Raw genomic sequence first — 461,373 nt, forward strand, 5'->3', positions numbered from 1 at the left:
ACTACTATAATGATTGATTTTCATTAAAAAAAGTTGGTTCCCTACTTTTTTCCTACGGAAAAGCACTGAGTATATTTATGCTCAGTGCTTTTTATTCAATTGTCATACAATAAAGTATTGTATTTGTTAAAATAGTTAAAAAAAGATTTCTTTATTTGATTTTTGTTGTATATTTATAATTGTTATTTAATAATTATATTGGTACTTAAATGCAAGTAATGTTAAATGGGATGAGAGGAATTTTATAAATGAAAATAGCAGAAGTTGAAATTTCTAATTTCAGAACTTTATATGAAGCCAAAATTAAATTTTATAATGTCACAAGTTTTGTAGGACCTAATGGGGTCGGAAAATCAACTGTCCTTTACGCTTTGGATTGGTTTTTCAATGGAGGAAGGTCCGGTATGCTTACACCTCAAGATGCTACATATGGACATGAACAAGAAAATATCGAAGTTAGAGTAACTTTTGATGATTTAAATGATAATGACCGTGTAGTACTTGGGAAATATGTTAATGCTGATGTTAATACTTTTACGGCATGGAAGATTCGGACATTTGCTGATGGTAATGAACGATTATCTGCTAATATAAAGGGCTATAACTTATTTACTGATTTAAAAGTACCAAATATTGCTGTTTCAGAGTTAAAAGAAAGATATAAAAATATTCAGTTGAAATATCCTGAACTTCAATTAAAAAATGCCACAACAAAGAAGAACATTTTAGATGAGTTAAATAGATGGGAATCTGATAATCCTGATAAATTGACAAACGTTCCAGAGGAGCTAACGACTAATTTCAATGGATTTAATAGTAATGATGCTCTTGCAAGTAGATTTAAATTTACCTTGGTTAGAGCTGATTTAAGGGCCAATGAGGAAGCTTCGGATTCTAGAAATAGTCTGCTGAGTGAAATTATTGAAAGAGCAGTAGACCGTAAATCAGCAGATGACAGATTAATAAATGAATTTAAAACGATTCAACAAAATGAAAAAAATATATATGAAGATGTCTTTGGTGAACCTTTAAAAAAATTAACTTCCAAATTTAACAAGGTTGTTAGAGGATATAATACTAATCGAAGTGTAGAAATTCAACCCAATATTCAAGAAATAAATCCTCCCAAAACAACCTTTACCATTAAAGTTAATGATGGAGAGAATCAAACTCCAGTTACAAAACAAGGGCATGGTTTTCAGAGAACTGTGTTAATTTCAGCATTACAACTCTTGTCTGAAAAAGATGATGAAAATGAGAATGATAATGGCGTACTTTGTCTGGCAATTGAAGAACCTGAGTTATTTCAGCATCCTATTCAAGCACAAGTTTTTGCATCTGTACTTCGAAAATTAGCAGATAAACCTTCGAATGATGTTCAGGTGACATATGCAACGCATTCACCATACTTTTTGGAAGAAAAGCATTTTGAGCAAATATACAGGCTTATTCGTCATAGTAATGGAACTTCCTATTCTACTAAAATATTTCATGCAAGTATGAGTGAAGTAATTGACGACCTAGAAAGATATTCTGTTCAAGACCGTCAGAAAAAGAAGGAATATTTGGAAAAGCTATATTCAAATGATCTTCCAATAGGCATATATGCTAATGAAGTCATTTTGGTTGAAGGGAGTACCGATAAAGCAATTATAGAAAGTATTTCCGAAAAGATGGTAAATGTCTCGCTTGCACAAAAAGGTATAGTAATTATTAGTTGTGGTTCTAAATCTAAAATCCCCCAATATTATGCAATTTTAAAAGGACTTGGTATACCAACAAGCGTAGTTTTTGACAATGATTCTGGATGGGGCGAGAGGTCGGATAAGACTGGTGAAGCCAGGGGAAAAGTACAGCAGGCTCATATTAGTGAAAATAATAAAATTGTGCGCTTTCTAGGGTTAGAGAACACTCTGGAGAACAATGATTTTCCAGATGCGGGAACACATCAGCAAACATTCATTGTTGATGATACTCTTGAGCCTTATTTGGAAAAAAATTGGAAAGGCTGGGCAGAAGCTTATGAACATGCTGTCTCGGAACTAAATCCTTCATCTAAAAAAAATGCTGAGCTATATACTCAGACAATTAGGGCTCTTTCAATTGAGAATTGCCCAGCATCTTTGTCTTCATTTTTAGAAACTGTGAACGAAAATTGTTGAATCAATATTACCTCTAATTATCAGGTGCAAAGAAGTAAATATAAAAAGACTACAATTAATTGGATTATAGTCTTTTTAGTTTTTGCTGATTATTCGATTTGCAGTTTCCAACGTGGAAATGAATTGCAGAATACTATTTCTTTGTTCATCTGTTAAACCACCTATTTCAAATGTTAGGTTGTCTGAAAGTCCTAAAAGGTAATCAGAAGAAACAACTAAAACTTCACAAAGCTTAACAACTGTTTCAATAGATGGATAAGAGGATGCTTGTTCATAAGCTGATATAGTACCTTTACTTACGTCTAGACGTGCTGAAAGTCCCAACTGTGTCATATTTTTTATTTTTCGAGCGGCTTTTAATCTTTCACCAAAAACATCTATTTTCATAATTATTTTACCTTTTGTTCAGGATAACAAATTTAAATACTTATAATAACTGTACAAAGTACATGCAATATTGACACTAGAGTTTGATTTATGTGGTAAATTCAGAAACATTAAAAAATTACGTTTAAAACGGAATATTCATGATGTTTAATTTAATTAAGATGGGGTAAATAATGGAAAAAATAGACATTCCAGGCAAATGGAATTTATATGAATATACAGGCTTACCGGATTTCTTTCATTGGGAATAATCTCCGAAAAAAATAAACCTCAAATGAGGTTTATTTTTTTCGACAAATTATCTGTCTTTATTTAATTAATATGTACGTCCAGAAGGACTTTTTATTTCAAGAAATTATTGCGGTTTTCCCAAAGATATGAAATCGCTAAAATAAGCAAGCCTAAGTTAGAGGCAATAATAGCAAAAGTTGGTTGGCTCATAATCCAACTAATCAAAGACGCAAACATAAGTATGAGTGAAATCATTAAAACAAAAACTGACACTTTTTTCATAAAATATTCTCCCTAATTTTGATCGTGATTGCTTGAAATTAAATGCAAAACATAAGGCACGACTACTACCGTTCATGTTATCACAGCAATTATCTTTATTCAAATAGACCGCTTATCAAACAAAGTGTAACGTTTGGCTCAATGTGACTATTTTTATAGTGATGGAATAAATATGAAACACAAATAAATGAGCACAATAATTTGCACTACAATCCCTACAACAGCTGTGATGATCATATAACGATTATGAAGGATTAGTCCAGCGATTAACAGTGCAGTTAATAGAAGGGTCAGAACAAATAACAATGAAAAGGGCACTATCATATTCTCCGATGTTTTTGCTACTGCTATTTTATCACAGATGGCCTGAGAAAAATCCAACGGAATATCGACTTTTATACAGTTATTGCGTCTGAAATAGCAAAAAGACTGCAATAAGAATATTGGTCAAACAAATAGATTATAGATAATTTATGTGAACATAAAGAAACGAAAAAAACAAAACAGTATTGTTTGAATAACAATACCAAAAGAGGTGATAATGATTGTTCCGCGGCTGCGAATTATAATTCCGACGAATAAAAAAGTAATTAAACAGAGTGTTACGAATAAAATAAAAGTGTAAAGAAAAATAATTGTCATGATGACTCCTTAATGAGCTTAGTAAAAATTATATCAAATTCTGGAAAAGGCGTACACACTCGATTTTGAGAATAAATATTGACATAGACAAACCACCCACAGAAACGAGTGGATGGCATGTGACATTATTATGTAATTTGAATATTTAACGAGGATTAACTATAAATTAAATGACTAATTGTTTTCTCTATGATGGAAGATCAGCTGTTAAATATACAATGTAACTTTACTGTAAGTTGTTTACAAGCGCTTACATTTAAGTTATACTATATATGTAACATCAAATAAAGTTCAAGGAGGACATTATATGTCAGTTGAAGATAAGTTTGATAATGCTCAGGACAAGGTTGCTGGTAAAGCAAAAGAAGTTGAAGGCAAAGTTACCGGTGACAAGAGTCGCGAAGCACAAGGTAAAGCACAGGGACTTTTTGGTAAGGCGAAAGACAAGTTATCTGATGCTGCCGAAGCCGTTAAGGATTCTGCTGAAGATGCAGTTGATGCCGTCAAAGATGGCGTGGAAAAGTTGAAAAAATAATAAGTAAAACCGTCCGACTAACTCTTTAGTTGGACGGTTTTTGAATGACTTGCAACACACAAGCATTGACATTGCTTAACCTAATTATGGTTAAGTTCTTTTTTATGGTAAAATAAAAAATATATATTTTACAGAAAATATTGAGAGTTGCGATGACAATTAATTATCCAGTCGGTACTCATCACGGTAAGACGTTAAAAAATAACACATTGCGTACCGGTAAAACAACTAAAAAGGTATTATTTGGTAAGCGAGGTATGGGTTTGGAAGATGAAATTAATCTTGCAAATGACTATTATCTTGCTAATCGTTTGGCAGTAGTTCATAAAAAGCCTACACCAATAACCATAGTAAAAGTTGACTATCCTGCTCGCTCTGCTGCCAAAATTACAGAAGCTTATTTTAAACAAGCCTCTACAACTGATTATAATGGTGTTTATCAAGGAAAGTATATTGACTTTGATGCAAAGGAAACAAAAAATAAAACGTCATTCCCTTTGAAAAATTTCCATGAACATCAAATTTCTCATTTAGCAAGTATTTTGTCCCAAGGTGGTATCGGGTTTGTTATCATCAAATTTACGAGTTTAAATGAGAATTATGTCTATCCTGCTAGCGAATTAATACAACAGTGGCAACATTTGAATGGCAAACAGTCGATTTCTTATCAAGAAATAGTTGATAAGAGTTTTGTTGTGCCTGAAAGTTTAAATCCGAGTTTGGATTATCTCACAGCTGTGGATAAAATGCTTGAAGCATTACATTAAATTTTAGGAGTTTTCAATAGTATGGCAAATGACAAAGCGAATCAATGGTCGCGTGTAAATCGTAATCATAAGATGTACGACCAATACCCTGCACAAGAACCACCACGTCCGCCAAAACCAAATGGTCCAAAGGGTAGTGGGCCCAGAAAACCAAGAAAAACTAAAAAGAAGCGTCGTTGGATATTAGCCATATTCTTATGGTTATTTACTCTTGGTGTGATTGCTGGGCTTGCGGGAACAGCCTTGTTCTTCACTTATGCGAATGATGCACCCAATATTACAGAGTCGGATTTAGCTTCGGAAAACTCTACACAGCTCTTAGATTCTAAGGGGAACGTCTTTTGGAGCATGGCCACTCAAGATCGTGATTATGCTAATTCCAATGAAATTCCCAAACAATTAAAGCAAGCTGTTGTTTCTATTGAAGATCGACGTTTTTACAAACATCATGGTGTAGACCCAATACGTATTGCCGGAGCTGCAATTTCCAATATTAAGGGTTCTTCTCTGGGGATGCAGGGCGGATCTACTCTGACGCAACAATTAGTTAAATTGTCCGTCTTTAGTACATCAACGGCTGACCAAACATTTAAACGTAAGGCGCAAGAAGCATGGTTAGCCTTACGTGTGGAGAAGAATTTTACTAAAAATCAAATTTTGACGTTTTATATGAACAAAGTGTACATGGGACACGGCGTTTACGGAATGAAAACAGCTTCAGAATATTTTTATGGTAAAGCGTTAACTGATCTTTCTTTGCCACAATTGGCTTTGCTTGCTGGCATGCCACAATCACCAACTTATTATGATCCCTACTTAAAGGACACTACGGCTGCAAAAGAGCGTCGTGACACAGTTTTGAAAGCTATGGTTACTTATGGTGCGATTACGTCAAAGCAAGCGACAGAAGCAATGAAAGTGCCTGTCAGCGATGGCTTACAAGATTTAAATGCCAAAACAGAGGCGGCTAATAGCACTCGTCAAGTTGCTGATGGGTACGCTTTATCAGTAATAACGGAAGCTAAAAAGCTAGGTTATGATACAACAAAAGCCGGTTTGAAAATCTATACTAATATGGATTCTAATTTACAACAATCCCTTTATGATAATGCCAATGATGGTTCTGTTACTTTTTCTAGTGATGACTTACAAATTGGTGCAACAATGACAGATCCAAATAATGGTCACGTTATAGCCCAAATTGGCGGACGTAATGTTAATACCTTGCAGGCACTTAACCGAGCAACCGGCAAGAACCGTTCATCTGGTTCATCAATTAAACCATTACTAGATTATGGGCCAGCAATTGAATACCTTAACTGGCCAACTTATCGAACAGTTGAAGATAAAAAATACAAATATAACGGTACAAACATAAGTGTTTACAACTGGGATAAAAAATACATGGGAAACATTACCATGCGTACGGCCTTAACGCAATCGCGAAATATTCCTGCAATCAGAACCTTAGAAGAGGTTGGTGGTTCAAATGCCGAGAAGTTTGTTAATGGACTAGGCATTACGACGAACTCAACACCGGGTGGTTCAATGGCCATTGGAATCGATGTTTCAACCGAACAGGAGGCAGCAGCGTTTGGTGCTGTTGCTAATGGTGGTGTCTATTACAAGCCAACTTATATTTCTAAAATTGTCACTGCAGATGGCACAACCCATAGCTACACATCAAGTGGCACACGTGCTATGAAGACCAGTACAGCCTTCATGTTAACTGATATGATGAAGGGTGTTATCAAGCCTAATGCAACCGCAGCAGATGCCGCAATTTCTGGGTTATATCAGGCTGGTAAGTCAGGGCTAGTAGCCTATGATGATAATGCTGGGATGCCTGATAAAGCGATATCGGATGCTTGGTTTACCGGCTATACAAAATCGTATACGCTCTCTGTATGGACTGGATTTGATGTTCCTAGTAAAAATTACATTCCTTGGACAGAGCAAGATTTACCGGCGCAGTATTATGCCAAAGTGATGGCTTATGCTATGCAAAATAAGTCAAATACCGATTGGACCGCACCAGATACAGTTACTGCTAAAGTGAAGGGAAATATCGTTGAATATGAAGTCAAAGATGCTTCTTGGAGTAACGGTGGACTGCCGAGTGTGAATTCCATTGCGCAATCTGGGGAAACCCCATCTGAAGCAGGAATTAGTGCAAACTCTGCTTCAACTGGGTCTACAACTGGCAACAATTAATTTAGAGTTTCTCGGTCTTGCTTTCATAGCAAGACCTTTTCTTATAGAGGAGAATATTATGCGACTTTGGGTAACGGGTTACCGAAGTTATGAATTAGGAACATTCGGTGACAAAGATCCTAAAATTAAAGTTATCAAGTATGCATTACATCAAACGCTAAAAGAACAAGTTGATAATGGATTGGAATGGGTTATCACAGGTGCCCAGCTAGGCATTGAGCAATGGACAATTGAAGTTGTTGCTGATATGAAGAAAGACTATCCGCAACTTAAATTGGCTGTAATGTTGCCTTTTAAACAGTTTGGCAGTCAATGGAGTGAGGATAATCAAGCTAAATTGCAGAAATTGATTGCACAGAGCGATTTTTCTGAGAGCGTATCGACTAAACCCTTTCAATCGCCTATTCAACTAAAAAATTACCAGAAATTCATGTTAGCGCACACAGATGGTGCACTGTTCTTTTATGATACGGAATTTGAAGGGAAGACAATATTTGATTTTCAAGTTGTGACAAAGTATCAAACGCAAACGCCGTATCCTCTTGTCCAAGTGGACATGTATCAGTTACAAGAGTATGCTTCGGAGCTTGAAGAAAAAATGAATGAAAACCGTTACGATTATTAGTATTAAAAATGCCTTGTAATTCATTAGAATTATTGGTAACATAGGATAAGTAAAAAAATAATCGAGGTATAGCTTGTGGAACAAGTAAAATACACGCAAAAAGACATTTTGGAACGCGTCTTTAAGCAAAAACGTATGGGGGTCGGTTACGATCCTGCTGATGTTGACAGCTTTCTAGATGATATTATTAAAGACTATGGTGCATTTGGTAGCCGAGTTGAACAACTAAAAAGTGAAGTGGCTCGTTTACAAGTCGCTTTGAAAGATGCCCAAGATCAACTAGTTGCTGTTAAACAGCAACAAAGTGTTGCACCGCAACAACCAGTTCAAACTGCTTCTCAACCTCAACCAGTTGAGGATCAAAGACAAGCAGCAGTCGCACAGCAAGCGGCAGTAACTAACTTAGATTTGATTAAGCGTGTTGCTAATTTGGAGCGTGTGGTGTTTGGTCGCGATCATAATAGTGCTGAATAAATAAAAAGATAATAATTTTTGCAAGTATCGGGTAATTGCGCGTTATATTTCTAACGTGAGGAAGGTCCATGCTCGTACACTCTGAGATGGGTGTAGTGTTTGTGCTGGGATAAAAAATAAACCCAGGAACAGTGATGTTACGGCAGTCGAAAGGGCTAAGGCTTAGGCTATGTCTGAATAGGCTCGAAGGTGCCATAGAAACGTATATGCTAGTGAAAGCTAGTATTTGAGACGAGGTAAACCCCACAAACGGGCAACCCAAACTTTTGGTAGGGGCGGCTGGCCTAGTGAAATGAAGCGATGGTCGGTATGGTTCGTTTGAACGAACTTAGATAGATGATTACCGAAGGTGTAATGTTACCTGCATTACACTGGAACAAAACATGGCCTATAGATACTTGTAACAGGTAGACTCGCTTCGGCGAGTTTTTTTGTATAAAAAATTTAGTTATTCAATATATTTTGTATATCTACGTTTTTTTATTGTATAAAAATTCAAATCAAGGTAAAATTAGTAATGTTGTTTCACATGAGGAGAAATTAAATGAATAGTATATTAAAAAAAATATCAATCGTGATAATGACGATTACAATGTTACTGCCATTGTTAGCAGTTTTGCCAACTCATGCTGATGCTGCGACTACGGATCCGGCCCTAACTAAAATCAAGAAAAAGGGTACGTTAGTAATTGGTCTGTCAGCAGATTATGCACCATTTGAGTTCCATGCTACGGTCAACGGACGTGACCAAATTGTTGGTTTTGATGTTGAGATGGCTAAAAAAATTGCTAAGGATCTTGGTGTTAAGCCTGTTATTAAGGAAATGGGATTTGATGGTTTAATCGGTGCCTTGCAAACTGGTAAAATTGATGTCATTATTTCGGGTATCAATGCCACACCAGAACGAGAAAAGGTAGTTGATTTTTCAAATTCATATATGAAGCCTTTGCAGACTGTAATGGTTTTGAAAAAAGATGCCTCTAAATATAGTGGCAACCTAAACTCTTTTTCTGGTAAGAAAATTGGTGTACAAAAACAAACTACCCAAGAAACTTATGCTCAAGAAAGTATGAGTGGATCAACAATAGTCAGTCTTCAAAAAGTTCCTGATTTGGTTGCACAATTATCCACTGGTAAAATTGCTGGAATCGTGCTTAATGAACCAATATCTAAGGCTTACACACAACAAAATAAAGCCTTTAAAATTATTTACCCAAAGCCTTCTTCTGGAGAAGGAGCAGTTTCAATCGCAATGCCTAAAAATTCTCCAGTCCTAAAAGCCAAAATTAACAAGTCACTTGGTAACATCATTAAATCAGGTGAATTGGAAGCTTATCAAAAAAGAGCTAATAAGCTAATGTTTGCCGATCAAAGCTTCTGGGCTAAGTATGGTAATTTGTTTGTTAAGGGAACATTGTTGACGCTTGCCTTAGCTGCAGTGGCGGTAGTTTTGGGTATTGTGCTTGGAACAGTCTTTGCCTTATTCAAGTTGTCTCCCAACGCCATTTTAAGAATTATTGGTAATGTTTATGTTGAGTATGTCCGTGGCACACCGTTGCTAGTACAAGCGTTTATGGTGTTTTTCGGTACGCAAGTAATTGGCTTGAATTTATCAGCTTTTGCTGCTGGTGCTCTTGCAATGGGACTTAATTCAGCTGCTTATGTTGCTGAAATCATTCGTTCAGGAATCAACTCTGTTGACTTTGGACAAACGGAGGCTTCGCGCTCACTTGGCTTGTCAAAAGGCAAGACAATGCGATATGTCATATTACCACAAGCGGTAAAAAACATTTTACCTGCTCTAGGTAATGAATTTGTGACAATTATCAAAGAAGGTTCGGTTGTTTCTGTTATTGGTGTTGGTGAATTGATGTTCCAAACTGGTGTCGTTCAAGGAGCTAGTTTCAAACCATTTTTCCCATTAGTTATTGCATCACTGATTTACTTCGTTTTGACGTTTGGAATTAGTCGCTCATTGGGTTACGCCGAAAAACGTATGAATCGTAGTTCACGATAAGTTATTTTAATGCAAATAAAAAAGGACGCATCTGTCAATGATGCATCCTTTTTTGTTATTCAAATAATACACGAACACCTTCTGGAACTGTGAAGTCTTTTTGGAGTAGTGATAATTCGCCGGACTCGTCATCACGAGCGTACAATGATACATTGTCGGTATCTTGATTAGCAACCACCAAGAATTGTTCAGATTCATCCCAATTCATGTCTCTTGGGAACTCACCTTCAGTACTGATTAATTGAATACGTTCAATTTCAGATCCAAGATTGGTTGTTTTGAAGACTGCGACTGAGTTATTACCACGATTTGAAACATATATGAAGCGACCGTCTTTACTGATACGGATTGCAGCAGCTCCGTTATGTGCTGTCCAATCTGATGGTATAGTTGGTGCTGTCTGTACGTGTTCAAAAGAACCATCTTCACTGTTGTATTTCAAAACACTGAGTAGACTTGATAATTCGCCGAGGAGGTAAGCATATTGACCATCTGGCGAAAATCGAATATGACGAGGGCCAAAGCCATCTTCTGCTTTGAAATGAGCGGCTTCAGCTAGCTTGCCATTGTCTGATACGTCAAAAGTAATAACTTCATCTGTACCTAGATCAACTGCAACTAAACGGTTGTCAGGAGTTAAATTGCTAAAGTGAATATGTGAAGATCCTTGTTCAGGACGTGGACCTGACCCTTCATTTTGCCAAGTATCGGTTAACGTCAAATTACCATCATCATTAATTCGGTAAACTTCAACAGTTCCACGGTGATAATAACCTGCATAAACAAGTTGACGATCTTCATCAACACCAATATATGCAGGTGCTGAGCCTTCACTTAATTGTGCATCAATCTCAGCAAGGGGTCGAACGGAATTATCAAATGTAACAACACCACCTTGACCATCACGATTCTCAACCGCGTAGACTTTGTTGGCTTTTGATATTGCCAAATAAGTTGGATTTGTCAAACCCCCAACGAATGTGGAGTTTTGTAATAATTTTTTCTCTGTATCAAGCTCAGCTTCATATATACCTTTTGAAACGCGCTTTGTATACGTACCAAATAGAATTTTATAGACTGCCATTATATAGTAGCTCCTTTGAATGTCTGTTTTAATTATACTTGTATGTAAGCATTTACACAAATATAATTTTTAGCCTTATTTAATTATCACATCATCGTAAAAATATTGCAAAGTAACAGCCATTCGCAATTCTATGGTAAAATAATTACAATTGTATAGCATGAGAAGGGGCGTTTTTATGAAAAAACCAGAGCAACAGTCATGGTATAGTCGTTGGTTTTCTGGCAATGACTTGTTAAATGGTCTGATTGTAATTTTATTAGTTTTGCTAATCATTTTTTTGGCTTGGCAAGTACGTTTTTTGTTTGAACCAATTCGTGCATTATTTACGGCTGTCGGTGCACCTATAATGATAAGCGGTGTGCTGTATTATTTGCTGAGTCCGATTGTCGGTCTTCTGGAAAAATATGTGCATTTACCAAGAAACTTATCGATTGGTGTGGTCTTGATTGTCTTATTAGCTATCATTGGAGTAGCCATTGCTGCTATTGTCATGGTATTGCGCAATCAAGTCATTCAATTTATCGATAACTGGCCAAATTACTGGAAAACCAGCGAAGCTTTTATTAATGAGACCTTTGCCAGTGAACAATTTAAGTTTATCAGAGATTATTTGAATCATACGAATTCTGATCTTAATCAAAATGTATTAGATTGGAGCAAAAAATATTTGACAAGCGGGGTTGCAGGCATCAGTTCATTTGCATCAATCCTTACATCAATTGGTGTGACAATTGTTTCGACGCCGTTTATTCTTTATTATATGCTGTTAGATGGACACAAATTTTCGTCATTTGTTTCTAGTAAGTTTCCAAATAACTCACAACTATCAGTACGCTACTTATTAACGGAAATTAGTAAGCAAATCGCTCAATATATTCGTGGACAACTTGGTGTTGCACTCGCTGTAATGATTATGTTTTCCATAGGGTATACCATTATTGGTTTGCCGTACGGTATTTTATTAGCGCTGATGGCAGGCTTCTTTAACTTAATCCCGTATGTTGGATCAATTATTGCACAAGTGCCAGTTTTCACAGTTGCTTTGATTGCTGGTGGCCCAAAAATGCTAATATTAGCTATTATCGTGCTAGCTATTGAACAACCGATTGAAGCACATGTTATTTCACCAAAAATTCTCGGGGAGGCGTTATCAATTCACCCTGTTACTGTTATCGTTGTGTTATTGAGCAGTGGACATATTTTTGGTGTATTAGGTATTGTGTTAGCGGTGCCATCATATGCTGTAGCTAAAGTGTTTGTTACACACATCTATGATTGGTGGCGTGCAAACTCAGATTTATTTGAAGTAGAGGAAGTAGCTGAAAAATGACGAATCATATTGTTTTATTTGAACCCTTAATGCCTGCTAATACGGGAAATATTGCTCGTACGACTGCTGGAACTGATGCAGTCTTACATTTAATTGAACCGTTGGGGTTTGAACTTGATGACAAACACGTTAAACGTGCCGGGTTAGATTATTGGGATCATGTAAAGTTGGTGAAACACCCAAGCTTGCCTGATTTTCTAGACACTTTAGCAGAAACAGACAACTTATACTTGGTTTCTAAATTTGCTAACCAAGACTATACACAGCCTAATTACGCACAAAATGATACTGACAATTACTTCTTATTTGGAAAAGAAACCACAGGGTTACCAGAAGTATTTATGCGTCAAAATCCGGAGAAGGCTATTCGTATCCCACAGGATGATTCACATGTTCGTTCGTTGAATTTATCGAATACTGTCGCAATTGTGCTTTATGAAGCATTGCGCCAGCAATCTTTTTCAAATTTAGAAACAACTCACACATACGAGCAAGACAAACTGAAATAAACAGTTGACAGATATAAATTTCCCTGATAAACTAATATAGTTGTTTCGTTACAACGAACAACTATTGACCATGGCTCGTTGGTCAAGTGGCTAAGACGCTGCCCTTTCACGGCGGAATCGAGAGTTCGATTCTCTCACGAGCTACTAAAAAGCGCAACTCTGGTTGCGTTTTTTTGTGTTTAAAAATTAAATTTTTGAAATAGAGTTAAGCAAAGCTTAAGAATTTGATGTGAACATTTGTTCGAGTTTCAAAAATGATAAAATAAAGTGTTAGAATGAACTGACTAAGAGGTGGAACTTTGGCGACAAGAAAGACTACACAAAGACGGCGTACAACACGTGGTAAAAAGAGTAAAAAAAAGAACCCTTTAGTTCAAAACCTATGCTTCTTGGGTGGTATTGTCTTAGGTATACTAGGTATATTTAAGCTTGGCATATTAGGGGTATTTATCGCTGACATTTTTCGTTTTTTCTTTGGAAATATGTATCTTGTGATTTTAATACCTATGACATTATTTTTAGGGTACTATTTTATTACTCGAAAAACACCTAAAATAGCAACTCATTTTTGGGTTGGCGCTTTTATGATGTTCATTGCTATTGAGACAATTTCATCATTGTTATTTTTTGAATACACACTAAAAAATGCAGATGGATATGTTGGCGAAGTGGTGCGGTTAATTGGTCAAGATTTTGTCAATCAATCAGCAAACACACCGGTTGGCGGTGGTATAATCGGCGCGGCATTATATCATCTACTGTTTATGTTAATGTCTAGCATTGGCACGTGGATTGTAACAATAATCTTATTATTCAGTGGTATTGCAATCTTTTTCCGTATTCCAGCTCGTGACATTGTTCAGCAAGGTGTTGAAAAAGCTCATGAAGGGGTTACTCATATTCAGGAAAAACGAGCTAATGAAAAGCCAACCCGACAATCGCTTTTCAAACGTGATAGACACAAGAAAGATATTACTGATTATGGAGATGATCCATTAGGTGTGAGCCGAGATGATAGTTTGTCAACCGATGTTCTCCCAAAAATAGAAAAAGACGTCAATCCACCTAGTGTTCATGAAAATTTCAATGAGCCTGAAATTAAATGGAATGGTCCTATAGCGCCTCAACCAACAAAAAAGTCTTCCAAAGATCAGGCCGAAAAGACTTCTGTTAGTGATAGCGAAGTTTCTACAGATATGTTGGAAAAAGAAAATCCGGATTACCAGTTACCAACTGCTGACCTATTAACGCAGTTAGCGCCTACAGACCAAACAAAAGAGTTTAAAGGTTTAACCGACAAATCGCGTCTTGTCCATGATACGCTGCAAAGCTTTGGTGTTGAGGCGGAAGTGACCAGTGTCTCATTAGGACCTACGGTAACTCAATATGAGTTGAAACCAGGGCAAGGCGTTAAAGTAAATCGAATTGCTAATCTATCGGATGATTTAGCATTGGCATTAGCTGCAAAATCAATACGAATTGAGGCGCCAATCCCCGGTAAACCCTATGTTGGTATAGAGGTTCCTAATGATACTCAGGCAACTGTTGGATTCCGAGACATGATTGAGAATGCGCCATTTGATGATAATCCACTCAATGTGCCACTTGGCCGAGATGTAACAGGAAATATTATCATGGCAGACTTATCGGCTATGCCTCATTTGCTTATTGCTGGATCTACTGGATCTGGAAAATCAGTAGGGCTTAATGGTATTATTGTATCTATCCTTTTGCGTGCAAAACCTAATGAAGTTAAATTAATGATGGTTGATCCAAAAGTTGTTGAGTTATCTATTTATAACGGGATACCACACTTGCTGACACCAGTTGTTTCGGAGCCCCGTAAAGCAGCGAAGTCTTTGCAAAAAGTTGTTGACGAGATGGAAAATCGTTACAAGCTTTTAGCTCAATTTGGAAAACGTAATATTGGTGAATATAATGCGGCGGTTGAAAAGCAGAATGCTGAAGCTAAGGAAACAGATCAGCCAATTATGCAACCAATGCCATATATTGTTGCTATTGTAGATGAATTCGCTGACCTAATGAGTACGGTGGGTAATGAAATTGAAGTTTCTATCGCGCGCCTTGGTGCTAAAGCTCGTGCAGCCGGTATTCACATGATTTTGGCCACACAGCGACCTGACGTTAAAGTGATTAACGGTACCATAAAAAGTAATATTCCTGGTAGAATTGCTTTTAGAACAGCTTCTGGAATTGATTCGCGCACTATTCTGGACAGTAATGGTGCTGAGAAGCTGCTCGGAAAAGGGGATATGATTTTTGCACCGCCCGGTAAGCCGACACAACGTGTTCAAGGTGCATTTATTAGTAACACTGATGTGACTAATATTGTTGAATTTGTTAAGTCACAACAAGAGGTTCAGTATTCCGATGCAATGACTGTTACAGATGAAGAAATTGCTCAAGATAATTCGGAAAATGCTGATGGAAATAGTGATGATGAGTTATTCCAAGAAGCTTTGCAATTTGTTATCGAACAACAAAAAGCCTCAACATCACTGTTACAACGTCGTTTCAGGATTGGTTATAATCGAGCCGCTCGATTAATTGATGATTTGGAAGCAGGCGGTTACATTGGACCAGCAGACGGATCACGGCCAAGACACGTCAATATTTCAGATGGTAGCTCTGGGATAGAAAGTTAGCATTAGTTTCAAACTAAGTAGTATGATTATATTTTTTGAGTAGAATTAAATGATTAAGCAAACAGGAGAATAATAAAAATGGCACTTACAAAAAATCAAATTGCTGCACTACAAAATGTTTTTGATAATGGTATTTTAGATCATGATGCCGAGGCATTAGAAGCGCTAAAGATTGTATTAGCAGATTTAAAAAAATAATTGCAACACAGCAAAAAAAATGTTATGATGTTTCTCAGAAACATTGATAAGGACAACTCGATTGTCATGTACTTAAAGAGAGTTCATGTTTGGTGAAAATGAGCAGTGCATACATAAGAGACTACCTTTGAGTGGTGATTTAGTAGTTTTAAATGAAAAGTTGCCCGGGTGATACCGTTATATATCATTTGAGAGAAATAGGAATTTTTCCTGTTTTAAACTTGGGTGGTACCGCGGTAAAACGTCCCTTTAGATCTAATAAGGATCTGAAGGGACGTTTTTGTTTTATTAATGTAAAATACTAGAATGGAATTTGAAAGGAAAATAGCATGGCAGAAATCAGTCTTACATTCCCAGATGGCGCTATTAAAAAGTTTGATGAAGGGATTAAGCCAATTGGGGTTGCCGAAAGTATTTCAAAGTCATTGGCAAAGAAGTCAGTGTCAGGAAAAATAAATGGTTCATACATTGGCATGAACGATGTTATTACTGAAAGTGGCGATTTTCAACTAATCACTACATCAGATAGCGAAGCATTAGATCTACTTCGTCACTCAGCATCTCATTTATTAGCACAAGCATTAAAGCGAATTCCAAAATTTGCTAACATTCATTTTGGAGTTGGTCCTTTTATTGAAAATGGCTTCTATTACGACACAGATAATGGGGCTGGCAATCAAGTGTCAATCGAAGATTTCCCTGAAATCGAGGCGATTATGCACAAAATTGTGAAAGAGGATCTACCAATTCTTTCTCGCGAAATCACACGTGATGAAGCATTAGAAATATTTGCTGATGATCCATATAAAGTTGAGTTAGTAAATGATCTACCAGTCGATGAAAAGATCACAATTGCTGTTCAAGGAGATCATATTGAGCTTGATAAGGGTGGTCTGGTACCATCAACGGGTTGGATTAAGCATTTTAAGCTTACTTCAGTGGCTGGCGCTTACTGGCGTGGAGATTCAAGCAACCCAATGATGCAACGAGTATATGGAACGGCCTTTTGGAAAGCAGCTGACGTTGAAGCAGAAATTGCTCGTCGTGAAGAAGCTAAGGAACGTGATCATCGTGTCATTGGACGTGATCTTGATCTATTCTTTACTAGCCAGGAGGTTGGTTCAGGATTACCAGTTTGGCTGCCAAATGGTGCAACAATTCGTCGCCAAGTTGAAAGATATATTACAGATAAAGAGCTGTCAAATGGCTACCAGCACGTTTACACACCAGTATTGTCTAATTTGAACTTATATAAGACATCTGGTCACTGGGACCATTATCGTGAAGATATGTTCCCACCAATGGATATGGGGGATGGCGAATTTTTGGAATTACGTCCAATGAATTGTCCATCACATATCATGGTATTTAATCATAAGCCACGTTCATACCGTGAATTACCAATGCGTATTGCTGAATTAGGAATGATGCATCGTTATGAAAAATCTGGTGCTTTGACAGGGTTATCTCGTGTTCGTGAGATGACATTGAACGATGGTCATACATTCGTTGAACCAGAAAAGTTAGAAGAAGAGTTTAAGTCTATTCTAACAATGATGATGGGTGTCTATCGTGACTTCAACATTAAAGATTATCGTTTCCGTTTGTCTTATCGTGATCCCAAAAATACAGAAAAGTATTTTGATGATGATGAAATGTGGGAAAAGTCACAAAAGCAATTGAAAACAGCAATGGATGATCTCGGTCTTGATTATTTCGAGGCTGAAGGTGAAGCTGCTTTCTATGGTCCAAAGTTAGACGTTCAAACAAAGACTGCCTTAGGTAATGAAGAAACATTGTCAACTATCCAATTAGACTTCTTGTTGCCAGAACGATTTGACTTGAAATATATTGGTCGTGATGGTCTGGATAATCATCGTCCAGTGATGTTACATCGTGGTATTGTTGGTACGATGGAACGTTTCACAGCCTACTTGATTGAAATGTACAAGGGTGCTTTCCCAACATGGTTGTCACCTTTACAAGTACAAATCATCCCTGTTAATTTAGGTGCTCATGGTAATTATGCGAACGCTGTACAGCAGAAGTTACAGGATGCTGGATTGCGCGCTAATGTTGAAACAAAAGACGCTAAGATGGGCTACCTCATTCGTGAAGCGCAAACGAACAAAATTCCATATACTTTGGTACTAGGCGATTCAGAGGTAGATAGTAACACGGTTACTGTTCGTAAGTATGGTGATACAAAAACAGTTACAATGTCATACGATGAATTCCAATATTTGATTTTGTCTGATGTTTCTAATTACTCACGTGAAACCGAATGAACAAAATAGCGTTGTTTATTTTTAGAAAAAAATCAGCATACTAGATCATGTATGTATGAAAAGTCAAAGCACCCTGAGATGATCGAGGGGTGCTTTGCAATAGGAAAGGGAAATTTATATTATTATGTCCGATTCAAAAGGCGACAGTAATCTTCCGAAACGAGGTTTACAAAACCGACACGTTCAGTTAATAGCTATTGGTGGAACAATTGGTACTGGTCTATTCATGGGAGCAGGAAATTCAATCCATTTTGCTGGACCGTCCATTTTATTGGTTTACTTAGTTATTGGAATGTTTATGTTTGTTGTAATGCGTGCCATTGGTGAACTGCTGTATGCTGATCCCAGTCAACATACCTTTATTTCTTTCATCACTAAATTTTTAGGTAACCGTGCCGGATTCTTTGCACGTTGGTCATATTGGTTAACTGTTGTATTTATGGGGATGGCAGAGCTGACTGCAGTGGCAAAATATATTCAGTTTTGGCTGCCGGATTTACCAAGTTGGTTGATTCAAATCGTCATGCTTATTTTGCTAACGTCGATCAACTTAATTGCCGTAGCACTTTATGGTGAAACTGAATTCTGGTTTGCCATGATAAAGATTGTAGCCATCCTATCATTGATTGTGACAGGTATTATCATGGCTTTGACAGGATTTGAAACACCAGTTGGAAAAGTTGCTTTTAGTAATGTTTGGCATCACTTTGAGTTATTTCCTAACGGGGTTGGTAATTTTATTAATGCCTTTCAAATGGTCATGTTTGCATTTGTCGGCATGGAATTTATTGGCATGACAACGGCTGAAACGGAAAATCCCCGTTCGGTTTTGCCCAAAGCGATTAACCAAATTCCTTGGCGCATATTGTTTTTCTATCTGGGTGCATTGTTCATTATTATGACGATTTATCCATGGCAGAAAATTCCAGAGGATCAAAGTCCTTTCGTGATGGTTTTCCAGTTGGCAGGTGTGAAATGGGCTGCCGCTTTAATTAATTTCGTAGTATTAACGAGTGCTGCTTCAGCATTAAATTCAGTTTTGTTTAGTGCTAGCCGTAATTTCTTTGCTTTATCATTCCAATCTAAGGCCAAGTTTTTACAACCATTTAGAAAAACATCAAAAACACAATTACCAGTGAATGCTGTACTGGTTACATCATTAATGGTTGCTTTTTCGGCCTTAATCTCGGTTATTCCATCAATCACAAATGCATTTAGTTTTGTGACAAGCGCATCGACGGACTTGTTTTTGATGATTTATGTACTCATATTATTCGCTTACATGAAGTATCGCAAGTCAGATAGTTACATGCCTGATGGCTTTCTTGTCATAGCACCCAAGACGTTAGTGCCATTGGCAATTCTGTTTTTCAGTTTTGTATTTATTACGCTTTTCTTTAATCCAGAATCTCGTCTACCAGCAATTGGTGCTACCATTTGGATGGTCGTGTTTGGCTGTCTTTCAATGAGACAACCAAAACAGGCATTAAATAAGTAAGTTACCGTAATTTTTCTGGTTAGAAGGCAATTAAAATCGCAATAGGGATGAAAAGGTATATTTTAATATGACATGCTCACATGTGTGGTAAAATATTACTATTCGTACTTTAGGGGAACTTTATGTCATTTCTAATTGATTTTATTTTGCACATTGATGTCCATATTGGTAATCTTGTGCAAGCGTTCGGTTTATGGACGTATTTGATTTTATTTGCAGTAATTTTCATTGAAACTGGTAGTGTGATTATGCCGTTTCTACCTGGAGATTCACTGTTGTTTGCTGCAGGAGCTATTGCTGCTACGCCTGCTGGGCTAAATGCCGGACTTAATCATTGGGTATTTATGATTGTATTCTTCTTAGCAGCTGTTATTGGTGACTCAGTCAATTTTTGGATTGGTCGTACAGGTGGTTATAAAATTTTACATCATCGTTTCTTTGGTCGTTTCATTAAAGAACAACATATCAAAGAAGCTGAAGCTTTCTTTGAAAAGCGTGGTGCTGCGGCAATAATCATTGGGCGATACATGCCGATTGTCCGCACATTTGTACCGTTTGTGGCTGGTATCAGCCAATTTTCATACAAACATTTCCTACGTAATAGTTTGATTGCTGCGTTCTCTTGGAGTTTAATTGCAACCGGTGCTGGTTATATGTTCGGAAATATTCCATTTGTTAAAGCACACTTTTCTGTAATTATTTTGGGTATTGCGTTGGTCACATTAATGCCAACAATCATTGGTGTCGTTCGTTCAGCAATGGTTGCAAAGAAACAGAAAAAAATAATGTCGAAATAACCGCCATTCATGGCGGTTTTTCTGTATAATTATAACTATGAATAACTTAAAAAAACTACAAGAATTAACTAAAATTTCAACAATAGAGATTGCTGATGCACTAGATGTTGAAGTTGAAACTGTTGAAGCATGGCAAAATGAAGAAAAAGTACCCAGTGTGAGTGATTTTGAGGCATTAAGTGGCATCTTCTCTTCTCAATTGGATGCTCAAGGAATCGACTCTCAATCCAGCAAGCATCCAATCCACATTCGTTTATCTGTGGATTATCTATTGAACCTAGGAATAACACTTTCAGATTGGATTACTTTAAAGTGGTCCTTTGAAGGTCAGTGGAATAATGATCAGTTAGCCATCGGATTTTTTTCTAATAATCAATTAGTACGTGTTATTAGCACTGAAAGTGAATTTTCGGATGCTTTTGCAGGCTATCTGATTTTACAAACTGAAGGTGAGTTTGAACCATATATTGATGAATTTGATAATGATAGGGAATACGATTGGCGTTTGTTGCGTTTGAACGATGAAAAATTTGTGGATGTAACTAACGATTTAATTGCAGCCAATTTACCAGTCATCAGCTAACAGTAGAGAAGTACACAAAGTAGTGACGTCTGTATAATATTATGATACACTACAATCAGATGATAATACCTGTGAGACAATTGAATAAATTTGTCGATAATAAGGGTATTATTTTGCCAAAAACACAGTTTTCGTAATGAAAATTGTGTTTTTTTGTTCCGATAATAAATTTTGGAGGATAATATGGACTTAGGCAACGATTTTGTTACTCGTTTGGGACTTGAAAAACCACACGACTTAGAGAAGGTACGTGGTGGAGACATTAACGAGGCGTTTTCAATCTATTCGAATAACCAGCGCTATTTTTTAAAGATTCAACAAAATGCTCAAGCAAGTTTTTTTGATCATGAAGTTGCTGGCTTGAAGGCTTTGGGGGAAGAGGTGACTGTGCCAGCCGTTTTAGCGCAGGGACAGTTACAAGGGCACGCCTACTTAGTCTTGACGTGGATTAATCAAGGAAATGGGTCACAACAAGAATTAGCAAAGTCGCTGGTTAAAATGCACCAAGCTACAGCGCCAAAGTTTGGATTTGATAGTGATAACTTAGTAGATTTTGTGCCTAAAAATAATACTTGGCAATCTTCTTGGGCTGAATTCTTTGTGAAACAACGCTTGGATCCGCTAATGGCACAAGCGCAAAAAAATAATTTTTGGCTGACCCAACGTGGTGATCACTATAGTAATTTACGTGAAACAATATTAAATGATAATCACGCGCAAACAGTTCAACCATCACTACTGCATGGTGATTTCTGGGCAGGAAACTTTATGTTTAACGATCAAGGTAAACCTGTATTTATTGATCCTAACGTGTTCTACGGTGATCGGGAATATGATTTGGCGATTTCAAGAGTGTTTGCCGGCTTTAGTCCGTCATTTTATAATCAATATATGCAAGAATGGCCATTGGATGATGGCTGGCAAAAACGTGAAAAATGGTATGAGTTTTATTATATACTAATGCACTTTACACGCTTTGGTGATATTTATGCACCGCGGATGAACAAATTATTAACGTCTTTTTAAAATCACATGATTGCTAGCAAAGAATTAGACGAAAAAACCTTGACATTCAATAATGATTCAGTCATAATAATGACAGAATAAAAATTATTTCACATAGAGGTCGCGATTGACAATACACTTACCGGAGTTGCTGTAGCAATTGATAGTAAGCTTAGGGGATATCGCCGAAATCAAGGGTGTCTACAAATGACCTTGATTGGGCTAATAGTTAAGAGCTATTAGACTGTCGCAGAGATGCGGTGAGCTATGGAAACTGTCAAAAATGCTAACAATGCCCTTTGATAAGTCCGTTTTGCGAACCTATCAAAGGGTTTTTTTGTGTAATTCAAGGGGAAATGATGACGTATCCAATAAATGAAAAGCAACATCTGACAGTTGATGGTGTTGATACAATCGAACTGGCAAAGACATATGGCACGCCGTTAGCAGTTTACGATGTAACACTTATTCGTAAGACAATGAGAGCGTTTAAGCGTATCTTTGAACAAGAAAATGTCCCATATGTAGTGAGTTATGCTGGTAAAGCTTTTGCTACTAAAGCAATTTATCAGGTGGCAGCTCAAGAAAATATTCACGCTGATGTCGTGTCTGGTGGGGAATTATACACAGCAATTAAAGCTGATTTTCCAACTCAGCATCTTAGTTTTAATGGTAATAATAAGAGTTATGATGAACTTGTGATGGCCGTTGAAAATGGTGTGGGAACAATTATTGTTGATAATTTTCTTGAGTTACAGCTACTGTCAGAAATTACGGCGGAAAAAAATGTTATTCAAGATATTTTACTACGTATTTCACCAGGAATTTCAGCTCATACTCATGAATTTATTAGTACTGGTCAACAAGATAGTAAATTTGGCTTTGATTTACAAACAGGTCAAGCGAAGCAGGCCTATGATATTGCAATAAAAGATAACCATCTTCATTTGCGTGGCTTACATGCGCATATTGGATCTCAAATATTTGATGTGACTGGATTTGAGAAAAATGCAGCACTATTAGCAGATACTGCTTACTCATGGGGATGGCAACCAGAAGTCATTAATACTGGCGGTGGATTTGGTATTCGTTATACTGATGAGGATCAACCTTTGCCAGAAAGCGAGTTTGCGGATGCTATTATCCGTGTTTTGAAAGAAAAGGCTACACAGTACGATTGGGCAATGCCAGAAATATGGATTGAACCTGGTCGTTCGATTGTCGGACCAGCCGGACAAACCCTATATACAGTTGGGTCGCGTAAGGATATTCCAGGAATTAGAAATTACTTGGCTGTAGATGGTGGTATGGGAGATAATATTCGTCCAGCACTTTATCAAGCAAATTACGAAGCGGTTTTAGCCAATCAACCAAATGCTAAAAGTGAAGAAATTGTGCGGATTGCTGGTAAATATTGTGAGTCAGGTGACGTATTGGTTTGGCAGGAAGAATTACCGGCGACAAAACCTGGTGACATTTTATCTGTGCTTGCAACAGGTGCGTACGGGTATGCAATGGCTTCAAATTATAACCGAAATCCACGACCGGCCGTTGTCTTCGTGGAAAATGGTCAACATCAAGTCGTTGTTGAACGTGAAACTTTTGAACACATGATCAGTTTAGATCAGGATTATACTCTAGGAGATAAATAACATGGCTGAAAACGAAGCACAAAAACTAATTAATTTCATTGCAAATGCAAAAAAAATTACCCCAGTAAAAGTTACATATAAAGGCACATTGGCAACTGAAGTGCCAGATACTGTGCAACAATTTGGAAATGAGTCATTTGGACAATTAATTGGCGACTGGTCTGAAATTGAATTGTTAATTAAGAATCTACCATCAGAAGATGTATTTATTGAAAATGATTCACGTAACTCTGCCGTTCCTTTGCTTGATAAAAAAGAAATTAATGCTCGCATTGAACCAGGTGCCATTATTCGCGATCAAGTTGAAATTGGTGACAATGCGGTGATTATGTTGGGCGCAGTGATTAATATTGGTGCAGAGATTGGTGCTAACACAATGATTGATATGGGTGCTGTACTTGGCGGCCGTGCCATTGTTGGTGAAAATTCTCATATTGGTGCTGGCGCGGTATTAGCTGGTGTGATTGAACCAGCATCTGCCCAACCTGTTCGCATCGGAAATAACGTTCTAGTTGGCGCTAATGCCGTCGTTATTGAAGGCGTACAGGTCGGTGACGGCGCAGTAGTTGCGGCTGGAGCGATTGTCACAAAGGATGTACCAGCCAATACAGTAGTTGCGGGTGTTCCTGCAAAAGTCATTAAGGAGATTGATTCGAAGACGCAACAAAAGACTGCGTTAATTGACGCATTGCGAGGCTTATAATGCCAGTTAGTGAAGAAGATTTGAAAACCTATCGGCGTGACTTACATAAAATTCCAGAACTTGCTTTAGCGGAATTTAAAACGCATCGTTATTTGTTAGAAAAGATTCAATCTTGGCAAACTAATTTTATGACAATACGTCAAGTAGAAGAATTACCTACCGCAATGCTTGTAAAATTTTCTGGGACTGACCCAAGCCGGACGGTAGGATATCGTGCTGATATTGACGCGCTACCAGTTACAGAAGATACTGGATTGCCATTTGAATCAACACATAAAGGTGTTATGCATGCATGTGGTCATGATGTTCACATGTCTATAGCTTTGGGATTAGTTCAGTATTTTAGTGAGCATCAACCTAAAGACAATTTAATTGTCTTTTTCCAACCGGCTGAAGAGTCAAAAAGTGGTGGCAAATTAGCGGTTGATTTAGGAATCTTTGAAGGTGAGTGGCATCCTGATGAATTTTACGGCATTCATGATCAGCCTAATTTACCTGCTGGAACTTTGAGTACCTTAGCGGGCACTTTATTTGCTGGAACGGCCGAGCTCGAAATTGACATCCATGGGCAAGGTGGTCATGCGGCCTATCCCCACTTAGGTAAGGATCCAATTGTCATTTCGGCTGAATTAATTATGTTGTTACAAACTGTTGTATCGCGTGACGTTGATCCGATAGAAGGTGGTGTAGTGAGTCTTGGAATGATTAGCGGCGGCTTTACAAATAATGTTATTCCAGACACGGTGCATCTTGCCGGAACAGTTCGTAGTATGACCAAAGATGGCTTGGATAAAATGACAACACGAATTCGCCAAATCGTTGAAGGTGTGGCGTTGGCAAATGATGTCAAGATTAATGTTCGCCTTGAAACAGGAAGTTATTTGCCTGTTGAAAACAATCCTGACTTAGCTAACAATTTGCTGAGTTTCATGGAACAGCGTCAAGACATTGCTTTTGAAGAAGCAAAACCTGCGATGACAGGTGAGGATTTTGGTTACATATTGCAACATATTCCTGGTGTCATGCTTTGGTTGGGTGTTAATGACAATCATTCACTGCACAGTGCCAAGTTAAACATCGATGAAGCAGCTTTGTTGCCAGGATTTAATGCTTTGAAAGATTTTATTGAGTGGCGAATGTCACAAGGAGAATAAGCATGTACGAAGGAATTAATTTAATTACGGCAATTATTACGCCTTTTACAGTAAACGATGAGATTGATTATGAGTCATTAGAGAAATTAATTGAACACCTGTTAAATCATGGTTCGCAAGGATTTGTGATTGCAGGAACAACAGGTGAATCTCCAACACTGTCTTTTGAAGAGAAAGTAGAGTTGACACGGTTTATTGCAAAACAGGTTGGTAATCGTGCGCTTTTAATTGCTAATGCAGGTTCCAATAATACAAAGGAATCCGTAGAAGCAGCCAAAGCTTTAAGCAAAATCGAGCATATTAACGGCATCTTGGCAGTAACACCGTATTATAATAAGCCAAGTCAAGCTGGTATGATTGCACATTTTAAAGCTATCGCTGATGCATCCGAAAAGCCTGTTATGTTATATAACATTCCTGGACGTACGGTGGTCGGTCTCACGGTTGATAGTGTGATTGAATTAGCTCAACATCCTAATATTAATGCAATTAAGGAAACAACATCAACTGAATTTGTTGAAGCAGAGGTAGAAGGGACCACTGGATTTGCAGTCTATACTGGTGAAGATGCAATGACTCTTTCGGCTTACACCGTCGGCGGTGCTGGAACAATTTCGGTAGCTTCACATCTTTATGGTGACGAAATGTCTGAATTGTTTTCTGCTATGAATGCAGGTAATTGGCGCGAAGCTGGGCGTTTGCAACGTTACCTAACCCCACGAATGAATGCCCTATTTGCTTACCCTTCCCCAACTCCAGTTAAGACGAAATTAGCCGAAAAAGGATTCGTACGTGAAGCTGTACGTCTGCCTCTTATTCCTTTAAGTGACGCAGAAAAATTACATTTGAATGAATTATTGGAGAAATAATGACAAAAATAATTTTAGCTGGTGGTTTTGGTAAATTAGGCCAAGCTATTCAAGATAACTTGAATGAAGAATATGAAATTGTTGGTATTGTGAGTGGTCATCAACATGAGAGTAAGGTACCTGTATGGACCTCCTTATCAGATATTAATGTAGCAGCAGATATTTGGCTGGATGTCAGTACCCCAGCAACTGTATTTGACAATGCAATGTACGCAATCGAGCACAACATGCCGCTAGTGATTGGTGCCACTGGTTTGTCTGATGAACAAGTAGCAATACTGCGTGAACAGTCATCAAAAGGCGTTTTAATTGTACCAAACTTTAGTTTATCAGCGGTTTTGTTAATGCAATTCTCACAGTTAGCGGCCAAATATTTTCCTGATGCAGAAATTATTGAAGCGCACAACCCTAAAAAGGTGGATGCACCATCTGGAACGGCTAAGCAAACAGCAAGATTGATTGCAAAAGCCCGCATTGCGGAACCTACATCAACAAAATTAGCGCCAGCTCGCGGCGAACAGATTGATCGTGTGCCAGTTCATGCTGTACGGTTACCTGGCTATATCGCACAGCAAAGCGTTTATTTTGGTGGTGTGGATGAGCAATTAACGCTGACCCAAAGTACAACAAGTCGATCAGCCTTTGTACCAGGTGTAATTCGCGCTATAGAAGCTGTGAAAAATATAGACGGTGTTGTCATCGGATTAGATCAAATCATTTAATTTAAAAATTGTGATGTTAATGTCAGTATTAGCATCATTTTTTATTTTAAAATACATGTGAATAGCAATATTTATCGTACAATAGAGTTATGAAAAAGATAACTAAAATTTCAATTCAAAAAAAAGCGGGTCGCTATAATATTGATCTAGATAATCAATTCGCTTTTGGTGTGGCGGAAAGTGTTCTCATTAAATTTGGTTTGGCGAAAGGGCGAGAATTAGATGACGAATTAATTGCAGAAATTAAGCATAATGATTCCATTGCCAAGGCGTTAAGCATTGCTCTTAACTTCCTTAGCCACTCATTGCACACAGTCAAACAAGTGAAACAGAAAATGAGTGAAAAAGAGGTATCTGAAAGTATTCAGGATGAAGTTGTTGCACAATTATATGAACAAAAATATATCGATGATTTAAATTATGCGCAACACTATGTTTCAACAAAAAAAATTATTAGTCCTAAGGGACCCAATGTTATCAAGATGGATTTGAAGCAGGCAGGTGTTAATGATGATGATATCGAAACAGCATTATCTGATTATACTCACGAGGAGCAAATTGAAATTGCAGAGAAACTTGCTTTAAAATCTGCTACCACATACAAAAGAGAATCAACTCGTGCTAAGAAACAAAAAATTGTACAAGCTTTAGCCACAAAAGGATTCTCTTTTGATATTGCAGAGATTGTTGTTGATAGGGTGATTACAGAAAATGACGATGAAATTGAGTTAGAAAATATCAAGCGTCAAGCGGAAAAAAGCTGGCGACGCTACCGTAACGAAGTACCAAGTCAAAGGATATATAAAACTAAAAATAGTTTGTATACGAAAGGTTATAATGCCGAATTAATTAATGTGGTAATTCATGAGTTAGAAGTATCTGCAGATGATTGAAATGTGGTACAATTAAATAGGAATTCGGTGTTAGAAGAGTAGGTAGCGTTATGAACGTTGATAGACCCAGTCGTGGACCACGAGAAGGTGACTTCATCACGATCAAAAGCTATAAGCATGATGGCTCGTTGCATCGAACTTGGCGCGATACCATGGTACTAAAGACCAGTGAAAATTCTATCATTGGCCTAAACGATCACACTTTGGTAACGGAAGATGATGGTAGACGATGGGTTACCCGAGAACCTGCTATTGTTTATTTCCATAAGAAATATTGGTTTAACATTATTGCGATGATTCGCGATAATGGTGTGTCGTATTATTGTAATTTAGCTTCTCCGTATGTACTCGATAAAGAGGCGCTAAAATATATTGACTACGATTTAGATATTAAAGTTTTTCCTGATGGCGTCAAACATTTACTGGATGCAGATGAATATGCGGCTCATAGTAAAAAGTGGCATTATCCACCAGAAATCGATAAAATTTTGAAAGCTCATGTCAAAATTTTGGTTGATTGGATAAACGAAGGTTCTGGACCATTCTCACAAGGATATGTTGACGTTTGGTATACACGATATCAATATTTGATGCAACAGCGGTTAAAAGATCGTCGTTGAGAAAAAGCATTCGATTTGTCGAATGCTTTTTCTGATGCATACGAATAAGTTAATTCATTTATCACACAACAAAACATAAAAAACCATAATCTGTTAAAATAAAGGTTATGAAGGCATTAAAAGAACAATATCAAACAGCACCGATAACGACAATTATATTTTTGGTAACTACTTTTGTATTCCTAATTGAGCTTATATTAAGCCGCGGAACGACGGAGAATAGTGAATTCTTAATTAATATGGGTGCAAAATGGGGACCATATATCCAGTTAAAACATGAATACTGGCGATTGTTAACGCCGGTTTTTCTCCATGCTGGTTTTTTACACATTGTCACTAATATGATCACTTTATGGTTTATTGGACCACTTGTTGAACGAGCATTTGGCAGTGCAAAATTTTTTGGACTATATTTTTTTGGTGGTATTATTGGTAATATTTTTTCATATTTATTGGCGCCGTCGAGTGTTTCTGTAGGTGCATCTACAGCACTTTTTGCCATGTTTGGTGGACTAATTTTGTATGCCATTCGTTTTAAAGAAGATCCGCAAGTTAAGTCGATGGGAACAATGTTGGGGCTCTTTGTCATTTTGAATTTAGTCACAGGATTTTCATCAACGGATATTGATATATGGGGGCACATCGGTGGCTTAATCGGTGGGATGATGTTTGCGGTAATGTTTGGTTTCTATGGGCGCAGTGGGAAATACGCTATTCGAGTGCGCTTAATCATGGGCGCTATAACAATATTGCTGATTATTTTAACTTTTTGGGCAGGTTTAAGAATATGAAAACATTTTATGATGTATTACAATATTTAAAAGAATTCGGTGTGTATATTCACGTTGGTAAGCGTCTGTGGGATATCGAATTAGCAGCACTAGAAGTAGATAATCTCTACAAAACTGACATTTTAAATGCAAAAGATTATGCAACGATTAAGTTAATTTTATCACATGAACACACAATGGAAGTCGAAAATCCAAGTGATTGAAAACATTTAATGAAAATGATGAAAACGCTTGCACTATGTAAGCACTTTCTGTTAAAATATGTAAGTAATAAATTTTATGGAGGAAACATGCATTGCGCTGATTAATCATCATATAAGGCAGTTAATTTGTCTTTAGAAATACGCTTTGCACTTTAATAATCATGGCAAAAGATAAACTTATTGGCGTTGATCTTGGTGGTACAACTATCAAGTTTGCAATTTTGACTGATCAAGGTGAAATTCAACAAAAGTGGTCAATTAAAACAAACATTTTGGATGATGGTGCACACATTGTTCCAGATATTGTTGAATCCATTAATCATCATTTAGACTTATACCAATTGGATAAAGAACGCATCATTGGTATTGGTATGGGTACACCGGGAACTGTTAACCGTGAAACAGGTACAGTCACAGGCGCCTTTAACTTAAATTGGAAAACAGAACAACCTGTCAAAGCAGATATTGAGGCAGGAACTGGATTTACTTTGACAATTGATAACGATGCTAACTCTGCTGCTCTTGGCGAAGCATGGAAGGGTGCTGGTAATAATGATGATGAAGTTTCATTCATTACCTTAGGTACCGGTGTCGGTGGTGGATTGTTAGCCAATGGTCAGCTAATCCACGGTACAGTTGGTGCCGGCGGAGAAGTCGGTCACATGATTGTTGAACCTGATGGATACTTGTGCACATGCGGTAATCGTGGCTGCTTAGAACAATATGCTTCAGCTACTGGTGTTGTTCATTTGGCACAAAATATTGCTGAAGAATATGTAGGTAGTTCAAAATTAAAGAAGATGATCGACAATGGAGAAGAAGTCACATCAAAAATTGTCTTTGATTTAGCAAAACAGGGCGACTTTTTGGCAAATAAAGTTGTTGACAAAGTGGCTTACTATTTGGGTTATGCCACAGCTACTATGTCTAATATCTTGAATCCATCAGCCGTTGTTATCGGTGGTGGTGTTGCTGCTGCTGGCGAGTTCTTGCGTGCACGTGTTGAAGAACATTGGACCAAGTTTGCTTTCCCAACAGTTCGTCACTCTACACGTGTAAAGTTAGCGGAGTTAGGTAACGATGCTGGTGTGATTGGTGCGGCGAGTCTAGCTCGAATAACTGCTTAATATGATTACAAATAAAAAACTGCTATCTCGTAGCAGTTTTTTTATTTGTAATCATTTATGCTAAATTAACTGATGCTTCTGCGTTTTTTTCTGATGCATCATCATCTGATATATGGGGTAAAAATGCAGGTAGCAAATCGTTAACAGAGAAATCAGTTAAGATTTGTGTTTTTAAATCGACTGCATCATCAATTGCTACCGTAGCCTGAACCTTTGGCATCATAACGTGAGCTAGTTGTTGATCTTCTAATATGGCCTGCATCGTTTCTTTTGAATTACGGTTATACAGAAAGTCTGTGATGTTGATGCCCACTTTTTTAGCAATATTGATTACTAAATTACGTGAGTATTTCTGATGACCAACCGTTAGCGCCTCTTGTAGGTTAATGAGTAATGCTCGCGCTTTTTTATTACCTTCAATTTGAGCAGCTTTGAAATCGAGAGTGAGTCGATAGACTAAGCTGGCTTTGTCTGTTGGTTCATCAGCACATGATGAATTATCATCTTTAATCATTTTCAAAATTGGTTCATTGATTAAAGGCACAAAAAACAGATGATGTGAACGATGAATTTGTTGACTAATTTTTTGTAGATATTGCTCTGTAATTAAGCAATTATCGGACAGTGGCGTATCGAAATGATATATAGATAGCATGATTGTTCTCCTGAGTTATTAACTTATTCAATATACAAAATATTAGTATAGTCGTCAAGGGTGTACTTGACAAATGATACGCTCATAAATATGTTAAAATAGAATAGTAGTAATTAAAAAAATATAATAAAGGATGACAGTATGGATTGGGATCATTTTTTTATACCATATATTCAAACCGTCTCAGAGCTTAAAGTAAAATTACGTGGTTTGCGTCAGCAATACGAAAAATCTGGTGAAGATTCATCAATTGAATTTGTAACTGGTCGTGTAAAGTCTCAAGCCTCAATTGAAGAAAAGATAGTTCGTCGACATTTAGATGAGAATCGGTTGGCTCTTGATTTGCAAGATATTGCCGGTGTTCGTATTATGACAAAGTATGTTGAAGACATTTATACTGTGGTCGATTTGTTGCGTCAAAGGACGGATTTTCAAATTTTAGAAGAGCGTGATTATGTCAGTAATGCTAAACCTTCGGGTTATCGTTCGTATCATCTTGTGATTGAATATCCAGTCCAGATGTATACTGGAGAACTAAAAGTATTGGCAGAGATTCAGGTGCGGACAATGGCGATGAATTTTTGGGCTACTGTGGAACATGATTTACGTTATAAGCATGGGGAGTTGAACGAAGATTTAGCAAATCGACTGACTAAACTATCCGAATCAACTTTTGCTTTAGATCAAGAACTTAGTGAGATAAGAGCAATAGAATGAAAATCGCAATTTTCAATAATCATGCTGAACATAGCGTGATTATTGCCAAAAAATTAATACTGGCAATGAAGAAAAATAATGTCGATATTGATGATAGAAATCCGGATATTGTCGTTTCCGTTGGTGGGGATGGCACGCTTTTGGGCGCTTTTCAAAAGTATGTTGATCAAACAGAAAGCGTGCGTTTTGTTGGCCTTCATACAGGTCATTTGGGGTTTTATACGGATTGGTTAAGCACGGAGCTTGACCAGTTTGTTGATAGTTTAATCCATGATAACGGCCAAAAAGTTAGTTACCCACTACTCGAGCTGACTGTTGTGAGAACTAGTGGTGAATCTTACAAATTTTTAGCGCTTAATGAAGCGGTTATAAAGCAACCTATTGGCACTTTAGTTGCCGACATATATTTAGGTGGCCAGGCCTTTGAGCGTTTTCGTGGAGATGGTATTGCTGTTGCAACGCCAACTGGATCAACAGCTTATAATAAGGCTAATGGTGGTGCAGTGCTACATCCGAGCTTGCCAGCAATTCAAATGTCTGAAATAGCCTCAATTAATAACCGAGTATTTCGAACCTTAGGTTCACCGCTAATTGTGCCACAAGATCAAGAAATTGTGATGAAACCAAAAAGCAATCATTTTTTGGTTATGTATGACCAAGAAGAGATTAAAGGGCACAATATTACTGAACTACGCTTTAAGGTCTCTGAAAAAAGGGTCCATTTTGCTCAATATCGGCATGTGGATTTTTGGCGACGTGTACAGAATGCCTTTATCAGTGAAATTGAATAAATTAAACAGCTAATTACTGTCTTGAGGGACAGGATTTTTTATACATAAATTTGAGAGGAAATTTAGTAATAGTTTGTTCCAAGGCGGTACAAGCTAAATATTATATAATGCGATTATTGTAGTATATAATTTAAGTTATTGAATAAGATTAAATATGAAATTTACTTGGAAATATAGTGGTAATGAACAGCGTAAAGTGCGTACTTTTTTGCAAAACCATGGCGTTTCACATAGAATGTTTAGCCAGATGAAGCATAACGGCGGCGCAATCTTGGTTAATGAAAAACCAGTTTATACATCCGATTATTTGAAGAATGGTGACATCGTTACGATTGTTATGCCTACGGAAAAAAGTAATGACTTGGTTGTGCCGGACTATAAACCATTAGACATTATATTTGAAAATGAACATTGGCTAGTTGTTGATAAACCATACGGTATAACAACGGTTCCAGGACATGCTGATCGTTTGCATACTTTGGTCAATCAAGTTAAAGGACATCTCGAAACAATTAAGGCTGATGATTTAGTTCCTCATGTTGTTACTCGCCTCGATCGTGATACATCAGGAATTGTCTTATTAGCCAAGCATAGATTTGCCCATGCTGTCTTGGATCAACAATTACAAGACCACACGGTTGAAAAATTTTATTTGGCTTATCCATCAGGAATTTTAGCGGATGATCATGGCGATATTAATGCACCAATTGGTCGCATGGATGGTGATTTTATCAAAAGAGAAGTCCGTGATGATGGCAAACCATCTCGCACAGAATATTGGGTAGAACGTCGTTATGAAGATGATGAACAAAATATGACTCGTGTGAAGGTGCAATTGCATACAGGACGAACACATCAAATTCGTGTTCATTTTGCCAATATAGGGCACCCTTTGGTAGGGGATACTTTGTATGGTGGACCAGCGTGGCATGGATTACAAAGACAAGCGTTGCATGCTTATCATATGAAATTTTATGATCCCTTCATTGAGGAATACCGAGAATTTAATACGCCTTTACCAGACGATTTAAAAACTTTGAGAGATATAGAGTAAACAGTGGAAGAAAAATCAGAACAACTACATCAAAATATCGCTCATCTTTCTGATTTATTGCATTCAGGACAAGATGAGGCTTTTGTGACGTCATTTAATGCGCTACACGACTTTGAAATGGGACAAGTGTATAGTGGATTGCCTGAGCAATTACGTGCAGTAGCATGGCGATTACTTGACAATGAAACATTAGCGACTGTTTTTGATAATATAGATGTTGATGATGAAGATATTGATGACCTCTTGCAAGAAATGCCTCCTCAAAAGGCGGTTCAAATTTTGCGCAATATGTATGCCGATAACGAGGTCGATCTTCTTCAGGAAATGCCAACGCGGTTAGTTGCAACCTACTTAAGCTTAATGCCAAAAGATGAGGCTGAAGATATTCGTAAGCTGATCAATTATGAGGAGCAAACTGCTGGGTCATTAATGTCAATTGAGTACTTGGCAGTTGAGGCAGATTTGCGTGTTGATGAAGTGATGCGTTTAGTTAAGCAACAAGCACTTGAAGCTGAGGCGATCAACTACGTTTATGTATTGGATAAACAAGAACGGCTAGTTGGTGTTATTTCTCTTCGTGATTTGTTAACACATCCTGATGATATGTTGGTATCGGAAATCACGAAAGACAGAATTATCAGTGTTAAAGCTGGTGATGATCAGCAAGACGTTGCACAAATTGTGGCTGATTATAACTTCATATCCATTCCAGTTACAGATGATAATGACCGATTATTAGGTGTCATTACAGTTGATGATATTGTGGATGTTATTGATGAAGAGGCTGTTGAAGATTATTCTGGATTGGCTGCCGTTAACGTTAGCCAAACAGATGATACGGCGTGGCATTCGGCGATTAAACGTATTCCTTGGCTGATTGCACTTCTTTTATTAGGAATGTCAACGGCTACACTGATTAGTTCATTTGATGGTCTGGTACGAAAAGCGTCAATACTGGCTGTGTTTATTTCTCTGATTACTGGTACAGCTGGTAATGCTGGGACGCAAGCATTGGCTTTGGCTGTCCGGCGCTTAGCTGTGGGAAGTAGTAATAGTGCCGTCAAAAATTTCTTGAGTGAAATTCTTGCAGGGTTTTTAGTAGGGACAGCAACGGGTTTCTCGGTTTTTCTAATTGTTACTTTTTGGAAGCATAATTATCAACTGGGTCTTGCGGTGGGAATCGCGATGGCAGTTGCCATTATGGTAGCCAACCTAGCGGGGTATTTGATCCCTGAACTTATTGATAAATTAGGCATGGATCCGGCGGTAGCAAGTGGTCCATTTATTACAACTTTATCAGATTTAACTTCAGTTCTAATTTATTTTAATATTGCGCAATTATTTATTTCACGTTTTACCGGTGCATAAAACTAAAACACAGAAAAAAAGCAATGGCGGTTCTCATCGCTATTGCTTTTTTGTTTATATGATTTTAAATATTGGTTTGATTTGCTTCGCAAAGTTACCATCAGGGTCATTGACAAATGAAGCGTAGTCTTGCCAATATTTGTCTGATAAAATAATTGGTTCAGCAATGTTATCGGGGATGTATTGGCGAGGAATCGCACCATCCTCAGTAACGGGGCCGTCATAACTGTTGATGAAGTCCTGCATTTTTTTCTCAATGACAAGCGCCTGTGGACCAAACCAATTATATGGTTCTCGATGGATATTGCTTTCATCAATATTAAATAATTCGTCACGATTAATCACTTTAAATGGATGGACCAAAGTAATAAATTTAACTTGACCAGTGTCACTAACTTCGGCTAATGCGCCTGCCATTTCAGAAGGTAGGTTTGGTTGTTGATGCACCGTTGATGCCAGAAGTAGTTGGCCTGCATAAGAAATATCTAAAGTTATGGGTTGCCCAATGATTATTGTTAATAATTTTTCTGGGGAAATACTTAATGCTCTCATTTTTTTAATCCTGTACTGTTATGAAATCAAATTTTTCGAAATCGAATAGGCCTTGATCGGTAATCTTTAAACTTGGAATGACCGGTAATGCCATGAACGATAAAGTTAAAAATGGATCAAATGGCACGTCACTGATTTCTGAGAAAGCTTGTAGTAATTGCTGGTTAGTTTTGATGACATTTTCAAATGGTTGATCTGACATTAAACCGCCAATTGGGAGTGGTAGGGTCGTAATTTTACCATGGTTAACGACAACTTGGCCACCGCCGATTTCATGCAGCGTATCTGCTGCTAAAATCATGTCGTCGTCGTTTACGCCTGCTATAATCACGTTATGGGAATCATGAGCAATAGTTGAAGCAATCGCACCGTCGCGCATGTTAAATCCTTTGATGATACCGACACCATGGCCAAGATTGTGATAACGTTCTGCGACTACAATTTTAGCGAAAGTTTCGTTTGCAACGAACAGCCCTTGCTCAACAGGAACTTCTTCCACTGTGTGCTCGGTGGTGATGTGGTGAGGTGTGATATTGATAATATGTGCTGGTTTATCAGATTGGAGAGGTAAGGCGATATCGGATTTGGTTAATGAGAAGTTTAATGATTGGTTGGCTAACGGTGTGACAATTGATTGATTGTCTTTATACCAATGACCACCAATCATGACTTTTGGTGTCTCCAAATGTGCTAAATCATCGAATACTGCTAGATCGGCCACAAATCCATCTGTCAATGCGCCGATATTTTGTAACTTATGCGCTTGAGCGGCATTATACGTTGCTATTGTAAAAGCAATTGCTGGATCCATACCATTTTCAATGGCAAGTTTCACGCTATAATCAATGGAACCTTCACTTTGGATGTCGTTAGCTGTTTTGTCATCTGTGGCAAAAGAAAAGTGTGATTGATTGGCCATTGTAATTGCAGGCAGTATTGCTTTTTCATCACGCTCAACCGTGCCTTCGCGAACAAATATGGAGAAACCAGCATTTAAGCGTTCTAATGCTTCTTTTGCATTCTCACTTTCGTGATCAGTGTCAATGCCAACATTTCGATAAACTGCAAGTTGCTCCGGAGTTAAACCGGCAGCATGCCCGTCAACATGTCGACCAGCATCTTCAGCATCTTTAATTTTTTGTAACATATCGGGATCAAGATTTGCTACAGCAGGAAAATCCATAACTTCTGCTAAACCGTTGACTTCCGGCACGCTATAGAATGGCTTTAAAGCATCAGCGTGAAGCGTCGCTCCAGCATGTTCAAAAGGTGTAGCGGGTACTGAAGAAGGTAACATGTAATGAATGTTTAGCGGTGTTTGTTTAGCATCTTCCAACATATATTGGATGCCAGACACACCAGCTACACTGGCAATTTCATGGGGATCTGCAAATATTCGAGTGATTCCATGTGGTATAACCAGTTTTCCAAATTCACTGGGCGTGAGTAATGAGCTTTCAATGTGTAAATGGGAATCTATCAACCCAGGCACAATATATCCGCCACCAGCATCAAATGTATTTTCAGCTGTTAAGTCACTTCGCTTTCCGCGGTATAAAATTTGATTATCGTTAATCCATAATTCTGTATCGTCAAATTTTAAATTAAATACATCTAGAATTTTGGCATTTTTGATGTGCCATGTAACGAGTTTTGTCACAATATGTCTCACCTTCAATTTTTTTATATGATACCATAAACTCATATTGTATAGAAGAAATATTCTAAATAGTAATGTTGTACCAATCACTTTTTATAAGGTATACCAATAATTAAAAAGTTGTTTGACAATGGCTTTTAAGCTGTGTAAAATAACACTTGTGAACAAAATAAAAAATAAAACCATTTTTGAAAGTAGGACTATATAAATGTGTGGAATTGTTGGATTTACTAGTTTTAATCAAGTGTTACCAACTTTGTTAAAAGGTCTAGAAAAGCTAGAATATCGTGGTTATGATTCAGCTGGCGTGTATGTAAATGATGGTGACCAAGGAGACTATTTGGTCAAGGAAACAGGCCGTGTAGCTGATTTGGAACGTGCTACGGAAAATAAGAATATCAAGGGTACTTCGGGTATTGCTCATACGCGTTGGGCAACTCACGGTGGTGTATCTGTTGAAAATGCGCATCCCCATGCTTCAGAAGATGGACGTTTCTACTTAGCACACAATGGTGTGATTGAAAATTACGATGAATTACGTGATACATATTTGCAAGGTGTAAAACTACATTCTCAGACAGATACAGAAGTTGCTGTCCAATTGATAGATAAGTTTGCAAAAGAAGAGAACTTGTCAGCAGTCGACGCTTTTAAGAAAATGATTGCTTTACTAGACGGCAATTCAGCATACGCATTCTTGTTGATGGATCGTCAAGAACCCGGGATTATGTATACTGCTAAAAAGAAAAGTCCTTTACTGATTGGTGTTTCAGATCAGGGAAATGTGGTGACCTCTGACGCTGCTGCTATGTTAGATATAACCCATGACTTTATCGAATTGATGGATGATGAAGTAGCGATTGTTGAGAAAGATAAAGTGACATTATTCAATGCGCAAGGAGAACCAATTACCCGGTTACCATTCCACCTCGATATTGATGCTGCAGAAACAGATAAAGGTGTTTATCCATACTACATGCTTAAAGAAGTGGATGAGCAAGCAATTGTTACTCGCACGCTTTCTCAATATTATTTTGATGACGAGAATAATATTCAAAATATCGATGCCAACATTATTGATGCGATGAAAGCGGCTGATCGCTTATATATTGTTGCTGCAGGAACATCGTATCATGCCGGATTAGTTGGCAAACGGTATTTTGAACAATGGGCTAAGATTCCGACTGAAGTCCATATTTCTTCAGAATTTGCTTATGATCAACCAATGCTCAGTCAAAAACCATTCTTTATTTTCTTGAGCCAATCAGGTGAAACGGCTGACTCTCGTGAAGTTTTGGATAATATTACGAAACAGGGCTATCCAACCTTGACTATTGCTAATGTTATGAATTCAACATTAACACGAGAAGCTGACTTCGCATTACCTCTACTCGCCGGACCGGAAATAGCGGTTGCTTCTACCAAGGCATACACGGCTCAAATAAGTGTTGAAGCTATTTTAGCCCACGCTATTGGTCATTCAGGATTGAATTTGAAGCTTGAATTGGCGAAAGTAGCTGTTGAAATGCAAGTGATCATTGATCAAAAAGAAGATTTTAAAGCAATAGCAGAAAGTGCATTATCTGGACAGCGCTCAGCATTTTATATCGGACGTGGCCTAGACGCTGCCGTAGCTGTTGAGGCGGCACTCAAGTTAAAAGAAATCTCCTACGTGCAAACGGAAGGGTTTGCTGCTGGAGAACTAAAGCACGGTACGATCTCACTTATTGAAGAAGGAACACCAGTTTTTGCACTCCTTACACAAGCGAAGACAGCTGGATTAGTTCGAGGTGAAATTGCACAAGTTGCCGCACGTGGTGCTAATACAATTGTCATAGCAACCAAAGAACTGGCTAAAACTGGCGACGCCTATATTTTGCCAGAAGTCAATGAACTACTGATGCCATTATTGGAAGTGATTCCAGCTCAATTAATTGCCTATTACGCAACTCTAGATAGAGGGTTGGATGTTGATCGACCTCGAAACTTGGCAAAGAGTGTAACAGTTCAATAAAATATAAAAATCGATAGAAATATTCTTATCGATTTTTTTTGTACGCAGCGTTTCATTCTGGTAAAATGTACTAGATACCATTATGCAAAAAAATATTGCATACGAAGGAGGAGCGTTTTGGCGCTTTTTAAAACAAAAGAGAACACCGTTTACGATACTACGCAACTTAAAATTCCAGAGCATATTGCAATTATCATGGATGGTAATGGTCGATGGGCAAAGAAACGCTTAATGCCAAGAGCTGCGGGACACAAGGCTGGCATGAATACAGTAAAGCGCATTGCGTCTGCAGCAAGTGATATGGGCGTTAAAGTCCTGACACTATATGTATTTTCTACGGAAAATTGGTCACGTCCCAATGATGAGGTCAACTTTCTAATGCAGCTGCCAATCGCTTTTTTTAATGATTTCGTACCTGATTTGATTAAAAATAACATTCGAGTTTCTGTTACTGGAAATGTTGATGCGTTACCAGCAGCGACTCAAGATGCTGTTAATAGAGCAATTGAAGAGACTGCCAGTGGTACCGGCATGGTTTTAAACTTTGCAATGAATTATGGCGGACAAATTGAAATTGTTGATGCTACAAAAAAAATAGCCGAAGAAGTAGCCAAGGGCCATTTGTCACCGGATGATATTAATTCGGAAGTTTTCGCTGCCGCCTTACAGACAGCACACTTGGGAGACTTGGCCACACCAGACTTGATGATTCGAACCTCTGGTGAATTGCGCTTGAGTAATTTTTTGCCATACCAAGCCGCTTACGCAGAATTATATTTTACTGATGTTCTATGGCCTGACTATTCTTCGGATGATCTAATGACAGCCATACAATCTTATACAAAACGAGATCGACGATTTGGCGGTCTCAATGATGAAAGTGAGAAACAAGCTTAATGAAAACACGTGTTATTACAGCAGTCGTTGCTTTAATTATCTTTGTGCCATTGTTAGTAATTGGTGGTATGCCTCTTTTGATTTTGACGTTAGCCATGGCAGTTGTTGCTATGAGCGAGATACTACGTATGAAACATCGTTTTTTCGTATCTGCGGAAGCATTGCTGAGCTTTGTTGGTGTTATTGTAATTACACTACCGAAATCAACTTGGCAAGATATGCCATTTAATATTAATGGAAGCGTCATTTTTTATATTATTGTCTTCTTACTTTTGCTACATACCGTTTTGAGTCGTAATCATTTTAATTTTGATGATGCAGGAACATTGGCGCTGACGATTGTATATGTTGGTACAGGATTCCATTACTTTTTTCAAGCAGATAGTAAGGGGATTGCTACGGTCATGTTCGGTATGCTGATTGTATGGATCACTGATTCAGGTGCTTATATGGTTGGTCGTGCCATTGGAAAAAATAAACTGGCTCCTAAAATCAGCCCCAATAAAACTTGGGAAGGTTCTATTGGTGGTAGCATGGTAGCTATTATTGTGATTCCGGCATTATTTACCATCTTCCATTGGTTGCCGGATTATAACTTCATCGAATTGCTAGCGTTTACGGCCATTTTGTCAATTGCTGGTCAGTTAGGTGACTTAATTGAATCCGGTTTCAAACGTCATTATGGTGTGAAAGATTCGGGTAATATTTTGCCTGGACATGGTGGCATATTAGACCGTTTTGATTCAATGTTAATCGTTATGCCTATGATGGCCGTATTGGGTATACTCAATTAAAAATGATTTTGCAAGATTATTAGATTTCTTCAAATCAGGTAGGTGCTAAATTTATGAATGTTACATCAATTATTGCTTTTATATTTGTGTTTGGCGTGCTCGTTACAGTGCATGAATTTGGACATTTTTTTGTCGCGAAAAAATCTGGTGTATTAGTTCGTGAATTTGCAATTGGAATGGGACCAAAACTGCTCAGTTGGAATCGAAATCATACAGCCTATACTATTCGCATACTACCTGTAGGTGGGTATGTTCGTATGGCTGGCATGGATGAAGAACCCGATCTGGATGCAGGTCAACGATTACGTTTGACTTTTAATGAACAGGGAAAAGTCACAAAAATAGATACACAAATAGATGAGGCTGGGATCGGTGTGCCTTTCCAAGTTGATTCGTTCGATTTAAGTGACGCTTTGACCCTGACGGGATATTCAGACAATGCCACAGACATGACGACTGTACATGTTGATCATGATGCAACGATTATTGAGGAAAATGGTGTTGAGGTTCAGGTTGCGCCACGAGATGTATGGCTACAAAGCGCCAAAGTATGGAAACGTGCGTTAATTAATATTGCTGGTCCAGTTATGAACTTTATATTAGCCCTGGTTATTTTTTCAGGAGTAGGGTTTGCCATCGCTAGTGTGGGTTTAAATGAACCTATTATTGGCACCGTTCAAAAAAATATGCCGGCTGATCAAGCTGGTCTAAAAGCTGGTGACGAAATCACACAAATTGATAGGGTCAAAACGACTACTTGGGACCAAGTTGCCAATGCTATTGGTAACTCTAAGGAAAGTCAGCTGAACATCACAGTGTTACGCAATGGTCACAAAAAGCAGGTTGAAGTGAGACCAAAAACTGTTAAAATAAATGGTGTGCAGACTAAACAAGTTGGTATCATCGAAAAAACACACACTGATACCATTTCACGTCTAAAGTATGGTTTAATAAATACAGGTGCGACAATTAGCCAAATATGGCATGCATTAAGCCATCTATTTACTGGTGGCTTTAGCTTAGATAAGCTTGGTGGCCCTGTGTCTATTGCTAAAACAACTTCATCCGTAGCAAAAACAGGATTCTTAAACATATTAATATTTATGGCTATGCTATCACTTAATTTGGGTATTATGAATCTAATTCCAATTCCAGCATTGGATGGTGGTAAACTCATTTTGAATTTGTTGGAGGGTATATTACGTCGACCTTTGCCACAGTCATTTGAAAACGCTGTAACTATCGTTGGCGCTGTATTTATGATTATTTTAATGATTGCCGTCACTATAAACGATATTTTAAGATAAAAACTGGTGCTATCGGCACCGTACATAACAACAAAACATAAGGGGAATTCATGAAACAGTCGAAATTATTAATGCCAACATTGCGGGATATTCCAGCAGAGGCTGAAGTAAAAAGCCATCAACTTTTGCTAAAAGCAGGGTATATTCGCCCAATTGCAGCGGGAATGTTTTCATATTTACCATTAGCAAAACGAGTTTTAAATAAAATTGAAACAATTATTCGTGAAGAGATGGATAAGATTGATGCCAACGAAATGTTGGTACCCGAAGTCTTGCCAGCCGAGCTATGGCAACGCTCTGGTCGTTATGAAACATACGGACCAGCTTTATATAAGTTTAAAAATCGTCAAGATCGCGATTTTATTTTGGGTCCTACGCACGAAGAAACTTTTACGCAATTAATTGCTGATGAAATTAAGTCATACAAGAAATTGCCATTGACTGTTTATCAAATTCAGGCAAAGTTCCGTGATGAAAACCGACCACGTTTCGGTCTATTACGTACTCGTGAATTTATTATGAAAGATGCTTACTCATTTAGTGCTGATCAAGAAGGCTTGGATGAGGCATTTCATAATATGGAAGAAGCCTACACCAATATCTTTGATCGACTAGGACTCGAGTATCGTGCAATAGTTGGCGATGCTGGTGCTATGGGTGGATCAGATTCTAAAGAATTTTCGGCACCTGCTGCAGCTGGTGAAGATACGATTGCTTATTCTGATGCAACAGATTATGCGGCTAATCTTGAAATGGCTAAGGACTTTTACGAACGTCGATCTGCAACAGCTGAACAGTTGGCGCTTGAAAAGATTTCAACCCCTAACGAAAAGACAATTGATGATGTTGCCACACTTTTGGATAAGCCAAAGAATGAATTAGTTAAGACGATTATGTTCGTTGCAGATGACGAACTAGTTGCTGTTGTGACAACTGGCGATTTTGAAGTCAACGAAGTTAAGGTTCAGAATTATTTACATGCTGATTCGTTGGTTATGGCTGAAGAAGCGGATGTTCGTAAAGCAGTTGGTGCTGGATTTGGTTCATTGGGACCAGTTGGATTACCAGAAGAAGTTAAGCTTTTAGTTGATGAGAGAGCAGCTGATCTAGCTAATTTTGCCGCTGGTGCTAATGAAGATGGGATGCATTATGTCAATATTAACTGGAATCGTGATGTTGACTTACTCGCAGAAAATGTTAGTGATTTCCGTACAGTACGCGAGGGTGATTTAGCCATAGATGGTAAGGGTAAATTACAGTTTACTTCAGGTATTGAAATTGGTCATATTTTTAAACTTGGTACGCGATACTCGAAAACCTTAGGCGCACAAGTTCTGGATAATAACGGACGCCAAACCGATGTTATCATGGGATCGTATGGTATCGGTGTGTCACGTTTATTGAGTGCTATTGCCGAACAAAAGGCTGATGAAGATGGATTAGTTTGGCCTGCTAGCGTAGCACCATTTGACATTCATATTGTTCCAATTAACATGAAGGATGAAGACCAAGCTCGTGTGGCTGAACAGCTAGAGACATTGTTGGTAGCGCAAGGCATGGAAGTATTAGTTGACGACCGTAAAGAACGAGCTGGCGTTAAGTTTGCTGATGCGGACTTGATTGGCCTACCAATTCGTATTACAGTCGGTAAAAAGGCTGACGAAGATGTCGTAGAAGTCAAAGTTCGAGCAAGTAACACAAACATTGAGATGCGAGTTAGCGAAGTCGTGGATTCTGTCTCAGTACTGCTAAATGCGTCAGAAAAATAAGTATATTTAAAATTGCCGATATTTTATCGGCTTTTTTACTCAAGTAGAGGATAAAATGAAGTTAACGCAACAAGAACAATTACAGCACTTACTTACGCATATTCAACTGCCAGAAGAAATTCATCATTATTTTGATGACGGTTGTTTGTCTCAAGTTGATGTTTCAGTTAGTCAAAAAATGTGGCTTTTTCATGTCGAAATTGAACAGATACTGCCGGTAAATGTATACATGCAATTTCAGCAGTATTTACGAACTGCGTTCACTAATATAGCAGTGGTTCAACTTCAGATCACCACGCCAGTACAGCAAGTTAACGAAGAAGTCGTCAACTCTTATTGGCATCTAGCGCTACAAGAATCAAGTCTTAACCATGCGACAACGCAACAACTTGCTAGCAACACAATACTAAAGACAATTGAAACGAACCACTTTGGTGTTGCAGTCGGCGCATCAATTTTGTATCGCGCACTGACTGCTGAGGTTATCGATTCAATTGCGACAGTTTATCATTCTTTTGGATTACCAAAAATTAAGTTGACTCCAAAATTGGATGAACAACTTGAGCAAGAAATTCAAGAAAATGTGGCACAACATCATGCTAGAGCGCGTGAAGATTTGCAGAAAGCAATTGTTGCCAATGAACAATCAAAGCCTAAAGTTTCTAGCGAAGGTGTTGCATTAGCTTTAGGGCGTAAGATACCTGCTGATGCTGAAATTACACGTTTAGATAGTATAGATGGTGAAGAAAATCGTGTCGTTATAGAAGGATATATTTTTGCGGAAGAAATAAGAGAGCTACGTTCTGGACGGAAACTACTAACACTCAAATTGACAGATTATTCAAGCTCGATTTCTGCTAAGAAATTTTCAAACAATGAGAATGACGAAGCTGTTTTTGACGGTTTAAAGTCTGGTTTGTGGGTGCGATTAAGTGGAAATATTCAAGAAGATCAATACGCACGTGAATTGGTGATGAACATATATGATTTGCAGGTTGTAGATCATGCTAATCGACAAGAAGTTTATCAAGGTGAAGAAAAACATATTGAATTGCATGCACACACTAATATGTCAGCGATGGATGCAGTTACTGATTTTTCAGGCGTTGCGAAATTAGCAAAAAGCTGGGGGCAAACTGCCTTGGCTGTTACTGATACTGGTAATGTTCAGGGATTCCCTGAGGCATCAGCTGCTGGTGCAAAAAATGGTTTGAAAATAATTTATGGCATGGAAGCTAACTTGGTTGAGGATGGTGAGCCTATTGGCTTTAATTTAGATCAAACCGAGTTATTGAATAAAGACACTATTTTTGTAGCTTTTGATCTTGAAACAACTGGTTTATCGGCAGTGACAGATCGTATTATTGAGTTATCAGCGGTTAAAATGCAGTTGGGTAACGTAATTGAGAAGTTCTCAGAGTACATTAATCCTGGATTCCCACTTTCTGAGTTCACCACCAAGTTAACTTCTATTACCGATGCTATGGTTGCCAATTCAGATACCGAAGAAAATATTATTAAACGTTTTCGTGAATGGTCTGGAAATGCCGTCTTGGTTGGGCATAATGTTACATTTGATGTTGGCTTTATGAATGCTGCCTATACGCGCTATAATCAACCCATTATCACGAATGCTATTATTGATACGTTACCATTTACACGCTGGTTATACCCTGATTATAAGTCTTATAGATTAGGCACAATCGCCAAGCGTTTCAATATTAATTTGGAACAAGCGCATCGCGCTATTTTTGATGCAGAAACCACTGGACATATCGCTTGGCGATTAATTAAGGAAGCACACGAACGTTATAATTTAAACCGACATAATGAGTTGAATGATCGCATGACTGAAGGAGACGCTTGGAAGCACGGGCGTCCCGTGCATGCCACTTTGCTAGTTCAAAATGCAACAGGTTTGAAAAATTTATACAAATTAGTGTCTCGATCTAACATTAAGTTTTTTGCTCGGGTACCGCGTATTCCGCGTTCTATATTAGAACAGTATCGCGAGGGACTACTTGTAGGAACGGGTGATACCAGCGGTGATGTGATTATTTCTTTGATTGAAAAGGGTATTCAGGAAGCAGAGAAAAAAGCAGCGTATTACGACTTTATCGAAATACAACCAACGGCAAATTATCAACCGATGATTGAGTCAGGGTTAATTGCAACGGAAGAAAAGTTGCAGAGTATTTTGAAAGATATGGTGGCTATTGGGGATAAACTTAAAAAGCCCGTTGTAGTTACTGAAGATGTAAAGTATACAAACCCAGAAGACAAAATATATCGCAATATTTTAATCGCTACACAGCCCGGTAATCCACAAAATCGCACAGCTTTACCAGATTTGAATTTCAAGACAACTCAGGAATTACTTGACGATTATGCTTTTATGGGCGCTGATTTAGCAAAAAAGTTGGTCATTGATAATACACATTTAGTTGCTAATATGCTTGAAGATATTGAACCTTTGAAAAGCGGATCTTATCCACCAAATATTCCTGGCGCTGGTGATGAATTAACTGAGAGAACTTATCGAACAGCTAAACAATGGTATGGTGAGCCAATACCCAAAGAAATACAGGCCCGTATTGATCAAGAACTGAAAGCGATTATTGGAAACGGTTTTGCGCCACACTATATCATTGCGCAAAGATTAGTTGCTAAGTCAGTTAAGGACGGCTATTTAGTCGGTTCACGTGGATCAGTTGGCTCCTCTTTTGTAGCTACAATGTCTGGAATCACAGAAGTAAATCCATTACCGCCTCACTATCGTTCTGCACATGGAGACTACTTTGAATTGGTTGATCCGAAAGAATATGAATCTGGTTATGATTTGCCTGAAAAAGAAGACCCAAATCATCCAGGTGAATTTTTAATTGGGGATGGACAAAACATTCCTTTTGAAACTTTCATGGGCTTCACAGGAAATAAAGTGCCTGATATTGATTTGAATTTTTCTGGTGATTATCAACCAATTGCTCATAATTATATGAAAGTTTTGTTTGGCGAACATAATGTATACCGCGCTGGAACCATTGCGACCGTTGCTGAAAAAACAGCTTTCGGCTATGTTAAAGCTTATGAGCGCGAACATGACCAACATTACCGTGGTGCTGAAATAGAGCGTTTAGCGCAGGGGATGACGGGTGTGAAACGTACTACTGGACAACATCCGGGTGGTATTTTAATTGTGCCCCGTGAATATGAGGTCTACGATTTTACTCCGATTCAGTATCCTGCGGATGATCAAAAGTCCCTTTGGCAAACTACGCACATGGATTATCATTCAATCCACGATAATTTGCTCAAGATGGATATATTGGGTCACGATGATCCCACAATGGTGCGTACATTAAAAGATATGTCTGGTATTGATCCACAGTCAATACCTGCAAATGACCCAGGCGTATTAAGCTTATTTACCTCAACTGAAGCTTTGGGTGTTACGCCAGAACAGATTTTTTCCAATACTGGCACACTAGGATTACCAGAGTTTGGTACAAACTTTGTGCGAGGAATGTTGACAGAAACACAGCCACACACATATTCAGAATTATTACAAATTTCTGGTCTATCGCACGGAACAGACGTTTGGGTAGGCAATGCTAATGAATTAATTGAAAATGGAACAGCCACCATTGGAACAGTAATTGGAACACGTGATAAAATTATGACTGATTTGATTAATTGGGGTGTTCCTGCAGCAGATGCTTTTAATATTATGGAAAAGGTCCGTAAAGGAAAAGGAATAACAGAAGAATATCAGAAACAACTACGTGAAGAAAAAATCCCAGAGTGGTATATCCAATCAATGCTTAAAATCAAGTATATGTTCCCACGGGCGCATGCTGCTGCCTATGTGTTAATGGCATTGAGGATCGCGTACTTTAAGGTTTATTTTCCAACAATCTATTATGCAACTTACTTTTCTGTACGTGCTGATGCATTTGATATCGTAGCAATGAGTCGGGGTAAAGATGCCACCAAAGCTGCTATTCAGAAGTTGAAGTCACTTGGAAATGATGCAACAGTTGGGGATAAAAACTTATTGACTGTTTTAGAAATGGCCAATGAAGCCTTGGAGCGTAACATTACTTTCGCTATGGTTGATTTAAACAAGTCTGAGGCGCTTGAGTGGGTGATTGATGGGGACACCTTGATTCCACCTTTCGTTTCTTTGCCAGGCTTGGGTGATAACGTTGCTAAGCAAATTGTAGCTGCACGGACCGAAAAACCATTTATCAGCAAAGAAGATTTAAAGAAACGTGGTAAGGTTTCACAAACAATTATTGAGTTTATGACATTGCATTCTGTTTTAGATGGATTACCAGATGAAAATCAGTTAAGCTTGTTCGATTTTTAATTATTATGTTAAACTTTTAATACAGATATGCAGTTGTTGTTCATCTATCTGTTCGTATTAAAGGGAGAAAAAAATGAAACATGAATGGCATCAAAAAGTCGCTGGATATTATGAATATGTCTTGAACATTATGATGATTTTGATTGGTATCGTAATATTTGGATTTTTAATACGTGAAATCTGGAATTTAGCACAGATGCTATCGATTAAGAATATCTCAGGACATTTCACTGAATTAGCTGAACAAATCTTAATTGTATTTTTGTTTTTTGAATTTTTGGGGATAGGCAGAGAGTATTTTGTCAAAGATGCTCATATTTCGACTGATAACTTCTTGTATATTGGTGTGACAGCGATAGTTCGTGCTATGCTGGTATATCACGATCAAACTTATAAGACCTTAATGCTGGCAGCTGCAATATTTTTATTGATTTCAGCGCAAGCTATTTATCGCTATTTCCGGCCTAAATACAGATCTTAAAAACTAATTATTAGTTTAATAATTAGTTTTTTATTTTGTGCCTATAAAATAATATGAATCATCTATGCTATTAAACAACCATTTCATGGTATGATAATAAAAGAAATTTTATCAAAATTGGACGGGAACATGACTAAAAACATTGTCGTACTCGGCAGCTTGAATGTCGATAATATTATGAAAATGCCACGTATGCCACTGGTTGGTGAAACGATGGCACTTACTGAAGTAACAACAGCACCAGGTGGTAAAGGGGCTAATCAGGCAGTTGCCGCATCACGACAAGGAGCAAATGTTTCATTTATCGGTGCTGTTGGGAATGATGCAAATGGACAGTTTATGAGAGCAACATTACTCACCAATGGTGTCAATGTGGACGCAGTGTCAACAAATAGTGATGTGCCAACTGGATCAGCATACATTATGTTGCAAGAGAGTGGTGCAAACACAATATTGATTCATGGTGGTGCAAACCAAGCCTTAACGATTGAGGACATAAATACAGCGTTAATTGCGCAAGCTGATGTGCTAATCGCACAATTTGAAGTGCCGTTCGAAGTTATTTTGTCGGCATTTAAAATTGCTAAAAAAAATAATGTGCAAACAATCCTAAATCCAGCTCCGGCTGTGTATGAACTTACTCCAGAATTAATGGCTGTCACTGATATTGTGCTGCCCAATGAAACAGAAGCGCAATTACTGACGGGCATCAATGTTATTAATGACGAGGGTGTTTTAAACCGAGTTAGTGATGCCCTACAAGCGAAGGGAGTCCAACGGAGTATTATCACATTAGGAGAAGCGGGATCATTTATCGCTGATGGTCAAAAAAGATGGTGGGTACAACCTGAAAAGGTAGACGCACAAGATACTACCGCGGCAGGTGACACTTTTATTGGTACATTAGCCAGCGTCATAGCACCTGATTTTAGTAATTTAGATGATGCTGTGCAGCGGGCCAACATTGCTAGCGCAATCGCTGTAACACGTCCAGGTGCTATTCCTTCAATTCCTACAGATAAAGAGGTTGATAACTATTGATGTTGCCTGAAGACTTTAAAAATAAATACAATCGGATCCTCGGCGATGAGTATGAAGATTTTTTATTGAGTTTTGACGAACCGGTTCAAAAAGCGTATCGTGTGAATCCGTTAAAGCCATATCCTGTCATCAGTGATACAGAAGATCATGGTAATCTTCCCTATGGTAAATGGGGACATTTTGGAGCTGTTAACGGGCATTCAGTAGATCACGTTACTGGTGTGGTTTACTCCCAAGAACCGTCAGCGCAATTTGTGGGTGAGGTTGTTTGGCCAAATCCTGGCGAACGCGTTTTAGATTTAGCCGCTGCGCCAGGTGGAAAATCAACCCATCTAGCAGCATTCATGGGACAAAAAGGGCTATTATGGTCTAACGAAATATTTTTAAACCGCGCTAAAATTTTGAGTGAAAACATTGAGCGTATGGGTATTAAAAATGCGATTGTCAGTTCACATACACCAGCTGAGCTGAGTTCAAAATTACCTGGTTTTTTTGATAAAATTTTATTAGACGCCCCTTGTTCTGGTGAGGGGATGTTTCGTAAAGATCCTGGTGCGATAGCCTATTGGCACGAACATTATCCAGCAGAGAACGCCACGAGGCAGCGTGAAATCCTCACAGAAGCTGTTAAAATGCTTCGTCCGGGAGGGCAGATAGTTTACTCGACTTGTACATTTGCTCCAGAAGAGGATGAGCAAATAATCAATTGGCTCATGGCGGCGTATCCTGAATTTAGTTTGGTTTCGATTGAAAAGCCGGATGGCGCTAATCTTAGTGATGCACGTCCTGAATGGATAGACGAAGCTTTTGTCAATGGAACAACTGAGCACAGTGCGACGACGACAAAAGATGTGATGAAAAAAGCTGCAAGATTGTGGCCACATAAGCTGGAAGGGGAAGGACATTTTGTGGCGAAGCTTGTTAAGGCTAATGGTGATTACGATGATGTATCTGTTGTCAAACCGCTTAAGAACAAACCATTAGATAAACAACAACGTGAAATCTTATCTAATTTTTTTGAGGAAGCACTGATTACATTTGATCAAAAAGCGAATGAATATGTTTTGTTTGGTGACCACTTGTATATGGCACCAATTGGGACACCAGATATTTCAAGTATGAAAATATTACGTCTTGGCCTTGAATTAGGTCTATTTAAGAAAAAAAGGTTCGAGCCAGCACATGCGTTAGCTCTGGCTTTAAACCCTGTTGAAGTTAAACAGTCGTATGAAATGAATCCTGAGGAGTGGGCACAGTTTGTCCACGGAGATGTCATTCAGACAAGGCTGGACCTAGACAAAGGTTGGGTATTAATGACTGCTAATGGCAACGGTGCTGGATGGGGACGCTACGTTAACGGACAAATTAAGAACTTTTTTCCAAAAGGATTGCGATTTGTTGTTAAAAAATAAAGTGTGTCGGGACATTTTTTTTAAAAAAACAAGGACTGAAAATGGCCTTGTTTTTTCTTCGCGGTCACGTAAAATGTATTAATGTTAGTATCTGAGAAATTGCTACACTAAACAAGATTATTTACTTGAAAACAAGGTGAAATGGGAGAAATTATCATGAATAGGTCAACAAAAATTTTTACTGGTTTAGCAGCTGCTGCTGTGATTGCAGGTGGCATTTATGCAGCTACCAGTCACAACTCTTCTAGCTCAAAAAATGCAAATAAAAGTGCTACTTTAGGATTGGTCTTAGATGTTGGTGGTGTTGATGATCATTCCTTTAATCAATCAGCATGGGAAGGCGCAAAATCTTATGCCAAGGAAAACAATTTAAAGGCTGGACAAAATGCAGCAGTTACATATTTTAATACAAAAAGTCAGTCAGATTTAAATCAGAATTTTAATTTGGCTACAAAAAGTAAAAAATATGACATTGTCTACGGTATTGGTTACTCGTTAAACCAATCAATCAGCAAATCAGCAAAACTTAATCCAAAACAGAAGTTTGTGCTAGTTGATGATATTGTCAAAAACCGTAAGAATGTAGCAAGTGTGATGTTCCGTTCGGAGCAATCTTCTTACTTAGCTGGTGTAGCTGCAGCAACCAAAGCAAAAGAAAATGGTGAAAAAACAGTAGGCTTTATTGGTGGTATCCATGGAAACATCATTGACGCTTTTGATGCAGGATTTGAAGCGGGCGTGAAAGCAACGGATTCATCATTGACGGTTCAAAAACAATATGCAGATTCTTTCTCTGATTCTGCCAAGGGAAAGACTATTGCGGCTGCTATGTATGCTTCTGGTATTCGCACAATCTTTGCGGCCGCAGGATTTGTCGGTAATGGCGCATTTGCTGAAGCTAAGGCTGAAAATACAAAGTTAGATGCAGACTCAAAAGATCGTTTGTACATTATTGGTGTTGACCGTGATCAAAAATCTGACGGATCATATACATCAAAGGATGGGAAAAAGGTCACATCGACGATGGCCTCTTCAATTACTTCAGTTGGCGATGGTGTGAAAAACATTGCTGATAAATATAATAAAGACAAGAAGTTCCCTGGTGGTAAAACCATCGCTTATGGCTTGGACGATCATGGTGTTTATTTAACAAAGTCTGAATTGACCAAGTCTCAAAAGGCCGCAGTTAAAAAGGCAGAAAAGTCAATTATCAATGGTAAAATTACAGTACCAAATCATCCTAAGGGTTCACAATTTAACCAAAACTTTTAAATACTAGAAGCTATTCATTTGAATAGCTTTTTTTGTACTTAGCTGTTGCTATTTGGTACTATATTCGTTCAAGAAGTTTATTGGTAGCAAAGCATTTGACCGAAATACTTGTTATAATATTAATTAGACAAATCAGGGAGAAAATAAGACATGGCTTTTGACAAAACTGTAACGATACCTGGCGATAAAACATATAAACTTAGTAATAATATTAAAAAATATACGCTTGGAGATCTTGGCTTTATTACAAATAAAGCTGGTGTACATATATTACACCGTGCTTTAGAACCAGAAAAAGCGCTCGATAATGCTATTCAATTGAAAGTCTCAATCAATCAAGAACTGACTGGATTTAAAATGAGTACAGTTTCTGCTGGAGATGTTGTGCGAGTTGATATTTTCAAAAACAATAATGCTGCTGAGTTGGTGAAACTTTATTATTTTTTCGTGAATGAGTTAATTGAACGAGGCGTTCTGGAAGAAATAAATGAATAAATTTCTTTTGAAGTGGTTAATGCAGGAGGCCTAAGTAATTAATTATGACAAAATTTTATTTTGTACGACATGGACAAACTGAATGGAATCTTGAGCGCCGTTTTCAAGGTGGGCATGGTGATTCTGAATTGTTACCTTCGAGTTACAATGATATGAAAAAAGTGGGCAAGTTCTTGAGTAAAATCAAGTTTGAACACATTTATGCTTCGCCAATACGTAGGGCACGTATTACTGCGATTAACATCGCTAAACAACTAAAATATAAGCCTGCTTTATCTTTACGGTCAAATCTAGCTGAAGTTGGCTTGGGCGAATGGGAAGGTGAACTAGTTGCTAATGTAAAAGAACAGTATGCATCAAGCTTTGACAACTACCGCAATGATTTAGATAAATTTGAAGGTAAAGAATTTGGTGGCGAGGGATATACAAAAGCTGAAGCTCGGTTTGTTCGTTTTATTAAAGCAACCGCTAATAATTTCCCAGAAAGCAATATTTTAATTGTTTCTCATGGTATGGAACTGTCTTTTGGAATAAATGGCTTACTAAAGCAACCCCGTATGAGCATTCGTGAGCGGGGTGGCTTGACTAATACATCAACGACTATTTTATCAACTACTGATGGTGAGAATTTTGTGATAGAGGACTGGAATAATACCAGTTATCTGAATAAGAAACAGGATGATTCGACAACAATTTGATGGCATACCCGGAAAAACAATTAGATAAAATAACTGGCACGTTACAAAACGTTATTTTTTCATCGACAGAATCCTATTTTAAAATTTTGTCGGTACATATTGAAGAATCAACTTTAGAAGATTGGCAAGAGCCAGAAATGATTGCCACTGGAACATTTGCTGACGTCCAAGAAGGAAGTGTATACGGATTTTATGGCCAATTGGTTCGACATCCAAAGTACGGACAGCAATTTAAAGTCGATCATTACGAAAATGAACTGCCTCCTGATGAAAACGGGTTGATTAAGTATTTTGCTAGTGGCCAATTTACTGGAATTGGTAAAAAAACGGCTGAAAAAATTGTTAATCATTTGGGATTAAATGCTGTCAATCTAATTCTAGATGACGCAAAAATTCTTGACGGTATTGTAAAAGCAGAAACAGCTCGAAAACTGGCGCGTACCTTGCGACTTAACTTAGGTCTAGAACGCTTGTTCCAAATTGGCAATCAATTTGGTATTGGTGCGGACATTGCCGGGCGTTTATATGATCAATACGGTAATGAGGCACAAGACATTTTAACGCAAGATCCTTACCGTTTAGTATTTGAATTTGATGGCATTAGTTTTAAAAAAGCCGATGATATTGGTCATAAGGTTGGTGTAGATAAATTCGATGAACGGCGTATGCAAGCCGCTGTTTACGCAACAATTATGAATGTGACGTTTCAATATGGTCATATGTTTTTATCACACGATCAACTATTATTGTCAGTCGAGCAAATGTTGCATCAAAACAATACCGAAATGTCGAATCAAATTCAAAAGGCCATCCAGAGCTTAATTGAAAGCAATATTTTGGTTAACGATGATGGCCGTTATTATGCGAAAAGGTTGTACATTGCTGAAAAAGAAACGGCTATTAACTTAAAACGATTATTAAATACAAGTTCTCCATTGAATATAACAGCAAATGATATTGATGAATCATTTGTGACGCCTGGACAAATGACGCTCGATCAGACACAAGTTGAGGCGGTTAAAACTGGGTTGAAATCACAAATTTTCTTGTTAACAGGTGGACCAGGAACTGGAAAAACGACAATTATCCGCACAATGGTCGCCACTTGGAAGAAAATGATTCAAAATCGTGCAAAGTTTGCAGACAATACTAAAGATTTTCTCAAAAATTATCAGGTCAGAATGGCTTCACCAACAGGACGTGCAGCAAAGCGGATGACTGAGGTAACGGGTTATGATGCTTCGACAATCCATCGGCTACTGGGTATTGCTGATTTGGATGAGCCAGAGTTTAATGCGGATAATCCTATCGCAGGCGGTCTACTAATAATAGATGAAGCGTCGATGCTAGATATTGAATTAACTTCAAAATTGCTAGCAGCGGTTCCAAATGGGATGAAGGTAATTATCGTCGGAGATAGCGATCAACTACCGTCGGTTGGACCAGGCAATGTATTAGAGGATTTAGTGAGTAGCGGAGATATCACTCATATTGAATTAGAAGTTATCTATCGACAAGGCCGTGGGAGCAGCATTACTGAACTTGCAACGCATATTAAAAACGGTGAGTTACCAGCAGATTTCTTAGAGAATCAACCAGATCGTTCGAGTTTTATGGTAAATTCAGAGCAAGCTTCGCAAGCAATTGAACAAGTGGTTGCATTGGCGATTAAAAAAGGTTACACGCAAGACGATTTACAAATATTAACCCCAATGTACAAAACATCTGCCGGTGTAATTGCCTTAAATCAAATGGCTCAAAAATTGTTCAATCCGCTTAAATCAAATCAAAAAAGTTTGCAGTTTGGAATGACAATTTTCCGAAAGGGTGATAAGGTCTTACAGCTAGAAAATGACAGCGAGCGAGATGTTTATAACGGAGATATGGGCAAAATAATTGCTGTCCAGTACAAGTCTGACATTGGCAATGATGATAATGAAGATCGCCTCATCATTGATTTTGATGGTAAAGAATTGGCTTATCCCAAAAAAAATTTGAATCAACTGTCATTAGCGTACGCTACGACCGTCCATAAAGCACAAGGTAACGAGTTTCAATTGGTTATCATGGTTTTGACAAATCATTTTGGTTTAATGCTTAATCGAAATTTATTATATACAGGAATTACCAGAGCCAAAGAGGCTTTGATTCTTGTCGGAGAATACACTGCATTTGAACGTGCTTCACGCACACTGGTGCCGAAAAGATTCACATTCCTGCAACAAAGGTTGAGTCACAGTAAAACTGAAGTTAATGAGCACGATAGTTCAGATGAATCGGAAACTATCCCTGAAAAAACACCTCATTTGACAACAACAATGGTTATTAGTAGTGCGGTTAATCCGATGATCGGAATGGAAAATATTACCCCATATGATTTCATGTAATCGTTTTCATATAGTATAATGTATAATATAATAATGAATGGAGAACTTTATGACACCAGCATATGAGCTATTTAACCTTGGCAGTAATGATGAACTGGCAGGTGAAATATCAACAATTTTAGGTGTACCATTAGCCCCAATTGATATCAAAACATTTGCTGATAATGAAATATATGAGCGAATTGAAAATACTGTTCGTGGTCGGAATGTGTATGTCATTCAAGGAATTACGGCGCCGGTGAATGATAATTTCATGAAATTGATGATTTTTATTGATGCAGCACGTCGTGCTTCTGCCAATTCAATCAACGTCATTATTCCCTATTTCGGTTATGCACGTTCAGACCGAAAAGCCCGTTCTCGAGAACCTATTTCAGCACGTATGATTGCCAATATGTTGGAGTCGCAGGGCGTAAAACGGGTCATGACGATGGATTTACATGCGGATCAGGTTCAAGGATTCTTTGATATTCCTGTAGATCATTTGCTAGCCATGCCGGCTTTGGGGCATTACTTTTATGCTAATGATTTGTTAGGGGATGATTTAGTTGTTGTTGCGCCGGATCATTCTAGTGTTGCTCGTGCACGCAAGTTTGCCAAACTTTTACATGCAGATTGGGCACTAGTTGACCGACGTTTTGATAGCGTTCGCCCAAATACACCATATCAAATTACTGGTAATGTGGCTGGTAAACGTGCTATTTTAATCGATGATATCATTGATACAGGAACAAGTATGGTCCTTGCCAGTGAAGCAGCTGCTAATGCAGGTGCGATTGAAATTTATGCTGTTGCTACGCACGCTGTGTTGTCAGATAACGCGGTTGATCATCTTGAAAAAGCACCAATTGATCATGTTGTTGTAGCAAATACTGTTGAAATAGCCGAACATAAAAACATGAGTAAGCTGAAAGTATTGTCTGTGGCCGAATCATTTGCTGAAGCAATCAGACGCATCAATGTGTTTGAAAGTATTGAGGATGTGCTGAAAAGCCCAGACAATTTGGACGTAATGTTATGAAAATAGTGGATCTAGAATCTTTTTTATCTCCTGAATGGGGAAAAACAAGTAATGGATTTGTTACAACTCAATTTGGCGCAGCATTGGAATTTATGGTTCAAGGTGCGCAAGAAGTCACTTTAAAGTTTGCAAAAAAATACGATGGTCTATCGCTGGTATTGTCTCTTAACGGAGAAAATTGGCATGAAATTAATGTTGAAAATAATGTACTCAAATTATCAGTAACTGACGGACACTATATTTTGTTGGTACGGTCTATTGCTGGTAATCAAATGACGCTATGGACTAATCCAATCACATTAGTTTCGGGTCAAATTGATTCTGGAGAGCTAGCCCCAATTGCAACCGATGTAAATTACATTACATTTATTGGTGATTCCATTACTGCTGGTGAGGAAATGATTGGACATGAGCCGCATCCAGAGCTCAGCTATCCTGAATTGATTGCTGAAATGCTTCATAAGCCACTAGCTCGGATTGGCTATGGTGGTTCAGGTTTAACGCCGAGTGCTCCTTTTCAGGAACCAACGGCTGTCGAGGCATTGTGGCACGTTGCTCCGAATGTTGAGCGCCCTAGGGCACCTTCTGATTTAGTAATTGTCAATTATGGCACAAACGACTATAATTATGGTGCAACGGTGCAAGATTTTTGTTTTGGGTTACGGGTGTACTTGCTTGAGCTAATTAAACGTTTCCATGATGCCAAGATAGTGCTCCTAGTGCCTTTCAACGGTGCGTTTAAAAAAGTTTTTGAGCAAGAGATAAAACGCTTCGATTGTTTTGTTTTATTGGATACTACGCCGTGGAAAATTTCGCCACAACAAGTGCATCCGAATATTTTGGAGCACGAGCGCGTGGCAAAACTACTTTTAGGAGGATTGATTTAAAATGGTATATGCAGCAGATGAACAACGTTACGAAAAGTTACCTTATCGCCGAGTTAGTGATTCTGGTCTTATTTTACCGGCAGTTTCGTTTGGATTGTGGCGTAATTTAGGTGATCAAATGCCACTTGAAAATTCTAGAAATGTGATTTTAAAAGCGTTTGATAGTGGTATCTTTAGTTTTGATAACGCATCAAATTATGGGCCAAGCAATGGCACAGCCGAAGTGACATTTGGAAATGTTTATTGTAATGATTTAAAACCTTATCGTGATGAATTGGTGATTACGACGAAAGCCGGTTATCATATGTGGCCTGGACCATTAGGCGAATTTTCTGGCAAGAAAACATTAGTTGCCGCGCTGGATTTGAGCTTACAACGGATGGGACTAGATTATGTTGATATCTTTTATGCACACCGTTGGGATCCAAACACACGTTTAGAGGAAACTGCTCGTGCGTTAGACTTGGTTGTAAAACAGGGTAAGGCGCTTTATGTTGGTGTTTCGAACTACACTGCCGAGCAAACAAAAGCAATCACTAAAATATTCGATGAACTTGGTACACCATTTATTGGTAACCAAGTATCTTATAACATGTTGAACCGAACAGCTGAAAAGGATGGTCTTTTGGATGTCTTGGATCAAAATCATGCGGGTCTTGTAGCCTATGGACCACTTGCTGAAGGCTTATTGACTGATCGTTATCTGAAAGAAATTCCTGCTGATTATCCAATCCATCCAACAAACCAATTCTTATTTAAGAACGGTAAGGATGCCTTAATTGCCAAGCTAAATGCTTTAAATGCAATTGCGCAAGGCCGTGGACAAAAATTGTCACAAATGGCGCTAGCTTGGTTATTAAAGGATGAACGCGTTGCAACAGTCGTCATTGGTGCAAGTAAGGTTGAACATTTAGTTGACAACTTAAAGTTTTCCGATAATTTAGATTTCTCTGCGGCTGAACTTAAAGAGATCCAAGCTATTTTAGACAAATAAATACTGAATATATCAGGAATCAGTTTTGTACTGGTTCTTTTTGTTGTCCAAAAAGAAACCGTTTACAATCCAAACGTTCGATAAATTTTGTCAGATCGTGAAAATACCTATCAAAAAACGAACTATATCTTTATTTATTATAAAAATATAATTTAAAAACATACAAAATTGTCAATATAATTGTTAAACTATAGTTATTAACAAACAAAGAGGCCAGTCATGACAAAAGTTTTGATTATCGGTTCTGGTGCACGTGAGCATGCGCTAGCACAGACATTTTTAAAAAGTCCACAAGTAGATGAAGTCATTGTTACACCCGGAAATGATGGGATGACAGATGACCATTTACGACGAGTTGAGATTCCAGTGACCAATTTAATTGAACTAAGGGATTTCGCAAACCAAGAACATGTTGATCTAACGTTTGTTGGCAATGAAGAGCCGTTGACACTAGGTATCGTTGACGTATTCACAGAAGCCTCCTTAAAAATATTTGGTCCAACAAAAAAAGCAGCTCAACTTGAAGGTTCTAAATCATTTACGAAGAACATTCTTCAAAAGTACAATATTCCAACTGCGCAATCAATGACCGTAACTTCTTTTAATGAAGCGAATCAAGCTATTGCAAAATTTGGTTTTCCAATTGTTTTTAAGCTAGATGGATTGGCTTTGGGCAAAGGGGTCACTATTATTGAAAATGCCGCTGATGCTCAAGTTTATTTGGAAAAGTTATACACGCAAAATGTTGATGTCAAATTGGTTATTGAGGAATATCTGAAAGGAGTCGAGTTTTCTGTATTTACATTAGTGGGTCAAAACGGTGCAATGACTCATGCGCCTTTAGCACAAGACCATAAACGTCGTTTTGATGGTGATGAAGGACCTAACACCGGTGGAATGGGGGCTTATAGCCCAGTGAAATGGATTTCAGATCAAATTCGTCAGGAAACTATTGAAACTTTAGTTAATCCAACAGTGAAAGCAATGGTTGAAGAGCACGCGTCATTTACTGGTGTCTTATATACAGGCGTCATGTTAACTGAAGAAGGTCCTAAAGTCATTGAATTCAATGTACGCTTTGGTGACCCTGAGGCACAAGTAGTATTACCTCAATTTGAGGGTGATTTTTATCAATTAATTTTGCAGCTATTGTCAGGTGAAAAACCAGCGTCACATTGGCAAGAGGAAGAAGTGTATGTTGGGGTTGTTCTAGCAGCGAAGGGTTATCCTGAACGTCCTCAAAAAGGAGCAATCGTTCCTCAAATCCCATTAGTGACTAATTATGCTGGCGTCAAATTGGCGAACACGGTGTTGCATGCAAATGGCGGGCGTGTAGCCACTGTTATTGCTCATGACAAAAATGTGAAATTGGCACAAGAAAAAGTTTATAATGTATTAGATAAGACACCGATGGATTTACAATATCGTCACGATATTGCTTATCAAGCTGTTCAAAAATTATAAAGGGAAACAAACATGCAAACAGATATTGAAATTGCCCAATCCGTTGAAATAAAACCAATTACCGAAATTGCTACTGCTGCAGGGCTGCAGGCTAATGAAATTGAACCCTATGGATACGACAAAGCAAAAATTAATTTGGATCCATCTATCGTGCGTAAGCAAGAATTGGGTAAGTTGATTTTGGTTACGTCAATTAATCCAACTCCCGCCGGCGAAGGAAAATCAACAGTAACGGTTGGTTTGGCTGATGCGCTAAATTTGGCCGATAAAAAGACGATGATTGCGCTACGTGAACCCTCCTTGGGGCCTGTGATGGGGCTTAAAGGTGGCGCAACTGGTGGTGGCTTTGCGCAAGTCGTTCCAATGGCTGATATTAATTTACATTTTACTGGAGACTTCCATGCATTAACATCAGCTCATGATACACTTGCTGCATTACTAGATAATAGTATTCACCAAGGAAATCCATTAAATATTGATCCACGTCGTATTTTGTGGAAACGTGTAGTAGATATTAATGATCGTGAATTGCGTCATGTCACTGTCGGCTTAGGTGGCCCAACTTCAGGTGTTCCGCGTGAAGATGGTTTTGACATTACTGTAGCTTCTGAATTGATGGCTATTCTAACACTCTCAACTGATTTAATGGATATGAAAGAGCGTATCAAGCGTATTGTTGTTGGTTATACCTACAGCAAAGAACCAGTGACTGTTGCTGATTTAGGTGTTGCTGGTGCCTTAACTGTTTTATTGAAGGACGCTATCAAACCCAATCTTGTCCAAACACTGGCACACACACCGGCAATTATTCACGGTGGTCCATTTGCTAACATCGCTCAAGGAACTAACTCTATTTTGGCAACCAAAACAGCTCTGAAATTAGCAGATTATGTTGTAACGGAGGCGGGATTTGGTGCAGACTTGGGTGGCGAGAAGTTTCTAGATGTTAAGGTGCCGTTGCTTGGTAAAACGCCAGATACAATTGTTATTGTCGCTACTGTACGTGCTTTGAAACACCATGGTGGCGTTGCATTATCAAATTTGAATAATGAAGATGTCACTGCGCTCAAGAACGGCTTAGAAAATTTGGGTCAACACCTGACAGCGATGAATCGTTATGGCGTACCAGTGTTGGTAGCCATTAATCGCTTCACCTCGGATACGGAAGCAGAGTTACAGGTTATTAAAGACTACGTCCAACAATTTGGCGCAACAGCTTATACAACAGAAGTTTGGGCAAAAGGCGGTGCAGGGGCACAAGATTTGGCTGCAGCTGTCATTAAAAAATCAGCTCAAGAAGCAGATTTTACACCACTATATCAAGCTGACGATTCAGCTATTGATAAACTAAATACTATCGTGCAAACAATATACGGTGGGACGGGTGTTGAATTATCAACTAAGGCGCAAAAACAATTACAAGATTTTGAAAAATATGGTTGGGACAAGTTACCAATTATTATGGCAAAAACCCAGTATTCATTTACAGATGATGCTAAAAAACTTGGGGCACCTAAAGATTTCAAAATTTATATCCGTGAATTCGTACCAAAACTTGGCGCTGGATTTTTAGTTGCATTAACGGGAAACATCATGACAATGCCTGGATTACCAAAACATCCAGCGGCATTGGATATTGATATTGATGAGAATGGTACAATTACTGGTTTGTTTTAGACTAAAAAATGGCCTTTTGGCCATTTTTTTATTACTTATTTTCTGGCTCGACATGGATTTCAACGTCAAAAATTTGGTACGCTTCAAATAATTTTTTTTCAATAAGTTTTGTGATGGCATGACTTTCTGCCACAGTCAGTTGTGGGTTCATTGTTACGACAATATCCAGGGCAATGTTTTCACTATAAGATCGACCTCTTATCTCTTTTACAGCGATGACACCAGGAATTCTGTTAACTGTCAAACGATACTGATCCAGTGTATGCTGATCAAAACCATCTGAAAGCATAAACACACTGTTTTTAAAAATATCAACTGCCATGTTAAGGATTAATAGAGAAATAATGATTGCTACAGTAGCATCAAGCCATGAAAAATGAAATGAGGATGCGAGGATTGCCAACGTGGTGGCTATACTAGTAAAAATATCACTGAGGTTGTCCTTAGCAGCTGCAAGCAAAGCTGTGCTATGTACGTTTTTGGCCAACTTCTGGTTGTGAAAGTACAAAAAGCTAAGTAGGATGGCTGAAATAATGCCAACAATTGCGCTGAGGGGGCTAGGTGTGACTATTTGACCACTCAGGATATTTCTAAAAGCACTAAATAGAACTTGTAACGCAACGATTAACATAATTATTGAAGTAATCATGCTGGCGATGTTTTCTGATTTCCAGTGACCGTATTGGTGGTTTTTATCAGGTGGTCGGCGCGAAAAATGAAGCCCAATCAGCACCGTTAGTGACGCTAAAATGTCAGTTGAATTATTGAATCCATCAGCGATTAAGGCTTCCGAATGACCAATATTTCCAACTAGCAATTTCATAATAGTGATCAGACTATAGGCAGTAAGGCTGATAATAGCGCCACCTTCAGCGGCTTTAAGTTGTTCATAGCGTTTATTGAGCATTTTGGTACCTGCATATCAATGATAGATACATGTGCAAGAGTTCACTTTTATTATACAATGAAATACAGTTGTTCCACCAAATTTGACTTTCATTTTTGGTGGAGAATAAGCTCCTTTTAACGTTGTGCTTGAACCGTTTTAAACTAACAATATAAAGGTGTGTTATACTATATTTATGAAAACAGGAACAGTAAAAATTTGGCAAAAAGAACGTGGATATGGATACATTACACCCGATGAAGGTGGAGATGATGTCTTTGTTCATTTTAATGGTATTGATATGGATGGCTTTAAGTCATTGATTCAAGGCGAAAAAGTAGCGTACGTACTGGTACAAGGGTATAAGTCTTATCAAGCAGCCCAGGTTCGTCCACTTTCGGTTGAGGCAGCAGACGTTTAATGGTGGCATATCGTGAGACAGTAACATCGTCTAAGATAATTTATGAGGGGCCAATATTTAGCGTTGAAACGCAAGATGTTGATCTCTATAATGGGAAAAAAGCTAAAAGAGATATTGTTCGGCACGTGCCTGCAATTGGCGTTTTAGCTTTTGTTGATGATGAACATATTATTTTAGAGAAACAATGGCGTGCCACAATTGGTGATTTTATTTTGGAAATTCCCGCTGGAAAATTGGATCAACGTGATTTTGACGAACCTCATCATGCAGTTGAGCGTGAACTAAATGAAGAATTACGTATGGCAGCGGGTTCTATTGAAAAAGCGTTAGGTTTTGTTGAAACAGTTGGTTTTTCTGATGCTTATATGCATTTATATGTTGCGAGAAATTTAACACCCATTGAACAAGATCAACAATTACCACGCGATTTAGGGGAGACAATGGATTTAGTAACCATGTCTTTTAGTGAAGTGAAATCGTTGTTTGATTCAGGAAAATTAATTGATCAAAAAACTGTCACAGCCTTTTTGTATTGGAATTACTTGCGGGGTTAATTTATGGATAAAATGTCACGTAAAGCAGCCAAAAAAGAGCAAAAGGCGCGTGAAAAAGAACGTATCAAAGTTGAAAAAGACTACGCTAGAAAACATCCAACTCAAGTTGAAATTGTCCAGCCAGAAACTCGAGAAGAGATGCGGTTAACACGTAAAGGACGTTATGAATTAGGGTCAGATGGTAAGCTAACAGCGAAAGGCAAATCAAAACGCTTAACGCATCGTTACAATGTAATTATTATTGTTTTGATTTTATTAATTATTGCAACGTACGCTGCCTTTTTTTTAATTAACTAGTAAATTTGGAGAAAAAAATGAAAATAGGAATTATCACGCCAATGGCGGAGGAAAAGATTGCATTGTCTGCAATTCTTGAAAATACAGAAACAAGACAGCACGGCAGCACAATGATTACTTCAGGAACTTATAAAAATCATGAAGTAATGCTCACTGAGTCTGGTATTGGTAAAGTGGCTGCAGGTTCTGCTGCTACAGTGATGATTGATAATTTTAATCCTGATTTGATTGTTAACACTGGTTCTGCTGGTGCATTAGACCCCGATTTAAAAATAGGGGATGAAGTTATTGGCACACGTATTGCGTATTCAGATGTTGATGTGACAGCATTCGGATATGCTTATGGTCAATTGCCAAACAAGCCCTTATATTACGAAGCTGATCCAGCAGTGGTTGCTGATTTTAAGAATTTGACAGCGGGCAAAGAAGGCTTAATTGTTTCTGGTGATCAATTTGTTCAAGATGATGGTAAAAAGAAAATTTTGTCCCATTTTCCAGAGGCATTAGTTGCTGAGATGGAAGCAGCAGCGGTAGCACAAGTTGCTACACAGTTTGGAACCCCATTTATTGTATTACGTGGGGTTTCCGATTTAGCTAATGGAGAATCTAATATTGTCTTTGATGATTTCGTAGTTGAAGCTGGTAAGGCTTCAGCCCAGTTATTAATCAATTATATGGATCAAAAGAACTAAGCCGACAGGCTTTTTTTTGTACTGTGAAGTCAGTGCAGTGCTAGATATAGCTGATTTCTGTGGTAGTTGGTATAGAGGTTAGTGTGCAAGCAAGTTAAGAATAATGTAAAATAGAAAATATATTAAATTTAAGGAATATAATAAAATGATTACTTCATATAACCAAAAATCTTGTGGGGACATACTTGTTGTTACACTTGCTCCTAACGCGGAAAAACAAATTGTGACTACTGTCGGAAACGTGACACGAATAAGTAATGCTGAAACAGGTCAGGCCACTGGGTTTAACATTGCTAATGTAGGTGCCGAATTAGGGATTATTGGAGAAAATGGTCAAATATTCTTAAACGAAGAGCAAATAAATATTTTTAACGCCAACATCAAATCAGCTGGATTTGATGAAATTATGAAGGTTTCACCTTCAAAACTTGTTATTGGTTTCGTTGAAAACCTTTCGAATCATCCAGATTCAGATCATTTACATATCACACAAACAAAAGTTAGTGACCAAAAAAGCCTTCAAATTGTCTCTGGATCGCCAAATATGAAAACAGGGATTAAAGTTGTGGTAGCTCAGCCTGGAACTATGATGCCCTCAGGCGCCTTGATATGGGATGGTGCATTACGCGGTGTGCCATCTTCAGGGATGATTGTTTCTGGACGAGAGTTACATTTACCGGGCGCTCCTGAAAAACCAGGTGCCTTGGTTTTACCAAATGATTTTGGTGAAATTGGCGATGTGTTTGACTTCGAAAAGGGTGCAACGCTCTATACAGATGGATTAGTTGATACAAATTATTAAGACAGGGGAAGTACAGCTCGTGTTGATCAATTGATTAATGCAGCTGAAAGTGTTGATAAGATGGTAGATAAAATTAGAAACGCACCTCATGTTTATCGAATATTCAATGATGAAAGTACAAAGTATCGGAAATTGGTGTTTGAGTTGCGAAAAGGTGAGTTACAGTATTTCACGTTTGTGATGGAGATCGTAAAAAAATGAGTAAAAAATATTATTTTATTGGCATCAAAGGTACTGGAATGGGACCGTTAGCACAAATTTTGCATGACCAAGGAAATGAGGTGCTTGGTTCAGATATTGATACGTATACATATACGCAAGCTCCATTAGAGGCAGCAGGTATTAAAATATTAACATTTGATGCAAGAAATATAGATGCCAATCAAGATGCTATTTTTGTGAGGGGAAACGCTTTTAATAATGATCAAATTGAAGTGGCTCGGGCATTAGAAATTGGTGTAACCATGGTTTCGTATCCAGAAGCTGTTCAAGAACAAATATCACAAACTACATCCATAGCAGTTGCAGGAGCCCACGGCAAAACGTCCACAACCGGATTACTAGCTCACGTGTTGAAGAATATTGCCCCTACCTCATATCTTATCGGAGATGGTACAGGACGAGGCGTGCCTAACTCACAATTTTTTGTTGTTGAGGCAGATGAATATCGTCGTCATTTTAAAGATTATGCCCCGGATTATGCGATTTTAACAAATATTGATTTTGATCATCCTGATTATTATACTGGCATTGAAGATGTAACGTCTGCATTTGCTGATTTTGCTAATAATGTTAAAAAGGCTATTTTTGCTTGGGGTGATGATGAGCACTTGCGTTCTTTGAAACCCTCAGCAGATGTTTACTACTATGGCGTCAATCCAGAAAGAGATGATTTTGTAGCGACTAACATTCACAAATCAACTCAGGGGTCGCATTTTGACGTTGTTTTTCGTGGTAAAGACTTAGGCGAATTTGCTGTTCCTTTATTTGGGCAACATGGTATTTTAAATGCGTTAGCAGTGATTGCTGTATCTTATATGGAAGAGGTTGACCTTGATTTAATTCGTCAATATTTGCTGACCTATCAGGGGGTTAAACGTCGTTTTAGTGAAAAGCAAATTGCTGATATTACAGTGATTGATGATTATGCTCACCATCCAACAGAAATTACAGCGACATTAGACGCGGCACGCCAAAAGTATCCCAATAAAAAAATTATTGCCATTTTCCAACCGCATACTTTTTCACGCGTAATTGCGTATAAAGACGAATTTGCTAGCAGTTTAGAAGCGGCAGATCAAGTTTATCTAGCCAATATTTTTGGCTCTGCACGAGAACAAGCCGGAACGATTACTTCCAAGGACTTAGGATCTGAAATTAGTAAGTTTGGTGGCATCATTGAAGAAAACGACATGAGTCTGTTAATGCCATATGAAAATGCTGTAATGGTCTTTATGGGCGCTGGTGACATTGAAAAATATGAATTTGCTTATGAAAAGCTACTTGGCCAATTGAGAACAGACTTGACTTAATATCTATTTAATGTGATTTCTGTTATAATTAATATAACCAGAATTGTTTAGAATACTGGAGGTAAATAGTAATGGATAATTTTAATATGAACGCCCGTCGTGATGTGACGGGTGTAGATGAGGGAATGCGCGCATTCTTTAAACAGACATATAGCTTTATGGGTATAGCAGTTTTACTTACCGCAGTGACAGGCTTTATAGTACAAAACTTTTTTTTGGAACAAGTTGCTAAGTTGCTCGTAGGTAATGTTATTGGTCTTTTGGCACTGTTGGGTATTCAGATGTTGATTATAACGATGATTGGTCGTGCAACTTTTAAAAATCCTGCTCGTGCTTTTGGCTTGTTGATGGCTTTTGCAGTGGTTGAAGGCTTGACGCTTGGTGTCTTGTTAGCTGTTTATACAGGAGCTTCTGTGATGATGGCTTTCGTTTCTGCATCCGCGGTTTTCGGTGGAATGGCAGCTTATGGTGTTTTCACAAAACGTGATTTGACGGGACTAGGTTCGATTTTGTTTGGTCTGTTAATTGGTTTGCTGATAGCATCAATTGCTAATATGTTTTTCTATAGTGGAATCGTTTCGCTATTGCTCTCATGGGCTAGTGTCGTTGTCTTTTCCTTATTTACAGCATATGATAATCAGAACTTGAAGGTAATGTATTCACAATTTGCTGGTCAAGCAGATACAACAGGACTTGCAGTAAATGGCGCCTTGAGATTATACCTAGACTTTGTCAATATTTTCTTCGCGCTGTTACGCATCTTCGGCGTTGTTAGTGGCTCACGCGACTAATGAAGAAGACCCATATGGGTCTTTTTTTTGTGAAAAAAATTTAGTTATAAACTAGAAACAAAAATTTTAATTTTAAAAAAATAATCACGTATAATGAAATAGTTGGTAAAATATGAAAATTATTGTTGAGGAATATTATGAATTTGAATCGGAGAAAAAGCATTATTTTGGTATCAATTATCTTGGTATTACTGGCTATTGTTTTTGTGCAAGCAGCACGTTATTATCATGATACATATGTAACAGAAGTCGGCTATGCCAAAGCACCTGCACATGTTCCTAAAAAAGAAAAAACTACAGATGATAATGGGAAGGTTATTGCTCATTCACATAGTTATATATACAAATTTCACTTTGTGACCAAAAAAGGTGAAAGAAAGACACTCAATTATGAATTAAGTGGTGAAAATGTAAGGCCATTGAAAAAGAATAGTTTTGTTAAAGCCGATATTAGTGATAAACGGGTAGTAGAAGGTCCATACATCATTAGTAAGTCAACAATTCCAGATAATATTATTTATAAGCTGAAATAATACTTTTGAACACTTTCACAAATACTGACTAGTATAGTCCATTGCTTTCAAAATGTTATCGTTTTAAAATATTGTATGTGCTTTTCAACTCTACCGAAAAATGCACACTCTTGAATGTGGGACCACATGTTTACCTATTGTGTGGCTCTTTTTTATTTAGTTAAAATGACTAACGTTTGACAAATAAAATGTTTCAGGTAAAATAAATCTTATGCGCAAATTTAAGGGAGAGAGTATTTTTATGACATTTACAAGACTACTAAGGGTAGCTGGAGCAGTATTTTCACTGTTTTTCATCAGCACTTCACCTGTGCTGGCGGGGACTGTGACATCAAATGAGTATCAACAATATTATCACCATAATATTGAGCAAGGGCTTATGAATGACGTACAAAGTATTTGGCAGGATTCATCGGGATACTACCATATTTACTATTTAGCTGATTTGAATTATAAGCATGATGACGATGGCACGGAATGGTATCATGTTAAGACAAAAGATTTCGTACATTACGAGAAACTAGGTATCGCTATTCCAAAGTTTCAGAATAAATGGGAAGCAGTTGCGACTGGATCAGTAATTAAAAACACGAATAAGTTCTTTTCTGATTTGCCAAAAAAAGCAATCATCGCTTATTTCACTAGTTATACACCAACGGGACAAAAACAATATGTGGCTTATTCTATCGATAATGGTGTGACCTATCAACCTTATTCTGACGGAGCTATTATGTCTGCATCATCTGCAAAAGCTCACTTTAGAGATCCATACGTCTTTTTCAATAAAGAAACGAAAAAAATGACGATGTATCTTGCTGAAGACGATAAAATTGGTGTTTATACTAGTGGCGATGGTAAAAACTTCAACTATGTAGGTGCTACACCATTGAACAGCGGTGCTTTAAATGGTAAGGATCTGGGATTGATTGAATGCCCAAATCTAAAAACAATGTGTGATACAACTACGGGGACAACTAAAACGGTGATGTTTTTCGGTGCTAATGGCTACAATTACGGTCAGACCAGTGGTTCTTATTATATGGTTGGGCACCTTGATGATAATGGTGTATTTGTTGCTGAACAGCAACCAAAGCGTGTTGATGATGGTTCAGATTATTATGCTAGTAACTATTTTCAAACATCGGATAACACGAATATATTGTCAATTGGTTGGTTAGGTAATTGGGGGTATTCATGTAAAAAAATAGTTGATGCGAATAATGAACAATCATATAAGTTGGGATCATTATCGTTAGCGCACCAATTGAATTTAACCAAAGTTAATGGTGAGTACACAATGGCATCTTCACTGGTTAAGCCCTATGATAGTTTGACAAAAACAGTTAAAGATACGATTAATACAAGTCAATTATCTAAAGATAACGATGGCTATTATCAACTATTGGATACCCAACGCTGGACAAGTCAAAACTTCTATTTACAAATGACAAATAAAAAGAAGGAAACTGTCTGTGGAAACATTCATTTGTCATTCAAGCAGAAGGATTCAACCGTTGACTTAAATTATAATGCAGATACCGGATATTACACGGTATCACGACAAACAAAAAATATCGCTGATAGTGATGCAAATACTGAATATAATAAAAAATTTGTCGAACAAAGCGGTGTCGTTAATCCAAATGTCTTCAAGCTACATGTATACACGGATAAAACAAGTGTTGAGTTTGAATTTGAAAATAGCGGACGTACTTATTCATTATTAAAGTATTCGACAGAAGAAAATTTATTATTTAATATTGAAACTGACAGTGAGAACGACTTGTTTTATTCGATGAGCAATATTGATAATAAATAATCTTTGCTAATTAGCAGCATTTTTAACTAAATAAAAAAGCACGTAGAACTTTTAGCTGGTGAATTTGGCTAAAAGTTTTTTATCTTTTTGACTAGTAACAACATAAAATACGTGCAAAAACTGGTTCATAAGAAATTACTATACTTAAGTGATATATCAACGTGTGTTACACTTAATATAGATAAATATAAGATGGGACATTAAGATGACCAATAAAAAACTATTACTTATTGATGGTAATTCGCTGGCTTTTAGAGCTTTTTATGCGATGTACAATCAGTTAGATCGTATGATCTCGCATGAAGGATTGCATACAAATGCATTAGTGGCTTTTAATAACTTTTTAGATAAAATTGTAGATCCAATGGCTCCAGATTTAGCATTAGTGGCTTGGGATGCTGGTTCTGGAAAAGAAACGCATCGTGGGAAGTTATTTCCTGAATATAAGGATGGCCGTTCTAAAGTACCAGAGGAATTTAAAGAACAGTTTCCATATTTACGTGAAATGGTTATGTTGCATGGATTGCGGAATTATGAACAGGCTGGATTAGAAGCTGACGATATCATTGGAACTTATTCACGTATGGGTGAAGCAGCAGGATATTCTGTCATTATTGTAACTGGCGATCAAGATTTGACGCAATTAGCCACGGAAAACGTTACTGTAAACGTGACTAAAAAAGGTGTAACAGATATTGAAAGCTATACACCAGCTTATATAAAAGAAAAATTTGGGCTTTCACCGGCTCAAATCATTGATAAGAAGGCGTTGACGGGCGATACATCTGATAATTACCCTGGTGTTACAAAGGTCGGTGAAAAGACAGCATTAAAACTTCTTGCCGAATATAATAACATTGATAATTTGTATGATAATATCGATAAACTGAAGCAGTCAAAAATGAAGGACAATTTGATCAATGATCGTGAATTAGCCTTCCAAGCACGTGAATTAGCTACAATTTTAACTGATGCTAACTTACCTTTACCGCTTGAAGAAATGGAATATAGAGGTGTCGATTTTGAGAAGATTATTCCATTCTATGAAAATTTGGATTTCAAACAACATTTAGCGAAAATAAAAGCATTACGTAAATCTGGGCAGCTTGAGAATACAAAAGAATTTGACAATGGTATAAATTTTGTCGAATTAAAAGAAAATAATTTAAGAGCAATTGCGATGCTAGGTGATAAGATATCAGTTCATATTGAATTTGTGGGTGATAATTATCACGAGGGTGAAATGATTGGTTTCGCTATTGGTAATCCAGAAGTTGGCTACTATGCTAGTCGTGACATCTCCTTGTTACAAACTGAAGAGTTGAAGTCGGTGATTGAGAATGAGCAGATTTTAAAAAATGTTTTTAATGTTAAAGCACAGCTTGTATTATTTAAGCGACTTGGTTTGGCACTTAAGGGCGTGAATTTTGATTTTATACTGGTTGCATATTTGCTTGATACGGTAGCTAATGATAATGTTTTGTCCACTTTGGCACAGCGTTTTGATGTTTATTTGGCACCTGATGAAGATATTTATGGTAAAGGCGCCAAATTCACTGTGCCAACCGATACCAATCTTTTATTGTCGCACATTGCTCATAAAGCGGATGGACTTTTCAAATTAGAAAAACCAGCGTTCACAGAATTAAAGCAACACGAACAAACGCACCTATATACGGACATTGAGCTACCATTAGCGTTTGTTTTAGCTGATATGGAATATCAAGGGATTAAGGTCAATCCTGAATACTTACGAAATAAAGGCAAAGATTTATCCGAACGAATAGCTGATATTCAATCAGCCATCTATATTGAAGCTGGTGAAGAGTTTAATCTAAACTCACCAAAACAATTAGGGGTATTGTTGTTTGAAAAAATGGGTTTGCCTGTAATTAAAAAAACAAAGACAGGCTACTCAACGGCTGTGGATGTTTTAGAAAAACTAGCACCACAAGCGCCTATAGTTGACCATATTTTGCAGTATCGTCAGCTAGCGAAACTAAAATCAACTTACATTGACGGCCTGCTTTCAGTTATATATCCTAAGGACAGCAAGATTCACACACGATTTTTGCAGACTTTGACACAAACTGGTCGATTGTCATCAGTTGATCCTAATTTGCAGAATATTCCAATGCGTTCAGAAGAAGGGCGCTTAATCCGAACAGCATTTGTTCCTAGTCATCCGAATTGGCAAATATTTGGTGCCGATTATTCTCAAATTGAATTACGTGTTTTGGCCCATGTTACGGGTGATAAAAACATGCAAAAAGCCTTTCTAAATGGCGAAGATATCCATGCCGAAACAGCTCGAGCTGTCTTTGGCTTAGCCGATGATGCAGTAGTTGATCCACTTAAGCGTCGTACGGCTAAAGCTGTGAATTTTGGTATTGTGTATGGTATTTCGGATTATGGATTGGCTAATAATTTGGGGATTTCACGTGCCGAGGCGAAACGTTTTATTGATACTTATTTCCAAGAGTTCCCTCAAATTCATGAATGGATGAATACAATTAAGACTTTTGCACATGAACATGGTTATGTAGAAACAATTGCCCATAGGCGACGTTATTTGCCAGATATTCAAGCAAAGAACTTTAATTTAAGGTCATTCGCTGAACGCACTGCGATGAACTCGCCCATCCAGGGTTCAGCAGCAGATATTATCAAAATTGCGATGATAAAGGTTAACGAGGCTTTACGAGAGAATAATTTACAGGCGAGAATGTTGCTTCAAGTACACGATGAATTGATTTTTGAAACCCCCGTAGACGAAATTGATGAATTGACCGAAGTTGTTACGAATGTAATGGATTCAGCCGTTGCATTAGACGTACCATTGAAAGTTGATGCACATCATGGTGACACTTGGTACGATGCAAAGTAGGGATCACAAGAATTCAGGTGAGGACGGATTATTATGATGATAAAATTGCCTTCAGTATTAGCAGTGGCGTCTAGTGGCGACATGACAGTATGGCAGATCATGCAAAAAATAGGGATATATGTTGCAGTTTTTGTGATGATCTTTTTGTTAGTTGCTGCTAGTCAACTCGTAATTTCTAGACTGCGTCATAAGAAGTTTAGTCATCATCATTTGTTTTATGATGCACTGTTTGTTACAAGTTTCATCTCATTGCTTGTCCTTGGAGGTTCTTACTTATACCAAAAAAATGTGGCGGGCATCAAAACAGTTATTTTGAAACCAATTCATGAACAAGAACGCAAAACGGCTAATAAAAAAGCATCAGAGGATACAACTTCGCGCGCCCTGATTCGAAAAATGGTTATGCGAAATGCAACAAAAAATTTTGAGAAACAAGGATTTGTATCAATTCCAAGTACAAATATTTTATTGCCAATTTATAATGATGCCTATAGTGATGAAGGACTGAACCTTGGTGCAAATTACGCGAATAAATCTGAAAAAGATCCGGAGGGGAAACAAAAGCCAGTTATGGGACAAGGAAACTATGGGTTGGCAGCCCACAATTTTAATGATGGTCAGACTGGATTTAGCGCGTTGCAACAGACAACCAATAATGATTCACCGTATTTGCAAGATGGCAAGGTGAAGGGTTCATCATGGTTAAACGGGAAAAGCGTTTTGTTGGCTAATAGCAAGGGGATTTACCAATACGAAATTACTAGCCAAAATACAGTTGCATCAACAGAGGTATCAGTGTTAAACCCAACTAAGAAAGCACAGTTAACAATTATTAGTTGCCTTTTCCCATCAACGGCATATCGAATTATTACACATGCTGAATTGAAAAAAACATATACGTGGCATAATGCACCCGAAAAATTGGTTAGTGAATTTAATTTGAAAGTACGCAATACTAATGCCCGTGTGAGTTGGTGGAATCCAGGAATAGAAGAAGGCGCAAATGGTGATGCTGGTGGAACAAAATAAATTGAATTGACTGAATAAAAATGGTTTCAGATAATGAAACCATTTTTTGATAAATAAAATTCATTACCATTTATTTATACAGTGAACAGCGCTATAATAAGCGAAAGCATAAAAATAGTGTCAAAAATTTTTCTTTATATAGGAATAAAAATGATAGATAAACAAAAACGTAAGGATACTTCACTAATATTTAAGCGACAATTTTTCGATGCGAAAGCACAAGAATATTTGCCCATTTCTGCTGATGAATTATTATCTCAGCACTTGCTAATTACTGGTGTTACTGGTAGCGGAAAGTCTTCGACTGCGCTAACCATTATAGAAGAACTCAAAAAGAACCAGCAGAATGTTATTGTATTAGATCCAACAGGTGAATTCCGTACAATACCAAATGTACAGCGTATTGTGTTGGGGGATGATGGTTTCTTTGATGTTACTCACTTAATGAGTGATCAAATTGCTCACCTATTAAATATTACAGATGAATCGCTGCTAGCCAATTTACCCGCTGCAATTGAAAGTTTGCAAATACAAAACAATGTTGTAGCAAAACCAGGAATCTATAAAAAGATCAATAGAAGCCAAATTGAACATGATAACCTAGTGGAACAGCTTAAAATTAAGGATAAATACTTTGATTTAAGCTTGCTGGCTAATCAGTTGCAAGAAGAATTTATTACGCCTTATGTTGATGAGCGTGCTGATTTTTCATTATTAGGACAAATTTATGATAAGGAAGCCATTGCCAAAGCATGGTCAAGTCTTGCTCAATTAAAACAAACCTTAAAAAATAAACAAATACGTACTTTATTGTTAAGATCAACGAAACAAGAAATTGTGCACTATGATGTCGATTATTTACTGCGATTGTTTATAACACGTCGGGCGACGAAACAGAGTTTGATCATCGATTTATCTTTGTTTAGTCACGAACAAAAATTAAATCAAGTACTTGTTGAAATTCTGACTCTGCAGATGATGAGCATAGCAAAACTTAATGGACTAAGCTTTCCTGTAACAATCTTTATTGATGAAGCACATCGATACTTGTCTAATGATGGTCATGGCAATTACGGCATCTTTTCGTTAATTCGTGAGGGACGAAAACTAGGATTGGATTTGATGCTGAGTACACAAAGCCCATTAGATGTTCCTGTTGAGTTACTCGGGCAATTTGGTAGCTTTATCGTGCAGCGATTAAACACACGAAATGAAATGAAAAACTTATTAATCATCAAAGAGGACCTAATTGACCAAGTAGCACATTTAGCAACTGGGGAGGCGCTTTTAAAAACAATTGGTCGCCAGGAGTTGAAAAAGGTCAAAGTTGAACTGAGTACAATTAGCCATCAAACCGAAAATATTTCATTTGGTCTATAACTAAACTTAATGTTAGAAAACCTGACACATAATTTGCAAAGGTTATTAATTTCGTTTAGAATAAAAGTATCTTAAGCGGAGGTATTGTGATGAGCGAACGCGAATTGAGACGTAATTTATCAATTTTACCAATTGGTACTGTACGCGAGCTCACGTTATTGACTGATCGTCAGATTAGATACTATGAACAACAGAAATTAATTGCGCCGGGTCGCGGCAAAGGTGGCCAGAGACGTTTTTCATTAAATGATGTTGATCGTTTGCTCGAAATTCGTGATTTCTTGGATGCTGGAGACTCTATCAAGGATATTCAAGAAATTTTTGCCAAGCAACGCCGTAAAGCACAAGAAAAACAAGATTCAGAAGCAGCACTACGCCGTTCACTACAAAAAGAATTCGCCCAACTTGGACGATTCGGGGCTCATTAAGAAAGGACAATCATGGCTCGCAAAACTTTTACCAAAGAAGAAATTAAGCAAATCGTGGCAGACGAAAACGTGGAGTTTATCCGCGTAACATTTACAGACGTCTTGGGCGCTATTAAAAATGTCGAAGTGCCCACGTCACAGTTAGATAAAGTGTTAGATAATGATTTGATGTTTGACGGTTCATCTATCGAAGGATTTGTGCGTATTAATGAATCAGATATGTATCTATATCCTGATTTGTCCACATTCATGATTTTCCCATGGGCGACTGACGGACACGGCGGTAAGGTGGCACGATTAATTGCTGATATTTATACAGCGGATCGTGAACCATTTGCTGGCGACCCTCGTCACGCACTACGTACTGTGTTAACAGAAGCACGTGAAGCTGGATTTACTTCATTTAATGTTGGTACTGAGCCTGAATTCTTTTTGTTCAAGCTTGATGAAAAAGGAAACCCAACCACTGAATTGAATGATAAGGGTGGCTACTTTGATTTGGCACCTTTGGATATGGGTGAAAATGTTCGTCGTGAAATCGTCTTGACATTGGAAAAGATGGGCTTTGAAATCGAAGCAGCTCACCACGAAGTTGCTGAAGGTCAACACGAAGTTGATTTTAAGTATGCATCAGCATTGGAAGCGGCAGATAACATTCAGACATTTAAGCTCGTTGTTAAAACAATTGCGCGTAAGAATGGTTACTTTGCAACATTCATGCCAAAACCAGTTGCTGGCATTAATGGTTCAGGTATGCACACAAACATGTCTTTGTTTACTAAAGAAGGCAATGCATTTGAAGATGTTTCTGATGAAATGGGACTTTCAAAAGCAGCTTATAACTTCTTGGGTGGTGTTTTGGAACACGCTACAGCCTTTACAGCTTTGGCAAACCCAACTGTTAACTCATATAAGCGTTTGACGCCTGGCTTTGAAGCACCAGTTTATGTTGCTTGGTCAGCTTCAAACCGTTCACCAATGGTACGTGTTCCAGCATCACGTGGGCAATCAACACGTTTGGAACTGCGTTCAGTAGATCCAACGGCCAACCCTTACACATCTCTTGCAGCAATTCTTGCTTCAGGATTAGATGGTATTAAGCGTGAGTTGGAACCATTGGCTTCAGTTGATAAAAACATTTATTTGATGGATGAAATTGAACGTGAGCGTGCCGGTATTACAGATTTGCCAGACACATTGTTGGCGGCAGTTCGTGAACTTGCAGCTGATGACGTTGTCCGTGCAGCGATTGGTGAACATATTGCTGACAAATTTATTGAAGCAAAGAAGATTGAATATACATCATATCGTCAGTATGTTTCTCAATGGGAAACAGATTCATATTTAGAAAAGTATTAATTTCGTAGAAGCAGAAATGCTTCTTTTTTATTGCTCAAAATTTTAGACGAACGTTCAGTTTTAATGTTTTTGTAAACGCATACATCGCTAACGTTCGGATAAAAACAAATAAATGTCAAAAACGTTCGTTATATACGAACTCTTTTTTAATTATTGTGAATTTTCTTATTTTAAAACGAACACAAATGTATAAAAATCTGTTAAATTGTAATTGTAAACGAACGATAACCTTGCAAATCACAAAAATTGTACACATTGGAGAAAAATATGCCTCAAGTTGCAGTTGTCATGGGATCAACTAGTGATTGGTCCAGCATGAAAAAAACGACAGAAATTTTGGATATATTAGGTGTTACTTACGAAAAACACGTCATTTCAGCGCATCGCATGCCTCAAGAATTACAAGCATTTGGCACACAAGCAAGAGACAATAAGCTTCAAGTAATTATTGCTGGTGCCGGCGGCGCGGCTCATTTGCCTGGTATGCTGGCAGCTAATACAACGCTACCAGTCATCGGCGTGCCGATGCAATCACGGGCACTAAATGGACTGGATTCTTTACTCTCTATTGTTCAAATGCCCGCAGGGGTCCCCGTTGCTACAGTTGCAATAGGTGATGCAGGTGCAAAAAATGCGGCAATTCTAGCTGCACAAATTATTGCTTTAAATGATAATGACGTATTGCAGGCCTTGAATGAATATCGAGAACGCCAAACAAAGACTTCTATTGAAAGCGAGGCAGAATTGATATGACAGGAGTAATTTTACCGCCGGCAACGATTGGTATTATTGGCGGTGGCCAACTTGGTCAAATGATGGCTCTTTCTGCAAAAGAAATGGGGTACCGTGTTGGAATTTTGGATCCCACGAAAGGCTCTCCAGCGGGGCAAGTATCAGATTTTCAGATAGTTGCTGATTATGATGATGTCGAAGCATTAAATGAATTATCACGACGAAGTGAAGTGTTAACATATGAATTTGAAAATGTTGATCGAGATGCATTGAATGAGCAAAGCGATGCAGAATTGCCGCAAGGTACAGAACTACTAAGAATTACAAGCGATCGCATTACTGAAAAAAAGTTTATTCGGGATGATGCTAAAGTACCAGTCACAAATTTCATTGAAGTAAATTCACCCGAAGATTTACGAAAGGTAACTTTACCAGCTATCTTAAAAACAGTGAGTGGAGGATATGATGGCCATGGTCAGTGGTCAATTAATACAGTGCAAGATATTGTTAATCTTGAAAAAGATTTTCCAGATACGCAATTAATTTTAGAACAAGTTGTGAATTTTAAACAAGAGCTAAGTATTATGGTTTCACGTTCCCAAGATGGGCAAATTGTGACCTGGCCGATTGTCGAAAATGTTCATGAAAATCACATTTTAAAAACGACAACAGCACCTGCCGACATCTCATTGACACTCAAGAATAAAATTGAAGCAATTGCTGAGAATATCGCTGAGTCACTTAAATTGCGTGGCGTACTTGGTATTGAGTTATTTGTCGCTGACGAGGAAGTATGGGTTAACGAATTAGCACCGCGACCACATAATTCTGGACATTATAGTATTGAAGCGACAAATGTATCACAGTTTGAAGGACATATTAGAAGTATTGTCGGTCTACCTATACCAAAAATTGAGTTGCAAAGCCCTGCTACAATGTTGAATTTGTTGGGCGATGAGTTAACACAAGCTAGAGAAGATTTAATTCATCATCCTGAGTGGCATTTTCACGATTATGGTAAATTGGCTGTTAAACCTAATCGTAAAATGGGTCATATTACGGTACTAGGAACAGAAAATGGTCGAAAATTAAAAGAATGGGGTGACTTGCATGAGCAGCGCAACTGAATACGAAGACAAAACAGTGACTCGCGGAGAACTGAAATATCAAGGTAAGGCGAAACAAGTTTATTTCACAGATAATCCTACAATTTTGTGGGTTCATTATATGGATCAAGCAACAGCTTTAAATGGTAAGGTACATGAAAATATACCAGAAAAAGGCCAATTGAATAGTGCAATTTCGCATATATTATTTGAACATTTAACACGTCAGGGCATTGAAAATCATTATCTTTCTTCGGTTTCTGAAACAGACGAACTGGACTTAGCCCTTGATATTTTGCCCATTGAAGTGGTTACGCGAAACTACGCATCAGGGCATTTTGTAAGTAAATTTAACGCAACGCCAATGCAAAAATTAACACCAGTTGTTCAAGAATTTTACTATAAATCAGACGAGCTGGATGATCCCTTCATGAATGATTCTCAAATTTTAGCTCTTGGTTTTGCCACATTATCTGAACTCACAAAATTACGTGCATATGCCCAAGAAGTTAATCAAGCGCTCACAGAAATATTTGATGAAATTAATATTAACTTAGTCGACTTTAAATTAGAATATGGTCGTGATAGTGAGGGAAAGTTAATCTTGGCTGATGAATTGTCACCAGATAATATGCGTTTGGTCGACCAAAAAACAGGTAAGTCACTTGATAAAGATGTATTTCGAAAACATGCTGGTGATGTTACTGTTGGTTATCGTGATGTTCTATCACGTTTAGAAAATTTGGAGAAATAATATGTACTTAGCAAAAATATATGTCACATACAAGCCATCAATCCTTGATCCACAAGGTGAAGTGATTAAAGCTGCGTTAAATCGTATGGATTATAGCGGAATCGAGCAAGTATCACAAGGAAAATATTTTGAAATTAAGCTGAAAGCGACCGATGTTGATGCTGCTACTTCAGAAGTTGAAAGTTTCACTGATGCCCTATTAATCAATCAAAATACCGAAACCTACCGCTTTGATTTATCTTTGGTAGATGAGGACGAGGTACTATCATGAAAGCTGCGGTTATTAGTTTTCCAGGATCAAATTGTGATTTTGACATGTTACATGCATTGCAAGAATTTGGTGTTGACGCAGAAATTGTTTCTGCAAAACATAATAATTTGAAAGAATATGATGCAATCTTTTTACCAGGGGGTTTTTCATACGGAGATTATTTGCGTACAGGAGCGATTGCCCGTTTTTCACCAATCATGAGTGCTGTGACACAGGCGGCTAATGATGGCAAGCTTATTGTTGGCATTTGTAATGGATTTCAAATTTTGACAGAAGCTGGTTTGCTACCTGGACAACTATTAACAAATAAAAAACCAGGATTTATTTGCGATGAAATAGCACTTTCAATTGCAAATCCAAACACTGCTTATACAAATGCTTATGATTCTGAAGAAATAATTAATATTCCTGTGGCACATGCAGAAGGAAATTATTATGCCGATGCAGAAACATTGACGAAACTTGAAGAGGATAATCTGATTGTTTTCCGATATGTGGATAATCCCAATGGATCAGCACATGATATAGCGGGGATTATGAATGAAAATGGTAACGTCTTTGGTATGATGCCACACCCAGAGCGTGCAGTTGAAGCAGTGACTGGTAACGAAGATGGTAAGAACTTTTTCAAAAGTATTTTGAGCGGCATTCTAGCAGGAGCCTAATATAATGACAACAAATGAATTATCACCCGAAGAAGTACGTGACAGTAAAATTTATATAGAGTGGGGGCTTACAGAACAAGAATATGATTTGATTGTTAAGGAGTTAAAGCGTCTACCTAATTTTACTGAAACAGGCATTTTTTCAGGAATGTGGTCGGAACACGTTTCTTATAAGAAATCAAAGCCAATTTTGCGCAAATTCTGGTCATCCAACGAACGTGTTTTACAGGGACCAGGTGAAGGTGCTGGAATTTTAGACATTGGTGACAATCAAGCAGTTGTTTTTAAGGCTGAAAGTCATAATCATCCTTCATTTGTTGAACCGTATGAGGGGGCAGCAACCGGAGTTGGCGGTATCTTACGTGATATTTTTTCAATGGGTGCCCAACCTATTGCTGTACTGGATTCGCTACGTTTTGGTGAATTGGACAATGCGCATACAAAACATATTGTTGACGGTGTCATAGCAGGAATTGCGGGATACGGTAATGCGATTGGTATTCCCACAGTGGGAGGCGAAATTGGTTTCGATGGCGTTTACGCTGGCAATCCATTGGTAAATGTTATGGCTGTTGGCTTGATGGACCAAAATGCTATGCAAGTTGGACAAGCTAAAGGCATAGGAAATTCAATTATCTATGTTGGTGCTAAAACTGGTCGTGATGGTATTAATGGCGCTTCATTTGCCTCTGCTGAGTTTTCAAGTGCAGAAAAATCTGATCGTTCGGCTGTTCAAGTTGGCGATCCATTCTTGGAAAAGTTGGTGATGGACGCAACGCTCCAAGCAATTCGTGAACATTCTGATATTATTGTTGGCATTCAAGATATGGGTGCAGCTGGACTCCTATCTTCGAGTTCTGAAATGGCTGCTAAAGCAGGCATGGGTATTCACTTGAACTTGGATATGGTCCCTCAACGTGAAACAGGAATGACGCCATATGAACTAATGTTGTCAGAGTCGCAAGAACGCATGGTGCTGGTTGTTAAAAAGGGTGAAGAACAAGCTATTATTGATTTGTTCCAATCGGCTGATTTAGATGCTGTAATCATTGGTCAAGTTACCGATGATGGTCGTTATCGATTAAACTTCAAAAATGAAGTTGTTGCAGATGTGCCTGTTGATTTCTTAACGCATGCGCCAAAGCAAGACTTACCAATGATTGAACCGGCAAGATTGGCGAACTTTACAGATGAACAATTTGAGCCAGACATGGGTAACGTCAAAGAAACAATATTAACATTACTCGCACAACCAACAATTGCTTCTAAAGCATCGTTGTTCCGACACTTTGATTCTCAAGTGCGCGCTGATACGGCTATTAAGCCTGGTGGAGATGCGGCGTTGATTCGTATTCGTGATACGCAAAAGGCATTAGCGATGACAACAGATGTCAATGCTCGTTATTTATATCTCAATCCACGTGTGGGTGCCAAAATGGCAGTTGCTGAAGCGGCTAGAAATATTGTATCCACAGGGGCAAAGCCAATTGGCATCACAGATGGCTTGAACTTTGGTTCACCGGATAATCCAGAAGTTTATTATGAGTTGGATCAAGCTGTTGCTGGGATTAATGACGTGGCTAAACAGCTTGACACACCAATTATTTCTGGAAACGTGTCTCTTTACAACGAAACAGATGGGCAAGCAATTTATCCCACACCAATGATTGGCATGGTTGGTTTGCTTGAAGATATCACAAAAGCAACACGAACGGCATTTCAAAAAGCAGGCGATAACATTTATCTTGTAGGGCGAACGAAAGATAGCTTTAACGGTTCAGAAATTCAAAAGATGCAAACAGGACATATTGCCGGTCAATTATTTGATTTTAATGATGAGGACGAGTTAGCAGCGCAACAGGTCATTCTAGATGTCACTGATCAACGTCTGCTTAATAGTGCGCATGATTTATCTGAAGGTGGATTAATCGTTGGTCTTCTTGAGAGCGCCTTTGCTGGAAATCTTGGTTTTGATATCTCGGTAGACTTAGCCGATAAGTATTTATTTTCGGAAACACCAAGTCGTTTTGTAGTCAGTGTGTCACCTGAAAATAGGACAACATTTGAATCACTAGCCGGTGACCGAGTAATAAAATTAGGTGTGGTTACAGCAGATGATACGATTAATATTACAACGACAACAAGCGATATTCAATTGTCATTAAGCGAAACGAAGAAAATCTACCAGGAGAGTATCGCATGGAAACTAAACGCGGAGTAACGATGATGAACGAACAAAAAAATGAAACATCACGTCTTAATGTGCGTAGTTTGAATGAAGAATGTGGCATTTTTGGCGTCTGGGGTCGATCCGATGCGGCGCAATTAACATACTATGGACTACATGCATTACAACATCGTGGTCAAGAGGGTGCTGGTATTGTTGCTAACAATAATGGTCATTTGTGGCAAGAACGTGGTTTAGGTCTACTGAGTGATGTTTTTCGAGATACATCTCGCATTGAAGCATTAGCTGGGAAAAGTGCTATTGGTCATGTGCGTTATGCCACAGCTGGATCTAATGGGTTAGAAAATATCCAACCTTTGATGGTGAATTTTCATGACATGCAAATCTCATTAGCGCACAATGGTAATTTGACAAATGCCCTTACATTACGTGAAAATTTGGAAGAAGAAGGGGCCATTTTTCAATCATCTTCTGATTCTGAAATTTTATTGCATTTAATTCGCCGATCTAAAGCAGACAAATTTATTGATAAACTAAAAGAAGCTTTAAACATTGTACATGGTGGATTTGCGTTCTTGCTATTGACGCCACATGGAATGTTTGCTGCGTTGGATCCACACGCGTTTCGACCTTTTGTCATTGGTCAAATGCCGGATGGCCACTACATTGTTACATCTGAAACAGCTGCTATTGAAGTTGTTGGTGCCAAGTTCGTACGCGATGTACAACCTGGCGAACTAATCGCGATCGACGACAATGGTTTAACCATCGATACATATACTGATAAAACCACTTTAAATATTGACTCGATGGAATATATCTATTTTGCTCGCCCTGATTCAATGATTTATGGTGTGAATGTACACAAGGCACGTAAGCGGATGGGGGCAGCTTTAGCAGCAGAACAGCCGGTTCCGGAAGCAGACATTGTTGTTGGCATTCCGAACTCTAGTTTGAGTGCAGCCGCTGGGTTTGCTGAAGCCAGTGGTTTACCAAATGAGATGGGGTTAGTAAAAAATCAATACATTGCGCGTACATTTATTGAACCAACACAAGATAAAAGAGAACGAGCCGTTCGTATGAAATTAAGCGCTGTCCGTGACGTTGTTGTTGATAAAAATGTCGTTTTGATAGATGACTCAATTGTTCGTGGAACAACCTCTATGTTTATCGTGCGAATGCTGAAAGAAGCTGGTGCTAAATCAGTTCATGTAAGAATTGCGAGTCCTATATTTAAATTTCCGTCATTTTATGGTATTGATATGCAAACAACAGAAGAACTGATGGGCGCAAATCATTCATTGCTTGAAATGACAAAAATGATTGAAGCTGATTCACTTGGATTTTTGTCAGTTGATGCACTGGTTAAGGCAATTGACTTACCATATGATGGAGAAGGAACTGGGCTAACGACCGCTTACTTTGATGGGCATTATCCAAGTCCAATTTATGATTATAAAGCCAGTTTAGACCGATTTGTTCGTTCTGGAGAAGTTGATTTCGTTCCTGAACCAGTAACCACTTATCATCCCCGTCAAGTGGCTTCATTGCGACATCAGGAGCTTTTGTCAGATGGCACTATCCATTTAGATTCACAAACAATTCAGGGGGTGGAAATATGAGTGAGAAAAATGCGTATCAGAAAGCTGGCGTCGATATCAAGGCTGGAGAACGTGCTGTTGATTTAATGAAAGATGCAGTTGCAGATACATATAATGACCAAGTGCTTGACGGTATTGGTGGTTTTGGCGCTGCATTTGCTTTAGGAAAAGGATACACTGATCCGGTTTTGATTTCAGGCGCTGATGGGGTAGGAACAAAACTACTGTTGGCTATCGCTGCGGATAAACATGATACAATTGGACAAGATTTAGTAGCGATGGTGGCTAATGATATCTTAGCTCAGGGCGCAAAGCCAGCTTTCTTACTGGATTATTTAGCTGTGGACAAGATGAGACCAGAAGTTGTTGCTGAAATTGTCACTGGCATTGCCAAAGCCGCCAAAGCATCAAATATGTCTCTAATTGGTGGTGAAAGTGCTGAACTACCAGGATTGTACGCGGAAAAACATTATGACTTAGCAGCTTTTGCTGTTGGTATTGCAGAGCGGCAACAATTATTGTCTGCAAAAAATGTCTCTGAAGGAGATGTTTTGATTGGTTTGCCATCTTCTGGAATTCACTCTAACGGCTATTCGCTAGTACGTCAGGTTTTTGGTGTTCAGTCGGATGACGACTTTAATCAATTATCTCCTGAGACAAAGGCAACCTTACTGACTCCAACAGCTTTATATGCTCAATCTGTTTGGCCGGTTGTTGCAGCCAACCTTGTGCAGTCCATGGCGCATATTACTGGTGGAGGAATCATAGAGAACTTACCTCGAGCATTGCCCGATAATGTTTCTGCTGAAATAAGCTGGGGTTCATGGCCAATTTTGCCTATTTTCCACGAACTACAAGCTAAAGGACATTTATCTTTAGAAGATATGCTATTGACGTTCAATAATGGATTAGGTATGATTCTGATTGTAAAGCCACAACAATTAGCAGATGCAATGACCTTATTAACTCATCAAAATCAAACAGCCTACGTGCTTGGTAAAATAACGCCTGCTCAGAACGATCGAGTTGTCTTTACAGGTAATGAACCATGGTGAGAAAAGTAAAGTTAGCAGTTTTTGCGTCTGGTACGGGGACCAACTTTCAAGCATTAAATGATGCTATTTTACAACGAAATCTGAATGCTGAAATCGTACGTTTGATTGTTGATAAATCAACTGCTGGTGCCCTGAATTTAGCAAAATTATTCGGTATTCCTGCTACAGCAATCAAATATTCTAATTATGAAACGAAGATCGAAGCGGAACAGGTCATTATTAATCAACTTAAAACAGATCAAGTTGATGGTATTTTATTGGCTGGTTATATGCGTATTTTGACGCCAAAGTTAATCGATGCCTATTCAGGGAAGATTATTAACCTCCATCCGGCCATGCTGCCTAAATTCCCGGGACGACACAGCATCCTAGATGCCTTTGAAGCCGGTGTTTCAGAGACCGGTGTAACCGTTCATTTTGTGGATAATGGCATTGATACCGGTGAGATAATTGCTCAAGAAGCTGTCCCAATTTTGGTGAATGATACCATTGATTTACTTGAGACACGTATTCATAATGTTGAACATGTGCTGTATCCCAACACACTTGCAAAGTTAATAGATGAAGGAGTATTTTTAAAATGACACGAGCATTACTTAGCGTTTCTGATAAAAGTGGTTTAATCCCTTTTGCCAAAAATTTAGTTGAATTAGGTTATGAATTGGTATCTACTGGCGGTACTCATAAAGTGTTGGTCGATGCCGGTTTAGATGTTATTTCAATTGATGAAGTAACTGATTTTCCAGAAATGTTGGATGGCCGTGTAAAAACTTTACATCCTCGTGTCCATGCTGGTTTACTTGCTCGTCGTGACTTACCAGAGCACATGGCTAAATTAGCAGAATTTGATATCACACCGATTGATATGGTAGTTGTTAATTTATATCCCTTCAAATCAACCATCCAAAAAGAAGGTGTTACTGAGGCGGAAGCAATTGAAAACATTGATATTGGTGGACCCTCAATGTTACGTTCTGCAGCTAAAAATTTTGCATCAGTTTTGCCAATTGTGGATCCAAAAGATTATGATGTTGTTGTCAATAAGCTAAAAGCTGGTGAAGTGGATCGTGAATATCGTAAGTCATTAGCCGCAAAAGTGTTTCAACATACTGCCAGTTATGATGCCTTGATTGCCAATTATTTGACGGAAACATCATTTCCTGAAAATCTAACATTAGCTTACGAAAAATTTGATGATATGCGTTACGGGGAAAATCCACATCAACCAGCTGCTGCCTATAAGACAGCCTTACCTGAAGCCTATTCGGTTCTGAATGCTGATATTTTACACGGCAAAAAATTGTCATATAACAATATTCGTGACGCTGATGCAGCCCTTAGAATAATTGCTGAATATGAAGAAACGACAGTTGTTACAGTTAAGCACATGAATCCAGCTGGAATAGGGCAGGGACAAACTTTGGAAGCTGCTTGGGATCAAGCCTTTGCTGCTGACGATATTTCAATTTTTGGTGGTATTGTAGCGCTTAATCGTGAAGTTGACGCAGCAACTGCCGAAAAGATGCATGATATTTTCCTTGAAATTATTATTGCACCAAGCTTCACACCGGAAGCATATGAAATTTTAGCAGCTAAAAAAAATCTTCGTTTGCTGACATTACCATTTACAACAAGTATTCCACAAAAATTGGAAGTCACTTCCGTATTAGGTGGGGTGGTTGTACAAGAGCGTGATTTGGTTGGTGAGTCTGAAAATAATTTTACCGTGGTTTCAAAAGCACAGCCTACTAAAGAACAGTTACAGGCAATGGTTTTTGCTCAAAAAGTAGTGAAACATGTGAAGTCAAATGCTATTGTTGTCGCTCGTAATGGTCAAACATTAGGCATCGGTGCAGGACAGCCGAATCGTATTGATTCAGTTGTTTACTCAATCCAAAAGGCAGAAAAAAAGCCAGGGTTTGATGAAGCAGTATTAGCTTCAGATGCATTTTTCCCAATGGATGATTCTGTTCAATATGCAGCAGAACATGGTATTAAAGCGATTGTTGAGCCTGGTGGATCTATAAAAGACAAGGATTCGATTGCCAAGGCTGATGAATTGGGCGTTGTCTTAATCTTCAGTGGAACACGTCACTTTAAACATTAAAATACTGACAAAAAGCGCTGTTTAGAGCGCTTTTTTAGTTGAATCACATTATTTTTTTAGGTATACTTATCTATACGAACAAATATTCGCTTAGGAGATTATATGAAATTTATTCATGCAGGTGATGTGCATCTTGGCAATCCTTTTTCTGGTCTGGATAAACAGTTGCCATTTACTCTAAAAAAAACAGTTCAAACAGCAACAATTAAGGCATTTGAGCAATTAATTGATGATGCTATTTCTGCTGAGGTCGATTTTGTCTTATTCCCAGGAGATTTATATAATTCAGCGGAGAATAGTCCATTTATTCAAGAAGTAGTGAGCAAACAATTCAAACGACTTTCAGATGTGAACATTGATGTTTTTTTAAGTTTTGGGAATCATGACTTTGAAGCAGATACGAGAAATCATCTGCCCTGGCCAAACAATATCCACGTTTTTCATCAAGAAGTAGAAACAAAAATTAAAATACTTCATTCTGGAGAAAAAGTTGCGCTGACGGGCTTTAGTTACCAAACCCAACGTCAAACTGAAAAAATCATTGATGATTTTCCTAGCAAGGGAGATACTGACTATCAAATAGGCTTGTATCATGGTGCACTTGGTGTGGCTGGTGATCCTTATGCTCCTTTTTCCTTGAGTGATATGTTGCAAAAGAACTATGATTATTGGGCTTTGGGTCACATTCATATACGTCAGACGCTAAATGAGCAGCCGTTTATTGGTTATTCTGGTGTTTTACAGGGCTTAAATCGTAAAGAAACCGGGGACAAAGGCTATTACTTGGTTCACTCTGAGAATCAACGTTTAATTCCAGAATTTAAAAATATTGCACCAATTAATTGGAATAGTACGACGATTTCGTCAATGACAGATGAGACTGACCTAATTGATCAAATTATCAGTCTCAAAAATGACAAAATAACTTTTTGGTCAATCACTATAACTGCTCAGATTGATGCAACCATTATTGAAAGAATTAATAGCGGTGTGACATTAGACAAAATACGTGATCAATTACCAACTAACATGTGGGTCGTTCGTTTAAGTGTTGCTAATGCTGGACAATTATCATTAGTTTCTGACAATATTGATCAACAATACTGGACAGGGGCGCTTGACAAGGTTTTTGAAGAGTCTAACATAACTGATTACTTGCCAAGTCAAGTTCCTGTATTTATTCGTGAGCATTTCATGAGTGATGATGGTCAGGAAGAACTTCAAAATGCTATGGAACAATTAATCGCAGAAAGGCGACAAAACAATGAAGATTAAACGCTTAGAAATTAGCGGATTTGGCCGTTGGTCGCAAGAAGCTTTTGATTTATCGGATGGTTTGCAGGTTATTTTCGGACAAAATGAGTCGGGAAAAACAACCCTAAGAGCATTTATTGTAGGTGTCTTGTTTGGCTTTCCAACGAAAAAAAATGGTCATAATGTTTACGATCCAAAGGACGGAAGCCAATACGGTGGTAGCCTAATTTTAGAAACCGATGAGGGTGATGTCAAAATTACGCGTTTGAATCGTACCAAAACAACTTTGACAATTACACGCTTAATTAATCAAACGGAAATTATTGATCCAGAAAAGTGGTTGAAACAAAAATTATCGCCACTTACAAGAGAAGCATTTGACGATATTTTTAATTTTAACCAAGAAGACCTAACCCGAATATCTCAAATCAAATCAGTGGATTTTCAAAAGTTGCTGCTAAATATTGGTGCTGTAGGGAGCACCGGTTGGTTAGATGTCATGGCTGAATTTGATAAGTCTGCTGATAAACTATTTGCTCCGCGGGCAAATAAAAGGCCTTTAAATATTGCCATTAAAGAATATGAAAATGCAACGGAAGAATTACATCAAAAAAGTGCTGAATTAGATGACTTTATGTTGGCAGAACAAGCACTAACTGATTTAGAAAGTGAGCAACATGAGCAAGAAGAAAAAATTCTTACTGCTAGTCAACAACTACAAGAAACACAACAGTTAGTACAACAATACCAATTGTTTGAATCAGCTAAAAAAATAGAAATCGAAAATGTACCCTCTGTTGATGAAAAGCAGGTCGTGCAAGCACGACGATTACAAATTGAAATTGACTCTTTGAATGATAATATTTTGCGGCATAATGAAGCGTTAAAAAATATTGAAGTGCCTCATGAAGTGAGTGATGACAACACCGACCAAATGGTTTTGACAAAAGCACACGTAGCGCAACGAAATTTAGCAGTGAATACTGAGAAGCGAACTAATTTGCTAAAGCAGAAGGAACAAATTGAAGCTCAGTTTGAGGGGGATGTGCCGAAAGGATTAACAGACAGTGAATTGCAAAGTTTATCCTCTTCAAATGTGTATTTGCTGTCAACTGGTGCGTTAATTTTAATCTTATTCGTTAGTATTTTTATAATGCACTGGCCTGCCCTGTGGATGGTTATTTTGTCACTAATTGTAACCGCAGGTCTCTTCTATAAGCGACAGAAGAAAAATCAAATACGCCAAATGATTCAAAAGGCTTACAGCCCCCTTAATATACAAAACATTAAGAAGATACAGCCTGAGGTGGATCAATATGAACAACAAAAAATGGATATTCAAAGCTTAAATGAACAAATTGAAGGCCAATATGACAGTCTTATTCAAATGATACAGCCAATTGCATTGAAGCTTGATATTCAGATTCTTTCAGATTCGTTAGAATTAACCATTGCGCAATTAATAAGTGTTCAACAACAAGAAAGTCTTTCAGAGCAAAGTAAGCGAAGTATGTATGTGCAACAGCAAAATCAAATTGTCACTGAAATACAACAACAACAGGAAAAGTTGTCTGAGAAGTTGAACGAACAGAAAACAATTTTTAAAGAATATCATGTCACAGATTTGCACGAACTGCAAAACACATTAGATCAATATAATAAAAATGAACAATTAAAGCAGCGCTATCAAGATATCATGAACCAAATTGATGAAAGTACGAGCCAAGAACTGTTAAAGTATGATGATGAAACTCAACTGCTTGAACAGAAGGAAAAACAACAAAAACACTTAACGATACTACAAAAACATGCCTTTGAATTGCAGAGCGACATTGCACATTATAAAGCTCAGCAAGAGCAAAGAACTAGTAACGATCAGTTCATGATGTTACAACAAGATCTTGCTAACCAAAAAACAGAACTGACACAACAATTTGGCGAATATTTAGCAAAAAAAATGAGCGTAAAATGGATAAATCAAGCCTTGCAAGATGCATCTCAAAATCGCTTTCCAAAGATGCAGCAGTTAGCAACGGACTATTTTCAAAAACTGACAGCCGGTCGATATGTAAACATTCAATTCGATAAAAATACGTTGCAGGTCGTGAGAAATGATCGACAAAAGTTTAGTGTAGTAGAATTATCTACCGGGACGCAAGAACAACTATATGTGGCTTTTCGTTTAGCGTTAAGCCAAGTTATTAAGGATATTATTAATATGCCTATTCTAGTAGATGATGGCTTTGTTAATTTTGATTTAAGTCGCAAACAAAATGTTATAGCATTATTAACTGATATTGGACGGAATCAGCAAGTTATCTATTGGACAGCTGCTATTCATAACGAACACTTCGACAAAGTGATAGAATTATAACTAATTAAGCTGGTAAGGGGCCATGAGATGAACAAATTATTAGCAGAGTATCAAGATACAGAGCATATTGATAATTTTGCATTAATCAAAGCTGCAGAGGTACGTTTAACGAAAACAGGGAAAACTTATATCAGTATACTGTTTTCGGATCGCTCAGGAGATCTGCCTGGTAATCTTTGGGATGCTACTGATGAACAAATTAAGACTTTGATTCCTGGGAAAGTTGTTAGCTTACAAGGCGTTAGGGGATCATATCGTGATCAGCCTCAGATACAAATTACTCACGTCAGACTAACTGAAGCTGGGGAACCTGATAGTCCTTCAGATTTTATGACTCATGCGCCAGTTAAAGAAGCCGAAATGAGCGAAGAACTTAGTGATTTTATCTTGTCAATTGCTAACCCTACCTGGAATCGATTAGTTAGAAAGTTATTTACGCAATATAATGATTTGTTTTTAAAATATCCTGCCGCAAAGATGAATCATCACGCATTTGGAGGCGGACTGGCTTTTCACTCTTTGTCGATTGCTAAACTAGCAAAAAATCTTGTTTTACAATATCCGCAACTTAATCAGGATTTGCTGATTTCTGGTGCCTTGCTGCATGACTTGGGGAAAGTGATCGAACTTTCTGGACCAATTGCTACACAATATACATTGGCAGGAAACTTAATTGGCCATATTACGTTAATTGGTGAGCAAATCGTTTTGGCAGCAAATGAGTTACATTTTGATTTGCAGAGTGAAGAAATGATTATTTTACGTCATGTGGTTCTAGCACATCATGGTTTGCTAGAGTTTGGATCGCCCGTTCGTCCGGCACTAATGGAAGCAGAAGTTCTCCATCAACTTGATGAGCTGGATGCGGGGATTCAAATGATGACGGGGGCTTTAGAAAAAACAAATTCAGGATCATTTTCCGATAAAGTATTTGGCTTAGACAATCGGAAGTTTTACAAAACAGAAGAGGATTTTTAACTGAAAAATTAGTAGCGTACCCCACTATAAACGTTTGAATAAGAAAAAAGCAAAGGCACAAAATCCAATTTGGATAATCAACACTGTGCTGACAAATGCAAGTAAGTGAACATCATTCAGACGAAATGACACATAAATTAGTAATAATAAAACTGAAAAAATGATGATATAAAACCCTGGCATAAATTTCTCCTTATTTATTGTGATCCTATTTTAAATTATTATAAGGTGCAATAGTTATATGAATTTTAAATGATCATAAGACGTCTATCACTTGAGTTTTAATTGTCTATTTAGTAATGAATTTAAGTTAAAGTATAGTACTCAAATACTAATGTTATATTTTTGAACGTCTCTCATATCAGTGCTACAATAAATGAAATATAAATATTTGTAATTTGACGAGAAGGAAGAAACTCATGACTATTAAAAACCCGTTAGTAATTGTATCTTTTGATGCTATGGGTGCTGAAGATATTGCAGAGCACATTGATTTGATGCCTAATGTTGCTGCTTTAATCGCTCGGGGAACCCATGTAAAAAAAGTTGAAGGCATTTATCCAACGCTAACTTATCCTTCACATACAACTATTATGACTGGTGTTTATCCCGCCAAGCATGGTATTGTAAACAATACAAAAATCCAGCCGGAGTTAGGGGATTCACCAGACTGGTTTTGGTACGCGCGGGACATCAAGACACCAACTTTATTTGATTTGGCACACAACAAGGGATTAAAAACAGCCGCTTTTTTATGGCCGGTTTCAGCCAAAGCGCCAATTACATGGAATATCGCTGAAATTTTTCCTAACCGAATTTGGACCAACCAATATTTTGTGTCGTTTCATGCTAGTTCACCCTATTTTTTATTTGATATGAATAGAAAATTTGGTAAGTTTCGAAAAGGAATTGCACAACCACAGTTAGACCAATTTATTACAAAAGCCGCAGCAGACACAATTAAACACAAGAAGCCAGATATGACAGCTATTCATCTAGTTGATATGGATTCGCATCGGCACAAATATGGGGTGCGTTCTAAGCAAGCTTATGAGGCTTTAAAAAGATTAGATGGCAACCTTGGTGATATTATTCAAGCGACGAAAGATGCAGGTGCTTTTGAGCAAACCAATTTCGTTGTTTTAGGTGATCATTTTCAAATTGACGTTGCAAATATGATCCATTTAAACAAGTTATTTGCCATTAATGATTGGCTCACTGTAACTGACAAAGGGCTGATTGCAAATGATTGGCGAGTGTTAGCCAAAACAACTGATGGGTCTACGTATATTTATATAAAAGATCTTTCATTAGTGGATGAGGTGCGTGCTGTTGTACAGCAAGTACCTGGTATCGAAATGATTTATACTTCTGCAGATATTATCAAGTGGCACATTGATCCAGAAGCCACTTTTATTGTTGAAGCGCAAAACGGTTTTTTCTTTACAGATGAAGTTGATCGGCCAGTAGTTGTGGAACCCACAGATGAGAAGGAATTAGGTCAAAGCGATCGCTATAAAGCAGTACATGGATTCAGACCGGATAAAGTAGGCTATCAGACTACCCTTGTGATGGCCGGACCAGATATTGCGCATGGCACAATTGAAGAAGCGAGCTTAGTAGATGAAGCGCCCACTATGGCACAATTACTTGATGTGGAATTCGAAAACGTCTTAGACGGTATATCGCTCACCAAAGCGTTTAAATGAAAATATCTTTTTTGGAGATTGATTGTGGATAAAAAAATGGATAAAAGCGAGTTAAAAGTTACAACGCGCTACAAGACAGTGTTAAAAAGTCTGGACAACACATGGCGTATTCTTGATGAAGGTAGGGTAGCTGTACTAAAAGAGGTGTTGATGTGGTTAGGGCATCCTGACAAATCGTTAAAAATTATCCATATTGCTGGGACTAATGGTAAAGGGTCAACAGGCACAATGTTGGGATCAATTTTAAAGGCCAATGGATACACCTATGGTCATTTTTCAAGTCCTTCTATCATGGACGATCGTGAACAAATTCGTATTAATGGGGAAATGATATCCAAAAGTGATTTTTTAAAATATTATGATCAATTAGTCGTTCTTTTTAAACACCACAATGTGCCACTTTATTATTTATCTTATTTTGAGTATTTTACGATTATTTCATTGCTGGCATTTGTTGACAAAAAAGTGAATTTGGTTATTTTTGAAACGGGGTTAGGTGGCCTTTGGGATGCCACTAATGCGATTGAGCCACCAATGTTAACTGTTTTTACTAAAATTAGCATTGACCATCAAAATTTGTTGGGACATAATATCGCCGAAATTGCTGAAAACAAGGCCGCTATTATCAAACCGGGTACATGGGTAATCGACTATCCGGGACAAGATATTGAAGCCAAAAAGGTATTAAAAGCGCGAACAGAAAAAGTTGGCGCACGTTGGTTCGAACATAAGCGAGATGAAATCATTATAGCTAATACCTCACCATCTGGCCTTGATTTGATTATTAATGGCAAGAGCGGTTATTTCTTAAGTATGGCTGGTGCTTTTCAGGTTCATAATTTCAGTATCGTATTGAAAACGAAAGCGGCATTGATCGAAAAAGGATATCAATTTGATACCGAAAAGACTCGTAATGGCATTGCTAATGTAAAAATGTTGGGACGGATGAATTATCATGCTGATAAAAACATTTTGTTTGATGCTGCTCATAATGTTGATGGCATTCAGGGATTAGTCTCTGCATTAAATTCTTGGCATTTAAAAATTAAGCCGACTTTGATTCTAGGTGTTCTCAAGGACAAAGATTATCATGAGATGTTGGATGAAATTATACCATTTGTTCAGCGCGTCATTACCGTTACACCGAATAACAAAACACGAGCGTTATCTGCAGACGAATTGGCAACTGATATCTTATCGAACTATCCAAGTATTGAGGTTGAGATTGCTAATGATGCTTCGGCAGCCATCTCACTTGCAATGCGTGTTCGTGAGTCTTCTCAGGCATTGATTGTCGTTACTGGATCATTCTACACTTTAAGTGCGATTCATAGGGAGGGGCGTATTTAGAGCCATTTCAAAAATGATGATGCTTAGTAGCAGATCAAATTGATCATTTATTCACTTTTTTAGGTTGTTAATATTTTGTGAAAATGTCTTTCTCATGTTAAAATGGGAGAGATATTTTTATGAGTATGAAAGTTTATGAGGCAAAATAATGTCAGAATTAAAACCAAATTTTTTCTGGGACGAAGTCATTGAAAAAGTACAAAATAATCACGAGAGCAAACAACCTTTTTTTAGTATGGCACCAATGGAAGCCGTAACTGATACTGTTTTTAGACGTGTTGTCGCCAAAGCAGCGGCACCGGATGTTTATTATACTGAGTTTACCAATGCTAGTTCGATGGTTCATCCTAAAGCTAAGTTTTCTGTTCAGGGTCGCTTAGCAGTCGCTGAAGGCGAACAACAGCCCGTGGCACAGATATGGGGATCAAGACCCAAAGAAATAGCTGGGTCAATAGAGGTTTTAGCAGACATGGGCTATCAGGCTGTTGATATTAATATGGGTTGCCCAGATGGCACAGTGATTAAAAATAGTTCTGGATCTGATTTGATCAGGCATCCTGATTTAGCTGAAGAAATTATTGTTGCCGCTCAAAGCGGTAGTTTGCCGGTTTCAGTAAAAACGCGGCTTGGTTTTTATAAACCAGAAGAATTTAGAGAATGGTTACCAATTATTTTACGGCATCAGGTAGCAGTTCTGACTGTCCATCTACGGTCTCGTAAAGAGATGTCTAAAGCACCAGCTCATTATGAACATATTGATGAAATACTGGCAATGCGTGACGAAATAGCACCCAACACATTAATCCAAATTAATGGTGATATTAAAACTAGAGCACAGGGAATAGCATTAGTCCAAGAACACCCAGGTATTGATGGGATTATGATTGGTCGAGGAATTTTTGAAAATCCGTATGCTTTTGAAAAGGAACCGCGCCAACATACACTAGAAGAATCAATTGCGTTGTTGAATCTACAATTAGACTTATTTGATGAAGTTAGTGAAACGGTAACAACGAAACACTTTGAGGCTTTGAAAAGATACTTTAAAATTTATTTGCGTGGATTCGCCCATGCTTCAGCATTACGTCAAATGTTGATGGATACACATACAACGACTGAGGTTCGAGAAATTTTAACCCGGGAATTAGCCAAGGTCTATGCTGCAGTGGCTGACGATAAGCATATCTACCGTGACAATGCTGCTGCCAGTGCTGATATGGCCTTGTCAGTGAATAAGCAAAAATAAGAAGGCATTTGAAAGTTTGTGCGACTATTGCACAGCTTTTTTAGTATAATGAAATTATGAGATTAACAACTGAAACAATTCAAAATTTATTAGTGGACCATAATCTATTATTAGATGCACCAGACGTTGATATGACGTTTGATTTCTTACACTATGATACCCGAGAAGTACAAAAAAATACTTTATTTGTTATTAAGGGCGCCTTCAAAAGGGCTTACTTGGATAATGTACATGGTATTACAGGATTAATTACAGAAACAAAAATTGATGTTGATTTACCGCAGTGGCAAGTAACGAATGTTCAAAAGGCTTTATCATTGTTATCAATGGCTTTTTTTGACTATCCGCAGGAGCAGCTATGGATTGGTGCTTTTACAGGTACCAAAGGTAAAACGACTGCTGCTTATTTTGCCTATACAATGCTGAAAGAGGCAACTAATAATCATACAGCCTTATTTTCTACAGTTGATCGCATTACTGGTCCGCAAGCATCCGACAAGAAAAAGTCTGATTTAACAACACCTGAGTCATATGAATTGTTTAAAGATATGCGTCAAGTTGTTGATAATGGTATGACTCACCTTGTGATGGAGGTGAGTTCACAAGCATATCTTAAAAATCGTGTTTATGGACTACGCTATGATGTGGGCGCCTTCTTGAATATCTCCCCAGATCATATTGGCCCTAATGAGCACCCAACATTTGAAGATTATTTGGCACACAAGTTGATGTTACTAGATCACTCAGATGAGGTGATTGTCAACGCTGAAACAGACCATTTTGATACTATTTACACCTATGCTAAAAAAACACATCATAAGGTCTACACATACAGCCGTCAAATGTTTACTTCTGAAGAAAGTGCTATTCATGAAAGTAGGTTCACAGTTGTTAAGAGTGAATTCAACGAGATGCTTGGTTCGTATCGTTTAAATGTTCCAGGAGACTTCAATGAGTCAAACGCAATGGCAGCAATGATGTTGGTTTCTTTTGCTGGTGTTAAGCATCAAGCCATGGTAAAAGGATTAGATGAAGTGTTTATTCCCGGCCGGATGCTTAGTTTGCCAATTAATGGACATGGGGTTGCTTTTGTTGATTATGCTCATAATTTTGTCTCCATGCAGGCCTTACTTAGCTTTGCGCAGGCCCAGTATCCAAATGGTAGAGTGCTTGTTGTAGTTGGCTCCCCAGGTAATAAAGGTGTTTCGAGACGTGCTGATTTTGGACACGTAGTGAGCGATTTGGCTGATGTAGTTTATTTAACCGCTGATGATCCACAATTTGAAAACCCATTGGATATTGCACATGAGATTGCCGCGCATATCAATAATGATAAATTAGAGGTGCATTATGAAATGAATCGTATTGCAGCCATTCATGAAGCAATTTCTGCTGCAAATGAAAATGATATTGTTATTGTTGCTGGCAAGGGTGAAGATCCTTATCAAAAAATAGATGGTGTTGATGTGCCTTACATTGGCGATTACGCCGTTGTAAAACAATTTAGAGATCAGATAAAGAACCCGTAAGGGTTCTTTTTTGCGCTGTAAACTTTAAAATGTATCATTTTTTTGGTCAAACTAGTGGTACAATGAAGTTGTAGAGTGTAAGCGGTTACAATAAGGAGCTGATAATATGCAATTTATTAATTACTTTAATCAAGATGCCTATACCAACATCGCCATGGATGCTTGGTTACTGAAAAATTTAAAACCAAAAAAGCCGGTTTTTGCATTATGGCAGAACAAAAAAGCAGTGATTATTGGTGAAAATCAAAACACCTTTTCGGAGGTAAATCAGGCGTATATAGAGTCACAAAATGTTCAAGTTGTTCGTCGTGTTTCAGGAGGAGGCGCAGTTTATCATGATTTAGGAAACATTTGTTTTACATTTTTTGTTCCAGTTGCTACTAGTGCTAGTGTTGATTTTCATCAATTTGTTAAACCAATGGCGGATGCTTTGGAGTCACTTGGTATACATGTTGATATCTCCGGACGAAATGATTTAGAGATTGCGGGGAAAAAGGTTTCTGGGAATGCCCAGAGATATGCCGGTGGCTATCTAATGCATCATGGCACACTGCTCTGGGACACTGATGTGGATGCTATGGTACGTTCTCTTAATGTGGCTGACGAAAAGTTCATATCTAAGGCGGCTAAATCAGTTCGTGCTCGTGTTGGCAATATCAAAGACTATGCACCTGAAGGGTTAACAATTAGTACATTTATTGATCAGTTGAAATACTATTTAACAGATGAGGGCAAAGATACGGAATATGTGTTGAGTGAAGCACAAAAGGCTTCTATCAAAAAGCTGCGCGATGAAAAGTTTTCACAGTGGGCCTGGAATTACGGAAAAAGCCCACAGTTTATGTATAACAATCATGCTAAATATGATGGTGGTGCAATTGATGTACAAATCGATGTTAAAAATGGTGATATTACAGATGTAAACTTTACAGGAGACTTTTTAGGGGTTAGAGATTGGCGTGAAATAAAATCAGAATTAATCGGTATACCATTTACTCGCGATGCAATTGCCGAAGTACTTGACAGAAATAAAGATGGACAATACTTTGGCAGCATCACAAATGATGAGCTTTTAGAAACATTCTTTCAGAAAGATGAGGTAAAAATAAATGGCTGACATAACAGCAACAAATAAGCAAGTACTTGACTTTAATCATCAGCTTACTGCACAAGCAGATAGTTCCCCAACATTAAGTGTATTAGACAATACTGGAAAAATTGTTGATGATGAAGCTTTCGAGCGTGCTGAGTTATCTAATGAAGACTTAATCAATATTATAAAACGCATGATTTTAAGTCGGCAGTTAGATATTCGTTCAACAAAACTAGCTAAGCAGGGGCGGTTTGGATTTTTTGCACCAACAGCTGGTCAAGAAGCCTCACAGATGGCCTCCTCTTATGCTTTTAATGATGATGACTGGCTAATGCCGGGTTATCGTGACATCCCCCAAATTGTTGTGAAGGGATGGCCAATTTGGAAAGCGATTTTGTGGTCACGTGGGCATGTTTTAGGTAATGTATATACTACTGAAGACGACAAACCAGTAAATTCGTGGATGCCACAAATTATCATTGGTGCTCAGTATGTGGAGGCGGCCGGCATTGCGTTAGGGTTGAAGAAACGTGGAAAAAACGCGGTCGTGTATGCTTATACAGGTGATGGTGGTACATCACAAGGCGATTTTTATGAGGGCATAAATTTCGCCGGAGCGTATAACGCTAATGCAGTGTTCTTCGTTCAGAACAATGGTTACGCTATTTCTACACCACGCGCTTTGCAAACAGCAGCACCGCATTTAGCTGCAAAAGGTTGGGCGGCTGGATTACCAAGTCTGGTAGTGGACGGGAACGATCCAATCGCTGTTTATTTGGCTTCTAAAGAGGCTCGTGCATGGGCGGCAAACGGCAATGGCCCTGTGCTGATTGAAACGATTACTAATCGTTTGGAGGCTCATTCGACAGCTGGAGATGATCCGCTACGTTACCGAACGAAAGATGATATTGGAGAATGGTGGAAAAAAGAACCGCTTATTCGCATGCGCAAGTTATTGCAGGATCAGGGTATTTGGAACGAAGAACAAGAAGACGATTATGTAAAAGAAGTCAATCAACTGATTGATGACCAAATTAAGATTGCAGATAGTGTCGAGAAACAAAAAATTTCTAACTTTATTAAAAATACACTCGAAGTCCCAAGTCAAGCAATGAAAGAGCAAATAGCTAAGTTTGAAAGCGAGGGAAAGTAACATGGCTGTGAAAAGTTATATCGATGCCATTCGTGAAGCGATGGACTTGGCATTGGAAAAAGATGATGATGTGATTATCTTTGGTGAAGACGTTGGAAAAAATGGTGGTGTTTTCCGTGCCACTGATGGTCTTCAAGCTAAATACGGCGAAGATCGTGTGTTTAATACGCCTTTAGCAGAATCAGGTATAGGTGGCATGGCAATTGGTTTGACTACTCAAGATTATCGACCAATTATGGAAATTCAATTCTTTGGCTTTGTGTTTGAAGTAATGGATTCGATAGCAGGTCAAATGGCACGAAATCGTTTCCGGTTTAATGGTACGCGTAACATGCCAATTGTTGTCCGTTCGCCTTATGGTGGCGGAACTAAAACACCAGAAATGCATGCTGATAATTTAGAGGGCATGGTAGCACAAATTCCTGGTATCCGAGTTGTGATGCCGGCAAATCCTGCTGACGCAAAGGGGTTGCTACTAAGTTCTATTGCGTCCAATGATCCAGTTGTATTTCTAGAAAATTTACATTTGTATAGATCATTGAAAGGTGAAGTGCCGGAAGGATACTACACGACACCATTAGATAAAGCTGCGATTGCACGCGAGGGAGATGATGTATCAATCATTTCGTATGGCGGTGGTGTTCCTGTTGCCTTGAAGGCAGCTGAGGAATTATCTAAGAACGGTATTTCAGCTGAGGTGCTAGATCTTCGTACAGTTTCACCATTAGATATTCAATCAATCGGAGAAACCGTTGCTAAAACAGGTCGTGTGGTTGTTGTGCAAGAAGCGCAGCGAATGGCAGGTATTGGCGCTGCTATTATGAGTGAAATTTCTGAACGATTTATTTTGAGTTTAAAAGCACCTATCGGTCGAGTAGCTGCACCAGACTCTGTTTATCCATTTGGACAAGCAGAAAACGATTGGATGATTAAGTCTGACGATGTTGTGGCCAAAGTAGTGGAGGTTGTAAATTATGACTGAGATTTTTAAGATGCCAGATATTGGCGAAGGTATGGCGGAGGGAGATATTACTTCTTGGCTGGTTAAAGTTGGTGATACGATAGCGGCTGATGATCCAGTCGCAGAAGTACAAAATGATAAATTGATGCAAGAAATTTTGTCTCCGTATGGTGGTAAAGTTACAAAACTTTTTGTTGACGCCGGAACAACAGTTGAGGTTGGCGATCCGTTAATTGAGTTTGATGGAGACGGCAGCAGTGAAAATGACTCTGATAACGGTCATGTAGCGCAACCAAGTATTTCTTCGAACGTAGTGGAGACAGAGCAAAGCACCCCAAAAAACACAGATCCTAAGGAAACTAGCACTGTTCAAGTAGCAAACGGTCATGTGCTGGCAATGCCATCAGTACGTCATTTGGCTCATGAGAAAAATATAGATTTAACACAAGTACCAGCTACTGGTCGCCATGGTCATGTTACATTAGCAGACGTTGAAAATTTCCAGGGATCAGACAATTCAGCACCCACTCAAACGCAAACATCAACCACATCTCAAACAGAGTCGTCTGCAGCTGTTCATGAGGAACCAGCACCAGCATTACCATTGCGTGAAGGGCGTCAACCAATGGCACCAGTACGTAAAGCGATAGCTAGAGCGATGGATAGGCAAGCAGCTATTCCAACAGTAACGAATTTTGATTCTGTTGATGTTAGAAAATTGGTTGGCCACCGTAAGGCGTTTAAGGAAATGGCTCGAGATGACAAAGGCATACGTTTAACATACCTAGCCTATGCTGTTAAAGCGTTGGCAGCTGTAGCTAAGAAATTCCCAGAATTAAATGCTAGTGTTGACATGAAGGCGCAAGAAATTGTTTATCACGATGATGTTAACATGGGTATCGCTGTGGATGCGCCAGCTGGGTTGTTTGTGCCAGTCATTAAGAATGCAGATCGAAAGTCTATTTTCACAATTGCGCAAGAAATAACTGATCTTGCTGAAGCAGTTCGTGATGGATCAATTACACCTGCCCAAATGCAGGGCGGAACAATCACAATTTCTAACCTTGGTTCGGCCCGAGGTACTTGGTTTACACCAATTATTAACGGTAAAGAAGTAGCAATATTGGGATTAGGTTCGATCTTAAAGGAACCGATTGTCAATGACGATGGAGAGCTAGCCGTGGGCCAAAACATGAAATTATCATTGACCTATGATCATCGTTTGATTGATGGCATGCTAGGACAATCGGCCCTTAATTATTTGAAGCAGCTATTGTCTGACCCAGCCTATATGTTGATGGAGGTGTAATTATGGTTGTTGGTGCACAAGCACGTGAAATTGATACAGTAGTCATTGGATCTGGTCCTGGTGGTTATGTTGCTGCTATTCGGGCTGCTGAGCTTGGACAAAAAGTTGTTATTATCGAGCGTGATAATATTGGTGGTGTGTGCTTAAATATTGGTTGTATTCCATCAAAGGCATTAATTAATGTGGGTCATAGATACCGTGAAGCAACTGAGGAGACTCCGTTTGGATTACTCACTTCTGGAGCCACACTTGACTGGCAACAGACACAAGATTGGAAACAAAATAAGGTGGTACACACGCTAACTTCTGGTGTAGAGATGCTATTAAAAAAGCATCATGTTGAAATTGTTAAAGGAGAGGCAGTGTTCAATGACAACGAGACCTTGAATGTTTTACAAGAGGATGGTCATGAACTATTGCAGTTTAACAATGCAATAATTGCTACAGGTTCGAGGCCAATTGAAATTCCAACTATTCCGTTTGGTGAACGCATCGTTGATTCTACTGGTGCTTTAGGTTTTACTGAAATACCAAAAAGATTAATTATTGTTGGTGGTGGCGTTATTGGATCTGAGATTGGCGGTGCCTATGCTAATTTAGGAGCGCAAGTAACCATTATTGAGGGTTTGGATCACACACTAAACGGTTTTGATGCGGAAATGACGAAACCAGTATTAGATGATTTTAAAGCTCATGGTGGTACGGTTGTGACATCCGCAATGGCTAAGGAAGCAACACAGACTGCTAAGGAAGTGACGTTGACCTATGAGGCAGACGGTAAGGAGCAAAGTATTACGGGCGATTATCTCTTAGTAGCTGTGGGACGTCGTGCCAATACAGACGGTTTGGGATTGAACAATACCGATATCAAAGTAGACAGCAAAGGCTTGATTACAAAAAGCGATACAATGAAAACGAGCGTACCGCATATATATGCCATTGGAGACGTTGTCGCAGGTCCGCAGTTGGCTCATAAAGCTAGTTTCGAAGGAAAAATAGCTGCTGCAGCCATCGCAGAAGATGCGCAGGCGCGTGATTTACATTATTCACTACCTTCTGTAGCCTATACGCAGTATGAATTAGCAACAACTGGTGAAACGCCTGAGTCAGTCAAAGTAAATCATTTGGAAGCAAAAATTTCAAAGTTCCCGTTTGCCGGTAATGGTCGAGCCATTTCTATGGATCAAGCTGTTGGTTTTGTACGGCTGATTAGTGATAAGAGTAGTAATGCCTTAATTGGCGCACAGATTGTTGGTCCCTCTGCATCAGACCTGATTTCCGAGTTGTCCTTAGCGATTGAAAATGGTTTGACAACGAAGGACATTTCATTGACAATACATCCACATCCGACACTCGGTGAAGCAATTATGGATGCAGCTGAGTTAGCCGATGGGCTACCAATCCATATTTAAGTACAAAGTTGTGATGAGTTTAAGAATTGAAGATGTTGGGGGTAAACAATGTCAACATTTATAACAAATGATGACGTAAAACTGAATTACAATATATACGGCGACGGGCAACCAATTATTTTAGTTGCAGGTTATTCAGGCAATCAGGCTACGTGGGCGGCACAAATAGAACCGCTTAAACAGGCTGGGTTTCAGGTGATTACTTATGATCGTCGCAATCATGGTGAAAGTCAAACGGTTGATTATGGCATGCGTATGTCAAGACATGGGCAAGATTTAGCCGAGTTGATCGCAGCGCTTCAGCTCAATCAAGTAATTCTTGTAGGACATTCAATGGGTGCAAGTACAATTTGGTCCTATTTGTCGCTGTATGGCGAAGCAGATGTCAAAGCTATTATTACGGAAGATCAAATTCCCAAGATTTTAAGGGATGAAACTTGGTCTCTGGGGATTTTTAATGCAGATATAACAATGATATGGACGGCGGCAGAAAAGTTGCCACATACTAAATTAACACATGCTAAAATTTCAAGTGACATCAAACGTAAACTTGCAGCGGCTTATCATCCCTTTAACTTTAAATATAATGAACCGTTATTAGTAAACAGTTTTATCGAAGATTGGCGTGACATTGTTAAACGTGAACGCGTACCACATTTATTCTTGGCGGGTAAACATTCTCCGTTATGGCCAGCTGACCACGTTTATGATTTGAAGGATATGTCTACATTCGGTGAAGAACACATATTTGAAGAAGCGGGACATATTCCACATATTGAAGAACCAGAAAATTTCAATCAAGTGACCATCAACTTTTTAAAACGCATCGATGATTATTAGACTGATAATAACAGATTATGACATTAATTTGTTTTAATGGTAACATGAGATTGTTCGGGTTACGTACTATAAATAGTACTAGCTTGTGCTTTCTTTTTTATGTCTAAAATAAAATTTATAATATCCCTGAAGTTCGTGAGAGAATACTTATGAAGAAAATAAAATTAAATACACTTTTTAAATGGGCAGTCGCCTTGTTTATTTACAATCTCGTTGCCAAAATAATCATTTATTTTGCTCAAAAAACGTTACCGGACTTTTATCGAGTTGATACGAGTAGTTTAGCTTCACTGACCGACTCAACTTCAAAATACTTAGGATCTTTATTGGGAATAATTGCGGTTTATATTGTCCTTTGGTTTATGTTCGCAGGTATTGTATTATACTTTCTTCGGCGTTCGTGGGGAGAAAAAAGCGAAAAGCGTTTTACTAGGCAGTTGTTGTCTTACAAATTACATACTTCAATCGCGGCATTTATTATTTTGATGGTCCCGTTAGTTGAATTTGGTTTAAAAGTGCCATTTGCTCAATATCTTGCATTACCCAAAACTTTTGTTGATATGGTGAGTGGATTTTGGGCAAATACAATTTTCACAGCGTGTTATCTTGTACTGATTTTATTGTTAATTAAATTCAGACACATTAGTTATTTTGCGATTTATCAAGATTATTCCTTATTGGACGCTATCAAGATATCTGCAAGAGAAGGCATGGCCTCGGCAATACAGTTATTCTTAAAATCAATAATTCGTTTGGTGGTAGCAAGTGGCATTGGTTTTGCGTTATTATATTTTTTGCAGCTATTTGCTGATACTTTTTTTGACGTAAATAATAGACGCCTCATTGCTAATATCTTACTTGCCATTACAAGTGGATTAATGTATGTTATTACTGCATATATCTTAAACCTGTATGTCACTCTTTTGACAACCGACCACAAGAAAGATGCTGAAAAAAAATTGAATGGCTCTTCGATATTTTTGCAAGGACTCATACTCATAGTCATTGGGGCAGGCAGTACTTTAATTTCCGGTAATTATTTTATATCGCCAAGAGAAAAATATTTAGTGATTGCACATAAAGGTGTTTCATATCCGAATGCCGTCCCAAACTCGTTAATTGCTTTGAAAAGAACTATTGCTACTCATCCTGATTACATTGAAATTGACATTCAACCCACAAAAGATGGCGTATATGTTCTGACACACAATACTAAAGTAAAAACAGTCTCGGGGGAAACGCTTGACATATCAAAAACAAATTGGTCTACTCTGAAAACCAAAAAAGTTACAGAAGATGGGCATCAATTTTATTTAACTAGCTTTTCGAAATATATTGATTTGGCGAATAACAAAAAACAAAAATTATTAGTAGAATTAAAGTTGAATCAAACGATAACAGATGAGCAATTAAAACAATTTGTAGCCAAATATGGCAAGCAAATGAAGGAAAATAAAAGCGAAATTCAATCAATGAACCAAAACGTTATTAAGCGAATATATCAATACACTAGTTTAACTACAGGATTATTATCACCCGTTAAAAATACAGTTGATGGAAATAAAATTAGTAAATTCTATGCTATAGAATATTCAAAGGTTGATGCACATTTATCCAGCCAAATTAGACAGCATAACAAAGATTTGTATAGTTGGACAGTTAACGACAAGCTTGATGTTGAAACGGCCTATATGATAGGTGTCAATGGCGTGATTACCGATAAGCCACGAGAGACACGGACGATTTTAGAAAATATCAGTGAAAAGTTGACTTATCGTAGAGCATTTATTTCTATGATTTTGAATCAGCAAAGTGATATTTAATTCAATCTTTTTGAGTTCGTGCAAAATAATTATGTATGCCCGTGAGGGCTTTTTTGTTAACGTAATGATTTACGATATCCTGCCGCTTGGGCGTCTGCTTCACTATTAAAATAAACAGCGTTGCTACTGTTCATATAGTAGCCAGCTTGACCAGGAACATGATAAATATGTGATTTTGAATTTCCGATAATTTGTTGACTTTCACCAGTGTATGTTTGTGTTGCTGCAGATTGATTCTGTGCTGCTTGTGCTTGTGCAGCTGAAGCTGCTGCTGCAGAATTAGCTGCCGCTTGAGATGACGCGGCGGCTGCCTGTGATACACTAGCTTCACTTGCAGCTTTTTGTGCAGCAGCTATTGAAGATTGTTCTGCTTCGGAACTAGCTTTGGCAGATGACACTGCTTCAGAACTGGCTCTGGCAGATGAAGAAGCTGCCGCGGAGCTAGCTTCTTCTGCAGCTTCTTTTTGAGCGGCTAAGTCAGCTTTTTTGTGTAATGTATTTTTGGCCGTTCCATCAGCATAATTAATAATTGCGTTTGAACTGTCATTATTTAGGTAAACTACTGTTGCACCGTCATTGCCATCTTCTTCACGGTATGATTTAAGACTAATCTTAACTTTCTCTCCAGAGTTAGAATAGCCTATGTAAGATAGGCGAATCTGTCGTGGCAAGAGTTCATTGCCACTATACATTGGTGTAACTTGATAATCTAAACGGCTTGATTTGTGGTGCTTAAGCCATTTTGTGAGACCTCTTTCATAATAAAGCATAGCTTTTTTGTTACTGGCATTCGATTTTTTAAGTGCGCCAGTATTTAGGTAAGCTGTCTCTGGAACTAAGTTTTTTGCTTCATCATTTAAACCGCTGAATTGATAGCCAATAAGATGTCCGCGATTGAATAGCCATGACTTACCAATAGATGCGTTGGCTTTTTTATATTTGAATTTATAATTGTGCCAACCAACAGGATCGTAGTTTAGTTTTGTCGCTTGTTGTGCAGTTGGTTCTTCAGCATAATTGAGCTGAATATGAGCATCAACCGCACGCTTTTGACTATCTTGATCAGCTAGAACAAGTTGTTTTTCGTTTTTGAAACTAAGAGGATGCTGCTCAGCACCACTTAGTTTGTCCTTCTGATAACTATCAGCAGCAACACCCAAAGCAGGGTATATCGTACTAGTGGCAACCACTAACACTGCACTGATAGTTACTTTTTTTAGTAACTTTAACATAATAAATTCTCTCCCGAACAGTTTAGCGTGGATATTTGGCACGTATTGAACAATCATTTTTTAGTATTATTAAAAAGTAGGAACAAATTTTTTATTTTTAAGCGTGAGTTACCATACTTTTTTAATTATAATACTTCTAAAGTATGACATGCAAATATACTTGTACAGACCAGTTGTTCGATATGTAAACTTAAAACATTTATATCATAAAAGGCATTGACGGAACTTGAAATGCTGATATAATAAATTTGTAAGCGTTTTCTTATGTTGAGGATTCGTTTACACATCAATAATTTTCTGACAACGAGTCAAATGCTCCTTAAATATGTATGCTGAAATGTGTACAATAAATAAGATGTGGTCACGGAAAACCATATCTTATTTTTTCAATATTTATGTTTTTCAAGTTTAATTTATTATGTTTTGATGATATAATTTAAACTGGTTATGACCTACGATAGTTTCGAAAATATCATGATGTAAAATTACCAATTTTATTTCAAAGTACTATTGTGGGGCATTACTGTCTGGACCATTAGCTCAGTTGGTTAGAGCAAACGGCTCATAACCGTTCGGTCGTTGGTTCGAGTCCAACATGGTCCATCTATTTACTTTAATTTTAGTAGGAGTTTGTCTTCAAATTGTCTTTCTGATATGGATTCTTTAATAGGCACCAATCAATAAAAACGAAATAGGCTAAGAACAACCAAACGGAGTATTTTGGTTGTTTTTATTTGCTACTATGTTTAAGTGAAAGGAGGATATGCTAATGAGTCGAGATATTGATTACGATATACTGAGAAAAAATCAGCAAGAAAACCGTGCTAATGCTTATTTGAATAAAGGCTTGCGATTATTTGGTGCTGCGCCTATGGTAACTATGGGGGTAGCCACTAAAGGTTATATGACCGAGAGTGGTTTTTATTCAGACAAGCATTGATAATAGGGAAAAAAAGTCAGCCAGGTTAGTTTCTGGTTGGTTTTTATTTTCACAAAAAGTAGATGATGAATTAAGTCTAAAGCATATTAAACATCAAGATTAATCCAAAAATGAGAACTAGCCACTAAAAGCGTATAATATGAAGTAAGTGAGAAGGAGGATAGATGATGTCAGACATATTTTTAAAAAAGCTACGCAATATTATTGGATTTGACGCTATTGTGTCAATTATTTTTGGTGCTCTGATACTTTTTTGGCCAACGCACAGTGCTTCAGTAGTAGCCGCTTTGATTGGGTTAGCTTTTATTGCGATAGGTATATCGCACATAGCATCCGTATTCGATAGAAAAGATGAAGACGGTTGGGCTCGTGTGGGTAACTTGGTTATTGGGGCTGTCTACTTTATCGCTGGCGTATTTACCTTTATAAACCTGTATGCAGCAACTACCTACTTGTTTATAATTGTCGGCTTGCTTGTTGGTATGACATGGATACTCGAAGGAATTATTGAATTTGGGTCACTGAAGTATTACACACAAAAAGGGTGGGCGATGTTTTCAGCTCTCATCAGTATTATTGGTGGAATCGCGTTATTGTTTGCGCCTTTGCTTAGTGCAATCTTCCTTTGGCAATTACTTGGGGCCTCTTTACTGGTACTAGGTATTATTAAACTGTTGCATTTCTTTGCTTGGAAAAGGTAAAACTTATTTTCCAATTACAACGCCGTCTGCTTAGATTAATTCTGGACAGACGGTTTTGTGTTATAATCAAATCAATTTTAAATTATAAAGTCTTAAACAATTTGATTAGTGACTGATGTAACAGAAAATACTATATTTAAACATAAAAGATTGCGAGGAAATTTACTTTGGCAGAAACCAAAACAGCAACAAAAAAGAAAAAAGCGGCACCACGGAAGAAATCTAAAATCAAGAAAAATCTAGTTATTGTTGAAAGTCCATCGAAAGCAAAAACAATTGAAAAGTATTTAGGTCGCAACTATAAAGTAGTTGCTAGCCTTGGTCATATACGTGATCTGCCTAAATCCACCTTAGGTGTTGATGTCGAAAACGATTATGATCCTAAGTATATTAATATTCGTGGAAAAGGCGATGTTATTAAGGGATTACGCAAGGAAGCAAAAGCCGCAAAAGCCGTTTATCTGGCTTCCGATCCGGATCGTGAAGGTGAAGCAATAGCTTGGCATTTGCAGCATATTTTGGATTTAAATCCTGAACAACCTAATCGAGTTGTTTTCAATGAAATCACAAAAGATACGATTAAAAATTCCTTTAAAACACCGCGTGTTATTAATCAAGATCTTGTTGATGCACAGCAAGCACGTCGTATTCTTGATCGATTAGTAGGTTATTCAATATCACCGATTCTTTGGAAAACCGTGAAGCGTGGGTTGTCGGCTGGCCGTGTGCAGTCTGTGGCCTTAGGCTTGATCATTGCGCGTGAACGTGAGATACAGGCTTTTCAGCCAGAAGAATATTGGACGCTAGATTCTATGTTTAAAAAGAATCGTACCAAATTCAAATCAATATTCTACGGATTTGATGGAAAAAAACAGCCATTGCCAGACAATGACAGTGTGCAAGATGTGTTGAAGCGGATTAACAAAGATGGTGATTTTGATATTGTTAAGGTGGATACGAAGCAACGCAAGCGCCAACCTCAACCACCATTTACGACGTCAACAATGCAACAAACAGCCAATACACAGTTAAAATTTAGAACGCGTAAAACAATGATGGCTGCACAGCAACTATATGAAGGTATTAATCTGGGTAAGGGGTTAGGTCAAGTAGGATTAATTACTTATATGCGTACAGATTCGACGCGTATTTCATCTGTTGCAAAGAATGCTGCAGCACAATTTATTCACGATACATGGGGTGAAGAATACTCACAGCATAAGCCAGTGCAAGGAAAGCTACAGGAGGGAGCTCAAGATGCCCATGAGGCCATACGACCATCTGATGTCAATCGGACGCCAGAGTCTATCAAAGATAAACTAACCCCTGATCAATTTAAGCTATACTCTTTGATCTGGTCCCGATTTGTTGCTAGCCAAATGACACCAGAAATTTTAGATACAATGGCTGTGACAATTGAACAAAACGGCGTTATCTTTAGAGCTAATGGTTCTAAAACAAATTTTGAAGGATTTACAAAGGCCTATCCAACAGCAAAAAAGAAAGATAATGTTTTGCCTTCGTTGAGCGAAGGGGACAAGGTGAGTTTGGCAAATACAGATCCTGAACAACACTTCACTTTGCCACCAGCACGCTATTCTGAAGCAACGCTAATTAAAGCCTTAGAGGAAAATGGCGTAGGGCGTCCATCAACTTACGCGCCAACTCTAGATACAATCCAACGGCGGAACTATGTTCGTATTGATGCTCGTAAGTTTGTGCCAACTGAACTGGGAGAAATTGTTCAAACGATTGTCGAAGAAAGTTTTCCTGACGTGACAAACATGAAGTTCACGGCTGCGGTTGAACATGAGCTAGATGAGGTCGAAACGGGTAACAAGCACTGGGTACCAGTCATTGATTCATTCTTTAAACCCTTTCAAAAGGAAGTCGAGAAAGCTGAGACATCTCTTGAAAAGATTATTATGCATGATGAACTGGCGGGGATGGATTGCGAGGTTTGTGGTGCGCCCATGCTAGTCAAAATGGGTCGTTATGGCAAGTTCTATGCCTGTGCACGTTTCCCCGATTGTCGTAATACAAAAGCAATTGTTCAGGAAATCGGTTTGCTATGTCCAAAGTGCCATAAAGGACAAATTGTTCAGCGAAAAACTAAACGTGGACGAACGTTTTATGGTTGCCAAAGATATCCCGATTGTGACTTTGTAACTTGGGATAAACCTACGGAAAAGACATTAGCTGACGGTACAACACCAAAAGATGATGAGAAAAAAGAACCAGTCAAAAAATAAAAGCCACAATATAAAATTGTGGCTTTTATTTTAATTTGAATATTGATTTTTTGGGACGAAGATAAGAAAAACCTTCGCCAAGCTGTTCTTGCGTTGTAAATATGGAAACAAAAGCTTTTGGATCTACCTGATCAACAATGCGCCGGACTGTGCTGACTTCTGAAGGGTCAACTACGGCATAAACAACACGTTGATCTCGATGAGAGTAGCCTCCTTCAGCTTTAAGCAAACTAGTACCACGATCAAGTTCATCCATAATAGCATGTGACATTTCTTCTGGATACTGTGTAAAGATCATAAAGGACCTTGCATCATAAGCGCCGCGTTGCGTCATGCTAACAACTTGTGAAAATACAAATGAAGCAATCAGTGTGTACATCATGTGAACAATATCAATATAAACAAGTGATAACAGTAAAACACAGGCATCTAGGATAAACATTGTCCGTCCGATAGGAATGCTAAATTTTTGCTCTACAATACGAGCGACAACGTCACTGCCGCCTGATGTGCCACCAAAGCGGAATACAATACCTAAACCAAATCCGGCAATTATCCCGGCAATTATTCCAGCAATCAGCATATCATGATGAAGTGCAGGCGGAGTGGGCACAACTTGCCACAACCAAAGCCAAAATGATAGGGATGCAATGCCCCAAATAGTGTAAATCAGCGCACGACGCCCTAAAATACGATAGCCAATAAAAAGTAAAGGGACATTTAATAGTAAGTTAGTATAAGCAGGATTCCAATTAAAAAGTGCACGCAAAATTAGTGTGATACCAGAAATGCCACCTTCGGCTAAGTCATTAGGAATGTTAACATTAATTAACCCCCAGCCATACATTCCAGTACCAATTGCAATCATAATTAAGTCTCTAATAGAAATACGTTCTAGATTAGTTGTTTCCATAGTCAAAACCTCGTAATATCTCGTAAAATTAATCATACCATATATATGGTAGGAAATTTATCGCTTTATTTGATATAATAGTTAGTGATTAGAGGTTAATATGGCAGATTATAATAATTATAAACGACCACAATTTTATAAAAAAAAGCATCCAGTACGTAATTTTTTTATCGTGCTTGTAATTTTAATTGTTGTAGCGTTGAGTATTTTTATCTACATGAATTATTCAACAGCACAAAAAACAACCACACCAATTGAACAGAAAACTAGTACAAACAGTACAATCGAAGAAAATTCTGATTCAACATCTGAAGATAGCAGTTCTTCGGATGAAAGTGAATCAAGTGATTCTGAGTCATCGTCAAGTGAATCAAGCTCGTCGTCATCTTCAAGTAGCTCAAGTTCATCATCTTCAAGCAGTTCAAGTAGTGCCGCTGATTCAGCGCAATTAAAGGGCAAAAAGATTAGTGAAGCTATTGCATGGGCTAAAGAAAATAGGCGTACTTATTCATGGAACATTACATCAGGTGGAAATGATGCCGTTGTGACGCAGATTACAGATGATGGACAGAATATTAGTTTTACAGCATCAGCTGATCAATAATGGTTAAGAAGTTACTAACAATCGCTGGCTCTGATTCACTTTCAGGTGGTGGAATTCAGGCTGATTTAGCTACATTTAATGAATTTGGATACTTTGGGTTAAGTGTGATCACAAGTATTGTGACCGTAACAAACGACAATTTTAAAATTTATCCAACTGATTTAAAAATTATTCAAGCACAACTTGATTCAACGTTAGCATCAGATGATATTGCTGCGATTAAAGTTGGCTTACTGCCCACAGTTGACATTATTGATCTAGTTGCTGAGTATTTAAAAAAAGTCGATGTACCTGTTATTGTTGATCCCGTGATGGTGTTCAAAGAAACGGATAGTACAAATACTGATTTTTTGGTACAAGAAATAAAAAATCAGTTATTACCATTAGCCACAGTCGCAACTCCAAATCTAGATGAGGCACAATTATTGTCTGGTTTAACGATTCAGAGTGTAGACGATATGAAAGCTGCAGCAAAAGTTATTGGTAGTTTTGGAGTCGAGAGTGTTGTAGTTAAAAGTGGCGCGCGACTCGCTGGTAATCAAACATTCGATCTTTTGTTTCACAATAACAACTATACAATATTTGAACAGAAAAAAGTGATGTCACATATCCCCATGAACAACGGCGCTGGCTGTACTTTTTCATCCAGCATTGCAGCTAACATCGTAACGTCCAGTGTTACGGATGCTGTAGCGGATGCAAAAGCATTTGTACTTGCGGGCATTGAAAATGGTGTGATAATAAATGAAAATTTTGAAGTAGGCAATGTCTGGCAGGCCGCTAGGCGTCTGCGTAACAACTAAAGTAAAAGCGACAGATCAACATCTGTTGCTTTTTATATGTTAAAGGCACATGTGAAATGGTAATCATAGACGAATTGATACAATATCGACGCACGCTGAGGTCGATGGATCGCAGTTTATTAAATCAAATGTTAGATAATGTTCAAGTTGCTGCATTCTTTGAAACTAGTGATAAAAAAAGCACAATGTATGCGTTTGGACAAAAAAAAATATGGTCAAAAATGCCAGATAAAACAGATTCGATTGTTTTTGGTGCCAGCTCTTTTGATGATCAGTTAGAAGCAGGAATCATGAAGGGTTTTTGGTTTGAGCCTGAATTTTTAGTTTTATTGCAAGATAATCAATTACTATCTAGTACTACAGCTATTGACGATTATTTAATGCAACTTAGTCAATTAAAAAAACCACAAGCACCGCAAATTATCGATGAAAGTGCTGAGACTGATTGGCAAGCAAGGGTGCAGACTTTAATTAATGAGTTGAGTGTTAATCGAAGTTTAAAAAAGGTGGTTTTTAGTCGGCAACAGCAAATAACCTTATCAGCAAAATTGGTTTTGTCTAAAGTTATACCAGCACTGCAAAAACAGCAAGATGTTTATCATGCGGCCCTCAAAAGGGATACTGAACTATTTATAACTGCCACACCAGAGCGACTGGTTAAAATAAATGATAACCAAGTAGAAACAGCAGCTGTGGCCGGTACAATTCGTCGCGGACAGATAGACCTAGAAGATGTTAAACTGGGTAAAGAGTTATTGAATAGCGAAAAGAACAATCAAGAGCATCGTTATGTTGTGGATAATATTGTTCAGCAATTGGGTAGTTTAACTAATCAATTGCATGTGCCAAATAAGCCTTTCTTGTTGAAAAATAGGCAGGTTCAACATCTTTATACGCCAATCCAAGGCACATTAGCTACCAACATTTCTATTAAAGATGTTGTCGGAAAATTACATCCAACCCCAGCTTTGGGCGGTTTACCAAGAAAAAATGCCTTGGTATATATTCGTAATTATGAATTGCATCCCCGAGGATTATTTGCATCCCCAATAGGATATTTTACAAAAAATAATTTCGGAGAATTCGTTGTCGGTATTAGATCAATGTATGTTAATGGGCGAAATGCTCGTCTGTTTGCAGGCGCTGGTATTGTTGCTGAATCAGATAGCCAACAAGAATATTACGAAACAACTTTAAAGTTTCAACCAATGCTTGAGTTACTGGAGGAACTATCAAATGACGGACACACTAACTTTTAATACAAAGCACCTACTAGAGGCACTATTTGAAAGTGGCATTCGACATTTTATTGTGTCTCCTGGATCCAGAAGTACACCGATAGCATTACTTTTAGCAGAATACGCAGAACAAAATAATGAAATTAAATTATTTGTTGATGTTGATGAACGGTCAGCTGGCTTTTTTGCTTTAGGAATCGCCAAAACACTTTTAGAACCTGTTGTTCTGCTAGGAACATCTGGCACTGCAATTGCAGAGTATATGCCAGCAGTGGCTGAAGCGTATGCTGCGAACATACCATTAGTCGTATTATCGACTGATCGACCCCAAGAATTGCAGTTCAATGGGGCGCCACAGACTATACCGCAAAGCAATTTGTTTGGACAATTAACAAAGCAGGCAGTTTTAATACGTTTGCAAGATATGCACAGCGATGTGACAGAGTATATTGATTTCATAGTACAAAAAGTGGTTAACTTATCTATTACTGCACCACGTGGCCCTATTCAAATTAATTTACCACTTCGTAAGCCATTAATGCCTGTATTAGATCGCCAAGATGAGGTGCATGTTCAACGAGTAGTTTTTGACAAGCAATCCGTGCAATATCGTTTACCACCAATAACGGCAAAAAGATTATTAATATTGGCTGGTCCAAATGTTTTGAATAGTTATGACGATAGTTTGAAAAAGTTCGCTATTAAAAATAGTGTACCTGTCATTGCCGATGTTCTGAGTCAAAGCAGACACACATATACAATTCATGGCATAGATGTTTTACTTCAGGCACATAAGATTAATGCTGATTTGAAGCCTGATTTAGTTGTTCGGTTTGGTAAAACGCCAGTGTCTGCACGTGTATTACAGTGGCTAAAAGAGGAAAATATTTTAACTTGGCATGTTGATGAAGATGCTGGTGTAGATCATACAAGGCATATTGCACGAGCAATCAAGATGGCGCCACATGATTTCCTGGAAAGCATGCATTTGACGCTGTCTAAAAATCAGATTGATTTTAATCAAAAGTGGTTGTCTTTGCCTAAAGTAATAAAAACTCGTAACGAAATGAATATTATAACTGCTTTGGATGATGCTGTTCCAGATGACACGCATATTTTTGTGGCTAACAGTATGCCAATACGTGACATGGATAACTTTTTTACTGGAAACCATACGCAGCGCATTTATGCAAACCGTGGAGCTAACGGCATTGATGGTGTGATATCGAGTGCATTGGGCATGAGCGCAGTGGTTAAGCAGCGGAGTGTTTTGTTGACAGGTGATTTGACGCTGTTTCATGATATGAATGGTTTAATGATGGCTAAAAACTATCAGTTACCGTTAGATATTATCGTAATTAATAACAACGGTGGGGGCATTTTCTCATTTCTACCACAGGCCGGTGCGCCAAAGTATTTTGAACAATTATTTGGCACGCCGTTAAATATAGACATTAAAAAAATCGCTGATTTATATGATATAGACTATCATCAATTGAATGTTCCAGAAGCATTAAGCCAAATTCTACAGACACCTTCAAAAACGACAAGACTGATTGAATATAAAAGTGATCGTCAGAGGAATAGAGATGACCATCGTGAAGTATTGGAGATGTTAAAATGATTATTGACGTCAATAATTATCCTTATCAGGCTTACCTGACGAAAAATAATGATGAAAATCAAAAGTGGCTATTATTACATGGCTTTATGGGCTCTCATTGTGATTTTAATCATATTATTGATCATTTACCGGGACAAGTACTGACTTTGGACTTACTGGGGTTTGGTGGTCATACAACGTCGGTTGAAGTTACCAGATTTGAAATGGCTCATCAAATACAAGATTTAGCGATTATATTGAATCAATTGCACTGGAAAAATATTAACCTACTAGGCTACTCGATGGGCGGTCGGTTAGCTTTAGGCTTTACCAAGGTGCACAGTGAGTTGGTAAAACGATTATACTTAGAGAGCACAACTGCTGGACTGAAGACTGCTCAAGAACGTCATGAACGGCGTGTTTCTGATTACAAAAAGGCTGAAAAAATCCAGCAAAACTTTGAAACATTTGTTACGGACTGGGAGCAGATGCCACTATTTGCTACACAACAACATGTTAGTCCAGAGCAAAAGAAGTTTATGCATCAACAACGGATAAATCAGAATCCAATCAACGTTGCGAACTCACTCCGATATATGGGTAGTGGTGTGCAACCAAATTATTGGCCTTGTTTGCAATCATTACATACACCCACACAAGTTATTGTAGGAGAACAAGATATTAAATTTAACCTTATTGCCGAAGAAATGACAAACTTACTGCCAAATGCCAAAATAAGCATAGTGCCCAATGCTGGACATAATGCGCATTTTGAGCAACCAGCAGCATTTATTGAGGTACTCGATGTATCAAATTAAAAAAATAACTTTAATACCTATTGCACTGACTATGTTGCAAGCCTTTGAAACTGCGCATCACACCATTAGCGAACGACCATTAACTATTGTCACCGTTGAACTATTGAACGAAGATAGTGGTGAGATAGCTGTAGGTTATGGTGAAGTTCAGTCGTTTGCAGACTTCTCGTATACGCTTGAAAATCAATCTGTCAGTCGAGAAATTTTAAAAACAGTTTTGTTACCACAAATTCGAAGATTCTCTTTTAGTAATCCCCAATCGTTTTCGATACGTTTGAATCAACTGACGCCATTTGCTTCATTCGCTAAGGCAGGTTTAGAAATGGCTGTTTGGGACGCGATTGGTAAACTAACGCATCAATCTCTACAACAAATGATTCATGGCCAAGGGGGAACAGTTCCAGTCGGAATCGCTGTCGGTATGGCAGATAGTATTGATGAAGCATTAACGCAAGGATATCAGAGAATTAAGCTTAAAATTGATGCTCATGTAGTTGACTTTGAAAATTTGAACCGGCTGTTAAAAAAATATCCTGAACAACAATTTTCAATTGATGCAAACAGTAGCTTTACAGATGAAAATATTGCACAAATTAACAGGTTACCTGAAAATGTTGGGTTCATTGAACAACCACTTGGTGAAAATGATTTTGTACAGCATGCGGTACTCCAAGCTCATACAAGTAAAATCATTAGTTTAGACGAATCAATTAATAATCTTAACGATGTTGCTACGATGTTGAAATGTCGTTCGGCGAAAGCTTTGACAATTAAACAGGGCAAGATTGGTGGTATTTCCAACGCTTTGACGGCTATTCAACTTGTTGATAAGCCATGGGTTGGCGGCATGCTAACTAGTGGTTTAGGTAGAAGCGTCGATATAGCAATTAGTAGTTTACCTAAAATTGCTTTCCCAGGAGATATTTCAGATAGCAGGCGCTATTTTGAACGTGATATTATTGAGGAACGTTTACGCGTGAGTAATGGGATTATATCAGTGCCAAGGAATTACGGCATTGGCGTGACAGTAGATTTAAATGCGATTTCAGATCTGCAAACGGAACAAATGTTTACAATTACTGATTAAAAACGAGGTTATTATGGAAACGAACTATGCGCAACAAATGCTTGATGCTCTCTCAAGTGGGCAACTAGATGATGCAAAAAAATTTTTTGCACAATCATTACGAAAAGATAGTGATGATTTAATTTATAGTTTAGCTGAGGAGTTATATGCTCTTGGGTTTTTGAACCAGTCACGTCGTGCCTATAAAAAATTATTAGAAAAATACCCTGATGAGGATGAACTTCGTACGGCATTAGCTGATATTGCGATAGAAGATGGTGAGATTGATGAAGCGCAAGACTATTTAGCGCAAATTAAGCCTGATTCACCTTCATACTTACAGGCTTTACTCGTTAAGGCAGATGTCTATCAGTCTGAGGGATTAACGGAATCTGCAGAACACAGTCTATTGCAGGCAGAAAGAATATCCCCAGATGAAGATGTGATTCAATTTGCCTTAGCTGAATTTTATTATGCTAATCAAAGTTATCCCAAGGCGATTCCACGCTATCGTGCGTTGTTGAAAAAAGGCAAACGAGAAATTAGTCGAGTTGATATTGTAGCGCGTATTGGTATGGCGTATGCTCAAGTGGGTAATTATGAGCATGCGGTTGGTTATTTAGAACAAATTAAACCAGAACAAATGACATTAGATACACGATTCCAATTGGCAGTTCTGTATCAAGAAAACAAACGAACCCGAGAAGCGATTGATTTGTTTAATGGTGTATTGGAAGTGGACCCTAAATATACGTCTATTTATCCGATATTGGGACAAGCGTATGAACAAGAACAACAACTTGAGGACGCTTACCGAGTTTATCAAGAAGGATTAGCTCAAGATGAGACCAATACAGTATTATATCGTCTAGCAGGGTTGGCAGCAGAAAAACTTGGAGATGATGCTAAAGCTAAAGCATATTATCAAAATGCTTTGGCGTTAGATGATACAGATGTGACGTCAATAATTATTTTGTCTGCTTTGCTATTAAAGCAACGAGAATTCGAAGCAGACATTCAGTTGTTAGAGAAACATATTCAAGAAGATGTTATTGATCCTGAATTTTACTGGCATTTGGCGCGCGCCTATTATCAGGAAGGCAAGGAAGATCAAGCTACTAAATATTGGGAAATGGCTTTACCCTTTTTCCAAGAGAATACTTCATTTTTGCGTGATATTATTGATTGGTACCATGAAGAAGGTGAACGTCAAGGTGAGATTGATATGATGGTCAGATATTTAAATATCGAACCAGAAGATGCTGATATGCAAATGCGATTAGAAAATGCAAAATATTAAAGATACGCAAATGCTGCTATTTTGGTAAAATAGACTCATATGAAAATTACACAATTACCTCAAGAATTTATAGATGCACAACCAATATTAACAAAGTTAGAAGATGCTGGATTTGAAGCTTATTTTGTTGGTGGTTCGGTACGTGATACTATGCTTGGAAAAACGATTCATGATGTTGATATTGCAAGTAGCGCTTTTCCAGAAGAAGTGAAATCATTGTTCCATAATACTGTGGATACGGGCATTCAACACGGGACAGTGATGGTTTTGGACCATGGGACAGGATATGAAATTACGACTTTTCGTGTCGAGTCAACTTACACAGATTTTAGGCGACCTGATCATGTCACTTTTGTACGTAGCCTCGAAGAGGATCTTAAAAGACGTGATTTCACAATTAATGCTTTGGCAATGCGGCACGACGGTGAGGTATTAGATCTCTTTGATGGTCTAGAGGACATGAAAAAAGGCGTTATTCGAGCCGTTGGTGATGCCGAAAAACGCTTCACAGAAGATGCCCTGAGAATGATGCGTGCCCTGAGATTTAGCGCCCAACTTGGTTTTAACATTGAAGCTGATACTCAAAAAGCATTGGTAGATTTGGCACCGAACTTGGCTAAAATCGCGGTTGAACGAGTTCGAGTTGAATTTGAAAAATTATTGTTAGGTAGTCAAGCATCGCAGAGTTTAGAACTGGCCCTGCGCGATCAGGTCATGAATTATTTACCAGGTCCGCACATTGAAGATTGGTCAAGTATTATAGATGATTTAAATAAAGACCAGGCTACAAATTACACCGTGGCTTGGGCACATATATTATCAAGAACGCAATTTGATGACAAGAAACGTCGTCAATTTATGTACGATTGGAAAATGAGTCGTAACGTGATGAAAACGGTCAACGCAATTGTTCCTATTGTGCATAATCCAAAGAAATCAACTGTATTTGATATATACCAAGTTTTAGCTTATCAGGAAGAATTGCTTGAAGTTTTGTCACTAACTGGTAGTCAGCCCGAGACAATTCAGAGAATAAGTCATATAATAGAGATGTTACCGATTACAAAAGCTGCTGATCTTAACATTAGTGGCGGTGAATTGATCCGTTCTGGTATTTTAACACCTGGGCCTTTATTGGGGCGTGTGCTTAAAAAAATTGAGTACGCAGTCGTTGTTGGTGATATTTTAAATGATCACGACGCACTTGAAAAGTTTGCAAAGGAGTACGTAAATGACCAAAATTAAAATGGTATGGGCTGAAGATCGTCAACATGCAATTGGAAAAGATGGTGGTATACCTTGGCATATGCCTGATGATCTCAAACTGTTTAGAGATGAAACAGTCAATACCCTAATGATTATGGGGCGCCCAACGTGGCTTAGCATTGGGCGGCCATTGCCTAAACGAACAACTGTAGTTATGACTAGGCAAGAAGACTGGACACCAAGTTATCCAGAAGTAAAAGTTATTCATTCCATTGAAGAAGCCAAAAATTTGATAGCTAAGGAAGAGCGAGATATTACGATTGCTGGTGGCGCAGCAGTTTACCGTGAATTTATGCCCTATGCAACAGATTTAGTTATAACGCGAGTTGACGGTGTGATTGATGGCGATACTTTTGTTGATGAGGTGGATTTAACACAATTTCAACTAAAGTCCAGTGAACCACATGCGAAAGATGATAATCATGATTACGCATTCGTTGTCGAACGCTACGAACGCATATAAGGAAAGAATATGTCAAATATTAAAATCGTTACAGATTCAGCTGTAGCATTAACTCCAGAAGAAATTACCAAATACGATATCAAAATTGTGCCGCTATCAGTACAAATCGATGGTACAGTCTATGAAGATGGTGTCACTATTCAGCGCGATGAATTTCTTGAAAAGATGATTGAAAGTAAGAGTCTTCCTCAAACATCGCAGCCATCAATCGGCACATTTCAAGCTGTTTATGATGATATTCATCAGAAATTTCCAGATTCCGAAATTTTAAGTCTCCATTTATCATCAGGGCTATCAGGAACTGTCCGCGCTGCTGAACAAGCAGCCGCATTGACAAGTGCTAAGATTACAACATTTGACACATTAGCGGCTGACCGTGCGCAAGCATTTGTTGTCTTACAAGCGGCAAAAATGGCGTCCCAAGGGGCTACGATGGCTGAAATATTACCAGCGGTTGAAAAAGCTCGTGATGAGTCGCATATTTTTTTGAGTTTTACTTCTTTGACAAATATGGTTGCCGGTGGTCGCTTGAGTAAAACACAAGGAATTATCGGTAATTTGCTAAACATTAAGGTCGGTGCTGGTGTAACAAAAAATGATGGCACGGTTGAAGTACTGCTCAAAGGCCGAGGCATGAAAACTATTGCTAAATTCAACAATAATGTTATTGCTAAGATGCAAGAGTATAAGGAAGTATTGTCAATAGGTATCTCTCACGCAGGAATTCCAGAGGAAGCAGCTCAAATTGCAGCACGCTTAAAAGCAATTTGGCCTGATATTGAAATTCCAGTTTTAAATACAACACCAATTATTTCTACTCATACAGGCGTAGGCGCATTAGCAATTTTGTACCGAGCACGCTAAAATAAAAACCCCAGAATTTTATTTCTGGGGTTTTATTGTTGCATTAAAATTGGTACACTTAAAAAGCATTTATCAAAATCGGCAATCGTGCCGGACTGGTTCGGAAAATCCCAGAATAAAAAACCAAGTGTGATTGTATTGTATCAATAAAATCACATATGACAGAAAGGAAAGATAAAATGCAAAAAGTTATAATTGACACGGATCCAGGAATTGATGATAGTTTAGCACTTTTGGTCGCATTAAAATCACCAGAGCTTGATGTTATCGCCATTACTGTTGTCGAGGGAAATGTCCCTACAAAAATCGGTGTTCAGAATACTCTCAAAGTGCTTGAAGAGGTAGGAAGGACTGATGTTCCTGTCTTTGAAGGGGCACATGAACCCTTGCAACATGAGTACATCAGTGCACAGGATACCCACGGATTGGATGGGTTAGGACAAAGTAATATTGCTGTCCCAATGATAGAGGCCAGCACAATAAGTGCCCATTCAGCATACAATCAGTTACTCACCAATCATAATGATGTTTGGGTACTGGCTTTGGGACCGTTGACAAATATTGCGCTAGCCATGCAAGAAAATCCCAAGGTTTGGCAAAATATGTCGCGCCTAATCATTATGGGTGGATCCTATCTTTCGAATGGGAATACCTCACCAGTTGCTGAATACAACTTCTGGGTAGATCCGAATGCAGCTGATTATGTTTTGAAAAATAGTCCTATTGTAGCTGAAATTGTCCCATTAGATGTTACTCGAAAAATGTTACTGACACCAAATATCTTGTCATTAATGCAGCGATTGAATCCTGAGCAATCAATATTTATCACAAAAATCATTAAGTTTTATTTTGATTTTCATTGGCAACAAGAACACGTGATGGGGGCGGTTATTAATGATCCACTTGTGATTATTCATGCATTATATCCTGAGTATACTCGTGGCATTAGTAAATATGTCACTGTAGTAACAGAAGGTGTAGCCCTCGGACAAAGCATAGTTGATATAGCTGATTTTTGGAAAAAAGAAGCGAACGCAGTGATTTTAACAGAGGTGGATTCTTTGCATGTTATGGCGGAAATCATAGCTCGCCTATTGGGAATTTCGTCAGCAACCATATTGACTGAATTAACCAATATTGCCACAGATCTTGAGGTATTATCATGAAAAGGCTATCTACTCAGCGTATCACGTTAATTGCCTTATTTATTGTGATTAATATTGTTGGTGGTCACATTGCTTTACTTGCCAAGTTACCAGTTTACTTAGACACGATTGGTACGCTTTTAGGCGCATCTTTTTTTGGTCCAGTTGGTGGCGTAGTCGTTGGTATTTTGACAGCATTAATAAACGGTACAACAGGTGACCTTTTTTCAATTTACTACATGCCTAGCCAAATTGTTACCGCTCTTGTGGCAGGATTAATTTACAGAAAAGTCAGCGCTACGGATGTTAAAAATATTTGGTGGTCAGCTTTGATCATATCCGTACCGGCGACAATTGTGAGTTCAGTAATTACCGTCATTCTTTTTCACGGCATTACTTCTTCTGGGTCAAGCACGATTGTACAGGTGCTTCACGGTCTTGGGGTCAACCAAACACTTTCTGTTTTTCTAGTACAGATTGGAACGGATTATCTCGATCGCCTGATTGGCGTGTATGTTGTAGCCGTAGTATATAGTGTTATCGTATCACGCGTTCATTTAATTTAAATATCACTTTATAAAATAAAAAAATAAAGAGCGAGGAATACTTGTTCTTTGTACATAATGGTCATTTACGCTATAATGGTTACCAGTTAAGTTTCAGGAGAATTGCACATGCGAAAGTTTGCCATCAGTTTAATAACCATCTTATTGATTGGCATTGGGGCATTTTATGGCATCAAAACTTGGGAAAATCAAAAAAATGATTTAAATCAACCTCAAAAATCGGTGCAAAAAGTATCACATATTAATTTAGTTGCCCTTGGGGACTCATTAACAGAGGGTGTTGGAGACGAAAAAAATATGAAGGGGTATTCTGGGCGCATTGCTAAACAAATTCGTGCACAATACAACGTTAGTGTCACTGTTAGTAATTTTGGTAAAGCAGGGGATCGATCTGACCAAATCAAAAAAAGATTGGATACGCAACAAAAATTTCAAAAACGATTACAAAAAGCTAATGTGATTGTAATGACCTCCGGTGGTAATGATTTGCAACAATTGCTTTTGGAAAATGTTTTGGCAACGTCTCCAAAGACGTTGTCAGCTGCCGTTAAAGCAGGGCAACAATCTTATCAACAAAAGTTATCTGTTTTGATAAGGGATATTCGCTCTTATAATTCTGATGCACCAATATTTATATTTGGAAATTATAATCCTTTATATGTTCATTTTGCCGATCGATCTGATTTTAATGACGACGTTAAGCTATTTAATAACATTAATGCTCAAGCTGCCAAAGAAGCTGGCAATGCATATTTTGTCAGTATTTTCAATTTAACGTATGGTCAATTTAAAACAACAACGCAACGAGAAGGGCTCATTAAGGAATCAGCTAACTCAAATAGCAGTTCAAATTCGAATGCTGCCATGACAGCCGTATTGACGGGTCAAAAGAATGTTAACAACGCATGGATTAGTACGGAAGACAATTACCACCCTAATAATAAGGGCTATAATTACATGACAACACAGTTATTTAACAAAATGAAAAAGGAAACAAAGCAATGGCTGATCAAACAATAGCTAGATCAAATAAAATAGTCAAAAAGAAAAAGCCAATTTGGTTCTGGCTTTTTTGGGGTCTAATATCTATATTATTGGTAGGTGGAATCTGGCTTTTCAATGAAGCTAGCGGGCCAGTAAAAATTAAGGACAATGTATCCAAGATCAGTAAATCGGACGCGACGTTTGATGTATCCTTAAATAAAAAACAAATCAATGCCTTAGTTGCTCATTATCTTAATGATACAGATAACAGTGGCTATACTTTTAAAATTGGGGATGACGTGATGATGTATGGTAGCGCCAAACTTTTGGGCCAAAAATTTAATTTTGGCATGGCGCTAGATGCCAAATTAACGCCTAATGGGAACATCGTTATGCAGGCGAAATCTTTAGCAATTGGTAACCTATCGTTGCCAATTAAAACTGTGATGAGTTACGTTAGATCAAGTTACGATGCGCCTGAATACGTCACAATCGTACCGAAGAAGAAGCAAATATTCATTGATATGAGTAAGTTACCCACAACGCAAGGCATTAAATTTAAAGCAAAGGTCATTAATATAAAAGCAGATCAGTTTGTTTTCCAAGGAGGTCTTGCTAATGAGAAAAAGTGATCGTTCATTTTACAATTGGTTAATGACGAATCGTAATTCTATGGCAGCCAGTGAAGTGCAACAATTTGCAAACAATGCCTTTTTAGATTCGTCATTTCCAAAACAAAGTAGTGATTTTGATGAATTGTCAAAGTACTTAGAAGAGAATACAACCTATTTAATGAGTATGACAACATTTGACGAAGCGTGGTCACTATACAACGCTGAGCGTTAATGTTAGAAAGGACATATGTTTAATGGCACAAATAATTCAATGGTTCCCAGGCCATATGGCCAAAGCCTTCCGTTTGATGCGGGAAAATTTAAAACTAGTCGACGTTGTTTTTGAGCTGGTTGATTCCCGTATTCCCGAAAGCTCACGTAATCCGGAAGTGGATAAGTTAATCGGCAATAAACCCCGTTTGTTAATTATGACTAAAGCTGATTTGGCAGATCCTGATCAAACACGGGCATGGAAAAAACATTTTGAAGCACAAGGATACACAGTACTTGTGCTCGACACGCGTGACCCAAGAACTCCGCAATTAGTGACTAAAGCAGCCCGACGAGCAGTTGAAGCAAAAAAAGCAGCACAACTAGCAAAAGGTATCCAAGATCAGCCTATTCGTGCCATGATTTCTGGGGTGCCAAATGTCGGTAAGTCAACATTATTGAATCACTTGGTAATGAAAAATGTTGCGCCAACGGCGGATCGACCAGGTGTAACGAAGAAAATTGCTTGGCTAAAAACACCAACAAAATTAGAATTACTGGATTCTCCTGGGGTGCTCTGGCCAAAGTTTGAAGATCAAAACATTGGCATGAAATTAGCATTAACAGGAGCGGTGAAAGATACAATCTTTGCCAAAGATGATGCTGCGCTATTTTTGATCAACTTTTTTCGAGAATATCGACCAGAGGCCATTATTGAGCGATATCATTTGAACGACAATATTTTTGATCAAGAAAATGTAGATGTTTTATTATCCATCACAAGCAAATTAGGATTCAAAGACGATTATGACAAGGCCAGTGAACGAATACTAAATGATCTTAGAAAAAATAAACTAGGGGCGTTTACACTTGATTTAATTGAGACGAAAAATGACTGACACAATTGCAAATATTAAATTACAACTCAAAAACACATCTCCTAATGACGAGCAGTTGCTAATTTGGCAACAAGATAAGCGTGTTGGTGTACAAAATGCATTGAAGGCTTGGCAAAAAAAGCAAGTGATGTTGCGGGAAAAACGCGAGCATTTTTTATCTCGTTTTGATATTGAGCGTCAGTACTGGATGCAAGGCTACGACTTAATTGCTGGCGTGGATGAAGTTGGTCGGGGGCCTTTAGCTGGCCCAGTTGTTGCGGCAGCTGTTATTTTACCGCATGATTTTGATGTTTTAGATGTCATAGATTCTAAGCAACTGTCTGCAAAAAAAAGAGACGAGTTGTACGACAAAATTATAGAAAAAGCAATTTCTATAGGTGTTGGCAGGGTCGAAGCCTCAATTATTGATGAAATTAATATTTATGAAGCAGCACGTGTTGCGATGACCGAAGCAGTCAACCAGTTGGCTCCCATACCTGAAGCTTTATTAATAGATGCTATGCGGTTAGATTTAGATTTGCCGCAAGAATTTTTAATTAAAGGAGATGCACGAAGTAATTCTATAGGTGCAGCCAGTATTATTGCAAAGGTCACACGTGATCGCCTAATGGCTTCTTATGGTTTAAAATATCCTGGTTATGGTTTCGAAAAAAACGCTGGATACGGTACAAAAGAACATCTTGAGGGTATAAAAAAAATCGGCATTACACCGATTCATCGTAAAACATTTGCACCCATTAAAGATATATTATGATGCACTGTAATATGACTAAGAGACTGATTGCCATCATCCAGTCTCTTTTTTTGATTACAATTGTGTTAAAGTGTGTCCGCTCAGCATTTTCGGTAAATCCATGTGAGGCCATAGCTTCTGCTAAACGAGTTGACCACCGGAGTGAGACCAAAATAGCTTTGAAAAATAATTGTGGTGAGTAAAATGTTAAAGATTCACCACGCATTAAAGCTGCCGTTCGGATAGTCTGGACTTCTTGTTTAACACGGGGCACAAAGGATAATGCACCGCGAAGACCGTAGACAAAAGTGGTTGGCACACGAAATTTTTGTTCGAGTGTGTCTAGAAGCAAGATCATGTCAGTTGTAAACGAAAAAGCCGCTCCTAGGAATATGTAGGCAACAATTCGAGTCATCATGATAATTGCCATTTCATGGGAACCAAAAGTTGTAAATGATGTCCATGCACCTAAGACAGGCAAGATAGGCATGGCAATTAATAGCAAATAACGTTTCCAAGACAGTTTTGAAAAAACAAGATAAATACCAGCAATAATCGCTACAACAACATTGACTTGATAATTAAGGACAAAAGTTAGTTCGATGCTAACGATAAGTATAAGTAGAAATTTAACACTTGGATTCATAAAAAATGCTCCATATATTGTAAAGTTCGATTAGATAGATGCAAATGATAATCAATGATTGGGCGTAGCTGATCTAGTTGGTGGCTAATAATAATAAAATGTTGCCGTCCATTATCTGCGATTTCTCGTAAAATTTCGCCTACAACCCGAACGGAATCTGTGTCCAGACCAGCAATAGGTTCGTCTAACAATAATATTGGTGTGCCAACAATTAACATCACCAAGAGTTGAACTTTTTTCTTTTGCCCGCCAGAGAGCTGATAAACGACATGATCTTGTAGCCCATCCAAATTTAAGCGCTCTAAGTAACGAGTAATGACGTTTTCGGACCATTTTTCTGGTTGTTGCGCATGTTGCATGCTCAACGCGATTTCCTCACGAATCGTCATTCGTAAAAACTGCCGTTCTGCATTTTGAAAGATCAATGCTACTTGTTTTGCATATTTAGCAGCATTAAATTTTTTGATATTTTGATCTATATACAAAATGTCACCCTGGTAGGATTTTAGTCGAGTTAGCGCATTGAAAAGGGATGACTTGCCTGTGCCATTTGCTCCAGTAAAGAGCGTAATTCCACCGGGAGACAAAGGTAAATCAGAAATACTAATTAATTGACGTTGCCCCACTAAAAGTTCAAAATTTTTTAATTGCAAAACACCTTCTTTAGGTAATTGCAGGTGGACATTTTGTTCCGGTAAAATACGATTCTGAAAGTTACTAACAGTTGCTACTTTTTTGTGGTGTATTTCCCACACATGATCAACAAGTGGCTCGTACCCATGTAAATCATGATCAGTGATTAATATAGTGGTTTGTCCCTGTATTTGTAAATCTTTCAATTTAGCTAATAGGTCTTGGCGAGATTGGCTATCAATATTTGCAAAAGGTTCGTCTAATAATAAGAAATCACTTTGCATTGCAACAATGATAGCCAATGCAACTTTTTGTTTTTCACCACCTGATAAGGTGTCAATGTCTTGATGAGTTAAGTCTGAAATACCAACAAATTCTAGAGCGTGCGTTGCACGTTGCTTGATATCAGAAGGATGAACTTGCAAGTTTTCTAAAGTGAAAATCAATTCATCCAGTGGCGTTTTCATAACAAATTGGGTGTCTGGATCTTGAAATAAAAAACCGACGACTCTGGCTTTCTCGTTAGCCGGTAATGTGGTAACTGCTTGATCATTAACAAGTACTTCACCTTTTAGTTGCGGATATAATCCTGCAAATATTCGGAGAAGGGTTGATTTTCCAGAGCCAGAGGGACCAATTAGCAGGTTAAAACTATTGTGAGATAGTGACATGGTGGTATCATCAAGTATTTTTGTATTGCCATATGACAAACTGATATGTTTTAAATGAGTAACCATAATAATTCCCTATGTACGCGGAAATTCCGCTTATTTATATTTATCTGTTTTCTTTGCAATGGTTAAAACATCAGAATCTGTAGCCATGTTTATTTTGCTGTATACCATAACAGGGATGTCACTAATTTCTGCTGCAACCTTGGGCAAATTTTTTAAAATATCCATTAGTTGATCGTAATCACCTTCGAGAGTTGATTCGAAAGCACCTACCTGATAGTTGACACCACTCTTGTCAATATAAGCAATCATATGATCAACTATGCGAATGACTTCTTCTGTGTCAGCTGTCATCGGCAATACTTGGACCGCAATACTTGATATCATGAGACCACCTCGTTTTTATTGACCTCTAGAATACCTGATTTAGCAACTAATTTTTGTGTGAAGTAAACGATAACTCCTGCAAAAATAGCTGCTGAAATGAGGCGAGTAATAAATAATCCAATCAACAAACCAAATGAGTAGTCAGCATAACCATTACGGAACAGGTCCCAAATAAACGTCACAATGGTAACTGTGATGACAGACATTGACAAACTCGTTTTGTCCCAACGACGGTAGCCAAATACAGCAAATCCAAGTTCGGTACCAAACCCTTGGATTAATGCAGAAACAACGTTCATGACACCCCATTGAGAGCCAAACACCATTTCAATTGTGCCGCCAAGTGTTTCACCTATAATTGATGCGCCAGGACGACGTAAGATGAACCCAGCCATCGGACCAGCCATTAGCCAAGGACCCAATGTTGCATCATTAGCATATGCGCTTAATCCAAATGGTGTTAAAAAGGCAGCGATGACATTATAACCAAATGCCCAAGCCCAAAATATAAATCCAAAAAAAACACCGATTAGTGCGATGAAGATAACATCGCGAAGTGACCATTTGTTTGCAGACATTTGCAAAACCTCCTAAAATTTCCGATATTAACCAATAGGTGCATGAGCTATACAACTGTTTACATGACTTATTGGTTAATAATTGATGTAACCGAAATCACCGCAAAATCGGGTGTAATTAGAAAAAGCCAGACTTCACAAGGAAGACTGGCTTGAAAAATTGTGGTCATGATCTCAATGCAGAAACGTTACTTAACAAACTTGTGTTATTTCATCATCATATATTATAGTGATAACGTTACAAAACATAGTACCGTCAAGATATGTCAGTTCATTAATACATTTTCAAGTAAATCTCCCTACGCTAGTATTAACTAGATCAGGTGTGATGGGTTTTATCTCAGCGCGACGGCACCCCAGATTTTGGTGTTTTCAGTTATTTGTGAAAAGCTCACGCCTAGAGTGTAACACAAGACAAATTATCGTGCAAACTATTCGTATGCAATAGAATTTAATCCCAAAATTATGTTATATTTTCTAACATTCTAATGTTTTTAATTATGAAATTTGAGTATGATATAACTTGTGGTCTTTATTAATTAAAAGTACATGATATCAGCGAGATATTGACTTATTTGTTATACTAAAATGAGTAAAAAAAACAACTCTAAGGATAGAAAATGGACAGTATTCATCTTTCACCACGGCTTGCAGCTGTGGCTTCATTTGTACCCAAAGGCGCAAGGTTAGCCGATATTGGCTCTGATCACGCCTATTTACCTGCTAATCTATTAATCAATAACAAAATATCGTTTGCGATTGCTGGTGAGGTTGCTAAAGGACCTTACGAAAATGCGCAGCACGAAATTGTTCGAAGAGCGTTAACCACACAACTTGAGGCGAGATTGGCGAATGGATTAGCGGCAATTAAAGATGAGGATCATATTGACACGGTCACAATCGCTGGTATGGGTGGTGTCTTAATTACAGATATATTAGAAGCGGGATTTTCAAGAGCAAAACGTTTTGAAACGCTTATACTACAACCTAATACTGATGAGCACATTGTGCGAACATGGCTAAACAATCATCAGTATAAAATTAACGACGAGGTTATTGAACAAGAGGATAACCACTTTTATGAAATTATGATTGCAACAAAGGGCACCCAAAGTTTATCAAGCCTCGATAAAAAATTTGGTCCTGTCTTGCGAAAGAGAAAAACGTCAGTTTTTGTTGCTAAATGGCAGAAAGAATTGGATCGTATCGACACAATTTTTGAAAATCTTGAATTTGCTGGAAAAGCTGATTCACCCATTTATCAAGATTGGAAAAAAAAATATCAGCAAATTCAGGAGGTTATCAAGTGATTGCACAAGAGTTAATTGACAAGATTGAACTTTTTGCGCCGAAACAATTAGCTGAGGAGGGTGACCCCACGGGACTGCAAATTGGTGATCCTAAGCAGCCTGTACATCGAGTAATGACAGCCCTTGATGTTCGTCCAGAAGTGGTTCAAGAAGCAATTGATAATCAGGTCAATTTTATATGGGCACACCATGAGGTCATGTTCTTCCCGGCGAAAAATCTAGACTTATCACAGCCTCAAAATCGAATGTATGCAGATTTGATTCAACACCATATCGTTGTTTATGCTTCACATACTAATATGGACAGTGCACAAGGTGGCATGAATGATTGGTTGGCCGAAGCACTTGGTATTCAAGATGTAGTGCCTTTAGTACCAAATGTAGATAAGAAAACTGGTCTTGGCAGGATCGGACAATTAGAGCAACCAATTTCTGTACAAGAATACGCTGTGAAAATTCGTGATTTGTTTCATGTTCAAGCAGTGCGTGTTATTGCTAAAGATGTGACAAAGCCAATTCAAAAGATCGCTGTGCTAGGTGGAGATGGTGGCCGTTGGTGGCGGGTTGCGCAACAAGCAGGAGCTGATGCCTACGTCACAGCCGATGTCTACTATCACGTTGGGCATGACATCTTGGCTTCAAATTTTATTGTGATTGATCCTGATCATCATATGGAAGCTATTGCTAACGAAAAAATGGTTGATAAGGTCAAAGAATGGTTTGGTGACACTGTTGATGTAGTTGCTACAAAAATTAATACAGATCCATACAAATATATTTAGTTAACGGTTAAAACAGTGAGCAAATGCTCAAAAAGGAGTAATATATGACAAAGTATCCTGAATTGACAGAACGTTTTTTGAAGTATGTAAAGGTAGATACACAATCTGATGAGAACTCAGAAACAGTTCCGTCATCACCTAAAGAGGTCGCTTTTTTGGCAGATTTAGCTGAGGAGTTAAAAGCTATTGGTTTTGAAAATGTACGCACCATGAAGGATGGTTATGTATTTGCGGAATTATCAAGCAATATTGATGACAGTGCTGTACCCACAATTGGCTTTATTGCACACGTTGATACTGCAGATTTTAATGGGGCGAACATTAACCCACAAATTATTGAAAATTACGACGGCCAATCGTCAATTAAGTTGGGAAATAGTGGTTATGAATTGACAACTAAGGAATTTCCTAGCTTAAAAAAATATGCGGGACATACGCTAATTACAACTGATGGTACAACACTATTAGGTGCTGATGATAAAGCTGGAGATGCTGAAATCATTACGGCAGCTCAGTATTTAATTGCACATCCAGAGATCAAGCATGGTAATTTGCGATTTGCTTTTGGACCAGATGAAGAGATTGGTATTGGTGCCGATCATTTTGATGTTGAAGCATTTGGTGCTGACTTCGCTTATACAATGGATGGCGGACCGTTAGGCGAGCTTGAATGGGAGACATTTAATGCTGCGAGCGCCGTTATCACAATTCAGGGACGAAATGTTCATCCAGGAACTGCAAAAGATACAATGGTTAATGCCATTCAACTAGCATTTGATTTCCATGAACAACTTCCTGTCCATGATCGCCCAGAAAATACTGAAGGAACAGAAGGATTTTGGCATCTTCTAGCAGTTGACGGTAATCCTGAAGAAGCAACCCTGCGATATATTGTTCGTGATCATGATCGAAATATATTTGAAGAACGTAAGCAAAGATTATTAGATATTGCCGATGCCTTTAATCAGAAATTAGGGGAAAGGCGTATTAAAGTTGTATTGAAAGATCAATACTATAATATGGGTGAAATCTTGAAAGATGATATGCGTTCAGTTAATTTGGCTGAAAAAGCGATGAATAACTTAGAGATTAAACCAATTATTGAGCCTGTCCGTGGCGGTACCGATGGTTCAAAAATAACTTTCCTAGGGCTACCAACACCAAATATTTTTGCCGGTGGCGAAAATATGCATGGCCGTTTTGAATATGTTTCTACAACTGTCATGGAACAGGCAACAGACGTCATTTTAGAAATTGTAAAACTTGCACAAGAAAAATAACTTTTAGATAAACAAAAAAGAGCTCAACTGAGCTCTTTTTTGATCTTGTGATTTATTCTTCAGACGCAACTTCTTTTGGTGCAGCTGATCCTGAAATTGCTGGAATTGCAACTAGCGCAACTTCACCAACAATGACAGCAATGACAGCAACAGTAACAAAATCATAAGTACTAGAATTCAATTGGGATACAATATAACCCAAAATCTCACCAAATATTGCCGACCAAATTGCTACCATAATGTATTTCATGATTTTTACCTCTTTACTGTCATTATAATACACCTTTTTTCACAAATGGCAAGTTTTTAAGGGAATTTAAACAAGAAAATAGAAAATGTCTAATCTGTGATTTTACGGAACCCTAATATTTGTTAAAATTAACGACTTTTCTGTGATTTTTCTGTATAATTAAAGAAAACGGATGTTCGTATAAGGAGTTGAAATGTACGCACCGCTTCAAATTTTAAGCAGTTATAGCTTATTAAAAAATCCAAATACAATTGAACAAATTGTCCAAACAGCAAAGACTCGTGGTTATGAAGCCATTGCACTGGCTGATGTTAATGTAATGTACGGGGCGATAGACTGGTTTCGACAAACAAAAAAGCATGGGATTAAACCTTTATTTGGCTTGACATTAATGGTCAACGGACTTGTGAATACTGCTACGCTATTTCCAGTCGTACTATTAGCTGAGAATCAAGTAGGCTACCAAAATCTAATGTGGCTATCATCAGCCAAGATGACTAGTCAAGGAGATTTTCAGTGGGAAACAATGGTTAAACACTTAGACGGTATAAACATTGTTTTTCCAACTGACAGTGAGCTCGTTCAGCTCATCTCTTCAGGGTATGAGGAAGTTAATAATTATTGGCAACAACTCGTCACCCTTGTTGACGAGCACCATTCTTTTATTGGTATTAATTCCCAAATGGCACCGCAGATACAAGAGAGGTTAGCACAATTTAGCGAACGTACTGGTGGTCATATGATTGCTTTAGATGATATTGATTATCTTAACTCAGATGATGCTTTCACCACTCAAGTCTTAAAAGCAATTGATGCAAATGTTAAATTGGACGATATTAAAATTTTGGCTCAACAACAAGGCTCACATATTTTAAGAGATTTAGCTGTCGTTCAGCAAGAATACCAAGGTACAGAAATACTAAAGACAGCCTATATTAATAACGAATTATTGGTATCAAAAAGCAATGTCAGCATTGAATTTAAAGATACAGCTTTACCACCCTTTGAAACACCATCTGGCGTGACCAACGCACAGTTTTTAGAAACGATTGCTGTCAGTGGATTAAAAAAACGATTGCAAGGACATAATGTGAGTTTGAACTTGTACGAAGAAAGATTGCAGCACGAATTAAAAACCATTGAAGTGTTAGGATTTAGCGATTACTTCCTGATTGTTTGGGACATTGTTAACTTCGCACATAAAAATCACATTCAAACTGGACCAGGACGTGGCTCTGTCGCTGGATCTTTGGTTGCGTACAGTTTACAAATTACCGATGTAGATCCCTTGCAATTCAACTTGCTATTTGAACGTTTTCTAAATGATGAGCGAGTGCAAATGCCTGATATTGATATTGATTGGCCACCAAGCAAACGTGAAGAACTATTCACCTACCTTCATCAAAAGTACGGGAAAAGAAATTTTGGTCAAATTATTACATTTGGTACTTTAGCTTCTAAACAAGCTCTACGCGATGTTGGTAGGGTGTTTGGATTACCAACCCCGACATTGAGCAAGTTGAGTGCTAGTATACCTGAAGGAAAAAATGGACGTAAGGTGTCCATTGATGATGCGCTTAAAGCACCACAATTACAGAATGCCCTTCGTGATATTGATAATGGTAGATTATTATTACAAACGGCGTTGAAAATTGAAGGCTTACCAAAAAATTACTCTACACATGCGGCAGGAATTGTACTTAGTGCGAATCCTTTGGTACAAACATTGCCTGTGCAATCTGGTACGGAGGGACGCTTATTAACACAATTTGAAAAAGATCCGGTTGAACAATTAGGGTTACTTAAAATTGATATTCTAGGACTACAAAATTTAGCCATTTTAAGCCAGGCACTCTATTATGCTCAAAAAGAGCTACCAGAAAGGTTTGATATTACCAAAATTGCTTTAGATGATGCCAAAACCTTAGCATTATTTGCTAAAGGCGACACAAATGGGGTTTTCCAATTTGAATCTGCAGGCATTAAAAATGTGTTGCGAAAGCTGAAGCCAGCCACCTTTGAACATATTGTGGCTGTTAACGCGCTTTATCGTCCTGGTCCTGCACAAAATATTGATAAGTTTATCGCTCGACGCCATGGTAAAGAAGCAGTGACGATCCCAGACCCTAGTTTGAAATCTATTTTGGCGCCCACTTTTGGTATTATTGTATATCAAGAGCAAGTTATGCTAGTTGCGGAATCATATGCTGGATTCACGCTAGGTGAGGCGGATGTTTTACGAAGTGCCATGTCGAAGAAAAAAGTCGACAAAATGCAGAAATTGCATGAACAATTTATTAAAGGCGCTTTAAAAAATGGGCATGATCAAGAACAAGCAGAACTTATTTTTTCTTATATTGATGAATTCGCTAATTATGGTTTTAATCGTTCTCACGCAGTTGCTTATAGTAAATTGGCTTTTGAGCTAGCCTATCTAAAGGCACATTATCCAGTTGCTTTTTTTACAGCTCTATTAAATGCAAATCTGGGTGAACAGAAAAAAGTGCAACAATATGTTTCTGAAGCCAAAATACGCGGAATTGTAGTATTAGCGCCAGATGTCAACAAGTCATATAAGTTTTGGACATCTATCGAAAACCAATTACAAATGGGTTTGAATAATATCCGTGGTGTTCGTACAGACTTTGTGACTGGTGTATTGGAAGAGCGACAGAATAATGGTTCATTTCAAACAATCCAGTCCTTTGTAAGACGTTTGCCAGATAAAATGCGTAAACGAGAAGTGTTAGAGCAGTTAGTATATGCTGGTGCACTTGATTCGTTTGGCTATAATCGACGCGAACTAATCGAAAATATAGCGAGTTTGATTGAAGGTGCAAGCTTTGGTAACTTAATTTTGGAAGAAACGAAAATTAAGAAGTATGATGATTTTGCTTTGTCTGATCGTCTGAAAAAAGAAAAAGAAGTCATTGGCGTAAATTTATCAGGTCATCCTTTAGATACATATGTTGATTTCATTTTGGAAAATGGTTTTAGTCAAATAGGAAATGTCGTACAGCCCAGTCAGGTTGAAAAAATAATCGCAATTGTCGACAGTATTCGCCAGATCCGCACTAAAAAAGGGGATGACATGGCTTTCGTGAAAGTCTCTGATACCACTGGAGAAATTAGTGTAACTATATTCCCACAACTATTTAAAAAAATAAGCAATTTTCTAAAGCCCGGAACGATATTGAGTATTGCTGGTAAATCAGAGCGTGATATGCGGAATGAAATCGCTATTGTGGCTAATCATATTAATTTAGCGCCAGAACCCCAGCGCGTTCAACCTATTCAAGGGACCTGGTTTCTTCAGCTTGACGAAAAGCATGACACACCGGAAAGACGTGAGGAAATCAGCCAAATCATGAAAAAACATCATGGCCATAATCCAGTGGTGATTCACTGGCAAAAAGATGGTAAAAATCAAAAACTTGATCAAGAATTTTGGATGACTAGTGAAACCGTTATCATGCGCGAATTAGCAGCTTTACTAGGCAGTGAGAATATTATTTTTAAACAAACTTACTAATAATATGACTTGTACAAATGGGTCATAATGTATAAAATAGAGATTGGGTAGAGTTGCACAAGCAACAACCAAGATAACTAAGGAGCTATTTAACCATGAAAAAGACGAAAATCGTCTCAACACTTGGTCCGTCATCATCTGATGTCGAAACAATCGTAAAGTTAATCCAAGCGGGCGCCAACGTATTCCGTTTTAACTTTTCACACGGTGATCACGAAGAACATTTGGGTCGTATGAATGCTGTTCACGAAGCCGAAAAGATTACTGGTAAGACAGTTGGTATTTTGTTGGACACTAAGGGTGCTGAAATCCGTACAACAAAGCAAGCTGACGGCAAGATCGAATTCCATACAGGTGACACATTGCGTATTGCAATGGATGAAAACCTTGAAGGAACGAAAGAAAAAATCGCCGTTACATACGCTGGTTTGTTCGATGATGTTAAAGAAGGTGGACAAGTCTTGTTTGATGATGGGTTGCTTGGTACAACTGTTATCGAAAAAGATTCAGCCACTCGCGAATTAGTTGTTCGCGTTGATAATGATGGTATTTTGGGATCACGTAAGGGTGTTAACGCACCTGGTGTTTCAATTAACTTGCCAGGTATTACTGAAAAAGATGCTGATGACATCCGTTTTGGTTTGGATCACGAAATCAACTATATTGCTGCTTCATTCGTTCGTAAGCCTGAAGATGTGCTTGAAATTCGTGGACTATTGAAGGAAAAGAACATGGAACATGTTCAAATTATTCCTAAGATTGAATCACAAGAAGGTATTGACAACCTTGATGCAATTTTGGAAGTTTCAGATGCCTTGATGGTACCACGTGGTGACATGGGTGTTGAAATTCCTGCTGAAAACGTGCCTTTGGTTCAAAAAGACATGATTCGCAAGATGAACAAGGCAGGTTTACCTGTTATTACTGCTACACAAATGCTTGACTCAATGGAAGAAAACCCACGTCCTACGCGTGCCGAAGCTTCCGATGTTGCCAACGCTGTGTTTGATGGTACTGATGCAACAATGTTATCAGGTGAATCAGCTAACGGAGACTATCCAGTTGAATCTGTTGCCACAATGGCTGCTATCGACGAAAAAGCTGAAACTTCATTGCGCGAAAACGGTCGTCATGAGGATATTTTCTTCGATGAGACTGATTCAACGGAAGCTGTTGCAGCATCTGTTGCTCGTATCGCACGCAATGTGAACGCTAAGGCTGTTGTTGTATCAACTAACTCTGGTTACACTGCACGTATGGTTTCAAAGCACCGTCCTGATGTTAACATTTTGGCCGTTACTTATTCAGAACGCGTACAACGTGGTTTGACATTGAACTATGGTGTTGTTCCAGTAGTTTATGATGCACCAAAGACTATTGACGAAATGGTTGACTTAGCTAAGAAGGCCGTAAAAGACCAAGGATTGGCTAATTCAGGTGATACTATTGTTATTGCAGCAGGTGTACCAATGTCACAATCAGGTACAACAAACATGTTGACTGTTCAAACAGTATAATAATTCTAGTTTATACTTGTAAAAAAGACTATAATGATTTGATTATTCAAATCACTATAGTCTTTTTTAATTTAATGTAAGAAAAGCTACCACAGTTTAATACTAAAATTTAGCGAACTGCTAATATTAAATTAATAATAAAAAAACAAGTAGGAGTGATTTAATGAACAGTGGTGATTTAGCATGGGTTTTAGTTTCAGCTGCATTAGTCTGGGTAATGACACCTGGATTAGCCTTGTTCTACGGTGGCTTAGGTGAGCGTAGAAACTTGTTACACACGATGTTTATTCCAGTTATGATTATTGGAATTGCTTCGTTAGTATGGTTTGTTGTTGGATATACGTTATCATTTGGTGGTAGTGGAAATGTGATTGGTAATTTTAAACATTTGTTCTTAACGAATGTTTCATTCACGCATTCTACTAAAGATTTAACAATTCCTGACGGTGCATTTGCCCTGTTCCAAGGTATGTTTCCGATAATAACAGCCGCAATTATTACTGGATCCGTCATTGGTCGAGTTAGAATTAAAGCATTGCTCGTATTTATTGCACTTTGGTTGATTTTCATTTACTCACCGTTAGCGCACATGGTTTGGGGCGGTGGCTTCTTGGCTCAGTTAGGCGCAATTGATTTTGCTGGTGGAACTGTTGTTCATATTTCTAGTGGTGTAACTGGATTGGTGCTGGCTTTGATGATTGGACATCGTCATATTGACAAGCACATACCTGTACGACCTTCTTATGTTTTGATTGGTGGCGCTTTGTTATGGGTTGGATGGTTTGGTTTCAACTCTGGATCAGCTCTTGCAGCAAATGGCACAGCTGTTCTAGCATTAGTTAACACATGGTTAGCATCAGCGGCAGCTGTATTGACTTGGGGTCTTGTTGAATATAAGTATCATGGACGTGCTACATTATCCGGTATTACTAGTGGTGGTGTTGCTGGTCTAGTTGCTATTACGCCTGCTGCTGGTTTTGTAGCACCATGGGCAGCTGTAGTGATGGGACTCTTAGCTGGTTTTATAGGCTTTGCTGGTATCACATTTGTTAAAAATAGTTTTGGATATGATGATACATTAGATGCTTTTGGTATTCATGGTATTGGCGGCGCCGTGGGTGCAATATTGACAGGTGTATTTGCTGATAAAAGTGTTGGCGGTGTCGCTGGCTTAATCAACGGGAATATGTCATTGGTTGGTAAGCAGTTAGTCGCAATTTTATTTACTATCGCATTTGCTGCGATTGGCACATATGTTTTAGCTAAAATAACAGAACTCATTGCTGCACCACTGCGTTTGACAGCTGATGAAGAAGCTGAAGGTTATGACGCAATTATGCATGATTTGACTGTGGAATAAAGGACAATGGTCCTTTTTATTTTGCCTGATATTTAGTGCATAAACTACCATCAATCACGGCAATATGGTAGAATAAAGGAAACATATAAAGGGGATTTGCTTTTTGACAGCACAAGTTCAGCAAATTTTTACATTTGAAAATGTGGAGCAACAGACTAAGTTGCTTGGCGTTAATGATAATTTTTTACAGTTAATCGAAGAAGGATTAACTGTGCGACTTCATGCTCGTGGTGACCAAATGACCATCTCAGGTGATGAGGATAAAGTGCCATTAGCTAAAGCTGTACTACGCGAATTAACTAGATTAATTAAGCATCAAATTAATATATCCGATACTGACGTTGTGAGTGCAATAACAATGGCACAGCGTGGAACATTGGAATATTTTGGTGACCTATACTCTGAAGTACTAATTCGTGATAATAAAGGGCGTTCCGTTCACGTTAAAAATTTTGGTCAACGCCAGTACGTCCAATCAATTCGTAAAAATGATGTCACGTTCGGCATCGGACCGGCTGGAACAGGAAAGACTTTTTTAGCAGTTGTTATGGCAATATCAGCCTTGAAGCGTGGTGACGTCGAAAGAATTATTATCACACGTCCTGCTGTTGAAGCAGGTGAGTCACTAGGATTTCTTCCAGGTGATCTGAAAGAAAAAGTAGATCCATATATGCGTCCTATTTACGATGCTATGAATGCATTAATTGGCGCGGAACAGACCCAGCGGTTAATGGAGCGTGGTGTGGTCGAAATTGCGCCACTGGCCTATATGCGTGGTCGAACATTGGATGATGCATTTATTATTCTAGATGAAGCACAAAATACAACGAATCAACAAATGAAAATGTTCCTAACGCGTTTTGGATTTGGCTCAAAAATGATTATTAATGGGGACATCTCTCAAATCGATTTGCCATATGGTGCAAAATCCGGGCTCATTTCGGTCCAACGTATTTTGAAAGACGTGAATCATGTATCGTTTATTCATTTTGGTAGTGCCGATGTGGTTCGTCATCCGGTTGTCGGTCTAATAGTTGGTGCCTATGAAGCAGCTGAGAAAAAATTAGCCGAATTAAAAAAGGAGCAAATTAACTAATGGATTTGGCTATTATTGACCAAACAAAAGCTGGTGTTAATCAATATCATCAGGATCTGGTTCGTTGTGTACTAGATTATGCTGGCAAATATTTGGAATTGCCAGATAATACAGAAATGTCTGTAACATTTATGAACAATGAAGAAATTCATCAATACAATAAAAAATATCGTGGTATAGACAAACCCACTGACGTCATTAGTTTCGCAATTGAGGAAGACGGTGATGATCTTCCGGTTTTACCAGACGAATTGATGGATGCCGAGTTAGCGAAAAATATTGGTGATATCTTGGTTTCTGTGGATATTATTAATTCTCAGGCAGAGTACTTGGGGCATAGCTATGAACGTGAGTTAGGCTTCCTAGTGGTGCATGGCTTCTTACATTTGAATGGATATGATCATATGTTAGGCGATGCAGAAGAAAAAGAAATGTTTGATTTACAACGAGAGATTTTAGATAATTATGGCCTCAAAAGATAAAAAGCTAGAAGGTGCGCCTAAAGACTACAATAAAAAAGTACAACGAAACAGTACATTTTTTCGAGCCATGAGAAACTCTTTGCACGGTATTTGGCTGATACTAGTCAGAGAACGCAACATGCGAATACATATCTTGCTAGGATTTCTCATTTTGCTTGTGGGCTTACATCTTGGCTTAAACCGTGCAGATTGGTTGTGGGTTGCAGTCGCAGTATTTACAGTGATATCGAGTGAGTTTTTGAACACGATTATTGAAGCTGTGGTTGATTTGGTTGTCGAAAAAAGATATCATCCACTTGCCGGGCTGGCAAAAGATGTCGCTGCTGGTGGCGTTTTAGTTGCCGTGGGTTTTGAAATTATTATCTTATTGATTGTATTTCAACCTTATGTTTGGCGGCATTTTGGTATTGTTACCAATTTTTCACAATTTATTCATGACTTCAGTAAATAAAACACATACAGGAGAATGCGGCCAAAGACCGTATATATATTATGACAGAATCTACTTTTAAATCAGGATTTGTGGCGATTATTGGTCGCCCAAATGTTGGTAAATCAACGCTTTTGAACCGCATCGTTGGCGAAAAAATTGCCATTATGTCAGATAAAGCACAAACTACCCGTAATAAAATACAAGGCATCTATACAACGGATGATGCACAAGTTGTGTTTATTGACACGCCAGGTGTACATAAACCACAAAATTCACTCGGTGATTTTATGGTGAAATCTGCATTTTCTGCGCTTCATGAGGCAGATGCAATCTGGTTTGTGGTAGATGCTGCAATGGCACGTGGTCGTGGTGACGATTTCATTATTGACCGGTTACAAGAAGTTAAAAATACACCAATTTATTTACTAATTAACAAAGTTGATTTATTAGCGCCAAATGACTTGCTTGATGTTATTGCTAGCTATCAGAATGATGCGCCTGAGTGGGCTGAGGTATTTCCAATTTCTGCCACAGAGGGTGATAATGTTCCAGAGTTGTTGGACAATATTGTGTCTCACTTGGATGAAGGGCCTCAATATTTCGATGCAGACCAATTAACGGATCACCCTGAACGTTTTGTTATTGGAGAATTAATTCGCGAAAAGGTATTGCAGTTAACACGTCAAGAGGTACCACATTCAGTTGCTGTCGTTATCGACAAAATTGCTCGTGAAAATGAAGAAAAAATTCATATTCAGGCATCAATTATTGTTGAACGACCAACACAGAAGAATATCATCATTGGTAAACAGGGTGCGATGATCAAAGATATTGGTACGAGGGCGCGCAAGGACATTGAACGCTTACTCGGGGACAAAGTTTTCCTTGAAACTTGGGTTAAGGTTGAGCCTCGCTGGCGTGACCGACCACAAGCTTTGCAGACATTAGGATATCGTCAAGAAGATTACTAAAATGATGCTGTATCAAAGCACCGTGTTGTCATAAAGAAAAATTTTGGCGATTGATTTAGTGGAGTCATTATGGCAATTATTCGTGGCATTGTATTGTATACACGACAATATAAAGATAATGATTTATTAGTTCGCATACTAACGGAAACGTACGGCATGCGAACTTTTTTGGCGCGAGGTGCAAAGAAAGCTACTTCTAAACTCTCAGCTGGTACACAACCTTACACAATTGTAACTTTTGATGGTGCTCTACCGAAACGAGAAACCGGACTAGGTTACATGAATGATGTTCAAGATATAAAAGTATATTCACGGCTTATCGAAGATATCGAAGCAAATGCCTATGCTGCGCTGATTGCTAGTTTAATTGATGCTTCCTTTGAAGAAGGGGAAAAGATAACACGCTGGTATAATCAACTTTATGTCGCGCTACAGAAACTAGATGAGGGACTCGATCCTCAAATTATTGCTAATATTTTTGAAATTCAATTACTTGTTCCTCTAGGGGTGGCGCCAAACTTAAGGGCTGATCCGATTACAGGTCAAGTAGATGGGAAATTTGATTATTCTGAAAAGTACAATGGCATTATTTCAGAACATCATTTTAATCTGGACGATCAGCGATTAATGCTTGATCAAAAAACTGTGTTTTATTTACGTCAATTTAGCGTCATTGATATGCGCCAAGTACATGACATCAAAATGTCAGCAATCACCAAACGTGGTTTGCAACGTGTAATTGACTATATTTACGAAAAACAAGTTGGTTTGAAGCCACGTGCAAAATCATTTATTGAGCAAATGCATTCGTGGCAAAATACGTTAGTTAATTTTAGAAGGAATAAGTAATCATGAAAAAAATTTTGGTTTTGCATACCGGTGGTACAATTTCTATGCATGAAGATGCTGATGGCGATGTCGAAACAGGAGATGAAAATCCTTTAGTTCAAGCAAAGGTTACCTTTCCAAATATCGAACTAGAAGTTGAGAACATTTTTAATTTACCAAGTGAACATATTGGTCCGTCTCATATGCTACAATTGCAAAAACGTATCTCTGAAGCCAAAAATGATTTTGATGGTGTGGTCATTACTCATGGTACTGATACCTTGGAAGAGACAGCATTCTTTCTGGATAGCACATTAAAAGTTTCGTTTCCTATTGTTATAACGGGAGCAATGCGTTCATCCAATGAACTTGGTTCAGATGGTTTGTACAATTATCAATCTGCGCTACGTGTAGCGGCAGATGATACATCCAAAAACCGTGGTGTGATAGTTGTGATGAATGATGAAATACATGCCGCTCGATTTGTAACTAAAACACACACTACTAATGTGGCAACGTTTGCGTCACCACTTAGTGGCACGATGGGGCTACTAACGAAACGACAAATTATTTACTTTTATGACCTGCCACAACGAGAAGTATTACCAGATGTGGATATTAACAAAAATATCCCTGTTTTAAAGGCGTACGCTGGCATGGATGGCCAATTATTGAAAATTTTGGCTGATGCTAATATTGACGGCATTATTATTGAAGCACTTGGTGCTGGTAATTTATCTCGCGAAGCAGCTCGCGGAGTAGCATATTTATTAGCGAAAAATACGCCAGTGGTCATTGTGTCAAGAAGCTTCAATGGTGTTGCTGCACCAGTATATGATTATTTAGGTGGCGGCGTTCAATTAGAGAAATCTGGAGCAATCTTTGCGTCCAGCATTAATGGGCCTAAAGCGCGACTAAAGCTATTAATCGGACTATCAAACAACTTAAGTAAAGAACATCTAGAAACGTATTTACATGGTATTTAACTCACTATGAGAAGAATCTATTTCGTGCGTCATAGCATTCGTGATGATAAAATTAAAGACGATTATTCGGCACCATTAACGATAGAAGGAAAGCAGTTGGCCCATGATTTGGTGGGTTATTTTGTAGACAAAAATATTAAGGCTATCTATTCATCACCTTATCAGCGTGCGTTGCAGACTATTGAACCAACAGCAACTACACTGGGTATAGAAATTAATTTGAATGCTGCATTGCGCGAACGGCAAACTAATGACCAAATAGATTGGCAAAATCATTTAGAAAAGCTGTGGCAAAATTTTTATTTTAAAACCGCTGGGGAAGAATCTTTAGCAACTGTGCAACAAAGAATGAAAACAGCTTTTTATCAAATTATTGATGAATCTTCTGGTGAAATAATTATTACAAGTCATGGGACGGCATTAAGCTTATTGTTCCATTACTTAACAAGTGGTTATTTCAATTTTATAGACTGGCAAAAAATGGAAATGCCGGATGTATATATTGGCCTATTTGATGAAAATAATCAATGCATCAGTTTAACAAAAGAGGCGTATTAACTTTAATAGTTAATACGCCTCTTTTTAATGTCATTTAAAGATATTTGTATAGATTGCTTCTACAGCACTATCAGATAAGTCGGGCTGAATTCCTAACATAATCGAAATTTCGCTCGCTCCTTGGTTAACCATTTGTAGACTGATATTACGCTCCTTCAGGGGCGCGACAATCTCCGTCAAGGCACCAACACGATTACGCATTCCTTCACCAACAACCATTATAATACCGTAGCTTGGAATCCACTTTAATGTATCAGGTTTAATTTCAGCAGCAATATCGCTTAACATGTTATCAACTTGCTCTTGCGTTAACATTGTTTTATCAAAAATAATTGTCAAATCATCAATACCAGAAGGCATATGTTCGTAAGAAATATTGTGACGCTTCAAAATCTCAAGAATACGAAGGGTAAAACCAACTTGTTTATTCAATAAGTACCGATGTAAGTATAGGGCAGCAAAGCGGTTGGAGTTGGCAATACCAGTTACAGGACGTGCTTGCTGAACCTCTGTAGGTGGTACGATAAATGTTCCAGGGGCATCGGGATCATTGGTATTTTTGATGTTTATACGAATACCACCTTGAATGGCTGGAATAATGGCTTCATCATGGAATACAGCAAAACCAGCATAAGATAACTCGCGCATCTCATCGTATGTCATTTGTTGGATAGCTGCTGGATGTTCGACAATTGAAGGATTAACAGCATAGATAGCACTGACATCGGTAAAGTTTTCATATAAATCAGCTCGTAGTCCGCGTGCCATAATAGCACCAGTTATGTCTGAACCACCACGTGAAAATGTAGCCATGTCGCCATTCTTAGTGTAGCCAAAGAAGCCAGGGACAATGAGTCGTTCAGAAGTTGACAGGTCTAACTCGCCGATTGTGGTATAAGAAGCGGTATCAAATGTTGCTGATCGCGCATTATCATCCACGACCAATCCAATCTCTTTAGGATCCACAAAACGAGCTGGCATACCTAAATGGTTAAAGACTTTAGCAATCAATTGCGCATTTAAATATTCGCCGTGAGCAGCGAATGCTGCATATAAATAATCAAATGATCGGTAATGTTTTCTTGCTAGATGTTCAATTTGTTCATCGAGGTCAGCTAGTTCATAATCTGGTAACTCAAAGTATTCACCAATAGAGTGATAGCGATGTTTAATCGTTTCAATAATTTCAGTGGTATCTTCGTCTGCAAGCGTAGCTTGCGCGTATGATATCAATAAATCGGTCACCTTCCGATCATCTTTGAATCGTTTACCAGGTGCTGAGACAACAACAACTTTTCGATCATCATCAGCACGAATGATATCGTAGACACGTTGCAGTTGTTGACCGTTAGCTAGTGAAGAACCACCAAATTTTGTAACTTTCATAATATGTAAGTGCTGGTAAGCACATATTCTCCTAATTATTTTTTGTAATTTGTAAACCAGTATAATCTGGTTCTAGTAATAATAGTTTTCCTGGCAAAGCCATGTTTGTCAGCACTTTTAATAACTTAGTTGCATTATCCTTTGATACGAGAGTGATAACAGTCGGACCCGCACCAGAAAGATAGGTGCCGATGATTTCTAGTTGATGGGCAGTATCACGAATAATTTTTAGGTGTGGTGCTAAATGAGCACGAGCCTGTTCATGAAATTGGTCCTTTTCAATTAAAACACGAGCTGTATTGAAATCACCGGCGTTCAATGCTGCGGTTAAAGTATTACTGATAGCGCTGGCAGCAACACTATCTTTAAATGTCATCTTAGCAGGCAACGCATTACGTGCTTCAGTTGTGAGCAGTTCGTAATTCGGAATGAAGGTGATGAAATTAATGTCTTTTGGTAAACTCAATGGTGCATGATAGACCTGCTCGCCATCGTAAAAGGCTGCTACACTACCTCCAAGTAACGCAGGAGCAACATTATCTGGATGACCTTCTAAAGCCGTCGCTTGCTTCAATAAAGCGTCATTACTCAATCGCATATCAGCCAGAACATTGGCCATTGCTAGACCAGCCAACAGCGCAGAAGATGATGAACCCAGTCCGCGTGCAAGTGGAATATCAGATTTTACAACAATACGATGAGGTGTCAAGTTTGGGGCTAATAAGAGTGCTGTTTTGACAATGAAGTTGTTAACATCACTGGGCATATTTGCACCGTAATCATGAATCACTTGCCATTCGGAGGTTTCTTCATACACTTCTAAGGTTAAGTATAGTTTTAAGGCCACGCCAAGAGAATCAAAGCCAGGGCCAATATTGGCGCTAGTAGCTGGTACAGTTATTTTAATCATGAGAAAATTTTATACTCCGCCGCTAAATTAATGCCATCAGCATTTCGGATTGTTGTACGAATAACATTGAGCTGCGCATCAGAGGCAGCGTGTGTCAGAGCAACTAATCGAGCAAAACCATTTTTTGCTGGGGTTTGCTTTAAATCAGTAAAACTTATTTTTGCGGAAGCAAACATACCGGTTACGGAATACATTGCTCCTGGCGTGTCAGCTACTTCTACAACAATAAAACGTCTTGCCACGCGCTGTGAAGGTTTAGCCAAATCTAGATCTTGGTTAAAAGTATTAAATGGTCTTCCTGGCGTATTCAGCGCTAGATTGGTAGCGACATTGGTTAAATCACTTAATACCGAATTAGCAGTAGGCATTTCACCAGCGCCTGGTCCATATAGCATCACTTCACCAACTGACTCACCATTAACTAAAACGGCATTGTTTTCATTGTTAACGGTCGCTAAGGGATGGTTAAACGAAACAAGGTGAGGGGAAACCTCAATACTGAGTGCATTACCAACTCTTTGGGCAACACCAAGCAATTTGATTGCGTAGCCAAAACCGTGCGCATCGTTGATATCTGAATCCGTTAAGTCGGCAATACCAGTAATAGTTACGTCATCCATAACAGGTTGCACACCAAACGAAAAGTTAGACAAAATAATTAACTTGTATGCTGCATCAAAACCTTCCACGTCATTTGTGGGATCAGATTCAGCAAAACCTTTGTCTTGAGCTAATTTAAGGGCTTCTGCATACGTTAAACCATTTGTAGCCATTTGCGTTAGAATAAAGTTACTTGTGCCGTTAATGATACCGGCGACACGTGAAATTTCATCTGCCGTAAAACTGCTTGAAAGCGTACGCAAGATAGGCACGCCACCGGCAACGGCAGCTTCATAATATAAATCAACACCATTCTGGTTGGCTAATTCAGCTAACTCTTGTCCACGACTTGCGATTAAATCTTTGTTTGCCGTGACAACATGCTTTTTTGCCATAAGTGCGCGTTTGATAATATCGTATGCATAATCAATTCCACCCATGACTTCTACTACAATTTGTATTTCGTCATTGCCTAAAATATCCTCAGGATTATCAGTGATTGGAAAATCTTGTGTAAAACCTGTGCGCGGTTTATTAAGATTATGTACGACGGCATGACGTACGACCAAATGAGATCCCGTGCGTTGGGTAATTTGATTAGCGTTTTGTTGTAAAATTTTTACGACACCACTTCCAACTGTGCCGAGACCAAAAAGACCGATGCCTATTTCCATGTGATATTCCCTTTATTTTGAGTATTTTATATATGTTCTTCTTATGATTTTATCATTATAATATCTAAAAATAAACAAATTTGTTATAATTGGATAAATTATAAAAAAAGGAATTTAGTTACTATGAATTATGTATCAACACGTGGACAGGCGCCTGCAGTTACATCTAGCCAAGCAATAATAAACGGTATTGCGCCAGATGGCGGTCTTTACGTTCCAGAAAAATGGCCAAAATTAAAATTAGATTGGAAAAATCTAAGCCAGCAAAGCTATCAAGAAATTGCCACGCAAGTATTTGATGCCTTTTTTGATGATTTTACAGTTCAGGAAATTGACCATATTATTTCAAAATCATATGGCAATCAATGGGATGCTGAGAGCATTGTGACCTTGCACAATGAAAACAAGTTGCACTATATTGAATTGTTTCATGGACCAACCTTAGCATTCAAAGATGTTGCACTACAGGCACTACCACATCTATTAACGACAGCTGCTAAAAAGCAGTCACTAAATGATAAAATTGTTATTTTAACAGCTACATCTGGCGATACAGGAACTGCTGCTATGAGCGGCTTTGCAAATGTTGAAAATACTGAAATAGTTGTTTTTTACCCAGAAGTTGGTGTTAGTGATATTCAGCGTCAACAGATGCAAACTGAAGAGGGACACAATGCTCATGTTACAGCAATAACTGGTAATTTTGATGATGCCCAAAAAGCTGTAAAATCTATTTTGAGCGATGAGAAATTAATTCAGGAATTATCAGAAAAGGGTATGCGTTTTTCATCAGCTAATTCAATTAATATTGGTCGATTAGTACCACAAATTGTGTATTACATTTATGCTTACGCCCAATTAGTAAAAAATGATGTGGTGGTACCAGGAGAAGAAATCAATATTGATGTGCCAACCGGAAACTTTGGTAATGTGCTTGCTTCATATTATGCCAGTCAGTTAGGATTACCAGTTCATCAGTTTACAGTTGCTTCGGATGAAAATAATGTATTAACTGATTTTTTCAACACTGGTATCTATGATCGTCAACGTGATTTTAAAGTCACAAATTCACCGGCAATGGATATCTTAGTATCAAGCAACTTGGAACGGTTGTTGTATTTTGCTAGTGGTCGTAATGATGAAGAAGTTCGCCAGTATATGAAGTCATTAGCTGAAAATGGTCAATATACCTTGACTGATAAAACGCGTAATTATTTGCAAAAATTCACAGCTAAATTTGCGACACAATCTCAAGTGGTTGATACGATTAAAGATGTCTTTGAAAATAGCGGTTACTTAATTGATCCGCATACGGCTGTTGGTCGCTTTGCTTACGAAGAAGAAACACATAAAACGTTACTTGCAGCAACAGCAAGTCCTTATAAGTTTCCACAAACAGTTTTGGCAGCATTGCAGGAAAAAAACGAAGGGGGCGTAGTGGATTTGCAAAAGCTAGCTGAACGAACAAATACAGTTATTCCAGCACAAGTAGCAACGTTATTTGATAAAACTATTGTACACACTAAAATCATCGAGCCTGCGATGATTGTGCAATCTGTTAAAGACGAACTATCTATCTGATAATTGTGGGATTGTTTGCTATATTATGACATTTTATGATTTAAATCGTTGATTTTTTAATGTATAATTAGGCTATATCAACCAAGGAGAATCAAATGTCATATCAAGAATTAGATCCTATTGTCTGGAGTGCGATTCAACAAGAAAGTGCGCGTCAAAACCGTACAATTGAATTAATCGCTTCTGAGAACTTTACATCGCAAGCCGTACGTGCCGCACAAGGTTCGGTGTTGACAAATAAGTATGCTGAAGGATACCCTTATAAGCGTTATTATGGTGGCACGGAGTACGTGGACGTTGTTGAACAGGTAGCTATCGATCGTTTAAAAGAACTTTTTGGTGCTGAATATGCTAACGTTCAGCCGCATTCTGGTTCCCAAGCGAATGCTGCTGCTTACATGGCATTTTTAAAGCCAGGTGACAAGATATTGGGTATGAGTCTTGACGCTGGTGGACACTTGACACATGGGGCCAAGGTCAGTTTCTCTGGAAAAGTTTATGAATCACATACTTATGGATTAAATTCGGAAACAGAAACCTTAGATTATGAAGCAATTGCCAAGCAAGCACGTGAAGTAAAACCACAGATGATTGTGGCCGGTGCTTCTGCATATTCACGAATCATTGAATTTGATAAGTTTCGTGCGATTGCTGACGAAGTGGGTGCCTATTTAATGGTTGATATGGCGCATATTGCCGGACTTGTAGCTGCTGGGCTACATCCCAATCCAGTAGGCATTGCAGATGTTGTTACATCAACAACACATAAAACATTGCGAGGTCCGCGTGGTGGGGTTATTCTATCACAGGAAAAGTATGCTAAGCAGCTTAATTCAGCTATTTTCCCTGGATCGCAAGGTGGACCATTGGAACACATTATTGCAGGTAAAGCAATTGCCTTTGGAGAAGCTTTACAACCTAAATTTAAAGACTACGCACAACAAGTTATTAAAAATGCGCAAGCTATGGCAAAAGTTTTCAATGATACTGAAGATATTCGTGTTGTAGCTGGTGGCACTGACAACCATTTATTCAATTTGGACCTAACTAAAACAGCGTTAAATGGTAAGCAAACACAGGAATTATTAGACACAGTTTCAATTACTACAAACAAAGAAGCTCTGCCAAATGAACAATTAAGTCCATTTGTTACATCTGGTATTCGTATTGGAACTGCAGCAATCACAACGCGTGGATTTGATGAAGATGATGCCACTAACGTAGCCGAATTGATTGTGACAGCCATTCATCATTATGATGATGAAAAAGTACTCAAGCAAGTGAAACGTGAAGCTGAAGCATTAGCAATGACGCATCTATTTGAATAATTTAAAAGCTGGTAAAACCGGCTTTTTTTGGTGAAAAATGCAAACAAAATCAGAATTAAGAATTCAACAAAAAGCAGCTCTTGCTAGAGAAAATCTGATGAAGCGTAAAAGGGAAGAGGAGCAACTTTATGCACTACTTTTCCAGACTCCTGAATGGCAATCTGCTGATAGTATAGCAGTTACTTTGAGCATGGAGTTCGAATTAAATACGAGTCCGATTATTATTAAAGCCTGGGAAAAAAGCAAGCGAGTTCTCGTACCAAAAATTATTAATCACAAAATGATTTTTGTGGAAATAGATTCAAATACACGTTATCAAACGGGGATGTTGAACATTAGAGAGCCACTAATAGATAACTATCAGGCCGTTGAACAACTGGATCTGGTAATTGTTCCTGGGTTAGCTTTTACTGTTAGCGGTAAACGTTTAGGTTTTGGGGCTGGATATTATGATCGTTTTTTAGAACACTACGCGGGGCATACGATCAGTGTAGCCTTATCGACGCAATTACTAGATGATTTACCAACAGAAAATCATGATCAAACTGTTCAGCGTATTTTGTATGCAAAATAGCTAATTCCTTGGTGTAGCACTATCATCCATTTTTATCAATGTTTGACTTTTGGTAAATGTTTTCTTACAATACCAATATAGTAGGTAAAGGGGAAATTATGCTTGACAAAACAATTTATAAACAGATTTTTAAGTCTAGTTTCGACGCCCCAATCGACGTTGAATTTTGGGATGGGGAAAAGGTAAGTTACGGTCAAGGAGACCCAATTGCCACAATCATCCTTCACGAGGTCATACCGATCAAAGACATTATGGCACATGCCTCGCTCACTTTTGGTGAAGCGTACATGGATGGAAAAATTGAAATTAAAGGTAATCTACAACAGTTGGTTAAGATTGCGTATGATTCCAAAGAAAGTTTTTTGAATGGATCTAAGTTTTCTAAACTTATTCCTAAACACTCACACTCGGAGAATAAGAGTAAAGCAGACGTACAGAGCCATTATGATATTGGTAATGATTTTTATAACATGTGGTTGGATCCCACAATGACTTATTCTTGTGCTTACTTCGTTAGCGAAAGAGATACACTTGAAGATGCACAATGGAACAAAGTACGCCACATTTTAAATAAACTTCATGCACAATCTGGTGAAACTTTATTAGACATCGGATGTGGCTGGGGCACATTACTGTTCACCGCAGCTAAAGAATACAACTTGGAAGCCACTGGTGTAACACTTAGTCAACAACAGTATGATTTTGTTTCTAATAAGATTAAAGAAGAAGGACTTGAAGGTCGAGTTCATGTTTATTTGGAAGACTATCGTGAGTTAAAAGATACTTATGACCATGTAACTTCTGTTGGTATGTTCGAACACGTTGGGAAAGAAAACTTAGGTGAATACTTCAACCAAGTGAACAACCTTCTTACAGAAAATGGTACAGCCTTAATTCACGGCATTACTGGGCAACATGACGGTGCAGGTGTTGATGCTTGGATCAATAAATACATTTTCCCAGGTGGTTACATCCCAAATATAGCGGAAAACGTGGGACACATTATTGATGCTTCTTTGCAGGTTGATGATATTGAACCGTTGCGTCGTCATTATCAGAAAACATTGGAAATTTGGACAACTAATTTCCACAAAGTTGAAGAGGAAGTTATTTCAAAATATGGTGAACGTTTTTACAGGATGTGGGATTTATATTTGCAAGCTTGTGCAGGTTCATTTGAAGCTGGAAATATTGATGTCGTTCAGTATTTGCTCACCAAAGGGCCTTCTGGTACAAACTTACCAATGACGCGTTCATATATTTATCATGCTGATGTTGCTAGCGGTGTGAAATAGCGTGTAATCTCGTTAGATTAGTAAAAAGCAGTCAACTATGATTAGAAGTTGACTGCTTTTTTATTGATTAAAATTCCTGATAAACTGCAGGATCTTGATTATTTGTCCTGCCATCAGGTTTTGTTAGATCGTTGATACGTTGCATATCAGATGAACTAATTTCAAAATCAAAAAGATCTAGGTTACCTTTTTGTCTTGCGTAACTGCTTGCTTTAGGTATAGGCAATACGCCAAGAGATATTTCCCATTTCAACACGAGTTGACCAATATTCTTGTGGTATTTTTTAGCTAATTCAACTAAAACAGGGTCTTTCAAAATCGCACTTGCACGACCCAATGGGCTCCAAGCCTGTGTTAAAATATTTTGAGTGTTATTGTATTCACGCAATTCCTGTTGATTGAAATAAGGATGCAATTCAACTTGGTTAACAACTGGTAATATATTGGTTTCTTTTTTCAAACGTTCAATATGTTCAGGAAGAAAATTGCAAACACCGATTGATTTAACAAGACCAAACTTTTGCGCCTGAATGAGTGTGTGCCAAGCCTCTAGATAATGATCATCAATCGGGTTGGGCCAATGTAATAGGTACAAATCAAAGTAATCTAACTTACTTCGATACAAGGATTCTTGAATTAGATCAATTGAGTCTTGATAACTACTGTAATACTTCCCTGGAAGCTTTGAGGTGATGATTAATTCATCGCGATTGACATGCGATTGTTGTATAGCTTGTCCAACTGTACCTTCGTTCTGGTAATTAAAGGCAGTGTCGAATAGACGATAACCAGCATCAACTGCGGATAAAATTGATTGTGTTCCTGCAAAGCCATTTAATTTATATGTGCCGAAACCAATTTCTGGTAAGTGTTGACCATCGCTTAGTTCATGAAATGTCATAAATATAGACCTACTTTCTTCGTACTATAATCCCTATAGTAGGTCAAGAATTTAGGAGTTGCAAGAGAATGGTTTGCTCACTAGCAAACAAAATAACATCATCTAAGTAATGTTTTTAAGTATTAGTATATTTTAATAATTAAAATACCAATCAACATGCCAATAACGCCAATTATTTGATAGATAGAAATTGATTGCTGTTTTGATTGAAATAACCCAAATTGTTGAATGAGCATGGCGCCAATCATAACGCCTAGTGTTGAAATACTAACCGTGAGACCTGGACCTAACGGTAGGATGAGAAGTGACATAAGGGTTACAAAAGCAGCACCGCTAAACCAGCAAACCAAGATTGTGACAGACGGATACCAATGCGCAAATGACGCCAATTGTTGTTTTTCAAAAAAGCGAGCACGATCAATCCGATTATGAAGGCCCATAATGCGCTAACAGTCGGGCTTTGGATGTAATGACCTAGTTGACCATTAAAGGTAGACTGCACAGTGCATAAAATACCAGCGCCAAAAGCCCAGAGACGATTTAGCATTTGTGATTTTGAATGCTCACTACTTGCCAATTCTATAGCTGAATGTCGAGTCGATAACACCACGGCAATATAAGTGCCAGCTAAAAGAATGATGATACCAATGATGCGAGTCACTGAAACCATAACAACTGTTGTATTAAACCATCCAAAGGTTTCAAAAAACATACCGGATAAAATTTGCCCTAATGTTGGAAACATGACTGTTTCCACAGACCCAATTTTTGGGAAAAGAATAATACAACTTGTAATGAATACCAATCCGAAAAGACCACCTGTTGTCATCCATATTGGTGCTGAGAAGATAAGCTCTATTTTTGAAAAGTCACCCAGAATAACAGTCAGAATGAGCAATGAAAATGAACCAACTATATATGCCATAAAACAAGCAACGAGGGGAGATTTGAGCAAAAAACTTAACTGCGCGTTAACGGCATTTTGAGCAGCCAAAATTAAACCAGCTCCAATGGCAAGTGCAATATATATCATATACATCAGTTTATCTCCACATGAGCTTGCTGTCGTTCTTTAATTTCTACTGTGTTGTCGCCAATAATTATTCGATCACAAATATTTAAAAACAAACCGTGCTCAACAACGCCAACTTGGCTTTCAAGATATTCGGCGAGGGCATATGGATTGTTAATTGTGGTCATATGGCAATCAATAATGTAGTGACCAGGATCAGTGATAACGGGCTGGTTATTTCCGGGATGACGACGTAGCTTGGGGAACAGACCTTTATTGGCAAATTGTCGTAACAACTGACCGCTACCGTAGGGGATAACCTCTACGGGCAGCGGGAAAGAACCTAGCGTGTTGTGCACTTTACTGCGATCAACGATCCAGATATTTTTCTTTGAGTTTTTAGCTACTATTTTCTCCATCAGTAGGGCAGCTCCGCCACCTTTTATACCGTTAAGGTAGGAATCGACTTCATCTGCACCATCAACTGTAACGTCAATATGGTCAATGGCATCAATGTCGACAATTGGAATATTTAATTCTGCGCATCGCTGACTAGTAATTGTTGAAGTGGTCACGCCGATGACGTTATATTGAGAAGCAGCTAAAGCATCTAAAAAATAAGAAACAGTTGAACCAGTTCCTAGTCCGATAATCATATCGGTCTGGATATAATTTAAAGCGGCGAGGGCTGCTTGTTTTTTTTGGAAATTTTTTTCATTCATGATAAGCCTCATTCCGCCATAGCAGCATTAGCAAGCAAACCAGCGTCAACGTCTTTTTTATTTGGAATCGAGGCTATTGCACCAGATCGGCTGACGGCTATTGAACTAGCAAAGCAACTACGTCGAATGACGCTTGGTAGATTCGACAAGTTGTCGTCAATATTAGCTGAAAAAGTACCAATAAATGTGTCACCAGCAGCAGTGGTATCAACGGCATTTACCTTGAAAACAGGTAAAATATCTGCCGACCCATTGACATGATAGTAAACACCATCACTGCCAAGTGTAACCACTACGTTGGAAAAACCTACTTTATTTAATTTGGAAGTGAGTGGCGTTAACGACGATTGTTTTGTAGTTGGCTCAGTGTGAGCTAGTGCCGCGGCTTCAGTTTCGTTTGGTATGATTAAATCAGTAGATGAAATAATATTTGAATCAAGATGTGACGTAATAGGTGCCGGATTTAATATAGTTAGTACGCCATTTTCCTTGGCGATATTAAACCCAGCAACAATGGCCTCAGTAGGTACTTCAAGCTGTGCTACGATTACATCAGCATTAGCAATTATATTGCGCGCTTTTTCCACATCGGCGCTGGTTAAATTCATATTTGCGCCACCATATACCATAATCGTGTTATGTCCATCTGGCTCCAACATTATAGTGGCGGAACCAGTAAACTGGCTCTTTGTAAAAATATAATCCGTTGATATTCCTTCATCACTTAATAATTGTTTGAAGGCACGTCCACGGTCATCATCACCTACAGCACCGATCATTGTTACATCAGCTCCTTGACGAGCAGCTGCAACTGCCTGATTGGCACCTTTACCACCAAATGTACTTGCTTGATTGTTAACGGTGATGGTTTCTCCTTGGTTAGGTAATCTATCAATCATTTGAATAGTATCAATATTGAGACTACCGATAACAACAACCTTATTTTTCATAATGATTACTCCTTAAAATATCAAAGTTGGTTAAACGTTTTACTAAATTAAGGGTTGATCACAGTGTACGTTATTTTAAAAATAATGTCAAGAAAAAAAGCAACCATAATGTCTTAATGGTTGCCTTTTGTATTTTTAACTGGCCCGGTCGATTCACGAATAACCAATTTAACATCGAAAAATTCGGTTTGCAAGGGGAGGTTAGGATGATCGAGACGTCGGATAATCATTTTTAAAGCCGTTTCACCAATTTCCCAAACAGGTTGTGCTATGGTAGTTAATGTAGGAATCATAAATTCCGCATAATCTGTATCATCATAACCAATGATGGAAATATCATCAGGTACTTTAATATCTTGATAGGCCAAACCACGCAAAACACCGATAGCCATTTCATCATTCAAAATGAATGCTGCTGTAGATTTACTTTGAATAAGTTGATGAACAGCTGCCAAACCGCCATGTTTTGACAAAGTAGTAGTAATGATTGCTTTTGGCGTTAAATTTGCTGTAGATAATGTGTCTAAGAAACCAGCTCGACGTTGCCGCATGTTATCGGTCAGATTATTTGGTAAAATTAAAGCGATATCTCGATGACCAAGTGACATTAAATGACTGGCTGCCATACTTCCGCCTGTAAATTCATTTGTTTGAACCATATCATGTGCATTTATATCGGCATTTTGATCAAGCACCAGATACGGTATATTACGTTTTTTTAAAAACGTATTAACTTCCGCTCGATTAGGGATGTGCCGGCCAAAAACTAATGCTTCTACGCCACGCTCAACCAAGGAAAAAATTGCATCTTGTAAACTTTCATCGGTTGACCCTAGAAATACTAAATTAACATCAGATGGCGCACTAGCTTGCATGCTTTGAATAATGTCGGCAAAAAAAGGCATGCGGAAAGAAGGGACTATGATGCCAATCAAGCGTTTGTGCCTGCCCTTAAGATTTCTTGCAGCGCTGTTAGGAACATAGCCTAACTCATCTCGTGCTTGAAGTACTTTTTCAATCGTTGCCTCAGAAAAACGTTGGCCTTTGTTATTTAAAATTTGAGATACAGCAGCAATGGAAACGCCCGCTTTTTTGGCAACATCTTTTATTGAGATTTTGCGCATCACATTTTACTCCTTAGTTTAAAAACATTGTTCTTAAACTATTGTACCAGTAAAAAATAATTGAAAACGCTTCCATTTTCAAAAAGTTGGTGTTATAATGTTTTTGGTTAAACGTTTTACTAACTTGCATTTTGTTCAAGAGAGGAATAACTTATGTTTTTATTTGCTAATATTCTTGGTATTTTTGTTTTCATTGCCATTGCAGCTCTGTTTTCAAGAGATCGAAAAAATATTCAGTGGAAATCGGTCGGCATTGTGCTGGCACTAGAGATTTTGCTAGCCTGGTTTTTTACTCAATTCAAGGCCGGACAAATCGCTGTGCAAGCTGCAGCTGATGGTTTCAATTGGCTTGTTTCTGTGGCAACACAAGGAATTGCATTTGCGTTACCTGAATGGTTGACTTCCAATAATGGCGGGCCAAACTTTGTGACTTCTGCTTTGTTGCCAATTTTATTGGTTGTGCCCTTGTTTGATATTTTAACCTATATTGGTTTACTACCATGGCTCATTAAGTGGATTGGTAAGGGGCTCGCTTTTATAACTGGACAACCAAAATTTGAAGCATTCTTTTCGATTGAAATGATGTTTCTAGGAAATACAGAGGTCTTAGCTGTTTCAAAAGCACAACTAGATATGATGTCTGCGCGAAGAAACTTTACGCTCGCTATGATGTCGATGAGCTGTGTCACATCGGCCATTATTGGTTCGTATACTCAAATGGTTCCTGGTAAGTATGTTTTAACCGCCATCCCGCTTAATATATTAGGTGCTATTATCATCGCTACGATTTTAAATCCCACTAAAGTGACGCCTGAAGAAGATGTCATCGTCAGTGTTGCATCAGATAATGGTAAAAAGGAGCCTTTCTTTTCATTTTTAGGCGATTCAATTCTTGGCGCTGGAAAGTTGATTTTAATTATTACGGCTACTGTTATTGCGTTTGTTTCTTTGGCGGCACTGATCAATCAGTTGTTCAGTTTAACTGGGCTACACTGGTTAACATTAGAAAATATCTTTGGCGTAATCATGTTCCCATTTGCATGGTTACTGGGATTCAATGTTCACGAGGCTTTCCAAATTGCGCAATACATGGGCACAAAATTGGTAACTAATGAGTTTGTTGTCATGGGTGAAGTTTCAAAATCAATTATGGCCGGTAAGGGACTCTTTGCAAATGAACATGCACGTATTGTTTTGACGGTTTTCCTTACTAGTTTTGCTAACTTTGGAACCCTGGGCATGATTATTGGTTGTTTCAAAGGCCTTGTCAGCAAAGAAAAAAATGATTACATTAGTGCACGAGTACCATACATGTTGTTGTCAGGGATATTAGTTTCATTATTGTCAGCTGCAACAGCAGGAATGTTCGTTTGGTAATCAAAAGAGAAGTTCTTAAAAGGAGAAATGATGATACCTATAATTTTAGACATGGATCCAGGGATTGATGATGCAGTTGCTCTATCGATTGCCCTCAGCAATCCTAGCATTGATATCAAGCTACTAACAAGTGTTGCTGGAAATGTTAGTGTTGACAAAACAACCAATAATTTATTAAAGTTGACAACATTTTTTCATCAAACGCAGATTCCGGTTGCAAAAGGTGCCGCTGCACCATTGAAAAAAGATTTCTCTGATGCTGCTTATATTCATGGCGAATCGGGTATGCCTGGATATGATTTTCCTCAAGTGACAAAAGAAGCAATTAAATTAGATGCAATTACTGCAATGGCCGAAGAACTGGAGGCATCGATCGTGCCAATGACTATTGTTGCTACTGGGTCGTATACGAATATTGCAATGTTGATCCAAAAATATCCAAGTCTACTTCACAAGATTGAAAAATTTGTTTTGATGGGTGGCTCTTTGTCAGGAGGGAATGTGTCTTCAGTTGCAGAATTTAACGTGTTTACTGATCCAGATGCAGCCGACATTGTTTTCAAAAGTGGTGTGCCAATTGTTATGATTGGCCTTGATGTAACGCTCAAGGCGCTATTACCTTTTGAAACAATAGATGCTATTGGTAGTCAAGGGGAAGCAGGTGAAATGTTACAGAAAGTTATGACAGCTTATGGTGATACTGCAGAAGGTGGTAAGCCTATGCATGATGTCAATACAATTTGTTATCTATTAAATCCTGAATTTTATACAGTAAAAAATTACTGGGTTGATATTATTGTTTCTGGACCGGCTGCGGGCGCCACGATTGCCGACACGCAAAATCGATGGTCAGAAGGTCGATTGAATGCACAGGTGGCGGTTGATATTGACACAACAGCGTTTGAAAAGTGGTTTGTTGAACAAGTACCGAAAATGAATCAATATCGTAAAGAGGAAAATTAAAATGGCATCAACAAAAATGATTTTGGACTTGGATACTGGTGTTGATGATGCGCTAGCTTTGGCTTTAGCTGTGTGTGATCCACGAGTGGATTTAATTGGTGTGATTGCTTCTTACGGTAACACACTAATGAAAACTGCAGCACAAAATACATTGGATTTATTACATTTGTTACATGCTGACGAAGTACCTGTATACTTAGGCGAATCACAGGCTTCCACAGTTAATGATTTTGAGGTACTGCCTATATCGAAAGCTATTCATGGTGACAATGGTGTAGGGAATATTTTATTAGAAAAATCGCCGCGATCAATTGAAAAAGAAAGTGGCATTCAGTTCTTAATAAATATGGCTCATCAATACCAAGATGAATTAGTATATGTACCCACTGGACCATTGACGAATTTAGCCAAAGCATTACAAATTGATCCAAAGATTGCACAGTTGATTGGGAATACTACATTAATGGGTGGTGCTTTAACGGTTCCTGGCAATGTTACACCATTTACAGAGGCAAATATTAACCAGGACCCGCAGGCTGCAGATCAAGTATTTACTGCTCAAGAACACTTGACAATGGTAGGTTTAGACGTGACCCTTCGTACGCTACTGACAAAGGCACACACAGAAAAGTGGCGTGACTTAGGAACTAAAGCTGGTCAAACATATGCTGATTTGATGGACTATTATATTGATGCTTATGATAATTTAGGTATTGATCATAGGGGAGCGGCCTTACATGATCCTTTAGCCGTTGCGGTAGCGATAGATCCAAGTTATGTTATGACAATTTCATTAAATATGCGCGTGACTCATGATCAAAAAACGAAAGATTATGGCCGAACGATTGGCGATCGGGAGCGGCTACTTGAACCGACAACGACAAAAGTGGCCGTTGGTGTAAAGTCTGAGCGCTTCGTACATGACTTCATGGATTTTATGATTGCAGTTTTAAAAAATTAATAAAGTAGAAAGATGGCCATTACGATAAGTAATTTGTTGTAGTGGCAATCTTTTTTTGTTTAGTTATTATATAATAGTGAGGTAATTCAATATTTATCAGAGAGATAGGGTGAGTGCTTGTCATGAAAAACACATTGCAGAAAAACAACGTTAAATCCGATCAGAGTAAACATCAGTTAATGGTTTTAATTGGTGGAACAGTTTTGATTGGCATTGTCGTTGGCCTCAGTTCTCTTTTTTTAGGGCTTTTATTAGAGTATGTTGAACAATTATTTTTGAACTACGAAGAAACCGTTTGGCAACCAGCTCCAACCGGAACAATTCCTGTCCGCCGATTATTTTCAGTGCTTATCGGTAGTGTGATTGCTGCCGTTATTTGGTGGTTTTTAAGAACAAAGACAAAACCAACGGTGGGGATTACTAAAGCATTGTCGGGAGAGAAGATGCCTTTTTGGCAAACTATCCTTCATGTCATGACACAAATATTTTATGTAGGTACTGGTGGTTCAGTGGGGCGTGAGCTCGCTCCTCGAGAATCTGGCGCTATGCTTGCCCAAAAAGTAGGGTCGGCGTTTGAAAAATTTAGCCTGCCTCAGTTATCTAGTGATGATCGTAAATTACTAATTGCATCAGCCGCAGGCGCTGGTTTTGCAGGAATATACATTGCGCCAATAACAGGAATGTTTTTTTGTACTGAAATTTTATTAAAAAAAATGACGGTACGTACAGTTGCAGTCAGCTTAAGTATGTCAACGATTGCAATGCTTATTGGGTCAATCGCCAAAGGCTTTAAGCCATATTACTTAGTGGGGGATGCAAAATTGTCAGTAGCCCCTTTGCTGATGGTGTTAGTGATTGCACCATTATGTGGTATTGCTGGGGCATTATTTCGAAAGTTATGCCAATGGGCAGAAAAAAATCAAACCCGCAAGAATAACATTCTGTGGCAATTACCTATGATGGGATTGACCACGGGACTAATTTCCATAATATTCCCAGAAGTGATGGGCAATGGTCGGTCGTTAGCACAATTGGCTATCAACAGTGAAGGGTTTCTTTCTGTGAGTTTATTGCTATTGGGTGCTTTAACAAAAATGGTGGTGACTGTATTGACTATTCGATTTGGTGCTGCTGGAGGGACCTTGACCCCAGCAATTGCCATTGGGGCTGTTCTAGGAGCATTTATTGGTAGTTTTTTACTTTATTTGGTTCCAGGTATTCCAATGTGGGAAGTAGCTATATTAGGTGCTGCCACGTTACTTGCCGCCTCACAACAAGCACCGTTAATGGCCTTATTTATGATATTTGAAATTTGCCATTTGAATTATGCGATGTTATTACCACTTGGTCTGGGCGTTTTAATATCAATTGTTATCTCGCGAAAAGTATTGAGTCAGTTCAACTGATTTATATATGTTTATATCAAAAAAGACTGGAGGTTTTTCCAGTCTTTTTGGTACAAAGCAAATATCATTCTAATACATCATGAATGGTGACCACACCGACAACTTTTTTATCCTTATCCAAAACGACTAAGTTGGAAATATTATAGTTGGCCATTTTTCTCCAAGCTTCACGATTTCTTTTGTCTTCACTAATGCTAATAAAACCTTGTGTCATATAATCTTTTGCTGTTGATCCTTTGACTTTACTGATATTAAGGAACTTTTTTCGAATATCACCATCAGTAATAATACCAATCACATTTTCTTGTTCATCTTTGACTAAGGTAATACCTATTCCGTAGTCACTGATACGGTAGATTACCTCATTGATTGAGGTGTCGACATGAACATAGGGAATTTTAGTGTGCATTGAATTTTTAACGTTTTGAAGCAAAATTTTTCCAATGGAGCCGCCAGGATGGTACATTGCGAAGCTTTCACGATCAAACTCTTTGGCAGTTTCGATGGCAACGAGCAAGGCATCTCCCATGACAAGTGTGGCTGTTGTTGAGCTAGTTGGTGCTAACTTTGTGATATCGGCTTCTTCAGCAACATCAATTGAGAGCACAATATCTGTATTTTTTGCGAGAGTCGAATCTTCAGAACCTGTCATGGCTATAGTTGACAATTCATTGTTATGAATATTTTGTAGTGCTGACAGGGCTTGAAGTACTTCTTGTGTTTCACCACTGTTGGATATGAATATAACAACGTCATCAGATGATACACGTCCTAAATCACCATGATAAGCTGTCCCTGCATCAATATAGAAACTTGCCAAGCCTACTGAAGAAAATGAAGCAGCAATTTTATCAGCGATGATACCAGATTTTCCAATGCCGATAAATATAACGCGACCTTTAGTAGATAAAATTTTATCTACTGCTTCATCAAATGATTTACCCAGCGAGCTTTTGACGCGAGTCAGTGCTTCTATCTCAACATCAAATGTTTTCTTTGCGTCTTCATAATAAACCTTCATGATCATAAACCGCCTTCATCTTGAGATTTTGATGGAAGAGGTCGTTAGCTACCTCTAAGATTGGACGTATTTTAGAAAGGTATAATTGACTATCCTGATCAGAAATAGCCTTTGGTGGGTTGGGGTGTACTTCCGCAAAGATACCAGCGACACCAATCGTTAAGGCTGCGCGCATCAATGGGAATGCATAATCTCTATTACCACCCGAATGGTTACCATAACCACTAGGTATTTGGATAGAGTGAGTAGCATCGTAGATGATAGGAAAATTAGTCTCACGCATTTGAATAAGACTGGTCATATCAACTACGAGCTGATGATAACCAAACATACTACCACGCTCAGTAACTAAAATATGTTTGTTGGTTTCTTCGACCTTATGCACAGCACTTTGAATATCTTCTGGCGCCATGAATTGAGCTTTTTTAATATTAACGACACGACCAGTTTTGCCAGCGGCAATTAAGAGGTCAGTTTGTCGACTTAGATAGGCAGGAATCTGTAATACATCAGCGACCTTTGCAACTGGTTCACATTGGTAAGATTCGTGAACATCAGTAACGATAGGGACATTATAAGTCTCTTTTATCTTTTTCAAAATTTCAAGGCCATGAGCCATTCCCGCACCACGATCGGAATCAAGTGAACTACGATTGGCCTTATCGAATGATGATTTGAAAACAAAGTTGATACCCAATTCGTCAGTAATTTCTTTTAACTTTTCGGCAACCTCAGCACATGTCTCATATGATTCAATTGCGCATGGACCAGCTAACAGCGTTAGCTTATCATCCGAAAAATTGTACTCTTGGAAAACTTCACTAATTTTTGTCATAATATATCTCCTTATATAGATACAAACGATGCACATATCCTCGCGGTATGTGCCACGAGCCCAAGTATTGAGTGAAGAAGCCTTGGTAAACTTATTGTAGCATTTTTGAATTTAGAAGTAGTAAAAAATGACTTTTCAAGTTTTAAGGAAACAAGCGAGAGCGACTGCTACTTTGGAACAAAGCAGTGGACTAAATAATAATTATGAGAGATAATAATTGTTAAGTAAATTTGATGAATAATGAAAGTGTAATACTATGACAGATGAAGAGACACAATACAAAAAAGGGTTGGATATCTTACAGAACAGCGAATTTCGTGTAACGAAACAACGCAAAGATCTCCTCAAATACTTATCAAAATTTGAATCACAATACGTCTCAGTGACTGATGTTGATAGTTTTATGCAACAACTGTATCCTAATGTTAGCCATACAACAACTTATCGTAATATCAAAGAATTCTCTGAGCTGGGCATCGTTGAACAACGTTCTGAAAATGGTCAGCTGAATGTCAAATTTCAATGTGACTTTGTTTCGCCACAACATGGCCACTTTTTTTGCCAAAATTGTCATCGGGTGATAAAAATAGATTCAAGTTTGTCTCCTGCATTAAAAGACTCATTGAAAAAATTTTTGGTATTAAACATAAAATTAGAATTGTTTGGTTTGTGTGACCGGTGTCAGCAAAATAACAAGACAGCATGACATTAAGTTACCTTATTTATAAAAAAGAGCAGCTATATTGTAAAGATATAGTTGCTTTTTTTCTTTTAAAGTAATCATTACTTTTCGTTGACTTTAATAGTAATGATTACTATAATAAAAAAGAAATATTTTAACACTAAATATAGAGAGAAGGCAGTTCTTATGTTTCAAACTTAAACAAAACGTTTATCTCAACATAAATTTTAGAATAGATGAGAAAGTAGGAAATAGAATTATGAAACAAAAGTATTTTTTTGGCAGTTTGATTGGCGTTATTTTAACGCTCTTCACATTTGTTACTGGTAACAGCACAGTGAGAGCTGATACAAAAAATATCCAGGTAGTTTCCTCAGTTGATTTTTATGGGGAAGCAGCTCAAAAAGTGTTGGGTCAGTATGGTACGGTTAAATCGGTCATTACGAACCCTAATGTTGATCCACATGATTATGAACCAAGTGCCAAAATTGCTACAGAAGTTTCCAAGGCTGATTTAGTTGTATACAATGGCATTGGTTATGATTCTTGGATGACTAAGCTAGCAAAAAATGCAAATGTTAAATCTGTTCGAGTTGGTGAAGATATTTTAGGAAAGAAAAACGGCAATAATCCTCACTTATGGTATCAAAGCCAAACCATGCCTAAACTCGCAAACTACTTGGCTGACAAGTTTTCAAAAATAGATCCTAAACATAAGGCTGCTTTTAAAGCAAACGCTAAAAAATACATCGCAAGCTTGGAACCTATTCAAACAAAAATAAAATCACTAAAAAAGAATTCAGATAATAAGTTAGTTGATGTAAGTGAACCGGTATTTGATTACGCTTTGGAAGAACTTGGATATTCTGAAAATAATACACATTTTTCTAAGTCTGTTGAAGATGGTACAGACCCATCACCAAAAGATATCAAGGCAATGCAAGATGATATTAAAAATAAAAAAATCAGCTTCTTTGTTCAAAATACGCAAGCAACCGACAAAACAGTTGGACAATTAGTAAAGTTAGCAAAGAAACATGATGTACCAGTATTAAATGTTACTGAAACGATGCCTAAGGGTAAAAACTACAAACAATGGATGTTAAGTCAGTATAAGCAGTTAGAAAAAATCCAAAAATCAGAACAGTAGTCATCATATGATTGAGAAAATTTTAGAAGTTAAACAGTTGGATGTTGAAGTGCCAGGAAGTCTATTAATTCAGCAACTTTCTTTTTCAACCTACTCAGGGGCATTATTATGCATCACCGGCGATAACGGGGTTGGCAAAACAACCCTAATTAATTATTTACTAAAGGCAGCAAGAGACAAAAATAGTTATCAATCAGAAATTCATTTGCACATTAAATTTGATGACATTCAATTAGTACCACAATTTAGAGATATTGATGCAGAGTATCCGCTTAGTGTAAAGGATTTTGTAGTGTTGAATTTGACGCATCCTCTTACGCCTTGGCTAACTCTTTCAGAAAAGAAGCACTTAGAAAAAATTATTTCTGTAACTAATTTAAACGAGATTAAGAATCGTGCTTTAGGTCGTGTTTCAGGTGGCGAAAAGCAGCGTGCCTACTTAGCACAAGCATTGATGGCAAATCCCAAGATGTTGATTTTAGATGAGAGTACCTCTAATTTGGATTATGAGTCACGGATTGATCTTTTGAAACTAGTTAAAAAAGTTATTGCACAAGAACAGTTAGCTGTTATTTTCATTACACATGATCCGGAGCTGGTTAGTTTGTTTGGTGATTATGAACTGCACATTAGTAATCACCACGGTGAAATGAACGAATTGCCTTCTTCTGCAGAAAGGGGTACGCATGTTTAATTATCCGTTTATGCAGTATGCGTTCATAGCAAGCTTTTTTATATCAATTATTTGTGCAGTTGTTGGTGTTTTCGTTGTGGCACGTAAAACATCCTTTTATGTCCATACTTTATCTGAAATTAGTTTTTCAGGTGCAAGTTTTGCTATTTTTGCCGGAATATCACCCATTGGCGGCATGCTATTATTTACGATACTAAGTTCAATATTTGTTTCTCTCGCAGGTAACCGGTTGAGCCAACGGGAATCTTCTATTAGTGTTTTTTCAGCAATATTCATTGGATTAGGCGTTTTATTTTTGTCGCTGTCGAATAAGCAGTCTAGTTATGCCACTAACATTTTATTTGGTAGTATTGTTGGTATTAGCCAAGAAAATTTATATGAGCTATTAGTTTTAATTATCGTTATTTTATTAATCACGCTATTAATGTATCGAAAGCTCAAGTATATATCTTTTGATACAATCGGTTCTGATTTGAATGCTAAAGGCACCGTCTGGATTTCTTTACTATTCTTAATACTAGTGGCATGCACTGTCAGTGTGACCGCGCAAATTGTTGGATCATTATTGATATTTTCTTTGTTAACGGTTCCTGCATCCTCTGCCAAATACATTGTTAGGTCTGTCCATCATATGATATTGCTTTCGTTTGTGTTTGCATTGTTTGGCACCTGGATGGGATTGTATTTGAGCTATATTAGTAATTGGCCTGTCAGCTTCTTTATCACTATTATTGAGGGTGCTATTTATTGCTTATCATTGCTATATTATAAAATAGACATGTTACATCGTTAATCATTGAGCGAGTATATTGTTTGCCATAAACATTTGCCTGAACTATAATTGCCATAACTAATATAGGAAGAACCACTAAAATTGGAGGAAATTTTATGACACAGCACTACGATTATGATGTTTTATATTTGGGTAGTGGGCATGGTACGTTTGATGGTGCAGTTCCACTTGCTCAATCAGGGGTCAAAGTCGGTATTATCGAAAAAGATTTGATTGGTGGTACATGTCCAAACTATGGTTGTAATGCTAAAATTACACTCGATGCTCCAGTTACTTTACTTCGTGAATCAGAGCGTTTCTCGGGCGTCGTTGCGGGTAACTTGAAAATCAACTGGAAAGAAAGTGTTGCGCACAAGCAAGAAGTAATTGACGAGTTGCCAGGGATGATTGGTGGACTTATCAAGAGTTCAGGGATTGATATTATTCAAGGATCAGGTGTTTTTCAAGATAATCACACTATTCTAGTAGATGGTCAGCCAAAAACAGCTGATAAAATTGTCATTTCAACTGGCTTACGTCCACATAGGCTTGATATTCCTGGTAGTGAGTTGGCCCATGATAGCCGTGAGTTTATGGATTTAACTGAATTACCCGACAAGATTGTTATTATAGGATCTGGCTACATTAGCATGGAGTTTGTAACAATTGCCAATGCTGCTGGTTCTGACGTTACAGTGCTGATGCACGGGGACAAAGCGCTTAAAGAATTTTATCAGCCATATGTCAACAAAGTAATTGATGACCTTAAGGAACGTGGGGTAAAGTTTGTTAAAAATGCTAAGGTTTCAAGTTTTGAAAAATCAGGTGATCAAGTTATCGTGAATTATGGTGATGATCAGTCATTATCAGTTGGATGGGTGTTAGATGCGACTGGTCGCATCCCAAATACCGACAACTTAGGGTTATCAGAGATTGGCGTGAACTACAATGAAAAAGGTGTGATCGTTAACGAGTATTTGCAAACTAATGTTGATAACATATACGCATCAGGTGATGTTATTGATAAAACACAGCCTAAATTGACGCCAACAGCAATTTTTGAATCAACTTATTTGTTTAAGCGTTTTTCTGGGCAAAGCAGAGAACCTATCACATATCCTGTGATTCCATCAGTTGTATTTACATCTCCTAGAATTGCTAAAGTTGGAGTAGCTGTTGAAGAGGCAAAAGAGAACAATTATCAAATTGAAGAGAATAATTTGGTTGGTGATTGGTATCGTAAGGTTAACAAGGAAACAATTAGTGAGAACACCTTAATTTTTGATGATGAACATCGATTGCTTGGTGCAACAGAAGTCAGTGAACAAGCAGAAAATGTTATCAACACATTGCTACCAGCCGTTGAATTTAAGTTTAACAAAGAAGAAATTGCTCGGTTAATTCACTTGTTCCCTTCAATCAGCGCCTCTACTTGGGATTTGTTATAAGCTAGTGACAGCTTAAACTTTCTATGGTGCTGTAATCATAAAATAAAAAAGTATAATAAAAAACGCCAAAAAGATATTACTTATCCTTCTGACGCTTTTTATTTTTTCTTGCAAAACTGTTTGAGTTGGCAAATGTTAGTTTCCCGATACTGTACACTGTCGTTAATAGACTAATCAGCATCGTGAAATAATTACTGATATTTACTGTAACCGTAATCTTTAAATGGTTCAGTCCCTTAGGAATTTTTAATTTAAGAGCGTGGCTGTTTGCAAGTTTTACTTTTTTGTGATTTAAAGTAACATTGTAATGAATGCCTGAGTATACAGCAATTGGTAGAGAATGGTACCCTTCCTTTGCCGTAGTGATCATGTACTCAGCACTATTATATGTTTGCGATTTTATTTTCAGGGAAGAAACACTTGCATTTTGTAAAGCAGTTATTCTAGATTGTAGTTGATGCTTATTGTTTGCGGGTAAATAATCAATTCCTATTGCGCTATTTTTAATGGTTTGGACATAGTTGTCTCTAGTTAGCCAAAACCGGTAACCATCTTTCGTGGTTTTGTTGTGATAAGTGTGAACCGCATTTAAACTGACTGCGACCAAAGCTAAGGTAATCACAAAATTAATGTCTTTGTATTTTAAAGGATACTGGTCAAAATAATACATAACACTAATGGCTAGCAATAGGGAAGAAATGAACAATAATCGCCCCAAAAATTGAATCATATTGATCGGTGTACTGGTGAGGTTTTGCCAAGGTAACCAGTCAAAAGTGCTAAAAAATACGATAATTGTTGCAATTGTCCAATGGCGCCATAAACCAGATTTATTTGTAAACAACATAATCATTAGGAAAAACAATAAGAAGGTGTTAATTGGTCCCATGTTAAAGCTAGCGGAACGTTCAATGATACTATTATCAAGAAGAGCTTGCCAGTATTTTGTTGCATTTAACGGTACTAATTTTGGTGTTGGACTCATTAATAAATTGGAGGATAGCAGTGACCCGATGTTAGTGAGCGTATAAAAAGACGATAAAATTGCTAGAACAGCGGCTTTTGTGTAATTGATGACTTCTTTTCGTGTTAATTGATGACGCAAAATTCTGATAAAACAGAAAATAGCAATCATGATTGTTACAATGATTAGAGAAAGAATGTGACTGTTAGCGATGGCGCCCATACCGAATCCTAAGTATAGCCAACCATTTGCTAAATTATGCCATATTTTGAGACATCCCAGCAGTACTAGGGGTAAAAAAGCATAAGCCAGTGCTTCCCCAAGTGCATTGCGAGAATAAAGGACAGCCATATGATAAGAGCTAAATTGGTATATTGTTACGCCGAGTATTTGAATCCATCTTTTATGTGTTATAAACTTAGCTAGTAGGAAAGTATTAAAAATTGTTATAAAATTTAAAAGAATGAATCCAATCATTAGTGCGATTATTGGATTACTAAATAATAATTTGGGGATTATAAAAACAATGCTGGTGAGCCATGGATACATACCGTTCATTGCGAGCCCAGTATGATGTAGACCAATAAAATTCACGAGTGGGGGTAAAGAACCGTGACTAAGAGCTTGTGCTATGGCATCGTAGCGCGCCAAGTGAATATTACCATCATAACTCAATTTGAATATATGGTTAGTAAAAGCGGGTAATGTTGACAGGATGGATGAGATTAAAATAACGGTAAAAATAATAAATTTATGTAAATAAACGGGGAAATGACGTCTTAACATGATAGATCCTTTTTTAGTTCGTTCTAAACTGATTTATACCTACCATAATAAAAACAAGGTCAAATAGCAACTATAAAAAGACTAAAATGTCATTATGTATAAATATGTTTAAAATTAATGTTCATTTTATGTTAAAACGATAGTATTTTTCTGGCGTCTAATCTTAGCCAAGAAATACATAAATAGGGGAAGTTATGTCAACATTTTTACAACAGGTTAAAAAACTATGGCCAATCGCCATTCTACTACTGTCGTCAATACTGCTTTTAATACCATTCTTCTTAAATCATGCAATGATTATTGGGTCTGATGCTATTTTTCATTTTAATCGCTTGTATGATACCGCTATGCAGATAAAACATGGGAACTTTCAATATTTTATTTCCATGTATGGATTCCAATCTTCTGGTCGAATTGTCAATGCCTTGTATGGACCATTTATGGCCTACATCCAAGGGCTGATTGTATTAATTAGTCCTTCTTGGTTTGGTTATCAGGTGATTTCAAATGGCATTTTGTATTTTTTTTCTGGCTTGTCCTTGTATCTTCTTTTAAAAAAAGCTGGTGTACAGCTTGTATATAGAATACCATTAGGTATTTTTTATATGACCACATACTCTGTTCAATATTGGACATTACGACAAGGATTTTCGAGTTGGGGAGCAGCATTATTTCCACTCTGCCTTATACCGCTAATTGACTTAATTGAAAAAAAGACGCTTCATCCAATCCAAACGGCTATATGTATCGGCGTCATGTGTCAAATCCATATGTTATCAGCTTTTTTGCTTGTGTTTGTGTATGCTTGCTTTTTCTTAACAGCTTTTTTTGCTAACAGTAAGCACACTAAAATTAAGCTTTTGAAACAGCTAGGATTAGCCATTGTTATTTTTGGTTTTCTAGTATTAAATGTACTCTATAGTTTTATTGCTATTTACAGTGAAAATAATATTGCTCAACCATTTGTCAATAAATGGATGGCAGAAACAACTATTTTTAAAGGTAGTAGTTATTGGTTATTTTATCCGCCCATCTTAATGATTATTGTGCTGTTTGCTCTATGGACGATCTGTAAGCATTGGAAAAAAGAGTCGCAATTATTGAAAGTAACAGCGGTTACCTGCGGATTTTTGTTTATTTTATGTACAGATCTATTTCCGTGGAAATTATTGAATAATTCCCATAATCAATTAATTGAGACAATTCAATTTCCGTTTCGTTTTTTCGTACCTTTCACAGTTCTACTACTCTTAGCAGTTGGTTTGCTTTTGGAAAAGTGGCATACTAGATCAGTTATTTTTGGGCTTATCAGCTATGGTTTATTACTATTGTCGTTGTTTCAAACAGGCATTTCAACTAACAATGCCTTGAATGTGTGGCACCGAACCGAATCCTTTTTAAATTCTTCTGTTCATACGTATTTTACGTCTGAAAATACCAGTGAAATCAAGAAATCTTTTTTCATAAAAAATAAAGTACAAGCTTTACAATACGTGGTAAAGTCCACCCCTGATTACTTACCGGTGAAAACAGTTAAGTGTAAAGATAAATATTCACTTTATCATCATCAAGTTATTAACAAACAAAAATACTTCCATAAGTCTGTTAAAGGCAATAAGTTGGTAGTCGAATGGGAGGGCAGAAGCGTTAAGAATATTCAGGTTCCGGTTATAAAGTACACAGATACTATCATCCGATTAAATCAAAAAATGCTGCACACAAATGTCAAACTCAGTCGAATAGGAACGCCAATCGTCAAACAAAGGAAAGGTCATAATGAATTAGTTGTTTCTTATCGTAGTGATCGTCTGTTAGATACGATACTCATATTTAATTTTATCAGTTGGTTAATTGTATTTTATATGAATTACAAGTTCAAATTTTTGAACGAGTGATGATTAACTAAGAAAAGCCTGTTCCCATTAAAGGAATAGGCTTTTCTTAGTTTTTGGCGGCATATTGTTCTAACTCTTTTAAATATAATTCTTTCTGGTCGGTACTAATCCAAGCTGATTCAAAAGAATTGCGAGCTAACTGAATTAGTTGCTCCTTACTTAGATTGAAATCAGTAGCCATTTTATAGTAATTGTCACTGATATATCCACCAAAATAGGCTGGATCATCAGAATGAATGGAAATTTTAACACCTTGGTTTAACAAGTCAATCAATTCTTTACCCTTCATGTCTGGCGTAACAAAAGAATTAGAGAGGGGGCAAGATGTCAAACCGATTCCTTTTTTAATAACGAAGTTGACTAAGTCTGGGTCTTCGACGATGTTGGTACCGTGGTCGAGTCGCTCGACTTCCATGATTTCGAGTGCTTGGCGGATATGGTCAATGGAATCCTTCTGATCAATATCACAATGAGTTGTTAAATGCAGGCCGTGGGCTGCGGCATCTTCAAACTGACGAGCAAACTTTAAAGGCGGATTATTATGTTCATCAGAATCAAGTCCTACACCAATAAATTTATCTTTGTAAGGAAGCGCTTCTAGAAGCGTTTGCCGAGCTGACTCTTTCGGTAAATCACGCAAGAAACACATAATAAGTGCAGCATCAACATTTAAAGCACGTGCATCTACAATGGCTCTATGGAGGCCAGTAATGATTGTTTTAAAGGCAATACCTCGCGTCGTATGAGCTTGAGGATCAAAGAAAATTTCGACATGACGAACATTATTGTCAGCAGCTCTTCGTAAATAGTCAAAAGCTAAATCATAAAAATCTTCTTCAGTTATTAAAACTGACATTCCTGGATAGTAGACAGCTAAAAAGGACGCTAGATCGTTAAATTGATAAGATTTTTGTATGTCTTCGACGGTTGTTTCAGTTAGCGCAATATGATTGCGTTGCGCTAACTTAAGCTTTAGCTCTGGTTCAATGGTTCCTTCAATATGCACATGTAACTCGCATTTTGGTAGTTTTTTTGTGAATTCATTCGTAATCACAGTTGTCATTGTGTTGTACTCCATTTGCTGTATTGTTCATAATTTATTGATATTTTTTATTTTAACATACTGATTGGTTGAAAATAGTCGATAAATACTTATTTATTGTTTAATTTATTTTTTATTGTTCGTTTATTAGCGATAAACGCTTTAATAGTTTATTATTTATTAATTTGATACAATGCACTATAGGCAACTGTTATGGTGTTTTGCCATAATTATTCGCAACCATAAAGAAAGAAGTAGGGGGGATAGAATGGTATCTGTTATGTGGTTTCGCAGAGATCTTAGATTAGAGGATAATATTGCATTATTTAATGCATTGCGACATAGTAATGAAATTTTGTGTGTGTTTCATATCAATCCGGAACAAGTGACAGAAAAGAGTACTGTCAATCAGAGTGCTTTTTTTGCGAGTGTCTTGTATTTTAAAAACAAACTCAAAAAACAAGGTATTACTTTAAACATAATGTATGGTGATATTAATGACTGCTTTGCTTCTTTAAAACAGAAGTTGCCAGATTGGCATGACATCTTTTTTAATTTTGATGAAAGAGGTTTTGGGAGAAATAGGGATCAAAAAAGTGTAGCTTTTTTTGAGGATAAGTTAAAGGTTAAAGCACATCCTTATATTGATTATAATCTACACGGTGCCACCGAAGTAAAAAAGGATTCAGGGGCAGGGTACAAAGTATTTACCCCTTACTTTAAAAGGTGGATACGCCAAGAAAAGCCAGCACCAGTAAGCTATGTGATTGATAAACGAATCAAAAGCGCCCGATTACTTTTTCCAGAAAATGAGCAGCTACTAGAAACATTTATTGATGATCGTTTTTCTTTTATAAAAAAAGATTTAGGTAGTGAGACGGCCAAAAAGGTGCTCAATCGATTCATTAATGAAAGTTTAGATCAGTATGATGAGGAAAGAGACTTTCCGGCAAACGACAGCACAAGCCATTTGTCGCGATATTTGCGGACTGGAGAAATATCAATTCGAACAGTTTGGCAAGCAATTGATCAGTCTCCTGATAGTGATGGCAAAAGCACGTTTATGAAAGAGCTTTGCTGGCGTGACTTCTACAACATGATTTATGTGATGTACCCGAACCAAAATATTGAATCGATTAATAAGGATTTTCGACATGTTGATTGGATAAACAATGAACAGCAATTTGAAGCCTGGCGGACAGGCCAAACTGGTTTTCCGATTGTAGACGCTGCTATGAGGCAATTAAATGCGACTGGATGGATGCATAATCGTTTAAGAATGATTGTCGCTTCATTTTTGACTAAAGATTTACTCATTGATTGGCGGTGGGGAGAGGCTTACTTTCACAATAAATTGTTAGATTATGATGCGGCAAGTAATATTGGCGGTTGGCAGTGGGCTGCTTCTACGGGAACAGATAGTGTTCCTTATTTTCGAATATTTAATCCTACTTTACAATCAAAAAAATTTGATTCAAATGGATTATTCATTAAAAAATATGTGCCAGAACTAAAGAATGTGGACAACAAAATGATTCATGAACCAGGAAAACTCTCGGAATCAGAACAGACACGATTTAATGTTAGAATAGGTCAGAACTATCCCTTTCCGATTGTGGATCATTCTTACGCAAGGAAACGCGCAATTAGCATTTATGAGAGCAGTAAAGATGTTAATTAAACAGTTAGAGAGGCAGGAGGCATATCATGTTTTTGGCATTAAGAGAAATCAGACATGAGAAATTACGTTATAGTTTAATTGTTACGTTAATACTTTTTATTAGCTATTTAGTTTTTATTCTAAATGGTCTTGCTACAGGCTTGTCTGATTTAAACAAGTCGGCAATTACGCAATGGCAGGCATCAAAGATACTATTAGACAAAGATGCTGAAGGACGGTTGACACAGTCATTTCTGGATAGTGATGATCAAAAGAAGGTTAGTGGGCAAGGAACTGCAATTAGCCAGTACAGCACACTAGTTAAGAACAGCCATGCTGATAAAACTAACGCACAAATTTTGGCAATTAAAAGCGATGGCTTTATCTATAAAAACATAAAAATTATATCTGGGCATCGTTTTACTGGAGATAATACGGCGACCGTATCTGATGAATTAAAAAAATCAGGGTTTAAAATTGGGGATGAGATTACCATAGCTAACAGTGACGCGAAGTTGAAGATTGTTGGCTTTACTTCGAATGCATCCCTGAACGTGGCTCCGGTTATTTATACGTCTTTTCAAACTTTAAAGAAAATTAACCAGGCTCCCGTCAACGCGTTAGTGTTTAATAAAAAGATCACAGGCGACGCTCACTTTAAGAATAGCAAGTTGTACACGATAAATAGTTTTATTGAAAAGTTACCGGGTTATCAAGCCCAGCAGTTAACCTTTAAATTTATGATTGGTTTTCTTTTTGTGATTGTTTTGATTGTTATTTCAATCTTCTTATACATCTTGACAATTCAAAAATTACCTAATTTTGGTGTTATGAAAGCGCAGGGTATTTCTACTAAATATCTGGTATTAAACACCCTCACACAAACATTTTTAATGGCAGTGGTGGGTATCGGGCTGGCAATTATTTTTACAATTATAACTTCTTACGTTCTCCCTAGCGAGGTGCCAATAGCCATTTCAACCACGCAAGTGGTTGCCACAAGTTTTGGTATTTTGATTATGTCGTTACTTGGTTCCTTATTACCAATCAGGCAAATCATTAAAGTAGATCCATTTGAAATGATTGGAGGTTAATACTATGTCACGCTTAAAGTTTGAAAATGTTAGTAAAAAATATGGCACCGGAACAAGTGAATTTTTGGCTTTGGATAATGTTAATTTCAGTGCTGACTCCCAGCAATTAATATTAGTTGTTGGTCCTTCAGGTTCTGGGAAAACAACTTTTTTAACAATTGCTGGTGGATTACAATCTCCCACATCCGGTACGGTGAAAATTAATGATGAAATAATCGGCGAGTTATCGAAAAAAGAGCAGTCAGATCTCCGATTAAATACGGTAGGGTTTATTTTGCAATCTTATAACTTAGTGCCTTACTTAACGGTTAATGAGCAATTTGAACTAGTAGATAAAGTGAAAGAACAACATTTATCTCATGAAGCGTTTCGTACTGTTTTAAAAACATTAGCTATCGAGGACTTGGGAGCAAAGTATCCTAACGAACTCTCTGGTGGTCAAAGACAACGTGTTGCTATTGCGCGGGCCTTGTATGCTGATCCGGAATATATTTTAGCCGATGAACCAACTGCTTCATTGGATACAGCCCGGTCCAAAGAAGTTATGTCGCTATTACGTGAATTAGCCCATAAGAATGATAAAACAATTATTGTTGTTACCCATGATTTACGTTTGAAGGAAGAGGTGGATAAAGTTTATCAAATTATTGATGGCAAAATGTCCAAAATTGATGATGGTAAATTCAGTGAGATATATTAAAAAACCTACGTGATTCACGTAGGTTTTTTTATTAGAGAAGGAAAATTTAAGACTGATAACACCATTTGTTGAAATAAGATGTGAGCGTCTTAGGCGACTCTTTCATGTCACTTTTTATCCAATGTCTGATCATACCAACAACTCCGTTCAACGTATACTCGTATAGAAATTGCTTTTCACTCATTGATAGTGTGTCGTCGTCTGGAACAAGCTGGTTAAAAAACTTCTGTTTTGTGGTAGATAAAATATTTGCTAAAAAGTCTTGATCTTCAGTCAAAATAAAATTGAAAACTTTATTATTTTTTTTAACTAGTTCAAATATGGCTTGTAATAAAACTTCTACAGAATCAGTTTGTTTATCATTCTCAAGTATAGAAAAAAGTTCATTAGCAGTTTCTTTTTCCATATGATTCATGCAATCAGCAACATCAACAAAATGAGCATAAAATGTCCCACGATTAATATCAGCAGTTTTACAAATATCTGTCACAGATATACTGTTGATATTTTTATCGCTCATTAGGTGGATTAGAGCATCTTGTATGTTTTTTTTCGTTAACTGTGCACGTCTATTATTTTTGGTACCAACCATTTTATTTCTCCGATTCATTAGTAAGAAATACCATCAATATATTATAGCAATAAATAATAACCAGTTGATATGAAATTAAGATATGATATAATATTTTTCGTACACTGTGTTGTTTTAATAACATCATGTACGAAAAATACACTGGAGGAATAGACGGTTGAAGAGAAAAAGAATGTTTCTCATACAAGCTGTTATTTGGCTAATTATTATGATTTCGGCAGTCATATGGTTGCCAAACACAAGTCAGCTCATCAAGGAGAAAGGGGATACGAATCTTCCAAGGGCTGTCAAAAGTGAGGTAGCGCAGAAAATTCAAGACAATTGGGGCAGAGGTCAAGACAATACGCGACAAGTAATCGTTGTTTTCAACAATGGTCATGAAAAAATAACTGCTGATCAGGGAAAAAACATTGCGAAAACAGTTGATCACCTGAAGAAGAATAAATCTACCTATCATATCAAGTCAATTTTAGCGCCAGAAGATAGTTCTGAAGCTCAAGCGCAATTGCTTTCCAAAGATAAGACAACAGAATTAGTTCAGTTAACCGTGGATAAAAAGCAATCTGTCAGTCAAATGACACAAACTTTAACCAAGCAAGCTAAAACTGATGGTGTTAAAACCTACATAACAGGTAGTGACATTCTTGAAGATGACTTCTCTGAAGAAATTGAAAAAGGATTACATAAAACAGAATGGATAACGGTTGTATTTATTTTCTTAGTGTTAATGGTTGTCTTTAGATCAGTTATCACGCCGATTGTATCACTATTCTCTGTGGGGGTTGCATTTATTACCTCATTGAGCGTTGTTATGAATTTGGTGGATAAGTTTAATTTTCCCCTTTCAAACTTCACGCAGGTATTTATGGTTGTTGTTTTGTTCGGAATAGGGACTGATTATAATATACTTTTATTTGATCAGTTTAAGGAAGAACTGAATGCAGGATATGAAAAAGTAGAAGCGACCAAACGTGCTTTGAAAACGGCTGGCAGAACAATCTTGTACAGCGGCATTTCTGTGCTGATTGGTTTTGCTACGCTGGAGCTGGCAAAGTTTTCAATTTATAAGTCAGCAGTAGGCGTTTCAATAGCGGTTGCTGTATTGTTGCTTGTACTATTAACCTTGAACCCATTCTTTATGGCTGTATTTGGTAAATACTTGTTTTGGCCAAGTAAACGGTTTGGTGAGACTTCCGAAAGCAAGTTATGGCAAGGCATAGCTAAAAAGTCCATCAAGTATCCTTTGATTGCTTTATTGACTGTGATTTTAATGGCTATACCGCTCTTTGTCAGTTACAATAGTCAATTAAACTATGACACATTAACAGAGTTAGGTGAGGATATTCCTGCTAAAAAAGGATTTAAAGTAGTTCAAAAACATTTTTCAGCAGGAACTGCAGAACCTTCGACACTATATATAAAGTCAAAGAATAGGTTAGACAATGAAGCAAGTCTTCAGACTATTGATAGTTTGGCAGACAAACTAAAAAAGACCAAAGGTGTTAAGACGGTTACGTCAGCCACACGTCCTGGTGGCTCCAAAATAAAAGAGTTATATGTGCGTAATCAATTGGGTAGTGTTACTGATGGTTTAAAAAGTGCAATTTCTGGTACAAAGACTATTGGTAATGGTTTGAGTGATGCAAGTAATCAGTTATCAACTAGTAATATTAACGAGGGGGTTGATGGGGCCAAGCAATTAGCAGATGGTTCCGCAGAACTAAAGAGTGGTAGTGCACAACTAAGCTCAGGTGCAAATGATTTGAATACCGGTATAGGTACGCTATCTTCTGGCACGTCCGGGTTGGCTGAGGGGTTGGCAACTTTGGATAGTAATAAGGCGGCCATTCAATCAGGAGTTGGTACACTGAATACTGGTGTAAGTAGTTTAAACAGTGGTTCTGCACAAATTACAGATGGACTAAATCAATTAGAATCAGAACTGAGTGCACAATCTGGCAATAATGTAGCGGGTCAACAGAGTCAGATTAATGAATTGAAGGAAAGCTTACAAAGTTTGAATGAATCCATGGCATCATTATCTAAAAGCTCAGACAATAGTGATAGTCTATCCAAACTTAACAATACTTCTAGTCTGCTAACGACATCTAGTGCTAACGTACAGGAAGATGCAAGTGATTTGAAAAGTTCATTAAATACAGCTTTGAATAGTAATAGTTCACTCAATGTGCTTTCTGAAAATGATATTAATAATATTATTAGTAGCATTAATAGTAAGTCATCATTAAGTAATGAGCAGCAAGCTGCATTAAGATCAGCATTACAAGAACAATCAAAATCCATCAATGCACAAATCAGTTCAGCACAAAGTACTAACAAAAATAATATTGCTGCAGCAAGTACAGCTGCGCAAAAATTAGAAAATGACATGTCTGCTTTTCAACAAACAGGCAATGCACTTACTGAAGAATTAAGTAATTTGAAGGCTTTTGCTGAACAAATGTCTAACTTAGGTGCTTTAGCAACCAGCTCAATTAAAGCCAATACTGCTTCAATTGCAGCATTAGATAAACTCAGTGAAGCTATTTCTGGTACACAGCAAATACTGACGGCATTAAGGGGAACAAATGGTCAAGCTGGATTAGTAAATGGTTCACAACAATTAACAGAAGGATTGTCACAATTAAATACCGGTGTATCAGATATGCAGAGTCAAATGCATACATATACAAATGGTGTTTCTAGTGCTTCTTCTGGTGCAACGGCAGTTAATAATGGTGTTGCAGAAATCAAGTCGGGTAGTCAGCGTTTAGCCGATAATCAAAGCCAATTAACTTCTGGTATTGATGCACTTAATAGTGGTCAACAAACGATGTATAATTCACTGAAAGGTACGGTTGGACAAGTTCAATCACTACAAGAGGGATTAAAAGAGGCGAGCCAAGGATCAACCCAAATCAGCGGTGGTTTAGAATCAGCAAATGATTATTTGATTGGCTTGAAAGAATCTTCAGCAGCTAATACTTACTATGTACCGAAAAATGTATTGCATGGAAAAGCATATAAATCGGCTTTAGATGCATACATGTCTGAAAATAAGAAAGCAACCAGCTTGAATATTGTTCTAGATAGTAACCCGAATTCTGAAAAAGCAATGAAGAAGGTTTCTCAGTTACAAAGTCAAGTTGAGGGCGCCTTGAAAGGAACAGGATTAGCTAACGCAATTGCTGCAATTGGTGGGCAAACTTCGAGAACAAATGATACAAGAACAATTGCTTCGGCAGACTTCATTAGAACAGGCATTATAATGGTCGTTGGTATACTGATTGCGTTAATCTTTATTACCAAATCCTTCTTACAACCGTTATATATTATGGGAACCTTGCTGGTATCTTATGTCATGGCATTGAGCCTTACTCAGATTACAAGTCATATCTTTCTCAAGCAAGATATGCTTTCTTGGACGACACCATTTTTTGCATTTATTATGTTACTAGCGCTGGGTGTTGATTATAGTATTTTCTTGATGATGAAATATCGTGATCTGCAAAAAGAAATACCATCAGCTAGAGATAGAATACTCAGAGCTACTGGGATAATTGGTGTTGTTGTATTGTCTGCCGCACTCATTTTAGGTGGTACTTTCGCCGCATTGATACCTTCTGGTGTATTAACTTTGATTCAGGTGGCAATTACAGTAATCTTTGGATTAATAATATTAATTATCGTATTACCAATTGTGATACCAAGTATGATTTCTTTGACATATCCTATTAAAAGTATGAAACGTCATTGATGGCTTACTGAATTGTTACAAAAGGATAGTTGTGTGTAAAGCACAGCTTTTTTGTTAAAATAAATTGTAAGCGCTTGCAATTCGACGGAAGGTGTTGTATACTTTAGACATAGATTAGAAGAAGTCCTGTAGCAACGCAGTTGCTAGACTTATTTCACGTAAGTGGTATAAATGGATTTCGGCTAATCCAGGAGACAACTTGCTCGTTGTTTATATTATGAAGTTAAGTGAATGCTACGTGCATGATGTTAATTGATTAGTTTAAGCAGAATAATAATTATTTGGCCAAGTGAAAGCCTTGGGGAATATTGTTAGAGAGTGGGTTGTTTTTTATTGTTTAAAGTATTCTTACGCTTAAGGCAGCGTTAAGATTGGCCATCTTATGTTTATTGGAAAGGAAATGCTCATGATTAATACAATTGTTGTTGCGACTGATGGTAGTGAGGCAGCTATGAGAGCTGTGGAGTACAGCACCCAGTTAGCTAAAAAATTTAATGCAAAGATAGAAATTGTTAGTGTCATTCAATACTCTACTGTTGCCTATCATGATGGTAGCCAGATTTTTTACGCCTCGATGACAGATAGCTTAACAAAGTTAGCATCAGATAATCTTTCCAAAGCAGCATCTGTTGTTGAACCTGCTGGTGTACCATTTGACACACATATCTTTAAAGGGGATGCTCGTTTCGTTTTGGTTAACGAGGTCATAGAAAATTATAATCCAGACCTGATTGTAATGGGAAAAACAGGTACAACTGTCTTGACACGAATGTTTATTGGTTCTACTGCACGTTATGTATCTGAACGTGCGGATACAAATGTCTTGCTTGTAAAATAATTGTAGTTTATAAAAAGCATCTAATTATGCAAATTAGGTGTTTTTTTGATGTTTAAACTCGCAGAAATTTAACTATTTATGATGATGCATCCAGAACAAATAGCCACCCATAATAACTAGTATTGCTGTAAGTAGCGTATAAATAAGGATGTAAATATATCTGATGTGTGACACAATGTAATTTAAAAAATGGGCCATATTTTATCTCGCTTATTAGTATTTTTATTGTAAGTCTATGATACTTGATATGTACGCCCAATAAAGGGCATCAATAAGCCATATTAATATCCGTAGTCATCACTTGCTTTTCCTTGGTCGTTAATGATATTTGCAGCTATAGCAGGTACGGTTATTTTTCCAGCCATAGTTGATTTATATGAAATGGTACCCACACTTTCACCAGAAATTGTTACAAGATCATCTTCAAGAACTCGAGATCCTGACAGAATATCGGGATTGAATCCTACGAGAATAATATTGTCAGAATTTCCATCTACCGCAAGACGAATTTCGGTTTCGTCGTCATCTTCCATAACTTGAATGACCCTACCAGTAAACTGCATCTTTTTTCCTTTGTAGTCCTCAGGACTCCTTGCGATTTGATCGTACGTGATTCCAGTATTATATGAATTAGGATCTTTTTCTGCGGCCTCACTAGACGCTTTTGAAGCGGCTTTCGAAGCAGAAGCGGCAGATTCGCTTGCAGCCTTTGAAGCAGAAGCAGCAGATTCACTTGCAGCTTCCTCAGAAGACGCTGATGATTCGGACGCTTCTCGAGAAATCGATTCGGCTTTTTCAGAAGAATCTTTTGCTTTGCTTGACGACAAGCTAGATTGATCAACTGATGAACTCTTTTTTGTTGCTTGACTAGATGAGGAACTGCTTGCAGCTGTATCCTTATCAGAATTAGAATCGCTTGTAGCAGTAATAACACCAATAAATAAACATAACACACCTACTACAAAAAGAATTAAGGGCGTTTTCCATGTAAAGGAAGTTTCTTTTTTTCTCGCTCTATTAACAATCAGAATTATTATTGTAACCCAAAAAGCTACGCTAATAATTAGCCACAGAAAACCAAAAAAATTACTCATATTCTCAAATCTCTCCCAAAACTTTTTAACGTGGACGTTCAGCACGTAAAACTAAATGGTTTTCAACACAGCCGAATGGTTGTTTTTTATAAAACTTTTTGAGCTAATAATTTTTGTACATCTGTTAATGCTTGCCCTTTTTTAAATTGTATTTTTTCTGATGGCTCTGTTTGTCCAGATATCCAGATTTTTACTTCTCCATCGAGATCAAAGTGACCACTAGTTTCGGTAGAAAACCTTGCAATAGAGCGGTAGGCGATAGATTTATACTCAACTTTTTTACCTGTAAATCCTTGAATATCACTTAAAATAAGCCTCTTGTTTGTAAAAATAACCAAGTCACGTACAAGTCGGAATGCGTTTTCGACTATTTCCGATTCAATTAAAAGAGGCTCAATTTCTTTTTGGACACTTGCAACAGGAACGCTTGAAGCATTACCAATTAATCCATTTAATAAATTCATATTCATTCCTCTCATCCATTCGTATTTGAATAGTTACTCAATACTTTCATTCTATCAATAGAAAAATAAAAAGCAAAAGAACTGCATAAGATATTAAAAAACTAGTTATCATATCAACGTTTATGAGTATTTTATTCCAAAATTATATCAAAAGATTAAAAAAATAAGAGTATAATTATAAAAAGTTTTAATTTTTTTCCGTTTTGTGTTCAATATATGGTCAGCTTAAATTAAGATGAAATGTGGGTAAAAAAGAATGAAACAATCAAAACTTCGTGAGCAAATGGTGAAAAACGCGCCGCTCTGGGATGAATCTCTCGAGCACGATGCCTGCGGTATGGGATTTATTGCGCAACGTTATGGGCAGTTTTCTCATGAACTTGTTGAACGCGCCATTACACTATTAACACGAATGAATCATCGAGGTGGCACAGGATCAGAGCCAGATACAGGGGATGGTGCAGGTCTATTGATGTCAATTCCTGACAAATTTTTTAGAAAAGTAGCAAGAATAGAGGGTATTACTTTACCACAATCAGGTGAATATGCTGTGGCAATGCTTTTTTTGCCGTTTGATACTGTGGCTAAGAATAAGGTTTTAGATAAAATAATTACTGAAATCAGTGCAGATGGTTTTGAGTACATTTTTGATCGAGATGTACCGTTTGATTTTGATGCTTGTGGTCCTACTGCGCAACAGGCTATGCCTGGATTTCGACAGATATTTATTAAGAAACCGCAGCATGTTGCTCTAGGAAGGGATTTTGATGACGCGTTGTATACACTACGCCGTCATTTAGAAGATACGATTTCAGACGAAGATATGTATATTGTTTCGTTATCGGCTAAAACGATTACCTATAAGGGGATGCTTCATGCTTACCAAGTTGGGCAGTTCTTTTTGGATTTACACGATGAAGATGTTGAGGCCAAAATAGCGCTAACTCATTCACGTTTTTCAACTAATACTTTCCCATCTTGGGACCGTGCACAGCCATTTCGTTTTTTGGCACATAATGGTGAGATTAATACTTTGCAAGGTGACGTTAATTGGATGAAAACGCATGGGGTTGCGATTTATAATGAAGAAAATTCCGACTCAGCCATGATGGAAAATACAATGGAACACTTGTATCGACATGGTCGCTCAATACCGCAAGCCCTATTAATGCTGGTGCCAGAAGCACATTCAAAAGAAGCGAATGTGTCAGATGAGTTGGCTGCCTTTACAGAATATAATGAATCATTTATGGCACCTTGGGACGGTCCAGCCGCTGTTGTTTTTACTGATGGCAACATTGTCGGTGCAAGATTGGATCGCAATGGGTTACGACCTTCACGTTATTTGGTGACGGACGACGGGTATGTTATTTTATCTTCTGAATCTGGGGTGGTTGATGTGCCCGCTAATTCAATTATCGAAAAAGGAGTGCTTGGACCGGCAAACATGATTCTTGTAGATACGACGACGGGAACCTTTACAAGGAATGAGGAATTGAAGCATCATTTTGCGACGCAATATCCTTATCGACAATGGCTCGATGAATACCAAGAAACATTGCAAGACCTACCAAATCAAAATTTATTAGAACAACGTTTAAATGATAAAGAACGGCTGACTCTTTTTAAACGCTTCGGATATACCCAAGAAGTGATTGATGGTGCAGTTTTGAAAATGGCTAATACTGGGCAAGAACCAACGGTTGCCATGGGTTATGACTCACCATTGGCAATCTTATCAGACAGGCCACAAGGATTATTTACTTTTTTTAAACAACAATTTGCGCAAGTGACCAACCCGCCAATTGATGCACTTCGTGAGCATTTAGTCATTGCAACACAAATGTATTTAGGCAGAGAAGTTGATTTTCAACGAGATTTACCAGAAAATGCTAGCAAGTTAAAAATTGACTCACCAATTCTTTCACCGGCTGATTTTGCTAAAATTGCACATATTTCCAATTCTAAACAAAAGGTTGCGCTTATCAAGCTGGCTTATAACTTAACCGGACTAGCAAATGGGCGATTGGAGCGTGCTCTAATTGGAATTAATCAGCAAGCCGATGCAGCGATTGCTTCTGGCGCAACAATTTTGATTCTATCTGATCGTGAGGTAACCAAAAATCAACTGACTGTACCGGCTCTTCTAGCTGTGTCCTCACTAAAAAATTATTTGGCGGCCAACGGAAACGCCACAAATGCTTCCATTGTATTAAACACTGCGGAAGCAATTGAAACCCATCATTTTGCAACGTTGGTTGGGTACGGTGCAGCCGCGATATATCCGCGTGGTGCTTACAGAATTTTAGAAGCATATGATATGAATGATGCAGCACATCAAGAAAACTATCGTGTAGCTGCTGAAAAAGGTATCGTTAAGATTATGGCCAAAATGGGTATTTCTACGATTCAAGGCTATTATGGAGCGCAATTATTCGAAGCGATTGGTTTATCAAAAAATGTAGTTGATACCTACTTTACTGGTACACATTCACGAATTGGTGGTTTAGACTTAAATCAAATTGAGGAAGAATACTTAAAACGCTATACAACAGCGTATGACGAATCTCAAGACGACCCAATTCCTTCAGGTGGTGCTTATTCACTACGAGAAGATGGTGAATACCATCTATACAATCAAATGATGATGTATAAATTTCAAACGGCGGTTCGGACTGGAAATGAAGAACTCTTCAAGGAGTATGTGGCTGACATTCATGAAGCGGAGCATGAACATCCTGGCACTATCCGGTCAATGTGGGAGATTGTGCCTAATCGTCAACCCATTGACATTCATGAAGTAGAGCGTATTGAAAATATAGTGAAGCGATTTAAGGTTGGTGCCATGTCATTTGGTGCATTATCTCAAGAGGCTCATGAAACGATAGCTGAGGCAATGAACCGATTAGGCGCTAAGTCAAATTCTGGTGAAGGTGGTGAGAATAGGAAACGTTTTCACACAATTAAAAATTCTAAAATTAAGCAGGTTGCTTCCTCACGTTTTGGTGTTAACGCAGAATACTTGATGTCAGCCGAAGAAATTCAAATCAAAATGGCGCAAGGGGCCAAGCCTGGCGAAGGTGGACAACTAGCTGGAAATAAAGTATTTCCATGGATTGCCGAAACACGTGGTTCAACACCAGGGGTACGCTTAATTTCTCCGCCACCACATCACGATATCTATTCGATTGAGGATTTAAAGCAGTTAATATTTGACTTGAAAGCGGTTAACCCATATGCCAAAATCAATGTTAAATTAGTTTCCTCAACAGGTGTTGGTACGATTGCAACTGGTGCGGTGAAAGCTGGTGCTGATACGGTGACCGTTTCTGGATATGATGGTGGCACAGGGGCGGCGCCACGAAATTCGATTCGTGATGCTGGATTACCATGGGAATTAGGGTTAGCTGAAACACACCAAATTCTATCCGCTAATAAATTACGTCAGCGAATGACTTTAGAAACTGATGGCAAACTGTTGACTGGTAGAGATATAGCTATTGCCGCTATGCTTGGTGCGGAAGAGTTTTCATTTGCAACCTTATCAATGGTGGCTATAGGCTGTATTATGATGCGTGTTTGCCATTTAAATACTTGTCCAGTGGGCATTACTTCTCAAAATCCATTATTGCGTTCACGTTTCCAGGGAAAACCGGAAGATATCATAAATATGATGACCTTTTTGGCACAAGATTTACGCGAGTTAATGGCTGAATTAGGGTTCCGCACCTTGGAAGAAATGGTCGGACATACAGAACTGTTGAAAACTCGCTTTACAACGAACAAAAAGTATAAGTCACTTGATTTTTCGAACATGATTGGTCAAGTTATTCCAATAGCACGAAAAACAAAAGACCCATTCATTGCTAAGCGACAATGGCCAGAATTAGATATGGCTGCCAAAGCAGCCATTGATAACACACAAACATTAACGATGTCTGCACCAATTGATAATGTATCACGTGCTGTTGGCGCTCGGATGGGTGGTTGGATAGCAGAGCGTTATGGAAATACCAAATTATCACCAGGACTCCTTAGATATACGTATACTGGCTCTGCAGGGCAGTCTTTTGCAGCCTATACGACACAAGGAATGGAGCTTAAGGTCATTGGAGAAGCCAATGATTATGTTGGTAAGTCATTATCAGGTGCGCGTTTAATTGTAACGCCACCAAAAGATGCAGGATACGATACGAATAATTCACCAATTATCGGTAATGTTGCTTGTTTTGGTGGATTTGCTGGTGAGGCATATTTCCATGGCCGCGCGGGTGAGCGATTCTTTGTTCGCAACTCTGGCGTTTGTGGTGTTGTTGAAGGCGTTGGGGATCACGGTTGCGAATATATGACGGGTGGCGTTGCTGTCATTCTGGGTAAAATTGGTCGTAATTTTGCTGCTGGTATGTCGGGTGGTATTGCTTATATTTATGATCCAGATCATCAAGCGGCTGCTAATATTAATCTGGAAATGGTTGATCTTTTTGAGATAAATCAAACACATGGAGACGACGTATTGTATAGTTTACTTCAATCACATGCAGCGTACACTGACTCACAAAAAGCTAAAGATATTTTAGCGCATTTTGAGGATGAAAAGGCTAATTTTATTAAAGTATATCCAACCGAATATCATCAGGTTTTAAACATTATGAATAAATATGAAACCGAAGGATTTAGTGGATTGACTAAGGAACTCAAGGCTTTTAATGAACTGATGCCAGAATATGAACGAGTACCAGAAACTGAAGAAGAATTAGAAACATTATTATCGAAATGAGGTAATTATAATGGCTGATCCATTTGGCTTTCTCAAATATGAACGTGTTGATAATCCTTATCGTAAAATTACTGAACGTATTAAGGATTTCAATTACATGGCAGAACCACTAGCGTTTGATCAACGAGTCGAACAAGCTGCTCGATGTATGAACTGTGGTGTCCCTTATTGTCATATTGGTGCGTTGTACGGCAATAAAAGTAAACAAATGAGTGGTTGTCCAAATGACAATCTAATTCCGGAATGGAATGACCTCTTGTATCGAAAAGAGCTCCATCAAGCTTGGTTAAGATTGGCAAAAACAAATCCAATTCCTGAGTTTACTGGAAAAGTTTGTCCTGCGCCATGCGAAGTGTCGTGTAATGAGTTTTTGAATGGTGCAGGTGTGACAATCAAAGACAATGAAGATTTTATTGTTGAATATGCTTTTGCGCATGGCTGGGTAGTTCCAGAAGGATTACCAGAACAGCGAACTGGTAAAAAAATTGCAGTCATCGGCTCCGGGCCAGCAGGGATTACAGCAGCTTGGCGCTTAAATCAATTGGGCCATGAGGTCACTATTTTTGAAAAAGATGAACGTTTAGGTGGCCTTTTAATGTATGGCATTCCAAACATGAAATTAGAAAAGTGGGTTGTTGATCGTCGTTTTAAAGTCATGTCAGAAGTCGGTATCAAATTTAAAGTTAATACAACGATTGGAGAGGATATTACTAAGGAACAATTAGACGCTGATTTTGATAAAGTCATTGTTGCTACTGGCGCATCGGTTGCACGAGATGTAGATGTACCCGGACGTGATTTGAAAGGAATTGATTTTGCACTACCATTTCTAAGCCAGACAACCAAAAATGTATTAAAAAACGGTACGACTACATTTGAAAAAACATTATCTAATCAGCAGGTGATTGTGATTGGTTCTGGTGACACGGCGACAGATTGTATTGCAACAGCGATTCGGCTAGGTGCAGAAAATGTAACACAGTTTGATTATCATACTGAAAAGCCGACAGATCGTACGACACCTTGGCCGGAATATCCATGGCAAAAGCAAATTAGTTATGGGCAGGCGGAAGCCATGGACACAGTTAACCAGGAATTAATACCTTATCAAACGCAAACAGTAGAATTTTTAGGTAATTCATTTGGAGAAGTAACTGGCGTTCGAACTGTTTTGATTGATGCCAATAAGCAAGTGATTTCGAATTCGGAAAAAGACTATTCTGCTGATTTGGTATTGGTTGCAGTAGGATTTACAGGTCTCAATACGAAAATATTAAATGATTTGGATATTACTCGCCTGAATGTCATGGGGACAACAAACCAAGAGAATTATATGGTAGCGGGTGATGCTAATACTGGTGCTAATTTGGTTATCACTGCTATTCATGACGCTCGTTTAGTGGCCGAGTTGGTTGATGCAAAACTTCAAAGTTTTGCTGATCGTTTTTCAGTTAAAGTAAATTAGCTAACGAATTAAAAATATTTTTCTTGTAAGCATTATTTTGATAGAATAATGCTTTTTTGAGTGTTCTTTATATCATTTTAAATACATGTTGCATCTAAAATCTATTGACAGGTTAAGTGAATTACTGTAAAGTGATTAACTAAGGTAATTACTTTAGTTAATCAAATGCGCGGAAAGAGGTATCGAATCCTAATTCAATTATATAAGATTCAATTTTAAAATAGTCAGCAATTGTGTAGAAGTGCATAGGCAGTTCGCGAAGCGAGAAAACAATTAAATTAATACGGAAAAATATTATGACTCAAAAAAAGATTGAGCAACGTGCATTTATGGTCGGACTTGCGATGAATTTGCTGATGGGCAGTTTGGGAATTGTTGTTTATTATATTACCCAGATTCAAGCGTTGTTCGTAGATAGTTACTTTACAATAATGACACTGGTTTCTGGAATCGCTGCAATTACGATTTCAAAGTATAGTGCCAGAACAAGTGAGCGTTTTCCAAATGGTCACTTCATGTTTGAACCAATGTATGCTGCTTTTAAATCAATGATGACACTGATTTTGTTAACGACCTCCACTATTCAAGTAAGTCAAAAAGCATATCAATATTTCGTTTACCATAAAGGGGATGTATTAAACTTAACGCCGATAATTCCATATGAAATCATTATGGTCATATTATGTTTAACGATATCTTTGTTTTATAGTCGGCAAAATCAAAAAATTGGTCGTGCTAGTACGATGCTATCTGCAGAATCCAAAAGTACGCGAATTGATTCAATCATGTGTGGGGGGATTGGGTTAGCAGCCTTTCTAGTTTTATTGATTCCAAAAAATTCAATCCTAGGGTTCTTGCTATACACGGGTGATTTCTTTGTGACGGTAATACTAGTCTTATTTTCAATTACAACGCCGGTTAAAGTACTAAAAAATGCATTCATTGAAATCTGTGGCGGCCGGTTAATTGATGAAAACATTCAGAATGAATTTGAAGCATGCCTTAGAAAACACTTTGGAAAAGAAGTCATATTAACTGGCTGTCATATTTATAAAACGGGCATGTATTTTTCAGTTAAGGTGATGATTGATGTTGTCGATGACGAAATTGGGACAGTATTGTTACGTGATAAAAAAGTCCGTATTTTAGAAGAACTTAAAGCATGTTATGAGTTTGTACATTTAGAGTTTGTGTATGCTTAAAAGAAAAAGGGGAAATCAAATGAAAATCAATGTTTATAACGAATATGATCCATTAAAAGAAGTCATTATTGGGGATGCAACAAAGCTATATTTTCCAGATACGCATGAAATAGAGCAGGAAGAACATACTGCAAAATGGAAACAATTTATGACAAAACATATTTATACTCTTTTGCGAGGTAAAAAAGTTCCGAGTTTCCTTGCTAAAAAATTTCAACGAGAATTAGCAGAATTCCAACGAATTTTGGAAACACATGGTGTCAAGGTACACCATGTTGATTCGGTAACCCCAACAAAGCTAGATCCCTATGGAATGGGGCAAATGTATGCACGAGATAGTGCTATGAGCGTTGGAGAACATTTTATTGAAGGAAATGTTCAAATTGAAATGCGAAAAATTGAACGACGTGGGTATCAAAGAATTGTTGCAGCTATTAACAATAAGAATCAGGTGCACACGTTAAATCAAAAGGATAAAATATATCTGGAGGGTGGTGACGTTATCGTTAACTATCCTTATGTATTCGTCGGCATTGGTAAATATGCTAGTAATGAAGCTGGTGCAAAATGGCTACAAAGTATTTTAGACAAGGATTTTGAGAATGAGATTGTCGATAGACCGTGGAAAGTAGTACCAGTGTATTTGAATGATGATGCAATTTTGCACTTGGATTGTTGTATGACCATTATTGGTCCAAAAACTGCTATTATCCATAAACCTGTCTTAAAAGACTTACCGAAAGAACTGGTCGATTATAAATTTATTGATATTGATGCAAAAACCAGAAAAGAGATGGGTGGGAATGTTTTAGTTATTGGGCCTAAAAAAGTTATTGTGCAAAAAAGACATACAGCGTTGCAAGAGGCTTTAAAAAATGAAGGTTATACGGTCATCCCTATCGTGTTTACATGGCATTCACTATTAGACGGTGCACTAAGATGTGCATCATGCCCGTTAGTGAGAGAAAAAAATGAGTAAAAAGGGTGTTTAGGGCGACTTTTTACTTTTTTGCTGTCTACAGAATAAGAATTAAAAAGCGTAAAAAATATTTTTGATTGACATTGTAGAATTCTAATGATAAATTAGTTTTGTTAAATAAATTAATCTTCGGGGCAGGGTGTAATTCCCGACCGACGGTGATGGTGAATAACCTCAGTCCGTGACCCGCGATATTTTCGCGGTTGACACAGTGAAATTCTGTGACCGACAGTTAAAGTCTGGATGGGAGAAGATTTGAAATAGTTTAGACGATGCTTTTTTTATATTGTCTAGGTTTTTTGAATTAATCTAAACTACTATAAACCCGATGTGTATTTTTAACGCATCGGGTTTTTTGTCCTGAAAAATTCAGGAGGTAAGTATGAATGATTTAACATGGATGAAGCTCGCTGCAGATGAGGCAATTCGAGCAATGCCGTATCAAACTTTTGAAAATCCTAGGGTTGGTGCAGTAATTGTTAAAGATGGTCAGGTTATCGCGACAGGATATCATGAAAAGTTTGGTGAAGCGCATGCTGAAATAAATGCTTTTAATCGTGTCAAAAACAAGACCGACATTTTAGGTGCTACGCTTTATGTCACTTTGGAGCCGTGTTCCACGCAGGGGAAAGTAGGCTCTTGTGCAGTTCAAATTCAAAATTGGGGACTGAAGCGTGTGGTTGTTGGTAGCATTGATCCGAATCCGTCAACAAATGGAACAGGAATTAAAATGCTAAGATCAGCTGGTATCACTGTCGATGTTTTGAATACAGTTGAAAATAAAGAGATCAACCCTGCATTTCATTATTTTTATACCACACGACTACCATATGTTCAGTTGAAACTTGCCATGTCTCAAAACGGATTTGTTGCTGAAAAATTTGGAAAACGAAAAAAACTGACTGATGAGCTAGCTGATGCTGATGTACACCGAGAGCGTGCAACTAGAAGTGCAATAATGATTGGCAGCGAGACCATGATCACAGATCAACCAATGTTAACTGTACGGCACATCAATATCAGTCATAAACAACCATTGAGAGTTGTTATTGATCGTCGTGGACGGTTGCAAAATACGAACTTTGATTTTTCAAATAATTGGCTGATATATACGGAAAATGTTCTATTTTCAAAACAGCATTCTTATGTCAAATTAATGTCTGGTGCGCTTAAAGATATATTAATAGATTTAGCCAAACAAAATATTCAATCTGTGATGGTTGAAGGCGGACCAAGTTTGATTCACTCATTTTTGAAAGAAAACTTGTGGCAAGAAATGCTAATTTATACAACAGATAAAGTATTATCTAAAGATAGTCTGAAAGGAATATCTGTTAGCCAAAAGCCTAAAAATGAAGTGCAAGTTGGCAATGCTGTCAAAAAAGTCTATATCAATCATCAAGGGGGAACGCAATAATGTTTACAGGTATTACACAAGAAGTTGGTCGTTTAATAAGCATTTATCAGCGTAATGACAAAGAAATGCGCTTAAAAATTGCTGCATCCGAGGACTATTTTTCTGATAGCAGAGTAGGCGATAGCATTATGGTTGATGGCGTTTGTTTAACAATTAATCAGCTAGAATCAAATTATGCTGAATTCGATATTATGGTACCGACTTTTGAAACGACCATTGTTAAATTCTATCAAGTTGGGCAAAAAGTAAACTTGGAGAAAGCACTTTTAGTTTCCAACCGATTTGATGGTCACTTTGTTCTAGGTCATGTAGATCAGACAGCTGAAGTAGTCAAAAAAGAGTACAGTGAAGAAACCACATTGTTAACTTTTAAATTAGCAGACCGTCAACAAATAAATCAAATCGTCAATAAAGGTTCAGTTACTATTTCAGGTGTGAGCCTAACCATTGTTCAAGCGAGAGAAGATGTATTTCAAGTTGGTCTAATACCACTTACATTAACCAAGACAACTTTGGGATTATTGCATGAACGAGATTTGGTAAATGTTGAAACCGATATTTTGGCGAAATATTTAATGAAAGGAAAGTAATAATGACAAGTACTACAGAAAAAGTTAAAACAGCAGTTAAAGAGTTGAAAAAGGGTAAGCTGATTATTTTGAGCGATGACAAAAAAAGAGAACATGAAGGAGATTTGGTCGGTTTAGCATCATTTGTGACGGCAGCTACGGTCAATGAAGCCCTTTCAATTGCAAGGGGTGTTCTAGCTGTACCAATCACTAAATCTCGTGCTGATGAACTCGGGTTAGACCAAATGACGACGCATAATTCTGAAAAATTTGGGACAAAGTTCACTGTGAGCGTTGATCATATTGACAGCACGACGGGTGTTTCTGCGTATGAACGTGCTGCCACAATCAAAAATTTAGCTAATCTAAGTACAACATCTGTTGACTTTGAGACGCCTGGTCATATTTTCCCATTAGTCGCTGAAGATGGTGGCGTACTGACAAGACAGGGACATACAGAAGGGGCTGTTGAGTTAGCTAAAATAGCTGGTGTGCCGCCTGTGGCGTATATAATAGAAATTTTGGCACAAGACGGAACAATGGCTCGAGAAAAAGAACTTAAAGAATTAGCGAAAAAACACGATATATTTCAATTATCAATGCAGGATCTAATTAATTACCGAGAAGACCAAAAACAAGCAGGTATTGACGAGGGACCAACGGTATATTTACCAACTCAATACGGTGATTTTCATTTGACGGAGTTTAGCGTGAATGATGAAGAAAAATCTGATTTGCTTATTCAAAGCAGTCGAAGTTTTGATCAAATTCCCTTAGTTCGCTTACACTCCGAGTGTTTAACCGGCGAAATATTTGGTTCACAACGTTGTGAATGCGGTCCTCAACTGAGAGAAGCGCTCAAAACAATAAATAAGCAAGGTGGGGCTCTTGTTTATCTTCGTCAAGAAGGTCGTGGTATTGGACTTCATGAAAAACTAAAAAGTTATGTGTTGCAAGAAAATAAGTTTGATACGTATGATGCGAATGTTCACTTAGGGCATTTGCCGGATGAACGGGACTATAAAAAGGCTGCCAAAATTTTGAAAATATCAGGATTAACCAAAATTCGCTTATTAACGAATAATCCGGATAAAGTACAGTCGTTAATTGACGAAGGTATTGAGGTTATTGAACAGGTACCCTTAATTACGGGCATTAATGATAAGAATGAACAATATATGCAAACAAAAAAGGAAAAATTTAATCACAAGCTGTGATTGACATTAAGAAGGTAAATAAAAATGATTTATAAAGCTAAGTTAATTGATCAAACAAATAAAAAAATTGCAATTGTGGCCAGCAAGTTTAATGATTTAATTGTTAAGCAACTTATTTCTGGCGCGCAAGAATCTCTAGAAATGCATGGTATTGATGAGAGTAATATTGATATTATTTGGGTACCAGGAGCTTTGGAAATTCCAATGGTTGCGAAAAGAATAGCGCAGGTTCAAAAATATGATGGTATTGTAACACTAGGTGCTGTAATAAAAGGAGACACAGATCATTATGACCTTGTTATTAATGGTGTTGCTAACGGCATTTCTCAAATAAGTTTAAGTACAGATGTACCAATTGTTTTTGGGGTGTTGACTACAGATACTTTAGAGCAAGCACAGCAACGGTCAGGTGCCAAATCAGGAAACAAAGGGGCCGAAGTTGCACTCAGTTTGTTGGAGCTTATTAATATCTTTGAGCAAATAAAATCTATTTGATAAGCGTTTCTCATATTGCGGATATTGTTTTCATTTTCTATTCTTTTTTGTTTACGTATAATACAGCGTTTGTTCAGTTATGTTACAATAGAAGTATCATACTAATTAGATAAGAATAATCATTTTTATTCTTCTTTTATCATATTCTCATATATCATGAGAGAATAAATTTTGACAGCGAAGAGCGTAACTGAGTTACGTAGAGACATACAATGACTAATTTAAGATGGAAATGATTCATTTTTATCTATAAAGCGCAATGATCAATCAAGTGAGTGTTAGGGACTTCGCTTGAATTGATCATTATTGTTGCGCTTGTTCTTGAATAGTATGCAACTGCCAACATGAACACGCTGGGAAAAACGTGTCGTGGCCACATTTTATCATGTGGTTTTATAATCTTTCCATAAGCAGTAAACAAAAAGGAGGACACTAAATGGAAGCATTCCGAAGAGGTGTTAAGGAAACAATCGCATCGCATCACGTTGATATGGGGAAAGGCTTAGATGCTGAGCAAGTTTCTAAAAATCGTGAAGAATATGGTGCCAACGTTTTTGTAGCTGAAAAAAAAGTTTCATTATTGAAAAAAATCTTAATCAGCCTAAATGATGTTGCTACAATTATCTTGCTAATTGCGGCAGTTATTTCGTTTGTTGCTACATACTTAGAAGATACTGGGAACTATTTTGAAAGTCTCTTAATTATTGGTATTGTCGTTATTAATTCGGTCTTATCAATCGTTCAGGAAGGAAAAGCTGAAGATTCATTAGCAGCCTTGCAAAATCTCAATCGAACGCAAGTTAAAGTTTTACGTGATGGACAGATAGAACAGATTGACGCGGATGATGTTGTGCTTGGTGATGTATTGGTTGTCGAAAATGGTAGCGCAATCGCCGCTGATGCCCGGTTAATTGAGGCTATTGAGCTTCAAGCTGAAGAGTCTGCTTTAACAGGTGAAAGTTTGCCGGTTGAAAAGAATGCAGATGCCACGTTTAAACCAGACGATGAAGTTGGTCTTGGAGAACGAATTACGATGGTATATCGTGGGACGACGATTGTTAACGGTCATGGACGAGCAATTGTTACAGCCGTTGGTATGCAGACTGAAATGGGTAAAATTGCAAGTCTACTTAGTAATGAGTCAAAAATTCCACTAACACCATTGCAACGACGTTTAGTTCAATTAGGAAAAAATATCTCTTGGGTAGCTATAGGTGCCGCAGTGGTTGTGCTTGGGCTAGGTATTTACCAGGGCATGGATTTGAAGCATATCTTTTTGACAGCAATTTCGCTGGCCGTTGCGGTTGTTCCAGAAACATTAGCAGTAATTGTTACAATGACGCTGGCGCTTGGCGTCCAACGAATCGCACAAAAGCATGCGATTATTCGACGGTTACCAGCAGTAGAAACCTTGGGAACAACGAATGTTATTGCTTCCGATAAAACGGGTACATTAACGCAAAATAAGATGACTGTTCGAAGGGTGTGGCAAGATGAACAGGATCATTTGACTAATATTGCAGATGGATTGGACGATGCTACTAAGGAAGTGTTATCTTTGGCAGCCATATCAACCAATGTTTCGGTTAAAACTGTTGAGGGACAGACTGTTTATGATGGTCTACCAACAGAAGTAGCGTTAGTAAGAGCTATTGATAAAGAAGCGACACGGGAAGAGTTGTTAGAAAAGTATCCGCTAGTCGAACAGATACCGTTTAATTCGACGAAAAAAAGAATGACCACCGTCCATAAGCAACCAGAAGGTGGCTACATTGCGATTACCAAAGGTGCATTTGATGTTTTGCTTCCAATGATTAAGCATGGAAATCGTGATAAAGCTGAAAGTGTTAACAAAACTTTCGGTGGACAGGCATTACGTGTTCTGACGATTGCTAAAAGAACATTTGATGTTATGCCGGAAGCGCCAACACAAGAATTTTATGAACAAGATTTGACATTGGTGGGGCTAGTTGGTATTATCGATCCGCCACGCCCAGAATCGGCACCAGCAGTTGAAAAGGCTCGTCTTGCAGGTGTTAGAACAATTATGATTACCGGAGATCACGTTGAAACGGCTAGTGCAATTGCACGTGAAATTGGCATTTTACGTAATGGGGATCAAACAATTACAGGTTCAGAGTTAGCTAAATTATCAGACAAAGAGCTAGATGGTAATGTCCAGAAGTACAGCGTATATGCCCGTGTAACACCAACTGACAAAATTAGAATTATTAAATCATGGCAACGTCAAGATGCAACCATTGCGATGACTGGAGATGGTGTCAACGATGCTCCAGCATTAAAAGCAGCAGATGTTGGTATTTCGATGGGTGAGACAGGGACAGATGTTGCCCGTGAAGCTTCGGACATCATTTTGACAGACGATAATTTTGCGACGATTATTAATGCTATTTCTGAAGGACGTGGTGTTTATGTTAAAGTTCGAAAGACAATTAATTTCTTATTAAGTGCCAATATATCCGAGTTATTAGTGATCTTGATAGCCATGTTGCTGGGGTGGGGCTCGCCATTGCTACCCGTACATCTGTTGTTCATTAACCTGGTATCAGATGGTTTGCCAGGATTTGCTCTTAGTCGTGAGCCAATGTTAACCAACGTTATGAACGAACCGCCGATGCCTAAAAATACTAAGTTATTTGCACAAGGGTTAGGTCGTCAAATCGGCTTAAATGCTGCTTTATTTGCGATTGTTACCTTGGCAGCCATCTGGGTTGGGCAAAATGTTGTCTTTGGTGGTTTGCAAGCTAACGAACAAATTGGTCAAACAATGGCTTTCACCATTCTGTCATTGACTTCTATATTCCACGTGTTCAATATTCGTTCAGAAAAGACGCTTTTTGCTATTAGTTATCGTGCGAATCCTTCGTTAGTTAACATGGCAATTTTAGCGACAGTAATTACCTTGGTGATTACGTTAATACCATTTACACAGACGTTATTTGGTTTAACGGCGCTTTCATTAGGACATTGGATTGTGATTATAGTTCTTTCTTTAGCACCTACAATCGTTATTGAGTTGTTGAAGTATGTACGCCCAACATTGTTTAAAGTGTGATAAATGAAAAAGCTTTGTCCTTGAGACAAAGCTTTTTTGTTATATATTTTAAACCTATTTATGATCATTAATTCATAATATTTTGATGTACTTTTTTCTGGAAAAAGGTTTGGTAAATCAATACAATCATTGTCAGAATGATCAACAACCAGAATGCTGTTAAGAATGGACCAGCATGTGTCGTTAATGAGTTCAGTTTTCCTAATTCGCTTAAGAACAAGGGGGTTGAGAAAGACCCAAGATTTGCGCCAATTAATAGAGTTGAGTTAGCCAATGTTTCCGATCCTTTTGGTGCTATAACACTGACTAGCGAGAAGATATAAGACCCTACAAGTGGATATGACATACCGCAAACAACAGCACCAAGTGTGACACCAAAAACGCTATGAAAACTAACCATAATTAATGAACCGAGCGCCATAAATAAAATGCCTAATGGTAAAATAAATTTTTTAACAAAACGATAAATACGTCCGAAAAGTATGCCCATTACCATGCCCATCAGTGTATTAGCTGAAATAATCAAACTTGAAACGGCGCTTGATTTTGAAAGATCAGTGACTATAATATTTGGAACCTGAATAATAACTGCTGTAGTACAAGCAACCATGAACGCTAATAATACTGTCATAATGAGGACAGGTAAGTTAATACGCTGTTTATTATTATCGCTACCTTGTGGGATAGGTGGTTCTGGCACTACTTTTAAAAAGAAGGCTAGTAGTGGGAAAGCCAAAAGATAGATTAAAAATGAAGCATGCCAGTTAATTAGCACGAGTAAGCCAACGACAATGTTTAAAATTGAAACACCAATTTGCTCCGTAGCAGAACGAAAACCAAGCATTTGAGAACGCGTAGGGTCTTCGTAAAATAAATCAATGATAGTGATGGCAAGTGAATTAAACAGGCCAATACCACACCCCACGATTAACCTTGAAATTAAAATTAAGATGAAACTATGGGAGAAAAACGGAAATACACCGGCTACGCCCGTTAAAATCAATCCAATTGTAATCGTCCTCTTAATACCAAGTTTTTTGGAAATGAAACCAGAGAGAAGTAATGTTATCATAACTGAAAATTGCTGTATGGTAGCAATCATATCAATTTGTGATACGGAAATATTTGGGAAACTCTTCGCCATTTCAGGTAATGCAGAGGAAATGGCTGTACCTGTTGTGATCATAACAGATACGGATAAAACAGCTAGAACAAAAATTTTAGAATGAGGATTTTTTTGATTCAAAATAGCACCTTCTTTTTGTCAGAAATTTTGATTATTTCGTCAAAAGATAAACTTTGCTTTCATATGGGCGTAAGGTTGTTCCCTGATCACCTAAATAGTTATTGATTAACAATTCTGAGAACTTCGTTTGTCCATAGTCACGGGTGACTACTTTGTCAGTGAAGTTGCTCAAAACAAGAACAGACTGTTCTTTATAGTGACGAAGGTATGCGTATACCTGGTTGTCTTCAGAATCAATCGCTTCAAACGTTCCATATCTAACAATCTCTGAATCATGACGAAGTTGTATTAGCTTCTGGTAATGATAGTAAACGGAGTCGTTATCAGATAAAACATTTTCGGCATTGATTGCTGTGTAATTTTTGTTTGGTGCATACCAAGGTGTCACATTTGAAAATCCGGCATTTTGTTGGTTATTCCATTGCATAGGGGTTCTCGCATTATCACGTGACATATTAGCTAAATACTTTAGCATTGTTGCGCTGTCAACAATCTTTTGCTCATCAACAAACTCGTGATAAAAGTTGACTGACTCAATATCTTCATATTGTTCCAAACTCTCAAAATGACCGTTAGTCATACCTAGCTCTTCACCTTGATAAACGTAGGGTGTTCCTTGCATCATATGCAAGGTAGTTGCTAACATTTTAGCAGATAATACTCTGAATTCAGGTTGATCATTTCCAAATCGAGAAACTGCACGTGGCTGGTCATGATTATTCCAATAGAGACTATTCCATCCCTTGCCATCTAATCCAATTTGCCAACGATTTAAGGAAGCTTTCAACTCCACTAGATTAATAGGTTCGTCATTCCATTTACCCAGTCGTACGTCCGGATTTGGGCTGAGGGAAACATGTTCGAATTGGAAGACCATGTTCAATTCATGACTATCTAATCCAGTATATTTAATCGCATCTTCAGGGGTTGAGCTAGGCATTTCACCAACAGTAATTGTGTCGTATTTGGACAGTACTTCGTCGTTCATTTGGCGTAAAAATTCGTTAAGTCGGTGACCATCTGCTACAAAATCCATTGTTGTTCCTGCAGTTACTGGTTCTGTGACATCAGGCAAGCCTTCAGGTTTAGAAATTAAATTGATTACATCCATTCGAAATCCATCAACACCTTTATCCAACCAAAAGCGTTCAATATCGAAAACTGCCTCGCGAACTTCAGGATTTTCCCAATTGAGATCTGGTTGTCCTTCGGCAAACATGTGTAGATAGTATTGCTTTCGTTCAGGAACATAAGTCCAAGCAGAACCGCCAAATGCTGCAAGCCAATTATTTGGTTCATGTCCGTCTACTGGATCCCGCCAAATATAATAATTGGCGTACTCGTTAGTTTGATTCTTGCAACTTTCTTTAAACCAAACATGTTGATCTGACGTATGATTAACAACCAAATCCATCATAATTTTAAGATCTAGGCGATGTGCTTGTTGAAGTAAATCTTCAAAATCCTGCATTGTGCCATAATTTGGGTTAATATTGCGATAATCAGCAATATCGTAGCCGTTGTCTTTATTTGGAGAGACATAAATAGGATTTAACCAGATGACATCAGCACCCAAGTTATGGATATACTGCAATCGTTGAGTGATACCGGCAAGGTCACCAATACCATCGTTATTACTGTCTTGAAAACTCATAGGATATATTTGATATACTACTGAGTCCTTAAACCATTGTTTTGTCATTGTTTGATTCTCCTTTTTATTTTGTACTCATAGATTACCACTTTGCGTAAACGTTTACAATCCATTTATACCAGTACAGTAAACGTTTACTTAGTGTAATAATTGATTTAATCATAAGTGCACGACAAAAATAAGAATTTATTTAATTTATACGATGGAGTAGTGTTGGGATATAATAAAATGAGGTAGTAAGTTAGAAAACGGGGTTAATGATGTCAGTTACAATTAAAGATGTTGCTAAAAATGCAAATGTTTCAATCGCAACTGTTTCCAGAGTGTTAGCGGGTAAAAAAGAAGCCTATTCTCTAGCAACTGAAAAAAGAGTTCATAAAGCAATTCAAGAATTGGGCTACAAAAAAAATAAAGCCGCAGTAGAATTGGTGACCATGAAAAGCAATGTTATTGCAATTTTGGTATCAACGCCCAAAACAAATTTTGCGATGAAAATCATTGAAAGTATTCAAAAAAATGCCTATAAGAAGGATTTGAGTGTGATAATTTTATTTGTGGGTGATAATGATGAAGAGACGCAAATTAAAGCACTTAATACTGTTATTGAGCGACCGGTCAAGGGCATATTATTAATTTCCGTAGAATTATGTGGTGATGCTATCAACCTACTAAAGAATAGTGGCATTTCGAATGTATTTGTTTCAACTGCAATGAGTAAAGAATCAAAGTTTGTTTCTTCAGATGATTTTAAAATAGGATATGAAGCAACCAAGTTTTTGATTCACAAAGGGCACAAAAAAATTGGTTTATCGAGTTTGGAAGTGGATAAATTTATAGGTCAGCAACGAGTAGCCGGCTATTTGTCAGCTCTGAAGGACCATCGTATTCCGCAAAATGATGATTGGATTTTTGATGGCGATTACTCATATGAAAGTGGTGTAGCATCAATGCAATATTATGCATCACAAACGGATATAACAGCAGTTATTGGCGCGAGCGACTTGGCAGCAATAGGCATTATTAATACAGCTCAAAAATTAGATATTAATGTACCAGATCAACTAGCAGTGATCAGCATTGACGGCACTTATTTAGTTGATATTGTTAGCCCCCGTATCACGAGCGTCACACAGTCATTCTATAATATGGGAGAAACTGCTTTAAAAATGTTGTTTAGTAAAGGCAATGAGTCCAGTCACATTTATACCTCTTTTCAGATAGACGAACGCGAGAGTAGTTGAATAAAATGAGAATGATTTCAGAATATATTTGTACTAAAAAGACCCCTATACATTCATCATGTGATGTGTGCATGGCGGTCTTTTTACAGTTGCAGTCATTTAGCGCGAAATGGACTTTATATGGGCTCGAAGTGTTATCACCAAACCAACAATAATTAAAAAAATACCAATTGCCGCACCAAACAATCCTGTTGATGACGAAGCACTAGGTGAATTTTCATAGGACAATAGTGCATATTGTGTCATCACAATGGCAACTAATCCATCAGCTAAATTTAATGATTTTAAATAAGTAATAATTGGACTACGAAAATGACGAGCTTTAATCCAGCCAACGACGGATGTCACAATTTTAGTGAAGCCAATTAGTGCAATTAGCAACACAATACTCTGATTATATCGTTGTGGTTCGTTTACGATATACATATAAATCGATAATGTAACAAGAGCCATGCCCAGTAAACCGTATAAGATACCACCTTCTCGCAAGTATCTAATTTCAATTTTTTCTCGCTCTAAGGGATTTATGTTTGAAACTCTAATTTGACGATATCGCCACAAAAAGTATGATCGAATAGCCAGTAAAATAATATAATAGCCACCAAATATTAAAAACCATAAAGATAAAAAGAATATACCAATAGTTAATTTGATAAGCGCAAATACCAAATTAGATATTGTGCTTGCGGCATTATATAGAACTACACGATCAGATTTTTCTGAAATGTGATGTCTTAAGTTGTGATGATCAATGATGTCATTAAATTTTGTCGTTATTTTTTTGATGAGCTGCATATGATTATCTTTCGTGGAATGATATATGGCGTCCAGTTAATCAGTTAAAGAATTCAATTCTCATTGTATCAAAAATTTGCTGATAAAACGCAGTAACGCTTAAGATTAACAAATTGTAAACAAAAGTATCGATGTTTTGATTAATAAAACGTCATTAACAAAACCGAAACAAAACCTTAGCAATTTATAAACAAAGTAATTAGATAATTAATTCAATCAAAAGGATAAAGGAGATAAGAGATGGCAATTGTATTAAATATCATTATCGGAGTTGTGACAGGGTTAGGTGTCGCATTTTTGGGAAATGTGGTGAAACAACCTGGTACAGTATTGAGGAAAAACATCACCCTTGGCACTGGTATTTTGTTAGGTAGCTTGGGTGCAGTTTCGGCTGATCAACTACTAAATTACGGACCCACACTGATGGAAACTAACTTTGTACCAGCCATTGCAGGCGGCATAGTGTTATCATTTGTCGGCGTATACGCAGGAAAACGATGGGTACATTTAGGCACAAACTAAAAGGATAGTGGAATCTAATGAAGAAAAATGACTTTATAATCTTACTAGGGTGGATTAGTAGTGGCTTTCTATTCGCAATTGGGATGTGTATGGTTTTACTACCGGAATGGGGCGTAGAGTTACAAGGTGCAATTCTAGGTGGCGTTGGTATTATTAGTGCTCTAGCTGTATTTTTGGCTAAACGTAAAATGGCAGGAAAAGCGTTATGGATTTGGAATACTAGAATCGTAGTAATCAGTTTGTTTGGTTTTGTTAGTGCGATCGTATTTGGATTAGGTATGGTAATGACAATGGTTTGGGGGATGATGACTTTGGGTATTATTCTAGGATTTATTGGCGTACTGATGTTAGCTGCCTTGCTACCAATGGTTAAGGGATTTGAAGAATAAGGCTGAACTCAATTATTATTTTTAATATTAGAAAAGGCATTGTTGATTACATAACGATGCTTTTTTTGTGTCGATATGCGAACTTGTGTTCCCTTTTTCTATATGATAAGCTATTTAAATATTAAGAAAGAGGAATGATACATGAAAACAGCAGTGTTTCTTTTGTTAAACGAATATGCAGATTGGGAAGGTGCCTATCTATCAAGTCAATTAAATCAATTAACCGATTGGACAGTCAAAACTGCTTCCATTCAAAAAACTATACACTCCATTGGTGGTTTTCAGACTAAAGTAGACTACTCTATTAACGAGATTCCTCTAGAAACCGAGTTACTTGTTTTGATTGGTGGTAATTCATGGCATATCAACAGCCTTGAAATTACTAATCTAATCAAAAATCGTTTAGTCGCGGGGAAAACGGTGGCGGCCATTTGTGGTGCAGTTGATTTCTTGGCTAAAAATGGTTTATTGAATGATAAAAAGCATACTGGTAATTCAGTATATTTGTGGCAGAGTTATGAGCAATATACAAACTTGTCTAGATTCTTGGAAGAACAAGTTGTAGTAGATGAACCTTTAATTACTGCCAATGGAACAGCAACCTTAGAGTTTACAAATCAAGTTATGAAAACAGTTCACGCACTGCCAGTAGATCAAATTGATAAAACAACCAATCTGTACAAACTGGGATTTTACAAGTATTGTGACAAATTCGGTAATCCCTATGCTTAGCGAATGAGCTTGCATTTATTCATGATTTGGTTTACCTTCAAGTAAGTAAATAAAGGACACAAATTATGAAATATAAAATTTTTATAGTTGAGGATAATCAAGAAATCGTAAGCCTGCTGAAAAAGGGTTTGATTAGTTGGGGACTAAGTGCAGTTAGTTGTAAAGATTTTAATCAAGTTGAAGAGGAAATTACAATGCATTCACCACATTTAGTGTTGATGGATATTAATTTACCTTACTATAATGGTTTTTTTTGGACACAGAAAATACGTCAAAATAGCATGATACCGATAATTTTTTTATCTAGTCGTGATGAAGAAAGTGATATGATTCTGGCCATGAATTTCGGCGCAGATGATTACATTACTAAGCCGTTTAACATAGATTTATTAATCGTAAAAATTAATGCATTGCTGAGACGCGAATATAGCTTTAGTGTAGAGAAAAAGCATTCTCAATTTCAAGGTTATACCTTGAATATTATTGATAATCAGTTAATATATGACAGTCGAGAGGTAGTTCTCTCCAAAAATGAAACAAAGCTATTGTATCTTTTATTTACTCATCCAAATCAACTTGTTACCAGAGAGGACATTATGGCTACTTTGTGGGATAACGAGATGTTTGTTGATAAGAATACGTTAGCGGTCACGCTAACGAGATTGCGTAACAAAGTAACAGAAATTGGATTTTCAAAGTATTTACAAACTGTCAAAGGTAAGGGGATTAAGCTTAGTGATTAAAAAAATATTTGGCTTAGCGTTGCAGTTTTTATCTGACTTTTGGTATCTGTACGCCTCATTTATGTTAACTTTTCTTTTGCTAATGTGGAGCGTGATTATGCGATCACTAAGTTTAGACTCGATGTTCGATGTCCTTTGGGGTGGTTGTTATATTTTAATTGTAATTACTTATATTTTATTTTGGAAATGGTACCGAGCACACAAGGGACTGATTCAGTTGCTGTGCGAAGAAGAGGTACATACATTATCAAGCATTGCGACCTTGTCTAGTCACGAACGAATGTACCAACAATTAATTAAAAAGCAACAATTGCATCAAGAAAAAATGCAGGCACAGTTAAATGAAGATGCAAATGACATTCAAGATTACTATGCAATGTGGGCCCATCAAATTAAAGTACCGCTGTCCGTTTTAGATTTAATGAATCAAACTGGGACAATTGAAAAATATGAAACTAGTAATCAATTGTTAGTGATCAATCAGTATTTGGATATGATGTTGCAGTTTATTCGTTTAAAAAACTTCAATCAGGATATAGCGTACCAGGATATGAGTGTCCAAAAGTCTTTAAGATCGGTGATCAAAGATTATAAATATTGGTTCATCCATAAAGATTTAGCTGTTAGCATAAATGAATTTGATTTTTCTGTCGTTAGTGATGCCAAATGGCTTCGATTTGTATTTGAACAAGTTATATTTAATGCAATTAAATATACACCTCAGGGCAAAATAAATATTATTTGTCAAAATGACAATCAGGTCATTATTAAAGACACGGGCATTGGTATTGCGCAAAATGATTTACCAATGATTTTTAATCAAGGCTATACAGGATTTAATGGGCGCATTAATAGTAATGCGAGTGGCCTTGGTTTATACATGGTTAAAAGAATTTTAAATAATTTAGGTCACGATATAACCATTCAATCTGAAGTAAATGTTGGTACAACAGTCATAATTAATTTTCAACAAACTGTAATTAAATAAACCTTACAAAGTTGTAAGGTGTGGAGATGATATGTAAGGTTAATCATCTCTTTTTTAATTTAAAATAGAATTATGATAAACGATATAGGAGAATAAAATTCATGACACTACTTAAAGTTGAGCATTTGAAAAAAGAATATCAGAGTAAATTTAAAAATAATACAGTTGTTGCCTTGGCGGATGTCAGTTTTGAGGTAGAGAAGGGTGAGTTCATTGCAATCATGGGTGAGTCTGGTTCAGGTAAATCGACTTTGCTAAACTGCATTGCCACACTTGATCAACCAACAGCAGGAACTATTTCTTTAAATAATCAGAATTTCAAACATTTGTCAGATAAACAATTAGCTGCCTTTCGCCGAGATCACCTAGGATTTGTGTTCCAGGATTTTAATTTGCTTGATACAATGTCGGTTGCGGATAATATATATTTACCGCTTATACTAGCTAAAAATACAAATAATAAGGAGCAGAAACTGAGTAATCTTGCCAAACAGTTGGGATTACAGGATCTGTTGAATAAGTATCCATATGAGTTATCTGGCGGACAAAAACAGCGAGTGGCTATTGGCAGAGCGTTGATCACCAATCCAGAAATTTTATTAGCTGATGAACCAACAGGAGCTTTAGATTCTAAGAATTCAGCTGATATTTTGTCAATATTTGAACAATATAATCAGCAAAATCAAACAATATTAATGGTTACGCATTCTGCTTTGGCCGCTAGTCATGCTCAAAGAGTTTTATTTATTAAAGATGGAAAAGTGTTCCATCAGACATACCGAGGGAATAAAACGGAGCAAGAAATGTTACTGACAATTAGTGATGCCATGACTAATTTATTAGGGGGGATTGATTAAAATGTTGTATTGGAAATTAGCTTGGCAATCAATTGTAAAAAACAGGTTAGAGTACTTACCATTTATGTTAGCAGGCAGTGCTGCTGTCGCTTTGAACATGGTTATTCAGTTACTTATTTATTCAAAAGGGGTCAAAAAATTAGCAGCCAATGTATCTGTAATTGAAATGCTTACTTTTTCTCAAATCATAATTGCTATTTTTTCTATTATTTTTCTGCTCTATACCTATAGTTTTCTAAGTAAACGAAAACAGTCAGAGTTTGGTCTTTTCAGCATTTTAGGGTTACAAAAAATTGATCTGATTAAAATTAGCTGGAGACAACAATTTATTTCTTTTCTGGCAGTTACTTTTTTTGGCCTCATTACTGGTGTTGTGTTCAGTAAAGTATTAATCTTACTATTTATGAAGCTCGTGGGTGGTACCGAATTCCAGCTAAACATCACAGCCGTGTCCATAGTATTTATTGTTGTATTTTTTATGATATGTTTTTTATTCTTGCTGATAACAGACATATTTTCGATTTTTAAACTTAAAACCATATCTTTATTGCATGCAACTAAAAAGGGAGAATCAGAACCCAGAAGCCATTGGGTATTATTTGGCCTTGGACTAGTCCTGCTAACAATGGGATATTATATTTCCTTAACGGTTCATTCACCTTTAAAAGCAATTGGTCAATTCTTTATAGCTGTACTGTTAGTTGTTTGTGCGACATATATTCTGTTCATCGTAGCTTCGACGATTATTTTAAAAGTAATGAAACGAAATGGAAAGTATTACTACCAAGCAAATCATTTTATAACTGTGTCGAATATGTTATTTAGAATGAAGCAGAATGCAACAGGTCTGGCTAGCATTACGCTATTAACAACTATGTCGCTGGTTGTTATTGTTACAACAGTTTCAATGTTTGTTGGACAAGAAGACTACATCAATCAACAATTCCCGCGGGCTGTTATTTTGACAAGCTCATCTGACCGTAAAGTGCCCATTAAGTCTGTGAGAAAAGTTGCTAGTAATAATGGTATAAAAATAGACAAACCCTACAAATTAGAAATTAGTACTGCGATAGCTGGGGATTTAACGACTCAAGGGAAGCTACAACCTTTAACTGGTGATTCCGTTGGGAGTGCCGACAATTTGTCTGAAATCCAGTTCATAACAGAAAAACAGTATAAATATATGGCCAATAATAGCTCAAACAAGTTAAAGGCTAATGAAATATATGTCTATGATAGACAAGGAACATTCAATGGGGGCAATATCACTTTTTTGGATAAAAACTACCATGTGAAAAGCGTGTTGAAAAAGATTAAAGGGATTCCTAGCGTTCAGCCTAATATGACACATTCACTGATAGTAGTTGTGCCTTCTAAGAGTGTTACAAGTGCTCTAGGAAACGAGTTTAATGATTTAGGTGATACGAAACAGAATATTACTTATAAGAACCAGTTATTATTCAATGTCACAGGTACTGAGCAGCAAAGAGAAAAATTCTTAAAAGAGGTATCTCAAACATACAATATTACGAGTGAAGATAGATTTTCAACAATATCTGTATTAAAAGAATTTTATGGTGGCTTTTTCTTTATTGGTTTAGTATTCTCAGTTAGTTTTATTATGGCAACTGGTTTGATTATTTATTATAAGCAAATATCTGAGGGACGTTCTGACCAAAAGCAATTCGATATTTTGCAAAAAATAGGCATGTCCAGTCAAGAAGTTAAGCAAACGATTCGTTCACAAATCATTTGGATATTTGGTCTGCCTGTGGTTGTCGCGATTATGCACTTATGTTTTGCGATGCCAATGATTCATAAAATTCTGCAATTGTTTGGTATAATTATTGGTCCAGTAGTTTATCTGACCACTGTACTAACAGTGATCTCGATAGTCTTAATTTATTACTTAATCTATCTGAAAACATCGAAAACATATTATCAGCAGGTTTCAAGAAAAATATCTTAGAAGTGTGTTAGAAAAAATAAAAAAGCGATTTCAATCACTGAAGTCGCTTTTTAAATTTGGCAAAATTAAACTTATAAAAATCAATTAAAGTTTTTTAAAACTGCAGTTGCTTGATCGGTAATCATTTGCGACACGATTTTAATTGCAGGAATTCTTTTTTGTGGCTTACGTTCTAAAAGGTAGATTTGTCTCTTGCTTTTAGTATCGAAATCATGAACAAAAATTCCATTCATATCAGTACCCGCAGTAAGTGCTAAGGAAGGCAAAATGGAGATACCGAGTTGTGATTTCACTAAGCTTTTTATAGCATCATAACTGTGAATTTCACTAACGACATCAGGGTCAAATAAATTTTCTCGGCACATTTGGATGATATGATTGGATAAATATGTATTCTTGGGTTCTATGATCCACTTTTTTGATGCTAAGTCTGAAAAGTGCTTAATTGGGAAAATACTTTTATCGTCTTTACTTGAGACTACTAATAATTTATCTTCGCCAATATTGGTCGATATGATGTCTGAATTGGGAAAAGTGACCTTTTTTTCAAAATAACCGGTTAAAACAATATCAAATTTGTGTGACCGAAGTCCTAATAAGCTTTGGTCGGGTTCTTCTTCATATATTCTGCATTCTATACTTGGAAAAGTTTGATTAATCTTTTTTATGACAGGAATAAGTATAGAATTTAATGCGCTGGTGAAAGTTGCAATTCTAACAATGCCAGTAATTTCACTTTGTCGTGTTTTAAAATCATTTTCGATCGTTTCTAATTCTGATAAAACTGGCTGGGCTCTCTCCACTAGTTCTTGTCCAGTTTGGTTCAGATAAACTTTCCGTCCTTGTTTTTCAATCAGCGTTAATTCTAAATCGTCTTCAAGGTCTTTTAATTGCTGTGATATTGTTGCAGGACTAACAAATAAAGCCTCAGCAACTCGATTCATTGTTCCTAGTTCGGCTAGGTGGGTTAAAATTTGCAGTTGCCAAATATTCATTCATATTACCTCAATCATTTAGAAAAACTGAACTATATCGTCAGATACTTTATCTTTTCATTAATTTTATATTGCTTTAAAATTAATTTCAAGTTAACTATTAATTGAAAGAGGTATCTGAATATGATAGAAGCATTTGAAAAATCACAGGAACCGTGGGCTGATGTAGAAAAATATGTTGGTCGGTACGCTGGAATGGATTTTAGTCCCGATATTATTGATCACGCAAAAGGAACCTACTTGTTTACAGAATCAGGTGAAAAAATACTTGATTTTACATCAGGGCAGATGAGTTCTACATTAGGACATTCAAATCCGGAAATTGTTACGACTTTACAGCAAACCGTACAACGATTGGATCATTTATATAGCGGAATGCTTTCGCGACCTAATATTAATTTGTCTAAAAACATTGCCAGTAAAACAGGGGGAAATTTAAAAAAAGTTATTCCGTTGTCGACTGGGTCGGAAGTTAATGAAGCCGCTTTGAGAATGGCTAAATTGGTCACAGGAAAATTTGAGGTTGTCTCTTTTAATAAATCATGGCACGGTGTGACGCAGGCTAGCGCTGGTGCTACCTATGCCTCAGCTAGAAAATCAGGGGCACCAACGTCTCCAGGTCAACTTTCAATTCCAACGCCGTATACATACCGTCCCAATTTTTTCAATTCAGAAGGAGAATACGATTGGCACGAAGAACTAGATTATGGATTTGAAATGGTTGATGCACAATCGGTTGGTAGCCTAGCGGCTTGCATTGTGGAACCAATTGTATCGGGTGGTGGTATTCTGGTGCCCCCAAAAGGATACTTGGCAGCACTAAAGGAAAAATGTCGCGAACGTGGTATGCTACTGATATTTGATGAAGCGCAAACTAGCTTAGGTAGAACTGGTGAATGGTTTGCATATCAGTACGATGACGTTGAACCTGATATTTTGACTTTATCAAAAACATTGGGCTCGGGTCTACCCTTGGCAGCATTAGTTACGACGGATAAAATTGAAAAAAAGGCTCATGAAAAAGGATTTCTTTTTTATACATCGCACGTAAACGATCCCTTGGTAGCAGCTGTTGGTTGCACAGTTATGAATATTATTGAACGTGATAATTTATGCCAAGTAACTAAGGAAAAAGGAAATTATTTACATGACGGATTGCAGAAACTAGTCGATGAATATGATATTGTTGGGGATGCTCGCGGTCGTGGGCTTCTGCAAGGATTAGAAATTATAAAAAGTAAAAGCAATAAAGAAAGATCTGAATTTATTGGTGATGAAATTACAAAACGCTGTTATAAACTAGGGCTTCATATGAATATTGTTAATCTGCCAGGGATGGGTGGTGTGTTCAGGATAGCTCCACCATTAACTGTTAGTTATGAGGAATTAGATAGCGGTCTGGCAATACTAGAACAGTCTATTAAATCTGTTCAAAATGATATTAACCTTGGTAATTTATAGAATACTCAAAGGAGAATAATTATTTTTGAAAATATTAAAATGATCAGAAATTACGATCCCGCCATTTCTTCTAATTTGCAAATTATTTTAACTTATTCTGGTTTGCATGCCGTTTGGTTTTATCGCATTAGTCATCAGTTGTGGCAACTCAATTTGAAGCTTCTTGCGCATCTATGTTCGCAATGGGGACGTTTAATCACGGGAGTCGAGATACATCCTGGCGCGCAAATTGGGAGACGTCTGTTAATTGACCACGGTTCTGGAACTGTGATTGGTGAAACAGCAATTATTGGTGATGATGTTATTTTATATCATGGTGTAACTCTAGGCAGCACCCATCATGCACTTGGAGATACAAGTCGCCGGCACCCAAAAATCGGCAATCACACATTGATTGGTGCCCATGCTACTATTTTGGGAAATATTACAATTGGAAATCATGTGAAGATTGGAGCTGCAACAGTGGTCTTACATGATGTTCCAAGCCACGTGACTATCGTTGGTAATCCTGCGCATATATTGCACAAAAATCCGAATATCTAATAAAAATAATGTAATATTATCATAATTGTGTTAGAATTTATGATATTCTAAACGTTATGAGGGAAAATTATGAGTGTTTACTTTAAAAGTACGATAGAGAATAATCTTGCTATCGCGGTGACCGAACTAAGCCATGCCGATGAAATATTTGAGTTACTCTATAATGATCAAGAAAACATCGGTCAATTTCTTGGGTTTGTGGCATTAACAAAAACAAAAAAAGACGAAGTTAATTATATAAAGAAAAAAATGCATGGTATCGCAGATGGTACTGATGCCTTGTTTTCAATTATTCGAGATAATCATATTGTGGGTGTAATTGATCTTCATTATATTGATTCAGAGAACAAAAAAGCAGAGATAGGATATTGGCTAGATTCAAAATTCCAGCATCAGGGTATCATGACCAAGTCTGTCCGTAAGATTTGTGAGTATGCTTTTGAAAATATTGGTTTGAATAAGTTATCATTGTTTGCCGATGTAGAGAATATTGGCAGTAATGCAGTTGCCAAACACGCAGGTTTTTCATATTTGGCAACTCATCCGGATTACTATGTTCATCGTGGTCAATTGCGCGATATGAATGAGTATTATCTGCTCAAACGAGAATTTTAAATGTAACAATTAAGCATGAAAACAGTATTGTTGATTAACCTGCTATATAATTAAGCTAATTAATAGTTAGTTGAATGTAGAGAGGAGAATCATGTCACATAATCAAAAAGAAAGTAATAAGGTTTTGAAATTGGGCATTGGCACCAACAAAGTGGGCGGTCATAATTTATTCGAGGGCCTACAAGATGAAGACGGCTTTGATATAGTTCGGGAAGCATTAGATTCTAAGGTCCAAATGATTGATACGGCTTATATGTATGGTCTTGGTCGCTCAGAAGAAATCATTGGGGAAGTTCTTAAAAAGTACCCCCGCTCAAGCTTTAAAATTGCTACTAAAGCGGCACAAGATCCAGACAATGATTTAAAAATAAATAATACACCAACTTTTCTTAAAAAAGCAGTTGATGATGCCTTGGCAAGACTTCAGACGGACTATATTGATATTTTCTATATTCATTTTCCTGATGAAAACACGCCCAAAGATGAAGCAGTTGCTGCTTTAAATGATTTGAAGAAATCTGGGAAAATTCGTGCAGTCGGTGTGTCAAACTTCAGTTTAGAACAAATTAAAGAAGCTAATAAAAATGGTCAAGTAGACTATGTAGAAGATGCATATAGTTTAGTGCACCGCGAAGCGGAAAATAAATTATGGCCATACTTGCAAGAAAACAATATTGGTTTTGTGCCATATTTTCCATTGGCTTCTGGATTGTTAACAGGAAAGTACAGCTTGGCGGATGCTGATAAGTTTGATCAGTTTACAAAAGAGCAATTTGAAACAATTATCTCTGCCTTAAAACTTGTTGAGAAAATATCGGAAAATCACAATGCTTCAATTTCGCAAACTATTCTGGCTTGGTATATTGCTAATCCCAGTATCAGTGCGGTTATTCCGGGGGCGCGTAATGCAAGCCAAGTGACCAATAACGTTGCTACATTAAACATTGACTTAACTGAAACAGAATATCAGCAAATTGACACTGCCTTTGAAAATTTTTAGGTAGTGTTGTACTATAAATTTATATGAAAAAGCAAGTCATATTACTGACTTGCTTTTTTACGCTATTCACACTTTAGAAAGAAGGAATGGATATGGAAAAATATCATCGTGCATTTGGCGTTTATGGCATTATTTATTCAAGCAGCAAAGGGATTGTTGTCATAAAAAAGAATGGTGGACCTTACATTAATCGTTTTGATTTGCCGGGTGGTAGTTAGAAGATGGTGAAGAATTATCGCTTGCTATTAAACGTGAAATAGCAGAAGAAACAGGTTTGACGGTTCAGAAATATAGTCAGTTGGGAATTACTAGTTTTAAATATCCTTGGGATTATTTAAATTACCACTATAATCAACACATCGCTGTATTTTATGATGTTGAAGAGTTGTCTGGCAAAATTGAAGAGATAGCACCACAGTTTGATGGGCAAGATTCATTAGGCGCTGTTTTTATACCGCTTGAAAATATTAGTATTCGTAATGCTTCACCATTGGTTTTAAAAGCAAAGGAATACTTATTGAATAATCGTCGTTTTGAAGATGAAGATACGATATTTGATGAGTGGACCGTGTTGGAAAATGCTGTATTTTAAGAAAAGTACTGATTGTTAACAGTCAGTACTTTTTTATTGATGACTTTTACGATATTGATAGGGAGTATTTTCAGTCCATTTTTTAAATTGTCGTGAAAAATGAGCGGGATCTCGGTAACCCAGCGCTTCACTAATGTTAATCACACTCAAATCAGGCATTTGCAGTAACCGCTTGGCTTGGGCAATTTTTAATTTTGTTAAATATTGTCGTGGCGCGTATCCATAAATGTTTCTAAACACTTCTCCGCCATAACTTGGACTAATTTTTAAATCACTATAAATTTTGTCGATACTTAAGCGTGACGAATGATCGCTAACAATGAAATCTTCGTTAAAATAGCTGTGGATATTTTTTTGCAAAGTAGTTCTTATACCATAAGCAATTGAACTGGCTATTTTAAGTTGTGAGGAGTTAAGTGGTGTGTGTTCTAATATTTCACTAGAAAATAATTGGAAAATAAAATCAGACAGTAACACGTGAAGTTTCAACTCATCCTTAAAAGTGTACGCCATATTCTTATTTAATACATCCCGTAATTTGTCCAAACTTTTTATAAGAGGGATATTTTTTAGTGAGCCGTTAGGAAAATTAAGGATACCCTGATTTATTAAATTTGTGACGAATCGTTCATCATCTAAATTGAAATGAAAATTAAAGTAGGTTGTATTTGTTAGACTAGTTGTTTCGTGCCATACATTGGGATATAAAACCATAATATCTCCAGATTCTAGGCGAATTGTATTATCAAAGGCCGTTACATTGATTGCGCCTTCGACAATGTAAAATACTTCAAATGCCAGATGACGTTCAGAAGGGTAGTGCCAGCCAGATTTGATATCTTGCTGATGACCGCCAAAGAAAGAGATGTTCCAATCTAATGCGGGTAATCGTATTGAGCCTTGGAGCTCTTTTTTTTCGAATGATTTCATTTGATAACCTCAAAAAGGGCTGTTTTATCATAAATAAAGCGCTTACATTTAAGATAATTATGCCCCATAATGAAAGCGTTATCAAGAGTTGTAATTTTATTCTAACACAAAGGAAGGAATAGTATGAACAAAAATAAGGAATTATTGTTTGGCGTTGCCTATTATTTTGAGTATTTGCCCTACGATCGTATTGATCAAGATATCAAAATGATGCAAGAAGCTAAAATTAATGTCGTCAGAATTGGAGAAAGTACTTGGAGTACCTACGAACCACAAGATGGTGTATTCGATTTTAGCAAACTGATTTATACGTTAAATAAAATGAGGGATGCAAAGATATCGGTTATTGTGGGCACGCCGACGTATGCATTTCCTACTTGGTTGGCTAGGAAGTTTCCTGAGGTGCTTGTTGAAAATAACGGAAACCGGCTACCTTATGGTGCCAGGCAGATAATGGATATTACCAGTCCGATTTATCGATATTATTCTGAGCGAATCATTCGTCATATGTTGCAGGAAACGGTTGATTACGAGAATATCATTGGCTATCAAGTCGATAATGAAACTAAGCACTATGGTACATCTGCAAGTCACGTACAGGCCGGTTTTGTTGAAGAAATTAAAGAAAAATTTTCTGGTGATCTTGATACATTCAATAAAGAGTTTGGTCTTGACTATTGGTCGAATCGTATTAACACATGGGAGGACTTTCCGAATGTAAACGGTACAATTAACGGCAGTTTAGCAGGTGAGTTTGCAAAATACCAACGTTCATTAGTGAAGGAATACTTAAGTTGGCAAGTTGACTTGGTCAATGAGTATAAAAAAGATTTTCAATTTGTAACACACAATTTTGATTTTGAATGGCGTGATTATTCGTATGGCATTCAACCAGATGTCAATCATTTTGAAGCAGCTGAACCGTTAGACTTTGTGGGAATTGACGTCTATCATCCCTCACAAAGTCAGCTTACAGGGACAGAAAATTCTTTTGCTGGCGATGTTGCGCGTTCAATTAAGCATCAAAATTATTTAGTGCTAGAAACGCAGGCACAAGCATTTAAAAGCTGGACACCATTTCCAGGACAACTTTATCAACTTGCTTTTAACCATATTGCCAATGGCGCGAACATGATTGAATATTGGCACTGGCATTCTATCCATAATTCTTTCGAGACATATTGGAAAGGGTTACTGAGTCATGATTTTGAACCAAATCCAGTTTATGAAGAGGCTCAAAAATTGGGACATGACTTTGAACGTTTGTCTGATAAGTTAGTCAACTTAAATCATGCAGCAGACGTAGCGTTTGTGGTAGATAACGAAAGTCTCACAGCAACATCTAGTGATTGGATAGAGTTTGCGATTGGAAAAGACGTAAACTACAATGATGTATTTCGAAGATTGTACGATACATTTTACAAATTAAATGTCCGAACCGATATTTTGAATCCAAAGACAATTAATTTGAGTGATTACGCATTAGTTGTCGTACCAATGTTATATGTCAGTGACGAAACCTTTTTGAAAGCGTTAAATCAGTACATTCATGACGGTGGCAATGTATTGTTCACGTTTAAAGACGGTGTGACTGATGAACATGTCAAAGTACGGACTGATATACAACCAGCAATTATTCGAGAAGCAATTGGTGCGCATTATCACATGTTTGTCGACCCCAACGGTGAGACATTAGAAGATCAAACTGGCATATTTGAAGATACTGATTTGCACATCAGTGAGTGGGCTGAATTGCTCGAGAGTGACGGAGCAACAATTTTAGCCTCATATAATCATCATTGGAAAAAATTTGGTGCTATTACAGAAAACAAATATGGTAATGGTATGGCATGGTATTTAGGTGCTTGGCCAAGCCAATCTGTTACGAATGCTCTAGTAAAGCATGTTATCAATCAATCAGGAATTTCCCAATCTGATTATGATGTAACTTTTCCAGTGATTGTTAAATCAGCAAAAAATGAGTACGGCGCGAACATTGATTTTCTGTTCAATTTTTCGGATACGAGTACAAGCCTTGCTACGCCTTTCTCAGGTATGGAGCTAATCAAACAAGAACACATGACTCAAGGTAGTCAAGTGACATTGCAACCTTGGGATGTAAAAATTATAGAAAGAAGTAACTGATAATGGATAAGACAGTAGATGCTCAAATTAAATTGGGCAAAAAAGATGGATTTCGATTCACGATATCCTATTTCTTGTTCTCATTGTTGTGGATGGCTGGATTGGCAATTATAGCTGCAGTTCTTTTGCCACAACATTTGCGAAATGTGGTAGGAGCCGAAGGTTCCACAGCCGTGTTTGGTGTTTTAAACGCAGCAACCGCCATAACCTCATTATTATCAAACTTAATCGTTGGTAATTTATCAGATCGCACGCGTTCTCGCTTTGGCCAACGTACACCATGGATTGTTGCAGGTGGTGTTATCGGCGGTGTATCCTTGTTTGCTATCGGTCTGTTTCAAAATGTCTGGTTGATCGGTGTTAGTTACTGTATCAGTATGATTGGTTTAAATATGATGATTGCGCCAGCTATGGCGACTCTGTCAGATCGAGTTCCTGAAAACTTGCGTGCAACGACATCAGCCTTTTATTCAGCTGGTACTACCGTTGGAACGTCGCTTGGAACCTTGATTGGTGCCCGCTTTATTACGTTACAGACCCCAGGATTTATTACAGCCGGTATCCTAATGGGTATTGCAGGTATTGCGACAGTTATCGTTTGGCCACACGAGCGTTCTGCAAAGTCATTACCATCAGTTACAGGTGGCGTTAAGGAATTATTAGCTTCATTTCGTCCACCGCTTAAAGGCGCCCGTGATTTTTGGTTAGCCTTTACCGGTAGGTCATTATTAATTTTTTCATACTACATGATTTTGAATTATCAGTTATATATTTTGTTAAGTTATATTGGTCAAAGTGAAACAGCTGCTGCTGCGACTATTTCGGTCATGTCAATCGTGACAATGGTTGTCGGACTAGTTGGTTCACTAGTTTCAGGAAGTTTGTCAGACAAATTTGGCCGTCGAAAGCTGCCAGTAAATATTGCAACCTTGCTCATGTCAATTGGGTTTTTGTTACCATGGATTATGAAGTCACCATTCTCAATGATTCTGTTTGCAGGATTCTCAGGACTAGGTTATGCGGTGTATGGTGCGGTTGATCAAGCGTTGAATATAGATGTTTTGCCTAACAAGAATGAATCGGGTAAGGATTTAGGAATCTTAAACATGGCAACCACATTAGGCCAGACAGTTGGTCCAATTGTTACGAGTATTTTAGTTGGATTTGGTGGATATAATTTGGTATTTCCAACAGCTGTTGTTTTTTCTGCACTAGCTATGATATTTATCCAAATGATTAAGTCGACAAAGTAAAGGAGAATTTAGACAATGATTAAAGGTGTTAATTTAGGTGGATGGCTTGTTTTGGAAAAGTGGATGGCGCCACAATTATTTGATGGTGTGGAAGCAGAAGATGAGTATTATTTGCCACGTGACTTAAGTGAAACAGAATACAGAACGCGCATAAATATGCACCGGGCTAATTTTATTACGGAGGCTGATTTCTTAAACATCGCTAGTTTAGGAATTGACACGATACGTATTCCAGTTCCTTATTTTATCTTTGGTGATGTGCCACCATTTATTGGTGCTATCGATTATCTTGATAAAGCCTTTAGTTGGGCTGAAGCATATAACCTTAAAATTTTAATTGATTTGCATACAGTTCCTGGGAGTCAAAATGGTTTTGACAATGGTGGTATATCTGGCGTTCAGAACTGGGCACAACACTCAGACCAAGTAGATTTTGCTATTTCAGTTTTGCGTCGTTTGGCCGAACGCTATGGGCAAAGAGTTGGATTATATGGTATTGAAGTATTAAATGAACCTGCAACAGCCGAAATGTTTCAAACAATGCTTGATCGGTATAAGCCTCGTGATTCGGAGATGGCATTGGAAAACGCAACGATTACCTTTAAGTTTCTATACGAATTTTATAAGCAAGCATACATCAAATTACGAGAAGTACTACCGCTTGACAAGGTGGTTATGTTTCATGATGGGTTTGATATTTCAAAATGGGCGGACTTTTTTAAGAAAAATGAATTTGAGAATGTTGTATTAGATACCCACCAATACCTAATGATTGCTGAAATGAAGACAGGGGAGTTAACACTTGATTCGTATCATCAATACATGAATGAGATTGGGGATGCGATTGCTAAGGTTAGAGAATTCGTTCCAGTAGTGGTGGGTGAATGGACTTTGTTTAATTCTTTGGCCACAGGTTCAGACACCAAAGGTGGTGTTAGTCCTGTTCAACAGGTATTTGATCAAGAAGTAGAAATTGATCAAAACAATGCGCTGAGTATTTATCAAGATCTTTGGAACTTACAAATTGAGCAGTGGCAACGTGTCGATGGTTATTTTTTCTGGAGTTACAAAATTAATATTGACACAATTAATGATAAGGAATGGTTCGGCTGGGATTCTTGGTCACTCGAAAGGTCTGTCAACAAAAAATGGGCCAAGATTTAAACATACTGAGGCGATTAATTGAAAGAGAGTGATCATATGTTAAAAATAAAAAACCCGATTATTCCTGGAATGGCACCTGATCCATCCATCATTAGGGTAGAAAATAAATATTATATTGCTACTTCAACCTTTCATTGGACACCTGCAATTCAGCTATTTGAATCAACTGACTTAAAAAATTGGCAATTAATTGATCATGTTTTGAAAAAAGAAGAGATCTCTTTGAAGGGAACAAACACACCAGCAGGAATTTGGGCGCCACATCTATCCTATGATGCACACAAAAAACGTTATTGGATTGCTTATTCGCACATGTTAAACATGGCGGGTCGAGAATTTAATGCCGATTCGTATGCGCTTTGGTCGGAAAGTATTCACGGCCCTTGGTCAGAGCCAATTTACCTCACATCAATAGGCTTTGATCCATCTATTTTTCATGACGATGATGGCAAGAAATATATTGCTATCTTAGAATGGGAGTCAAGGCCAAATTATCAAGCGCCAGGTCATATTGTCATAGCTGAATTCAACTTTGAAAAGCAGAAAATTGTTGGTTCGTGGCATCGAGTGACTACCGGATTTACTTCAAGGGGTGCTGCTGAAGCACCAATAATTTACAAAAGAAATGGTTACTATTATCTTATGATTGCAGCTGGGGGTACAGGATATGCCCACGGTGTCGAAATTGGCCGATCAAAAGACATATTTGGACCTTATGAATCACATCCTAGTGGCGAACCAATTATTACTTCCTCACCGGAACACCTTTTTTCCCTAGGAGATCCTGATGCTGGGCAATTTGAGATGTATAATCCAAATTCTAATATACAAAAGTCGGGCCACGGTTCTTTGGTGGAGACACCCAATGGTGAGTGGTACGTTGCCCATTTGATGTCACGCCCATTACCTGGTACGACATTAAATCCATTAGGACGAGAAACTGGTATCCAGAAAGTAAATTGGACGGCAGACGGTTGGTTACAAATGGCTGACGGCACAAATTTTGCTAAGGAAAATATCGATGGCCCACAACAAGAAGAAGCGACAATAAAGTATTCTGAAGATATCACGGAGTACTTTAATGAGCCTCATTATGACAAGCGATTTTTATCCCCGTATCGTTTTCAGAACAAAACATGGGTCAATCATTTGGGAAATACAAATTACTTAAGAATTTATGGCGGCGAGTCACTTTTCTCACAAATGAATCCAAGTATTTTAGCTACACGAGCTACATCGTTCACTTATTCTCTAGAAACTGAAGTGGAAATTCATCCAGATCATTATTCTGAATCAGCTGGAGCAGGGCTATATTATGATGCTAATAATTGGTTGTATGCAAATTTATACTGGTCAGAAGCATTAAACGCGATAGCATTAGGTTTAACACAAGCAAAGTTGGGTGAGAAAAAAATTTATCAGTATGTTAAGGTGCCTATTTCAAATGGACACGTTCAAATAAAATTTGTCTATAATTTTGGTGAAGCGACAGTGTTTTATAGAATGTCTGCCGACGATGAATGGCTGATATTACTAAAAAATGTTGATGTTAATTATTTATCTGATGAAGGGGTTAATGGTGAAAAAGGTGAAATTGGAGGTTTCACGGGGCTCTTCAACTTCATAGCGGTCACTGATGCACATCAGCATGATGGTTACGGCGACTTTTCGTTCTATAAAGTGACGAGTCTTTGATGTATTATTTGTTTTAATAATAAATTCCAACATACTAAGTGTGTTGGAATTTTTATAAGGTGTTATCTAATTATTTGCTAATAAACCTCTTAACATTCAAAAACAGATGTGATAGGATATTTATATCGCTTCAACCGACTAAAATTTTAGGAATTGAGAATAATCTATGTCGTTATCACAACAACAATTGAATGATTTTTGGAGTGGCGTAAAGGCTTCCCTGCCAACCATGCTAGGGTATATTAGTATTGGCGCAGCATTTGGAACAATAGCTGGCTCAGAACACTTTACTATTTGGCAAGTCTTTTTGCTGTCAGCGATTTTTTATGCTGGTTCTGGACAGTTTATTGTTGTTAGTATGCTGGCTGCCAATGCTTCTATTAGCAGTATTGTCATGATGGTTTTTTTGGTTAACTTTCGCATGTTTTTACAATCATTAACGGTTACACAGGTTTTTCCACGGCAATCTACAGTATCTAGTTTGCTTATGGGTAGTTTAGTAACTGACGAATCATTTGGCATACTATCTGTGAATATTGCTGCTGGCAAGGAAAGATCAGTGATGTGGATGCATGGCTTAAATATTGCTTCGTGGGCAACGTGGTGGCTAGCTTGTGTTATTTTTGCAGTAGTTGGCAAAAACATTACTGATCCTGCAGCATTCGGCTTGGATTTTGCTTTAACGGGAATGTTTGCCGGACTTTGGTTGCTGACAAGCATTTCTATGTTCCAAAATCCGAAGGAAAGCAGGTTTAAGGTGCTGTCAATTATAATTGTTTCTACGACTTTGTTATATATACTTATGTATTTCTTTAGCGCAGTTGTGTCTGTATTGATAGCCTCTGTTTTGGGAAGTTTTTACGCCGTTTTGGTAAATAGAAGTGAGGGTAAGTGATATGAGTGATACGAAATTTTATATCGTCCTTCTAGGTAGTATTATTGTGACACTTATTCCTAGAGTAATACCTTTTTTTATGGCTAAGTATATTAATTTTCCAGATTGGATGACGACATTTTTAAGGTATTTACCGTTAGCAATGATGACAACACTTATGTTTCAAAATATATTTGTTGTTCATGGGTACGGGCATCTGGCGACAGTGAACTTTACTGCTTTAGTAGCATTGTTGCCCGGTTTAATTATTGGTTATTTTAGGCGTTCTCTGATGGCTGTAGTTTTATTGAGCGTTCTAGTAATGGCTTTGATGAGATACTTTAATTTTTAAAAAAGATAGCCATATACGATGGTTATCTTTTTTTGCTTAAAAAGTGCCCAAATAATTGTAAATGTCGGAATCTGAAAATTCTAACAAAGATGTCAATAATTTTTTCATGGCAATTAGATTATCAATTCTGGATTCGATTTGAGTTATTTTATCTGCAACAAGCTTTTTTAAATCGTCTGGGGACATTTGTTTGCTAAGCATATTCAGGCTTTCTTGAATCTCTTTTAAAGTGTAACCTAGCGATTTGGCATCTTGAATAAACTTAATTTTTGGTAAATAAGTTTCATCATATATGCGATAACCATTTGCTAAACGTTTTGGTTTTGGTAGTAGTCCGCATTGTTCATAATAACGAATTGTCGCCGCACTAAGACCTGTTATTTTTGCTAGTTGGCCACGAGTTAGTTGTTTCATATCATTTTCCTCTAAAATAATTGGTTCCACTTTATTTCAATGACAAAATAGCAAGTTTAGCTTGACATTGAAGTTAACTTCATCGTTTATAATAACGTTATTGCAGCGTGTTTGCAACGATAATAAAAAATCAAAGGATGTTTTAAATATGGTACGAAAAAAATATAAGCCGATAATGTTTCTCATAAAGAATATGGCAATTATCATAACGTTTTTTATTGGTATCTTGATTGAACCGTATTCTCCAGATCAAGCCCCATTAAAAAATTTAATCATAATAACTTTTCTTTTAATCGTGTGCATCTACATATTTTCACGTCTTGTCAATTCGATTTCAAACCATGGTCGATTATTCGTACACCGCATTGAACTGTCTACGTTTCAAAAATATTCATCACTACTTGCCTTTGGTTATTTTATTTTGCTATATATTATTAATGAAAATATTCAAAGTATGTTACATTTGTTCCAGAGTTCACCTGAAATTATTGTCACTTGTACAGCTATAGCTTTGGGTGCCGGATTTTTAGAAGAATATCTTGTGAGAGGATATTTATTCAATCTAACTCAGCGGTTTTTAAAAAAATACAATAACAAATTGCTCATTACATCAATAGTGACTAGTATCATATTCGGTTTGTTGCATCTATTCAATTTAGGATTAGATACCACTAAGGGCGTTGCTCAGCAAGTTTTCTATGCTTTTTGTATTGGTTTATTTTTTTCTCTGGTAAAAATTATTACAAACAGTATTCACATTGGTGCCATCTTACACTTTTTGTTTGATTTACAATTTGGCATATACGAAAATACTTCAACACACATGAGTTGGTCAGTAGTCATATTATTGTTTCTTCCTTTGGCTGTTATCAGTATTATTTTGATTAAATCATTAGAAACAACGGTGAATGCTAATCAAAATTTACTAATGGAAGTCAAATTGCAGTAAATATTTTCATAAAGCTGCGCCCATATCAGTGTCCTTTCAGTCCATGACATGCAAAATGGTATTTGTTTCGTAGCATTTTTACAAAAAACTAGCAATTAGCTGGTTTTTTTTGATGGATTTTCTAGACTGCAATCTTTTGTAGCAGTGTTTTATGCTTTTGTGAGAAGGATAGTTCAATGTGTTTATTTCTCATATGAATGTTTCACGAGCACAATGGTGCCATATATTTGTGGCGTCAACAGATAGGGTAGAATATTTTGAACTTGACATTGAAGTTTACTTCACAGTTTATAATAACATTGTTAGTTGGCATTTCTAGAAAGTAAAAAGGAGAAAAATATGCGAATTTTAGAAATATTGTTAACAATAATAACCTTGTTAAGCCTAATATTTTCAGTATGGGGGCACTGGAAAAAAACTACTTACTACTGGTTATTATCAACCATGCTAGTTATAGGCGGACTGCATGTATTTATCGATAAAGTACGTATCCAAATGTTAGGCACATATTTAATAGCATTTTTATCTATGGGATACATGTTATATCGCCTAAACCACCAAAATAATCACCGGAAACACGCTGTTTTGAAAGGATTATTTACATTTATAAGCATCTTGGTAATTGCTATATCAACATTCATGAGCATCATTTTACCTGTTTTCACCATGCCACAACCCTCAGGTAAATATGGTATAGGTGAACAGACTCGAATCTTGGTTGATTCAAGTCGATTGGAAACATTCACAAAAACTAGCTCTGATAAGCGAAATGTGGCTGTTAGTGTCTGGTATCCGACAAATAAAAAAGCAATGACATCAAAACGAAAAGAATCCTATCCAAGTAGTTTAGGCGAAGCAATGAGCTTGGTATTTAATTTACCGAAACAATTATTTAGTCACTTATCATTAGTTAAAACGCACGTTGTAAAGAATGCTAGTATCTCTAATGATAAAAAGAATTATCCAGTCGTTTTGTTTTCACCGGGGTTACGTTCAACTAGATATCAAAGCATGTCAGCGATTGAAGAGCTTGTCAGTCGCGGATACATCGTTGTTGGTATGGATCATCCGTATACATCGGCTAAAGTAACATTATCAAATGGTAAAACTGCCTATTACCAAGCAGATCCAAAATACAATACTTCTAAAGGGCTCTATAACTATAATGTCAAAAGTGTGGCGGTTCGATCTAAAGATGTTACTTTTGTAATTGATAAACTGTCTGCATGGAATCAGTCGAATTCTAGATTTACTGGAAAGTTAAATATGAATAAAATTGGTATGTTTGGTCATTCCTTCGGTGGTGCAACGACAGCTGAAGCGTTAGCACAAGATAACCGTATTAAAGCTGGTGTGAGTCTGGAAGGGGGGTTCTGGGGTACGGTAGCAACTAAAGGTGTTTCACAACCATTTATGTACATTATGTCAGGTAATACGGCCAAAAGCTTAAAGCCTCATGCTTCTGTTAAAGAGCAAGTGACGTATAAAGAATTTAAACCTGATTTGAATTCTGTCATGAAGAAGAGTATTAATGATACTTACTTTTTGACGGTAGATAAATTTTACCATCAAAGTTTTACGGAAATTTCTTACATTTCACCGCTTCTTTTTGCAAGAGGGCTGACACCATACCATACTGTTGATATTACAAGAACGTATGTTAGTGATTTCTTTGACCACTATTTGAAAGGCGATAAAGAAAAGCTCTTGACTAAGAAATCTAATAAATACCCTGAAGTGATTTTCAATAAACAATACACAAATTTGAAAAAATAAGCTATGCATGACAACAGTATGATAAACTCAATGTATGATTAATTTTATACAATTGCTACATTGCAAAGAATAAGATTAAAACGATCATATAAAAGGACGAGCAGTGCCAGAAACATTTCGGCGCATTTTTATTAAATATGGCAAATAAATATGAAATTGTTAAAAAAGACATTTTAGAAAAAATATTGAGCGGAGAATACGATAAAAATCAACAGCTACCAACAGAGAGCGAAATGATGACAGCATTTTCTGTCAGCCGTTATACCGTACGACGTGCTATTTCTGATTTAGAAAATGAAAAGTATGTTTATCGTGTGCAAGGTGGCGGTTCGTTTGTGGCTGATTGGTCGGCTGCAAAAAAATATGAGGAAATTCCCAAAGTAATTGGTATCTTATCTACTCATGTGGCATCTTATATTTTTCCAGCAATTATTGATGGTGCTGATCAAGTGCTATCTGAAAATGGATTTTCGCTTATTTTGGCTAACACCCATAACGACCCAAAACGTGAACGCACAGCATTAACAAATTTGATGAGCCAAAATTTGGGTGGATTAATCATTGAACCAACCCAAAGCGCCATCGATACACCTAATATTGATTTGTATCAAAAAATTGCGCAACTAAATATTCCGATGGTTTTCATTAATGCATCATACAATAATTTTGAAGGTACCACGTTGGTCAGTGATGATAAAAATGCAATCTATCAGGTAACGGAATATTTGATTAAACGCGGACATAAAAGAATCACAGGTGTATTTCAAGTTTCTGATGTTCAAGGTATTCATCGTTTGAATGGCTTTCTTCAGTCGTATCAGAACCATCCGAATATCTTACCAGAGAGTTCCTCGATCATGTATAAATCTGATGAAGTGAATGAAGCACTTCAAAGTATGCGTGAATTATTGGTGAAAAATCCAGATCAGAGGCCCACAGCCGTCATCGCGTATAATGATCAATTAGCGATACGCATTGTAGATTTGATTCATGAGGTGGGGCTTAAAGTACCACAAGATATCTCCGTGATTGGTTTTGATGATTTCCAATTATCGCAATATTTGTCTCCTAGGTTGACAACGGTGTCACATGCTAAAGAGAAAATGGGACAAGATGCGGCAAGGTTGCTGTTACAGAAAATCAAACATCACAAGGTCGAGTCGATTGTCTATCATTCTCAATTGATTGAAAGAGAATCAGTAAGTGATATTAGTTAAATTAAACGGCTAAAACAAAGCTAACTAGAATCTATCTTCTAGTTAGCTTTTTTGTGTTTTTAAAAATAAGTTATCGTATAAAAATATATTTATTTGACTTATACGGACAAATGTTTTATAGTTTGTTTGTAAGCGTTTCCAAAAAATGATTATTCTAGATAGTATTGTTTGATTCCGAGTCGCTTCAAAATAACTAATGTCGCTACAAGTACAAATACAGAGGATGAAAAATGGCTGATATAAAAGATTACAAGTTTTGGTTTGTGACAGGATCTCAATTTTTGTACGGTCCTGAAGTACTGAAACAAGTTGAAGAAGATTCAAAAAAAATTATTGAAAAGTTAAATGAATCAGGTAATTTACCTTATCCAATTGAATTTAAAACTGTTGGTGTGACAGCTGAAAACATTACTGAAGCAATGAAAGAAGCAAATTATGATGACTCTGTTGCTGGTGTTATCACATGGGCACATACATTTTCACCAGCTAAAAACTGGATTCGTGGCACGCAATTGCTCAACAAACCATTGCTCCATTTGGCAACCCAAATGTTGAACAATATTCCATACGATTCAATTGATTTTGATTATATGAACTTAAATCAGTCAGCACATGGTGACCGTGAATATGCATTTATCAATGCTAGGCTTCGATTGAATAATAAAATTGTCTTTGGACACTGGGCTGATGAAGCCGTTCAAGTACAAATCGGCAAGTGGATGGATGTTGCGGTTGCTTACGAAGAAAGTTTCAAAATTAAAGTAGTTACTTTTGCTGATAAGATGCGTAATGTTGCGGTAACTGATGGTGACAAAATCGAAGCGCAAATTAAATTTGGCTGGACGGTTGATTATTGGGGTGTTGGCGACTTAGTGACGTATGTTAACGCAATTGATGATGCTGATATTGATAATCTATATACCGAACTTCAAGATAAGTATGACTTTGTTGCTGGGCAAAATGATTCTGAAAAATATGAACATAATGTGAAATATCAATTACGCGAATACCTTGGTATCAAGAGATTTTTGACTGATAAAGGTTATTCGGCTTTCACCACTAATTTTGAAGACTTAGTTGGCCTTGAACAATTGCCTGGTTTGGCAGCACAGCTTTTGATGGCAGATGGATTTGGATTTGCCGGTGAGGGGGACTGGAAGACGGCAGCCTTAACACGTTTGTTAAAAATTGTGTCACATAATCAAGCGACAGCATTTATGGAAGACTACACTTTGGATTTGAGACAAGGTCACGAAGCAATTCTCGGATCACATATGCTCGAAGTGGATCCAACGATAGCATCAGATAAACCACGTGTTGAGGTGCATCCTCTTGGAATTGGTGGTAAAGAAGATCCCGCTCGTTTGGTCTTTAGTGGACGTACTGGTGATGCTGTTGATGTGACAATTTCTGATTTTGGTGATGAGTTTAAGCTAATTAGCTATGATGTCACAGGAAATAAACCAGAAGCTGAAACACCATATCTACCAGTTGCTAAGCAATTATGGACACCAAAGGCTGGTTTGAAAGAGGGTGCAGAAGGTTGGTTAACAGTAGGTGGCGGACATCACACAACATTGAGTTTCTCTGTTGATTCTGAACAGCTGACAGATTTGGCCAACTTATTCGGTGTCACATATGTAGATATTAAGTAAAGGGCATAATCATGGAAAATGGATCTACAAAAAGAATCGCCAGTTCATTTATATATTTCTTTGGTGCATTTGGCGGCATTTTATTTGGTTACGATATTGGCGTTATGACTGGCGCTTTACCATTTTTACAAAAAGACTGGCATCTAACAGATGCAGGAACTATCGGTTGGATCACTTCAACTCTTATGTTAGGAGCAATTCTTGGCGGCGCATTAGCTGGACAACTGTCAGATAGATTAGGTCGTCGTCGAATGATACTGGCTTCATCATTTATCTTTGCAGTTGGTGCAATTATGGCTGGTGTTTCTCCAAATAATGGGGTGGTGTGGTTATTAATTGCTCGCTTCCTCTTGGGCTTAGCAGTTGGTGCAGCTTCGGCATTAGTACCTTCATATATGTCCGAAATGGCACCTGCCAAAAATAGAGGTCGGTTATCAGGGTTGAATCAGCTGATGATTGTTTCTGGAATGCTTTTATCATATATCGTTGACTATTTGCTACAAGGCTTGCCGCATACGATTGCTTGGCGATTAATGCTTGGATTAGCAGCTGTGCCGGCAATCATACTTTTCTTTGGTGTTCTTCGTTTACCTGAGTCACCACGATTTTTAGTGAAAACGCACAAATTAGCCGAAGCACGACAAGTGTTAACTTATATTCGTACTGCCAGTGAAGTGGATCCAGAGCTAGAAGACATACAAAATACTGTAGCAATTGAGTCCGGTGCGCAAAAAAATATTACTTTAAGTACATTATTTTCCAGTAAGTATCGATATTTAGTCACCGCGGGTATTGGTGTGGCAGCTTTCCAACAGTTTATGGGTGCCAACGCAATATTTTACTACATTCCGTTGATTGTTGAAAAAGCAAGTGGACAAGCTGCGTCAAGCGCATTACTATGGCCAATCGTACAAGGTGTGATACTTGTCCTAGGCGCGTTGTTGTATATGGTAATAGCAGACAAGTTCAAACGGCGTACGCTACTGATGGTCGGTGGAACCGTAATGGCATTGTCATTCTTAATGCCATCAGCACTCAATGCATTGGTGGGTGCAGACAAGTTTCCACCTATGCTGATAGTGGTATTTCTGTCAATATTTGTTGCTTTCTATTCATTCACTTGGGCACCACTCACCTGGGTATTAGTTGGTGAGGTATTTCCGCTAGCAATTCGCGGTCGTGCTAGTGGATTGGCATCGTCATTTAATTGGCTTGGTTCCTTTGCTGTAGGGTTATTATTTCCTATCATGACGGCTGCCATGCCGCAAGCAACGGTATTTGCTATCTTTGGTGTAATTTCAATCATCGCCGTCTTATTTATTAAGTTTGCCGTACCCGAAACTCATGGCAGAACGCTTGAAGAAATAGAAGCGCAAGGAACAAACCATTAAAGAGTATTCGATAGATAAACTGGTTCAGTTGAAATAGGGAAATCGCAGAGCGGGCATCTTGTACTGGTTGGCGTTTTTCCATAAAGGAGAGCATATTTATGGCAGATGAAAAAATAAAACAAGCGATTAAAAATGGTGAAGTTGCACTTGGTGTTGAATTTGGTTCGACGACGGTAAAGGCAATCTTAACAACTGAAGATTTCAAAACAATTGCTTCAGGTAGCTATGAATGGGATAACAGTTTGCAAGATGGGCTGTGGACATATGCGATAGATGATATTTGGCTGGGATTGCAAACAGCTTATAGCAATCTTAGAAAGAAAGTATTTGTCGATTACAATGTTGAGATAAAAAAAATCAAAACCATGGGATTTTCAGCGATGATGCATGGTTATCTAGCATTTGATAAAAACAATGAATTATTGGTTCCTTTTCGTACATGGCGTAATGCCATCACTGAAGAGGCATCGCTAGAATTGACAAAATTATTTGAATTTAATATTCCACAACGTTGGAGTGTTGCCCATCTTTATCAAGCTATTTTGAACCAAGAGACCCACGTCAAAAACATTGAATTTTTAACAACCTTGGCAGGCTACGTTCATTGGCAATTGACTGATCAAAAAGTTATAGGTATCGGTGACGCTTCTGGAATGTTCCCAATTGATGAGAAAACTGGGAGCTACAGTCAGCGCATGCTGAGCCAGTTTGATTCTTTGAAGTCTGTCCAACAATATAATTGGCACATTCAAGACTTACTACCAAAGCCATTAACAGCTGGTGAGGTTGGTGGGTACTTAACAGAGAAAGGGGCGAGGTTACTTGACCCTAGTGGCAATTTATCAGCAGGAGCAACTATTGCACCTCCGGAAGGAGATGCAGGAACGGGTATGGTGTCAACTAACAGTGTTAAAAAACGTTCTGGAAATATTTCAGTAGGTACATCAATTTTTTCTATGATTGTATTAGAAAAAAGTTTACAGCACGTTTATACAAATATTGATATAGTGACAACGCCTACCGGCTCGCCAGTAGCAATGGTTCATGCCAATAACTCAGCATCTGATTTGAGTGCGTGGGTCAAACTATTTTCGCAATTTTCTAAGATGATTGGCAGTAATATTTCTACCAGTGAATTATACCAAGCACTTTTTAATACCGCATTGACGGAAGCAGAACCAGATGCTGGTGGTCTGTCTGGTTACGGTTATTATTCTGGTGAGAATATTACCGCGGTCCCAGAAGGACGGCCATTATTAGTGCGACAGCCAGATTCTGAATTTACTATTGGTAATTTAATGAGATTTCATTTTTTCACAGCATTTGGTGCTATTAAAATCGGTATGCGTATTCTATCTGACGAAAAAGTTTTGACAGACAATATCGTGGCGCAAGGAGGTGTCTTCAAAACGCCCATTGTGGCACAAAAATTATTAGCCGCAGCACTAAATACCGATATTACCGTAATGAAAACAGCAGGTGAAGGTGGCCCATGGGGAATGGCCGTGTTGTCTTTGTACACGATAAATAAAAAAACAACTCAAACTTTGGATGATTTTTTGGATAATAATGTGTTTATCAATGAAAAATACGAAACCTTATCTCCTGAACCTGAAGATGTTCAAGGATTTGAACAGTTTATGGAGCGATATGTCGCAGGGCTAGATATTGAATTGACAGCGATTAAAACATTGCCATCAAAAAAAGAGAAGGAGTAAACGTTATGTTAGAAGATTTGAAAAAAAAAGTTTACGAAGCTAACATGGCTTTGCCAGCTAATAATTTAGTGACCTTAACTTGGGGAAATGTTTCCCAAGTTGATCGCGAGAAAGGGGTTTTTGTAATTAAGCCTAGTGGTGTTGATTATAATGACCTCAAGCCTGAAGACATGGTGGTTGTTAGTTTAGATGGGCATGTTGTGGAAGGAAATTTGAATCCTTCTACAGATACCCCAACCCATGCATTTTTGTACCGACATTGGACTGATTTGGGTGGAATCGTTCACACCCATTCAAAATGGGCTGTTGCCTTTGCTCAAGCAGGAATACCAGTTCCTGCTGCTGGAACAACCCATGCGGACACATTTTATGGGGATGTTCCAGTCGCTCGGCGTTTGACTAAAAATGAAGTAGATAGTGAGTACGAACTAAATACTGGGAAATCAATTGTACGCGCGTTTGAAAGTGAAGATATTGATCCCACGGCAGTTCCGGGTGTTTTGACGAATGATCATGGACCATTTACATGGGGGAAAGATGCTATGGATGCGGTTCATAATGCTATAGTTTTGGATGTTGTAGCTGAAATTGATTATCATACTATGAGCCTTAATCCTTCGCAAGATATTCACGTACCACAATATTTGTTAGACCGTCATTACTATAGAAAACACGGTGTAAACGCATATTACGGACAAAATACTCATTGAAATATAATTTATTAAGATAGTTAAAGTTAATAAAAAAGAGTCCTTTTTTAAGAGCTCTTTTAATGCAATTACCCTTCTAAAAACTATAGGCAAAATTTTTGTAACCGCTCTCTACTAATGATATAGTAGGCATAACAAACAAAGTGTTTGTTAAACAATATACACGTTATTAGTGCGTGTCAAGATTGTGCTGAGTATTGTATGAAAAAGGGAGGAATTATATGACAAACATAAATGGAGAATATGCAAAGCAGAATTTTCCAAAACAGAGTCAACCTGAACCAGGATTACAAAGCAAGATGTCGCCAACACCAGATGATGGTGCAGCAAGTTACGTTGGGCATGACCGCCTAAAACATAAGAAAGCACTGATAACCGGTGGTGACTCAGGAATCGGCAGATCTGTGGCGATAGCGTATGCGCATGAAGGTGCTGATATTGTGTTAAATTATCTTCCTGAAGAAGAACCAGATGCACAAGAAGTTAAGGGCATTATTGAATCATTGGGTCGTAAAATCAAGCTAGTTCCAGGTGATTTAAAGAATGAAGCATTTAGCCAAAAGTTGATTGATGAAGCAGTTTCATTTTTTGGTGATTTAAGTATTTTGACGTTAGTAGCTGGTAAACAACAAGCGGAAGTTGATATAGCTAATTTGTCGACACAACAAATAACCGACACTTATGCAACAAATGTTTTTAGTCTCATTTGGCTTGTTAAAGCGGCTTTACCACATATGCAACCTGGCAGCAGTATCATAACAACGAATTCTATTCAGGCAGAGCAACCATCGTCATTTCTCGTGGATTATGCAGGTACAAAAGCTGCTATCAAGAATATGACGATGAGTTTGGCTAAACAATTGGCTAATCGAGGGATTCGCGTGAATAGTGTGGCACCTGGTCCCATTTGGACACCTTTGCAGATTGTTGGTGGACAGTTACCGGAGAACATTCCAACATTTGGCCAATCGACACCCATCGGTAGAGCTGGTCAACCGGCAGAATTAGCAGGCGCTTATGTTTTCCTAGCTTCAAATGAATCTAGCTATGTAACAGGTGAGTCAATCAATGTTACTGGTGGCTTAAAGTAAATCATGAGCTCCTTTGAATTTCGTAGATACTAATCAGAAATGTGGTTGGATCAATGAAGAAAGTGGAGAAAAGATGGATAAAAAGAATAAAAAATTTGGCTTTTGGGATAAACTGTCGATGCTTTTGGCGTTGTCTCAATTATTGTTCAGTTTCTATTATTTTGTCAGAAATTGGAAGAAAACAAAAGAAGATTAACAAATTTTCATTTTAGGTATAAAGGAGGAAAACTATGTTAAAAACTGTACTTAAGGTATTGTTGGCATCTACATTAATTCTAGGCGGTATAGCAGTTGGAGGGACCATATTTGCAGCTAAAGGCATCGACAAAGCTGGGGACCGTTTGGAAGAGGAAATCCATAATTAAATCATTGAACAGATAATAACGATAGCAACTTATTGATGAGGAGCTGTTGTTTTTTTAATCTTTTAAAAATAACTCATAATTTCATTGTTTTGTAAAGGGGGTAAGCGTTATTTTTGTAAACGCTTTCCGATAGTGTTATATTTAGGCTAGTGAATTGGATATCATAATTCATAGAGAAGAGAATGGAGGAAAGATTATGATTTGGTCATTAATTGTAGGTGCCATTATTGGTGCCATTGCAGGTGCTATCACAAATCGTGGTGAGTCAATGGGGTGGATTAGCAATATTATTGCTGGTCTAATCGGATCGGCTATTGGCCAGGCTTTGTTGGGTCAATGGGGACCTAGCTTGGCGGGAATGGCAATCATTCCTTCGATAATTGGTGCTGTGATTCTTGTACTAGTCGTGTCAATGGTGCTTGGTATGAGAGCAAAACAGTAGCATAAGGTAATAGAGAGGTATGATATGAAGAAAAGTCAAAAAATTGTTCTGAGTATTTTCAGCCTCGGATATTTGGTTGGGCTTTGTTTGTTGATATGGCCAAAAATAATTGATGAAGTGTTCAAATTTTTAGCAGAGTTTAATATACATTTAGACTTTAAGAGTGATCTTTTCATTTATTACTATGGTCTTGTACTGCTGGCACTGACCGTGCTTGTGTTTTTACTCATATTGATATGGCCGGTAGAATTACCAGATATTCCTTTGAAGCAAACCAAAGAAGGACGGCTTGCGTTGAGTAATCATGGTATCAACCAGTTTATTCAGACAAAGCTCTCAGGTGAAGATTTATCAAATATTAAAGTGAGATTGAAAAATACTCGTCGTCAACGAAAATTTTATATTGTTGCTGATTCAGTTTATAAACAGGCGACAGTCGAAGAATTACCTCGTATTTCATACGATTTAACGAAAAGCTTGAATGATTTACTCGCTGGCATAAATCGAATTCCCATTAAAGTTGATATTAAAGTAAATCAGAAATCAAACTCAAAGCGTAAAGTCACACGTGTGATTTAAAAAGGAGTGCGGATATAATGAAAGACAAAAAATCAATTAATATTTGGGTTGGTGGTCTTGCGGGTTTCATTCTGTCAACTCTATTGGTAACTGTAGGATTTTGGAAGACGATTTTGATTATAGTTGTCACCTTACTAGCAGGTTGGATTGGCTACTTGCTCGAAGCGTATAATGTCGATTTGTCAATTGTCTCTAAAATATTTACACGTAAAAATTAATTATTTAGATATAGAAAGGATTTAATTATGTCTAGGGAAAAAACAACTACACAAAATACTGCAACAGAGAATCGTCAACCTAAAGGTGAATTAACATTTGATGACAAAGTGATTCAAAAAGTAGTGGGCTATGCAATTGAAAACGTGACAGGATTGCTAGGTGTTGACGGTGGTTTTGTCGCAAACATTAAAAATAAAATTGTGAATACGGATAACCCCACTGATGGCATTGGTGTCGAGGTCGGAAAAGAACAAGTTGCGGTAGATTTAGATATCATCATGGAATATGGACACAACGCACATGATATTTATAAGCAACTAACAGAAGTAATCACAAAACAGGTGCGAGAAACAACAAGTTTGACGCTAGTTGAGTTAAATGTTGAAGTAGTTGATATTCAAACACAAAAAGAATTTGACGCATCACAAACAAGCTTACAGGATCGCGTAACAGACGCTGGTAGCACAATCAAAGAAAAAACTTCAGATGGCGTTGATGCCGTGAAAAAAACAACTTCTCAAGCAGTGAACGATGACGATAATCGTGTCAAGTAAACGTAAAAGCGGTTTGAAGTTGCAGTAGCAAGTCTCAGCACAGCGGTCTAAACGTTGTGCTTTTTATATTAGAACTAGGTTGATGTAAGCTATGAAGCGAATAAAAATTCAAAAATTTTTGCATAAACACGGGAATGTTTTCTTGCTTGCCTTGACTAGTGGTACCTTAGTAGCTTTGCTAACTTCTTTGACTGCGTCTTGGGAATACATTCTCCTAACAGGATGGGACTGCGCTATAGTCGTACTTTTTTGTTTAGTAATTTACTCTTTTTATCCGATGGATCAAGGCCGGCACACGAAGAAAGTAATTCTCAAAGAAGGTATTCGATATCCACTGATTGATGCGTTTGTTGTCTTTTCAAGTGCAGTGAGTGTGTTTATTGTGATTTTGTTATTAACTATCAGCAAAGGCAGTCGCCTGGAAATTGTATTTTGTATTTTTAGTGTTTTTTCTTCTTGGAATTTGATTCAATTATTGTACGCTATTCACTACACGGAAATTTATTACCAAAATAATGGTGGTGTGTCATTTAATGCAAAGGGTCTTCCTAATTTCTGGGATTTTTTGTATTTAGCCTATACTATTGGTATGACTTACCAAGTTTCGGATACAAATTTTTCTACAACCCGTTTTCGAAAAGTTGCATTAGGGCACTCACTCATTTCTTTTGCCTTTAGTACACTCCTCATTGCCACTATGATTAATTTTATAGCCAGTTTGATTAGTAGTCACTAAGCCCTTTTTAGAATCAAACGTGATAAAAGTGCAAGCTAAATATTTGCGGAAAAAATATGACAGTGGTAATCTGGACTTAGGTTCTGATAGAGAACCAGAAGGAGAGATATCATTATGGGATTAATTTGGACACTTATCGTAGGTGCAGTTATCGGTGCTATTGCAGGAGCAATTACAAGCCGCGGTGCAGCTATGGGATGGATTAGTAACATCATTGCTGGTTTAATTGGTTCTTGGTTAGGTGAAAGCCTTCTTGGATCATGGGGACCAAGCTTAGCAGGAATGGCACTTATTCCTTCAATTATTGGTGCAGTTGTATTAGTCTTAATCGTATCTTGGATTACTAGTCGCACAAATAAGTAATTTATAAAAACTCACTGCGTAAAACTATAATTAACTGTTTTACACAGAAAGTAGGTATAGGAGAAACTTATCATGACAGAAAACAAAAATAAAGACCAAAATAAAGAAGAGCAGGTTAAGGATCAAAAGGAAAAGATTGATCCTGAGTCAACTGCCGAAAACACTAATCTTTATGAACATGATCCAAAAAACGCTGATTATAAAAAAGCTGATTAAGGATTATATCAGTATTGCTACTAAAGCTTAAATTTGTTAGTTAACAAGTTAGGCTTTTTTATAAACCCTTTTGCAGTAGAATAGGAGACATTTTTAATGAGTTTGAATGAGTTATATGAACTAAATGATGGGCATCAGTTACCAAAAATTGGCTTGGGAACCTTTCAGATTCGAGGTTATCAAGGCGTTGACCAGATTTTAAATGCTATACAAATCGGTTACCGATTGCTTGATACGTCTACAAATTATGACAGTGAAGGTGCGGTTGGAGAAGCTATTCGTCGTTCAGGTATCCCACGCTCGCAATTTTATGTAACAACAAAACTTCCTGGTAAATATCATCATTTCGACGATGCTCTGAAAATCATTGAAGAATCATTGCTTCGTTTAGGATTAGACTATTTGGATCTTTATTTGATTCATTGGCCACTTCCTAAACGAGACAATTATGTGGAGGCTTGGCAAGCATTAATTGAGGCACAAAGGCGTGGACTAGTTCGTTCAATTGGTGTGTCCAACTTTGAAAAGGAACATCTGGATAAGATTATTTCAGCAACGGGGGTCACACCGGCTGTTAACCAAAATGAAATTCATCCATATTGGCCGCAGGAATCATTGGTGTCTACTAATCAAGAGTATGGTATCGTAACTGAGGCTTGGAGCCCATTAGGCCGAGGCAGTAGCGAATTAACAGAACCGTTAATTTTAAAATTAGCCGAAAAATATGATAAAAATGCGGGTCAAATTATTTTGAGATGGCATATACAACGTGGTATTTTACCAGTTGCTAAAGCTACCACTCCTCAGCATCAGCGACGTAACTTAGATATCTTTGACTTTACACTGACAGAGACTGAGGTTAGCCAAATATCTGATTTGGAACGTAAAGATGGGCGTGTGGATGACCAAGATCCAAAAGAATACGAAGAATTTGTTTAAGTGATTTATGGTTTTCTCACTTTTAAAATTTTTACAAAGGAATATTGAAAAGTATGAAAACTAAATCAAAAAAAGTTAAGCTGAATTTTCTGCATTACTGTGTTTACGTTATATCATTAGGCGGATTTTTATTTGGCTATGATACTGGTGTGATTAACGGTGCACTGGCGTTCATGAGCCGTCCGGACCAACTGAATTTGACACCGACCTTACAAGGCGTTGTGTCCAGTTCATTGGTTATTGGTGCTTGTTTTGGGGCGCTGGGATGTGGTCGAGTTGCTGATAAAATTGGTCGCCGTAAAACGCTACGAATCATTGCAATCGTATTTACAATAGCTACGGTGCTTTGCGCTGTTGCCATGAACTTTTGGCTTATGTCACTTTTTCGATTTGTATTAGGTTTAGCAGTTGGTGCTGCATCAAGTTTGTCACCAATGTATTTAGCAGAAATTTCACCGGAAAATTTAAGAAGCGCCAATGTCAACAAAAACGCTATTTTTATTGTACTTGGTCAGTTATGTGCTTTCATTGTAAATGCAATATTAGGCAACATCTGGGGCCATTGGGGTCCAATTTGGCGTGTTATGGTGATTTCTGGTGCGGTTCCATCAATTATTCTGTGGGTAAACTCGTTTCGTATCAGCGGTAGTCCGCAATGGTTACTTTTAAAGCATCGTTTTAACCGAGCTCGAAAAATATTTCGTCGATTGGGATTTAAAAATACTAACCAGCTTATCAAATCTCAAAGTGATCAATCTAGTGAGCAAAACGATAATGAATTTAATTGGTCAATAGCATTAAAAAACAAAAAATTGTTTTATTTGTTAGTGACAGGAATTGTGATTGCTCTGATTCAGCAAATCTCAGGTGTAAACACCGTGATGTATTACGGTACAATTTTACTTGAAAAAGTTGGTATGGGTGAAAGTGGCTCCTTGTACGCCAATGTGTTAATTGGTGTCGTTTCTGTTATTGCTAGTATATTTGGTACTCGAATGATAGAACATGCCAATCATCATCGCATGTTGATTATTGGCCTGATTGGTAACGTTGTTTTTATGGCGCTACTTGGAACTATTATGAAATCTAGTGTTTTTTCTCAAGGAATAACTAATGCTTCGGTGCTTGTCAGTTTAACGTTGTTTTTGGCTAATCATCAAGGTATTGTAAGTCCTGTAACATGGCTCTTGTTAGCCGAAATGTTTCCTGGAAAGGTTAAGGCGCAATTTATGTCCGTGGCTACAGCAACAACTTGGATAACCAACTTCGTCATTAGTTTAATCTATCCCCAGTTAGTTGCTATTCTTGGAACAGCATTGGTATTTTTCGTTTTTGCTATGTCAAATGGATTAAGTATTGTGTTAGCAAGTCTGTTTGTCAATAGTAAAAAAATGGCAAAGGCTTATGATACAGCTAGTCTATCATAGCCCCCAAAAAGGAGTGTAGTTAATGGCTAATTTTTACATTGATACGACAGAAGTCGTTCATGAAATTCCACAAAATGATCGTCCAAAATTTTATATGTTTGGTGTACCACGTTATACAAATATGGGTGATCAGGCAGTATCATTGGCTGAAAGAAAATATATTGAGAACGAATTTCCAAACTATCAGTATATTGAAATTATTGAGGAAGACGGTGATGAGGCGATACCTGTTGTCCAAGAGAATTTGCGTAAAGATGATGTTATTGCGTTTACTGGTGGTGGCAATATGGGTAATTTGTATCACAACCACGAAGAGGAAAGGCGTAAAGTCTTTTCGACATTTGTTGACAACCTTACGATCTCATTTCCCCAATCAATTCATTTTGAGGATAATGAGGATGGTGAGATTGAAAAAAGAAAAAGTCAGGAAGCCTATAGCAAGAACCCAAATCTTGTTCTTGTAGCTCGCGACGCACAAAGCTTTCATCGTATGCTTACGACTTTTGACAATAAAGTTATTTTCACGCCGGACATGGTATTATACATGAATTCGGTGGACTGGAAATTTGAACGTAATGGGGCTTTGTTTGTTTTGCGTCATGATTCAGAGAAGGTTGTCAAACAAACCACCATTGATAAAATAAAAGAAATACTCGGTGGGGACAGACCAGTGGAACGTGTTGATACCGTATTAGATGAACCAAAAGAGATTACGCCGATCACACGTGACACTTTGTTTGAGCAACAGCTGGAGTTGTTTTCACACCAAGAAATTATTATCACAGACCGTTGGCATGCTATGGTTTTCTCTGTCCTCACTGGGACACCATGCTTGCTTTTTGGAAATAGTTATGGAAAAGGGAAGCACGCGTACTTTGATTGGTTAGAGCATGTGAATTGGATTGATTACACAGATGAAACCGATATCGATCGAATTGAAAGTAGTTTAAAGGAACTGATGAATCAGGAACGTCATGATTATAATGTGAAAAAAGACTTCCAACAACTCCATGACATTATTGAAGAAAATATATCTAAATAGGAAAAGACATAACTTGCGTTATGTCTTTTTCTATTCATTTTAATTTTTTATAAAGAATATTTTGTGTGTTAAATCAACAATAGGACCTTGCAAAAATAGTGAAGCTACAAGTCCAATACCAACCCCAAACCATTGGTCATTAATATAAAAAGCTAGAACCAGAATGGACAAAGGAAGCATATAAGCGATGAGTTGTGCTTTAGTTGCATTTCCATGTGTATATTTGAATCGTAATGTGAACATCAATTCATCGTTTGGATGCAAGATTAAGTTTGCCTGCTGGTACATGGCAACTGCTATAGCAATCGTTGTAATTGCTAAAAGATTAAAGATTAGTTTAACATACAAGTTACTTGTTAAAAGAAATGAGTCGTTTAAGCATGTAACAATCCAATCAACTAAGTAACTAAACGGAAACATGAACAAAAAATTTCCGATAATTCGACGGAAATTAATTTCACGCGCCAGCAGAGAATTCAGCAACAATACGAAAACACCAAAGCTGACCAAAGCTGTACCGAGAGATATGTCAAAAGTTGCTGCCAATCCTTGACCAGCAGCAGTCCATGGATTAGCACCAAGATTTGTAGTGATTGCCACGGCATTACCAAGTGCGTTTAATAAAAGTGAAAATACTAATAGATAAAGTCTACTTTTCATTTTTGTCACCTTCAACAAAGTTTGTATCTACTGTTACATGAACAGGGACTTTGTATTCTTTTAAAATTAAATCAATTGCCATGTCTACCATGACAGACACATTTACTGAAACTGTTTTAATTGGGATCGGTGATTGAGATAAGGTTCTGATATTATCGAAACCAAAGAGTGCTTTCACGTTATGTGTCAATTTTTTTTCGGCTACAATCTGTGCAATTTTCAAAGCTAAATAATCGTTCTCAGCTACTATAGTTGTGTTATTTTGTAGCGTATTGATAATAAGTTGTTGCTCAGAAGTTGTTGTTTCTGAAAAACTAAAACTATCCATTTTAATTTCCGTTAAATTGAAATCTTTCGTCTGGGCTGAATATTTAAAGGCAGTGTTGCGTTCCTGAAAATTAGGAATAGCTGGTAATCCGTGAACGTATAAAACGGTCTCCTTTGGAGAAATCTGATGGACAATGCTTCGAACACCCTCTTTATTATTAATAACTACCGAACTATGAGAATTTTCAATAGACGGATTGTCCAAAATAACTATGTTTGCATGCACCTTGTTTAGCAATAACACATCATCTGATGTTAAAAATGTGCCTAGTATTACAACGCCATAGATATTTGTCTGTTGCCAAGTTGAAAAGGGATCTTGATCTAGCTTAGAAACAGTCTGAAGTGAGAGGTTATAACCTTTTAAATACGACTTTGTTTTGAAAGCATCGATAATGGATTGAAAAAAAGGGAGACGTTGAAAATAATCCAATGATTGCGCGTGATCATTAGTAACTAAAAGAAAAACAATAGTATCTTTTTTTATTTTTCGTCGAGGAACATAATTCAATTCTTCAGCAATCTTTAAAATTTGATTGCGTGTTGCTTGGCTGATTCCAGGCTTATCATTTAGGGCGAAAGATACTGCTGCTTTTGAAACACCAGCTATTTTCGCTATTTTTTCCATATTCATAACATTTCCTCTAACATTATCATACACTCGTTAACCTTTGTTTAGTCATATAAGTTCATTTTGTTAAGTTGTTTAGTTTTTTTTATGTAGTCATTTAGTGTTAGTATAACAATATAGAAAGCGCTTTCAAAATATTGGAAAGGTTTATGATATGATTAAACAACTTAACGAAAAAGCACGGACCATAATTACTACTGATGGCGAAGTAGATGATATGAATTCTTTTTTGCGGTATTTGTTATACAGTAATGAATTTGATACAGAGGGTATCATATTGACGAGCTCAGTATATCATTACGCGGGCGATGATGAAAAAGGGATTAAGCCAGAACGTTGGACTGGAGAAAAGTGGATTCCGTATCTAATTTCAGAGTATGGAAAAGTTTATGATCATTTAAAAGTCCATGGTGAGGGGTATCCAACACCTGAATACTTACAAAGTATCTACCATGTTGGTAATATCAGTTTCAAAGGTGAATATGAACAAGAAACAGATGGTTCAAGGTTTCTAGAAAACTATTTACTAGAAGATACAGATGAACGTCCGTTATATATTCAAACTTGGGGTGGAACCAATACAACGGCTCGTGCATTGAGATCAATAGAGGAAAAATATGGGCACAGTCTAGAATGGTCCACTATAAAAAAACGTATTGAAGAAAAAGTGGTTATTTATATAATTCTTGATCAGGATGACACCTATAGTGAATACATCGCAAAAAAATGGCATATTAAAGTTATTAATGATAAATTCAATTTTTGGTATTTTGCTTATCTTTGGAAATATACCAACTACAATTTAACCCGTAAATTGAACCACGATTGGCAAAAAAAATTGGTTAATAATTTTGGTTCATTCTTGGCAAACTATGCTTTGATAGGTGATGGACGCGTTATAGATGGTGAGAATGAGGATGAGCAACGAGGAATTGATTCATATTTAGAAAAAAATCCCGAATACGAGCGTTTTGATTTTATTTCGGAAGGGGACTCACCATCGTTTTTCTATTTAATTAACAATGGCTTGAGAAATAGTTCTGATCCAACCTTTGGGGGTTGGGGTGGCCGATTTGTTGAAAAATCATCAACGCTCTATACTAACGAAGCATTGGACTTTAATCCATATACGAAGCGTTATGAAGCTGCATATACTTTAACACGATGGTTTGATGATATTCAAGATGACTTTATTGCACGTGCTGCATGGAGTGCTACAGATGATTTCGATAAGGTGTCGCATTATCCAATTGTTGACATAGATATGAACTTAGAAAGGGATGTAAAGCCAGGAGAAAGAGTTGAATATACAGTTTATGCTAAAGATTTGAACGGACGTAAGCTATATTATAAATGGTGGATTTATGATGAAGCCTCTACCTATAACGCTCACGAACATTTGGAAGCAAAGCAGGAAGATATTGAGGGGTTTTTAATTGGCTATAATGCTGAACCATTGGCTGATAGTTATCACAAAATTCGTATAAAGAATGAAAACCAACCAACCGTTAGCATTGATGTGCCAAAAGATATTTCTGATGGTCAAACGATTCATGTGATTTTGGAAGTTAAAAATGATGGTGAGCATCCTCTAAAAACGTATCGTCGCATCATTTTAACAGCAAAGGAAAACTAAAATGATTAAAGATAAATATTCATCAAATATGTTTAAACTAGCATTCTTATCAATTTCATTATTATTGACTTCAACTGCGTCAATTTCAATTACAATTCCAAAAATGCAACAAACATTTGCCAATCAAAGTGCAACTGCTGTTGAAGCGTTAGTTACGGCATCTAATATTACGGTTATGATTTTCGTGCTACTGAGCCCTTTTATTGTAAGAGTTTTTGGAACTAGAAAAACAGTTTTAACTGGCTTATTCTTGGCAGGAGTTTCAGGTGTAGTGCCTATGTTCTCTGATAACTATTTTCTTGTATATATTTCTCGATTGGTTTTAGGTGCTGGCTTGGGAATGTTTAACTCATTAGCTGTCAGTTTGATTAATGACTTTTGGAGTGGAGATACACGCAATAAAATGCTAGGTTTTCAAAGTGCTGTTCAAAGTGTAGGTCAAACTGTAACAACATTTATTGCAGGAATTTTGGTTAATTACAATTGGCATTATTCGTATAGTATTTACTTCTTAGCATTAGTTTCGTTCATTCTGTTTTTGGTTTATGTACCAGATACGACTACTAAGGATGACTTAGTCACAAATGAAGTGGTTGAAAAACCTAAACAAAGTATTAATAGTTATGTTTTGTTTTCATCGTTTGGTTTGCTGATCTCGTTTGCGTTATTAATGGCTGTATTCCTAAAGTCAGCTGGATTTGTTGTTGAAGAAAAATTTGAAAATGCTTCGTTTATTGGAACGGCATTATCAGTCTATACTTTGGTCGGATTTTTAGGTAGTTTGCTCTATGGCTATATTGTGAAAATAACGAAGCAATATACTTTCTCATTGAGTTATGCGATTATTGGCATATCTTTCTTGATAGTTGCACTAGCACCTAACATGTTCGTCATTACTCTGGGTATGGCTATTGGTGGTATTGGCGGATCGGTATTTCTACCGATAGCATTTGGTACAATCTTGGAAAAAGCGCCAGCAAATTCAGGAAATTTGGCGATTTCTATCGCTATGGTTGGTACAAACTTAGGTACCTATTTATCGCCATATTTGCTAGCAACATTAGGTAATTTATTTGGTAACAATACTTCTAAATTCTCAATCATTATTGCAGGCGTATTAATGCTTGTGTTAGCTGTATTTTATTTCTTCATAAGGAACATATGTAAGCAAGCTAATGAGGTGGGAGAACTACAAAATTAGCTTTCAAAATGATTGCTAATAGTGAATTAATGCGTTAGTTACTAATAGCTAATTCATATTTCTACCATGGTATTGAGTTTGGTGTATTCTATAGTTAGAAACAATGAATTGACTTTATTGGCAGCAGTATATTAGATAACAAGGAGTTGAAAGAATGAGCACAGAATTTAATTTATCCTTTGTACAAGGGCTAACCGTTCGTGAAAAAGCAGAATTAGTAACGGGGAAAGATTTCTGGTTTACCGCGGAAAATATTGAAAATGATATACCAAAAATCATGGTAACAGATGGTCCTTCAGGATTGCGAAAACAAGCAAGTAGTGCAGACGCACTAGGCTTGAATCAAAGTGTGGAAGCCATTGCTTTTCCAAGTTCAGCTTTGATGGCTAGTTCATTTAATGTGGACATGCTTTATCAATTAGGTCAAAATCTTGGAACAGCATCTAGAGCTGAAAATGTGTCAGTTTTATTGGGGCCAGGTATTAATATTAAGCGTTCTCCATTGGCAGGAAGAAATTTTGAATATTTTTCCGAAGATCCATATCTAACTGGAGAACTAGGAAGCGCTTATGTGAAGGGCGTGCAATCGCAAGGTGTTGGCGTGAGTGTCAAGCACTTTGCAGCCAATAATCGAGAAGATCAACGTTTTACCTCGTCCTCGAATGTTGATGAACGTGCTTTACGTGAGATATACTTGCTGGCTTTTGAAAAGATTGTCAAAGAGGCACATCCAGCAACGTTAATGTGCTCTTACAACGCGATTAATGGTGTGCTCAATTCTCAAAATTATCGTTTGTTAACCGAAATACTGCGTAATGAATGGGGATATACTGGCGTCGTTATGTCAGATTGGGGAGCAGTAGCCGATAATATTGCTTCGCTAAAAGCAGGTTTAGACTTAGAAATGCCTGGAAATGGTGCATATTCGATTGATAGAATTGTATCTGCTGTCCAAAATGGTCAGCTAGAAGAATCAAAATTGGATATCTCAGTATTACGCGTACTGGCGTTGGTTGAAAAGTTCCGTGTTAGCGAAGATGATAGTACGGATTATGATAAGAATAATCAACATGAGTTTGCTCGAAAAGCAGCAGAGGATAGCATTGCTTTACTAAAAAACGATGACGATGTTTTACCAATTAAACAAACTGAAAAAATTGCATTAATTGGTGAACTAGCCCAGAATCCAAGATACCAAGGTGGCGGTAGTTCACATGTAAATGCATACAAAGTTGTTACGCCACATGAGGTTGCACGCAACAGTGATTACAATGTTACTTATACTGCAGGGTATAGCCTATCTGAAGAAAAAGGTAATTTAGATTTAGAACAGCAAGCAGAATCTATTGCTGAGTTGAGTGACAAAATCATTTTCTTTGCTGGTGTCCCAGAACAAGATGAGTCAGAAGGATTTGACAAAAAAACCATTGATTTGCCGGAAAATCAAGTCAATTTGATTCAAAAGCTATCAGCAATTAATCCTAATATAATTGTTGTTCTTCAAAATGGATCAGCGGTTGCAACACCTTGGAGAAATAAGGTAAAAGCAATTGTAGAAACTTATTTAGCCGGCGAAGCTGTCGGTGAGGCGACATGGAATATTCTTACTGGTCAAACAAATCCGTCAGGTAAATTAGCAGAAACTTTTCCTGAAAAAATTGAAGACACACCGGCATACGGTACGTTCAATGCTAGTGTAGATGAAGAAAATTACCATGAAGGAATATTTGTTGGTTATCGGCATTATGATTTAAAGAGGAAAGAGGTTGCGTTTCCATTTGGACATGGATTAAGCTATACAGATTTTAAGTATGACGATTTGGAAATAGTAGCTAATACGAAAAAGCATGTCACGGGTAAAATCAAAATAACCAATGTGGGCTCAATATATGGCAAAGAAACAGCTCAAATCTATATTCAAAATCTAGAAAGCCGTGTTGAGAAACCTCGTCAAGAATTAAAAGCATTTGTTAAAGTCGGACTCAATCCAGGAGAAAGTAAAACTGTCGAATTTTTCTTAGATCGGAGAAGTTTTGCTTGGTATAACGTGAAAAAAAGTATCTGGCAAGTTGATCAAGGTGACTATAATCTAAAAATAGGTAGTTCTTCGCGCGATATTAGATTAGAAAAAACGGTTTCTTTAGAAATGGGCACGACAAATAATCGTCCGATCAGCGGAGACACTTATATTAGCGAAATCATTAACCGAGATGGTTTACATGAATCACTCGTGGCGTCTGGTTTACAAACAGCGATTGAAAGTATTAGTGCGTCTGATAGTAATCGAGAGCTAATGGAAAACTTGCCACTGCGGGCAATTATTATGATCGGAGCAAATGTAGATCAAGTGAACAAGTTCATTGAACTAGCAAATAATTAATCTACTCGTTTGTAAATTTCGTTGAAAATGGTTACTCAAAGATGGCTTGGTTAGTGTACAAACAGATATAAATAGATGCTTGCAAACTACTCAATTTCATTGTATACTTACTTTTAGTAATTAGAAAGAAGGTCACATAAATGACAAAATATGGTGTTGTTGTTGGTTCGATTCGTGAAAACTCATTTTCAAAGGGAGTAGCTGATGCACTTGTTGCTGGTCTGCCTGAAGATGCTGAGGTAAATTACTTAAATATCAGTAACTTACCCCTTTACAATCAAGATTTCGATGCTGATTCGCCTGAAGAATATACAAAGTTCCGCGCGGCAGTTGCTGAGCAAGATGCATTTATCTTTGTCACACCTGAGCATAACCGAAGCATTTCAGCAGCTTTGAAAAATGCCTTAGATGTTGCTTCTCGACCTTGGGGTGAAAACGCATGGGCTGGCAAACCAGCGCTAGTCGCTTCACAGTCAGTTTCTGGTATTTCTGGTGTATTGGCTCATCACGTGCTACGTCAATCTTTGGTATTCTTGGATATGCCAACTTTACAACAACCAGAATTGTATATTGGCAATGTTCAAAACTTAGCCGATGAAAATGGTCATATTACTAACACAGATACGCAAAATTTCCTTGCAAATGCAGCAAAGCAATTTGTTACATTCGCACAAAAGTTTTAATTATGAATCAAAAAAACCTGACTTTAGAAATAAATCAGGTTTTTTTATGCGCCTTTAAATGCGATTAAAATTAAAATGAGGGTATAATAAAGATAGAGGACTTAAATAATATGGATAAAAACCAGTTTAAAAAGGGAAACGATGATCCAGTCTCAGAAGACAAAGAATTCAATTCATTTTTTTCTGAAGTACTGCAACGATTTCCTGACAAAACCTCAAAGATTATACAGAATTCATATGAAAAATCGAAATCCAGGGCGGACAAGATATTTTTTAAAAGTCGATCGAATCTTGATCAAGTTTTTGATACCTTTTTGACGGGAGTTGATCAACAAACAGCTCAGAAGTGTCATCGAATTATTCACGCTGCATCATTGAGTGCTGCAATTGTGGGCTGCTCGCCAATTCCGTTCTCAGATGCGTTTTTACTAGTACCAATTCAACTAACTATGATGTCACGATTGCATAAATTGTTTGGGCAATCATGGTCAGAAGGTTTAGGTAAAAGTTTATCTAAGGAACTGGTAGTTGTAGGTCTTGGTCGTAGCGCAGTGGGGAATATTATTAAATTTATACCAGCTGTGGGAACTGTATCCGGTGCTGTAATCAATGCTTCCGTAGCTGTTTCAATCACCGAGGCTTTGGGATGGGTGACAGTGAAAATGTTAAATGATGGTGAGGACATATTTGAACAAGCTATGTCATTTCGAGGGCAGTTTGAAATCCTCTTTAAAGCACTTAGAAAAGCGAAAAAATAATTTTAAAAAGCATATCTCATGAGGATATGCTTTTTTATAATTATTTGACATTAATTAAGAAACATTATAAACTATTTTGGTTACGTATTAATTGCTAGGGGGAAGCATTGAACATGGGGAAATTAAAAATAGTTTTAAAGTATTTGGTATATGCATTTTTACTCAGTTTTGTATTGGATATCGGCGGATTTTTTAGCGGAATATATGCTGAGCGTAGCGGTTTATCCGAGGAATGGCTTGAAAATAGTCAGGTAGCCATAGTTTTCATGTTGATTAGTCAAATTACTTTACCAATTTTTTTGATGTTTCAATATAAAAGTCGGAAAAATGATCTTAGAATTATAATGCCCTTTGCTAAAGATAAAAAGGCATACAGATATTTGATAGGGTACGCTGCAGGGGCAATATTCTTTGTACTAACTTGGATAATAGCAGTTGCTTTTGGAGGATTTCAAGTCATTAACATTTGGCATATAGGTAATGTGCTGTGGCTCGTTCTCTTTCTTTTAGGTTTTTGTATTCAAGGCATGGGCGAAGAAATATTAGTTAGAGGCTATTTGTTAGGTAAATTAAGTCAACATTTAAGCCATGCTTCAGCTATTATAATTAGCTCGCTTTTTTTCGCTGCGCTACATTTGGCAAACCCAGGAATAACTAGAGTAGCTTTCTTAGAACTATTTTTGTTTGGTGCTATCATGGCTATGATTCGAATTGAAACCGAAGATTTGTGGGTGGTGGGTGCCTTTCATGGTGCGTGGAACTTTTTTCAAGGGCCAATTCTTGGTGTTGCAGTTTCTGGTACCAACAGCGGTGCGCTAATTTTCAAATCAATTCCAACACAAGCTTATGAATGGTTAAATGGTGGGCGTTTTGGCATCGAAGGGAGTGTAATGAGCCTAACGTTACATGTTGCGTTATTTGGTGTAATCGCAGTTTGGATTAAACTAAACAAGAACGAATCGAAAATTGTTTGCGAATATACTAAATAATTTCTTTTTATGTTGACCTAATGGTTGATTATTTTTTTGGTCTAGATAGGGTAATTTGGAAAAATTCGTCTGAATCGTCATTATCTAGGATATGTTCGATTGAAACGGTGTCGATTTCAGCATGGATTTGCAGTTGTTTTGAGTTTAGCACTTTTAAGGTTGATAACATTGCTTGCTGATTGTGTATCTGTCCCACTGTGATATGGGGTGTATATGGAAATTCAGGGCGTAGAAAGGGTGAGAACAAAGGGGATTGATATAAAACATCATGCATCTTTTGAATGACCGAACACCCCTCGTCAACAGGTAGCCAAAGATAACTTTTCTCATCAGACGAAAAATTTTCAAAGGTCACGTTGAAAGCCGAGAATGGTTTTAAAATCGTTTGAATATTTTGGATAATGACTTCGTCTGTAGCCTCACTTTCAAATGGAAACACAAGAGTTATGTGTGGACGAATATGTGGATATAAGGGATCAAGTTCGCGCCTAATATTTTGGATTGTTGTTATTTCTGAAAGTTTAGGAAATATTAAAATAGAACGTAACATAAACCTTGCCTCCTTAAATAAATTTAACTTGTGTTTGTAGTATATCAAAATTTAATGTACACAGTCTTCATAAGAAACAAAAAGTTATCAATATATTATATATTGATAACTTTTTGTTCCTGTATGTTAAAATTTACTTATTTATTGATTAAAGTCAAAACAATATCATCTTTATCGACTTTACTACCAATTGGTTTTACAATGTTGAATTCAGAAAGGACATTAGAATTTGTTATTGTCACAATAATGGTGTCATCAAAGCCAGCATCCTTTATTGATTTGTCCCAGAACTCAATGAGTAGATCACCTTTCTTAACATGTTGGCCGCGCTCGAAGTAAGTAACAAAACCTGTCCCTTGCATAGCAACAGTACCAATACCAATGTGAATTAATGTGACTAGACCAGTGTCTGAAACAAGGCCAATGACATGTTTCGTTGAGAAGGCAACGCGAACGGTTGCATCAAACGGCGCATAAACCCGACCATCGCTCGGACGAATTGCAAATCCTTGACCTAGAGATCCTGAAGCAAATGCATGGTCATTAACGGATGAGAGATTAATTAATTCACCGGCAATAGGCGCATTGTATGTGTACTCACCAGTTTTTAATTCAGGCGTGGTTGTAGTCGTTGTTGTGTCAACAAATTTCTTTCCCCATGTTTTTTCAAGTTGGTCAACAATTTCAGCGTGCTTGCGCTCAGTAAGTGTTACTTTGCGATAAAATACGTAGGTGCCGATTAAAATAATAACAATTGGCAAACCAAACATAATGGTTTTGAAAATGGATTGTCCGGACCCTGTTACTGAAGAAGCTGTAGCACCAGTTGTCATTCCAGCGACTACGGCAGTTAATCCGACGACGCCGTTTGAAATAGCACCAGCTAGTTTATCTAATAGTGGACGAACCGACAACGTTAATGATTCATCACGATGCCCGAGCTTCAGTTGACCGTACTCCACAGAATCAGAGATTGTCATGAGAACCACTAAGAACACAAGTGGTTGTGGAATGGCAAATAATTCGGCAGCGATTAGAACCATTGTGAGTGACTGTCCTGCAAAAATAAACAGAACTAATCCGATAATCATGGTTAAGATACACCAGAAAAATAAATTACGTCGATTAAGTTTATCAGCTAATTTTGGAAATAGTGAAACAGATAGTAAGCCAGTTACAATGTTTAGTGAGGCGAAAATTGAGAAAGCAGATGAGTTTCCTAAAATAAAAGTGAAATAATATAACTCTAGTGAATTAACAAGAGTGACGCCCGTGGTGTAAAAACCATAAGACAGGGCAATCCACATGAGCTGATCATTATGCGTTAGAATATGGATAACATTTTTGAATGTTGTTTTTTCTTTGTTCTTACGTAGGTCGGAATCAACTTCTTTAGTACCAACACCAACAGCGACTGCACTCAGCCATGCGATTACCGCAATAATAACAGCAAACCAGAACCAACCACGAGTGTCACCAGTACCATCATTTTGATTCAAAGAGAAAAACAAAACAATGGGCATAACAACAACACCGACTAAGTTTCCACCGATTGTAGAACCGATACGGGCAAAAGTTGCAGTTTTTTCACGTTCGCGTGAGTCAAAAGTTAATGCCGGTATCATTGACCAGAACCCAATATCTTTAAATGAATAGAAGATATCCATAATAATATAGATTATGCCAAAGATAATCAAATAAAGAAGTGGGTTTGATTTATTTAGACCGCCCATATTTGTGAAAAGAATGATCAGAGCAACTGATCCAACCGTTCCACCAACCACCACCCAAGGTTTAAATTTACCCCAACGAGTGCTTGTATTATCAATTGCATTACCAATAAATGGATCAATTGCTAATTCAACAAATCGTAGTAGAAAGATAATTAGCGTAATGGAACTAATCATTTTGTCATTTTGCGCGGCATTACCACTATTGAACAAATGCGTGGTAACAAACATAATGAAATACGTTGATAATGTCGCAAAAAACATATCATTACCGAATGCACCAAAAGCGTATGAAACGCGTGATGTCATTGACTGCTGGTTAGACTTCATAATTGTAATCTCCTTTTTGTAGTAGCTAACATCTCAATAGTAAGCGCTTTCATTTAAAAAATCAATACTTTTTAGTAAATATTTAGTAAATAGGTATTTTTTATATTTTGATGTAAAATGATAAGGAGTATAAATAAAGCAAATGAACTTGCATAAATTGAGGAAGAAAATATGGTAACAATTAAGCAGATAGCGCTGGAAACGGATGTGTCATCAAGCACGGTATCTCGAGTTTTAAATAATGACCTGACTCTGTCAGTTTCTGACGAAACTCGCCGAAAGATTATTGATGCCGCGCAAAGGTTGAATTACACAAAAAAACATAAAAAAAGTATTTCCAAAAAATTGATCCATATTGCAGTATTGACGGTTTTTTCTGAAATCCGAGAAGCTAGCGATGCTTATTGGCGACAAATATACTTGAGTATTGAGCAAAATGCGCAAGATCAAAATATTATTGTTGATGAAATTATTCGAATTAATCAAGGCATTAATATCGCGGATTTCGCAACTTACGATGCCATAATTATTTTAGGCGATATGACTCAAAAAGCGGTGAACCAATTGCAGAAAATTAATGAGCGAATTGTGTTGGTTGATGCCAAAACGCGCTATGAAACCATTGACTCTGTCAATCCCGAACTGCGGTTGATGACAACTCGGATATTGGATGAGTTTTATCAAGCTGGACGGCGACATATTGGATTTATTGGTGGCGTGAACGATTTGCTAGAATTAGATGGCTCCTCAACACTTGCTGTTGAAGATGTGCGTAGTGAAATCTATCGTAATTGGGCTGAAGAGCATCAAATGAGCCCTCATTTTTACACCGGTCCGTGGCATGCTGAAACGGGCATGCAAGGCGCTATATCGTTATTAAGAGAAGAACACAGTATAGATGCACTATTAGTTGCTTCGGATCCTATTGCAATTGGTGCCATTAATGCATTGAAATCCGAGAATCTAGAGCCAGGAATTGATATTGATGTGGTGAGCTTTGATAATGTTGAGTTATCCTCTTACTTGGTTCCGGCACTAACGACGGTAGATCTAAATCCCGCGGCACTAGGGAAGACGGCTTTAGAACAAGCCTACGAATTAGCGAATGATGAACGTGATTGGACAGTTTGGGCTACAATACCGGGAAATTTGAAATATCGAGAAACTTTTAAAAAGTAAAAGTAACCGTTTACATTTTAGTAAACGAGTGGTAAACTGTGTTTGTAATTTAGTAAAAGACTTCACGGAGGAAGATTATGGCTAATGCAAACATTTCTTTTGATGACGAGCAAAATGTTTTTCATCTTTCAAATCGACAAATATCTTACCTGATACAAATTGAAGAGGGCGGACTGCTAAGCCATCTCTATTTTGGTAAAAAAATTACAAAATATCATGGTTCACGACATTATCCACGTCTAGATAGAGGATTCTCACCAAACTTAGCTGGAGAACCACATCAAACAGATCGTAGCTATTCGAAGGACACATTATTACAAGAATACGGTGGTTATAATACGGGAGATTTTCGTCAAGCCGCGATTAAAATTCAAGGAGCCAACGGTGCACAAGCATCTGATTTTCGTTTTCAATCATTCAAAATCGTAAATGGCAAGCCACATCTAGATCGTCTGCCTCAGGCCTACGTGTTATCTGAAGATGAAGCTAAAACATTAATAATTAATCTTGTGGATAGTACGCTAAATGCCCAAGTATCACTTTATTACACAATTTATAATGACCGGCCAGTAGTTGCAAGATCAACTAAAATAACGAATCTCTCTCAACAAAGTATTAATATTGAGAAAATTGCATCACTGCAATTAGATTTACCAGCAAGTGATCTAGAAATCATCTCGTTACCCGGCGCCCATGTGCGTGAACGTCAAATGGAGCGACAAACTGTGCGCCAAGGAGTGGCTGAATTTTCTAGTCATCGAGGAACAAGCTCGCACCACATGAATCCATTTGTAGCGCTAGTAACACCGAACACAACCGAAAATGAGGGTGAAGCTGTTGGTATCCAACTGGTTTATTCGGGAAATCATCAATTCACTATCGAAAGAGATTATGTGGAACAGACACGTGTTCTATCTGGTATTAACGAAGATGGATTTGATTGGCAATTAAACGCTGATGATGACTTTCAGACACCTGAAGCGTTGTTGGTTTATTCTGATGAAGGTTTAAATGGTATGTCACAAGCTTACCATCACTTGCTACGAGAACGTGTGGCTCGTGGAAAATATCAATATGCAGAGAGACCAATTGTTATTAATAACTGGGAAGCAACTTATTTTGATTTTAATGCAGAAAAAATTCAAGAGATATTAGATGAAGCATCCCCATTAGGCATTGAAATGTTTGTCTTAGATGATGGTTGGTTTGGAAAACGTGATGATGATGATAGTTCTTTGGGTGACTGGTTTGAATACGCTACTAAATTACAGAGTGGCGGTGGTTTAGTTGGCTTGTCAGATAAAGTACACGAAAAAGGTATGAAATTTGGATTATGGTTTGAACCGGAAATGATTTCCAAAAATTCTGATCTCTATCGACAACATCCTGATTATATTCTCGGTATGCCTAACCGTGATTTGACCCCTAGTCGTGATCAATATGTGCTTGATTTTTCAAGACCTGAGGTAGTGGATAATATTTTCCAACAAGTAGTAAATATCTTGGATAATGTTAAGATTGATTACATTAAGTGGGACATGAACCGTCATTTAACAGAAGTATATTCTGCAGCGTTGTCACCAGAACGTCAAGGAGAAGTGGGACATCGTTATATGTTAGGTGTGTATGATTTGGCGGATCGTTTGACCAAACGTTATCCAGATATTTTATTTGAAGGATGCTCTGGCGGTGGCGGACGATTTGACGCTGGCATGTTATATTTCTTTCCACAATCGTGGACATCAGACAATACGGACCCTGTTGAGCGCTTAAAAATTCAATATGGGACGACATTAAGCTACCCAGTCTCTAGTATGACCGCGCATGTTTCAGCATCGCCTAATCATCAAACTGGGCGTCAAACGAGTCTGGCTATGCGTGGGGATGTTGCTACTGCAGGAGTCTTTGGATATGAATTAAACCTAGCTAAGTTGTCATTAGAAGAAAAATCAGAAATCAAAGATCAAGTGACATTTTATAAACAGCATCGCTCGTTGATCCAGTATGGCAATTTCTACCGTATCAAAAGTCCTTTTAAAAATAATGAAACAGCCTGGGAATTTATCAGTGAAGATAAGACAGAAGTATTGTTATTCAATTACCGTGTTTTGTCAACTGCGCAGCCAGTTTTCACTGTAACTAAAATGAGTCACCTGAAATCTGACGGAATCTATGTTGATCAAAGAACAAATGAACATTATTCTGGAGATGAACTCATGTCAATTGGTCTATATAACACGCCAATTAAGCAAGCTGATTTTACATCTGCGGTGCGTTATTTCAAATGGCAAGCTGAATAAGTGAAAATCATTGTGAAAGGAAAAATGGAAATGACTGAAATATACGAAGAATTAATTCATGTTTTTAAGAAGCAATTTCATCATGAACCAACTGACAAGTTTTTCTCACCAGGTCGAATTAACTTAATCGGTGAACATACTGATTATAATGGTGGTCACGTGTTTCCAGCATCAATTACACTGGGAACATATGGCGTAGCATCTCAAAGAGCGGATAGTTTGGTAAAACTCTATTCGACTAATTTCCCGGATGAAGGGGTGATTAGTTTTGACGTTAATGACGAAGAAAAGTTACCTGGATCATCTTGGGGAAATTTTGTTAAAGGCGTGTTGCAGGCTTTAAGAGGATATGGTAACCGTTTTGAGCATGGATTTGAATTAGTTATCAATGGTAACATACCAAACGGCTCAGGATTATCATCATCGTCATCTTTAGAACTCTTAATTGGCGTAGTGGCGCAAAAGCTATATGATCTAAAAATTCCGAGATTGCAATTGGTGGCCAGTGGACAACGTGCTGAAAACGATTTTGTTGGTGTTAATACCGGAATAATGGATCAATTTGCTATTGGATTTGGTGAAGCGGACCAAGCTATCTATTTAGACACGAATACGATGATTTACGAAATGGTACCAATCCATTTGGGTGATTATGTTGTTGTTATTATGAATACGAACAAACGGAGAGAGTTGGCTGACTCAAAATACAATGAGCGTGTTCGTGAAACTCAAGAAGCAGTCTATCAATTGCAAAAATATACACCTATCCAATATCTGGGCGAATTAGACGCCAAAACTTTTAATAAATATGCTGATAAATTAGAAAGCAACATACTTGTAAAACGTGCCCGCCATGCTGTTTATGAAAACGAACGAACTAAGATTGCTGTCGAGGCATTAAAATCAAATGATTTGGCTAGCTTTGGTAAGTTAATGAATGAATCGCATCAGTCTTTAAAGGATGACTATGCGGTAACTGGAATAGAACTTGATACGCTTGTGGAAACAGCACAAACCGTCGATGGTGTGCTCGGTGCAAGGATGACCGGTGCAGGATTTGGCGGTTGTGCAATCGCACTAGTACATCAAGATAATGTTGATGATTTGAAAGCGGCTGTTGGGGCTAAATATGAATCTGTAGTTGGCTACGATCCCTCATTTTATGTAGCAAATGTTGGTGACGGAGCACACTGGGTCGGTAAAGTAGGTGAATAATAATGTCAGAAAATAATTTAATTACGGAATTTACTCAGCGTATTATCGAACAATCGGATTACACAAATGAAGATGCAATCTATTTGGGAAACCAAATATTAGGCATGATTGGTGAATCAAATTATGAGCATGTAACAAGTGATCAAGATGTTTCGAGGTTGTCTACGTTAACACTATTGGATAATTTGGTAGCAATTGCAGCAGATAATGGCACATTACAGAATAGAAAAATAAATGCTGATATACTAGGTGCACAACTAATGGATTATTTTGTGCCTCGTCCTTCACAAGTTCGACAAATTTTTTGGCAACATTACGATCACGCCCCGCGGGAGGCTACTGACTATTTCTTTGATTTATCGAAAAGAAGTAACTATATCAAGACGCGGGAAATTAGCCAAAATTTATCTTACCCAGTTGAGACCGAGTATGGTCAATTACAAATTACAATTAATCTCTCAAAGCCTGAAAAAGATCCTAAGGTAATTGCAGCAGCACTGAAAAATAAAACACAACAACAGGAACAGTATCCTGCATCTCAGTTGGCAAAAGAGAATGAAGGCTACTGGGGTCGTTTAGATTATGCTGCTCGGTCGAATCATCGTGTCATTCCAGTAACTTTAGGTAATGAAAATTGGTATTTTCAATATTCACCGTATGCCTATTTTAATGAACATGCAATTGTGCTATCAGAAAATATTCGACCAATGCACGTTGATCAGGAAAACTTAGCTAGACTGTTAGAATTTGTTACTAAATTCCCAGATTATTTTATTGGATCCAATGCAGATTTGCCAATTGTGGGTGGTTCAATATTGTCCCACGATCATTTTCAAGCAGGGCGCTATGATTTACCTATGGCAAAAGCAACATTGAAGGAAAGCTTTCAGATTTCAGATGTGAACCTGTCGGAAGCGGGGGTATTAAACTGGCCAATGACTGCAATTCGCTTAATTGATTCGGACAGCGATAAATTACTCGCAGCAGCTGGTAAAGTAATGAAAACATGGGAAGATTATGACGACCCAAGTTTATTTATTCAATCTCATAGTCAAACGGGTGAAAGACATCATACGGTTACACCAATCGTCCGATTCCGTGACCACAAATATGAAGTAGACCTTGTGTTACGAGACAATAATACGTCGTCTGAGTTTCCAGACGGAATCTTTCATCCTCACTCAGATGTACAACACATAAAAAAAGAAAACATTGGGCTAATAGAAGTAATGGGTTTGGCTATTTTGCCACCGCGTTTAAAAACAGAACTTGCAGAAGTCGAAGCATATCTCCTGGGAAATATGGATTCTGTGGCCCCAAAACACAAGATATGGGCCGATAAACTAAAACATGAAGAAACTTTTAATGCTGATAATGTAACGGAAGTGGTGGAGCAAAGTGTTGGTCAAATTTTTAAAAGAGTCCTTGAAGACGCTGGCGTTTTCAAAAATTCCGAAGCAGGCCAAGCTGGTTTGAAAAAATTTATTGTGCAGTTAACAACTAATTGAAAACATGAAAAAAATACAAGTTATTGCTTGTATTTTTTATTTTGTTCGTGTTATTTAAAAAAATTAAGAATGTTTTTACTTTGTTAAACAACGCTGAACCAAATTGACTAAGTAGTGAATTGCTGCTTAAATTATAAGAACAGTTAATGCAAGTATTAAAGAAACAGTATTAGAAGGAGCGTAGAATAATGAAAATGGAATTCCAAGGATTAACATATGAAGTGATGGGTGAGGGCATTCCTATTGTATTCTTACATGGGCTGTATTTGGACAGAGAATCTACGATGTTCTTCTTCGAACCGCAAGTGCATTTTAACGGTTTCAAGCGTATTTATATTGATTTACCGGGGATGGGGAGTTCTATTGCAACGCCCTCTGCTTCTGCTAACAGCATCTTTGATAGTTTAAAGAACTTCATCGTAAGCATTGTTGGACAAAAAAAATTCATTCTTTTCGGACACTCATATGGTGCCTATATGGCTCAAGCGTTGGCTCACCATTTTCAAAGTCAAGTGCTCTCTCTTTTTATGACTTGTCCGGTAATTTATGCTGATAAGGGTAGAAGAATACTTGGCAAGCACATTAATATTTCTGAGGGAAAGATAAGCACTGACAAAAACAAGGAATATTTTTATGATTTCAAGAAGATGAATGTTGTGCTTAATCAAAAGAGTTGGCAGGATTACCAAAATTTAATTATTCCTGGACTCAAAAAAGCTAATAAAAACTTTTTGAGTCAATTACAAGATGATTCTTATTCACTTAGTTTTGAAAATGATTTGCATCATCTGAATTCAAAAACTGCAGTTTGTATTCTAGTGGGACGGCATGACCAAGTTGTTGGATATGAACAGCAGCTGAAATTGATTGAATTATCTGAATCTGCTGAAGGGGCCTTAGTTAATAAGGCCGGACATAATTTAATGATTGATCAACCAGGTCTTGTATCCTTTTATTTTGAAAAGATGTTAGAATCGTTAACGAAAGCTCAACTAACGTCTAACTAAATTTTCGCAATTTTAACTATTACCGTAACAATATTGATTGACTTTGATTATCATATAAAAAAATGATAATATTGCAATGAATTGTACATTAAAGATAATCGGTAAGGGGGATAGCGTGGGTAACAATGAATGGATTGGCATCGACAATGCTCATCAAAATAATTTAAAAAACATTTCGGTCAAAATTCCAAAACACCAGTTAACAGTTTTTACAGGTGTATCTGGTTCGGGAAAGTCAACCTTAGTTTTTGACACTTTAGTTGCGCAGTCAAGACGTGAATTAAATGATACGTTCTCGAGTTATGTGCAACACATTTTACCAAAATATGGTAGACCGGCTGTAGATAACATTACTAATTTGCCAATAGCAATACCAATTGAGCAACGAAAAATGTCGGGCAACGTCAGATCAACAGTAGGAACGTATACTGAAATATACACATTCTTGCGTTTGCTGTTTTCTCGAATAGGACAACCCTTTGTTGGTTATTCAGATGCCTTTTCTTTCAATCATCCCCAAGGCAAATGTGAAGTTTGTGATGGCTTAGGTTTTACTAAAAAAATTAATTTAAAATATCTTGTTGATTTTAATCAATCACTTAATGAAGATCCAATTGATTTTCCAACTTTTGGAAATGGTGCTTGGCGGTGGAAACGCTATGCCCATAGTGGCTTATTTGATTTGAATAAAAAAATAAAGGATTATTCTAAAGAAGAACTAGATTTATTGTTATACGCACCGCAGCAAAAACTAGCGTCTCCTCCTGAAAAATGGCCAAAAACTGCCTTATATGAGGGTTTGTTACCGAGAATTAAGCGAAGTATTATTAATACTGATGAGGGGAAAAGGCATAGAAAGCAACTTGAAAAGTTTGTATCCACTGATATTTGTCCAACTTGTCAGGGCTCCAGATTGAATGCAAAGGCGCTAAGTTGCAAAATTGATGGGCATAATATCAGTGATTTAGTTGCAATGTCATTGGATGAATTACAATTATTAATTCAAAAAATAAGAAATTCACTGGTTCAGGATGTCAAAACACAGATTAATAAACGACTAGATGCTTTGATTACGATTGGTTTAGGCTATCTTAATTTAGCAAGAAGTACAGATACACTATCGGGTGGCGAAGCGCAAAGAATCAGAATCGCTAAGCACGTTACAAGCTCGTTAAATGATGTGATGTATGTCCTAGACGAGCCTAGCTCAGGCCTACACCCAAAAGATATTGAACGACTATATAAATGTTTGCGTGTCTTAAAGGATCAAGGCAATACGATTATTTTAGTGGAACATAACCCACTGCTAATTCAGCGAGCTGACTACATCATTGATGTTGGTCCAGGTCCGGGAGTTAATGGTGGCAGTATTCAATTTTCGGGAACATATGGTGAGTTTTTAAAAAGCGATACGATTACCAGTGTTGCTATGCGTGAAAATGAGAGGTTGAATAATCATACTAATAGCAGCTTCAAAAAATGGCTTTCTGTTAGAGATAAAAACTTAAACACAGTACAAAACGTTTCTTTAAAAATGCCACTCAATGCTTTGACTATTTTATGTGGTGTGGCGGGATCGGGTAAATCGTCTCTAGCACAAATAGTAGCGTCAGAATTGATTCAAAAAGGAATCGATGTTATCAATATTTCGCAAAAGAATATTGGTATTAGTCTTAGATCAACTCCACTGACTTACTTAGATATTTTTGATGATATTAGGAAACTATTCGCCAAAGCAAACTCAGTTAGTCCATCGTTATTTAGTTACAATTCAAAGGGCGCTTGTCCGCGCTGCAAGGGAAAAGGCGTTATCGTTAATGATATGTACTTTATGGACGATGTCGTTTCTGAGTGTGAATTGTGTCATGGACAACGCTATAATCAGAAAGTTTTACAATATGACTATAAGGATAAGACTATTGTTGACATATTGTCTATGACAGTGAGTCAAGCCGTTGATTTTTTTAGTGGTATTACACGAATAGCTACTGGTTTGCAAGCAATCTGTGATGTGGGTCTTGGTTATTTAAAATTAAACCAATCTTTGAGTACATTGTCAGGCGGAGAGTTGCAACGGATCAAGTTATCGAGCTACTTACAAAAGAAGAGTAGTGTTTATATTATTGATGAACCAACGAATGGGTTACATTTAAAAGATATTGATCATTTGCTCGAGCTTTTCGATAGGCTGGTTGCTAGAGGAAACACGATTGTCATTATTGAACACAGTTTGAAAGTCATTCGACAGGCTGATTGGCTGATTGAGATGGGTCCTGAAGGCGGAAAAATGGGTGGTAAAGTTGTTTTTTCCGGTACAATCGACGATTTGAAAAAATCAAATGATGCAATAACAAAACCATATTTATAAAAAATTTGCATATAAAAAGCAGAAAAATATGATTTATTTTTCTGCTTTTTATATTTGGCTATTTATTCGATAAAAATTCTTTTATTGCATCAAATCCTAATTGTCGATTACCTGCTTGACAATGTTGATCACCACCAGACGCCTTGTCAAACATAATTGATTTGACGGAAGCAGCATTAATTAATTTACTATCAATTTCTACTAAGCGGCTACTGGGAACATATTGATCATTTTCTCCAGCTAGTAACAGAACATCTTGATTAATAAGTGGCATAATCGGTTCCATATTATATTTTTGGAACTGTTTTAATAGTTCGTAAGGCGATTGAACGCCAACGTTTTCCATACCCTTATTAATTTTCCAATTTAAATCTAGATTATTGGCCATCATACTTTTGAACATAAGATTAACTGTTTTGGCATCTTTAGCAGCTAGCAGCTGTTCGATTTTAGTAATTTGATCATAGGGCATTCGAATACGTAATGCATCAAAAAAACTATAGAAAATATCAAATGCAACAACTTTATCCAATCGTTTTTCAAATGCGGCGGCGCGCATAACTAAATATCCACCTAATGACATACCAACTGCACTAGCTCTTTTAAGGTTGAAATAATCTAATATGACGCTTACCGGACTTTCCCAATTATGTATCAGGTGAATCCCTTGACGCAACGCAGTTCCTTGACCTGGCCCATCAAAAACATAAATGTTGAAATCAATTCCTTTCAAAAATTTTGACATTTTGACCATCTCTTCCATGTAGGAATCATATCCGGCAAATAGCAATAGATTCTTAGTGGCGTTTGGTGTGACTAGTTTTACAACTGGTAGATACCCATTTTCATAAGGTACTTGATACCTTTCGTATTCAAAGTCGTTGAAGCCTTTATAAAAATTTTCTCGATACTTTCGATAAGCATTTTCATCTCGGGGATCCTCAGGTGACAAATAAAACTCAGAGGCTTGATAATAAGTTGATGCGACAGAGAAATCACCATCTTGTTCTCTTGCAATAGCTTTGTCGTTCCATGCTTTAAACCATGATTCTTCATCTTTTAACTGAGGAATAATACTTTTTAAATCTTCCTGTACTTTTTGATCATTTTCGTACTCATCATTGATGAATCGATTAATTTGTAAATTGAATTGTTCATTTTTAACATACTGTTTAAACATGTTGTTCCTCCTTCTTTTAAGTACATTTTGACATGATGAAGGTAAAATACAACTGGCAAAAGCGGTAATAAAGAACGATATCATACTGAAAAAAGAAAACAGTATGATATTATTGGTGTATAAATAGGAGGGTCAGCATTGTGTCAAAAGACAAAAGGGTTATCAAAACAGAAAAATTGATTACTGAAACGATGATGCGGTTATTGGCGACCACGAGTATTTCAAAAATCACTGTTAAGAAAATTTGTGATCAAGCGTTGATTAGCAAATCAACTTTTTATGATCACTATGTCGACAAATTTGATGTCATTGACAAGATTGTTGATGTGTATGCAATGCAGTTTAATTGTGAAATCCAACAAAGATTTGAAGCAGTGCAGCAGAAAAATACCTTTGAAATCTTTAACAAAATTATTAAAGATATGGCTAATCAAGATAGTGATTTATTAATTTTAATGTCGCTTGAACAGGATGTGCATCGTGTTCAAGATCGTTTTCACAAAATATTATACGATAATGCCCACGCTTTCTTGTCAAAACAAAAAATGAATAAGCGTTTTTCAGTTGGCTTCTTATCCCAAATTTATGCTGACCTTGCATTAACTTCAATTTCTTTTACGTTAAAACATGCTGAGAACGAAAAGCTTCTTGAAGAGCAAACTGATTTTATGAATTTAATGCAAGAGGTGATCATTTCTAACGTTAAGCAGTAGACATTCTTTAGTAGCTGAAATAGCTAAGGTATGTTTATTTTGTCTATTCAATATTATCGCAGCTAGAAAATTATCAAAGCAAAAAAAAGTACTGATTGATGTGTAAAGTTCATATCTATCAGTACTTTTTTGTCGATATAAATTGTTTCGGGGATGTGCCAGTTATACGTTTGAAGGTGTGGGAAAAATGTGTGTAGTCTTTAAAGTTAAGGAGCGTCGAAATGTCCATTAAGGAAAGTTGTGTTGAAAGTAGTAAGCGTTTTGCTTCTGTTATCTTTGTCTTAATGATGTATTGTTTGAGTGTTTCATTTGTTTCTTTTTTGAATCGTGTGGACAGGTAGTTTTGACTATATTTAAATTGTTTTGCAATTTTCACAATGGACAAATTTTCATAGATATGAATTTGAATATAGGTCTGCACTTCAAATATTAAATGACTTAATTTGCTATATTTTTTTGTTTTTACCAAACTAGTAAAATTGAGAAGAATATTTAATCGGACATTCTGATTAATAATATTTTCCACAGAAGTGTGCTTTTCAATTGTATTAATCCACTGGTCTGAAAGTAAATAAGCTTTTTTATCATTTACGCCAGCTTGAATCGCTTCTCGTGTACACAGGGTTGCAATAATGATGAGCATATTTTTCTCATGGCGTAAGCGATTATTCTTCATTGCTAAGAAGGATTCGTATGCATTATGGATTTGAAACTGCTTGTAGGCATTTATGACAATTTGTTTGTCACCGGTTTTGATAGAGCTGAGCAATGTTTGTTCATCAGAATAGCTATGATGTGTTTGTAGTTGAGAAGAATATTCTAAAAGACTGAGGCTATCATTTGGAGGGGCAATATCAATCAAACCGTTATTTTCAGATATATCATTATTGATTATTTTTAGTATTGCACGATATCTTTGATAGAGCTTAAGTAATAGGTATGTAGATGAGTGACTTTCTGATGGCGTGAGTTTACCATACAGCATTAAGTAGTATTTTTTTATTGAAAATATAGCAAGTATGTCATCATCGTCAGGGTGATTAAAATTCCTAATTGGATAAAATAGTATTGCAGATGGATTGTCCAAAATTTCATCATTAAAATGCAGTTCGTCATCAAACTTCATCAAGAGTTTTTCGTCGCCAAATATCACATTACAATGCGTGTCTTGCATAAATATTTTTTCATCAAGCAGTTGCTGAATTGATTCCAAAGTTTCTGTTAACATACTTAACCCCATTTTTCACAAAAAAAAGTTAGAAATTACAATTTCTTTTTCAACGAAAGATTTATTATTCAATTATAGTAAGCGCTTACAAAAAAATCAAACAATACTACTCATCTAATTTATGAAAATTGGATTTTTGCAGGAGACATTGTTGGAAGATTTTTTTGTTCATAATGGGCGTACTAAACAATGTCTGATAAAATTGATCGTTATTATTGCTTTGATAGGTTATGGTTATTGGTTTCTTACTACCATGGATGCTCCAAAAAAAACATTTTCAATGATGTGTTGCCATCTAAAGAAACAGCTGCAAAGGATTTAGAAATTTTGAATATCGCGATAATGCTTGGACAAACAGGCGGCCATGGTTACGTAGGTGCAACTGCTATTGTATTTGCCTTCATTGCATGCATATTTATTCAAATAATTCGATCCACAAAGTAGTAAAAAGGTGAAATCTTCTGGAGGAAAAATGAAAGTTAAAATAGAAAAACGTCAAAATGAGACTAAAATCAATCCACGTTTACATGGTCAATTTATAGAATTTCTTGGTAATGCGATAAATGATGGTATATGGGTCGGAAAAGAAAGTAAAATCCCAAACATTAATGGGATGCGGTTAGATGTCATTAACGCCTTGAAAGAAATTGAACCTCCAATTATAAGGTGGCCAGGTGGTGTATTTGCGGATCATTACAATTGGCGAGACGGAGTTGGGGAAAAAAGGGAAAAGGTATTTAACGAAGGATTCGGAACATATAGCGTTGAAACCAATGAGTTTGGTACGGATGAGTTTCTAGAATTTGCGTCACTGATTCATTCTGAGCCATGGATCAATGTTAATTTATTAACTGGTTCAGCTCGGGAAATGACTGAGTGGATGGAATATATTAATCGTAAGCAGTCAACGTATTTATCAAAAAAGAGAAAAGATTCTGGTCATGAAAAACCCTATGATGTAAATTATTGGGGAATCGGGAATGAAGTTTGGGGTGGTGGAGGCATGATGACCCCCGAGCAATATGTTGCTGATTACCGAAAGTACGCAACGGCGGCACCAACATTTGCATTGAATCAGTTTTCAGAGGATTCGCGCTACTTCATTTTGAGTGGTGCCGATGCTAATAAACCAAAAGAACGCCGTTATTGGACTAAAAGTGTAATGAAGGAATTAGCAAGGGCTCGTCCACCAAAAGTTGATGGTTATGATTTGCATTGGTATAACTGGTACCTGGGTAATGAGTTTTCCGCCTCAGCAACAGATTTTAATGCCAACGACTGGTATCAAGTAATTAAAGGTGCGACAGAATTAGAAGATATCCTTAAAGAACAATACAATTTGATTCAAGATGGTTTGGATCAACTGCCAGAACCTGAAGGAGAGTTTGATCAAAAACTAGAGAAAATGGATCTGATTTTAGGTGAGTGGGGCAATTGGTATGGGAGAGCTTTTTTTGAAGCGAAGGCACTGTATCAACAAAATACAATGCGCGATGCGATAACAACTGCAATCGTTTTAGATATTCTTCATTCTAATGCTGATAAAGTTAAAATGGCTAGTATGGCTCAGACAATTAATGTGTTAAATGCATTAATATTAACTAACGGTGAACAATTTGTGCTAACACCAGTATATGATATTTTCAAGATGTACAAAGTGCATAGAAATAATGATGTTCTAGATGTGACAATAACAGATGAGAATAGTGATCACGTTAAGTTTTTTGCATCAATAAATGACAAAATAATTTACTTAAATGTGATTAATTTTGATTTGACTGAAACCATCAGTGTTGACATTGATTTACCAGGATTGGTACTTCAGTATCAAAAGGAGGAGTTAGCGGCCAATGATATGCATGAAACCAATACGTTCGAGGATCCTAATCACCTACGTGCAGTGATTGTTGAACAGCGTAATAATGTTTCTGCGAATGAGTTATTTGATATTAGCATAAAGCCAATGTCAGTTTCTGTATTCAAAATTGTATTAGGTTAGTCTAAAGTTAAACTATTTAAAGAATGTGAAATAGTTGGTGTATTTCCGAAAAGTCAGAAAAAGATTGAGACACCCGTCTCGATCTTTTTCATGTTAAAATAACGTGGACAGGAGGTTTGGTATGGTAACGATACAAGATATTGCAAACAAAACTGGTGTGGCTATTTCAACAGTATCACGCGCTTTAGGGGATTCCCCAAAAATAAGTTTAAGAACTAAAGAACGTATCAGAAAAGCGGCGCGTGACATGGGTTATACACCTAACTTTGCTGCCAGAAACTTAACGCAAACTGAAAGTAATACGGTTGGCGTTGTGTTTCAACCTCAATCAGAAGGTAATACAGATAATGACTTTGCCATGCAAATTCTATTTGGTATTAATGCGCAATTAATTGCGCGTCGTTATTTATTGACTACAGCTACGGGCAGCAATTGGTCTGAGGTGTTTAATGCAGTTAAAATGATGGTTGAAGCCGGACAAGTTCGACGCTTTATTTTACTATATACAGTCGAAAATGATCCAATTGCCGAATTGCTTCGTGAGAATCATGCACGTGTTGTAGTTACAGGTGAGCCAGAAATTGCTACGAATATTTTGTATGTAGATAACGATAATCGCAAAGCAAGCGCTGAAGCTACCAAAAACTTAGTGTCTAGTTTTCAGTTAAAATCACCAGTTTTTGTCAGAACGTTAGCTGATTGGCGCTTTGAAGATAATCGAGAGTTGGGCTTTCGTGAAGCACAAGAAGAAGGTGATGTTTTATCTTTACCCTTGGAATTCACGCAACAAAAGCAGGTCTTACAGAAATATTTTGAGCAACATCAAACGGTTGACGGAATAGTTGCCAGTGACGATAAACTTGGTTATTTGGCACGTAATCAAGCACAAGCTCATCTTCCCAGTCATCCTAAATTGCCGACAATTGCATTTAACTGTTCTGAATACGCCCGCTTGGGAGGGAAAAACTTTTATTCTGTTGATGTCTTACCAAGGACTCTTGGCAGTGAAGCAGTCCGATTGTTATTTAATGACCAGCAATCGCCACTTGAGAAAACTGAAGCTAGCAGCGTCATTGTTCCGTATCGTATACCAAAAATAGGTGAATAATAATGACAAATTTAAATGATGTTGCGCGCAATGCACACGTGTCTAAAATGACAGTTAGTCGTGTAATTAATCATCCCGAACGAGTTTCAGATGAATTGAAAGAGCTTGTAGAGAAAGCAATTCAGGACGTTGGATATGAGCCAAATCGCATGGCAAAAGCGCTTGTTAACAAGCGCCATTATGTGATTAGATTTTTACTCTTAGAGGATGTCACAACAGTTGAACCAAATTACGCCAAGCTATTGATTCATATTGCTAATTATCTCCAAGAGAGCGGCTACACGCTCGAAATAAGTACCGATTTAGCCGCCAGTACAAACAATATTGACGGGATGATTGTTAGTGGCTGGCGTCAAGCGGACTTAGAGGGTTTATCATTAGTGACCGTACCAATTATTTTGTATGGTGTGGCACCGGAAAATTCACGTCTTTCTTATGTTGACGTTCATAATAAACAAGGAATTGAGATGGCAACGCAATATATGATAGACAGGGGTTATCAGGATATTTGGTACATTGGAATTGCAATTGATTTACCATTTGCTAAGCAGCGGGCGTTAGGCTATCGTTCGGTCATGAATAAGTATGGTATGAGTCAAAAAGTTTTTGCGACAGAAAACCATGCCCACTCAGCGGATATATTGATGACGAATATGGTGACAAGTATTCAATCAAATACTGGTTTCGTCTGCGCGACAGATCGCATTGCTTTGGGTGTTGTCAGATCCTTGACACGTATTTATGAAGTGCCAACTGACTTTGGAGTAATTGGATTTGATGGTGTATTTATTGACCAAATTTCCTCGCCACAATTAACGACAATTAGGCAACCGCTTGCATTAATTGCAAAAAATTTGGTCAAGGAGATAGTAAACCGAGTTGAGTCTGATGAAGAAAATACCAAAATTGAAGTTAATATTACGCCAGAACTAATTATCCGCGATTCAACGCAATGAAATGATGTTACCGTTAACATCGGGCAAACGCTTCCAAATATTTATCTACTGCTTTATACTGTTCAATGTAAACGGTTACAAAAATAATATTTTGGAGGCAGAAATAATGGATGATAAGCATAAAGGGCAGGGATTGCCTAATTTGCCGCTTAGCACAATTTGGATGTTGAGTTTTGGGTTCTTAGGTGTGCAAATGGCTTTTTCCTTGCAAAGTTCACAAATGGGAAGAATTTTCCAAACATTGGGTGCTGACCCAACAAAACTTGGTTTTTTCTTCATATTGCCACCTTTGGCTGGACTATTTGTTCAACCCTTGGTTGGTTACTTTTCAGATCGAACATGGACCAAGCGTTTTGGACGACGCATGCCATACTTGTTAGTTGGTGCATTAGTTTCGGTTATAGTAATGTTCCTGTTACCAAATTCTGGTAGCTTTGGATTTTCTACAACCGCAGCATTATGGTTTGGCGCAATAACGATTTTGTTTATGGATCTTAGTTCAAATGTGGCTATGCAACCTTTTAAAATGGTTGTTGGTGATATGGTTAATGAAGATCAGAAATCATACGCCTATTCTATTCAGAGTTTCTTATCAAATACAGGTTCTGTACTAGCTACAATTTTTCCTTTCTTGTTAACAGCAATTGGGGTTGCTAATACTGCTGACAAAGGACAGGTTCCAGCTTCGGTTATTATTTCCTTTTACGTTGGTGCAGTTGTATTAGTTGTCTTCTCATTAGTTGCGGTATTCAACGTAAAAGAATACGATGACGCAACTTACGAGCTTTATCATGGTTACGCATTAAACACGCCAAATGATAATGATGGTGGGTTTTTAACTTTATTGAAGCGCGCACCAAAAACATTTTGGATGGTTACTGTGACACAATTCTTCTGCTGGATGGCTTTCCAGTATTTGTGGACATACGGTACAGGTGCAGTTGCAGATAATGTCTTCCATGCAACCGACCCAACAACAGCAGGTTATCAAAATGGTGGAAACTGGTTTGGAATGTTGTCGGCGGTTTATGCAATTGCTGCCGTACTCTGGTCGTTAGTACTGTCTAAAATTCCGGCAGAAAAAAATAAATTTGGGTATGCTTTGTCGCTTCTATTAGGGGCAACAGGATTCATTTCAGTTTTCTTTATCCATTCACAATATCTTTTAATTGCATCTTTCATTTTGATTGGTATTTCATGGGCAGGGATGATGGCTTATCCATTTATCATGGTTACTAATGCATTGAACGGCGATCACATGGGCACTTATCTCGGGCTATTCAACGGCTCTATATGCCTGCCACAAATTGTGGCGTCAGTTGCAAGTTTTGTTGTATTTCCAGCATTAGGATCACATTTTCCATCAATGATCTTAGTTTCAGGGGTTTTGATGCTATTGGGTGCAGTTAGTGTTGGTTTTATTAAGGAAATTCATAGTAATCCAGTGAATGCAGATTAATATAGTAATAACGTTACCGTAAAGAAGAAAGAGGCATAAAAATAATGAAAAGAATTTTTGAAATTAACCCTTGGACAGTCGTAACGCACGATTTAAATCCTGAAGACAAACGCCTACAGGAATCTATGACAAGTTTGGGAAACGAATATATGGGCATGCGTGGTATGTTTGAAGAGGTTTATTCAGGCGATACACACCAAGGTATCTATATTGGAGGCGTGTGGTTTCCAGATAAAACAAGAGTTGGCTGGTGGAAAAATGGTTACCCACTTTACTTTGGAAAAGCTATTAATGCTTTGAATTTTGTGAAAGCAGACATTTATATTGATGGTCATCAAATTGATTTAGCCAAGAATGAATTTCAGGATTTTGAAGTATCCTTAGATATGAAACATGGTGTTTTGAAGCGTCGATTTACAGTCTTTGGCGTTGAAGTTCAAGTATCACGTTTCGTTTCAGCCGCGTTTAAAGAACTAGCCGATATTCACTATACCTTTACATCCGTGGATGGATATAAGCATAACATTCGTTTTGATGCTAGCATTGATGCTGATGTAGTCAATGAAGATGCTAATTATGACGAAAAATTTTGGCAAGTTTTAGATGCCGGTAATGATGTTGCATCGTCATTTATTGCCACACAAACCATTGAGAATCCATTTGGTGTACCACAATTCACAGTGGTTGCTCGTCAAAGTTTCATTGGTGGCGAAAAACACGGCACTAATCGTGGAACAAAAGAAGTTACTGATAACTTTGATATTGAGGTACCAACTAAAGGCGTAGTAAATTTTGAAAAGCGTGTTATCGTAACCACTTCTCGAGATTATGATAGTTTAAAAGAAACGATAGATGCTGGGACAGCGTTGACGAACAAAGTTTTAGGAAAATCTTATCAAGAAATATATGAAGACCATGCGCAAGAATGGTTGAAACGGTGGGAGAAGGCTGACGTTCAAATTGAAGGTGATGATGCTGCGCAACAAGGTATTCGGTTCAATTTGTTCCACCTCTTCTCAACTTACTATGGTAACGACCCACGGCTAAATATTGGACCAAAAGGCTTCACCGGTGAAAAGTATGGTGGTGCAACGTACTGGGACACAGAAGCTTTCGCCATTCCGGTCTATCTAGGTGTTGCTGATCCATCAGTTACAAGATCACTGTTGCAATATCGTTTTGATCAACTTGATGGTGCCTTTCATAATGCTAAACAACAAGGCCTAAAAGGGGCGCTTTATCCAATGGTGACTTTTGATGGTATTGAATCTCATAATGAGTGGGAAATAACATTTGAAGAGATTCACCGTAATTCAACTATTGCTTATGCGATTTATAATTATACAAATATTACTGGAGATCACTCTTGGTTAGACGGGGATGGGGCGCAAGTACTTTACAGCATCGCACGTTTCTGGGCTAATCGCGTTCACTATTCAAAACGCAATGATCAGTATATGATTCACGGTGTCACTGGACCTAATGAATATGAAAATAATGTTAATAATAATTACTACACTAATTGGATGGCTAAATGGGTATTACAGTATTCGCTTGATCACTATGACGAAATTAATGACAAGCAAAAGGCAAAGCTAGCTATTACCGATGAAGAGTTGGTTCAATGGCAAGATATTGTTACCAAAATGTATTTGCCAGAAGCTGATGTTGATACAAAAAATGGCAAAAAACATATTTTTGTACAACATGATACATTTTTGGATAAAGATTTAACCCCAATTGCTGATATGCCACAAGATATTCGTCCAATCAACCAAAACTGGTCTTGGGATCGAATACTACGGTCGCCATACATTAAGCAGTCTGACACTTTGCATGCAATGTTCTATTTTCCTGATGCCTTTACTGAAGAAGAGAAACGTAACAATTTTAACTTTTATGAGCCACTGACTGTGCACGAATCATCATTATCACCGTCAGTTCATGCGATATTGGCTGCTGATTTACAAATGGCTGACAAAGCTGTTGAAATGTATGAACGCGCTGCGCGATTGGATTTGGATAATTACAATAATGATACTGATGATGGGTTGCATATTACTGCGATGACCGGTTCATGGTTGGCAATCGTGCAGGGATTTGCAGGAATGCGAGTACGAAATGACGAATTACATTTAAAGCCATTTTTGCCTAAAAATTGGACAAAATACGCTTTCCGTTTGGTTTTCCGTGGTCATGTTTTGGAAGTGACGGTTGACAAAGAAGGTACAGATGTCCAACTGATTTCTGGTGACCCACTTACGATTAATTTATTGGGTGAGCAAGTCACGTTAACGAGATAATAAGGAGGACAAATCAATGCAGAAATTCAAAGATATTAAGGGATTTGCTTTTGATTTAGATGGGGTCATTGCAGATACAGCTCGATTTCATGGACAAGCTTGGCATCAGACTGCTGATGAAGTCGGCACAACTTGGACACCACAATTGGCTGAATCACTCAAAGGTATTAGTCGCATGGAATCATTGCAAATGATTTTAGACGCGGGTAATCATGCGGATGATTTTTCACAAGCTGATAGAGAAGCACTCGCTGAAAAGAAAAATCATTTCTATCAACGATTGATTGCAACATTAACGGAGGACGACATATTGCCGGGGATGAAAAGTTTTATTCATTCGGCCAAAGTGGCAGGGTACAAAATGTCTATCGCCTCAGCCTCAAAAAACGCTCCTATGATCCTTGATCATTTGGGATTAGCAAATGATTTTGTTGGAATAGTAGATCCAGCAACACTGACAAAGGGAAAACCAGACCCTGAAATTTTTGTTAGAGCTGCAGAAGTGCTAGAACTAGCACCCAATCAAGTGATTGGATTAGAAGATTCAGCAGCCGGTATCGAGTCAATTAATAGTGCTGGTCAAATATCGTTGGCAATTGGTGATGCAGTTGTTTTATCGGCTGCTAATTTAATTTTCAGTTCGACTGTCGATGTTACTTTGCAAAGTATTCAATCTAAAATGGACAAAATCAAGTCCAACTAAAAAAAATCATTAAAGCTACTAGAAATAAGCTTTAATGATTTTTTATTGTGCTAATTATTTTTATTAAGCGTTGTCACTGTACCTGACGGTACGATTTTAGTCTCTGTAAAGAAAACAGCATGTGGTGCTAATTCCTGTTCATCTAGTGCCGAAACAGCCAACTGTCCCATCAATTGAAAATCTTGTTTGGCAGCACTGAGAATGGGCCGGGTTATTTGTGCTATTTCAGTACCGTCAATTGTTACGATAGATAGGTCTTTGGGAACATCTATTTGAGCATCTTTAGCACCATTGAGGATGCCAACGCTGATAATATCAGCCGAACCAATTGCTGCTGTAAAAGGTAACGGTGTGCCAAAATGTTTGACAGCATCCAATCCGGTTTGATAAGTAATATCTGTCCCCCAGATAAAATCAGAGTTATATTGAATACCGTGTTTTGCGAGTGAATCAATAAATCCTTGCCTTCGTAATTTGGAAACAATTGAATTTGAGTTTGAGGAACCAATGAGCGCAATTTTTTCATGTCCATTTTCGTAAAGATAATTAACAATTTGGTGCATCATATCATAATTATCGGAGGAAATTGAAGGGATTTCATTGTTTAATTGATTTGAAACGCTAAGAAGCTGGACATCAGTGTTGGTTAATAGGTTAAAAACCGGGTCAGCAATTTCAATATCTACTGCCAACATGACAATTGCCAGCACTTTTCGAGATAGCAAAGAATGAACGGTTTGCAGCTGTTGTTCTTTGTTTACATCGACAAAGGCGATGAGTAATTCATAGTTGAGCTCATACGCTTTAGACCGCATGCCCTTAATAATTTCATCAGCAAAATTAGTATGCTCGCTTGGTACTAACACGCCAATAACGCGACTTTGTTTTTGTGATAAATCAGCTGCTGATTGATTCTTAAGATAACCCATTGATTCCGCAAGTTCACGAACTCTTTTTGCTGTATCCGCATTAAAACGACCTCGATTAGTTAAAATCCGAGAGACGGATGCTGGTGAAAGCCCAGCTTTATCTGCAATGTCTTTAATAGTAATAGCCATATCAATTATTATAACCTAAAAAGGTTGACTTTCAATATGGAAGCGTTTACAATGTAATTGCGTAAACGTTTACCCAAAAAGTTTTTTAGAAATAATAAGGACGGTTAGTATGGAAAAAGTACAGTGGTGGCAGAATACTGTTGTCTACCAAATTTATCCCAGGAGCTTTCAAGATAGTAACGGAGATGGTGTGGGGGATATACCCGGCATTATTGAACGATTACCCTATTTGAAAGCTCTTGGTGTCCAAGTGATTTGGCTAAGTCCAATTTATCAGTCGCCAAATGATGATAATGGCTATGACATTAGTGATTATCGTAAAGTTTTACCGGAATTTGGAACAATGGCAGATGTTCAAGAAATGCTCGAGGTAGCACATCATTTAGGTCTAAAAATTATGATGGATTTGGTCGTCAACCATACTTCTGATGAACATCAATGGTTTAAAGAGAGTCGTAAAAACAAGGATAATCCTTATCGCAATTATTACATTTGGCGTGATCCTGTGGATGGTCACGAACCTAATAATTGGTTGTCAGACTTTGGTGGATCAGCATGGGAATTTGACAATAATACACAACAGTATTATTTGCATTTATTCTCAAAGAAGCAACCAGATCTTAATTGGGATAACCCCGATTTACGACAAGATATTTACGACACAATGAAATGGTGGTTAGATCAAGGTGTTGATGGTTTTCGCATGGATGTTATTAACCTAATTTCAAAACCATCAGATTTACCAAATGATCCAAATGTCACCTTAGAAAATCATGGCTCATCGATGGATTTTGTTGCTAATGGTCCAAATATTCATGATTATTTACAAGAAATGAATCAAGAAGTATTGTCAAAGCATGATATCATCACTGTTGGTGAAACGCCAGGCGTATCAACAAAGGATGCAATGAAATATGCCGGATTTGATTCGCATGAGTTGCAGATGATTTTCCAGTTTGAACATACTGAGGTTGATAACAGTCATGAGGGATTAGGCAAATGGAGTGATGAACGCTTCAAGCTGGTTGATTTAAAGCGTATTTTATCCAGATGGCAAAATGAGTTGTATGGTAAGGCTTGGAACAGTCTTTATTGGAATAATCATGATCGACCAAGAGTAGTCTCACGATTTGGAAATGATTCAGATGAATATCGCGTATTGTCTGCTAAAATGTTGGCTGCAACTTTACATTTTATGCAGGGAACACCTTATATTTACCAAGGTGAAGAAATTGGTATGACCAATATTGACTTACCATCTATTAAAGACTACCGAGATATTGATACCTTGAATGCATATGATGACTTAGTTGTCCAACAAAGACGAGTTACTGCTGATAAAATGATGTCTTATGTTCATCATTCTTCAAGAGACAATGCACGAACACCAATGCAATGGGATAACACTAAAAATGCCGGATTTACTGAAAGTCACCCATGGTTAAGTGTTAATCCTAATTACCAGACCATCAATGTGGCAGATTCATTAACTGATCAACAGTCAGTCTTTCATTTTTACCAAAAGCTCATCGCCTTAAGGCAAGAGTTATCCATTATCACGACTGGAAAGTATGAAGCGTTGGATCTAGAAGACGAATCTGTTTACGCTTACAAGCGGATTGACAAAGACACGCAATTACTGGTTATTAGCAATTTTACTGATCAAAAGCAAACACGTCATTACGATCGAACCCAATCTGCACAATTAGTTATAAGTAATTATTCAGAAGATCAAGGTGACACACTCAGACCTTACGAATCAAAAGTATATTTGTTTTAATTCAATAAAATGTAAGCGGTTACTTAAATTGCTGTTATTTTAAATTTTTATATGATCACTTAATTAAGGAGAGTGAATATAATGAGTAGTAACGAACACAAAAAAGGTCAGCTTCCGATGCTGACTAGCATGCAACTGTTTTTAATGACTTTTGGTTATGCAGGCGTCCAGGTTGCCTTCTCGGTTCAAACGGGTAATATGGGAAGAATATTCCAGACCTTGGGTTCCGATCCAACGAAATTAGGATTTTTCTTCATCTTGCCCCCTTTGGCAGGTATGATCACGCAACCTTTAATTGGTCTGTTTTCTGACAAAACTTGGTTGCCTAAATTGGGGCGACGAATGCCTTATCTCATTGGTGGCTGTTTAGTATCATTGATTGTTTTACTATTATTGCCCAACACAGGTTCATTTGGTTTTGGTTATGGATCAATGACAGCCTTGTGGTTTGGTGCGGTAACGGTATTGTTCATGGACTTGTCCGCAAACGTTTCAATGCAGCCTTTTAAGATGATTATTCCTGATATGGTCAATGAAAAGCAAACCGACAAAGCCTGGAGCTTACAAAATATATGGGGAAGTTTGGGTGGCGTGATTGCCTTTGTTTTCCCATTTATCTTAACTTCGTTTGGTGTTGCTAACACTGCAGCACGTGGGGTTGTGCCTGATTCAGTTAAGATTTCATTTTATGTTGCAGCTGCAATACTATTATTATCAACCATTTTTACCATTATAAATGTAAAAGAGTATGACCCAGAAACGCTAGCATATTACCATGGTTTCAGGTCTGATGATAAGACACATGAATCGTTTATTGATATTTTGAAACACGCGCCAAAAGTTTTTTGGACCTTAGGCATTGTTGAATTCTTTGTCTGGTTTGGTATTCCATACATGTGGACTTATTCTACTGGTGCTCTGTCAGAAAATATTTGGCACGTTTCAGATCCTGCATCTGCTGGCTACCAAGCAGCAGGTAACTGGTTTGGTATTTTGCAGGCAGTGTACTCGGTTGTTGCAATAGTAGTGGGTATTTTATTTCAAAGATTAAACGATAAAACAAGAAAAATGACGTATTTCTTAAGTTTGATAGCTGGTGGTTTAGGATTTATTATCGTAGCTTATGGTCATACTCATGTGTCGTCGTTAATTGGATTTGTACTAATCGGTATTGGTTGGATTGCATTGATTTCGATTCCATTTACTATTCTGACGAACGCATTGGATGGTAAACATGATGGCGTTTATCTAGGTTTGTTTAATTGCTTTATCTGTATCCCTCAAATTGTTGCTTCGGTAGCAAGTTTTGCTATTTTCCCAGCTGTCGGAAAATCAATGGCCCACATGTTAGCAATTGCAGGCGTCTTTCTGATGATTGGTGGTTGTTTAATTTGGATTGTTAAAGAAGAAAAAACACAAGTAGATATGACACAAAAAGGAGAATGAAAAATGACAGAAGATATTAAGTGGTGGCAAAAAGCAGTTGTTTATCAGGTTTACCCACGATCGTTTCAAGATGCAAATGGAGATGGTATTGGTGATCTTCAAGGCATAGAACAAAGATTAGATTATATTAAAAAATTGGGTGCCGATGTCATTTGGTTAAATCCAATATATGCTTCACCTGACAAAGACAATGGCTACGATATCTCTGATTATGAAGATATTAATGCAAAATTTGGTACAATGCAGGACTTTGATCGATTACTTCAGAAAGCTCATGATAAAGGGATCAAAATTTTGATGGACTTGGTCGTTAATCACACATCAGACCAACACCAATGGTTCATTGAAAGCCGTTCCTCAAAGGATAATGATAAGCGTGACTTTTATATTTGGCGTGATCCAGTTGATGGACATGAGCCCAATAATTGGGGTTCCTTCTTTTCAGGGCCGGCATGGAAATTTGACGAAGAAACTGGGCAGTATTACTTACATTTGTTTGTTGAAGGACAGCCCGATTTGAATTGGGTAAATCCGGAAGTGCGCCAGGCAGTATTTGACATGATGAACTTTTGGGTTGATAAGGGAATTGATGGCTTCCGAATGGATGTTATTTCTTTGATATCAAAACCAGATGGGTTACCAGACGGTGAGGTACCTGAAGGAGGGGAGTATGGTAATTCAGATAAGGCAGTAGCTAATGGGCCCCATGTTCACGAGTATCTGCAAGAAATGCGTGAAAAAGTGCTAAAGAGAGCTGATATGATGACTGTTGGTGAAGCATCTGGTGTTGATATCAATAACGCTATCAAGTATGCAAACACAAATGAATCAGAATTAAATATGGTTTTCCAGTTTGAACATATGGGACTTGATAATAATCCAAATCCAGCTTTGGGAAAATGGTATGATCAAAAAGTTTCTCTAGTTGACCTGAAGGAAAACTTATCCAAGTGGCAAAATGATTTAGCTGGTAAAGCTTGGAATTCACTTTATTGGGATAACCATGATCAACCAAGAGCAGTAAGCCGCTATGGGGATGACCGAGCAGCGTATCGTGTGGTTTCAGCAAAGATGGTTGCGACCTTATTACACTTTATGCAAGGGACACCATATGTCTATCAGGGTGAAGAAATTGGAATGACCAATGCCTATAATTTGCAACGTGAAGATTTCGATGATGTTGAAATCAAAAATGCTTTTAAGTATTTAATTGACAAGGATCATTTGATTGACGAAGACACAATGTTGAAATACGTACATGCGAAAGGACGCGACAATGCACGTACGCCGATGCAATGGGACAGTACAGCGAATGCAGGATTTACAACAGGCACACCATGGCTCAAATTAAACGATAATTATGACACAATAAACGTTGAGCAAGCACTAGCTGACAAGAGTTCTATATTTTACTATTATCAAAAACTAATTCAATTGCGCCATGATTTGCCAATTATCACTACTGGCAAGTATCAGTTGTTGGATCCAAAAGACGAGCAAGTCTATGCGTATCGACGTGTGGGAAACAACGAACAACTGCTTGTTATCAATAACTTCACTGACAATATCGTTACACGAGATTATAGTGTACCAACAAATGCAAAAATTTTGGTTAGCAATTATGCTGATGACAAAGCGGAAACACTTCGTCCGTACGAGTCTAAAGTTTATCAGTTTGAAAAATAGTATCTTGCTTGATGACTGGCATTAAATGTTTATTGTAAACTAATTTATTTAAACTATTGTAAACGCTTTCATTTTGATATATAATAACAATATAAAGTTGGATTGTAACCACTGAATAAATTGCGGTGGGCAAAACCAAATGATAGGGAAACTATACACCTTTCGATAATCGATGGTGATGGGGAACTATTATTTGGTTTTTTATTTTCAAAATATAGGAGTAGACCATGCTGGTAAAAAGAATTTTTAATAATAATGTTCTACTAGCTGAGAATAGCGAACAGGAATTAGTTATCGTTGGGCGCGGCGTTGGTTTCAAGCAAAAAATAGGTAATACGGTTGATTCGAGTAAAATTGAAAAAACTTATTATCCGCAAGATGAAAATTGGACGAGAATGTTTAACGAAATGGCCGATACAATTTCGTCAGATTATGTTGAAATCGCCTCACATATTATTTCAACTGCGGAAAAAAGTTTAGGCCTGTCATTTGACGGATACTTGTTAATTGGACTAGCAGATCACATACAGTTTGCGGTAGAACGCTTACAAAAAAACTTGCCCATTAAAAATGAACTATTATGGGAAACAAAACATTTTTATCCTGATGAATATCGTATTGGTGCACTCGCTGTAGCTTTTATTAATGAACAAATGGGTGTGCAATTACCTGAGGATGAGGTTGGTTTTATTGCTTTGAAGTTTGTTGAAAAGCGTGCTGGCCCAAACTTCAATGAGAAAGCAACCAATATGACGCAGCTCATTGAGAGTGCATTAACATTGATTCGTCATGATTTATTACCTGATATTGATTCTTCTAATCTCAATTATCAGAGATTAATTGTTCATTTGCGTTTCTTCGTAGATCGACTATTAGATGAAAGCCATGTTCAAAAAGGTGAGAATAGTTTTAACAATGTAATGTCGCAGCATTTATCAGAAAGTCTGCAGGAGCGTTACACAAGCTCATACCAATGTGCACAACGTGTGATTAACTATTTTGAAAAACAAACCAAACAAAAAACAGGAGTCAACGAACAAGTTTACTTGACTATGCATCTGCAAAGAATTGTTGATTCTTCAATTTAAATTAGGGATTGTAACTATTTAATTAGGCAAAACCCAAAGATATCATTTATGTGATGTTTTTTGGGTTTTTATTTTACAACATAACGAGGTAGAAAAAATGGATTATGGAGTTTTGGCTAATAATATATTGGCTGGTGTCGGCGGCAAAGATAATATCGGATCCGCTTGGCATTGCGCTACGCGTTTGCGGTTTAAGTTAAAAGATGAAAGCAAGGCAGACACTGAAAAAATAGAAAATATGGATGGTGTGATTACCGTTGTTAAATCAGCGGGTCAATACCAGGTAGTTATTGGAAACAACGTTGCACGGGTTTTTGAACCATTGGCCGATGCAATTGGACTAGCAAGAGATGACGCTCAGAGTGATAATCAAGAAGAAAAAAAGAAAGATAATATTGTTAATCGCTTCATTGGTTTTATTTCAAGTGTTTTCACACCTTTCTTAGGGGCAATGGCCGGAACCGGTGTTTTGAAAGGCTTATTGGCACTTTTTGTGACACTCGGATGGTTGCAAGAGTCCAGTGGAACTTATCAAATTTGGTATGCTGCTGGTGATGCATTCTTCTACTTCTTACCAGTTTGGCTGGCCTTCACAGCTGCAGCACATTTGAAAGTGAATCAATATGTTGCAGCAGCTTTGGCTGGTGCGTTACTTTATCCAAATTTGATTACATTATTAGCAGGGAGTAAGCCTGTAACATTCTTCGGTTTGACCGTTGTCGGAACAACGTACAGTTCGAGTGTTATACCAATCTTGTTAGCAGTTTGGATGTTATCTTATTTACAACCAATTTTGGATAAGTTTTTCCATGATTCTGTTCGTAATATCTTTACACCAATGGTCAGTCTGATTATTATGGTACCAGTTACATTATTGGTTGTTGGTCCATTAGGTACTAGTGTTGGAACTGTGCTATCGTCGTCAGTCGAGAGCGTTTACCGCGTGGCACCTTATGCTGCTGGTGCTGTAATGGGTGCTTTGTGGCAAGTATTTGTTATCTTCGGCGTACATTGGACTTTCGTGCCAGTTATGACAAATAACATCAGTCAGTTAGGCTATGACTACTTGCTACCAATGTTAAGTGTTGCTGTTTTAGCACAGTCGGGTGCCGCACTTGGTGTGTTCCTCAAAACAAAAGATGCTAAGATGAAATCTTTAGCAGGATCATCAGTCCTCACAGGTGTACTAGGCATTACTGAACCGGCCATTTATGGTGTTACACTTAAATTAAAGCGACCATTTATCTTTGCAACGATTGCCGGTGGTATCGGCGGTGCCATTGCTGGTGGGGGTGGCGCACATGCGAATGCCTTTACCTTACCTAGTTTATTAGCCTTACCTACGTATTTGGGTAAAGGATTTACCAGTGTGGTTATTGGTTTGGTTGTCGCCTTCGTTTTGTCAGCAGTTGCTACTTATCTATTCGGTGTACCTAGCCAACCAAAAGACAGTAAAACAGACGCTAAAAACCCCGAAGAAATTCAAGATGACCTAGTCATTGCACCCGTGTCTGGCAACATTATCCCACTAGAATCAGTAAAGGACGAAGTTTTTGCCAGTGGCGCAATGGGCAAAGGTATTGCTATCGTACCTGATGATGATCAAATTGTTTCACCAATAGTAGGTACAGTAGCTGCCGTTTATCCAAGTAAACATGCAATTGGTTTAATCTCCAATGGTGGTGTAGAAGTACTAATTCATGTAGGAATTGACACCGTGCAACTGAATGGAAAGCATTTCAATCAATTAGTTGAACAAGGACAAAAGGTCTCTGTTGGTACGTCATTAATAACCTTTGACCGTCAAGCTATTCAGGAAGCTGGATATGATCCAACGGTGATGGTGATTATCACAAATACAGCAGATTACGAAATCACCGAGACACAAGATACGGTAGCTAACCAAAATTGGTTACTACAACTGAAAGCATTATAAAAAGGAGAATAAAAATGTACAGTAAAGAATCAATCACAGGCTTTCCAAAGGACTTTTTATGGGGTGGCGCAACTGCTGCTAATCAAATTGAAGGGGCGTGGCAAGTAGATGGGAAGGGCTTAACAACAGCTGAAGTCGTACGTAAAGCTGAAGACCGACGTCACGGTTCAATGGGAGATGTTAACGCAGATACCTTACAAGAAGCTATCGCCGATCATTCGGATGTACATTATCCAAAACGTCGTGGAGTTGATTTTTATCATCACTACAAAGAAGATATTGCACTATTTGCAGAAATGGGTTTTAAAGTATTTCGACTTTCAATTGCTTGGTCACGTATTTTTCCAACTGGTTTAGAAGAAAATCCAAATGAAGCTGGGTTAGCTTTTTATGACCGAGTATTTGATGAACTAGATAAATATCATATTGAACCACTCGTGACTCTTTCACATTATGAGATGCCAATTGAACTAACGAAGCGTTACAATGGTTGGTTGGACCGTGAGGTCATCAAGGCATTCAATCACTATACAGAAACTGTTTTTAAAAGATACAAGGACCGAGTTAAGTACTGGTTGACATTCAATGAAATTAATACTAGTGCTTGGGGATTTCATGAAACTGGCGCTATGGATGGTGATTTAAGTACGCAAGAACAGTTACAAGTGCGCTATCAGGCAGTTCATCATCAATTTGTTGCCAGCGCTATTGCGACAAAGCAACTAAAGGAAATTGCGCCCAACGCCAAAATTGGTTCAATGTTAGCTCGCATGCAAACGTATCCAGCAACAGCAAACCCGGTTGATGTGCAAGCAGCACAAGTTGAAGATCAGAAAAATTTGTTTTATACGGATGTCCAAGCACGAGGTGAATATCCAGAATACATGAATCGATATTTCAATGAAAATGGTATCGTTATTAATATGTCTGCTGATGATGAAAAAATTTTGAAACAGTATCCGGTTGATTTTATTAGTTTCAGTTATTATATGACCAACGTGACAGGAGTAGATGGTGTTGAAAACGGGATTGGTAATATGAGTTTGGGTGGTCGTAATCCCTATTTGAAGGAATCAGAATGGGGATGGCAAATCGACCCAATCGGCTTGCGAGTTTCTCTGAATGTCCTGTGGGATCGTTACCGTAAACCATTATTTATTGTTGAAAATGGCTTAGGAGCAGTTGACGAATTAACAGCAGATTACAAAGTACACGATGATTATCGTATTGACTACCTTCGTTTGCACATTGAGCAAATGAAAGAGGCTGTGATTGATGGCGTTGACTTAATGGGCTACACAATGTGGGCACCACTAGATATTATTAGTTTTAGTACTTCTGAGATGAGTAAGCGTTATGGCTTGATTTACGTAGATCAAGATGACGCAGGAAATGGCACATTAAAGCGTTACAAAAAGGATTCGTTCGTCTGGTATCAAAAAGTTATTGAAAGTAATGGTAAAACATTAGAATAATAGCAAAAAGCGACATACTGAAAAACAGTGTCGCTTTTTAATTGAAGTAGTTATTTAGGCTGGAATTTAACAAATATATTCAGATCTTTGAAATCAGCATTATAAGTTATTTGGTCTTTTAATATTGCTTCTAAGGTAAAGTTCAGTCTATGAGCTACAGCTATACTCTTACCATTTTCACTGTCAGATTGAAGGATAATCTTATGAAAATTTAATTTTTCAAAAGCATAGTCCAACACAAGATTTACTGAGCTGGAAATGATGCCCAGACCTTGGTAATTACTCGATAACCAATAACCTAGCTCTGCTCTTTTGTTTTTCCTGTTAATATTGTGTAAGTCAATCATTCCCACGGGAGTATTATTAACGAGTATCGTCAGCATAAACAATTCTTGTTTGGCCATTTTAAGCCGAGCATAATTTAAAAATTGTGCCTCATCTTCTACGGTTTTAATATTAGGTGTCCAAGGCATCCAGCGTGATAGAGTTTCCCTATCTTGATTAATAATACGAAATAATTCAGCAGCGTGACTGTTTTCGGGCATGACTAACTGGACTTTATAATGATCTATTACGAATTTTTGAAAAGTGAACATTTTAAACTCCTTAATACCTTTAAATTATACTCTTTCAATGAAATAGTTTGCGTTTTTTACGAAAGTATCGTGATCATTTAATTAACAACAAGTTTGTACAGTCTAGTAATTTATATCAATTGCAGAAGTAGATCAGCTGAATAATAAGTGTTTAATAATTTACTCGGAACTTGTTTTATGTTAATATACTTATAATTAATAAGTATATTACTTTAATAAAAAGAGGTGTGTTCATGAGTAAAGTTATAAGTTTGGTTGGTCAACAGTTAGATGCGTTACTAGAAAATGAGACTAATATCGTTTCCAACCTAGCAAATGCTGCTGCCTTATTGTTTCAAAACTATGAGAACCTGAACTGGGCAGGTTTTTATATCTACAACGATGATGCTAAAGAGTTGGATTTAGGCCCATTTCAGGGTAAAGTGGCATGCATGCATATCAAGCCTGGATCAGGCGTGGTAGGGACAGCTTTTGCTAACAAAGAAAGTATTGTTGTACCGAACGTGCATGATTTTGCTGGCCACATTGCTTGTGATGCTGATAGTAATTCGGAATTAGTGGTACCAATATTTAAAAATGGACAAATTTATGGAATAATTGATATCGATTCGCCATTACTGAACCGCTTTGGTGAGAACGAAAAAAATGAAGTAGAAGAGCTTGCTGAAATCTTAGCAAATCATATTTAACGTCCATACTATAAATTAAAGGCAACTGAGTTGAACAGTTGCCTTTTTATTTTGATAGGAATCCGTATCAGTGTCTACCTATTTTTGAGGATATCTAGTACTTGGCATTTCTGGTAAATAACCAATACTAGTAAACCTCCTAGCGACCCAACTAATGCCAGAAAAAGACCTGAGCTAACTCTAGTATCCGGAACAAAATGATTGGATACTAGACTCAATCCGGTAAACAGTATTAATAACATAAATGAGCTAACATAGATGGCATTTAATACTTTTGTATTTAAAAAGTCAAGAAGTTCAAATCGATGATTAATATAACTGCCCATAATAATTGTGACAATAACCAGAGAAATAAACGTTGATAATAAAGCGCCTAGAGAGCTTGTTAAATAGATCATAATAGGCTGGCATAGGATTTTAACAGCCATGCCCCAGCCAATTGCCCTAAGTGCTATGCCAGTTTTACTGAGTCCTTGTAAAATCATGGCTAGGACAGATGTTAACCCCATGAATAGCGCAATAACCGCTGAAATTTGTACCATTGGTATATATAAGCTTTCCGCAGCATAATTTCCATAAAATAAAATGTAGACCGGTTTACTCAATGAGTAAAGTGCTGCACAAGCAGGTAAGGTAATGGCACAAAATAATACGTAAGCTTGACTAATATATTTTCTTAGTACCTCATGATTGTACCGGCTTTTCGAAATTAGAGGCAAAATAGTTGATGCAATTGAAACAGACAATGAAACCACAATCATAATTAGCTTATTACTATTAAAATTGAACAAGCCAAAAATCGTTTCAATTTTGTTACTTGACAGCATAGGATTGAATTTTGACATCAGTACGTGAAAACTGAATTGATCTATCCATTGATAGGCAACTAAGAAACCACCAATGACGACGAAAGGCAAAGACTGAACAATAATATGCTTAAAATCGATGATTTCTGGTTCAGAATTTTCTTTAAGGAAATCAGCATTTAATAGCTGTTTTTTTGAAAGTGAGTTGGTACAGAAGAGTAAGTAAAGGGTTGCAACCCAAGCGCCAATTGATGCTGCAAATGTTGAATGTACAACCACAGTTACCCAACTGCCATGCTGTAGTTGTAAAATGACATATGCAGATCCTAACATATAGGCCACGCGGACGACTTGCTCAATCACGTCAGACTTGGCAATTTCTGCCATTCTTAGGTCACCCTGCAGTCGACCTCTTAAAACAGATAAAAATGGAAACACTAATACAGCTAAAGAAAGAGATCTTAGAACAGGAATCAATTTTACGTCACTGGCAGAAAGGATAGGGGCTAAGGACCATAATGCAACGCAACAAATAAATCCCGCGACCCAACTTAGTCGCGTCGCATTTTTCAAGAATTGATGCTTACTATTACCTTCAAGTCGTGCCGTAAATTTAGCAACAGCTGAAGGTAATCCAGCAGTCGATAACATTAAGAAAAATTGATATAAATTATAGCCTTTACCCATCAAAGTGTTAGCTTGGAGTGATAATGCACCTAACATCATTGTCCAAGGGATGACATACAATGCGCCTAAAACTCGCGAAGTAATATTGCCAAAAGCAAGCCATGCGGTACCATTGGTGAGTTGGTTTTGGGATAATTTTTTTAGTCTCATTTTATTATTGTAACACTGATAATTATTTCAATATATTAGTGCGTCTAAATTTGAAAAGGGATTGCATAAATATAGTTACAAAGTAGTCATTCCTTTGACAAAATGGACTGGTAAGGTGACGTGATTGTGGGACGCTGTAGTAGTAGTTTTTTGATTCATTTGTGATAATAATTTTTCTACTGATGATTTGGCGATTTCGGCAGTAGGCTGTTTAATTGAAGATAAAAAAATTTGTTGTCGTGAATAAATACGAGCACCATCAAATCCTATTATTTGTACATCTTTGGGTACATTAATTCCCTTTTGAGTAAGCAAAAAGTAAAAATCACTCGCGAATTCATCAGAATCAGAAAAAACACCGTCGTACTTAAATGTTGTATTTACAGTATTTTTATTAATGAACGTAGCAAAGTCGTCCACAAAATTGGCAATGTCACGTGTTACAAATTTAGCGACAGTAATATTGTGTTCATGACAGTAGTCAAAAAATCCTTGTTCACGAATAGCTGATATATTTCTCACAGGCGCCTTTGAAATAAATAAAAGTCGTTTAGCACCAGACTTAACTAGAGTTTCTCCCGCTAGCTGTCCTCCAGAATAGTTATCTGAAACAACCAATGGCACTTGATCGGAAACTTTTTTTTCAATGGAAACGAGCGGTATATCTGTTGCAATTAAATTAGCTGCATCAGCGTAGGACATCGTGATTAATCCTGCAACTTTTTGTGTATTAGCCATCTGTATGTATTCAATTTCATCTTCTGAGCGATTATTCGAGTTGCATAATATCATTTTATAGCCATTTTTTTGCAACTCTTGTTGCATGTAGTAGCTCAATTCCGAAAAAAACGGTGAGTTGACTGTCGGAATGATGAAAACAACGAAATTTGATTGGCTAGTTTTTAAAGAACGTGCCGTAGCATTTGGCACATAGTTTAGCTCCGCTATGGCTTCTGCTATTTTTTTCTGTGTATTAGGCTTGGTTTTTTTTCCATTAATGTAATTAGACACAGAACCTCTAGAAACACCAGCTAAGCTAGCCACATCGTTCATATTAACCAATTTCAAATACCTTCTTCAATAAATTATGTAATAAAAAAGTGCCTAATTGGCACTTTTACAATTATTATGGTGTAAACCTTCCTGATAACATTTTATCAAATAATTCTGACATTTGTTGTTGTTTCATGTTTTCTATTTGCTTCACTTCTAAATGATTGAAGTCTTCTATCATGAAGTAGGCTTCTAAATAAAGTGTCAATTGATTTTTAATAAATCGTTGGTTTGTTAGCTTCTCTGGACGATTTGTGTTGCTTATTAGAGCCATCGCAAATTCGTGTGGATCAATGGTAAAGTTTTTCTCCATGGTCGTTATCCTTTCTGATTACTCAATGCTATCTTCCAAATTTTCTCTAGCATGTTTGGCATCAATATAACGTGTCATTTCTAATTCTTTTTCGGGAGTCAAACGATAGAAGAGTATTAGTATGAATGAAATGACTAAAGCGACTAAAGGAACCCAAACATAATTTGCTTCGATACTAAATAGTGCTGCTGCAGACTGGGATTTATTTGGCGCATAGTGACCAAGTGATAAAAGCATACCTGTAATTGCGCCACCAATACCCATGCCAAACTTGGCGGTAAAACTTGAGGCAGAGGTTACAATTCCTTCAGCACGAACGCCATTTTTCCATTCCCCATAATCAACTGAATCTGCTTACAAAACGGCAATTAATGCTCCAACGAAACCATTTCCAAAGTTTCCAATAATCGTACCAATAATTACTAGTGGAACATTCAGTAATTGTGCACCAAGACCAAGGATTAATTGACCCAAGATACTCAGTGCTAGTCCTGATAGTATTGTCTTCTTTTTTCCTATTTTCATGACAATTTTAGGTGTTAAGAATACAGAAACTAATCCAACAGCATTGAAGAACAATGCTAAGGAAGCGAGCCCAGGTTTATCTAAATTGTATTTAAAGAAGTAGATGGTTACTTGTCCTTTTGTCTGCATACCCAACCAATAAATAAAGTTTAAGCCAACAACAATAACCCATGGCCAATTATTCCTAAGTGCTTTTAAAGATGTTTTAATTGGAAGTGCTTGTTGTGATTGGCGGGTTTGTACATGCTCACGTAGGTTTGCAAACACAACCAGGTAAATGATGAAGAAGACGGCCGCTGCCATGACAGCAACCCAGAAGAAACCCCGTCGTGGGTTATTTGCCCCTCCAAATAAGGTGACAAGTGGTAAAGCAATAACTGAAATAAGTGTTCCACCAAAGTTTGAAAATAGCGACCTGATTGTAGAGAGTAAAACACGTTCATTTGGATCTGTTGTCATACTTGGCAAAATTGAGGTCAGTGGAATATTGACAGCTGAATATAAAACGTCAATACCAATATAGGTGACATAGGCCCAGACAATTTTCCAATTCATTGGTAAGTCTGGTGTTGTAAAACATAAAATAGTGAAGATCGTAAATGGAGCATTAAACCAAAGAAAGTAGGGTCGGCTGCGACCCCATTTTGTGTGCGTATGGTCGATCATAATACCCCAAAATGGTCCATCAAGTGCATCAATTACACGTGCAACTAACATCAATGTGCCGACGGCACCGGCTGTGATGCCAAAGACGTCAGTATAGAAATACATTAAATATGTGCCGATTAAGCTAAATGTAAAACTACAAGCAAAATCACTAGCACCATAACTTAAGCGTTCATTCCAAGGCAATTTTCCATTGCTTTTTTCTACCGTAACTGTTCCATTACTAGACATGTCATACACCTTCCTTTTTTTATAGATGCAGTGTGGTTGAGGGAGAAGTATACAGGTACACTTTGACCTCATATGGTTTTAATACTTGATTGTCATTTGTTGGATAATTTTGAATAATTAACTTGCTTTCAGAGGGTACATCATATTGGCGTGTGACCGAATGAGAGGTGAAGTTCGCAATGACGAACAAGGTTTCGTTTTTGTTTTTTCGTGTATAGGCGAAGACTTCCTTATCTTCTTCGTTTCCTTTGAATAAATTGAAATCACCATCGGTAATCACTGGTAAAGTATGGCGTAGTTTGATCAACTTTTGATAAAAATAAAACAGTGAATTGGGATTTGATAATTCATCTTCTGCGTTAATTGATTGATAATTGGGGTTCACAGATAGCCATGGTTTGACGTGACTAAAGCCTGCGTAAATATCGCTATTCCATTGCATCGGGGTCCTTGAATTATCACGTGACCGTGCACGAAGATATGTCATCATATCTTGAGGTGTAATTAATTTTTCCTTTTCAACTAGCTCTTCATATGCATTAATGGATTCCAAATCTTTATATTGTGACAATTCCTGAAAACCAGCATTTGTCATCCCTAGTTCCTCACCTTGATATATATAAGGTGTACCTTGCATGAAATGTAAAAGGGCAGCCAACATTTTTCCAGAAATTTCGCGATATTCTTCTGAGTCGTTGCCAAATCGTGATATAGCCCGGGGTTGATCATGGTTATTCCAATACAAACTATTCCATGCCTTACCATACAGCGACTTCTGCCACTTGGTCAAATTATCACGTAATTTTTTCAATGACACGTGGTTATCGGACCACTTTCCGAGTGCTGGGTTGTCGTTTCCATCCAAGCTAACATGTTCAAACTGAAAAACCATGTTTAGTTCTGTTCCATCTAAATTTGCATATTTCTCCGCTTCTTTTGTGTCGACTCCGATAGTTTCACCAACTGTAATCCAGTCATGCTTTTTCAAGACATGTTTGTTCATTTCAGTTAGATAGTCATGGATATGTGGCCCATTGGCGACAATTTCAGCAGCATCACCATATAATTCTGAACCGTGTATCCGACCATCAGGTAATCCTGTTGGTTTTGAAATAAGGGAAATGACGTCCATACGAAAACCATCAATTCCCTTTGTAGCCCACCAATTCATCATGTCGAATATTGAATGCCTGAGCTCTGGATTATCCCAATTCAAATCGGGCTGTTCTTTGGCGAATAAATGCAGATAGTACTGTCCAGAACTTTTGTCAAGTGTCCATGCAGGGCCAGAAAAGAAGGAGCCCCAGTTGTTTGGTTCATGATCATTAACTGGGTCACGCCAAATATAATAATCTCGATACTTATTATCCGTACTTGTGCTGCTGATGCTCTTTTGGAACCACTCATGTTCAAAAGAACTATGGTTAACCACAAGATCCATCATTATTTTTAATCCACGTTCGTGGGCTTTGCCTAGTAGTTCTTCAAAATCATGCATGTCGCCGAAAGTAGGGTTGATGCTTTTATAATCCGAAATATCGTAACCACCATCAATATTGGAGGTTTTATAGACGGGATTCAACCATATAACGTCAACGCCTAGTTTTTCGATATAGTCAAGACGATTTATTATGCCTCTCAAATCACCTATACCATCGCCATCGCTATCTTGAAAACTTTTTGGGTAGACTTGGTATACAACAGCATTTTGCCACCACATTTTCTTATTCATAAGATCTCCTTCTTCATAAATGGAACGTTCCATTTATTTAACACATAGTATAAACCGAATATAATATAAATGCAAGCGCTTACATTTCGAAAAGACTTTTTCATATTACAGTGATGAAAATAGCAAAATTTAATTGAAAAATTAGGGATAATAATGTACAATTCAGAAAGCATGCATTCGGTTGTTTTCTTGATAGTGATACAAAACAATTGATTGATGTATATATGAACTGAAATAATGCATAACTAAATATAATTTTTTAAGTCTATGAAAACCAATGGTTATAAGTTGAAGGGAGGTATCGTTGATTGCGTTTCAAAAAGATACTAACATTGTTTTTTTTGGCAGTAAGCCTGTTTACAGTCACCTCATTGTATTCGAGTCCAGTTAAAGCAGACACAGCGAATAATTACAATATTACAATTGATGGTAACTTTGAGGATTGGGCAGACAAACCTAAGACAGATATCTTCTTTGACTATAACAATGGCAATGTTACCAAACAGGGTTCTTTTTTATCTGACGATAAGTACTTATATATTTATATTGATATGGATCCTTATAACAAAGGAAACAATTATAGGTTTCAAGGAAGTGGTTGGAATGTCCAAGTTGGTAACAATATTACTAGTTTAACCTTTTCAGTTGATGGTGGAATATGGTCTCTTCAACCTGGTTCCAAAGCTGCTATCTCTTCTGTTTGGTCTTGGAGCAATAATGATCCTGATAAATTATTTATCAACCAACAAATTCCAGGTGTGACTGGTTATGTTACCACTGAAAAATCGAGTAATGGATGGGCATATCGCGATCGTGCAGAGATTAAGATCCCATTAAGAGGCTTTTTAAAAAATCCAGATATGGTGCAAAGCCTCATAATCTATGATACCGATAACATGGGACAACAAAAAGTAACGGTAACTGGTGCTAGTACGGGCGGAAATCTGATCGTTTTAAGCGGTTTTATTATGGTGATTCTGTTAGTTTTATTTGGCAAGTTTTTAAAAAATAGAAAGAGAGGCTAATTTTCTTGAGTATCTTTTTATTAATTAGTGGTGTTATTTGGCTATATGCTTTATCTGTTTTTAAAAGAGCCAAGCTCCCAGCTTTTTATTTTATTGTGGGTAGTGTGGGGCTATTTTTTATTTTATTTTTCTTTAGTAAACCTTATTTTATTTGGATAATGGCGCGAGCGGTTACCATTGGGGTTTCTTTAGTCGCGCATCCCTTAAATTTAGCCACTGTATATTCGGATTACGGTTTAATTGCTATTAATAATGGGTTTAACGCCATTACAATGTCAATTGATTATGAGTGCTCAGGAGTCATAGAAACAGCAGCATTTTGGGCTTTATTAGCATTTTATCCTATGTATCAAGCTAAAGAAAAAGTTGTGCTAGCCTTACTGGGCTTTTTGTGGATGTACGTTGCAAATGTTATTAGATTGATTTTGATTGTACTAATAGTTCATACTTTTGGTGTGGATCATTTCTTTTTAGCTCACTCAATTATCGGTCGAATTGTATTTTATATTTTTGCCGTGTTCTTTTACTACAAAGTATTTACATACGGTTATTTAGCAAAAAATAAAAAGAAGGTGTAAATGAATTACCTATTTTTTTCAACGTTAAGTCAAATGGGATTCTGGATAACTTGGCTACTGATTCCTATTTTAGTAGAAACAGTTCCTGCAATTTCATCTTTTGTTAAAATATTTTTTTATACGATTGGTAAGCCAAAATCTGAAAAAGATCCAAGTTTCTGGCCTTTTATTTCAATTATTATTCCAGTATATAACTCTGAAGATACGCTGTATGAATGCATTCAATCAGTTTACCAATCGACCTATCCTATAGATAAAATTCAAGTGATAGTGGTTGATAATAAAAGTCAAGACAAAAGTTTTAAAGCTTTTCAATCTGCACAAAACAGTTTTCCAAAATTAAATATGCAGTGGATGAAAACAGAGCAAGGAAAGGCTCGTGCGCTAAACTCTGCAATTTATAGTAGTTCTGGTGCGTATATTATTAACATTGACAGCGACGGAATTTTAGAGCGCAATGCTTTAAAAAATTTAATCAAAAAGTTTGAGAGTGATACAACAATATCTGCTATGACAGGTAGTATACTGACACAAAAATCTTTGATTAAAAGTACTAAAAATGTTGGATTGAAGTGGTTGCAGCGCTTAGAGTATTTTGAGTACGCGCAAGCTTTTATGTCGGGCAGGAGTATTGAATCACAAAACAATCACTTATATACAATGTCAGGTGCATTTTCAGGATTTCGAAAAGATGCATTAATGAAAACCTTTATGTATGATGTATCAACTGTCGGCGAAGACATTGATATTACCTTTCAGGTTAGAGACAAAGCGAAAGGAAAGGTTATTCTTTGTGCAGATGCTTTCTTTTTCGTTGACCCAATTGAAAGCTGGAATAAATTATATACGCAACGACAACGTTGGCAGCGTGGCCAAATTGAAGTATCGCAAAAGTATTCTGGAAATCGTTTGGGATTAAAATCATTTTTCTCAAATTTTTTGGTGAGAAGACTAATCATTGATCACACATTTATGTTTCTAAAAACAATATGGCTCTTCGCAAGTATTGCGCTATTGTTTTTAAACTATTCACCGTTATTGCTACTACTATCATATGTTGCCATTTATCTTCTATATGTTTTTATGAGTACAATGGTTTTTGTTAATGTAAACATGATGCTAAAAAAATTTAGTGATGAGCGAACATTTTATTTTTCGCTATTCGATTGTGTATTTTGGATGCCTATATATAATTTTATTTTGTCTTGGGTACGCTTAATTGGCGTAATTAATACAGAATATCTTTCTGCTAAGTGGGCTACGAAAAATTATCATGAAGAATTCAAAACAGTAGGAACAATTGTTAAGCAGGACTTTATTAAAATTAAAGGAGGTAGAAAAAAATGAATTTAGTAGGTACCTATCATTTGAAATATTACATCCATGCTAGCCATGCAATTAGATGGGAAAATGGCGAAGGTGACGAACACGCACATTCTTGGGAAATAGCGGTAGAGTTCCGTTCAACCAACGAAAACATGATTGTATTTGATAAAATTGAGAGCTCTCTAGATGATCTTTTTAAAGCATATTCTGAAAAATTTTTGAACACGGTTGAACCTTTTACCACAATAGATCCTACTTTAGAAAATATAACAAAGTTCTTTTTTACGTTAGTTGAGAAGCAAATTTTACCTATGCACGCACAATTAAACAAAATTGAGCTCGGTGAATCGCCAATGAGATTTTATTATGTGACCCGAGATGACATGAGTGGTGAATAGGATATGAAAAAGAAGATATTTTCTTTGGGAAATGCTACTATTCTGATTTTATTTTATTTACTTTTTGGTGTTACCTATCTTTCGGCGATTCTATCAGATAATTTTACTATCGGCGATAACTTAAAAAGAGGCACAACAACTACGTTGGGATTGCTTGTCTTTATTAGCATAATACTATTGTTCATAAGCCTAATTTATTTTTTACCTAAAATCAAAAAGGCTGTTGTATTTGTTTTTAAACAACATAAAAATATTACATCAATTGCGTTATTTGTATTGTTAGTTTTATTACAATTTTTGTTTGTAACAGTATTTCATCCTAAAATTGGCTGGGATCCTTCGGCATTAATTAATACACTAGATCATGTAGATGATGTAAATAATCGAGCATATTTTAGTTTGAATTCAAATAACTTGCCCATTCTGTTGTTTATGTCGTTTCTTTCAAATGTTTTTCAGTTGAAAACATGGTTGTTTTTTGATTATCTGACCATAGTCATGGTTGATCTATCGATTATTTTTTCGGTTGCCACCTCTTATATGATCGACAGACGTTACTTTGCAGTTTCTTTATATATTCATATATTAGTATTTGGTTTCTTTCCTTGGATAGTTATACCCTATACCGATACATGGGTCCTACCATTTGTATCAGCATTTTTATTTTTCTATTTCAGCGCAAAGAAAGTATCTAAACTATGGCAAAAAAATATATTAATGACACTCTTTGCTTTACTTGTGTGTGGAACGTATTTCATTAAACCATCCGCAATTATTCCCGCTATCGCAATCGGTTTAATTGAGGCACTTAGCTTGTTTAAAGAAAAACGTGTGTTATTACCCGAAGTACTCAAAAAAACCAGTACAGTTTTGATAGTTATGTTTTCTTTTATTTGTTTATACACGATAACTCAAAATAAAATTGAGCATCAAACATTAATTCATGTCAATCGAGAGCGTGTTATCCCAGCGGTGCACTTTATGAACATGGGTATTTCTGGTGATGGTGGATATAATGCGCAGGATACTTTAAAAATGGGTGAGTTAGCAACTAAGTCCGAAAAAATTGAGTATTCGAAACAAATGTATGTCAAACGATTAAAAAAGTTAGGTGTCATTGGCTATTTTCATTTTATAATTCAAAAGCAAATAAACAATACGGCCGATGGCTCGTTTGCATGGGGAAAGGAGGGGCATTTTATTCAGGGAGACCAAATTCCAAAATCCCATGGATTAAAAGGGGTGCTGGAAAATCATCTGTATATATATGGGAAAAATGTGGCCAACTTTCGGTTTATTGCCCAATTCATTTGGTTGATTATCTTAAGCTGTATATTTTTTGGTTGGCATAATAAATCACAGACAACACAAACAATCAGATTAGGTATCACGGGAGCCTTTCTGTTTCTTCTTTTGTTTGAAGGAGGTAGAAGTAGGTATATTATCCAATTTTTACCACTATTTTTATTGGGCGCCAGTCTCTTGGTTAATGATTCGAAACAAATTATTAAAAAAATTATTGATGCTACGTTATTAAAACGAACAAACTACGAATCATAATAATTACAATTTTGATAGTATGATGTCACTGGTAACAGTGGCTTTTTAATTATGAAAGCGTGAAAATTAAGGTTATAATTATTTTGTTGGAAAACACAGTACGCAGTAAAGTTAACAGATTAATAAGTTTGTTAATTGTCAAATCATATTTTGAAACTTTACGTCAATATATGAGTCATCGAACGAAAAATGGAGAACATAAACGTATGACCAAACAAAAGATAGTATTAATAACTGGTGCTAGTAGTGGTATTGGGTATCAAGCAGCAGAAAAACTAAGCGCGTATGGCTTCAAAGTTTATGGTGCAGCACGCCGAATTGAAAAAATGAGTCCACTATCTTCATTAGGAATTATTCCTCTTAAGATGGATTTAACTGATGAACATTCAATTAAATCAGCTGTAGCACACGTTATTAGTCAAGAGGGTCAGATTGATATTTTAATTAATAATGCTGGCTATGGTTCATATGGTGCTATTGAAAATGTCCCCATAGAAGAAGCTAAAAAGCAATTTGAAACTAATTTGTTTGGCCTTGCCACTCTTGTTCAACTGGTTTTACCACATATGCGTCATCAAAAATATGGTCGTATTGTTAACATTTCATCTATGGCAGGACGTATGACAACATATATGGGCGCTTGGTATCATGCCACTAAGTATGCTCTCGAAGGATTTAGCGATGCGCTACGCATGGAAGTCAAACCATTTGGCATTGATGTTATTCTTATTGAACCAGGTGGAATTAAAACTGACTGGGGTACTATTGCTGCAGAGAATCTTCGAAAAACTTCGGTTGATACACCTTATGCTGAACATGCTTTAGCAGCGTCCAAAAGAATGCATCAACTTTATACATCTAGCAGGCTAACAGATCCAGATATAGTTGCTTCAACAATAGTAAGGTCAGTGACTACTAAACGACCAAAGCCTAGATACTTAGTGGGTTATGGCGCAAAGATATTGATTAGTTTGCATGCCATTTTACCTACACGAATGTTTGATAAATTAATTCAAAAGGTTGTTTAAATTTTAGTCAACTACAAGGAGGTAGTTATGGATTCATTTCCTTTGGAAAGACCTTACATCACTATTACTAATGTCATCTGGAGCTTTGATTATGACACGCAACAGGTCAAAGTACTATTAATCAAGCGTGCCGATGAGCCATTTAAAAATTTTTGGGCGTTACCAGAAATATTGTTGCGAGAAGACGAAAGTGCACACGAAGCATCCTTACGGCTAATAAAAGAGAAAATAGGATTATCGCTTTCTGATGTTCATGCAGAGCAACTAGCAACGTTTACAGCACCAGATAGAAATCCTGATTTTCGGGCGCTGTCGCTGAGTTACATGATATTTTTGCCAAAATACGTGAATCTTGTTCCTGGATCTGGTGCAATCGAAGCAGAATGGTTTACGCTAGAAAAGATTAAAAACAATTATTTTGGCCTAAAAAAGGGTGATTTGTTTTTTAAAACGTTAGCTGAAAATGAGTACGTAACAGAATTAGATTCTCAAAAGCGATTGGCCTTTGATCATAATTGGATTTTAACTGTGGCTTGCCACCGGATAGTCAACAAACTGAACTACCAGCCGACTATTTTATTAACATTAGGAGCTTCCTTTACGCTGAAAACAGCTCGGCACGTCTATGGTATTTTTGGACAAGATGAGCCTGATAATTCTAATTTTTTACAAAACAACAAAAAAATATTTGAATTAGTTGGAGAAGTTGATAAAAAAGGGCCGGGGAGGCCAGCAAAAAAGTTTCGCTTGCTAATTTCATTTTAAAGATGTAGAATCTCTTTATAAATAATAAAAGTAAAAAATACTTTTATAAGGAAGAGGTTCTTTTTATGGATAAAAAGAGACACTTATTGTTCATTATTGGCACGGCATGGATGATTGACGCATTGGATGTTGCTTTGCTATCGTTTATCATGCCATTGATTAAAAATGAGTGGGACGTCGGTAGTACAGAATTAGGATTGGCCGCCGCTGTCACATCGATTGGCATGATTGTTGGGTCAATTGTTTGCGGTAAATTAGCTGATAAATATGGTCGTAAAAATATTATCATCGGAACGCTACTCATTTTTTCATTGGGTAATCTGGCGTTAATATTTGCGCCAAACATCTTGTGGTTTATGGTGATTCGTTTTATAACAGGCATTGGACTAGGTGGGGAGTTACCAGTAGCAGCAACGATTATTGCTGACAACTACACTGGTACAAAGCGATCACAAATGCTGTTATTAGCGGATAGTTTTTGGGCCTATGGTTGGATTTTAGCATCTTTGATTTCTTTTCTAATTATTCCTCGTTTTGGCTGGCGCGCTGCCGTTGCCCTTGCGGCTTTGTTTGCTTTTTATGCCCTAGCATTGCGTAAGCACTTACCAAATGAACCGATCAATAAGAAAAGTCACGAAGGCACTTTTAAAGAGCTTCTTTCCAGCAAACATCGATCAAGGTTAATTGTTTTAAGTATAATGTGGTTTATTGTGATGTTGACCTATTATGGGATCTTTTTGTGGCTACCTACTGTCCTAACCATGCGTGGTTTTTCAATCGTTAATTCATTAGGATATACGCTTATCATGAGTATAGCTCAGTTGCCTGGGTATTATTTAGCTGCCTACTTAATGAATAAGATGAGTCGGAAAAAGATTTTGGCAATTTATCTGTTGGGCACGTTGATTTCGAGTTTCGTTTTTGGCTTTGGTACTAATATAGCTTTAATACTAGTGGCCGGTGCCTTTATGTCTTTCTTTGACTTAGGTGCATGGGGGACATTAATCTCCTTGACTCCCGCACAATTTCCTGAGAAAATACGAGGTACAGCCATGGGTACCGCACAAGCAGTTGGGCGTGTAGGTGCCACGGTTGGACCATTCCTTGTCGGTTGGTTATTTGATTTCAAATTAGGCATTAGTGTCATATTTAGTGTCTTTGCAGTATTGCTGATTATTGCGATAGTGGTGTTATTGATAGGTGTAAAAGACAATCTAGAGGACGAGTATTGATTTTTACCATAGTATTACTTAGTTGTGTTGTACAAATTTATATGTTTTATACAAAAAAACAATGAAATTTATATACACAAATTGTAAGCGTTGACATATAATATAATAAAGATAATTTATGTCTTCCAAAATTTAAACTGATAGTCAGAAGGAGAAAAAATGAAAGCAGCTGTATGGCATGGCGTTAAAGATGTTCGTGTGGAGGATGTTGAACTCAAACCAACAAAATCTAATGAGGTAGTAGTGCGTGTTGCTTATGCTGGGATTTGTGGCAGCGACTTACACGAGTACCTTGAGGGTCCTGTATTTATTCCCGTTGATCAACCAGATGAATTGACTGGCGGTCAAGCACCATTAACGATGGGACATGAGTTTTCTGGCGTTATCGAAAAGGTAGGTCCTGATGTGGCTAATTTTAAAGTTGGGGATCACGTTTCAATTAATCCAACTGTCACAAAGGGAATTTCTTCTGATGATTTGGATGTTTACGATGGCTATAGCTTTATTGGTTTAAGCACGGATGGTGGCTTTACATCATACGTGAATGTACCAGAAGATAACTTATATCATTTACCTGAAGAATTCTCATTGAAATTAGCAGCTACTATTGAGCCAACTGCAGTTGCGGTCCAAGCTATCAAAGAGGCTGATCTTCGATTTGGCGAAAAAGTTGTGATTTTTGGTGCTGGACCAATAGGTGTATTAGTTGCTGCTGCTGCGAAGGCGGCAGGGGCTACTAAAATCGTGGCTGTAGATTTGTCAGAAGTTCGCTTGAGAAAAGCGCTTGAAATGGGCGCAACAGATATGATTAATCCAAGTCAAGTGCCAGACACTATTGCAGCTATTAAAAACATTATTCCTGGTGGAGCGGATGCATCATTTGAAGTTGCCGGGGTACAACCAACCTTTGAACAAGCAATAGATGCAACACGTCCGCGCGGAAGTGTCGTTATTGTTTCAATTTTTGCAAAGCCAATCAGCTTTAACCCAATGCAATTGATGAATGCAGGTGTTAAACTGACCACAACAATTGCTTATTCAAAAGAAACTTTCCAACAAACTGTTGCTCTTGTTAGCAGTGGGCAAATAAATGTAGAACCAGTTATTACGGATACAATTTCATTGGACAGTATTGTTTATGATGGTTTTGAGTCATTAACAAGCGATAAATCGCAGGCCAAGATTTTAATTGATTTAAGTAAAGATTAACTACTTTAAAATATCGAAGCATACAAGTTGCTACTATTCTTACTTTTGTTTAGGATAGCGGTAGCTTTTTATTATGATTTACACATTTAGCTAATTAATATATAATGAAAAGAGTTTAACTTGTTTTTTAGAATTTATAACAGTTATGGGGAAGAGTAATGGACGATGTTAAAAACTTATCCAGCGTATATTGGGTTAATATGCTGAGCAACAAATTTGTTTTTATTTTTAATTTGGTTATTCCGACTATTTATTTTCTATATATAAATATCAATTCTTTCACGCGTGACAGCGTGACGTTTAACCACGAAACTTTCAAGGTCATTGGTTATTTTTGGGCTTACATCATTTTAGTCACAATTTTAAATAATGTGATTGTTGGGATGATATCTCAAAGGGAAAGCGGATTTTACAAACAAACTTTCTTCATTGTCGGATCTAAATACAAAATACTGGGTGCTAATTTTCTTGTCCAGTTATTAGTGTTGAATATTGAATTACTGATCTTTAATTTTGTGGTCATGTTTACTGCTCATTATTGGAGCATAAAGCTATTATTAGCTGGCATAATGGCTTCTATCGTTGTTTCATTACCGATTGCTTTTGCTGGTAGCATATTATTTATGCTTAAAATTAAAATAGAGTCAATAAATATCCTGGTGAGTATGTTATTATTTGGTCTATTTATTGGGATGCATGTTCCAAACAATAGGGAAAACTTAATTACTACCTTTACTTCGCTAATTAATCCGCTTTCATATATTACTGAAGTGAGCTATCAAGTGCTATTATTTTTATTTAATGCTAAATTGTATTATTCGGAGATTGTCGTTTGTCTATTAGTCACACTTATTTATGTTTTAATTGGTTGGTACTCTATTTCAAAATTATCAGTAAACGCAGTGGCCGATCGAGTCTAAGCGGGGAGAGTAAGTTATGCAAATAAAAAAATATTCACTCCATTTTGGGAAAAGGATTCTTGCAAAAAATCTTGATGTTATATTAGCCGAAGATAAAATAAATATTATCTCCGGTGGTAACGGTGTTGGAAAAACTACTTTTTTAGATTTTCTTGCTGGTGTCGGGCCCAAGACAGCGACTGGAGAAAAAATTGGTGTTCCTGCCCAACGCGATATTGCTTACCAACTTCAGAACATACATTTTTTTCCAACACTAACCGTCAAACAAACTATTGAAATGTATCGTCGATTCGGTAATTCGTTGTTAGAAGATAATGAAAGCTTTAAAGAAATTAAGCAGACAGTTTTAGACAGTATCTGGCATTTAAAAGTTGGCCAACTTTCTGGCGGAGAAAGAAAAATTGTGTTGACTTATGGACAGTGTCTACTCAATAAAAAATTGTATATTTTTGATGAACCGACAAGCGGGGTAGATACTACAAACGCTAAAATTATATTAAAGCTTATTGCAGCTTTAGTTGTAAATAATGAAAAAACAGTGGTTATGACATCGCACAATTTGGACCAATTAGACGGCCTCCCATTTTCTAAAATAGATTTTTAACACAGTTGGATGCTATTAATATGGTAATATAAAGTTAGATTATGTAATTCATAACAAATGGGAGAAATACATGACTATCTTTGAGGACATTAAAGCAGATAAGGATAATTTAACTTACACAGAAAAAGGCTTAAATCCTGTATTTTACACACCTAAGAGCGCGAAAATTCTGATTATTGGTCAGGCTCCTGGTAAAAAAGTGCAAGAAACAGAAATCATGTGGAATGATGCTTCTGGAGATAGACTACGCGAATGGTTGGATGTTGATAGAAAACAATTTTACGATTCTGGTAATTTTGGATTTATTTCGATGGACTTTTATTACCCGGGGAAAGCAAAATCAGGTGACAAGCCACCGCGTGGTAGTATAGCAAAAAAGTGGCATCCAAAGCTTATTGCTTCAATGCCTAATTTGCAGTTAATTGTTTTAATCGGGTCATATGCTCAAAAATACTATCTACACTTGGCTCGCACAGAGAAAATAACTGATGTTGTTAAAAATTATAAATCTTATTTGCCAAAATATTTTCCTATCATTCACCCATCGCCAAGGAATAATAATTGGCTTAATCGTAATCCTTGGTTTGAAAAAGAGGTAGTACCTCGCTTGCAAGCCAAAGTTAGTGACACAATTAAAGAAAAGTGAAATTGTGCGACTATCTGACTGAAGTATAAAAAGATATTTATTTAAAATAAAAGGAAACAAATAATATGATAGAACAAAAAAATCATACAAAGCAGATCACTATTTTAGCAACCATCATTGCTTTCAATATTGCATTATCTTACATTGTTAAGATACCTGTCCCAGCGACAAATGGATTTGTTAACTTGGTTGAAGCTGGGATATTTTTAGCTGCCCTGCTTGGTGGTGCACGTAGTGGATTGATCGTCGGTGGCTTAAGCGGTCTGCTGTTAGATTTGCTTGCTGGTTATCCACAGTGGATGATTTTTTCTTTAATTATTCATGGGATAGAAGGATTAATCGTGGGCTATTTTGGCTATAAGAAACATATTACCAGCCAAGTCATTGGCTTAATTATTGGATCATTTATTATGGTGGTTGGGTACATGTTAGCTGGTGCTATGTTGTATAATTGGACAGCGGGATTGGCGTCAATTATCGGGAATATCGCACAAGCAGTGATGGGATTAATCGTTGCATTAGTTCTTGTTCCAGTATTTAAAAAGCTACCACAGGTTGATTTGAAAATTTAAGCTTTTTTGGTTAGCTATTGCTTTTTCCGGTTGATTGAAGACCTTGTATAAGAAGAACAACAAAATTTACATTTATATGATATAATTACAAACGAACTGGAAAACTGGAGCTAGGGTTCCGCAATATGGTCAGTGACCGAGGGCTCCATCTTTTGAAATATTCAAAAGGCACCTATTGATATAAAAAATCCGAGGGGAAAGGTTTAGCGTTTTTACTGTACGCTGATTCTTTCCTCTTTTTTGTTGTTTTTGATTTCGACAGAGTAATAGCTGAAAAATAACGTAAAATTCAAAACTCAATATTTTTGTTATATTGAAAAGTGCAATAAAAAAACATTAAGAGAATACGAAGAGGTAAAAGATGATGAGAAAAATTGCTTTTTTTGATTTAGATGGGACGCTTTGTTCAGGTGGCGATTTACATGTCTCTTTGGAGATCAAACAAGCGTTTCAAAGCATGCGTGAGAATGAAATTGAACCTGTTATAGCAACGGGCAGAAGTTTTTACGAGGTACAGCATTTACTGACGTTTTTAGAAGTAGAAAATTACATTCTGTCTAATGGTTGCTATGTCAAATTCAAAGGAAAGCTAATTCAAAATGCGACTATGTCGATTGTTGAAATTCAGCATATATTAGCAATAGCCAATGAGTACAATATTGGTACAGGTTTTTTTAACCAGAACGGTTTTGCTCTAACAATGGATAATCCGATCGTGCAACAACATATGAGAAGTATGGGCAGTATGGATATCGAGTTCAATGAGAAGTTTTTTGTAGAACAACCTGTTAACTTTATGAATTTATATTTAAACGCCAAAACCGAGAGGGTCATTAGAGAGAAAATTATTGCAGTTTCAGATATTGAACGCTATGCGCCGTTGGCCATCGATATCCTACCTAAAGAAGTTTCTAAGGGGCAAGCAATTAATTTGTTGCTAGAAAAGGTTAGTGACAGTAGGGTGACAACTTATGCATTTGGTAATCAAAACAATGATATTTCCATGTTCAAAACGGTGAATTATGGGATGTCTATGAAAGAGTCTACAGCGGAATTAAAGAAGTTATCTAGCTATGTTGCAAAAACAGATAATGGCGTTTTGGAAGGCTTAAAACATTTTAAGTTAATATAAAAAACTTTCGAATAATCATTCAAAAGTTTTACGGTTAAAAAAATAAATGAGGCCGAACAGTGATAAAGTTAAACTACCTAAAACACTGTAGGTCCAACTACCCCAAGTGCTTACAAAAAATCCAAAAATAAATGAACCTACCGGTTGAATGCCATCAAAAAATAGAAATGTAAGTCCAAAAATTCTTCCCAAAAATGAGATGTCCGTTTCTTCTTGAATAAAAGTAATCATACTGCCAAAGAAACGTGATTGTATCAAACCATATACTAGTGCAATGATAATCCAACTATATATCGAAAATTTTAGGCTACCTAGAATAAGAATAATACCATAACAGATTTGTTCAGCAAAAATACGATTTGAAGAAATTTTTTGTTTTTGTACTGTTAACCACAGACCGCCTACCAGACCACCGACAGCTGCACAGATCAAAAACAAACTATAACTAGAAGTGATTTTGGAAAAGTAGTGGCTACTTATATAAGGTGTGGTGAGTAGGAAGCCAGCGCACACAAAGTTAAAAATACCCATGGAAGACATATATAGAAGTAATTTTTTGTGTTCGAGCACATATTTGAACCCGCTAATGGTACTTATTAAAAAAGATTCAGATTGATGGTTCTTAACTGATGGTGTTGGCTGGTAAGTTATTAATAAATTAAAAAATAGTGCTATAAAATATGAAGCAGCATTAATTAAAATAAATTCACTAAAATCAATGCCATTTATTGCCAATAAAACGCCACCAATAACTGGGGCGATAATATTTGCAAGACCAAAGAAGGTATTTGAAAGTGCGTTGAATTTTTGCAAATAATTCCCGTTGATTACTTCAGGTACAATTGATTTAGCGGCTGGATAGTTCAGGGCCAGCATTAAATTTAGTATAAAAGTAATCAAAATTAAAAGCCATATTTGGGGAGTGTTATTATTAATTAGAAAACTACTGACGACACAAACCAAAGTAGCAATAATATCAGTCCATATTAAAACATATTTTCGATTGTGTTGATCTACTAGTAAACCGACTAATAAATCGCCGATCAAGAACGCAAAGCCACCAATTCCCTCGATGATACCCAGTAGTTGCGTAGTGCCAGTAGATTTTACTATTAGCCAGTTTAGCCCTAAAACATATATAGCTGAGCCGATTTGTGAAAAAAATGGGCTTAACATTAATGAAACGTAGGTTCTTTTCAAATGATTTGTCATAATAAAATCCATTTTAAACAAATACTTTCAGTAAAACAATATAAATTAGATATGTTCTCTTTATGCAAATAAAAAAGACCATCTTTCCTCAGAAATTAATGATCAATGGTAAGATAATTTTTATTGTGTTTCTAATTTAAAGCATCAACTATAGCTTCATTAAATGATGGAATGTCTTTTGGTTCTCGGCTAGTGATGAGATTACCATCAATAACCACTGGCTTATTCTCTATACGGGCACCGGCGTAATAAAGATCTGGTTGTACTGTTCGATATGCTGTCATGGTTCGACCCAATACTAAGCCAGTAGGAATCATCAATTGTGGACCGTGGCAAATACTAAATAATGACTTATTGGTTGCCAAGAAATGTTTTGTAAAATTAACAAAGCGTTCATCGGCTCGCAACTGATCTGGAGAAAAGCCCCCGGGAATGAACAATGCGTCAAAATCAGATGGCGCTACATTGCCGATTGATTTATCAATGTCAATTTTGGTGCCATGTTTTCCTGTAACAGCTTCAGTACTAAAACTGATTGTTGTAACTGAGGCACCACTTTCTTTTAGTGCTTTGACGGGGTCAGTGAATTCAATATCTTCGACTAAGTCGGTTACGAGAACAGCAACTTTTTTACTCATGACTAATTCCTCCTTCTATAATTAATTCAATTGTAACGATAATTGATATAGAATGAAAACGATATGTCTTGTAAATAATGAATAAATCATTATCTTTGTAAACGTTTTCTGTTGGTGGTATATTAACATCAACGAATTGAATGTGTCACTTTGTTGAGAAAAATTTCTTTTTTTTATATAGAATATTCAAATCGACTGCTAGCACAACAATTGCGTGTTGTGCTTTTTAATTTAAAAAATTTAAATTTTAAAGATATAGTAGTGAGCATTCGGCACGCACTCAAAAGGAGATGGAACAATGGCATTATTATCTGAAGAAATGAAAAAAATGATTGACCAACAGCTACCATTTTTAGCGACTACCGGAGGAGATGGATCGCCACAAGTCGGTCCTAAAGGATCAACTCGTGTGTATGATGATGAACATCTGATTTACTATGAACATACATTCAAACAAGCTTATGCAAATTTACAACAAAATGGTTATGCGGCAGTTGCAGTTGTGGATTCTAATGTAGAGAAAGGGTTCCGCTTTGAAGGAACGGCCGTTATTCATGAAGATGATGACTTTGCTAATGACATTTTAGCCAAAACAAGCATATTCGATCGTTTTCCAAGAGCGGCCGTCGTCTTGATAAGGATTGATCGCATCTATAAATTGGATAATACTCTGGAAGCTGGAGATCGCATTGCCTAATAGTCAAGAGAATATGGAAAAGGAAAATATCATGACAAAGCCTATTAACCATCAAGTGATCAAAACAGAAGCCTCAGGAATTCGTCTTGTCTTGGACTTAGTAAAGAAACCTGCTGACCAAATGATTGAATTAACGGTTGGCGAAATCGATTTACCTACGCCCGCAGCAACTAAAGAAGCAGGTAAGCAAGCAATTAGTAATAACGTGACAAAGTATACCGAGAATATGGGATTCCTGTCGCTTAGAAGAGTGATATCTGATTACATTAAAAAGTTTTATGAAGTAAGTTATTCCCCAGAAAGCGAGATACTTGTGACTGTTGGTGCCAGTCAAGGTATTGACCTCACGGTTCGTGCGCTCATTAACGCCGGTGACGAAGTCCTTCTAATTGGGCCTGCCTATCCAGCTTATATACAAGCAGTAGTTCTAGCTGGGGCAATTCCTGTCGTGGTTGATACTCGTTCTACTCATTTTAGATTATCTCCAGAGCAACTTGAGTCAGCAATTTCAAGCAAAACAAAATTAGTTATTTTGAACTACCCAAACAATCCAACAGGTATTGTGTTGTCGAAAGAAGAATTGAGTTCACTAGCGTCAGTTATTCAACAAAACGATTTATATGTGCTGACAGATGATGTTTATCAAAGACTAACATATGATCAAGATTGTGCGCCATCAATTGCCAGCGCATCATTAATGAAAGAGAGAACAATAATAGTCAACGGTTTGTCGAAATCGCACAGCATGACAGGCTGGCGTATCGGCTATTTAGCTGGTCCTAAAGTACTAATTCAAGAAATCTATAAAATACAGCAAGCTAATGTTGGTTGTGCATCAAGCATCTCACAAATGGCTGCCCTAACAGCTTTAACCACCGATATTGAAGCACCAAAAACATATATTAGGGTGTTTAGAAAGCGTAGAGACTATGTTTTGCAGCGCTTAGATGAAATGTCCTTAAACTATACTAAACCTGATGGTGCTTTTTATGTGTTTATCGATGTAAAAGCATTTGGCATGTCGTCTTGGGATTTTGTTGCATTCACTATCAACGAATCTGATCTTGTTTTAGTACACGGTTCTGCTTTTACGGAGGTCGGTGAAGGATACGTGCGGCTATCTTTTGCAAATGAAATGCAAGTACTCGTTGAAGCGATGAATCGTTTAGAGAAACCGGTAGATGTTTTAACGACAAAAAAATCCGCTCATTTAAGTTGACAAAATAAATACAAAAGACTATCATTGTAAGCGGTTACACGTAGTGGTTTATCGGTACACTAAGAAAGGAAGAAAATGATGGATAGTCTATCTAATTTATTTGATCTTACAGGTCGAGTTGCGATAGTTACGGGTGGTGCTTCAGGATTGGGAAAATATTATTCTCAAGCTCTATTAGATGCAGGAGCTGATGTTTTTATAGTTAGCAGAAGTGAAAGAGGCTGGCCAGAGTTAACGCAGTTTGCTGAAAATCGTAATCGAAAAGTGCGATTTATGAGCATCGACATAACTGAAAGTGGCGCGGCAGAAAAAATTGTCCAAAATTGTGTTACAACTTTTGGTCAATTAGATATTTTAGTTAACAACGCTGGTATCCAGATTAGAAATAACGTGCTGGATTATAAGGATGAGGATTGGCGTAAAGTTATTGATATCAACCTAAACGCATTATACTTTTTGTCACATGAAGCCGCAAAATTCATGACAAAACAAAAATCTGGGAAAATAATTAATATTGGATCAATGCAATCGTTTCGAGCTGGAAAGTTTATTTTTCCTTACGCTGCAAGTAAACATGCAGTAGTCGGACTAACAAAAGCTTATGCAGATGCTTTAGCGCCCTATGGGGTTCAAGTCAATGCGCTGGCTCCCGGATATATTGATACTGAAATGACAAAGGCTCTCCAAAATGATCCAGAAAGAAATACCGAAATTCTAAACCACATTCCGGCAGGACATTGGGCAAAGCCATCGGAATTAATGGGTACGGTTATTTATTTAGCTAGTGATGCTTCAAATTATGTGAATGGCGCAACAATCCCTGTTGATGGCGGCTATTTACTAAGGTAAGGTTCGTATTTAAAAGGAGAATTAATTATGCCATTGTTAACAGTTTTGATTGGTGTCATTTTACTCGTATTCTTGATTACTAAATTTAAGTTGAACACTTTTTTATCGTTAGTCATTACAGCGTTTGTTGTCGGCTTAATTTTAGGTATTCCAGTTTCTGATATTTCAACAAGTATTGAGACAGGAATAGGTGGTCAGTTAGGCCACTTAGCGATTATATTTGGATTTGGATCGATGCTTGGAAAGTTAATTTCCGACGCAGGTGGTGGCTTTCGAATTGCGCACCAGCTCATTGCGACTTTTGGAAAAAAACGCATTCAAATTGCTGTTATTATTACGTCGTTTATTATTGGTTTGGCTTTGTTTTTTGAAGTTGGATTAGTCGTGTTATTGCCAATTATCTTCGTCATTGCACGTGAAGTAAATATGCCTCTTTTGTACCTTGGTATTCCAATGGCTGCGACATTAAATGTTGCACACGGTTTCTTACCACCGCATCCTGCACCGACTGCTGTATCACAGGTGTTGAATGCGCCTTTGGGGCACGTTTTACTGATTGGTATTTTAGTGTCAATTCCCACGATCATTATTTCTGGTCCGGTGTTCAACTATTTTTTGCATCGAGTATATCCGCAAGTTTATAAAAAAGATATTAATATTTCTGTTTTAGGTGAGTACAAAGAATTCGAGTTGAAAGATACACCAAAGTTTGGTATTAGTGTTTTGACAGCATTATTACCAGTAATATTGATTAGTATTGCAACCATCTTATCATTTGTTTTGCCAGCTAAGTCAGTTATTTATCAAATCGTCACATTTATCGGTGCACCTGATGTAGCTATGCTCATATCATTAATTGTTGCGATTTTCACCATGGGTATTTTCCGTGGATTGAATATCAAAGAAATTGGTGACGCAATGTCTGAATCGGTTAAACAAATTGCTATGATGTTGTTAATCATTGGTGGTGGTGGTGCCTTCAAACAAGTATTAGTTGATGGTGGTGTTTCTAAGTATATTGGCGATTTATTCGGACAAACTAATTTGTCCCCAATTCTTGTTGCTTGGTTAATCGCTGCTTTACTTCGCGTCAGCCTAGGATCATCTACTGTTGCTTCGATAACAGCAGCCAGTTTAGTTACTTCAGTTGTGTCCAACTCAAGTGTGAGTCCTGTATTAGTAGTTTTGGCAATTGGTGCTGGAAGTATATTTGCTGATCATGTTAATGATGCTGGATTCTGGATGATAAAAGAATATTTTGGTTTAACATTGAAAGAAACGTTCTTATCTTGGACGACATTAACCAGTGTCATCTCCGTTTCGGGTCTGTTATCGATTCTACTCGTGTCATGTTTTATGTAGTGCAGTAAATTAATTATATATGAAATAAGTTTAAATTAAGGAAAGTGGGTAATAAAATGGAACAAGCAGATTTTGGTGTTGTTGGATTAGCTGTAATGGGACGTAATTTAGCGCTCAATATTGAATCCCGGGGTTATCGAGTTGCTGTTTATAATCGCTCTCGCGAACGAACTGATGATTTAGTCCAAAAGCATGAAGATAAGGCATTTATCCCAAGCTATACTACAGAGGAATTTGTTGAGGCTATCAAAAAACCTCGCCGAATTTTGCTGATGGTAAAAGCTGGAAAGGGTACGGATGCTGTTATTGATGAATTATTACCACATCTAGAAAAGGGCGATATGCTGATTGATGGCGGTAATACTTACTTCGAAGATACGATACGCCGCTCAGATAAATTAGCTCAAGAAGGCATTAACTTTATTGGTATGGGTGTATCAGGTGGTGAATTGGGTGCACTGCAAGGACCGTCATTAATGCCAGGTGGTCAACGCGAAGCATATGATTTGGTAGCTCCTATTTTGACGCAAATTGCAGCAAAAGCCCCAGAAGATGGTAAACCAACCGTTACGTATATTGGCCCTAATGGCGCAGGACATTATGTGAAAATGGTGCATAATGGCATCGAATATGGTGATATGCAATTAATTGCAGAGTCCTATGATATTTTGAAGCGTGTCTTACATCTCAATCAAGAGCAGTTATCTCAAACTTTTTCTGGTTGGAATGAAGGAGAACTAAACTCTTATTTGGTTGAAATAACTGCTGATATTTTAACTCGAAAGGATGATTTAGGTACTGACAAGCCAATTGTTGATGTTATCTTAGACCGGGCCGGAAACAAGGGCACAGGCAAGTGGTCTTCTCAATCAGCGCTTGAAGTTGGAGCGCCACAGTCATTAATAACTGAATCAGTTTATGCACGTTATATATCAGCAATGAAAGATGATCGTGTTGCGGCTTCAAAAACATTGCAAGGACCAGACTATTCGTTTTCTGGTGATGAGCAAAGTACCGTAGAGGATATTCGAAAAGCTTTGTATTTTGGAAAGATCATGTCATATGCACAAGGATTTGATCAACTTCGTATGGCATCAGAGCACTATGATTGGCATTTACCATTTGGAGAATTAGCACAATTATGGCGTGCAGGGGCGATTATCCGTGCCCAATTCTTACAACGCATTACGGACGCTTTTACAACGCAAGCGGATCTGCATAATTTGCTCTTAGATCCTTACTTCCAACATATTGCTGAAGAATACCAAAATGCTGCTCGTCGTGTAGTAGCACTAGCTGTTACCGCTGGTGTGCCAACGCCTTCATTGTCTGCTGCTGTAGCTTACTACGATTCATATCGTTCAGCTGTTCTACCTGCTAATCTCACACAAGCACAACGTGACTATTTTGGTGCGCATACCTATGAGAGAACGGATAAGCCTGCTGGAGAAATGTACCATTATCCTTGGTATGATGAAGCATGAAAAAAAAACCGTCCAAGACGGTTTTTTATTTGAATGTACTTTCTTATTGAAAATGTGCTACAATTCTCTACAAATATGATTTGTGGGGTGAAATAATGAAAACAATTTTTCCTAAAAAAATACAAAAAGACGATGAAATAAGAATAATATCACCAAGTTCTTCAATCAAGCGAGTTGGTGGGTTTGACCAAAATTTAGTGGCCAAGGAAAGATTGGAAAAATTAGGCTATAAAGTAACATTTGGGGATCATATACTTGAGAATGATCTGTTTTATTCTAGCTCAATTACTGCGCGTATTCAGGATTTACACCAGGCCTTTATTGATGATAACGTGTCAGTAGTGATGACGACCATTGGTGGCTTGAATTCAAATGAATTGCTGCCTTATATTGATTGGGAGATAATTAGAAGCCATCCAAAAGTGTTTATTGGCTATTCGGATATAACAAGCTTACACAATGCTATTCGTGCCCAGACAGGATTAGTAACATATTATGGGCCATGTTACTCATCTTTCAAAATGAATGAATTACAGGAGTATCAAACAAACGAATGGATAAAAGCATTAGGTCAGTCAGAGTATGATTTACAACCAAGCGGGCTTTGGACAAGCGATATGTGGTTTGATCCTAATATACCAAGAAAGCCAATGCCTAATTCGTGGCAAGTATATAACTCGGGCCAAGCAACGGGGATAAGCACTGGTGGTAATATACAAACGTATGGGCTCCAAGCTGGGACAAAGTTTTTGCCCGCCGTCACAAAACCTATTATATTTATTGAACAAGCTGAGGGCGGAGAACCACTTGAATTTTCTAGAGAATTATCTCAAATGCTACAAATTCATCCAGATATTGCCGCATTAATTATTGGAAGGTTCCCAGTTGAAAATAAAATGTCAGAACCCAATCTTCACAGTATATTAGCTAAATTTCCTGTTCTCAATACTATTCCGGTGGTTTATCATGTTGATTTTGGTCACACTCAGCCTATATTCACTTTCCCTCTTGGTGGCATGATTACTGTTCGTGCTAAGAATAATGCCGATGTTACGATAGAAGTGTTAAAAGGATAGCATTTATGCCAGAAACAAAAATGATGACGATGTAAACATGGTATAATTATAGAAATAATATATTTTGTGGGGAACTCGACTACATTGATTAATGACAGTTAAGTTGAAAAAATATATTATTTTATTCTTAATTCAGGGGGTATTGATTATTGAGCGGGAATAATCAAAAAGTCTCTAACACATTTATTTATTTAACTTTCATTATTTGTGTTTGGCTTATTTATTTTATATTTACGGTTGCTATATTAGTTTTATTCTGCAATTTTAGTCGAGCAATCTTTCTTGCTATGATAATATCTAGCATCCTAACATTATTGTTTGTCATAATACAGACTTCATTTAAACATTTGAATTCAATCAATAACGAAGATGATTAAATTTAAAAAGCTGCCTTAACAGGGCAGCTTTTTTTGTCGTATTTTTCAAGAAATAAAACAACTTTCTGGATGATAATATTTATTACTAACTATTCAAATCAATCCAGTATCGACAAAATAATTTTCCTGTGCTGGGTTCTTTGATGATATTTTCAAGGACGCCACCATTGGATTCAATTGTTTTGCGGCTAGCGATATTCCATTTTTCAGCGGTAATCAAGACAGGTGAAATTTTACGTTGCTGATAAATGTTTAGTGTTAATTCTAACATTTTCTTAGCTATTCCCTGTTGACGCCAGGCAGGGGCAACGCCGTATCCTATATGGCCTCCAAAATTAAGCAAGTGGTCATTTAACTGCCAGCGAGCTGATACGCCGCCTTTTATCAAACCATCCTCAATAAAAAAATAATTGCTGGCGGGAACAAAATTATTAACACCATTATTTTTCATTTGCTCTAGATTAGCTAAATGTTCAGCGAAACTGCCGGTAATGGGCTTGGCTACAGAAACAATTACTGATTCAGTGGTCCAACTTTTTATCCAGTCGTTAAAAATTTTTTCATCTGATTGTTTTAATTCTCTAAAAGTCATTTGTTTCCCCTGATGTGACCATAATCATTGAATGTATTTACCAATAATTTTATCATAGTAATTTATGTGGTTTTATATATTTTTAATAATCACCATAAAAATTACTCTTGTAAGGTAATTTCCGCAAGTATGAGGAAAACAATTTAATGGCAATGTAAGCGCTTACTTGATAAAATGTGAGTAGTTAAAGGAGGACTAAATATGTCTAAACGTTTATCTGAAGATTTTCTTTGGGGTGGTGCTGTTGCAGCTCACCAATTAGAAGGTGCGTGGCAAGAAGGAGGTAAAGGAGTTAGTGTCGCTGACGTCATGACGGTTGGTGGACCAGACAAAGAGCGAAACATTACGAAAGGAGTTGTTTCAGGAGAATATTATCCTAATCATGAAGCGATTGATTTTTATCACCGTTACAAAGCAGACATTGCCTTATTTAAAGAAATGGGATTTAAATGTTTTCGAACTTCAATTGCATGGACAAGAATTTATCCTACTGGTGAGGAAAGCGAGCCAAATGAGGCAGGTTTAAAATTTTATGATGACTTATTTGATGAACTTATCAAAAATAATATTGAACCAGTCATCACGTTATCTCATTTCGAATTACCGTACCACTTGGTTACAAAATATGGTGGTTTCCGTAATCGAAAAGTAATCGATTTATTCGTTAAGTTTGCAACGACTTGTTTAAAGCGATACAAAGACAAGGTCAAATATTGGATGACGTTTAACGAGATTAACAATCAGGCTAACTATGATAATGATTTTCTGGTTTTCACAAATTCTGGGCTGCATTTTAACCCTGGTGAAAATCGTGAGGAGGGTATGTATCAAGCTGCTCATAATGAATTAGTAGCTAGCGCACGAGTTGTTAAAATGGGTCATGACATCAATCCCAATTTTCAAATTGGCTGTATGATTGCTATGGGACCAATTTATCCAGCATCTATGAATCCAGATGATGTTCTGGCAGCTCAAAAGAGCATGGAAAAAAATTATTTCTTTGCAGACGTGCATGTCAATGGTCAATATCCAGCATTTTTAACAAAATATTGGACTCGGAAGGGATTTAACATTGATGTTACCCAAGAAGACCTGGCAGACTTACAAGCTGGTACCGTTGATTATATTGGTTTTAGTTACTACATGTCACATGCAGTTAAAAAGCCAGAAGGTTTAAACTTTGATGACATGACACCAGAAAATAGCCAAGTACGTAATACCTATTTAGCAGCAAGTGATTGGGGATGGCAAATTGATCCTAAGGGGCTGCGTTACGCCCTGAACTGGTTTACAGATAAATATCATTTACCATTATTTATTGTTGAGAATGGATTTGGCGCATACGATAAAGTTGAAGAAGATGGTACAATACATGATTCTTATCGCATTGCATATTTACAAGAACACATTCGGGAAATGAAGTTGGCGGTAGTTGAAGACGGCGTTGATTTGATTGGATATACACCTTGGGGATGTATTGACTTGGTTTCAGCCGGGACTGGAGAAATGGACAAACGATACGGATTTATCCATGTAGACAAAAATAACCAAAATGAGGGTTCATTGAAACGTAGCAAAAAGGATTCCTTTTATTGGTTTAAAGACGTTATCGCAACGAACGCTGAAAATATTAATTAAAAAGGAGAAACACGATGAAAAAAGCTTTAATTATTTGTGCAGCTGGTATGTCATCCTCCATGATGGCAAAAAAAACAACTGACTATTTCAAAAATAAAAATATAGATATTGAAGTGGATGCGATTACTGCTACAGAAGGAGAAGATGCTATTCGTAATAGTGATTTCGATCTATTTCTGGTCAGCCCACAGACAACAATGTATCTTGAAGGTTTTGAAAAGATTGGAGATGAGGTTGGTAAACCTGTTGTTTCTATTCCCTTTAAAGCCTATATACCCATACCAACAGGTATTGAGGGCATGGCGAACTTAGTACAGGAACATATTAGTTAGCAATTTGCATGGTAAAGGTTGTGTGAGGTGTGATGATGAGGAAAAAAGAGCGTGATTTACTAATCTATTTAGTAGATAATTCAGATCGTTTCGTAACCAGTGAAGAATTATCTACTCTTTTGTCACTGACACCTAGAACAATTCGTAATTATATCAAAATTTTAAAAGAAACCTTAGTTTCACAAGGTGCCCTACTTGATGCAAAACCCAGTTTAGGTTATCGGTTGCACATATCTCATCCCGTTACATTTGACTTATTTTTAAATAAAAATTATGAATTATCCCAGTGGTTAATTAATGAGGACAGCAATAATATTTCGGACCGTCAAAAGTATATTTTGAACAAACTTATTATTGAAAATCAAAAATTTTTAATTGATGACTTGGCTGAAAAATTATTTGTTACAAGGACCACACTTTCAAAAGATTTATCGATCATTCGCAAAGTGTTAATGCCATATCGAATTAGTGTCGAAAGCAAAGCCAATATAGGTGTTTTCATTACGGGTTTAGAGCGCGATAAACGTCACTTTATTCTAGATTACTTTTTCAGTCATAGTGAAAATTCTATTCAACATTATATGAAAAATAAATCTTTCTTTAAGGCAATTAGTTTCGATCAAATTACGATTATTGTTCTTGATGAATGTCGAGAAGCTGGTATTCATTTAACGGACTTTACCATACAAAATATTGTTTTATACATTGCACTAAGCGTTCAACGATTGAAATGCGGCTTTGAATTACAGGCTGCTCCAGTTGACATTAATCCTGAAATCAGAAATGTTAGTGATGTTGCTAGAAAAATTTTTTCTCGTATTGAAAGTGGCTTAGCATTAAAATTTCCGGAAAGTGAAGTAGATTATTTAACCATTCAATTAATGGCACAAGGGAAAAATATTAATATACAAAATGATGGTCCCTTCCAACGGGATTTAGATATGATCTTGCAACGAATTGAATTAGAAACCGATTATCCAGTTACTAAGGATTATGCTCTCAAGAAAAATATCATTGAACATCTAAAACCCATGATAGTTCGCCTTGAGCAAGGTATTCAATTGAAAAATCCTTTGTTACAAGAAATAAAAACGAATTATTTAAGTGAGTTCATGGATACCAAGCGCTATATAAAATGGTCGCCTTATTTATCTCAGTTTGACATTAATGACGATGAAGTCGCTTATCTAGCACTTCATTTGATGGCAGCAGCAGAAAAATACAAAAATTTAAATAAACCAAGAGCCTTAATTATCTGCGCAACAGGGTATGGATCGGCACAGTTACTCAACAATCGTGTCGAAAAAGAATTTGGCATGTATTTAAACATTGTTGATATTAAAGGATATTATGAAGTTGATGACACTACTTTAAGTAATGTTAATCTCATTATCAGTGCTATTGATCTGTCAACACGTGTTTTCAAGGTTCCAGTCATACAGGTAAGTATTTTTTTAACCGAAGCAGATGTTCAAAAAATAAATGAATTTTTAGATAATGAGCAAGTCCGAAATAAATATATTGCTGTAGAGAAAAAGCAACCAATTAATAGTGTTTTAAATCATTTTGATCAATTTATTGATCAGTCAAGTTTTAAAATATGGCAGGTATCGCCTCATCGGAAGGAATTACTACAAGAGTTAACTAATATGCTGATGTCCAATGAACCTACCGAATTAAAACATGAATTTTTGGAACAAATCGATCAACGTGAACAACTGAGCTCAATCGTTTTTAGTGATACTATCGCCGTTCCACATCCTGCTATGCCGATGAGTCGAGTACCCAAAATTGCTATTGGAATTATACCAAATGGTGTCAGATGGTCTGACGAGCATCCAAACATTCAGCTAGTTTTCCTGCTATCACCATCCTATCGGAGCAATAAGGGTTTGACAGAAACGACGCAGGCAATTGTAAAATTTACAGAAAATACTGAAGAACAGGGCCGGTTGGTTGCCTCAAGAAATTTTTCAGAATTTCGGCATAATTTTCTGTTAATGATGAAAGGAGGTAAGTATATATGAAATCAGAAGACATTCAAGTTGTCGCTTTTGAAATTATTTTACACAGTGGAAATGCGCGCACAATGGTTCATAAGGCTTTTGAAGCCATGAGAGAAAAAAACTTTAAGTTATCTAACGAAAATCTAAAATTATCAAATGACGAATTACTATTAGCTCATAAATCGCAAACAAACTTGTTACAAGAATACGCTGAGGGTAGTCATATTGATATGGAAATTATATTAGTCCATGCACAAGACCACTTAATGACAACGATGACTTTACGTGAGATGGCTATTGAAATGCAGACTCTTTATGAGGAGGTACAAGACATTGAAAAAAGGAATCAAACGAGGGCCAAAAAAGCCACAGGATAAACAGCACGGTTTAGAGGTCGCAATCGAAAAAAATCGTACGGAAATGAGCCTTAAAAGCATGCAGTTTAATCGATTCATGTTAATCCGTTATGCCACGGCATTCTTTCTGTTCGTAAACTTGTATTGGGCCATAATTATGTGGCAGACCCTAGTGGCACTGATACCTGTTGCTTTAATGTTTATCGCTTCGCTAGCAATTATTGAACAAATTAAGTTATTTGGACATCATACGAACCAACTGATTTATTCAAAAGTGTTCTTCACATCACAGCTTATCGTGAATATCATTTTAATGGTGAGCATCCCAACATCGTTATTTACATTTTTTTACCAATTTATACAAAATACTGGTAGTAACCGCTTAGTGGTACTAATCCTGTTATTACTCAGTAGTAGCATACTTCTCATAGTTAACAAAAGGTTAGGCTTGATTGCAACAAATCACGATAAATATTACGCACGTTTGACAGCCTATCAGTCCGTTCTTAAAAATAATAAGGAGATGAAATAGTTATGGAAAATGGACCTATGTTTAACTTCCTACAAAAAGTGCTTTTGAAACCAATGACCAAAGTTTCCCAATATAGAATTGTGAGAGCTATCATGGCTGCTGGTATGGCTTCAATTCCTTTTACAATTGTTGGATCTATGATATTAGTTTTGAATATATTGCCGACAGTATTTCCGTTCTTAAATGATTTTTTCGACGCAACATTCTTTAAGTTTAGCGATTTGTACATGATTGCCAACACAGCAACCATGGGTATCTTAGCCATGTATTTTAGTTTAGCAATTGGTTTTGAATTAACTCGTATTATTCAAACAGAAGATAAACTAAAAGTAGCGCCATTAAATGGTGCCTTCTTATCACTATTTGCATTCTTTATGTGCTTGCCAGAATTGGTTTTAAAAGGCGGAAAAATTGTTCTGCTAAATACTATATCCAAGGACGAGACAGTTATCAACGGATTTAGAATGACTAGCACAATCGACCGTGTTGGAACAAGTGGTATTTTCACAGCGATTATTATGGCTATTTTAGCAGTTTGGTTGTATTCATTCTGTGTGAAACATAACTGGACGATTAAAATGCCGGATGCTGTACCGGAAGGTGTATCAAGATCATTTACGGCATTGATTCCAACTTTCGTTATTGCTTTTGTTGTACTGGGTATTAATGGTTCCTTAGTGTTACTCGGTACTGACATTTTCAAAATGATTGCAATACCATTTAGCTTCGTTACAAGCATGACTAGCACCTGGCTAGGAATTATGGTGATTGAGTTCTTGATTCATGCCTTGTGGATTGTTGGTATTCATGGCGCTAACATTATTTCCGCATTTATTACGCCTATCTTCTTAGCAAATATGGTAGCAAATTCAAATGGGGCTAACATACCGTTTGCTGGAGAATTTAATAATGCCTTTGCTATCTTAGGTGGCTCTGGTGCGACACTTGGATTATGCATATTTATTACTTTACTAGCACGTTCCGAACAGCTAAAAGTTTTAGGCCGAGCTTCAATCGTACCATCACTTTTTAATATTAACGAGCCGTTAATATTTGGATTACCAATTGTTTATAATCCTTATCTAGCTATTCCATTTTTCTTGGCACCAATGGCAACAGCTTCCGTTGCTTATGCAGCCATTAACTTCCATATCATTCGGCCAATTGTTATTCAAGCACCATGGCCATCCCCAGCCGGAATCGGTGCATTTATTAGTACCGTTGATTGGAAAGCAGCAGTCTTAGCAATAATCTGTGTTGTAATAGCTTTCATTATTTACTTACCATTTATCAAAATATATGATACTAAGTTGTACAATGATGAGCAGGGGAAAACACAAGTACAGCCTTAATGACGAGGCATCAAAATACTGGTCTGTGTTTAGTAACAGACTGGTATTTTTTATATTCTCGGCTGGCTGATTTGTGAAAGGTAAATTTCATCAGTAAGGATATCACTTAATGACAAACTTATGTGAAAAATAGAATGAATTACTTACATTTAATAGAAAATTTATGATACAATAATGCTTGTGCTAGGGGCGCCAAAATGGCTGAGAAGAACCCTTCGAACCTGAACTGATTAACATCAGCGTAGGAAAGTGCTACATTTTTTAACGTAGCATTTTTCTCTAGGTGAGAAAAATGTTTTTTTATTGCATAAAATGACTTATTGAGAGGATTTTTTTGAAAAATGAATAATAATCACTAGGGGCGTCGCAAAGACTGAGATGATGTATATCGGTCCCTTTGAACCTGATCTAGTTAATACTAGCGTAGGAAAGTGACCAATATTTGATAACGACATGTACTGTTGTCAAAAGTGTCCTTTTTTATGTATTTAAGGGCACTTTTTTATTGGAAAAGGAATTTAATTATGATGACACCAAAACATAACCGAATCATGGATCATGGCCTAGCTGGAATACAGCACGTGTTTGTTTCTAACGTGTGGTTAGATCCAATTTATGTTGCCGCTGCCGCAGGGCTCTAACTGAACTTATCAACTAATCTTGTGAACACGATTTTTATTGTTTCAGGATTAGTCACGCTTACACAGGCAACAAAATTAGCGAAGCTGCCTATTGTTCAAGGGCCGTCAGCTGCTTTTGACGCGTTAATGATTAATGCTGGTAAAGCTGGTCAGTTAGCAACGGCGAGTGGTTCAATTTTACTGAGTGCACTCATTGTATTTTTATTGTCCGTTACAGGACTTATCAATAAACTAATCAAATTATTGACACCGGCAATTACCGGAACACTAATATTTTTGGTTGGTATTTCTTTATCTGGATTCACACTATCTGAATTCTTAGGTGGTTATCCAGGTGATAAAGGTTTCTCTTCACCAACAACACTTATTTTGTCTGTTACTACAGCAACTATTGTCATTCTATTGTCGATATTTGGTAAGGGATTTTGGAAGCGTTTTTCCTTTTTAATCGCGCTAATTGTTGGTGATATTCTAGCAGTTTCGTTAGGTGTCGTAGATTACAGCGTATTATCAACAAAATCATGGTTTGGCATGCCTCATTTATTGCCTTATGGATCGCTAAAGTTTAATTGGGTCATGTTTTTGACATTCTTTGTTGCCTATGTGGTTGCAGTGGTAGAGGCTTTAGGTGTCTATCAGGCAGCTGGCGATACTTTAAAAGAAAATATTTCACCAAGGCGCATTCAAAATGGTCTAATTGGCGAATCTGCGGGATCAATGTTTTCATCCTTGTTCGGAGGCTTTCCAACAACTGCTTTTGCTCAGAATGTAGGGATTTTAAACTTAACTGGCAATGTTTCGAGAATACCAGTAATTATTGCAGGGATTTTGTTTGTCGTACTAGGTTTTGTTCCTAAAATTGGTGCGTTTTTGGCAATAACGCCTAGTCCAGTGATTGGGGGCATATTTTTGCCCGCAGCAACAACTTTAATTCTGACTGGATTCAACATTTTGAAAAGAGCGCCTGACAACAATGAAAATAACATGATTATTGGATTGTCTATCATACTAGCGATTGCTCTGCCCAACTATGCAACCGGCTGGTCAGGTGTTACAGGTGAATTATTATCTAATAGCATATTAGTCGGTGCGTTGTCTGCCATCATCTTACAGTTTGCCTTGGTTAACTTACCACGAATGATAAAAAATATAAGGGGATCTCATGATTGAAAAATCTAAAAAAATTCAAAGCGACATTTTAACTTTCATTAATAAATACAAGGATCATCAAACAGAGCAATATGAATCGGACTTCAATCAGCTAGCTATGCGCATTTTTGCTTATCAATTTCAAAACAATTTACCATATAAAAAATTTGCCCAATTACGACATAAAAACCTCTTGACTGTAAAAAACTGGCACGAGGTTCCGCTAATTCCGATTCAAGCGTACAAAGAATTAATTCTGTCAACCGAAGATATTAATCAAGCTGCGGATGTTTTTTATTCGAGTGGCACAACAAATATTAATCATAGAAGCAAACATTATATCTCGAATTTAAATATTTGGGAAGAATCTATGCGGGCAGGATTCAAGAAAAACGTTTTGCCTAATACGGATAAAATTAGAATACTTTCTTTGTTTCCGGGTATGGCAGATAACCCTAACTCTTCTTTATCTCGCTATATATCAACCGCTATACGAGAATTTGGTACTGAAAATAGCCATATCTTTTTTGAAAATAACCAACTAAACTATTCGGAACTAATCGTTGCTCTTCAAGAAGCAGAAAAAAATCATGAGCCCATATTACTTTTGGGTGCTTCGTTTTCTTATGTTCATCTATTGGCATACTTACAGCAACATCACCAATCCTTTAATCTGGCAAAAGAAAGCATTATTTTTGATACTGGTGGATTTAAGGGCAAGTCAAAAGAAGTGAGTATGACTGACTTATATGCTGATTTGGAGAGCACATTTAAGGTGACACGCGAACAAATTATAAATATGTACGGCATGACAGAGATTAGTTCTCAATGTTACGATCGAAATTTAATGGATCATTCAGAAAATAAAACAGTTTATTTTGATAAAATAGCACCTGCTTGGGTAAAAACTCAGGTCTTGGATACTGAAACGTTACAGCCTGTTGTACAGGGTCAACGTGGCCTATTGGCATACTATGACTTAGCTAATTGGGATTCCTGCGTATCAATTCTAACTGAAGACATTGTTATCAAAAACAATTATGGATTCACAATCATTGGTAGAGCAAAAGGATCGGTGGCTAAGGGTTGTTCCATCACCGCTGATGAGCTTTTACAACTGCAATAAAGGTGTCAATAATGTCCAATAAAGAAATGACAAAAATTAATATTTTTTACACGCCAGACAGCATTATCCTTGGTGATTTAACCGAAAAGGTAGTTGAAAATGAAACACATCATCTTGTATTGTGTTATCCCAAAATAACCGAACAAGAAATAAAAGAGATTACAAAAATAATAACGCATAACCGTAATCATTATTTAAAGCATCTTACAGTGAATGAAATTATTGATATTATTGCTCGGGCAGCAGAAAAATGGACTAACCCATCGTATCATCTTCGGAAAATAGCAGAAAAAGCAGTCCCCGCGGTAACTGGTTATGACGCTGATCAATTTAGTTTAGAGCTCAAAAACTTTATTCGCTTATTTCGAAAGAAAGAGTTAAAACGATTTGTGAATAGCGAACTTGGACAATCAGGTGCAATGTTGGATGATTTTCAACCAAATCTTTCCGGTGGATTTTCAAAATTTTACGGACCAGATTTAATATTCCAAATATTTTCCGGTAATGTGCCAGGTATACAACTGTGGACACTCATCATGGGACTACTTGTAAAATCGCCAACACTGGGGAAAACATCTTTTGCAGAGCCTATTATGCCAGCCTTATTTGTTCAGACGTTAGCTGAAATTGATCCAAAATTGGCAAATACGATTGCCATTCTACCATGGCATAGTGGTGGAAAATTCGAGGCACGCTGTCTTAATTTGGCCGATACTATTGTTGTGTGTGGTGGTAAAGAAGCGGTTGCATCTGTAAAAAGCAAAACACCATTAAATAAGAAGATTTTAAGTTATGGATACAAAATCGGTTTGGCAATAGTTGGTAGGGAGACGTTGACACCAGAGTATTATGCTCAAGTCATTAAAGACTTAGCTGAGGACATTGCCACCTATGATCAGCAAAGCTGTCTAGCTCCGCAGTCAATTTTCATTGAAAGAGGTGGGGCAATAACGCCTCAAGAGTTTGCGAGTATCCTGTCCAATGAGTTAAATAACTATCAAATCAAATATCCTCGTGCACCGATACACGAATCAGATAAAATCGCTATTGAAAAAATGCGGCAAGAAGCTGAGATAACGTCTATAAAAAACGGAGCAACCTCAGTATTTCGAAGTGACAATAGTACCGCATGGACTATTATTTTACATAATAATATCGGATTTAGCGCCTCGCCTTTGAATCGTTCAATTCATATTTTTGTTGTTAATGATTTGACAGATTTACCATCTGTACTCATACCGTATCAGCAATATTTACAGTCAGCAGGAATTGCGATTTCTCCGAATCGTTTGTTCTCGTTGGCAGATATGTTAGGGAAAGTGGGTGTTAATCGAATGAGTGCGCTGGGAAAGATGAATCACGTTTCCAGTGGCTGGCACCATGATGGACGCTTTAACTTATTGGATTTAGTTCGTGTTACAGACATTGAGCAGAGCTTAGAATTCTCTAGTGAGAAGTTTGATCCGGATGTGGAGTGAGGAGAATAAAAAATGCTATTAAAAAACAAAGTTGCACTGGTGACGGGAGCCAGTCGAGGAATTGGGGCAGCCATTGCCAAAGAGTATGCCAAACAAGGTGCCTTTGTCATTATCAATTACCTGGAAAATACTAAAAAGGCCGATGAAGTTGTTGCAGAAATTATTTCAGATGGTGGTCAAGCAATTGCCATAGCATGTGACGTACGTGATGAAAAACAAGTGAAAAACATGCTATACGATATTTTTGAAAATTTTGGTACGATCGATATCATTGTAAACAATGCATTAAGTCAATATCAATTTGATCCTAAGCATCGAAAAATGTTAGACCAACTGAAGTGGAGTGACTACCAAAATCAAATCGACGGTAGTTTAAAAGCAGTTTTAAACGTTACTCAAGGTGCTTTATCAAGATTAAAAACAAATAATAGCAGTCGCATCATTAATATAACCAGTAATTTGATAAGGTCTCCAGCAATCCCTTATCATGATTACATTGTCGGAAAATCTGCTGTTCTTGGGTTGACACGTACAATGGCTAGTGAATTAGGTGCTTTTGGTATCCGAGTAAATGCTATCGCACCAGGATTGACGTACCCAACAGCTTCTAGTAAGTACACGCATCGTGATATTCGGGAAGCACTTATTGCGCAAACACCGACTAAACGTTTAACTACTCCTGAGGATGTGGCAGGTTCAGCCGTATTTCTGGCCTCAGAGCTTTCGAATAATATGACCGGCCAATGTCTGTTCATAGATGGTGGTTTAACTATGCTCTAATCGAAATCAACACAATAATTAAAATATAAAACACAATGGAATATTAAAAAGGAAATCATAATGAATAAAAATGTTAAGTTGACAAAAATAATGGTCGTTACAATTATGATAGCGCTAGATATCGTGTTATCTCCAATTTTTAGAATTGAAGGTATGGCGCCAATGTCCAGTGTCATGAATATTATTGCTGGTGTAATTCTAGGACCAGTATATGCAGTTGTTATGGCAGTAGTTACTGGAATAATAAGAATGCTAATGTTAGGTATACCCCCATTGGCTTTGACTGGTTCAATTTTTGGTGCTTTCGGTGCAGGTATCTTGTATAAGTATGGCCGCAATATGTATTGGTCAATGTTTGGTGAATTTCTTGGGACCGGAATTGTAGGATCGTTAATTTCAGTTCCGGTGATGGTCTGGTTTACTGGACAACAACAAAACTTGTACTGGTTTGTGTATACACCTCGTTTTGTGGGTGCAACCATAATTGGATCAGTAATCGCTTATTTTGTTTTAGTAAATTTGCTAAAAATAAATTCTTTTAAAGAAATTCAGAGAATGTTTGTTGGGTAGCATAGCTATGAAAAATGAATTAATAAAAATTAAATCAATTTTACCTTTGCAAAAGGCACCGTTAGTACATTGCATAACCAATGATATTACGTTAGAAACGGTGGCTAATACTATATTGTATCTTGGTGGTAAACCTATCATGAGTAGTGATACCCGTGAATTTTCGTCATTATTTCAGTCAACAGATGCTCTACTACTAAACATGGGCCGACTTAATGAGTCACACGAACAAAGTCTCAGTCAAGCTAGCTCTTTAGCAGATATGACTAAAAAACCGACTGTTGTGGATCTGGTAGGCTATGGTATTACTAATGAACGAACAAAGTTAGGAATGGCTATGGCGCGTAATCATCCAACAGTTATCAAAGGAAATACTTCAGAAATCAGAAGATTTGTCGGCTTACCATCATTAGCAAAAGGTATTGATGGTGCTAGCTCTGATCAGCATGATCAGGCGTTAAAAGATCTCATTTTGTCTTTGAAACAAATAACAACTGAGTATGCCGATACCGTGTTTGTGGCAACAGGGAAAAAGGATGTCATTGTTCAAAATGATAAACACCTTATTTTGAGCAATGGCGTCGATGAATTGGATAAGTTTGTTGGGACAGGAGACATGGTTGGCGCAATTATAACTACACTTCTCGCGGTCGGTGAAGATCCGTGGGTTGCTAGTCAATTTGCAATTAGCTACCTCAATGTAGCTGCTGAAAAAGCATTGTCATTAACAAACGGCATGGAAAACTTTAGACGAGAAGTTCTTAACCAAATTGATTTGCTAGGGAGAAATCAACAGTGGGCAACGAAAATTAAGTATTCGAATTTTTGAATCTAGGAAGAAAAAAATAATGGCAACCAAAAATATTCTGTTGATATGTAATACAGGTGCTTCAAGCAGCTTTATGGCTCAAAAAATTCGTCAAGCATCAAATGAAAATCAGCAAGCTTGTCAAGTTCATGCGGCAAGTATGACTCAAATTGATGAATACATTGATCGTATCGATTATTTATTAATTTCACCACAATTAAAGTATGCAGAAAGTGAAATACGATTGTCAGTAGCGAACAGTAATATAAAAGTTGCTGTGATTCCCTCAAAAGTTTATGGACTCTTAGACGGCAACGCAGTCCTAAACCAAATACAAAAAATGTAAAATTTGAAAGAATAATGATGAATAATATTTTAAATAGTCAGTTTATTAAAAAGGTAAACGATGTTACCTCAAATTCATGGATACAAGGTATTCAGAAATCCATTACGTTGATTTTATCCTTTATAATCATTGGGTCGTTAATTACTGTAATTAGTTTAATAAATAATATTAAAGCTAATCTAATCCCTGATTTAGGCTACATGTCAACCTTTACATTTGGAATGGTGGGACTTTTTGTCGCCTTCCTTATTCCCTATAATATTCTTCAACAAAAAAAGAACGATAAAAAGATGTTAGCGAGTTTTACATCATTGGCATTATACTTAATGCTCATCAAACCAAAATTTGATGGTTCAGGCAATCATGTAACGTTTGAACTCAGCCGCTTTGGTTCTGCAGGACTATTTTTGTCCATTATCGCAGGAATAGTAGTAACTGCAATAATACTATTCACTAGCAGATATTCTTTTTTTAAAAAAGATACATTAATGCCAGAGTTTATTGTCAATCTATTTGACTCTTTGATACCAATAACATTTATCATATTCATAGGGTGGTTAGGCTTAACCGCTAAAAATATTGACCCATTTAAAATTGTTACTTCACTTTTTTCACCATTATCAATCATTGGTCAGAGCTACATAGGCTTTATTGTTATTGGATTTGTATATAGTTTATTTTATTCGTTTGGTATTAGTACGTGGACATTATCACCAATTATTTTACCTATTATGCTTAGCGGTATCGCAGAGAATGAGCGACTAGCTGCCCATGGCTTAAAAGCAGTGAATATCACAACCCAAGAAGTTTTTTATACGGGATTTATTGCAGCAGGGGGAATTGGATTTACGATTACTTTAGCAATTATGATGCTATTTCTCTCAAAATCACAACAACTAAAAGCAGTTGGTCGAGCAACTTTTCCTGCTTCTATTCTCAATATTAATGAGCCCTTAGTTTATGGAGCTCCTATTGCATTTAATCCTTTGTTAATGATACCGATGTGGTTGAATGGTATTCTAATTCCAGCAGTTGCTGGTGCAGCGATGCGTTTAAATATTGTTCCAATTCCCGATAAAGTCTTCTGGATTTGGTATTTGCCATTCCCAGTTTCAACGTACATCACCACTGGCATTAAGGGCGTATTATTATTTGTCATTTTGTTCATACTTTCTTGGACAATATATTATCCATTCTTTAAGTACTATGATGCCCAGCTGTTAACTAATGAGTTGGAGAATAGAAAGAACTAGTGGATATGAACAGCAAATATGATTTAACAAATGATGCCATGCAAATCATTGTATGGGCTGGAGATGCTAGACAGTTGATTATGACAGCACTAGAAAAAATCGCGCAGCATCAATTTTCTAAAACGCGATCTTTATTAGATGAAGCCGAATCACTATTAAATAATGCGCACAAAATACAAAGTCGTTATATGAGCTTAGAAGCGTCGGGTACACATATTCCATATTCTGTTTTATTTAATCATGCGCAAGATTCTTTGATGATTACAATGAGCGAGTTAAACATGGCCAAAAAAATGTCAATTATTATGAAAAGTGAAGTGAAAAATCATGAGTAAAAATCATTTCCCACAATCCTTTTTATGGGGTGGCTCATTTTCAGCGAATCAAGCCGAGGGCGGATACAAATCCGCGGGCAAAGGTGTATCGCAAACAGATCTTATTCCATTGAATAAGTCGTCTAAAATCACTTCTTCATTTGAACTGAATAACTGCTTAGCTGATGAAAACAGTTATTTTCCGAGAAGAACTGGTATCGATTTTTTTAACCAGTTTGATGAGGATTTGGCACTTATTTCAGAATTAGGCATTAACTCATTACGTATTTCCATTGCATGGTCTAGAATTTTTCCCAATGGGGATGAAACGACACCTAATGAACAGGGGCTAGCCTTTTATAAAAAGGTGATCGATAAGCTTAGTTTGTTAGGCATTGAACCAGTAATCACTATTTCACATTATGAAATGCCCGTTAAGCTAATTACAAATTATGGTGGTTGGAAAAATCGAAAATTGATTGATTTTTATACTAACTACGTGCAAACATTACTGCACGCATTTCCAGAAGTTAAATATTGGCTTACATTTAATCAAATCAATTCTGGGTTAACAGATCCGTTTTCTGCGTTGGGATTACTAATAGATGATTATGTATCAAAAGAATTGTTCCAACACGACAAGTTTCAAGCCATGCACCACCAATTAGTGGCGACAGCAAAAGTTAAACAAATTGCACAACAAATGAATTCTAGTGTCTTAATTGGGGCTAGTGTTTACGATATGACATCTTATCCAAGATCCCCTGAACCAAATGATGTGTTGTCGAATCAAGAATCCATTTTGATATCAGATTTTTGTAGTGATGTACTGGTACGAGGAAGATATTCAAAATTTATTTTAAATTATTTCAAGAAAAATGGTGTTGATTTAGACATTACAGCGGAGGATCAACGGCTATTATTGCATAATACAATTGATTTTCTTGGAATTAGTTATTATGTAACCACGGTTGTTGATCAATCAACGCCATCCTTATTTGAAATAAATGACTGGAATATTCGCGATGAGACATCCAATAAACACTTAAAAGCTACGAAATGGGGATGGGGGATTGATCCAGTTGGCTTACGTATTGCATTGCGGAGGTATACAGACAAGTATCCATCTATGCCAATTATGATTTTAGAAAATGGATTGGGAGCAGAAGAAACATTATCTAGTAAAAAGAAAATTCATGATTCTTATCGAATTGATTATCTAAGAAAACACCTTTCTCAGTTACAATTATCAATACAGGAAGGCGTTAATGTCATTGGATACTTTTACTGGTCTCCGATTGATATTGTAAGTTCTGGATCTGGTCAAATGCACAAAAGATATGGACTAATTTATGTTGACTTAAATGATTTTGGTATTGGCAGCGGTAAGAGAATAAAAAAGGATAGTTTTTATTGGTACAAACAGTATATTGAATAGAAGCAGCATTGATTCTAGCTGATATCAGATGGCCAGTTTTCAAAAATTCACTTTGTGCGAATATGATATACTAGTATCAGCAAACAAGTTAAGATGGTGGCTATCCGAATGGAGGTGGTGCTTATGGTGTAAAAGCTAGAGGCCCAGATTCTAGGAAAGGAGATGCCTAGTGTCCGTTTCGGATGCTGTGCAACTAATGTTAGGCTTTGGAACTTTTGTTCTAATGCTTCTCGGATTAGTTGTTGAGCTGATAAAAAACAGCAATAAAAAATGACCATCTTAGCTTGGCAGAGCTGATGGTCATTCAAGATTATTAACTTTAGCCACCGTCTAAACGGGTTTGTTGGAGAGTCATAGTTTGCGCTATGGCTCTTTTCATGTTTATATTATACCACATAGTTATAGTATTATGGATTAACAGATAAAAAACTCCATAAATGCTTATTTATCAGTTAGTTACTTTTATATACTAAATAACTATAAACTGCCTACTATCAATCAGTTCGCAAATGTACTATAGTTATTGTAGTGAACAAAACAAATAATTATAGAAATGAGGTTTCATCATGAAAGTAACAATTTTTGGTAAAGGCAATATGGGACAGGCAATCGGAGCTAATTTTGAAAAAGCTGGCAATGATGTCAACTATTTAACTTCAGAGGATACAGCGACAAGTCTTAGTGAATTAGTTATTTTGGCTGTGCCTTATCCTGCTTTAGATACAATCGCTCAACAATACAAACAAGAATTAAAAGGAAAAGTTGTTGTTGATATAACAAATCCCTTGAACTTTGAGACATGGAATGAATTAGTTGTTCCCGCTGATAGTTCAGCAGCAGAAGAACTACAAAATAAGTTACCAGATAGCATAGTACTTAAAGCATTTAATACAAATTTTGCTGCTACGCTACAAAGTGGAACGATTGGTGGAAATACAACAACCGTTTTGGTGGCAGGAAATGATGAAGGAAAGAAGCTATTTAACGACGCTTTGAATGATAGCGACTTAAATGTTCTCGATGCGGGTCAACTTAATCGAGCTCGTGAATTAGAAGCAACTGGTTTTCTACAGATGACCTTAGCAGCTAGTGAACAAATTGGCTGGACAGGTGGCTTTTCAGTCACTAAGTAAATTGCAAAATAAAAAGCAACTATCTTTAAAATAGTTGCTTTTTATTTTGCATATACATTCATCCGAAAAATGTATATGTTTTAATTTTATTGTTCCAGCAAAGCTTTTCTTTTGTCTGGATTTTCGTCAAGATAGAAACTACCCCAGTCAGCCATCGAATCAATAACTGGACGCATACTTTGTCCCAAGGTTGATAAACTATACTCTACTTTAAGAGGTACTACAGCAAAGACCTGACGAACAACAAGACCGTCTTCTTCCATCTCTCTCAAACTTTGCGTTAACATTTTTTGACTAATACCGGCCACACTAATTTTTAATTCTGAAAAACGTTTTGTTCCAGGTAAAAGATCACGAATAATTAATACCTTCCATTTGCTGCTGAGCAGGTCAATAGTCGTTGCTACAGGGCAGATGCCATTTTGTTCTAATAATTTTCTAGACATAATGATTATCCTTTTTATTTTAAAAGATACTGAAAGTGTGTAGGTTACTTTTAGTATCTTTTAAGTATTATAGGCTTTCTTTGATGATATGGCAAATAACTACAACATATAATCAGTCATTTTTTTAAAGTTGAAGTGTACTATTTGCAATATATATCGTATGCGATATAATATTATTTAGGAGGTTACGATATGAATAAAGATGAACATCTTTACGACGAATTGTGCTTGTCAATATATAATACAAATCGTTATTTTCATCATCTGTACGGTTATGTACTAGAAAAATATGATTTATCATATTTGCAATATATGAGCTTACTGATTATTTATAAACAGAATTCGGTGAAATTAATGGATATCGGTGCCGAGCTTGAGTTGTCAAGTAATACATTGACACCTGTAATTGAGAAACTTGTCAATAAGTCTTGGATTATTAAGGTGCAAAGTTCACAGGACAGACGCGTCAAGGTTTTAAAAATGTCTGATCAGAAGGTAACTACTTTTGAACGCATTTTGTATGAAATCAGAATTATGCGTGACAACCTAATACATCAAAGTGGACGTCCAATTGAAGAGGTATTACGAGAAAATCAAGCGCTTAATCAGGTCTTAAAAAAGATGATACAAGAAAAAAAGAGGTATGAAGATGAATTATGATGTTATTTTTATTGGTAGTGGTCATGCTGCATGGCACGGGGCACAAACGTTAGCTCGCTCAGGAAAAAAAGTAGCCTTAGTGGAAGAAAACAAGGTTGCTGGTACATGCACAAATTTTGGTTGTAATGCCAAAATACTGTTAGATGGCCCAGCTGAAATGATGCATCATTTGAATCATTACCACGGTATCGGAATTAATGACACGCCCAACATCATTTGGCCAGAATTAATGGCTTATAAGCACCAAGTGATTGATCCTTTATCAGGCGGTTTAGCACACATGCTGTCTGTTGATGGAATTGACATTATTAATGGGCACGCCAAATTTTTGAATAACGAAAAAATTGTTGTTGCTGATCAAGTTTATCAGGCTGAAAAATTTGTGATTGCTACTGGTCAACGACCTGCAAAACTACCAATTTCTGGTTCAGAGTTTATGAAGGACAGCACAGACTTTCTAAACTTACCTGATATGCCAAAGTCAATTCTATTCGTTGGCGCTGGTTATATTGCGATGGAATTTGCTTCAATTGCACATGCCGCTGGGAGTGATGTCACTTTAATTGAATACGGGAACCATGTTTTAAATGGATTTGATGAAGTCTATTCTCAAAAGGTCATCGAGGATATGACCGAAAAAGGCATCCATTTTACGTTTAACCAAGCTGTTTCAAGTGTATCGTTACTTGAAAATGGGCAATATCAAGTTGATACAGCGCAGGGAGAAACCTATTATGTTGACTACGTTATGGATACAACAGGTCGTGTGCCCAATATTGAAGAATTAGCCTTAGACGACATTAATGTTTTGTATGATAAGCAAGGTATTTTAGTTAACGATCATTTACAAACTTCTATTGACAATATTTACGCCAGCGGCGATGTAATCTCTAAAGCAATACCAAGATTAACACCAACTGCTACTTTTGAATCGAATTATATTGCTAGCGTATTATTAGGTAATCAGGAACCCATAAATTATCCTGTAGTGCCAACAATCGCTTTTACATTGCCTCGTGTAGCACAAATAGGGGTAACCATTGACGAAGCGGCTAAGGATGAGAACTTACAAGTTCATGAAATTCCTTATGGGAGAGTTATGCGATTTCAGACACTAAACGATGTTCATGCAGCAATTAAAATCGTAGTGAATAAAAACAAACAGCTGGTTGGTGCAGCTTTAATCGGTGATTTTGCCCCAGAGGTTGTTAATGCACTGGTTCCTGTGATTAATCAGCAGTACACAAGTTCGGACATTAAGTCGCAAATTTATGCGTTTCCAACTGACTCAGGTATTATATTGCCAATGATTGCCAATTATTTAGCCTAAGTAAGGAGGCCTTATTATGAAAGCAGCAGTGATTAATCACTATGGTGGTAGAGAGCAGCTAGAGGTTATCGACATGCCTATTCCTAAAATAAAATCGGACGAGGTTTTAGTAGAAAATATGGCCACGAGTATTAATCCAATTGACTACAAAGCGCGAGAGGGATTATTAAAACGGATGTTTCCATGGCAATTCCCGGTCATTTTAGGTTGGGACATCGCTGGAATAGTTGCTTCTACTGGAGATGACGTAACAAGTTTTAAAGTTGGAGATCCAGTGTTTGCTCGGCCAGATATTGACACAAAAGGAGTGAATGGTTCGTATGCAGAATATACAGCTGTTAAAGCGGATAAACTGGCACTAAAACCAAATAACATTAGCTTTGTTGAGGCTGCTGCCGTTCCTTTAGCTGGGCTAACTGCCTTGCAAATGCTTAGAAAACTTCAGTTATCATCCAATCAGAAAATACTAATTCAAGCTGGTGCTGGTGGGGTAGGTATTTATGCAATTCAGCTGGCTAAAATGATTGGCGCATATGTAGTAACAACTGCTAGTCAAAATAATCATGAATTTGTAAAATCTTTAGGTGCGGATTCTGTAATTGATTATCACAAAAACAATATTCAAGATGTGTTGTCTGATTTCGATACTGTGTTGGACACAGTTGGTGATGTTGATAATGGGATTGCCATCCTTAAATCCGGTGGGCATCTTGTCACTATTTCTAACGCGTTAACTGACCAACAGAAAAACACCTCAGACAAGACCGTGACAGAAGGGTGGCTAAACCCGAACGGGCAAGATTTAGCAATTTTAGCATCCTACATCGCAAAGGGTGAGCTTCAAATTGTTGTGGATTCTCTTTATCCATTAACTACAGAAGGTATTCAGTCAGCCCACGAGCGGAGTGAAACACACCACGCCCGAGGGAAAGTAGTAGTTCAAATTAAAGAGTAAATACAGAGGAGAAATAAATGTTTGCTTATATTATGGTTACATTAGTTAGTCTAGAGGCTATTGGTATTATGTTTGTAGAAATGTTTGGTACAGCTTCACAGCAGGCAAAAGCATTTGATCTTAAAGAATCTTTCGTTCAGATACCAGAGGTTAAAACGTTATTAGCAAATCAAGGAATCTATAATGGCTTATTCGGTGCGCTTGTAATTGGTACTATGTTGTTTCTATCAGGCCCTCAACAGGTTTTGATGTTACAGATGGAAATGCTATTTATTTTCTTGGCTGCAGTTTATGGTGCTTTAACGGCCACAAAAAAGATTATCCTGGTTCAGGGATTGCCGGCATTTATTGCAATAATTTTGCTATTTTTGAAGTAGTCTTTAACCAGCTAATATTACCAAATAAAAAAAGCGTAGCAACTGCTGCGTTTTTTTTTGCAAAAAAATATCAATTATAGTTTAATTCTAATATGCGCTGGTAATGTTGATAAAGAATAGTGAAGCGATTAATGCTGTGTTTATCCCAAGGTTTCGGACGACCACAAAAATGTAAAATAGATGTATTGGCTATCACCCAGTTTGTATCGACCTGACCTCGGCTCTTAGCAAAGTGAACGATGTTATCTCGCGTATCAAAATTCCAAATTTCTTCCGGTATACTCAAGATTTGATTACCATATAAATAATTCAAAATATCTTGATCAGGGAGTACGAGCTCTTTGGCATGATCCTTAATTAGGTCTAAAATATCACTTTTATTAACTTTTGCACGCATTTTGTTTAAATCTAACAGCATCACACCAGAATTAAAGTATTCACTTTTGGTTCGCAATCTAACATTATTAATCGTCTGATTGATTCCCGTTAGACCTAAATGGCTTGCTGCCGCTATCATATTACCTTTTAAGTCTATCGACCATAGTGCTTCAATTGGGTTCAATATCAAAGTATCAGGGTCTAAGTAAATTATGCGTTCTAAATCTGCTGGCAGATATTCAGTGCAAAGCAATCGGTAATACATTTCCGTTGGATATTGTTTAAGCGTAGGGGCGGTTTGCCAATAAGTTGCGTCAATTTTTAATGGGTGAAAATCATAATCCAATTTGTCTGTAAAGCCTCTCAAATGGTTTATTTCCGCTTCTGGTATCGAATCGTGTAGCAGCCAAATAGAAAATCTACAATCAACATTCGTTGCTTTCAGCGACAAGAGCATAACTTTTAAAGGTTTTATGTAGGACTTGTCTAAAGTGACTAAAATGTTTATTTCTTCCATTATTATGAGATCCTTTTTTTATATGTTAAGCAGTCTATTAATAAAATACTTTGCAACATAAATTATACAGCATCCATACTTTATTAGAGAAGTGACTACAGCTGCATCAATTAACATAAGCTTTTAATCACCATCAAGACTAATTGGTAGCCATTTTTAAGCAACCATGATATACTTAATTCGTAATTGGAAACTATCAACTAGCTGTGTCAGCCAAGAAGCGGCTAGTTGATAGTTCATCAATTCGAAAATAAACAATGTTACGACGCACTCATTTCAACTGTAGGTTTTAAACGCGCCTTTTTTGCGTGCACGAAAGTTTTGGCTGAGAACACTCTAAATTTAAAAACTCACACTCGAATTAATGCGAAGAACATTAGGAGAGTAAGAAAATTATGATTAAAGTCCGCGATTTGACGGTGGCCTATGATGGCACACCGGTTTTCACGAACCTATCAATTCAATTTGAGCCTGGTAAAATTACCGGTATTATCGGACCTAATGGTGCAGGGAAATCAACAATGATTAAAGGCATTTTAGGATTGATAAACAAGCAGAATGGTAAAGTTACGTTACACGACGAGCCAATCGCAAAGCAGTTAAAGAAAATAGCTTATGTGGAGCAACGTGCTGCTTTAGATTTAACTTTTCCAATCAATGTTTTTGATACTGTTTTAACAGGCACATACCCTAATTTGGGCCTGTTTAATGTTCCCGGCACAAAAGAAAAAGATGCCGCAAAGGAAGCATTAGAAGACGTTAAGTTATCTACCTTTAGCCAACGACAAATTGGCGAACTCTCTGGTGGACAATTGCAACGTGTTTTCGTTGCGCGTGCAATTGTTCAAAATGCTGATGTCATTATTTTAGATGAACCCTTTGTTGGTATAGATATGAAGTCTGAAGCCGATATTATGGCTATCTTAAAACAATGGCGCACTGCAGGAAAAACAATTATTGTTGTACATCACGATTTGAATAAAGTGACAACCTATTTTGATAATCTGGTGATTATTAATCACGGTATTACTGCATATGGGGCCACAGCCGATGTTTTCACAAAAGAAAATATCGCCTCTGCATTTAGTGGTGATCTATCATCGATCTTGTTTGAAGAAGAGGAGGATCAACATGCATAGTATTGAATTATTCATTGACGGACTAACAAAATATAATTTCTTGCAAACAGCATTAGTTACATCGATATTAGTTGGTATTATGTCAGGAATTATCGGGTCCTTCATCATATTACGAGGCATGTCTTTAATGGGTGATGCAATTTCGCATGCCGTATTACCTGGTGTTGCGGTTGCATACATGCTCGGGATTAACTTGTTACTCGGTGCTTCTGCCTTTGGTATTTTGGCAGCATTACTAATCGGTGTTGTCACGATGAAGTCAAAGTTGAAAAATGACACAGCCATAGGAATCGTATTTTCAGCTTTCTTCGCATTGGGATTTATTCTTATTTCATTGGCAGAGTCTGCTACTAATTTGCATCACATTTTATTTGGAAACGTCTTAGCTGTTTCTGACAGTGATTTAATTACTACTGCAATCGTGCTTTCTATAGTATTATTGTTTGTTGTTACCTTTTACAAAGAGTTACTTATCACATCATTTGACAATACTTTTGCTAAAGCCTATGGTCTTAAAACTCAAATTATGCATTACGCTCTAATGCTTGTTTTGACCTTAGTTACGGTGACAGCTTTGCAAACAGTCGGAATTATCTTAATTGTGGCCATGTTAATTACACCAGCAGCTACGGCTTACTTGTTAACAAATCGTATGTCTCATATGATGATTGTTGCTGCTATCTTTTCTGTAATATCATCAATTGTAGGCTTGTACCTGAGTTTCACATTTAACTGGGCGTCAGGTCCTGCAATTGTTCTTACAGCAGCAATTTTCTTTACATTGGCCTTTATCTTTTCACCAAAACAAGGCATTGTCTTCAAAAGAAAGTCTTAAAATTAAAGCAGTCTAATTTAAATAGAGAGAATTATCAAAGCCAGCGTATGTTACGCAGAATATAGTGGAGAAATTAAAAATGATTAAACGTTTAAGTATTATCGTAGTGGCCGTTGTTGTCATATTGGGTGGTGTGCTGTGGTTTGTTAATAGTAGTCAAGGGGGAAAAACAAGCCAACATGATAAGTTGCAAGTTGTTGCGACAAACTCAATTATTGGTAACATGGTTGAAGAAGTTGCTGGTAATAAAGTCAACTTACACACAATTGTGCCACGTGGTACCGATCCACACGAATATGAACCACGACCACAAGATGTCTCAGCAGCCCAAGAGGCTGACGTACTCTTTCACAATGGATTAAACCTTGAAACTGGTGGTTCTGGCTGGTTCAAGAAAATGTATCAAAATGCTGGAAAGAAAACGAATAAGCAAGTGTTCGCCGTCTCAAAGGGGGTAGTGGCTAAGCATTTAACTGATAAGGGTAAAGAAAATGAATTAGACCCCCATGCTTGGTTAGATATGCAAAATGGTATTAAATATGTTAAAAACATTGAAAAAGTATTAATTGCTAAAGACCCAGACAATGCTAGCACATATAAGAAGCGCACAGCAGCATACGTTAAGAAATTATCTGCGTTAGATAAAAGTGCCAAAACTAAGTTCAATAATATTCCTGAAAATAAGAAATTATTAGTTACTTCTGAAGGCGCATTCAAATACTTCTCAGCAGCTTACGGTATCACACCAGCGTTTATTTGGGAAATCAATACAGAGTCTCAAGGTACACCTGAGCAGATGAAACAAGTATTGGAGAAAATTAAAGCTACTAACGTACCTTCATTATTCGTGGAAAGCTCAGTGTCTCCAAAGGCAATGGAAAAGGTTTCTAAAGAAACCGGTCTACCTATTTATTCAAAAATTTATACTGATTCTTTGGCTAAAAAAGGACAGGCAGCAGATACTTATTACGGTATGATGAAATGGAACCTAGATAAGATTTCGGAAGGTTTGTCAAAGTAAAACATAAATAGTGTAAACCTTATTCATAAAAACACCGCAACTATTCAAATAGTTACGGTGTTTTTATTGTTATTAAGTTTTAGTTGTTTATCTTTCTGCTACATCGATGGCTTCACGAATATTCAATATGTCGGCTTCATGATTATTGAAATCAGGATTATCAGTAGGCAAAGCGATGTTGAGTTCATTGAATAAATCAATTCTACCGAATACATCGCTCGCCTTGAAATCAAGAACATGGCCGCCAATCGTACGATCATCACTTAAAAAATGAAGATGCCACCCACTCGCCATAATGCCAGAATAAAGGTCAGGACCAAAATCACCAATTAAAGTACCAGAAACATTTTCATAATTAAACACTGGTTGTTTCAATGTTACATCAACGAAGGGTGGATAAGGCTTGATTTGCTTAGGAGCAACACGAACCTTCAGTTTCGGAAAACTAGCATTCATTTGAATACTAGCTGGTAAATTAGCCCAGCTCTGATGTTGTTTGGATATATTGTTTAAACTATCAAAAGTTAAAAATTTTTCTTGAAGAAAATAGTATAACTCTGATTGAGAATGGATGGAAGTAAAAGGTGTTTCCAACGATAAATCTGTGATTTCTTTAGTTACACCATTCGCTTTCGTTTGATATACGCTATTTTCTATGATTGTAACTTCACCATCAAGTTCATCCATTGTTCCAATGCCACTCGGACCATGATTCAATATTGACGACAACGGTGCCGTACCGTCATATAATCCTGACATAATTAATTCTAACGTTCCATGTTGATAAATTGTAGACATAATGACCTCTTTTTTAATTAAAGTGTTTTAGTTTTACTTACTAAAAGTAAACCATTTTAATATTTATTCAAGATTAAAAGCCACTGATTACAGTGGCTTTAGTTAACGGTAAAATGATGAAACAATTAGTTAGTCATGTTCATCGAGAAAGTTTATCATTAGGTACTTCGAATAACACGGTGTCATTGATTTTAAAATCGATATTATTAGCAGCTAAGATGTCTGTGAAATCTTTGACATATACATCGCTTTCAAAGCTTTGCAGAATATCTACTGAAATGCCACCATTAATGGCTAGCATTTCAATAGATAACCCATTTGTTCCGCTCATATAGGTATGCATTTCATCAATATATTGTTCTAATTCTCCCAGTTTAGTTTGACCGGAATAACTAATGATGAAAGTATTGAGAAGAATATTTTCGAAGAAAGACAGCATTTGTTGCTTAGCTTCAATAGTGGGTAAGGAATCTAGTTTTTCAAACAGATTTGCCATTTGATTAACATTGGCCCTTAAGTTGCTGATTTGTTTGCTTTGTTTAATTAAGTTTCTAAATTCTGTGGCAACGGCTGTAAAATCTTCGTCATCAACAATAGGCTGATTAACTGGTAATGCAATGCTGCCAACACAGTTTCGGAAAGTGTTTTGATTAGTTACGCCTAAACGAAGATCACTTGCCATATGAGCAACAATCGGTAATTCAAAATCAGGATAGGCTTTTTGAATTGCTTGCGCCATAATAATTGCGACAGCGATAGCAGGTGTAGCATTATGTTTCTTAGCATATGTCATAAAACTTTCTTGATCTAAGACGATTTCATAGCGATAGCTACTTTTTGTTGCATCTTGACCCTTGGTTTCTAAAAGTTGGTATCCACGATGATTCAGATCAGGCATTTTATTAGTTTCTGAAATTGGTTGGGATTCTAGGTTCTCAAGTGGCTCTAACATTTCATCTTCTGACATAGTATCGTCGCTCAAATTAATATGTTCAATTTCTGGCCAAGTATTGCTTTTGTACCCTAAGTAGTAATAAAGTAACGTTTCAACGAATGGCATAATACCGCGTCCGTCTGCAATTGCATGATGATAAGCAATGAAAATGGTTTTTTCTGAGAAAGTAACATCGATGAGGTGTTGGTTCACCTCATCACTACCCAGAGCGCGTAGCTGATCTGTCTCAGCTACAATTAGCGGGCGATCATTTTTAGATAAATAATAGTTGGCATCTTTTTCAACTAATTGACTAGTCAAGTACGGATAGCGTTGCAAGGACTTATATACAGATTGTTGTAAATACGCTGCATCGATATCATTAGTTAATCTAATGTCGATTACCATGCTAGGTGTACCATTTTGGCGATACAAAAATGATTGCCCTGAAGTAATCTTTTCGAGTTTTGGTAATGCCGATAAGTAGGTTTTTCCGTTTTCTGTCTTAAAAATATCTTGATAAGTTGTATTTAATGTAGTTGATGTTGTCATGGTTGTTCTCCTTTAAGATGTTAAGTTATTAGCCATCAACTGATGACCATGACAATACTATAAAATTAAAATATTTATGTTGTATTTGAAAATTGTTTTCAAAGTGTTAATTGTAAAAAATGTTTGTTTAGTTTGTGACTTTGTCAGTTATAATTGAACTAACAAGATCATTATTAAAAGGAAATAAATATGGCTAATATTATTGTTGTTGAAGACGACCCGAATTTCAATCGAATTTTAAGTATCTATTTGTCTAACCATGGACACCAAGTTCAGAGTGCTCTTAGTGCGCAAGAGGCTTATGATAAGATGTATAACCAATTGTTTGATATGATTCTTTCAGATGTGATGATGCCTAACATTGACGGTTTTGAGTTCACTGAGACAGTCAGAAAAATCAATCCGAATATTCCTATTCTTTTTGTTACTGCCAAAGATGATATTCAATCGAAACAACGTGGTTTTTCATCTGGTATCGATGATTATATGGTTAAACCAATTGATATGTCCGAAATGCTAATGAGGGTGACTGCGCTACTACGACGAGCTCACGTAGCTAATGATAGAAAGCTAACAATCGGCAATACAGTACTTGATGCAGATTCTGTCAGTATTATGGTTGATTCACAGGAAATTTCAGTAACGGTTCGTGAATTCAACATTCTATTTAAATTACTGTCTTATCCGAATAAAACATTTTCACGTTCACAATTACTTGATGAATTCTGGGGTGTTGATACAACGACAGGATTGCGGGCAGTTGATGTGTACATTACTAAACTGCGTGATAAATTTTCTGGAAGTGATGTCTTTGAAATAACGACAGTTCATGGGTTAGGATATAAAGCGGTTTTAAAGTAAATGAAGAAGATAAAAAAACACAAAATTACTTTTCAAAAAGTATCCATTAAAGAGCTTATTGCTGCTTATGTTATTTTTTTATTGTTTGCTACTATTCCAAATATAGTTTTAATGCATGGTGGCCAACTGGCATTATTTACGAACAGTAACTTTATTTGGTACTTAATATATTGGTTTATAGTAACATTAATTTTCATTGGCTTAATTTCATATCAAAAACATGTTCTTTTTGATCAACCAGTCAGCCAATTAAATGAAGCAACACGACAGGTTGCCCAAGGAGATTTCTCCGTTTATTTAGAACCAGGCCATGCACGCGAGAAGTACAATGACTTAGATTATGTTTTTGAAAATTTTAACTTAATGATTGAAGAACTTGGTAGTACGGAAACTTTAAAGAATGACTTTATTGCCAATGTATCTCATGAATTTAAGGCGCCTCTAGCAGTAATTCGAAGTTATGCTGAAGCTTTAAAAAACGAAACAGATGAAGAGCAGCGCGACATGTATACTCAAATCATTGTTGACGAAACCGACAAAATGGCAACAATGGTCACCAATGTATTGAAATTAAGCAAGATTGAAAACCAAGCACTCCAGCCACATATTAAAAAATATAATGTGAGTCGTCAGCTAGTTGAAACATTACTTAACTTTGAAAAAATATGGGCATCTCACAATATTTCTTTAGATATTAATATTTCTGACGATATCGAAATTGCAGCAGATCCAGAAATGATGGAGTTAGTGTGGCAAAATCTACTTAGTAATGCGTTCAAATTTGTTCCTTCCGGCGGACAAGTCACATTAAGACTGCAACAAAACAATGAAGGAACGGAAATAACAGTCCGAGATAACGGTGAAGGAATGGATCATAACACATTAAATAGAATATTTGATAAATTTTATCAAGGTGAAACATCTCATACCAACCAAGGAAATGGATTGGGGTTGTCACTAGTGAATAGAATTATAACTTTAATGCAAGGATCTATTAGTGTGGAAAGTAAATTGGGTAAAGGAAGCGCTTTTACAGTTTGGTTACCATTACATCATTTAAACAATTAACATGGCTTTAACAATTATGTTTTAAGTATTTTGTATAATTGTAGTTGATAATAATAGTGGTGAACCTGATAAGGAGAAATATGTCGTGTACGAAAAACAATTTATCGGCTACGAATATCAAGAAAGAGTAGTTGAAAAAAAATATGAGCCTGTCTACTTGGATGCGTATCCGAATTTTGGCTGGGTGATCGATCAACATCATAAAAGTACTCAAAATCCCAATAATATCATGTTACATATGAAGCGCAATCGTGATCTTGTGAACCGTATTGAAATTAAACGATTAGAAAATAAGTTTCAAGCTACTATGAATGAGATTATTAAAATCGAAAAACGCAACCAATTAATACCAACGATTCAAGCTTGTCTTGTTGGCCTTTTTGGGACTGCACTTATAGTGGGTGCGTTCTTTATACACAATGTTAGTAGTCTTTATTTGTCACTCTTATTTGGTTTAGTCGGATTTATAGGATGGGTGTTGCCTTATTTTATTTACAAGACTCAGTTTGAAAAAAGAACACATCATAATCAGGATTCTGTTGAATCTAAATATGATGCTATTTACGATTTAACAAAAAGAGCACATCAATTGTGCTACATGGATTGAGAATTAAAAATGAACTTACAAACCTGTTAGTGTTTGTAAGTTCATTTTTTTAATTTGAGTAATTAACATTTTTAAAACAATTCGTAAATATTTTTGAAATAAATCATGAATATGATATAACCAAGATAACTAACTATAGTTGAGTGAGGAAGACATGGTCGATAAAGTTAGCTATTAATATGTATTTCGCCAACATTCACAAGTAGACATGAAAAGGAGTTTATTATGAGCAAGTCAAAAATTGTTAAGGCAAACAAAAAGATAGAGGAGAAGGTTGTAAAAACTTATAAAACAATTGAAAATGGGGCAGTTGAAGGATTTGGTAATATTTCAGATAAGTTCGTCGATAAGTACTTAGCCAAAGATGGCGAGTCAGCTCAAGATGCTAAAAAGCGCATTGAAGCGGAACAGAATCAACGCGAAAAAACAAATATCGACATGATCAATAAACATCGTTAATGAATAAAAGCAGTATGACCATTTTAAAAGTCATATTGCTTTTTATTTAGCAAAAGCTACAATTTGTTCAGCTATACAAAAATAAGACGTCATTTACTGATTTGGTTTAATGTCATGATACAATAGACCAAATACAATAGGTTGCGAATGCTGTCTGAAAAGCGAAAGGGAGAATTGTTTTGTTAAAAAAATGGTTAACTACTGTCTTGCTAATTATCATCACTTTGTTGTTGGTAACCATAGCATATTTACTATATTCAAATCACAACAATATTAATACTTCAAGAAGCACTGATTCTTCTTTCGATACCAGTTCTTCTAGTAAAAGCTCCTCCAATGATGATGATTTGCTTAGCTTGGCTAAAATAAGAAGTATATTTTATAAAAGATACCCTAACGCTGCCATCACATCAATTGAATTAGAAAAAAATCTATTGTCGACCCATTATGATATTACAGGTGTAGATGACAATACAGAATATACACTAAAAATTCATGCTGATACCGGTAAAGTTATCACTCACAACAAAGAACAATTGGATGCCGATGAAAAGAATGGCACTGCCAAAAATAATGAAGCTATAGCATTTGATAACATCATATCTTTAGATAGTGCCGTAAATAAAGCTAAGGATGCGGCCGGCGATGGCTCCTTAAATGGGTGGTCTTTGGAAAAAGATGATGGTCGTACTTATTGGGAAATTTCATTAAAAGACGGAAACAATAATGTAGCAGTTAAACTTGATGCCAATAGTGGTCAAGTGATAGAAAAAGACGAAGATGATTAAATATTGCAAGCTTTTAGTATAGTTCACTTAATAATCTGCTAACTATGTGGTCCTTACAAAATAATAATAGTTGAAATCCGCAACATTCTTAATTAATTCTCAAAAACCCTTATGTTATAATGGATAGCGTCCAATAGACATTTGTCAAAATTTAGGGGTAACGGGGAATAATGGAGAAAAATAGGGATACAAATACGCCATCAGCTACTAAAAGCCGCATGGCGTTATTTCATAGTAAAAAACATAGTTCATTTAAATTGTATATCGTTTTAGCAGCTGTCATTGTATTACTATCCGCTTCTGGTTATGCTGCATACTATTTTTATAGTTTAAATAACACACTTAGTAAATCATTTTCATCAACAGGTCTTGATTCTGAAAAAAAAGCCACACAATTAATTCAGGATAAAAAGCCAGTATCTTTCTTAGTTTTAGGAACAGATATTGGCACAGAGGGTGGCTTTGGCACGAATCGTAGTCGCGTAGGATTAACTGACTCTATGATGGTTGTAACTGTTAATCCAAAAAATGAAACAACTACTTTAATTTCTATTCCACGAGATATCATGACTTCCATTTCTGGGTTTGAAAGTAGTTTCCCTCAGAAATTAAATGCTGCCTATGCGTTTAAGGCAGCTTCTGATAATAATGTTTCGTTGGGGGACGGTGTAAGTACAACAATAGATACCATACAAAAAATGTTTAACTTTCCAATCAATTATTTCGCTATGGTCAATATGAGTGGACTTGGCGATGTTGTCGAACAACTTGGTGGCGTGCAAGTCAAGTCACCCTTAACGTTTACCTTTAGCCAAGAAACTGCCCACGAAAGTGGCAAAGATCTGTATCAATTTACTGAGGGTTCTAGTACATTCAAATACGCTGCTGATGGTGAAACCTTTAAAATCTATAGTAAAATGAATGGACAAGCAGCCTTAGCGTTTTCTCGAATGCGATATCAAGATCCAAAAGGTGATTATGGTCGAACTGAACGACAACGCTTATTATTGCAACAAATTATTAGTAAAGTTAAGAAAAATCCAGCTCAAGTAGTTAATTTAAAATTCATAAATTCGACGACTAAAAACATTGCTTCTAATCTAAAATCGGAAGATATGTTGAAATTAGGTACTAATTACATTAGTGCCTCAAAGCATATTGTTTCATATACTGTTAAAGGACAAGGTGAGACATTTGAAGGTATCTCATACCAACGTGTTACCACTGCACAGCGACAAGCAATAACAAATAAAGTTAGAAGCAGTTTGAACTTAGAAGCAGCTACAACTGGAAATGAATTTGGTAGTAATATTACAGAAAACAATTTAGCTCAAGTAGGTACCGCAGATCAATTGTATCCAGAAAACAATACTGACGAAAATATGCAGTTGCGTGAAGAGTAAATATAAAATTAGAAAAAGACATGTTAGGTAACATGTCTTTTTTTTATAAATATAATTAAAAAGCAGCCTTGGGAGAGACTGCTTTTCTGGGAGAGAAGAGAATATTATCTTATAGGGAGAAAGAAAATATATTCTTATATAAATAGTGGAGTATACCTCTGTTAAGGTATGTACTCATAATACCGCTAAAATGTTAAATGAATATAAAAATTTGGAAGAAATTGTTTTCCATTGAGCCACGAAATAAATTAAAGACAGGTATTGATTTATGTTGATTATAAGTGGTAACATCATTGTTATAATGTTAGTTAGCTAACTAACATTTAATGATAAAGAAGGACAATTTGTAATGACATCTATAGGTAAATTATTCAAAATTGGGCAACGTAATCTTGTAAGAGATCTTGATACATTGGCCGTAACTCACGGGGTGACTGGTGCGCAATTGTCGGCAATTGACTTTATCGCTGACAATAAGTACGTCACACAAAAAGATATTGAACAAGAATTTCATATAAAAGCTTCATCTGTAGCAACTATGATAGACCGAATGGTAGAGAAAAAAATGGTTGCAAGAGTACCAAATGAAAAAGACAAAAGAGTTAATGAAATACACCTCACGGCGTCAGGAGCAAAAATTAATAAAATCGCTAAACAAATTATTAGCTCCCATGATGAAGATATTTTACGGCCTTTTTCAGCAGATGAACGGAAAACTATAATTAAATTTTTAAAATATGTTGCAGAAGGTAACAGCAATCACTCACTAGAAGGAGAAAAAAATGGAAAATAAAGTTTCAACTAAAAATGCAATGGCTATTATAGCAGTAGCGTTGGTTTCTTTTTCTGGCATTATGGCAGAAACGGCTATGAACGTTACATTTCCTGTTTTAACAAGGTATTTTAGCACATCGCTCAATTCGATACAGTGGGTAACGACCGCATACTTACTCTCTGTAACAATTATGATCACAACAAGTGCCTATCTGAATAAAAGGTATAATACCCGTTATTTATGGTTAGCCAGCCTTATTTTCTTTGCTACAGGAACTTTAGTGGGCGGGTTGGCCAGTAATTTACCAGTATTGTTAATTGGCCGTGTGTTAGAGGGTTTAGCAGCGGGTATATCAATGCCCCTCATGTTTAACTTGATCGTTCAACTAGTACCAAGATCGAAGATAGGCGTATGGATGGGTATTGGTTCTATGGTTGTCAGTTTAGCCCCTTCGTTTGGTCCTACATACGGTGGCGCTTTGATTGATACTCTTGGTTGGCGATCAATATTTTTTATTCTTTTAATTGTGCCGATTATATCGTGGTTGTTGGGGTGGAGAACTATCGATAACAGTAAAGAAACACAAGCCAATGTTTCTTTTGACGTCCTTGCTTTCGGCTTATTATCTGTGTCCTTAATTACGGCTTTGATATTAATTAATCAATTAGAAAATGGGACTGTCAACATATTACTTCTAGGGGTCACCATTGTTAGTTTAACAGGCTTTGTAATTAGATCACTAACTTCAAAACAAACTTTTTTGAACATCAGATTACTCAGTAACAGTAAATTTCTATTCCTGCTGCTTCCCGTTGTTTTATATATGTTTGCAAATTTGGGTATTAACCTTCTGCTGCCAAATTATTCGCAAAAAATCTTAAATACGTCAAGCTTTTGGGCAGGATTCTCTTTATTGCCTGGAACGTTACTAGGTGGGATCTTAAATCCTTATTTTGGCCATTTATATGATAAGCATGGAGATAAAACGCCACTTTTGGTAGGAAATACGATCTTTGGGATTAGTCTATTGGTCATGGCCTACTTCACTAAAAATCTTGGAATCATAGCGTTCATACTCATGTATATGATTTTCACATTTGGGCGTAATATGGCTTTTAGCATTGGAATGACAGCATCTATTGATGAATTGAGTAGAGATAAAAAGACGGATGCCACTGCTATTTTACAATCAGCGCAAATGTTTATGGGTGCATTAGGCACTACTGTTGCAGCTTTATATGGCGCACAAAAATCAGGCCTAGCTGTTGGGTTCCAACATTTCCTATGGTTGCTTTTCTTTATTTCACTTGTTATTTTCGTTATGTTCTTTGCTCGACAAAAAACAGGGAACAAATGAAATCTCTATATTAGACAGTAAAAAAATAGCATGATACAATTGTATTATGAATTAATGTGTTTTCATATTTAACAACCTTGCGGGAGTAGCGGCGCATGTGCGTGGGAAACTGACTTACTAGATTATTTACAGTCTAGCGGCCAACCTTAAACAGCAAGACGCAAAGAATATTTTCTCTTAAAGGAGTGTATCAAAATATGAGCACAAAGTCGAAAGAGGTAGATGACGACGTTCCGTTATCGTCCTCAGCAAAGTTTCACCATCAGGAATGGTCTAAGATAGTTAATAATTTACATGCAAATTATCCTAGCGGACTATCAGACGAACAAGTAAATAATCGCTTACAAAAAAACGGCTATAATGAGGTTAATCCAAAAGTTATCCCGAAGTGGTTGATTTTTTTGCGGCAATTTAATAATGTTATTGTCTATATTTTAGTGGTAGCTGCGCTGTTAACGCTTTTTATGCAACATTATGCAGATTCAGTTGTTATTGCATTAGTTGTATTAATTAACGCGTTAATTGGCTATTTACAAGAAGTGAATGCCAGCAATGCACTAGATAAAATAAAAAATATGTTGTCTGTTGAAGCCACTGTTATTCGAGATGGTGAACGATTTGATGTTCCAGCTCGAGAATTAGTACCTGGTGATTTAGTCTACCTAGAGGCCGGGGATAATGTCCCTGCTGATTTACGAATTATAGATGCTGATAACTTACGTATTCAAGAGTCGTCTCTAACAGGAGAAGCTGATTCTGTTCTCAAAAATGAAGCTATTTTATCCGAGCATGTGCCCCTAGCCGAGCGTAGTAACATGGCTTATGCATCAACAGCTGTGACTAACGGTAGTGCCACCGGAATCGTGGTAAACACTGGTGTTCATTCACAGATTGGCCAAATTTCTCAAAGTGTTGCTGATGTTTCAGATAAAAAATCACCACTAACACGAGAATTAGATAGTTTAGGCCATGGTATTTCTTGGTTAATTATCGTTGTGGCTATAGTCATGTTTGCCTTGGGTTGGTTTTTCAAAATATATGACATATCCACCTTGATTATGGCTATTATTGCAATGATTGTCGGTGCAATGCCGGAAGGATTACCAGCAGCTACGTCAATTATATTAGCAACCGGTGTTCAAAAGTTAACCAAAAAGAACGCAATTGTGAAAACATTACCTGCTGCTGAAACCCTAGGTGCAATAGACATTATTGCGTCTGACAAAACAGGGACATTAACAAAAAATGAAATGACCATTCAAGATATTGTCGTTGGTGAAAATCATTATACAGTCACTGGGACTGGATATGCACCCGATGGTGACATTTTTATAGGGAATAAGCTTGTCGATGCAACACAAGACAAAAACCTTGAAATGTTTTTAACAATGGGACATCAAGCAAATGATACTTTTTTGACCGAAGAAGCAGATATCTGGACCATCAACGGCGAACCGACTGATGCTGCCTTTCTGTCGGCCTACTACAAGGCCTTTGGACAAAAAGTACCTAAATTAAAAGAGTTGGATCGTATTCCGTTTGATTCTGACTACCGATATATGGCACGTTTAGTTGAAAATAAGCATCAACAACGATTTGTCGCCATAAAGGGTGCGCCAGACAGATTATTCACACTAGCCCGGAAAGATTCAAATTTTGACTACGAGTATTGGAAAAAGGTGTCAGCAAAGTTTGCCAAATCTGGAAAACGTGTAATTGCTGTTGGATATGTTGATGTGGATTCAGATACATCAGAAGTCCTTCACGAAACACTTGCAGCTGAAGGCGTGACATTCTTAGGATTAGCCGCTATTATTGATCCACCACGACCCGAGGTTGTTGATGCTATTAGCGACATGCGCGAGGCTGGTATTCGCGTCAAAATGATTACCGGCGATAGTCCAGATACGGCCAAAGCAATCGCTCAACAACTTGGTTTGGCCGACCAAATTGAAGCTGTTACTGGATCAGAAGTTGAAGCAATGACGGATAATCAGTTGGCTAAGGTTGTTACAAATTATGATGTCTTCGCACGAACTACACCACAAGATAAGTTACGTATTATATCTGCCTATCAAGCAAATGGATTAGTAACTGCCATGACTGGTGATGGTGTTAATGATGCGCCAGCATTAAAAAAAGCTGATATTGGTGTAGCAATGGGGATTAAAGGTACTGATGTTGCGAAAGATTCGGCGGATATGGTATTAGCTAACGATGATTTTTCAACAATTAAAGTGGCTATCGAGCAAGGCCGACGTTTATACGATAATATTAGAAAAACAATCTTATATTTGTTACCTACTAGTTTTGCTGAGGGGTTGATTGTTGTCTTTAGTATATTATTGCGCCAGCCAATGCCTTTAACTGCAACGCAATTATTATGGATTAACTTGGTTTCTGCTTTGACGTTGCAATTAGCGTTTATATTTGAACCAGCTGAACCAGGATTGATGAAACGCCCACCGCGTAAAACAACGGCCAAATTGATGAGTCGATACGATGTTTTCCAAATGGTTTATGTCAGTGTCATTATTGCAGCAGTGGCTCTTGTTGTTTTTGAACATTTAGATGATATCACAGGTTTTGCGGTAGCCAGTACAATGGCTGTTAACATACTTATTTTTGGTAAAATTTTCTATATGTTTAATATCAGAACAGCGGCGCCAGCGCTAAGTAAGACATTCTGGACAAACCCAATGGCATTCGTGGCTATCGGTGCTATGATTATTCTACAGTTACTATTTACGTATGTACCATTTATGCAAGGTGTATTCTCTACAGCTGCGTTATCGCTTTCTGATTGGTCTTTCATCATCTTAACAGGATTGATTGTTCTAATCGTAACAGAATTAGATAAGTATCGTCGTATGATTGTAAAACGATAGTATATAAATAAAGTTATTATTAAAAAAATGGCAATCACAACTTAACTGACCTGTGATTGTTATTTTTTTGTGATGAAAACCTTATAAAAAAATAACATTGAAGGAATGACTCTTTCTGAAAAAACTTTTTAACTTAATTTAACCTGATATCGATATAATCAAGCTAGTAACTAAACTATAAAAGGCAGGATCAAGCTATGGTTAAAAATTCAACTACTGAGTATACTTTTATAAAAGCGCAAATTGATCTGGTTATTCATAATATTGTTAGTAATAAATACAATGAGGAACTGACATACTACGATGTTTTATGGCTTCCTGATAATTTAACCAACCTAGACAGCAAAGAGCTATGGCAATCATTTCAAGATAATTTAGTAAAAATTTCTTTTATAGCTATGAATACTGGTTTGCCGAACCCCAATGCCGATGTCGATTTGGTAATCGTTAAAATGAGTAGTGGTGAAATAAATCCAAATGCGATAAAATATTTTGAAGTAGGTAAGCGAAAAGATTATTTAGCGATGCAATACCCGCATATAATGGACAAAGACAACGACACTTTATTTAATGCTTGGGATGAGGCTAACAACTCGTATAATTCAAAGGAAACATCCGCAACCGTTTGAATTTTAAGTGACTATCTGATCGGAAATACCAGATTCAAATAAAAAAACAACTATCACTGCATAGTTGTTTTTATTTACCAGCTATTTCAATTTCTATTCGAAAAAACTATTGACTTGAAGTCCACTCCAAGGGTTACACTTAATGTATTCACTAGTAAAAAAGGAGATTATCATGGATTACAAAACATTAGCTAGTGGCATTGAGATGCCCTTACTGGGATTTGGTGTTTTTCAAGTTCAAGAAAAAGGGGCTGCCAAACAAGCAGTACTCGATGCCATCAAAACAGGTTATCGATTAATTGATACAGCGGCCAGTTATGGTAATGAGCGAGAAGTTGGCGAAGCAATCTTCATTACAACGTTTAAATTTAGATTACTTAGATTTATACTTGATACACCAACCTTATAATGACGTATTTGGTGCGTGGCGAGCAATGGAATCTGCGTATCGATCCGGCCAGTTAAAAGCTATCGGGGTCTCAAATTTTGATATTGCACAGTTAACTAACTTAGCAGAGTTTTCCGATATAAAACCGATGCTAAACCAAATCGAGGTAAACCCATTTCAGCAAAATAAGAAGGACATTACGTACTTTAGTCAATACGGTGTTCAGGTCGAAGCTTGGGCACCATTTGCAGAAGGTAAAAATGATCTGTTTTCAAATATTCTACTGCGGAAAATTGCTGACAAACATCATAAATCGATTGCACAAATTGTACTTCGTTGGCTAACACAACGAAATATCATAGTAGTTGCTAAATCTGTTAAGCCGGAAAGAATGGCGCAAAATCTTGACATTTTTGATTTTAAATTAACGCACCAAGAATTAGCAGAAATTGAAACATTAGATACGAATAGTAGCCAGTTTTTTAATCATGCAGATCCGGACATGATTAAATGGATGGCTAACCGTGAAATTAGTTATGATGTTACATTTAACTAACTGAGCTGGAGGTGTTGCTAATGAATATCAAAAAAGTTGCTGAAATAACTAAACTATCAGCAGATACAATTCGGTATTACGAGCGTATTGGTATTATTGGTCCGGTACCTAGACAAGAAAATGGTATTAGAAATTTTAATGATCGTAGTTTAAATCAGTTAAAATTTGTAAAAATCATGAGAAACGCTGGTATGAGTATTGAGGCATTGAAGCAGTACATCGATTTAATATATGAAGACAATGATGCTACAATACCTGCCCGCAAAGCCATGTTAGTAGAAGCAGCTAATGAGATGACCGAAAAAATTAATAATTTAGTGACTGCTCGTAGTTATCTCACTAATAAGATAGATAACTATTACGGCCATATGCGTACAGTTGAAAACAAACTGTTTCACGATAAATGATGTTTACTATATATTAGCCAGAATGCGAGATAAAAGGACTTGAAATTCCTGTTTTAATTAAGATATTTTAACACGTGAATATTGAAAAATATATGTAATAATTTGTTGCTTTACATACCGACCAGGCAGTATATACTAAAGATATCAATTATTCAAGGAGTACAAAAAATGTCTGTTGAAAACGTTCGTCAATTTTTCAAAAAATATCATTTAGAGAACCGAATCGTAGAACACGAGAACATTGGTGATACGGTTGAACACGCTGCCGAGTTGTTGAAGTGTGAGATAAAACAAATTGCCAAATCCATGACCTTCATCGTGGCAGAAAATCCAATTTTGATTGTTCTTGCAGGTGACAAAAAAGTAGATAATAGAAAATTCAAATCAACGTACAATTCACGACCAAAAATGATTCCTTTTGATCAGGTTGCGGACAGAATTGGACACATCCCTGGTGCGGTAACACCATTTGCAATCAAATCAGACGTAAAAGTATACTTAGACGTATCTCTAAAGAGATTTGAAACTGTTTTTGCTGCAGGCGGTAGTACAAATAGTACAATCGAATTATCAATAGATGAGCTTGAAAACTATGCTCATCCCCTAGACTGGGTAGATGTAGGGAAAGACTAGTGAATACACTTGCTAAACAAACCGTTTAGCGAGTGCGAACGGGAGGCAATCAATACGAATGACAGTAAATGATTGGATAACCTTTATATTAGCTAGTACCGTTATTATAATTTCCCCAGGTCCTTCTGTAATATATGTAACAACAAACAGTATGACTAATGAGATTAAAACAATGATGCCATTGATTATAGGACTCACTGCAGGATATTTTTGTGGTATGGGCATCTCTTTAATATTTATAAGTAGCTTACTCAAAATTTCATCCTACTCATTGGTCGTGTTAAAAATAATTGGTTCCGGCTATTTAACGTACTTAGCCATCCAAATGTGGACTCGTAAGCAGATTAATCAAGATAGCAGAAAACCAACATTCATACGAGGTGTGCTCATTGCTATCAGTAATCCTAAGGCACTATTATTTTATACAACTTTTTTCCCGCAATTTGGTCATACTCAAGTTGATATGGTATATCTAGCACTATGTTATGGCATATTAAGTTTTATAGTGGATTTTTCGAATATGCTAATTTCTCATTTTGCTAGCAGAGGAATTAGCATGAACTCTTTAATGTGGATTAATCGATCCGGAGCATTATTGCTATGGCTTACTACTTTAAAGATCTGGCTGTGAATAACCAGAAGTTAGTTCCAACTGTTTTTTTAGCACATTTAACCAATAACGTTTTTGGCTTCTCCTGATAAATATGCATTTAAATTATCTACGGTTATGCGTAATAATCTTTCACGAGTCTCTAATGGTGCCCAAGCGATGTGAGGTGTAATAAAGCAATTTTTAGCTTTTAATAAAGGATTGTCTTTTTCAATTGGCTCTTTTTGGACAACATCTGTAGCTAAGGCATAAACTTTTTCATTATTTAGTGCCTCGGCTATGTCATTTTCACTAATAAGTTTTCCACGGGCTGTATTGATTAAAATCACACCATCTTTCATTTTTGAGATAGTAGTCTTGTTAATTAAATTAATCGTTTCTGGTGTTTGAACAACATGAAGACTAATAATATCCGCTTTTTGGAAAAGCTCATCTAAAGAAACTTGGTTGACCCATTTTTGGGTTGCAACACTAGGTCGATGATTATAAAAAATAACTTTCATTGAAAAAGCATTGGCTAATTCTGCCACTTTTTGAGCAATTCGACCATAACCAATGAGCCCTAATGTTTTACCTTTCAATTCAAATAGCGGTTTATCCCAAAATGTAAAATCATCGATACTAGACCATTTCCCATCATGGACCAATTGGTTATGTAATCCAACCTGACCAGTTATTTCTAGTAATAATGAAAAGGTAAATTGCGCGACAGCATCCGTAGCATAAGTAGGCACATTCGTCACAATAATGTTGTGGTTGTTTGCACTATCAATATCAACAACGTCATAACCTGTTCCCATAATGCCAATATATTTTAACTGTGAAGCACGACTGATTACACTATCATCTAGTGGGGTCTTATGTGTTATCACAACTTCCGCATCATCGATTCTCTGCAAAATTTCAGTGTCATTATCTACTGATGTACGGCTATAAAACTCAAAGTCGCCCAAATTTTTTAACGTTTCCCAATTTAAATCTTGATTGAGATCATAACCATCTAAAAGTACAATTTTCATAACTTATATCTCCGTTTCTTTGAGCCATTTGAATAAATCTTTTACTACAAGGATCTGAAAAGTAATTTAGTCATATTTTATCACTTATGACCTATTAACCATGATTTTTAAACTTGAAGACTAAGAATAGGGGATTGTCGCAAGAATTATTTCGTGAATATCAACACCGCGGGGTTTTGAGTCCTTAACCGTGCTCAATTAAAATAAAGTGGTAAAATGAAACAAATGAACGCTAATTGTTTGTTATCATATGATTTCAGATGGAGTTCCGGCGCGGATGCTTATCATATAGGAGGAAACTAAATGTCAAGAAATGAAGAAAAAGTTTGGCTTGTAACTGGTGGTTCAACTGGATTTGGGCGTAAATTAATTGAAGAATTAATTGCAAAAAATATTCCAGTCGTCGCTACCGCAAGAAATTTATAAGTATTTGATGATTTAGAAACGAATGAGGATGATTTGCTACTTAAAGTACAATTGGATGTCACAGACCAAGAACAAATCAACAATGCTGTCCAGTCAACGCTCAATAAGTTTGGAAAAATTGATGTTCTGGTTAATAACGCTGGCTACGGATACTCAGGTTCGATAGAAGAATCAGATGAAACTGCAGTCCGCCAAATGTTTGAAGCAAATTTTTGGGGAGCTAGTGCGATGATTCGTGCAGTGTTACCAGCTATGAGAAAAAACAGATCAGGATTAATTATCAATGTCACATCAATAGGTGGTTTACTAGCGTTACCCACCTATGGTTATTACAATGCAACCAAGCATGCCTTAGAGGGATTAGGTAAGGCACTATCATTAGAAGTTGAACCTTTCGGTATTAAGGTAACAAATGTCGAGCCTGGTCCCTTTAGAACTGATTGGGCAGGCAGATCACAATTTTCTGCCAAACATTCAATTAACGATTATGAAAATACGCCAGCAAGAACATCTGAGGAAGCTTCACATGCCAGATCTGGCGAACAAACTGGCTCTCCTGAACTAGCTGCAAAGGCATTTATTAAAATCGCTGCCTCTGACAATCCGCCTTTGCATTTTATTGCCGGTCAAAATGCTTTTAAACGTGAACAAGAAGAAATTTCTAATATTCAACATGATATGCAAAAATGGCAAGAGGATTCAACCCATCTGGACTATGGCGATGAGACATATTGGCAATAGATGGGAAGAAAGTTAACAGACTGTTAAAAATGACGGATTACGGCAGTTGGTTTACTGGATTTTCTCCACGTAAGCCCACCCAGATCCATTTTGATGAGAGATTGTTAGATATGAGTATTTGCACTCAAGAATGGTTTGGTAATTTACTTGGAAAACACCAAAAATTAAAAGACACTGATGATACATATATTTTGAAAGGTTTTAAAAAGCATAATGTCCGAAACAATTAATCAATCAAAACATTATTATGGTCGATCACAATCACAATTTGGCGATCTTTGTATTCCCGTACAAAGCAAAAAGGAGAAATTACCAATTGTTGTAACAATACATGGTGGCTTTTGGTTGAATCAATATGGCTTAGAAGAACTAAATCCAATTTGTACCAATCTTAATCAATTAGATTTTGTTACTTGGAATATTGAATATAGACGTCTAGGTGAGCTAGACGGTGGGTTCCCAGGCACCTACAATGATGTTATCAACGGCATTAACTTTGTTAAAAAGCTAGCTGAAAGGTATCCTATTGATATTTCGCGTGTTATCCTAATGGGGCACTCAGCGGGAGGTCACCTCGCACTTTGGAGTACTGCTACTATTTTTAATCAAAGCTTAAAAAACGATACTAAATTGATTTCTCTCGAAATAGCACCAACACTGGTTGTTTCACTCGCAGGTATTTCTATTTTAGAGGACGCAAAAAAACGTTTTGAAACTAAGGAGGGACCAAACTTAGTCACAAACATTATAGGATCAAGTGATATCAACTCGGTGTCACCCAATAAGCTTCTTCCCCTAGGCATTCCCATTATAATGGTTCATGGCTTGGATGACGCGGACGTTGATCCAAAAATGACCAAAAAATTTGGTTCTGAAGCTGAGAATTTAGGCGATGATGTATCCTATGTAATTATGGAATCAGCAAATCATTTCGACCTGATTGATCCGAAAACACATATTTGGAAAAGTACAATTGCGACTATTCGTAACAAAATTTAGATCTTTAAATTTCAAATCATAAAAGTTAACCTAGTTGTCTTATCCTGATTATCAGGATTTTTTATTTTACGAACAATTACATTTTTGTTGTTACAATGAATACTTTCTCCCATTCGATGGCTTCTTAGCGTCTGAAATGGTGCTATAATTACACTTAATATTATTTTTATGACATAATCATGGGTTAGAAAGCGTAAAACCGCAATGAATAAACTACTATTGACTGCTTACGGGTTCTCAACAGATAAAATCAAACGTGCTGCACTAGGATTGCTTAATATAGAACATTCTAGTAAAGCATGTATTATATCTACTTCTAGACCAGAAGAAAAAGAGAAGCATCCACAAATGCAACAAATCAGAAATGACTTATTAGAATTTAGACTAGATCAGGTTGATTTTCTTGATGTGGAGTTTGAAAGTGCAAAAAAACTATATGGCTATGACTTGATATTCTTGAATGGTGGTTATCCATTTTATCTACTACATTTCTTGAAAAAAAGTGGTGCTGACCATATTTTAAAAGACATTAGTAGGACTGGGGTTCCAATTTTTGGGCTAAGTGCTGGATCAATTGTAATGGGACCTTCCATCGAATATTTGCAATATCTTTATCCAGAGGACAACCAATTTAATGATACAGATTTAACAGGTTTGAACTTAACAAGTACTACAATTTTCCCGCACTTCAAATAAATGTTAACGCGTGATGCTGATATTGACAAAAAACTAACTTCGTATGAAAATACAACTGGAGTTAAAATCATGAGGCTTAATAATGATCAAGCCTTATCGTGTCATTGCAAAGATAAAGTCCTGATTGATTAAATACCGAATTGGAAACCCTATATATCAAATAACGATTTAATCTCAAAATCCTAACTTTTCGCGTTATACTCAACTTCTTTTAAAGAATAGTGGAATAGGGGTTGTGCTGAAAAAATTACAGATACGCTCAATACAGAACTTAAATCATTAATTGACAATTCACTATCATCCATTTAAACTTTACTTATAAATAATAAGTTGAGGAAAAGAATTTGTTCAATAAAAAATTAAGATCGTATTCTTTTCGTCTTTGTTTGTCTATTGTTGGCACCATTATCATTGCCTTTGGGATTGTTTTATTCCGTTTGGCGAACATGGGCATTGATCCAGCAACAGCAGCAGATGTTGGTATATCAGATACCTTCCATTGGAATTTAGGGAACTATCAGCTTGCATTTAATGCGCTATTGTTCCTTGGCATTTTGTTTTTCGATCAAACACAGTTTGGCATCGGAACATTAATCAATATGTCGTTACCAGGATACATTATCGCTTATTTTACACCGAAGTTTGAACCTATAGTTGGGCGTTGGTTTGGAAGCTTTTCTTATCTTGAAAACATATTTTTATTTGTCATTGGTATGTTTTTATTTTCATTAGGAATTGGCATATATACAAGTGTAAATCTTGGTGTTTCCCCGTACGATGCGGTTGCGCCATTGTTCAACAAAAAGAAATGGGCCAGTTATCGTCTGACAAGGTCTGTTCAAGATTTGTTCTTTTTTGTAGTTGCCATTATATTTGGTGGACCACTGGGTATTGGAACTTTTTTGATTGCCACGTTAACTGGCTATATTGTACAATACTGGCGTCAGCTATTTAAAAAAATAAAACACCACATGCAAAAAACGCACAGCTTTTAGTTGTGCGTTTCGTCATTCAAAAATTAAATACAATTTATCCTCTTGCCAAACAGAACGTTTGTTCGTATAATGAATTATACAGCTTTTGTTTTGGAGACAGCATATGGTAAACAAGCAGAAAATTGAATACAACTACACGCAAGAGGAACGACGTGTGATATTTATGATTGATTCTAAAAGCTTTTATGCCAGTGTTGAGTGTGTGGAACGTAACTACAATCCATTAAAAGCATTACTTGTTGTGATGTCAGAACAAGAAAATACCAACGGCGGCTTAGTCTTGGCATCTTCACCAATGGCCAAGAAAATACTGGGTATCACTAATGTTACCCGACAACGTGATATTCCTGTTTGTCCGGACTTAGTGATTGCTCATCCAAGAATGAATCTTTATATTCAAGAGAACTTGCGCATTAACAACATATATCGACAATACACTGATGATGCGCACTTATTGCCATATTCCATCGACGAATCAATTCTTGATATGACCTATTCTTGGCGTCTTTTTGGAAAAACACCGGAGGAAGTTGCTTTTAAAATACAAAAGCAAGTTCGGGCAGAAACAGGTATCTATTTAACTGTTGGTATTGGTGATTCACCAGTCTTGGCCAAATTAGCGCTTGATATTGAAGCCAAACATGCTAAGAATCTGACAGGAATCTGGCATTATGAAGATGTGCCACGGAAGCTATGGCCAATTACTAAACTAACTGATGTTTGGAGTATTGGCTCGCGAACTGCGCGTAAGCTAAATTTGATGGGTATTCACTCAATGTATGACTTATCTCACCAAGATCCATATCTATTTCGTTCGAAACTGGGATTAATGGGTGAACAGTTGTTAGCTTTGTCTTGGGGTATTGACCGATCTGATCTGACTGAAACAATCAGGCCCAAAAATAAATCATATAGTAATTCTCAAGTTTTACCACGTGATTACAGCCAACAAGCTGAGATTGAAATCGTGATTCGAGAAATGGCGGATCAAGTTGCCACAAGAATTCGTGCCCACCAAAAGCAAACGTGCTTAGTTAGCTTGTTTATTGGTTATTCTTTTTCTGAAAGTGAGAAACAAGAATCACATGGCTTTAGAAAACAATGTCGTATTAGTCCCACTAACGATACCAATGCATTAATGGCTGTTATGATCAACCTCTTCAGAAAGCACTGGCGAGGCGAGATTATTAGACACATCGGGATTGATTACGGTGGACTAGTTGATGATACTGGAGTACAGCTTAATCTTTTTGAACAACCTGAACACATCCTTAAAACAAACAAAATTGATCAAGTTGTCGACGAAATTCGTCAACGTTTTGGTACTACAGCTTTGATGCGGGCTATGTCTAAAGAAGTCGGTGGAACAGCCATTAACCGAGCTAGTTTAGTTGGCGGACACAACGGAGGCAACAGTTATGACTGACAATGATGATTTCACTACGATAATCAATCGCTACTTCCAAAACGATTACCGAGAACGAGGAAAAATTAAATGGAACGGCTACTTTCTGTCCGACCACACTTCTTCTTTAACCAAAGAGGGCATTCAACGAAATGCAATAACTAAGAAATTACCCGCAATATCACTAAATGATGCGCAAGATATTTTACGACACGCTTCTGCTAATTATCATGCCGTAACCGTTCAACAAAATATTAAAGATAACGAAGGAAATCTGATCCCTAATGTGACTGGTTTAATAAATGGTTTTTCCGAATTAGGTGTCTATATTGACCACCAATTCATAGCCTTTGAAGACATTAGAACAGTGGTAAGAAAAAATGAATCCAATTGAAAATATTATCACAGAGATTAATTCTTTATTCACTAAACAACCTAATACTATTTATGAAGTACGATTGGTTAATCAGCGATATGCTAAAAAAGTTAATGTGTTCTTTGAATATTATCGGATTGGACATGCGACTCATTCACAGCAGATTGCTCGTTTAAATGATGAATATCGATCTCAAATACCAGAGTTAGCGACAATGATTCATCAGGCTACTGGCCTGACGGTTAACACCAACTAATTTATTCGTGAATTAATTATCATCTAAAGTTGTTTTTAGATTCAGTATGCTCTATACTATTCGTCTTATAAACACTTCAGCCTCGGTAGATAGGGTGATTACAATAATTAATTGAATAATGTTTGCTCCTTCAAATCCGAGTATTACTGTTAGCTACTTCACTAATTTGATATTCTATCCTAGTTGATATACAATTTAGTTATCATAATGAAAGCGCTTACAACGTTTTTGTTTTTAGGAGGCCAGGTTAGAATGTCAGATAAAAAAATATCAGCTGGGTTAGCAGCTTTGAAGGTCATGGAAGGATGGGGTGTTCATACTATATATGGTATTCCTTCCGGAACATTAAGCGGGTTGATGGATGCTATGGGACATCCTGAAAATAATATTAAGTTTTTGCAAGTTAAACATGAAGAAGTTGCTGCAATGGCTGCCGTGATGCAATGGAAATTCGGTGGAAAATTAGGCGTCGCTGTTGGATCAGGTGGTCCAGGGGCTACTCATTTGATTAATGGCTTATATGATGCAGCTATGGATAATACGCCTGTATTAGCAATTTTGGGGTCAAAGCCAGTTCGTGAATTAAACATGGATTCCTTCCAAGAATTAAATCAAAATCCAATGTATGAAAGTATCGCTGTTTACAATCGTCGCGTAGCTACTGCCGAACAATTGCCTCATTTGGTTGATGATGCAATCCGTACGGCGATTGCCAAGCGTGGTGTGGCTGTTCTTGAAATACCTGCAGATTTTGGATTTTCACAAATTGATGCCAATTCGATTTATTCAACACCACTGTATTCATCAGGCCCAAAGTATAAAGAATACAAATCAGCACCTGTCGATAATGCTGATATTGATGCTGCTGTTGAACTATTAAACCAAGCAAAACAACCAGTTATTTATGCTGGTGTGGGTACCATGGGTCATGGCTCAGCTGTACAAGCATTATCTCGCAAAATAAAGGCGCCCATTATCACGACCGGTAAAAACTTTGAAACTTTTGACTGGGACTTTGAGGCCTTTGCAGGTTCAAATTTCCGAGTAGGGTGGAAGCCAGCCAACGAAGCTGTTCTCGAAGCTGACACTGTATTATTTGTTGGAACAAACTTCCCATTTTCAGAAGTTGAAGGGACATTCCGTAACGTTGACAAGTTTATCCAAATTGATAACAATCCTGCAATGCTAGGTAAACGCCATCAAAATGATGTTGCCATCCTCGGTGATGCTGGTGAAGCAATTGATGAAATACTTGCCAAGGTTTCCTCGGTTTCAGAATCACCTTGGTGGCAGGCTAACATTAAAAATATACAGAACTGGCGCGATTATATGACCAAACTTGAAAAAAAGACCGAGGGCGATCTACAAGCTTACCAAGTTTATAATGCAATTAATGAGCATGCAGCAGATAACGCTATTTTCTCAATTGATGTTGGTAACGTAACACAGCTATCAGTTCGTCATTTGCACATGACACCTAAAAATATGTGGCGCACGTCACCATTATTTGCGTCAATGGGTATTGGTCTACCGGGAGGTATTGGTGCCAAGAACACTTATCCAGATCGTCAAGTTTGGAATTTGATAGGTGATGGTGCCTTTTCAATGACATATCCAGATGTTGTGACAAATGTTCGCTACAACTTACCAGTCATCAATGTTGTATTTACCAATACGGAATATGGCTTCATCAAAAATAAGTACGAAGATACTAACACCTACAACTTCGGCGTTGACTTTACAGATGTTGATTATGCCAAAATAGCCGAAGCCCAAGGGGCGATTGGATTGACAGTAAGTCGCATTGAAGATATTGATCGCGTCGTTCAGGAAGCGCTTAGCTATTATGGTAAAGGCCGTGTCGTGGTGATTGATGCAAAAATCACTAAGGATCGTCCAATCCCTGTTGAAACATTGAAGTTAGATAAAAGTTTGTATAGTGCAGAAACTGTTAATGCTTATAAAGAAAAATACGAAGCGCAGGAACTCGTCCCATTCCGTGAGTATTTGGAATCAGAGGGACTAACTTCAAAATATATTAAAGACAGTAATGACAATAAGTACAGTTTCTAACAAGATACTTTTTGATGTTTAAATGCATTTTGTTTATACCTTGCCACCACCAATCCAATCTATAATGCTAACTAGTATGTATCATTTGACAAAATTTATAGACGATACTATAACATAGTTGTAGACATAAAAAATTTGATGGAGGTGTAAATATGTCAAACAATTTAATGCAACGTTTTAGTTCTGATGATATTTTTGATTTTATGAATCAGGCTATGCATCCTTGGTCCGATCAACGTTTACTACCAAAGTCGATCAAGACTGATGTGATTGAGAAAGATGATCGTTTCACCGTTACTGCAGAATTAGCTGGGGTAAACAAAGACGACATCAACATTGATTACAAGAATGACCAACTTTTGATTAGTGCTAAACGTGATGAATTCAAGGATCACACTGATCATGACGGTAATATTTTGCAGAGTGAACGGACCTACGGATCTGTGTCCCGTGCTTACTATTTGCCAGGGGTGGACTCAAGCAAGATTACAGCAAAATTCGCAAATGGCGAATTGCGCGTTGAATTGCCTAAGCAAGCAACTGAACAATCAAGTACTAATATTAAGATTGACTGATCTATAACTCGGTGTTTCTATTAATTCGTCCTTTGTATTAGCCGTTGAGGCATTAATTGATACAAGTAAAAAAGCTCGTCCGGATGGATGAGCTTTTTTTGTATTGGGCATATTACATTTTTATGTTGGGCATCCACTTATATCAAAGACTTCATGACTTATTAGATGCTTTCTAAAGCTTCAAATATAGGTGTATCACCATCACTCATTTTTATAACTTGATTTATTGTTGAATTGTGATTCAAAATGTCCGCTAATGTTGCGCCAACATTTTGAATTGAATTCTTCGTTAGCGCCTTATCATTCAAGCTAATTTTATTGGTTCCTGGTATGTCTACGAGTGCAGTTGCTTGTAAAATCGTATAATTAAGTTTCGTTTGTTTCACAAGATAATTATCCGCAAAAAATTTAGCGATATTATAATTCATCAAATCAGCCATTGCTGGATTATGCCATTTATTAGGTTCAAGTGAATATGCTGAGCTCAGCATGATATATCTAGAAACACCATTCGATTCAGCTATATTCATTGACTTGACTGCACCAAAAGCATCTGTTTGTAACAAGTCTTTATTGCGCGATCCGGCTACAAAATAAATTGCGTCAATGTCTTCAACTTTTTGAGATAAGGTTTCAATATCATCATGTAAATCAAAATTGATCGCAGTGATATTTTTGTGTTTCATTGTCCTTTCGGGGTTTCGTGATCCAGCTATAATTTCGTGATGTTGATTAATCAGGTGCTTGATTAACTCTTGACCAACACGACCATTAGCACCAATAACAAATATTTTCATTTTTTTATTTCCTCAAATTAGGCTCATTTTTGAACATACCTTACTATATGTGAGTTTAACATAATTTATATTTTTATGTTGCTAAGCACTTTCATTTAGAAAATGAATAACTGGCTTAAGAATTAAATACGATGTTCACTTTTGAAAGAACGATAAAAAAATTTTGTGAATGATTTTTGAGGACGAGACAATTGTATAATCCTTTGACTTTCCCCTCCAGATAGATGATGATTTTTTCCCTTACATATAAATGGTCACCACTTACATTTACACACTGACCTGTCGTCAAGTATTTTTACCTCTTGTCGTAATTCTTATCTCAACAGTTATATTTTTCAGTATGATATTGAGTGTTGAAAGATATTTCTAATGTAGAAATTTTGTTGATCCTGTACCGTGCAAAATCTAACGTAACAGAGGCTTGTAAAACGTTGGCGCACAAAGGGTTTCACGATTGTTAAAGAAATCTAAAGTCATTAATTTTTCATAAAGTAACGCTTTAGTAATATTCGTTATTTTAAAAGCTGATAAGCCCTGTGTGGGCTTATTTTTTTGCTTAAAAAAAGCCTAAAAATTAAGAAGTTGTTAAAAACCGTCTTCATGACGGTTAATTATTAGTAATAAAATCAATGAAAATTGACAACTAAAACAAGGGAGAAAGAAACAAAATGAGACATTCTTTTGGGTCAATTGTAAAAGCCTATCGGGAAAGAAAAAGACTAACGCAATTGGAATTAGCTGTGAAATCAAAAGGAGAATTATCAACGGCTACGATTTCAAAAGCTGAAACTGATCCAAGTTATAATCCGAAACTGACGACGTTCATAAAGTTTTACAAAATCATGGATATTTCGTTTGAAGAGATTGTTGCGACATTAGAGGGGACTGCTGATGATAAATGACCAAGATACACCCAGGAAAATGGAACGGGTTAGTAGAAATCAAGTCGAAACTAACGAACGATTCTACAAAATTCCAAAAGCACTGTTCGAAAATGAATTCTATGCCGACATGAAACTTGAAACAAAAATGGCTTATGCAATTCTGCATGATCGTTTCTTGTTGTCAATTAAGAATAATTGGATTGATAAAAATGGTGATGTTTACTTGATTTACAAAAACAGTGACCTACAAACAATCCTTAGTGTTGGCGAGAAAAAAGTCATTAGTTTAAAAAAAGAACTAGCAGATTTTGGGCTCCTTGAAGAAGAACGACAAGGGTTAAATAAACCAAACAGACTTTACGTTGGCAACATAAATGTTGATTTTGAAGTTATCCACAGGGTTAGTCCCTTGGGGGACAAGGAACTGTCAAAACGACAGGTCCGGACCTGTCAAAATGACAGGTCAAGAACTTCCAAAACGACAGCTCAAGAACAGTCAAAACGACAGTCAAGTGAGACTAATTTGAGTGAAACTGAAACCAATTCTTTTGATGAGGATGAAGTAACTGATAATAACAATTCACAAAAATCTCAACAATCATTTATCGCAATCGGCAAAATTATTCAAACCAATCCTGAATTAAGAAGTGTAGTCCAAAGTCTGATTCCTGATTTACTTTTGAATGAACCCCAACAAGCAGAAATTGTCGTTCGTGCTCTTGATCGTGGATATCACTTTTTGACGACCGAACTTGAAAAAGGTAATTCTGTTTTGACTTTGCAAAAGCAATTACAAGGTGTGGCTGCCATCAAGCAGTTCCTTTTGAGCGTTGGTTACAAACAAGTAGATTACATGCACGACCATCTGATTGATATCAGCCAATATGGCAAATATTTCACTAGTGGCTTTGAAAATCGTTTGAAGATTGCAATCACAACAAGTCAATTAGCATCAGGATTTTAACTTTAAATTGGAGAGAGGAGAGACAAAATGGCAAACCAATACAACGTATTTATTGCAGTAGACTTTTTCAACGCAGACATACTTTTTGTGGCTAACTCATCAGGTGAACTCAGCCGAAAAGTGATCAAAGCAATTGAAAATCATGAATTAGAAAGTGATGGCGCAGTGAGGTTATACCGTACCTCTTATCAATCAATTAAGGCTATCAAAAACTTAATGGAACGGTATCATTTACCATTTCATGAAGCTGCAAGACCGAAAGGGAGAGATTATGAAAGTCAGACAGTTAACGCTGTTGGATGAGAAAAGTTTACAAGAACTACAGCAAACCAAATATGTCGTTATTCTCGTTAAAGAATTAAAAAATAATCTCGTTCAACCAACAAAAAAGCAAGCCTTTGTCTGCTTAAAATCAAGTGAGATGAAAGTCAAAGGTGAGTTGTTTGACGATTGCTTAGGTAATCATTATGTCGGTTGTACAGTCCTGAAAGGCATTCATTATTCTGAAGCTGGTAACCAAATCCCCGTGTTTAAACTACCAACTAATATCCAAGACTATTTAGCCAAACAACTGACACCGATTATTAATTTACTGGATCAAAAAAGGAGAAATTATTATGCAAATTAATCACCACGTAGGACGTTTAGTTCGTGATGTAAACTTCACTGTAAGAGGTGAAAATGAAACCAAGATTGCCTACTTCAAATTAGCCATTAATGATTTAAAAGATGGCAAAGCAACTTACATTGATTATGTTGCTTTTAACAAAACTGCAGAATTGATTCGTGATTATGTGACTGATGTTGGTCAAGTAGTTGAGGTTGAATTTGTGATGCGCAATCACAACTACACCGATAAAAATACTGGTCAAAAAATTTATGCTATGCAAAATCAAGTGACACAATTCCGCATCTATAAATCTAATACGTCATCAGAAAAAGTAGCTGTTCAAACACAGGTTGCTGACAGTAAAAATAGTGATGTGACAGATAAGGATTTGCCACCATATCCTGACTTTAACAGCAATGCATTTGAGTATGTAGAGGGGTAGGACAATGACTGCAATAATCACAATAGCTGATAAATTTAGAAATATCTTTCAAAGATTTAGTCGCTTCGGTACTTGGTTTTTGGAACATCAGCGGCGCAATTTAATTGCAATATTTAGTCTGTTTATCCTGATAGCTTTTAGTACAACCGTGATGGTTAATATTACACCACGCCCCTCAAATTTACCAAGTACGGAGTTAAATACACCAGTTTCATTTGGCACTTTGAACAAAACCGCTAGTCTAACAAAAAGTGTTTTTAATAAAAATAATGGTGTTTTGGAACTGCATTATACAATCTCTGACGGAGCTGTTTCTGATCAAGATTTGGTTGATATTAGCAAAATTAAATTCACTGCTATGACCGATCATGGTGGCAATCAAGTGACAGGTCGTGTCGTGCCAACATCAAATAATACACTCGTGGTCCAATTTAAAAACTTGAGTCATAACTTCAATGCTGTAACATTAACAGCTCATGATAAAAGCATCAATACTGCCACAGTCGAAGCGCCAAGTAGCGTAGTTGCTGATAGTTCAAGTGCAAAGAAAACTAACGCAAAAAGTAATACCGCAAGCGGCAAATTCATCATCAATCGTGACAAAGTTTCTAAGTCAAATTCTCTGACATTTGCCAGCCAAAAGGAACTTGAAGTTAGCGAAAGTGATGCCAAAATTTCGGCACAACAAAAACTGGTTTCAAAGAATACGCACGCGATTGTTGAATATCAAAAAGCCATTGATCAACAACAGGCTTCCATCAAAAAGTATCAAAAAATACTCGCCCAGTCTGATGACTCAGATACTCAAGCTAGCATTGATAATGCTCGCTATGCCATTACACAAATAAGAACACAAATCAGTGATGCACAAAAAAATATTCAACGTGCTAAGACAAATATTACTCAATATCAAAGGACGAAAAAGCAAGTTGAAGATGGCAAATCATTGTTACCCAAAACAACAGATTTGTAATTCTAAATAGTTAAAGAAATTTCCCTAATGGGCTATTTTTTATAACAAAACCTGGGTACAGAAAGGGTACAGATAAGGTACAGAAAGGGTACAGACAAAATAAATCCTTACCGCCACTGGAATGCCCGCACGGCGGGGCTAAGGTACTGCGTACCGCCATTCCCTCTTAACCTGTTCACAATTATCAAAATATATTTAGGAGTTTTCATGGATACAGTTAGAAAAGATATACGTGGATTGAATCCAGACGTATTAGACGTAATCGAAAAACGTGCCAAACGGGAGGGCGTTACATCAAATGACTTGTTGAGAGAGTTGATAACTAACTATGCGCGCCAAATTGAAGAAGATAGCGCAGCAAAAATATTGCATACTTATCTCGATGATTTAATCATGGCTAACAATAATGTTGTGCACGGATTAAATGACAATACAATTGCCATTGGTGAAATGTTTAAAATAATTCTAGCAAGACTTGAAATGTATTTTCCAGACCTAAATGATGAGGTAGAACGAATTCAAAAAAACGCTCGCCCTCAGGAAAAAAATTTGCCAAAGTCGATTGACTTTGATGAGTTTGAATAAGCAGAAGAGGTTCAAATGAAAAATTATAAACGTGGTCGATTTGCAAGAAGAATTCTATTTGGCATTGTCATATTGATAGGTATTGTCTATTTAAACCGTGTGTCGATTTTGCAAAAAATTGTTGCACTAGGTTCGCAATCACAACTGATTAATATTGATAAACAAAGTAGCTCTCCAACACAAAATGATGAGCTAGTTAACTTGAAATACACTGGTCAAACAGTTGTTGAGGTCAATCATAATCAACCAACATTTACACAAGATGATTTACAAATTAGACAGGGTGGCTGGCAAAAACTTTCGTCATTAGATTGGTTAGGCAGACCACAAGTTGCTAATGCGTTGCTTAACCTAAAATTGATGCCCCCCTCTCAAAAGTATCAAGCCCGTGAACGATTAACAATCAAAACGCCAGGTTACCATGCCATTAAGACGGGAACGAATACTACAGACTGGTTATACAACCGTAGTCATCTGATTGGGTATCAATTTACTGGTCTAAACAATGAAGCCAAAAATTTGATCACGGGGACACGACAGTTGAACGCAGACAGTCGTGTCAATGCTAAAAGTATGGTGACTTACGAAACAGAAATTGCGGATTATTTGCATCAATCAAAAAATAATTATGTTCGTTATCAAGTCGCACCAATTTACAAAAATGTTGAGTTAGTTCCCCGCGGTGTTCACATGATGGCACAGTCAAATGACAAGACTTTGAAATTTAATGTCTATGTTTTTAACGTTCAAGATGGCTGGACAATCAACTACTTAAACGGTAATGCTGAAAGGAGTGAATAAATGAAAGATGCAATAGAATTCAAAACAAGTCAAATGAAGGCGCTCATCAAAAGAAGAAATGTTTTGAATAAAAAGTATGATACAACTTTACCCGAAGATATTCCTTTGGATGTTAAATCAGAACTAAAGTTTATCGACAAAATTTTACAAGAATTCGACATTGATGAGGAAATTTTTGCAAAACAAGGAAAGACAATTAATATCAAAAATTCGCGGGACGAAGAATGGTACTTTCAACAAATGAAGCATTGGGCTGAAAGAAATCCAAGGTCTACAAATGGACAGTTTGGTAAAAGTACACTGTATAGATTTGCTTTGCATTTCTTCGTAGAAAATATTGCGCTTAATGCCAACAATGCACGTCTTAATTATTCAGAACTAGCCCAGAAGGTAACTGATGCCCACTCCACAAAAAGTGATTCAAAATTGACTGCGCAATTGGCAAATGTAGAGAATTTATTAGGTTTTCTTTTAACCATGCAGCAACGTCAACTTGAATACATTCCAGAAGGCATTAATTTAGAAAATGGTTTTGTTAAATATGCCATCAACCCAATTAATCCAACAGAATTCCAGCAATTTGGTACACCAACGGAACTTAATCCAAACAATGAATTGGCACAATCCTATGAAGAATATAAAAAAATTCGGAGTCGCGATAAGCAACTGATCAAAAAGTATCATCAAACAGGAGGACAACTCGATGACGACTAAAAAGTATAATGAAAGAAAAACACAATTGACAAAGTATTTAGAACAGCTTGATGAGTTCAATTGGCACCATCCTACTCAAGTTAGTGATATGGTCGATAGTCAACATGAACGCGATAATCGAACTTACTATTTGGCACAGCTCAGTTTAGTTTTGTTTAATAACTATCAACAATCCTACATGCAAATTGGTCAGATGTTAAACATGTCTTCCAGAACGGCTCGCCGTTTGACGATTGACTACCAACAAGAGTTTGATAGTTTAGAAGAGATTATGGAGGAATTGCAAAATGGCGAAGACTGGTAAAATTGCCGCCTTTGCACTGGGTGAAAAAAAGACAGCAATGGTTAATCTACCCGCGCAGTTTGTCACGTCTAGTACAGCAGATATAAAGGGACAAAATTTCTCAGATTTAGTTGACTACGCTAATAATTCGGAAAAGACAAACGATCTTAATAATGAGTCCATGAACGATTTAATTGACTTAAAGGAACAATTTAGCAAGCCTGGCTATGCTAACCGCAATTCTGCGGTAACAGAAACGCATCCAATATTTGGTAGCGATAAACTAAATTATGATAATCACGATATTTCTGTATTGAGAAAAGACTTGGATGAGACTCAAAAAAATGGCAATAATATCCATGAACTCGCTTTTTCAATCAGAGGCGATTGGTTAGTTAAAAACAATCTCTATGATCCCGAAACTCGTATGATAGACCAAAATAAATTGAAGCATGCAGAACAAGAGGTTGCTAAGACGCTAATTAACAAAGGATTTAATTTACCTTTGGGAGAAGATGAAAATGACATTGTTTGGTTTGGTGTGATTCATCAGGATACTGACCACCTAAACATGCATCTGTGGTTTGCTAAAAAAAGCCAAGAAACGCGTCCTGAGATGATCAAGCAAGAAGGTAAGTATAAAGGGCAGCCAATAGGTGTTATACCTCTGGAAGTGATTGAACAAGCCAAACGACAGTTTAGAAAACAATTAATGTCATCACAGGAACTAAGACGGCATCAGGAAATATTAAAAGGTGTTGGTGGCTTTAAAAAAGAAATTGTGGAGGCAGCGCTAGACAACCTATTAAATGATCGTCATGCTAAAGCCATCAAACAAATTTACGATGCTTTACCTCAAAACATGAAAGGGCGGTGGCAGGTTGGTAATGCTCATTTAACAGCTGGAAAAGGCAGGATGGCAAAAGCAAATCAATTAACCGATCAACTAATAGATGATTTGTTTGCCGAAGAGCTTAAACCTGAATATGAGGGTTTTAAGTCGCTGGCACAAGAATACGACGCCATTAATATTGAAGACCAGGGCGTGATGCATAAGGGACAAATCAAATGGTCTGAGAATAAGGAAGAGGAATTAAGGAAACGCTTAGCGAATCAACTCTACAAACATTTAGCACAAATTGAAGATACCTCACTAAATGATATTGACCAACAAATGTCTGAGCTACTAAGCAATGTAAAAAAGCGCGACAAAGGCGGCATCACAGACAAAACTAAAATTGCATCTAGCCCTGAGGAAATAAAATTGACCCCCAAGCCGTGGTTCGACAATGTCAACCCAAATATAACAAAGAAGCACATAGGTGATCAGATGCCAGTGCGGGGTGGCTCGTTTAATAAAATTAGTCGTTTGTGGCGGCAGGACATCCGTGCTGAGACAAATGCAGAACGTCAATTCTTAAGAAATCAAAAAAAAGTTGAACAAGAAAAGGCTAACGAAGAATACGAGTCAGAAATATCCAGAAGATTGTAAGGAGAAAAATTTTCTTGTCAAATGGTTTTTTAGCATCTGTGAAAATTACAGATAAAAGCATTATAATAGTTTACCCTCGATAAATAATGTAATGACAATATCTCGCACCCTTTTAAAAATTTTTCATTTTAGATTAATTAATAACAAAATTAAAATAAATAAATAATTTATTCCATATATTAATTAGCTTTTTTATAAGACATTAAAAGTCCGTAGCGATTATTTGAGTACAATTTCGTATTTCAAAAAAATATAAAAAAGGTCAATCTATGTTAGATTATCTAACAGGAAATGTGAATACTATAATAATTCGTGATAAATTCTAATCATATCATAAGGAGGGTTGTATTCGATGAAACTAGAAGATATTAATTACATTGTGAAAATTTTAAATGAAAATAACTTGACCCATATTTCTTTTAGGAATGGTGACTCTAAAATTAGTGTTTCAAAAAATATTCTTAGCAATTTTCAAAGCGGTGTGAATGCTGAGTCAGAGACAGAAAAACAAGTACCTACTAGTGAGTATATTACATAGCCTACGGTCGGAACTTTCTATGTTTCATCTGACCCAGAGTCAACACCGTTTATTTCTGTTGGACAAAAAGTAACAAAGTCAACAGTTGTAGGTATTGTTGAAGCTATGAAAATGATGACTGATGTTTTAGCAAACAAGGATGGTTTAATAGCTGAAATTTTAGTTTCAGACGGTGAATCAATTGAATACGGTCAAAAGTTGTTTAGGTTATCGTAATGGGTGAAAAATTTGTAGACAATTTCAAAGTTTTAATTGCAAATCGAGGAGAAATAGCTGTTAGAATAATTCGTGCTGTCAAAATGTTAGGATTTCAAACCGTTGCGGTATATTCGTCAGCAGACAAAGACTCATTACATGTAGCAATGGCGGATGAATCAGTACAAATCGGTCCGTCTAATGTTGCAGATAGTTATTTGAATCAAAAAGCAATTTTAGCAGCGGCTGAGATCACACATGCAGATGCGATTCATCCAGGATATGGTTTTTTGTCAGAGAATCCTAATTTTGCCAAGCAGGTTGAAGAAATGGGAATCGTCTTTATTGGTCCAACTAGTGAAGTTATCGCACAAATGGGTGATAAAGAAAAAGCCAGGCAATTTATGTCAGAGGCTGGAGTTCCTATTGTTTCAGGTAGTGATAGTTTTTTTGAAGATGTTGATATTGGTTTTAAACAGGCAAAAAAAATTGGATATCCAGTTATGCTAAAGTCAGTAGCTGGTGGTGGCGGAAAAGGTATGCGTCTAGTATCAAATCAAGACAGTTTTAAATCGCTTTTTGAGGTAGCCCAGAGTGAAATCATGGCGTCAGTTGGTGATCCACGGATGTATCTTGAGAAATTTGTTTCTAAACCGCGTCATATTGAAGTACAAATCCTAGGTGACGGTTTAGGCAATGCCATAGTTTTGGGGGAACGAGACTGTACGATTCAAAGTCACCATCAAAAAGTAATCGAAGAAGCTCCTAGTCATTTACTGGATGAAACGACACGAAAAAAAATGTTAGCAGTTTCTCTAAATGCTGTAAAAAGAATGGCTTATCGAAGTGCAGGCACTTTTGAATTTTTATATCAGGGTCCTGGAAAATTTTATTTCATGGAAATGAATACAAGAATTCAAGTTGAGCATGCTATTTCTGAAGAAGTTTCAGGAATCGATATTGTATCAGCTCAAATTCAATTAGCAAGTGGTCGAAATATAAATGACATTTCAATTGGCTCAAAAAACAATTATGCTATTGAGGCACGCGTGTCCGCTCTATCCGCAGGCACAATTACTGGATTACATTTGCCCACCGGATTAGGAATTAGAATTGAAACGGCTGTGTATCAAGGATATAAAGTACCTCCATATTATGACGCGATGATTGTAAAAATTATTGCAACTGGCATGACTCGGCATGAGACATTAAAAAGATTGCAGATAGCGATAGAAGAGACAGTTATATTAGGTGTGGACACAAATTTAGATTTGTTGATGAGAATTATTATTCACCCCGACTACATGTCAGATAAGAATAAAACAGACATTGACTGGTTGGATTTTCAAATGAAAGAATAGGAAATTTTTAAAATGACACCAACAGAATTTAGAAAAAAAGTGAGAAATAACGAATTTCAAAAGCCAACTGCTGGGATGTGCCCAGGATATGCTCAAACAAATTTAATTGTTCTTCCTTGGGAAGATGCATACGACTTTCTATTATTTGCTCAGCGTAATCCTAAACCTATTCCCATCCTGGAAGTCACAGAAGTAGGAAGCAGAGAGTTGCAAACATTAGGGAATGACATTGATGTTGCTACAGATTTTCCAAAATATCGTATTTATCGAAATGGCAAAATGGTTGACGAATATTTGTCCGTTGTAGACTTTTGGCGTGAAGATTTGGTTAGTTTTTTGATAGGATGTAGTTTTTCCTTTGAGGATTTACTAGTCGATGCAGGCATCGAAATTCGTCACATTACTGAAAAAGCAAATGTGCCAATGTTCAATACAAATATTCCCTTAAAGCAAGCGGGTAAATTTTCGGGGAATATGGTTGTAAGCATGAGGCCTATAAAAAGTAGTCAAATAGCTACAGCGGTTAATGTAACGAATCGGTTACCAGGCGTTCATGGTGCTCCAATTCAGATTGGAAATCCAGCAGAAATTGGTATATATGATCTTGCCCATCCAGATTATGGTGACGCGGTTACCATTAATGAAAATGAAATACCTGTGTTTTGGGCATGTGGTGTAACGCCACAAGCAGCAGTAATGGCTTCGAAACCAAAATTTGCCATTACACATTCACCAGGACACATGTTGATTACTAATATATCAAATAAGGACCTTAGCGTGTGAATAAAATGATAAAAGTGGATTTTAACTCAGATTTAGGAGAAAGTTTTGGAAATTATAAAATCGGCCTAGACAGTGAAATTTTACATCAAGTTACTTCTGCAAATGTTGCTTGTGGATTTCACGCTGGTGATGCGTCAATTATGGCTCAGACTGTTCAACTAGCACTTGACAAAGGTGTTGCAATTGGAGCTCATCCAGGCTTTCCAGATTTACAGGGTTTTGGTCGACGTAAAATTGAGATGAATACATCAGACATCACGGATATAGTGGCTTACCAAGTTGGCGCTTTGTCTGCTTTCACCCCTGATCACAAATTGCATCACGTTAAAGCTCATGGTGCTTTATACAATTTGGCAGCGAAAGATCGACTAATAGCTGATGCTGTAATAACTGGAATTAAGTTAGTTGATCCGCAAACAATTGTATATGGATTGGCCAACAGTGAATTAATTAAAGCAGCACAAAATGCCAATATGAAGTTCGCTCAAGAAGTATTTGCTGATAGAAATTACCAATCTGATGGGTCTCTTGTTCCACGGTCACAGCCAAACGCCGTTATTTCAAATCCAGCGGAAGCTGCTCAGCGAGCCCTTGAAATGGTGGAAAAAAAATCCGTCGTGTCTGTTACCGGGGAGGTTGTGCCTCTAGCGGTGGATTCTATTTGTGTTCATGGTGACAACCACTCTGCTGTGGACTTGGCCATAGAGATTAAAAAACTGCTTCTTGAGAATCAAGTTACAGTGACCAATAAAATCTGTTAAGAGGATAAAAATATGGATCAAAACAAAATAAAAAGCAACTCAGAGTTGTCAATTAATAAAAGAAGCGCACGTTCTGTTGCGATGGGAGCAGCATTTGTCATGGCAATGGCTGCTGTTGGCCCAGGATTTTTAACACAAACAGCGACCTTTACAAGTCAATTAGGACCGAGCTTTGGGTTCGCAATTTTAATAACAATTTTGATTGACATTGTTGTGCAAATGAATATTTGGAGAATTATTACTGTATCTGGAAAACATGCGCAACAAATTGCTAATGATATTTTCCCTGGATTAGGCTACTTTTTAACTTTTTTAATTGTGGTCGGTGGTTTCTTTTTTAATATTGGAAATGTTGCTGGAGCAGGACTTGGTTTAAATGTTTTGTTTGGTATATCAGCCGAAAACGGAGCTGTCATTGCTGCTGTTTTGGCAATAATTGTATTTGTTGTCAGAAATGCATTGCTAGTAATGGATCGCACAGTACAAGTGCTAGCTGTCGTAAAAATTGCAGTTTTAATTTATATTTTGTCTGTTACTACTGTCCCTGTTAGTTCAGCAATCAAACATACCTTTTTACCAAGTAATATAGATTTTTATTCGATAGTAACTATTGTTGGTGGTACAGTAGGGGGCTACATTTCTTTCGCAGGTGGTCACCGTTTGTTAGAGGGTGGAGTGCATGGACAAAAAGGATTGAAATACGTAAATGAGGGCGCGCTTTCAGGAATTGGAATTGCATCAGTAATTCGTGTCATGTTATTTTTAGCCGGGCTGGCAGTCGTAATGGCTGGTCATAAGTTAGATCCCTTGAATCCAGCAGCTGATATTTTTAAAATTGCAGCTGGAAACTTTGGTTATAAGTTCTTTGGTTTACTGTTGTTCGCTGCTGGCATGACTTCCATTCTCGGATCGACATTCACATCAGTGTCATTTATGAATTATTCACACTCTCCTGAGGGTGCCGTAAAATTTCAAAAGTACCGTCCATACCTTGTCATTGGTTTCATTGCTGTTTCAACCTTAGTATTTTACATTGTAGGTAAGCCCGCTCAAATTTTAGTTGTAGTTGGTGCGATTAATGGGCTAATTTTACCTATTGCTTTGGCCATTTTATTGATTGGGGCATATAAAAACAAAATTATGGGTACTGATTATAAGCATCCCATACTACTAAGCATTTTTGGCTGGATTGTGGTCCTATTCATGGCATTTGCTGGCATCGAAACGCTCATTCATACATTATAAAAGGGGTCTAAATGAATTCAAAAGTTATTTTTTCTGGTGACACAAGTATTAACGTTGTATTTGAAAATGTTGTTTCAGAAAAAATTAGCAATCAAGTACTATCGATAGCTAAATTAGTAGAGAGGCAACATATAAATGGGTTGGTGGATATTATACCCGCTTATCGAGAAGTTACATTTGTTTTTGATCCACTTGTTCTAGATATTGCATCATTTAAGCATTTTTTAGAAAAGCAATTAAACAAAATGGATGGTGAAATAGTTGATAAAAACGGAAGACACTATGATATACCTGTACTTTATAATGATGAAGTGGGATTAGATTTGCTAGAGGTTGCTAAATATCATGGGTTATCTCTAGAAGAAGTAATTCATCTTCATACGGCACAAGCATATAGAATTTATATGTTAGGATTTTTACCCGGTTTTGCATATCTTGGTGGCTTAGATGCAAAGCTTCATACACCTCGTAAAAATACACCAAGACTAAGAATTCCTGCTGGTTCTATTGCTATTGGTGGGGAACAAACAGGATATTATCCTGTTGACTCTCCGGGCGGTTGGCAGATTATTGGTCAAACACCATTAGTTATGTTTGATTCGAATCGACCTGAAATAAAACTTCATGCTGGAGACAGGATGAAGTTTTATGCAATAGATAAGCTTGAATTCCAAAAATTGAAAGGTACGCATTTTGATGATTTTGTTTCTAAGGAGAAAACGCTATGAATACTATAAAAATCATAACACCTGGAATGCTAGCGACGGTTCAAGATGATGGTAGAATAGGTCACCAGGGTGAAGGGTTTTTGAATTCTGGCGTTATGGACATTTTTTCTTATCAGATTGGTAACGCACTTGTGGGTAATAAATCGACAGATAAACCTGCTAGTATTGAGTTTGGCGTAACTGGGGGTAAGGTAAAATTTTCGAGTAGCACTATTGTAGCTATAACTGGTGCACGTGTAAATGCAAAGCTAAATGATGCTAGGGTGAGTCAGGATATTCCAATTTTAGTCAATGAAAATGACGTATTGGACTTTACGCAAATTATAGAAGGACGATTTGTATATTTGAGTGTTGCTGGTGGTATTCAGGTGCCAAAAGTTATGGGATCGCATGCGACTACTTTGGCCGTTAATTTGGGTGGTTTTAATGGGAAAAGATTAAAAAGTGGTGATGTATTGAATATTTTAGACGCGTCTCAGGCTTTTAATTACAATACTGTGAAGCTATTACCAAAAATGCCATTAAACCTAATTAGTTTAATTAAGACAAAGAAAATTCGAATTGTGCCCGGTCCTGAATATGACTGGTTTTCGGAGGATGAATGGCAAAAACTATTAAATAAACCATTTCACTTAGGCAAGCATATTGACCGTATGGGATACCGCATAGAAGGGCCAATGATTATTTTTAAACCAGAAAATTTATTGTCAGAAGCCAATATGAATGGCGCAATTCAAATATCTCGCGACGGGCAACCAATTGTTTTATTAGCGGATCGCGCTACTCATGGAGGATATCCTGTCATTGCTAAGGTTATCATTAGTGATTTAGGTACACTTGCGCAATGGCCACAACATAAACCAATACATTTTGAAAAGGTGTCATTAAATGATGCTTGGTTGGCTTCAGCGGAGAGAGCTGAGGTAGTACAAGGTATCTATAAATCGAAGCCATGGGAAATTTTATTACATACTCGAACCATGGCGAATAAAATCAAACGTTTTTTTTAGAAAGGACACGAAAGAATGTTAGCAAAACGAGTCGACAGTTTAGAAGCGTCTCCAACGTTGGCAATGGGAAAAAAAGCTAAGGACATGATTGCTGATGGCATTGATGTCGTTAATTTAAGTCAAGGTGAGCCAGATTTTAATACACCTGACAATATTGGCAGAGCGGCACGGATTGCTATCAAAGATCACCTGACTGATTCCTATACAGCTACAAATGGATTAGTTGAACTCAAAAATGCTGTGGTCGCTGCAGCAAAAAGAGATTACAATGTTTCCTTATTAACCGATCAAGTTGTGATTACGACTGGCGCAAAACTTGCCCTGTATGCATTGATGCAAATATTAGTTGATCCCGGAGACCTAGTTATAACTTCTGCCCCTTTTTGGGTTAGCTATTCAGAACAGGTCAAATTAGCCGGGGGATCTTTTAAAGCTATTGTTTCTTCTGATCCACAATTCAAGTTAACAATAGATGTTCTTAACAAATTAGAAGAAAAGCCTAAAGTAGTTATACTAAATACACCCAACAACCCAAGTGGCGCTGTTTACTCAAAGAATGAATTAGAATCAATTATTTCGTGGACAAAGACTAATGACGTATATCTAATTCTAGATGAAATTTATGGCAAATTAGTTTATGGCGACACAGTATTTCATTCTGGATTGTCACTAGAATCTCTTGTAAACAGTAAAATGATTATTATAAATGGCGTTTCTAAAGCATATGCGATGACTGGATGGCGTATTGGTTGGGCAATTGCTGATGTTTCTATAACGCATGCAATGACTAAAATATTAGGACACTTGACCTCAAATCCAACTGTAGTAGCACAGTATGCAGCAATTGAAGCATTGAACGGGCAACAAAAAAGTGTCGAAACAATGAGAAAATCGTTTGAAAGTAGACTAAATTTTTTGTATCGGGATTTGTCTGAAATTGATAATATCAGCATACCTTTTAAACCATCTGGATCATTTTATATTTTTTTCAAAATTGATAGTAAATTTATGAAAAAGAATAATTTTAAAAATACCAACGAAATCTCAATGGCACTGCTATCTGAGGAAAAACTAGCTATTCCTTCGGGTGAGGGATTTGGAATGCCCGGTTACCTTCGATTAAGTTATGCCAAATCAGAAGCCGAATTAATTGAAGCGGTTAAACGATTAAAACACTTTTTTAGCTAAAGATAAATTATTAAAACCATCAAGGTTTATAAATTGAGTGGAAGAAAAAATGAAAAAAGTTTTAGTGGCTTCACAAGTAGATGAAATAGCCAAAACCTTTTTAATACAACAAGGACTTCAAGTGCTTGAAAATAATCAAGAAACTGATAATTGTTTTGATGAGAATCCTGAGGTTGAAGCAGTATTATTAATGCCAATTAAATTTGATGATAATACAATGAATAAAATGCCAAATTTGAAAATTATAGCGAGGCATGGAGTTGGTTATGATAATGTCAGTCTTAGTGCTGCAACTCAGCGTGGAATCGTTGTCACAAACACACCTGGTGCAAATGCTAGCTCAGTGGCCGAGACTGCTTTGATGTTTTTATTAATGTCCGGACGTCAATTTGCCTCAAAACTAATCAATTCTAATACCAAAAGTTTAGCTCTTTCAACAGGTAATAGTTTTGGATACGAACTATCTCACAAAATTGTTGGCATTATTGGGTATGGGAACATTGGGCGGAAAATTGCTCGTCTTTTAAGCGGTTTCAATGTAAAAATTCTCGTAAATGCGAGACATAAATACGTAATAGGCAATGGTGAAATGGCTTCATTAGTTGAAATATACGAAAAAGCAGATTATATTGTTTTAGCATTACCTGCAACACATGAAACAACACACATGATTAACTCTGCTACGCTAAAACTAATGAAAAAAATGCCGTCTTGATCAATGTCGGGCGTGGTCAGCTTATTGATGAAGATGCATTATATAGTGCGTTAATAAATAATCAAATTTTTGGAGCAGGCTTGGACGTTACTGAAAATGAGCCTGTGAGTGCACAAAATCCATTGTATAGTCTGCCTGATGTATTTCTTACCCCACATGTTGCAGGACAATCGCGAGAAGCAAAAGAAAACGTTGCCCTCGAAGCAGCTAAAAAAATTACACGGGTATTAAATGGAAGTCAACCAAAACATCAAGTAAATAATTAGTCCTAGTTTAGATGCAAAAAACATATTATAAAATTAAAACGAAATACTTAATTAAAAAATCTGCAGTACCTGTGAAAAAGAATCGTTCATGTTTTTAGTTCAAGAGTGAAAAGTAAGGATTCAACTTTTTGTATAATTTTCAAGGACATTGAAGTCGGATGAAAATCAAATTATCAACTCAACAATTCATGATCAAAATCCTGATTATTTATTTTTATTTGAAACTAAAACAGTAAAATTCAGATACTCTACTCCATATTAAGTATAATACCAATATTTCACTAACTATAATTTAAGTTCTATATTGTCAGAAAATCGTTTCTCTTGGGAATTGATTACAAATCATGAAAAGCTGTTAACTAAAAAACGTCTAGCAAAAAATGTTAGACGTTTTAAATTAACCATAATTAAGTAATATATGATTACTCAAAATTAACTTTCACACTTGTTTCTTTGTCAGTCGACTTGAACAATGTGGTGTAATAATCCTGCTCTTATGCTAGATTTACGGACAGATTTTCTTCTGCCCTGTAAACTAATAGCATAGGAGCATTTTTTAATATGATTCGATACAAAAAAGAATTTAAGCAGTCTCTTGTTGAGATGCACAATCAAGGCCGTTCATATACTGATCTACCCGCTGAATACGGACCTTCGGTCGACTCAATCCGTAACTAGGTCAAGTTGTACGCGGTCCACGAAGTGGACGGCGAAAAATGGACGCAAGCTGATGTAAACGCATTACAAAAGGAAAACAACAAACTTCGCGAAGAACTTGAGATTTTAAAACGAGCCGCGGTGTTACTTTCGAAGTACAACTAACGCAAAATCGCGAGTTAGGACTGGAAATCATTGACCGTTCGCTCGCAATGGGACACCGCATAACAAGCGTTTTATCAGCTTTGAATATAGCTCGAAGCACTATTATCAATGGAAAAATTGGCATCCCAGCCAACAAGAGACGCGTCGCAACGCTCTAAAAACGGCAATCAAAGCCGTCTACAACACCAATCGTGGGATCTATGGCTACCGACGCATCGCCGTATTTTTACGGTTCATTTTGAACACTGAAGTTGGTGATCGTTTGGTTTGGGGGCTCATGAATGAGATGAGCCTTAAATCTCGCATGGTCAGGAAGTCATATAAGAAGCCGACGACGACCACTGACACACCACAAAAGCCCAATCTCATGAAGAATTTGGATGATTTGAGTGGCGTTCTAACGACTGACATCACGTACATCCAGCTGATGAATAGAAACTGGGTTTACCTGGCGACGGTCTATGACCCAGAAAAACGCCGTGTTGTCTCATATGGACTGAGTTCAGAGATGACCAAAGAATTCGCAACATCTGTTGTCGTGAAAGCTCTAAGAGCCAACGGTAAACCAAAGATGATTCACAGCGACATGGGAAGCCAGTACACTTCAAGTCTGTTCGAAGGAACGTTGCAAAACGCTGGGATAGATCAGTCGCGTAAGGGGCATCCTTACGACAACGCACGTATCGAGAGCTTTCATTCGCTCATCAAGCGTGAGCTGATTTATCACGAAGAATACAGAACCATTGATGATGTCAGGTCATCTGTCGAATGGTATGTGAACTGGTACAACAACGAACGTATTAATTCACGCACTGAATGGCTTCAAGCCGCCTAGACCAATGTTTGGTTTCCTTAATCTCGGTTATCGGCACTAGCCGGTACGACGCCGTTTATAAGCCGTCACTTGTGAATTTAAAAAATTCGCCTTGTGAAGGCTTATTTGTTGCACGATACAACTTGTGAAATCCGGCCGGTTCACAATCTATACCACCCGTTTTCTCTCACCGGCAGGGCTAAGCCCTGTTCCACCTACAAAAACACCCAGAACTCACGCCGTTTTAAGCTGAAATCCGGGTTTTGAAAAATTTTCGGAGTCCGGCACCTCTCGGTGCCGAAAAAATCTGTCCATAATCTTGACATCAGCGCCCAAGCTCATTTACCCACACATCCAAAATTTCCAACGATAGCTTTTAATCGTTCTGAATATGCACGACTTGGTGGTAAGGATTTCTATTCAGTTGATGTGTTGCCACGTAGTTTGGGCAGTGAAGCGGTTCGATTATTGTTTAACGATCAGCGCTCTGTCCTGGAGCAAACTAAGGCAACAAGCGTGATTGTGCCGTACCGTTTACCTGAATTTTGTGATGAGACGTGGTGAATTAAAATAATATTGCACGAAAGGCGCATGTCTCAAAAATGACACTTAGCCATGTAATTAATCATCCAGATCAAGTATCACCTGAACTGATGGTGCGAGTACAACATGCAATAAAAAAAAGACCGTTGACTATCTGCCAAATCAAGTCGTACGGTCATTAGCCAACCAACGCCATTATGTCATTCGTTTCTTACTTTTAGAAGATGTTACAACAGTTGAACCGAATTATTGATTCGATTAGCTATAATTTACAACAAAAAGGTTAGACACTGAAAATTAGCTTAGATATTACGGCAGAGACACAATCTATTGACGTGAATAATCGAGCAGGCATTGAATAAACGACTGAATATATGTGCCGGCAGGGATATCGTGATATTTATTATATTGTTTTATCGTTAGATTAGTATTGAACTTAATGCACAATTTCTAATTGCCGACTACGATTATCCGTGCGAGCGATTAGGTTGCACTTGTTGTGCTAAGTGCGGTTCAGCCGAAATTAGACACCCATAAGGCAAGCGTTTGCCTTAATTATTGAAAAAATTGTTGCACAAATTATTTCTTAAATTGAATCAAAAAACGATAGAATTAGGAAATACCAGCATTTCAGCAGCTATAGCTGTTCGATAAACAATAAATTTGCATAATGTTATCGTTAACATTGTGCAAACGCTTCCATTAATTATCCAAATGTTCTATGCTATAAAATATAAACGGTTACATATATTGGTGTTCAGAACATGTTCCTAATTTCTAAAAAAACAGTTTCATCACGAATTGTTCATATAAATGGTGCATGATTAGAGCAAATCAGTTATGTTTCAAAAAAATTTTGGAGGAAGTAATTATGGTAGATAAGAAAAAAGGGCAGGGTTTGCCAAACCTGCCGCTAAGCACCATTTGGATGCTGAGTTTTGGATTTTTGGGCGTGCAGATGGCATTTTCATTGCAGAGTTCCCAAATGGGACGTATTTTTCAGACCTTGGGTGCTGATCCCACTAAGTTAGGATTTTTCTTCATCCTACCACCATTGGCAGGGTTGTTTGTTCAACCACTAGTTGGTTATTTTTCAGATCGCACTTGGACAAAACGCTTTGGTCGTCGAATGCCTTACCTATTGGTTGGCGCTCTTGTGTCAGTTATTGTGATGTTCTTGTTGCCTAATTCAGGTAGTTTTGGTTTTTCAACTACTGCTGGTTTGTGGTTTGGAGCAATCACAATTTTGTTCATGGATTTGAGTTCTAATGTTGCAATGCAACCCTTCAAGATGGTTGTGGGTGACATGGTTAATGAAGACCAAAAGTCATACGCATACTCAATTCAAAGTTTCTTATCTAATACAGGATCTGTGTTGGCAACCATTTTCCCATTCTTGCTGACAGCGATTGGTGTTGCTAACACAGCGCCTAAAGGTCAAGTGCCAGCATCTGTAATTATTTCATTCTATGTTGGTGCGTTAGTCTTAGTTGTCTTTTCACTGATTGCAGTCTTTAACGTGAAAGAATACGATGATGCCACTTATGAGCTATATCATGGCTATGCTTTGAATACACCAAATGATGGTGAAGGTGGCTTCTTGACTTTGTTAAAGCGCGCGCCAAAAACATTTTGGATGGTTACTTTGACTCAGTTCTTCTGCTGGATGGCATTCCAATATTTGTGGACCTACGGTACTGGTGCTGTGGCAGACAATATTTTCCATGCAACTGATCCAACAACGGCTGGTTACCAAAATGGTGGAAACTGGTTTGGTATCATGTCAGCGGTTTATGCTATTGCAGCCGTTGTGTGGTCGTTAGTATTATCAAAGATTCCAGCAAACAAAAACAAAACAGGTTATGCTTTGTCACTATTTTTGGGGGCAATTGGGTTCACATCAGTGTTCTTTATTCATTCACAGTATTTGTTGATTGGCTCATTTATTTTAATCGGTATTTCATGGGCAGGTATGATGGCATACCCATTCATTATGGTAACCAACGCATTACCCGGTGATCACATGGGGACTTATCTAGGATTGTTTAACGGTTCAATTTGCTTGCCACAAATTGTAGCCTCAGTTGCTAGTTTTGCACTATTCCCAGCACTTGGTTCACATTTCCCATCAATGATCTTAGTATCCGGAATCTTAATGTTAATTGGTGCTGTTAGTGTTGGGTTTATCAATGAAATTCACAGTAATCCAGTAGATGCACAATAATGGCTAACGCTTCGGCGTTAATATGTGCGATCGATCGTCGTAGATATTAGCGCTGAAGCTAAGCATTAGAAAAATTGAAGAGGTAGAAAGTCTTATGAAACGAATTTTTGAAGTTGATCCTTGGACAGTTACATCACATGATTTGAATCCCAAAGATAAACGTCTCCAAGAATCTATGACGAGTTTGGGCAACGAATACATGGGCATGCGTGGCATGTTCGAAGAAGTCTATTCCGGTGACACACATCAAGGAATTTACGTTGGTGGTGTTTGGTTCCCAGATAAAACGCGTGTCGGTTGGTGGAAAAATGGTTATCCACTTTACTTTGGAAAAGCTATCAATGCGCTAAACTATGTCAAGGCAGACATTTACGTTGATGGCAATCAAGTTGATTTAGCTAAGAATGATGTGACTGATTTTGAAGTATCATTGGATATGAAAAATGGTGTTTTGAATCGAACATTTACTGTGTTTGGCGTGACGTTTAAAATCACGCGCTTAGTTTCAGCAGCATTGAATGAACTGGCAGATATTCACTATGAGTTGTCATCTGCTGATGGTCAAGCGCACAAAATTCGTTTTGATGCTAGTATTGATGCTGACGTTGTCAATGAAGATTCAAATTATGATGAAAAGTTTTGGCAAGTTTTGGACGCAGGTAATGACACTAATTCATCATTTATCGCTACGCAAACAATTGAAAATCCGTTTGGTGTGCCACAATTTACAGTTGTTGCCCGTCAGAGCTTTGTTGGCGGTGAAAAGCATGGTGTGAACCGCTCTGAAAAAGAAGTGACTGATAACTTTGACATTGAAGTACCAGCTAAAGGTTCAGTTAGTTTTGAAAAGCGCGTGATTGTGACAACTTCGCGTGATTATGATAGCCTAGCTCAAGTGATTAAAGCAGGTGAAACACTAACTGCGGATCTTGCCGCACAAACATACGACGACATATACACAGCACATGCACAAGAATGGGCTAATCGTTGGGAAAAAGCTGATGTTCAAATTGAAGGAGATGATGCGGCGCAGCAAGGTATTCGCTTCAACCTATTCCAGTTATTCTCAACTTACTATGGTAATGATCCACGCTTGAATATCGGACCAAAAGGTTTCACTGGCGAGAAGTACGGTGGTGCCACGTATTGGGACACCGAAGCATTTGCCATTCCTGTTTACCTTGGTGTTGCTGATCCGTCTGTGACCCGTTCATTGCTACAATATCGTTTTGATCAGTTGGATGGTGCATTCCACAATGCCAAAGAACAAGGCTTAAAAGGTGCTTTGTACCCAATGGTGACCTTTGATGGTATTGAGTCACACAACGAGTGGGAAATTACTTTTGAAGAAATTCACCGTAATTCGACAATTGCTTATGCGATTTATAATTATACCAACATCACGGGAGATCACTCATGGCTTGACGGTGATGGCGCACAAGTTTTGTATAATATCGCCCGCTTCTGGGCAGATCGTGTCCACTATTCTGCCCGAAACGATAAGTACATGATTCATGGTGTCACGGGTCCCAACGAGTACGAAAACAATGTTAATAACAATTTCTATACAAATTGGATGGCTAAGTGGGTTTTGCAATACTCACTTGAACACTACGATGAAATTAATGCTGATGAAAAAGCTAAGTTGGCTTTGACAGATGAAGAATTAGCAAAGTGGCAAGAAATTGTTGATAAAATGTATTTGCCAGAGGCTGATGTTGAAACCAAGACAGGTAAAAAGCATATCTTTGTTCAACACGATACATTCTTGGATAAAGATTTGACTCCAATCGCTGATATGCCACAAGATATTCGTCCAATTAACCAAAACTGGTCATGGGATCGCATTTTGCGCTCACCATATATTAAGCAATCTGATACATTACATGCCATGTTCTATTTCCCAGACGCGTTTACAGAAGAAGAAAAGCGTAACAACTTTGAATTCTATGAACCATTGACAGTGCATGAGTCATCATTGTCGCCATCTGTTCACTCAATTTTGGCTGCTGACTTACAAATGGAAGATAAAGCAGTTGAAATGTACGAACGTGCGGCCCGTTTGGACTTAGATAATTATAATAATGATACGTCAGATGGTTTGCATATAACCGCTATGACAGGTTCATGGTTAGCGATTGTGCAAGGATTTGCCGGCATGCGTGTGCGTGATGGTAAACTCCACTTGAAGCCATTCTTGCCAAAGAATTGGACAAAATATGCTTTCCGTTTGGTATTCCGAGGTCATGTTTTGGAAGTGTCAGTTGATGGTCAAGGTGCACATGTTGACTTGATTTCAGGTGAACCATTAGTTATTGACCTATTAGGACAAGATGTCGAATTGACAAAGTAATAAGCCTGATGATGAGCGAGAAATCGCTCATTTGCTGTATAGCAGGAAAGGATATCATGAAAGTAGTAGAGAAGGATTTTGGACAATTACCTGACGGAAAAATCGTGACGGCGTTTACCCTAGAAAATATTAAACACACACAGATTACTGCGATTTCGTACGGAGCAACTTGGCAGTCATTTCCCGTTGAACATGATGGTGTCAAACAAGAATTATTAGTACAATTTAATGATTTAGCCACGTATTTAGATAATCCATTCCATTTTGGAAACACAATTGGTCGCGTTGGTGGCCGATTATCAAAAACTGACTATGATATTAATGGGGCACATTTTACATTAACACCAAATGATCATGACAATGTTTTACATTCTGGCATCAATGGCTTTGATGCGGTTAATTGGCACGGTGAAGCAAGAAATTTGGGTACAGCAGCGGAAATTAATTTCACACGTACTTTTGATGATGAATTCGCCGGACAATTAGCTGCCCAAGTAACCTATCGATTGGACGATGAGGATCGTCTAGATATTATATTTAGTGGCGTTTCAACTGAAAATACATTGTTCAACCCAATGACGCACGTCTACTTTAATTTAGTTGGTAAGGATCAAGATATCAGTCAGCATAAATTACAAATTGCGTCACATCAACATCTTGAAGTTGATAATCACGCGATTCCAACCGGTAACGTGCTTGATAATCAAAATACAAAATTTGATTTTGCGCATTTGCACGCCTTGGGACAAGAGCATTATGATGATGCTTGGGTATTAGATCCAAGCCGTCAAGGGGAAGGTGTAGGACTAACTTCACCCGATGAAAGTTTGACCTTGACAGTGGATTCAGATCGCAATGGTGTTGTTGTATTCACTGCCAATCCTGACGATAGCAGTGACATTAAAACAGCGCTTGCTATTGAGATGCAGACTTTGCCTGATGCGGTTAATCATGAAGGTTTTGGTGATATTGTTTTGCCAGCAAACGAAACAAAAACTTATACCGTAACTTACCAAATTAAAAAAAATGAGGATAAATAAAAATGACTAAATTTTCAGATATTAAAGGTTTTGCCTTTGATTTAGATGGGGTTATTGCTGATACGGCGCGTTTCCATGGCGAAGCTTGGCATCAAACAGCTGATGAGGTTGGCACAACTTGGACACCAGAATTGGCTGAAGGTTTGAAGGGCATCAGTCGCATGGCTTCCTTGCAAATGATTTTGGATGCTGGGGATCATGCCGATGATTTTTCTCAAGCAGATAAAGAAGCATTAGCAGAAAAGAAAAATCATCATTACCAACAACTCATTTCAACATTGACTGAAGATGATATTTTACCTGGCATGAAAGATCTCATTCAATCAGCTAAGGCAGCCGGCTATACAATGTCGGTGGCATCAGCTTCTAAAAACGCACCAATGATTCTAGATCATTTGGGATTGACCAAGTATTTTGTTGGCATTGTTGATCCCGCCACTTTGACAAAGGGAAAACCTGATCCTGAAATCTTCGTTCGTGCTGCGGAAGTCTTACATTTAAATCCAGAAAATGTTATTGGATTGGAAGATTCAGCTGCTGGTATTGTCTCAATCAATGGCGCAGGTGAGACATCACTAGCCATTGGTAACGCAGATGTTTTGTCAGGAGCGGACTTGAATTTTGAGTCTACTTCAGAAGTGACCTTAGCAAATATTGAAGCTAAAATGCAATAGATAACTAAAAAGAGTGTCAGTACATAAAAACACTGACACTCTTTTGTTGTTTTAATTAACATTTGCCACCGTATTGCCCTGCTTGAGTGTGATATCGGTAAAAGTTACGGTATGCGGTGTTGTATGTGATCAACGAGAGCCGTAATAGCTAATTCATCCATCTGTGTAAATTTTTACTGCACAGGTGCTAAAATAGGACGTGCTAATTGGGTTAATTCTGTCCAATCGATGATCACAATTGATAGATTCTCAGAGACAGAAATGCCAACACCTTTTGCACCATTTAGTAATCGAATACTGCTGAGCCAATTGCAGTCGTGAAAGGTTGGGGATTCCCATATATTTTGGAAGCATACAAAACATGAACTGAAGTCCAAGCAGCCATTGCATGGTATATCAATTTTTAAAACCAAAATTCCATCTCAAATGACGTTGACAAGTTGGGAACACATAACTAATTGGTAGAAATGCAAGATGGTAAAAGCTAATCAGTTAGCCAATGCTTTACTGGATGACGTGTTCAAAAGCGATTTGAAAGAAGAATTTATTAGTTTCAAATTATTAGCACAGGAATTTGATGCCTTTAATACCGATGATTAGGGCGTCATGAATAAAAGTCAGCGAAAATGTTCTGACAACAAAGAGGATGAGTTCCGCAAGCGTTTAGCTAATCAGCTTTACAAACATTTGGAACAAATTGAAGATACTTCTTTAAGAGATATTGATAAAAATCTAGTTGAATTGCGAAGGCAATTTAATAAGCAAAATCAACAAAGTAAAGTAAATCAGTCTAAACAAGCGCCTAGCCCCAAGGAAAAAAATTTTGACACATATTCATCAAATAGTAATATGTTGACAAAATCAAAAGATTGATGGCGCAATGCCAATACTTGGGAAAGTTGAACAAGAAAAGGATCAAGTAGATGATGATCACCAAAAATACAGACAATTGTAAATACTCAATGAAATATCAGTATTTCGATAAAAATTATTGATATTTCGGTGTGAATAGAGACAAAAATAAAAGTATGCTTAGGTAGTCAAATAATGGCTGATGTAGAAGAAATTGTTAAATATATGAAAACAGGTGGATTAATCATTCTGGTGGATGATGAAGATAGAGAAAATGAAGGTGATTTAGTTGGCATTGGAGCAAAAATGAGTCCAGAAAATGTAAATTTTATGGTTACACATGCTAGAGGATTACTATGCACTCCTGTTGGAGAGAGTATTACACGCCGTTTAGGTCTTACTCAGATGGTGGCAAATAATACAGAGAGCAATGGAACAAGGTTCACTTTTTCGGTTGATGCTGAGACAGTACATGGCGTTACAACAGGAGTGTCAGCGTTTGATCGTTCAGCAACTATCAGAGTTTTGGCAGATCCATCAAGCACAGAGAAAGATTTTGTTCACTCTGGACATACATTCCCTCTCAAAGCACTTGATGGTGGGTTTGCAGTTCGGAATGGTCATACTAAGGCTGCAGTAGATCTGGCTAAATTAGCAAATGAGGAGCCAGTAGGCGCTATTTGTGAGATTCTAAATGAAGATGGAACAATGGCACGACTACCTCAGTTGCTTACTATGTCCAAAAGGTTTAACTTACCACTACTAAGTATCAAAGAGTTAACCAACTATATGGAAAAAATATAGATGTAGGAGTGTACGTAAATGAGTTTAACAAATACGATTCTTACACAGTTAACAACAAAAACTGTAAGTTTTTTTGTTGGCAACGTAAAAGGTTTAGAGAATCTAAAGTTTAATGGGCCGCGTATAATCATCGCTAATCATAGTAGTTACATGGATCATTTTGTGATTTTATATCTTCTAAAAAAACAAAATCCAAATCAAGCTATTTATTTTTTAACCAAGAAAGAGGCTTTTGAAAAACCATTTTCAAGATGGTGGCATTTATCTTTAAATAGTATATCTGTTGACAGGAGGAAAAACGCCATGTCTTCTATGATGGTTCTAAAAGATAAGCTGATCACTGAAAAGGCAGTCGTTGTCATTTATCCTGAGGGAACTAGAACCCCAACTGGGAATATGTATTTTGGAAAAAATGGCGCAGAAAGTTTATCCTACGTCACGGGAGTTAAAATGATACCAATTGGTATGCATGAAAATTTTGATGTTTTACCTAAGTTTTCAATATTTCCGAATTTTAAAAAGATTAGTGTAGCCGTTGGAAATTCAATCCAAATACCAAAAACCTCCAGAAAATGCTTAGAAGTCAATAAATTGGATTATTTTTATTCAGTTAATTAGGCGACATTTGAAATGCGATTCCGATTATAAAAATTAATATACGACAGCTTTCGGGAATTAACCGGATAAATTTAAATTATGGCAGATTGATAAATATGAAATATTGAATAAGTCATCAAATTTTACAGAAATTCAGTACTATTTTGGCACTTTACAGTCAAAACACTTAAACAGTTAACTTCATTTATAGATATTTGTATTAAAAAGTGATATATACCAATTTAAGTTAACATAAGACTGACTATACAAAGTAACGCAGGGACAGGCTTTCAAGGGCCTGTTTTTTGTTTGTGAAATTGCAAAATTCACAAACTAATTTAAGTACGCATTTTTCTATTTCACAAGCACACATTTTTGACATACTTCACAAGCGACTATGTTTTAGACCAATTGCTGATATTGGAAGCCAAACTAACAATCAAAAAATCATCTACCTGGCTGTCCTTGGGACAGTGTTCGTACGGAAACGTTCCATTCAATTCAATTTAAAATCGTGAAGAGATTTATTTGAAGGCGTACAAAACATAGCCTGACACAAGCAAAAAGTGTTTTCCAATGAAAAAATAAATTTAGCAATCCTAAATTTGCCAATTAAATTATAATTAGGAATTGATAACAACTTAGTTTATAATTATAAAAAAAGCGGGAGTAATTTTGGGAAATATGAAATCACAACGGTAAATGAACTTCTTAAATAAGAGGTGCAGGAAATACCTAAAGGGTAACTGTTTGTCATCGCTTTGATTTGCTCTTATACTAAAAAATAGGATATTTTTATTCAGTCAGTAAAATGAAAGTATAGAAGTATTTTTTATGTCAATTCGTTATTCACAGGATTTTAAAGATTCACTGGTTAATCTTCACAAAAAAACGTTCACTTAAATCAATAGCCGAGGAATTTAGACGTTCAAAGTACTCTATTGCTATTTGTGTCAAACAAGCGACCCTTGTCATGATTAAGGGTCAGTCAAAGACGTTGAAGGATGTCAAAACAATTAGAGAAACGACTTGTTATTTTGGCAAGAAGAAAATTAGATTTTAAAACGAGCGGCCATCTTACTAGACAAAGAATAATCCTTGATGTGAGATAAAAAACAATAAGACAGTATTGGTAGAGGATTCATGAACAAAATGATTCAGGTGAGCTAGAGGGGATATAAAAATGATGATGATTTTACAAAAGTATAGAGTTTTAGTGCGTATTATTGTCTTTATTATTAATATATTAATTTTAGTGATGGCGCTCGTATCTTTTCTGTGGGTCGAAATTAAATTAGATAGCACCTTAACCGATTTAGATATATCATACTTGATTAGCGGATTGACTTTGTTGTTTATTAGTATGAGTTTCAATATTAATTTATATTATCTAACTAAAGAAAAAAGATTTATTTTCGATTGGTTTTTAATATCTTTTGTAATTATTGTTGTTCCGATGCTGTATGTGCTTTTATTTTTGATTATTTAAGGCATTTTGTTTTGACAATGAAATTATTACAGCTAAAAGTTATGTATTTTTAATATGAATAATATGGGAGCCTAATAAGTGAAAAAGATAAATAAAAAGCAAAAATTAATTTTAATTAATAATCAACTAGGAATTAGAGTTATAATGCGCATTATTAATGGGCCGTTACTGTTTTCTATTTCCTTGTATTTAGTTGGAAATGCATTGGCTGTTATTTCATTATCATCATTGTACAAGATAAATCTACCTTTGTTTGCTGGTATTTTGGTTATATTTTTAATGATTGCAGGAATACCGTACATTTTACAATACATTACTAAAAGTGCCATATGGATTCATGATTGGTCAGCAACTTTTATGTATTTTTTTCAGATTCCTAGTATTATCTTTATCATTGTGTTTCAGTTTTCACCTACAGTCATTGGTGAAAGTCTGTTGCAATACTACTTTGGCAAATAACTTCTAATTCTGTATCAAAATTAGAAGTTTTTTGCTTTTGGGGTCTACTTTTTTATAGTTAAAATGGAGTTTCTTAGCAAATACATTGCTAGATTATATTTTTGACAATTACACCGAAAATCATTTTAGTACTTCAAAATTTGATGCATATATTTTCGTTTAATATATTGTAATCATGTAACATTGGGTTATAATTACTGAATAAAAATAGTCCAATTTATTGACTTCTGAACAATATTAGATGGCCTTAATTAACGAATTTGTTTTCAGTATCTATCATGTATATAAATAATTAATTCTTGGAATCTACCATTAACATAATTTCAGAAGAAAAAAGTCAAATATCTTGAAATACTGAACTTTAATTTTATGAGCTAAATAAAAATAGTGCATTTTTCTAGTATATGAGCACACATCTGTCCGTATTTTAAGTACGCTTACTTGGCACTGTTCTGGTTGACGCCGTTCGCGAGCATGTCAGAATTATGTAAGTGAATATTTGGAAAGAATAGTAAGTAGCATCCTTTCTTCTGAGGTCAGTAGATGATTTTTTCTAAACGCTATGCTACCAACAAATTTAGGTTGATGATCATCCTTTATTGATAATGTAATTATGTCTGGCATTGTTGGTTTAACGATATCAGCTAACAAAGCAATACCAAGATCTTCCGAAATCATATTCATTAAAAAATTAATATCGGACGTTTTCATAAAAAATTTTGGTCTGATATTACCTGTACTAGCAAAATAGGCCATAGCTCGATTATGAATAAAACTAGAATCGAGACCAACAAAGTGTTCGGATTTTAAATCAGAAAAAGATAAACTCTCCTTCTGAGAAAGTGGGTTTTTACTAGAGACGTATATTTTAAAATTGGCTTGAACGAAAGGTTCCTGCAATAACTCATTAGTAACGTCACTATCCAATGAGCCTAATAATGCAATGTCAACATCGCCATCTATTAGTGATTTTTTTAATACATTAGATCCAGCTTCAAAAATGTGCATATTTTGGATATTAAATTGCTTATCAAATTCTTTACTAGCCACTGCAATTTTAGCAAAATAGGCACTCTTTAGCATTGGTGGCAAACCAATTGTTGTACTATGTGACTTTAAGTGATTCAGTTCATGCATGGCAGTTTCTATTTCCGTCGTAATCGAATGGGTGTGTCTATATAATTGTTCACCTGCTGGGGTGAATTTTAGTTCATTTTGTGAGTTTCCTCTTATAACTAACTTACTTTGGAAGTGAGATTCTAAGCGCTTTAAAGCAGTGCTAATAGATGGCTGGCTAACATTAAATGTTTGGGCGACTTTGGTAAAACTTTTTTTTGTATATAATTCATTAAAGTATTTGAAATCTTCTGTTTTCATTAGAAACCCCTTTATATCAATGACAATCATGATGTATATAAAATAAATTTATAGTAAATAGCTAGTTTGACTATAAAACAATTGACCATGTATAGTCAAATATGTTGTTAATTAAAATACAAAATTTTTTGGAGGAAATAACATGACTACAACAGGGTATAGCATTTTGCGTAATCCATTTTTAAATAAGGGAACGGCATTTTCTGCAGCTGAGCGTGAGCAATTGGGCTTAACTGGCACATTACCAAGTCAAGTACAAATGATTGAAGAACAAGCAGAACAAGCTTACAAACAATTTCAGGCGAAAAGTCCTTTACTTGAAAAAAGAACATTTCTTATGAATTTGTTTAATGAAAACGTGACATTGTTCTATCACTTGATGGATCAACATGTTTCAGAATTTATGCCAATTGTTTATGATCCTATTGTCGCAGAGTCTATTGAACAATATAATGAAATTTACACTAATCCTCAAAATGCAGCATTTTTGTCAATCGATCATCCAGAAAATATTGAGAGCTCATTGAAGAGTGTCGCTGATGGCAGAGATATAAAGCTAGTTGTTGTGACTGATGCTGAAGGTATATTAGGCATGGGCGATTGGGGTGTCAATGGTGTTGATATTGCCGTTGGTAAATTGATGGTTTACACAGCAGCAGCTGGAATAGACCCGGCAACAGTATTACCAGTAAGCATTGATGCAGGTACGAATAACAAAATATTATTAGAAAATCCTTTGTATTTAGGGAACAAACATGAACGTATTGCTGGTGAAAAGTATCTTGAATTCATAGATAAGTTTGTAACTGCTGAACAAAAATTGTTCCCAGCATCATTATTGCATTGGGAAGATTTTGGACGTTCAAATGCACAAGTAATTTTGGATAAATATAAAGACAGCATTGCCACATTTAACGATGATATTCAAGGAACCGGAATGATTGTTTTGGCAGGAATATTCGGAGCTCTAAATATATCGAAAGAAAAACTAGTTGATCAAAGATTCCTAACGTTCGGTGCCGGTACAGCTGGTATGGGTATTGTTAATCAGATTTTTTCAGAATTAAAACAAGCTGGGTTATCCGATGCAGAGGCTCGCAGCCATTTCTATCTTGTGGATAAGCAAGGATTATTATTTGATGATACTGAAGATTTAACTGAAGCGCAAAAGGCGTTCACACGTTCAAGAAAGGAACTTGTTAACTCTGAACAATTAGACAATTTGGAAGCAGTGGTCAATGAGATACGTCCAACAGTTTTGATTGGTACTTCAACACAGCCAGGTACATTTACGGAAGCAATTGTAAAATCGATGGCACAAAATACAGAACGCCCAATTATTTTTCCTTTGTCAAATCCAACAAAATTAGCTGAAGCAACTGCAGAAAACTTAATTAAATGGACTGATGGAAAAGCTTTGATAGCAACTGGTATTCCTGCAGCGAATGTTACCTACAAAGGAGTGACATATAAAATAGGACAGGGCAATAACGCGTTGATTTATCCTGGTTTAGGCTTTGGTCTTGTTGCCTCAACTGCTAAGCTGTTAACACAAGAAACAATCTCAGCTGCTATTCATGCGTTGGGTGGTCTAGTGGATGCTGATGAACCAGGAGCAGCAGTACTGCCCCCAGTTTCAAATCTTACTGAGTTTTCACAAAAGATTGCTGAAATTACAGCACAAAGTGTTCTAAAGCAGGGACTTAATCGTGAAAAAATTGCCGATCCAAAGCAAGCCGTACAAGATGCTAAATGGTCTGCGGAGTACTAATTAGGACTTAAATAATATGACAAAAATAAAAATCAGTGGTGTCAGCTTGCCGTTGTATATTTTGATGCTGGTCATACTTGGTGTCACAATTTCACTCAACAAGCTGCCACTTAATATGCTTGGTTTAACCTTGTTATTGGTTCTACTTGGTCATCTATTCTACTACATTGGCAATATTTTACCAGTTTTCAAATCATATCTTGGTGGTGGATCCGTTTTCACCATTTTCGCTTCAGCTGCTCTAGCAACAAGTGGCATCATACCTTCAAACGTTGTGAATGCTACTAAGACATTTTTAAATAACCAAGGATTACTAGACTTTTATATCGCCGCCTTAATCGTTGGTGCGATTCTAGGAATGAATCGTAACTTATTGCTTAAAGCGGCTGTCAGATTTATCCCAGTATCATTAGCAGCCATGGTTATAGGATTCTTTGCTGTTGGTCTCGTTGGTATGTTACTGGGACTTGGATTCGGGCATTCCGTAATGTTTGTTTCTATGCCAATGATGGCAGGTGGTATAGGTGCTGGAGCGGTGCCACTTTCGCACATTTATGCTCAAGGTTTAGGTGTCAGTTCCGCCTCAATGTTTTCTCAACTAATACCTGCCGTTACCTTAGGGAATGTTCTTGCCGTTATTGGTGCAGCATTAATTGCAAAAGTTGGAGCAAACACAAAATACGATGGCCATGGTGTTTTATTACCAATCAATGAGGACGAGAAAAGTAAACCAATAAAGAATCTAGACGTTACTCGTATCGGAGTTGGCATGATGCTAGCATTTTCGTTCTTCTTGGTTGGCACAATTTTAAATAGTTTTGTTCCAAAAATTCACGCCTATGCTTTTATTATTATCTTAGTTATTATCGCTAAGGCATTTAATTTGATTCCGGATCAGCTTGAAGAGTCAGTAGTCATGTTTAACAAAATTATAATGGGTAACTTGACACACGCAGTATTGGCTGGCATAGGTTTGGCGTTAATTGACTTGAATGTATTGGAACAATCATTGACTTGGAAATTTGTTCTTCTCACGCTTACGAGTGTCGTTGTAATGGGTGTTGCGAGTGCCGTGATTGGAAAGCTATTTGGGCTTTATCCTGTTGAGTCTGCGATTGCTGCAGGAATGGCGGACAATAGTATGGGCGGCACAGGTAATGTGGCGGTATTATCCGCTTCAAATCGAATGGATATGATTGCTTTCGCTCAAATGGGAAATCGAATGGGGGGCGCAATCGTTCTAATTTTGGGAGGAGTATTAATTCATTTTTTGCACTGAAATACCATAATTAAAAATCATATATAAAATAGCCTCTTCAGCAAGAGGCTATACTCTGAATCGTAATGAAAATTACGATTTTTTTATATATTTAATGTTGTGTTCGAAGGATTAAATCAACATTTAGATATCTAAGAACAAAAAAAATTGGTAGCTTCTTTAAAGAGTTAGAGGACACTATTGGACTTCGTCATTTTATGTTAGATTTGCTCAAAGAACAGAAAAAGGTTTCAAAGCGGTTAAAAATAAGGTTGCCAAAAAAACTTTCACAAAGTCTTTGGAAGCCTTATTTTAATACCTGTTTTTTAAAATTTCACAAGTGTTTGAGTTTTAGACCAATTGCTATTTTAGGGTGTGTTATATTAGTTAAAGCAATCAAGTTAAGACGGTGGCTATCCTGAATGGAGGTGGCGCTTATGGTGTAAACACTATAAACACACATTCTAGGAAAGGAGAGGCCTTGTGTCCATATCGGGCGCGCTACTGGTCATGTTTGCCTTTGGTGGATTCATCATAAGCTTCTGACTTTTGTAGTTTTGTTAATCGAAAAAATTAGCAAAAAAAAATAACCGTCTTATCTTTGGCTGATAACGGTTATTTTTCAAGTAACTAAGATTTAGTCACCGTCGAAACGGGATTGCTAGGAGTCGTAGTTAGCGCTACGGCTCTTTTCTATGTCTTCATTATAGCATAGCTTTTGATTTTGTCACAAATTTAATGTTTTGTTCGCTTGCTTAATCGAACATTTGTTCGTACAATGGACTATACACATTTGTTTTTGGAGGTTGCTGATGGAAAACGTAATCACAACTGAATATGATTATAGCAAAGAAAAGCGTGGCGTGTTCTTTTTAATTGATTCAAAAAGTTTCTACGCCAGTGTTGAGAATGTTGAGCGGGGCTTTAATCCATTAAAGGGCGATTTAGTCGTGATGTCTGAACAAGCGAACACGAATGGTGGTCTAGTCCTAGCGGCGTCGCCTGCTCTTATACTAAAAAAATGGACTATTTTTATTCAGTCCGTAAAATGAAAGTATAGGAGTATTTTTATGTCAATTCGTTATTCACAAGATTTCAAAGATTCATTGGTTAAACTTCACCAAGAAGGCCGTTCACTTAAATCATTAGCAGAAGAATTTGGTCCGTCGAAAGATTCTATGGCTATTTGGGTTAAACAAGCTAACCCAATCATGATCAAGGGTCAGTCAAAGACTTTAAAAGACGTCAAGCAACTAGAGAAGCGCCTCGCTATTTTGGAGGAAGAAAACGAAATTTTATCACGCATAGCCTGACAGGCATTGAGCGGCCATCTTACTAGCCAAAAAATAGTCCGTAATGTGGGATTGCCGCTAGTTAACCAATTTTTAGCACAAGGCTACGCGCTTGTGCGTATTTTAAGTGCACTTAAAATCAAACCTAGTACCTATTACAACTGGCGCCATTGGCAGCCCAGTCGACAAGAAAAGCGTAGAGAATCCCTGAAACCTTATATTTTAGACGTTTGGAAAACCTTTAAATTTTATGGTTATCGTCGTATTGCTGCTTATAGTCAACAAACCGACGGTCCGAAAGTATCTGAGTATATGACACTCAAATTGATGCGTGAATTAGGGATTAAATCCCGCATGCAAAAACATCATCGCAAACCCAAAACTGTTGTGACGGTTGATCAAAAACCCAATCTGATTAGACACTTGCATGATTTGAGCGGTGTTTGGCAAACAGATATCACTTATATTCAGTTGACTAATCACAGATGGGTCTATTTAGCGACCGTTTTGGATCCTGAGAAGAGAAAAGTATTGGACTATAAAATTGGCGATACAATGACAGCCGAGCTAGCCACAAGTGCCTTACAGATGGCGTTAGATAAGCATCGAAAGCCACTCATTATTCATTCAGATATGGGGTCACAATACACGAGTGCTGAGTTTAATATTAAATGCCAAAATTATGGCTTGAAACATTCATATTCACTCAAAGGCCATCCGTACGATAATGGCCGTATGGAAGCGTTTCATTCAATATTGAAGCGTGAAGAGGTGTATCTGAAGGCATACCAAACATTAACTGAAGTCCAAGCAGCCATTGGTTGGTATATCAATTTTTATAATCGCAATCGTATCTCAAATGTTGCCTAAGTAACTGAATAAAAATAGTCCAATTTATTGACTTCTGAGCAATAGGTACTAGGTTTGATTTTAAGTGCACTTAAAATACGCACAAGCGCGTAGCCTTGTGCTAAAAATTGGTTAACTAGCGGCAATCCCACATTACGGACTATTTTTTGGCTAGTAAGATGGCCGCTCAATGCCTGTCAGGCTATGCGTGATAAAATTTCGTTTTCTTCCTCCAAAATAGCGAGGCGCTTCTCTAGTTGCTTGACGTCTTTTAAAGTCTTTGACTGACCCTTGATCATGATTGGGTTAGCTTGTTTAACCCAAATAGCCATAGAATCTTTCGACGGACCAAATTCTTCTGCTAATGATTTAAGTGAACGGCCTTCTTGGTGAAGTTTAACCAATGAATCTTTGAAATCTTGTGAATAACGAATTGACATAAAAATACTCCTATACTTTCATTTTACGGACTGAATAAAAATAGTCCATTTTTTTAGTATAAGAGCAAAAAAAATGCGAAGTTGTTTTGGTAACAAGTTAATTTACATTAAATAAATTAATAATAGAAAAATGATGCAATATTTTTTGTATTGTGCAATAATACTGGTTGAGTTAAAAATAAACAGTATTGGAAGTTATAAAAATGTTAAAAGAAAATCAGTCAAAGTGGTCTTCGGCTGGTGCACTAATTGCAATAGGCATAGTATTTGGTGATATTGGAACTTCGCCACTATATACAATGAATTCTATCTTGAATAGTGCAAAAAGCGCCCATAATCTTGACACTTTTGTTATTGGTTCTGTTTCATTAGTATTTTGGACTTTAATGTTAATTACTACTATTAAGTACGTTATCATAGCTTTGCAAGCTGACAACCATGGTGAGGGTGGTATCTTTGCTCTATACAGCAGAGTTAAAAAACCTAATAAAAAATGGCTATTATTACCAGCTTTAATTGGTGGGGCAGCTTTGTTAGCCGACGGAACATTGACTCCAGCAGTTACAGTTACTACAGCTATAGAGGGCTTAAAGGGGCAAGGGATAGGCGAATTTATTTTTCCAAATAATCAAACCATAGTTTTGTTTGTAGTGACTGTGATTTTATTAATTGTTTTTACATTCCAAAAAGCTGGTACAAAAAAAATCGGAAAAATTTTTGGACCCGTCATGCTTACTTGGTTCTTGTTTATTGGTTTTTTTGGTCTAGTTAACATCTTTAGTGATCTATCAATCCTTAAAGCTCTGTCACCAACATATGCCATTGCTGTTCTATTTAGTCCTGAGAACAAGACTGGAATTTTTATTTTAGGAAGCGTTTTTTTAGCTACTACTGGTGCTGAAGCGCTATATTCTGACATGGGTCATGTTGGTAAGCATAACATTTATGTTAGTTGGATTTTTGTCTACACCATGCTAATCCTGAATTACATGGGACAGGGTGCCTGGATTATGTCTCATGCTAATCAAGAAAATCTGTTGATGCAATCGTCTAATCCATTTTTCGAGATTTTACCAAGTGGGTGGCGGATTTTTGGAGTGGTAATGGCCGCTTTAGCAGCAATCATTGCTTCTCAAGCTCTCATTTCTGGGGCATACACTTTAGTCAGTGAAGCCATTAATTTAAAGGTCATTCCTCGTTTGCGTACTTTTTACCCTAGTGAAGCAAGAGGGCAAATGTACATTGGTACTGTGAACTGGCTACTATGCATTATAGGTTTGATTATTGTATGGGCATTCCAAACTTCTCATAACATGGAAGCTGCTTATGGACTTTCAATCACAATAACAATGCTGATGACAACGTTGTTACTGTATCAATTTATTAAGCAAGAAATGAAAAATAAAATTTTGGCTTTCTTTTTTGTGGTCATCTTTGGAATGATTGAAACCGTATTTTTGATAGCAAGTCTTGGTAAATTTTTACATGGTGGTTATGCAACATTGATTATAATGGTTGCTATTTTAAGCGTTATGATGATTTGGTTTTATGGTAATAAACGTCGTGAGGCCATATCTCAACAAAATGATTATCTTTCTTTAAAAGATTACAGAAAACAACTTATTAATTTGTCGAAAGATAATGAAGAGCCAATCTTTGCTTCGAATTTAGTTTATATTGTAAATATTCATCAAAACTACATGCTAAAAAGAAACATCATATACTCTATTCTAGGCTCAAAACCTAAAAGAGCTGAAACATACTGGTTTGTTACTTTACGCTCATCAAACGATCCGTATGAAAAAAGCTATTCAGTCGATATGTTGGGTACTAACAATATCGTACATGTTACGTTAAACATTGGATTTAAAGTTGAACCACAAGTCAACATGTACATGAAGCAAATTGCCAATAATCTTGTTAAACAAAATATTATAAAACCACAGTTTCCTAAATATACGCTTAATAAGCGAGGAACTGTTGGAGAATTTAAGTATATTATGGCGAATCAAAATTATGAAGATTTACTTAATCTACCAGACATTCATACTTGGGACCGCTTTATTATATCTGGTAGATTATGGCTGCAATCACATACTGTTAAACCAAGTAGTTTTTATGGGCTAGAAGTGAGTGATGTACTGGAAGAAACAGTGCCATTATTTATTAAAGATTCAAACAAAAGTAAAATTAAACTTATTCAAAATGAGGTTAAAAATGTCATCAAGCCTGAATAAAATTAAAATCAAATTTTATTAATTTGAGTTAGTGGCTGGGCTGACAGGATTGCTGTTCAGTAAATTTAATAGAAAGGTTAAAAGGCTGATTAAATAATCAGTCTTTTTTAGTTGTTACAATGACACAAAAAATGATTTATTTTAGCTTTATGTTTGGGGTTTGGCTCGTCTATATTGGGTCTATGCTCCCTATATTTTTACTCTTTATGAGTTTGGGTCAATCACTACATGTCGCTATGATAGTTGCCAGTGTTTTGACTTTTTTATTTATTATCGTTCAACGAACCTTTAGAGGTTTACATTTAATCAATCAAGTACAAAAGAATATTTGAGAGAAAGGGTAGGCTACTAAATTAGTAGCCTTTTTTATTTAAAAATTATGCAAAATTCAAAAACGTATAAATTATACAAATCTGGTAAGCTCTGGGTTGTTGGGGCGGTTGCAGTAGCTGGTGTTGCTGTGAGTGCTAACACTACACAAGTCAGTGCCGATACGGTTTCAAATGCTGATGCACAAGCTGTTAAAACTACTGATGCCACGCAAAATGACAAGCAAGCTCAATTAACTGCTTCATCAACTGATACAGCTACGGACAAAGCGACAACTGATGATCCCACTAAATCTGCGACCGTTTCTTCAACTGCTGAAAAATGCACAGTGCCAACAACTGCTGGTACAAGTGTCACGCAAGACCAAGCATCTGATGCAGTTGATAAGGCACAAGATACAGTAAAAGATGATGCTAAAACTGCATCTAATGCTGGTGTTGATGTCACAACTGGTAAAACAACTGATGTCACAATCAGTGATGACGACGCTTCATCAAAAACAGATGAGGTTTTATCTGATTTGAATAAGCAAGACCAAGCTGTTAAAGATGCCACGGCAAAACAACAAGCAAACGATCAGGCTTATCAAACGGCAACTACTGAAAAAACTGATGCCACTAAGCAAGGTCAAGCAGATTTGGACAATGCCACATCAGACCTTGATAAACAAGTTGATACTACTGAAAAAGCTGGTATTAAGGTAAACGTTGAAGTCGCACAATCTTCACCTGAATATAAGGACTTGTCTGGATTAGAGGGTCAAGATTTGTTAGACGCAATGGCCTTAAAGTATAAACTTATAAGCATAAGGTGTGAAACAGGAGTTGAAATACTTCTGTAACATTCCTTGTGCTTATTCTTTTTGTCAAATACAAATAATTAATAAGAAAGTATTAACATTGAAAATAAGCACAAAAAACACAACTAGATTTACTAGCTGTGTTTCAGTACATTGAAAACTAAATATACTCTTGATTGATAAAATAATGCCTTCGACAACGTTATTAATGAGAATCAAAATTTAAAGTTATTTTCAATAACCTAATTTTATATGATTATCAACGATCAATCAAGCGCAGGTACAGAGAGAAAAGTCTGGTACTGTGTTGAAGAAAATCATAAGACCGATGAGATGAGCACTTATAGTGGCATATAAGTTGCGCCTAAGGCTTATGTCGTGGAATATCATAGGTGAGTGAAAAACTAAAAAATAAAAAGTGAGTTAGTTAATAAAAAGAATGATATGAAACGTGCTATTTATTTGAATGTCTCTATTATTACAAAACATATTGTTCTACAATATTCATAAAGTATATTATGGGGAAAATAGATGACAATACGTGACATATTAGAGAAAATTCTAAATAACTATTTACAAGAAAAAGACAAGTCTTTCAAAAATAACGAATTTGCTAGACTTTTGAGAAGTGGATTAAAAGAGGCAGTAAGTGATGATTTTCTAGCTGGAAATATCAGAACAAAGGGATCAGCAGGGAAAGGGAATTGGGCTACAGTTCCATGGATTGGTTTATTTGATGCAGCTATATCTACTTCTGCAACAAAAGGATTTGATATTGTTTACTTGTTTTCACCAGATATGAGTAGTGTTTATTTATCACTGAATCAAGGGTGGACCTTCTTTAATGATACGTACGGTAGAAATGAAAAAAACAACATTAGCAAAGTTTCAAGATATTGGCAAAGTACACTAGCTAATAGAACAGATCGTATGACAACTGAACCTATTGATCTAACTAGTTCTTTACAAAATAAAAATAACTTAGTATCAGGTTATGAATTAGGAAATATTTTTAGTATCAAATATGATAGTGATAATTTACCCGATAACGATCAACTACTAATTGACTTAAAAGATATGTTGTTTTGTTTAAATGAAATTAAAGCTGATTTAATTAATGAAAAAAATCTTCAGCAAAATATTGACTATATACTATCATTAGATTTGAACTTGAATCCATTGTTGAATAACAATAACATTAAAAAAATAGCTAAAAAAATACCAAAAATCGAGCTGACAGAAACTGACTCAAAAGTAAAAGAACCAGATAAAAAAGGCCGTACAATTGATTACGATGCACTCCAGAAACAGAACTCAATGATTGGATTTTTGGGCGAGGAAATTGTTTTGAAGTACGAAAAGAATATATTAAGTAATGTTCCTGATTTATCCCAAAGAATTGAACACGTTTCCCAAACTAAAGGAGACGGCTTAGGGTATGATATTCTTTCTTTTGATAGCCAAGGAAATGAAATTTTTATTGAAGTAAAGACCACTACTCAAGGCAAAAACACACCATTTTATATGACTAGCAACGAAGTGAATTTTGCAAACAAGCATCCTGATAATTATTTCCTATATAGAGTATATAATTTCGGTAATTTAGTAGAAATGAATAATATTGAATTCTTTAAAATAGCTGGCAGCCAAATGAAGAATATTGATTTGCAACCAGTAAGCTTTATGGCAAGTGCCAATTATATTGGTAGTTAATTTACGCAATATTGATATAACAAAATACATTTAATGTTAGATGAGGAAAAAATGTTCAATCCTGATGTTCCAATTAAATCATCCAATGATGATCTACTCGACAGAAAACAATTTGCTAAGCAGCTAGCTCGATCAATTTTAGATTATAAGCAGAGTGATAGTTTTAACATTGGCCTGTACGGCAAATGGGGATCTGGTAAAACTTCTGTGTTAAACATGACAGTGGAATACTTATTAGATTTAAGTAAAAATGATGTAAACAAACCGGAAATTATTAGGTTCAATCCTTGGATGTTTACGGACGAAAGCCAATTAATTAATCAATTTTTCAAGCAACTTTCAAGCAATTTTATAGGAAAAAAAGATAAAAAGAAATTAGGAGATCAATTACAAATATTAGGTGATGTTTTGGGATTAACAACGTTTGTCCCAGGAGTAGGGATTCTAGGTACAGCTGCCTCTAAATTACTAAATATTTTCGGAAAAACATTATCAAATAGTGCGCTAAATAAAAATATACAGAAAATTAAAGATGATTTAGTTTCTGAAATTAAAAAAATCAATATAAAATTTATTATTTTAATTGATGATATTGATCGGTTGTCAACTATCGATATCCAAAGTGTTTTTAAATTAGTCCAGTCTATTGCCGATTTTCCTAATACCATTTACTTATTAGCTTTTGATTATGATATTGTAACTCGTGCTCTTGAAGAAGTTCAAAAAGATAATGGAGAAAGTTATTTAGAAAAAATAATACAAACACCTTTTAATCTACCTGTAATTAGTGAAGTAAAAATAACGCAAATTTTTATTAGTGAATTGAATAAGATATTTAAAAACATACCAGAAGATAAGTTTGATACTAATGCTTGGGCAGAACTTCTACATGGGAGCATAAGTTATTATCTTCAATCATTAAGAGATTTAGCGAGATTAAATAACACTATCGGATCTGGTGCAAACAGTGTGAGAGATGACCATCTAACCAGCTATTGATCAGTGACTAATCGATCAGGCCGACCATTGGTCGTCAAGAGACGCTTCAAAAAGTGATAGGATGCGGTATAATCGCGGTGTTTTCGTAGCTCAAAATCCATGGTCAAACCGTTACTGTCAATAGCGCGATACAAATAGGCCCAACGGCCTTTAACTCGAATATAGGTCTCATCGATTCGCCAACTTTTAGCGTGAGCTGTTTGATGCCGACGCCATAGAGCCTTAAAGATGGGGCCATAGTGATGAACCCAACGCATGACCGTGGTGTGATGAACAGTGATACCCCGATCCCGAAGCAATTCAACGATGTCACGATAGCTGAGACTGAATCTGAAATAGTAGCCAACGGCTACTAAGATGATGTCCTTTTGAAAGTGGCGTCCCTTAAAGTGATTCATGCGCGCAATCCCTCGTTTCTTGGCACCCAGTATACTAAAATCAAGTCAGCGAGGAAAATTTGCACCAGAACCGAAATAAGCTATATGTAGAATTTGTTGCGATATCGTAACAGTAGTTATGAAGAAATTAATTCAACTAAATAAGCCGACCGTCAAGTATACGATCGGCTTATTTATGTCCAAAATGACTGACAGGAAATGAGTTCGATTTTATAGCTTCGTCATCACCGCCGTTAGCGTAGTCGTTGCGGTGGTCATCGCGGGATCGTCCACGGGGTGGTAGGTGATGGTGAGGTTGGGAAATTCTTCGATAATGGGAATCAGCGTTTGCCATTGGGGTAGGTCTGGTTGGTCGGCTTCGGGAACGTCCCAGTTGTTTTGCTGCCAGCTTAAATAACGTTGTTCGCTAATAACCGCCGCCACTTGTTCAGTTGTGGTGTGAATATGAACGGGTAAATCATGACGTTTCAACGTGGCGAGTGCGGTGGTCAGAGCACTCAAAGCCAGTGAAGTTTCGGTATGTCCGTAGCCACCGTCGTTTAGCGCCTTTTGATGGTCAGCATATCTCAGAATGACGACCCAGGCAGCGGGGGTTGTTGCGGTGATGTTGGTCGATTGGTGGTTGGTACTTGCAAGGTAAAGATGAATCGTAGCCATTGTTGGGGCCTCCTTAGTGGTAATGATAATCCATTGAGTGGTTCATCTAATAGCTTTGTAAAAACTAGCCAGCTTCATTTTAAATTAATGAATAATTTTAATGTGAAACTACAATAGTTACAAAATTTAGTGAATTGCCGGTGCGTATTACTATGATTTTTGGCGGATTATGCTACGATTAAATACATGGATAATTAAGAAGTTATTAAGCAATAAAGGTGAGCACTGGAGGTTAGCATGCAGACATTAATACAGACGTTTATAGATCGACGCGGGGATTTGCTGACTGCGCTATGGCAACACTTGGGGATTTCATTAGCATCATTAGTCATCGCAATGGTAATTGCGATTCCGTTGGCTATTTGGGTCGTTCGACGACCACGGTGGGCCGAGGGATTATTACAGCTCACGAGTGTCTTACAGACGATTCCGTCTTTGGCACTGTTAGGGTTATTGATTCCGTTAGTTGGGATTGGAACGGTGCCAGCAGTAATTGCGCTGGTGATCTATGCTTTACTGCCAATTTTTCAAAATACTTATTTGGGTATCTCAGAAATTGACGCCTCAATTGAAGAGACCGCCGATGCCTTTGGGATGTCACGAATGCGTAAGTTGTTTAAAGTTGAACTACCCATTGCCCTACCACAGATCATTTCTGGGATTCGGACCGCGCTCGTCTTAATTATTGGGACGGCTACTTTGGCCGCTTTGATTGGTGCTGGGGGTCTCGGGACCTTTATCATGCTCGGTATTGACCGTAATGATACCTCGTTATTATTGATTGGGGCTATCTCATCAGCATTGTTAGCAATTCTGCTGAGTGCGCTCGTTCGGTGGTTTCAAACGGCTAAACCACGCCACGCCTTAATTGTCTTTGTCGGTATTTTAGCTTTACTAGGTGGTGGCGGGGCTTATAGTGTTTATGCCAATCGAGTTGAAACAATTACGATTGCAGGTAAACTCGGTTCTGAACCAGAAATCTTGATTAATATGTATAAGCAGCTGATTGAAGCTGAAGATGAGCATGTTCATGTGACGCTCAAGCCTAACTTTGGCAAGACCACGTTCTTATTCAGCGCGTTAAAGAATAATCAGGTTGATATTTATCCTGAATTTACTGGCTCGGTGCTGGAGACCTTAGGTAAGGGGAATAACCCAGCTGGTCAAACAGCTAACCAGACCTATCAGCTCGCCAAACAGCGCCTCGCTAAACAGGAACAAATGACTTACTTGAAGCCGATGCAGTATAACAATACGTACGCATTGGCAGTGACTAAGAAATTTCAACAAGAACATCATTTGAAGACAATCAGCGACTTAACGCAAGTTGAATCGATTCTGAAACCCGGAATGACCCTAGAGTTTATTGATCGTAATGATGGCTTAAAAGGAATCAAGAAGACTTATGGGTTAGACGTGACTGCAAAGTCGATGGAGCCGGCGCTACGCTATGAAGCTATCAGTAAGGGGAAAATCAACTTGGTAGATGCCTATGCGACGGATAGTGAATTACGGCAGTATCACTTGGCCTTATTGAAGGATAACAAGCACTTCTTCCCAACGTATCAAGGGGCACCGTTGATGAAGACGAGCTTTGCCAACAAACATCCTAAGGTCGTTAAAGCGTTGAATAAGTTAGCAGGAAAGATTTCAGAAACTGATATGCAAGAAATGAACTATGAAGTCAATGTTAAGAAGCAGTCCGCTTCGACGGTTGCACATCGCTATCTTGTGAAGCACGGTTTATTGAAGGAGGGACGTTAAATGACAACGGCAATTGAATTTCAACACGTCCAGAAAGACTTTAATGGGCAGACCGTGATTCCCGACCTTAATTTAACGATTGACCAGGGTGAGCTATTTATTTTGGTAGGGACTTCTGGGAGTGGCAAAACAACGTCACTTAAAATGATCAACTGCTTAGAGCCATTGACGGCTGGTAAAATCCTAGTTAATGGTACTGATACAACCACGATACCAGTCCGAAGTCTACGGTGGCAAATGGGGTATGTCTTACAGCAAATTGCCTTGTTCCCAACGATGACGGTGGCGCAAAATATCGCCGTGATTCCAGAAATGAAAGGGACAGCTAAGAAGGAAATTAATCAAACGATTGATGAGCTATTGGCGGAAGTTGGCCTCGATCCAAAGGAATACCGTGACCGGATGCCGTCAGAATTATCCGGTGGTGAGCAGCAACGCATCGGTATCTTACGGGCGATTGCGGCGCAACCAGATATTGTTTTGATGGATGAACCATTTAGTGCGTTAGACCCCATCTCGCGGCAACAATTGCAAGACTTGGTCTTACGGCTACACGCCCGCTATCACAACACGATCGTCTTCGTGACGCATGATATGAATGAGGCGTTGAAGTTGGGTGACCGGATCGGTGTCATGCAACACGGTCAGTTAATACAAGTCGATACGCCGGCTGCTCTGGCTCAGCATCCAGTGAGCGACTTTGTGCGGAACTTCTTTGGCGCGAGCCGAGCTAAAAATGTCTATGATGTCTACGTTGGGCGTGTAGGGCTTATTCAGGGTTATCTCACAGAAAAACCCAGTGTTGCGAGTGGTCGGATTCAATCGTTAGACGTTCAAGCCACGTTACGCACCGCCTTTACGGCATTGACAGATCACGATTATGTGGCGGTCACGGAAGAAAATCGGGTTGTTGGCTATTTGGATAGCCAACGAATCGTGGCTTACTTGAGTCAACATGAAGAAGTATCTTAATCGTCAATTAAGGATGAATCAGTTACACTAGGTTGTGATAATTGATGGTCGCTAATGAATTTAAGGAGGAATTTCGAATGGCGGAACAGTACGATGTTGTTGTGATTGGTGGCGGACCAGCCGGCAATGCCATGGCTAGCGGATTAAAGGCTCAGGGCAAGACAGTGTTGATCGTTGAAGCGGATCTGTGGGGCGGCACTTGTCCTAACCGCGGTTGTGACCCTAAGAAAATCCTATTAAGCGCCGTCGAAGCGCGACAAGCAGCGCAACATTTACAAGGGCAGGGCCTGATTGGTGCGCCCAAAATTGATTGGCCAGCACTGATGGCGCTTAAACGAGGCTATACGGATGGCATCAACGATGGGACGTTGAACGGACTAAAGGGGCAAGATATTGCGACGTTACATGGTCAAGCGCACTTTCAATCCGACAATCAGTTAGCGGTCGGGGATCGAGTAGTCAGTGCGACTGATTACGTGATTGCCACTGGTCAGTGTCCGGCGATTCTACCGATTACCGGGCACGAATACTTTAAGACGAGCACTGACTTCTTAGATTTGGACCAGATGCCTAAACGCGTGACATTCGTAGGTGGTGGCTACGTAGGCTTTGAATTGGCGACGATTGCGAATGCCGCTGGCGCTGATGTGCACGTGATTCATCATAATGACCGCCCGTTAAAAGCTTTTGATGCAGATTTGGTTAAGGATTTGATGGCCGCAATGACGGCTGATGGAATCACGTTTGACTTGAATACGGATGTCCAAGCAATTACTAAAACGGCGACCGGTCTACAATTGACAGCTGATAATTTCGAGCTGACAACGGATCTGGTCATCAGCTCAGCGGGACGGATTCCGAACGCGGACCAGTTAGGTCTAGCCAACGTGGGCGTTACCTTTGATCGGCATGGGATTCAAGTCAACGATCATTTGCAGACGGCCAACCCGCACATTTATGCCATTGGGGATGTCAGCGATACACCGGTACCGAAGTTAACGCCAGTTGCAGGTTTTGAAGCGCGTTATCTGGTCGGTGAGTTGACGCATCCCGGCGCAGCCATAAAGTATCCCGTTGTGCCAACGCAGGTTTTTGCAGCGCCCAAGTTAGCGCAAGTCGGGATCAGCGCGGCCGCGGCGACTGAGCATCCAGATGAGTATCGTGTCAATACACTTGATATGACGAAGTGGTTCACTTATTACCGCTTTGGCGCACAACAAGCCCAAGCTAAAGTAGTGGTTGCTAAAGCGAGTGGGCAGGTTGTGGGTGCTACCCTTCTAAGTGATGTTGCCGACGAGATGATTAACTACTTCACGTTGTTAATTGAAAAACACGTGACTTTACCAGATTTACAACGGTTGGTATTGGCTTACCCAACGCCGGCTAGTGACTTACAATATTTGTATTAATGTGTGGTTGAATTAAATCAACGTCCTCGCAAAGTGTTAAACTATGAAACCCCATATGAAGTATTTTTTGACAAACCGTTGCACTTAGTTTGACAATTCGCCGGAAGTAAAAAGCCTTTGACAAATTAGCAATGCCAGATGATCTGGACGGCAGTGTTAGAGAGCAGGCTATTGAAAAATTAAAAAATTCAAATAGTGAAATTTCAGCAACGGAGGAGTTGAATGATAACTATCACATTGGCCCATATTATTTGATGGTAAATGTCTTTGGGAAAAATACATCAATAAGTTGATAAGGGAAATTTTCTATCATCTAAAAAATAAGTCAGGTATCGATGCGCAGCAATTATTTTCAAAAAGCAACAATTATTCCCAAATTGGCCTAATTTATCCTGATTTTAGTAGTAAAAATAGTGACAAAAGAATAATAGCGAATACTAGGTATAAGCCAATTGGTAACATTGGAGGTAAGGACTAATTAAAGTTATAGCTTATATGTTTCGCTTCAATGCCAAAAAGGGGTCTTACATTTATCCAGCAAACAACAACGAATCAGTTCCTGAATCCAAAATGTATTTGAACGAAGGAACCACTTTTGAAAATAATGTGAAGCATAAAGAAGATATTATTATTACAAAATTGGGCGTGATGTTTTCGGACAAGGGTACCTCTATCGATTAATAGACGAAGAAGAGATTGCAGATGTGGGTACTCTGACGGAAGATGAGAAGCAAAATGGAATTTCTACGGATAAAAGTTATTATGTCCCTTATGATAAGGGAGATAAAGATGGAAATAGATGGTATTTAGAGACACCGTTTGCGATTGCATGGTCGAGAGAAAATGTCGAATTTCTTAAGACAGATCCCAGTGCTAGGTATCAAGGATATAAGTACTTTTTTAAAAAAGGTTTCTCTTGGACAGACGTGAACTCTACTTATCTGAAGTCAAGAATTAAAAATGCTGGGGTCTTTGATGTCCTTAGCATGAGTCTCTTTACACAAGTTGCAATTCCTGACTGGTACTTCGTATGTTTAATTAACTCAAAATTTATTAGTTTCTATGTAGATAATTTTATTAACAGCACCTCACATTTCCAAATAAACGATGCCAGGCAATTACCCATAGTTATTCCATCAAAATTGCAGCTAAAGCGATTGGAGAAAATATTCAATACAGCTATTCAAATTAAAGAAAAGCAGTTTTCAAAAGAATTGAGTGACGAAGAATCACAAATTAAACTAGAGCATATTCAAAATAATCTAGATATTGAAATTGCCAATTTATACCATTTGATATAGATCTAAGCTCTAAAAGGTTCTGTTAAGGAAGATGTTCTTTTGCATCTCAATATATTTTCTACTTCATAATAAATTAAAAGTAATCTGTCAAGTTAAGTGATGGGGTTATAAGATATTATCGCCCCTGACAAAATCTATTAAAACAACCCTCACTATCTATCAATTCGATAATGGGGGTTGTTTTTTAAAAAAATTGATATAATAAACCATATATTCGAGATTAATATATCATTAACTATCGGATTTTTTGGGCTAAACTATCTGCTTAGAATTCAATAAATTGGATTATTTTTATTCAGTTAATTAGACGACATTTGAAATGCGATTCCGATTATAAAAATGGTAGATTGCAAGAATTAACCGAACACTGCAGACTGCTGAAAAACCTTTCGTGGTGATTGCCAGTTGAGTGTTTTCATTGGTCTCGCATTGATCCAATGATTAATTTGATCTAATTCTTTGGCGCTAACTGTTTCAATTTTGCGTTCTTTCGGTATAAAACGACGGACGTATCGATTTAATATCTCATTACTCCCACGTTCTTCTGGTGAATATGGGTGCGCAAAATAGACTGGAATGCCTAGTTTTTGCTCGATTTCGTTATATTTTGCAAATTCTCGCCCACAATCAACAGTGATTGACTTGGCATTTTTGATCCCTTGAAAAAAACGAATTAAGACTGGTGTCACTGCCTGACTATTGCGCCCAGTGACCTGTCTCACGATATGTTGCCGGCTTAGTCTTTCAGTAATTGTCACCAGCACATCGCCACGTCTTTTACCCGATTGCATGGTGTCAACTTCAAAATGTCCAAAGGTTTGTCGTGCTTTCACACTTTCAGGTCTCGTTTCAATCGAACGACCATGCACAAATACTTGTCGTCTACCATCAGATTGACGCTTTTGACGGATACCTTTGTCAGGTAAATCAGCCAATGATAGTTTGAGTCGACCAGCATTGAGCCAATTATAAATCGTTTTGAAAGGTAACCCTAAAACATGCGCAGCGGTTTCTGGTGACCACTTCAATATACCAATGTGGTGATTCAAAAAGACAGCGATAGCTGGTGTTAGCGTGTCATGACGACCACGTAGATGACGTTTTTTCAATGCCAACGCATGAGCAATCTCAGCTTTATAGGGTGTAATTTGATGAATTTCAATCGAAACGGTTGAAGGAGAGCGTTTAATAAAGCGCGCAATGGCACGAACAGAATAATTCAATTCGAGTAAGGTTTGAATGACAGTGCGTTCTTGAGATGATAAACTAGTCATGAGTCGCAGTTCCTTTATGGTTGTTTTAGACAATTACCATTAAAGGCGCTGCGGCTTTTTTATTCAAGTGTTCGGTTTAATTTTACAATCTACCATACCTGTTTTTTAAAATTTCACAAGTGTTTGAGTTTTAGACCAATTGCTATTTTTGGGTATGTTATACTAGTTTACAGCAAACAAGTTAAGATGGTGGCTATCCTGAGTGGAGGTGGTGCTTATGGTGTTAAAACTGTAAACCCAGATTCTAGGAAAGGAGATGCCTAGTGTCCGTATCGGATACTTTACAGCTAATGATTGGTTTTGGGACATTTGTCTTGATGCTGATTGGATTAGTTGTTGAGCTGATAAAAAACAGCAATAAAAAATGACCATCTTAGCTTTGCAGGGCTGATGATCATTTGAGATTATTAAAGCTTAGTCACCGTCGAAACGGGTTTGCTAGGAGTCGTAGTTAGCGCTACGGCTCTTTTCTATGTCTTTATTATAGCATAGCTTTTGCGTTTGTCACAAATTTAATGTTTTGTTCGCTTGCTTAAACGAACGCTTGTTCGTATAATGAATTATACACAAATGTTTTTGGAGGTTGCTGATGGAAAACGCAATCACAACTGAATATGATTATAGCAAAGAAAACCGTGGCGTGTTCTTCCTAATTGATTCAAAAAGTTTCTACGCCAGTGTTGAAAATGTTGAGCGGGGCTTTAATCCATTAAAGGGCGATTTAGTCGTGATGTCTGAACAAGCAAACACGAATGGTGGTTTAGTCCTAGCGGCCTCACCAACAGCTAAGAAGGACTTAGGCATTAGTAATGTGATGCGCCAGCGTGATTTACCTGATGTGCATGGCTTGTTTATCGCACACCCTAGGATGAATAATTATATTGCTGAAAACCTAAAAATCAATAATATTTATCGTCAATATACCGATGATATTAATTTGCTGCCGTACTCGATTGATGAGTCTATTTTAGACGTAACCCACTCTTGGCGGTTGTTTGGTAAAACTCCTGAGGAAGTCGCTTTTAAAATTCAAAAGCAAGTTAGGGCAGAGACTGGTGTCTATTTAACAGTTGGTATTGGTGACACGCCTGTGCTCGCAAAAATAGCCTTAGACATTGAAGCAAAACACACAAAAAACCTGACGGGTATTTGGCACTATGAGGATGTGCCGACAAAATTGTGGCCAATTACGAAACTGGATGATGTCTGGAGTATTGGTTCCCGCACAGCACATAAACTTGAAGTGATGGGTATCCATTCAATGTACGATTTAGCGCATCAGGACCCTTATCAATTTAGAGCAAAGATGGGATTAGTTGGTGAGCAATTATTTGCCTTATCTTGGGGCATTGATCGTACTGATATGACTGAGGTGGTCGTGCCTAAAAGCAAATCATACAGTAATTCCCAGGTATTACCGCGTGATTATAAACGAAAAGAAGAGATTGAAATTGTTGTCCGTGAAATGGCAGATCAAGTGGCGACCAGAATTAGAGCACACAAGAAACAAACTTGTTTAGTCAGTCTTTTTATTGGTTATTCCTTTGCCGAAAGTGAACGCCAGGGAAGTCATGGTTTTAGAAAACAACAAAGAATTGATCCCACTAATGATACCCGCAAACTAATGGCAATTATGGTGGCTTTGTTTGAAAAGCATTGGCATGGTGAAGTGATTCGTAATATTGGGATTGATTATGGCGGCTTAATTGAGGACACTGGCGTGCAGCTTGACCTCTTTGAGCAACCAGAAAAATCAATTAAATCCAACAAAATTGATCAAGTTGTTGATGAAATTCGAAAACGGTTTGGCACCACAGCCCTGATGCGGGCGATGTCCAAAGAAAAAGGCGGTACGGCGATTAACCGTGCCAGCCTTGTTGGTGGTCATAACGGAGGTAACAGCTATGAGTGATGCAGAATTTAGTAAGATGATTAACAATTACTTTCAAAACGACTATCGCGAGCGTGGTAAGGTGAAGTGGAATGGCTATTTTCTGTCAGACCATACCTCAGCTTTAAAACGTGAAGCACAGACCAAAAATGCCGTACCTGTTAAATTACCAATGATGTCCTTAACGGCTTGTCAAAATATCTTGCGTCATGCCTCAGCGAATTATGAATTTGTGACTGTACAACAAAATATTGAGGACACGGACGGTCACTTAGTACCTAACCTAACAGGTTTGGTCGATGGTTTTTCTGACTTGGGTGTATATGTGCAAGAGACCTATATTGCCTTTGAAAATATTAGAGCGGTGGTGAAAGAAGAATGAATCAAATTGATGCTATCATTGTAGATATTAAAAAGATGTTTGCTAAACAACCTAACACAATCTATGAGGTTAGGGTGGTCGATCAGATATACTCAAAGAAGGTCAATATTTTCTTTGAATACTATAAAATTGGCAAAGCAACACACTCACAACAAATAGCTCGCTTAGACAGTGAGTACAGAGAACAGATACCTGAAATCATTGCTAAAATTCGCAAAGAAACTGGGCTAACAGTTAACACCAATATTTAAAAGTGTTACTCAAAAGATGATATAATACACAAGTAAATGATACCAGTGGCATTTACAACGCGCTTAACCATTGGATACCGAATGTTATAGTTCGGTAAAAGCTCTGATTATCAGGGCTTTTTATTTTGTTATGAATTGTGATGACGCGGCCAATATATCGTTAGTGCTAAGGCAAGTGACAGAATGAAAATAATTAGCACCAGCATCACTAAGATACTTTTGATGCCAAAAGCAATAGCTAGACTTATCAAAATAATAAGTGGTAAATAAAAGTACCAATATGAAATCAAATGACCAACAAATAGGATACTCAAATACAGGATGGTGCCAATGATTTGGCCGAACAGCCAAAATAGAAACATTCCTAATAAACATAAACAAAAAATTAACATGATTTTATCCTCCTATTCGGATAGTTTTGTCAGACAGAGAGAAAAAAGCTCCTTTGTCACTGAGGGATAGTTCAATAGATTCTTAATCCCAAAATGCGTTTGCGTATAAGCACAGACCAGATAACCAAAATACCAGTCATGACCTGATTCACTCAGACCATCTGGATGGTCAACAAAAAGACGTTGCAATCGCTTTAAAATACGCGAACCAAAAATAGCGTCGTCAAAGATTGCTTGTGCTAAACCTGGGTAGATATATTGGCCATTGCTTTCTAAAATGACTAAGCCGTTAGCATCAGTAGTGGTAGACAATGATTTAGTTGTGAGTTTTGACATGAGTTTCCTCCTTATGGGGCAGGTGACCAGTATTGATCCAGGAACGCATCGCTTTATAAGCGGACTGCTTAAAAGCCAAGCTAGCTAAAACATAAAAGCCAGCCAATGTGAGTAAGACATACAACATTGTGTCATTGATGACCATTAATAAAATATCCAAACTGATAATTGTTGCGGCAATAGTAGTTCTCCTTGATTATGTACGCACCAGGCAGAAACTTTTTCCTGTCGGCCCTGTCCGTGATTGGTGTGTTATTTCGTTTTGACGAAGAACATGGGGACACAAGCAGCGCAGAATACAAGGGTGAGCGTAGCGAATTTACGAAGCCCTTGTATTCTGTGCTAGTGCTTGTTGCTGTGGTATCATCACCACAGCTTACAAGTCACTGGTTGTGGCACAATGTTTGACTCAAAGCGAAGTGGCACCCAAGAGCTTGGCAGGACAAGCGTAGCGTGTTTGATCCCGCTTGCGGGTCTGGGGAACACGGCAAAAGATTTCTACCGCTCATCATCTTCATGTGCAATCATAATCACACCAACTATGTAATAGAGTATGTAAACCAATAAAATGATTAACACAAATAATTCAAAAACAAATGTCCCCATATTGCTGCCACACTCCTATCTGTGATTAAAATTCCTCGTAGTCCGTTGTCTCTTGTTTGTACTCCGCACTGATTTCACGTAAATCTAAATCATCTGCTCCTAAAATCACTTTTTCGTCAAAATAGTGACGTTTACCAATTTCAACAGCTTGTGTCAGTTTCTGTTCATCTGTGAGTGTATCAGGGACATTAACTGCCACTGTTTTAACCAATGTTTCCATATATTTAACGTTGACGATTGCCATATTATTCTCCTTAAATTGTGGTTCTTAGGGTAACGTGTTTACCCTTAGCTAATTCTTGCATGATAAATGCACTTAACCGCAGTGCTTCATCATCTGATAAATCTATTTCACCTGAGTCATTGCTAGTGGACTCACTGACGTGAATTTCACTACCGCCCATAGGGAATTCATCAGACCATGAAAAGTAACGTATGGCTATATTTTCAATTGCTTCATCATTCATTGTCATTAGTCTCCTGTTGGTTTTGCGTGTAATAGGTCAGTCCGTTTTCTTCAACTTGATTGAACATTTGGATAAAGTCCTTATCAAGGATATTTTTCTTTTTGTCCAATTCAAATTGTGACCAAGTAAATTCCATTGCTTGATATTGACTAGGGGTAATACTGCTAGGCTTTACTTTGGTATCAAGGCAGAGCATAGCTTGATAAAACAACTTTGGGCTTTCTTTTTGCAAGGCTTGTAAAGTGTTAAAAATGGTGTCGACTGATGAAACACTAACGCTAGCTTCAACTATTTCTTCAAAGCCTTTACTCAATTGCGCTTTATAGTGGCTAGTTGGCACTTTAGTCTCATTATACAAATAAGTCATATCAGCGATTGATTGTGCCATTTTGGCAATTGGTAATTTGCTAAAATCATCATAGAATTGTTTGTTCATTATTTTTTCTCCAGTTCATCAACATTGACTAATTTAATATTATTGCCGTATTGGGTGGCTAAAAAGGCAAACGTGTCTTTCAGAATATAATCTGTTGAACGATTAACGCCATAGATTTGTAAATAGATTGGGTAGCCATGCGTGAGAACAACTTGCTTATCAGTTGAGGCATAACGCAAGGTATGACCGCTGTTGTGAATGAGTTGATAATAAACTTCCATAAGAAATAAACCTTTCCAAAACATTTTCCTGTTGGCAATCGCTCCAATTGAGCTGGTTGCGTCGTGACGGGTAACAATTGGCATGATAACCAAAGTAACACAAGGATTGCGCAGCAACTTGCCACGTCCTTGTGTTGCTTTGTAGAGACTGTTTGGCGCTTGCGCCTTACAGACTCTTTATCATGCGATTGTGAAAACGGCACAGAGCAAACAGAACAATTTGGTGCGATGCGAACGGAAGTGAGCCTTTTGAACCCCCAATTAACTTGACTGGTGTGGTATCAACCACGCCTGTCAAGTTAATGATCAGGGGGACTGGGGGAAGGACTATGATTAAAAATAGTCATTTTTTTTTGAGAAATTGAATGAGCAATAGCGTCAAGCATTGTATCAATTGAAACACTCGCTGAAATCCAAACATCCATTGGTTCGTTTATAAATTTTTGTATTCGTAACCATTTGACATGTGGACAAAGCAACGCAATAAAAATAACTCAAATTATTGACTTCAGAACATTGATAGTGTCTATAATATAAAGGGTATTGTTGCAATTAAAATGAAAAAATCTCATTGGAAGAGTGCCTTCATCACTGAATTTAATATTGGCATGAGAACAGAGTAGTTAGGTGGAAATAATGGTTAATTTGTCATTACAAGGTTCTATGGCTGTGGGGAAAACTACTGCCTTAAGGCTTATTGAAAAACATGATTCTACAATTCATATTAGTTATGAAGAAAATAAACAGGTTGTTGATGAGATTAGAAATAGAAAATTATACAAAAATAGATACAACGACTATATAGAAATACAAAGATTATTTATTTTAAACGAGGTTAAAAGATATCAATTGGCTTCTCAATATAATTGTTCCATAATGGATTTTGGAGCAGAAGAGATTGAATTCTACACGTTAAATTATCCAAAAGCAATCGGGGTTGATTGGGAAGTAGCTAAACCTTTAGAAACAGAGCTACAACTTTTAAAAAGATGTTTCCCGAAAAGAATTCTTTACTTGAATGCTGCAAACGAAACATTAGTAGAACGAAAAAAAAGAGATATCTCAAGAAACAGAGAATTTTTTGATTTCTATGTTCAAAAATTATTACCCTTAAAGAGAGAATGGTTTTTTAATCAGGATGTTGTTGATGTTATAGAAGTCGATAGTAAATCAGAGAGAGAAGTAAGTGATTCCGTTTATGAATGGATTGGTATCCAAATGAATAAATAGCGACTGTCATTTGTTCCGATACTAAAAAGATCAACCACATTAAAGGTGGAGATTATTCTCGATGGAGATAAATTTTCACCTTTTGGGATTCACTTCAACATTTGAAGAATGCAACAAATTTAACCCCTAGATTTGTTTTGCTTGTTAGAGTTTTGGTAGTCACAAAAGCAAGAATAGATGGTGCATAACAACCAACAGGAAGGAAATCCATCACATTTAAACGGTTTGAAAATCGTTTAAATGTGATGGATTTTTTTAACCCCCAATTAACTTGACAGGGGGACTGGGGAAGGGACACTTGAAAAAATGTTTTACAAGTGTCAGACTCTATTTATCCGGCTTTTTTGGTAAAGTATTGATTTAGTGTCTTAAATTTTGTCATGTCACCATAACTTTTCATCGTACTGACCAGCCATTTTCCGGATAGCTTTTGAACGTATAAGTACCCATTATTATCTGACCCACGAAAGGGAACAAAGACATTTTTACCAGCAATTGTTTGATGATAACCAGCAACTTCACCGTTTTCATCTAAGGTTAAATAATTGAAAGTTCTAATTTGTTCAAGTTCATTTGCCAAAAACTGCTCTTTATACTCATTAACACTAAAGCAAAACTTGATAACCCTATCCTCGGTGTAAAGGTCTGGATGCTGGGAATAATCAATGACCTGTGCCTGTTCGGATATACCAATACTGGATAGTGCCATGCCGTTATCAATCAAGCGTTGTACTTTATCGGGATTTGGATAGTATTCATGCAGCATCGCACCGACACCTTCAATATAGCCGTCATTTTGGCAATAGATACCTTGAAAAGTGCCGTCAGCTTGTTCTTTAAAAATTGCAGTTCGTGTGCTCATTGTTTGCTCCTTGTGCGTGTATCTTTAGTTTTGTTGTGATATCCAATCGGGTCTTTCGTCACCATCAATACTGCCCTGAATATGATTCACTAGAATTTCGTTTGTGACCGTGATGTTGTTGTCTGCGACGTAGCCAATTGTTAATCTATCGAATTTCTCATTTAGATGTTGATGGTGTACCCAATTATTGTTGACGGGGTAATAAAGTCCTAGCTCGGATAATTCGTCTTCCAATCCCGACCAGACATTAGCCGTTAAATCATCTTCATCATAGCTTTTAGCCTCATAAACAAGTTCTACGGCTTGGATAGCACCGCTAGGAATGAGTACCATTGCTGGATTTTGTAAGTAGGTCTCCATTCTAATAATTATGATATCCATATTTCACCACCATTCTGTATAGTACAAATTTTCTGAATCACTGTTGTAAGTAAATTCTTTCTGAAGAAAATGCCGTGTGTCTCTCAACACTTCAAAATAATAGCCGTCATAGTCTGTACTACCAAAGAAAAACCCTGATGCCGTAGGTAACAACTCTAGTGCCAAAGCATGGCTTGCCAAAACCTGTTCAATATCACTAGTTAAAGCCTCTAAGTCATCACGAGTGATAGCAATCTTCAATTGGTCATTAGGGTCTAAGTCAAAGCGTCTTACAAACCAATCTCTAATTTGATTGGCTTTACGCCATGAGTGAATAATGACGGCTTTACCTGTTTGCTTGTTCTCTGTTTGTAAATACATATCTAAGCCCATAGTCTTGTCCTCCTGTTGGCCTGTTTTGTGACCAATTTATTCTTATTGCGTTGTGAACGGACAAACTAAAACAAGCCAGGGCGGGTTTGCAAAGCTCGCGTAGCGACACGCAGTGCTTGGCCTTGCAAATTTAGCCCCAAATCTTTGGACTTTAGTCCTTAGATTTGCTTGGCTTGTTAGAGTTTTGGTAGTCACAAAAGCAAGAATAGATGGTGCATAACAGACAGCAGGCAGGAAAGCCATCACATTTAAACGGTTTGAAAATCGTTTGAATGTGATGGTTTTTTTTGAACCCCCAATTAACTTGACGGGTGTGGTAATAACCACGCCTGTCAAGTTAATGATTAGGGGGACTGGGGGAGGTTTGCTTAGTCTCAGGAAAAACCATTTACTTTTATGAGGTTATTTAAAAGGTTGGTATATTGACCCTGTATTAAACAAAAAGGGAGCTACAAAATGGCTAGAAAAACGATTGACCAACAAATTAAAGAAAAACAAACACGTTTGGATGAACTAGATTTACAGGCAAAAGCAATTCAAGACGAAAAGCGCGCGATTAAAAAAGACATTAAACAACTTAATGACGCCCTTGTGGCTGAATTGGGACGGTCACTGTTAGCCAAAATGAACTTGGAAACAGATGACATTGACCAGGCATTTGCTGAATTGAATCACTTACCAATTGACAAACAAGTTGGAGGAGAAGCTCATGGCGATCAGTAAGGAAGAACGTGCGCAACTCAAACTGTTACCAATTCGGGGCTATTGCGATTGGAAAGGTATTCCTTACACAACGGATACTCCCACAGAGTTACGCATGGTTGATCACGATAGTTTGGTGGTTAGAACAAAATTAAACCGTTTTGTCTGGAACTCGACTGGTGTTAAAGGTGATTTGGTTGATTTCATCCACTACTACGAATTAGGCAAATCAGATGGTGACAGTAAAGGTCCTGCTATTAAAAATCAACTGGCCTACGCACGCTTTGTCAAAGGTGAAAATATTGATGTCTCTAAACTGTACGAAGACAACACACCGCGTTACAAGTTTGATTATGACAAGGTCTTCAAAACTCAAGAAACAAACGTAGCCAAAGATTATTTAGTTAATCAACGCAAGCTCAATCCACAGTTCGTTGACAATTTATTGAAAAGTGGCGCAGTGGTACAAGGTAGCCGTTACCGTGAAGGTGATAAGCTGCATCAAAACCCCGTTATCTTTCCCTGGAAGGATGTGAATGGCAAAATTGTAGGCGCTGATCGTCAAGGGACTGAACAAGACTTTGAACATTACAAAAAGCGTGGCACATCCAAAAAAATCTTTGCTGGCAGTGATACCTCAACGGGATATAACCTCTCATTTGGATCAGGCGACAAAACATTAATTTTATTCGAAAGTCCAATTGACTTATTGAGTTATGCGCAACAAAATCATCAAGATATGGTGAAAAGTAACGCCACACTATTGTCTGTATCTGGTACTGATGCCAAACGTGGCTTGCAATATTTGAATGATGCGGTTGCTGCCAAGCAAGCCAAATTTAATAAGATTATTGTGGCTTTTGACAACGATGTCGCAGGGTTTAAAGCCGCTGATTACTTTGATCGTTTTAGTTTTAAAAACCCAATTACTGGTGAACCGATTGAAGCAGAGCGTCATATTCCCTTGCAAGGCAAAGATTGGAACGAGCAACTTAAAGCAGGTGTTACAGGGCGGCGCGTTATGAGTATGACGGATAATGCTAATCGCTTAGATGCCTTAGAAAAACTTGCAGTGCAAGAGACACAAACAGACAAACCAGATTATGTCGATGTCAAAATGAGCACCATTCAACCTGTTAGGCCTACCGCTGAGAAACAAACACCTAAAAAGAGTAAAGAACGCCGTTCCAAAGCTGATCGTCGTAAGGAAAATGCTTTAAAAAATAAGCAGATTATTCAAGAGGCAATGGGAAAGGTGGCTAAGTACCAACAAGATCCCGCTGAACTTAAAAAGCTCCTTGACTTTACCGCGACTGGCTTAAATTATTCGGCTCGTAATTCAATGTTGATTCAACTACAAAATCCAAAAGCCACCTTGTTAAAAGGCTACAAACAATGGTCTGCTGATGGCATCCAAGTTAATAAGGGGGAAAAGGGCATCAAAATATTTGGCGCCCCAACAAACTTGAAAACCATTATTGATAGCAATGGTGAAAAGATACGTTGGTCTGATGCGACACCTGAACAAAAGCAATTAGCCAATAACAATCAATTGGAAGTCCGCAGTGTAAAACATTATCCAGTCGAAACCGTATTTGATGTTCGTCAAACCAATGCCACAGCTGAGCAATTGCCAAGTATGTTACCAAATCGTCCAATTGACTTAGCCACTGATAAAAGTCCAAAACATTTGGATGCGGCCTATAAAACGTTGTTGAAGTTCGCCGACAAGCTTAAAGTGCCCGTCATTGACCAAGGTGTAGACGAACAAATTGCCAAGCGTCCAATGACCTGGCAAGGACAAGCAAAAGGTGCTTTTGTTCAATCAAAAACCAATCAGGATGAAAAATATATCCTGTTGCGCAGTGATCTTTCCCCAACCGATAAAATCCACACCTTAGCACACGAAATAGCGCACGCGCAGCTTCATTCCCTGCAAAGTCAAAATAATTGGCCAACAGCCATTAAAGAAACGCAGGCTGAGTTATCCAGCTATGTGATTACTAAAAACCTAGGCATTGAACCTGGTGAGAAAAGCGTTGATTATATTGCGGGTTGGTCAAAGAATTTAAAGGCACTTGAGGGTCAAAACACTGGCAAAATCATTAGTCAGGCACTTAAAGCCAGCACTGATGTTACTCAGTATCTATCGGATAACTTGAGCAACGGCGAAGTCCGTCAACCAAAAACAACAAAATTGCTTAAGCCTGATAAGTTAGCGGTTGTCGAACAAAACTATCAGGCCATTAATCAAACAACTACACGACACATGTAAAAGGAGCAAAACATGTCACAAGAAAACATTCAAGAACTTACAGGCTTTATCACAGGCATTACAAAGTCTGCTGAAGTTAATATTTTATCCTTCCAGGAAAAAGGGCAACCATGTGCCATTGCTTTGACAATTGAAACCAGGCGCTACCACGAATCATTTCCAGCAGGCGATCCAATTTTAGGTATTGAAATGGTGGCTGTATTACAACAAGTTGGCAAGAAATTACAAGTGGTCTCAATTTATGATCCCGAAGGTGATTTTATTGCCGCTGATGAAGTGCCAGAACTGGGTCAATTGAATCATCAATTAGATGATGTCAAAAGCACTGATGTCTACACAAGTTTAATCGCTGACCGACAAAAAGCAGTTGATCACATTGATGCGAGTACAAGCGAATTAGAGGAATTAGCCAGAGAACACGATGCTGCAAATCAAGTCCCTGAAAGCGATACGAATTATGGTGATCCTGTCACCGACCAGGGAGGAAATGAATGACTGAATTAAAACACAATAATTCCACACCTTACCTTGATCGCTATACAACAGACATTAGTGCCAAAGTGATGTCTGAAACAGACAAATATCATGCCTACGAACGTGAAAGTATAACGCGTCGTATCATGGTCTCTTTGATGAAACAAATTCAAAATGCGCCTTTGTTAGTTGGGTTACCTGGAGTTGGTAAAACGGCTATTGTAGAAGATCTAGCCAGGCAATTAATTGATACAAAGGTTGCTAGTTTACAGGGAAAACATCTGATTCAAATAAGTTTGGCCAACTTGATGAAAAGCAGCGATGGTGAGTCATTTGCTCATAAATTTCAAGCCATCATTGATGAATTGATTGTCAATAAAGACACTGTAATTGCTTTTATTGATGAAATTCATCAAATTGTTGGCACTGGTGCTGAAACGTCAGGTAGTTCATTGGATGCGGGTAATATTATCAAACCAGCTTTGAGTCGTGATGATCTCCAAATTATTGGGGCAACGACTACGAAAGAATTTCACGAATATGTGGCGCGTGATGGCGCACTGATGCGGCGATTTGATTTGATTGAAGTGCCAGAACTAAGCTTTGACCAAACGAAACGTGTTTTATCTAAAGTTGCCTTACAACTAAATAACGGTATTGAAGTGCCAGAAACAGTACAAGACAGAATTATGGCACTATCACAACGCTATATCACTGACCGTTACTTTCCTGAAAAGGCAATTATGTTATTGGATGGTGCGTTAAGTGTGGCACGATTAGCCAATAAATCTAGAGTGGAAGACACAGATGTTGCCACAATAATCCATGATGATTATCATGTGCCTGAATATGTCATTAATCAGACGACTGATGAACGATTATTGAACTTGTTACCAAGACTAAAGAGCCAAGTGATTGGTCAGGACACAGCCTTAGAAAAAGTCGCGATGAAACTGACTAATCGCGAGGCAGGATTAGCCGATGCCTCAAAGCCTGAATCATTTCTCTTTATGGGGCCAACTGGTGTTGGTAAGACTGAGACCGCCAAGCAACTAGCGCTAAATCTATTTGGTAACGCTCAAAACTTTATTCGCTTTGATATGTCAGAGTTTAAGTTTGCAGGGACTAGCCTAGAAAGATTTAAAGATCAACTCACAACTAGAGTCAGGCACACGCCTTATGCCGTATTATTGTTGGATGAAATTGAAAAGGCTGATCCAGAAGTTATGGATTTGCTTTTGCAGGTCTTAGATGATGGTCGTTTAAGTGATGAATATGGGCGTGTCATTAACTTTAAAGACTTAATCATTGTCATGACAACCAACTCAGGGGCAACAGCAGTGATGAATCGTGATGCCAAATCAGATTCTGTTAAAGAAGACAAAAAGCGTCAAGCAAACTTTGAAGAACAACTCGAAATTGCCTTGCAAAGTGATGGTTACCGTCCAGAGTTTATCGCTAGAATTGGTGCCATTATTGTCTTTGATGTCTTAAAGATGGCGGATATGGTGCGAATTGTTGAACTAAAATTGTCACGACTCAATCAAAAAGCACAAGAGAGCGGCTTCAACATTGTTTTTGGCACACAAGAGGTGGCGCGTTATATCCCATCGTTTGACCTGGGCTTTGAGTATCTAAATGACAAACAGGAGGTCAGCTCACCAATTGCCAACTACATCGCAGACGTCGGTTATAAACCGTCTCGAGGAGTCAGACCAATTGATGACACGATTGCTACGTATGTGAGTGATCCAGTGTCTAGCGCAATTATCCAAAAGCGACAAGGATTAGGGCAAGACTTTGACACTTTCATCTTTAGAGCCATTGGCAATCCACCGTCTTTGACAAGCCCTTATGGTGAATGGCAAGTTGTGGTTTCCACAGTTAAGGAGGCAACAGACAATGAAGCTATTTAAAAAAGATTACCGCGCTGAAAGACAATTTATGCGCGAGAGTTACATTCGTTGGCGTGGTCGTCCCTGGTTCTTATGGTTGTATGGCATTATAGCAACTATTGGAGTGATATTCATATCGCTTTACGTCACGATTATTGTTGACTTGTTGATAAGAGTAGTTGGCCCATATATTCAAGCCTTCAAGTTCTATATGCAAAGTGGTGTTGCTCAATGGCCTGAATTCAGTGATGTCATGAACATGACAGCCACTGTACTCAATCCACTCAATATTTTCACTATTCTGTCGCGACTAACTTTAGTGACAAGCATTGTACTAATCCTTTGCTTGTTACTCCTACTTAAAAAATATGTCTTCCAACGCATCTATGACTGGTATCAATTGTTTAGAGACCAAACGCGTAATACTAACCGTTTTGCGGAAGTCCGTGAAGTCGATAAGGTTTATAAATTGATTCCTGATCGCAATAAGAATTTTAAGGGTCGCCCAGGACAACCAGTGCTGCACACACAAGGATACACCTTCGAATTCTTTATGATTCATCCGTTCCTGTGGGCGTGGCAATGGCTCAAGCGCCCGCTTGGAATGAATTCTTTACAATTTGGTGGTATCTACAAAAAAATACGTCCCGTTTTACTGGAACGTTTGCCAAAGTTATTTGAAAAGCAACTGAATGTTCACGGCGGTTTTGATGGTTTTTATTGGGTGGATACCAGTAACACACATTCAAAGACCACTGGGATGACGCGTTCTTCAAAAGACCAAATGCGAGGCTATACCTTAATTGACATCATTCGTCGTGCCGAAATCAAATGGAACATTATTGATACTGATGCCAAAAACGAAGATGCCAAAATGAGTTACAAGTCATTACGCACAGCAGGTTATGACGTGAAACTACTCAATATCATGGAGCCAAGTGAGTCTGACTCCTGGAATCCACTTGAAATTGCGATTGATTATGCCTTTGATGGTGATTGGGACAGTGCCAGTACGGAACTACGTAAGGCTGTACAAGTCATTGGTGGTTCAAGTGGTGAAGAAAGCAGCCACAAAGATATTTGGGATAGTGCCGCTGAAAGTACGATTCAAGCAGTCATGCTAACGGTATTAGATATTGCTGTACGTCACCAGGACAAATCAATGGTGACCATCTCAAACGTCTTGCAATTCATCAATGATATGAACAAGTTCACGGACAAGGAAGGTGATGGCTTAACTAAGTACATTACTAATATTGGTAAACTACCGCGAACACCAGCGCGCAATATGATTATTCTAAACGCCGCTGAGTATCTATCCGCCACAGGGGATACAAAATCATCAATTTCTTTCTCAGTTATGAATCGTTTGAATTTGTTTGCCTCAGAGTCAATCACTCGTCTGACAACCTTTAACACTATCAATTTGACCGACTTAGGGTTTCCAAGAATGCTAAAGATTAAGTTCTCTGACCGCTATAAAGGCGTTCATGTTAGCATTCATGTTTATGAATCAGGTAAAAAGCATGCAATAGAAAAGGACAAGCTAACTGTGTCCCAATCAGGCACGCTAACTTATCCGATTCATAACCATTTACCCGTCTCATGGCAAATTGAGTTGTCACTCGATAATGACGGCAATTCAATTGCGATGCGTAAACAGTCGTTTACGTTGACTGGTAAGATTGTACAACGAAAATTACTCAATGGCAAGATTAAGCGTGACTTGTTCTCTAAGCAGCCTGTCATCCAATGCCTGGTCGATCAGATTAAACCACAAGGCACTACTGAGACACCAGGTGTCACCTTGCGTTACTCAGAAAATCCAATGGCAGTCTTCATCATCACGCCACAATCTAACGATGATTTCTCCGCTTTGGCCAGCTTGTTTATCTCACAAGTTTTCTCAGTCAATACGGACATTGCATCAACGATTACCCGGAGGAAAATGGACAGTTGGATACTTTATAAGCTCAATGAGTTTTCTATGTTCCCACGTATTCCAGGCTTCACCAACATTCTAACGCGTGGTTTAACCTACGGGCATTTGGTTGATTTGTATATTCAAACCTTAACACAACCACGATTGCATTATTCTGAAATGGAAACCAACGACATCAATGGTAACACGGGTAACTGGTTCCACATTTTAACTAATGATGAGCAAACAAATGAAGCACTATCTAAGCAACTAGGTGAGGTTGAAGTCCAAACCGAATCAGTCAATTCACAAATTGGCTTAGATCGTCAAGATCGTGGTAACCGTCATGCACAAGTTAGCAAGGTTCGGCTGTTAGATGCCAAAGAAATTAGCGAATTGAGTCCGCGTGAGATGATTACCATCCGTACCATCAAACGTGCGGATAAGAAAGGGCGTTCTGTTCGCCCTTTGCCAATTTTCTCTACGGGTGCTTACCGAATGCCGTTTGCCTATGAATTATTGGGTAAGCAGTATTCACTTGATTACTATACAGCTGATTTGAACATCAAAGCGCAGCATAACGATTTGAAATATGATGACCTCTATCATGACTTTGTGCCTTACTTTGATGAGCTAGATCATCAAGTTCAACTAGAAATTGAGGAAGAAGGCGCAGGTGGCAATCAAATTGATAATCGTCAACTCAATACGTTAGCAGATGATGAAATCAACAACATTTTGGCCAAAGCGCATCAAGGTATCGAAACAGCGACAGTGCAAACACAACAAGAACTCTCTGATGAGGAACGTTACTTGCAGTGGAAACATGACTTTAACCCTGATGAACCATTTATGACCGAAGAACAACTAGACAATGTTGAGCTACGTCAAATTGTAGAGAAATCCATCAAAATGAGGATACCACGCTCAAATAAAACGGAAGAACAAAACAGTGCCGTTGCTTACTTAAATCGTGGCAAATATCTGACACTTTCTGGCAACAATAATAACGGTAAAGTTCTACGATTACTAAACAACGAACCCGCATACATGTGGGAAATATATAAGCAGCTTAACGCTGCAACAACTCAAGGAGAAGTCGAATGACAAATCTATTCTCGGGCATCAATACATTAGCGGAAAGTTTACCAACTTTACCTAATAATGGCCCAATAGCCGATTTTTACAACCAATGGTCGCAATACCTATCACCATTGCCACATATTTTCTTAACGCTGATCATGTTATTCATGCACAGCATTGCATTGATTTTCTACTACATTGCGAATGCAGTCTTTACGGCTTATCAGTCATCTTTCAAACTGTTAGACTTTATGAATATCTTTTTTGAGCCAAATAGCGATGTTTATCAAAATTGGAATTTAGGCAATATTCTTAAAGACTTTCTGTACCTTGGTTTTGTCATATTTGGCATCATGATGATGGTACAGTGGATACAATATACCGCAACTTCTGGTCGCAAGGGCAGGGAATGGCCTAAGGGAATCACCATTACTGTTGGTGTCATTTCTGCTTTACCATTAATAATCGGTTTAATGAGCGGAATTGGTACAGCCACGGTCAATGATACGTCAGGTACTAAAGAAAAAAACATTGTCACACAATTATGGCAAGGAAATTCCACAGACTTACATTATTTAGCAAGAGATAATTTCGACTTGAGCAAATATAAAGATGACGAGCGTGTATTCAAGGATGCAAAATCAAAAATTCAAGGTTCTGACTACCATTCAGTCATGAGTGATGCTGGATATACAGACGGTTTAAGCGACGCTCAAAAATCAGTATTCACCAAGAAAATCGGTGGCAATAGCAACATGGTTGATATTACTGGTGATTCACTTGTCCTGGGTAAAACATTTGCGGATGATTATCCAGTGATGAAAACAAACTGGTTAGGCATTATTGGTGGTGAAATCGTCTTTATTATCGTTGTAGCTGGGGCAATTGTCCGTTTGCTATCGTCTGTTTATAAAATGGCTTTTATGGCAGGTTCAATTGTGTACTTTGGCCTAAGAGATGGCACACAAGGCAAACGTGTTCAACAAGTGCTAGGCATGATTGAAGGACAAATAACAGGTATTGTCATGATGCCAATTTCTTTAATTTTTTTCTTTGCATGGGTCGAATTTGCCTTTAACACCATTAATGGATTAGGTCTAGATATGTGGCCATTCACAATTTTGTCGATTGCCGCCCTGTTAGCAGGTGGTAAAGGGCTCGCAGGTGGCTTTGAAATGATTGAGCAATGGACTGGTGTTCGCTCAGGTCATAATCCTGTTGCTTCAATGATTTTAGCCAATCAAGCTGCACATATGGTAGGAGGCGCCACAAGGGTTGCCAAGAAAAATATCGGCAAAGGCCTCAACGCAATTTCACCAGAACAGAAAAAGAAGAATCGTGAACTAGGTAAGAAGATTGCCAACTCAGGTGGCAATCAAGGCTTAGATAATAGTAAAGCACTGACTGATCATAGCTTAAATGATAATGCTGTCGATGCATCTGCACAAGCCACAGGTAAGGCGGCAAAGGCGGCTGTGGTAGCAGGACGTACAGTCGGAGCAATGAAACATCCAGGTAGTTTATTGAAAAACACTGGTCGTGCGGCTAGTGATAAAGTTAAAGGTGGTGTGAATAAAGCCGTTGGCAATGTTAAAGATTATGCTGGTGGTGTCGCCGACGACTTTGCAGGAGGACAACAAGCCGTTGAGGCCTTTAACAAACGTCATTCACCCGTAACACCAACATCAAACAACGGTGATACACCATCTTCTTCTCAACCACGTAATGTTCATGAAGCACTTTCAAAGGCTGCCACAGATTCACCTAATGCTCATCCAAAGGATACAGCAAATACGCCTCAATCTAACATGAGCCACGCTATGTCTGATGCACACCGTGGCTTACCTACTAGAACTAATTCACCCAAGTCTAGCGCTGCTAATTCAACTAAGCCAATTGTGCGTGGTGGAACAGTTGTTAAACCTAAGGGAGTTGGTGCAACACCAGCAACCATGTCACGTCCAAACACTCCACGTTTGAGCGGTACATTGCCTGGCAGAAAGACAGTGACTCAACCACTGACACCTGTTCAACAAAAAGAAAAGGATCGTGCCTGGGCTGAGAGTGTCATCGCAAAACAAAAAGCGAAAATGCAGAATCAAGAAAAGGTATCAAGTAAAGAAGACAAGTGAAACTTTTAATTTTTAGGCTAATACGGCAAAATTAACAGTAGTTGATTTTAGGGAGTATACTGATGGAGAAAATTAAGCAAAATAAAATTTGGATTACAATTGTGGTGATTGGAATCATTGTTATCGGAATTTTGCTAGCCATGTTGAACCAACAAAAACAAAACAGTCCTGAGGCACAATCATCAAGTTACGTGTCAAGTGCTAAGGCTTCATCCGCCTCAACCTCAGTTCAGGACAAGAACAATGAAAAAGCTTATGCTAAAAAAGCTGCTAAAATGAAAGGCCATGTTTATTCTGACTATTTTACATCTTGGTCTAAACAAGACTTTAAAAACTGGGCCAATGAGTATCTAGCAAAACCTGAATCTGAAAGACACCAAGACGGCGTGAAGGAGGGTTTTGGAACTTCAACTAGTTGGGAAAGCAGCGATACTAATATGACATACCCACTAGATAAAATTGCAAATCAAATTCAAACTGACGGGGTAGCAACGAATTACTACGACACAGTTAAAGAATTTAACAAGGCCAACCCTGGATTCAACCCTGATGATATAAAGAAATAGCTAAAAAGCCGTGATTTAATAAGTAATCACGGCTTTTGTTTTGTTCTAAATTATTTTGCTTGATTTAAGACTTGTTCTAATACTAGATCTACAAAGGCGCTTGATGAGCGGAATCCTTGTTTGGTTGCTAATTTCTCAATGCCTTGTTTTATCTCAGGGCGAATGGTGTAAGTCGTTTGTATTTTACGACTACTATGATTTGAAGAAGGTAACTTAAACCCGTCACCTAACGATACCTCTGATTGTGGTTCGTCTCGACTAAAGGCATCTGCCATTTGTTTTTGAGCGCTGGCTTCATCAAACATACGAGGGTCTTTTTTATCGTAATCCATTATTTCACACTTTCTAATAGCTTTTGATAAGCATCATTAATTTGCTGCAAGGTTTTAGGGTTGCGCTTGGCTTGTTCTAAATCAAACACTGGGGTTTTAAGCATGGTTGAACTATTAAAGACTTCACGCTCATTTAAGACGGCGACAAGGTTCTCAATTTGATCAATAATCTGGCCAAACTCATGACTTGACCGTGTATTGTGCTTCACACGATTGGCAAGATACAAAACATTTGCTTCAATTAGGGACTCTCGTGTACGAATATCAACGGCATCATCACGGAACTCTTTCATCCTTAAATCAAATTGTTGTTTTGATTGAATAAAACCATACTCTGAGGGCTCTAGTGGCACCACAACATAATCAGAAACGGCAATCATATTCTTCGTTAACGTCCCAAACTCTGGATGGGTGTCAATTAGAATATAGTCATAATCTTTGATTTCCTCAAGGTGGTCTTGAAGCCACATCATCATCAGAAAGTTTTTATTATTCTTTGATTGTAATGTACCTTCTAATTCGTCTAAATGAGGGCTAGCAGGTAATAAACCTAATTGTGGGGTAATTTGTCTAATTTGAGCTAAACCGCCTGTAAAGACATCGTATAGCGTATTTTTATTAGTATAGCTTTCATAGGTAGAGGACAAGTTACCTTGATAGTCTGAATCAATTAACAAGACCTTGTAGCCTTGTCGAACCAGAAAACTTGCGAAGTTAAATGTCATCGTTGTTTTACCAACGCCACCTTTTGATGCTGAAAATGTAATTGTTTTACTCATGATGAAGCTCCTTAGTTATTTTATCTGTCAAAACGAAATAACGATGAAACCACCAATCCAGGCATGTAAAACATGTTTACATATATATATTATATCATACGTATAACATGTATATCAATATACTATACTTTAACTATAAGTAAAAGTATGTTTGTGTTATAAGATGAATATATGCACATATATCAATATCGTATATAGATTGGATACACAAAAATATAACAAACAAATCATTGTCTCCTGTTCGTGCAGGGGGCTTTTTCTTTGCCTTAGGAAAAACCATTTACCTTTATGACATGTTTTGAATACCTTGTACACTGACCACAGATTGAACTTCAATCCAGGCAAAAATAACTTGTTAAAGGAGAAATTATATGTATGAACACTTTACCCCTGGACGCAATATTTGGAAGAAAGTGTCTCGGTGGATGTTTTTCACGATGGAACGAATCTTCGTATTAGTCATTGTTTTTGGGATTACTTACCTGATGATTAAATCATTCTATCCCTACAATATTGGCAAGTATGGGCTGATTCTAATTATCAGTAATGCGTTACTAGCTGGCTATTTGATTTTACCGAGTCCAAGTAACCCAATGGGTCTCATGTATCAAGAAATCCTACGTGGCATCTTAAAGTCCAGCAAGCACGCCACAGGTGATCTAACTGCAATTACTGAGAACAAGAAACGAGAGGAAAAATAATGGGAATAAAAGCTAAACAAGCACAAAAGGGAAAGGGTTTAACAGTTGTCAGACAAGCACTTGATAATCGCAAACCAATTCCAATCTACTTTGCTTTACCTTATAAAGACATTTTGAATAAAAAAGGGCATCCAATTTTATTGGCAGATGATACATACGCGGACATGCTCAATTTACCTGGAAAAGATTTGGATTTCCTGAATGCTGAAGGCGATAAGAGTTCCAACGCCATTATCGCTGACTTTCACCAGTTGTTATCAGTTTACGTGGAGGATTTTGATATTTTCGTTAGTCAACTACCCGCTGACACGCGAACCCAGCAAGCTTCGTGGGGACAAGAGTTAGTGAGAGTGGAAAGCCAATTGAATAGTGTTGACCTAGATGATCGTCATTATCAACAATTGTTAATGATGCGCCAAACTATTTTGCAAGAAATTAATATTGAAAAAAATGTGGTCGGTGACATTGAACATCAAGAATATACCGCTGTGCTCTACGGTAAGACCTTAGCTGCCTTAGATAAAAATCGCCGTGACTTTATGGCACACGCAGGCATGGCGTTTACACCTGAGCCAGTCTCAATTAATCGTAAAAAGATGGTCATGTACCAAATTAACAATCCTGGGGAAACCTTAGAACTGGAGGAAAAATAAGCATGCGCACAAGTTTAAATACAGCAAAACGTTCCGCATTGAAAGCACGCGGCTATAATTTAGAACTCATTGAGGAAGTTCAAAACCCTAGTGGCATTGAATTTCATACCACTTACTTTGATGATGGTATGGCAAGTAGTGCCATTATCAATGTCTATGACTATCCCAAGAATGAACAGTTACAAGGCTGGTTCAAAGAGTTAATCAATCACAAGAACACCATTGTAGACATCAAGATTGGGACTGAGAACAAGTTTGAAGTGCAAAAAGCACTTGAGACAGCTACTAACACGTTGCGTAGTAAAGCACGTAGTGAAGTGACCTCACAAGGTGACGGGTTGGAAGCCGAACAAGATGCTGACATTACACTCCAAGACTTGAATGAAGCCCGCAATGGTCGTGAAATTTACAAACGTGTCTACGTTAGGTTATTGGTATCAGATGTTTCTCCAGAGGAACTACGCAGCCGTGTTAAAGAAATCCAACAACAGCTTTCTAACTACCGCATGAAAGTTTATCCTTCTGAGCAATTGACACACTTCCAACAGTTCTTTATGCCAGCAATGTCAATTGAAAATCAAACGATTAAGGACAAAGGGTTCCCAATGAAGGCCTATGCTTTAGCTGGTTCTTATGCCTTTAATCAAACCTTTATTGCACATCCTCGTGGTTCATACATGGGCTTAACCATGCAACGTGGTGAGGTTATGTTTGATCCTAGCTACAATGACCACCGTACGCAGTTAACCGCTTATAACCTAGTTGTGGGTGGTGAACGATCAGGTAAAAGCTCATTTGCTAAAAAGAACTTGGGGCCCCTGGTTTCTCGCGGCGATACGGTTTGGGTATTTGACAAGTCCAATGAATGGCGTGATCTAGTGAATTATTATTACGGTGTCACTTTGACACTTGATGGCAGTCAAAACATCATTAATTTGATGCAAGTGTTTGGCACAGTCTTAGATGCTAACGGCAATGTTGATGTCATTGCAAGTTTCAATCAGCATCGTACAAAGGTGATTACATACTACGCTACACTTAATCCACAAGCCGACAAGAAAGAATTGGAAATGCTAGGGAACTTGATCACCGACTTCTATGTTGAACGGCGTATGTGGTCATTGTCACCAAAAGACAACCCGCAGGATTTACGTGTGATCGGGCTACACAACGAAGATTATCCAATTCTCGAAGATTTTCAAACCTTTCTCGAAACCCGTAACATGCTGACACGCAACATGACACAGCCTGCCGTAGAACGTTTGGATAACATCTTATCGACAATTAGCAGCTTAATTCAAAACCATGGAGACGTGGTGAATGGTGTAACCACCATACCTGATTTGTCAGGCGAACGTCTGATACGCTTTGAAACTAGCGGCCTTTCAAGATTAGAAGATGATCTCTACAACGCGCAATATTTTACCATTTTGTCATTGATGGAAAGCTACATCACGATTAATGGAACTAAGCAACGTGAGCGCATTAAGCGCGGTGAGGTCTCAACTCAAGCCAACAACAATGGTAATCCACCAAAATACTTTTGGTGGATACAGGATGAGGCGGATGATATTTTCAATGCTAAACATTCATTAGGCATTACCTTCGGTGACAACATGATGGCGCAGCACGGTAAAGATTTCTTCGGTATGTTTGCTATCTTCCCAGGACTAAAAAACGTTGTGCCAACAGGCAATGCCTCAGACACTGAGGCTAGTCGTGCCGCATCTTCCTTCTTTGGCCGATTCGCAAAGCAAACGATTGGACGTCTATCAAAAACGGACACCACTCGCTTACGTAGTGTGGTAAGTGAAACTAACATCACTGATGGTCAACTACAAGCGCTACAAGGATTGGATCAAGGTGATTTCTTAATGAATTTGGTGGGTAAGCAAGCTACGTTCATGCACGTTGATCTCAATGACTCAGAAATTAATTTATTTGGTGGAGGACTGTAAGATGAACTTGCCACATCCATTAAAGAAGGCGCGTGATAACCGCGAAAAAATGAAACAAGAGGCACAACAAATCGTTAAAAACTACGACAAAGGTCAAAAGCCTCAACCAGTGGATAACAAAATCATTTGGTATGTCATTGGTGGTTTTGTTTTTGTTTTTATTCTCAAAGGCCTCAGCCTTTTAATCGGAGGTTAGACCATGTTAGAACGTTGGATGCAAGATAAAAAGCGCCGTTTGTATGTCATCATCGGCATCATGACCACAGCTATTCTTTCAATATCAGTTATTGCCTTAATGTGTGTCATGGTCTTTTCAACACAGAATGCCAATTGTTGGAATGATGATACAACAATTGATGATGGTGGCACTTCAATCGGTGGCGATTGGAAAGATCCCAACTCAGCAACGCACAAAGCCATACAACATGCAATTGACCGTTTTTATAAAGAAATTAAAATGTCAGGCGATAATATCGCTGCTGCGATTGCAATTGGTCTTAGAGAAAGTGGCTTTAATCCGAAAGCCGTCAATCCTGCTGGCTCTGTAAAAGGGATCTGGCAGTGGGGAGCTGGTGGTATTAACGGAAATCGCTATGGTGACACAGCTGATACAGTGCAAGCACAAGTTCAACTGGCAATCAATGAATTGCATAGTAATCATAAAGCAACTCTAATCGGCTTAGCGGCCGCTAACAACATTAACAGTTCAATGGTGGCTTGGGATACAAAGTTTGAAGGAGTCGGAGAAAACGATCCACAGCGAAAGGTCGCCGACACCGCAAAAACTGCCGAAGAAGTCAAAAAGGTTTTCAAACTTGATTATGCAGGTGATATTGATGTCTTTGATGGCGGCAACAACGACTCAGGTTCTAGTGATACCTCAAGCGATGCCAATTCAAGTGCTATGTCCGATGCCTCATGTGACACAGGGTTGGATACCAACACAGATGGCTTACCAGTTAAAGGTAAGTACAACATAACAGGTGGCTATCCAAACTATGCAGGCCTGACAGGCGCAGAACATTATGGTGTCGATTTTCAAACCGTCAACCACACTATGACTGGTGGTGAAAGTAACGTGTACGCTGTTCATGATGGTATGGTAGTAGCCAAAAGCTTTGATAGCGTTGGGGGTAATTGGATAGTTATTAAAGGCACTGACGGTGTGTTTACCTATTATGGCCACGCACCAACTCAGTCAGCCATTGTTGTCAATACAGGTGATAAGGTTTCTGCTGGTCAACACATTAGTCATGAAGGACAAACTGGTGAAGCAACAGGTATTCACGTTCACTTCGCCGTGCAAACAAAAGATCAATACAATTGGGCGCCCGAAAGTAAGGGACTAAAATCCCCTGGGCTTTATCTCAAGTTACCCGCAAAAGCAGGCACTAATGTTGTTATCCCTAGTGGGCCGTTTGATTCTAGTACGGGTAAAAAGGATAAATAGGAGTATTCAAATATGAATAAAATAAAGAAATGGAAGATTGCAGTGTTCTCTTTAGCCGTCATTGCGATATTGACTGCAATTGGGGGGACTTATTATTACAACACGGAAGTGAATGGTTATCCAGATACCAAGAACTTCGCTGACAAGATTGACCAGTTAGATGCCAGTAGCAAGCAAAAAACAGTCTTAATCTTCCATAAGCCTGGTTGCCCTGACTGTAAGAAAGCGCGTAGCACGATTAAAAAGACGATCAAGACACATCAAAAGACAATTGATTATGTTGTCATCAACGTCAAGAAGTCTGATGCACAAGCATATCTTGCTAAGTACGGCGTGACACAAGTACCCACAGTTATTGCTTTAAAAGGTAATCAAGTGATTGACAGTACCAGTTCAAACAACAACGAAACAATTGCCAAAGTGGTCGCGGGAGATTAACCATGACAAAATTCAATTTAAAATGGGTCTACGCGTTTGTGTTAACGCTTGCTTGCCTGTTTTTAGTCCAGCAAGGACTTAGCTATCAACGCACGGTCAAGAGTGTGACTATCGTGCATCAAGAAATCAAGGCAACAAAAGCTAAGTCAAGTCAGTATAGTGTTCAAGCTAAACAACTTGATAAGGTTAAAACCGCTGATATTCGAGATACGCAAAACATTCAAAAAATTGGCAATACTTTTCTCAATGAAATGTTTGCCATCTTACCAAAGTTAAATAAGTCAGATGCTAAAAGCAGTGTAGCAACCGATGACGTTGTGCCAGCTTTTCTAGGGGCAACGTTTGGTGGTGATGTGGATGAAGGTGTGCCAACTTTTCATTTAGAAAGCAATGATATTGTCTATTCCAAAGCAGCCGATGGCTCAGGTCTAGGATTTGGGACGGTTAACTACAATTTAGGCAAAGAGGAAACCAACACAACACTATTGATGCACATTGAGAATGGCAAAATTACAGAACTCCAAACGGGTGCTGTAAAAGATACCTCAGGAAGGAAATAACCATGACAAAAATAAATAAAAAAATAGCCTTATTGTGGGCTATTCCAGTGTTGATGGTGGCTGCTGGACTGGGCCTTTGGTTAGCTACTCAAGCCGCTGTTAAAACGCATCAAAGTGCCTCAAATGAACTAGCCGTGCAACAAAGCAAACTCATCAACAAGAAATCAAAGGTCGGTACAGTACTAGATTCAAAGCAACCTAATGTGTCGGCTGCCTCAAACTTGCTTGATAAACTGTTTACCCTAGATTGGACAATTGCCTCTCAAAAGGAATTTGATGCCAAAGCCAAACAGATGACGCCTTATGTAACTCAAGATGTCGTCAAAAATAGTTTAGATTTTAAGGCTGATCCCGATAAAATGATTACACAGACAGGTGTGGTAATGACTTATGATCACATGGATTTCTTACCTACCTCAGCAAGTGCCAAAGCAGTGAAGGGGAAGGTGATTGTCTTTGTTAAAAGCCACCTCAAGAACTCGGCAGACGCCACCACACGTTTTGTCTATAATGTGACCTACAATCCTAAAACAAATCTTGTGACACAATTAGATCGGATTGGGACTTATCAATTACAAAGTGATAGTAGCGTGCTATAAACTAGATAAAAATTGAAAAGATCAATTAAAAATTAATCTGCGTAGAAAGATACTTATGGCATAGATATAAATTGACAATGATGTATTAAACGTTTAGACTTCTCTTATAATTAGTAAGAAAAAGGAGAGGAAATGTTTAAGAATGACTCACTTTCAATTTTCATTCGCCTTTGTTTATCTGTTGTTGGTACAAGTATAATAGCACTGGGTATCGTATTTTTTCGCTTATCGAGTCTGGGAATAGACCCCGCGACAGCCGCTGATGTCGGTATATCAAATACTTTTAATTGGTACTTAGGAAACTATCAACTAATCTTTAACGTGATTTTATTTCTGACTATTTGCATTTTTGATCGCAGTCAATTTGGCATTGGTACTTTAATTAATATGTCATTACCAGGATACATTGTTGGCTATCTTACGCCAATATTGAGTAGGATAATTTTTCACACATTTAGTAAGAGTTCTATCCTAGAAATTATTATTTTGTTTGTTTTTGGTATGGTTCTTTTTTCTTTAGGCATTAGTCTATACACAAGCGCCAATTTAGGGGTTTCACCTTACGATGCTGTCGCCCTGTCATTTGAAAAAAAGGGTTGGATTAGTTATCGATTAACTAGGTCTATGCAAGACTTGCTTTTCTTTACATTAGCACTTGTATTTGGTGGACCATTGGGAATTGGAACATTTATTATAGCATTCACGACAGGATACTTCGTACAAAGTTGGCGTTTCTTTTTTTAAAATATTTTGATCAAATATGACTAGTTCCAATCCAAAAACATAATTCACCGTGAAATGATATGAAAAAAACCTTAACCAGAAATTTCGATTGGTTAAGGTTTTTAGATTGTTTTTCCAACATAGAAACGTTTGTTAATTTCATAAAAATCAAATGTTGCTAGAGTATTGTTTTCGAGATGATGAATTGCTCCTTGAGCCGGCATCAGATTAATGGGATACTCAAACGTATCACCAACTGTTAATACAACCACAGGTTTATGAGTGGCGTAAGCATATCCCATTTCCCAAATTGTACCAGTATCTTGATCTTTTGCGTCAAGTAAAGCAACAACAATGTCGGCATTATCGATTGCATTAACATCGTCATCAAAAGTGGCAGTAGCCCATTCCTGATCAGGATTGAATTCACCATCTACAATCGGATTTGAGCCTTGGTACTGGTGAAGTAAAGGCACATGAACATGAGCTACGGTCGTATTTTTGAGTAAGGAACTGAAAGAATCTTTCAGAATTTTTTCTTGAAGTGGGTTAAACCAACCTCCGGCTAAATAGATTGTTTTACCTTCATGGTGCTCAGCCGTTTCGGCTATAGCATGTAATTCATTAATCAGTGTCATAAGATGGTTTTCCTTTTCTTTTTTGACTCAAATAAATGATAGCATATATTAAAACAATTCTGATAGTGGTTATCCGCGACATAACATTATTTTGCGGTAAATGAATGAGAATCAAGTAACAATAAACTTTTGTTATAATATTTTTTGCCATCAAACAGAGAATTCGGCTCTTCACCATAGCTTCTGAACCCCAATTTACAATACAAATGCCGTGCACTATTGTTATCCGTCAAACATGTCAATTTTATTACCTTTAAATTCGGCACAGTGAATGCTTTACGAATTAAACAAGTCAGCAGATTGTAGGTTAATCCTTGATTGCGGTATTCTTTTAAACATATTACCGAAGTGATTTCACCTTTGTGAGCTTCTTTCATATTGGTCTGACTATTAAAAACGGCAACATTTATTAGTTTTGTGCCATCATAGAAGCCCATAACAAAATGTTTAGATGAAAATTTGACTTTATTTTTAAAGTAATCATCAGACTTAATAGCTTCTTCTTCGTAAGTAGATCCAAAATAAAGTGGATCACTTCGTAAAGCTTTGAGTCGAATTTCTTTGTACAATAAATAATCTTTTTCACTTAATACTAAGCACTTCATTTTTTGGCCTCCAGTTTTTTAAAAAAGATGCTAATGTGCATTTACAAAAATAAAATAAATTATATTTTTTTACAGTGTTATAATTGAAAAAATATTTTAAAAAAATTATACAACAAAAAGAGAAGGATTTTTTTAAATGAATAAGTTACTACTTACTGCTTATGGATTTTCAACACCAAAAATTCTAAATGTTGCTCAAAAAATGATTCAAGAGAATAAAATAACAAAGGCTTGTATTATTTCCACATCTTGGCCAAAGGAAAAAGAAAAGCACCCTCAGATGCAAAAAATAAAAAAAGATCTCCTCAGCATGAATATACAGCAAGTAGATTTCTTAGATGTGGAATTTGAAGATGCTAACAAACTCTTTGATTACGACCTAATTTTTCTGAATGGGGGCTATCCATTTTACCTTTTGCACTACATCAAAAAAAGTTGTGCTGATCAGATTTTGAAGAGAATAAACCAAAATGGAGGACTTATATTCGGTTTAAGTGCCGGTTCAATTATTTTAGGCCCTTCCATAGCTCTGATGCAGTACCTTTATCCAGAAGATAATCAGTTTAATGACTCGAATTTAGATGGCCTCAATTTAACAGATATTCATGTGTATCCACACTTTAAAGAAATGCTAACCCGCGATCCTACAATAAAAGATAAAATTAATAAATATGAAAATGAAACCGGAATTAACATTACAAGACTTAATAACGACCAAGCCTTAGCAGTTAATAACGACACTCAAACTTTTTTGGATTGAGTGTCGTTGAATTATTTTTTGTAAATTAACTAAAGCTCATCCTGTTGTATGGGCTTTTTTGTTTGCCTCAGGAAAAACCATTTACCTTTATGACAATTTTTTGATTCTTGTTATTCTGTGCGTGTGTTGATAACACAACAAAGAAAAAGGAGGACTTTTTGAATGAAAAAGTCAAATGCACATAACAAGTTTCTATGGGAGCGTCGTCCGGTTTCACGCGTACAACAAACATTAGCGGGATTGGTTGCTTCATTACCAATGTGGCTGCCGACTATTGCCTCAGCGGACATTGGTGATGCTGCCAAAACAAGTGGTTCAAAAGTCATCACAATTCTTTATATTGTGTTGATCGTTGTTGGCGCTATTTGCTTATTGATTGGTTTCATCATGCGTGCAACTGGTAATGAACAGATGGCGCAAAAGAGTAACAGCAAGCTAATGCACGCCATGTTCGGTATTGGTGGTGGCGCCTTAACTGGACTATTGCTGACATGGATTTGGCAAACAGCCACAACTGCTGGTGGCGGAAACGTCATCAACTGGCCATTCTAAACGGGGGAATAAGATATGTTTGGGAAGAAAAAACAAACTAGTATCGGTGATCCATTTTTTGCCCGCGTTGAACAAACTGAAATTGATATCAATGATGAGGTGATTCAAGACCTGGCTGAAAAAAGCGGGGTAAGTGAAAGCTGGCCAAATGTATCACTGTCAGGGCTACAACAATTCGCTGCTGGTTTAGTCAATGATGTGGTGCGCGCAGGTGATCATGACGTTCGTTTAGGTAACGTCGTCTACTTTATCACTAACGAAAAAGGTCGTGCTGAGCCAACAGGATTAAGTTGGGAAAGAGCGACACTCACAGCAGGGTTTGAAAACATTGTTGTTAGTACCGCTGATCATATTTTCAACGACACAGAAATTCGTCAAGATGAAGATATGACTTATGACATTATTGTTGAAGCCCTACAACCTCTGATGGATGCCGTGCTTGCAGATGGTAGTCTGTCATCAGATGATTTGCCAGATTTACCTTCTGAGGAACAGTTTAGACAAGCGCGTGAAACTGGTGAAGTCCTAACAGTTGAGCCTAATAAGTTCCAACGCACAACGATTGAAATCAAGCCACCAGTGGTTCAAGCTGTTGACAATGAAACTAGTGACCAATCACAGGAAAAGGTCGTAAAGACTGTACCTGATATTTCTAAGCTAGTAGAACAGCCAAAGCAACCTTCAACTGCTGAAACAGTGAAGCCAATTGTTCAAGCTGTTGTTCCGACTCAAGACAACGCAGAGGGTGTCATGACCGAAAATGATCCCACACAGAAGTTAATTGATCGTGTCAACTTGGCACCAAGTGCTTTTGAAATGAGTGATGTCAAAGCTGATTTACCTGCGGAACACCCCGATTACGTGGTTAGTCGTTTGAACGCAGACAAAGCCAAAGCAAATGACTTTTTGAATGATACCAGCAACATTTACACGCAAAAGATACGCAAAGCGATGTCCGACTTGTTGAAGCAACAACAAGCAAAGACGAAGGCAGCAGTTGAACAGTTACGTGATACTAATGTTTCTGAGACGGTTGATGCACAAATGAAAGAAGAACGGGCAACTGAGTTTGAAACCCGTTATGCGCAAGCACATCAAGCTCGTGAAGCAGGTTATCGCACGGCTGTGGAAGATGAGAATGCGCGTCATGATAATACATTCAAAACGCTCAAGAGTGACTTTGTAAGCGACTTAGAGGCTTTGAAAGTATCTGTTAACCAAGAGCTGGATAACTGGTTTATAGAACGTTCTAAAGACTTGCAAAGTAATCTTCAAGCCACAGTAGACGACCAGGTCTCAGAGGTGACGTCACAAGCGCAAACAGAGACGCTAACCAGTCTTAAAGCTTTGCGTGATGACTTATTAGCTCAGAACACACAATCCTTGCTAGACATGCATCAAAAGCTGGAAGAGGTTTCCCAACTTCGTCAACAACTGCAAATGCTTCAAAATGCCCCCAAGACAACATCACATGATGAAACTAACCAACAATTGATGACTTTGTTAGCAGCGCAAATAAAGCAGCCTCAAGTTGAACAAAAGAAAACAAGTGCTTGGCAATCATCGGCGATTGGTTTCTTGGCTGTTCTGGCTATTGGTGGTGCGGGCTTTGGTGGTTATGCGATGGCACAACACAAAACCGATGCCACTGCACAATCATCAAAAGCAGTCTCTGCGAGTGGTCACAACGAAGGCAACGCAACCGTAACCTTAGCACCCGAATCATCTGAAGCTGGTTCTTCTTCAAAGGTAAGTGCTTCAAGTAGTCAATCAAGCTCATCAAGCTCACAAGCTAACACTTCTTCTACTTTAGCTGATCGCTATCATGTCGGTGAAGACGTAGATGCCACAATCAATGGTCAAACAGTCACCGCTAAAGTCGTTTCGGTACAAGACAAAACCATCACAGTGCATCATGATGGCTACGATTATGTTGTCCCGTTTGACAATTAGGCGGTGAACTATGGCAATCAACATTGAACAAGTCAAGAGCCGTCGAAAGAGAGCGCAACCGAGACGTCCAAATTACCATCGTTTGAAAAGGCACCATCCAATTCTAAAAACACTGTTATTAGCCATGTTTGGCATCTTAATTGTCACTGGCGCTGTGATTTACGGTAACCATACGCAGTGGCAAACAGCGCAGAAGGTTCAAAAAGCTAGTCATAAGGCTGTTGCTCAAGCAAAAAAACAACCTGTTGTCAAAGCAAGTCAAGTCAAACAAGTGGCGGCACAGAAAAGTGTCAAACCTGATTACTCAGGGACTGGCGGTTTATCTAGCAAAGAAGATATGTTGAAACTAGCCCAAAGCAATCAAGCTGAAATCCTACGTGGACATGTGGCTGTGCCAAGTTTTAGCATTAGTGAGCCAATCTATGAAGGCACTAGTAACCACGTCTTAGCCATTGGTGCGGGCATGAATGCACCCAACCTAAAGTTTGGAACTGGATTAGTGCCAATATTTGCTCACAATATGGGTGATTATAATGCCGTGTGGCCATACCATCCTACCAAATTTAGTGCCTTACAAAACATGACTGAAAAAACCATCATAGGGAAAGATATTTATCTCTCTGATGGTCATACAGTTTATCGTTATAAAGCGATCAAATTGGATTATGGTATCGCTGTGGGCGCGATGAATCAAGAATTATCTATTGAGAACACAGGCAAACCAAAGGTTAAATTGGTTGCTTGTTTGGAAGATCAAGAATTTTGGCAGCAGGTTAAAGCGAGTCACTACACAAATTTCACCGCTAAAAAGCGAATCGTACTGACTGGTGAATTAGTTGGTCAACAATCAATTAATTCCCTGGACAGCAGTTTAAAGCAACAACTGCAATAAAACCTATAAAGGGGGTCGGGATTTACGACCACTCCAAAAATCGGAAGAGAGAATATTTATTATGTCACATAACATTAAACGCAAAATAAAAGTAATCGCAGTATCGGCAATGGTGGCGACGTCTGCAATTATTGGCTTAGTCCATCCATTTGATAACCATAACATCTTCGCGGATGACTCAAAAAATTCTGACGCAAAGGGAACATCGGTCGATGTCGATCATAGTGAGTTGGATAAGTCCGTGGCTGCTGCTAAAAAAGCAGGCATGACAATCACACAAAATGCTACTGTGACTAAAGTCATTACAGCCAGTCAATACGCGACAGAAGCAACTAAAATAAAGGCACTTTACGCTTCACAAAAGTCAGCTATTGATGCGGCATTGAAGAAGCAACAAGCTGCTAATGATGCTTACGATAAGGAAGAGGTACAATACAAGGTGGACAAAGCCAAGTACGAGAAAAACAAAGCCCAATATGACAAAGACAAGGCCCAGTATGATAAGGATGAGGCTGTCTTTGAAAACGGGACTGATGTCAATACTGAAATTCAAGCGCTTACCCAAAATCATGATAATCATGATCAATATGATACTTTTATGACAGCAGACGTTAACCAAAAAACTGGTGAGTTCACACTGACTCATGACATGAATGATGGCGTATCAATCATTGGTCATGGTGTTTTGAAAGGTAAATTTAATTGGAAAGTCACTTCAAAGGGCGATGGATCTGAAGTCATCATTGCAGACTCTATTACTTTAACGTCATACAAGTATACAAATGAACATCCAAACACAGCTGCTAATAAAAATATCAATTTCCACGTCTATGATAATTCTGGCAAGGAATTATTGGTTGTCAATCATGATGGCGAGAGCACCTTTACCAAAGAAATCAATAAAACGGTATCACTGGGTACGAGCTTTACTTTGAAACCTAACGAATCAACCGATAAGCAACAAATTTTGAAGGTTGATGATAACTGGGTTTATAATACGCATGGTCAAATCTATACGAAATTTACCAATACAAATAAGCAACCAACCGCACCAACACCACCCAAAGCTCCAACTGAACCTGCTAAGCCAACACCACTCAAGGGAACCTATGGCTTGACTCAATTTATTGTGACCCCAGAACCTAAAAAAGATGTTGATGAAGGTCAAAATGCTGGGGATAAGGATGGTTCTGATAACGGGAAGTCTGTGATTAAGGGTGATGGGTTAACTTATTCATTGAAGACAACAGATTTGCCAGCTGATCGCACTGACGATATGAAGACTATCAACTACGTTGACACATTGCCAAAAGAAGTGGACTACAAGTCAACGAAAGTCTATTCCAAAGATGGCAAGACTGATTTAACCAAGTATTTCAAAATTAGTTATGATAAAAAGACACGCATGTTTACAGCGGAAGCGAATGCAGATTATTTGAAACTGATTAACGCAGATAAGACAAAAGCTTTCGAATTACCAATTGTAGATGTCTATGCGATTGCCAATACTTCAAATGCTAAGTTCGACAACACATACGATATTTGGGAAAACGATTCAAAGACGGGATCAAATACCGTTGAGAATACCACACCTGAAATTAAGCCTAAAAAAAATGTTGAATCAGGCGAGGCAAAAGGTGACTCTGACAAGTCAATTGATGGTGATGAAATCAAGAAGGGGCAAGAAATTACTTATGCGCTAACAGTTAACGACTTACCAGCCAACCGTGCCAGCGATTTAAAGACATTTAAATACGTTGATACATTGCCAAAGGAAGTGGATTATAAGTCAGCGAAGGTCTATCCAAAAGACGGTAAGACTGATCTAACTAAGTATTTCAAGATTAGTTATGATGAAGAGACTCGAGTCTTGACAGCTGAGGCTAACGCAGACTTTTTGAAGTTAGCGAATGCAGATAAAACAAAAGCCTTTGCCTTACCAGTGGTTGATGTTTATGTAACAGCTAACAAAGATAATGCCACGATTAAGAATACGTATGACATCTGGGAAAACGGTTCAAAGACGGAATCAAATACTGTCGAGAACAAAACGCCAGGTGTTACACCAACACACACGCCAAATACGAGCTATGTTGAAGCGCCAAAGGGTGGGTTATATGGGGCGATTGCGACGATTGCACTAGCAGGCGCATCCTTTGGATTTCGCAAGCCAATCAAGAAATGGTTCCACAAATAACAATATTTGACAGTGCCCCAGGGCATTGTTTTTTTGTTTTGTCCTTATCAATCGATAACACAATGAACAATATACCTTGTTTTTTTCTTCACAAAGTGGTATATTTAAGAGGATCAGAAGAGGTCTTGACATGCGATTTCAGTAGTCTGCTTTCATCAAAAATTACAATTAAATTGCAAGAAATTATCATATCTCACTTCATATATTTACTGTTGTTGCATGGCTTTTCAAAACATTTTTCTAAAGTTAAACAGTGAGTCAATCAAACCTGATTTACTGCGCAAATAAAGCCGTCCATTGATGGCTTTTTTGTGTTCGATTATAAACAAGCGCACTTGTCAATTGCGACAGACATAGTTACTTGACGACTATTAATTAAATTGATTAGCACAATATTATGAGAAGATCTTACCAATCGTTTTAGTTAAAATCCAGTCTAATATCAATGTCAATAACAGTCTAACGGCTAACATACACGTCAGTATATTACCAACATATTCACGTGTATGTTAGTCACTATATACGTAAATATAGATGTGTATATAAACGTGTATATGTTAGCCTATATAATGATGTTATATACACTAACATAAATACATCACATACATTTAAAAACCTCGTTATGACACCGTTTGCGCAGTTGTTCACTTTTGTTTTTCTTAACATTTTAACTATTGACCGAATGTCAATTTTATAGTGTTATTAAGAGAAGGAATAATTACCACATGACTAAGAAAAACCCAAATTCCAAATATGGTCGCCTTAATTTTACAGAGCGCGTTACCATCAAAAATATGATTGACGCGGGTAAGACCAATGCAGAAATTGCTCGAAAGCTAAACCGCCCTCGAGCTACCATCACACACGAATTGCAGCGTAATGCCCGTGTCATGACTTGGCATGGCAAAAAGAAAGTATTGCGCCATACCTACGAACCTGTGCAAGCGACAAGACGTGCTGAGTATTACCAATCAAAGTCGCATCGTTCACAGCCTAAAATCACACCTAAAAAACGCGAAAAGATTGATTACTATCTCAAAAAGAAACATTGGTCGCCAGAACAAATTGCACATGGTGTGCCACGAATTGGCGTATGCACACGAACAATCTATAACTGGATTCTTAATCGCAACCTGAGTGCAACATTAAATGATCTACCGCTTAAAGGCAAAAGACGCAGGCATCTAAGAGCCAGACCAGTTAATCCAGAACATAAACGGATGATGATTGAAACGCGTTCAATTCACAACCGTCCAGAAGTCATCAATAATCGTTCAACATTTGGTCATTGGGAAATTGATGGGGTGATGAGTCCTCAAGATTCCCAATCTTTCGTGATCACATTTGTGGAACGAAAAACACGTTTTATGGTTGGTGTCAAAGCTAAAAGTAAGAGTTCAGATGATGTCAAAACAGCCATTGATACCTTTATGTCAAGGTTTGAGAATGTTTGTGACAGTATAACATGTGATCGTGGCACAGAATTCACCAGTAGTTTATTTATTTACAGCATTGAAGATACGTACGGCAAAAAGTTATATTACGCTGATCCACAGTCACCAGGTCAACGAGGTACAAACGAACGCATGAATCGTGAATTAAGGCGTGTATTTCCTGCTGGTTATGACTTTACTAAGATTACCCAACGTAGGCTTCAAAACGCCATTCAAGACATCAATGAGCGTCCTAGAAATGTGCTCAGGTTCAAAACACCTGAAAAAGTCTTTACTAAGCGAATCATGGCAGCTTAATCATCAAGAGATGCTAAAAATCGCTAATTGTTAAGACAGTTCAAAGTCAATAGCTTTGGGCTGCATTTTTGCGTATAATAAAAGCCAGATAAACACGAATTTAGGGTTTGATTGGCTTAAAAAAGTCAAAATGACAATGCAAAAACTAAATATGCGACCAACATCAAACATCAAAAAAAATTATGGTAGCTAAAATTTAGAAACGCAAAACCGCAAATAGCACAAAAACAGTCTTTGTAATCAGATTGTAAACGAATCCGCTATCACAACAGCGACAACGGATCAGCGAAAATAAAATCAATTTTTTTAGATTATTTGTTACTTTGGGGGTTGACCTTAAAGGTTCGTCTTTTAGTTAACATAATATATATTATCGAAAGTAAACATTTTAAAATAAAAATTATAATTACCTACACTCTCAATTGCTTATACAACGCTTTAAGAATATACCAATCTGAGTAATCAATATTTGCCATATTTAATATCTGAATAAGTGGAATCCATTGCGTTTTATTATTTTCATCTTCACTGGCATTATATATGAACTCTTTTGAGACAGAGCTATTAACATGTGAAACATAAACAACCCTAAGATGCTCTCTTTCATTTGTGGATCTTTGAACTGAAAAGGAATCCAAATACGCAATGTGATTCAAATTCAAGTGAACCTCCTCACTGGTTTCTCTGAGAGCTGCATCTATTGGCTTTTCTCCTGGTTCAATATGTCCTGAAGGCAGTTCCCACTGTTCCCGCCACGTATTCCATCCCACGAGTACTTTACTATCATCCAGTATAATAACGGTGGCGCTTGAAAGAGTTGTCTGATTTTGATGGATTAATGATTTGTAGGAAATATTTTTTTGTTCCATTTTAATTTTATTCATTATGCTTCAGACCCTCATGAATAAGCTGTATACTAAAAATATGAATATACTAAATAATTATACGGCCGTTTTTATCGATCGTGATGGTACTATCGGTGGTAACGACCATTATCAGTCACTCAACGATTTCGAACTTTTTTCTTATGCGCTTTCTTCAATCGCAAGATTAAAAGCACATGGAATGAGTGTATTTGCGCTATCAAATCAAACCCACATTGAAAAAGGCGATATGAACTATTATGACTTCTTCAATTCACTGATTAGAGCGGGGTTTGATGATGCGTTCATTTGCCCTCATTCCGAACAAACAAACTGTAATTGTCGAAAACCTAAAAAAGGATTAATTGAACAAGCTCATCGTAAATACAATTTTCAAAACAAACAATCCATCATTATTGGTGACCGATTTTCATCAGATATTCAATTAGCTCAGAATTGTCAAATGTTGGGTATTCATGTTGCAACAGGTAAATTCGAACCTCAATATTTTATTGACAATCAAAATCAACAAAAAAAGAATATTATTACAGTTCAGAACCTCGAAAGTGCCGTAAATTACGTTCTTAGTAATTAGATAATAATATCATTTTTGAAAATATTAACTACTACTTACTGATCAATCACCTAACAACATTTCAATAGCCAACACCCCGTAATGTCTCTCCTGTTCGGGAGTATATATTTCATAAGTGTCGTTAACCATTTTTTCGATATTATCAGTTGAATTACTACCAACCTTTGCACCATTAAATTGCGCATAGAGATCAGCAAACGTAGTGAACTTGTATAATTGTTTTACACTAACCGTTATTTGATTGTTATTCTCTAAATCAGTAAATAAGATTTTATGCCCAATTTTTAATTGTGCTCGCTTCTCATCATAGAGTCTTATTTCAATTGTTTTTGTACCCCGCTGCACTAAAACAAATTGATCGTGATTTAATCCCATTAACATAATTACCTTCTCCATCTTAAATGCCATTACCTATCATTATATACTAAAGGTTTTAATAGATTAACAGTAATAGGTGCTGAAGAGTTCCGGCTTCTACTAAGACATATAGCCCTAATGAAACATACACAATTAACTGAACTAAATCACCTTGTTTATCAAAAAATGCCTTTACGATTGGTACGTTTACCAACTTATATGCTGCCACAATCACAGCCGTCAAGATAATAATAAACAGGACTAAAATGACCGGTAAGATTTGAAGATTTAGCATCGTAAAATATGGTATATATAGCGCCATATTATCGGCGCCACAGGCAGAAAAAGTGATTACCAACACGTTCCAAATAATAGCGTCTGGTTTAATTATCTTTAATTTTTCTTCTATCTCTTCCCCTTCGCCTTCTTTACTAAAATACCCCTTTACCCCGATTATGATCGGAATAATACCCAACAATCCAAGAAGCCATTCCTCCGGAACTTGCTGTAATACAAGCGCAATAATAATTGAAGTAAGTACTAGTAATCCATTTCCTAAGTACGCGCCTAAAACAACTAATTTCGTATCTTGTTTTGTACTATATTTTCCAAAGAGCAAGAGTAGAACAACAAAATAATCCGTTGTTGTCCCTATATAAGAAAAAATTGCTGTCAATACATCTTTTAACATAAAAGTCTCCTGATTTATATATGAATTTATTTTCATATATAAATAGTAACATACTTACTGGGTTTTACAAGTACAAGTTTTTATTTTTCACGAACAAAGCAATTTTTATTTACATTAAACTTGCGCTTTGCCTTTTGGGGTCTGCTATGTGATAAGCTGTTGCCGCTACAATGTTAGTTAGCTTTAAATTGATACGCTCTAATTCTACTCAAATATTTTTGACGTCTTAATTTTGTTGAATTACTAATTCTCCCAAAATTAATCCATGTTCGCTTTTTGATACCAATTTGTTTGAGTGTTTGGTTGATAAATATTTTTTGGATACCATTGCCCATAAATATTTTAAAGTAGAATGTTGGAGAAGTTGATGAAGTTAAAACATATGCATGTTTAATATTAGTTAAGCCCCCCTTAATCCCATATTTTGTAACAGTATGGGACAGCCCATCTCCTTCCTTCATTACCTTGTCAATAAACCCCTTAAGCATGCCAGGCAAATCGTTCCACCATATTGGTGTAATGAAAATAACACTATCAGCTGATTTAAGCAAATTTAAATACTTCTCTACCAATGGGTCATGTGTACCTCCAGTACTAAAAATTCTGAGTTCTTCTAAATCATATATAGGCTCAAATTTATCTTGATATAAATTAATAGTTTTATATGGAGTATTATGGTTAGATAAATTTTCTTGAACACTCTCTAAAACTGCATGAGTAAAGCTTTTCTGATATGGATGGCAATAAATAATTACTATTCCGTTACTCATTTTTAGCTCCTTCTATAAATGTCAGTAGTGTTTCATCAACTAAATGGTCATCCCTAATGACCAGCTGATTAGCAATTAGTATGCCATAACCCTGAATGAACGACCAAAGTTGTATAAACATTTTTTGTTCAGAAATATTTAATTCTTCAAGTGTGATTAGCTGTTTCACTTCTAGCTTTACTAAATCTAGAAATTTAAATCGTTCTGCATTATCACTGGACAAATATTGTCCATTGGCAATGCTTGAATTAAAGAAGAGAAATTCAACCATATTTGGATTTTCAACATAGTAATTTAATAAAATTTTCCCCATAATACTCAGAGTATCCCGTGGACAATTTGCTCTTTCTAATTTATGTTGTACTCTTTCATAAATTTTTTCAGAAAATAATCTGGTGATCTCCGAAAATAATTCATCTTTATTTTTAAAGTGTTTGTAAAATGCACCTGTTGTCAACCCTAATTGTTTCAGTAAAGGCCTTAATGAAAATTGAGATTCTCCCTTACTATTAATTTCATACATTGCTAATTGAAGTATTCTATCTCTTGTATCATTCTGTTTCATTTTAATCCTCCAAAATAATGATAACACTGTTATCCTTTCTCTACAATTAGATTATCACACTGATATCAAAAAAAGAAACCAAATTTTATTGGTTTCTTTTTGCTTAATATCATCATTCACGCATATGTCCCCACCACTTAGGTAGTAACTCTTTCAAAGTAACAGACTCTCTGTTGTCATAATCTACCATAATTTCAGTATTTGCGTTTTCTGAAGAAAGTTGCATTAAAAATTCACGGCAAACGCCACATGGCATACCCGTAATACCGACTGGAGCCTCATCTCTAAAAGTAATGAGTCGCTTTATTTTAGTTTGATCGCTATTTAAATACATATTCAACGCAGCTGTTCTCTCGGCACAAAGGTTCATCGTTCCACATAGACCTTCAATACAAAATCCAGTATATATATCGCCATTTTCTGCCTCCAAGGCACTAACAACATGATGCGCATAGATAAATTCATTTACTTCTGTCGGACGATACTGTTTTTTAGCAGCTTCATATAGCTTTTGCCAAATATCCATTTTATCAAACCTCTTTACATTACTGAGGATATTATAACACATGCCAAAGAATTGAATTAAAGTTACATATACGCTCATATGATAAATATGTGCGACTTTCAAATTCGCAGAATCTTTTGTTTTAATAATTCACCCGCTTAAGTAATGATATAATGGTCTAAATAACGAAACTCAGGTTGTAAAATGAATAACTGTGAAATATGCCGAAGAATAAAAATGATTGAAGAAGGCACTAATCCTTACTTTGTTGCTGAACTAGAAACAGGGTATGTTGTTATTGGTGATCATCAATATTTTGAAGGATATACTTTGTTTTTGTCTAAAAAACACGTAACCGAGCTGCATTATTTACAAACAGATTTCAAACGCAAATTTTTGGAAGAAATGTGTCTTGTTAACGAAGCCGTTGCGCTAGCTTTTGACGCTGAAAAAATGAATTGTGAACTACTTGGTAACGGCGACGCACACGTCCATTGGCACTTATTCCCTAGGCACAAAAATGATACGCCAACACCAGGGCCAGTTTGGTGGTTAAACAGGAAAATCATGTTCAATGAAAACAACTGCCCAACACAAGAAAAACTTACGCAACTAAGAAACAAGCTGTCTAGGGAATTAAAATTAGTTCTTCGTAAAAGTATATAAAAAAGTTACGTCTTTGCTTAAATAGCAAGTTTATACAATACCTTCTTTTTAGAACATGTTTTAATAATATACATGGAAAATTTTGCAAAGAAGGAAAAATTAAAAATGAAAATGAAGTGTGTTGTAATAGTAGATCCTGAACTGCCAATTGGTCTTGTTGCCAATACAGCAAGCATATTAGGTTGTTCATTAGGAAAAGCGCATCCTGAAATCAACGGAGAAGATACTTACGATAAAAATGATCAACTTTACCCTGGCATTGTCAATATCCCTATTCCTATTTTAAAAGCTGATTCAAATAAAATTAACGAGATTCACCGTCAAGCTAACCAGTATGAAGAAATTGAGGTTATTTCGTTTGTGGACGTAGCACAACAAGTCAATAATTATGAAGAATATAAAGCAAAGCTCAAGCAGAGTACAGATGAGGATCTTAACTTTTTGGGGATTTGTTTATATGGCAGCGAAAAGAAAGTCAATCATTTTAGCGGCAGCTTACCAATGTTAAGATAATTGTAATTGATACTTTTTTGGTGAAACACCGTGATATTGCTTGAAAAGTTTGTCAAAATGACTTTCGTCAAAAAAACCATTTTGATGAGCAATTTCCGACATCGACAAATTTGTATTATCTAACAAGTCCTTCACAGCTCTATTCATACGATAGTTCATCAAATATTTTGCTGGTGAGATATGAAAAGTTTCTTTGAACAAACGAGTAAAGTAATATTTACTCAATCCTGATATGTTAGCTAGTGTCTCTACTTTACACTCACTATGAAAATTATTAGAAATATAATGTTGAACACTTTCGAATCGTCTAGTCTCCATATTTTCTACTGAATTCACGGTCCAAAAAGATAATATTTCTTCATCATCGAGTACATTAATGATTTTCGTCAATATATTCGTAGGAGACAGTTCATATACAGCAGAATCCATAATCATTTTAACCTGCTGCATTTGCCTGCTAGTTAATTTAATCGTCATTGGTTGATTAAACTGATCTTCAAGTGCATTCGATGCTATATATAGCATCGTGTAGCGCCAGTTCACTATGTCTATTGGCTGACACCAATGGACTAACTGACTAGGAATAATGACCAAAGTATTCTTTTTAATGTGCCTCACTTTATCAATATTTG

General features: G+C 37.2%; 435 protein-coding genes, 2 tRNA genes, 1 other RNA gene, 9 pseudogenes, 5 riboswitches and 1 other annotated feature (1 of these 453 cut by a window edge). Of the genes and pseudogenes, 364 read left to right on the top strand and 83 right to left on the bottom strand.

Features of this window, described 5'->3' with window-relative positions:
- Positions 1-248 precede the first annotated feature (248 nt).
- Positions 249-2,162 carry an ATP-dependent nuclease gene (locus RHP56_RS03200; protein WP_258984506.1) on the top strand — a complete coding sequence of 638 codons (1,914 nt, stop codon included), beginning with the start codon at positions 249-251 and terminating at the stop codon, positions 2,160-2,162.
- Between the two features lie 75 nt (positions 2,163-2,237).
- On the opposite strand, the gene RHP56_RS03205 is transcribed toward RHP56_RS03200, so the two are convergent.
- Together RHP56_RS03205 and RHP56_RS03210 are read right to left on the bottom strand one after the other, a co-directional pair.
- A complete protein-coding gene (locus RHP56_RS03205) occupies positions 2,238-2,549 on the bottom strand; it encodes a helix-turn-helix domain-containing protein (RefSeq protein WP_102753832.1) in 312 nt (103 codons plus the stop codon).
- Between the two features lie 342 nt (positions 2,550-2,891).
- Positions 2,892-3,062, bottom strand: coding sequence for a hypothetical protein (locus RHP56_RS03210; protein ID WP_011679456.1), 171 nt, complete (start codon positions 3,060-3,062; stop codon positions 2,892-2,894).
- A gap of 949 nt (positions 3,063-4,011) precedes the next feature.
- Between RHP56_RS03210 and RHP56_RS03215 the strand changes: the two genes are divergently transcribed.
- From RHP56_RS03215 to RHP56_RS03245, 7 genes are all read left to right on the top strand, one after another.
- Positions 4,012-4,239: a CsbD family protein gene (locus RHP56_RS03215; protein ID WP_004164379.1), complete on the top strand. Its 228-nt coding sequence runs from the start codon at positions 4,012-4,014 to the stop codon at positions 4,237-4,239.
- A 152-nt stretch (positions 4,240-4,391) separates the two neighbouring features.
- Positions 4,392-5,006, top strand: coding sequence for a Holliday junction resolvase RecU (gene recU / locus RHP56_RS03220; protein ID WP_011679457.1), 615 nt, complete (start codon positions 4,392-4,394; stop codon positions 5,004-5,006).
- A gap of 21 nt (positions 5,007-5,027) precedes the next feature.
- On the top strand, positions 5,028-7,220 hold the full coding sequence (locus RHP56_RS03225; RefSeq protein ID WP_102753446.1) for a transglycosylase domain-containing protein: 2,193 nt from the start codon (positions 5,028-5,030) through the stop codon (positions 7,218-7,220).
- Positions 7,221-7,278: 58 nt separating this feature from the next.
- The gene (locus tag RHP56_RS03230; RefSeq protein WP_011679459.1) at positions 7,279-7,845 is read left to right on the top strand and encodes an SLOG family protein; all 567 of its coding nucleotides are present in this window, start codon (positions 7,279-7,281) and stop codon (positions 7,843-7,845) included.
- A 75-nt stretch (positions 7,846-7,920) separates the two neighbouring features.
- Positions 7,921-8,319, top strand: coding sequence for a DivIVA domain-containing protein (locus RHP56_RS03235; protein WP_004164370.1), 399 nt, complete (start codon positions 7,921-7,923; stop codon positions 8,317-8,319).
- Positions 8,320-8,342: 23 nt separating this feature from the next.
- An RNA gene (gene rnpB, locus RHP56_RS03240) (RNase P RNA component class B) lies at positions 8,343-8,715 on the top strand.
- Between the two features lie 148 nt (positions 8,716-8,863).
- Positions 8,864-10,336 carry an ABC transporter substrate-binding protein/permease gene (locus RHP56_RS03245; protein ID WP_011679460.1) on the top strand — a complete coding sequence of 491 codons (1,473 nt, stop codon included), beginning with the start codon at positions 8,864-8,866 and terminating at the stop codon, positions 10,334-10,336.
- A 55-nt stretch (positions 10,337-10,391) separates the two neighbouring features.
- Here the strand turns inward: RHP56_RS03245 and RHP56_RS03250 are convergent, their stop codons facing one another.
- Positions 10,392-11,420: a lactonase family protein gene (locus tag RHP56_RS03250; RefSeq protein WP_048592873.1), complete on the bottom strand. Its 1,029-nt coding sequence runs from the start codon at positions 11,418-11,420 to the stop codon at positions 10,392-10,394.
- Between the two features lie 178 nt (positions 11,421-11,598).
- Between RHP56_RS03250 and RHP56_RS03255 the strand changes: the two genes are divergently transcribed.
- The 19 genes from RHP56_RS03255 (at position 11,599) to RHP56_RS03345 (ending at position 31,031) form a co-directional block, all read left to right on the top strand.
- Positions 11,599-12,753 (top strand): AI-2E family transporter, encoded by a 1,155-nt coding sequence (locus RHP56_RS03255; RefSeq protein WP_011679462.1) that lies wholly within the window; start codon positions 11,599-11,601, stop codon positions 12,751-12,753.
- The gene (locus tag RHP56_RS03260; RefSeq protein WP_011679463.1) at positions 12,750-13,262 is read left to right on the top strand and encodes a tRNA (cytidine(34)-2'-O)-methyltransferase; all 513 of its coding nucleotides are present in this window, start codon (positions 12,750-12,752) and stop codon (positions 13,260-13,262) included. Before RHP56_RS03255 ends, RHP56_RS03260 begins: the two co-directional genes overlap by 4 nt.
- Before the next feature lie 72 nt (positions 13,263-13,334).
- A tRNA-Glu gene (locus RHP56_RS03265) sits at positions 13,335-13,406 on the top strand.
- A gap of 155 nt (positions 13,407-13,561) precedes the next feature.
- Positions 13,562-15,928, top strand: coding sequence for an FtsK/SpoIIIE family DNA translocase (locus RHP56_RS03270; RefSeq protein WP_102753448.1), 2,367 nt, complete (start codon positions 13,562-13,564; stop codon positions 15,926-15,928).
- Between the two features lie 232 nt (positions 15,929-16,160).
- Positions 16,161-16,378 (top strand) — a binding site (T-box leader).
- Between the two features lie 77 nt (positions 16,379-16,455).
- Entirely contained in the window at positions 16,456-18,414 is a 1,959-nt protein-coding gene (gene thrS / locus RHP56_RS03275; protein ID WP_050883988.1) for a threonine--tRNA ligase, read from the top strand.
- Between the two features lie 124 nt (positions 18,415-18,538).
- Positions 18,539-19,912 (top strand): amino acid permease, encoded by a 1,374-nt coding sequence (locus tag RHP56_RS03280; RefSeq protein ID WP_042252852.1) that lies wholly within the window; start codon positions 18,539-18,541, stop codon positions 19,910-19,912.
- A gap of 122 nt (positions 19,913-20,034) precedes the next feature.
- A complete protein-coding gene (locus tag RHP56_RS03285; protein ID WP_014324465.1) occupies positions 20,035-20,709 on the top strand; it encodes a VTT domain-containing protein in 675 nt (224 codons plus the stop codon).
- A 37-nt stretch (positions 20,710-20,746) separates the two neighbouring features.
- The gene (locus tag RHP56_RS03290) at positions 20,747-21,292 is read left to right on the top strand and encodes a hypothetical protein (RefSeq protein WP_042252854.1); all 546 of its coding nucleotides are present in this window, start codon (positions 20,747-20,749) and stop codon (positions 21,290-21,292) included.
- 183 nt (positions 21,293-21,475) lie between these two features.
- Complete coding sequence (locus RHP56_RS03295) at positions 21,476-22,318, top strand: fructosamine kinase family protein (RefSeq protein ID WP_011679469.1); 843 nt, start codon at positions 21,476-21,478, stop codon at positions 22,316-22,318.
- Between the two features lie 86 nt (positions 22,319-22,404).
- A riboswitch (Lysine riboswitch) is annotated at positions 22,405-22,573 on the top strand.
- An 83-nt stretch (positions 22,574-22,656) separates the two neighbouring features.
- The gene (gene lysA / locus RHP56_RS03300) at positions 22,657-23,949 is read left to right on the top strand and encodes a diaminopimelate decarboxylase (protein ID WP_042252857.1); all 1,293 of its coding nucleotides are present in this window, start codon (positions 22,657-22,659) and stop codon (positions 23,947-23,949) included.
- A 1-nt stretch (position 23,950) separates the two neighbouring features.
- On the top strand, positions 23,951-24,652 hold the full coding sequence (gene dapD / locus RHP56_RS03305) for a 2,3,4,5-tetrahydropyridine-2,6-dicarboxylate N-acetyltransferase (protein WP_014324468.1): 702 nt from the start codon (positions 23,951-23,953) through the stop codon (positions 24,650-24,652).
- Positions 24,652-25,806 carry an N-acetyldiaminopimelate deacetylase gene (locus RHP56_RS03310; RefSeq protein WP_462794728.1) on the top strand — a complete coding sequence of 385 codons (1,155 nt, stop codon included), beginning with the start codon at positions 24,652-24,654 and terminating at the stop codon, positions 25,804-25,806. Before dapD ends, RHP56_RS03310 begins: the two co-directional genes overlap by 1 nt.
- A gap of 2 nt (positions 25,807-25,808) precedes the next feature.
- Complete coding sequence (gene dapA / locus RHP56_RS03315; protein ID WP_048592875.1) at positions 25,809-26,675, top strand: 4-hydroxy-tetrahydrodipicolinate synthase; 867 nt, start codon at positions 25,809-25,811, stop codon at positions 26,673-26,675.
- Positions 26,675-27,397, top strand: a complete 723-nt coding sequence (gene dapB, locus RHP56_RS03320; RefSeq protein ID WP_011679473.1) for a 4-hydroxy-tetrahydrodipicolinate reductase — start codon at positions 26,675-26,677, stop codon at positions 27,395-27,397. The genes dapA and dapB overlap by 1 nt, the downstream gene beginning before the upstream one ends.
- Positions 27,398-27,486: 89 nt before the next feature.
- Positions 27,487-28,290, top strand: a complete 804-nt coding sequence (gene recX, locus RHP56_RS03325; RefSeq protein WP_011679474.1) for a recombination regulator RecX — start codon at positions 27,487-27,489, stop codon at positions 28,288-28,290.
- Positions 28,291-28,340: 50 nt separating this feature from the next.
- Positions 28,341-28,910: a nucleoside tri-diphosphate phosphatase gene (ntdP, locus tag RHP56_RS03330; protein WP_004164346.1), complete on the top strand. Its 570-nt coding sequence runs from the start codon at positions 28,341-28,343 to the stop codon at positions 28,908-28,910.
- Between the two features lie 107 nt (positions 28,911-29,017).
- Positions 29,018-29,701, top strand: a complete 684-nt coding sequence (locus RHP56_RS03335) for a rhomboid family intramembrane serine protease (protein ID WP_025267900.1) — start codon at positions 29,018-29,020, stop codon at positions 29,699-29,701.
- On the top strand, positions 29,698-29,904 hold the full coding sequence (locus RHP56_RS03340) for a YqgQ family protein (RefSeq protein ID WP_011679476.1): 207 nt from the start codon (positions 29,698-29,700) through the stop codon (positions 29,902-29,904). The genes RHP56_RS03335 and RHP56_RS03340 overlap by 4 nt, the downstream gene beginning before the upstream one ends.
- A gap of 161 nt (positions 29,905-30,065) precedes the next feature.
- Positions 30,066-31,031 (top strand): ROK family glucokinase, encoded by a 966-nt coding sequence (locus tag RHP56_RS03345; protein WP_004164341.1) that lies wholly within the window; start codon positions 30,066-30,068, stop codon positions 31,029-31,031.
- A 55-nt stretch (positions 31,032-31,086) separates the two neighbouring features.
- Here the strand turns inward: RHP56_RS03345 and RHP56_RS03350 are convergent, their stop codons facing one another.
- Positions 31,087-31,686 (bottom strand): DsbA family protein, encoded by a 600-nt coding sequence (locus tag RHP56_RS03350; protein WP_102753449.1) that lies wholly within the window; start codon positions 31,684-31,686, stop codon positions 31,087-31,089.
- Between the two features lie 141 nt (positions 31,687-31,827).
- Between RHP56_RS03350 and RHP56_RS03355 the strand changes: the two genes are divergently transcribed.
- From RHP56_RS03355 to mgtE, 4 genes are all read left to right on the top strand, one after another.
- Entirely contained in the window at positions 31,828-32,403 is a 576-nt protein-coding gene (locus RHP56_RS03355) for a GTP pyrophosphokinase (RefSeq protein ID WP_004164333.1), read from the top strand.
- Entirely contained in the window at positions 32,400-33,194 is a 795-nt protein-coding gene (locus RHP56_RS03360; RefSeq protein WP_011679477.1) for an NAD kinase, read from the top strand. The genes RHP56_RS03355 and RHP56_RS03360 overlap by 4 nt, the downstream gene beginning before the upstream one ends.
- Before the next feature lie 154 nt (positions 33,195-33,348).
- Positions 33,349-34,248, top strand: a complete 900-nt coding sequence (locus tag RHP56_RS03365; protein ID WP_011679478.1) for an RluA family pseudouridine synthase — start codon at positions 33,349-33,351, stop codon at positions 34,246-34,248.
- A gap of 3 nt (positions 34,249-34,251) precedes the next feature.
- The gene (gene mgtE, locus RHP56_RS03370; RefSeq protein ID WP_050883982.1) at positions 34,252-35,616 is read left to right on the top strand and encodes a magnesium transporter; all 1,365 of its coding nucleotides are present in this window, start codon (positions 34,252-34,254) and stop codon (positions 35,614-35,616) included.
- Positions 35,617-35,670: 54 nt separating this feature from the next.
- Here the strand turns inward: mgtE and RHP56_RS03375 are convergent, their stop codons facing one another.
- On the bottom strand, positions 35,671-36,168 hold the full coding sequence (locus RHP56_RS03375) for a hypothetical protein (protein ID WP_042252871.1): 498 nt from the start codon (positions 36,166-36,168) through the stop codon (positions 35,671-35,673).
- 4 nt (positions 36,169-36,172) lie between these two features.
- Positions 36,173-37,828 carry an adenine deaminase gene (ade, locus tag RHP56_RS03380; protein ID WP_011679481.1) on the bottom strand — a complete coding sequence of 552 codons (1,656 nt, stop codon included), beginning with the start codon at positions 37,826-37,828 and terminating at the stop codon, positions 36,173-36,175.
- Between the two features lie 208 nt (positions 37,829-38,036).
- Here ade and glmS point away from each other — a divergent pair, with 208 nt between their 5' ends.
- The 18 genes from glmS (at position 38,037) to RHP56_RS03470 (ending at position 62,807) form a co-directional block, all read left to right on the top strand.
- Positions 38,037-39,842: a glutamine--fructose-6-phosphate transaminase (isomerizing) gene (glmS, locus tag RHP56_RS03385; protein ID WP_011679482.1), complete on the top strand. Its 1,806-nt coding sequence runs from the start codon at positions 38,037-38,039 to the stop codon at positions 39,840-39,842.
- Positions 39,843-39,959: 117 nt separating this feature from the next.
- Positions 39,960-40,739, top strand: a complete 780-nt coding sequence (locus tag RHP56_RS03390) for an isoprenyl transferase (protein WP_011679483.1) — start codon at positions 39,960-39,962, stop codon at positions 40,737-40,739.
- The gene (locus RHP56_RS03395) at positions 40,739-41,533 is read left to right on the top strand and encodes a phosphatidate cytidylyltransferase (protein ID WP_011679484.1); all 795 of its coding nucleotides are present in this window, start codon (positions 40,739-40,741) and stop codon (positions 41,531-41,533) included. Before RHP56_RS03390 ends, RHP56_RS03395 begins: the two co-directional genes overlap by 1 nt.
- A 53-nt stretch (positions 41,534-41,586) precedes the next feature.
- Complete coding sequence (rseP, locus tag RHP56_RS03400; protein ID WP_011679485.1) at positions 41,587-42,840, top strand: RIP metalloprotease RseP; 1,254 nt, start codon at positions 41,587-41,589, stop codon at positions 42,838-42,840.
- 50 nt (positions 42,841-42,890) lie between these two features.
- Positions 42,891-44,609, top strand: coding sequence for a proline--tRNA ligase (locus RHP56_RS03405; RefSeq protein ID WP_011679486.1), 1,719 nt, complete (start codon positions 42,891-42,893; stop codon positions 44,607-44,609).
- A gap of 55 nt (positions 44,610-44,664) precedes the next feature.
- Positions 44,665-48,978 carry a PolC-type DNA polymerase III gene (locus tag RHP56_RS03410; RefSeq protein WP_102753231.1) on the top strand — a complete coding sequence of 1,438 codons (4,314 nt, stop codon included), beginning with the start codon at positions 44,665-44,667 and terminating at the stop codon, positions 48,976-48,978.
- Between the two features lie 73 nt (positions 48,979-49,051).
- Positions 49,052-49,459, top strand: coding sequence for a phosphate-starvation-inducible protein PsiE (locus tag RHP56_RS03415; protein ID WP_011679488.1), 408 nt, complete (start codon positions 49,052-49,054; stop codon positions 49,457-49,459).
- Positions 49,460-49,588: 129 nt separating this feature from the next.
- Positions 49,589-50,500, top strand: coding sequence for a ribokinase (gene rbsK, locus RHP56_RS03420; RefSeq protein ID WP_102753230.1), 912 nt, complete (start codon positions 49,589-49,591; stop codon positions 50,498-50,500).
- Positions 50,500-51,912, top strand: coding sequence for an RsmF rRNA methyltransferase first C-terminal domain-containing protein (locus RHP56_RS03425; RefSeq protein WP_102753229.1), 1,413 nt, complete (start codon positions 50,500-50,502; stop codon positions 51,910-51,912). Before rbsK (RHP56_RS03420) ends, RHP56_RS03425 begins: the two co-directional genes overlap by 1 nt.
- Before the next feature lie 156 nt (positions 51,913-52,068).
- Complete coding sequence (locus tag RHP56_RS03430) at positions 52,069-53,184, top strand: BMP family lipoprotein (protein ID WP_014324482.1); 1,116 nt, start codon at positions 52,069-52,071, stop codon at positions 53,182-53,184.
- Between the two features lie 150 nt (positions 53,185-53,334).
- A complete protein-coding gene (locus RHP56_RS03435) occupies positions 53,335-53,679 on the top strand; it encodes a DUF1831 domain-containing protein (RefSeq protein ID WP_010289985.1) in 345 nt (114 codons plus the stop codon).
- 44 nt (positions 53,680-53,723) lie between these two features.
- The gene (locus tag RHP56_RS03440; protein WP_102753228.1) at positions 53,724-54,377 is read left to right on the top strand and encodes a histidine phosphatase family protein; all 654 of its coding nucleotides are present in this window, start codon (positions 53,724-53,726) and stop codon (positions 54,375-54,377) included.
- Positions 54,377-56,764, top strand: coding sequence for an SF1B family DNA helicase RecD2 (gene recD2, locus RHP56_RS03445; RefSeq protein ID WP_102753227.1), 2,388 nt, complete (start codon positions 54,377-54,379; stop codon positions 56,762-56,764). Before RHP56_RS03440 ends, recD2 begins: the two co-directional genes overlap by 1 nt.
- Before the next feature lie 49 nt (positions 56,765-56,813).
- A complete protein-coding gene (locus RHP56_RS03450) occupies positions 56,814-57,785 on the top strand; it encodes a ribose-phosphate diphosphokinase (protein ID WP_258984526.1) in 972 nt (323 codons plus the stop codon).
- The gene (locus RHP56_RS03455; protein ID WP_050884325.1) at positions 57,782-58,672 is read left to right on the top strand and encodes an SGNH/GDSL hydrolase family protein; all 891 of its coding nucleotides are present in this window, start codon (positions 57,782-57,784) and stop codon (positions 58,670-58,672) included. Before RHP56_RS03450 ends, RHP56_RS03455 begins: the two co-directional genes overlap by 4 nt.
- Position 58,673: 1 nt before the next feature.
- Positions 58,674-59,666 (top strand): aldo/keto reductase, encoded by a 993-nt coding sequence (locus RHP56_RS03460; RefSeq protein WP_102753225.1) that lies wholly within the window; start codon positions 58,674-58,676, stop codon positions 59,664-59,666.
- Between the two features lie 219 nt (positions 59,667-59,885).
- The gene (gene purD, locus RHP56_RS03465; protein ID WP_042252893.1) at positions 59,886-61,130 is read left to right on the top strand and encodes a phosphoribosylamine--glycine ligase; all 1,245 of its coding nucleotides are present in this window, start codon (positions 59,886-59,888) and stop codon (positions 61,128-61,130) included.
- A 12-nt stretch (positions 61,131-61,142) separates the two neighbouring features.
- Positions 61,143-62,807 carry a formate--tetrahydrofolate ligase gene (locus RHP56_RS03470; RefSeq protein ID WP_114665917.1) on the top strand — a complete coding sequence of 555 codons (1,665 nt, stop codon included), beginning with the start codon at positions 61,143-61,145 and terminating at the stop codon, positions 62,805-62,807.
- A gap of 31 nt (positions 62,808-62,838) precedes the next feature.
- Here the strand turns inward: RHP56_RS03470 and RHP56_RS03475 are convergent, their stop codons facing one another.
- Positions 62,839-63,714 (bottom strand): cation diffusion facilitator family transporter, encoded by an 876-nt coding sequence (locus RHP56_RS03475; RefSeq protein WP_011679498.1) that lies wholly within the window; start codon positions 63,712-63,714, stop codon positions 62,839-62,841.
- A 175-nt stretch (positions 63,715-63,889) separates the two neighbouring features.
- Between RHP56_RS03475 and RHP56_RS03480 the strand changes: the two genes are divergently transcribed.
- The 38 genes from RHP56_RS03480 (at position 63,890) to RHP56_RS03665 (ending at position 107,727) form a co-directional block, all read left to right on the top strand.
- The gene (locus tag RHP56_RS03480; RefSeq protein WP_004164295.1) at positions 63,890-64,114 is read left to right on the top strand and encodes a cold-shock protein; all 225 of its coding nucleotides are present in this window, start codon (positions 63,890-63,892) and stop codon (positions 64,112-64,114) included.
- Positions 64,114-64,668 carry an NUDIX hydrolase gene (locus RHP56_RS03485; RefSeq protein WP_014324489.1) on the top strand — a complete coding sequence of 185 codons (555 nt, stop codon included), beginning with the start codon at positions 64,114-64,116 and terminating at the stop codon, positions 64,666-64,668. The genes RHP56_RS03480 and RHP56_RS03485 overlap by 1 nt, the downstream gene beginning before the upstream one ends.
- Positions 64,669-64,671: 3 nt before the next feature.
- Positions 64,672-64,965 carry a hypothetical protein gene (locus tag RHP56_RS03490; RefSeq protein ID WP_004164293.1) on the top strand — a complete coding sequence of 98 codons (294 nt, stop codon included), beginning with the start codon at positions 64,672-64,674 and terminating at the stop codon, positions 64,963-64,965.
- 17 nt (positions 64,966-64,982) lie between these two features.
- The gene (locus tag RHP56_RS03495) at positions 64,983-65,657 is read left to right on the top strand and encodes a 5'-methylthioadenosine/adenosylhomocysteine nucleosidase (protein ID WP_102753220.1); all 675 of its coding nucleotides are present in this window, start codon (positions 64,983-64,985) and stop codon (positions 65,655-65,657) included.
- Positions 65,658-65,802: 145 nt separating this feature from the next.
- On the top strand, positions 65,803-66,459 hold the full coding sequence (ytpR, locus tag RHP56_RS03500; protein ID WP_102753219.1) for a YtpR family tRNA-binding protein: 657 nt from the start codon (positions 65,803-65,805) through the stop codon (positions 66,457-66,459).
- Positions 66,460-66,656: 197 nt separating this feature from the next.
- A complete protein-coding gene (gene murC / locus RHP56_RS03505; RefSeq protein ID WP_004164289.1) occupies positions 66,657-67,991 on the top strand; it encodes a UDP-N-acetylmuramate--L-alanine ligase in 1,335 nt (444 codons plus the stop codon).
- Positions 67,992-68,062: 71 nt separating this feature from the next.
- Positions 68,063-68,782, top strand: a complete 720-nt coding sequence (locus tag RHP56_RS03510) for a Bax inhibitor-1/YccA family protein (protein ID WP_014324494.1) — start codon at positions 68,063-68,065, stop codon at positions 68,780-68,782.
- A 137-nt stretch (positions 68,783-68,919) separates the two neighbouring features.
- Entirely contained in the window at positions 68,920-69,315 is a 396-nt protein-coding gene (locus tag RHP56_RS03515) for a DUF1093 domain-containing protein (protein WP_011679504.1), read from the top strand.
- Positions 69,316-69,556: 241 nt separating this feature from the next.
- Complete coding sequence (locus RHP56_RS03520; protein ID WP_011679505.1) at positions 69,557-71,134, top strand: glycoside hydrolase family 32 protein; 1,578 nt, start codon at positions 69,557-69,559, stop codon at positions 71,132-71,134.
- Between the two features lie 205 nt (positions 71,135-71,339).
- Positions 71,340-74,021 (top strand): DNA polymerase I, encoded by a 2,682-nt coding sequence (gene polA / locus RHP56_RS03525; protein ID WP_102753218.1) that lies wholly within the window; start codon positions 71,340-71,342, stop codon positions 74,019-74,021.
- 33 nt (positions 74,022-74,054) lie between these two features.
- On the top strand, positions 74,055-75,050 hold the full coding sequence (locus tag RHP56_RS03530) for a class A sortase (protein WP_102753217.1): 996 nt from the start codon (positions 74,055-74,057) through the stop codon (positions 75,048-75,050).
- Positions 75,051-75,200: 150 nt separating this feature from the next.
- Positions 75,201-76,430, top strand: coding sequence for an ATP-binding protein (locus RHP56_RS03535; protein ID WP_102753216.1), 1,230 nt, complete (start codon positions 75,201-75,203; stop codon positions 76,428-76,430).
- An 89-nt stretch (positions 76,431-76,519) separates the two neighbouring features.
- Complete coding sequence (locus RHP56_RS03540) at positions 76,520-76,858, top strand: MerR family transcriptional regulator (protein ID WP_010289022.1); 339 nt, start codon at positions 76,520-76,522, stop codon at positions 76,856-76,858.
- 12 nt (positions 76,859-76,870) lie between these two features.
- Positions 76,871-78,217, top strand: a complete 1,347-nt coding sequence (glnA, locus tag RHP56_RS03545; RefSeq protein ID WP_011679509.1) for a type I glutamate--ammonia ligase — start codon at positions 76,871-76,873, stop codon at positions 78,215-78,217.
- Between the two features lie 267 nt (positions 78,218-78,484).
- A complete protein-coding gene (gene purE / locus RHP56_RS03550) occupies positions 78,485-78,970 on the top strand; it encodes a 5-(carboxyamino)imidazole ribonucleotide mutase (RefSeq protein WP_004164276.1) in 486 nt (161 codons plus the stop codon).
- On the top strand, positions 78,967-80,076 hold the full coding sequence (gene purK, locus RHP56_RS03555) for a 5-(carboxyamino)imidazole ribonucleotide synthase (RefSeq protein ID WP_050884318.1): 1,110 nt from the start codon (positions 78,967-78,969) through the stop codon (positions 80,074-80,076). The genes purE and purK overlap by 4 nt, the downstream gene beginning before the upstream one ends.
- Positions 80,060-80,809, top strand: a complete 750-nt coding sequence (locus tag RHP56_RS03560) for a phosphoribosylaminoimidazolesuccinocarboxamide synthase (protein ID WP_011679511.1) — start codon at positions 80,060-80,062, stop codon at positions 80,807-80,809. The genes purK and RHP56_RS03560 overlap by 17 nt, the downstream gene beginning before the upstream one ends.
- Before the next feature lies 1 nt (position 80,810).
- On the top strand, positions 80,811-81,080 hold the full coding sequence (gene purS, locus RHP56_RS03565; RefSeq protein WP_004164272.1) for a phosphoribosylformylglycinamidine synthase subunit PurS: 270 nt from the start codon (positions 80,811-80,813) through the stop codon (positions 81,078-81,080).
- Positions 81,077-81,745 carry a phosphoribosylformylglycinamidine synthase subunit PurQ gene (gene purQ, locus RHP56_RS03570; RefSeq protein ID WP_059442060.1) on the top strand — a complete coding sequence of 223 codons (669 nt, stop codon included), beginning with the start codon at positions 81,077-81,079 and terminating at the stop codon, positions 81,743-81,745. Before purS ends, purQ begins: the two co-directional genes overlap by 4 nt.
- A gap of 4 nt (positions 81,746-81,749) precedes the next feature.
- On the top strand, positions 81,750-83,966 hold the full coding sequence (gene purL / locus RHP56_RS03575) for a phosphoribosylformylglycinamidine synthase subunit PurL (protein ID WP_102753215.1): 2,217 nt from the start codon (positions 81,750-81,752) through the stop codon (positions 83,964-83,966).
- Positions 83,945-85,555 (top strand): amidophosphoribosyltransferase, encoded by a 1,611-nt coding sequence (gene purF / locus RHP56_RS03580; RefSeq protein WP_014324502.1) that lies wholly within the window; start codon positions 83,945-83,947, stop codon positions 85,553-85,555. The genes purL and purF overlap by 22 nt, the downstream gene beginning before the upstream one ends.
- Positions 85,552-86,589, top strand: a complete 1,038-nt coding sequence (gene purM, locus RHP56_RS03585; protein WP_011679515.1) for a phosphoribosylformylglycinamidine cyclo-ligase — start codon at positions 85,552-85,554, stop codon at positions 86,587-86,589. The genes purF and purM overlap by 4 nt, the downstream gene beginning before the upstream one ends.
- Positions 86,583-87,173: a phosphoribosylglycinamide formyltransferase gene (gene purN, locus RHP56_RS03590; RefSeq protein WP_011679516.1), complete on the top strand. Its 591-nt coding sequence runs from the start codon at positions 86,583-86,585 to the stop codon at positions 87,171-87,173. The genes purM and purN overlap by 7 nt, the downstream gene beginning before the upstream one ends.
- The gene (gene purH, locus RHP56_RS03595) at positions 87,170-88,696 is read left to right on the top strand and encodes a bifunctional phosphoribosylaminoimidazolecarboxamide formyltransferase/IMP cyclohydrolase (RefSeq protein ID WP_102753214.1); all 1,527 of its coding nucleotides are present in this window, start codon (positions 87,170-87,172) and stop codon (positions 88,694-88,696) included. Before purN ends, purH begins: the two co-directional genes overlap by 4 nt.
- Positions 88,697-88,798: 102 nt before the next feature.
- Complete coding sequence (locus RHP56_RS03600; RefSeq protein WP_011679518.1) at positions 88,799-89,971, top strand: metallophosphoesterase family protein; 1,173 nt, start codon at positions 88,799-88,801, stop codon at positions 89,969-89,971.
- Positions 89,961-92,324, top strand: coding sequence for an ATP-binding protein (locus tag RHP56_RS03605; protein ID WP_102753213.1), 2,364 nt, complete (start codon positions 89,961-89,963; stop codon positions 92,322-92,324). Before RHP56_RS03600 ends, RHP56_RS03605 begins: the two co-directional genes overlap by 11 nt.
- Before the next feature lie 27 nt (positions 92,325-92,351).
- The gene (locus RHP56_RS03610; RefSeq protein ID WP_102753212.1) at positions 92,352-93,302 is read left to right on the top strand and encodes a 3'-5' exoribonuclease YhaM family protein; all 951 of its coding nucleotides are present in this window, start codon (positions 92,352-92,354) and stop codon (positions 93,300-93,302) included.
- Positions 93,303-93,721: 419 nt separating this feature from the next.
- A complete protein-coding gene (locus RHP56_RS03615; protein WP_102753607.1) occupies positions 93,722-95,011 on the top strand; it encodes an alkaline phosphatase family protein in 1,290 nt (429 codons plus the stop codon).
- Between the two features lie 36 nt (positions 95,012-95,047).
- On the top strand, positions 95,048-96,361 hold the full coding sequence (locus RHP56_RS03620; RefSeq protein ID WP_153245357.1) for a bifunctional folylpolyglutamate synthase/dihydrofolate synthase: 1,314 nt from the start codon (positions 95,048-95,050) through the stop codon (positions 96,359-96,361).
- Positions 96,362-96,509: 148 nt separating this feature from the next.
- Complete coding sequence (locus tag RHP56_RS03625; RefSeq protein ID WP_011679523.1) at positions 96,510-97,607, top strand: tRNA dihydrouridine synthase; 1,098 nt, start codon at positions 96,510-96,512, stop codon at positions 97,605-97,607.
- A 56-nt stretch (positions 97,608-97,663) separates the two neighbouring features.
- Positions 97,664-99,136 carry a UDP-N-acetylmuramyl-tripeptide synthetase gene (murE, locus tag RHP56_RS03630; RefSeq protein ID WP_014324511.1) on the top strand — a complete coding sequence of 491 codons (1,473 nt, stop codon included), beginning with the start codon at positions 97,664-97,666 and terminating at the stop codon, positions 99,134-99,136.
- Between the two features lie 106 nt (positions 99,137-99,242).
- Positions 99,243-100,253 carry a lipoate--protein ligase gene (lplA, locus tag RHP56_RS03635; protein ID WP_011679525.1) on the top strand — a complete coding sequence of 337 codons (1,011 nt, stop codon included), beginning with the start codon at positions 99,243-99,245 and terminating at the stop codon, positions 100,251-100,253.
- Entirely contained in the window at positions 100,246-101,382 is a 1,137-nt protein-coding gene (locus tag RHP56_RS03640) for a thiamine pyrophosphate-dependent dehydrogenase E1 component subunit alpha (protein WP_102753606.1), read from the top strand. The genes lplA and RHP56_RS03640 overlap by 8 nt, the downstream gene beginning before the upstream one ends.
- A gap of 1 nt (position 101,383) precedes the next feature.
- Positions 101,384-102,364, top strand: a complete 981-nt coding sequence (locus tag RHP56_RS03645) for an alpha-ketoacid dehydrogenase subunit beta (protein WP_011679527.1) — start codon at positions 101,384-101,386, stop codon at positions 102,362-102,364.
- Positions 102,357-103,652, top strand: a complete 1,296-nt coding sequence (locus RHP56_RS03650; RefSeq protein WP_102753605.1) for a dihydrolipoamide acetyltransferase family protein — start codon at positions 102,357-102,359, stop codon at positions 103,650-103,652. Before RHP56_RS03645 ends, RHP56_RS03650 begins: the two co-directional genes overlap by 8 nt.
- Positions 103,653-103,654: 2 nt before the next feature.
- Positions 103,655-105,064 (top strand): dihydrolipoyl dehydrogenase, encoded by a 1,410-nt coding sequence (gene lpdA, locus RHP56_RS03655; protein ID WP_102753604.1) that lies wholly within the window; start codon positions 103,655-103,657, stop codon positions 105,062-105,064.
- Positions 105,065-105,112: 48 nt separating this feature from the next.
- Positions 105,113-105,904 (top strand): alpha/beta fold hydrolase, encoded by a 792-nt coding sequence (locus RHP56_RS03660; RefSeq protein WP_102753603.1) that lies wholly within the window; start codon positions 105,113-105,115, stop codon positions 105,902-105,904.
- Positions 105,905-106,053: 149 nt separating this feature from the next.
- Positions 106,054-107,727 carry a glycerophosphodiester phosphodiesterase family protein gene (locus tag RHP56_RS03665; protein ID WP_102753602.1) on the top strand — a complete coding sequence of 558 codons (1,674 nt, stop codon included), beginning with the start codon at positions 106,054-106,056 and terminating at the stop codon, positions 107,725-107,727.
- Positions 107,728-107,783: 56 nt separating this feature from the next.
- Here the strand turns inward: RHP56_RS03665 and RHP56_RS03670 are convergent, their stop codons facing one another.
- The gene (locus RHP56_RS03670) at positions 107,784-108,959 is read right to left on the bottom strand and encodes a DNA/RNA non-specific endonuclease (RefSeq protein ID WP_102753601.1); all 1,176 of its coding nucleotides are present in this window, start codon (positions 108,957-108,959) and stop codon (positions 107,784-107,786) included.
- Positions 108,960-109,488: 529 nt separating this feature from the next.
- Here RHP56_RS03670 and RHP56_RS03675 point away from each other — a divergent pair.
- The 4 genes from RHP56_RS03675 (at position 109,489) to topA (ending at position 112,852) form a co-directional block, all read left to right on the top strand.
- A tRNA-Ile gene (locus RHP56_RS03675) sits at positions 109,489-109,562 on the top strand.
- Between the two features lie 166 nt (positions 109,563-109,728).
- Entirely contained in the window at positions 109,729-109,899 is a 171-nt protein-coding gene (locus tag RHP56_RS03680) for a hypothetical protein (protein ID WP_171030165.1), read from the top strand.
- A 167-nt stretch (positions 109,900-110,066) separates the two neighbouring features.
- Positions 110,067-110,600 (top strand): HdeD family acid-resistance protein, encoded by a 534-nt coding sequence (locus RHP56_RS03685; RefSeq protein WP_038534120.1) that lies wholly within the window; start codon positions 110,067-110,069, stop codon positions 110,598-110,600.
- A 167-nt stretch (positions 110,601-110,767) separates the two neighbouring features.
- On the top strand, positions 110,768-112,852 hold the full coding sequence (topA, locus tag RHP56_RS03690) for a type I DNA topoisomerase (RefSeq protein ID WP_011679534.1): 2,085 nt from the start codon (positions 110,768-110,770) through the stop codon (positions 112,850-112,852).
- Between the two features lie 25 nt (positions 112,853-112,877).
- On the opposite strand, the gene RHP56_RS03695 is transcribed toward topA, so the two are convergent.
- Complete coding sequence (locus RHP56_RS03695) at positions 112,878-113,765, bottom strand: YitT family protein (protein ID WP_011679535.1); 888 nt, start codon at positions 113,763-113,765, stop codon at positions 112,878-112,880.
- A gap of 100 nt (positions 113,766-113,865) precedes the next feature.
- Between RHP56_RS03695 and RHP56_RS03700 the strand changes: the two genes are divergently transcribed.
- The 17 genes from RHP56_RS03700 to RHP56_RS03780 all read left to right on the top strand — a co-directional run bounded on the left by RHP56_RS03700 (position 113,866) and on the right by RHP56_RS03780 (position 128,962).
- The gene (locus RHP56_RS03700; RefSeq protein ID WP_011679536.1) at positions 113,866-114,369 is read left to right on the top strand and encodes a hypothetical protein; all 504 of its coding nucleotides are present in this window, start codon (positions 113,866-113,868) and stop codon (positions 114,367-114,369) included.
- Positions 114,369-115,172, top strand: a complete 804-nt coding sequence (locus tag RHP56_RS03705; protein ID WP_102753318.1) for a bifunctional hydroxymethylpyrimidine kinase/phosphomethylpyrimidine kinase — start codon at positions 114,369-114,371, stop codon at positions 115,170-115,172. Before RHP56_RS03700 ends, RHP56_RS03705 begins: the two co-directional genes overlap by 1 nt.
- A 104-nt stretch (positions 115,173-115,276) precedes the next feature.
- On the top strand, positions 115,277-116,431 hold the full coding sequence (locus RHP56_RS03710) for an isochorismate synthase (protein WP_102753317.1): 1,155 nt from the start codon (positions 115,277-115,279) through the stop codon (positions 116,429-116,431).
- Entirely contained in the window at positions 116,409-118,034 is a 1,626-nt protein-coding gene (gene menD / locus RHP56_RS03715) for a 2-succinyl-5-enolpyruvyl-6-hydroxy-3-cyclohexene-1-carboxylic-acid synthase (RefSeq protein ID WP_102753316.1), read from the top strand. The genes RHP56_RS03710 and menD overlap by 23 nt, the downstream gene beginning before the upstream one ends.
- Positions 118,031-118,831: a 2-succinyl-6-hydroxy-2,4-cyclohexadiene-1-carboxylate synthase gene (menH, locus tag RHP56_RS03720; RefSeq protein WP_011679540.1), complete on the top strand. Its 801-nt coding sequence runs from the start codon at positions 118,031-118,033 to the stop codon at positions 118,829-118,831. The genes menD and menH overlap by 4 nt, the downstream gene beginning before the upstream one ends.
- Entirely contained in the window at positions 118,818-119,918 is a 1,101-nt protein-coding gene (gene menC / locus RHP56_RS03725; protein ID WP_102753315.1) for an o-succinylbenzoate synthase, read from the top strand. The genes menH and menC overlap by 14 nt, the downstream gene beginning before the upstream one ends.
- Positions 119,919-119,931: 13 nt before the next feature.
- The gene (locus tag RHP56_RS03730; RefSeq protein WP_014324526.1) at positions 119,932-121,197 is read left to right on the top strand and encodes a tetratricopeptide repeat protein; all 1,266 of its coding nucleotides are present in this window, start codon (positions 119,932-119,934) and stop codon (positions 121,195-121,197) included.
- A gap of 39 nt (positions 121,198-121,236) precedes the next feature.
- Complete coding sequence (locus tag RHP56_RS03735) at positions 121,237-122,442, top strand: CCA tRNA nucleotidyltransferase (protein ID WP_011679543.1); 1,206 nt, start codon at positions 121,237-121,239, stop codon at positions 122,440-122,442.
- Positions 122,429-122,926 (top strand): dihydrofolate reductase, encoded by a 498-nt coding sequence (locus RHP56_RS03740; protein ID WP_011679544.1) that lies wholly within the window; start codon positions 122,429-122,431, stop codon positions 122,924-122,926. Before RHP56_RS03735 ends, RHP56_RS03740 begins: the two co-directional genes overlap by 14 nt.
- A gap of 9 nt (positions 122,927-122,935) precedes the next feature.
- Positions 122,936-123,790 (top strand): DegV family protein, encoded by an 855-nt coding sequence (locus RHP56_RS03745; protein WP_004164228.1) that lies wholly within the window; start codon positions 122,936-122,938, stop codon positions 123,788-123,790.
- 179 nt (positions 123,791-123,969) lie between these two features.
- Complete coding sequence (locus tag RHP56_RS03750; protein WP_102753314.1) at positions 123,970-124,956, top strand: nucleoside hydrolase; 987 nt, start codon at positions 123,970-123,972, stop codon at positions 124,954-124,956.
- Complete coding sequence (locus RHP56_RS03755; RefSeq protein ID WP_102753313.1) at positions 124,953-125,501, top strand: ECF transporter S component; 549 nt, start codon at positions 124,953-124,955, stop codon at positions 125,499-125,501. The genes RHP56_RS03750 and RHP56_RS03755 overlap by 4 nt, the downstream gene beginning before the upstream one ends.
- A gap of 108 nt (positions 125,502-125,609) precedes the next feature.
- Positions 125,610-126,521, top strand: coding sequence for an SGNH/GDSL hydrolase family protein (locus RHP56_RS03760; protein WP_102753312.1), 912 nt, complete (start codon positions 125,610-125,612; stop codon positions 126,519-126,521).
- Positions 126,503-127,117: a YpmS family protein gene (locus RHP56_RS03765; protein ID WP_011679548.1), complete on the top strand. Its 615-nt coding sequence runs from the start codon at positions 126,503-126,505 to the stop codon at positions 127,115-127,117. The genes RHP56_RS03760 and RHP56_RS03765 overlap by 19 nt, the downstream gene beginning before the upstream one ends.
- A complete protein-coding gene (locus RHP56_RS03770) occupies positions 127,104-127,331 on the top strand; it encodes a YozE family protein (protein ID WP_050884292.1) in 228 nt (75 codons plus the stop codon). Before RHP56_RS03765 ends, RHP56_RS03770 begins: the two co-directional genes overlap by 14 nt.
- Positions 127,332-127,353: 22 nt before the next feature.
- Positions 127,354-128,208, top strand: coding sequence for a ribosome biogenesis GTPase YlqF (gene ylqF, locus RHP56_RS03775; protein ID WP_011679549.1), 855 nt, complete (start codon positions 127,354-127,356; stop codon positions 128,206-128,208).
- Positions 128,201-128,962 (top strand): ribonuclease HII, encoded by a 762-nt coding sequence (locus tag RHP56_RS03780; RefSeq protein WP_011679550.1) that lies wholly within the window; start codon positions 128,201-128,203, stop codon positions 128,960-128,962. The genes ylqF and RHP56_RS03780 overlap by 8 nt, the downstream gene beginning before the upstream one ends.
- On the opposite strand, the gene RHP56_RS03785 is transcribed toward RHP56_RS03780, so the two are convergent.
- Genes RHP56_RS03785 through RHP56_RS03800 form a run of 4 tightly spaced genes read right to left on the bottom strand, consistent with a single transcriptional unit; the run spans position 128,946 to position 131,859 of the window.
- Complete coding sequence (locus RHP56_RS03785) at positions 128,946-129,587, bottom strand: energy-coupling factor transporter transmembrane component T family protein (protein ID WP_011679551.1); 642 nt, start codon at positions 129,585-129,587, stop codon at positions 128,946-128,948. The genes RHP56_RS03780 and RHP56_RS03785 overlap by 17 nt on opposite strands.
- Positions 129,584-130,957: an ATP-binding cassette domain-containing protein gene (locus tag RHP56_RS03790; protein ID WP_102753311.1), complete on the bottom strand. Its 1,374-nt coding sequence runs from the start codon at positions 130,955-130,957 to the stop codon at positions 129,584-129,586. Before RHP56_RS03790 ends, RHP56_RS03785 begins: the two co-directional genes overlap by 4 nt.
- 30 nt (positions 130,958-130,987) lie before the next feature.
- The gene (locus RHP56_RS03795; protein WP_102753310.1) at positions 130,988-131,281 is read right to left on the bottom strand and encodes a thiamine-binding protein; all 294 of its coding nucleotides are present in this window, start codon (positions 131,279-131,281) and stop codon (positions 130,988-130,990) included.
- On the bottom strand, positions 131,278-131,859 hold the full coding sequence (locus RHP56_RS03800; RefSeq protein ID WP_004164215.1) for an ECF transporter S component: 582 nt from the start codon (positions 131,857-131,859) through the stop codon (positions 131,278-131,280). The genes RHP56_RS03795 and RHP56_RS03800 overlap by 4 nt, the downstream gene beginning before the upstream one ends.
- A gap of 279 nt (positions 131,860-132,138) precedes the next feature.
- A riboswitch (TPP riboswitch) is annotated at positions 132,139-132,228 on the bottom strand.
- Between the two features lie 251 nt (positions 132,229-132,479).
- Between RHP56_RS03800 and RHP56_RS03805 the strand changes: the two genes are divergently transcribed.
- From RHP56_RS03805 to pepT, 3 genes are read left to right on the top strand one after another with little or no spacing between them, the layout of a single operon-like run.
- A complete protein-coding gene (locus tag RHP56_RS03805) occupies positions 132,480-133,169 on the top strand; it encodes a tRNA (adenine(22)-N(1))-methyltransferase (protein WP_011679553.1) in 690 nt (229 codons plus the stop codon).
- Positions 133,166-133,951, top strand: coding sequence for a Nif3-like dinuclear metal center hexameric protein (locus RHP56_RS03810; RefSeq protein ID WP_011679554.1), 786 nt, complete (start codon positions 133,166-133,168; stop codon positions 133,949-133,951). The genes RHP56_RS03805 and RHP56_RS03810 overlap by 4 nt, the downstream gene beginning before the upstream one ends.
- Before the next feature lie 44 nt (positions 133,952-133,995).
- Entirely contained in the window at positions 133,996-135,231 is a 1,236-nt protein-coding gene (gene pepT, locus RHP56_RS03815) for a peptidase T (protein ID WP_102753309.1), read from the top strand.
- A 52-nt stretch (positions 135,232-135,283) separates the two neighbouring features.
- Here pepT and RHP56_RS03820 read toward each other — a convergent pair whose 3' ends face one another.
- Entirely contained in the window at positions 135,284-135,481 is a 198-nt protein-coding gene (locus RHP56_RS03820; protein ID WP_102753308.1) for a YjzD family protein, read from the bottom strand.
- Positions 135,482-135,674: 193 nt separating this feature from the next.
- Between RHP56_RS03820 and RHP56_RS03825 the strand changes: the two genes are divergently transcribed.
- From RHP56_RS03825 to RHP56_RS03870, 10 genes are all read left to right on the top strand, one after another.
- On the top strand, positions 135,675-139,013 hold the full coding sequence (locus RHP56_RS03825; RefSeq protein WP_258984536.1) for a DNA polymerase III subunit alpha: 3,339 nt from the start codon (positions 135,675-135,677) through the stop codon (positions 139,011-139,013).
- Positions 139,014-139,108: 95 nt separating this feature from the next.
- A complete protein-coding gene (pyk, locus tag RHP56_RS03830; RefSeq protein ID WP_011679557.1) occupies positions 139,109-140,530 on the top strand; it encodes a pyruvate kinase in 1,422 nt (473 codons plus the stop codon).
- 163 nt (positions 140,531-140,693) lie between these two features.
- Positions 140,694-141,890, top strand: a complete 1,197-nt coding sequence (locus tag RHP56_RS03835) for an ammonium transporter (protein ID WP_102753306.1) — start codon at positions 140,694-140,696, stop codon at positions 141,888-141,890.
- A 103-nt stretch (positions 141,891-141,993) separates the two neighbouring features.
- Positions 141,994-142,986 (top strand): PhoH family protein, encoded by a 993-nt coding sequence (locus RHP56_RS03840; RefSeq protein ID WP_014324541.1) that lies wholly within the window; start codon positions 141,994-141,996, stop codon positions 142,984-142,986.
- On the top strand, positions 142,986-143,468 hold the full coding sequence (gene ybeY / locus RHP56_RS03845) for an rRNA maturation RNase YbeY (protein ID WP_011679559.1): 483 nt from the start codon (positions 142,986-142,988) through the stop codon (positions 143,466-143,468). The genes RHP56_RS03840 and ybeY overlap by 1 nt, the downstream gene beginning before the upstream one ends.
- Complete coding sequence (locus tag RHP56_RS03850; RefSeq protein ID WP_010284749.1) at positions 143,452-143,919, top strand: diacylglycerol kinase family protein; 468 nt, start codon at positions 143,452-143,454, stop codon at positions 143,917-143,919. The genes ybeY and RHP56_RS03850 overlap by 17 nt, the downstream gene beginning before the upstream one ends.
- A 41-nt stretch (positions 143,920-143,960) precedes the next feature.
- On the top strand, positions 143,961-144,872 hold the full coding sequence (gene era / locus RHP56_RS03855) for a GTPase Era (protein WP_084035053.1): 912 nt from the start codon (positions 143,961-143,963) through the stop codon (positions 144,870-144,872).
- Between the two features lie 69 nt (positions 144,873-144,941).
- On the top strand, positions 144,942-145,721 hold the full coding sequence (gene recO / locus RHP56_RS03860) for a DNA repair protein RecO (protein ID WP_011679561.1): 780 nt from the start codon (positions 144,942-144,944) through the stop codon (positions 145,719-145,721).
- Positions 145,722-145,723: 2 nt separating this feature from the next.
- Positions 145,724-146,686, top strand: coding sequence for an asparaginase (locus RHP56_RS03865; RefSeq protein ID WP_011679562.1), 963 nt, complete (start codon positions 145,724-145,726; stop codon positions 146,684-146,686).
- 6 nt (positions 146,687-146,692) lie between these two features.
- Positions 146,693-147,244 carry a histidine phosphatase family protein gene (locus RHP56_RS03870; RefSeq protein WP_153245352.1) on the top strand — a complete coding sequence of 184 codons (552 nt, stop codon included), beginning with the start codon at positions 146,693-146,695 and terminating at the stop codon, positions 147,242-147,244.
- Positions 147,245-147,274: 30 nt separating this feature from the next.
- On the opposite strand, the gene RHP56_RS03875 is transcribed toward RHP56_RS03870, so the two are convergent.
- The 3 genes from RHP56_RS03875 to RHP56_RS03885 are packed head-to-tail and all read right to left on the bottom strand — an operon-like array spanning position 147,275 to position 150,814.
- On the bottom strand, positions 147,275-148,630 hold the full coding sequence (locus RHP56_RS03875; protein ID WP_102753305.1) for an aspartate kinase: 1,356 nt from the start codon (positions 148,628-148,630) through the stop codon (positions 147,275-147,277).
- Positions 148,631-148,661: 31 nt separating this feature from the next.
- Complete coding sequence (gene thrB / locus RHP56_RS03880; RefSeq protein ID WP_014324545.1) at positions 148,662-149,540, bottom strand: homoserine kinase; 879 nt, start codon at positions 149,538-149,540, stop codon at positions 148,662-148,664.
- Positions 149,537-150,814: a homoserine dehydrogenase gene (locus RHP56_RS03885; protein ID WP_004164184.1), complete on the bottom strand. Its 1,278-nt coding sequence runs from the start codon at positions 150,812-150,814 to the stop codon at positions 149,537-149,539. Before RHP56_RS03885 ends, thrB begins: the two co-directional genes overlap by 4 nt.
- Before the next feature lie 123 nt (positions 150,815-150,937).
- Here RHP56_RS03885 and thrC point away from each other — a divergent pair, with 123 nt between their 5' ends.
- The 4 genes from thrC to RHP56_RS03905 all read left to right on the top strand — a co-directional run bounded on the left by thrC (position 150,938) and on the right by RHP56_RS03905 (position 155,592).
- Positions 150,938-152,395 (top strand): threonine synthase, encoded by a 1,458-nt coding sequence (thrC, locus tag RHP56_RS03890; RefSeq protein ID WP_462794729.1) that lies wholly within the window; start codon positions 150,938-150,940, stop codon positions 152,393-152,395.
- Between the two features lie 95 nt (positions 152,396-152,490).
- A complete protein-coding gene (gene glyA, locus RHP56_RS03895) occupies positions 152,491-153,723 on the top strand; it encodes a serine hydroxymethyltransferase (RefSeq protein WP_011679566.1) in 1,233 nt (410 codons plus the stop codon).
- Positions 153,724-153,760: 37 nt separating this feature from the next.
- A complete protein-coding gene (locus RHP56_RS03900) occupies positions 153,761-154,297 on the top strand; it encodes a 5-formyltetrahydrofolate cyclo-ligase (RefSeq protein WP_011679567.1) in 537 nt (178 codons plus the stop codon).
- Between the two features lie 98 nt (positions 154,298-154,395).
- Positions 154,396-155,592, top strand: a complete 1,197-nt coding sequence (locus RHP56_RS03905; protein ID WP_014324548.1) for an SAM-dependent methyltransferase — start codon at positions 154,396-154,398, stop codon at positions 155,590-155,592.
- Positions 155,593-155,659: 67 nt separating this feature from the next.
- Here the strand turns inward: RHP56_RS03905 and RHP56_RS03910 are convergent, their stop codons facing one another.
- From RHP56_RS03910 to rbsR, 6 genes are all read right to left on the bottom strand, one after another.
- The gene (locus RHP56_RS03910; protein ID WP_011679569.1) at positions 155,660-156,493 is read right to left on the bottom strand and encodes an aldo/keto reductase; all 834 of its coding nucleotides are present in this window, start codon (positions 156,491-156,493) and stop codon (positions 155,660-155,662) included.
- Between the two features lie 122 nt (positions 156,494-156,615).
- On the bottom strand, positions 156,616-156,804 hold the full coding sequence (locus RHP56_RS03915; protein ID WP_257999847.1) for a DMT family transporter: 189 nt from the start codon (positions 156,802-156,804) through the stop codon (positions 156,616-156,618).
- Positions 156,805-156,809: 5 nt separating this feature from the next.
- Positions 156,810-157,532 (bottom strand): DMT family transporter, encoded by a 723-nt coding sequence (locus RHP56_RS03920; RefSeq protein ID WP_257999848.1) that lies wholly within the window; start codon positions 157,530-157,532, stop codon positions 156,810-156,812.
- Positions 157,532-158,227 (bottom strand): ribose-5-phosphate isomerase RpiA, encoded by a 696-nt coding sequence (rpiA, locus tag RHP56_RS03925; protein ID WP_102753290.1) that lies wholly within the window; start codon positions 158,225-158,227, stop codon positions 157,532-157,534. The genes RHP56_RS03920 and rpiA overlap by 1 nt, the downstream gene beginning before the upstream one ends.
- 8 nt (positions 158,228-158,235) lie before the next feature.
- The gene (rbsK, locus tag RHP56_RS03930) at positions 158,236-159,177 is read right to left on the bottom strand and encodes a ribokinase (RefSeq protein WP_011679572.1); all 942 of its coding nucleotides are present in this window, start codon (positions 159,175-159,177) and stop codon (positions 158,236-158,238) included.
- A 113-nt stretch (positions 159,178-159,290) separates the two neighbouring features.
- Positions 159,291-160,301, bottom strand: coding sequence for a ribose utilization transcriptional repressor RbsR (gene rbsR / locus RHP56_RS03935; protein ID WP_011679573.1), 1,011 nt, complete (start codon positions 160,299-160,301; stop codon positions 159,291-159,293).
- Between the two features lie 153 nt (positions 160,302-160,454).
- Between rbsR and RHP56_RS03940 the strand changes: the two genes are divergently transcribed.
- The 4 genes from RHP56_RS03940 to RHP56_RS03955 all read left to right on the top strand — a co-directional run bounded on the left by RHP56_RS03940 (position 160,455) and on the right by RHP56_RS03955 (position 165,008).
- Complete coding sequence (locus tag RHP56_RS03940) at positions 160,455-161,678, top strand: NupC/NupG family nucleoside CNT transporter (protein WP_011679574.1); 1,224 nt, start codon at positions 160,455-160,457, stop codon at positions 161,676-161,678.
- Between the two features lie 30 nt (positions 161,679-161,708).
- Entirely contained in the window at positions 161,709-162,641 is a 933-nt protein-coding gene (rihC, locus tag RHP56_RS03945) for a ribonucleoside hydrolase RihC (protein WP_102753291.1), read from the top strand.
- A gap of 1 nt (position 162,642) precedes the next feature.
- The gene (locus tag RHP56_RS03950; RefSeq protein ID WP_102753292.1) at positions 162,643-163,602 is read left to right on the top strand and encodes a nucleoside hydrolase; all 960 of its coding nucleotides are present in this window, start codon (positions 162,643-162,645) and stop codon (positions 163,600-163,602) included.
- A 122-nt stretch (positions 163,603-163,724) separates the two neighbouring features.
- The gene (locus RHP56_RS03955) at positions 163,725-165,008 is read left to right on the top strand and encodes a chloride channel protein (protein WP_462794730.1); all 1,284 of its coding nucleotides are present in this window, start codon (positions 163,725-163,727) and stop codon (positions 165,006-165,008) included.
- Between the two features lie 64 nt (positions 165,009-165,072).
- Here RHP56_RS03955 and RHP56_RS03960 read toward each other — a convergent pair whose 3' ends face one another.
- Both RHP56_RS03960 and kdsA read right to left on the bottom strand, forming a co-directional pair.
- Entirely contained in the window at positions 165,073-166,029 is a 957-nt protein-coding gene (locus RHP56_RS03960; RefSeq protein WP_025267968.1) for a KpsF/GutQ family sugar-phosphate isomerase, read from the bottom strand.
- Positions 166,013-166,864: a 3-deoxy-8-phosphooctulonate synthase gene (kdsA, locus tag RHP56_RS03965; protein WP_011679578.1), complete on the bottom strand. Its 852-nt coding sequence runs from the start codon at positions 166,862-166,864 to the stop codon at positions 166,013-166,015. Before kdsA ends, RHP56_RS03960 begins: the two co-directional genes overlap by 17 nt.
- Positions 166,865-167,120: 256 nt before the next feature.
- Here kdsA and RHP56_RS03970 point away from each other — a divergent pair, with 256 nt between their 5' ends.
- The 5 genes from RHP56_RS03970 (at position 167,121) to RHP56_RS03990 (ending at position 171,610) form a co-directional block, all read left to right on the top strand.
- Positions 167,121-167,570 carry a Fur family transcriptional regulator gene (locus RHP56_RS03970; protein ID WP_102753294.1) on the top strand — a complete coding sequence of 150 codons (450 nt, stop codon included), beginning with the start codon at positions 167,121-167,123 and terminating at the stop codon, positions 167,568-167,570.
- A gap of 235 nt (positions 167,571-167,805) precedes the next feature.
- Complete coding sequence (locus RHP56_RS03975; RefSeq protein ID WP_102753295.1) at positions 167,806-168,696, top strand: metal ABC transporter solute-binding protein; 891 nt, start codon at positions 167,806-167,808, stop codon at positions 168,694-168,696.
- 7 nt (positions 168,697-168,703) lie between these two features.
- Positions 168,704-169,390: an ATP-binding cassette domain-containing protein gene (locus RHP56_RS03980; protein WP_025267970.1), complete on the top strand. Its 687-nt coding sequence runs from the start codon at positions 168,704-168,706 to the stop codon at positions 169,388-169,390.
- Positions 169,383-170,183 (top strand): metal ABC transporter permease, encoded by an 801-nt coding sequence (locus RHP56_RS03985; RefSeq protein ID WP_011679581.1) that lies wholly within the window; start codon positions 169,383-169,385, stop codon positions 170,181-170,183. The genes RHP56_RS03980 and RHP56_RS03985 overlap by 8 nt, the downstream gene beginning before the upstream one ends.
- Positions 170,184-170,278: 95 nt before the next feature.
- Positions 170,279-171,610 carry a dihydrolipoyl dehydrogenase family protein gene (locus RHP56_RS03990; RefSeq protein ID WP_102753296.1) on the top strand — a complete coding sequence of 444 codons (1,332 nt, stop codon included), beginning with the start codon at positions 170,279-170,281 and terminating at the stop codon, positions 171,608-171,610.
- Positions 171,611-171,686: 76 nt separating this feature from the next.
- Here the strand turns inward: RHP56_RS03990 and RHP56_RS03995 are convergent, their stop codons facing one another.
- A complete protein-coding gene (locus RHP56_RS03995; protein WP_257999849.1) occupies positions 171,687-173,360 on the bottom strand; it encodes a hypothetical protein in 1,674 nt (557 codons plus the stop codon).
- Positions 173,361-173,554: 194 nt separating this feature from the next.
- Here RHP56_RS03995 and RHP56_RS04000 point away from each other — a divergent pair, with 194 nt between their 5' ends.
- A complete protein-coding gene (locus RHP56_RS04000; protein ID WP_102753297.1) occupies positions 173,555-175,255 on the top strand; it encodes a hypothetical protein in 1,701 nt (566 codons plus the stop codon).
- Between the two features lie 46 nt (positions 175,256-175,301).
- Here RHP56_RS04000 and add read toward each other — a convergent pair whose 3' ends face one another.
- Positions 175,302-176,318, bottom strand: a complete 1,017-nt coding sequence (gene add, locus RHP56_RS04005; protein WP_011679585.1) for an adenosine deaminase — start codon at positions 176,316-176,318, stop codon at positions 175,302-175,304.
- A gap of 247 nt (positions 176,319-176,565) precedes the next feature.
- Between add and RHP56_RS04010 the strand changes: the two genes are divergently transcribed.
- The 3 genes from RHP56_RS04010 to RHP56_RS04020 are packed head-to-tail and all read left to right on the top strand — an operon-like array spanning position 176,566 to position 179,751.
- Positions 176,566-177,978: a cryptochrome/photolyase family protein gene (locus RHP56_RS04010; RefSeq protein ID WP_102753298.1), complete on the top strand. Its 1,413-nt coding sequence runs from the start codon at positions 176,566-176,568 to the stop codon at positions 177,976-177,978.
- A gap of 26 nt (positions 177,979-178,004) precedes the next feature.
- Complete coding sequence (locus tag RHP56_RS04015) at positions 178,005-179,051, top strand: ABC transporter permease (RefSeq protein ID WP_014324565.1); 1,047 nt, start codon at positions 178,005-178,007, stop codon at positions 179,049-179,051.
- Positions 179,052-179,055: 4 nt separating this feature from the next.
- Entirely contained in the window at positions 179,056-179,751 is a 696-nt protein-coding gene (locus RHP56_RS04020) for an ABC transporter ATP-binding protein (protein ID WP_102753299.1), read from the top strand.
- 46 nt (positions 179,752-179,797) lie between these two features.
- Here the strand turns inward: RHP56_RS04020 and RHP56_RS04025 are convergent, their stop codons facing one another.
- Positions 179,798-180,343, bottom strand: a complete 546-nt coding sequence (locus tag RHP56_RS04025; RefSeq protein ID WP_011679589.1) for a TetR/AcrR family transcriptional regulator — start codon at positions 180,341-180,343, stop codon at positions 179,798-179,800.
- A gap of 172 nt (positions 180,344-180,515) precedes the next feature.
- Here RHP56_RS04025 and RHP56_RS04030 point away from each other — a divergent pair, with 172 nt between their 5' ends.
- Both RHP56_RS04030 and RHP56_RS04035 read left to right on the top strand, forming a co-directional pair.
- On the top strand, positions 180,516-184,100 hold the full coding sequence (locus tag RHP56_RS04030) for an MMPL family transporter (RefSeq protein WP_281446916.1): 3,585 nt from the start codon (positions 180,516-180,518) through the stop codon (positions 184,098-184,100).
- A 406-nt stretch (positions 184,101-184,506) separates the two neighbouring features.
- Positions 184,507-184,938 (top strand): universal stress protein, encoded by a 432-nt coding sequence (locus RHP56_RS04035; protein ID WP_011679591.1) that lies wholly within the window; start codon positions 184,507-184,509, stop codon positions 184,936-184,938.
- A gap of 281 nt (positions 184,939-185,219) precedes the next feature.
- Here RHP56_RS04035 and RHP56_RS04040 read toward each other — a convergent pair whose 3' ends face one another.
- A complete protein-coding gene (locus RHP56_RS04040) occupies positions 185,220-186,032 on the bottom strand; it encodes a hypothetical protein (RefSeq protein WP_059442022.1) in 813 nt (270 codons plus the stop codon).
- 86 nt (positions 186,033-186,118) lie between these two features.
- Complete coding sequence (locus tag RHP56_RS04045) at positions 186,119-186,496, bottom strand: PH domain-containing protein (RefSeq protein WP_014324569.1); 378 nt, start codon at positions 186,494-186,496, stop codon at positions 186,119-186,121.
- Between the two features lie 256 nt (positions 186,497-186,752).
- On the opposite strand from RHP56_RS04045, the gene gltB reads away from it, so the two are divergent.
- From gltB to RHP56_RS04090, 9 genes are all read left to right on the top strand, one after another.
- On the top strand, positions 186,753-191,273 hold the full coding sequence (gene gltB / locus RHP56_RS04050) for a glutamate synthase large subunit (protein WP_102753301.1): 4,521 nt from the start codon (positions 186,753-186,755) through the stop codon (positions 191,271-191,273).
- 10 nt (positions 191,274-191,283) lie between these two features.
- Positions 191,284-192,738 carry a glutamate synthase subunit beta gene (locus RHP56_RS04055; protein ID WP_011679594.1) on the top strand — a complete coding sequence of 485 codons (1,455 nt, stop codon included), beginning with the start codon at positions 191,284-191,286 and terminating at the stop codon, positions 192,736-192,738.
- Between the two features lie 296 nt (positions 192,739-193,034).
- Positions 193,035-193,940, top strand: a complete 906-nt coding sequence (locus RHP56_RS04060) for a cation transporter (RefSeq protein ID WP_042251142.1) — start codon at positions 193,035-193,037, stop codon at positions 193,938-193,940.
- Between the two features lie 19 nt (positions 193,941-193,959).
- Positions 193,960-194,919 (top strand): dimethylarginine dimethylaminohydrolase family protein, encoded by a 960-nt coding sequence (locus RHP56_RS04065; RefSeq protein ID WP_102753594.1) that lies wholly within the window; start codon positions 193,960-193,962, stop codon positions 194,917-194,919.
- A gap of 121 nt (positions 194,920-195,040) precedes the next feature.
- Positions 195,041-195,178: riboswitch (FMN riboswitch) on the top strand.
- Positions 195,179-195,301: 123 nt separating this feature from the next.
- Positions 195,302-196,336, top strand: coding sequence for a bifunctional diaminohydroxyphosphoribosylaminopyrimidine deaminase/5-amino-6-(5-phosphoribosylamino)uracil reductase RibD (ribD, locus tag RHP56_RS04070; RefSeq protein ID WP_014324574.1), 1,035 nt, complete (start codon positions 195,302-195,304; stop codon positions 196,334-196,336).
- Positions 196,336-196,926 (top strand): riboflavin synthase, encoded by a 591-nt coding sequence (locus RHP56_RS04075; RefSeq protein ID WP_011679597.1) that lies wholly within the window; start codon positions 196,336-196,338, stop codon positions 196,924-196,926. The genes ribD and RHP56_RS04075 overlap by 1 nt, the downstream gene beginning before the upstream one ends.
- Before the next feature lie 2 nt (positions 196,927-196,928).
- A complete protein-coding gene (locus tag RHP56_RS04080) occupies positions 196,929-198,122 on the top strand; it encodes a bifunctional 3,4-dihydroxy-2-butanone-4-phosphate synthase/GTP cyclohydrolase II (RefSeq protein WP_014324575.1) in 1,194 nt (397 codons plus the stop codon).
- 24 nt (positions 198,123-198,146) lie between these two features.
- On the top strand, positions 198,147-198,617 hold the full coding sequence (gene ribH, locus RHP56_RS04085; RefSeq protein ID WP_011679599.1) for a 6,7-dimethyl-8-ribityllumazine synthase: 471 nt from the start codon (positions 198,147-198,149) through the stop codon (positions 198,615-198,617).
- Between the two features lie 436 nt (positions 198,618-199,053).
- A complete protein-coding gene (locus RHP56_RS04090) occupies positions 199,054-201,693 on the top strand; it encodes a cation-translocating P-type ATPase (protein ID WP_042251158.1) in 2,640 nt (879 codons plus the stop codon).
- Between the two features lie 67 nt (positions 201,694-201,760).
- Here the strand turns inward: RHP56_RS04090 and RHP56_RS04095 are convergent, their stop codons facing one another.
- Both RHP56_RS04095 and RHP56_RS04100 read right to left on the bottom strand, forming a co-directional pair.
- Positions 201,761-202,939, bottom strand: a complete 1,179-nt coding sequence (locus RHP56_RS04095) for an MFS transporter (RefSeq protein ID WP_102753592.1) — start codon at positions 202,937-202,939, stop codon at positions 201,761-201,763.
- Positions 202,940-202,970: 31 nt separating this feature from the next.
- Positions 202,971-204,641, bottom strand: a complete 1,671-nt coding sequence (locus tag RHP56_RS04100) for a glycoside hydrolase family 13 protein (protein WP_102753591.1) — start codon at positions 204,639-204,641, stop codon at positions 202,971-202,973.
- 212 nt (positions 204,642-204,853) lie between these two features.
- On the opposite strand from RHP56_RS04100, the gene RHP56_RS04105 reads away from it, so the two are divergent.
- Positions 204,854-205,834 (top strand): LacI family DNA-binding transcriptional regulator, encoded by a 981-nt coding sequence (locus RHP56_RS04105; protein ID WP_102753590.1) that lies wholly within the window; start codon positions 204,854-204,856, stop codon positions 205,832-205,834.
- A 99-nt stretch (positions 205,835-205,933) separates the two neighbouring features.
- Here the strand turns inward: RHP56_RS04105 and RHP56_RS04110 are convergent, their stop codons facing one another.
- Positions 205,934-206,629, bottom strand: coding sequence for a hypothetical protein (locus tag RHP56_RS04110; protein ID WP_060461337.1), 696 nt, complete (start codon positions 206,627-206,629; stop codon positions 205,934-205,936).
- Between the two features lie 240 nt (positions 206,630-206,869).
- On the opposite strand from RHP56_RS04110, the gene RHP56_RS04115 reads away from it, so the two are divergent.
- From RHP56_RS04115 to RHP56_RS04145, 7 genes are all read left to right on the top strand, one after another.
- Complete coding sequence (locus RHP56_RS04115) at positions 206,870-207,151, top strand: hypothetical protein (protein ID WP_102753589.1); 282 nt, start codon at positions 206,870-206,872, stop codon at positions 207,149-207,151.
- 17 nt (positions 207,152-207,168) lie between these two features.
- A complete protein-coding gene (locus RHP56_RS04120; RefSeq protein WP_102753588.1) occupies positions 207,169-207,540 on the top strand; it encodes a hypothetical protein in 372 nt (123 codons plus the stop codon).
- A gap of 141 nt (positions 207,541-207,681) precedes the next feature.
- The gene (locus RHP56_RS04125) at positions 207,682-208,272 is read left to right on the top strand and encodes a type 1 glutamine amidotransferase family protein (RefSeq protein ID WP_060461340.1); all 591 of its coding nucleotides are present in this window, start codon (positions 207,682-207,684) and stop codon (positions 208,270-208,272) included.
- Between the two features lie 65 nt (positions 208,273-208,337).
- On the top strand, positions 208,338-209,015 hold the full coding sequence (locus RHP56_RS04130) for a response regulator transcription factor (protein WP_011679608.1): 678 nt from the start codon (positions 208,338-208,340) through the stop codon (positions 209,013-209,015).
- Between the two features lie 97 nt (positions 209,016-209,112).
- Positions 209,113-210,003, top strand: a complete 891-nt coding sequence (locus RHP56_RS04135) for a sensor histidine kinase (RefSeq protein WP_281446913.1) — start codon at positions 209,113-209,115, stop codon at positions 210,001-210,003.
- A 101-nt stretch (positions 210,004-210,104) separates the two neighbouring features.
- Positions 210,105-210,860 (top strand): ABC transporter ATP-binding protein, encoded by a 756-nt coding sequence (locus RHP56_RS04140; RefSeq protein WP_011679610.1) that lies wholly within the window; start codon positions 210,105-210,107, stop codon positions 210,858-210,860.
- 1 nt (position 210,861) lies between these two features.
- The gene (locus RHP56_RS04145) at positions 210,862-212,829 is read left to right on the top strand and encodes an FtsX-like permease family protein (RefSeq protein WP_462794731.1); all 1,968 of its coding nucleotides are present in this window, start codon (positions 210,862-210,864) and stop codon (positions 212,827-212,829) included.
- A gap of 80 nt (positions 212,830-212,909) precedes the next feature.
- Here RHP56_RS04145 and RHP56_RS04150 read toward each other — a convergent pair whose 3' ends face one another.
- On the bottom strand, positions 212,910-213,824 hold the full coding sequence (locus tag RHP56_RS04150; RefSeq protein ID WP_102753802.1) for a LysR family transcriptional regulator: 915 nt from the start codon (positions 213,822-213,824) through the stop codon (positions 212,910-212,912).
- Positions 213,825-213,947: 123 nt separating this feature from the next.
- On the opposite strand from RHP56_RS04150, the gene RHP56_RS04155 reads away from it, so the two are divergent.
- The 5 genes and pseudogenes from RHP56_RS04155 to RHP56_RS04175 all read left to right on the top strand — a co-directional run bounded on the left by RHP56_RS04155 (position 213,948) and on the right by RHP56_RS04175 (position 218,035).
- Positions 213,948-215,285, top strand: a complete 1,338-nt coding sequence (locus tag RHP56_RS04155) for an aspartate aminotransferase family protein (protein WP_258984562.1) — start codon at positions 213,948-213,950, stop codon at positions 215,283-215,285.
- A 39-nt stretch (positions 215,286-215,324) separates the two neighbouring features.
- Positions 215,325-215,828, top strand: coding sequence for a serine O-acetyltransferase (gene cysE, locus RHP56_RS04160; RefSeq protein WP_011679613.1), 504 nt, complete (start codon positions 215,325-215,327; stop codon positions 215,826-215,828).
- 69 nt (positions 215,829-215,897) lie between these two features.
- Positions 215,898-216,443 carry a GNAT family N-acetyltransferase gene (locus tag RHP56_RS04165; RefSeq protein ID WP_102753684.1) on the top strand — a complete coding sequence of 182 codons (546 nt, stop codon included), beginning with the start codon at positions 215,898-215,900 and terminating at the stop codon, positions 216,441-216,443.
- Between the two features lie 91 nt (positions 216,444-216,534).
- Positions 216,535-217,443, top strand: coding sequence for an aldo/keto reductase (locus RHP56_RS04170; protein ID WP_102753685.1), 909 nt, complete (start codon positions 216,535-216,537; stop codon positions 217,441-217,443).
- 92 nt (positions 217,444-217,535) lie between these two features.
- Positions 217,536-218,035: pseudogene (locus RHP56_RS04175) on the top strand (NUDIX hydrolase).
- 33 nt (positions 218,036-218,068) lie between these two features.
- Here RHP56_RS04175 and RHP56_RS04180 read toward each other — a convergent pair.
- The gene (locus RHP56_RS04180) at positions 218,069-218,965 is read right to left on the bottom strand and encodes an AraC family transcriptional regulator (RefSeq protein WP_102753686.1); all 897 of its coding nucleotides are present in this window, start codon (positions 218,963-218,965) and stop codon (positions 218,069-218,071) included.
- Between the two features lie 123 nt (positions 218,966-219,088).
- On the opposite strand from RHP56_RS04180, the gene RHP56_RS04185 reads away from it, so the two are divergent.
- From RHP56_RS04185 to RHP56_RS04210, 6 genes are all read left to right on the top strand, one after another.
- Positions 219,089-221,110: a beta-galactosidase gene (locus RHP56_RS04185; protein WP_102753687.1), complete on the top strand. Its 2,022-nt coding sequence runs from the start codon at positions 219,089-219,091 to the stop codon at positions 221,108-221,110.
- Positions 221,111-221,112: 2 nt separating this feature from the next.
- Positions 221,113-222,363, top strand: coding sequence for an MFS transporter (locus RHP56_RS04190; RefSeq protein WP_025268004.1), 1,251 nt, complete (start codon positions 221,113-221,115; stop codon positions 222,361-222,363).
- Positions 222,364-222,378: 15 nt separating this feature from the next.
- Positions 222,379-223,527 (top strand): glycoside hydrolase family 5 protein, encoded by a 1,149-nt coding sequence (locus RHP56_RS04195; protein WP_102753688.1) that lies wholly within the window; start codon positions 222,379-222,381, stop codon positions 223,525-223,527.
- 36 nt (positions 223,528-223,563) lie between these two features.
- Positions 223,564-225,222, top strand: a complete 1,659-nt coding sequence (locus RHP56_RS04200; RefSeq protein WP_102753689.1) for a glycoside hydrolase family 43 protein — start codon at positions 223,564-223,566, stop codon at positions 225,220-225,222.
- Between the two features lie 166 nt (positions 225,223-225,388).
- Positions 225,389-226,117, top strand: coding sequence for an AzlC family ABC transporter permease (locus RHP56_RS04205; RefSeq protein WP_061514814.1), 729 nt, complete (start codon positions 225,389-225,391; stop codon positions 226,115-226,117).
- A 1-nt stretch (position 226,118) separates the two neighbouring features.
- On the top strand, positions 226,119-226,448 hold the full coding sequence (locus RHP56_RS04210; RefSeq protein ID WP_014324595.1) for an AzlD domain-containing protein: 330 nt from the start codon (positions 226,119-226,121) through the stop codon (positions 226,446-226,448).
- 36 nt (positions 226,449-226,484) lie between these two features.
- Here the strand turns inward: RHP56_RS04210 and RHP56_RS04215 are convergent, their stop codons facing one another.
- A complete protein-coding gene (locus tag RHP56_RS04215; RefSeq protein WP_014324596.1) occupies positions 226,485-226,862 on the bottom strand; it encodes a MerR family transcriptional regulator in 378 nt (125 codons plus the stop codon).
- 148 nt (positions 226,863-227,010) lie between these two features.
- Here RHP56_RS04215 and RHP56_RS04220 point away from each other — a divergent pair, with 148 nt between their 5' ends.
- From RHP56_RS04220 to RHP56_RS04310, 19 genes are all read left to right on the top strand, one after another.
- Entirely contained in the window at positions 227,011-227,811 is an 801-nt protein-coding gene (locus RHP56_RS04220) for a CPBP family intramembrane glutamic endopeptidase (protein ID WP_281446910.1), read from the top strand.
- Between the two features lie 339 nt (positions 227,812-228,150).
- Entirely contained in the window at positions 228,151-229,587 is a 1,437-nt protein-coding gene (locus RHP56_RS04225; RefSeq protein WP_462794732.1) for an alpha/beta hydrolase family protein, read from the top strand.
- A 137-nt stretch (positions 229,588-229,724) separates the two neighbouring features.
- Positions 229,725-230,804, top strand: a complete 1,080-nt coding sequence (locus RHP56_RS04230; RefSeq protein WP_252169477.1) for a GntR family transcriptional regulator — start codon at positions 229,725-229,727, stop codon at positions 230,802-230,804.
- A 230-nt stretch (positions 230,805-231,034) separates the two neighbouring features.
- A complete protein-coding gene (gene araA, locus RHP56_RS04235; protein WP_102753207.1) occupies positions 231,035-232,459 on the top strand; it encodes an L-arabinose isomerase in 1,425 nt (474 codons plus the stop codon).
- An 11-nt stretch (positions 232,460-232,470) separates the two neighbouring features.
- On the top strand, positions 232,471-233,850 hold the full coding sequence (locus tag RHP56_RS04240) for a sugar porter family MFS transporter (RefSeq protein ID WP_060461353.1): 1,380 nt from the start codon (positions 232,471-232,473) through the stop codon (positions 233,848-233,850).
- Between the two features lie 98 nt (positions 233,851-233,948).
- Positions 233,949-235,568: a xylulokinase gene (locus RHP56_RS04245; RefSeq protein ID WP_025268009.1), complete on the top strand. Its 1,620-nt coding sequence runs from the start codon at positions 233,949-233,951 to the stop codon at positions 235,566-235,568.
- A 5-nt stretch (positions 235,569-235,573) separates the two neighbouring features.
- Complete coding sequence (locus RHP56_RS04250) at positions 235,574-236,278, top strand: L-ribulose-5-phosphate 4-epimerase (RefSeq protein WP_102753206.1); 705 nt, start codon at positions 235,574-235,576, stop codon at positions 236,276-236,278.
- Positions 236,279-236,499: 221 nt separating this feature from the next.
- A complete protein-coding gene (locus tag RHP56_RS04255; protein WP_002827666.1) occupies positions 236,500-237,369 on the top strand; it encodes an SDR family oxidoreductase in 870 nt (289 codons plus the stop codon).
- A 230-nt stretch (positions 237,370-237,599) separates the two neighbouring features.
- Positions 237,600-237,734 (top strand): hypothetical protein, encoded by a 135-nt coding sequence (locus RHP56_RS04260; RefSeq protein WP_002827664.1) that lies wholly within the window; start codon positions 237,600-237,602, stop codon positions 237,732-237,734.
- Positions 237,735-237,930: 196 nt separating this feature from the next.
- A complete protein-coding gene (locus RHP56_RS04265; RefSeq protein WP_011679630.1) occupies positions 237,931-238,176 on the top strand; it encodes a GlsB/YeaQ/YmgE family stress response membrane protein in 246 nt (81 codons plus the stop codon).
- A 24-nt stretch (positions 238,177-238,200) separates the two neighbouring features.
- Positions 238,201-238,755 carry an alkaline shock response membrane anchor protein AmaP gene (gene amaP / locus RHP56_RS04270; RefSeq protein WP_004909522.1) on the top strand — a complete coding sequence of 185 codons (555 nt, stop codon included), beginning with the start codon at positions 238,201-238,203 and terminating at the stop codon, positions 238,753-238,755.
- Between the two features lie 17 nt (positions 238,756-238,772).
- Positions 238,773-238,973, top strand: a complete 201-nt coding sequence (locus tag RHP56_RS04275; protein WP_002827661.1) for a DUF2273 domain-containing protein — start codon at positions 238,773-238,775, stop codon at positions 238,971-238,973.
- A 27-nt stretch (positions 238,974-239,000) separates the two neighbouring features.
- Positions 239,001-239,528 (top strand): Asp23/Gls24 family envelope stress response protein, encoded by a 528-nt coding sequence (locus RHP56_RS04280; RefSeq protein ID WP_462794733.1) that lies wholly within the window; start codon positions 239,001-239,003, stop codon positions 239,526-239,528.
- A gap of 91 nt (positions 239,529-239,619) precedes the next feature.
- A complete protein-coding gene (locus tag RHP56_RS04285) occupies positions 239,620-240,264 on the top strand; it encodes a DUF1345 domain-containing protein (protein ID WP_084014595.1) in 645 nt (214 codons plus the stop codon).
- Between the two features lie 114 nt (positions 240,265-240,378).
- A complete protein-coding gene (locus tag RHP56_RS04290; protein WP_010280269.1) occupies positions 240,379-240,627 on the top strand; it encodes a GlsB/YeaQ/YmgE family stress response membrane protein in 249 nt (82 codons plus the stop codon).
- A gap of 72 nt (positions 240,628-240,699) precedes the next feature.
- On the top strand, positions 240,700-240,843 hold the full coding sequence (locus RHP56_RS04295; protein WP_004909504.1) for a hypothetical protein: 144 nt from the start codon (positions 240,700-240,702) through the stop codon (positions 240,841-240,843).
- A 96-nt stretch (positions 240,844-240,939) separates the two neighbouring features.
- Positions 240,940-241,782: an aldo/keto reductase gene (locus RHP56_RS04300; RefSeq protein ID WP_025268013.1), complete on the top strand. Its 843-nt coding sequence runs from the start codon at positions 240,940-240,942 to the stop codon at positions 241,780-241,782.
- A gap of 53 nt (positions 241,783-241,835) precedes the next feature.
- On the top strand, positions 241,836-243,209 hold the full coding sequence (locus RHP56_RS04305) for a sugar porter family MFS transporter (protein WP_102753205.1): 1,374 nt from the start codon (positions 241,836-241,838) through the stop codon (positions 243,207-243,209).
- 22 nt (positions 243,210-243,231) lie between these two features.
- Complete coding sequence (locus RHP56_RS04310; protein ID WP_102753204.1) at positions 243,232-244,251, top strand: polysaccharide pyruvyl transferase family protein; 1,020 nt, start codon at positions 243,232-243,234, stop codon at positions 244,249-244,251.
- A gap of 39 nt (positions 244,252-244,290) precedes the next feature.
- Here the strand turns inward: RHP56_RS04310 and RHP56_RS04315 are convergent, their stop codons facing one another.
- Together RHP56_RS04315 and RHP56_RS04320 are read right to left on the bottom strand one after the other, a co-directional pair.
- A complete protein-coding gene (locus tag RHP56_RS04315; protein ID WP_042253179.1) occupies positions 244,291-244,911 on the bottom strand; it encodes a YczE/YyaS/YitT family protein in 621 nt (206 codons plus the stop codon).
- Complete coding sequence (locus tag RHP56_RS04320; protein ID WP_102753203.1) at positions 244,901-245,872, bottom strand: LacI family DNA-binding transcriptional regulator; 972 nt, start codon at positions 245,870-245,872, stop codon at positions 244,901-244,903. The genes RHP56_RS04315 and RHP56_RS04320 overlap by 11 nt, the downstream gene beginning before the upstream one ends.
- A 151-nt stretch (positions 245,873-246,023) precedes the next feature.
- Here RHP56_RS04320 and RHP56_RS04325 point away from each other — a divergent pair, with 151 nt between their 5' ends.
- The 6 genes from RHP56_RS04325 (at position 246,024) to RHP56_RS04350 (ending at position 253,516) form a co-directional block, all read left to right on the top strand.
- Positions 246,024-247,505: a nucleoside hydrolase-like domain-containing protein gene (locus RHP56_RS04325; protein WP_462794734.1), complete on the top strand. Its 1,482-nt coding sequence runs from the start codon at positions 246,024-246,026 to the stop codon at positions 247,503-247,505.
- A 1-nt stretch (position 247,506) separates the two neighbouring features.
- Positions 247,507-248,706, top strand: coding sequence for an MFS transporter (locus RHP56_RS04330; protein WP_462794735.1), 1,200 nt, complete (start codon positions 247,507-247,509; stop codon positions 248,704-248,706).
- Between the two features lie 154 nt (positions 248,707-248,860).
- Positions 248,861-251,086 carry a beta-glucosidase gene (locus tag RHP56_RS04335; protein ID WP_462794736.1) on the top strand — a complete coding sequence of 742 codons (2,226 nt, stop codon included), beginning with the start codon at positions 248,861-248,863 and terminating at the stop codon, positions 251,084-251,086.
- A 140-nt stretch (positions 251,087-251,226) separates the two neighbouring features.
- A complete protein-coding gene (locus tag RHP56_RS04340; RefSeq protein ID WP_004164145.1) occupies positions 251,227-251,769 on the top strand; it encodes an NADPH-dependent FMN reductase in 543 nt (180 codons plus the stop codon).
- A 110-nt stretch (positions 251,770-251,879) separates the two neighbouring features.
- The gene (locus tag RHP56_RS04345) at positions 251,880-252,527 is read left to right on the top strand and encodes a YcjF family protein (protein ID WP_011679642.1); all 648 of its coding nucleotides are present in this window, start codon (positions 251,880-251,882) and stop codon (positions 252,525-252,527) included.
- Between the two features lie 113 nt (positions 252,528-252,640).
- Positions 252,641-253,516: a CPBP family intramembrane glutamic endopeptidase gene (locus RHP56_RS04350; RefSeq protein WP_102753199.1), complete on the top strand. Its 876-nt coding sequence runs from the start codon at positions 252,641-252,643 to the stop codon at positions 253,514-253,516.
- 28 nt (positions 253,517-253,544) lie between these two features.
- Here the strand turns inward: RHP56_RS04350 and RHP56_RS04355 are convergent, their stop codons facing one another.
- Complete coding sequence (locus tag RHP56_RS04355) at positions 253,545-254,066, bottom strand: 2'-5' RNA ligase family protein (RefSeq protein ID WP_102753198.1); 522 nt, start codon at positions 254,064-254,066, stop codon at positions 253,545-253,547.
- 137 nt (positions 254,067-254,203) lie between these two features.
- Positions 254,204-256,126, bottom strand: a complete 1,923-nt coding sequence (locus tag RHP56_RS04360; RefSeq protein WP_462794737.1) for a glycoside-pentoside-hexuronide (GPH):cation symporter — start codon at positions 256,124-256,126, stop codon at positions 254,204-254,206.
- Between the two features lie 171 nt (positions 256,127-256,297).
- Here RHP56_RS04360 and RHP56_RS04365 point away from each other — a divergent pair, with 171 nt between their 5' ends.
- From RHP56_RS04365 to RHP56_RS04390, 6 genes are all read left to right on the top strand, one after another.
- On the top strand, positions 256,298-257,305 hold the full coding sequence (locus RHP56_RS04365; RefSeq protein WP_025268021.1) for a LacI family DNA-binding transcriptional regulator: 1,008 nt from the start codon (positions 256,298-256,300) through the stop codon (positions 257,303-257,305).
- Between the two features lie 77 nt (positions 257,306-257,382).
- The gene (locus tag RHP56_RS04370) at positions 257,383-259,605 is read left to right on the top strand and encodes an alpha-galactosidase (protein ID WP_102753197.1); all 2,223 of its coding nucleotides are present in this window, start codon (positions 257,383-257,385) and stop codon (positions 259,603-259,605) included.
- Positions 259,606-259,635: 30 nt separating this feature from the next.
- Positions 259,636-260,820, top strand: a complete 1,185-nt coding sequence (locus tag RHP56_RS04375; RefSeq protein ID WP_011679648.1) for a galactokinase — start codon at positions 259,636-259,638, stop codon at positions 260,818-260,820.
- Between the two features lie 2 nt (positions 260,821-260,822).
- A complete protein-coding gene (gene galT, locus RHP56_RS04380; RefSeq protein ID WP_102753196.1) occupies positions 260,823-262,328 on the top strand; it encodes a UDP-glucose--hexose-1-phosphate uridylyltransferase in 1,506 nt (501 codons plus the stop codon).
- Positions 262,329-262,516: 188 nt separating this feature from the next.
- On the top strand, positions 262,517-263,335 hold the full coding sequence (locus tag RHP56_RS04385) for an alpha/beta fold hydrolase (RefSeq protein WP_014324621.1): 819 nt from the start codon (positions 262,517-262,519) through the stop codon (positions 263,333-263,335).
- Between the two features lie 76 nt (positions 263,336-263,411).
- Positions 263,412-265,703: an ATP-binding cassette domain-containing protein gene (locus RHP56_RS04390; protein WP_180970311.1), complete on the top strand. Its 2,292-nt coding sequence runs from the start codon at positions 263,412-263,414 to the stop codon at positions 265,701-265,703.
- A gap of 58 nt (positions 265,704-265,761) precedes the next feature.
- Here RHP56_RS04390 and RHP56_RS04395 read toward each other — a convergent pair whose 3' ends face one another.
- Positions 265,762-266,883: an alpha/beta fold hydrolase gene (locus RHP56_RS04395; protein ID WP_102753194.1), complete on the bottom strand. Its 1,122-nt coding sequence runs from the start codon at positions 266,881-266,883 to the stop codon at positions 265,762-265,764.
- 140 nt (positions 266,884-267,023) lie between these two features.
- Here RHP56_RS04395 and RHP56_RS04400 point away from each other — a divergent pair, with 140 nt between their 5' ends.
- Positions 267,024-267,596 carry a TetR/AcrR family transcriptional regulator gene (locus RHP56_RS04400; RefSeq protein WP_048592933.1) on the top strand — a complete coding sequence of 191 codons (573 nt, stop codon included), beginning with the start codon at positions 267,024-267,026 and terminating at the stop codon, positions 267,594-267,596.
- Positions 267,597-267,714: 118 nt separating this feature from the next.
- On the opposite strand, the gene RHP56_RS04405 is transcribed toward RHP56_RS04400, so the two are convergent.
- A complete protein-coding gene (locus RHP56_RS04405; protein ID WP_059442412.1) occupies positions 267,715-268,824 on the bottom strand; it encodes an AraC family transcriptional regulator in 1,110 nt (369 codons plus the stop codon).
- A gap of 189 nt (positions 268,825-269,013) precedes the next feature.
- Here RHP56_RS04405 and RHP56_RS04410 point away from each other — a divergent pair, with 189 nt between their 5' ends.
- From RHP56_RS04410 to pgmB (RHP56_RS04440), 7 genes are all read left to right on the top strand, one after another.
- Positions 269,014-269,268: a hypothetical protein gene (locus RHP56_RS04410; RefSeq protein ID WP_050884588.1), complete on the top strand. Its 255-nt coding sequence runs from the start codon at positions 269,014-269,016 to the stop codon at positions 269,266-269,268.
- A gap of 28 nt (positions 269,269-269,296) precedes the next feature.
- The gene (locus RHP56_RS04415) at positions 269,297-270,823 is read left to right on the top strand and encodes an alpha-L-arabinofuranosidase C-terminal domain-containing protein (protein WP_462794738.1); all 1,527 of its coding nucleotides are present in this window, start codon (positions 269,297-269,299) and stop codon (positions 270,821-270,823) included.
- A 121-nt stretch (positions 270,824-270,944) separates the two neighbouring features.
- The gene (locus tag RHP56_RS04420; RefSeq protein WP_011679655.1) at positions 270,945-271,931 is read left to right on the top strand and encodes a LacI family DNA-binding transcriptional regulator; all 987 of its coding nucleotides are present in this window, start codon (positions 270,945-270,947) and stop codon (positions 271,929-271,931) included.
- Positions 271,932-271,933: 2 nt separating this feature from the next.
- The gene (locus RHP56_RS04425) at positions 271,934-272,887 is read left to right on the top strand and encodes a LacI family DNA-binding transcriptional regulator (RefSeq protein ID WP_011679656.1); all 954 of its coding nucleotides are present in this window, start codon (positions 271,934-271,936) and stop codon (positions 272,885-272,887) included.
- A gap of 106 nt (positions 272,888-272,993) precedes the next feature.
- Positions 272,994-274,346, top strand: coding sequence for an SLC45 family MFS transporter (locus RHP56_RS04430; protein ID WP_462794739.1), 1,353 nt, complete (start codon positions 272,994-272,996; stop codon positions 274,344-274,346).
- A gap of 44 nt (positions 274,347-274,390) precedes the next feature.
- The gene (locus RHP56_RS04435) at positions 274,391-276,649 is read left to right on the top strand and encodes a glycoside hydrolase family 65 protein (RefSeq protein WP_141266681.1); all 2,259 of its coding nucleotides are present in this window, start codon (positions 274,391-274,393) and stop codon (positions 276,647-276,649) included.
- A gap of 16 nt (positions 276,650-276,665) precedes the next feature.
- Entirely contained in the window at positions 276,666-277,352 is a 687-nt protein-coding gene (gene pgmB / locus RHP56_RS04440) for a beta-phosphoglucomutase (protein ID WP_011679659.1), read from the top strand.
- A gap of 50 nt (positions 277,353-277,402) precedes the next feature.
- Here pgmB (RHP56_RS04440) and RHP56_RS04445 read toward each other — a convergent pair whose 3' ends face one another.
- The gene (locus RHP56_RS04445) at positions 277,403-278,410 is read right to left on the bottom strand and encodes a LacI family DNA-binding transcriptional regulator (protein WP_011679660.1); all 1,008 of its coding nucleotides are present in this window, start codon (positions 278,408-278,410) and stop codon (positions 277,403-277,405) included.
- A gap of 109 nt (positions 278,411-278,519) precedes the next feature.
- Between RHP56_RS04445 and RHP56_RS04450 the strand changes: the two genes are divergently transcribed.
- From RHP56_RS04450 to RHP56_RS04475, 6 genes are all read left to right on the top strand, one after another.
- Complete coding sequence (locus RHP56_RS04450) at positions 278,520-280,190, top strand: glycoside hydrolase family 13 protein (RefSeq protein ID WP_102753189.1); 1,671 nt, start codon at positions 278,520-278,522, stop codon at positions 280,188-280,190.
- An 81-nt stretch (positions 280,191-280,271) separates the two neighbouring features.
- The gene (locus tag RHP56_RS04455; RefSeq protein WP_011679662.1) at positions 280,272-281,636 is read left to right on the top strand and encodes an SLC45 family MFS transporter; all 1,365 of its coding nucleotides are present in this window, start codon (positions 280,272-280,274) and stop codon (positions 281,634-281,636) included.
- A gap of 3 nt (positions 281,637-281,639) precedes the next feature.
- On the top strand, positions 281,640-283,322 hold the full coding sequence (locus RHP56_RS04460; RefSeq protein ID WP_042252076.1) for a glycoside hydrolase family 13 protein: 1,683 nt from the start codon (positions 281,640-281,642) through the stop codon (positions 283,320-283,322).
- A 227-nt stretch (positions 283,323-283,549) separates the two neighbouring features.
- Complete coding sequence (locus tag RHP56_RS04465; protein ID WP_102753673.1) at positions 283,550-284,410, top strand: PRD domain-containing protein; 861 nt, start codon at positions 283,550-283,552, stop codon at positions 284,408-284,410.
- A 97-nt stretch (positions 284,411-284,507) separates the two neighbouring features.
- On the top strand, positions 284,508-286,346 hold the full coding sequence (locus RHP56_RS04470; protein ID WP_102753674.1) for a beta-glucoside-specific PTS transporter subunit IIABC: 1,839 nt from the start codon (positions 284,508-284,510) through the stop codon (positions 286,344-286,346).
- 14 nt (positions 286,347-286,360) lie between these two features.
- Entirely contained in the window at positions 286,361-287,821 is a 1,461-nt protein-coding gene (locus RHP56_RS04475) for a glycoside hydrolase family 1 protein (protein ID WP_102753675.1), read from the top strand.
- A gap of 50 nt (positions 287,822-287,871) precedes the next feature.
- Here RHP56_RS04475 and RHP56_RS04480 read toward each other — a convergent pair whose 3' ends face one another.
- The gene (locus RHP56_RS04480; RefSeq protein ID WP_102753676.1) at positions 287,872-288,417 is read right to left on the bottom strand and encodes a GNAT family N-acetyltransferase; all 546 of its coding nucleotides are present in this window, start codon (positions 288,415-288,417) and stop codon (positions 287,872-287,874) included.
- 233 nt (positions 288,418-288,650) lie between these two features.
- Here RHP56_RS04480 and RHP56_RS04485 point away from each other — a divergent pair, with 233 nt between their 5' ends.
- Positions 288,651-289,106 carry a GAF domain-containing protein gene (locus RHP56_RS04485; RefSeq protein ID WP_011679668.1) on the top strand — a complete coding sequence of 152 codons (456 nt, stop codon included), beginning with the start codon at positions 288,651-288,653 and terminating at the stop codon, positions 289,104-289,106.
- Positions 289,107-289,180: 74 nt separating this feature from the next.
- Here the strand turns inward: RHP56_RS04485 and RHP56_RS04490 are convergent, their stop codons facing one another.
- The 5 genes and pseudogenes from RHP56_RS04490 to RHP56_RS04510 form a co-directional block, all read right to left on the bottom strand.
- A complete protein-coding gene (locus RHP56_RS04490; protein WP_102753677.1) occupies positions 289,181-290,749 on the bottom strand; it encodes a polysaccharide biosynthesis protein in 1,569 nt (522 codons plus the stop codon).
- 75 nt (positions 290,750-290,824) lie between these two features.
- Positions 290,825-291,802 (bottom strand): LacI family DNA-binding transcriptional regulator, encoded by a 978-nt coding sequence (locus RHP56_RS04495; protein WP_025268037.1) that lies wholly within the window; start codon positions 291,800-291,802, stop codon positions 290,825-290,827.
- Between the two features lie 73 nt (positions 291,803-291,875).
- Positions 291,876-292,115: a hypothetical protein gene (locus tag RHP56_RS04500; RefSeq protein WP_014324641.1), complete on the bottom strand. Its 240-nt coding sequence runs from the start codon at positions 292,113-292,115 to the stop codon at positions 291,876-291,878.
- An 18-nt stretch (positions 292,116-292,133) separates the two neighbouring features.
- Positions 292,134-293,537 (bottom strand): annotated as a pseudogene (locus RHP56_RS04505) (glycoside-pentoside-hexuronide (GPH):cation symporter).
- Positions 293,538-293,556: 19 nt separating this feature from the next.
- Positions 293,557-295,269 carry a glycoside hydrolase family 13 protein gene (locus RHP56_RS04510; protein WP_050884602.1) on the bottom strand — a complete coding sequence of 571 codons (1,713 nt, stop codon included), beginning with the start codon at positions 295,267-295,269 and terminating at the stop codon, positions 293,557-293,559.
- A 308-nt stretch (positions 295,270-295,577) separates the two neighbouring features.
- Between RHP56_RS04510 and RHP56_RS04515 the strand changes: the two genes are divergently transcribed.
- From RHP56_RS04515 to RHP56_RS04580, 14 genes are all read left to right on the top strand, one after another.
- Complete coding sequence (locus RHP56_RS04515) at positions 295,578-296,294, top strand: Firmicu-CTERM sorting domain-containing protein (RefSeq protein WP_462794740.1); 717 nt, start codon at positions 295,578-295,580, stop codon at positions 296,292-296,294.
- 5 nt (positions 296,295-296,299) lie between these two features.
- Positions 296,300-296,872, top strand: coding sequence for an exosortase family protein XrtG (gene xrtG, locus RHP56_RS04520; protein WP_014324645.1), 573 nt, complete (start codon positions 296,300-296,302; stop codon positions 296,870-296,872).
- A complete protein-coding gene (locus RHP56_RS04525; RefSeq protein ID WP_025268039.1) occupies positions 296,873-298,219 on the top strand; it encodes a TIGR03111 family XrtG-associated glycosyltransferase in 1,347 nt (448 codons plus the stop codon).
- Entirely contained in the window at positions 298,216-298,596 is a 381-nt protein-coding gene (locus tag RHP56_RS04530; protein WP_462794741.1) for a 6-carboxytetrahydropterin synthase, read from the top strand. The genes RHP56_RS04525 and RHP56_RS04530 overlap by 4 nt, the downstream gene beginning before the upstream one ends.
- 3 nt (positions 298,597-298,599) lie before the next feature.
- The gene (locus RHP56_RS04535; protein ID WP_071951914.1) at positions 298,600-300,156 is read left to right on the top strand and encodes a TIGR03766 family XrtG-associated glycosyltransferase; all 1,557 of its coding nucleotides are present in this window, start codon (positions 298,600-298,602) and stop codon (positions 300,154-300,156) included.
- A gap of 206 nt (positions 300,157-300,362) precedes the next feature.
- Positions 300,363-301,184: an oxidoreductase gene (locus RHP56_RS04540; protein ID WP_011679671.1), complete on the top strand. Its 822-nt coding sequence runs from the start codon at positions 300,363-300,365 to the stop codon at positions 301,182-301,184.
- Positions 301,185-301,211: 27 nt separating this feature from the next.
- Positions 301,212-301,949, top strand: a complete 738-nt coding sequence (locus RHP56_RS04545; RefSeq protein WP_071951917.1) for an NUDIX domain-containing protein — start codon at positions 301,212-301,214, stop codon at positions 301,947-301,949.
- A 65-nt stretch (positions 301,950-302,014) separates the two neighbouring features.
- Positions 302,015-303,181 (top strand): MFS transporter, encoded by a 1,167-nt coding sequence (locus tag RHP56_RS04550; protein ID WP_011679673.1) that lies wholly within the window; start codon positions 302,015-302,017, stop codon positions 303,179-303,181.
- A 159-nt stretch (positions 303,182-303,340) separates the two neighbouring features.
- Entirely contained in the window at positions 303,341-304,390 is a 1,050-nt protein-coding gene (locus tag RHP56_RS04555) for a 2,3-butanediol dehydrogenase (RefSeq protein ID WP_462794742.1), read from the top strand.
- A gap of 158 nt (positions 304,391-304,548) precedes the next feature.
- A complete protein-coding gene (locus tag RHP56_RS04560; RefSeq protein WP_042251808.1) occupies positions 304,549-305,310 on the top strand; it encodes a hypothetical protein in 762 nt (253 codons plus the stop codon).
- 16 nt (positions 305,311-305,326) lie between these two features.
- Entirely contained in the window at positions 305,327-305,914 is a 588-nt protein-coding gene (locus RHP56_RS04565) for an ATP-binding cassette domain-containing protein (RefSeq protein WP_014324651.1), read from the top strand.
- Positions 305,915-305,984: 70 nt separating this feature from the next.
- A complete protein-coding gene (locus RHP56_RS04570; RefSeq protein ID WP_071951925.1) occupies positions 305,985-306,560 on the top strand; it encodes a uracil-DNA glycosylase family protein in 576 nt (191 codons plus the stop codon).
- A 65-nt stretch (positions 306,561-306,625) separates the two neighbouring features.
- Positions 306,626-307,132 (top strand): ECF transporter S component, encoded by a 507-nt coding sequence (locus RHP56_RS04575; RefSeq protein WP_011679677.1) that lies wholly within the window; start codon positions 306,626-306,628, stop codon positions 307,130-307,132.
- 361 nt (positions 307,133-307,493) lie between these two features.
- Positions 307,494-308,264 (top strand): Cof-type HAD-IIB family hydrolase, encoded by a 771-nt coding sequence (locus tag RHP56_RS04580; RefSeq protein ID WP_462794743.1) that lies wholly within the window; start codon positions 307,494-307,496, stop codon positions 308,262-308,264.
- A 15-nt stretch (positions 308,265-308,279) separates the two neighbouring features.
- Here RHP56_RS04580 and RHP56_RS04585 read toward each other — a convergent pair whose 3' ends face one another.
- Both RHP56_RS04585 and RHP56_RS04590 read right to left on the bottom strand, forming a co-directional pair.
- On the bottom strand, positions 308,280-309,488 hold the full coding sequence (locus tag RHP56_RS04585; RefSeq protein ID WP_050895346.1) for an MFS transporter: 1,209 nt from the start codon (positions 309,486-309,488) through the stop codon (positions 308,280-308,282).
- A gap of 119 nt (positions 309,489-309,607) precedes the next feature.
- A complete protein-coding gene (locus RHP56_RS04590) occupies positions 309,608-310,114 on the bottom strand; it encodes a type 1 glutamine amidotransferase domain-containing protein (protein ID WP_050895342.1) in 507 nt (168 codons plus the stop codon).
- 298 nt (positions 310,115-310,412) lie between these two features.
- Here RHP56_RS04590 and RHP56_RS04595 point away from each other — a divergent pair, with 298 nt between their 5' ends.
- The 6 genes from RHP56_RS04595 to RHP56_RS04620 all read left to right on the top strand — a co-directional run bounded on the left by RHP56_RS04595 (position 310,413) and on the right by RHP56_RS04620 (position 316,801).
- Complete coding sequence (locus RHP56_RS04595; RefSeq protein ID WP_011679681.1) at positions 310,413-310,811, top strand: pyridoxamine 5'-phosphate oxidase family protein; 399 nt, start codon at positions 310,413-310,415, stop codon at positions 310,809-310,811.
- The gene (locus RHP56_RS04600; RefSeq protein ID WP_257999858.1) at positions 310,804-312,030 is read left to right on the top strand and encodes a pyridoxal phosphate-dependent aminotransferase; all 1,227 of its coding nucleotides are present in this window, start codon (positions 310,804-310,806) and stop codon (positions 312,028-312,030) included. Before RHP56_RS04595 ends, RHP56_RS04600 begins: the two co-directional genes overlap by 8 nt.
- Positions 312,031-312,108: 78 nt before the next feature.
- A complete protein-coding gene (locus RHP56_RS04605) occupies positions 312,109-312,879 on the top strand; it encodes a glucose 1-dehydrogenase (protein WP_050884777.1) in 771 nt (256 codons plus the stop codon).
- Between the two features lie 27 nt (positions 312,880-312,906).
- Positions 312,907-314,241: a gluconate:H+ symporter gene (locus tag RHP56_RS04610; protein WP_011679684.1), complete on the top strand. Its 1,335-nt coding sequence runs from the start codon at positions 312,907-312,909 to the stop codon at positions 314,239-314,241.
- A gap of 56 nt (positions 314,242-314,297) precedes the next feature.
- Positions 314,298-315,725, top strand: a complete 1,428-nt coding sequence (gndA, locus tag RHP56_RS04615; RefSeq protein ID WP_050895341.1) for an NADP-dependent phosphogluconate dehydrogenase — start codon at positions 314,298-314,300, stop codon at positions 315,723-315,725.
- Positions 315,726-315,820: 95 nt separating this feature from the next.
- Positions 315,821-316,801, top strand: coding sequence for a S66 family peptidase (locus RHP56_RS04620; RefSeq protein ID WP_071951929.1), 981 nt, complete (start codon positions 315,821-315,823; stop codon positions 316,799-316,801).
- A 462-nt stretch (positions 316,802-317,263) separates the two neighbouring features.
- On the opposite strand, the gene RHP56_RS04625 is transcribed toward RHP56_RS04620, so the two are convergent.
- Positions 317,264-317,770, bottom strand: a complete 507-nt coding sequence (locus RHP56_RS04625) for a GNAT family N-acetyltransferase (protein ID WP_084014611.1) — start codon at positions 317,768-317,770, stop codon at positions 317,264-317,266.
- A gap of 201 nt (positions 317,771-317,971) precedes the next feature.
- Here RHP56_RS04625 and RHP56_RS04630 point away from each other — a divergent pair, with 201 nt between their 5' ends.
- The 18 genes from RHP56_RS04630 (at position 317,972) to RHP56_RS04715 (ending at position 335,022) form a co-directional block, all read left to right on the top strand.
- Positions 317,972-319,408, top strand: a complete 1,437-nt coding sequence (locus tag RHP56_RS04630; RefSeq protein WP_025268057.1) for a 6-phospho-beta-glucosidase — start codon at positions 317,972-317,974, stop codon at positions 319,406-319,408.
- A gap of 14 nt (positions 319,409-319,422) precedes the next feature.
- On the top strand, positions 319,423-319,740 hold the full coding sequence (locus RHP56_RS04635; protein WP_010280592.1) for a PTS cellobiose transporter subunit IIB: 318 nt from the start codon (positions 319,423-319,425) through the stop codon (positions 319,738-319,740).
- 35 nt (positions 319,741-319,775) lie between these two features.
- On the top strand, positions 319,776-321,767 hold the full coding sequence (locus RHP56_RS04640) for a BglG family transcription antiterminator (protein WP_462794745.1): 1,992 nt from the start codon (positions 319,776-319,778) through the stop codon (positions 321,765-321,767).
- Positions 321,764-322,123, top strand: coding sequence for a PTS cellobiose transporter subunit IIA (locus tag RHP56_RS04645; protein ID WP_010284241.1), 360 nt, complete (start codon positions 321,764-321,766; stop codon positions 322,121-322,123). The genes RHP56_RS04640 and RHP56_RS04645 overlap by 4 nt, the downstream gene beginning before the upstream one ends.
- A complete protein-coding gene (locus tag RHP56_RS04650; RefSeq protein ID WP_081365847.1) occupies positions 322,080-322,634 on the top strand; it encodes a sugar transporter in 555 nt (184 codons plus the stop codon). The genes RHP56_RS04645 and RHP56_RS04650 overlap by 44 nt, the downstream gene beginning before the upstream one ends.
- A gap of 17 nt (positions 322,635-322,651) precedes the next feature.
- Positions 322,652-323,986 carry a PTS cellobiose transporter subunit IIC gene (gene celB, locus RHP56_RS04655; RefSeq protein ID WP_025268059.1) on the top strand — a complete coding sequence of 445 codons (1,335 nt, stop codon included), beginning with the start codon at positions 322,652-322,654 and terminating at the stop codon, positions 323,984-323,986.
- Between the two features lie 175 nt (positions 323,987-324,161).
- A riboswitch (TPP riboswitch) is annotated at positions 324,162-324,251 on the top strand.
- Between the two features lie 82 nt (positions 324,252-324,333).
- A riboswitch (TPP riboswitch) is annotated at positions 324,334-324,433 on the top strand.
- Positions 324,434-324,648: 215 nt separating this feature from the next.
- The gene (locus RHP56_RS04660) at positions 324,649-325,797 is read left to right on the top strand and encodes a uracil-xanthine permease family protein (protein ID WP_462794744.1); all 1,149 of its coding nucleotides are present in this window, start codon (positions 324,649-324,651) and stop codon (positions 325,795-325,797) included.
- Positions 325,790-326,902, top strand: a complete 1,113-nt coding sequence (locus RHP56_RS04665) for a LuxE/PaaK family acyltransferase (protein ID WP_102753521.1) — start codon at positions 325,790-325,792, stop codon at positions 326,900-326,902. Before RHP56_RS04660 ends, RHP56_RS04665 begins: the two co-directional genes overlap by 8 nt.
- An 11-nt stretch (positions 326,903-326,913) precedes the next feature.
- Positions 326,914-328,380, top strand: a complete 1,467-nt coding sequence (locus tag RHP56_RS04670; protein WP_281446904.1) for an acyl-CoA reductase — start codon at positions 326,914-326,916, stop codon at positions 328,378-328,380.
- Positions 328,381-328,392: 12 nt separating this feature from the next.
- Positions 328,393-329,160, top strand: coding sequence for an SDR family oxidoreductase (locus RHP56_RS04675; protein ID WP_025268063.1), 768 nt, complete (start codon positions 328,393-328,395; stop codon positions 329,158-329,160).
- A 60-nt stretch (positions 329,161-329,220) separates the two neighbouring features.
- Positions 329,221-329,730 (top strand): energy coupling factor transporter S component ThiW, encoded by a 510-nt coding sequence (gene thiW, locus RHP56_RS04680; protein WP_011679696.1) that lies wholly within the window; start codon positions 329,221-329,223, stop codon positions 329,728-329,730.
- Positions 329,731-329,737: 7 nt separating this feature from the next.
- Positions 329,738-330,559, top strand: coding sequence for a hydroxyethylthiazole kinase (thiM, locus tag RHP56_RS04685; RefSeq protein ID WP_011679697.1), 822 nt, complete (start codon positions 329,738-329,740; stop codon positions 330,557-330,559).
- A 19-nt stretch (positions 330,560-330,578) separates the two neighbouring features.
- Positions 330,579-330,884: a PTS sugar transporter subunit IIB gene (locus tag RHP56_RS04690; RefSeq protein ID WP_011679698.1), complete on the top strand. Its 306-nt coding sequence runs from the start codon at positions 330,579-330,581 to the stop codon at positions 330,882-330,884.
- A 14-nt stretch (positions 330,885-330,898) separates the two neighbouring features.
- Positions 330,899-332,137 (top strand): PTS sugar transporter subunit IIC, encoded by a 1,239-nt coding sequence (locus RHP56_RS04695; protein WP_242824528.1) that lies wholly within the window; start codon positions 330,899-330,901, stop codon positions 332,135-332,137.
- 5 nt (positions 332,138-332,142) lie between these two features.
- A complete protein-coding gene (locus RHP56_RS04700; RefSeq protein ID WP_218925553.1) occupies positions 332,143-332,472 on the top strand; it encodes a PTS sugar transporter subunit IIA in 330 nt (109 codons plus the stop codon).
- Positions 332,465-333,889, top strand: a complete 1,425-nt coding sequence (locus RHP56_RS04705; protein ID WP_102753795.1) for a glycoside hydrolase family 1 protein — start codon at positions 332,465-332,467, stop codon at positions 333,887-333,889. Before RHP56_RS04700 ends, RHP56_RS04705 begins: the two co-directional genes overlap by 8 nt.
- A gap of 169 nt (positions 333,890-334,058) precedes the next feature.
- Complete coding sequence (locus RHP56_RS04710; RefSeq protein ID WP_011679702.1) at positions 334,059-334,163, top strand: putative holin-like toxin; 105 nt, start codon at positions 334,059-334,061, stop codon at positions 334,161-334,163.
- 292 nt (positions 334,164-334,455) lie between these two features.
- On the top strand, positions 334,456-335,022 hold the full coding sequence (locus tag RHP56_RS04715) for an NADPH-dependent F420 reductase (protein ID WP_061514830.1): 567 nt from the start codon (positions 334,456-334,458) through the stop codon (positions 335,020-335,022).
- Between the two features lie 86 nt (positions 335,023-335,108).
- Here the strand turns inward: RHP56_RS04715 and RHP56_RS04720 are convergent, their stop codons facing one another.
- Positions 335,109-335,468 (bottom strand): winged helix-turn-helix transcriptional regulator, encoded by a 360-nt coding sequence (locus RHP56_RS04720; RefSeq protein ID WP_011679704.1) that lies wholly within the window; start codon positions 335,466-335,468, stop codon positions 335,109-335,111.
- A 192-nt stretch (positions 335,469-335,660) separates the two neighbouring features.
- Between RHP56_RS04720 and RHP56_RS04725 the strand changes: the two genes are divergently transcribed.
- From RHP56_RS04725 to RHP56_RS04740, 4 genes are read left to right on the top strand one after another with little or no spacing between them, the layout of a single operon-like run.
- Positions 335,661-336,128: a MarR family winged helix-turn-helix transcriptional regulator gene (locus tag RHP56_RS04725; protein ID WP_011679705.1), complete on the top strand. Its 468-nt coding sequence runs from the start codon at positions 335,661-335,663 to the stop codon at positions 336,126-336,128.
- Positions 336,118-337,458 (top strand): dihydrolipoyl dehydrogenase family protein, encoded by a 1,341-nt coding sequence (locus RHP56_RS04730; protein ID WP_102753682.1) that lies wholly within the window; start codon positions 336,118-336,120, stop codon positions 337,456-337,458. The genes RHP56_RS04725 and RHP56_RS04730 overlap by 11 nt, the downstream gene beginning before the upstream one ends.
- 16 nt (positions 337,459-337,474) lie before the next feature.
- Complete coding sequence (locus RHP56_RS04735) at positions 337,475-338,413, top strand: NADP-dependent oxidoreductase (protein ID WP_011679707.1); 939 nt, start codon at positions 337,475-337,477, stop codon at positions 338,411-338,413.
- Between the two features lie 17 nt (positions 338,414-338,430).
- Positions 338,431-338,790 carry a DUF1304 domain-containing protein gene (locus tag RHP56_RS04740; RefSeq protein WP_011679708.1) on the top strand — a complete coding sequence of 120 codons (360 nt, stop codon included), beginning with the start codon at positions 338,431-338,433 and terminating at the stop codon, positions 338,788-338,790.
- A 70-nt stretch (positions 338,791-338,860) separates the two neighbouring features.
- Here the strand turns inward: RHP56_RS04740 and RHP56_RS04745 are convergent, their stop codons facing one another.
- Positions 338,861-339,685, bottom strand: a complete 825-nt coding sequence (locus RHP56_RS04745) for a glycosyltransferase family 8 protein (RefSeq protein WP_036091900.1) — start codon at positions 339,683-339,685, stop codon at positions 338,861-338,863.
- A 395-nt stretch (positions 339,686-340,080) separates the two neighbouring features.
- Between RHP56_RS04745 and RHP56_RS04750 the strand changes: the two genes are divergently transcribed.
- The 3 genes from RHP56_RS04750 (at position 340,081) to RHP56_RS04760 (ending at position 342,680) form a co-directional block, all read left to right on the top strand.
- The gene (locus RHP56_RS04750; protein ID WP_025268068.1) at positions 340,081-340,824 is read left to right on the top strand and encodes a metal ABC transporter ATP-binding protein; all 744 of its coding nucleotides are present in this window, start codon (positions 340,081-340,083) and stop codon (positions 340,822-340,824) included.
- Positions 340,817-341,659, top strand: a complete 843-nt coding sequence (locus RHP56_RS04755; protein WP_014324683.1) for a metal ABC transporter permease — start codon at positions 340,817-340,819, stop codon at positions 341,657-341,659. The genes RHP56_RS04750 and RHP56_RS04755 overlap by 8 nt, the downstream gene beginning before the upstream one ends.
- An 82-nt stretch (positions 341,660-341,741) precedes the next feature.
- A complete protein-coding gene (locus RHP56_RS04760) occupies positions 341,742-342,680 on the top strand; it encodes a metal ABC transporter substrate-binding protein (RefSeq protein ID WP_025268069.1) in 939 nt (312 codons plus the stop codon).
- Between the two features lie 87 nt (positions 342,681-342,767).
- Here the strand turns inward: RHP56_RS04760 and budA are convergent, their stop codons facing one another.
- Positions 342,768-343,478 (bottom strand): acetolactate decarboxylase, encoded by a 711-nt coding sequence (gene budA, locus RHP56_RS04765; RefSeq protein ID WP_102753681.1) that lies wholly within the window; start codon positions 343,476-343,478, stop codon positions 342,768-342,770.
- A 139-nt stretch (positions 343,479-343,617) separates the two neighbouring features.
- Complete coding sequence (locus RHP56_RS04770; protein ID WP_102753680.1) at positions 343,618-344,964, bottom strand: hypothetical protein; 1,347 nt, start codon at positions 344,962-344,964, stop codon at positions 343,618-343,620.
- Between the two features lie 189 nt (positions 344,965-345,153).
- Between RHP56_RS04770 and RHP56_RS04775 the strand changes: the two genes are divergently transcribed.
- The 14 genes and pseudogenes from RHP56_RS04775 to RHP56_RS04840 all read left to right on the top strand — a co-directional run bounded on the left by RHP56_RS04775 (position 345,154) and on the right by RHP56_RS04840 (position 358,414).
- Positions 345,154-345,825, top strand: coding sequence for a response regulator transcription factor (locus tag RHP56_RS04775; protein ID WP_025268071.1), 672 nt, complete (start codon positions 345,154-345,156; stop codon positions 345,823-345,825).
- Positions 345,826-346,893: a HAMP domain-containing sensor histidine kinase gene (locus RHP56_RS04780; RefSeq protein WP_258984604.1), complete on the top strand. Its 1,068-nt coding sequence runs from the start codon at positions 345,826-345,828 to the stop codon at positions 346,891-346,893.
- A gap of 85 nt (positions 346,894-346,978) precedes the next feature.
- On the top strand, positions 346,979-347,500 hold the full coding sequence (locus RHP56_RS04785; RefSeq protein ID WP_011679716.1) for a hypothetical protein: 522 nt from the start codon (positions 346,979-346,981) through the stop codon (positions 347,498-347,500).
- A gap of 225 nt (positions 347,501-347,725) precedes the next feature.
- Positions 347,726-347,959, top strand: coding sequence for a hypothetical protein (locus RHP56_RS04790; RefSeq protein ID WP_102753734.1), 234 nt, complete (start codon positions 347,726-347,728; stop codon positions 347,957-347,959).
- A gap of 179 nt (positions 347,960-348,138) precedes the next feature.
- On the top strand, positions 348,139-348,747 hold the full coding sequence (locus RHP56_RS04795) for a PepSY domain-containing protein (RefSeq protein ID WP_071951962.1): 609 nt from the start codon (positions 348,139-348,141) through the stop codon (positions 348,745-348,747).
- A gap of 170 nt (positions 348,748-348,917) precedes the next feature.
- The gene (locus RHP56_RS04800; RefSeq protein ID WP_102753735.1) at positions 348,918-350,150 is read left to right on the top strand and encodes an LCP family protein; all 1,233 of its coding nucleotides are present in this window, start codon (positions 348,918-348,920) and stop codon (positions 350,148-350,150) included.
- A gap of 349 nt (positions 350,151-350,499) precedes the next feature.
- Positions 350,500-350,943, top strand: a complete 444-nt coding sequence (locus RHP56_RS04805) for a MarR family winged helix-turn-helix transcriptional regulator (RefSeq protein ID WP_042253081.1) — start codon at positions 350,500-350,502, stop codon at positions 350,941-350,943.
- Positions 350,933-352,282: an MFS transporter gene (locus RHP56_RS04810; protein ID WP_102753736.1), complete on the top strand. Its 1,350-nt coding sequence runs from the start codon at positions 350,933-350,935 to the stop codon at positions 352,280-352,282. The genes RHP56_RS04805 and RHP56_RS04810 overlap by 11 nt, the downstream gene beginning before the upstream one ends.
- A 197-nt stretch (positions 352,283-352,479) precedes the next feature.
- Positions 352,480-355,170, top strand: coding sequence for an HAD-IC family P-type ATPase (locus RHP56_RS04815; RefSeq protein WP_102753737.1), 2,691 nt, complete (start codon positions 352,480-352,482; stop codon positions 355,168-355,170).
- Positions 355,171-355,367: 197 nt separating this feature from the next.
- Complete coding sequence (locus RHP56_RS04820; protein ID WP_258984607.1) at positions 355,368-355,799, top strand: hypothetical protein; 432 nt, start codon at positions 355,368-355,370, stop codon at positions 355,797-355,799.
- A 172-nt stretch (positions 355,800-355,971) separates the two neighbouring features.
- Positions 355,972-356,743: pseudogene (locus RHP56_RS04825) on the top strand (aldo/keto reductase).
- A gap of 20 nt (positions 356,744-356,763) precedes the next feature.
- Positions 356,764-357,150, top strand: coding sequence for a MerR family transcriptional regulator (locus RHP56_RS04830; RefSeq protein WP_014324695.1), 387 nt, complete (start codon positions 356,764-356,766; stop codon positions 357,148-357,150).
- A 168-nt stretch (positions 357,151-357,318) separates the two neighbouring features.
- Complete coding sequence (locus RHP56_RS04835) at positions 357,319-357,783, top strand: YbaK/EbsC family protein (RefSeq protein WP_011679725.1); 465 nt, start codon at positions 357,319-357,321, stop codon at positions 357,781-357,783.
- Positions 357,784-357,841: 58 nt separating this feature from the next.
- Positions 357,842-358,414, top strand: a complete 573-nt coding sequence (locus RHP56_RS04840) for a LysE family translocator (protein WP_102753288.1) — start codon at positions 357,842-357,844, stop codon at positions 358,412-358,414.
- A gap of 38 nt (positions 358,415-358,452) precedes the next feature.
- Here RHP56_RS04840 and RHP56_RS04845 read toward each other — a convergent pair whose 3' ends face one another.
- Entirely contained in the window at positions 358,453-359,412 is a 960-nt protein-coding gene (locus tag RHP56_RS04845; protein WP_061514838.1) for a D-2-hydroxyacid dehydrogenase, read from the bottom strand.
- Between the two features lie 303 nt (positions 359,413-359,715).
- Between RHP56_RS04845 and RHP56_RS04850 the strand changes: the two are divergent.
- The 10 genes and pseudogenes from RHP56_RS04850 (at position 359,716) to RHP56_RS04895 (ending at position 367,954) form a co-directional block, all read left to right on the top strand.
- Positions 359,716-360,579: pseudogene (locus RHP56_RS04850) on the top strand (oxidoreductase).
- Positions 360,570-360,809: a hypothetical protein gene (locus RHP56_RS04855; protein WP_102753286.1), complete on the top strand. Its 240-nt coding sequence runs from the start codon at positions 360,570-360,572 to the stop codon at positions 360,807-360,809. The pseudogene RHP56_RS04850 and the gene RHP56_RS04855 overlap by 10 nt, the downstream one beginning before the upstream one ends.
- The gene (locus RHP56_RS04860) at positions 360,793-361,578 is read left to right on the top strand and encodes an alpha/beta hydrolase (RefSeq protein WP_281446903.1); all 786 of its coding nucleotides are present in this window, start codon (positions 360,793-360,795) and stop codon (positions 361,576-361,578) included. Before RHP56_RS04855 ends, RHP56_RS04860 begins: the two co-directional genes overlap by 17 nt.
- A gap of 204 nt (positions 361,579-361,782) precedes the next feature.
- Complete coding sequence (locus RHP56_RS04865; protein WP_257999845.1) at positions 361,783-362,274, top strand: Type 1 glutamine amidotransferase-like domain-containing protein; 492 nt, start codon at positions 361,783-361,785, stop codon at positions 362,272-362,274.
- 344 nt (positions 362,275-362,618) lie between these two features.
- Complete coding sequence (locus RHP56_RS04870) at positions 362,619-363,269, top strand: YczE/YyaS/YitT family protein (RefSeq protein WP_050884738.1); 651 nt, start codon at positions 362,619-362,621, stop codon at positions 363,267-363,269.
- Between the two features lie 103 nt (positions 363,270-363,372).
- Positions 363,373-364,695: a Y-family DNA polymerase gene (locus tag RHP56_RS04875; RefSeq protein WP_050884737.1), complete on the top strand. Its 1,323-nt coding sequence runs from the start codon at positions 363,373-363,375 to the stop codon at positions 364,693-364,695.
- Positions 364,688-365,068 (top strand): hypothetical protein, encoded by a 381-nt coding sequence (locus tag RHP56_RS04880; protein WP_011679732.1) that lies wholly within the window; start codon positions 364,688-364,690, stop codon positions 365,066-365,068. Before RHP56_RS04875 ends, RHP56_RS04880 begins: the two co-directional genes overlap by 8 nt.
- On the top strand, positions 365,055-365,306 hold the full coding sequence (locus RHP56_RS04885) for a hypothetical protein (RefSeq protein ID WP_011679733.1): 252 nt from the start codon (positions 365,055-365,057) through the stop codon (positions 365,304-365,306). The genes RHP56_RS04880 and RHP56_RS04885 overlap by 14 nt, the downstream gene beginning before the upstream one ends.
- 252 nt (positions 365,307-365,558) lie before the next feature.
- A complete protein-coding gene (gene spxB, locus RHP56_RS04890; RefSeq protein ID WP_011679734.1) occupies positions 365,559-367,379 on the top strand; it encodes a pyruvate oxidase in 1,821 nt (606 codons plus the stop codon).
- 152 nt (positions 367,380-367,531) lie between these two features.
- Positions 367,532-367,954, top strand: a complete 423-nt coding sequence (locus RHP56_RS04895; protein ID WP_010285809.1) for an Hsp20/alpha crystallin family protein — start codon at positions 367,532-367,534, stop codon at positions 367,952-367,954.
- Between the two features lie 161 nt (positions 367,955-368,115).
- Here RHP56_RS04895 and RHP56_RS04900 read toward each other — a convergent pair whose 3' ends face one another.
- A complete protein-coding gene (locus RHP56_RS04900) occupies positions 368,116-368,751 on the bottom strand; it encodes an SDR family oxidoreductase (RefSeq protein ID WP_025268091.1) in 636 nt (211 codons plus the stop codon).
- Between the two features lie 668 nt (positions 368,752-369,419).
- Here RHP56_RS04900 and RHP56_RS04905 point away from each other — a divergent pair.
- The 33 genes and pseudogenes from RHP56_RS04905 to RHP56_RS05065 all read left to right on the top strand — a co-directional run bounded on the left by RHP56_RS04905 (position 369,420) and on the right by RHP56_RS05065 (position 397,960).
- Complete coding sequence (locus RHP56_RS04905; protein WP_036086528.1) at positions 369,420-369,653, top strand: helix-turn-helix transcriptional regulator; 234 nt, start codon at positions 369,420-369,422, stop codon at positions 369,651-369,653.
- Entirely contained in the window at positions 369,643-370,599 is a 957-nt protein-coding gene (locus RHP56_RS04910) for a replication initiator protein A (RefSeq protein WP_081107454.1), read from the top strand. The genes RHP56_RS04905 and RHP56_RS04910 overlap by 11 nt, the downstream gene beginning before the upstream one ends.
- 27 nt (positions 370,600-370,626) lie before the next feature.
- The gene (locus RHP56_RS04915) at positions 370,627-370,902 is read left to right on the top strand and encodes a hypothetical protein (RefSeq protein ID WP_061514849.1); all 276 of its coding nucleotides are present in this window, start codon (positions 370,627-370,629) and stop codon (positions 370,900-370,902) included.
- On the top strand, positions 370,871-371,227 hold the full coding sequence (locus tag RHP56_RS04920) for a hypothetical protein (RefSeq protein ID WP_061514850.1): 357 nt from the start codon (positions 370,871-370,873) through the stop codon (positions 371,225-371,227). Before RHP56_RS04915 ends, RHP56_RS04920 begins: the two co-directional genes overlap by 32 nt.
- On the top strand, positions 371,217-371,651 hold the full coding sequence (locus RHP56_RS04925; protein WP_061514851.1) for a single-stranded DNA-binding protein: 435 nt from the start codon (positions 371,217-371,219) through the stop codon (positions 371,649-371,651). Before RHP56_RS04920 ends, RHP56_RS04925 begins: the two co-directional genes overlap by 11 nt.
- Positions 371,652-371,655: 4 nt before the next feature.
- Positions 371,656-372,624, top strand: a complete 969-nt coding sequence (locus RHP56_RS04930; RefSeq protein ID WP_141266969.1) for a hypothetical protein — start codon at positions 371,656-371,658, stop codon at positions 372,622-372,624.
- A gap of 207 nt (positions 372,625-372,831) precedes the next feature.
- Entirely contained in the window at positions 372,832-373,209 is a 378-nt protein-coding gene (locus RHP56_RS04935; protein WP_061514853.1) for a ribbon-helix-helix protein, CopG family, read from the top strand.
- Positions 373,210-373,224: 15 nt separating this feature from the next.
- Positions 373,225-374,010, top strand: coding sequence for a DNA/RNA non-specific endonuclease (locus tag RHP56_RS04940; protein ID WP_084014644.1), 786 nt, complete (start codon positions 373,225-373,227; stop codon positions 374,008-374,010).
- The gene (locus RHP56_RS04945) at positions 374,011-374,724 is read left to right on the top strand and encodes a hypothetical protein (protein ID WP_084014645.1); all 714 of its coding nucleotides are present in this window, start codon (positions 374,011-374,013) and stop codon (positions 374,722-374,724) included. It abuts the gene before it with no gap.
- Positions 374,714-375,028, top strand: a complete 315-nt coding sequence (locus tag RHP56_RS04950; RefSeq protein WP_050884823.1) for a hypothetical protein — start codon at positions 374,714-374,716, stop codon at positions 375,026-375,028. Before RHP56_RS04945 ends, RHP56_RS04950 begins: the two co-directional genes overlap by 11 nt.
- On the top strand, positions 375,012-376,499 hold the full coding sequence (mobP2, locus tag RHP56_RS04955; protein WP_281446900.1) for a MobP2 family relaxase: 1,488 nt from the start codon (positions 375,012-375,014) through the stop codon (positions 376,497-376,499). Before RHP56_RS04950 ends, mobP2 begins: the two co-directional genes overlap by 17 nt.
- A gap of 352 nt (positions 376,500-376,851) precedes the next feature.
- The gene (locus RHP56_RS04960; RefSeq protein ID WP_258983736.1) at positions 376,852-377,037 is read left to right on the top strand and encodes a hypothetical protein; all 186 of its coding nucleotides are present in this window, start codon (positions 376,852-376,854) and stop codon (positions 377,035-377,037) included.
- 12 nt (positions 377,038-377,049) lie between these two features.
- A pseudogene (locus tag RHP56_RS04965) lies at positions 377,050-377,253 on the top strand (acetyl-CoA carboxylase biotin carboxyl carrier protein); the annotation flags it as partial.
- On the top strand, positions 377,253-378,593 hold the full coding sequence (locus RHP56_RS04970) for an acetyl-CoA carboxylase biotin carboxylase subunit (RefSeq protein WP_011679740.1): 1,341 nt from the start codon (positions 377,253-377,255) through the stop codon (positions 378,591-378,593). The pseudogene RHP56_RS04965 and the gene RHP56_RS04970, both read left to right, overlap by 1 nt.
- Positions 378,594-378,605: 12 nt before the next feature.
- The gene (locus RHP56_RS04975) at positions 378,606-379,376 is read left to right on the top strand and encodes a putative hydro-lyase (protein WP_061514856.1); all 771 of its coding nucleotides are present in this window, start codon (positions 378,606-378,608) and stop codon (positions 379,374-379,376) included.
- Between the two features lie 5 nt (positions 379,377-379,381).
- A complete protein-coding gene (locus tag RHP56_RS04980) occupies positions 379,382-380,137 on the top strand; it encodes a LamB/YcsF family protein (RefSeq protein WP_179876395.1) in 756 nt (251 codons plus the stop codon).
- Between the two features lie 12 nt (positions 380,138-380,149).
- Positions 380,150-381,382, top strand: a complete 1,233-nt coding sequence (locus RHP56_RS04985; RefSeq protein ID WP_011679742.1) for an NRAMP family divalent metal transporter — start codon at positions 380,150-380,152, stop codon at positions 381,380-381,382.
- Between the two features lie 11 nt (positions 381,383-381,393).
- Positions 381,394-382,110, top strand: coding sequence for a 5-oxoprolinase subunit PxpB (pxpB, locus tag RHP56_RS04990; protein WP_011679743.1), 717 nt, complete (start codon positions 381,394-381,396; stop codon positions 382,108-382,110).
- Positions 382,107-383,120 carry a 5-oxoprolinase subunit C family protein gene (locus RHP56_RS04995; RefSeq protein WP_011679744.1) on the top strand — a complete coding sequence of 338 codons (1,014 nt, stop codon included), beginning with the start codon at positions 382,107-382,109 and terminating at the stop codon, positions 383,118-383,120. Before pxpB ends, RHP56_RS04995 begins: the two co-directional genes overlap by 4 nt.
- Before the next feature lie 15 nt (positions 383,121-383,135).
- Positions 383,136-384,308, top strand: coding sequence for a pyridoxal phosphate-dependent aminotransferase (locus tag RHP56_RS05000; protein WP_011679745.1), 1,173 nt, complete (start codon positions 383,136-383,138; stop codon positions 384,306-384,308).
- A 49-nt stretch (positions 384,309-384,357) separates the two neighbouring features.
- Positions 384,358-385,289: pseudogene (locus RHP56_RS05005) on the top strand (phosphoglycerate dehydrogenase).
- Between the two features lie 895 nt (positions 385,290-386,184).
- Positions 386,185-386,946, top strand: a complete 762-nt coding sequence (locus RHP56_RS05010; protein ID WP_115314909.1) for an IS3 family transposase — start codon at positions 386,185-386,187, stop codon at positions 386,944-386,946.
- A 309-nt stretch (positions 386,947-387,255) separates the two neighbouring features.
- Positions 387,256-387,489: pseudogene (locus RHP56_RS05015) on the top strand (transcriptional regulator); the annotation flags it as partial.
- Between the two features lie 38 nt (positions 387,490-387,527).
- The gene (locus RHP56_RS05020) at positions 387,528-387,650 is read left to right on the top strand and encodes a helix-turn-helix domain-containing protein (protein WP_235589935.1); all 123 of its coding nucleotides are present in this window, start codon (positions 387,528-387,530) and stop codon (positions 387,648-387,650) included.
- A 689-nt stretch (positions 387,651-388,339) separates the two neighbouring features.
- Positions 388,340-389,692, top strand: coding sequence for an SLC45 family MFS transporter (locus tag RHP56_RS05025; RefSeq protein WP_011679747.1), 1,353 nt, complete (start codon positions 388,340-388,342; stop codon positions 389,690-389,692).
- A 94-nt stretch (positions 389,693-389,786) separates the two neighbouring features.
- A complete protein-coding gene (locus tag RHP56_RS05030; RefSeq protein WP_011679748.1) occupies positions 389,787-392,045 on the top strand; it encodes a glycoside hydrolase family 65 protein in 2,259 nt (752 codons plus the stop codon).
- Positions 392,046-392,101: 56 nt separating this feature from the next.
- Entirely contained in the window at positions 392,102-393,085 is a 984-nt protein-coding gene (locus RHP56_RS05035; protein WP_258983752.1) for an aldose epimerase family protein, read from the top strand.
- A gap of 2 nt (positions 393,086-393,087) precedes the next feature.
- Positions 393,088-393,759, top strand: a complete 672-nt coding sequence (gene pgmB / locus RHP56_RS05040) for a beta-phosphoglucomutase (RefSeq protein WP_011679750.1) — start codon at positions 393,088-393,090, stop codon at positions 393,757-393,759.
- A gap of 474 nt (positions 393,760-394,233) precedes the next feature.
- Positions 394,234-394,359, top strand: coding sequence for a hypothetical protein (locus RHP56_RS05045; RefSeq protein ID WP_011679751.1), 126 nt, complete (start codon positions 394,234-394,236; stop codon positions 394,357-394,359).
- Between the two features lie 6 nt (positions 394,360-394,365).
- Entirely contained in the window at positions 394,366-394,632 is a 267-nt protein-coding gene (locus RHP56_RS05050) for a hypothetical protein (RefSeq protein WP_011679752.1), read from the top strand.
- Between the two features lie 174 nt (positions 394,633-394,806).
- Complete coding sequence (gene ribB, locus RHP56_RS05055) at positions 394,807-395,415, top strand: 3,4-dihydroxy-2-butanone-4-phosphate synthase (RefSeq protein ID WP_258983754.1); 609 nt, start codon at positions 394,807-394,809, stop codon at positions 395,413-395,415.
- 18 nt (positions 395,416-395,433) lie between these two features.
- Positions 395,434-396,033: a lysophospholipid acyltransferase family protein gene (locus RHP56_RS05060; RefSeq protein ID WP_011679753.1), complete on the top strand. Its 600-nt coding sequence runs from the start codon at positions 395,434-395,436 to the stop codon at positions 396,031-396,033.
- Between the two features lie 1,546 nt (positions 396,034-397,579).
- Complete coding sequence (locus tag RHP56_RS05065) at positions 397,580-397,960, top strand: hypothetical protein (RefSeq protein ID WP_011679755.1); 381 nt, start codon at positions 397,580-397,582, stop codon at positions 397,958-397,960.
- Positions 397,961-398,443: 483 nt separating this feature from the next.
- On the opposite strand, the gene RHP56_RS05070 is transcribed toward RHP56_RS05065, so the two are convergent.
- Entirely contained in the window at positions 398,444-399,337 is an 894-nt protein-coding gene (locus RHP56_RS05070; protein WP_258983756.1) for a LysR family transcriptional regulator, read from the bottom strand.
- Between the two features lie 142 nt (positions 399,338-399,479).
- On the opposite strand from RHP56_RS05070, the gene RHP56_RS05075 reads away from it, so the two are divergent.
- The 5 genes and pseudogenes from RHP56_RS05075 (at position 399,480) to RHP56_RS05095 (ending at position 404,528) form a co-directional block, all read left to right on the top strand.
- Complete coding sequence (locus RHP56_RS05075) at positions 399,480-401,108, top strand: malolactic enzyme (RefSeq protein ID WP_011679757.1); 1,629 nt, start codon at positions 399,480-399,482, stop codon at positions 401,106-401,108.
- A 16-nt stretch (positions 401,109-401,124) separates the two neighbouring features.
- Complete coding sequence (locus RHP56_RS05080) at positions 401,125-402,387, top strand: 2-hydroxycarboxylate transporter family protein (RefSeq protein WP_059442524.1); 1,263 nt, start codon at positions 401,125-401,127, stop codon at positions 402,385-402,387.
- A 791-nt stretch (positions 402,388-403,178) separates the two neighbouring features.
- A pseudogene (locus RHP56_RS05085) lies at positions 403,179-403,370 on the top strand (excinuclease ABC subunit A); the annotation flags it as partial.
- Between the two features lie 66 nt (positions 403,371-403,436).
- On the top strand, positions 403,437-403,679 hold the full coding sequence (locus RHP56_RS05090) for a transposase (RefSeq protein ID WP_258983761.1): 243 nt from the start codon (positions 403,437-403,439) through the stop codon (positions 403,677-403,679).
- A gap of 45 nt (positions 403,680-403,724) precedes the next feature.
- Complete coding sequence (locus RHP56_RS05095) at positions 403,725-404,528, top strand: IS3 family transposase (protein ID WP_281446898.1); 804 nt, start codon at positions 403,725-403,727, stop codon at positions 404,526-404,528.
- A gap of 176 nt (positions 404,529-404,704) precedes the next feature.
- Here the strand turns inward: RHP56_RS05095 and RHP56_RS05100 are convergent, their stop codons facing one another.
- Positions 404,705-404,947 carry a transposase gene (locus RHP56_RS05100; protein WP_258983761.1) on the bottom strand — a complete coding sequence of 81 codons (243 nt, stop codon included), beginning with the start codon at positions 404,945-404,947 and terminating at the stop codon, positions 404,705-404,707.
- Positions 404,948-405,150: 203 nt separating this feature from the next.
- Here RHP56_RS05100 and RHP56_RS05105 point away from each other — a divergent pair, with 203 nt between their 5' ends.
- The 5 genes from RHP56_RS05105 (at position 405,151) to RHP56_RS05125 (ending at position 411,025) form a co-directional block, all read left to right on the top strand.
- Positions 405,151-407,184 carry a KUP/HAK/KT family potassium transporter gene (locus tag RHP56_RS05105; protein ID WP_258983767.1) on the top strand — a complete coding sequence of 678 codons (2,034 nt, stop codon included), beginning with the start codon at positions 405,151-405,153 and terminating at the stop codon, positions 407,182-407,184.
- Between the two features lie 119 nt (positions 407,185-407,303).
- On the top strand, positions 407,304-407,516 hold the full coding sequence (locus RHP56_RS05110) for a hypothetical protein (protein ID WP_041775239.1): 213 nt from the start codon (positions 407,304-407,306) through the stop codon (positions 407,514-407,516).
- A gap of 47 nt (positions 407,517-407,563) precedes the next feature.
- Complete coding sequence (locus RHP56_RS05115; protein WP_258983771.1) at positions 407,564-408,355, top strand: KxYKxGKxW signal peptide domain-containing protein; 792 nt, start codon at positions 407,564-407,566, stop codon at positions 408,353-408,355.
- 489 nt (positions 408,356-408,844) lie between these two features.
- The gene (locus RHP56_RS05120) at positions 408,845-410,026 is read left to right on the top strand and encodes an MrcB family domain-containing protein (protein ID WP_011679763.1); all 1,182 of its coding nucleotides are present in this window, start codon (positions 408,845-408,847) and stop codon (positions 410,024-410,026) included.
- A gap of 51 nt (positions 410,027-410,077) precedes the next feature.
- Positions 410,078-411,025 carry a KAP family P-loop NTPase fold protein gene (locus tag RHP56_RS05125; RefSeq protein WP_258983774.1) on the top strand — a complete coding sequence of 316 codons (948 nt, stop codon included), beginning with the start codon at positions 410,078-410,080 and terminating at the stop codon, positions 411,023-411,025.
- On the opposite strand, the pseudogene RHP56_RS05130 reads toward RHP56_RS05125, so the two are convergent.
- A pseudogene (locus RHP56_RS05130) lies at positions 411,022-411,423 on the bottom strand (IS6 family transposase); the annotation flags it as partial. The gene RHP56_RS05125 and the pseudogene RHP56_RS05130 overlap by 4 nt on opposite strands.
- A gap of 210 nt (positions 411,424-411,633) precedes the next feature.
- The gene (locus tag RHP56_RS05135) at positions 411,634-412,080 is read right to left on the bottom strand and encodes a ribonuclease H (RefSeq protein ID WP_011679766.1); all 447 of its coding nucleotides are present in this window, start codon (positions 412,078-412,080) and stop codon (positions 411,634-411,636) included.
- A gap of 237 nt (positions 412,081-412,317) precedes the next feature.
- Between RHP56_RS05135 and RHP56_RS05140 the strand changes: the two genes are divergently transcribed.
- The 7 genes from RHP56_RS05140 to RHP56_RS05170 all read left to right on the top strand — a co-directional run bounded on the left by RHP56_RS05140 (position 412,318) and on the right by RHP56_RS05170 (position 417,526).
- On the top strand, positions 412,318-413,844 hold the full coding sequence (locus RHP56_RS05140; RefSeq protein WP_002814535.1) for an ABC transporter permease/substrate-binding protein: 1,527 nt from the start codon (positions 412,318-412,320) through the stop codon (positions 413,842-413,844).
- Complete coding sequence (locus RHP56_RS05145) at positions 413,845-414,816, top strand: ABC transporter ATP-binding protein (RefSeq protein ID WP_258983777.1); 972 nt, start codon at positions 413,845-413,847, stop codon at positions 414,814-414,816.
- A gap of 77 nt (positions 414,817-414,893) precedes the next feature.
- Complete coding sequence (locus RHP56_RS05150) at positions 414,894-416,225, top strand: dihydrolipoyl dehydrogenase family protein (protein WP_258983778.1); 1,332 nt, start codon at positions 414,894-414,896, stop codon at positions 416,223-416,225.
- A 131-nt stretch (positions 416,226-416,356) separates the two neighbouring features.
- Complete coding sequence (locus RHP56_RS05155) at positions 416,357-416,518, top strand: hypothetical protein (RefSeq protein WP_013102203.1); 162 nt, start codon at positions 416,357-416,359, stop codon at positions 416,516-416,518.
- The gene (locus RHP56_RS05160; RefSeq protein WP_013102202.1) at positions 416,515-416,703 is read left to right on the top strand and encodes a hypothetical protein; all 189 of its coding nucleotides are present in this window, start codon (positions 416,515-416,517) and stop codon (positions 416,701-416,703) included. Before RHP56_RS05155 ends, RHP56_RS05160 begins: the two co-directional genes overlap by 4 nt.
- Positions 416,704-416,720: 17 nt before the next feature.
- Positions 416,721-416,906 (top strand): hypothetical protein, encoded by a 186-nt coding sequence (locus tag RHP56_RS05165; protein WP_258983780.1) that lies wholly within the window; start codon positions 416,721-416,723, stop codon positions 416,904-416,906.
- Positions 416,907-416,929: 23 nt separating this feature from the next.
- Entirely contained in the window at positions 416,930-417,526 is a 597-nt protein-coding gene (locus tag RHP56_RS05170) for a BREX-1 system adenine-specific DNA-methyltransferase PglX (RefSeq protein ID WP_258983783.1), read from the top strand.
- 356 nt (positions 417,527-417,882) lie between these two features.
- Here RHP56_RS05170 and RHP56_RS05175 read toward each other — a convergent pair whose 3' ends face one another.
- On the bottom strand, positions 417,883-418,800 hold the full coding sequence (locus RHP56_RS05175) for an IS30 family transposase (RefSeq protein ID WP_258983784.1): 918 nt from the start codon (positions 418,798-418,800) through the stop codon (positions 417,883-417,885).
- Positions 418,801-419,090: 290 nt separating this feature from the next.
- On the opposite strand from RHP56_RS05175, the gene RHP56_RS05180 reads away from it, so the two are divergent.
- The 4 genes from RHP56_RS05180 to RHP56_RS05195 all read left to right on the top strand — a co-directional run bounded on the left by RHP56_RS05180 (position 419,091) and on the right by RHP56_RS05195 (position 421,324).
- Positions 419,091-419,168 (top strand): putative holin-like toxin, encoded by a 78-nt coding sequence (locus tag RHP56_RS05180; RefSeq protein WP_413785515.1) that lies wholly within the window; start codon positions 419,091-419,093, stop codon positions 419,166-419,168.
- 221 nt (positions 419,169-419,389) lie between these two features.
- Positions 419,390-420,712 (top strand): Y-family DNA polymerase, encoded by a 1,323-nt coding sequence (locus RHP56_RS05185; RefSeq protein WP_258983786.1) that lies wholly within the window; start codon positions 419,390-419,392, stop codon positions 420,710-420,712.
- On the top strand, positions 420,705-421,073 hold the full coding sequence (locus tag RHP56_RS05190; protein ID WP_042252246.1) for a hypothetical protein: 369 nt from the start codon (positions 420,705-420,707) through the stop codon (positions 421,071-421,073). The genes RHP56_RS05185 and RHP56_RS05190 overlap by 8 nt, the downstream gene beginning before the upstream one ends.
- Complete coding sequence (locus tag RHP56_RS05195; protein WP_011679840.1) at positions 421,070-421,324, top strand: hypothetical protein; 255 nt, start codon at positions 421,070-421,072, stop codon at positions 421,322-421,324. Before RHP56_RS05190 ends, RHP56_RS05195 begins: the two co-directional genes overlap by 4 nt.
- A 128-nt stretch (positions 421,325-421,452) precedes the next feature.
- Here the strand turns inward: RHP56_RS05195 and RHP56_RS05200 are convergent, their stop codons facing one another.
- Together RHP56_RS05200 and RHP56_RS05205 are read right to left on the bottom strand one after the other, a co-directional pair.
- Entirely contained in the window at positions 421,453-421,716 is a 264-nt protein-coding gene (locus RHP56_RS05200; protein WP_258983787.1) for a hypothetical protein, read from the bottom strand.
- A 12-nt stretch (positions 421,717-421,728) separates the two neighbouring features.
- Entirely contained in the window at positions 421,729-422,052 is a 324-nt protein-coding gene (locus RHP56_RS05205) for a hypothetical protein (protein ID WP_258983788.1), read from the bottom strand.
- A gap of 198 nt (positions 422,053-422,250) precedes the next feature.
- On the opposite strand from RHP56_RS05205, the gene RHP56_RS05210 reads away from it, so the two are divergent.
- Positions 422,251-422,460: a hypothetical protein gene (locus RHP56_RS05210; protein ID WP_258983789.1), complete on the top strand. Its 210-nt coding sequence runs from the start codon at positions 422,251-422,253 to the stop codon at positions 422,458-422,460.
- A 223-nt stretch (positions 422,461-422,683) separates the two neighbouring features.
- Here the strand turns inward: RHP56_RS05210 and RHP56_RS05215 are convergent, their stop codons facing one another.
- The 4 genes from RHP56_RS05215 to RHP56_RS05230 are packed head-to-tail and all read right to left on the bottom strand — an operon-like array spanning position 422,684 to position 423,782.
- The gene (locus RHP56_RS05215) at positions 422,684-422,902 is read right to left on the bottom strand and encodes a hypothetical protein (protein WP_002814570.1); all 219 of its coding nucleotides are present in this window, start codon (positions 422,900-422,902) and stop codon (positions 422,684-422,686) included.
- 10 nt (positions 422,903-422,912) lie between these two features.
- Complete coding sequence (locus RHP56_RS05220; RefSeq protein WP_258983790.1) at positions 422,913-423,125, bottom strand: hypothetical protein; 213 nt, start codon at positions 423,123-423,125, stop codon at positions 422,913-422,915.
- Positions 423,118-423,561 (bottom strand): hypothetical protein, encoded by a 444-nt coding sequence (locus RHP56_RS05225; protein ID WP_258983791.1) that lies wholly within the window; start codon positions 423,559-423,561, stop codon positions 423,118-423,120. Before RHP56_RS05225 ends, RHP56_RS05220 begins: the two co-directional genes overlap by 8 nt.
- Entirely contained in the window at positions 423,561-423,782 is a 222-nt protein-coding gene (locus RHP56_RS05230; RefSeq protein WP_258983792.1) for a hypothetical protein, read from the bottom strand. Before RHP56_RS05230 ends, RHP56_RS05225 begins: the two co-directional genes overlap by 1 nt.
- A gap of 636 nt (positions 423,783-424,418) precedes the next feature.
- On the opposite strand from RHP56_RS05230, the gene RHP56_RS05235 reads away from it, so the two are divergent.
- Positions 424,419-425,012 (top strand): deoxynucleoside kinase, encoded by a 594-nt coding sequence (locus RHP56_RS05235; protein ID WP_258983793.1) that lies wholly within the window; start codon positions 424,419-424,421, stop codon positions 425,010-425,012.
- A gap of 331 nt (positions 425,013-425,343) precedes the next feature.
- On the opposite strand, the gene RHP56_RS05240 is transcribed toward RHP56_RS05235, so the two are convergent.
- From RHP56_RS05240 to RHP56_RS05250, 3 genes are read right to left on the bottom strand one after another with little or no spacing between them, the layout of a single operon-like run.
- On the bottom strand, positions 425,344-425,874 hold the full coding sequence (locus RHP56_RS05240; RefSeq protein ID WP_258983794.1) for a hypothetical protein: 531 nt from the start codon (positions 425,872-425,874) through the stop codon (positions 425,344-425,346).
- A gap of 24 nt (positions 425,875-425,898) precedes the next feature.
- The gene (locus RHP56_RS05245; RefSeq protein WP_258983795.1) at positions 425,899-426,255 is read right to left on the bottom strand and encodes a hypothetical protein; all 357 of its coding nucleotides are present in this window, start codon (positions 426,253-426,255) and stop codon (positions 425,899-425,901) included.
- Positions 426,256-426,258: 3 nt separating this feature from the next.
- Positions 426,259-426,627 (bottom strand): hypothetical protein, encoded by a 369-nt coding sequence (locus RHP56_RS05250; RefSeq protein ID WP_010006596.1) that lies wholly within the window; start codon positions 426,625-426,627, stop codon positions 426,259-426,261.
- Positions 426,628-427,083: 456 nt separating this feature from the next.
- Between RHP56_RS05250 and RHP56_RS05255 the strand changes: the two genes are divergently transcribed.
- The 7 genes from RHP56_RS05255 to RHP56_RS05285 all read left to right on the top strand — a co-directional run bounded on the left by RHP56_RS05255 (position 427,084) and on the right by RHP56_RS05285 (position 437,675).
- Complete coding sequence (locus RHP56_RS05255; protein WP_258983796.1) at positions 427,084-427,350, top strand: hypothetical protein; 267 nt, start codon at positions 427,084-427,086, stop codon at positions 427,348-427,350.
- The gene (locus RHP56_RS05260; RefSeq protein ID WP_258983797.1) at positions 427,337-429,604 is read left to right on the top strand and encodes an ArdC-like ssDNA-binding domain-containing protein; all 2,268 of its coding nucleotides are present in this window, start codon (positions 427,337-427,339) and stop codon (positions 429,602-429,604) included. The genes RHP56_RS05255 and RHP56_RS05260 overlap by 14 nt, the downstream gene beginning before the upstream one ends.
- Before the next feature lie 12 nt (positions 429,605-429,616).
- Positions 429,617-430,099, top strand: coding sequence for a hypothetical protein (locus RHP56_RS05265; RefSeq protein WP_258983798.1), 483 nt, complete (start codon positions 429,617-429,619; stop codon positions 430,097-430,099).
- A complete protein-coding gene (locus RHP56_RS05270; RefSeq protein WP_258983799.1) occupies positions 430,096-431,994 on the top strand; it encodes an AAA family ATPase in 1,899 nt (632 codons plus the stop codon). Before RHP56_RS05265 ends, RHP56_RS05270 begins: the two co-directional genes overlap by 4 nt.
- On the top strand, positions 431,981-435,001 hold the full coding sequence (locus RHP56_RS05275; RefSeq protein ID WP_258983800.1) for a type IV secretory system conjugative DNA transfer family protein: 3,021 nt from the start codon (positions 431,981-431,983) through the stop codon (positions 434,999-435,001). The genes RHP56_RS05270 and RHP56_RS05275 overlap by 14 nt, the downstream gene beginning before the upstream one ends.
- Complete coding sequence (locus RHP56_RS05280; RefSeq protein ID WP_258983801.1) at positions 434,998-437,109, top strand: pLS20_p028 family conjugation system transmembrane protein; 2,112 nt, start codon at positions 434,998-435,000, stop codon at positions 437,107-437,109. The genes RHP56_RS05275 and RHP56_RS05280 overlap by 4 nt, the downstream gene beginning before the upstream one ends.
- Positions 437,110-437,171: 62 nt before the next feature.
- A complete protein-coding gene (locus RHP56_RS05285; RefSeq protein ID WP_258983802.1) occupies positions 437,172-437,675 on the top strand; it encodes a hypothetical protein in 504 nt (167 codons plus the stop codon).
- A gap of 50 nt (positions 437,676-437,725) precedes the next feature.
- Here RHP56_RS05285 and RHP56_RS05290 read toward each other — a convergent pair whose 3' ends face one another.
- Together RHP56_RS05290 and RHP56_RS05295 are read right to left on the bottom strand one after the other, a co-directional pair.
- Complete coding sequence (locus tag RHP56_RS05290) at positions 437,726-438,007, bottom strand: hypothetical protein (RefSeq protein WP_188356630.1); 282 nt, start codon at positions 438,005-438,007, stop codon at positions 437,726-437,728.
- The gene (locus RHP56_RS05295) at positions 438,007-438,786 is read right to left on the bottom strand and encodes a ParA family protein (RefSeq protein ID WP_193324746.1); all 780 of its coding nucleotides are present in this window, start codon (positions 438,784-438,786) and stop codon (positions 438,007-438,009) included. Before RHP56_RS05295 ends, RHP56_RS05290 begins: the two co-directional genes overlap by 1 nt.
- Positions 438,787-439,157: 371 nt before the next feature.
- On the opposite strand from RHP56_RS05295, the gene RHP56_RS05300 reads away from it, so the two are divergent.
- The 9 genes from RHP56_RS05300 (at position 439,158) to RHP56_RS05340 (ending at position 445,889) form a co-directional block, all read left to right on the top strand.
- Positions 439,158-439,487, top strand: a complete 330-nt coding sequence (locus RHP56_RS05300) for a hypothetical protein (protein ID WP_013102170.1) — start codon at positions 439,158-439,160, stop codon at positions 439,485-439,487.
- The gene (locus RHP56_RS05305; protein ID WP_258983803.1) at positions 439,487-440,140 is read left to right on the top strand and encodes a hypothetical protein; all 654 of its coding nucleotides are present in this window, start codon (positions 439,487-439,489) and stop codon (positions 440,138-440,140) included. Before RHP56_RS05300 ends, RHP56_RS05305 begins: the two co-directional genes overlap by 1 nt.
- A gap of 2 nt (positions 440,141-440,142) precedes the next feature.
- Positions 440,143-442,098, top strand: coding sequence for a type IV secretion system protein VirB4 (locus RHP56_RS05310; protein WP_258983804.1), 1,956 nt, complete (start codon positions 440,143-440,145; stop codon positions 442,096-442,098).
- A gap of 1 nt (position 442,099) precedes the next feature.
- Entirely contained in the window at positions 442,100-442,294 is a 195-nt protein-coding gene (locus RHP56_RS05315) for a hypothetical protein (protein ID WP_258983805.1), read from the top strand.
- Positions 442,295-442,297: 3 nt separating this feature from the next.
- Positions 442,298-443,548, top strand: a complete 1,251-nt coding sequence (locus tag RHP56_RS05320) for a phage tail tip lysozyme (RefSeq protein WP_258983806.1) — start codon at positions 442,298-442,300, stop codon at positions 443,546-443,548.
- A gap of 12 nt (positions 443,549-443,560) precedes the next feature.
- Entirely contained in the window at positions 443,561-443,986 is a 426-nt protein-coding gene (locus RHP56_RS05325) for a thioredoxin family protein (RefSeq protein ID WP_258983807.1), read from the top strand.
- Between the two features lie 2 nt (positions 443,987-443,988).
- Positions 443,989-444,546 (top strand): hypothetical protein, encoded by a 558-nt coding sequence (locus RHP56_RS05330; protein WP_258983808.1) that lies wholly within the window; start codon positions 443,989-443,991, stop codon positions 444,544-444,546.
- Between the two features lie 2 nt (positions 444,547-444,548).
- Positions 444,549-445,145 (top strand): hypothetical protein, encoded by a 597-nt coding sequence (locus RHP56_RS05335; RefSeq protein WP_258983809.1) that lies wholly within the window; start codon positions 444,549-444,551, stop codon positions 445,143-445,145.
- Positions 445,146-445,277: 132 nt separating this feature from the next.
- On the top strand, positions 445,278-445,889 hold the full coding sequence (locus tag RHP56_RS05340; protein ID WP_258983810.1) for a YczE/YyaS/YitT family protein: 612 nt from the start codon (positions 445,278-445,280) through the stop codon (positions 445,887-445,889).
- 101 nt (positions 445,890-445,990) lie between these two features.
- On the opposite strand, the gene RHP56_RS05345 is transcribed toward RHP56_RS05340, so the two are convergent.
- Both RHP56_RS05345 and RHP56_RS05350 read right to left on the bottom strand, forming a co-directional pair.
- The gene (locus RHP56_RS05345) at positions 445,991-446,506 is read right to left on the bottom strand and encodes a nucleoside 2-deoxyribosyltransferase (protein WP_021210355.1); all 516 of its coding nucleotides are present in this window, start codon (positions 446,504-446,506) and stop codon (positions 445,991-445,993) included.
- A gap of 86 nt (positions 446,507-446,592) precedes the next feature.
- Positions 446,593-447,111 carry a GNAT family N-acetyltransferase gene (locus tag RHP56_RS05350; RefSeq protein WP_462794663.1) on the bottom strand — a complete coding sequence of 173 codons (519 nt, stop codon included), beginning with the start codon at positions 447,109-447,111 and terminating at the stop codon, positions 446,593-446,595.
- 136 nt (positions 447,112-447,247) lie between these two features.
- On the opposite strand from RHP56_RS05350, the gene RHP56_RS05355 reads away from it, so the two are divergent.
- The 6 genes from RHP56_RS05355 to RHP56_RS05380 all read left to right on the top strand — a co-directional run bounded on the left by RHP56_RS05355 (position 447,248) and on the right by RHP56_RS05380 (position 455,216).
- A complete protein-coding gene (locus tag RHP56_RS05355; RefSeq protein WP_061514912.1) occupies positions 447,248-447,871 on the top strand; it encodes a Type 1 glutamine amidotransferase-like domain-containing protein in 624 nt (207 codons plus the stop codon).
- Between the two features lie 162 nt (positions 447,872-448,033).
- Entirely contained in the window at positions 448,034-448,423 is a 390-nt protein-coding gene (locus RHP56_RS05360; RefSeq protein WP_134833504.1) for a hypothetical protein, read from the top strand.
- Positions 448,424-448,438: 15 nt separating this feature from the next.
- Positions 448,439-450,376 (top strand): hypothetical protein, encoded by a 1,938-nt coding sequence (locus RHP56_RS05365; protein WP_258983813.1) that lies wholly within the window; start codon positions 448,439-448,441, stop codon positions 450,374-450,376.
- A 10-nt stretch (positions 450,377-450,386) separates the two neighbouring features.
- On the top strand, positions 450,387-451,268 hold the full coding sequence (locus RHP56_RS05370; RefSeq protein WP_097002097.1) for a sortase family protein: 882 nt from the start codon (positions 450,387-450,389) through the stop codon (positions 451,266-451,268).
- 61 nt (positions 451,269-451,329) lie between these two features.
- Complete coding sequence (locus RHP56_RS05375; protein ID WP_258983814.1) at positions 451,330-453,465, top strand: LPXTG cell wall anchor domain-containing protein; 2,136 nt, start codon at positions 451,330-451,332, stop codon at positions 453,463-453,465.
- Positions 453,466-454,190: 725 nt separating this feature from the next.
- Positions 454,191-455,216, top strand: a complete 1,026-nt coding sequence (locus RHP56_RS05380) for an IS30 family transposase (protein ID WP_105296021.1) — start codon at positions 454,191-454,193, stop codon at positions 455,214-455,216.
- A 410-nt stretch (positions 455,217-455,626) separates the two neighbouring features.
- On the opposite strand, the gene RHP56_RS05385 is transcribed toward RHP56_RS05380, so the two are convergent.
- A complete protein-coding gene (locus tag RHP56_RS05385; protein ID WP_102753389.1) occupies positions 455,627-456,100 on the bottom strand; it encodes an NUDIX hydrolase in 474 nt (157 codons plus the stop codon).
- Positions 456,101-456,140: 40 nt separating this feature from the next.
- On the opposite strand from RHP56_RS05385, the gene RHP56_RS05390 reads away from it, so the two are divergent.
- A complete protein-coding gene (locus RHP56_RS05390; protein ID WP_462794664.1) occupies positions 456,141-456,674 on the top strand; it encodes an HAD-IIIA family hydrolase in 534 nt (177 codons plus the stop codon).
- 42 nt (positions 456,675-456,716) lie between these two features.
- On the opposite strand, the gene RHP56_RS05395 is transcribed toward RHP56_RS05390, so the two are convergent.
- From RHP56_RS05395 to RHP56_RS05415, 5 genes are all read right to left on the bottom strand, one after another.
- Positions 456,717-457,055, bottom strand: coding sequence for an ASCH domain-containing protein (locus tag RHP56_RS05395; protein ID WP_014324773.1), 339 nt, complete (start codon positions 457,053-457,055; stop codon positions 456,717-456,719).
- 52 nt (positions 457,056-457,107) lie between these two features.
- On the bottom strand, positions 457,108-457,722 hold the full coding sequence (locus RHP56_RS05400) for a cadmium resistance transporter (RefSeq protein WP_102753388.1): 615 nt from the start codon (positions 457,720-457,722) through the stop codon (positions 457,108-457,110).
- A gap of 173 nt (positions 457,723-457,895) precedes the next feature.
- Positions 457,896-458,492, bottom strand: coding sequence for an NAD(P)H-dependent oxidoreductase (locus RHP56_RS05405; protein WP_281446895.1), 597 nt, complete (start codon positions 458,490-458,492; stop codon positions 457,896-457,898).
- On the bottom strand, positions 458,485-459,057 hold the full coding sequence (locus tag RHP56_RS05410) for a TetR/AcrR family transcriptional regulator (RefSeq protein WP_102753386.1): 573 nt from the start codon (positions 459,055-459,057) through the stop codon (positions 458,485-458,487). The genes RHP56_RS05405 and RHP56_RS05410 overlap by 8 nt, the downstream gene beginning before the upstream one ends.
- Positions 459,058-459,169: 112 nt before the next feature.
- Positions 459,170-459,583 (bottom strand): cytidine deaminase family protein, encoded by a 414-nt coding sequence (locus RHP56_RS05415; protein WP_102753385.1) that lies wholly within the window; start codon positions 459,581-459,583, stop codon positions 459,170-459,172.
- A gap of 216 nt (positions 459,584-459,799) precedes the next feature.
- On the opposite strand from RHP56_RS05415, the gene RHP56_RS05420 reads away from it, so the two are divergent.
- Together RHP56_RS05420 and RHP56_RS05425 are read left to right on the top strand one after the other, a co-directional pair.
- The gene (locus RHP56_RS05420) at positions 459,800-460,228 is read left to right on the top strand and encodes an HIT family protein (RefSeq protein ID WP_011679875.1); all 429 of its coding nucleotides are present in this window, start codon (positions 459,800-459,802) and stop codon (positions 460,226-460,228) included.
- 72 nt (positions 460,229-460,300) lie between these two features.
- The gene (locus RHP56_RS05425; protein ID WP_223316628.1) at positions 460,301-460,741 is read left to right on the top strand and encodes a DUF2000 domain-containing protein; all 441 of its coding nucleotides are present in this window, start codon (positions 460,301-460,303) and stop codon (positions 460,739-460,741) included.
- Here RHP56_RS05425 and RHP56_RS05430 read toward each other — a convergent pair.
- Positions 460,733-461,373: the 3' portion of an AraC family transcriptional regulator gene (locus RHP56_RS05430; protein WP_014324777.1), read on the bottom strand. 136 nt of this gene lie beyond the right edge of the window; only the last 641 of its 777 coding nucleotides appear in the window; its start codon lies beyond the right edge, outside the window; the stop codon is at positions 460,733-460,735. The genes RHP56_RS05425 and RHP56_RS05430 overlap by 9 nt on opposite strands.

It is taken from the genome of Leuconostoc sp. C5, from assembly GCF_056530425.1.

What these genes read in the sequence shown, in the direction of transcription:
- RHP56_RS03685 (WP_038534120.1), top strand. Translation starts at nt 110,067, where the DNA reads ATGTCAGACATATTTTTAAAAAAGCTACGCAATATTATTGGATTTGAC.
- RHP56_RS04580 (WP_462794743.1), top strand. Translation starts at nt 307,494, where the DNA reads ATGATGAGAAAAATTGCTTTTTTTGATTTAGATGGGACGCTTTGTTCA.
- RHP56_RS03645 (WP_011679527.1), top strand. Translation starts at nt 101,384, where the DNA reads ATGGCTGTGAAAAGTTATATCGATGCCATTCGTGAAGCGATGGACTTG.
- RHP56_RS03955 (WP_462794730.1), top strand. Translation starts at nt 163,725, where the DNA reads ATGAAAAACACATTGCAGAAAAACAACGTTAAATCCGATCAGAGTAAA.
- RHP56_RS05285 (WP_258983802.1), top strand. Translation starts at nt 437,172, where the DNA reads ATGGAGAAAATTAAGCAAAATAAAATTTGGATTACAATTGTGGTGATT.
- RHP56_RS04330 (WP_462794735.1), top strand. Translation starts at nt 247,507, where the DNA reads ATGATTAAAGATAAATATTCATCAAATATGTTTAAACTAGCATTCTTA.
- dapB (WP_011679473.1), top strand. Translation starts at nt 26,675, where the DNA reads ATGACAAAAATAATTTTAGCTGGTGGTTTTGGTAAATTAGGCCAAGCT.
- RHP56_RS04985 (WP_011679742.1), top strand. Translation starts at nt 380,150, where the DNA reads ATGGATCAAAACAAAATAAAAAGCAACTCAGAGTTGTCAATTAATAAA.
- RHP56_RS03620 (WP_153245357.1), top strand. Translation starts at nt 95,048, where the DNA reads ATGGATAAAAGCGAGTTAAAAGTTACAACGCGCTACAAGACAGTGTTA.
- RHP56_RS04510 (WP_050884602.1), bottom strand. Translation starts at nt 295,269, where the DNA reads ATGAATAAGAAAATGTGGTGGCAAAATGCTGTTGTATACCAAGTCTAC.
- RHP56_RS04245 (WP_025268009.1), top strand. Translation starts at nt 233,949, where the DNA reads ATGGCAGATGAAAAAATAAAACAAGCGATTAAAAATGGTGAAGTTGCA.
- RHP56_RS04390 (WP_180970311.1), top strand. Translation starts at nt 263,412, where the DNA reads ATGAATTGTACATTAAAGATAATCGGTAAGGGGGATAGCGTGGGTAAC.
- RHP56_RS04805 (WP_042253081.1), top strand. Translation starts at nt 350,500, where the DNA reads ATGACATCTATAGGTAAATTATTCAAAATTGGGCAACGTAATCTTGTA.
- lysA (WP_042252857.1), top strand. Translation starts at nt 22,657, where the DNA reads ATGACGTATCCAATAAATGAAAAGCAACATCTGACAGTTGATGGTGTT.
- RHP56_RS04495 (WP_025268037.1), bottom strand. Translation starts at nt 291,802, where the DNA reads ATGAACGATGTGGCTAGCTTAGCTGGTGTTTCTAGAGGTTCTGTGTCT.
- RHP56_RS03615 (WP_102753607.1), top strand. Translation starts at nt 93,722, where the DNA reads ATGACTATTAAAAACCCGTTAGTAATTGTATCTTTTGATGCTATGGGT.
- RHP56_RS05270 (WP_258983799.1), top strand. Translation starts at nt 430,096, where the DNA reads ATGACTGAATTAAAACACAATAATTCCACACCTTACCTTGATCGCTAT.
- polA (WP_102753218.1), top strand. Translation starts at nt 71,340, where the DNA reads ATGACCAATAAAAAACTATTACTTATTGATGGTAATTCGCTGGCTTTT.
- RHP56_RS04410 (WP_050884588.1), top strand. Translation starts at nt 269,014, where the DNA reads ATGTCTGATAAAATTGATCGTTATTATTGCTTTGATAGGTTATGGTTA.
- RHP56_RS05140 (WP_002814535.1), top strand. Translation starts at nt 412,318, where the DNA reads ATGCAGACATTAATACAGACGTTTATAGATCGACGCGGGGATTTGCTG.
- RHP56_RS04845 (WP_061514838.1), bottom strand. Translation starts at nt 359,412, where the DNA reads ATGAAAATTGTACTTTTAGATGGTTATGATCTCAATCAAGATTTAAAT.
- RHP56_RS04250 (WP_102753206.1), top strand. Translation starts at nt 235,574, where the DNA reads ATGTTAGAAGATTTGAAAAAAAAAGTTTACGAAGCTAACATGGCTTTG.
- glyA (WP_011679566.1), top strand. Translation starts at nt 152,491, where the DNA reads ATGTCATATCAAGAATTAGATCCTATTGTCTGGAGTGCGATTCAACAA.
- RHP56_RS04725 (WP_011679705.1), top strand. Translation starts at nt 335,661, where the DNA reads ATGAATAAAGATGAACATCTTTACGACGAATTGTGCTTGTCAATATAT.
- murC (WP_004164289.1), top strand. Translation starts at nt 66,657, where the DNA reads ATGAGTAAAAAATATTATTTTATTGGCATCAAAGGTACTGGAATGGGA.
- celB (WP_025268059.1), top strand. Translation starts at nt 322,652, where the DNA reads ATGTTTAACTTCCTACAAAAAGTGCTTTTGAAACCAATGACCAAAGTT.
- pgmB (WP_011679659.1), top strand. Translation starts at nt 276,666, where the DNA reads ATGCAGAAATTCAAAGATATTAAGGGATTTGCTTTTGATTTAGATGGG.
- RHP56_RS03435 (WP_010289985.1), top strand. Translation starts at nt 53,335, where the DNA reads ATGGCTTTTGACAAAACTGTAACGATACCTGGCGATAAAACATATAAA.
- RHP56_RS04465 (WP_102753673.1), top strand. Translation starts at nt 283,550, where the DNA reads ATGCTGGTAAAAAGAATTTTTAATAATAATGTTCTACTAGCTGAGAAT.
- RHP56_RS04750 (WP_025268068.1), top strand. Translation starts at nt 340,081, where the DNA reads ATGATTAAAGTCCGCGATTTGACGGTGGCCTATGATGGCACACCGGTT.
- RHP56_RS04090 (WP_042251158.1), top strand. Translation starts at nt 199,054, where the DNA reads ATGGAAGCATTCCGAAGAGGTGTTAAGGAAACAATCGCATCGCATCAC.
- RHP56_RS04320 (WP_102753203.1), bottom strand. Translation starts at nt 245,872, where the DNA reads ATGAATATGGAAAAAATAGCGAAAATAGCTGGTGTTTCAAAAGCAGCA.
- RHP56_RS03440 (WP_102753228.1), top strand. Translation starts at nt 53,724, where the DNA reads ATGACAAAATTTTATTTTGTACGACATGGACAAACTGAATGGAATCTT.
- RHP56_RS03705 (WP_102753318.1), top strand. Translation starts at nt 114,369, where the DNA reads ATGGTTAAGAAGTTACTAACAATCGCTGGCTCTGATTCACTTTCAGGT.
- glnA (WP_011679509.1), top strand. Translation starts at nt 76,871, where the DNA reads ATGGCTCGCAAAACTTTTACCAAAGAAGAAATTAAGCAAATCGTGGCA.
- RHP56_RS03900 (WP_011679567.1), top strand. Translation starts at nt 153,761, where the DNA reads ATGCAAACAAAATCAGAATTAAGAATTCAACAAAAAGCAGCTCTTGCT.
- RHP56_RS05115 (WP_258983771.1), top strand. Translation starts at nt 407,564, where the DNA reads ATGCAAAATTCAAAAACGTATAAATTATACAAATCTGGTAAGCTCTGG.
- RHP56_RS05165 (WP_258983780.1), top strand. Translation starts at nt 416,721, where the DNA reads ATGTTTCGCTTCAATGCCAAAAAGGGGTCTTACATTTATCCAGCAAAC.
- RHP56_RS03820 (WP_102753308.1), bottom strand. Translation starts at nt 135,481, where the DNA reads ATGAAATACATTATGGTAGCAATTTGGTCGGCAATATTTGGTGAGATT.
- RHP56_RS04295 (WP_004909504.1), top strand. Translation starts at nt 240,700, where the DNA reads ATGACAGAAAACAAAAATAAAGACCAAAATAAAGAAGAGCAGGTTAAG.
- RHP56_RS04980 (WP_179876395.1), top strand. Translation starts at nt 379,382, where the DNA reads ATGATAAAAGTGGATTTTAACTCAGATTTAGGAGAAAGTTTTGGAAAT.
- RHP56_RS04120 (WP_102753588.1), top strand. Translation starts at nt 207,169, where the DNA reads ATGAAGAAAAATGACTTTATAATCTTACTAGGGTGGATTAGTAGTGGC.
- RHP56_RS04310 (WP_102753204.1), top strand. Translation starts at nt 243,232, where the DNA reads ATGGCTAATTTTTACATTGATACGACAGAAGTCGTTCATGAAATTCCA.
- RHP56_RS03910 (WP_011679569.1), bottom strand. Translation starts at nt 156,493, where the DNA reads ATGACATTTCATGAACTAAGCGATGGTCAACACTTACCAGAAATTGGT.
- RHP56_RS04460 (WP_042252076.1), top strand. Translation starts at nt 281,640, where the DNA reads ATGACAGAAGATATTAAGTGGTGGCAAAAAGCAGTTGTTTATCAGGTT.
- rbsK (WP_011679572.1), bottom strand. Translation starts at nt 159,177, where the DNA reads ATGAAAAATAAGGTTGTTGTTATCGGTAGTCTCAATATTGATACTATT.
- RHP56_RS05360 (WP_134833504.1), top strand. Translation starts at nt 448,034, where the DNA reads ATGAAAAAGTCAAATGCACATAACAAGTTTCTATGGGAGCGTCGTCCG.
- RHP56_RS03460 (WP_102753225.1), top strand. Translation starts at nt 58,674, where the DNA reads ATGGTATATGCAGCAGATGAACAACGTTACGAAAAGTTACCTTATCGC.
- RHP56_RS05375 (WP_258983814.1), top strand. Translation starts at nt 451,330, where the DNA reads ATGTCACATAACATTAAACGCAAAATAAAAGTAATCGCAGTATCGGCA.
- RHP56_RS05315 (WP_258983805.1), top strand. Translation starts at nt 442,100, where the DNA reads ATGAACTTGCCACATCCATTAAAGAAGGCGCGTGATAACCGCGAAAAA.
- RHP56_RS04645 (WP_010284241.1), top strand. Translation starts at nt 321,764, where the DNA reads ATGAAATCAGAAGACATTCAAGTTGTCGCTTTTGAAATTATTTTACAC.
- RHP56_RS03415 (WP_011679488.1), top strand. Translation starts at nt 49,052, where the DNA reads ATGAAACATGAATGGCATCAAAAAGTCGCTGGATATTATGAATATGTC.
- RHP56_RS05220 (WP_258983790.1), bottom strand. Translation starts at nt 423,125, where the DNA reads ATGAATGATGAAGCAATTGAAAATATAGCCATACGTTACTTTTCATGG.
- RHP56_RS04435 (WP_141266681.1), top strand. Translation starts at nt 274,391, where the DNA reads ATGAAAAGAATTTTTGAAATTAACCCTTGGACAGTCGTAACGCACGAT.
- RHP56_RS03915 (WP_257999847.1), bottom strand. Translation starts at nt 156,804, where the DNA reads ATGTCACTTCTCATCCTACCGTTAGGTCCAGGTCTCACGGTTAGTATT.
- pepT (WP_102753309.1), top strand. Translation starts at nt 133,996, where the DNA reads ATGACAAAGTATCCTGAATTGACAGAACGTTTTTTGAAGTATGTAAAG.
- RHP56_RS03490 (WP_004164293.1), top strand. Translation starts at nt 64,672, where the DNA reads ATGGATAAAATGTCACGTAAAGCAGCCAAAAAAGAGCAAAAGGCGCGT.
- RHP56_RS04960 (WP_258983736.1), top strand. Translation starts at nt 376,852, where the DNA reads ATGAAACTAGAAGATATTAATTACATTGTGAAAATTTTAAATGAAAAT.
- RHP56_RS05090 (WP_258983761.1), top strand. Translation starts at nt 403,437, where the DNA reads ATGTCAATTCGTTATTCACAAGATTTCAAAGATTCATTGGTTAAACTT.
- RHP56_RS04720 (WP_011679704.1), bottom strand. Translation starts at nt 335,468, where the DNA reads ATGTCTAGAAAATTATTAGAACAAAATGGCATCTGCCCTGTAGCAACG.
- RHP56_RS04995 (WP_011679744.1), top strand. Translation starts at nt 382,107, where the DNA reads ATGAATACTATAAAAATCATAACACCTGGAATGCTAGCGACGGTTCAA.
- gltB (WP_102753301.1), top strand. Translation starts at nt 186,753, where the DNA reads ATGAAACAATCAAAACTTCGTGAGCAAATGGTGAAAAACGCGCCGCTC.
- pyk (WP_011679557.1), top strand. Translation starts at nt 139,109, where the DNA reads ATGAAAAAGACGAAAATCGTCTCAACACTTGGTCCGTCATCATCTGAT.
- RHP56_RS04405 (WP_059442412.1), bottom strand. Translation starts at nt 268,824, where the DNA reads ATGTTAACAGAAACTTTGGAATCAATTCAGCAACTGCTTGATGAAAAA.
- RHP56_RS03215 (WP_004164379.1), top strand. Translation starts at nt 4,012, where the DNA reads ATGTCAGTTGAAGATAAGTTTGATAATGCTCAGGACAAGGTTGCTGGT.
- RHP56_RS04455 (WP_011679662.1), top strand. Translation starts at nt 280,272, where the DNA reads ATGAGTAGTAACGAACACAAAAAAGGTCAGCTTCCGATGCTGACTAGC.
- RHP56_RS03520 (WP_011679505.1), top strand. Translation starts at nt 69,557, where the DNA reads ATGACATTTACAAGACTACTAAGGGTAGCTGGAGCAGTATTTTCACTG.
- RHP56_RS05245 (WP_258983795.1), bottom strand. Translation starts at nt 426,255, where the DNA reads ATGGATATCATAATTATTAGAATGGAGACCTACTTACAAAATCCAGCA.
- RHP56_RS03730 (WP_014324526.1), top strand. Translation starts at nt 119,932, where the DNA reads ATGGAAACGAACTATGCGCAACAAATGCTTGATGCTCTCTCAAGTGGG.
- RHP56_RS03885 (WP_004164184.1), bottom strand. Translation starts at nt 150,814, where the DNA reads ATGGAAATAGGCATCGGTCTTTTTGGTCTCGGCACAGTTGGAAGTGGT.
- RHP56_RS03605 (WP_102753213.1), top strand. Translation starts at nt 89,961, where the DNA reads ATGAAGATTAAACGCTTAGAAATTAGCGGATTTGGCCGTTGGTCGCAA.
- RHP56_RS03695 (WP_011679535.1), bottom strand. Translation starts at nt 113,765, where the DNA reads ATGGAAACAACTAATCTAGAACGTATTTCTATTAGAGACTTAATTATG.
- RHP56_RS04125 (WP_060461340.1), top strand. Translation starts at nt 207,682, where the DNA reads ATGAAAACAGCAGTGTTTCTTTTGTTAAACGAATATGCAGATTGGGAA.
- RHP56_RS04280 (WP_462794733.1), top strand. Translation starts at nt 239,001, where the DNA reads ATGTCTAGGGAAAAAACAACTACACAAAATACTGCAACAGAGAATCGT.
- add (WP_011679585.1), bottom strand. Translation starts at nt 176,318, where the DNA reads ATGACAACTGTGATTACGAATGAATTCACAAAAAAACTACCAAAATGC.
- RHP56_RS04205 (WP_061514814.1), top strand. Translation starts at nt 225,389, where the DNA reads ATGTCGTTATCACAACAACAATTGAATGATTTTTGGAGTGGCGTAAAG.
- RHP56_RS05020 (WP_235589935.1), top strand. Translation starts at nt 387,528, where the DNA reads ATGACACTTAGCCATGTAATTAATCATCCAGATCAAGTATCACCTGAA.
- RHP56_RS04355 (WP_102753198.1), bottom strand. Translation starts at nt 254,066, where the DNA reads ATGTTACGTTCTATTTTAATATTTCCTAAACTTTCAGAAATAACAACA.
- RHP56_RS04300 (WP_025268013.1), top strand. Translation starts at nt 240,940, where the DNA reads ATGAGTTTGAATGAGTTATATGAACTAAATGATGGGCATCAGTTACCA.
- RHP56_RS03365 (WP_011679478.1), top strand. Translation starts at nt 33,349, where the DNA reads ATGAAATTTACTTGGAAATATAGTGGTAATGAACAGCGTAAAGTGCGT.
- pxpB (WP_011679743.1), top strand. Translation starts at nt 381,394, where the DNA reads ATGAATTCAAAAGTTATTTTTTCTGGTGACACAAGTATTAACGTTGTA.
- RHP56_RS04325 (WP_462794734.1), top strand. Translation starts at nt 246,024, where the DNA reads ATGATTAAACAACTTAACGAAAAAGCACGGACCATAATTACTACTGAT.
- RHP56_RS05260 (WP_258983797.1), top strand. Translation starts at nt 427,337, where the DNA reads ATGGCGATCAGTAAGGAAGAACGTGCGCAACTCAAACTGTTACCAATT.
- RHP56_RS05250 (WP_010006596.1), bottom strand. Translation starts at nt 426,627, where the DNA reads ATGGGCTTAGATATGTATTTACAAACAGAGAACAAGCAAACAGGTAAA.
- menH (WP_011679540.1), top strand. Translation starts at nt 118,031, where the DNA reads ATGATTATTGACGTCAATAATTATCCTTATCAGGCTTACCTGACGAAA.
- RHP56_RS05255 (WP_258983796.1), top strand. Translation starts at nt 427,084, where the DNA reads ATGGCTAGAAAAACGATTGACCAACAAATTAAAGAAAAACAAACACGT.
- purM (WP_011679515.1), top strand. Translation starts at nt 85,552, where the DNA reads ATGAGTGAGAAAAATGCGTATCAGAAAGCTGGCGTCGATATCAAGGCT.
- RHP56_RS04590 (WP_050895342.1), bottom strand. Translation starts at nt 310,114, where the DNA reads ATGAGTAAAAAAGTTGCTGTTCTCGTAACCGACTTAGTCGAAGATATT.
- RHP56_RS03770 (WP_050884292.1), top strand. Translation starts at nt 127,104, where the DNA reads ATGAGAAAAAGTGATCGTTCATTTTACAATTGGTTAATGACGAATCGT.
- RHP56_RS03210 (WP_011679456.1), bottom strand. Translation starts at nt 3,062, where the DNA reads ATGAAAAAAGTGTCAGTTTTTGTTTTAATGATTTCACTCATACTTATG.
- ribD (WP_014324574.1), top strand. Translation starts at nt 195,302, where the DNA reads ATGAATGATTTAACATGGATGAAGCTCGCTGCAGATGAGGCAATTCGA.
- RHP56_RS04810 (WP_102753736.1), top strand. Translation starts at nt 350,933, where the DNA reads ATGGAAAATAAAGTTTCAACTAAAAATGCAATGGCTATTATAGCAGTA.
- RHP56_RS03230 (WP_011679459.1), top strand. Translation starts at nt 7,279, where the DNA reads ATGCGACTTTGGGTAACGGGTTACCGAAGTTATGAATTAGGAACATTC.
- RHP56_RS03335 (WP_025267900.1), top strand. Translation starts at nt 29,018, where the DNA reads ATGAAGGCATTAAAAGAACAATATCAAACAGCACCGATAACGACAATT.
- recD2 (WP_102753227.1), top strand. Translation starts at nt 54,377, where the DNA reads ATGGCATACCCGGAAAAACAATTAGATAAAATAACTGGCACGTTACAA.
- RHP56_RS05135 (WP_011679766.1), bottom strand. Translation starts at nt 412,080, where the DNA reads ATGGCTACGATTCATCTTTACCTTGCAAGTACCAACCACCAATCGACC.
- RHP56_RS04315 (WP_042253179.1), bottom strand. Translation starts at nt 244,911, where the DNA reads ATGAAAAGTAGACTTTATCTATTAGTATTTTCACTTTTATTAAACGCA.
- RHP56_RS05385 (WP_102753389.1), bottom strand. Translation starts at nt 456,100, where the DNA reads ATGAATAAAATTAAAATGGAACAAAAAAATATTTCCTACAAATCATTA.
- araA (WP_102753207.1), top strand. Translation starts at nt 231,035, where the DNA reads ATGGCTGATATAAAAGATTACAAGTTTTGGTTTGTGACAGGATCTCAA.
- RHP56_RS03560 (WP_011679511.1), top strand. Translation starts at nt 80,060, where the DNA reads ATGAGCAGCGCAACTGAATACGAAGACAAAACAGTGACTCGCGGAGAA.
- RHP56_RS03355 (WP_004164333.1), top strand. Translation starts at nt 31,828, where the DNA reads ATGGATTGGGATCATTTTTTTATACCATATATTCAAACCGTCTCAGAG.
- RHP56_RS03285 (WP_014324465.1), top strand. Translation starts at nt 20,035, where the DNA reads ATGTCATTTCTAATTGATTTTATTTTGCACATTGATGTCCATATTGGT.
- ntdP (WP_004164346.1), top strand. Translation starts at nt 28,341, where the DNA reads ATGAACGTTGATAGACCCAGTCGTGGACCACGAGAAGGTGACTTCATC.
- RHP56_RS04690 (WP_011679698.1), top strand. Translation starts at nt 330,579, where the DNA reads ATGGCAACCAAAAATATTCTGTTGATATGTAATACAGGTGCTTCAAGC.
- RHP56_RS04665 (WP_102753521.1), top strand. Translation starts at nt 325,790, where the DNA reads ATGATTGAAAAATCTAAAAAAATTCAAAGCGACATTTTAACTTTCATT.
- RHP56_RS03280 (WP_042252852.1), top strand. Translation starts at nt 18,539, where the DNA reads ATGTCCGATTCAAAAGGCGACAGTAATCTTCCGAAACGAGGTTTACAA.
- RHP56_RS03970 (WP_102753294.1), top strand. Translation starts at nt 167,121, where the DNA reads ATGACAGATGAAGAGACACAATACAAAAAAGGGTTGGATATCTTACAG.
- RHP56_RS03495 (WP_102753220.1), top strand. Translation starts at nt 64,983, where the DNA reads ATGAAAATAGGAATTATCACGCCAATGGCGGAGGAAAAGATTGCATTG.
- RHP56_RS03250 (WP_048592873.1), bottom strand. Translation starts at nt 11,420, where the DNA reads ATGGCAGTCTATAAAATTCTATTTGGTACGTATACAAAGCGCGTTTCA.
- RHP56_RS04935 (WP_061514853.1), top strand. Translation starts at nt 372,832, where the DNA reads ATGGATACAGTTAGAAAAGATATACGTGGATTGAATCCAGACGTATTA.
- RHP56_RS03650 (WP_102753605.1), top strand. Translation starts at nt 102,357, where the DNA reads ATGACTGAGATTTTTAAGATGCCAGATATTGGCGAAGGTATGGCGGAG.
- RHP56_RS03765 (WP_011679548.1), top strand. Translation starts at nt 126,503, where the DNA reads ATGGCTGATCAAACAATAGCTAGATCAAATAAAATAGTCAAAAAGAAA.
- RHP56_RS04130 (WP_011679608.1), top strand. Translation starts at nt 208,338, where the DNA reads ATGAAATATAAAATTTTTATAGTTGAGGATAATCAAGAAATCGTAAGC.
- RHP56_RS03530 (WP_102753217.1), top strand. Translation starts at nt 74,055, where the DNA reads ATGATGATAAAATTGCCTTCAGTATTAGCAGTGGCGTCTAGTGGCGAC.
- RHP56_RS04305 (WP_102753205.1), top strand. Translation starts at nt 241,836, where the DNA reads ATGAAAACTAAATCAAAAAAAGTTAAGCTGAATTTTCTGCATTACTGT.
- RHP56_RS04545 (WP_071951917.1), top strand. Translation starts at nt 301,212, where the DNA reads ATGGATTCATTTCCTTTGGAAAGACCTTACATCACTATTACTAATGTC.
- RHP56_RS04155 (WP_258984562.1), top strand. Translation starts at nt 213,948, where the DNA reads ATGATAGAAGCATTTGAAAAATCACAGGAACCGTGGGCTGATGTAGAA.
- RHP56_RS04755 (WP_014324683.1), top strand. Translation starts at nt 340,817, where the DNA reads ATGCATAGTATTGAATTATTCATTGACGGACTAACAAAATATAATTTC.
- RHP56_RS05370 (WP_097002097.1), top strand. Translation starts at nt 450,387, where the DNA reads ATGGCAATCAACATTGAACAAGTCAAGAGCCGTCGAAAGAGAGCGCAA.
- RHP56_RS03395 (WP_011679484.1), top strand. Translation starts at nt 40,739, where the DNA reads ATGAAAACACGTGTTATTACAGCAGTCGTTGCTTTAATTATCTTTGTG.
- recX (WP_011679474.1), top strand. Translation starts at nt 27,487, where the DNA reads ATGAAAAAGATAACTAAAATTTCAATTCAAAAAAAAGCGGGTCGCTAT.
- purF (WP_014324502.1), top strand. Translation starts at nt 83,945, where the DNA reads ATGGAAACTAAACGCGGAGTAACGATGATGAACGAACAAAAAAATGAA.
- RHP56_RS04370 (WP_102753197.1), top strand. Translation starts at nt 257,383, where the DNA reads ATGGCTAATGCAAACATTTCTTTTGATGACGAGCAAAATGTTTTTCAT.
- purS (WP_004164272.1), top strand. Translation starts at nt 80,811, where the DNA reads ATGTACTTAGCAAAAATATATGTCACATACAAGCCATCAATCCTTGAT.
- RHP56_RS05350 (WP_462794663.1), bottom strand. Translation starts at nt 447,111, where the DNA reads ATGAAGTGCTTAGTATTAAGTGAAAAAGATTATTTATTGTACAAAGAA.
- RHP56_RS04620 (WP_071951929.1), top strand. Translation starts at nt 315,821, where the DNA reads ATGAAAACAATTTTTCCTAAAAAAATACAAAAAGACGATGAAATAAGA.
- RHP56_RS05345 (WP_021210355.1), bottom strand. Translation starts at nt 446,506, where the DNA reads ATGACACTGATTAATGAATTACATGCTATAGCCGAAACGGCTGAGCAC.
- RHP56_RS05280 (WP_258983801.1), top strand. Translation starts at nt 434,998, where the DNA reads ATGACAAATCTATTCTCGGGCATCAATACATTAGCGGAAAGTTTACCA.
- RHP56_RS04775 (WP_025268071.1), top strand. Translation starts at nt 345,154, where the DNA reads ATGGCTAATATTATTGTTGTTGAAGACGACCCGAATTTCAATCGAATT.
- RHP56_RS03795 (WP_102753310.1), bottom strand. Translation starts at nt 131,281, where the DNA reads ATGATATCAAGTATTGCGGTCCAAGTATTGCCGATGACAGCTGACACA.
- RHP56_RS04585 (WP_050895346.1), bottom strand. Translation starts at nt 309,488, where the DNA reads ATGGATTTTATTATGACAAATCATTTGAAAAGAACCTACGTTTCATTA.
- RHP56_RS03535 (WP_102753216.1), top strand. Translation starts at nt 75,201, where the DNA reads ATGATAGATAAACAAAAACGTAAGGATACTTCACTAATATTTAAGCGA.
- RHP56_RS04045 (WP_014324569.1), bottom strand. Translation starts at nt 186,496, where the DNA reads ATGAATTTATTAAATGGATTAATTGGTAATGCTTCAAGCGTTCCTGTT.
- RHP56_RS05405 (WP_281446895.1), bottom strand. Translation starts at nt 458,492, where the DNA reads ATGAGTAACGGAATAGTAATTATTTATTGCCATCCATATCAGAAAAGC.
- RHP56_RS03375 (WP_042252871.1), bottom strand. Translation starts at nt 36,168, where the DNA reads ATGAGAGCATTAAGTATTTCCCCAGAAAAATTATTAACAATAATCATT.
- purH (WP_102753214.1), top strand. Translation starts at nt 87,170, where the DNA reads ATGACACGAGCATTACTTAGCGTTTCTGATAAAAGTGGTTTAATCCCT.
- RHP56_RS04735 (WP_011679707.1), top strand. Translation starts at nt 337,475, where the DNA reads ATGAAAGCAGCAGTGATTAATCACTATGGTGGTAGAGAGCAGCTAGAG.
- menD (WP_102753316.1), top strand. Translation starts at nt 116,409, where the DNA reads ATGACGGACACACTAACTTTTAATACAAAGCACCTACTAGAGGCACTA.
- RHP56_RS05325 (WP_258983807.1), top strand. Translation starts at nt 443,561, where the DNA reads ATGAATAAAATAAAGAAATGGAAGATTGCAGTGTTCTCTTTAGCCGTC.
- RHP56_RS04740 (WP_011679708.1), top strand. Translation starts at nt 338,431, where the DNA reads ATGTTTGCTTATATTATGGTTACATTAGTTAGTCTAGAGGCTATTGGT.
- RHP56_RS03790 (WP_102753311.1), bottom strand. Translation starts at nt 130,957, where the DNA reads ATGGTTACTCATTTAAAACATATCAGTTTGTCATATGGCAATACAAAA.
- RHP56_RS05145 (WP_258983777.1), top strand. Translation starts at nt 413,845, where the DNA reads ATGACAACGGCAATTGAATTTCAACACGTCCAGAAAGACTTTAATGGG.
- RHP56_RS03680 (WP_171030165.1), top strand. Translation starts at nt 109,729, where the DNA reads ATGAGTCGAGATATTGATTACGATATACTGAGAAAAAATCAGCAAGAA.
- RHP56_RS04035 (WP_011679591.1), top strand. Translation starts at nt 184,507, where the DNA reads ATGATTAATACAATTGTTGTTGCGACTGATGGTAGTGAGGCAGCTATG.
- RHP56_RS05030 (WP_011679748.1), top strand. Translation starts at nt 389,787, where the DNA reads ATGAAACGAATTTTTGAAGTTGATCCTTGGACAGTTACATCACATGAT.
- RHP56_RS05300 (WP_013102170.1), top strand. Translation starts at nt 439,158, where the DNA reads ATGTATGAACACTTTACCCCTGGACGCAATATTTGGAAGAAAGTGTCT.
- RHP56_RS04350 (WP_102753199.1), top strand. Translation starts at nt 252,641, where the DNA reads ATGGGGAAATTAAAAATAGTTTTAAAGTATTTGGTATATGCATTTTTA.
- RHP56_RS03600 (WP_011679518.1), top strand. Translation starts at nt 88,799, where the DNA reads ATGAAATTTATTCATGCAGGTGATGTGCATCTTGGCAATCCTTTTTCT.
- RHP56_RS04835 (WP_011679725.1), top strand. Translation starts at nt 357,319, where the DNA reads ATGTCTGTTGAAAACGTTCGTCAATTTTTCAAAAAATATCATTTAGAG.
- glmS (WP_011679482.1), top strand. Translation starts at nt 38,037, where the DNA reads ATGTGTGGAATTGTTGGATTTACTAGTTTTAATCAAGTGTTACCAACT.
- RHP56_RS04420 (WP_011679655.1), top strand. Translation starts at nt 270,945, where the DNA reads ATGGTAACGATACAAGATATTGCAAACAAAACTGGTGTGGCTATTTCA.
- RHP56_RS04415 (WP_462794738.1), top strand. Translation starts at nt 269,297, where the DNA reads ATGAAAGTTAAAATAGAAAAACGTCAAAATGAGACTAAAATCAATCCA.
- RHP56_RS03430 (WP_014324482.1), top strand. Translation starts at nt 52,069, where the DNA reads ATGAATAGGTCAACAAAAATTTTTACTGGTTTAGCAGCTGCTGCTGTG.
- RHP56_RS03875 (WP_102753305.1), bottom strand. Translation starts at nt 148,630, where the DNA reads ATGAAAGTTACAAAATTTGGTGGTTCTTCACTAGCTAACGGTCAACAA.
- RHP56_RS03450 (WP_258984526.1), top strand. Translation starts at nt 56,814, where the DNA reads ATGACACCAGCATATGAGCTATTTAACCTTGGCAGTAATGATGAACTG.
- RHP56_RS04905 (WP_036086528.1), top strand. Translation starts at nt 369,420, where the DNA reads ATGAGACATTCTTTTGGGTCAATTGTAAAAGCCTATCGGGAAAGAAAA.
- RHP56_RS04475 (WP_102753675.1), top strand. Translation starts at nt 286,361, where the DNA reads ATGTACAGTAAAGAATCAATCACAGGCTTTCCAAAGGACTTTTTATGG.
- RHP56_RS03850 (WP_010284749.1), top strand. Translation starts at nt 143,452, where the DNA reads ATGGCCTCAAAAGATAAAAAGCTAGAAGGTGCGCCTAAAGACTACAAT.
- dapA (WP_048592875.1), top strand. Translation starts at nt 25,809, where the DNA reads ATGTACGAAGGAATTAATTTAATTACGGCAATTATTACGCCTTTTACA.
- RHP56_RS05190 (WP_042252246.1), top strand. Translation starts at nt 420,705, where the DNA reads ATGAGTGATGCAGAATTTAGTAAGATGATTAACAATTACTTTCAAAAC.
- thrC (WP_462794729.1), top strand. Translation starts at nt 150,938, where the DNA reads ATGAATTATGTATCAACACGTGGACAGGCGCCTGCAGTTACATCTAGC.
- RHP56_RS04340 (WP_004164145.1), top strand. Translation starts at nt 251,227, where the DNA reads ATGACAAAATATGGTGTTGTTGTTGGTTCGATTCGTGAAAACTCATTT.
- RHP56_RS04730 (WP_102753682.1), top strand. Translation starts at nt 336,118, where the DNA reads ATGAATTATGATGTTATTTTTATTGGTAGTGGTCATGCTGCATGGCAC.
- RHP56_RS05035 (WP_258983752.1), top strand. Translation starts at nt 392,102, where the DNA reads ATGAAAGTAGTAGAGAAGGATTTTGGACAATTACCTGACGGAAAAATC.
- RHP56_RS04110 (WP_060461337.1), bottom strand. Translation starts at nt 206,629, where the DNA reads ATGCAGCTCATCAAAAAAATAACGACAAAATTTAATGACATCATTGAT.
- RHP56_RS04220 (WP_281446910.1), top strand. Translation starts at nt 227,011, where the DNA reads ATGGTACGAAAAAAATATAAGCCGATAATGTTTCTCATAAAGAATATG.
- RHP56_RS04445 (WP_011679660.1), bottom strand. Translation starts at nt 278,410, where the DNA reads ATGGCTATTACTATTAAAGACATTGCAGATAAAGCTGGGCTTTCACCA.
- RHP56_RS05080 (WP_059442524.1), top strand. Translation starts at nt 401,125, where the DNA reads ATGACAAAAATAAAAATCAGTGGTGTCAGCTTGCCGTTGTATATTTTG.
- RHP56_RS04630 (WP_025268057.1), top strand. Translation starts at nt 317,972, where the DNA reads ATGTCTAAACGTTTATCTGAAGATTTTCTTTGGGGTGGTGCTGTTGCA.
- RHP56_RS05305 (WP_258983803.1), top strand. Translation starts at nt 439,487, where the DNA reads ATGGGAATAAAAGCTAAACAAGCACAAAAGGGAAAGGGTTTAACAGTT.
- RHP56_RS04790 (WP_102753734.1), top strand. Translation starts at nt 347,726, where the DNA reads ATGAGCAAGTCAAAAATTGTTAAGGCAAACAAAAAGATAGAGGAGAAG.
- RHP56_RS05415 (WP_102753385.1), bottom strand. Translation starts at nt 459,583, where the DNA reads ATGGATATTTGGCAAAAGCTATATGAAGCTGCTAAAAAACAGTATCGT.
- RHP56_RS04150 (WP_102753802.1), bottom strand. Translation starts at nt 213,824, where the DNA reads ATGAATATTTGGCAACTGCAAATTTTAACCCACCTAGCCGAACTAGGA.
- RHP56_RS05200 (WP_258983787.1), bottom strand. Translation starts at nt 421,716, where the DNA reads ATGTTAATTTTTTGTTTATGTTTATTAGGAATGTTTCTATTTTGGCTG.
- purQ (WP_059442060.1), top strand. Translation starts at nt 81,077, where the DNA reads ATGAAAGCTGCGGTTATTAGTTTTCCAGGATCAAATTGTGATTTTGAC.
- RHP56_RS03625 (WP_011679523.1), top strand. Translation starts at nt 96,510, where the DNA reads ATGTCAGAATTAAAACCAAATTTTTTCTGGGACGAAGTCATTGAAAAA.
- RHP56_RS03485 (WP_014324489.1), top strand. Translation starts at nt 64,114, where the DNA reads ATGGTGGCATATCGTGAGACAGTAACATCGTCTAAGATAATTTATGAG.
- thiM (WP_011679697.1), top strand. Translation starts at nt 329,738, where the DNA reads ATGAAAAATGAATTAATAAAAATTAAATCAATTTTACCTTTGCAAAAG.
- RHP56_RS03995 (WP_257999849.1), bottom strand. Translation starts at nt 173,360, where the DNA reads ATGTTAAGACGTCATTTCCCCGTTTATTTACATAAATTTATTATTTTT.
- RHP56_RS04820 (WP_258984607.1), top strand. Translation starts at nt 355,368, where the DNA reads ATGGTTAAAAATTCAACTACTGAGTATACTTTTATAAAAGCGCAAATT.
- RHP56_RS03225 (WP_102753446.1), top strand. Translation starts at nt 5,028, where the DNA reads ATGGCAAATGACAAAGCGAATCAATGGTCGCGTGTAAATCGTAATCAT.
- ribB (WP_258983754.1), top strand. Translation starts at nt 394,807, where the DNA reads ATGGCTGATGTAGAAGAAATTGTTAAATATATGAAAACAGGTGGATTA.
- RHP56_RS03980 (WP_025267970.1), top strand. Translation starts at nt 168,704, where the DNA reads ATGATTGAGAAAATTTTAGAAGTTAAACAGTTGGATGTTGAAGTGCCA.
- recU (WP_011679457.1), top strand. Translation starts at nt 4,392, where the DNA reads ATGACAATTAATTATCCAGTCGGTACTCATCACGGTAAGACGTTAAAA.
- RHP56_RS03510 (WP_014324494.1), top strand. Translation starts at nt 68,063, where the DNA reads ATGGATAATTTTAATATGAACGCCCGTCGTGATGTGACGGGTGTAGAT.
- RHP56_RS05390 (WP_462794664.1), top strand. Translation starts at nt 456,141, where the DNA reads ATGAATATACTAAATAATTATACGGCCGTTTTTATCGATCGTGATGGT.
- RHP56_RS04575 (WP_011679677.1), top strand. Translation starts at nt 306,626, where the DNA reads ATGATAGAACAAAAAAATCATACAAAGCAGATCACTATTTTAGCAACC.
- RHP56_RS04470 (WP_102753674.1), top strand. Translation starts at nt 284,508, where the DNA reads ATGGATTATGGAGTTTTGGCTAATAATATATTGGCTGGTGTCGGCGGC.
- purN (WP_011679516.1), top strand. Translation starts at nt 86,583, where the DNA reads ATGGTGAGAAAAGTAAAGTTAGCAGTTTTTGCGTCTGGTACGGGGACC.
- RHP56_RS04165 (WP_102753684.1), top strand. Translation starts at nt 215,898, where the DNA reads ATGAGTGTTTACTTTAAAAGTACGATAGAGAATAATCTTGCTATCGCG.
- RHP56_RS04830 (WP_014324695.1), top strand. Translation starts at nt 356,764, where the DNA reads ATGAATATCAAAAAAGTTGCTGAAATAACTAAACTATCAGCAGATACA.
- purE (WP_004164276.1), top strand. Translation starts at nt 78,485, where the DNA reads ATGCCTCAAGTTGCAGTTGTCATGGGATCAACTAGTGATTGGTCCAGC.
- murE (WP_014324511.1), top strand. Translation starts at nt 97,664, where the DNA reads ATGAGATTAACAACTGAAACAATTCAAAATTTATTAGTGGACCATAAT.
- era (WP_084035053.1), top strand. Translation starts at nt 143,961, where the DNA reads ATGACAGAATCTACTTTTAAATCAGGATTTGTGGCGATTATTGGTCGC.
- ybeY (WP_011679559.1), top strand. Translation starts at nt 142,986, where the DNA reads ATGGATTTGGCTATTATTGACCAAACAAAAGCTGGTGTTAATCAATAT.
- RHP56_RS03780 (WP_011679550.1), top strand. Translation starts at nt 128,201, where the DNA reads ATGACTGACACAATTGCAAATATTAAATTACAACTCAAAAACACATCT.
- RHP56_RS05100 (WP_258983761.1), bottom strand. Translation starts at nt 404,947, where the DNA reads ATGTCAATTCGTTATTCACAAGATTTCAAAGATTCATTGGTTAAACTT.
- RHP56_RS04635 (WP_010280592.1), top strand. Translation starts at nt 319,423, where the DNA reads ATGAAAAAAGCTTTAATTATTTGTGCAGCTGGTATGTCATCCTCCATG.
- RHP56_RS03940 (WP_011679574.1), top strand. Translation starts at nt 160,455, where the DNA reads ATGTTTTTATTTGCTAATATTCTTGGTATTTTTGTTTTCATTGCCATT.
- RHP56_RS04480 (WP_102753676.1), bottom strand. Translation starts at nt 288,417, where the DNA reads ATGTTCACTTTTCAAAAATTCGTAATAGATCATTATAAAGTCCAGTTA.
- RHP56_RS03200 (WP_258984506.1), top strand. Translation starts at nt 249, where the DNA reads ATGAAAATAGCAGAAGTTGAAATTTCTAATTTCAGAACTTTATATGAA.
- RHP56_RS05365 (WP_258983813.1), top strand. Translation starts at nt 448,439, where the DNA reads ATGTTTGGGAAGAAAAAACAAACTAGTATCGGTGATCCATTTTTTGCC.
- RHP56_RS04275 (WP_002827661.1), top strand. Translation starts at nt 238,773, where the DNA reads ATGAAAGACAAAAAATCAATTAATATTTGGGTTGGTGGTCTTGCGGGT.
- RHP56_RS04970 (WP_011679740.1), top strand. Translation starts at nt 377,253, where the DNA reads ATGGGTGAAAAATTTGTAGACAATTTCAAAGTTTTAATTGCAAATCGA.
- RHP56_RS03835 (WP_102753306.1), top strand. Translation starts at nt 140,694, where the DNA reads ATGAACAGTGGTGATTTAGCATGGGTTTTAGTTTCAGCTGCATTAGTC.
- RHP56_RS04055 (WP_011679594.1), top strand. Translation starts at nt 191,284, where the DNA reads ATGGCTGATCCATTTGGCTTTCTCAAATATGAACGTGTTGATAATCCT.
- RHP56_RS03800 (WP_004164215.1), bottom strand. Translation starts at nt 131,859, where the DNA reads ATGTCTGCAAACAAATGGTCACTTCGCGATGTTATCTTCATCGCACTA.
- RHP56_RS04605 (WP_050884777.1), top strand. Translation starts at nt 312,109, where the DNA reads ATGGATAGTCTATCTAATTTATTTGATCTTACAGGTCGAGTTGCGATA.
- RHP56_RS04190 (WP_025268004.1), top strand. Translation starts at nt 221,113, where the DNA reads ATGGATAAGACAGTAGATGCTCAAATTAAATTGGGCAAAAAAGATGGA.
- RHP56_RS03350 (WP_102753449.1), bottom strand. Translation starts at nt 31,686, where the DNA reads ATGCTATCTATATATCATTTCGATACGCCACTGTCCGATAATTGCTTA.
- RHP56_RS03660 (WP_102753603.1), top strand. Translation starts at nt 105,113, where the DNA reads ATGTCAACATTTATAACAAATGATGACGTAAAACTGAATTACAATATA.
- RHP56_RS04915 (WP_061514849.1), top strand. Translation starts at nt 370,627, where the DNA reads ATGGCAAACCAATACAACGTATTTATTGCAGTAGACTTTTTCAACGCA.
- RHP56_RS04920 (WP_061514850.1), top strand. Translation starts at nt 370,871, where the DNA reads ATGAAAGTCAGACAGTTAACGCTGTTGGATGAGAAAAGTTTACAAGAA.
- RHP56_RS05395 (WP_014324773.1), bottom strand. Translation starts at nt 457,055, where the DNA reads ATGTTAATGGGATTAAATCACGATCAATTTGTTTTAGTGCAGCGGGGT.
- RHP56_RS04595 (WP_011679681.1), top strand. Translation starts at nt 310,413, where the DNA reads ATGGCATTATTATCTGAAGAAATGAAAAAAATGATTGACCAACAGCTA.
- RHP56_RS04240 (WP_060461353.1), top strand. Translation starts at nt 232,471, where the DNA reads ATGGAAAATGGATCTACAAAAAGAATCGCCAGTTCATTTATATATTTC.
- RHP56_RS03475 (WP_011679498.1), bottom strand. Translation starts at nt 63,714, where the DNA reads ATGCTCAATAAACGCTATGAACAACTTAAAGCCGCTGAAGGTGGCGCT.
- RHP56_RS03360 (WP_011679477.1), top strand. Translation starts at nt 32,400, where the DNA reads ATGAAAATCGCAATTTTCAATAATCATGCTGAACATAGCGTGATTATT.
- RHP56_RS05185 (WP_258983786.1), top strand. Translation starts at nt 419,390, where the DNA reads ATGGAAAACGCAATCACAACTGAATATGATTATAGCAAAGAAAACCGT.
- RHP56_RS04490 (WP_102753677.1), bottom strand. Translation starts at nt 290,749, where the DNA reads ATGAGACTAAAAAAATTATCCCAAAACCAACTCACCAATGGTACCGCA.
- rpiA (WP_102753290.1), bottom strand. Translation starts at nt 158,227, where the DNA reads ATGAATGAAAAAAATTTCCAAAAAAAACAAGCAGCCCTCGCCGCTTTA.
- RHP56_RS03670 (WP_102753601.1), bottom strand. Translation starts at nt 108,959, where the DNA reads ATGTTAAAGTTACTAAAAAAAGTAACTATCAGTGCAGTGTTAGTGGTT.
- thrS (WP_050883988.1), top strand. Translation starts at nt 16,456, where the DNA reads ATGGCAGAAATCAGTCTTACATTCCCAGATGGCGCTATTAAAAAGTTT.
- lpdA (WP_102753604.1), top strand. Translation starts at nt 103,655, where the DNA reads ATGGTTGTTGGTGCACAAGCACGTGAAATTGATACAGTAGTCATTGGA.
- RHP56_RS05125 (WP_258983774.1), top strand. Translation starts at nt 410,078, where the DNA reads ATGTTCAATCCTGATGTTCCAATTAAATCATCCAATGATGATCTACTC.
- RHP56_RS04610 (WP_011679684.1), top strand. Translation starts at nt 312,907, where the DNA reads ATGCCATTGTTAACAGTTTTGATTGGTGTCATTTTACTCGTATTCTTG.
- ribH (WP_011679599.1), top strand. Translation starts at nt 198,147, where the DNA reads ATGATTTATAAAGCTAAGTTAATTGATCAAACAAATAAAAAAATTGCA.
- RHP56_RS04705 (WP_102753795.1), top strand. Translation starts at nt 332,465, where the DNA reads ATGAGTAAAAATCATTTCCCACAATCCTTTTTATGGGGTGGCTCATTT.
- RHP56_RS03255 (WP_011679462.1), top strand. Translation starts at nt 11,599, where the DNA reads ATGAAAAAACCAGAGCAACAGTCATGGTATAGTCGTTGGTTTTCTGGC.
- RHP56_RS03750 (WP_102753314.1), top strand. Translation starts at nt 123,970, where the DNA reads ATGCAAAAAGTTATAATTGACACGGATCCAGGAATTGATGATAGTTTA.
- RHP56_RS04425 (WP_011679656.1), top strand. Translation starts at nt 271,934, where the DNA reads ATGACAAATTTAAATGATGTTGCGCGCAATGCACACGTGTCTAAAATG.
- RHP56_RS03745 (WP_004164228.1), top strand. Translation starts at nt 122,936, where the DNA reads ATGTCAAATATTAAAATCGTTACAGATTCAGCTGTAGCATTAACTCCA.
- RHP56_RS04375 (WP_011679648.1), top strand. Translation starts at nt 259,636, where the DNA reads ATGACTGAAATATACGAAGAATTAATTCATGTTTTTAAGAAGCAATTT.
- RHP56_RS04285 (WP_084014595.1), top strand. Translation starts at nt 239,620, where the DNA reads ATGAAGCGAATAAAAATTCAAAAATTTTTGCATAAACACGGGAATGTT.
- RHP56_RS03480 (WP_004164295.1), top strand. Translation starts at nt 63,890, where the DNA reads ATGAAAACAGGAACAGTAAAAATTTGGCAAAAAGAACGTGGATATGGA.
- RHP56_RS05120 (WP_011679763.1), top strand. Translation starts at nt 408,845, where the DNA reads ATGACAATACGTGACATATTAGAGAAAATTCTAAATAACTATTTACAA.
- RHP56_RS05070 (WP_258983756.1), bottom strand. Translation starts at nt 399,337, where the DNA reads ATGAAAACAGAAGATTTCAAATACTTTAATGAATTATATACAAAAAAA.
- RHP56_RS04640 (WP_462794745.1), top strand. Translation starts at nt 319,776, where the DNA reads ATGAGGAAAAAAGAGCGTGATTTACTAATCTATTTAGTAGATAATTCA.
- RHP56_RS03960 (WP_025267968.1), bottom strand. Translation starts at nt 166,029, where the DNA reads ATGAAGGTTTATTATGAAGACGCAAAGAAAACATTTGATGTTGAGATA.
- RHP56_RS03345 (WP_004164341.1), top strand. Translation starts at nt 30,066, where the DNA reads ATGGCAAAAGATAAACTTATTGGCGTTGATCTTGGTGGTACAACTATC.
- RHP56_RS05235 (WP_258983793.1), top strand. Translation starts at nt 424,419, where the DNA reads ATGGTTAATTTGTCATTACAAGGTTCTATGGCTGTGGGGAAAACTACT.
- RHP56_RS04060 (WP_042251142.1), top strand. Translation starts at nt 193,035, where the DNA reads ATGACTCAAAAAAAGATTGAGCAACGTGCATTTATGGTCGGACTTGCG.
- RHP56_RS05425 (WP_223316628.1), top strand. Translation starts at nt 460,301, where the DNA reads ATGGAAAATTTTGCAAAGAAGGAAAAATTAAAAATGAAAATGAAGTGT.
- cysE (WP_011679613.1), top strand. Translation starts at nt 215,325, where the DNA reads ATGATCAGAAATTACGATCCCGCCATTTCTTCTAATTTGCAAATTATT.
- RHP56_RS04430 (WP_462794739.1), top strand. Translation starts at nt 272,994, where the DNA reads ATGGATGATAAGCATAAAGGGCAGGGATTGCCTAATTTGCCGCTTAGC.
- thrB (WP_014324545.1), bottom strand. Translation starts at nt 149,540, where the DNA reads ATGATTAAAATAACTGTACCAGCTACTAGCGCCAATATTGGCCCTGGC.
- RHP56_RS04930 (WP_141266969.1), top strand. Translation starts at nt 371,656, where the DNA reads ATGACTGCAATAATCACAATAGCTGATAAATTTAGAAATATCTTTCAA.
- rihC (WP_102753291.1), top strand. Translation starts at nt 161,709, where the DNA reads ATGATACCTATAATTTTAGACATGGATCCAGGGATTGATGATGCAGTT.
- RHP56_RS04140 (WP_011679610.1), top strand. Translation starts at nt 210,105, where the DNA reads ATGACACTACTTAAAGTTGAGCATTTGAAAAAAGAATATCAGAGTAAA.
- RHP56_RS05335 (WP_258983809.1), top strand. Translation starts at nt 444,549, where the DNA reads ATGACAAAAATAAATAAAAAAATAGCCTTATTGTGGGCTATTCCAGTG.
- rbsK (WP_102753230.1), top strand. Translation starts at nt 49,589, where the DNA reads ATGACTAAAAACATTGTCGTACTCGGCAGCTTGAATGTCGATAATATT.
- RHP56_RS05225 (WP_258983791.1), bottom strand. Translation starts at nt 423,561, where the DNA reads ATGAACAAACAATTCTATGATGATTTTAGCAAATTACCAATTGCCAAA.
- RHP56_RS05240 (WP_258983794.1), bottom strand. Translation starts at nt 425,874, where the DNA reads ATGAGCACACGAACTGCAATTTTTAAAGAACAAGCTGACGGCACTTTT.
- RHP56_RS05180 (WP_413785515.1), top strand. Translation starts at nt 419,091, where the DNA reads ATGATTGGTTTTGGGACATTTGTCTTGATGCTGATTGGATTAGTTGTT.
- ytpR (WP_102753219.1), top strand. Translation starts at nt 65,803, where the DNA reads ATGATTACTTCATATAACCAAAAATCTTGTGGGGACATACTTGTTGTT.
- RHP56_RS03665 (WP_102753602.1), top strand. Translation starts at nt 106,054, where the DNA reads ATGAAGAAAATAAAATTAAATACACTTTTTAAATGGGCAGTCGCCTTG.
- RHP56_RS05295 (WP_193324746.1), bottom strand. Translation starts at nt 438,786, where the DNA reads ATGAGTAAAACAATTACATTTTCAGCATCAAAAGGTGGCGTTGGTAAA.
- RHP56_RS05290 (WP_188356630.1), bottom strand. Translation starts at nt 438,007, where the DNA reads ATGGATTACGATAAAAAAGACCCTCGTATGTTTGATGAAGCCAGCGCT.
- RHP56_RS03920 (WP_257999848.1), bottom strand. Translation starts at nt 157,532, where the DNA reads ATGTATATGATATATATTGCACTTGCCATTGGAGCTGGTTTAATTTTG.
- RHP56_RS04550 (WP_011679673.1), top strand. Translation starts at nt 302,015, where the DNA reads ATGGATAAAAAGAGACACTTATTGTTCATTATTGGCACGGCATGGATG.
- RHP56_RS04875 (WP_050884737.1), top strand. Translation starts at nt 363,373, where the DNA reads ATGGTAAACAAGCAGAAAATTGAATACAACTACACGCAAGAGGAACGA.
- galT (WP_102753196.1), top strand. Translation starts at nt 260,823, where the DNA reads ATGTCAGAAAATAATTTAATTACGGAATTTACTCAGCGTATTATCGAA.
- RHP56_RS04940 (WP_084014644.1), top strand. Translation starts at nt 373,225, where the DNA reads ATGAAAAATTATAAACGTGGTCGATTTGCAAGAAGAATTCTATTTGGC.
- RHP56_RS04010 (WP_102753298.1), top strand. Translation starts at nt 176,566, where the DNA reads ATGGTATCTGTTATGTGGTTTCGCAGAGATCTTAGATTAGAGGATAAT.
- RHP56_RS04670 (WP_281446904.1), top strand. Translation starts at nt 326,914, where the DNA reads ATGTCCAATAAAGAAATGACAAAAATTAATATTTTTTACACGCCAGAC.
- RHP56_RS05045 (WP_011679751.1), top strand. Translation starts at nt 394,234, where the DNA reads ATGGTAAAAGCTAATCAGTTAGCCAATGCTTTACTGGATGACGTGTTC.
- RHP56_RS05340 (WP_258983810.1), top strand. Translation starts at nt 445,278, where the DNA reads ATGTTTAAGAATGACTCACTTTCAATTTTCATTCGCCTTTGTTTATCT.
- RHP56_RS03905 (WP_014324548.1), top strand. Translation starts at nt 154,396, where the DNA reads ATGCTTGACAAAACAATTTATAAACAGATTTTTAAGTCTAGTTTCGAC.
- RHP56_RS04115 (WP_102753589.1), top strand. Translation starts at nt 206,870, where the DNA reads ATGGCAATTGTATTAAATATCATTATCGGAGTTGTGACAGGGTTAGGT.
- RHP56_RS03740 (WP_011679544.1), top strand. Translation starts at nt 122,429, where the DNA reads ATGACCAAAATTAAAATGGTATGGGCTGAAGATCGTCAACATGCAATT.
- RHP56_RS03405 (WP_011679486.1), top strand. Translation starts at nt 42,891, where the DNA reads ATGAAACAGTCGAAATTATTAATGCCAACATTGCGGGATATTCCAGCA.
- recO (WP_011679561.1), top strand. Translation starts at nt 144,942, where the DNA reads ATGGCAATTATTCGTGGCATTGTATTGTATACACGACAATATAAAGAT.
- RHP56_RS04895 (WP_010285809.1), top strand. Translation starts at nt 367,532, where the DNA reads ATGTCAAACAATTTAATGCAACGTTTTAGTTCTGATGATATTTTTGAT.
- RHP56_RS04815 (WP_102753737.1), top strand. Translation starts at nt 352,480, where the DNA reads ATGAGCACAAAGTCGAAAGAGGTAGATGACGACGTTCCGTTATCGTCC.
- RHP56_RS04170 (WP_102753685.1), top strand. Translation starts at nt 216,535, where the DNA reads ATGTCACATAATCAAAAAGAAAGTAATAAGGTTTTGAAATTGGGCATT.
- dapD (WP_014324468.1), top strand. Translation starts at nt 23,951, where the DNA reads ATGGCTGAAAACGAAGCACAAAAACTAATTAATTTCATTGCAAATGCA.
- RHP56_RS04080 (WP_014324575.1), top strand. Translation starts at nt 196,929, where the DNA reads ATGACAAGTACTACAGAAAAAGTTAAAACAGCAGTTAAAGAGTTGAAA.
- RHP56_RS04225 (WP_462794732.1), top strand. Translation starts at nt 228,151, where the DNA reads ATGCGAATTTTAGAAATATTGTTAACAATAATAACCTTGTTAAGCCTA.
- RHP56_RS04880 (WP_011679732.1), top strand. Translation starts at nt 364,688, where the DNA reads ATGACTGACAATGATGATTTCACTACGATAATCAATCGCTACTTCCAA.
- RHP56_RS05275 (WP_258983800.1), top strand. Translation starts at nt 431,981, where the DNA reads ATGAAGCTATTTAAAAAAGATTACCGCGCTGAAAGACAATTTATGCGC.
- RHP56_RS03990 (WP_102753296.1), top strand. Translation starts at nt 170,279, where the DNA reads ATGACACAGCACTACGATTATGATGTTTTATATTTGGGTAGTGGGCAT.
- RHP56_RS04565 (WP_014324651.1), top strand. Translation starts at nt 305,327, where the DNA reads ATGCAAATAAAAAAATATTCACTCCATTTTGGGAAAAGGATTCTTGCA.
- RHP56_RS04020 (WP_102753299.1), top strand. Translation starts at nt 179,056, where the DNA reads ATGTCACGCTTAAAGTTTGAAAATGTTAGTAAAAAATATGGCACCGGA.
- RHP56_RS05175 (WP_258983784.1), bottom strand. Translation starts at nt 418,800, where the DNA reads ATGACTAGTTTATCATCTCAAGAACGCACTGTCATTCAAACCTTACTC.
- RHP56_RS05075 (WP_011679757.1), top strand. Translation starts at nt 399,480, where the DNA reads ATGACTACAACAGGGTATAGCATTTTGCGTAATCCATTTTTAAATAAG.
- RHP56_RS05105 (WP_258983767.1), top strand. Translation starts at nt 405,151, where the DNA reads ATGTTAAAAGAAAATCAGTCAAAGTGGTCTTCGGCTGGTGCACTAATT.
- RHP56_RS03710 (WP_102753317.1), top strand. Translation starts at nt 115,277, where the DNA reads ATGGATCGCAGTTTATTAAATCAAATGTTAGATAATGTTCAAGTTGCT.
- RHP56_RS05150 (WP_258983778.1), top strand. Translation starts at nt 414,894, where the DNA reads ATGGCGGAACAGTACGATGTTGTTGTGATTGGTGGCGGACCAGCCGGC.
- RHP56_RS03610 (WP_102753212.1), top strand. Translation starts at nt 92,352, where the DNA reads ATGAACAAATTATTAGCAGAGTATCAAGATACAGAGCATATTGATAAT.
- RHP56_RS05210 (WP_258983789.1), top strand. Translation starts at nt 422,251, where the DNA reads ATGTACGCACCAGGCAGAAACTTTTTCCTGTCGGCCCTGTCCGTGATT.
- rseP (WP_011679485.1), top strand. Translation starts at nt 41,587, where the DNA reads ATGAATGTTACATCAATTATTGCTTTTATATTTGTGTTTGGCGTGCTC.
- RHP56_RS05420 (WP_011679875.1), top strand. Translation starts at nt 459,800, where the DNA reads ATGATTGAAGAAGGCACTAATCCTTACTTTGTTGCTGAACTAGAAACA.
- RHP56_RS03310 (WP_462794728.1), top strand. Translation starts at nt 24,652, where the DNA reads ATGCCAGTTAGTGAAGAAGATTTGAAAACCTATCGGCGTGACTTACAT.
- RHP56_RS04395 (WP_102753194.1), bottom strand. Translation starts at nt 266,883, where the DNA reads ATGTTTAAACAGTATGTTAAAAATGAACAATTCAATTTACAAATTAAT.
- RHP56_RS05310 (WP_258983804.1), top strand. Translation starts at nt 440,143, where the DNA reads ATGCGCACAAGTTTAAATACAGCAAAACGTTCCGCATTGAAAGCACGC.
- RHP56_RS03805 (WP_011679553.1), top strand. Translation starts at nt 132,480, where the DNA reads ATGGACAGTATTCATCTTTCACCACGGCTTGCAGCTGTGGCTTCATTT.
- RHP56_RS04180 (WP_102753686.1), bottom strand. Translation starts at nt 218,965, where the DNA reads ATGAAATCATTCGAAAAAAAAGAGCTCCAAGGCTCAATACGATTACCC.
- RHP56_RS04770 (WP_102753680.1), bottom strand. Translation starts at nt 344,964, where the DNA reads ATGACAACATCAACTACATTAAATACAACTTATCAAGATATTTTTAAG.
- RHP56_RS03825 (WP_258984536.1), top strand. Translation starts at nt 135,675, where the DNA reads ATGTACGCACCGCTTCAAATTTTAAGCAGTTATAGCTTATTAAAAAAT.
- RHP56_RS04025 (WP_011679589.1), bottom strand. Translation starts at nt 180,343, where the DNA reads ATGGTTGGTACCAAAAATAATAGACGTGCACAGTTAACGAAAAAAAAC.
- RHP56_RS03760 (WP_102753312.1), top strand. Translation starts at nt 125,610, where the DNA reads ATGCGAAAGTTTGCCATCAGTTTAATAACCATCTTATTGATTGGCATT.
- RHP56_RS03735 (WP_011679543.1), top strand. Translation starts at nt 121,237, where the DNA reads ATGAAAATTACACAATTACCTCAAGAATTTATAGATGCACAACCAATA.
- RHP56_RS03290 (WP_042252854.1), top strand. Translation starts at nt 20,747, where the DNA reads ATGAATAACTTAAAAAAACTACAAGAATTAACTAAAATTTCAACAATA.
- RHP56_RS04540 (WP_011679671.1), top strand. Translation starts at nt 300,363, where the DNA reads ATGACCAAACAAAAGATAGTATTAATAACTGGTGCTAGTAGTGGTATT.
- RHP56_RS04195 (WP_102753688.1), top strand. Translation starts at nt 222,379, where the DNA reads ATGATTAAAGGTGTTAATTTAGGTGGATGGCTTGTTTTGGAAAAGTGG.
- RHP56_RS05355 (WP_061514912.1), top strand. Translation starts at nt 447,248, where the DNA reads ATGAATAAGTTACTACTTACTGCTTATGGATTTTCAACACCAAAAATT.
- RHP56_RS04570 (WP_071951925.1), top strand. Translation starts at nt 305,985, where the DNA reads ATGACTATCTTTGAGGACATTAAAGCAGATAAGGATAATTTAACTTAC.
- RHP56_RS05230 (WP_258983792.1), bottom strand. Translation starts at nt 423,782, where the DNA reads ATGGAAGTTTATTATCAACTCATTCACAACAGCGGTCATACCTTGCGT.
- RHP56_RS03640 (WP_102753606.1), top strand. Translation starts at nt 100,246, where the DNA reads ATGGCTGACATAACAGCAACAAATAAGCAAGTACTTGACTTTAATCAT.
- RHP56_RS04145 (WP_462794731.1), top strand. Translation starts at nt 210,862, where the DNA reads ATGTTGTATTGGAAATTAGCTTGGCAATCAATTGTAAAAAACAGGTTA.
- RHP56_RS04210 (WP_014324595.1), top strand. Translation starts at nt 226,119, where the DNA reads ATGAGTGATACGAAATTTTATATCGTCCTTCTAGGTAGTATTATTGTG.
- RHP56_RS05320 (WP_258983806.1), top strand. Translation starts at nt 442,298, where the DNA reads ATGTTAGAACGTTGGATGCAAGATAAAAAGCGCCGTTTGTATGTCATC.
- RHP56_RS05000 (WP_011679745.1), top strand. Translation starts at nt 383,136, where the DNA reads ATGTTAGCAAAACGAGTCGACAGTTTAGAAGCGTCTCCAACGTTGGCA.
- RHP56_RS04360 (WP_462794737.1), bottom strand. Translation starts at nt 256,126, where the DNA reads ATGAAGTCTAACCAGCAGTCAATGACATCACGCGTTTCATACGCTTTT.
- RHP56_RS03700 (WP_011679536.1), top strand. Translation starts at nt 113,866, where the DNA reads ATGGCAGATTATAATAATTATAAACGACCACAATTTTATAAAAAAAAG.
- RHP56_RS04840 (WP_102753288.1), top strand. Translation starts at nt 357,842, where the DNA reads ATGACAGTAAATGATTGGATAACCTTTATATTAGCTAGTACCGTTATT.
- RHP56_RS04100 (WP_102753591.1), bottom strand. Translation starts at nt 204,641, where the DNA reads ATGACAAAACAATGGTTTAAGGACTCAGTAGTATATCAAATATATCCT.
- RHP56_RS04560 (WP_042251808.1), top strand. Translation starts at nt 304,549, where the DNA reads ATGGACGATGTTAAAAACTTATCCAGCGTATATTGGGTTAATATGCTG.
- RHP56_RS03470 (WP_114665917.1), top strand. Translation starts at nt 61,143, where the DNA reads ATGCAAACAGATATTGAAATTGCCCAATCCGTTGAAATAAAACCAATT.
- RHP56_RS04500 (WP_014324641.1), bottom strand. Translation starts at nt 292,115, where the DNA reads ATGGAGAAAAACTTTACCATTGATCCACACGAATTTGCGATGGCTCTA.
- RHP56_RS04485 (WP_011679668.1), top strand. Translation starts at nt 288,651, where the DNA reads ATGAGTAAAGTTATAAGTTTGGTTGGTCAACAGTTAGATGCGTTACTA.
- RHP56_RS04925 (WP_061514851.1), top strand. Translation starts at nt 371,217, where the DNA reads ATGCAAATTAATCACCACGTAGGACGTTTAGTTCGTGATGTAAACTTC.
- RHP56_RS05330 (WP_258983808.1), top strand. Translation starts at nt 443,989, where the DNA reads ATGACAAAATTCAATTTAAAATGGGTCTACGCGTTTGTGTTAACGCTT.
- RHP56_RS03870 (WP_153245352.1), top strand. Translation starts at nt 146,693, where the DNA reads ATGAGAAGAATCTATTTCGTGCGTCATAGCATTCGTGATGATAAAATT.
- RHP56_RS03340 (WP_011679476.1), top strand. Translation starts at nt 29,698, where the DNA reads ATGAAAACATTTTATGATGTATTACAATATTTAAAAGAATTCGGTGTG.
- RHP56_RS03455 (WP_050884325.1), top strand. Translation starts at nt 57,782, where the DNA reads ATGAAAATAGTGGATCTAGAATCTTTTTTATCTCCTGAATGGGGAAAA.
- RHP56_RS04290 (WP_010280269.1), top strand. Translation starts at nt 240,379, where the DNA reads ATGGGATTAATTTGGACACTTATCGTAGGTGCAGTTATCGGTGCTATT.
- pgmB (WP_011679750.1), top strand. Translation starts at nt 393,088, where the DNA reads ATGACTAAATTTTCAGATATTAAAGGTTTTGCCTTTGATTTAGATGGG.
- amaP (WP_004909522.1), top strand. Translation starts at nt 238,201, where the DNA reads ATGAAGAAAAGTCAAAAAATTGTTCTGAGTATTTTCAGCCTCGGATAT.
- RHP56_RS04135 (WP_281446913.1), top strand. Translation starts at nt 209,113, where the DNA reads ATGCGATCACTAAGTTTAGACTCGATGTTCGATGTCCTTTGGGGTGGT.
- purD (WP_042252893.1), top strand. Translation starts at nt 59,886, where the DNA reads ATGACAAAAGTTTTGATTATCGGTTCTGGTGCACGTGAGCATGCGCTA.
- RHP56_RS03295 (WP_011679469.1), top strand. Translation starts at nt 21,476, where the DNA reads ATGGACTTAGGCAACGATTTTGTTACTCGTTTGGGACTTGAAAAACCA.
- RHP56_RS04625 (WP_084014611.1), bottom strand. Translation starts at nt 317,770, where the DNA reads ATGACTTTTAGAGAATTAAAACAATCAGATGAAAAAATTTTTAACGAC.
- RHP56_RS04800 (WP_102753735.1), top strand. Translation starts at nt 348,918, where the DNA reads ATGGAGAAAAATAGGGATACAAATACGCCATCAGCTACTAAAAGCCGC.
- RHP56_RS04780 (WP_258984604.1), top strand. Translation starts at nt 345,826, where the DNA reads ATGAAGAAGATAAAAAAACACAAAATTACTTTTCAAAAAGTATCCATT.
- RHP56_RS05110 (WP_041775239.1), top strand. Translation starts at nt 407,304, where the DNA reads ATGACACAAAAAATGATTTATTTTAGCTTTATGTTTGGGGTTTGGCTC.
- RHP56_RS04700 (WP_218925553.1), top strand. Translation starts at nt 332,143, where the DNA reads ATGAACAGCAAATATGATTTAACAAATGATGCCATGCAAATCATTGTA.
- RHP56_RS04675 (WP_025268063.1), top strand. Translation starts at nt 328,393, where the DNA reads ATGCTATTAAAAAACAAAGTTGCACTGGTGACGGGAGCCAGTCGAGGA.
- RHP56_RS04745 (WP_036091900.1), bottom strand. Translation starts at nt 339,685, where the DNA reads ATGGAAGAAATAAACATTTTAGTCACTTTAGACAAGTCCTACATAAAA.
- RHP56_RS05205 (WP_258983788.1), bottom strand. Translation starts at nt 422,052, where the DNA reads ATGTCAAAACTCACAACTAAATCATTGTCTACCACTACTGATGCTAAC.
- RHP56_RS04105 (WP_102753590.1), top strand. Translation starts at nt 204,854, where the DNA reads ATGTCAGTTACAATTAAAGATGTTGCTAAAAATGCAAATGTTTCAATC.
- kdsA (WP_011679578.1), bottom strand. Translation starts at nt 166,864, where the DNA reads ATGACAAAAATTAGTGAAGTTTTCCAAGAGTACAATTTTTCGGATGAT.
- RHP56_RS04265 (WP_011679630.1), top strand. Translation starts at nt 237,931, where the DNA reads ATGATTTGGTCATTAATTGTAGGTGCCATTATTGGTGCCATTGCAGGT.
- RHP56_RS04530 (WP_462794741.1), top strand. Translation starts at nt 298,216, where the DNA reads ATGAATTTAGTAGGTACCTATCATTTGAAATATTACATCCATGCTAGC.
- RHP56_RS05025 (WP_011679747.1), top strand. Translation starts at nt 388,340, where the DNA reads ATGGTAGATAAGAAAAAAGGGCAGGGTTTGCCAAACCTGCCGCTAAGC.
- RHP56_RS05060 (WP_011679753.1), top strand. Translation starts at nt 395,434, where the DNA reads ATGAGTTTAACAAATACGATTCTTACACAGTTAACAACAAAAACTGTA.
- RHP56_RS03245 (WP_011679460.1), top strand. Translation starts at nt 8,864, where the DNA reads ATGAATAGTATATTAAAAAAAATATCAATCGTGATAATGACGATTACA.
- RHP56_RS05410 (WP_102753386.1), bottom strand. Translation starts at nt 459,057, where the DNA reads ATGAAACAGAATGATACAAGAGATAGAATACTTCAATTAGCAATGTAT.
- RHP56_RS05050 (WP_011679752.1), top strand. Translation starts at nt 394,366, where the DNA reads ATGAATAAAAGTCAGCGAAAATGTTCTGACAACAAAGAGGATGAGTTC.
- RHP56_RS04885 (WP_011679733.1), top strand. Translation starts at nt 365,055, where the DNA reads ATGAATCCAATTGAAAATATTATCACAGAGATTAATTCTTTATTCACT.
- RHP56_RS04910 (WP_081107454.1), top strand. Translation starts at nt 369,643, where the DNA reads ATGATAAATGACCAAGATACACCCAGGAAAATGGAACGGGTTAGTAGA.
- RHP56_RS05155 (WP_013102203.1), top strand. Translation starts at nt 416,357, where the DNA reads ATGCCAGATGATCTGGACGGCAGTGTTAGAGAGCAGGCTATTGAAAAA.
- menC (WP_102753315.1), top strand. Translation starts at nt 118,818, where the DNA reads ATGTATCAAATTAAAAAAATAACTTTAATACCTATTGCACTGACTATG.
- RHP56_RS04865 (WP_257999845.1), top strand. Translation starts at nt 361,783, where the DNA reads ATGAATAAACTACTATTGACTGCTTACGGGTTCTCAACAGATAAAATC.
- budA (WP_102753681.1), bottom strand. Translation starts at nt 343,478, where the DNA reads ATGTCTACAATTTATCAACATGGAACGTTAGAATTAATTATGTCAGGA.
- RHP56_RS04860 (WP_281446903.1), top strand. Translation starts at nt 360,793, where the DNA reads ATGTCCGAAACAATTAATCAATCAAAACATTATTATGGTCGATCACAA.
- RHP56_RS04040 (WP_059442022.1), bottom strand. Translation starts at nt 186,032, where the DNA reads ATGAGTAATTTTTTTGGTTTTCTGTGGCTAATTATTAGCGTAGCTTTT.
- RHP56_RS03410 (WP_102753231.1), top strand. Translation starts at nt 44,665, where the DNA reads ATGAAGTTAACGCAACAAGAACAATTACAGCACTTACTTACGCATATT.
- RHP56_RS04335 (WP_462794736.1), top strand. Translation starts at nt 248,861, where the DNA reads ATGAGCACAGAATTTAATTTATCCTTTGTACAAGGGCTAACCGTTCGT.
- RHP56_RS03865 (WP_011679562.1), top strand. Translation starts at nt 145,724, where the DNA reads ATGAAAAAAATTTTGGTTTTGCATACCGGTGGTACAATTTCTATGCAT.
- RHP56_RS04255 (WP_002827666.1), top strand. Translation starts at nt 236,500, where the DNA reads ATGACAAACATAAATGGAGAATATGCAAAGCAGAATTTTCCAAAACAG.
- RHP56_RS04075 (WP_011679597.1), top strand. Translation starts at nt 196,336, where the DNA reads ATGTTTACAGGTATTACACAAGAAGTTGGTCGTTTAATAAGCATTTAT.
- RHP56_RS04200 (WP_102753689.1), top strand. Translation starts at nt 223,564, where the DNA reads ATGTTAAAAATAAAAAACCCGATTATTCCTGGAATGGCACCTGATCCA.
- RHP56_RS03540 (WP_010289022.1), top strand. Translation starts at nt 76,520, where the DNA reads ATGAGCGAACGCGAATTGAGACGTAATTTATCAATTTTACCAATTGGT.
- thiW (WP_011679696.1), top strand. Translation starts at nt 329,221, where the DNA reads ATGAATAAAAATGTTAAGTTGACAAAAATAATGGTCGTTACAATTATG.
- purK (WP_050884318.1), top strand. Translation starts at nt 78,967, where the DNA reads ATGACAGGAGTAATTTTACCGCCGGCAACGATTGGTATTATTGGCGGT.
- RHP56_RS04365 (WP_025268021.1), top strand. Translation starts at nt 256,298, where the DNA reads ATGGTAACAATTAAGCAGATAGCGCTGGAAACGGATGTGTCATCAAGC.
- mobP2 (WP_281446900.1), top strand. Translation starts at nt 375,012, where the DNA reads ATGGCGAAGACTGGTAAAATTGCCGCCTTTGCACTGGGTGAAAAAAAG.
- RHP56_RS04000 (WP_102753297.1), top strand. Translation starts at nt 173,555, where the DNA reads ATGTCAACATTTTTACAACAGGTTAAAAAACTATGGCCAATCGCCATT.
- RHP56_RS04230 (WP_252169477.1), top strand. Translation starts at nt 229,725, where the DNA reads ATGGCAAATAAATATGAAATTGTTAAAAAAGACATTTTAGAAAAAATA.
- RHP56_RS04695 (WP_242824528.1), top strand. Translation starts at nt 330,899, where the DNA reads ATGATGAATAATATTTTAAATAGTCAGTTTATTAAAAAGGTAAACGAT.
- RHP56_RS04215 (WP_014324596.1), bottom strand. Translation starts at nt 226,862, where the DNA reads ATGAAACAACTAACTCGTGGCCAACTAGCAAAAATAACAGGTCTTAGT.
- RHP56_RS04065 (WP_102753594.1), top strand. Translation starts at nt 193,960, where the DNA reads ATGAAAATCAATGTTTATAACGAATATGATCCATTAAAAGAAGTCATT.
- spxB (WP_011679734.1), top strand. Translation starts at nt 365,559, where the DNA reads ATGTCAGATAAAAAAATATCAGCTGGGTTAGCAGCTTTGAAGGTCATG.
- RHP56_RS04945 (WP_084014645.1), top strand. Translation starts at nt 374,011, where the DNA reads ATGAAAGATGCAATAGAATTCAAAACAAGTCAAATGAAGGCGCTCATC.
- RHP56_RS04555 (WP_462794742.1), top strand. Translation starts at nt 303,341, where the DNA reads ATGAAAGCAGCTGTATGGCATGGCGTTAAAGATGTTCGTGTGGAGGAT.
- RHP56_RS04385 (WP_014324621.1), top strand. Translation starts at nt 262,517, where the DNA reads ATGAAAATGGAATTCCAAGGATTAACATATGAAGTGATGGGTGAGGGC.
- RHP56_RS03975 (WP_102753295.1), top strand. Translation starts at nt 167,806, where the DNA reads ATGAAACAAAAGTATTTTTTTGGCAGTTTGATTGGCGTTATTTTAACG.
- RHP56_RS03260 (WP_011679463.1), top strand. Translation starts at nt 12,750, where the DNA reads ATGACGAATCATATTGTTTTATTTGAACCCTTAATGCCTGCTAATACG.
- gndA (WP_050895341.1), top strand. Translation starts at nt 314,298, where the DNA reads ATGGAACAAGCAGATTTTGGTGTTGTTGGATTAGCTGTAATGGGACGT.
- RHP56_RS04715 (WP_061514830.1), top strand. Translation starts at nt 334,456, where the DNA reads ATGAAAGTAACAATTTTTGGTAAAGGCAATATGGGACAGGCAATCGGA.
- RHP56_RS04450 (WP_102753189.1), top strand. Translation starts at nt 278,520, where the DNA reads ATGGAAAAAGTACAGTGGTGGCAGAATACTGTTGTCTACCAAATTTAT.
- RHP56_RS03515 (WP_011679504.1), top strand. Translation starts at nt 68,920, where the DNA reads ATGAATTTGAATCGGAGAAAAAGCATTATTTTGGTATCAATTATCTTG.
- RHP56_RS04185 (WP_102753687.1), top strand. Translation starts at nt 219,089, where the DNA reads ATGAACAAAAATAAGGAATTATTGTTTGGCGTTGCCTATTATTTTGAG.
- RHP56_RS04015 (WP_014324565.1), top strand. Translation starts at nt 178,005, where the DNA reads ATGTTTTTGGCATTAAGAGAAATCAGACATGAGAAATTACGTTATAGT.
- RHP56_RS04950 (WP_050884823.1), top strand. Translation starts at nt 374,714, where the DNA reads ATGACGACTAAAAAGTATAATGAAAGAAAAACACAATTGACAAAGTAT.
- RHP56_RS03985 (WP_011679581.1), top strand. Translation starts at nt 169,383, where the DNA reads ATGTTTAATTATCCGTTTATGCAGTATGCGTTCATAGCAAGCTTTTTT.
- purL (WP_102753215.1), top strand. Translation starts at nt 81,750, where the DNA reads ATGACAACAAATGAATTATCACCCGAAGAAGTACGTGACAGTAAAATT.
- RHP56_RS04975 (WP_061514856.1), top strand. Translation starts at nt 378,606, where the DNA reads ATGACACCAACAGAATTTAGAAAAAAAGTGAGAAATAACGAATTTCAA.
- RHP56_RS03785 (WP_011679551.1), bottom strand. Translation starts at nt 129,587, where the DNA reads ATGAATCCAAGTGTTAAATTTCTACTTATACTTATCGTTAGCATCGAA.
- rbsR (WP_011679573.1), bottom strand. Translation starts at nt 160,301, where the DNA reads ATGCGCAAAATCTCAATAAAAGATGTTGCCAAAAAAGCGGGCGTTTCC.
- RHP56_RS03205 (WP_102753832.1), bottom strand. Translation starts at nt 2,549, where the DNA reads ATGAAAATAGATGTTTTTGGTGAAAGATTAAAAGCCGCTCGAAAAATA.
- RHP56_RS03950 (WP_102753292.1), top strand. Translation starts at nt 162,643, where the DNA reads ATGGCATCAACAAAAATGATTTTGGACTTGGATACTGGTGTTGATGAT.
- RHP56_RS05215 (WP_002814570.1), bottom strand. Translation starts at nt 422,902, where the DNA reads ATGGCAATCGTCAACGTTAAATATATGGAAACATTGGTTAAAACAGTG.
- ylqF (WP_011679549.1), top strand. Translation starts at nt 127,354, where the DNA reads ATGGCACAAATAATTCAATGGTTCCCAGGCCATATGGCCAAAGCCTTC.
- lplA (WP_011679525.1), top strand. Translation starts at nt 99,243, where the DNA reads ATGCAATTTATTAATTACTTTAATCAAGATGCCTATACCAACATCGCC.
- RHP56_RS04260 (WP_002827664.1), top strand. Translation starts at nt 237,600, where the DNA reads ATGTTAAAAACTGTACTTAAGGTATTGTTGGCATCTACATTAATTCTA.
- RHP56_RS05195 (WP_011679840.1), top strand. Translation starts at nt 421,070, where the DNA reads ATGAATCAAATTGATGCTATCATTGTAGATATTAAAAAGATGTTTGCT.
- RHP56_RS05400 (WP_102753388.1), bottom strand. Translation starts at nt 457,722, where the DNA reads ATGTTAAAAGATGTATTGACAGCAATTTTTTCTTATATAGGGACAACA.
- RHP56_RS04535 (WP_071951914.1), top strand. Translation starts at nt 298,600, where the DNA reads ATGAAAAAGAAGATATTTTCTTTGGGAAATGCTACTATTCTGATTTTA.
- RHP56_RS05265 (WP_258983798.1), top strand. Translation starts at nt 429,617, where the DNA reads ATGTCACAAGAAAACATTCAAGAACTTACAGGCTTTATCACAGGCATT.
- RHP56_RS04525 (WP_025268039.1), top strand. Translation starts at nt 296,873, where the DNA reads ATGAATTACCTATTTTTTTCAACGTTAAGTCAAATGGGATTCTGGATA.
- RHP56_RS05380 (WP_105296021.1), top strand. Translation starts at nt 454,191, where the DNA reads ATGACTAAGAAAAACCCAAATTCCAAATATGGTCGCCTTAATTTTACA.
- RHP56_RS04030 (WP_281446916.1), top strand. Translation starts at nt 180,516, where the DNA reads ATGTTTCTCATACAAGCTGTTATTTGGCTAATTATTATGATTTCGGCA.
- RHP56_RS04900 (WP_025268091.1), bottom strand. Translation starts at nt 368,751, where the DNA reads ATGAAAATATTTGTTATTGGTGCTAATGGTCGTGTTGGTCAAGAGTTA.
- RHP56_RS04345 (WP_011679642.1), top strand. Translation starts at nt 251,880, where the DNA reads ATGGATAAAAACCAGTTTAAAAAGGGAAACGATGATCCAGTCTCAGAA.
- RHP56_RS03425 (WP_102753229.1), top strand. Translation starts at nt 50,500, where the DNA reads ATGTTGCCTGAAGACTTTAAAAATAAATACAATCGGATCCTCGGCGAT.
- RHP56_RS03755 (WP_102753313.1), top strand. Translation starts at nt 124,953, where the DNA reads ATGAAAAGGCTATCTACTCAGCGTATCACGTTAATTGCCTTATTTATT.